We start from the raw sequence: 392,223 nt of genomic DNA, 5'->3' as shown, positions 1-392,223 counted from the left end.
CACCGGGGCCTCCTACGACTGTGGACAGGCCGAGCAGGCGCCTCCTGCTCGGTAACCCACGAACATGCGTGGCGAGGCCCCGGCCCGCAACCCCCTCACCCCGAGGCGGTCACGTCATACCGTCTGAGGTAGGTCGAGGTCGCGCCAGGTGGCGCTGCCGATCACTCCGGCATCAGTCAGCGCCCACTCTGCGCCTGGGCGGTCGGGAAAGAGCCCGGCCGAACTGCACCACCGCCCCATCGGAGGTAGCTGTCTGCTGGAGGGCATTGCCACGCCACCACACGGTCGAGCCTGATCGGGCGATCCACCCTGGTGCGAACCGCCGAAGAGCCGGCGCTCATTCGGCGTCGCCGTACTCGGGTTCGCAGTCGGGTTGAGGCTTGGGGGCGCAGAGTGCCAGTGTCGACGTCAGTCGCTTGACGAGCGTACGCGCGCCGTCTCGATAGGTGATCTTGACGCTTGGGACAGTGGTTCTTCCTGACCTCACCACCTCGAAGCCAAGGAAGATCTCGTAACCGTGCTTCCTCGCATCTTTGCCCGGCCTCAGTACGGCGCCGACTGCCTCCTCCGTTGGGAAGACGTCGCGATGCACCGGCGGATAGGCGTAGTCGAGCTGGACGAATCCGATAGTTCGGTCCATGCCTGCTATCCGTGAGCCGAGATAGCGGAGTCCTTGCCCCTTGATCTCTGGTTCGACGGCAACGAGCGTGAGGCGATGATCGGTGTTGTTGAAGACTACGAGTTGCCCAAGAGAGAAGACATCACCCACGTTGGCATCCATGGTCGTACCCGTGTCCTCTAGGCCGGCCAGCGGGCCCTTGGACGAGTCATGGTCAGAATGCTCCGAGTCGCCGCTACCGCCGCAACCCGCCAAGAGGGCGCTCGTCAGGACAGCGACAGCGGCTCGTTGGAACCTCAACTTCGTCGGCTTCCTTCTCGTCGGCAGGGGTTGTGCTGTCAGTTCGATCACTGAATCACAACCCCGCGGGCGCCTCTTCGCAGCCGATCACTCCGGCGTACCCATCGCCGGGACAAGCGCCACGGGCCCTACTCGCCCCAAGTGAGCAACTCCTCGGCACGGAGCACCTCGGGCGGGATGCCGAAGGCGTCGACCAGGTCGACGGCCAGCGGTCGCACCTTGCGGCACAGGTCGTTGACCTCCCGGCTGATCGCCTTCGAGCGCTGCGTGGTCAGCCGGCCGTGCTCCATGAACCAGGCGCGGTCCGCCTCGATCGTGGTCAACGCGTGCAGGTCGACCAGCAGGCCCAGCGCGGTCTTCTCCTCCGACTCCGCCAGGCTGTCGACCTTGTCGATGAAGGCCTCGAGCACCAGCCGCTCCACATGGGCGTGGGCAGTGGCGATCACATGATCCTGGACGCGGGAGAAGACCTCGCCGGCATCCATGCCCTGGTCGACACCGCGCTTGAGCCGGCGCGCCACGCCGCTGATCATGTGCTGCTCGCGGAAGCGCAGCATCGCCACCTGGTAGTTGGGGTCGAGCAGCCCGGCCTCCTGGTCCCACTCCTCGCCGCCCGGGAGCAGATCGCGCACCCGCTCGAACAGCTTGGCCACGTTGGTCCGCTCGATCACGGACTCGACCGCGAGCTCGGCGACGAAGCGAACCATGCCGAGCTGGTCGAGATCCTCGAACTCCGAGGAGTAGCCGGTGAGCAGCCCCTTGGCGACCAGCTGCATCAGCACGGTGTTGTCGCCCTCGAAGGTGGTGAACACATCGGTGTCGGCCTTCAACGCGGCAAAACGATTGCGTGACATGTAGCCCGCTCCACCGCAGGCCTCGCGGCACTCCTGGATGGTCCGCGTCGCATGCCAGGTACCCAGTGCCTTCGTACCCGCAGCGCGAGACTCCAGCGCCCGGCGCGGACCCTCGTCGTGCTCGGGGCTGCTGAAGACCACACCGAGCTCGCGGACCAGCACCTCCTGGGCACAGTGCAGCGCGTAGGTGCGGGCCAGCAGCGGAAGAAGACGCCGCTGGTGCTGCCCGTAGTCGAGGAGAAGCTGCTCGGGCTGGTCCTGGCCGGTGGTGAACTGACGCCGCCGGTCGGCGTACCGGACGGCGACGGCAAGAGCCACCTTGGCCGCGTTGATCCCGGCGCCTCCGACGGAGACCCGGCCGAGGACGAGGGTGCCCAGCATGGTGAAGAAACGTCGGTTGGGGTTGTCGATCGGCGAGGAGTAGACACCCTCGGCCGAGACGTCGGCGAAGCGGTTGAGGAGCGCCGTCCGGGGGATCCGTACGTCGTCGAACCAGATCTGGCCGTTGTCGACCCCGTTGAGCCCGAGCTTGCGCCCGGAGTCCTCGATCCGGACGCCCGGCAGCACTCGGTCACCGTCGCGGAGCGGCACCAGGAAGGCATGCACGCCCTCACTGCGGCCGTCGATCAACAGCTGCGCGAAGACGACGGCGAGCTGGCCGTGGCGGGCAGCGTTGCCGATGTAGTCCTTGCGGGCCGCATCGTCCGGGGTGGTGATCACGAACTCGTCGGTCGCCGGGTCGTACGTCGCGGTAGTACCCAGCGCCTGAACGTCCGAGCCGTGACCACGCTCGGTCATGGCGAAGCAGCCCAGCAGGGTGCCGTCGATCGCCCCTGGCAGGTAGGCGTCGTGATGCGGCTTGGTGCCCAGCTGCTGGATGGCACCGCCGAAGAGCCCGAACTGCACGCCGATCTTCACCAACAGCGAGAGGTCGCCGAAAGCCATCGTCTCGAAGGCCGCGACCGACGCCGCCACATCGCCGGCACCGCCGTACTCGCGGGGCATGCCGAGCGCGGTCTGGCCGGTGGCGGCCACCTCGACGACCACATCGCGCACCCGGTCGCGGAACTCGTCGGTGCTCAGCTCCTCGGCCTCGAGGAGGATGCCGCGGTGCTTGGCGAGGTTCTGGCGGACGAGGCGTCGTACCTCGGTGTGATCGCCGTCGAGGATCTGCGTGAGGGCGGGAACGGACGGGGTGGGCTGGCGGTAGCCGGCCTCGGGCTGCGACTCGTCGATGGCCATGCCCCGAGGCTAGGGCATGGCTGGCAACGGGAACCCGCGCGTCAGGGTCGCGCGAAGAAGTTCGGCGGGATCCAGTAGTACATGGACTCCTGAGTGACCGGTCGGCCGGTGCGGGGCGCATGCACGATCTGTCCGTTGCCGACGTAGAGCGCGACGTGATGGATCGACGAGGGGTTGCTCGACGTGCCCCAGAAGACGAGATCGCCGGGCCGCAGGTCGCCGGGGGCGATCGGAGTCGAGGCGGCGTACTGGCCGACCGAGTAGTGCGGCAACGCCTTGCCGCCACGCTGCCACGCAGCCATCGTCAGGCCGGAGCAGTCCCAGGCGTCGGGGCCAGCGGCACCCCACACATAGCGGTCGCCGATCTGGGCCTTCGCGAAGGCGATGGCGGCCGCAGCAGAGCCGCTCGACACGGGCGGTGCCGGCGGGTCGGGCTGCGGATCCGGCGCTGGGTCGGAGGTCGGGCCGTCGTTGGCGTCGTCCGGGGCCGGGGTGGCGGGCTCCTGCTTCGCTTGCTCCTCGGCCTCCCGTTCGGCGGCGCGACGTGCCCGCACCCGGGCGCGCTCCTCCAGAGCACCTTGGCGGCGAGCCGCGAGCGAGACCGAGACTCCCTGGAGACGGGCGAGCTCGGCGACCAGGCTCTCCTTCTGGCGGGCGACGGCCTGCGCCTCGGTCAGTGCCGCCTGCTCCGCCTGCTGCGCCTCGCGGCGGGTCCGTTCGGTGCGGGCAGCCAGGCGCTCCGCTTCTGCGCTGGCCTGCTCGGCATCGTCGGTGGCGAGCTCGGCGAGCTCGGCGGCTGCTCCTTCAGCGGCCTCCAGATCCCGGATCGCGGTGGTCGTGCCGTAGTAGGTGTTGGCCTGGGTGAGGACGCCGTCGATGCCGTCTTCGCCGGCGATCGCCGAAAGCGCGCTCAGGGCAGGTGCCGACTCGTACTGACTGGCGAGCAGCGCGTCGAGCTCCGCGCGCCGGTCGGCTAGGTCGGAGCGCGCCTGCTGCTCAGCGGCCGCCGCCTCAGCGGCACGCTGCTTGGCCTGGCCGAACTCCCACCGAGCGGCGCTCCACGCCTCGTAGGCCGCCGCAGCACGGACGCTCGCCTGCTCGGCACGTTGGTTGGCCAACACCAGGTCGGTGCGTACGGCGGCGACGTCTCGGCGCGCGTCGGTCGCGGCACGCTCGGCGCGGCGTACATCGTCGCGGGTCGGGGTGTCATCCGGCTGGGCAGCCGCCTGCCAGCTGAGCGATCCGCCGAGAAGCACCCCCGCCAGCGCGACGGGGACAGCCAGCCGAAGTCGTCGGTCTGTGCTGCGCACCTGGCTGTCCTCTCGTCGGCTCTGCCCCAGTGACTTCCCCTTCACTCGGGCAACGCGAAGCACGCTAGTGCTCTCACGTCACAAAAGAAACAGGAATCTTCAATTTTCTCAACTTTCACGGCGTGTCGGCTTGCAAACTACATCGTTGTAGTTTTCGATCCTGCGCCCCACGCGTCACACTGCGTGACGAAAACACCCGCTTGTATGCCGTAGCTACGGCATACAAGCGGGTGTTTCCCCGCCCGGGCGGGGAATCTGACGGCGCCCGGGCGGCTCAGTCGTCGGCTTCGATGGGGACCTTGGAGGTCGTGGTCGTGGGATGGGACGAGAGCCCGTGTCTGTCGAACTTCTGGCCGGAGGCCAGGCCGCCGAGGAAGAAGGAGATGAGGGCGATGGCGACGCCGGCGACGTCGTCGGCAACGTAGTGCCAGCCGAAGTAGAGGGTGGCGATGACGGTCAACGTGAAGTTGGTCCACATCACCCAGCGCACCCAGCGCAGCCGGATCGTGTACTGCGCCATCAGCGCCCACAGGAGGCTGACGCCGGTGTGCAGGCTGGCGAAGGCCGCGACCGTCTGCGGGCCGTCGTAACCGGCCCACCACAGCGCGGCCTCCCTGCTGTTGGAGAGCGCGTTCATCAGGTCGGTGGTGCCGGTGTGGGTGAGGTCCAGGTAGCGCGCCTGGTACTCGAAGCCGGGGCCGAGTGACGGCAGCATGTAGTAGGTCGCCGTGCCGAGCGCCCAGATCAGGCACTGGCTCGTCACGAACCAGTAGCCGTAGGAGATGTTGCGCGACCACACGCACCAGATCGCCACGAAGACCGCGACCATCGGGATGAAGAGCAGGTAGATGCTCGAGAGGATGTGCGCGGCGAAGAACGTGCCGAAGATCCCGTGCACCACCTCGGCAGGGGTGTGCCCCAGGAAGATGGCCCGATCGAGCAGGTCGAGCGGGCGGTCGTAGTTGGTCTGCCGGCCCATGATGTCCGGCACGAAGGACTTCAGGTTCCGGTAGCTGACGTAGGTGACGTAGAAGCAGATGATCCCCAGGAAGACCAGCGTCAGCCGCTCGCGGTTCCAGTGTGCGCGCCAGCGCTCCCGGACGATGGGCCACATCGCCTTCGGGCGCCCCTTCGAGAACCACAGCGCACGCGGCACCATGTCGGCGAAGAGCGCTGCCAGGCACAACATCGGCAGTCGCATCCACGAGGGTCCGAGGAAGCCGTCCGGGTCGATCAGACGCTTGCCCAGAGCGGTCGCCGCGATGAACGCGAGCACCACCATGAGACCGGCGACTCCGACAAGGAGGGCGTAGGCGCGGCGATACACGCGGGGCAGTTTAGAGGATCGGCGCTGGCCACCCGGCCCCGCGCGCAGGCCGCCCCGTCCCGATCCATCTCCGGCAGCGGGTCGCCGACCACCGCGCCGCTCCCCCACCAGCGCCGTACCGCGAGCCTCAGTGCGACAGGACGGCGAGCCGATCCGGCACGACGCGAAGGCTCACCTCGGCCCCGACCTCCGCCCAGACGCCGGCCTGCCGCGCGACCGCGGCGATCTCACCGATCCCGGGCACCGCCACCGTCAGCCGCAGCAGCTCGGGGGCGGATCGGAAGGCCACGATCCGGCCCGCCAGCGGCCCGTGCTCGTCGACCTCGAGGGCGGAGCGCCGCAGGGCGACCGCGCCCCCGCCGCTCCTCCCCGCCGCGCGCAGCAACAGCGCCGCGGCGTCTCCTCGCACGACACGGTCGTATCCGAGGAAGTCGGCCGCCTCGGCGTCGACGGGGGCCGCCCACACGTCTGCCGGAGTCCCGGACTGCACGACCCGGCCGGCGCGCATCAACGCCATCCGATCGGCCACAGCGAACGCCTCCTCGTGGTCGTGGGTGACCAGCAGGGCCGTCGTACCCGCCGCGGTGAGGATCTCCCGCAGTTCCCCGGCCAGCCGGTCCCGCAACGCCGCATCCAGGGCGCTCAGCGGCTCGTCGAGCAGCAACAACCGCGGCTCTACGGCGAGCGCTCGTGCCAGCGCCACCCGCTGCCGCTCGCCGCCGGAGAGGGAGTCCGGCCGGCGTTCGGCGTACGCCGACAGCCCGACCAGCTCCAGAAGCTCGGCGACCCGGTCCCGCACCTCCGCGCGCGGCCGCCGCCGGATCCGGAGGGGATAGCCGACGTTGCCGGCCACGGTCTTCTGGTTGAAGAGCTGGCCGTCTTGGAACATGAGGGCGAAGCCGCGTCGATGCGTCGGCACCCGCGCCAGATCCTCCCCGTCGGCGCGCACGCAGCCGGCGGCCGGCGGCTCCAGCCCCGCCACCGCACGGAGCAGCGTGGACTTGCCGCATCCGGACGGACCGAGCACTGCCAGGATCTCGCCGCGCTCAACGCGCAGGGAGACACCGTCGACGGCCGAGGTGTCGTCGTACCGCACCGTCAGGTCGTCGATCTCGAGCATCGCCATGTCGTCAGAATCCTCCTACTCCGGGCACCCGGAGTCGTTCCACCGCAAGCATGACGAGCGCGGTCGCCGCGGCGAGCACGACCGAGGCAGCCACGGCGGTGCCGTAGTGATGGGCGCCCGGCGTACCGAGGAGCCGGAAGATGAGGACGGGCAGCGTCGGATGCTCCGAGCGCGCCAGGAAGGAGGTGGCGCCGAACTCGCCCAAGGAGACCGCGTAGGCGAAGCCGGTGGCAGCCAGCAGCGGCTGCCAGACCACCGCGAGGTCAACGGTCAGGACGCGGCGCAACGGCGAGGCGCCGAGCCCCGCGGCGGCCTGACGCTGCCGATCGTCGATGCCGGCCAGGACGGGCACCAGGATCCGGACCACGAGCGGCAACGCGACCAGCGCCTGGGCGATGGGGACGAGCAACGGGGAGTCGCGCAGGTCGAGCGGGGGCTCGTCGAGGGCGATGAAGAAGCCAAAGCCGAGCGTCACCGCAGAGACCCCGAGGGGAAGCATGAAGAGACCGTCGAGCAGCCCCCGCACTCGCCGTTCGACGCGGTTGTGAGAGCGCCGGGTGACCGCGAGCGCCACGAGCAGGCCGAGAGCGACCGCCATCCAGGTCGCGTCGGCGGCGACCCGCAGGGAGTTCGCCAGCGCCTCCAGCACCGTCACCGGGATCGCCGGGTCGTCGGCGGCGTTCAGGTGCCGGTAGTTGCCCAGGCTCCAGTCGTCGCCGACCCGGAACGACCGCAGCGCCAGCGAGCCGACGGGCACCAGCACCAGGGCCAGCCCGGCGAGGGCGACCGCGATGGCCGGCAGGTCGCCCGAGCGCACGCTCCGCGGCCGCGCGAGCACCCGCTGCCCGGTCACCTGACCGCGCCGGGCTCGTTGCGCCACCGCCAGCAGGAGCACGACCACGAGGAACTGAAGCAGGCACAGCGCCGCGGCTGCCGGCAGGTCGAAGAGCACCGTGGTCAGGAGGTAGATCTCGGTCTCGACGGTCGCGTGCCGCATCCCGCCGAGCACCAGGACGACGCCGAAGGCGGTCGCGCAGAAGAGGAACACGACGGTGGCCGCCGAGACGACCGAGCCTCGCAGCGCCGGCCAGGTCGCGATCCGGAAGACCTGCCACGGGGTGGCCCCCAGCGCGGCCGCAGCCTGGGCCGGGCGCGGGTCCAGCGACTCCCAGGCGGTGCCGACGGTGCGCACCACGACGGCCAGGTTGAAGAAGACCATCGCCGCGATGATCGCCCAGGGAGTGCCCTCCCAGCCGAGGAAGGCGAGCGGACCGTCCGCTCCCAGCAGCTGGTCGAAGGCAACGCCCACCACCACTGTCGGCAGCACGAACGGCGCCATCAGGACCGCGCGGATCACCCGGGCTCCGGGAAGCCGCAGCCGGTGCAGGGCATGGGCCGTCGGTACGCCGACAGCGACCGCGAGCACCGTCGCCGCACCTGCCGCCCAGACCGTGAACCAGAGCACCCGCAGGGTCCGCTCCCGTTGCAGCGCGGCCCAGGCGGGCTCGAGGTCGAACCGGCCATGCGGCCAGATTCCGAGGCTGATCATCGCGCTCACCGGGAGCACGAAGAAGACGCCGAGGACGACGACGGGGAGGCCGGCCAGCCCGAGCAGACCGGCCAGTCGCCGTAGGGATCCGGTCACCGGGAGGTGAGGTCGGTCCATTCGGTCAGCCACTTCTGTCGGTTCTCGTCGATCTCCGCCGAGCTCACCTGCAGCGGCTCGCTCGGCTGCTTGGCGTACGCCGCCCAATCAGCGGGCAACTTCACTGTGTCGTCGACCGGGAAGACATACATCTGCTCCGGCAGCGCCGCCTGCACCTCGGGGCTCAGCAGGAACTCCAGAACCCGCGCGGCACCCGCTGGGTTCTTCGCGCCCGCCAGCACTCCGGCGTACTCGACCTGACGGAAGCAGGTGTCGAGCAGCGCCTCCGTGGTCGACGTGCCGCTCTCCTCATCGATGGTGAAGGCGGGCGAGGTGTCGTAGGAGACGACGATCGGGCGGTCGCCCTCGCCGCCACCGGTGAAGTCGCTGTAGTAGGCGTCGCTCCAACCGCTGCTCAGCTTGGCGCCGTTGTCGAGCAGGCGCTCCCAGTAGCCCTGCCATCCGTCCTCGCCGAACTCGGCGATGGTGGCGAGCAGGAAGGCGAGCCCCGGCGAGCTGGTCGTGGCTGCCGGGATAGCCGTGAGGTCGCGCCAAGCGGGATCCGCCAGGTCGTCGAAGCTCTGCGGCGGTGACTGGTCGTGGTCGGCGAACCAGGCGGTGTCGACGTTGACGCAGACCGAGGCCTGGTCGACCGGCACCAGCTGACTCGCCGCCTTCCCCTCGAGGCGCAGCTTCTCCGCGCTGGCAGGAAGGTCGACCTCGGTGTCGGCGAAGACGCCTGCCTCCACCGCGCGGGTGGCAAAGGTGTTGTCGACCCCGAAGGCGAGGTCGGCGAAGGGGTTGTCGGCGTTCAGCGCCAGCTTGGTGGTGAGCTCGCCGGCGTCCCCCGACGGCCGCACGGTCAGGGTGATGCCGGTCTCCTCCTGGAACGCCTTCACGAGCTTCTTGGGCAGGGAGAACGACTCGTGGGTGGCCAGCACCACCGTGGTGCCCCGGAGCTCGTCGGGCCCAGCCGACGGGTCGGTGCCGCCGGAGGCCTCATGCTTCTCGGTGCCGCCCATCAGCGAGCAGCCACTGAGGGCCGTCGCCAACGCCAGGCCGAGCAGGCCGGCTCGTCGCGTACGCCGACGCATGGAATGACTCATTGAACTGACTCCCTATCGCCGGTGCTAACCGGATCAGGTCCTGAGGGTCTGCGGCTGCTCCGCACTCTCAGCTCACCCGCATGGGTGGGCTCCCCTGTCTTGTGTCATCGAGCCTAGATGACCGCGCCCGGCACGACCACCTCGGGTCGATACCGGCGTCGGCCCCGTCGAGATGTCACCAATGAGTTGTCGAGTGCCCCAACGACCAGGCGATTCTCTTGGGCCGCTCAACAGGCTGAAGCTGGCGTCTCGGCGCAGATGCAGACTGCGCCCCGGCCGGTACGGCGGAGCGCAGGTGCGTGCCGAGCGGCGGCTCGGCGTCGGGTGACTCGAGCAGGCGGTGTGGCCTGCGGCTCAGGCGGCGCTTCGCGCCTCGGTGACGACCTCGATCTCACGGCCCATGGACCAGACCTGCTCAGCGCCGCACCAGCAGGTGAAGGCCAGGCCACCGTTGTCGGCAACGCCGCGGACCTGGCTGGGGAAGATCAGCTGGGACTTGTCGCAGGAGCTGCAGTGGTGGACGAACATGGCGGGCCTCGCTGGATCGGGACGGAACGGTGGCACGGACAATTCTCCGTCACTGCAACCGATAGGGGTAGGCTTTCTTTCCTTGGCGATCCCTAGGGGAAACCTATGCTTTCTCTGCATCAGCTCCGCTGCTTCCTGACCACGGTCGAGCACGGCTCCCTGACTGCCGCGGCGGAGCAGCTCGGCTACGCCCAGCCGAGCGTCTCCGAGCAGATCCGGAGCCTGGAACGGAGCCTCGGCGTCACGCTCTTCACCCGCGTCGGCCGGGGCGTCGTACCCACCACCGCCGCGGAGACACTGCGCCCTCATGCGGAGCAGACTCTGGCCGCGGCGGACGCCGCCGAGCGCGCGGTGCGCAGCGTGGCGACCCTGGAGACGGGCACGATCCGGTTCGGCGCCTTCGGCACCGTCCGGCTCTACGCAGGCGCCTCCCTGGTGGCCGACGTGCTGGAGCGGCATCCGGGCGTACGCGTGGAGCTGGTCGGCCAGAACTCGACGGAGGTCCAGGAACAGCTGCGACGCGGCCATCTCGAGGCGGCGATGATCGCGATCCCGCAGGTGACCGCCGAGGGGCTGACCGTGATCCCCGTCGCCCGGGACGAACTCGTCTACATCAGCGCAGACCCTGAGCGCCTGGCCCGACCGGTCACCGCCAAGGCGCTCGCCAGCGCGCCGCTGGTGATGGCCGAGGCGAGCTTCCGCGCCGAGGACTCGACGCGCCGGATCCTGCGCCGCTGGCTGCACGAGATCGGCATCAGCACCACCACCCGGATCGAGGTGGAGGACGTGGAGACCGCCGTCGAGCTGGTCGGGCGAGGTCTCGCCGACTCGATCATCCACAAGGGCGCCGCGCGGCAGCTCCTGCCGCGCCTGGCTCCCGACGCCGGCTACACGTCACTGCGCCCCAAGCAGTGGGACACACTCGCCATCGCACACCGCACCGACGCCGTCCTCTCACCAGCCGCACGCCTGATGATCGAGCTCGCCACCCGGCGCATCCAGTCGATCGCCGAGCCCCTCGGGGCGGTCCCGTAGGGTCGTTCCCGGCATCTCACCACCACACCAGGAGCAGATATGACGCACGACCACGAGGAGACCGAGGACCTCACCCTGAGCGTGGCCGCGCAGGCCGTCGCCGACGAGTCCCTCACCCACACGGCGGAGCTGTCCGCGGCCCGCCCCGGCATCCACCTTGAGCTCTCCGAGCTGCCGGACACCTCGCCCGACGCCGACGACTGGGACCTCGACTCCGAGGCCGATCTGGGGCTCAAGATCATGCTCGCCGGCATGGACCCGGAGATGGCCGTGCAGCTGCTGCGCGTCGCGATCGAGTTCCTTGAGGAGGCCGAGGTCGAGGAGGACTGACCTCCCGCCTCACTGCTCCTGGCCCGACCGGATCACGGACGGGAATGTAGAAGCCCCGCAGGCGTCTCGGGTCACCTGCGGGGCACTGCAAACAATAGCCGCCGCGACCTGACGAAGCACGAAACCACGCCAATCTCCCCCAAGTGGTCCAGACCATCGGGACGTTCGGCCCGGTCGCGCATGGCCCGGCCCCGCCCCCGCGGCACCGTTCCGGGCAGTCCGGCGGGACCCCGCCCAGCAGCGACGTACAACGACCGTAGAATCATCGTCCGGACGTCAGCCTCGCCCCTGCGGAGGGCGTCCTGTCCCCGGTCGTCGCCCACATGGCGACCGGGGACGTTCCAGGGGTTATGCCCTGTTCACGTGAGTGGTGTCATTAGGATCTTCGCGATGACCCAGACGTTCGCCGCGACCCGGTACCCCACCCCGCACCTCCTCCGGGCGCTCAATCTGACCGCCAAGGCGGGATTGGTGCTGATGCTGGCGACCGCGCTGCTGGCGCCGGAGCTGGGCCATATGGAAGACAAGGCGGCCGGCGTACGCGCCATCGCCTACCCGATGCTCTCCTTCGCCGTGCCCGCCATCTGGTGGTGCTTCTGGCGCGAGCGGGCGTCGTTCCCCTGGCTGGCCGACTTCCTCATCACACTGACCTGCTTCACCGACATCCTCGGCAACCGGCTCGACCTCTACGACCAGATCGTCTGGTTCGACGACTGGATGCACTTCGTCAACACCGGCCTGCTCGCGGCCGCCTGGGTCCTGCTCACCCTGCACCGGAGTGCCACCCTCGCCGCCACCTTGGAGCGCGCGCTGGCGTTCGGCGCGACCGCCGCCATCTTCTGGGAGATCGGCGAGTACTTCGCCTTCATCTCCAGCCACACCGAGAAGCGGATGGCCTACGTCGACACGCTCGGCGACCTCGGCCTCGGCGTGATGGGCGTGGCGGTCGCCGCATTCACCGTGCATGCCTGCTGGCGCAACGGGCTGCTCGCCTCCGCCGCTCCGCAGCTGGAATGGTCACGCGACCAGCAGCAGTCGCCGATGTCGTGACGCTCGCCGCGGGCGAGCTCCGTAGCGGGACCCTCCTAGAGACAGCCTCGTACGGCGCCGAGCCGGATCGCGCCGGCGAGATCGCCCGCGCCCATCAGGTGGTTGCGCCACGAGACCGTCGGGGCCATCAGCTGCTCCGCCCCCTGGGCGTGCCCCAACCCGACCACGTGCAGCACCTCGTGCGTCATCGCCTGGCCCCAGGTCGGGTTGCCACTCGCGGCGAAGCCGAGCGGAAGCCGCGCCGTGCGGTTGAAGAGGATGAAGCCGTGGGCGACCTCGTAGGCCACGTCCCGCCCCGAGATCGGGTACATCGTGTTGCCGCCGAGCCCGACCGCACCACGCTGGAACGCCGCGACCTCGGTGCCGGCCCAGCCCACCACCACGTCGGCGTCGGGTGCGCGGACGCCGGAGGCGGGGACGAGCTCCGTCGTACCGACGTACTTGAAGCGGAGTCCGGTCGCTCCCGCGACGCGTGCGAACGCGCGCGACACGTCCGCCAGCGAGCCGGCGTAGCCGCCGGTCGGGTTGTAGCGCCAACGGATCACCAGGCACGGATCCCAGCGTCCCGTCACCCCGTCGTGCAGCCAGCGCCAGTCCGTCAGGCTGCCGAGCAGGCCGGCACCGGCAGCCAGGGGCTCGACGGCATCGAAGAGATCCTCGGTCGGGTCCGGGTCCGGCGTGGGTCCGGGCGACGTCGGCTCGTCGACCGGCGGCTCCCCGAGCATCGGCTCCTGCACCTCGACGACCTGCTTGACCGACGTCAGAGCGGGCCACGGGCGCGCCTTCGGCGCACGCACCCGGAAGGTGCGATGACCCGGCTTGACCCCCGCGTTTCCGCTCAGCGTGGCGCGGCCCTTCTTCGAGGTGCGAGCGGTAGCGACCACTTTCCAGCCACCTGCGCGGCGCTCCTGGAGTTGGACGGGCCGGCGAACGGCGGTCGGTAGCTGCACCCGAACCCGGAACCTTGTCCCCACCAGGACCCTCGGCGGTGTCTGCACACTGACCTGCTTGGCCGCACGTGCGCGCAAGGGAGCCGGAGCGTCGACCCAGGTGGTGGTGATCGGCGCGGCCTCGGGCTGCGTAGTCGACGGGGTGAGGCCGGCGACGTGCACGGTGAAGGCCAGCAGAGCCACGCCGACCAGTGAAGTGAATCGGCCGGAACCGTCGATCTGATGCATCGCCCTCGCCTCCCACCGGCAGGTTCACATGGGCGTGGCGACTCTGTGGAGGGCTCGGGGCGGGGTCTGGACGGGAGTTGGACGGCGTGGCCCGAGCGGGCCACGCCACGATCACCCGGCTGGGGGGTGGCACTCTGCCGACCGTCCCCGGCCGACCGCTTGACCACCGGCCTCCTGGGTACCGGAACGCGACGAGGCGATGCAGGAGGTGACCATGAGCAGCCACGAGCACGAACAGGTCGATCCGGACACGACCAGCGACCCGAACCTCTCCACGCAGCAGGAGGAGCGCGAAGACGAGGGAACGCCGTCGGACTGGAGTTCCGAGGGCGGCGCGACCGTCGAGGGGCCGGCGACCCACTCCGGGCCCGCCGACGAGCACGACTAGGCCGTGTTGGTCAACGCTCGGCCGTCGCGAGCGCGGCATCCACGGAGTGGCTGGCAAGGCGGAGGAGGGAGGCGATGCGCCAGCATCGTTGAGTGACGACAACGCAGTCCAGGCGCCCGTGGGGCCGCGCACAGCAGGCCACGGCGTTGAGCAACACGGCCTAGGTGTGATGTCCAGGGACGTTGTTTCGGTGACACGGCTGTGAAGAGCTGACGGGCGAGGGCCTCCGGTTGTGAAGTGGAGCTGTTGAGTTCAACCGCTTCACGAACCTGGAGGCCCTCGTGTCCCACGCTAACGCTGCCCTGACCCCACGCGCCCGTCTTCGGTTGGCGCGTCTGATCGTCGAGGATGGATGGTCTGTCGCCGCTGCGGCGAGGATGTTCATGGTCTCGCCCGTCACTGGCCGCAAGTGGGCGGACCGGCTGCGTTCGGAAGGGCCTGCCGGAATGTCGGATCGGTCGAGTCGGCCTCGGTCGATGCCGACGAAGACCCCACCGGCGACAGTGAAGCGGATCGTGAAGGCGCGGTGGCGTCGACGGCTCGGCCCGGTCCAGATTGGTGGCGAGCTCGGCCTTCCCGCCTCGACCGTCCATGCCGTGCTGGTCCGGTGCCGGATCAACCGGCTCTCATCGATCGATCGGGTCACCGGAGAACCGATCCGTCGTTACGAGCACGAGTATCCCGGGTCGTTGCTCCACGTCGATGTCACCAAGTTCGGCAACATCCCCGACGGCGGCGGCTGGCGCTTCGTTGGCCGTGTCCAGGGCGAACGCAACCGTGAGGCCACCGCCACCCGTCTGCAGAGCCGGAACCACCGCTACGAGCCGCGCTTGGGCACCGCGTTCGTGCACACCGTCATCGATGACCACTCCCGCGTCGCTTACGCCGAGATCTGCACCGACGAGAAAGCCGCAACGGCGATCGGTGTTCTGCGTCGCGCCGTGACCTGGTTCGCGGACCGTGGTGTCCGCGTCGAACGCGTCCTCTCCGACAACGGTTCGGCCTACAAGTCCCACGCATGGCGCGACGCCTGCAAAGAACTCGAGATCACCGCGAAGAAGACCCGCCCCTACCGGCCGCAGACCAACGGGAAGATCGAGCGCTTCCACCGCACCCTCGCCGATGGCTGGGCCTACGCAAAGCTCTACTCATCAGAGACTGAGCGCCGAGAAGCACTCCCCGGCTGGCTGCACTTCTACAATCATCACAGGCACCACTCCGCGATCGGAAACCCGCCCATCAGCAGGATCGAGAACAACCTGCCTGGACATCACACCTAGCGCTCCGTATGCCATGCTCGACGGGTGATGATCCGACCCGCCGAGCTTGCGGCCATCCGCCGCGGCGAGATCGATCTGGCGTTCCGGCGTTGGGACCGTCCCCGGGTCCGCACCGGGACCCGGCTGCGCACCGCGATCGGGCTGGTCGAGATCCTCTCTGTCGAGCAGGTGGCCGCATCGGGTCTGCGGGCCGAGCACGCCGACCGTGCTGGCTACAACTCGCTGGCCGCCCTCAAGCAGGCGGTCTCCGCGCGCGCCGACCGGCCGCTCTTCCGGGTCGAGGTGCGCTATGCGGGCCCCGATCCGCGTGACGCCCTGCGAGAGACCCTGCCCGACGGGGCCGAAGTGACCGAGATCCTCGCGTGGCTCGACCGGCTCGACCACAACTCCGCCATCGGCCCGTGGACCCGGCAGACGCTGCGGATCATCGACGACAACCCCGAGCGGCGCGCTCCGGAGCTTGCTGCCGAGCTCGGGCGGCCGACTGCCGACTTCAAGCGCGACGTGCGCAAGCTCAAGGAGCGCGGACTGACCGAGTCCCTCGCCATCGGCTACCGCCTCTCCCCCCGCGGCGAAGTGGTTCTCGACCACGGCAGCCCGAGGCGCACCCGCGCCCCCCGCCGTGCCGGCACACCACTCCCCCGCACCATCGGCGCTCCCGCCACCAGAGCCCTGCGCGCCGAGGGACTCCACAGCCTCGAGGCCGTCGCCGCGCGGCGGCGTACCGACCTCGCGGCCCTCCACGGCGTCGGCCCCGTCGCCCTCGACCGCCTCACCGCCGCTCTCGCCGACCTGGGCCTCTCCTGGGTCCCGGAGTGAGCACAGTTTCCCCGCCCGGGCGGGGAAACTGTCGCTTGTAGGCCGTAGCAACAGCACACAAGAGAGCAATTTCCACGGCAGGTGCGCGGGAGCAACGACGGCGTGTACGCCGAAGCGAGGGGTTGGTGTCGTCCCTAACGCAGCACCGCGTGGCTGGAGACTGCCTTGGCGATGACCCGGCCGCGTTGGGTGATCTCCGCTTCAGCGGAGACGATGCGACTCCCGGCGGCGGAGACCCGTCCGTGGCAGAGGAGAGGCTCGCCGGGAAGCGCGGCGCGCACGTACTGCACGCTCAGCTGCACGTGTGGCGCCGGCGTACCCGGGGACAACTGAGCGTGGGCGGCCCAACCCGTGGCGGTGTCGAGAAGCGAGGCGAGGAAGCCGCCGTGCACGATCCCGCCGCCGTTGCAGTGCTCGGGCCCGGGGTCCGCCTCAACGTGAGCGACGCCATCGGCCAGGCCCACGTAGCGGAAGCCCAGCAGCTCCGAATAGGGGCCTGGGGCGGGAGAATCGGTCGGCAGTCGATGAGGCGCGGGCATGCCCGGACTCTAGGCCCGAACTCACACCGGAGCGCCCACGAGGGGCGCACGAGCCTCAGCCGAGCAGCGGAAGCGCGCGTTGAACCAGCAGGCGGACCGCCGCCTCGTCGTACGACGGCAGGGACGAGTCCGTGAAGAGGTGCTGGTCGCCGGGGTAGAGGAAGAGCTCGGCTCGGGAGACGTCCTCGGCCAGAGCTCGTGCGGCATCGACATCGCCCTCGTCGGCGAAGAACGGATCGCCCTTCCTGCCGTGGATCTGCACCGGCACCTCGTCGGGCCACGCCCCGCCGAACTCGCCCGGCGGAACGCACGCCTCGAGCAGCAGCGCGGCGCGCGCCCCTGGACGGGTCTGCGCAAGCCTCTGCGCCGGCATCACGCCCGCGGAGATGCCCGCGTAGACGAGCTCGGCAGGCAGGCGCTCGGCCGCGTCGACGCCACGACTCACGATCTCGCCGAAGCCGACTGCCTGAGCGTGGGCGATGCCATCGTCGAGGCTCTCGAAGGTGTGGCCGTCGAAGAGATCCGGCGTGTGCACGGTGTGACCTGCCGCCCGGAAGCGATCAGCGAGCTCAGTGACGCCCGTGGTCAACCCGAGGACGTGGTGGAAGAGGATCATCTCGGCCATTCCTCCACCCTGCCATGGGGCTCCGACAGCCGCATCCCCTCGCCAGACACCCGCCGTTTTCACACCGCGCGCCAGCATCCGTATACTTCCTCGCGCTGCCCGGCGACGGACAGCACGCCGCCTTAGCTCAGTCGGTAGAGCGAATCACTCGTAATGATTAGGTCGTCGGTTCGATTCCGACAGGCGGCTCCGAGAGAAGGGCCTGTGGTCAGCTGACCACAGGCCCTTCTTCATGGCCCGGACCTGCGCGAGCTGTCCCCCGAGCAGGGACCAATTTCGGCCCTGGTCGTCGCCAACCGTCGACTTCGCGCACCCCATCGGTCAGGGTCTCTTGACCGGTCCCTGGCGCCGGCGCACGCAGAGCAGCCCAGCGCAGTTGGGCGCCGAGTTCCGCTCGTTCGCATCTCGGATGTGCTGAGTCTCGTGTGGTGGCAACAGCTGCTGCGTGCCGTCGTACGTGTCGGGGCTGGTGTGTTCCATATCAGGCGGAGAGGGGCTCGGCGGCCATCGTCGAGGAGCCCGCCGGTCACGCACCGCGTGACGCGAGATCAGAGAGGCATGATCGACGAACGTGAGCGAGATCAAGAGACGCCGGAGGGTGCGCGGACGGTGGATCGCCGCGGCCGCACTGGCACTGACCGCCATCACCGCGCCGGCATGGACGACGGGCGCTGCGGCAGATCCGGACGCCGGCGCGACCGTCTATCTCGGCGGCAAGCTCCAGGGCTACCCGGGTACCGGCCTGCACGGCGTCTACAACCAGCAGCCGGCCGACCCCGGCAACCCCGGGGCCCCTGACTTCTGGGCCTACTGCATCGAGCATGACGTCGACGCCGCGCCGCACCGTGACGCGACGGTCGGCGACTTCGCCGACTACCTCGGCAACAACCACTTCAGCGATCCCGTCGTGCAGGGCAAGGTGCTCTGGATCCTCGCCCACAGCTACCCGGCGCTCAGCCTGTCGGAGTTCGGCACCGCAGCCGGCGTCCCCGGCATCACCCAGAACGACGCGATCGAGGCGACGCAGTACGCCATCTGGCGGTTCACCGACCTCGACTTCGACGCGAGCTGGGCGTGGGAGACGGACGCCTCGAAGGTGTCCGCGGTCACCTGCAGGACACGTGGGTACCGCCGTGAGCATGACCGAGGGAGCAGCAGGCCCTGTCACGGGCCGGATCACCACCGACATCCCGGCTCGCCTGGACCGCCTGCCCTGGGCGAGGTGGCACTGGCTGGTGGTGATCGGCCTCGGCACGGTCTGGATCCTCGACGGACTCGAGGTGACCATCGTCGGCTCCATGTCGGAACCGCTCAAGCCTGGTGACACCGGCCTGGGACTGAGCAACTTCGACGTCGGCCTGGCTGGCGCGACCTACGTCGCCGGCGCGTGTATCGGCGCTCTCTTCTTCGGGCAGCTCACCGACCGGTTCGGACGGAAGCGCCTCTTCCTCCTCACCCTCGGGGTCTATACGGTCGCCACCGTCGCGACAGCGTTCGCCATGACTCCCTTGTGGTACTTCGCCGCGCGCTTCCTCACCGGTGCCGGGATCGGTGGCGAGTACGCCGCCATCAACTCGGCGATCGACGAGCTGATCCCCGCGCAGTACCGCGGGCGTGTCGACGTGGCGATCAACGGCTCCTTCTGGATCGGCGCGGCCGGCGGGTCGTTGCTCACCATTCCGCTGCTCGACCCGACGCTCGTCGACCCCGCATGGGGCTGGCGCCTCGCCTTCGGACTGGGTGCGCTGTTGGCCTTCGGCATCCTGCTCGTACGCCGGCACGTGCCGGAAAGCCCTCGATGGCTGTTCATCCACGGTCGGGAGGACGCCGCGGAGCAGACCGTACGGAAGATCGAGCAGACCGTCACCGCCGAGGCCGGGCGCGCCCTCGAGCCGGTATCCGAGACCATCACGATCCGACAACGTCGGAGCATCGGGATGGGTGAGATCGCGCGCACCGTCTTCACGCTCTACCCACGGCGTACCGTGCTCTGCTTCTCGCTGTTCGTCGGGCAGGCGTTCCTCTACAACGCCTTCTTCTTCACCTACGGCGACACCCTCACGACGTTCCTGGACGTCAAGCAGACCGGCTACTACCTGGCGATCTTCGCCGCAAGCAACTTCATCGGCGCGCTGGTGCTCAGCCCCCTCTTCGATCGCCTCGGCAGGATCCGGATGATCGCGGGGACCTACATCTTCTCCGGAGCGCTGCTGGGCGGCACCGGCCTGCTCCTGGGTCGTCTTGACGCGGTGGAGCTCACCGCCCTGGGCGCGCTGATCTTCTTCTTCGCCTCGGCTGGCGCGAGTGCGGCGTACCTGACTGCCAGCGAGGTCTTCCCGATGGAGACCCGCGCGCTCTGCATCGCGTTCTTCTACGCCGTCGGTACCGCCGCCGGCGGGATCAGCGGGCCGTTGCTCTTCGGTGCCCTCATCGAACGCTCCGCCGACAGCGGCGAGATCACCGGGATCGCGGTCGGCTACTTCATCGGGGCGGTCCTGATGATCGCCGGCGGCGTCGTGGAACTGCTCCTCGGCGTACGCGCGGAGGGCCGTTCACTGGAGAGTCTCGCGCAGCCGTTGACCGCCGAGAGCGCCGGTCCCGAGCCCGACGCCCGGGTTCAGGCCGCCACACCACCGACCACAGGATAAGGAGTCGCCATGCCCATGCCCCCAACCAAGCCGAGCACCGAAGGCGACCACGGGCGACTCGTCGCCCCCTAGGTGCTCGTCGCAGGAGGGCGCCGTCGTCAGGGGCTCGCCGCCCGCGTGGCCCACCAGAGCCGTGCGACGTCGAAGCGCGACGTTGCCTGCCAACGCACCCGGATGTCGCCGATGTGCTTCTCGACCGCCTTGACGCTGATCTCCAACTCGGTGGCGACCTGGGCGTTGGAGCGCCCCTGCGCGATCAGGGCGGCCACCTGATCTTGGCGCGCGCTCAGCGGGGCCGGGGGCATCATCGACGCTTCCCCAGGCCCGGGGCCAGCGACGGCGAGCAACCCGATCCGGGTCGGCGCACCGAAAGCACACAGCACCCTCGACGCATGGGTGCGCACGGTGTGCGGCGAGAGGAAGAGTGACTCCGCGATCGACCCGAGGTCGGCACCGGCGAGGATCTGCCGGGCTACCTCCGCCTCGCGCGCCGAGAGCACCGCCCACCCGCCGCCGGCGACCGGAGGCAGGCGGCGGCGTACCGCTCCCAGCGTCTCCGACGCCGACCGTCGTACGGCGACATGACCGGCACCGTCCGCAGCCGCCACCACGGCACGCAGGCTCTTGGTCGCTGCGGCTACGTCGTGGCGGGCGATGCGGGCGCGGGCCAGGACGATCTCGCCTTCGGCCGCCTCGACCACGCGGTCCTGCGCCCGGCAGTGTCGGATGCTGCGCTCGGCTCGTTCGATGGCTTCGTCGACGGCGCCCCGGGCGAGAGCGAAGCGACTGAGCGCCCGGTCCGCGGTGGGGCCGACGATCCGTGTGTCCACGAGCTCCGCCAGGTGCGCAGCCCACACGGCTGCGGCGGGCTCGTCCTCCTCCAGGAGTGCGGCGACCAGCAGGAGTTCCAGGCCCAGTCCACGATCGATCAGCGTGCAGCGCGTCAGAGCCTCGTCGCCGCCGGCGCGGAACACCAGCCCGGCGGCGGCAGTGGGGTCGCCGGTCGCGATCGCCCCGAAAGCCAGCAGGAGCAGGACGCCCCGGTCCACCCAGTCCGACGGATGCTCCGGCAGCGCGGCGAGCACCCGATCACGCCCCGCCATCGCGTCGGGGTGGTCCGCGTTGCCCAGGACGAGACAGTCGACTGCCTCGGCGACCGTCTCCAGGCGGTTGCCTGCGCCGGCTGCGTGCATTCCGGGAAGCAGGTCGGTCGCGTCGGCGATCCGGCCGCGGAAGGCCGCCAGCCGCACCCAGCAGGCAGCCATCAGCACCGCGCTCGGGCGATCCGCCCAGACCTCCGCAGGGTGTCGCCACGGACCCTGGACACGGGCTGCCTCGTCGAGTCGCGCGGAGACCAGGGCGGCCTCGGTCGCGAGATAGCGCATGAGCGCCCACCAAGGAGTGTCGTCGGAGCATGCCAGGACGGCATCCACCGCCGCGGTCACCGGATCGTCCGGCGTACGTCGATCCGCAAGTCCCGAGCAGGCCAGTGCGGTGGCGACAAGCGCGAGGGCGCGGGCCTCCTCGTCGTCGGCCGCCCCGACCGCGCGGGTCGCCGCAACGAAGGCGGAGTCGAAGTCGCCCGTCCAAAAGGAGGCGACCGCGAGGAGGCTGTCCGCTGCGGACGGGTCGGCTTGTCTCGCACGCTCGGCAGCGTCTCGGGCAGCCGGAATCCGCCCCTCGGCCAGGAGGTCGAGGACCTTGCCCACCAGCCTCAGACGGTCCACGCGAGAAATCCTAATTGAGCAGTTCGCTGGCAGATGGCGGCTCACGGAGCGGAATGTTCGAGTCCGTGATTACGCGCAATCCCTACTCCCGCGCGGCACCCGACGGGCTGGATGATCCGTGCAGCACCGACACCGCCCGAGGAGGCGCCATGCGTCGTACCCCTGCTGCCCTGGCCGCCAGCGCCACCGTCCTGCTCCTGCTCCTGGCGGGCTGCGACAGCGACTCCTCCGACTCCTCGAGCTCCTCCAACCAGCAGACCCAGGACACCGGCAACGACAACAACGCCGGCACCGCACCGGGCAGCGACCAGGTGGAACTCCCGGTGCTCTGCGATCTGGTGACGGCCGAGGATGTCGGGGGAATCCTCGGCCTCACCGTCGAGCTCGAAGCGGGCCCGTTCGACGACTGCGAGTTCTCCGCGCCGGACGACCTGCGCGACTACAGCGGTGCCCTCGGCGCTCTCAGCGTCGACACCGGCAACGGCGGATTCGACGCGCTGAAGAGTGGTTCGAAGGCGGCGATGGACGCCCCGGTCGAGCACGAGATCCCGGTGGGCGACGCCGGATACGTCACGACAGGCACCGTCTTCGGCGGGGAGAATCTGCAGGCGAGCGCCGGCGCGCTGGTCGGCGGCGTCGCCTACACCGTCACCCTGATCCAGGGCAGCGGGCACACCGAGGCCGAGATGGTCGAGGTCAGTCAGCGACTCCTCGAGCTCGTGCTCAGCAGGACCGGCGGCTGACCGGGCCGCGCGTGCGGCGGCGTACCTCGCCTCGGGGTCCTTCAGTCCCAGACGTCACACCTTGTGACGTTATTGCTCGCCTGGTGTGCGTAGCTACGGCATACCAGTGACAGATTCCCCGCCCGGGCGGGGAATCTTGAGGATTATCGTGTGCGCCGAAGGCCGAGGGAAGGGGCGCGGAGGCGATGGCGCAGGTAGGTGGCGAGGCGACGGTGGGGTTGGTGCCGGGCGTGGACCTCGGGCCGGAGATCGGGCGTGGCGGGTTCGGGGTGGTGCACCGAGGGGTGCAGGTGTCGGTCGGTCGCGAGGTGGCGGTCAAGATCGACAGCAGGCCGTTCGAGGACGAGCGGAACCGGCGGCGGTTCCTGCGGGAGGCGACCGCGGCAAGCAGGATCAGCGGCCACCCGCATGTCGTCTCGTTGATCGACGTCGGGGTGACCCGCGACGGGCGGCCCTACCTGGTGATGGAGCTGTGCCCGCACGGCAGCCTGGCCGACGTGCTGCGCGCGCAGGGGCCGCTCACCGCTGCGGAGGCGCGCGACCTGGGGCTGGCGGTCTGCGGCGCTCTTGCCGCGGCCCATGAGGCGGGGATCGTGCACCGCGACGTCAAACCGGCGAATGTGCTGATCGACGGATTCGGTACGCCGCGGCTCTCGGACTTCGGGCTGGCCGCGATGCCGGAACCCGGCCGTGACCTCTCGGTCACCCTTGAGGCGTTGACGCCCGCCTACGCCTCGCCGGAGGCGTTCGAGAGCCGCCCACCCACGCCGCGCTCCGACGTGTGGTCGATGGGCGCCACCCTGCACGCGATGATCTCCCGGGTCTCACCACGGCGTACCGCGGACGGCTCACCGACCCCGATCCCCGAGCTCATCGCCCGCCTCGCGGAGCCGATGCCCGACCCCGGTATCCCCGGCAGCGCGGACCTGATGCGGGTGATCGCACGGGCCTGCGCCTACAACCCGGCCGACCGCTACCCGACCGCACGGGAGATGTACGACGACCTCAAGGCGCTTCAGCTCCCGCACGGCACCGGCGGCCGCGTGCTCGGCGGCCCTGAGGCGGCGTTCACCAGCCTGCCCGCGCCACGGCCGGTACGTCGCGCGGGCGGCCGTCGCTGGCCGGGCCTGGTGGCGGCCTGCGCTCTCGGGCTCACCGTCGGCGCCGGCGTCACCCTCGGGATCGCCGCCATCGGCACGGAGGAGCCGGCCGCCGCGAGAGCGGGCGAACCCCCCACCACCCCGTCGGGCAGCTCATCGGAGCAGGCCGAGACCGCGGAGGAGCAGTCGCCGTCCGTCGGCACCTGCTGGGGAGGGATCACCAACATCACCGGCCAGATCACCGCTCGGAGCGCGAGCTGCGACACCGCGCACAACTGGGAGACCTACGCCAGCGGCCTGCTGGCTGCTGACATCGCGACCCCCTACGAGGAGGACGTGCTCGCGGACCCGACGGTCGCTGCCACCTGCGGCAAGGAGGCACTCCAGGCCTATCTCGGCGACGACCCGCGCTACCGCAACGCCACCTTCCGTACCGAGGTGATCCCGCCCGACCAGATCGCCTTCACCCGCGGCGCGCGCGGCTTCTCCTGCGTCGCCTCGCTCGACGGCGAAGGTGCACGTACGGCGTCGCTCAAGGAGTGATCCGGACCGCGCAGCTGGTCGGCGTGGCGAAGGGAAGCAAGGTCGCGACCGCTCCCGCCTCCTCGGCCAGCCCGTCGAGCATCCCCGCATGCAGGGCGCAGACCAGTCCCTGGTGGGAGTCGACGAGCTCGCGGAAGGGGCAGTTGCGCAGCTCGATCTCGGCCTCGGCGTGATGCGGCTCGAAGCCCAGCTCATCGAGGACCGCAGGCACCAGCGCCTCTGCCTCGCTGGGCCGCTCGGCAGCCAGCCGACCGCCCCAGGCGCGGCCGGCCTGCCGTGCGGCGTGCTCGGGGTGATCCTCGGTGCGAGCGAGGTGGTCGACCAGCACCTCGGCGAGCAGCTCGTAGTTGCGTCCGCCTGCCCGGGCTCCTCGTCGGGTGGGCCGGTAGACGGTCAGCGGCCGACCTCGCCCGCCCGTCTGCCGGGTGTCTTGCTCGATCAGGCCGGCCTCCTGGAGCGCGGCGGTGTGCGCCCGTACGGAGTTGCGGTGCAGCCCGAGGGCGGTCGTGAGGTCCTCGACGGTGGGCGCAGCCGACGCCGTGCGGATCTCGGTGAGCACCCGCTCTCGGGTGCTCACCGACTCATCGTTCGTCACAGCTCCTCCTTGCCGTCTGGCCATTATTTTTGCACAGTTTGCCTGTGCTCTAATAGGGGGACAACGAAGAAAGGGAAGCACATGCAGGAACTGCCCCTCACCGAGGTGACCTCCGGCTGCGGATGCGAGGAAGAGCACGGTCTCCCCGAGCTCGACGCCCGCATGATCCCCCACAAGATCCGCCACGGAGCCGTCATCGGCGCGTTCGGTCAAGTGCGACCCGGCGCGGCGATGGTGCTGCTCGCTCCGCACGACCCGAAGCCCCTGCTGGCGCAGCTCGGCCAGCTCGAGGGCGACGCGCTGGAGATCAGCTACCTCCAACAGGGCCCGGACGTCTGGCGCCTGCGCCTCGGCCGGAAGTGACCGGCTGACGCCATGGCCGAGACCGCAGGGCGGGTGCTGGAGCACGACCACCACCGCATCGATGACCGGTTCGCGGCGTTCGCCGCCTCTCTCCCCGAGGGCCGGATCGATGCCGCGGCGTTCCACGAAGCCGCCGACGCTCTCCGCCACCACATCTATGTGGAGGAAGAGCTGCACTTCCCCGCCCTGCGCGCTGCCGGCCTGCTCGCTCCGGTGCTGGTGATGCTGCGCGAGCACGGCGAGATCTGGGACCTCCTCGACCTGATCTCGACCGCCCTGGCCGACGGCGACGACGCAACCGCCCGCGCCTCCTGGCCGCCGCTGGCCCACCTGCTCGAACAGCACAACGCCAAGGAGGAGCGGATCCTCTATCCCGCGGGCGACCAGATGCTGCCGGCCGAGGTTGCCGACGAGGTGATCGCCACGCTCACCTTGGGCGTCACGACGCCGGGCTGGACCTGTCAGCTGGCCGGCCGTGAGCAACAGTGACCGGGCCGTACGGCGCCCGCACCCGCGGGCACTGCTGGCACTTCCTGCCGGGCTCGCCCTCCTGGTCGGCATCGACGCCGGACTGACCCGTCTCGACGCATGGCCGCCGGTCCCCTCGCCCCGCCTCGGCGAGCTGCACGGCGTGCTCATGGTCGCCGGCTTCCTGGGCACGCTCATCTCGCTGGAGCGTGCCGTGGCACTGGCCCGCCGTTGGGCGCTGCTGGCTCCGGGCGCCCTCGGAGCCGGTGTGCTTGCTCTCATCCTGCCGACCGGCCTCGACCCCCGTCTCGGCGAGAGCCTGCTGGTGGTCGGCGCGATCCTGCAGTGCGCCGTCCAGATTCCGCTCTGGCAGCGCCAGCGCGACGACGCCGTCCTTGTCTCCGCAGTCGGCTCGGCCTGTCTGCTCGGCGGAGTCGTCCTTTGGCTCGGTGGAGCCGACCCGTCCTTCGCGCTCGTATGGTTCGTCGGCTACGTGGTGTTGACCATCGCCGGAGAGCGCCTCGAGCTCGCCCGGATGGCCATGTCGCAGACCGCCGGGCGTGACGTGACGCTCCTCGGCCTCGCGCTGACGCTGGCCGTTCCTGCCGCGACGCTCTGGCCCGAGGTCGGCGCCCGCCTCCTCGGACTGGCCCTGATCGGCATCGCCCTGTGGCTGGCGATCCACGACGTGGCGCGCCGTACGGTCCACGGCCGCAGTCTTCCCCGCTACGCCGCTGCCTGCATGCTGGCCGGCCAGGTCTGGCTGCTGGTCGCCGGAGCGATCTGGCTCGTCGTCGGTCCGCTCACCGAGGGCGCCGGCTACGACGCCGCAGCCCACGCTGTCTTCCTGGGGTTCGCGATGTCGATGGTCTTCGCACATGCCTCGACGATCCTGCCTGCGGTCACGCGGCTCCGGCTGCCCTACCGGCCCGCAATGTGGTGGCCGTGGGCCCTCCTGCACTCCTCCCTGCTGCTCCGGCTGTACGGCGGCGACGTCGTGGGCAGCGAGCTCGCGCGGCGGCTCGGCGGTGCAGGCAACGCAGCGGCGCTGCTGCTCTTCCTGCTGGTGGCAGGGGTCTCGACAGGCTCGACCACCGGAGACAGCCGGGTCTCGACAGGCTCGACCACCGGAGACGGCTCGACCACCGGAGACGGCGCATGAACCTCACGGTCGGCCGGTCGCCCGGACCCACTCGGGAGACCGGCACGCGTGGCTTCTGGCCGCTGCGCGACCTACCTGGGGTGCTGTGGATGATCGCCGTCGTCGTGGTCAGTGCCCTCCACCCGCTCGTACCCGCGCCCCGCTGGCTGATGATCCACCTCTTCGTGCTGGGCGCGGCCGGGCACTCGATCCTGGTGTGGAGCCGCTACTTCGCCGACACACTGCTACGCCTGCCCACCACGCCGCGGGCACAGCAGACACCACGGCTGCTGGTCTTCAACCTCGGCGTGCTGAGCGTCGTGCTGGGGGTGCCCACCGGCTGGTGGTGGCTGGTCGCCGCCGGTGCGGCAGGGGTCGCGGCCGCGGTCGCGTGGCACGTGATCAGCCTGGCGCTGGGACTGCGCTCCCGCTTCTCCTCGCGGTTCTCGGCCACCGTGCACTTCTACATCGCTGCCGGCATCCTGCTCCTGGCCGGCGTGGTGCTGGGCGCCTGGATCGCCCGCGACCCCGGCGAGCCGCTCGAGACTCGCCTGCGGATGACGCACATCGGGCTCAACCTGCTCGGCTTCATCGGGCTGACGGTGATCGGCACGGTCGTCACTCTCGGCCCGACGATGCTCCGCACGCGGATCCCGGACGGCGCCGAGCGACGCGCACGCCTGGCGCTCGCGCTGATGTTCTCCGGCATCGCCCTCGTGGCTGCCGCCGCACTCGTCGACCGGCCAGAAGTCATCGTCGTGGCGCTGCTCGGCTACGCAGCCGGGGTAGGCGTCGTCCTGCGCGACCTGGCCCGCGCCGCACGCGCGAAGCCGCCGACGTCGTACCCGACCTGGTCGTTGCTGGCCGGGCTGCTCTGGTTCGTCGGCCTGCTGGTCGCCCTGGCCGCGGGCATCGCCGGCGCGCTGCACGGCGGCTCCTCGGACGCGGCAGCCTGGGCGGCGCTGGGCAGGCCCGTCGAGTGGCTGACGCCCTACCTCGCGGCGGGCTTCGTCGCCCAGGTGCTGCTCGGTGCCCTCTCCTACCTGGTCCCGGTCGTGATGGGTGGCGGGCCGGCCGCGGTCCGGGCGATGAACCGCGACCTCGACGCGGGCGGAGCTCTCCGGGTCACCGTCGTCAACACCGGCCTGCTCGTGTGCGTGCTGCCGGTGCCGAGCGTCGTCCGCGTGCTGAGCTCCGCGCTGGTCCTGGTGGGGCTGGCGAGCTTCGTCCCGATCCTGCTGCGAGCGATCCGGCGGCGCCACCGCGGCCAGGCAGACACCTCCCTCGAAGCACTCGAACGGCCGGCGGGGCAGGTCACCGGTCTGGCGGCGGTCGGGCTGGTCGCCGTCGTACTGTCTGTCGCCCTGGGGGCAGCGGTCGATCCGTCGGCGCTCGACGGGCCGGTGACCTCCGCTGCCGGCGGGGTCACGCCGACCGGCTCCACGACCGAGGTACGTGTCGAAGCGGCAGACATGCGCTTCACTCCGTCTCGGATCGAGGTGCCCGCCGGGGACCGACTGGTCATCACCGTGGTCAACACCGACGACTCCGACGTACACGACCTGGTGCTGGAGACCGGCCACGACAGCGGGCGACTCGCGCCCGGCGACGAGGCAACGATCGAGGTGGGAGTGGTCGGGCGCGACCTCGACGGCTGGTGCTCGGTGGTCGGGCACCGCCAGATGGGGATGGTCCTGGAGATCGTGGCCGTCGGGGCCGGTTCCGACGGGCCCGAGCAGGCCACGCCGGAACGCCCGACACCGGGGACGAGCGAGCACGAGATGCCCGGTCACACCACGGATCACTCGATGCCGAAGACCGGCGACCCGTCGGCCGACGCCCCGATCGTCGATCCCGTCCTTCCTCCGGTGGCTCCCGGCCGGGTGCACCGCTACACGATCCGGGCAACCGAGCAAGAGGCCGAGGTAGCGCCCGGCGTGGTCCAACGCCGCTGGACCTACAACGGCACCGTCCCCGGCCCGACCCTCCACGGCAAAGTCGGCGACATCTTCGTCGTCACCTTCGTCAACGACGGCACAATGGGGCACTCGATCGACTTCCACGCCGGCGTACGGGCCCCCGACGAGGTGATGCGGACGATTCCGCCGGGTGAGTCGCTGACCTACCGGTTCACTGCCGAGCGCGCGGGTATCTGGATGTACCACTGCTCGACGATGCCGATGAGCGCACATATCGCTGCGGGACTCTTCGGTGCTGTCGTCATCGACCCACCCGACCTGCCCGAGGTCGATCGCTCGTTCCTCCTCGTGCAGTCCGAGCACTACTACGGCGAGGACGGGGCCGACATGGACAAGATCAACGCCGAGCAGCCCGACGCGGTGGTCTTCAACGGCTATGCCGACGGCTACGCTCACCGACCCCTCCGCGTACGCGCCGGTGAGCGCGTGCGGATCTGGCTGCTCAACGCAGGACCGGGCCGGCCGCTCTCCTTCCACGTCGTCGGCGGCCAGTTCGACGCGACGTACGCCGAGGGGCGATGGCTGCTCGGCGATCCTGCGGCGCCTGCTTCCTCGGGCGGCGCCCAGGCCCTCGCGCTGCTACCGGCGCAGGGCGGCTTCGTGGAGTTGCGGCTCGACGAGCCGGGCAGCTATCGGCTGGTCAACCACGTCATGGTCGACGCCGAGCGTGGTGCCTACGGGACGCTCGAGGTGGTTCCGTGAGTCGCGAAGGCGCCGGGCATGCAGTCGATGCGCGGCCCACAACGCGGCGAGGACGATGGCAGCACCCACTAGCGGGTCGAGCAGGTAGTGGTTGGCGGTGACGACGACGCTGAGGAACATCGCCACCGGCAGGAGCGCGCCCAGCACCCGCACCCAGAGGCGGCGCGACTCGACCACCAGCGCGATCCCCATGAGCAGGTCCCAACCGGCATGGAAGCTCGGCATTGCGGCGTACTGGTTGACCAGCGACGGTGGCTGGAAGACCCGGTAGGCGCTGCTCTGCTCCGTGACCGTATCGACCAGGCCGATGTCGAGGAGCCGCGGCGGACAGACCGGGAACGACGCGAAGATGACCATGCCGACCAGGCCCGAGAGCAGCAGCGCGTTGCGGTAGATCAGGAAGCGGTCCGGACGACGCCAGGCGAGCCAGCCGAGGACCCCGACGATCACCGGCCAGTGCCCGAAGATGTAGACCCAGTTCGCCAGCCGCGCCAGCGTCGGGTCGCCGATGACCTGCGCTTGGAACCAGGCTTCGTGGCGCAGTCCCAACCACGACTCGACCTCGAGCACGCGGTGGGCGTTGCGGGTCGCAGCGCTCAGACCGCCCTCGGTGAGGTGGCGGACCCCGAAGTAGACCAGCACTGCGACCGCGACGAGCGCGACCTGGGCGAGCAGGTTGCGGAGCTGCGGGCTGGCGCCCTCCGACCGGGGCGTCGGCCCGGCCGGCCCCGATGATGCGATGGTGGTCACAGTCGTCCCCTCACCCGAGTTGGCGTACCTGCATCAGCCAACCGTCTCCAGGGTATGCCGACCATCGGGTGCCGCCCGCGCCCTTCTCGGGATCTTCCCCGAGATGCCCCTGAGCCGCCGGCGTCGCGGCTCCCCTAGGCAGTCGGGCAGTCCACCGGACCGTCGGGCACCACGCCCTCGACCAGATATGCCTCGACCACCTCGTCGACGCAGGCGTCGCCCTGGTGATACCCGGTGTGACCGTCTCCGTCTCGGCTGACCAAGACCGCCGGCCTCAACTGCTCGGCCAGAGCCTGGGCCCATTCGTACGGCGTCGCAGGATCACGCGTCGTGCCGATGACGAGCAGCGGGGCGGCACCGGCGGCGGTCAGCGGACCGCGCTGCTCGGAGGCCTCCACCTGGATCCCCGCGCACGCCGCCAGCCCCCACGCGAAGACGTCACCGAACGTGGGTGACGCCTTGCGGAAGGCCGCAAGCTGGCCGGGGATACGCCGTACGGGGACGGCGCTCGGGTCGTCGAGGCAGTTGATCGCCCAGATCGCCTCGGCCGAGTTGTCGGTGTAGGTGTCGCCGACCCGGGAGGAGTAGAGGTCGGAGAGCTGGAGCAGCGCCGCGCCGTCGCCCTCGAGCGCCGCGCCGAGCGCATTGTCGAGCATGCTCCAGTAGCCCTCGTTGTAGAGCGGAAGCACGATGCCGTAGAAGGCGCTGCCAGTCGTCAGCTCTCGCTCACCGACGGTGAGCGGCTTCGCGTCGACCTGGTCGAGGAAGTCGGTGATCCGCTCGAGCGCGGCCTCGCGATCGGCCCCCAGGTAACAGTCGCCCTCGGCAACGCAGTGGTCGGCGTACGCATCGATGGCGCGCTGGAACCCGCGGGCCTGGCCGAGGCTGAGCTGTCGCGAGTCGAGGTTGGTGTCGATCGCCCCGTCGAGCACCAGTCGGCCGGAGGTCGACGGGTAGAGGTCGGCGTAGGTGGCGCCGAGCTTGGTGCCGTAGGAGGCGCCGAAATAGGTGAGCGTGCGCTCATCGAGCACCGCGCGGATGACATCGAGATCGCGCGCCGCCTCAACTGTCGAGACATGCCCGGCCAGGGCGCCGGAGAGCTTCACGCACCCTTCGCCGAGTCGTCGGCTCCACTCCTGCACCTCCGCGACCTCAGCCGGGGTGTCGGGGACCGGATCGGAGGCGAGGAAGGCGTCGAGATCGGCGTCGCTCAGGCAGTCGATCGGGCTGCTCTGCCCGGTGCCGCGAGGGTCGAAGCCGACGATGTCGAACCGCTGCAAGAGCGGGGCGCCGAAGGCGTACGCCGCCTGGTCGGCGTAGGTCGTGCCCGGCGCACCGGGGCCGCCGGGGTTGACCACCAGCGAGCCGACCCGGCCCGCTTGGTCGAGCGCCGGCACGCGCAGCAGCTTGAGCTCGATCCGGGCACCATTCGGCTTCGCATAGTCGAGCGGCACCTGGACCCGAGCGCACTCGCGATTGCCACACTCCGTCCACTCCAGCACCTGGTCGTAGAAGGGCTGCAGGCCGGGCGCCGGCGCCACCCGGGCTGCGGGGTCGGGTGGGCGGCTGCGACGCTCGGTGTTCGGCGCGTCCCCGTCGTCGCGGGCGGCGAGGATCGACAGTGCGGTGGCCCCCAGGCCGACCAGCAGCAGCCCGACGACGGCGATCAGCGCCACCGTCCGCCTCACGGGCGGCTCCCCTCCGGGAGGCGCAGCGACACCATCATCGACTCCAGCGCCAGCGCGGCCGGCACGTTGAACTCCAGCATCTGCTCCCGAGCGGTGAAGATCGCCTCGATGCGGGCCAGGTTGCTCTCCGGCGTGGTCACCCGCACCAGGCGCGCCAGGTCGCCGCGCAGCTCCTCGTTGACCAGCTCCACCCCGGAGCCGGAGGCGAGCAGCAGCGCGTCGCGATAGACGGAGACCAGATCCATCAGCGAACGGTCGACGACGTCGAGCACGCGCCGCTTCGCACGGGTGCGTTGTGCCTTCTCCAGGGCGGTCAGGGCCGGACCGTACTCACGAGGGCGGCGGCCTCGGTCGACCACGCCGAACGACGAGTCCAGGTCGGCCTTCTCCCGCGTGTCGAGCTCCTGCGTGATCGCCTCGGCCTCCTCCTTCGCCCGCTCGTGAAGGTTGCCGGCAGCAGTCATGCACGGACCGAGACCGGTGAGCCGCACCGGCCAGCCGATCACCTCTCGCCGCCGGTTGCGGGTCGCCTCGTCGCGGGCGAGTGCCCGGGCCCGGCCGATATGACCCTGGCTGGCGCGGGCGGCGTACCTCGCCAGATCCTCGGGCACGCTCTCCGTCCGGGCCAGGAACGCCGCCACGTCGCTGGTCGACGGCGTCGCGAGACTGATCAGCCGACACCGGGACCGGATCGTCTGCAGCACGTCTTCGACGGTCGGCGCGCACAGGATCCAGACCGTACGAGCGCTCGGCTCCTCGATCGACTTCAGCAAGGCGTTGCACGCCTGGTCGGTGAGTCGGTCGGCGTCTTCGACGATCAGGATCTGCCAGCGCTGGCCGGCCGGCGCCAGGGCGGCGGAACGCACCAGCTCGCGCACCTCGTCGACACCGATGGAGAGCTTCTGGGTGCGGATCACAGCGACGTCTGCATGGGAGCCGGCCAGCACCGTCGTACACGAGTGGCAGCTGCCACAGCCCTGCTGCTCGCACTGCAGCGCGGCAGCCAGCGCCACGGCGGCGTTCGAGCGCCCGGAGCCCGGCGGACCGACGAACAGGAAGGCATGGCTCATCCCCTGCCCGGCGGCGACCTGGCGCAGCGTCTCGATCACCGGCCGCTGGCCGACCAAGGTGCCCCAGACACCGCCCGGCTCGGTGCTCACGGCTGTGCTCCCTCCGTCGCCTCCCGACGTACGGCGCGCTCCAGCAGCGGACGCACCGCATCGCGTACGGCGGTGGCGACGTCTTCCCGCGTCCCCCGGGCATCGAGCACGAGGTAGTGCGGCGGATCAGCGGCAGCGAGATCGAGGAACGCCTGCCGGACCCGTTGATGGAACTCGGCGGACTCCGACTCGATCCGATCGCGCTCCGCGAACCGGCCGAGCCCCTGCTCCGGCTCCAGGTCGAGCACCACGGTCAGGTGCGGGATCAAGCCACTGGTCGCCCACCGATTGACGGCGGTCACCTCTGCGGCGACGAGGTCACGGCCGGAGCCCTGATAGGCGATCGCGGAGTCGACGTAACGGTCGGTGATCACCACGGCACCCCGATCGAGTGCCGGCCTCACCACCGTCTCGACATGCTCCGCCTTGTCGGCGGCATAGAGCAGCGCCTCGGTGCGATGCGCCAGCTCACCCGTCTCCGGGCTCAGCACGATCTCCCGGACCCGCTGCCCGACCTCGGTGCCCCCCGGCTGCCGGGTCAGCACCGCCGCATAGCCCTCCTCGACCAGCCAGTCGTGCAAGAGCCGAGCCTGCGTCGATTTGCCCCCGCCCTCGCCCCCTTCGAAGCAGACGAAGACCCCGGTCGCGGTCAACAGTGCAGGCGTCTCGATCACGGAATGAACCCTAGTGGCCGCCCCCGAACCTTCGACTGCCCTATGCCAAGTTCCCCGCCCGGGGAAACAGGTGGCGGGTGAGACGAAGGGGTCAGGCCTTCTTCGCGGTCTTCTTCGCGGCGCTCTTCTTGGCGGTGGCCTTCTTCGCGGGGGTCTTCTTGGCGGAAGTCTTCTTGGCGCCTCGCTTGGCGGCCTTCTTCGCGGGGCCCTTGGCACGGCGTTCGGCGAGGAGCTCGGCGGCGCGTTCGAGGGTGATGGCCTCCACGGAGTCGTCCTTGCGCAGCGTGGCGTTGTACTCGCCGTCGGTGACGTACTCGCCGAAGCGGCCGGCCTTGACCACGACCGGCTGTCCGGAGACCGGGTCGTTGCCGAGCTCCTTGAGCGGGGCTGCGGCGGCAGCACGGCCGCGCTGCTTGGGTTGGGCGTAGATGGCGAGCGCGTCGTCGAGCGTGATCGAGAAGAGCTGCTCCTCACTGGCCAGCGAGCGTGAGTCGGTGCCCTTCTTGAGGTAGGGGCCGTAGCGCCCGTTCTGCGCGGTGATCTCCACGCCTTCGGCATCCGCACCGACCACGCGGGGGAGCGACAGCAGCTGGACCGCCTGGTCGAGGGTGACGGTGTCGAGCGACATCGACTTGAAGAGCGAGCCGGTGCGCGGCTTGGAGCCCTTCTTGGCGTCCTCGGGAAGCTCCTCGGTCACGTAGGGGCCGAAACGGCCGTTCTTCGCCACGATCCGCAGTCCCGTCTCGGGGTGCGTGCCGAGATCGATCTCCTCACCGGCAGGGTTCTCCAGGAGCTCCTTCGCCTTCTCCAGCGTCAGCTCGTCCGGCGGCAGGTCATCGGGCACGTTGGCCCGCTTGCCGGCCGGCGCGCCGTCGTCGCCCGGGCCCTCCACGTAGGGGCCGTAGCGTCCGACTCGCAGCGCGATCCCGGTCTCGGAGCCACCGATCGGGAAGGTTGCCAGCTCCTTGGCGTCGATCTCGCCGAGCCCGGTGACCAGCGGCTGCAGCCCCTGCACCTTGTCGGAGCCGAAGTAGAACTCGCCCAGCTCAGTGACCCGGTCGCGACGTCCAGCCGCGATGTCGTCGAGCACGTCCTCCATGCCAGCGGTGAACTCGTAGGAGACGAGCCGTTTGAAGTGCTCCTCAAGCAGCCGGATGACCGAGAACGCGATCCAAGCCGGCACCAGTGCGGTGCCCTTCTTGTAGACGTAGCCGCGGTTGAGGATCGTGCCGATGATCGAGGCGTACGTCGACGGGCGGCCGATCTCTCGGTCCTCCAGCTCCTTGATCAGCGTCGCTTCGGTGTAGCGGGCGGGCGGCTTGGTCTCGTGACCACTGGCCTGCAGCGAGGCAGCGGTGACCCGATCCCCCTCGGCGAGGTTGGGCAGGCGCGACTCCTGGTCGTCGCTGGCCGCGTTGTCGTCCGTGCCCTCCACGTAGGCCTTCAAGAAGCCGTGGAAGGTGATCACGCGACCGGAAGCCGCGAACACGACGTCTTCGCCACTGGCCGCACGTCCACCGAGCCGGATCGAGACGGACTGCCCCTGAGCGTCCTTCATCTGCGAGGCCACGGTGCGCATCCAGATCAGCTCGTAGAGGCGGAACTGGTCGCCGGTCAGGCCGGTCTGCGCCGGCGTGCGGAAGGAGTCGCCGGCCGGCCGGATCGCCTCGTGCGCCTCCTGGGCGTTCTTGACCTTCGAGGCGTAGACCCGTGGCTTGTCCGGCAGATACTCGGCGCCGAAGAGTTCGCGCACCTGATCGCGCGCCGCGCCGATCGCCGCGCTCGAGAGCGTGGTGGAGTCGGTACGCATGTAGGTGATGAAGCCGTTCTCGTAGAGCCGCTGGGCAACCGACATGGTCACCGACGAGCTCATCCCGAGCTTGCGGCTGGCCTCCTGCTGGAGGGTCGTCGTACGGAACGGGGCGTACGGCGATCGCTTGTAGGGCTTGGACTCCACCGAACGGACGTCGTAGGTCGTCGCCTCGAGTGCTGCGACGAGTGCCTCGGCACGGGTGCGGTCCAGGTGGACGACCTTGCCGCGGGCGCTGGCCTTGAGCTCGCCGTCCTGGCCGAAGTGGTTGCCGCGCGCGACCGCCACGTCGTCGATGCTGTGCAGCTTGGCCGGGAAGATCCGGCTCTCCTTCTCCGCACCGGCGTCGAACGAGCCCTCCAAGTCCCAGTAGGAGGCCTGCCTGAAGGCCATCCGCTCCCGCTCACGGTCGACGACCAGGCGGGTGGCCACCGACTGCACGCGGCCCGCGGAGAGACCGCTCATCACCTTGCGCCACAGCACGGGCGAGACCTCGTAGCCGTAGAGCCGGTCGAGGATGCGTCGAGTCTCCTGAGCCTCGACCAGATCCATGTCGAGCTCGCGCGGGTTCTCCACCGCGGCCTGGATAGCGGGCTTCGTGATCTCGTGGAAGACCATCCGGTGCACCGGGATGTTCTTCGGCTTCAGCTCGTCGAGAAGGTGCCAGGCGATGGCCTCGCCCTCGCGGTCCTCATCGGTGGCGAGATAGAGCTCGTCCGCCTCCTTGAGCAGGCCCTTCAACTTGCTGATGTGCGACTTCTTGTCGCGCGGGACGACGTAGTAGGGCTCGAAGTCGTGGTCGGTGTCGACAGCGAGCCGCCCCCACGGCTTGTCCTTGATCTTCGCCGGGGTGTCGGCGGCGTTGTTGGGCAGGTCGCGGATGTGGCCGATGGAGGACTCGACGACGTACCCCTTGCCGAGGTAACCCGCGATGGTGCGGGCCTTGGCCGGGGACTCGACGATCACCAACTTGTGTGCCACGGACTCACTTCACTTCCTGCTGGGTGCCCGGATTGGGGCGGTTCGGGACATGTTCCCGGCCGACACGGTAGCGCGGCGGGCTCAAGGGATGCGTAGTTGGCCGCCGGGTACGCCGTGAACGTCGTCACCGGTCCTCCTTCGCCTCGAGCCTCACTCCATCATGACGGCGTGGCCGCCGGAATCACCCCGAGGGGCGCCCGACGGCCACACGCGAACTCAACGCAGTGAGCGGGATCTTACGGAGACGGCGCCACGCTCAGCCCCTGGACGACCTCGTCCATCCGCTTGACCAGCTTCGCGTCGTCGAGCGGAGCAACGCCTGCGTAGAGGCCGTAGTCGTCGTCGTTGCCGGTGTCGACCACGACGACCTCGGCCACGTCACCGCCGGCCTTGACGCTCGGGTCGTCGACCCTGATCTCCCAGCGCACTCGCCACGCGTCGTGGCCGTCCACCTGGACCGCCTCGTTCGCCAGCTCCTTGGTTCCGCTCATGTTCTGGTAGAAGTCGGGCGAGTTGGCCATGCACTCGATGACCGCTTGGGCGGCGGCCTCGAGGTCGGAGCCCGCGTCCTCCTTCTCGATGGCGCCGAGCGCCTGGACCGACATCCACTTGTCCTTCTGCACCTCGCGATAGACCGTCCCGAGGTCCTCGGCGAACGTGTAGGCCTCGGCGACAGGGAAGGGCGGCGGGCCGTATCCCTTGATCTGCGGGCTGGAGAGACCACCGCCGTAGAGCCTCCCGTCCTCGGGGTAGGACTCACGCGAGGTCGGGTCGCCGCTGGTGCAGAAGCCGGCGACCGGAGCCGTGGGCAGGACGTCGTCCGGCTCGTCCGTCTCGGTCGGCTGGTCCGTCGGCTCGTCGGTCTCGGTGGGCTGATCGGTCGGGTCGTCGGTGGGCTGGTCCGTCGGCTCGTCGGTCGGCTCGGAGGTCGAGGCGTCGTCCGCCTTCTTGTCGTCCTTGTCGTCGCCGGTCAACGCCATCGCGCCGAAGATGCCCCCGATGATCAGCAAGATGACGAGCACTCCGGCCAGCACGATCCACAGGCCCTTCTTGGAGCCGCCGTTGCCGCCGTCGCCGGGCATGGGAGACCACTCCTGTTGGCCACCGCCCGACCACTGGTCACCGCCGCCCCAGCCACCGGCGCCGCCCGCGGCAGGCGTCGCCGCGAACTGGCTGGTCTGCTGCTCGCCCCACTGCTGCTGGCCGGCCCCGGCCTGCTGCCACTGCTCGCCGGCCCCGGCGGTCGCCCCCCACTGCTGTGCGGGCTGCTCGGGCTGCTGTTCACCCCACTGCTGCGCGGCAGGCTGATCGCCCCATTGCTCGGCGGCGGGCTGCTGCTCCCACACCCCAGGCTGAGCGGGCTGCTCGGGCTGAGCCGGCGGCTGCGGCGCCATCTGCGTCGCGCCCGGGTCGATGCCCTGCTGCTGCGGCGGAGCCGGGGGCTGCACCGGCGGCCAGCCGCCGGGCGGGGGCGCATAGGGGTTGTCGGTCGTCTGCTGACTCCACGCCTGACCGTCCCAGAAACGGAACGAGTTCGGCTGACCGGACGGATCGGGGTACCAACCTGGGCTCGACACGGGGGTCAGCCTAATTGATCGGCCTCAACGCCCACGGTGCGGAACAACCCGCCTCTTCCTTGCTCGCAGTGAGGAAGGGGAATCGTCCTGGCGAACAGGCTGCCGCTCAGAGCTCGAGGAATCCGTCGGCCAGCAGCTCACGCACCACCGGAAGGCGCTCGGCCACCAGGGCTGCCGGCTCCTGCTCCAGGAGGGAGGCGATCGCGGTCAGCACCTGCTGCACCGACAGCTCCCCGTCGCACGCCCCCACGAAGGCAGCCTCGACGGTGTCGGCCTGGCGGGCGCGACGCAGGCCCCGCTGCTGGCGGAGGACCACGGTCGCCGGGTCCTCGGCACCGGGAGCACCGAACGTCTCCTGCTGTACGTCAGCCCGCAGCACCGGGTGGGCGGAGAGGAGCACCGCGTCGGTCAGACCACGCAGGTCGTCGACGGTGTCGCCCCATGCGTCGATGGCCGGGGCGATCGGCTGCTCGACGTCGTACGGCCACTCCTCCAGGCGCAACGTCGGCGTGCTGTCGGTACGCCGCAAGTTGATCCAGCCGAAGCCGACACCGGCGATGCCCTGCCGCTCGAACCACTCCAGCCAGGTGTCGTAGCGCCGTACGTAGTCGGCAGTGCCCTGGACGCCGGCGTCCTTGAGCCACAGCTCGACGTACCCCGCCGGGTCGATCACCTCGCGCTGCACCACCCAGGCGTCGCAGTCGGCGATCCAGCCGGAGAGTCGCTCCTGCCAGTCGCCGCCGGCCGGGATCACCCAGTTGGCGAGGATCTGGCACCAGCCGCCTTCGTTGAGCAGGGCCGGGGCCGCACGCACGATGTCCTCGACGACGCGGTCGCCGGGCAGTCCCGAGTCGCGGTAGACCAGGCGCTCGTCGGTGGCCGGGGAGATCACGAACGGCGGGTTGGTCGCGATCAGGTCGAAGGTCTCGCCCCGCACCGGCTCGAAGAAGGAGCCGTCACGGACGTCGATGTGGCCGGGCCGGATCCCGTTGAGTCGGGCGTTGAGCTCGGTCATCCAGAGTGCGCGCTTGTTGATGTCGGTGGCGACGACCTGATCACTGTGGCGCGCCAGGTGCAGCGCCTGCACCCCGCAGCCGGTGCCGAGGTCGAGGGCGCGTCCCACCGGGTGCCGGAGGGTGAGCTGAGCCAGCGAGGTGGCTGCGCTGGAGATGCCGAGGACGTGGTCGGCACCGACCCGGTTGGGGGTGCCGTCGAGGCCCGGGGTGAGATCGCTGACCACCCACAGGTCCTCGTCGTCGGTGGCGTAGGGACGGATGTCCATCCGCGCGGCCACCTCGCCGATGCTCTGCTCCAGCAGCCCTTCGTTGCAGAGCCGGTCCACCAGCCCGGGCAGTGCCTGCTCGGCCTCCGACACCGTGACCGGAGTCTGCAGCAGGAAGAGTCGAGTGAGCGTCTCCAGCGGGCTCCCGCCGCGGGTACGCCGCAGCCCCGGCACCGTCTCGTTGCGCGAGAGGGCGGTGTGCGCGGTCTCCCCCAACAGGTCGGCGACTCGCGCGTAGGTGTAGCCGGCAGAGTCCAGGGCCTCCCGCAGGGCGGGCACGAAGTCGTTGCTCACGAGGCAAATCTACGTGCGCTCGGGGCGCGACGTCCTGCCACCTGGTCGCCGGAGCAACCACCTCGCAGGACGTCCCGACAACGTCCTACCACCTGGTCGCCCGAGCAACCACCCCGCAGGACGTCCCGGGCAACGTCCTGCCATCACTCAACCGGAGTCCGGTACGAAGCGCGGATCCAGGGACTGGAACCGGCCCGGATCAGCGTGGACTGGTGACCTCATCGCTCGCGAGAGCGAGATATACAAGAGACCTTGTCGATCAGGAACGGGGCACCTAGCGTGCGCGCATGACCTCGATCGAGACGCTCCGCGCAGTGCTCCACCCGGCTCGTCGGCGCATCGTCCACCACCTCTACCTCTACGGCCCCACTCAGGTCGGCACCCTGGCCAGGGAGCTGGGGCAACAGGTCGGCAGCATCAGTCATCACCTGCGGATGCTGGAGCGGGTGGGCGTCGTCGTACCGGCTCCCGAGCTGGCCACCGACGGCCGGACCAGCTGGTGGCGACTGGTGCGGGAGTCGTTCAGCTGGTCAGCCGACGACTTCGCCGACAGCCCCGCCGACCACATGCAGGCGAAGGCGGCCGAGCGGGTCAACCTCGAGCACCACACCGACCGCTGGGTGGCCTGGAAGCGCCAGGAGGCAGCGGTGCCCGCGGCGTGGCGCCGCGCGGCGTTCAGCGTCGACCTCGTTGCTCAGGCCACGCCTGAGGAGCTCGCCGGCCTCCAGGAGGCGCTCCTCGAGGCCTGGCGGGCGTGGCGGGAGGGGATCGACACCGACGACGGGCAGCGACGGCAGCCGGTCTTCGCCTTCGCCTACGGCTTCCCGTCCCGTCCGTGACCGTCCTCGTGCCGCCACTCGCCCGGGACCGGATGGTCCACGGATGGTGGGCCGTCAAAGGGCTCTCGGACGCGGGGGACGCGGCCTGGACCCTGGCCCTCGCCTGGACAGCGGTGCAGATCGCCTCGCCCGGGGTCGCCGGTCTGATCGTGGCAGCCGGCACCGTGCCGCGCGCCCTCCTCCTGCTGCTCGGCGGAGCGGTCGCGGACCGGCAACCCACCCGGCAGGTGCTCATCTCCGTGACGCTGGCGCGACTCGCCGTCCTCGCGGCAGCTCTCGCCGGAGCCCTGGGCCCAGGCGTCTCGGTGCCCCTGCTGATCGCCGTCGCGGTGGGCTTCGGCTGCTGCGACGCCCTCTTCGAGCCTGCCTCGGCCACCCTGGCACGCCAGCTGGTCGTCGACGACGACCTCGCGGCGTACTCCGGGGCAGCACAGACGGTCACGCGACTCGGGACGATGGCCGGGGCCGCGCTCGGTGGCGGCCTGGTGGCTGCGGGCGGCCTGGCCGCGAGCGCGCTGGCCAACGCGGTGACCTACGTCGGAGTGCTCAGCTACCTGACGCTGGTGCTGCGCCTCCGAATCCCGCTTCCCCGCACCCGGGAGCTGCCGGTGCTCCGCAGCATCCTGGACGGCTTCGGCTACCTGCGGCGCGACCCCACCGCGCGGGTCCTGGTGCTGACGCTCTCCGGGCTCAACCTCGCGGTCGGCCCGGCGCTCGGCCTCGGCAGCGCACTGCTCGTGCGCCAGCAGGGCTGGGGCGCCAGCTGGCTCGGGGCACTCGAGGCGTGTGTCGCCGGCGGTGCGCTGTGCGCCGCAGCCACCATGATCCGGCGCCGACCGCGCCAGGAGGCTCGCTGGGGCTTCGTGCTGCTGGTCGTACAGGGCGGCGCGATCATGCTGCTGGCCTTGCCTCGGCTCCCTGCTGCCATGGTCGCCTGCCTTCTCATCGGGGTGAGCGCGGGCGCAGCCTCCGTGCTGCTCTCCGCGGTCTTCATGCGGACCGTCGCCCCGGCGTACCTCGGGAGGCTGGCGTCGATGCAGCGGCTGGGTGACGACGTGCTCATGCCAGCCGCGATGAGCGGGTTCGGAGCGCTGGCCGCCGGCGCCTCCCTGGGTACGGCGTTCCTGCTGTTCGGCGGCGCGATGAGCGGGATGATGGCGGTGGCGCTGCTCCGGATCCGGTCGCCGCAGGCGAGCCCGGGCTGATCAGCCGGCGAGCGCGGCGTCGGTCGTGTCGTGGATCGCGAAGACCTTGGCCAGGCCGGTGATCCGGAAGATCTTGAGAAGGCGCTCCTGCGTGCACACCAGGCGCAGGGAGCCGTCGTGGGCACGGACCTTCTTGAGCCCCCCGACGAGGACGCCGAGTCCGGTGGAGTCGAGGAACTCCACACCCTCCATGTCGATCACCAGGTGATAGGTGCCGCCCGCGACGAGCTCGGTCAGCGCGTCACGGAGTTTGGGCGCGGTGTAGACGTCGATCTCACCCTCGACCGCGACGATGGTGACACCATCGTGCTCGCGGATCTCCAGAGTCAGGTCCACCGTCTCCCCTTCATCGTGACCGGTCGGTCACCGTAGTACGGGGCGCCCGAACTGCCCCGTGCCCGAGGAATATCAAACCATGCGCACGGCCGGAGCGCATGGTCCCGGTCAACGCGGCAAGTGTCGGTGGTAGTTGCGACACTGGTCGACGTGACCCTCGCCGACCTCCGCGTCCACCCTCCTCGGGACATGGTCCAGCGGCTGCTGACCCCCGCCCGGGCGGAGCGACTGACCCACCTGGAGGAGCTTCCGGAGCGGCCCGCGCACACCGGCCCCTGGCCGACGTGGGTGCATCCCGAGGTACGCGCAGCCTTCGAGGCACGCGGGGTCGCCGAGCCCTGGCTCCACCAGGTCGAGGCGATGACGGCGGCCCATCGCGGCGAGCATGTGGTGGTGGCCACCGGCACCGGCTCGGGCAAGTCGCAGTGCTATCAGGTGCCGGCGCTCGGGGCTGCCCTGGCCGCTCGCGGCGCCCGCGGTGAGCGCGGGGCGAGCACCCTCTACATCGCGCCGACCAAGGCGTTGGCCCAGGACCAGCTTGCCGCGATCCAGGGGCTCGGCCTCGGCGTGCGTGCCTCGACCCACGACGGCGACAGCAGCCGTGAGCAGCGCGAGTGGTGCCGCGACCATGCCGAGTACCTCCTCACCAACCCCGACATGCTGCACCTGTCGATGCTGCCCGGCCACGCCCGCTGGCGCGGATTCTGGCGGTCCCTGCGCTACGTCGTGCTCGACGAGTGTCATCACTACCGCGGCGTCTTCGGGGCCCACGTCTCCCACGTGCTGCGTCGACTGCGCCGTGTCTGCGCCGCCCACGGCGCCCACCCCACCTTCGTGCTCGCCTCCGCCACGGTCGCCGAACCCGGCGATCTCGCCGAGCGGCTCACCGGACTCCCCCACCGCGCGGTCACCGACGACGCCTCGCCCCGTGGCCGGGTCACCGTCGCCCTCTGGGAGCCACCCTTCGTCTCCCACGGCGGCGAGAACGGGGCGCCGGTACGCCGCGCAGCCAGCTCCGAGACCGCCGATCTGATGACCGACCTGGTCATCGACGGGGCCCGGACCCTCGCCTTCGTCCGCTCCCGGCGCGGCGTCGAGGCGGTCGCCGCCGCTGTGTCCGATCGCCTCGCGGAGGTGGATGCCGCTCTGGTGGGCCGCGTGGCGCCCTACCGCGGGGGCTACCTGCCGGAGGAGCGCCGGGCGATCGAGCAGCGCCTGCGCTCGGGCGACCTGCTCGGGATCGCCGCGACGAATGCGCTCGAGCTCGGCATCGACGTACACGGACTCGACGCCGTCGTGCTGGCCGGCTTCCCCGGCACGCGAGCAGCGATGTGGCAACAGCTGGGGCGCGCCGGTCGCGGGGGTGCCGACGCGCTCGGCGTGCTGGTGGCCCGCGACGACCCCCTCGACACCTACCTCGTGCACCACCCCGAGACCCTGCTCGGCCGCCCCGTCGAAGCCTGCGTCTTCGATCCGGGCAACCCCTACGTGCTCGGCCCCCACCTGTGCGCGGCCGCCGAAGAGCAACCGCTCGAGCGCGCCGAGCTGGAGATCTTCGGCCCCGGCGCTGCGGCCGGCGCGGACGCTTTGGCGGAGGCTGGGATGCTGCGCCGCCGCGGAGACCGCTACTACTGGACCGACAACCGGCGCGCCTGCGACCTGGCCGACATCCGCTCGACGGGTGGAGCGGCCTACTCGCTGGTCGACGGAAGCACCGGTCGGGTGGTGGGCACGGTCGACGCGGGCGCGGCCCACGGCACCGCACACCAAGGTGCTGTCTATCTCCACCTGGGCGAGACCTGGCTGGTGCGCGAGCTCGACCTCGAGCAGCACGTGGCGGTCATCGAGCGCACCGAGGTGCAGCACAGCACCTCGGCGCGTGAAGTGATCGACATCCGGATCCTGCAGGAGGAGACGCACACTCGCTGGGGCCGATGCCGTCTCTCCTTCGGCTCGGTCGAGGTCTCCCACCAGGTCGTCGCGTTCCTCAAACGCCGGGTGCCCTCCGGGGAGGTGATCGGCGAGGAGCCGCTCGATCTGCCCGAGCGCACCCTCCCGACCCGATCGGTGTGGTGGACCGTGCCGACCGACGTGCTGGAGGAGGCCGGGCTCGCAGCCGCCGACCTGCCGGGCGCCGCCCACGCCGCGGAGCACGCCTCGATCGGCATGCTGCCCCTCTTCGCCACCTGCGACCGCTGGGACATCGGCGGCGTCTCGACCGCACTCCATCCCGACACCGGAGAGCTCACGGTCTTCGTCCACGACGCGCACCCGGGCGGCGCGGGGTTCTCCGAACGCGGATACGCGGTCGCCGGCTCGTGGCTCAGCGCCACCCGCGAAGCGATCGCATCGTGCCAGTGCCCGAGCGGCTGCCCCTCCTGCATCCAGTCACCGAAGTGCGGCAACCAGAACAACCCGCTCGACAAGGACGGTGCGCTACGTCTTCTGGAGGTCCTGCTGGCGGGGCGGGCACACTGAGTCCGTGACCGAGCCCACCCCGCATGCCCAGGCGTCCCACCGGATCCGCTTCGACTGGGGCCCGCAGGGTGCCCAGCAGGTGCCCGCCGATATCGCTGTGGTGGTCGACGTGCTCTCGTTCACCACGGCGCTGACGATCGCGGTCGAGCGTGGCATCGAGGTCTTCCCACATCCCGTTTACGACACGAGCGCGAAGGAGCTCGCCTTCCGGCACGGCGCCGCGCTGGCCGTGCGACGGTTCGAGGCACTGAGCCTGCGAGATGCCCGACACATCTCGCTCTCGCCGGTCTCGCTCATGAAGGCCACCGGGGTCGACCGGCTGGTGCTGCCGAGTCCCAACGGCTCGCGGATCAGCGCCGACTACGCCGAGAGCGGCGCGGCGGTGATCGGCGCCTGCCTGCGCAATGCCGGAGCCGCAGCCAGCCACATCGCCGAGAGGCTCGGTCCCCGCGGCACCGTCGTGGTGATCGCCGCAGGCGAGCAATGGCCTGACGGGAGCCTGCGTCCGGCTGCGGAGGACCTCTGGGGGGCCGGGGCCGTCCTGACCGGGCTGGCGACCGCGCTGGGCGACGACCTGCTCTCCCCGGAGGCGCACATCGCCGCGAACGCCTTCACCGCCGTACGACCGCGACTGGCCGAACAGATGAACGCGTGCGCGTCGGGCCGCGAGCTGGCTGAGCGCGGCTTCGCGCAGGACGTGGAGATCGCGGCGGAGTACGCCGTCAGCCCGGCGGTCCCCCACCTGGTGGGAGCGTCGTTCATCGACGCTGCCGCCAGGTGAGGGGCGCTGCGCTTCAGGACCGGCGCACGATCACGACTGCTCGGCGTCGAACTTCTTCTTGGCCGCCTTGCACACGACCTTCTTGCCCTTCACCTTGACGACCTTCTTGGCGAGAGTCGCCTGGAAGACGCCGGGCCCGACCACCGACTGGTTGAACTCCACCTTCCAGACGCCCTTCTTGTTCGTCTTGTCGGTGCCGACCTTGACCCCGTCGTCGATCTGGCGGAGCACGACCTTGCGGCCCTTCTCGCAGAAGGCCTTCTTGGCCTTCACCTTGCCGCCGAAGACGACAGTGCTCTCCTTGACCTTGAACGTGTCGAAGGTGACCTTGCTCTTCACCGACGGCGCCGCGACCGCCGGCGCGGTGGTCAGGGTGAGCGCCAGCGTCGTGGTGGCGACGGCGGCCAGGCAGGACTTCACGAACCGAGACATGTGCTTGCTCCTCATGGCGACGGCAACCCGGGGCGGATCGCTCGACTGGTCGCGACACTTCTGCCCCCTGGCGGGGGCGTTCGAAACGCGGACGGCTGCGGATCCTGGGAGTCGCGACTCCCTCGATCGCGCTCACCCAGGCCCGGCCCGTGCCCGGCCGGTGATCTCGAACGCGTGACCGAACATGCGCGGGCCCTCGACCCGGACCAGCACCCGGAGATCCTCTCCCCGCACCTCACAGCTGAGCAGGGCGGCGCCGTTGCTGGCGGCGACGGCGCTCGCCGCGGCGCAGGCAGAGGCGGGATCGGCCTCCCGCTGCCAACGGTCGGCACCCGCCAGCGCCGTCAAGTCGGCCGCGCCCTGCGCGGCCCGGTGAGCGGCCGCGACGGCGACCACGAGATGCGCACCCATGCCGATCATCACGATGACCCCGACGAATGCCAGGGCAAGCAGGCTCGCGGCACCCCGCTCCCGTTGGCTCCCACGACCGACGCCACCTCGCGCGGCCACCGGGAGGAGGCGCCCGCATCCACCAGGCATCCGGCTCCTCGTCACCCTCATGGCGACTGTCCGGGAGCGCTCTGCGTGGTCTCCTCGAGCGCTGCGGTGGCCGTGGCGCGCGTCGTGCCGGTGAGACCTCCGAACACTCCCAGCGCACCCGCCACGGCTCGGGTCACAGTGACCACCACCCGATCTCCGTCGATCCGGACCCGCATCGTGGCACCCGGGTCGACGGCGGCGACGAGCGCGGCGGCCTGGGCCTCGGACTCCCCACGCGCCAGCGCCCGAGCCGCCTCCCGGGCTGCATCGGTGGTGCGCATCTGGCCGACGCCGAAGGCGACCATCCAGACCATCACGAGGGTGAGCCCGACCAGCACCGGGAGGGCGAGCGCCGTCTCCGCGGTCACCGCGCCGCGCTCGTCATCGGTCATCCGATGCCCAGCAGCCCGAGCACGTGGCTGAACATCGATCGCAGCATCTGATCGCCGAAGCCACCGGTGACCAGCTGGTAGAGCACCCCGGCCAGCCCGGCTCCCGCAGCCGTCCCGACGGCGTACTCGGCGGTCGTGATGCCCTTCTCGTCCTTCACCATCCGTGAACTCCTCACTCGTTCGTCTCCCTCCTCCTCGGAGTGGAGTGCCCGGCCGCTGCCGGGCCTCTCCAGCGTCGGTCGCCGAGGCTTGTGGCGCATCCGATCGACTCCGTCCTGTGGACGGGGGCCGTTCTCAACATGAGCGCGCGCGTAGAGCGGTCCACCTGGGGACCGCTGATCGAGGAGCGGTCTCACCACGGCAGCGAGCGCAGGGAGGCGACGACGACCGGCACGATCCCGAGCAGCAGGAAGGCCGGGAGCAGGCAGAGACCCAGGGGGAGCGCCGCGCGCACCCCGACGGTGCGGGCACGATCGGCCACCCGGAGACGTCGTTCGGAGGCCAGCTCAGCCGCCAGCCGTACGACTGCTGCAGCCACCGGCGCTCCCGAGCGGGCGGAACGGGTGAGGGCGCGTCCCAGCCGCTGGAAACCCGGATCGTCGAGCCCCGACTCGCCGCCCTGCCACGGCAGACCGAGCGAGAGGCGTCGCTCACCGTTGGCCACCGCGTCGGCAGCCGGCCCCGGAAGCGCGTGTCCGACCATCCGGACCGCGCCGGACGAGGAGGCACCGCTGGCCAGCGCCACCCCCAGCAGGCGTACGACGTCAGGCAGCTCCCGGAGCACTTGCTCACGCCGGCGCCGCTCCGCCACAGGCTCGGCCCGGCGCAGGGCCCGCCAGGTCAGCGTCGCTCCCACGCCCGCGACCAGCAGGCTCAGCGGACCCGGCACAACAGTCATCGCGGCCGTCACGACCCCGACCACCCCCAAGACGAGCAACCCACCGCGGTCTTGCGACTCGCCCCTCGGCGCAGGAGGGTGCGGATGCGGCCGCAAGCGGGACGGCCACGCGACCAGGAGAGCGAGCGCCAGGCAGCAGCCGGCCAGGAGACTCACCCCGACTCCCGTTCCACAGCGGTGGCGATGGCTTCGATCCAGCCGAGCCCGGCCACCGCCAACCCACCTCCGGCAGCCAGGCACAGCCATCCGCCCGGCGACCCAAGCAGCCAACCGACCGGATTGCCGTTGCCACTGCCGACGGCGAGCGTGAGCACCGGGAGGACGACCACCAACCGCGCCGTCGAGCGAGCGGAGGCCAGCTCGGTCCGTACCAGTGCGCGGGTGACCTGCTTCTCCGCGATGTCGCCGGCGACGACCGCCAACGACTCCGCAAGCGCAGCACCCGCATGCTGGGTGAGCTCCCAGGCAGCCGCAACCTGACGGAGATCGCCGGCACCCGGATGCGCGGAGGCGAGCTGGCGCAACGCATCGGGCACCGAACCACCGACCCGATGGGCGGCGGTCACCTGACGCCAGGGCGCCCAGACGGCCAGCGGCGCCTCCAACGCCGGTCCGGGTGGAAGACCTGCTGCCAACTCGCCGGAGAGCGACTCACAGCACTCGCGGACCCGGGCGGCAACCTCCACCGCCCGACGCCTTCGACGGGCCCGCGCCCGCCATCGCCACGCCACCAGGACGAGGAGGCTGAGCACCACTCCGGGCACGATCAACCGCGCTCCGGCACCGGTGGCCGCCATCCACAGGACGACCACCGCGCCGGCGACCACCGCCCACCTCCCCCGGCGGCGTCGGAAGGCGATCGTGGGCGCCGTCGTCACCAGCACGACCGCGGCAATCGCCACACCGACGCACCACGCGCCATCCGCCGTGCCTTCGCACCCGAGGGCCTCAAGCATTGATGGCGCGGCACCCAGCACCATCACCTCGCCTCCAACAGTGCCGCCATCCGATCCAGCCCCGGGCCCTCGGCGACCCGTCCGTCGGCCGCGAACCGGACCGCGGTCTCGGTGTGGACGAACGCGCCGTCCTTGCGCAGCACCGCGACCTCGGCAAGCCGGCGCCGGCCCGTCCCCCGGTCGCGCGTCACGTGCAGCACCAGATCGAGTGCGGAGCCCAGTTGGCTGTGGAGCGCCTCCCGCCCCAGTCCAGCAGTCATACCCAGCGCCTCGAGGCGCGCGGGCACCGCCGCTGCGGAGTTGGCGTGCACCGTGCCACAACCGCCCTCGTGACCGGTGTTGAGTGCTGCCAGGAGGTCGACCACCTCCGCTCCACGCACCTCGCCGACCACCACCCGGTCGGGTCGCATCCGCAGCGCCTGGCGCACCAGCGTCTGCAGGCTGACCACACCCCCACCCTCGATGTTGGCGGTCCGCGCCTCGAGCGCGACCACGTGCGGATGACGGGGCTCGAGCTCCCCGGAGTCCTCCACGACCACCAGGCGCTCCTCGGGCGCAACCGCCGCCAACATGGCGGAGAGCAGGGAGGTCTTGCCGGCACCGGTGCCGCCGGAGACGAGGAAGGCAGCCCGTGCCGCCACGACCCGGCGCACAAGCGCCACCGCGTCGGGCACGAGCGCGCCGTGCTCGGCCAGCGCCTCGATGCTCCATCCGGCCGGCCGGGGCACCCGCAGGGAGATCGTCGTACCTGTGCGAGCGACCGGGTGCAGCACCGCGTGGCAGCGGGTGCCGTCCGGCAGGCGTACGTCGACCATCGGCGTCGCGTCGTCGAGGCGGCGACCACCGAGCGCCGCCAGGCGTTGCGCTAGCCGTCGCACCGCGGCGTCGTCCGCCAGCTCCACCGAACGTCGTTCCAGGCCACGCCCCCGGTCGATCCACGCGGCGCCCGGGCCGTTGACCAGCACGTCGGTCACCCCGGGCTCCGCAAGCAGTCCCTGCAGCGCCCCGGCACCGACGACCTCTGCCTGCACACGCCGATGCACCTCCAGCACCGTGGCATCGCCGACCGGGCGCCCGTCGGCGCGCAGCGTCTCGGCCACCAGGTGCGGCGTGACCGCCTCCCCTCCCCGGGCAAGCCGGTCGCGGACCAGGGCGGCCAGCTCGGCGACGACCTGCTCGGTCACGGTCGCGGCCCGGTCAGCAGATCGAGGACGTCGGCAGCCGCGCGCGAGAGGCCCGAACGACGGGAGCGCAACGGACCCCGACCGAGGTCGATCTCCTCGGTGAGCCCACGCTGCTGCGGTATCCGGGCCAGCACCGGGACCCCGAGCAGCCGCTGCACGTCGTCGACCTCACCACCGCCTCGGAGGACGCACGAGACCGGCCCCCGCTCCCGCAGACCGTGCACGAGGCGCGTCGCGCTACTGAGACCCGGCAGGTCGCCGCGGACCACCACCACGAGGCGGTCGCAGCGCGCTGTCATCTCGTCGGTCACACCGTCGAGATGACGGGGCAGGTCGAGCAGCACGAGATCGTGCCCGCGCTCCGCCGCCGCCAGCGTCTCTCGTACGGCGAAGGGCGCGAGAGCACGGGGCTTGCCCTGCGCCCAGGTCACCACTCCGAGTCCGTCGCGCCGGGGCAGCGCCTCCCGGAAGGACCGAGCTGCGAGCCGACCGGTCGTCTGCCCGAGCGTCTCCCATTGGAGCCCGCTGACCTCGTCGATCCCGAGCACGACGTCGAGGCCCGGACCCTGGGCATCGAGGTCGAGCAGCACCGTGGACGAGCGGCGTGCCGCAGTCAGGCCCAGCGCACAGGCGAAGGTGGTGGTGCCGGTGCCGCCCGCACCGCCGATCAGTCCGACCACCCGCCCCGCGCGCACCTCGCTCTCGGCGGCATCAGCCAGCACCTCGAGCAGCCATTCCTCGGAGCGCGGCAGCTCGGCGACGTCCTCCAGCCCCAGGGAGACGGCGTGCCGGAAGGCACGATCGGGCACCGGGCCGTGCGCGAGCAGGTGGGCGGCCCGGCGCCGGGGCGGAGCGACCGCGGCCAGCTCCTCGACGAGATCGAGACCGACCAGCACGACGGAAGCCCCGCCCCAGCCCGTGAGCGCACGCGTCGCATCAGAGGCGACCACGGGTGCCACCCCCGCCGCCGCACAGAGTCGGACGAGCTCGTCGCCGAGCTCCGGATCGCCGGTGATGACCAGGGGTGCCTCCATACCCGTCACCCTCCCGCCCTACCCGGGGCGGGCCCAGCGCGACCGAGGCTCCTGTGGACGAAGGGGGTTCTCCCCAGGGAACTGGCCCCACTAAGGGCCACACGACGGCACAATGACCGCCATGTCATGGACCCTTCCGCGTGAGTTCCGCTTCGGTGCCAGCAGCGCCGCCCACCAGATCGAAGGCGCGAGCGCTGAGGACGGCAAGGGGCCGAGCATCTGGGACACGTTCAGCGCGGAGCCCGGTCGGATCGTCGACGGCAGCACCGCAGCCGTCGCCTGCGACCACTACCACCGCAGCCGCGAGGACATCGCGCTGATGGCCGAGCTCGGGCTCGACGGCTACCGGTTCTCGACCGCTTGGCCGCGGATCCAGCCCACGGGTCGCGGACCCGTCAACGCCGCCGGTCTCGACTTCTACGACCGGCTGGTCGACGACCTGCTCGTCCACGACGTCGCCCCGATGCTCACCCTCTACCACTGGGATCTCCCTCAGGCCCTGCAGGACGAAGGAGGCTGGCTGAACCGGGACACGGCGTACCGGTTCGCGGAGTACGCCGGACTCATGGCCGACCGGCTCGCCGACCGGGTGGCCCACTGGATCCCGGTCAACGAGCCCAACATGGTGACGCTGCTGGGCCACGCACTCAGCACCCACGCGCCCGGTGCTGCGCTGCTCTTCGACGCCCTCCCCGTCGCCCACCATCTCAACCTGGCGCACGGCCTGGCAGTGGCGGAGCTCCGGCAACGCGACGCGGCGTCCGTCGGCACCGCCAACAACCATGCGCCCATCTGGCCCGCATCGGCGGAGGAGCCCGACGTGGCAGCCGGCGAGCTGATGGACGTGCTGTGGAACCGGCTCTTCGCCGAGCCGATGCTCGCCGGGGCCTATCCCGAGGGGTTCGGCGACCTGCTGCCGATCGAACCGGGCGACCTCGAGGCCATCGCCGCGCCGCTCGACTTCTACGGCGTCAACCACTACAACCCGATGGGAGTGCGCCGCGCCACCGAAGGCTCCGAGCTGCCCTTCGACTACTACGACCTGGCCGGCTATCCGACCAGCGAGTTCGGCTGGCCGGTGGTGCCCGACGGCCTGCGCGAGATCCTGGTGCTGCTGAAGGAGCGGCACCCGGACCTGCCGCCGGTGCTGATCACCGAGAACGGCACCAGCTGGTCGGCGATCGACGACCGTTTCCGCATCGACTACCTCGACCAGCATCTCGGCGCCATCGCCGCGGCGATCGAGGCGGGTGTCGACGTACGCGGCTACTACACGTGGTCGCTCACCGACAACTGGGAGTGGGCCGAGGGGTTCACCCAGCGGTTCGGCCTGGTGCACGTCGACTACGCGACGCAGGTGCGCACCCCGCGCAGCAGCTTCCATTGGTACGCCGACACGATCGCCGCGCACCGGCGGTCCCGATGAACCACTCGACGCCGGTCTCCGCTCGGCCCGTCACCCGGGTCGCGCCGCTCTGGGTGCTCTGGCTGTCGCTGATCAGCATCGGTGTCTGGTCGGGGTTCTTCGGGCCGATCCAGGTGCTGCTGGCGCAACAGGCCGAGGCGATCAGCCCCGAACACAAGGAGGGCGTGCTCTCGCTGGTGACCGGCGTCGGCGCGCTGGTCTCGACCGTGCTCAATCCGCTGTGGGGCGCGTTCTCCGACCGGACCACGCTGCGCGTCGGACGGCGCCTCCCCTGGGTCGCCGGCGGGCTCGCCGGCGGCGTGGTCGCGATGCTGCTGCTCTCCATCGCCGAAACGGTCTGGCTGATGGTGCTGGCCTGGGCCCTCGCGCAAGCGGCGCTGAACGCGATGCTGGCTGCGATCACCGCCACCGTGCCCGACCAGGTTCCGGTGATCCAACGCGGCGCGGTGGGCGGCTGGCTGGCGATCGCGCAGACCTTCGGCGTGGTCGTAGGCTCCGGTCTCGCCGCGGCCACCGGCAGCATCGCGGCCGGCTACCTCGCGGTGGCCGGCGTACTGGTGCTGACCTCGCTGCCGTACCTTCTCGACAGCCGCGACCTCGCGCTCGACCCTGCCGACCGGGCGCCGTTCGTCTGGCGTACGTTCGTGCGCTCCTTCTGGATCTCGCCGCGTCAGCACCCGGACTTCGCCTGGGCGTGGCTGACCCGGTTCCTGATGAACCTGGGCAATGCGCTGCTCCTGCTCTATCTCCTCTACTACCTGAAGGACGCCATCGGCCTCTCCTCCAAGGAGGCCGAGTCGGGCGTCTTCTGGCTGACACTGATCTATGGCGTCGTCACGATCCTCACCGCGATCGTCGGCGGCTACTGGTCGGACCGGATCGGGCGGCGCAAGCCGTTCGTCATCTGGTCCGGACTGATCGCGGCGGCGGCGCTGGCCCTCCTCGCGTACGCCGACACCTGGGCGTTGGCGCTCATCGGCGCGGTGGTCCTCGCGGTCGGCTTCGGCGCCTACACAGCGGTCGACTTCGCCATGATCACCCAGGTGCTGCCCTCCGACGCCGACCGGGCCAAGGATCTCGGCGTCATCAACATCGCCAACGCCCTGCCGCAGGTGCTGGCACCTGTGGTCGCGGCCGGCGTCCTGGGGACAGGCCTCGGCTACTCCTCCCTCTATCTGGTTGCCGCCGCGGTCAGTGCTCTCGGCAGCGTGCTCGTCGTCCGGATCCGGAGCCTTGCCTGATTCGGGGCATGCAACCCGTTCGTGTCGTTCTGCGTCTTCTCGTCGTACGCCGACGGCGCACGCCACGAATGACCCGCCCGCCCCCGACGCGGGCCCGGAAGGACCCGCCATGAACCGGCTCAGTCGCGCCCCGATGATGCGCACCACCCACGACCGCACCGGCACCTTGCTCCGCCTCGGCGGTGGTGCGGCCGCACTGACGTTGGCCGCACTCGCCGCCGCCGCGCCGTACAGCCATGCGGGTGAGCCCGCGACGCCCCACAACGAGCAGGTGGCGCTGGTGAACGGCTCGGACGCCCAGCCAGAGCAGACCAAGAGCGACATCAGCGGCACCGCGCAGGTGGTCTCCGCGACCGGCGAGTACGTGGTCTTCTCGACCGCCGCCGCCCTGGTGCCGTGGGACCGCAACGGCACCGACGACGTCTACCTGCGTTCGCGTGCCGACGGTGTGACCGTGCTGGTCAGCGGACGTGGCCGACGTGCTGGGAACGACGCCAGCTTCGAGCCCACGATCAGCTCCGACGGCCGGTACGTCGCGTACACGACCTGGTCCACGAACCTCGCCAAGGGCACCCGCAAGGGAGCACTCGACGTGGTGGTGCGTGACATGCACGGCAGCCGCACGGTGCTGGCCTCGACGTCCGCCTCGGGCGTGCGCGGCAAGGGCAACGCCTTCTCACCGGTCATCTCCGGGAACGGGCGACACGTCGCCTTCCAGACCTTCCTCGCCCTCGGCCGCCGAGACCGGGATCGCCACGAGGACGTCTATGTCCGCAACCTCAGGCGCGGGGTCACCAAGCAGGTCTCGCTTCGCCCCGGCAGCAACCGGGACGTGGCCGGGCCACTCCTGGTCGGCGACGTCTCCGACAACGGCCGGCTGATCACCTTCGGCAACAGCGAGAGCCTCTGGGTGCGCGACATGACGAAGGGCCGCACCACCCGCTTCCACCACGAGCCGCGGACCGCGCAGTGCGTGCCCTTCGAGGAGATGGCCAGCGCCGGCCGCCCGGTCATCTCCGGCAACGGCACGTACGTCGCGTTCAGCTCCTGCGCGCGGGCGCTCGTCGGCGCGGATGCGCGCAGCGAGATCTTCCGGATGTCGCTGGCCACCAAGAAGATCGAGCGGCTGACGTACGGCGATGCGGACTCCTACCTCCCGAGCCTGTCGCGCAACGGGCGCTACCTCGCGTTCGGCTCGGAGGCGAGCAACCTCGTGTCCGGGGACACCGAGGGGCAGCCCGACGTCTTCCACCTGGACACCGCGACGGGACTGATCCAGCGGGTGTCGCAGGGCCCGGACGGCGCCGGCGGCCGGCAGATGAGCGGCACCCACGCCGTCGCGATCAACGGGAACGGCCGTGCCGTCGCCTATCACTCCTACGCCGACAACCTGGTCGCGGGCGACGAGTCCGACTACGACGAGGTCTTCGTCTGGTTCGGGTGACAGCAGCCTCGTGCAGGTTCCCCGCAACGGCACGCGTGGCGGGCGCTCGGCGGCTGCTCCTCGGGTGGTGGCTCTAGGGTGAGGTCATGCGCACTGCCGCGTTCTTCGACCTCGACAAGACGATCATCGCCAAGTCGAGCGCCTTGGCGTTCAGCCGGCCGTTCCAGGCCGGTGGCCTGATCTCGCGCCGCGCGGTGCTGCGCTCCGCCTATGCGCAGTTCGTCTACCTGGTAGGCGGGGCCGACCACGACCAGATGGAGAAGATGCGGCAGTTCATGTCGCAGCTGACCGCCGGCTGGGATGTCGCGACGGTGCGCGAGATCGTCGCCGAGACCCTCCACCACATCGTCGACCCGATCGTCTACGACGAGGCCGTCCAGCTCATCGAGGAGCACCACCTGGCGGGCCGCGACGTCATCATCGTCTCGACCTCCGGCTCCGAGGTGGTCGAGCCGATCGGCGCGATGCTGGGAGCCGATCACGTGGTCGCGACCCGGTTGCGGATCGAGGACGGGCGCTACACCGGCGACATCGACTACTACGCGTACGCCGAGGCGAAGGCCGACGCCGTCCGCGAGCTGGCCGAGGAGCGCGGCTACGACCTCGCCCGCTGCTACGCCTACAGCGACTCCGTCACCGACGTGCCGATGCTCGAGGCGGTCGGGCACCCGCATGCGGTGAACCCGGACAAGGAGCTGCGCAAGGTCGCGGCCGCCTCCGGATGGCCGGTGCTCGTCTTCAACCGGCCGGTCAATCTCGACCGGCGGCGGCTCCCGCCCGCTCGCCCTACGTTGGCGGCGCTGGCCGTCACCGGCGCCGCGGCGAGTGTCGGCGTACTGCTGTGGAAGCAGCGGAAGAAGCGGCTGATCTGACCCGTCCCGCAAACGGCCCCCAACCGACCACTAGACCATGGATCGGCACGGAAATCGAGGTCTTGAATCGCCCCCGAAAGAGGCGTAGACATGGCTCATCGAACTCCATAGACGTACACATGGGCCAGGTACCCACGCGGCGATCCACCCTTCTGACAGGGCGCTGAATTCCTCGGGTACATCCCGGGGCAGCAATTGAGAGTTGCACGCCTGGTAGCCAGGCTCATGTGTCAGCAGCGGCACCCGGATCCGTCCGGGTGCCGCTTGCATTTCCGGCCTCTTGCAGATCCCCGACCCGGACTGTGTCACCTTTTTGTTCGCTTGGTGTGCGTAGCTACGGCCTATAAGTGACAACTTCCCCGCCCGGGCGGGGAAACTTGTGGCGGGAGGGGTCAGTCGCGGAGCGGCGAGAGCTCGCCGGCGAGCGCGTAGGCCTCGGCAGCGTAGAGAAGCCAGGAGTGGACGCCGTTGATGCCGGTGGCGCTGGCGTAGGCGCGCAGGTTGGACTCGTACTGCGGGCGGAGCTGCAGATGCGCCTGCTCGGGGACGAGCAGCGACTTCTCGTCGACGCCGCGGGAGACCAGGACGAGGCGCTCGGCAGCGCGGGCGACCAGGCCGTTGTGCGAGGCGAAGGGGGCGGCGGTGGCGATCTCGGCGTGGACGAGGGCGGCGACCACCATGGCCGGGGCCGTCGTCGTCGCGGAGAGCCGGCCGGCCAGCACCCGCAGTCGCTCGGCGGAGTCGGCATCGCGCGGTCGGCCCAGGTCGGCGAGCGGCAGGGTGCCTGCGGCCACGGTCGAGTGCAGCCGGGCCAGCGCCTGAAGTGGCGCCTGGCGCAGGGTCGGCACCTGCGCGAGCACCTCCGTCGACAGCCGGACGGCGGCAGTCGCGACCTCGTCGCCCTCGCCGGCGCGGATCTGCTCCACCGCGGCAGTGGAGCCCTCGAGCACGGCGCTTGCCGCTGCGCCGCGCAGCAGCGACTCGGTGGTGAATGCCGGCGGCGTCTTGCGCAGCCCGCGGTCGCGGAGCAGCACATCGACCCCGTCCCGCGTGGCGGCGTACGCCGACGGGACTCCCTCGAGGCTCGCGAGGGTGGCCATCGGGTCAGCGCTCATGGGCCGAAGACTACGAGGTGCCGTCCTGCGTCTGCTGCCCGGTTCGGTGCCGTCGCCCGAGCCATCGCGTGCAGGTCATGGATCCGCGCGCGTCGTGGAACGAAGCCGATGCACAGACCGATATCCTCGACGAGATGGACGAGCAGCTGCAGCATCCCGGGCCCCGACTGCCTGAGCAGGCGGTCGGCTGGCTGTGCGGGGATGCGCAACGCACGGTCCTGATCCACGGTCGTCCCCGCCTGATCGACCCGGTCAGCTTCGGCGACCAGGGCCACGACATGGCCGTGTGCGACGAAGACAGCGGGCGCGTGCCCCATCGCTCCGTGGACGTGGTGGTGGTCGACCGGTTGCCGGACGACCTGACGACCTTGGCCCGGATGCTGCGCCCGGGTGGACAGCTGGTGCTGCTGCACACGGTCCGCGACCATCGCATCCCGTGGGCCCGCAAGCTCGACAAGGAGGTCGGAGCGACGCACGACGAGGAGCCCGCCGGCGCCTTGGTGCTCTCCCCGCACTTCGGTTTCGTCGACCGCGAGTCGTTCCGGCACTGGCAGCCGGTCAACACCACCACGCTCACCGCACTGCTCTCCCACGAGCTTGCGGACGATCCGCATCAGGCAAGCAAGATCGCCGCAGCCATGGCGCTGTACGCCGACTACGGTCGCGGAGCCGACGGCATGCAGCTGCCCTGGGTCACCACCTGCTACCGGGCAGCGGTCGTCGAGTCGGTCTGGGAGACACCGCATGCGCTCGACCCGGAGCCCGACCGGGAGGCGGAGCGGACCGAGCAGCATCGGCGCAACGTCGCCGACCTGCCGGGTGAGCCCACCATCCCGCTCGCCCCCGCTGACAGCAAGGCGGCCGCGGACTCCGACGACCTGCTGCTGATCGACTTCCGCTGACCACACCTGGTGCGCTGACCGGCGTAGGTGTGCAGTTGTCGACGCGGTGCCCAGCACTCAGCGCCGGTGGCCGAGCTTGACCAACACCACGCCCGCCACGATCCCGACGCCGCCGAGCAGCTGGATGCCGCGCGGCATCTGGTCGAGCAGGAGCCAGGCGAAGACGATCGCCGCCAGCACCTCGCTCAGCGCGACGAACGAGGCAAGCCCGGAGCCGAGACGTCGGCTGGCCGCGATGCCGCTCGTGTAGGCCAACGCTCCAGCGACCACGCCCAGCGCGATCAGCGGCAGCCAGGCGGGCAGCTCGCGTCCGGCGTACGACGTCGCTGCGGAGCCCGTGGTGAGGTCGAGGAGTCCGACGGCACCGGCGAGAGCGAGGGCGAGGGTGCCGACGAGGAGGCCGAATCCGGCCAGTGCGATCGGCGGCAGGCCGTTACCTTCGTCCGCCGAGATGACGAAGTAGGCCGCAGCGCCGACCATCGCGGCGAGCGCCCAGAGCACGCCGGCGCCGCTGGGATGCGCGCCGGAGACCAGGTCCAGCACCAGCACCAGGCCCACCGCGGCGACGACGGCACCGGCGACGACCAGACGGGTGGGCCGACGGCCGTGCCGTAGCCAGAGCCACAGCACGACAGCGACCGGTGCGGTGTACTCGATGAGGAGCGCGATGCCGACGTCCATGCGGGCGACCGCCTGGAAGTAGGCGAACTGGCAGCCCGCAACAGCGACGACGCCATAGGCGAGCACCAGGCCGAGGTTGTCGCGGAGCAGCGCCCAGCGCCCGCGCATCGCCACGATGGTCGGCGCCAGCAAGACGGCGGCGGCCACTGCCACCCGGATCGTGACTGCGGCGCCGGGTGACCAGCCGCCCGCGATCAACCCCGACGCGAGCACCCCGGAGAGCCCGAACGAGCAGGCAGAGAGGATCGCGAGGGTGAGGCCGGCGGCGCTGCTGGCCCCACGCGGATCGGTGCGCGGCATGGCCCGAGCGTAGTGGCGTACGCCCCTGAGGGAGCCTTCCGCCGCTACCCTCGCTCCATGGCGTTGCGTTGGCGGCGGACCCACCTCGGCTCGGAGGCCGACCGGGCCACTTTCCGCACGCTGCACACGGCGTCGCTGGCCTCGGCGGGACTGCGGGAGGGACTCACCGCAGCAAGCGCCACCAGCAGTGTCCGCCATCTGCGCACCCTGCTCGGCACACCGGCGGTGGCGCTCACCGACACCGCGCAGATCCTCGCCTGGGACGGCACGACCGAGCAGCACGCGCCGTACGCCGCGGGGCTCGCGGTGGCGACCGCCGAGAGCGGGATGACGCAGGTCGCCAACCACGACGAGTTCGACTGCCGGAGGCCCCACTGCGAGATCCGCCAGGCGGTGATCAGTCCGCTGGTGGTCGAGGGGCACACGGTCGGCACGCTCCAGGCCTTCACCGACGCGGCGACCGCTGGTCTGGCACGAGCCTGCGACGAGGTCGCGCAGTGGGTCTCCACCCAGCTGGAGCTTGCCGAGCTTGAGGCGTCGCGGACCCGGCTGATGGAGGCGGAGGTGCGGGCCCTACGTGCCCAGATCAGCCCCCACTTCATCTACAACTCGCTCGGTGCCATCGCCTCCTTCGTGCGCACCGACCCGGACCGGGCGCGCGAGCTGCTGCTGGAGTTCGCCGACTTCACCCGCTACTCGTTCCGTCGGCACGGTGAGTTCACGACGCTCGCCGAGGAGCTGAAGTCCATTGAGCGCTATCTGCTGTTGGAGCAGGCCCGCTTCGGCGACCGGCTCTCGGTGACTCTGCGGATCGCACCGGAGGTGCTCCCGGTCGCCATTCCCTTCCTCTGCCTGCAACCACTGGTCGAGAACGCCGTCCGGCACGGCCTCGCGGAGAAGGGCGACGGGCACATCTCCATCGATGCCACCAACGCCGGCCAGGAGTGCGTGATTGCAGTGGAGGACAACGGCGCGGGCGAAGACCCCGAGCGGGTACGTCGCGCGTTGGCCGGCGACTCCGACCTGGATTCGACCGGTCTCGGCAATGTCGATGTGCGGCTGCGGTCGACGTTCGGCGACGACTACGGACTGATCGTGGAGACCGCACCGGGCGCAGGCACGAAGGTGATCGTCCGCGTGCCGAAGTTCGCACCGGGGGTGCACGCATGAGAGAGCGTCAGCGAACGAATCATCCAACACCGCGAACTGGTGCCTCATGGCCGCACGGAGCGAAGCGAGTACGGACATGAGAGAGCGTCAGCGAACGAATCATCCAACACCGCGAGCTAGTGCCTCATGGCCGCACGGAGCGAAGCGAGTACGGACATGAGAGAGCGTCAGCGAACGAATCATCCAACACCGCGAGCTAGTGCCTCATGGCCGCACGGAGCGAAGCGAGTACGGGCATGAGAGTTCTGGTGGTCGACGACGAGCGACCCACACTCGATGAGCTGTCGTTCCTGTTGCGGCAGGACCCGCGGATCGGCGAGGTGGTCACCTGCGACTCGGCGACGGAGGCGCTGCGGATCCTGCAGGAGCGCGACGTCGACGCCGTCTTCCTCGACGTCCAGATGCCGGGGCTGACCGGACTCGAGCTCGCCCAGGTCCTCGCCCGCTTCAAGGAGACGCCGCCGGTGGTCTTCGTGACGGCCCACGAACAGCACGCGGTAGAGGCGTTCGACCTGCGCGCCGTCGACTACGTGCTCAAGCCGGTGCGCGCCGAGCGCCTGGCGGAGGCAGTACGCCGCGTCGTGGAGGGCAGCGCCCGGCCGGCGGCCGCGCCCGACGAGCACATCCCTGTCGAGCGCGGCGGCGTCACCCGGTTCATCAACCGCTCCGACATCCGCTATGTCGAGGCGCAGGGCGACTACGCCCGGCTGCACACCGGCGACGGCTCGCATCTGCTCCGGGCACCGCTGACGCAGCTCGAGGAGCAGTGGGGACCGGCGGGATTCGTCCGGATCCACCGCTCCCTGCTGGTCTCGCTGGCCCACATCGAGGAAGTGCGGATGCACAACGGCCGCTGCACCGTCCGCGTCGGCGGTGCCGATCTGCAGGTGAGCCGCCGGCACACCCGCGACCTGCGCGACCTGCTCTCCCGGAGCCGGCCGTGACCTCCGCGGCCACCCGCCGTACGTCCTGCGAAGTGGCTGCCCCAGCAACCCCAACGCAGGACACTGCGCCGTACGTCCTGCGAGGCGGCTGCCCCAACAACCCCAACGCAGGACGCTGTGCCGTACGTCCTGCGACCTGGCTGCCCCAACAACCCCAACGCAGGACACTGCGCCGTACGTCCTGCGAGGTGGCTGCGATGACCGCCACTAGGCAGGACGTACGGCGACGGTCCGGCACCGGGAGGAGACCGTGACCCAGCAACCACCCGAGCGCGTCCGCGTCACTGGTCCACCCAGGCGACCGACCCGGCGGCGTACCCGAGGGCGGGAGATCGACGATCAGACCGCCCTGGGCGCGGTGCTCATGGGTTCGTTGCTCCGCGCGCAGCTGCGGTTGGCGGTCGGCCTGCTGGTCCCTCTCGTGCTGCTGGCCGCCGGGATCCCGCTGGCCTTCCATCTCTGGCCCGAGCTGGCCGCGACCGAGGTGCTGCTGGTCCCGGTCGCCTGGCTCCTCCTGGGGTTCGCCGTCTATCCGTTGCTCTTCCTCCTGGGCGCCGCCTATGTTCGCCGCGCCGAGCGGAACGAACGCGACTTCGCGGAGCTGCTCGAGGCCGCGGAGGGCTGACCCGATGAACACCGCCCCCAGCATCGTCGCCGTCGTCGTGGTCGCCATCGCGACCGTGGCGATCGGCACCTGGGGGCTGCGCTTCTCCCGCACCACGAGTGACTTCTTCGTCGCCTCACGCACCGTCCGGCCGGCCCTCAACGCCTCGGCCATCGGCGGTGAGTACCTCTCCGCCGCGTCGTTCCTCGGCATCGCCGGGCTGGTGCTCACCTTCGGTGCCGACATGCTCTGGTACCCGGTCGGCTGGACCGCCGGCTACTTGGTGCTGCTGGTGCTGGTAGCCGCTCCCCTGCGCCGCTCCGGCGCCTACACGCTCCCCGACTTCGCCGAGGCCCGCCTGGGCACACCGCTGGTCCGCTCGGTCTGCTCGCTCCTGGTGGTGGCGATCGGCTGGCTCTACCTGGTCCCCCAGTTCCAGGGCGCCGGTCTCACCCTCGACGCCGCACTCGGTGCCCCCGGCTGGCTCGGCTCGGCGATCGTGCCGGCCGTCGTGCTGGTGAACGTGCTCACCGGCGGAATGCGCAGCGTCACCTTCGTCCAGGCCTTCCAGTACTGGCTCAAGCTGACCGCGCTGCTGGTGCCGGCGGTGATCCTGCTGACCGTCTGGATCGACGACGGCGCCACGAGCCCCGCCCGCGTCGGCGCCGATGCCGCGGCCTGGTCGCTCCCGGTCGCCGACGGCGGTGGGCCGGGCCTCTACCTCACCTACTCGCTCATCGTCGCGACCTTCCTCGGCACGATGGGCCTGCCGCATGTGGTGGTCCGCTTCTACACCAACCCCGACGGCCGGGCGGCTCGGCGGACCACTGTCGTGGTGCTCGCCTTGCTGGGTGTCTTCTACCTGCTCCCACCGATCTACGCGGCCCTCGGGCGGGTGTACGCCGGCGACGCGAGCTCCGACGTCCTCGTCCTGGAGCTGCCGCGCCTGATGGTCGGTGGAGCGGCCGGCGACCTGCTCAGTGCGCTGGTCACCGCCGGGGCGTTCGCCGCCTTCCTCTCCACCTCCTCCGGCCTGACCATCGCCGTCGCCGGCGTGCTCAGCCAGGACGCGGTGGGACGCAGCCGGCTGAGTGGGGTCGCGGCGTTCCGGGTGAGCGCCGTGATCGCCGCCGTGGTGCCGTGCGTCGTCGCGATCGCGGCGCCGGACCTCGGCATCGCCCGCGCGGTGGGGTTGGCCTTCGCGGTGGCCGCCTCGACGTTCTGCCCCCTGCTGGTGCTCGGCATCTGGTGGCGGGGACTGACCGACATCGGAGCGGTGACCGGGCTGGGCGTCGGGTTCCTCGGCTCTTCGGTGGGCGTCGCCTACGCGTTCGCCCCGGTCACCAGTTCGGGCTGGATCCACGCGCTGATGGCCCAGCCCGCCGCCTGGTCGGTACCCCTCGCCTTCGCGACCATGGTCCTCGTCTCCCGCGCCACCCGACATCGCATCGCTCCGGAGGTCAACCGCTTCATGGTGCGCCTGCACACCCCCGAGGCGGTCGTCCTCGACCGCGGCGACTCCTGATCCTCAGGGCGGCACCGCCCCCGGCGGGAGGTGTCAGGGGGTGCCGAGATCGGCCGCAGCCCCCACCGAGGTGCCATCGGCCATCAGGATGCGCAGCGAGAGCGTGCCGCCGTACGGTGCCGCCACGTCGACCACGACCTGCGACAGGCCGCCGCTGCCGGCCCGGCAGGTCACCGTCGTGGCCTTGGCTTCGCCACACGACCAGCCGCCCCCGGAGATCCCTTCGATCAGGCCCTCCTGACCGCGCATCATCAACTGTGCCGTGGTGCCGGGCAGAGCGTCCTTGATCAGGAACGCCACGCTCCAGCGTCCCGAGTCAGGAGCACTGGGCTTGGCACCGGCCATCGTCACCGCCGGAACCTCACGCGGATCCTCCGGAGGAGGAGGGGGCTGCTCGCTCGGCGACGGGGAGGCCGAGCCTTCGTCGGTCGGCGTCGCGCTGGGCCCCGGCGGGGGCACGGTCGGGGTCGTGGAGGGTACGTCGGTCGGGGAGTCGGTCGGCACGGCCTGGGTCTCCGTCGGATCAACGGAGGGTGAGGCTGACCCGTCGACGTCGGTCGCCGAGGGGACCGGACCCATCGAGCCGCCGAGCAGGGCCCGCATGGACACCTGGGACGGGTCGACCCCGCGGTTGCCCAGGGGACCGGACAGCACGATCGGAGCGAGATCGGCGGCGAGCGACTCCTGATCGTGGTCCACCGCGCGCCCTACCAGCGAGACGGCCAGGGCGCTGGTCAACCCCACCACCATCGCGGCACTGAGTCCGGGGCTCGGCCGCAGACGCATCCACCACGACGGGGGCGTAGCTCCGGCGGCGACGACGGGCAGCGGGTCGCCCCGGCCCGCACCGGGGCTGGTGCCGACGCCCAGCGCCGCCGGTGGCAGCAGCGGCAGCAGCAGGGCCCGGAGCTGCGACTCCACCGCCTGCAGCTCGACGAGCGCGAGCGCGCACCGGGTGCACGCGGCAACGTGCTCCTCGACCCGCGCCGTGCGTCGCGGGGTGCTGGCGCCGCGGACGTGCGCAGGCAACAGCTCGGCGATCTCCCGGCACTCCGGATCGACGCTCACCGCGAGGTGCTCGGCCAGATAGCCCTGGCGCAGCGACTCACGCGCCCGGAAGGCGAGTTGGGCTACGGCGTTGGGCGTGAGCGAGAGCAGCTCGCCGATCTCCGCCGGCGGAACCTCATCGACCTCGCTCAGCCAGAGCACCAGCTGGGCGCGCGGCGCCAGGCCCCCGAACGCCTTCGTGATGAAGGTCGTCTCGACCCGCGCATCGGTGGGATCCACCACCGGAACCTCGGGCAGATCCGTGGCGTCGCCCTGCGTCTCGACCCGAGAGTCGCGACGCACGTGGTCGACGTACACGCTGCGAAGCGTCAGCTTCAGGTAGGCGCCGAAGGTCCGCTGCGGCCCTTTGCCCTCCTTGAGCAGCGCCAGGATCCGGACGAACGCCTCCGCCACCAGGTCGTCGGCGAGGTCGGGGCCGCCCAGCCCTCGCGCCACCTGCAGCGCCAGTGGATGGTGGCGGGCGAAGAGCGCCGCGTAGGCGTCGGCGTCCCCTGCTCGAGTACGCGTGATGAGCTCGAGATCGCTGGCGACCGCCGCCTCCGAGTCACTGGCGGGCATGCCGGGGGACGCATGCGGCGTCTGCCCAGGTGGCGGCACCTCTCAGCCCTCCGTTCGATCCTGCGGCCGGGTCAGCGTCGCGTTGCCGGGTTGTGGCGCCCAGAGCCGCGCGACCCGGCACACGACCTCCGCATTGTCCCCCAGCTCACGGGCAGCTGTCTCGCGTTCTCCCGCTGCGCTCAACGCAGCGAGGGCATCCGGGTAGGGACCGTGGTGGGTGGTGCGCCCGGTCTCGACGTCCTGGCAGACCACCACATGAGGCTCACCGAGCGCCTCCGCCTCGTGACGCACCAGCGCCTCGAAGAGCCGCTCCCACTCGCCCATCCCGCTTGCCTCCTCAGGTCATTGCCGGGGGCGGGGGTGCGGTCGGGTCCACCCCCGTTGAAGGACCCGACCGGCCGCTGGTACCACCCCGCCCCGGCACTGATGGACGTCGTGGCGTGCCATCCATTACGGCCTCTCCCATCTGGTCTAGACCAGATGGGAGATTTGCCTCCCCTCGCTCGCTGCACCGGCTCAGGCACCTTCCCGTCGGCTCGTTCGTTGGGAGGGGGCGTGAAGCGAACACGGACTCTCGTCGGCCTGGCAGCCGCGATCGCATTCCTGGCGGGCTGTGCCGCCGACGACGCCTCCGAGCGCGAGGACGCCTCCGCCCCCAGCTCCGAGGTCCGGTCCGCCGACGCGTCTGCGGCCGACGAGTCGGCGCAGCAGGGCCTCCTCGCCCGACACGGGCTCGAGCGCCTGGACAGCACCCAGATCGTCAACGCCCTCGACCGGATGCCCGTGGCGGAGCGGCCGGAGCGGCTCCTGGCCTCGGTCCGCTCCGACGCCGTCGTCCTTGCCGAGGGCACCGAGGAGGTGACGCTGCCGCTACCCGGGGACCGCTTCTACCTGTCGGTGGCGCCGTACCTCGCCCAAACCCACCCCTGCACCGATCACGCACTCACCTCCTGCCGCGGCGAGCTCGGGGCGCGCGACGTCGAGGTGGAGGTGACTTCGGACGACGGCACCACCCTTCTCGAGGCCGAGCGACGCACCTTCGACAACGGCTTCGTCGGCCTGTGGTTGCCGCGCGGCGTCACCGGCCAGGTGACGGTGCGGCACGACGACAGGACGGGCAGCGCGCCCTTCTCGACACACGACGGCTCCCCTACCTGTCTCACCACGCTGCAGCTGGCCTGAGCCTTCGCCTAAGTACGCCCGGCACGGCACCCCCGTCGCTACGGTGAGGCATGCCTCGTGAACTGCGCACTCTGCGAGTGGCCACCGTCGCGGCCCTGGCGCTCGTCCTTCTCGGCGCCTGGCTGATCCACCTCAGCAGCCCGACACGGGGGCCGGTGCAGTTTCATGAGCCGTGGACAGGGGCTGCCGCGGGCGTCGCTGCCGGTCTCACCGAGCCGGTCACGTCCCATTCGGATGCCGTCTACGGACTGGTTCGCATCGACAACTCATCCGACAAGCCCGCGCGGCTGACGGCGGTGCGTGCCCTCGGAGATGCGGATCCGCTCCATGCCTTCCTCGCCGAGACACGGCTCTTGGTGCAACTGCCGGACGGCGGCTACCCAGGCGGACAGATCGGCATCAGTCTCCTCGACGATCGTTTCAGCCGGAACCGTTGGGAGGCCGGCCAGAGCATCCCCGGCGCGGTGCTGCCCCCGCGCACGACCGGCACGCTGATGCTGCGCTTCCGACTGGTCCATCCCATCGCCGCCGAGTGGTCGCAGGTCAAGCTCGACTACGAGGTCGACGACCGCACCTACACCTCCGCAGGTGCGCTCGGGTTCAGCATCGAGCCGGCTGGCCGACCCCGCTGACTACCCGATCCGGTCGAGCACGTCCTGCCGCAGCGACCGGTACTGCTTGAACGCGCCGAGGTGGATCCACCGTGCCTCACCGTCGACGACCAGCAGCGTGGCGGGCAGGGCACGCACCGGATAGACCTTCTCCAGGCGCTCGGCGACGTATTGCCCCGGGTCGTTGGCGTTCGGGAACCGCACATCCAGCGACGACTGGAACTCACGCGCCCAGGCGAGGTCCTGGTCGAAGGAGACCCCGAGCACCGGGACGTCGACGTCCGGATCGTCCGCCAGGCGTTGGAGCATCGGCATCTCCTCACGGCAGGGCCCGCAGTAGCTGGCCCAGAAGTTGAGGAGTACGACGCGGGGCAGCTCCGCCGGCACCGCACCGTTGACCGGCGCGGCAGCAGCCAGCAGGTCGGCCGGCACCGCACCCCCTACCTTGGCCCAGCCGAGGGTGATCTCGTCGTCCTTCGCCACACCGTTCAACAACGAGGAGCCCGGCTTCAGCTTGCCGACCAGGAGCAGGCCGACGAGCACGACGACGATCACGGTCGCGGCTGCCCAGAGTCGCTGCCGAGAAGCGCGGCGGGCGAGCGCGGCCCGCAGCTGCTCGGTCTCGTCCATCACGCACTCCTGCCCACCGCCGCACTACCCGGGTGAGAGTATCCGGCGTCCCTCCTGGGCGGCGTACCCGTGGTTCGATGCTCCCGTGCCGACCACATGGATCCTTGCCGCCGGAGTGCTGTGCCTGCTGGGTGGCGTGATCGGATTCCTGCGAGAGCGCCGCCGTCTCGGCAACGTCGTCGCCCTCGTGCTGGGGATCGACGGCGTACTCCTGGCCTGGCTGCTCCACGATGCCGAGCACGGGCGCGGGGTCGCCCTGGTCCTCGTGGTCATCGTGCTGGCCCTGGCCACCGGGATCGGCTATCCGTTGCTCACTCTCTTCCTGCTGTGGAACGGCATCACCATGCTGCGGCGGGAGCGACGGTCGCTGGGCAACCTGCTCTCGCTGCTCACCGGCCTCGGCCTGCTCGCTCTGCCCGTCCTGCTCAGCCTCAACGACCGGATCGCCGCCTCGCCCTCCACCCGTGGCCTCCTCGCGGTGGGCGCCTTCATGCTCGTCGTCGGCTATGTCGGCTACCTGGGCTTCTGCTTCTTCGTCTTCCTGGTCGCCGCTGTGCTCTACCGCAGAGTTCCGCAGAGCTTCCGGCCCCGGTACGTCGTGGTGCTGGGCTCAGGCCTGATCGGTGCCCGGGTGCCGCCCCTGCTTGCTGCCCGGCTCGACCGGGCGATCGCCGTGAGCTCACGGCTCGAACCCGCCCCCGCGATCATCCCGAGCGGTGGGCAGGGGCCTGACGAGGACGTCTCCGAGGCCGTCGCGATGGCGGACTATCTCCGCGACCACGGCATCCCGGAGGAGCGGATCCTCGTGGAGGATCGGGCCCGCACCACGGAGCAGAACCTGCTCTTCAGCCGCGCACTCATGGACGATCCCGACGCGCCCACGATGGTGGTGACGAACAGCTACCACGTCTTCCGCGCAGCCTTGCTGACCCGCGAGCTCGGGATGAACGCCCGGGTGAGTGGCGCACGTACGGCGGCCTACTACGTTCCCAGCGCCTTTCTGCGGGAGTTCATGGCAGTGATGCGGATCCACCTGTGGCTCAACGTCGGGCTGCTCAGCGCATGGACGCTCATGGTGGTGGGCCTGCTGATCGTGTCCGTGCGCTCGTGAACCAGCCTCCCCTTGCCGGAACCGCCGTCACGTCGTCTACTGGTGGTCCGATCCCCGCGAGTCCGAGGAGCGCCCATGCAGAGGAAACCCTTCGGGAGCGATCTCTACCGTCAGGTCCGCGCCGTCCGTCTGGACGGCAACACGCTGCGCTACCCGGTCACGGCGAACAGCAAGGACGGGATCACGATCGGCGAGGATATCGACTGGATCGGCAAGCCGACGCCACGCACCGGGCCGGGGCTGCTCAGTCGTCTGCTCGGACGGCTCCGGCGTCGGTCCGGCTGAGCCACTCGGGCTACCCCCGCCCCTGGAAGAGCCGCGCCACCCAGCGAGCCGCCGGTTCGGGGGCGTGGCGTGGGGTGAGGGCACCGGAATGACTGCTCCGCCACCAGTGTGCCTCCACTCGCACGCCGGCGGCTCGGTAGCGGTCGATCAGTCCCCGGGTCAGCCAGTACGGCGCCACCTCGTCGAACAACGCAGCGTCGAGCCGGAGGGGCAGTCCGGCAGGCAGTCTCAGGTGGGCGACGTCTCCGGCGCGGAGCGAGGCGAGGAGACGCGCCCGTAGCTCATGACGGCGTACGCCGCCGATGCGGGCAGGTGCCAGGCCTCCCCAGGAGCCTCGCCCCGCGAGCTCGGTCAGCGTCAGCTCCTCCAACTGCGGCCAGAGCTCACGTGCGCGCTCGCTCAGTCCGTCTCCGGCGATCAGCTCTGCCATGACGGGATCGACGGTCCCGGCGCCGCTGATCATCAGCGCGATCAACGCCGGCACCACACCGAAGCCCGGCGGCACCACCGGCGAAAGGAGCGAGGCACCGATGGTCTGGTCCATCCGGGTGACGGGGGTGAACGCCGCACAGCCGCGGAGCGTGACGCCTTCGGGTGCACCGTCGGCAGCGGCGAAGAGTGCCGCGACCGCGCCCTCGGAGTGTCCGGCCGCGACCCACTGGTCGCTCAGCCGGGAGTCGTCCGCGCGGGCCGCCACCAGCAGGTCGCGCACCGAGGTCGCCAGGGCCGGGCCGATCAGGTAGGGATGCGGTCCGGGACTCCCGAGGCCCTCGTAGTCCGGCTGGAGCACCGCGATCCCGGCGCGCAGCAGGTGCGAGACGAAGTGGTCTCCCTGGGTCATCCGGCGTAGCTCCGGATGACCGTCCGTGGCGCCGCTGGGTGCGGAACGATCGCTGCCCCCGGTGGTCATGTGCCCGTAGGTCACCACCGGCCAGCCCCGTGCGGACGGCTCCCCCGCGGGCAGGTGGACCAGTCCGGTGACCACCGTGGGCGCTCCGGTCACCGACGTCGACGCGTACCTGACCCGCCACGACTCACCGGCAGCGGCGAGTGCGGCCCGGCCGCGCGCTGGCTCGCGGCCGACCACCCGCGCCACCGGACTCACCAGCGACCTCGTGGCAGGTGGCGACGTAGCCGGCGTGGGATGAGGCCGAGGCGACCGGGCGGACGCGCATCCGCGGCGACCATCAGGTCGGCGAACGCGTTGGCCACCGGCACCAGCTGATCGACGTCGATCTTGTCGAGGGTGTCGGCATCGTCGTAGAGGTACAGGGGCCCGGAGACCAGGCTGATGGTCGGTACGCCGGCGGCGAACGTGAAGGAGGCATCGGTCGGCATGCCGTCGAGCGTGAACTCGAGCAGGCTGGCGTTGAGCAGCGAGGTGGCGCCGAGTCCATGGCGGCGTACGGCGCGGATCAACGCCAGCTTCATGGCCGGCGAGACGTTCTCGAAGAAGGCCCGTGGCTCACTGTGGTCCAGCGTCTCGAACCCGCCGTCCGCTCCGGCGCGGGCCCGCAGGCCGACGTGTTCGACGGTCAGGTTGAGTGCCAGCCGGTAGGGGCTCTCGGGGTCGATCGTGTAGCGCCGGGCGAAGTCGCGGTGCGCCTGGTAGCCGGTGAAGTGGCTGTCGAAGGTGACGAACATCAGCGTCTTCTGCCAGGGCTCTCCGGCGCGGGCTCGGGCGGCGGCGTACTCGGCCAGGGCGATGACCTCCGCCGTGCCACTGGCGTCCTCGACCGCGCCGGCCCCGATCGAGTCGTGGTGCGACTGCACCATGATCGTCTCCGCGGTGGGTCCCTCGAGGATCCCGACGACGGTCCGGGCGATGACCCGGCGTCGTTCGGCCACCAGGCGCAGCGTGGCGCGAGTGCCTTCGCGCAGCGTCCGTCTCAGCGCCTCGCCTGTCGCGCGGGTGATCCAGACGCCGGGCAACGTCAGCAGCGTCCGTCGGTAGTACTCGTTGTGGTAGCTGAGCGACTCGGGGTAGTCGCGCAGCACGCCGATCACACCGCGGGCACCGGCGGCCGCCGCCTCGCTCATCGTGCGGGTGAGGGAGGTGATGTAGGGATTGCGGGAGCCGAGCGCGTCACGGTTGAGCATCGTGCGCGCCGGGTCGTGGATGTACTCGCTGAGCGGCAGCATCGCCCACAGCGACATGTCGAAGGTCAGGTCGAAGAGCACGATCCGCCCGGCCACCTCGTGGTCGCGGACCCGGCCCGCGCCGATGTCGACGACCTCGGCGTCGATCCCGTCCGGCCCGGTGCCGAGCGGGCCGGTGACCTCGTGACCGGGGAGGGCACTGTGCCGGATCGGTGCACACGCCACCTGCTCCCCGCCGACGCGAAGCTCCGCCAGGCTCGGCTCCCAGGCGAAGGAGTCGGTCTCCTCGACCCAGACCTTGTCGAGGCCCGCGCGCTGGAACCGCTCGGAGACGTACGCCGCCGCGCGCTCGCCGCCGGGCGTGCCGGTCGCCCGCGGCGCCATGGAGACCAGCTCCTCGATGGTCTCCATCACCTGCTCGGCCTGCGCCACGTCCTCAGTGCTCACGGCAACGACAGTAGGTCGCGGTCGCCTCTCCGGGCCGAGGCGCCGAGAAGCGGCACCAGGTCGACCTGATCTGCGTAACACTGGCCTCATGACGCAGCGGAATGAGGAGATCCGTCAACCAGGGCTGCTTCCAGAGATCGATCTGGCGCTGCTCGACGCACTCCAGATCAACCCCCGTGCGCCCTGGACGACGATCGCCTCGGTGCTCGACATCGACGCCGCGACGGTGGCCCGACGGTGGCGGCGGCTGCATGAGGAGCGACTGGCCTGGTTCGTGGTCCGTCCCTCGGCTGCGCGGCTCTCCCCCCACCTGGACGCCACCCTGCTGTTGATGCGCTGCGCACCGGGCGCTGCCCCGGAGGCGGCTCGTCGCGCGGCGGAGCCCCGCTGGGTGCACACCGTCGACCTGCTGGCAGGCACCGCCGACCTCGGCGTCGTCGTACTCGGCTCCGGCTTGGCCGAGGTCGCCCGTCGGACCGAGGAGATCGCCACCCTGGTGGAGGGCGAGGTGGTCGAGCAGCGGGTACTCGCCGCCGTGCACGCCGAGGACTCCGCGTGGCGGCTCGGCGTCTGCTCGGCGACGCAGCGCCGGGCGCTGCTCCCGCGCACCGACCAACCAGCCCCGAGCCCACCACGGGCGGAGATGGTCGACCGGCTCCTGACGGCGCTCGGCGACGACGCCCGGCTGAGTGTGCAGGAGCTGACGGACCGGATCGGCGGCTCCGAGCCGACCGTACGCCGCGGCCTCGACCGGGCGTTGCGTTCCGGGGCGATCCACCTGGGCTGCGACGTCGCCAGCGGTGCTGCCGGGCTGGGACGCGGCGTACTGCTGGAGGTGGAGGTGGCCGACCCGGAGCGCTCGGGCCGGGCACTCGCGGCGGCGCGACCGGTGCACCGCTGCGTGCAGACGATCGGGGCAGGCAATCTGACCCTCGGCATCCGGCTCGCCTCGCTGAGCCAGCTGCCCGGGATCGAGGCCGACCTCGCCGCGGTCGCTCCTGGATGGCAGGTGCGCGGCCGGATCACGGTGCTGCGGCCGGTGAAGCGCCAGGGCCAGCTGCTGGACTCAGCGGGTCGTCGCCTCCTCGCGTGACGTCGTACGCAGAGCATCGTCGAGACGGTAGGCCCGGATCGCGAGCAGGCTGACCAGCACCAGCACGGCAGGGACGACGGAGGTGCCGGCCACGACCGCAAGCTCAGCCGCGGCGCCGTAGGAGTCCTGGCCGCCCTCGTAGCCGCCGAGGGCGAGCACGACTCCGAGCAGCGCCGGGCCGAGCGCGAAGCCGAGCAACTCGAAGCCCGCCCAGACCCCGGCGAAGAGGCCGATCCGATTGCGGCCGGAGGTGCGGGCGTCGTGGGCGGCCACGTCCGGGAGCATGGCGAGCGGGAAGACCTGGATGCCGGCATACCCGGCGCCGGTGACCGCCGCCCAGACCAGGCACCAGAGCAGGCTTCCGGTCCAGACACCGACCAGGGCAACGAGCCCGCAGCCGAGCACAACGGTGGCGACGGCGTACCCGCTCCGCTTGCCGTTGCGGCGCCCCAGCCATGCCCAGAGCGGGGCCGACAACACCCCGGGCAGCACGAACGCCGCGAAGAGGTAGCTGCCAGCGGCGGAGTCGCCGAGCAGCACGCGCGCGGCGTACGCGACGGCGGCAAGCAGCATGCTGGTGCCGGCCGCCTGCAGGACGAGCGCGGCGATGAGCGGTCGCGCGTGCACGTTGCCGAGCACGACGCGCAGCTGGTCGCCGAGCCCGCCGCCGGCAGGCTCGGAGCGGACCACCGGAGCGCCGCGGGTGCACGCCCAGACGGCCAGCGATCCGGCCACGATCACCAGGCCCGAGACAGCGCCCATGGCACGGTATCCGCCCGCGCTCGCGACCAGCCACGGTGCGAGGACACCCGAGACGGCGATCGCGGTGGTCACCACACCGACCCGCCAGGCCATCATCTGGGTGCGGATGCCGTAGTCGCTGGTCACCTCTGCCGACATCGCCAGGTAGGGCACCTGGAAGAAGGCGTACGCCGTCGCCGCCAGCAGGTTCGCCGCCAGCACCCAGGCGAGGGCGAGCAGGAACGGCGTGCTCGGGCCGGTGAAGATGAAGGCCAGTCCGAGTCCCATCATCGGCCCGGCGACCAGCAGGAAGGGGCGGCGGCGATCGCGGCGCCTCACCCGGTCGCTGACTCGGCCGGCAAGGGGGTTGCAGACGAAGTCCCACGCCTTCGGCGCGAAGACGATCAGCCCGGCAAGCAGCGCGCCGACCCCGAGCTCCTCAGTGAGGTAGGGCATCAGCAACAGCGAAGGAACCGTGCCGTAGACGCCGGTGGCCACGCCACCCAGCGCATAGCCTCGTCGGACGCGCGCAGGCAGCTCCTCGGTCATGCGCTGACGGTAGGGCCACGATCGCCCTGCTCGTCGACTGTGCCGGAATCCGTCAGCAAGACCCGCCGTCACCGCGCTTCTCGTCAGCGCCGCGGTTCATCGGTCCTGGCAGCCACCGGCGATCCCACGGCCCTGGCGGCGTACGGCGCGGCCCTGCTCCACGGGAGAGCAGGGCCGTCACGCATCAGCTACGCGCGATGTCGATGCCGATCTTGCCGACGCCCACGATGGGAGCAACACGGCCCTCCTCCAGCTGATACTGGCAGCCAACGATCGCCAGGGAGCCGTGGGCGACAGCATCGCTGATCACCCGCGAGTTGCGCATGAGGGCGTTGATGGTGGTGGCCAGGTGGCGTCGGCCGACTGCGTCGGCATCGATCATCGTGGCATCCACGTAGGGCGTGTCGCGGTGCTCGCTGAGCCACTCCTGCTGGACCGCAGGCTGGATCTGTTCGAGCTCGGTCCGGATCGCCGGAGTCACCTCTTGCGGGCTCTGGCTGGACTGGTCGATCGCTGCCGCGACGGCACCGCAGGAGCAGTGTGCGAGCACGACGAGGACGGCGACCCCGAGCTCGGCGACGGCGAACTCCATGGTCGCGATGATGTTGTCGTTCGCGATCTGCCCGATGTTGCGAGCGACGAAGAGGTCGCCGAGCCCGCAGTCGAAGAGGATCTCGGCAGCCACGCGGGAGTCTGAGCAACCCAGGAACGCCGCATTAGGTGCCTGACTTGAGGAGAGCTCCGAGCGACGAGCCGCGTCCTGCTGTGGGTGCCGCAGCGCGCCGTTCATGAAGCGCTCGTTGCCATCTACCAGGGCAGCCCAGGCTTCTTGCGGAGTGACTCGTGTAGTCGTCATCAGCGTGCGATCCTTCCTGTCAGTGCGCGGCCTCGGTGGCTCGCTTCGCAGAGCACCCGGCCGGCTCTCCACTGTGACAGGTCAGGGACATCGGCGTGGAGGCGGCCCGGTCCGTCCGTTGTCCGCACAGGCGTCGATGATCCACGCCCGACCAGACAAGAAAGAACCCTCGGTGAGCTTTCGCTCACCGAGGGTTCCAACCTGATTCACTTGGCGGTGCTGGAGGGATTTGAACCCTCGGTGGACTTGCACCCACAAACGCTTTCGAGGCGTTCTCCTTAGGCCGCTCGGACACAGCACCGTGGGAGACCTTACCGGAGGGCCGGACGGCGAGGAAAATCGCCCGAGGTCAGGCGCGCTGGCTGCTGAAGAAGTCGAGCAGCAGGGTCCGGCAGTCGGATTCGAGGACGCCGGTGAGCACCTCCGGGCGGTGGTTGAGTCTCCGGTCGCGTACGACGTCCCACAGCGAGCCGACGGCACCCGCCTTGTCGTCGTACGCACCGAAGACCAGGCGGTCGACGCGAGAGAGGACGATCGCGCCGGCGCACATGGTGCACGGCTCCAGGGTGACGACGAGCGTGCAGCCGGAGAGTCGCCACTCCCCGACCGTCTGGGCAGCCTCGCGCAACGCCACCATCTCCGCGTGGCCCGTGGGGTCCCCGTCCGCCTCACGGACGTTACGACCGCGCCCGATGACGGCACCGGCGGGATCGAGCACGACCGCGCCGATCGGCACGTCGCCCGTGGCCAGCGCTTGGCGCCCCTCCGCCAGGGCCCACTGCATCGCCTCGTCGAAGCGACCGATCATCCCGTTCCCTCCGCTCCACCATCGGTCGGCACACCGTCGTCCAGTGTCACACGCCTGCACGAGCAAGTAGGGTCTGGCGCATGAGGATCCAGGTCGTCGACCACCCGCTGGTGGCACACAAGCTCACCACCCTGCGTGACGAGAACACCGACAGCCCGACCTTCCGGCGGCTCGCCGACGAGCTCGTGACACTGCTCGCCTACGAGGCGACGCGCGACGTGCGGGTCGAGCCGGTCACCATCACCACGCCCGTCTCTCCCACCGAAGGTGTGCGGCTCACCACGCCCAAGCCGCTGGTCGTCCCGATCCTCCGCGCCGGCCTGGGCATGCTCGACGGCATGGTGCGGCTGCTGCCGACCGCAGAGGTCGGCTTCCTCGGCATGATCCGCAACGAGGAGACCCTGGAAGCATCGACGTACGCCGAGCGGCTCCCCGAGGACCTCTCCGGACGCCAGTGCTACGTCCTCGACCCCATGCTGGCCACCGGCGGAACGCTGGCTGCCGCGATCCGTTTCCTGGTCGACCGCGGCGCCGACCACATCACCGCGATCTGTCTGCTGGTCGCACCTGAGGGTGTCGCCCGCATCGAGCAGGACCTCGCCGACGTCGACGTGCCCGTCACCGTCGTGACCGCCGCCATGGACGAGCGCCTCAACGAGGTCGGCTACATCGTGCCCGGCCTCGGTGACGCCGGCGACCGGTTGTACGGCGTCGCCCACTGACCCCGTCGAAGCGCCACTTTCCACAGGTTGAGTAGCCAGTTTCGACAGGTTGAGTGGTCACTTTCGTCGGGTTGAGTGGTCATCTTCCGCCTGCTCGCCGGGAGCTGGCCACTCAGCCGGCAGCATCTTGCATCTCAACGCGTGATTTGCGCGCACTCAACGCGTGACTTGCGCGCACTCGACCTCAGGAGACGAGCGAGAGCAGCTGCGTGGCGCGGGTCAGCACCACGTAGAGGGTGGCGCGGCCGGTAAGGGACTCGTCCTCGATCTCCTGCGGGCGTACGACGATGATCCCGTCGAACTCCAGGCCCTTGGTGTCGAGACCGGTGAGCACCACGACCCGGTCGTCGCCGCTCGGCACGTCGCCAGGCGAGGCTGCGGAGGGGGCGTCAGCGGCGAACTCGGGCCACGACGCCAGCCACGCGTTCACCTCCGCCCGGCGCGCGACCGGCACGACGATGCCGACCGTGCCACTGACCTCGGCGGCCAGCCGCGCCACCTCGGCGCGGGTAGCCTGCGCCAGGTCGTCCACCGGACCCTGCTGCACCGGGTGCACGCCGGTCGAGCGAACTGCCGTCGGCAGGTCAGCGTCGAGCCCGACCCGGCGGGCGTAGGCCTCGGCGTAGGCGTAGATCTCGGAGGAGTTGCGGTAGTTGGTGGAGAGATGGAAGGCGTGCACCTGCTTGCCTTCCAACGCCTCAGCACGTGCCGCGGCCGCCTCGCTGGGCACCGGCCAGGAGGACTGCGCCTCGTCGCCGACGATCGTCCAGGACGCCGTGCGCCCGCGACGGCCGACCATCCGCCACTGCATCGGCGTGAGGTCCTGTGCCTCGTCGATGAGCACGTGGGCGTAGGGGTCGTCCTCGATCCGGTGGGTCGGCGGACGCCACCCCCGTCCGCTGGCGAACTCCCGGTCGGCGGCGGTGGTGAGCTCCTGCAGGTCACCACCGAGGTGGTCCCCCCACTCGTCCTGCCCCTGGTTGCGCTCCGGCATGTCGCCCACCTGGTAGCGGACCTCGTCGAGCAGCGGCACGTCCTCGATGCTGAGCCCGTCGTGCTGCCAGCTCTTGTGCAGCAGCGCTTGCTCCTCCTGGCTGAGCACACCGTCGGCGACCCGGGCCAGGAAGTCGGCATCCTCGAGCCATCCGAGCACCGTGGGGGCGTCGATCGGCGGCCACCATTGCAACGCGAACTCCAGGAAGGCGTCGTCGCCGAGCATGTCGTCGAGGAAGGCGTCCTTGCCTCGGTCGCGTCCCCGTTCGCTGCGCACCTGCCGCCACAACGCGTCCAGCAGGGTCGAGGCCACCCGCGGCATCTGCTGGTTGCGTCGGCCCTGCGAGAGCAGTTGTCGTCGCAGCCGACCCAGCAGGCTCCGATCCAGCAGCAGTACGTCGTCGCGATAGAAGGCGCGGAACTCGCGTGGGGCTCCCGGCACTGCCTGCCGGGCCGCCCGGCGCATCACCTCGGCCATCCGTGCCGAACCCTTGACATCGGCCACCGCCGGGTCGTCGTGCCGCGTGGCCCGCACGCCGTCGACGACCTCGCCGAGCGAACGCAGCGCCACCGCGGTCTCACCGAGGCTCGGCAGCACCCGCTCGATGTAGCGCATGAAGACGCCCGAGGGACCGACGATCAGCACGCCGCCGCTCTCGTAGCGACGCCGGTCCGTGTAGAGCAGGTACGCCGCCCGGTGCAGTGCCACCACCGTCTTGCCCGTGCCCGGGCCACCGGAGATGGTCACCACACCACGCGAGGGGGCGCGGATCGCCTGGTCCTGCTCGGCCTGGATGGTCGCGACGATGGAGTGCATCGACCGGTCGCGGGCCCGGGAGAGCTGGGCCATCAACGCACCTTCGCCGACGATGGGCAACTCTGCTGCCTCCGGCGCCTCGGGGTCCAGCAACTCGTCCTCGACCCCGATCACGGTGCGCCCGGTGCTGCGCAGCACGCGGCGGCGTACGACGTCGTGGGGGGTGGCGGCGGTGGCTTGGTAGAAGACGGCGGCGGCCGGTGCCCGCCAGTCGATCAGCAGGGAGTCGCGGTTCTCGTCGCGCAGCCCGATCCGCCCGATGTAGCGCGGCTCTGGATCGACCTCACCGCGCAGGTCCAGGCGGCCGAAGACGAGGCCCTCGTGGGCGGCGTCGAGCTGGGCGATCCGCTTGGCGGCCTGGAAGACCATCGCGTCGCGCTCCACGAGCCCGCCCTCATGTCCGAGGCGGCCGCGGGCATGGCCCTCGCGCGCGAGCTCCTGGGCCGAGCGCGCCGAGACCTCCAGCTGGGCGTGGACCCGGTCGACGAAGGCCTGCTCCCCGGCGACCTCGCGGGCAGCGACGTCATCAGTCGTTGCAGGGGTGGGCGACTCCGCGGACAAGCGATCCTCGATTCACGACGGCGGCAGCGGCAAGCACTCAACTTTACCGGCTCTCTGCGGCACCCGGAACTCCGCGCCACCCCTCGTCGGCCGGCACGCCGCACGGGGGGTCAGACCGTCCGGTCGCGCTGCTCCCGCTCTGCCATCCAGAAGGCCGCCAGGCCGCCGCCGATCGCACCGAAGAGGTGCCCCTGCCAGGAGACGCCCGGCGTGCTGGGCAGCACACCCCACAGCACGCCGCCGTACACCAGCAGGACGCCGAGGCCTACGAGGATCTGCAGCGCCTTGCGGTTGAAGAAGCCGCGCAGCACCAGGAAGACGAGCCAGCCGAAGATCAGCACCGAGGCACCTAGGTGCAACGTGTTCGCTCCACCGGTCAGCCAGGTCCCGACACCGCCGACCACCCAGATGATGCCGGTCGCACGAGCCCAGACCGGCCCACCGGAGAGCATGATCAGGAACCCGAGCACCAGCGCGGGCACGGTGTTGGCTGCCAGGTGGGCGAAGTCGGCATGCAGGAGCGGCGCGAAGAGGATCCCCCACAGCCCGTCGGCCTCCCGCGGCTCGATGCCGAGCCGGTCGAGCCGGTGCCCGACGATCGTGTCGACGATCTCCAGCACCCACAGCAGGCCGACGAAGACGCCAATGACGAGGGCGGCGTCCGCCCAGCGTGAGGTCTCCGGCTCCTGCGAGTCGCGCAGTTCGGGCAACGTCATGCCGTCAAGCCTAGGTCGGCCCCCCGCCCAGCGCGTCAGCCCTTCTTGCGCGAGAGGAAGGCGAGCATCGCGTCCCGCGCCTCGTCGGAGCCGAAGAGGCGAGCAGAGAGCTTCGCAAGCTCGGCGCCGTTGTCGTCGATGTTGCTCAGCAGTGGCTCGGCGAGCAGCGCCTTGGTCTCGCGCAGACCCTGCGGACTGCCACTTGCCAGCGCTTGGCAGACCTGGGCGACAGCCTCGTCGAGCTCGCTCTCGGGCACCGCCTTGGTGACCAGGCCCATCTGCTCCGCCGCGGCACCGGTGAAGACCTCCCCGGTCAGGGCGGCCCAGGCCGCCGCTCGACTGGTCATCCGGGGTACGACGGTCAGCGAGATCGCAGCCGGCGCCAGGCCGAGTTTCACCTCGGTCAGCGCGAACGTCGCGTCGACCGTGCTGATGCACACGTCGGAGGACGCGATGATGCCGATGCCCCCCGCGCGTACCGCTCCGTGCAACCGAGTCACCACAGGCTTGGGGAAGGCGACGATCCGACGCTGCAGCTCGACGATCCCGAGCGCGCCCTCCTCCATGCCGCCCTCGGACGCCTCGGAGAGGTCCGCGCCCGAGCAGAAGGTGCGCCCTGCCGCGCGCACCAGCACCACCTTCACCTCAGCGTCCGCCTCGGCCCGGTCGAGGCCCGCATAGAACTCGGTGACCAGCTGCCGCGAGAGAGCGTTGCGGTTGTGGGGCGAGTCGAAGGTGAGGGTGGCCACGGAGGCCGCGACGTCGTACTTCACGAGTTCGGTCATGTTCCTCATCCTGCCCGATCCCCCGCCCCTGCCGACGAAGCGCCACAAACTTGCGGTCGCGTGGCCAGTCCTCGTCGGTCGAGTGGTCACTCGGTGTGGGGAAGCTGGCTTCTCGACACCACGAAACTGGCTTCTCGACACCACGAAACTGGCTTCTCGACACTCCACTCGTGGCGCTGCGGCGGGCAATCCGGGAGTACGCGGGCGACGAATCCCACGTATGGCTCCGCATCCTCGTCGCCAACCACCCCACCCATCACGCCGCCCATCACTCCGTCGACCACGTCGCCCGCGTCCCACGACCCAGGACGCGGCCGAAAACGGGACCGCGGCCGGGCGCGCGGGACAGGCCGGGCGCGCGGGACAGGCCGGGCGCGCTGGACAGGCCGGGCGCGCTGGGCAGGCCCTCGCGTGGGCGGGGTACGGCGCGCTGGCCACCGGTGCGGGGATGGCGGTCGGGCATCTGGTCGCGGCGACGCTCACCCCCTCCTCCTCGCCGGTGCTCGCGGTCGGGGCGACCGTCATCGACCGCACCCCCACGCCGATGAAGGAGTGGGCCGTGCGGGAGCTCGGCACCAAGGACAAGCCGGTGCTCCTGGGCTCGGTGCTGCTGGTGACCCTGCTCCTCGCGGGGCTGGCCGGGCTGATCGCGCGGCGTCGGCGCGCAGCCGGCGCCACGGTGCTGATCACACTGGTCGGCCTGGCTGGGCTCGCCGCGCTCTCCCGCCCGCTGGCTACCGCGCGCGACCTGCTCCCCGCGCTGGCGGCGGGGGCGGTCGGGGTGGCGGTGCTGCTCGGGCTCGCCCACCTGGCCGACAGGACCACCGGCACCCGGCGAGGCGGAGCAGGCGCGACCGGCCCGGGCGAACCGCCGCCGGACCACCCGATGACGGCGGCTGCCTCCCCCGCCACCACTCGTCGCACCCTCCTCCTCGCGGTGCTCGGCGTCGCTGCCGCGACCGCGGTGACCGGGTGGGCCGGGCGCAGTCTCGAGAAGTGGCGCACCCGCATCTCCGGCGTACGGATCCCCACGGCGAGGCAACCGCTACCACCGCTGCCCGAGGGCCTCGACGCCGTCTATGACGGAATCTCCGACTTCCAGACCGCTACCGGAAGGTTCTACCGGGTCGACATCAACCTCAGCCTGCCGATCGTGCCGCCCGACGAGTGGGATCTGCGCATCGACGGCGAGGTGGACCACCCGTTCACGCTCACCTTCGACGAGCTGCGCGCGATGCCACTGGTCGAACGCGACATCACGCTCACCTGCGTCTCCAACGAGGTCGGCGGCAAGTACGTCGGCAGTGCCCGGTGGCGCGGCGTCCTGCTGTCCACGCTGCTCGACCGGGCCGGTGTGCGGGACGGCGCCGACCAGGTGTTGAGCACGGCGGCCGACGGATTCACGATCAGCACGCCGTTGGCCGCGGTGCAGGACGGCCGCGACGCGATGGTGGCCATCGCGATGAACGGCGAGCCGCTGCCGGCCGAACACGGCTTCCCCGCGCGACTCGTCACCCCCGGCCTCTACGGCTACGTCGGTGCGACCAAGTGGCTGCGCAAGCTGACCCTCACCCGCTACGACGACGCCGAGGCCTACTGGACGGAGCGGGGCTGGGCGACGGAGGGTCCGATCAAGGTCTCGTCGCGCATCGACACTCCCGCACCGCTCAGCAGGATCGACGCCGGGCGCACCGTGATCGGCGGGGTCGCCTGGGCCCAGCACCGCGGCGTCAAGGGCGTCGAGGTGCGCATCGACGGCGGGCCATGGCAGGCCGCCCGCCTGGGGCCGTCCGCGGGTATCGACTACTGGCGCCAGTGGTACCTGCCTTGGGAGGCGACCCCCGGGCGCCACTCCCTGGCCGTCCGGGCCACCACCCGCGACGGCGAGGTCCAGACCGCAGTACGAGCGACGCCGTTCCCCAACGGGTCGAGCGGGATCCAGGAGATCCAGGTCGTCGTGGAGTGACCCCCGGACACGTTCGCCGCCGTTTCGGCGGGCAGGCAATCCGATCGACGAGCGACACCGAATCACTGACAGATCCACCCAGCAGTCCGCACAGATCCGACCATCGAAAGGTCTCATCATGAAGCGCACCACTCCCCGCCACACCGCCCTTCGCCGCGGCGGCGCCGCCGTCGCGGCGCTCGCGCTGGCAGCCAGCCTGGCCGCTTGTGGCTCCGACGACTCCGACGACGACGCCTCGGACAACACCAGCGACACCAGCAGCATGAAGTCGGACGACACGGGTGCGACGAGTGCCGGTGACCAGACCTTCGGCGCCGGATGCAAGCTGATCCCCGCCGATGGTGCCGGCTCCTTCAACGGCATGGCGACCGAGCCTGTCGCCACGGCCGCCTCCGCCAACCCGCTGCTCACCACCCTGGTCAAGGCGGTCGGCGAGGCCGGGCTGGTCGACACCCTCAACTCGGCGGAGGGCCTCACCGTCTTCGCTCCCACCGACGACGCCTTCGCGAAGATCCCGGCCGACACGCTCAACGCAGTGCTCGCCGACAAGGAGCAGCTGGCCACGATCCTCACCCATCACGTCGTCGCCGGGCAGCTCGGCCCCGACCAGCTCGCCGGCGACCACCAGACCCTGGCGGGCGACACCATCAAGGTGACCGGATCCGGGGAGTCCTTCAAGGTCGCTGACGAGAAGGCCACCGTGCTGTGCGGCAACATCCCCACCGCCAACGCGACGGTCTATGTCATCGACACCGTCCTGATGCCCTGATCAACCAGGAGTTGCAAGGATCGTGGACGTGAACCCGACGCACCCGGTGCCTTCCGGCGAATCGCCGCCGGAAGGCGCCGCGGGCGACCCGATCGCAGCGCTGCTGCGCCGCTCCGCCCGCGGAGACCAGGCCGCCTTCGCCGACTTGTACGACGCCACTGCGGCTCGCCTGCACGGTCTGGTGCTGCGCGTCGTACGCGATCCGGCCCAGGCCGACGAGGTGACGCAGGAGGCCTACCTCGAGATCTGGCGCACCGCGGCCCGCTTCGACTCCGGCCGTGGCAGCGCACTGGCCTGGCTGATGACCATCGGCCACCGCCGGGCCGTCGACCGTGTGCGGTCGGCCCAGGCAGCCACGCGGCGCGACAACGAGTACCTGCGCGACGAGCGCGAGGCCGGCCCGGACGTCACCGCCGAGGCCGCGTTGAGCGGCCTGGAGGCACGTCGCGTGCGCACCGCGCTGGAGGCGCTGACCGCCGTGCAGCGCGAAGCCATCGAACTCGCCTACTTCGGCGGCTACACCCACACCGAGGTGGCCGCCCTGCTCGACCTTCCGGTCGGCACCGCCAAGACCCGCATCCGAGACGGCCTGATCCGTCTCCGCGACACGATGGGAGTGGGACAGTGAACGACATCCACGCCCTCACCGGCGCCTATGCCGTGGACGCCCTCGACGCCGCCGAACGACTCGCTTTCGAGGAGCACCTCGCGACCTGCGCCGACTGCCGCACCGAGGTCTCCGAGCTGACCGAGGCCGCCGGCCTGCTGACCGAGCTGGTCGCCGTTGCGCCCGCACCCCGGTTGCGCAGCGCCGTACTCGCGGAGATCGACCGGGTCCGTCCCCTGCCGCCGCTGCCGAGCATCACGACCACGTCCGTCGCCTCGACGGAACGGGATGAGCCGGAGGAGAACGTCCTCCCGCTCCGCCGTCGCCCGGTGCGTGCCGCGCTCGTCGCCGCTGCGGCGGCAGCCGCCCTGATCGGTGGCGGGCTGGCGATCACCCAGCCCTGGCAGGACGAGGCCAGCCAGCAGTTGAGCGCCGCCGACCGGGTGCTGGCCGCCGCCGACGCCGAGGAGGTCACCCTCGACTTCCCCGACGGTGCCTCGGCCCGCCTGGTCCGCTCGGCCCGCGAAGGCCGCGCGGTGCTGGTCACCCACGCGATGCCGGCGGCACCGCGCGGGCGCGACTACCAGCTGTGGCTCCAGACACCCGACGGCAAGATGGTCGACGCCGGTCTGATGCCCGACCGTGCCGACCAGACGGTGCTGCTGACCGGGGACGCCTCACGCGCCACCGGTGCCGGGATCACCGTCGAGCCCGATGGTGGCTCGCCCCAGCCGACCACGGAGCCGATCGCCTTCTTCGACCTCTCGGAGGCTGGATGACCGGCGCGGTCCGACCCCGGGCGGGTGCTCCTCGCTCGGGGCCGGGCCGACCCCGGGTGGCGGTGATCGGCGCTGGGATCGCCGGCCTGGCTGCCGCCCACGAGCTCGAGCGTCAGGCCGACGTCACCCTCTTCGAGGCGGACGAGCGGGCCGGCGGGCACGCCGACACGCACCGCGTCGGCGACCTGATGATCGACACCGGGTTCATCGTGCACAACCGGCGCACCTATCCCCACCTGCTGCGTCTCTTCGCTGAGCTCGGCGTGGAGACACAGCCTTCGGAGATGTCCCTGTCGATGCGCTCGGACGCCGACGGCGTGGAGTGGGCGGGTGCGCTCGGGTGGCGCGGACTCTTCCCGGCGCGCGCCAACCTGACCCGGGCGGCGTACCTACGGATGCTGACCGAGATCCCGCGGTTCCATCGCCGTGCCAGGCGGCTGCTGGCCGCACCGGACGACGGCAGCGAGGAGACGCTTGCGGCGTTCCTCGACCGGGGCCGCTTCACGCCCTTCTTCCGCCGCCACTTCATGGCACCGTTGGTGGCCGCGGTCTGGTCGTGCGATCCGGAGCAGGCGCTGGAGTTCCCGGCGCGGTACCTCTTCGAGTTCCTCGCTCACCACGGCATGCTCGCGGTCTTCGGCTCGCCGCAGTGGCGCACCGTCAGCGGGGGCTCCCGGACGTACGTCGATGCGATCCTCGCGGGCCTGGCGGACGTCCGGCTCGGCACCAAGGTGACGGGCGTGCGCGAGACGGGCCCGTCGGTGGAGGTGACCGACGGCAATGGCAGCACCCACCTGTTCGACGCGGTCGTCGTCGCCGTGCACCCCGATCAGGCGTTGGGCATGCTGGCCGAGCCGACCCGCGACCAGCAGGAGATCCTCGGGGCGATCGACTACACGCCCAACACCGCACTCCTGCACACCGACACCTCGCTGATGCCGCGCTCCCGCGACGCCTGGGCGTCGTGGAACCACCTGGAGCGGCCCGGCCGCGGCGGTGTGACCATGACGTACGACCTCACTCGGCTGCAGCGGCTCGACACCGACGTGCACTACCTGGTCTCTCTCGGGGCGGAGGACCTCGTCGACCCCGACCGCGTGATCGCGACCCGGCAGTACGCACATCCGCTCTACACACCGGCCTCGGTCGCCGCTCGCGCCCGTCAGCGCGAGCTCGACACCGCGCGCGTCCACTTCGCCGGCGCCTGGCAGGGCTGGGGATTCCACGAGGACGGCGCTCGCTCCGGCGTGGAGGCGGCCCGCCGGATCCTCGCCCTTCCCGACCGCAGCAAAGCCATCGAACCGGTCGTGCACCGCACCACCGTGCGACACGTCCGGCGCCACCCCATGCGTCGCGAGTTCACACTCCGCTCCCACACCTGGGTCGTCGACCTCGACCGGCTCCCGGAGCCAGGGCGCCTCGGCCACCTCCAGGGCAGCTTCGAGGCGCGCGACCACCTGGGTGACCCGGAGTCGTCGATCCGCGACAACGTCGACCGGTTCCTGGCTCGGCACGGGGTGCAGCTCCACGGCGGTCGGGTGCTGATGGCCGCGCAGCCCCGCGCCTGGGGCTACTGCTTCAACCCGATCAGCGTCTTCTGGTGCTTCGACACCCACCACGAGCTGGCCGGGGTGATCGTGGAGGTGCACAACACCTACGGCGAACGACATGCCTACCTCGTCCACCCCGACGAGCGGGGCAACGCGTGGGTCGACAAGGCGATGTACGTCTCGCCCTTCCACGGCACCGATGGCCGCTACCTGGTGCACGTGCCTGTGCCGGGCCGCACGCTGGACGTCGCGGTCGCTCTGCACACCGACGACGGAGCGCTCTTCTCCGCCTCACTCACCGGCAGCCGTACGCCGGGTGGCCGCGGTGACCTGGTGCGTGCGGCTCCGGCCGCCCTGCGCGGTTCGCTGCTGATCCGCTTGCACGGCATCTCCCTGTGGCTGCGCCGCCTCCCGGTGCGCCCGCGACCCCACCACCGACCCCAGGAGGGCGTCCAGTGACCGTCGATATCCAGGCCCCTCAGCCCCTCTCCGCCGGAGGATGCCCGGACCCGGGAAGGTGGCCGGACCTGGCCACGGTGCCGGGTGGACCCCGCGCCGCCATCGCTGCCCCGGTCGCCGCCCGCCTGGTGCGGCGGGCCTGCCGACGGCTGGGCGTCAACCTGGTGGAGGGTGCCGGGGCGGCAGCGTCGGCCGCGCCCACCCTGGAGCTCCACCGACCCGAGGAGTTCTATGCCCGTTTGGGTCGCGACGGCCTGATCGGCTTCGGCGAGGCCTGGCAGACCGGGGCCTGGGACTCCCCTGACCCCGGGCTGCTGCTCACCACTCTCTGCCACGAGATCGACACCTTGGTGCCGGGCTGGATGCAGCGGCTGCGGCACGCCTGGGTGGCTCGCCCGCCGAGCGGCCAGCGCAACGAGGTGCGCAACACCCGCGCCAATATCAGCGCCCATTACGACCTCTCCAACGAGATGTTCGCGCTCTTCTTGGATCCGAGCCTCAGCTACTCCTCGGCGCTCTTCTCCGACGGCCGGTACGACGAGGAGCTGCTGAGCGCCCAGCACCGCAAGATCGACCGCATCCTGGACCGCGCGGGGGTCGGTCCGGGAGTGCGGGTGCTGGAGATCGGCACCGGCTGGGGCGAGCTTGCTCTCCGCGCCGCCGCACGGGGCGCGGAGGTGGTCTCGGTGACGCTCTCGGCCGAGCAACGCGAGTTGGCTCAGCAGCGGGTGGCACGTGCCGGGCTCTCGGAGCGAGTGCGCATCGACCTGGCCGACTACCGCGAGGTCGAGGGCAGCTTCGATGCCGTCGTCTCGGTCGAGATGGTCGAGGCGGTCGGCCACGAGTACTGGGCGACCTACTTCGCCACGATCGACCGGCTGCTGGCTCCGGGAGGTCGTGCCGTCGTCCAGGCGATCACGATGCCGCACCCCCGGATGCTGGCGACCCGGCGCACCTGGACCTGGATCAACAAGTACATCTTCCCGGGCGGCTTCCTGCCCTCGGTGGAGGCGATCGACGCCGTGACCCGGGAGGCGACGACGCTGCGGATCGTGGACGACCTCGCCTTCGGCGCCGACTACGCCGAGACCCTGCGCCGATGGGAGTCGACCTTCCTGGCGCGCAGCGACGAGGTGCTCGCCCTCGGCTTCGACCAGACCTTCCTACGGACGTGGCAGTTCTATCTGGCCTACTCGCGCGCCGGCTTCGCCTCGCGCTACCTCGACGTGCATCAGCTGACCTTCGCTCGGGAGGAGCAACCGTGACCATCGCCGACGAGCTTGCCGACGGGCTGCGGCCCTTCGTCGGCGGCGACCTGCCCGTACGCCTGCGTGCCTGGGACGGCTCGGAGGCCGGCCCCGTCCAGGCACCACTGGTCGAGGTGCACTCGCCGGCGGCGCTGCGGAGGCTGGTGTGGGCGCCGGGCGAGCTCGGCGCCGCCCAGGCCTTCGTGACCGGCGAGCTCGAGGTGCACGGAGACCTGGACGAGGCCCTCACCCACGTCTGGTCGGAGGCGGAGCGGCGCGGGCTCTCCGGCGTACGTCTCGGACCGCGCAGCATCGCCCGGGCAGTGCGCACCGCTCGCCGGGTCGGCGCGCTGGGCTCCCGCCCGGCGGCACCACCCACCCAAGCGCGGGTGCGGGGCGGTCTGCACTCCCCGCTGCGCGACCGCACCGTGATCAGCCACCACTACGACGCCTCCAACGAGTTCTACGCCGCCATCCTCGACGAGACGATGGCCTACTCCTCGGCCTACTGGAGCGAGGACCCCGCACAGACCCTTGCCGAGGCGCAGCGGGCCAAGCTGTCGCTGGTCTGCCGCAAGCTGGGCCTGCGACCCGGCATGCGGCTGCTCGACGTCGGGTGTGGATGGGGCTCGCTGAGCCTGCATGCCGCCGAGCAGTTCGGCGCCGAGGTCGTCGGGGTGACGATCTCGGAGGAGCAGAAGGCGTTCATCGATGCTCGCGTCGCCGAGCGCGGGTTGGGCGACCGCGTCGAGGTGCGGCTCCAGGACTACCGCGACGTGCCGGAGCAGGAGGCGTTCGACGCGGTGGCGAGCATCGAGATGGGCGAGCACGTGGGTGCCGGCAACTACCCGACGTACGCCGGCATCCTGCGGCGCGCGGTCCGGCCCGGCGGACGGGTGCTGGTGCAGCAGATGTCGCGCCGCAGCGGGCACCACCCCGGCGGAGGACCGTTCATCGAGTCCTTCATCGCTCCCGACATGCACATGCGCCCCGTCGGCGAGACCGTCGCCCTGATCGAGGAGGCTGGGCTGGAGGTGCGGGACGTGCACGCGCTGCGCGAGCACTACGTGCGCACCGTCGCCGCGTGGCGGCACAACTTCGACCGCCGGCGCGACGAGCTGGTCGGCCTGGTCGGCGCGGAGCTCGTCCGGGTGTGGGAGCTCTACCTCGTCGGCGGCGCCATGGCGTTTCGCGACGGACGGATGGGCGTCGACCAGCTCCTCGCCGTCCGCCCCGGCGCCCCGCACACACTGCCGGAGGAACGGGCATGGTGACCGATCTGCTGCTCGTCTCCGGCGGCGCCCTCGTAGCCGCGGCTGCGCTGATGGGCGCCGGTGTCGTGGTCGCTGCCCGCACCGGTCGGTTCACCGTCGTCGACACCCTGTGGGGCCTGGGCTTCGTAGCGGTCGCCTGGGTGGCCGCGGCGATCGGCGACGGCGACCCGGCCCGGCGGCTGCTGCTGGCCGTGCTGGTCAGCGCGTGGGGGCTGCGGCTGGCCTGGCACATGCACCGGCGCAACGCCGGCACCGAGGACGCGCGCTACGAGGAGTACCTGGAGGGAGCCGGCTTCTGGAAGCGGGTCCGCAAGGTCTTCGTGACGCAGGGAGTCGCGCTGTGGTTCGTCTCCCTGCCGGTCCAGGCGTCGGCGGTCGCGGGCGCCGGGTGGTGGCCCGTGGCTGCCCTCGGCGTGGCGCTCTGGCTGGTCGGCGTGCTGTTCGAGGCCGTAGGTGATCGCCAGCTGGCCCGCTTCAAGGCCGACCCCGCCAACAAGGGCGTCATCATGGACCGGGGCCTGTGGGCGTGGACCCGGCATCCGAACTACTTCGGCGATGCCTGCGTGTGGTGGGGGATCTGGATCATCGCCGCCTCCGCCTGGCCCAGTGTGCTCACCCTGCTCTCCCCCATCGCGATGACCTGGTTCCTGGTCTACGCCACCGGAGCCCGTCGCCTCGAACGCCACATGGCCGACCGCCCGGGCTGGGCGGAGTACGCCGCCCGCACCTCCTTCTTCCTCCCCCGCCCTCCCCGTCGAAGCCCCACACGTCGGGGCGCCGCCCGTCAGGGCTGAGACGCCCGCCCCTCAGCCGTCACCCGACGACGCGGACTCCAAGGCGGCGTACTCCTCGTCGGTGAAGACCCGGGAGCGGACCAGGAACCGCAGGCCCTCGGGCGCCTCGAGGGAGAACCCCGCGCCGCGTCCCTTCACCACGTCGATCGTCAGGTGGGTGTGCTTCCAGTACGCGAACTGGGCAGCCGACATCCACACCTCGACCGGCTCCGGCACCCCCGCATCGACCGTACCGAGCAGGACGTCGGAGGCTCCCGTCCGGAACTCACCGACCGGGTAGCACATCGGCGCGCTCCCGTCGCAGCATCCGCCGGACTGGTGGAACATCACCGGGCCGTGCTGGTCGACCAGGCGGCGGATCAGCTCCGCCGCCTGGCCGGTCAGGGCGACCCTTTCGGGTCCCCCCATCAGAAGAAGCCCAGCTTGTCCGGGCTGTAGGAGACCAGGAGGTTCTTGGTCTGCTGGTAGTGGTCGAGCATCATCTTGTGGTTCTCTCGGCCGATACCCGACTGCTTGTAGCCGCCGAACGCCGCGTGCGCTGGGTACGCGTGGTAGCAGTTGGTCCAGACCCGGCCGGCCTGGATCCCCTTGCCCATCCGGAAGGCGCGGCTTCCGTCGCGGGTCCACAAACCGGCACCGAGGCCGTAGAGGGTGTCGTTGGCGGTCTGGAGCGCGTCCGCCTCGTCGCTGAAGGAGGTCAGCGACACCACCGGCCCGAAGATCTCCTCCTGGAAGATCCTCATGGCGTTGTTCCCCTCGAAGACGGTCGGCTGCACGTAGTAGCCCTCAGCGAGGTCGCCTTCGAGCACGTTGCGCTCACCGCCGGTGAGCACCTTCGCGCCTTCCTGCTTGCCGATCTCGAGATAGGAGAGGATCTTCTCGAGCTGGTCGTTGGACGCCTGGGCGCCCATCATCGTGGAGACATCGAGCGGGTTGCCCTGCTTGATCGCCTCGACCCGCGCGATGGCGTCCGGCACGAAGTCGGCATACATCGACTGCTGCACCAGGGCGCGCGACGGACAGGTGCACACCTCGCCCTGGTTGAGCGCGAACATCGTGAAACCCTCGAGTGCCTTGTCGTAGAAGGCGTCGCGCGAGGTCGCGACGTCGTCGAAGAAGATGTTGGGGCTCTTGCCTCCGAGCTCCAGGGTGACCGGGATGATGTTCTCCGAGGCGTACTGCATGATCAGCCGGCCGGTCGTGGTCTCACCGGTGAAGGCGATCTTGCGGATCCGCGGCGAGGAGGCGAGCGGCTTGCCCGCCTCGACACCGAAGCCGTTGACCACGTTGAGGACGCCGGCCGGCAGCAGGTCGCCGACGAGCTCGACGAGCTTGAGGATCGACCAGGGGGTCTGCTCGGCGGGCTTGAGCACGACGCAGTTGCCTGCCGCGAGAGCCGGAGCCAACTTCCACACCGCCATCAGGATCGGGAAGTTCCAGGGGATGATCTGACCGACCACTCCGAGCGGCTCGTGGAAGTGGTAGGCGACGGTGTTCTCGTCGATCTCCGAGATCCCGCCCTCCTGGCCACGCAGGGCGCCGGCGAAGTAGCGGAAGTGGTCGATCGCCAGCGGGAGGTCGGCGTTGAGGGTCTCGCGGACCGCCTTGCCGTTGTCCCAGGTCTCGATGACGGCGAGGTCGTCGAGGTGGCGCTCCATCCGGTCGGCGATCTTGAGCAGGATGTTCGAGCGGTCCGTGGTCGACGTCCGTCCCCACGCGTCCGCAGCGGCCCAGGCCGCGTCGACCGCCGCCTCGATGTCCTCGGCGGTGCCGCGCGCGATCTCGGTGAACGGCTTGCCGTTGACCGGCGAGATGTTCTCGAAGTACTGGCCCTTGATCGGGTCGACCCACTGGCCGCCGATGAAGTGCCCGTAGCGGCTCTCGACCTTGATCGTCGACTCCGACGTGCCCGGGGCTGGGTAGGTGGTCATGTCTCTCCTCGCTGGGATGGCTGAAAGGCTGGGGTGACGCAGGACACAGCACGCTAGGGAGCGCGAGGTTGCGGGCACGTTGCGCCGAGTTGGTCGCCTGTCCGGCTGCAACCCGGTGCAACGTGGTTGCAACATCGGCGCTGCCACCATCGGTAGATCCCCTGCCGTCACCCGCCCGCGGGCCGAGGAGGAGCTGTGACCACACCCGCCGACACCCCGCACGCCGGCTCGCCGACTCGTGGTGGGCTCTAGTGCGTACGGCGATGATCGAGTTCACTGGGGACGTGACCACCGGGAGCATGCGTGCCCAGGTCGCCGACTCCTGGCATCGGTCGGCGGCCGCCGGCGTGAGCGCCGACTCAGCCGGTGCTCCCATCACCCTCGACCCTGACGTGCTGCGTGACCACCGGGAGGCGCACCAGCTGGCCCCGGTCTTTCCGTTGCTCGATGACGTGCTCGGGCAGGCGGCACTCGATTGTGACGCAGTCATGGCGGTCTGCGATGCGAGCGCGCAGCTCCTGTGGGTCTGCGGGCGCCCCGACGTTCTGCGGCGCGCCGAGCAGATCGGCTTCGTGGAGGGCGCGAACTGGGACGAGCGGGTCGCGGGCACCAACGCCCCCGGCATGGCCATCACGCTCGGACGGCCGGTCTCGGTGGTGGGCTCGGAGCACTTCCGCCACGCGGTGCGGGCCTGGAGCTGCGCCGCCTCACCGATCCACGACCCGCTGACCGGTGAGCTGCTGGGTGTCCTGGACATCACCGGCGGCGACCAGATGGGCACGCCCCAGACGCTCGCGATGGTGCGGGCCGCGGCACGGATGGCCGAGTCGGAGCTGGCGCGCATTCGGCTCCACTCGTTCGCGCCGGCCCGGCAGCCGGCCCGCGGCGTCGGGGTCGCGCTGGAGGCGATGGGACGCCAGCAGGTGCTCGTCCGGATCACCGGGACCAACGGCAAGACGACCACCTTGATGCTGAGTCCGCGGCACAGCGAGATCGCCCTGCTGTTGGCCAGCGCACCGCTCGGGTTGAGCGGTGACGAGCTCGGCGTGCTCCTCTATGAGACCGAGAGTCAGTCCTCCACCTTGCGCGTCGAGCTGAACAGGATGCGCAACCTGCTCGGGGACGACCTCCTCGGCTCACGGCCCTACCGGCTCCTGGCCGAGGTGTCGACCGACTGGCACGCCGTCGAGGCACACCTGGCAGCGGGCGCCCTCACCCATGCGCTCCGCGGCTTCCGCGGCCCGCTGCTGCCGAGGTCGACGGCCCCCGGCGTGGTCCGGATGCGCGAGCAGCTGGATGCGAGCCTGCGCGCCGCCGTGCTCCGCTCCGGCTCCGCCGACCTGATGTCCACGTGGACCCGCTCGGCATGGGGCGCCGACGACTACGAGATGTGGGTGGCCCAACGAGACGCCGTCGCCCCTAGCTCACCGCTGCTGTCGATGATCAACGGGCAACTCGCTCGGCTCGACCGGGAGCTCGCCTGAGGGTAGGAACCGGACGAGCTGGGTAGACCCCACTCGTGAACACCCGCACAGCCCTTGTCGCAACCGCACTGCTGCTCATGCTCGGCGGCTGCTCCGACTCCTCGGCCGAGGACGACCGGAGCACGTCGGCGCGCACCCCGTCTGCCCAGGTCGACGACGAGTCGTTCCGGCACGAGGCGATGAGGGCCTGCACCCAGGTGGTCAACTCCGCACTCGGCACGGCCGGGGACCCGGGCATCGACATCGTGACGGCGAGAGCACGGGAGGAAGAGCCCAGCGCAGAGCAGCTGCAGGAATGGCGCGCGGCCTACGACGATCGCCTCGCCCACCTGAACCGCATGCATGACGCCCTCACGGCCGTGAGCTCCGAGGACGCCGCCGAGCAGGCCGCCTGGGACCAGGTGGTCGCCTCGGGTGACTCCGACCTCGCACTCGCCGAGGAGCGGCGCGACCTGCTCGCCACCGGCGACTGGGCCACGATCAAGGAGGAGTTCCTCCACACCCGCGAGACGACGCGGAGTACGCCGACACCCGGCAGCCCTGACGGCTCCGACGAGGCTCCGGACGACCTCGAGGAGGCGCTCACCGCGTTGGAGCTGGGCAGGAGCGACTGCGTGAACGCCTACTCGCTCGCTCCGATCGCCGAGGGATCGGCGGAGTTCGTGAGCGAGGTGAGCCATCTCTGCGTCGAGGTCGGCATCCGCCGCGACGAGGCACACCTCGCGACCGCGACCGGGACCGTCCTCAGTGCCTTGGAGAAGTCGCTGAAGGGCGCGGAGCTCGCCGGCGAGCTCGCCGGTCTCGAGCCGGCACTGGAGTCCCTGGTCGCCGAGTGGGAGTCGACCGTGCGAGACCTGGAGTCGGTAGCTGCGGCGCCTCCCGACGACGAGGCATGGGACGACGTGCTGGCAGCCGCGCGGGAACGCGTCACGGTCTTCACCCGTCGGCTCGAAGCGGTGCGGTCGGGAGACCTCGAACGCGTCGCCACCAGCCTGCGGCCCGACTGGAAGCATCCGGCCGTGGACTTCGAGGCTGCCGGCGTGAATCGACCGGTCTGCCTGAACGCAACCGGTTGAGATCCGCGGGGCCGACGCCGGGGCGGGCCTGGTCATCACATCCCGGGAAGTGCTGGTTGACCAGCATCGTTGACCGACGACAACGCGGTCCAGCCGCCCGTGGGGCCGCGCGCAGCAGGCCACGGCGTCTGCCACCACGGCCTAGTGGACGTCGCGGCGAGCGAACGCCGCCTGGGCGCTCCACCAGAGAAGCGCGACCAGGGCCAGGAGCACCAGCACCGGACGCCACGCGAACTCCTCGGCCGGGACCAGCGCCAGGTGTGTGTAGGGCGAGAGGTCGCTGAGCCAGTCGGGGAACCGGAGGGGTCGGGCAAAGAGCATCACGACCGTGCTGAAACCCAGCCCCAGCCACGCCCACGGCGCCCAGCGGGCGTTGAGGGCATAGAGCAGTCGGGCGAATCCGACCCAGACCAGCGTGCCTGCGCACAGCGACAGCGAGCCGGCCAGGAACGGGCCGAGGCGATCCCAGTCTCCGGTTGCGCCGGCGTACCCGGCAGCCATGCCGAGAGCCGAGCCGACGGCGATCACGAACACGCCGATCACAGTCACGACGCCGTGCGCGGCAAACCAGTGACCGCGGGGCAGGGCGGTTGCCAGGAGCCCCTCCACTCGTCCGGCCTCCTCCTCGCTGCGGGGCCGGAGAGCGGAGGAGATCGCGAAGCCGCACGCCAGCAGCGAGAGCATCAGCAGGGCGTTGGCGAAGAAGCCGTCCACCAGGGCCGCGCCGGCTACCTCGAGGATCTCCTTGGTCACCTCGGAGCCTCCGATCAGGTCCGCCGCACTGTCACCGATCGAGCCGTAGGCCAACCCGAAGAGGAAGAGGCCGATCGTCCAGCCGAGTACCGACCCGCGATGCAGTCGCCAGGCAAGTCCCCACGGTCGCAGCAGTCCGGCCGAAGCCCGCGCCGGCCCGGGCCGGGCCGCGAACAACCCGCTGCCGACGTCGCGGCGCTCGAAGAGCAGGTACGACGCCACGACCGCCAGCACCGCGGCCGCGGCCAGGAGCAGCGCCGGGCCGAAGTCGTCACCGGAGTAGGCATGCATGGCCTGACCCCAGCCGATCGGGGAGAGCCAGGAGAGCACGCCGTTGCCGACGTCGCCGATCGCACGCAACACATAGGCGACGGCGAGGATCGCGCCGGCGATGCCGTACATGCCGCGGGTGCTCTGGGTGAGCTGCGCCGCGACCAGCGCGGTGCCTGCGAAGACCGCGCCGGTGAGGCCTACTTGGAGCGCGCTCGCCAGGGAGCCCTGCGCGGGCAGGCCATAGCCCAGCAGGCTGCCGCCGACACCGAGAGCGACCACCGCGTTGGCGATCAGAGCCGTGACGAGGGCTGCGGTCTGCGGAGCCCAGCGACCGAGAGCGGTGGAGCGCAGCAGCTCGTCGCGCCCCGACTCCTCCTCGGCGCGGGTGTGGCGACCGATGAGGAACATGCTCATCAGCCCAGCGCAGACGGCACCGAACGCCGACGCCTGCCAGGTGACCTGACCTCCGACCGTGTTGAGCGCACGCGGTGGTCCCGCCATGGCGATGAAGGCGGCGTTCTTCTCCATCAACGCCGCTGCGGCGTCGAACTCGTGCTGGCTCTGATAGACGCCCTCGATGCTGATCGCCTGCGACCAGTAGAGGAGCGTGATACCGGCGGTCCAAGCGAGGATCATCCACTTGTCGCGCGCCAGGAAGAGCCTCAGCAGCGCAGCGAAGCCCGTCACGAGGCGGACCGGTCTGCCGCGACGTCGTCTCCGTAGTGCCGCAGGAAGAGCTCTTCAAGCGTGGGTGGCTGCGAGGTGAGCGACCGAATCCCGAAGCCGTGCAAGGCGCCGACAGCGGCGTCGAGCCGGTCGGTGTCGACCTCGAAGACGGCACGCTGACCCTCCACCACGAGATCGTGTACGCCGTCGAGACGGTCGAGCCCCGTCGGAGACTGCGCCAGCTCGACACTGATGGAGGTGCGGGTCAGGTGGCGCAGGTCGGCGAGGCTGCCGGACTCCACCGCGACACCGTTGCGGATGATCGTGACCCGGTCGCAGAGCCGTTCGACCTCGGCGAGGATGTGGCTGGAGAGCAGCACGCTGTGACCGTGCGACCGGAACTCGTCGACCGCAGCCTGGAAGGTCGCCTCCTTGATCGGGTCGAGCCCGCTGGTCGGCTCGTCGAGGATCAGCAGGTCGACGTGGGAGGAGAGCGCGGCGACCAGCGCCACCTTCTGTCGATTGCCCTTCGAGTAGGAGCGACCCTTCTTGGTGGGATCGAGCTCGAACCGCTCCATGAGCTCCTTGCGGCGCTGCTCGTCGAGGCCACCGCGCAGCCGGCCGAGCAGGTCGATGACCTCGCCGCCGGTGAGGTTGGGCCAGAGATTGACGTCGCCAGGCACGTAGGCGAGCCGGCGGTGCAGCTCGGCGGCGTCCTTCCACGGGTCCCCACCGAGGAGGCGCACCGAGCCGGCGTCGGCACGGAGCAGGCCGAGGAGCACCCTGATCGCGGTCGACTTGCCGGCGCCGTTGGGGCCGAGGAAGCCGTGCACCTCGCCCTGCGCCACCTGGAGGTCGAGACCGTCGAGCGCCCGGAGCGATCCGAACTTCTTGACCAGGCCGGAGATCGCGATGACGTCGTCCATACGGTCACGCTACCGCCGCGCCCGGGCGCGCGGGCGCCGGTGAACCCGCAGGGCCGGTGCCCCGGTCGACCCTTTTCATGGAACCCTCAAGGAGGTTGGATGGGGGCGTGACCACCACCGTCGCCTACGAGCCGTTCGACCTCGCCTTCCGTGCCGACCCCTATCCGACGTACGCGCGGCTCCGCGACGAGTCACCCGTCCACCGGGTGCCGGAGCGCGCGGGGGTGCCGGAGTTCTGGGCACTCACCCGGTTCGCCGACGTCTGGGAGGCGGTGCGTACGCCGGCGACGTTCTCCTCGGCGCAGGGCCTCACCTTCTATCCCGACGAGATCGGGCAGCTCGGGATCCCGCCGACCATCGTGATGCTGGACCCGCCGACGCAGACCGCCCTGCGGAGCCTGATCGGTCGCGCCTTCACGCCCCGTCGGATCGCCGATCTCGAGGGCAAGATCCGCACCTTCGTGCGCAGCCGGATCGCGCTGATGACCGAGCGGGCCGCAGCTGGGGAGACGGTCGACCTCCACCAGCTGCTCTCCTCACCGTTGCCGGTATTCGTGCTGGCCGACCTGCTCGGCGTGCCCGAGTCCGACCGGGCCGCGTTCGCGCCGTGGGTCGCGGCGATCACCCGCGTACAGAACGACGGATTCGCGGTCAGCGACGAGCCCGGTGGACTGCAGGCGATGGCGGAGATGATGGGCTACTTCACCGAGGCGATCGCGCACCGGCGCGGCTGCACGCACGACGACCTGCTCGGCGCCCTGGTCGCCGCCGAACTGGACGGCCAGCGGCTCAGCGACTGGGACATCCTCGGCTTCTGCTTCGTGATGGTCGCCGGGGGCAGCGACACCACGGCGAGCCTGGTCTCCCACGGGATCACGCTGCTGACCGAGGCGCCCGCACAACGCGAGCTGCTGCTGGCCGACCCCGGCCTGATCCCCGGCGCGGTGCTGGAGTTCCTGCGCCTGGAGTCGTCGGTGCAGGCGCTCGCGCGCACCACCACGCGCGAGGTCACGATCGCCGGCGTCACCATCCCGGCCGACCGGAAGGTGATGATGGTCTACGGCTCCGCCAACCGCGACCCCCGCGAGTACGGCGACACCGCGGACCTCCTCGACGTACGCCGCCGCCCCGATCGCCATCTCGCGTTCAGCAGCGGTCCGCACTTCTGCATCGGCAGCCACGCCGCGAGGCTGCAGGCGCAGATCGCGTTCGAAGAACTGCTCGCCGCCCATCCGAGGATCACTGCCGACCCGGCGGCCGGCGTGCGGCACGACTCGATGTTCGTGCGGGGTTGGGTGAGCCTTCCGGCAGGCGATCTGAGCGATCTGAGCGTCTGACGCTGCTCGAAGGCGAGGGGTAGAGTTGATGGCGAAGGATTTTTCTACCCAGGGTAGGAGGCAGCTATGTCCCTCAACATCAAGAACGAGCGCGTGCACCGGTTGGCTCGCGAAGCGGCTCAGTTGAGCGGCAAGACCCAGACCGGCGCCATCGAGGCCGCGCTGGAGGAGTATCTCGCGAAACACGGCTCCGACCCTGCCGAGGCCGACCGGGCGCGGCGTCTCGATCTCATCCACAGAATCTCCTTGTCCTGGAACCCGAGCGACGATTCCGCGACCGTCGATCGGATCCGCAGCCAAGAGGACCTTTACGACCCGGCGACCGGCCTTCCTCGATGATCGTCGACACCTCGGTGTTGATCGCGATCCTCCAGAACGAGGAGGAAGCCACCGAGTTCGCCGAACTGCTCGTCGCGGAACCGAGCCGGATCTCCGCCGCGAACTGGCTCGAGGCCGCGATGGTCGCCGAGGGCTCCGGCGACCCCGACGCCGCGCGCAACCTCGACCTTCTGGTCGAGACTGCCGGCATCGTGATCGAGCCGGTCTCGGTGCGTCAGGCCCGGGCGGCTCGCACGGCCTTCCGCCGCTATGGACGCGGCTCCGGGTCACCGGCTCGCCTCAACCTCGGCGACTGCTTCGCCTACGCGCTCGCCGTCGACAGCGGCGAGCCGCTGCTCTTCAAAGGTGATGACTTCGTCCACACCGACGTGCTGCGGGCGCGCTGAGCCGGCGGCTACCGGCTCAGCGTAACTAGGCTGGAGCCATGGGGAAACGCGTCGCACTGGCTCTGGGATCCGGCGGCGCTCGGGGGTTCGCTCACATCGGCGTGGTCCGGGCGTTGACCGAGCGGGACTGCGAGATCGTGGCCATCTCTGGTACGTCGATGGGTGCGCTCGTCGGCGGCCTCACCGCGGCCGGGCGGATCGAGGAGTTCGCCGAATGGGCGGTGTCGCTGCGGCAGCGTGACGTGCTCCGGATGGCGACGGCGAAGCTCACCGGCCCCGGCGTGGCGACCGCCGACCGGCTGCTCGACCGGCTCGACCCGATCCTGACCGACGTGCTCATCGAAGACCTGCCCATCCCCTTCACGGCGGTGGCGACCGACCTCGCGGCCCGCCGCGAGGTGTGGTTCCAGCACGGTCCGTTGCGGGCCGCCGTACGCGCGTCGATCGCGATCCCCGGCCTCTTCACCCCGGTGATGCTCAACGGCCGGCTGCTGGTCGACGGCGGCCTCACCAACCCGGTGCCGATCGACCCGATGGCCTCCGTGCCAGCCGACCTGACGGTCGCGGTCTCCCTGACTGGGCCACGTGTGGAAGACGAGGGCAAGAGCCGCGAGTCCGTCGTACCGAGTCGAGAGTCCGCAGCCCCGCAGCGTTTCGAGGAATGGCGAGGGCGACTGCGCCGGACGCTGGCCGGCTTCACCAGCCGCGAGGAGCACGGCGATGAGGTGCTCGGGCAGGATGACGTCGAGGAGCCATCAGCCGAGGGCACCCCGACCGAGGACGCAGGACAGACAGCCGAGCCGGTCGAAGTCGAGGCCGATGAGCCGCAGGAGGTCGCGCCGGAGCGTACGTCGTGGGGCACCGACGTGCTCCCGGCCGAGCTCAAGCTGCTCGACGTCACCGCTCAGGCGTTCGAGGCGATGCAAGGTGTCGTCGGCCGCTACCGGATGGCCGCCATGCCTGCCGACGTGCTGATCACCGCGCCGGTCAACGCCTGTCGGTCCATGGACTTCCACCACGCCGAGCGGATGATCGACCTCGGCTACCGGCTCGCCACCGACGCGCTCGACGAGGCGGGCGTGGTCTAACGCGGTGGTTGAGCCCGCCCGCCGGTGGTTGGATGGAAACCCGGTCAAGCAGAGGAGTTCGTGATGCAGATCCAGGGTGCGGTGCTGAACCGGATCGGCGATCCGAGCCCGTTCGCGCGGAGTCGGCCGCTCACGATCGACACCCTCGAGCTCGGCGAGCCTGGGCCGACCGAGCTGCGGGTGCGGATCGAGGCCGCGGGGCTGTGCCACTCCGACCTCTCCGTGTTGAACGGCGACCGGCCCCGACCGGTGCCGATGCTGCTCGGCCACGAGGCCGCCGGCATCGTCGAGCAGGTCGGTGCCGACGCGACCGACGTGCGCGTCGGTCAGCGTGTGGTGATGACCTTCCTTCCTCGCTGTGAGCAGTGCGAGGCGTGTGCGCGCGGCGGGATCACGCCCTGCACCCCGGGCAGCGCGGCCAACGGCATCGGCGAGCTGATCGGCGGCGGCACCCGACTGACCCGCGGCGGCGAGCGGGTGCTGCATCACCTCGGCGTCTCCGGCTTCGCGACCCACGCCGTCGTCGACCGCCGCTCGGTGGTGCCGGTGGGCGATGACGTACCGGGGGAGGTCGCGGCGCTCCTCGGCTGCGCGGTGCTGACCGGAGGTGGCGCGGTGCTCAACGCGGGCCGTCCGCAGCCGGGCGAGACCGTGGTCGTCGTCGGGCTCGGCGGCGTCGGCATGGCCGCGGTGCTCACCGCGCTGTCGGTGCCCGACGTCACCGTGGTCGCGGTCGATCCGGTCGCCTCGAAGCTCGGCCTCGCCACGGACCTGGGCGCCCACCGCGCGCTCACCCCCGACCAGGCGCAGGCCGAAGGCATCAAGGGGCGGGTCGTCATCGAGGCGGCGGGGAGCGCCCGCGCACTGGAAGGCGCGATCGGCCTCACCGGCGCCGGCGGCACCACCGTCACCGTCGGGCTCCCCCACCCCGATGCCCGCATCAGCGTCTCGCCGCTGGGCTTCGTCGCCGAGGGCCGCTCCCTGGTCGGCAGCTACCTCGGTTCGGCCGTGCCGGCCCGCGACATCCCCGGCTTCGAGCAACTGTGGCGCGAGGGCCGGCTCCCGGTCGAGCGACTGGTCTCCGACCGTATCGCCCTCGACGACGTCAACGAGGCGATGGACCACCTCGCCTCGGGCACCGCACTGCGCCAAGTCATCACGTTCTGAGCCGTGACGCCGGATCAGAGCGAGGCGGCCATGCGGCGTACGGCCTCGGCCAGCACCTCGGGCGAGGTGGCGTGGTTGAACCGGGCCCACTGGCGGCCGCGCTCGGGGTCGTAGCGCCAGCCGTCGGCCAGCGCGACCCGGCCCCGCTCGAGGAAGGTGGCGGTCGGGTCCGCCAGCCCCAGATCGGTGCAGTCCAGCCACGAGAGGTACGTCGCCTCTGCCGGCGCTATCCGCACCTGCGGGAGTGCTTCACTCAAGAGAGCCTGCAGGAGGCGCCGGTTGTCGGCGAGCTCGCCGTGCACCTGCTCGAGCCAGTCCTCGCCCTCGACGTAGGCGGCGGTCTGGGCGATCACGGCCAGGTGATTGGCGCCGTGGGTGACCACCTCGTGCATCTCGTCGAGCACCCGGCATTCGGGACCGGCAACGGTGAGCGCCGACTTCAACCCGGCCAGGTTCCACGCCTTCGACGCCGAGACCACCGCAAGACCGCGCGTCGCCTCGGGCACTTGGAGGTACGGGGTGAACGTGACCCCGGGATGGGTCAGCGGTGCATGGATCTCGTCGCTGATCACCTGCACGTCGTACCGGTCCGCCAACCGCGCGAGCATCGCCAGCTCTGCGGGCGTGTGCACGGTGCCGGTGGGATTCTGCGGGTTGCACAGCAGATAGGCGGCGCCTGCCCCGGCGTCGGCGAAGGCGCCTTCCAACGCGTCCGGGTCCAGACGGTGGGCACTGTCGAGCGGAGCCAGGACCGCGCGTTTGCGCACCGACTCGACGAACCCGAAGAAGCTCTCGTAGCACGGCGGGCTGACCACGACTGCGTCACCGGGGAGCAGGTGCAGGATCTCAGCGATGCCGCCCATCACGTCAGGGACCAGGCCCAGGGTCTTGGGCTCGACGGCCCAGCCCCAGCGCCGTGCCGCGAAGTCGGCGAAAGCCTCCTGGAAGGGCGGCGCCCAGCCGTAGCCGGTGTCCCCGTTGCTGATCGCCCGCGTCACCGCCTCGACGACGGGCGCGCACGGCTGGGCGTCCATCTCGGCGACCCAGACCGGCAGCACGTCGGGCTCGAAGAGCCGCCACTTCACGCTGCTGCGCGTGGCACGCAGGTGGGCGAGGTCGTCACCGAGGATCCGCATGGGCCCATCATGGCCCGCCCGTCCACAACGTCCTGCCCTCCGGCGGCCCGAGCAGCCGGAGGGCAGGACATCTGAGAGGCGCAGAGGTCAGCGACGCTTCACGATCTTCACCGTGACCTTGCCGCTGGTCGCGCGCACGTGCGCGTCACCCAGGTAGCGCACGGTCCAGGTGCGTTTGCCGACCCGGCCCTTCGCGAGCACCTTCAGCGTCACCTTGCCCGAGAGGTTGAGCGTGCCGCGCGCGACGACCTTGCCGTTGCGCACGATCTGGACCGGGCCCGTCGGCGTGGCGCCCTTCGCCTTGACCTGCACCGCGATCTTGAAGGCCTTCTTCTTGACCACCTTCTTCTTCGACGGCTTGGCCGAGACCTTGCCGGCGACCGCCGAGGGCGGCTCCGGCTCCGAGGCCTCGGTGACGAGCAGGTCGACCGTCGTGCTGACGGCGTCGACCTGGTCGTTGCCACTGAAGTCGACCGTGAGGGTGTGTACGCCGGCCGCGAGGTCGGCGGGCAGCCCGACGGTGGCGACATCGTCGGTGAGGGTCGCCTTGCCGAGCTCACGGTCTCCCTTGCTGACCGTGACCGTGCCGTCGGTGGGCAGCCCCGCCGCATCGACACGCACCGACACCTTCGCCGGCGTGCCCTGCTCGACGGTGGGCGCCTCCGCGGTGAGCAGGGCCCCGCCGCGCTCGACCGTCAGGGTCGTCGTACCCGTCGCGTCCTGAGCAACCTCGCTGCCGGTGAACTCGAGGCTGAGCGCGTGGTCGCCGGGCTGCAGCCCAGCCGCGATCTCCACTTCGGCGATGCCTCCGGTGACCGGAGCCCGACCGACGAGACCGCCCTCGGACCGGACCCGCACCTCACCGTCGTTGACGGTCATCCCCGGCGCTGCGACCGCTACCTTCACGACGGCCTCCTGGCCGTAGGCGACCCGCACCGGGTCGGCAGTGACCGTCGCTGCCGACTGTCCGGTCCGCAGCACGGCCGGCTCGGAGGTCGCCACGCCGCCGTCCGGCGTCGCGGAGGTGACCAGCCAGCCGTACGACGTGCCTGGCGTCAGGCCTGCCCACACGACCTCGGCTCGCTCGCCAGCCTGCACGGTCTGCTCGCCGATCGTCTCGGTCGGCAGGTAGACCGCCAGCGAATCGGTCTGGAAGGAGGTCTTGCGGGTGCTCAGGTCGATCGGCAGCACCATGTTGTCCTCAGCACCGTTGTAACGGGGCTTGGTCTGGCCGCCGGCGGGCCGGATGTCGTACTCGGTGGCCCCGAACTCCTTGAAGTACGGCGAGTAGGTGTCGACGCTGACCGTCGACTCCTCCACGTCGAACTGCAGCATCCGCATGAAGCTGGCGCCGAACTGCAGACGCTCCGTGGCCACATGGTCGATCCGGCCGTCACCGTTGAGGTCGATGTTGCCGTCACCGTCCACCTTGTCGGGGAAGAGCTGCCCGGCCGGCACCGTGTAGAACTGGTAGTCCGCCAGGAGCTCCACCACGTTGTGGTGCACGCTCACGCCGCCCGCCACGTTGGCACGCACGTTCGTGCCGACGCCATGCTCGTGACCGGCCAGCACCAGGAACACGTTGGCGTTCTTCTCCACCACGTTCTTGTAGAGGAAGGCACCGTCGGGCGCCGAGAAGCCGGCGCCACGTGCATCCGGAGCCGTCGACGGCTTCAGGTAGTCGTGGCTGAGCAGGATCCCGTTGCGGTCCTTGTAGCGCTTGAAGATCGAGTCCGCCCAGGCGACCTCCTCCTTCGTGACGCCGTAGGAGAGGCCGACCGCGACGAAGTCGAGGCCACCGGCCGAGAACAGCACGTAGTTGTTCTGGCTGTCCCGTCCCGGCCGGGTCACGCTTCCGTCAGGAGCCGTCTCCTCGTCCCAGGTGTGGAAGGAGGCGCCGGCCGGCCAGTTCTGCGCGGCCGCGTAGTAGCGATCGGCGCTGAAGGTCTTGCTGAAGCGCGACTCCGGGCCGGTCTCGTTGCCCAGCTGGTTGTCGTGGTTGCCGGCGATCACCTGGTTGACCAGGGGCGCCTCGTCCATGACCCGGTGGAACTGGGAGGTGACGTCGAACTCGCGCTCGACCTGCTCCGCGAGGCCGGGTCGGAGCAGGTTGCCGCTGCCGTCGACCGCGTCCGGGTTGTAGTAGTCGTTCTCGATCACGTCACCGGTGTGGGCGTTGTAGACGATCTTGCGGTCCTCGGCGTTGTCCGCGATCCACTGCGTCGTGGCGTTGTAGGCCGCTGCCCAGATCGCCTGCTCGTCGGCCTGCATGACGTCCGACTCCTCAGCCACGCCGTCCCAGTCGTCGTAGGTGCCGCCGGCGGCACCCTCCGCAAGGTACTGGGTGTCGGTGAAGTGCGAGAACGCGAAGTCGTAGTCGGCCGGGTCCTCGAAGGAGTCCTTGTCGTCCTTGGCCGAGGCGTCGCGCGGCGACAGGTCGTCGGCGAAGGGGTCCTCACCGACGACCATCACGTGCACCACGCCTTTGTCGAGGTACGCCGCCCGGACCGGTGCGCTCAGCACCGTCGCCGCCGTCTCGGAGCCACGCCCGGAGGTGAGCACCTCCCACGTCTCCGAGCGCAGGTTCCAGACCCGCAGCGACGCCGTACGGGTCGGGTCGATGACGCCCTCCCAACGGAGCACCGGCTTCTCGTCGGCCTCGCCGATCTCGATGTCGTAGCGCTGGAAGACGACGCCCTTGGCGGAGGCGGTGTCGATGGTGCGCTGGTCGAACGGCTGCAGCGACCTGAGCTTCGTGACCGGGTCGCCAGCGACGTCGAGCTGGGTCGGGACCGAATCGGCCTTGCCCTGGTAGCCCTGCGTGGGCAGCAGGATGTCGGCCCGGGTGAAGGTCGTCTTGAGGTCGACGCCGGACTCGCCGTTGACGAGGCTGGAGAGCACCGCCTGGTCGCCGTCGGGAGTCGACGTGAGGTCGGTCGGCACCTCGGGAATGCTGGCCGAGCTGAACTCCACGGTGCGGGTCGCCCGGTTGCCCAGGGAGTCGACCGTGTCGAGCTTCAGGGTGTGCTGGCCGGCGGGGAGCCCGTGGCCGATCTGCGCGCCGTTCTCGATCGGCTCGCCGTCGAGCGTGATCGACGTCGAGGCGACGCCGGAGGCGTCCTGCATCTGCACGGCGAGTACCACGGTGGAGGTGATCCGCTGCCCCGCAGCAGGCACGCTGGACTCGACCACCGGTGCAGTGTTGTCGACGGTGAAGCGGCGGGTCGCGACCTTGTCGTCACCGTTGGCGGTGACCGTGGCCGCGACGGTGTGCGCACCGTCCGACAGTGTGGTGCTGTCGACGTCGGCCCGGACACCGGAGGCGGGCAGCGACGTACCACCCGCGGCCGTCAGATCGAAGCGGAGCTCGGCGTGGAGGGTGTTGTTGTGGCTGGAGCCGCAGGTGCCGTCACCGAAGTAGAGCGTGATCGGGTCCCCCGGCTGGTAGCTGGAGCTCCCGATGGTGACCGTGGTGCCGGCGACGAACCTGGTCAGCGGAGTGACCTCGCCCTCGACGGGCTCGAGCTCCACGTTGCTGATCAGGAAGTCGTCGTAGTTGTCGCAGCTGCCGTTGGCGGCGCCGTTGTTGTGGCCCGCGACGATCTCGATGACGTTGACACCGGGCACGAGGTACTCGTTGGGGAAGGCGAGGTCGGCGACCTGCTGCTTCCAGACACCGAACTCGACCGGGATCCCGTTGACGAGCACCTGGTTGCCGTAGCCGGGGTCGGTGCCGTTGCCGCCCACACGCATCCGCAGGTGGGCGTCGCCCGAGGCTGCGGTCTCGATGGTACGGGTCGTCTCGGCACCGGCGATGTCGAAGGCGAAGAGGGCGTCGACCATGTTGGTCGCCGGGTCGCCACAGCTGCCGTCACCCAGGTTGTACGTCGTGCGCCCGCCCACGGTGCCTGTCTTCACGACGCCGCTGCTGGTGACGTCGTCGACGGCCGTCACCGTGCCGGTCGAGGTGGTGAGCAGCACCGAGTCCGCGAACACCTTGAAGTCGTCACGGTTGGCGCAGCTCGCGGTGCCGTTGTAGTCGCCGGTGACGACGGCGATCTCGTTGCGCCCGGCCACCAGGTAGCGGTTGGGCACCCTGATCGAGATGGCCTCGTCGCCCGCGACGCCGTAGTCGCCGCCGATGCTGATCGGGCGCCCGTTGACCAGCAGCTGGTTGTGGTAGCGCGCCTCGATCGAGTTGCCGGCGGCGACCGTGAAGCTGAAGGTGGAGCTGCCAGCGGCGAGCGTCTCCGCGTTCCGCGCCGGCTCGCCGTCGATGGTCAGCGAGGAGACCACGCCGGAGGTGCCGGCCGGCAGGGCCGCTGTCAGCGGCTGCGGCCCGTGCACCACGGTGCCGTCGGCCGGGCGCAGCCGCGCGGCACCGGCAGGTGCGTTGTTGACCTCGAAGCCGGCCTGCTTGGTGTGGCCGGACGCGGTCCGGGCGACCAGGGTGTACCCGCCGTTGGTCAAGGTGCGCGTGTCCAGGTCTACGGCGAGCCCGCGGGTCAGGCCGGGCTCGGCGGTGGCCAGGAAGGTGAGCTCGACGGTGTCGATACCGGTGCCACCGTCACCGCAGATGCCGTCGGAGAGGGTGTAGCTGAAGTTGTTGTGCTCGCCGTCGACGACGACGCCGAGCGTGCTGACGCTCAGGCTGGAGACGTTGAAGTCGTCCTTGTTGACACACCAGAATCCCTCACCGTTGGGGTTCTGGTTCCAGTTCGCCTCCGGCACCTTCGGCCGGTCGCTCTTCTTCCCGTAGTAGGCGGGAGCGCCGTCGGCGTGGATCGTGACGGTGTTGTCACCCTCGACCAGCCACTCGGTCGGGAACGCCAGCGTGCCGAGCTCGCCGCCGGGGATGGTCGGGAAGTAGACCCGCTTGCCCTTCTCCGCGTCGGGCTCGCCGTGGCCGTTGACGGTGATGTAGTTCCCGAAGACCGCCTCCGTACCGTTGCCGCCCATGTCGAAGTCGAGGTACGACGTCCCCTTGGTGGCGCGGGCTCCGTCGCCGGCGGTGAAGGTCGAGACCACGTCGCCCTGCGCGTTGCGGAGGGTGAGGGCCTCCACGGAGTCACCCTCGAAGGTCGGATCGGCGCTGAGCGTGACCTCGCCTTCCAGGGTCTCCCCGCCGGTGAGGCTGAGGGTGGGGTCCCCACCCTGCTCGCCGTCGGCGGGCAGCCCGCCGACGGCATCGGGAGCGGCAGCTCCCGGGGCGGCACCGATGGGTGCCGTGAAGGCCCCGCTGAGGAGCAGGGCGGCGATCGAGGAGCCGATGACCAGGGCTGGTCGTCGGCGCCTCAGAAGGGCGTGCGACATCTCTCTCCTTGTAGGTCGAACTGCTGCGTCAAGACGGTCCCGGTCGGACCGGAACCTCGCCCGTCACCGGGGAGACGGGAGATCAACTGCCCGCACGGCGAGCCCTCCGGCGCCAGACGGCCAGGCCGCCCACTGCGGCGCCGCCGACCAGGGCGCCGAGCCGCCAGACGGACGTCCGCTCGGCGTCGCCGAGTCCACCGGTCTCGGCGGCTGCTCCCGGCCGCAATGTCCAGGTGTGGCGCGGGTTCTCGTTGCTGTAGACGGCCCGTTGACCGTCGGGGCCGCTGGCCATGGTGCGGTACTGGGGATGCAGGTCGACGAGCATCGCTCCCGCGACCGTCGGCTCGGTGGCGACGCCGGGGCAGTCGAAGAGCAGCGTGAGCCCTCGGGTGGCGAGCTCGCTCGCCTCGTGCAGGCGACCGGTGCACACGCCGTCTGCCGTGCTGACGGTGATGGTGCGCAGCAGATAGTCGGCGAACTCCGGACTCGCCGCCAGCGTGGTCGCGTCGGCCTCCTCGAAGAAGACGGCGCCATCCACCATGACCCGGTCCTCGGGCAGCAGCCCCAACGCGATGCCGAGCAGAGTGAGGTCGTCGGTGCCACCCACCCGCCAGCGCACCCGGACGACGGCGTCCTCCCCTGGCTCCAGATCGACGGCCATCTGCTGGGGGGCTCCGAAGGGATGCGCCGCAGCGGGGTGCCCGCCGTGCAGGAGCACGGCGCAGACCACCAGCACCACGAGGGTGGCGGCGCGGCGGAGCAGGGTCAAGGGAGGCACAGCGACCTGACGTCGAAGGGTCACGACGCCCGACGCGGACGTCACGCACCCGACCTTGTAGAGCCCCCGTTACTCCGCAGGACCGCAGAGGTGAGACCGCGGCGACCGGGTCGTGAACAGGCAGCAAACCTGTCTGGGCGACGTACGGCTGCGGCCGCAGGGGTCAGCGCGTCGGGCGCACCACCGCGTCGGCGAGGTGGGCGGGCGCGCGCAGGCAGTAGGAGTCGGTGACCAGCTCGGCGACCTCGGTCCAGTCGGTCTCGTCGTCGAGCACCATGCCGATCACGTTGCCGCCCCACTCGGTCTTGAAGTAGCGCGGGCCGAGGTGCTGGAAGGCAGCCACCTCGTCGGCCTCACCGCGCAGGGTGATCCGGAGCAGCTGGTCCTCACCACCGAAGATGTGCGCGAACGTGGCTCCACCGACCCGCCACCGTACGCCGACCCACGCGTCCTCCTCGACGGCACGGGGCAGCGTCGCCACGACGCCACGGATGCGATCGACCATCCACTCCGGCACCACCGCCCGCACCTTCTTCGCCACTCTCCCAGCCTGCCAGCACCCCCCGACACCCGTCGAAACGCCACCTCCAGCAGGTTGAGAAGCCAAGTTCAGAGCGTTGAAACGTCACTTCTCGCATGTCGTCCACGCGCAGCGGCCCCCCGACGACGTACGCCGGAGGGCCGCTGCGCGCTGCCGCGCGGGTTCGCTGGTCAGTAGGACTTGGGAAGCCCCAGGGAGTGCATGGCAACGAAGTTCAGGATCATCTCCCGCGAGACGGGCGCGATCCGGCCGAGGCGAGCCGCGACCAGCATGTTGGCCAGGCCGTACTCCACCGTGAGGCCGTTGCCGCCGTGCGTGTGGACGGCGACGTCGGTGGCGTTGCAGGAGACCTCGCCTCCGGCGTACTTGGCCATGTTCGCGTACTCACCGGCGGCCATGTCGTCGCCTGCGTCGTAGAGGGCCGCGGCCTTCTGCCACAGCAGCCGGGCCTGCTCGAGCTCGATCTTGACCTTGGCGAGCGGGTGCGCGATCCCCTGGTGGGCGCCGATCGGCTGCTCCTTCCAGACCGACCGGACCTTGGCGTACTCGACCGCCTTGTCGAGGGCGTACTGCGCCATGCCGCACGAGAGCGCACCGCCCATGATCCGCTCGGGGTTGAGACCGGCGAAGAGCTGCCACAGGCCGCCGTCCTCGTCGCCCACCAGCGCATCGGCAGGGACGCGCACGTTGTCGAGGAAGAGGGTGAACTGCTTCTCCGGCGCCTGCCAGGCCATCGGGATGACCTGCTTGGTCAGCCCCTCCACGTCGGTAGGCACCACGAAGAGGGCGGGCTTCAGCTTGCCGGTCTTCTCGTCGGCGGTGCGCGAGACGATGAGGATCGACTGCGCCTCGTCGACGCCGGAGATGAAGGTCTTCTGCCCGTTCAGCACCCACTCGTCGCCGTCCTTCGTGGCGGTCGTGGTGATCTGGTGGGAGTTGGAGCCGGCGTCGGCCTCGGTGATGCCGAAGGCCATCAGCAACGAGCCGTCGGCGATGCCGGGCAGCCACCGCTTCTTCTGCTCCTCGGTCCCGCACCGAGTGATGATCGAGCCGCAGATCGCCGGCGAGACCACCATCATCAACAGTGGCGCACCCGATGCGCCCGCCTCCTCCAGCACCGCCGCCAGGTCGGCCATGCCACCGCCACCACCGCCGTACTCCTCGGGGATGTTGACTCCGAGGAAGCCGTTGCGCCCCATCTCCAGCCACATCTCGGTCATCTTGCCGCCGCTGGCTGCCTGCTTGGCGACGAACTCGTGCCCGTACTTGCCGGCCAGCTTGCGCACCGCCTCACGCAGCGCGACGCGCTCCTCCGGCTCGCTGAACATCGTGGTCACGCTCATGCCCCTTCGTCCTCCAACTCCATGTCGGCGGCGACCACGGCCAGGACCGCACCCGCCTCCACCTGCTGGCCCTCGCTGGCCGCAAGCTCACTCACCACACCGGCGTACGGCGCCGCGATGGTGTGCTGCATCTTCATCGCCTCCATCACCAGGAGGGTCTGGCCTTCGGTGACGTTGTCGCCGACCGCCGCGTGCACCCCGACCACCGTCCCCGGCATGGGTGCCAGCAACGAGCCCTCGGCGACCTGGCTGGCCGGGTCGACGAAGCGCGGCACCTTGCGCAGGGCCAGGTGCCCGTTCGGCCCGTCGACGTCAACCCGCTCGCCGTTGATCGTCACGTCGAACGCGCGGCTGATGCCTTCGTGCGCCACGACGACGCGCCAACCCTGCTCGGTGCGCGTGACCTCACGGGTGACGACGTCATCGACATCGTCGTCGTAGTTGCGCACCTTGCGGTAGCCGCCGCGTTCACTGACCCAGGCCACGTCGATCTCGGTGCCGTCGACGTCAAACCTGGTGTGCTGATGGTCGGCGAGCACGTTGCGCCACCCGTTCGGGATCCGCGTCTGTACGCCGCGCCGCGACGCCACCTCCTCGGTCCAGCCGACCGCCGCGGCCAGGAACGCCTGCGCTTGGGTGGCGAGGCCGCCGTTCAGGCCGCCGATGAAGTCACTCTCGAGTGAAGCCAGCTCGGCTTCGTCGAGATAGGTGGTCGACATCGTGCCGTCCACCACCTCAGGAGCGGCGAGCAACTCGATCAGCAAGTCGCGGTTGGTCCGCAGGCCGTGGATCCGGGCGCGCTGCAACGCACCGCGCAACTGGCGCAGCGCCTGCTCCCGGGTGCCCGCGTGCACGATCACCTTGGCGATCATCGCGTCATAGAACGTGCCGATCTCGTCACCCGCGCCGACACCCGAGTCGAGGCGGAGCCCGTAGCCGCTGGGACCCTCGAAGGTCGAGACCACGCCGGGGAAGTCAAACCCGGTGATCCGGCCGTTCTGCGGCTGATAGTCCCGCGCCGGGTCCTCTGCATAGAGCCGCACCTCGATCGCGTGACCGTTCGGCTCGGCCACCGCAGTGGGGACCGATCGGCCCTCGGCAACCGCGATCTGCAGCTCGACCAGGTCGACGCCAAAGACGGCCTCGGTGACGGGGTGCTCCACCTGGAGTCGGGTGTTCATCTCCAGGAAGTAGAACCGGTCCGTCGCCTGGTCGTAGAGGAACTCGACCGTCCCCGCGCCGCGGTAGTCGATCGCCTCGGCGGCTGCCTTCGCCGCCGCGTGAAGCGCCGCGCGGGTGTCGTCGGGCAGACCCGGAGCAGGCGCCTCTTCGATCACCTTCTGGTGCCGACGCTGGACGGAGCAGTCCCGCTCGCCGAACACCACCGTGCCCTCGGAGGTGCCGAGCACCTGCACCTCGACGTGGCGACCGCTCTCGACATAGGGCTCGACGAAGACCGTGCCGTCGCCGAATGCCGACTCGGCCTCGCTGGCCGCCCGCGCGATCTCCTCGGGCAGGTGCGCCATCGAGCGGACGATCCGCATGCCGCGGCCGCCGCCACCTGCTGAAGCCTTGACCAGCAGAGGGGTCTCGACAAGCTCGACCACCGAGGGGTCGGTCGCCTGCTCGGCGGTGAAACTCTCCAGGACTGGTACGCCGGCAGCTTCCATCAGCTTCTTTGACTCGATCTTCGAGCCCATCGACTCGATCGACGCGGGCGCCGGACCGATCCAGGTCAACCCGGCGTCGACGACGGCGCGCGCGAAGTCGGCGTTCTCGCTCAGGAATCCGTAGCCGGGGTGGATCGCATCCGCGCCAGTACGCCGCGCCGCCTCCAGGATGAGGTCCGCACGCAGATAGGTTTCGCCCGGCGTGTTCCCCGGCAGATGCACCGCCTCGTCGGCGTCGCCGACGAACGGCATGCGGGCATCGGCGTCGGAGTGGACCGCCACCGTGGCGATGCCCAGTCGCCGCGCAGTACGGAAGACGCGACGGGCGATCTCGCCCCGGTTCGCGACCAGAATCTTGGTGATCATCGGGAGGGTGTCCTTCACTCGTGGATGCGGGGTCTCGGCAGGTGGTTCCTGAGCTTGTCGAAGGGCTCGTCCATCGACGCGAGGCAGCTCAGAGCCGGAAGACGCCGAAGTTCATGGCGCCCTCGATCCGCTGGTTGTTGATCACCGACAGGCAGATGCCGAGCACGGTGCGGGTGTCGCGCGGGTCGATCACGCCGTCGTCGTAGACCATCCCGGAGAGCACGTACGGCAGCGACTGCTCCTCGATCTGGGTCTCGACCATCTCCTTGATCGCCTTGAACCCCTCGGCGTCGAAGACCTGGCCCTTCTTCTCCGCAGACTCCCGTGCCACGATCTCGAGCACGCCGGCCAGCTGCGCAGGCCCCATGACCGACGACTTCGCCGACGGCCAGGTGAAGAGGAACCGCGGGTCGTAGGCGCGGCCGTTCATGCCGTAGTTGCCCGCGCCGTACGACGCCCCCATGATCACCGTCAGGTGCGGCACCTGGGAGTTCGAGACGGCGTTGATCATCTGGGCGCCGTGCTTGATGATGCCGCCCTGCTCGTACTCCTTGCCGACCATGTAGCCGGTGGTGTTGTGCAAGAAGAGCAGCGGCGTGTCCTTCTGGTTGGCCAGTTGGATGAACTGCGCGGCCTTCTGGGCCTCCTCGCTCATCAACACGCCGCGGGCATTGGCGAGGATGCCGATCGGGTTGCCGTGCAGCCGTGCCCATCCGACACACAGCGCCGTGCCGTAGAGCGGCTTGAACTCGTCGAAGGCGACTTCGTTGCCCGGTCCACTGCCGTCGACGATGCGCAGGATGGCCTCGCGCGGGTCGAACGGCTCCTTGAGGTCGGTCGGGATCAGGTCGAGCAAGTCCTCCGGATCGAGATCCGGCTCGGCGTACGACGACCCTGAAGCCACCGAGGTGTCGCCCTCCTTGCGCCAGTTCAGCCGGGCCACCACGCGCCGGGCGAGCCGGATGGCGTCGTGCTCGTCAACCGCGAGGAAGTCGGAGGAGCCGGAGATCCGGGAGTGCATCTCGGCGCCGCCCAACGACTCGTCGTCGGTCTCCTCACCGGTGGCCATCTTGACCAGCGGCGGGCCGGCCAGGAAGACCTTCGCGCGCTCCTTGACCATGATCACGTAGTCGCTCATGCCCGGCACGTAGGCGCCGCCCGCGGTGGAGTTGCCGAAGACCACCGACACGGTCGGCACCTTGCGGGCGCTGGAGCGGGTGAGATCCCGGAAGCCACGGCCGCCGGGGATGAAGATCTCCTTCTGCGTGGGCAGGTCGGCGCCACCGGACTCGGTGAGGTTGACCGTCGGCAGGCCGTTGCGCTCGGCGATCTCGGCGGCCCGGAACGACTTCTTCACCGACCAGGGGTTGAGCGCACCGCCCTTCACCGTCGGGTCGTTCGCGACGATCATGCACTCGACGCCCTCGACCACCCCGATGCCGGTGACGATGCTGGCGCCGACCGGGAAGTCGCTCCCCCATCCGGCCAGCGGCATCAGCTCCAGGAACGCCGAGCCCTCGTCGACCAGCAGCTCGATCCGTTCCCGGGCGGTGAGCTTGCCGCGCTCCTTGTGGCGGGCGATGTACTTCCCGCCCGCGTTCACCGCCTTCTCCTGCTCGGTGGCGAGGTCGGCGAGCTTCTCGAGCATCGCCGTACGGTTGTCGCTCACTGCTCTTCCTTCCCGTCGGACCCCGGCGCTTCGAGGACCTGCTTCATCCGTTCCAAGGTGGTGCGCATCCCGCGTTCGTTGGTGCGGCCACGCAATCGGCCGAGCAGCAGCCAATAGAGGCGCAACGGCAGCGCAGGCTCCAGCCGGAAGTACTCGGTGACCTCCGTTCCGCCGTCCCTCGCGCTCAGCCGGTAGCCCCAGTTGTTGACCGCGACGGTGTCGGTGCCGACGGCGAACTCGAAGACCTCTCCCGGCTCGCAGACGGTGACCCGGCACGGTGACCAGTACGTCGGCCCGACCCCGTTCCGCTTCACATGCCCGGCGAAGTGCGCCCCGACCGCGGGGCCCTTGGCGCCCTTGGTCCACTTCGCTTCGAACGTCTCCGGCGAGAACTCGCCGATCCGGGTGACATCGCTGACCAGATCCCAGACGGCATCGACGGGAGCGTCGATCCAGACCGTGACGTGGGAGGTCAGTGGCTTCATCAGGCCCATGTCAGTTCACGCCCTTCGTTGTGGTCATCAGGAGGAGTAGCCCAACAGGCGAGCGGCGAGATCGGTGAGCACCTCGGTGGCACCACCGCCGATGGGAAGCAGCCGGGCGTCGCGGTAGTGCCGCTCCACCTCGGTGCCGTGCATGTAGCCGGTGCCGCCGAAGAGCTGCACGGCCATGTCGGTGACGGCGACCGCGGTGTCGACGGCGGTCTGCTTCGCGAGGCAGGCCTCGGCGATGACCGACTCGCCCGCGACGTGTCGGCGCGCCACCTCGAGCGTGTAGGTCCGCGCGACGTCGACCTGGCGACGCATCTCGACGAGCTTGGCGCGCACCACCTGGTTGGCCACCAGCGGCTTGCCGAACGTCTCCCGCTCCTTGCAGTACGCCGCCGCGAGCTCCAGCGACCGAGAGGCGTGTCCGTAGCCCATCAGTGCCAGGAAGATCCGCTCCACGACGAACTGCTCGGCGATGTAGTAGAAACCATGGTTCTCCTCGCCGACCAGGTTCGCCGCGGGCACCCGCGCGTCGACGTACGAGAGCTCTGCGGTGTCCGAGGCGTGCCACCCCATCTTGCGCAGGCCGCGGGTGACGGTGAAGCCGGGTGTGTCGGTCTCCACGACGAGCAGCGAGACGCCGCCGTGGCCGGGGCCACCCGTGCGCACTGCGGTGGTGACGAAGTCGGCTCGGGTGCCGGAGGTGATGAACGTCTTCGAGCCGTTGACCACGTAGTGGTCGCCGTCCTTCTCAGCGCGCGTGGTGATGCCCGCGACGTCCGATCCACCGCCGGGCTCAGTGACCGCCAACGAGCCGATCTTCTCCCCGGCCAGGGTGGGCCGCACGAAGCGCTCGATCAGATCGGGGGACCCGTTGGCGATCATGTGTGGCAGTGCGATGCCGTGGGTGAAGAGGGAGGCCATCAGGCCGCCGGAGGCTCCGACCGACATGAAGCCTTCCTGCAACGCGCAGCCGTCGAGGAGCGTGCCGCCTTCACCGCCTACCTCCTCGGGGTAGCCGACCCCGAGCATCCCCGCAGCCGCCGCGGTCTTGTGCAGCTCGCGTGGGAGCAGGCCGTCCTCCTCCCACGCGTCGAGGTGCGGCATCACCTCGCGGCGAGTGAACTCCGCTGCGCTCTCCCGCAGGGTCAGCTGGTCCTCAGTGAACATGCCTGGTTCCCTTCGTCTCCGCGCTCGACCCACTCATGAGGAGGTCGTCGCGCTGCCGGCGTCTCGATGCGCACCGCGCAACACCGCCGGTCACAGCAGCGCCTCGTCGACGGTGACCATCCGCGAGCGCACCCACTCACCGAGACCCTTGGCCTGCGGATCGAAGCGAGTGGAGGAGGCGACGCCGCGGCCGAGCAGGCCCCGGATCAGCACGTTGACCCCGCCCAGGTTGGGCAGCGGATAGACCTCGACATCGAGGTCGACGGCCTCGGGGACGAGCTCGCGCATCTTCGCCGAGGTGATCAGGTCGGTCAGCCAGCGCACCCGTGCCTGCCACAGCTCCGCGTCGACGACCTGGTCGCGGGCTACCCACAGGCCGAGGTTCGCGTCGCCGCCCTTGTCGCCGGAGCGGGCGTGCACGAAGGTCCCGAGGGGGATGCGGCGTACCTGGAAGCCCTGTTCGGCTGGGGCGACGGGCACGGCGGGGGTCTCGACCGTGATCGTGGTGAGCACCGACGGATCGGCGATCGTCTCGCTACGTCCGTCGGCGTGATGCACCGTGTGGGTGACCGCGGAGCGCGGCACGTAGTGGGGTTGGTAGACGCCGTACGGCGTGGGCGCCGGCGGCGGCCCGGTCATCGTGAAGCCGGGGTAGGAGGCGAGAGCCAGCTCGACCGCGGCTGCGGTGAAGGGCTTGCCGACCGGCTTCGCGTCGGGGTCGAGCACGGTGCAGCGCAGCAGGATGCTGGCGCCCTCCTCCGTGTCGGCGTCGGTGTGCGGGCGCGCAGTGCGCGACCAGTGGACGGTCTCCGGCGGTGCGGCCGCCATGGCAGCCGTCATCTGCTCGCGGACCCAGTCCGCCTTCGCCTCGGTCTCCAGACCGGTCAGCACGAACTCGACGCTGTTGCGCCAGCCGCCGAGCTCGTTGACACAGACCTTCAGGCTCTCCGGCGGCGCCTCCCCGCGGACACCGGTGATGGCGACACGATCGGGACCGACCTGCTCCAGGTGGAGGGAGGTGAGGTCGGCGGTGACGTCGGGGCCGAGATAGCGGGTCGTCTGGATCTCGTAGACGAGCTGGGCAGTGACGGTGTCGACGGTGACCGCGCCGCCGGTGCCTTCGTGCTTGGTGATCACCACGGAGCCGTCCGCGGCGACCTCGGCCAGCGGGAAGCCGATCGGCGTGTTCAGCAGGCCCTGGCGGGCCAGGCTACGGAAGCCGGAGAAGTTGCCGCCACTGGCCTGACAGCCGCATTCGATCACGTGGCCGGCGATCATCGCGCCAGCCAGCTGGTCGTGGTCCCGCTCGGTCCAGCCATGAGCGTGGATCGCCGGACCGACCACCACCGAGGCGTCGGTGACCCGGCCCGTGACGACGATCTGGGCGCCCTCGTCCAAGGCGCGGGCGATGCCGAAGCCCCCGAGGTAGGCGTTGGCAGTGAGCGCGTTGCCGAGCTCCAGCTCTGCTGCCTGGGCGCGCAGGTCGTCGCCGGCGACGTACGCGATCGGGACGTCGAACCCCAGGCCGGTGGCCACCTCGCGGAGCCGGTCGGCGAGGCCCGCCGGGTTGAGGCCGCCGGCGTTGCTGACGATGCGCACGCCCTTCTCCAGCGCGAGGCCCAAACTGTCCTCGACCTGCCGCACGAAGGTGCGCGCGTAGCCCAGCGACGGGTCCTTCATCGTGTCCTTGCCGAGGATGAGCATCGTCAGCTCGGCCAGGTAGTCGCCGGTCAGGTAGTCGAGCTGTCCCCCTTCGAGCATCTCGCGCATGGCGGAGAGCCGGTCCCCGTAGAAGCCTGAGCAGTTGCCGATCCGCACCGTCATGACGTGCTCCTCTCGCTGCGGGCCTCGCGCCCCTCGCCGGAGGGTCCGGCGAAGCACTGCGCGATGGTGAGCCACTTCTCGGCGTCGACACCGACAGCCACCAGGGCGGTGTCGTCACGGTGGACCCGCTGGGTGGCCAGCTGGCACAGGTCGTACGCCGGCCCGGTCACCCGCTGCGCGGCATCCTGCGGACCCCAGGTCCACAGGTCGCCGCTGGGGGCGACGAGCTCGACCCGGAACTCCTCGGCCGGCGGCGCGAGCTCGTGGACGGAGAAGGAGAAGTTGCGGGTGCGCACCGCGATGTGGGCGACGTGCTTGATCCGGTCGGTGACCTCCGGCTCGGCGCCGAGCGCCTCGTGCACGTCGAGCGAATGCGCCCAGGTCTCCATGAACCGCGCCGTGGCCATCGAGGTGGCCGACATCGGCGGGCCGAACCAGGGCAGCTTCACCCCTTCGGGTTGGTCGCGCAGCGCCGTCCGGAGCGCGGCTCGGGCCTGCTGCCAGCGCGCCAGCAGCTCCGCCGGAGGAACCGCACCGCCGGTCAGGGCGGCGTTGTCCACGAAGCCGCTCGGGTCGGCGATCGCCTCGAGCACGAGGGCGTCCCACTGCTCCTTCGGTCCCGCCGCCCGCACCGCGGTCTCGTCGGTCCAGGCCAGGTGGGCGATCTGCGTGGCGATGTCCCAGCCCGGGGCGGGGGTCGGCTGCCGCCACTGCTCCTCGGAGAGCGGTGCGACGAGCTGCTCCAGCCGGTCGCCTTCGGCGGCGAGGTCGGCGAGCACGCCGTCGAGGGTGTCGTTGCTCATCGGTGTCCCCGATCGGTTGTTGGGTGGAGATGCGGAGCGGAGGAGATTCGGATGGGGTGGTTCATCGGGGCGTCTCCTTGCGATCGGGACGGGGCGCAGCGCCGGGGGCGCGAAGTCCCAGCGCCTCATCGAGCTGGTCGGCCCAGCGGTTGAGGATCCGGCGGCGACGTGCAGTGTCGTCGGAGATCGTGTTGGCCAGGCCCAGGCCGCGCACCAGGTCGAGAGTCGCTTGGATCAGCTCCCTGGCCCCGGGCACCGTCTCGTCCACGCCGAGGAGATCGACAGCTACGCGGTGGGTCTCCCGACCGATGCGCTGCTCGAAGGGGCCGAGCACACCGAGCAGCTCCGCGTCCGTTCGCGCGGCGACCCACAGCTCGAGCGCCGCGGTGAACACCTCGCCGGAGAAGTGGTCACCCAGCGCCTGGACGACAGCTCGGGTGCGACCGCGACCACGGGGCAGGCCGTCGGCGAGCGCGGCCAGCTCCTCGCGGCGGCGTTCGGCAAGCCACTCCACCGCGGCCATCACGAGGGCGGCCTTGCTCGGGAAGTGATGCAGCTGCGCGCCGCGGCTGACGCCGGCACGCTGCGAGACGAGCGTGGTCGAAGTGCCACTCCAGCCGCGCTCGATAAGCAGCTCGACACACGCGGTGAGCAGGCGCTCCCGCATCAGGCGGGTGCGCTCCTCCTGCGGGACGCGGGTGGTGGTCACGCCCACAGGCTCGCAGAGCAACCAACAAACAGTCAACTCTGTCTTTTAGTTTCACTTGCCGGCGCCCTGGGGGGATCGTCCCTAACAGATTCGTGGTCAGAAGCCTTGGCAACCACGAATCTGTTAGGGACGATCCCGCCCGGGAGTGACCACAGAGAGGGCTCGCGGCTCCCAGCGCGGCCCGTGTCCCCCCGGTAGACCCGGGCCGCGCTGGGAACCGGACGACCGGGGCTCGAACCAAGCGAGCCGCGCCAGTCATCCCTGAGCGATCTCTCAGCATGCCAAGCCCGCGAGCCGCGCGGGACGATGTTTCATCCGACCGGCCAGGCTGAAACACTGCGAAGCCCCCGTTGTTTCGCCACTATGGAGCTATGGGTCGCAAGGTCGGAGAGCTCATCGACAGCACTCCGCTCAACGGCGCCCGCATCGACATCCCCGCACGGATCGGCTGGCTGTTGCGCGCCAGCCGACTCGCCCAGGGGCAGCCGCTGCGCGCCCTGGCCACCGGCACAGGCATGGCCTCCTCCCCGGCCACCCTCTCCCGCCTGGAGACCCACGGCGCCCGCAACAGCCGCGCGATCGCCCACTACGAGACGGCGCTCGACCTCCCCTACGGGTGGCTGCGTGCGCCGATCGACGTGCTCTGCCGCACCTACTCCTACGCACCCGCCGAACTCGCCGCCCACCTGCCCGCTGACACCCTCGAAGACTTCTCGGAGTGCTGTGACCGGGTCGACGACGCACCGGAGGGCGCCGACTGGCTCAGGTTTGCGGAGCACCACGTGACCGGGACACGCGGCCTGCCGCTGAGCGCCATCACGCCTCACCTGCACCACCTCGCCGAGGAGCTCGGCCGCGCCGTCGCGGTGGGTTACACAACGCGCTACGAGGCACTCGCCAAGTTCCGCTGCAGCGAGTACGGCGCCGCGGTGGCCGACGTGATCCGCGAGATCGTGCTCGAGGAGGGCAACCAGGTGCACGCCGACCTGCTGAGCGCCGCCTCGGAGAGGCCGACCCCCGAGCTGGCCCGGTGGTGCGGCGAGCTGCTGCTCCACGATCGCGAGGACCTCGCCCGGTCTGCCGGCCTGGCGATCCAGAACATGCGCAGCGTCGGCGGCCTTCCGCGAGCGGCGTGGACCGACCTGGCGGCCGTCTTCGCAGACGCCTGCAACCGGACCGTCGGGGACGAGGGGCGGCGTACGGCGCTGGCCCAGACCCTGGCGGCCTGCGACCCCGGCTTCCGGGAGACCGTGGCCGGCCTGTTGACCACCCCGTTGGAGCCGCCCCGCCGCCCGGTTGCCTGGACCCGAGACCGACGTAACCTGCACTACACCCTGGCGACCGAGTACGCCGAGCGGGTCGCCGCCGGCCGTCCTGGCGAACCGATGCTGGCCCGCCTGATCTTCGAGCTCCTCTACGACTTCCGGGCGACGCACGCGGTGACCTCGTCGTTCCTCCTCAACGCCTCGCCGTTCTCTCCCGACCTGCAGCCAGTGCTCTTCGAGGCGGCACTCGACGGACCCGACGAGACCACCCGGCACGGCGCCGCGTCAGCCTTCGCCAACCTGATGCTGCCCTGGGAGGCCACCGCTGGGACCGTGGAGCCGTGGCTGGCCTCAGCGGACCCGGTGATCCGCTCCGCTGGGCTCGGCATGGCCGCCCAGTCGGGCTTGCGGCTCCCGGCCGCGACCCTCGCCGACGCGCTCTCCGAGGGCGGCGCCGTACGACGCAGCGCCCTGTTCGCCGCCGGCATGACTGCTCACCCCCTGCTGACCACCCTCGCCGAGGACCCCGCGATGCCGGGCGACCTCCGCGCCGCCGCTCGCTGGTGGCTACGCACCGGACCCCGGCTCCAGCGGTAGCAGCGGTAGTCAGACCATCTCCCAACTCCCTCGAGAAGCCACTTCCAGCACGTTGAGAAGCCACTTCCAGCACGTTGAGAAGCCAGCTCCAACATGAGGAGCTCATCCGCGCTGGCCGTCGTACGGCGCCTTGGCCCTGAAGCTGGCGTCTCAACGTGCTGAAGTTGGCGTCTCAACGTGCTGAAGCTGGCTCTTCGGCGGGGCGGGGAGACTCACCGGTAACCTCGACGGCGTGACGACGATCCTGATCACGGGCGCCAGCGCCGGCCTGGGCGCCGAGATGGCCCGCCAGTTCGCTGCCCGCGGCAACGACCTCGCGCTGTGTGCTCGGCGCACCGACAAGCTGGAGACGCTCAAGGCCGAGATCCTGGCCCGGCATCCCGACCGTCGGATCGAGGTGCGCGCGCTCGACGTGACCGACGATGCGGCGGTCTTCGAAGTGTTTCGCGGGTTCGCCGCAGACTTCGGCACTCTCGACCGGATCGTCGTCAACGCCGGGCTCGGCAAGGGCTCCCCGATCGGCACCGGGCGGTACGACGCCAACCGGGAGACCGCGATGACCAACTTCGTTGCGGCGCTCGCCCAGTCCGAGGCGGCGATGGAGATCTTCCGCGCACAGGGGCGCGGGCACTTCGTCATGGTCTCGTCGATGTCGGCGATGCGGGGCATGCCCAAGACCATGACGACGTACGCCGCCACGAAGGCCGGCGTCGCCCACCTTGCCGAAGGGCTGCGCACCGAGCTCTACGGCAAGCCGATCAAGGTCACCGTGCTCTACCCCGGCTACATCGAGTCGGAGATGAACGACCGCACGGAGAACAAGAACCCGCTCCTCGTCTCCACCGAGAAGGGCGTGCGTGCCATGGTCACCGCCATCGAGAAGGAGAAGGAGTCGGCGTGCGTGCCGCCCTGGCCCTGGGCACCGATGAGCACGGTGATGAAGCACGCGCCGCTGCCGATCTTCAAGAGACTGATCTAGCGCGACCGATGGTGGACCCTGCGCACATGCTCACCCAGCAGCAGGTCGCCGCTCAGCGGCTCGGGGGCGTGAGGCGCAGCAGCTCGCCGAGGCGCCGGGAGATGATCTTCGTCCAGGAGAGGGAGAGGTGCGCCTTGTCGCGGTAGGTCACGACATCGCCGACCACCATCGGGCAGCGCCCCTGCTGGCAGATGAGCGACGTGCTGTCGACGTAGTCGGCGCCGGCTGCGGTGGCCGCCTCGCGGGTGATCGGGTTGGAGCGGATCTCCGCTCCCTCCTCGGCGACCACGCAGTCCTCCAGGCTCGCACCCGCCTCGTTGAGGCAGTCACGCGGCTCGGCAGGCGCCGTGGGGATGTCGCCCAGCACCTTGACCACCGGGGTGATCGCCACCAGCTCAGCGACGGTCTCCGAGACGCCGTCGCGCCACCGCTCCTCGCGCTCCTCGTCACTGTCACCCTCGACCTCGAGCAGACCGCGATGGGCGACGACGATGGCGTCCGGTCGGATCTCCCGCACCTGCTCCATCGCCCAGTCACGGAACTCTGGACATTCGGGATAGTCGGTGCCCTTGTTGCGTTGCGGCACATCGAACGGAGCGCAGCCGACCTTCAGGATCGGCAGCACCGTGAAGCCTTCCCGCTTCCCGATCGCAGTCACCGCCGGTGCCCACATGCCCGCGTGCGAGTCACCGAGGACCACCACCGTGCGCTCCGCCTCCAGGTCGCCGGCCGGGCAGATCTTCGCCGTCGTGTCGGGGAACGACGCGTAGCAGCCGCGGAACGGGCCCTGCCAGACGTCGCGACCCAGTCGCTCCAGGTTCTTCAGCTGCGGAGGCACCGGAGCACCCTCGTCGGCCAACCGGAGGGCGTCTTGCAACGACTTCTCGATATCGGTCCGCTGCGCGGAGCGCAACGCCTCCGGGTGCTTGTCGTAGTAGGCCGCCGCTTCTTGTCGACTGCGCTCCAAGGCGGCGTCGCCGTAGCTGGTCGCCAGCTGCGAGCCCACGAGCACCAGCGCCAGCGAGGCCGGCCACAGCACCAGGAACCGCTTGCCGGCGAGCTTCGGCACTCGCCCGGTCTGGAAGGGCTGTTCGACGAAGTGGTAGCTGAGCGAAGAGAGCACCAGCGTCAGCACCAGCAGCCCTGCAGTCTCGAGGTGCGTGTCGGCGTACTGCTCGCCGAGGATGAGCACCGGCCAGTGCCACAGGTAGATCGAGTAGGAGAGGTCGCCGAGGTAACGCAGCGGCTGGCGGCCCAACAGCCGGGAGAGCTGCGCCTCCCGGCCGCATCCAGCGGCGACCAGCGCGGCCGTGCCCAGCACCGGAAGCAGCGCGTTCCAGCTCGGGAAGGCAGTCGTGGCGTCGTACCCCAGCGTGGCGGCGAGCACCATCGCGAGGCCGACCACCACCAGCAGGTTGCGCAGCCGGTCTCCCATGCCGGCGAGGTACGGCGCCGCCATCGCCAGCAGCGCCCCGATGCCGAGCTCGTGGGCACGGGCGGGTGAGGAGAAGTAGGCCTCGATGGGTGAGCTGTGGGTGAGCCAGACCGACCACGCGAGCGAGGCGACGGTGAGTGACGCCAGTACCCCGAAGAGGACCCGGCGACGGGCTCGCACCAGCAGCAGGGCCAGCACGATCAGCGGCCACACCAGATAGAACTGCTCCTCGACGGCGAGCGACCAGTAGTGCTGGACCGGTGACTCGGCCCCGACTGCGAAGTAGTCGGTGCCGATCGAAGCGAAGTGGAAGTTGGCCAGGAAGACCGAGGACCAGAGCGCATCCGAGCGGATCGACTCGAGGCGGGTGACCGGCTCCTGCCACGCGGCCCAGGCCAACACGGCCAGCAGCACCAGGGTGGCCGCCGGCAGGATCCGCCGCGCCCGGCGCGCGTAGAAGCTGGCGATGCTGACCCGGCCGGTCCGCTCGCCCTCGGCCAGCAGCAGGCCGGTGATCAGGAAGCCGCTGAGCACGAAGAAGACGTCGACGCCGACGAAGCCGCCGTCCAGTCCCGGCACGCCGGCGTGAGCGACCACCACGAGTCCGACCGCGAGGGCGCGCAGGCCCTGGATGTCGCCGCGCTTGGCCCGGGGGCGGGCCTGGGTCTGCTCGGTCACGGCGGGCAGTCTCGCACAGCGACCCGTCTCGGGCCGAAGTGAAGGCTGCTCAGCGCGCGACCCTCCGGAAGGCCGGCTCCTCGACCGACCCTGCTGGACATCACCGCTAGCCGGCCAGGTCGAGGAGCTCCATCACGTCGTCGCTCGAGATGTTGCCGACCGCGGCGTCGGCCCAGGCGACGAGCGTGGCCATGGGGTCGAGCTGCCAACCGCCGTCGCGCTTGCGCGCCATCACGAAGAAGCTGTCCTCGCCGGTCGCCTCGGAGAACTCCTCGGGCAGACAGCCGGAGTCCGGTTCCGGGTCGTCGGAGGAGCGCGCATAGAAACAGAGGCCGTCAACCCCGAACTCTCCGGCTGCGCTCGGACTCTCCGTGGCGAACAGCCGCAGCCGCGCCTCACCCAGGTCGACACGGGCCAGTCCGTCCCGTTCCTCGCCCGCGCGCACATCGACCGGCTCGTAGTCGAGCGACATCTCCGGCAGTCCCTCCTCATGGATCGCGTCCTCCACGAAGCCGAGGTAGGGCCGCACGAGGTTGCCCTGCCCCGGTGGGAGCGCGTCGAGGAAGCCGTCGAGATCGTCCAGCCGGAAGGAGTCGGCCAGCACGCCGAGGACATCCTCGGGGGCGTCGGCGGTGCGCGACTTGCGCTTCAGCCCCTCCTCGTACGCCGCCCAGTCGCCGCCGTGGCCGGTGGCGTCCAGGGCGATGTACTCGGCGACCGTGGCGATCGGCGAGACGTACCAGCGTCCGTCGACCTCCACCGTGATGAGGAACGGCGCCTCGTCGATGCCGAACTCGTCGCGCAGCGCCGCGAGGTCGAACTCCCGCGTGAAGGAGTCGCCGTACTCGTCGCGCCCGACAGCGGCCTGCTCGGCGAACTGATCGGGCAGCTTGTCGAAGTCCACCTTCACCTGCAGCTTGCCGCCGGTCAGGCTGACCTTCGAGGCATGCTCGCTGAGCTCCTCCACCTCGACATCGAGATCCTTCACCGTGAGCGAGGTGCCGCTGACCGCTCCGTCGTCGGTCATGCCCGCATCGTCCATCCGATCGTTGAGCGCCTCGTAGACCTCGTCGGCACCCTTGACCTCATCGGGGTTGAGCATCCGCAGCGCAGCGACGGCGTCCTGGTCGGCGCCCGCCTCGAGCAGCTCGGTGACCGCCTCCTCGGGACTGTCGGCACCACTGTCTTCGGAGAAGAAGACCTTCCAGACCGCGAAGCCGCCCAGGCCGAGCGCGAGCACCGCGAGCAGCAGACCGGCCAGGGCGCCGCCGGAGAGCCGCCTACCGGCCGGCGGCGGTGTGCCCGGAGCCGCCGCTGGCTGGTGGCCGGCAACGGCAGGACCACCCACAGCGCCGGGTGCGGGGCCGCTCACAGCGCCGGGTGCGGGGCCGCTCATAGGGCCGGCTGCAACCGGCGTGCCACAGGCGGTGCAGAACCGCAGCCCTTCAGCCAGCGGCTGCCCACACGCGCTGCAGTTGCCCATTGCTCCCCCGAGATCTCGATCGGTCGGTCAGGCCTTGACGGCCGTCAGAGTAGGAGGATGCTCAGCCGACCCGCTGCTCAAACCACTCCTCGACGTCGCCCGAGTCGATCGCGCTGATCAACGAGTCGAGCTCGTCGTCGGGCACGTTCGTGGCGACCTCCTCGAGCCACGCCAGCGCGGTGGCGAACGGGTCCACCTGCCACACCCCGTCGTTCTCACGCACCATCACGAAGGCGTGGTCGATGCCACTGACCTGCTTCAGCCAGGTCGGCGCGCAGCCCTCGATCCGGTCGCCGGTGTAGCCCAGGGCCCAGCCGCAGCTGCCGTCGACGCCTACCGTGTTGGGGTAGGGGTCGCCGCCCTCGATGCCGTTGACGCCCAGCTCCAGGCGGTCGATCTCCAGCCGCACCAGGCCGTCCTCCTCGTCGCCCGCTCGCACGTCCTGTGCCCGGAGATCGAGAGTGAAGCCGGCGTCGTCATTTGCCAGCTCCCGCTCCACCAGTTCCACGAACGGACGCAGGAGGTCGCCCTGGCCCTCCGGAAGGGCGTCGAGCATCGTCGGCAGGTCGTCACCGTTCGCCGCGTCGGCAAGGCTGGCGAGCGCCTCCTCCGGGCTCTCCGCGCCGACCGCGTCGCGCTTCCGGCCGTCGTCGTACGCCGACCAGTCGCCGCCCTGGCCGAACCAGTCGAAGGCCAGGTACTCGGCCGCCGTGGCGGTCGGGGAGACATACCAGCGGCCGTCGACCTCGACCACCATCACGAAGAGCCCCGTCGGGATCTCCCGGTCGTGCTCCCAGTCGTAGGCGTAGACGTCGTCCGCCACCTCGGAGATGTCGAACTTCCTGCTCCAACTGCTGCCGAGCTCCTCGCGCGCCTCGGAAGCGATACCGTCGAGTGCGTCCGGGAAGTCTTCGGCGCGCAGGCTGAGCGAGACGGTGCCGTCGCGCAGGTGCACCTTGGCCGCGTGGTCGCTGACGGACTCGACCTCCAGGTCGACGTCGTCGAAGGAGACGTCGGCCGCACTGAACACGCCGTCCTTGGGCGTGACACCGGCGCGCGTCAGGCGCTGGTGGAGGGCGTCCCAGACTTCGTCGGCACCTCGTGCCTCGCCCGGGTTGATCATGGTGAGTGCCGCCACCGGATCCTGGTCCTCGGCGGCCGCAAGCACCTCGCGCACAGCCTGCTCCGGGTCGTCAGCACCGGTGTTGGAGGAGAAGAAGACCTTCCAGACCGCGAAACCGCCGAGGCCGGCGGCGAGCGCCACGAGCGCGGCCACCACCCAGACGGTCGCCCGGCTCCGGCCGGCGGGCCGCGGTGGCGCCACCGGCTGTTGGTCGAGAACGCCGACCATGTGGCCGGCCGGCCCGGCAGCCACCGCGCCTGGACCGGAAGGCACCCCGAGACCGCCTCCCGCCGGGAGGCCCGAGGCACCCACAGGGGGTGGTGGCGGCGCAACGAGCGGCTGCGTCTCCGGCGACGCCTCACGCGGAGCCGTCACCGCGGCACCGCAGTTGGCGCAGAACACGTCGTCGGCGCCGAGCGGATGCCCACACCTGGTGCAGAAGTTCATGACTCCCCCGTCTTCTTCGACTCCACGAGCAGGCCCACCACACCGAGCCCGATCCCTACGACACCGAGCCACGGCCCGGTCCCCCAACGCGACGCGGCGAACCCGGTCACCTCACGGGTGACCGCCCACCAGGCCAGGACCGCGACCAGGAACGCCGCCACACGCACCCACCGCGCCCAGCGTGGGAACGCGAGGCCGATCAGCACGGCGCCCAGCATCGGCAGGAGGAGAGCGCCCCACGGCACCCAGCCCGGCAGCGAGGTCAGGACGCCGGAGCGCACCAGACCGGCCACGTCCAGCAGGCTGGAGCGCGAGAGCGGACCGCTCTGGGCCCATGACACGGAGGCGAGCGCCACCCAGCACAGGCCCGAGAGAGCCCAGCAGGCCACGCTGAACGAGCGGCGTACGGTCGCGGTCATCGTCCCCCTTCGGCTCTCTCGGACTTCTGACGAGCGTGCTCGAATGAGACTAGGAGGTCGCGCCGACAGAAGCGGCACGTCACGCCGTGTCCGCGCGATCACCGACCGCCCTGCAGATGCGCGTGTTCGTTGAAGCTGACCAGAGAGGCACCCCGTGAGCCGATGGAGACGGTGCTGGACGAGCAGCTCACGACGACCCGGTTGAGGCGCTGCCACAGCTCCGCCTGCACCGTGTCCGCGCCGGGTAGAAGCAAGGTCGTGGCGATCGCGGCGATCGGGCCGCCCGAGGTGACGACGAGGGCTGTGTCGCGCGGCCCGGTCATCTCGAACACCTCGGCCAGCGCGGTGCCCACCCGGGTCACGAAGTCGACGAACGACTCCCCCGGCCCCTCGGAGCCGCTGGTCCACAGCGCGGCCGCGCCCTCGAACCACTCCTGCACCTGCGCCGGCGTCGGCTCCGGGTCGCCGACCACGGCAGGCAGACGCTGCACCAGGACGTCGTGGTCGAACTCGTCCCAGCCGCTGTCGAGCACGGTCGGAACGTCGTCCCAGCCGGCGGACTCCGCGACGGCCTCCAGCGTCTCCAGGTGGGCCCGCGCCGAGCCGGTAGCGATCAGCGACGGGGTGATCCGGCGCTGGGCGAGCGCCTGCCCCAGGATGCGGGCCTGCTCCCAACCGAGCGGGGAGAGCTCCTCGCCGCTGCGGCCGACGTGTGCCTGGCCGTGCCGGACCAGGACCACCTGACCCATGCAGTACCCCCGTCGATCTGGCGGGCCCCATGCCCAGCGGCACCAGTGTGAGCCACCGACCCGGGTTCGCGTGGCGGTTCAGTGGAAATCGTCGCTGCAGGCGTGCTCAGAGACCGCCGAGCTTCGCCGCCTGCCGCCGCATGACGGCGTCGTACCCGGCCCGGTCCTCACGCTTCAACCGTACGGCGTCACGCGCGGCAGGGTCGGGCACGATCAGCTGCTCCCCACGCTCCAGTCCGTCAAGCACCGCCTCGGCGATGTCGTCGGCGCCGAGCGGAGCGCCGGTGACCAACCCCCGCATGACCTCGGCGAGCCCCGTGTCGGCACCCTGCATGCGGTCCATCAGGTTGGTGCGGAAGTAGCTGGGGCAGACCACCGACGCCTCCACTCCGAAGCCGGCGAGCTCGTGACCCAGCGTCTCGGTCAGCGCCACCACCGCCGACTTCACGGCGTTGTAGGAGCCCATCCCCGCCGGATGCACCAGGCCAGCCAGCGAGGCCACGTTGACGATCTGCCCGGAGCGCTGGGACTTGAAGAGGGGCACGAGCTCGCGCAGCCCGGTCACCATGCCGAAGAGGTTGATCTCGAAGATCCACCGCCATTCGTCGACCTCGGCCACGTCGATGCGCCCACCGCCCGGCACGCCCGCGTTGTTGACCAGGACGTCGAGCCCTCCCCACTCCTGGGCGACCCGCTCCCGGATCCGTACCCAGTCGGCGGCGTCGGTGATGTCGAGCGTGTCGGCGTACTCGCGCCCGGCGAGGCCGGACGGGTCCCGGTCGGTGGCCAGCACCCTCGCGCCGCGGCGCTGCCAGGCATCGGCCAGAGCTGCCCCCAGACCGGAGCCGGCCCCGGTCACCAACACCCGCAGTCGTTGCTGGTCGTCCATGGTCGCCGAACCTACCTCGCGGCTCCCGCGGCACCACTACGCTGTGGCCCATGTCGCGCAAGGTGTTGGTGTCGCTGGCCTGTGCCGGCCTCTTGGTCCTCCCGCTCGCCGGGTGCTCGGACTCCGGCGGTGACGGCAAGCCGAAGGACCCCGAGACGAAGGCGCGGGCAGCGCTCACCTCGCTGCTCACCGGCTCCGCCACCGCGCCCGAGCAGACCCGCGTCGGTGCTTGCCTGGCCGACGAGATCGTCGCCGGCGCCGGGGTCGACCGCCTGGTCGAGGCCGGCGTCCTGACCAAGGAGCTCACCGCTCCGGAGGACGCCTCGCCCTCGCTCGGCGGACCGCTGGCCGAGACGTACGTCGACGCGCTGCTCGCCTGCCGTGACGTGAAGGCGGAGTTCGCCGCCCGCAAGCACCTCTACCCCGATCTGACCGCCAAGGCGGAGCAGCGCTACATCGACTGTGCCGGCGACATCGATGCCGAGGTGCTGCGCCCGGCCCTGCTGGCGGCTATCACCGGCGACCAGGACGAGCCCTCGCAGAGCGCCCGGCAGACCTACGTCGAGGCGCTGAAGAAGTGCGAGCGGATCCTCGGCGAACCGACCACCAGCTGACGCCGACCGGTGCGCAATGCGCAACGCCATGCGTTCGACGAGCCGGAGCTCGCTGAACGCATGGCGTCCGCGGGGTGGAGCTGAGGATCAGGCAGGCAGGCCCTCGCCGCTGGCGGCGCGGTCGCGCAGCCACTGGGTCGGGCGGAAGCGCTCACCGTAGGCCTCGGCGAGCTCGTCGGCCCGCTTCACGAAGGCAGTCAGGCCGATCTCGCCGTCGGCGCCCTCGTAGCCGGTCATGAACTGCGCCGCACCACCGGTGTTGGCCGGGAAGCCGATGCCCATGATCGAGCCGATGTTGGCCGCCACCGAGGAGGTCACGACGTTCTCCTCGAAGCACTTGGCAGTCTCGAGCGCCTCGATGAACATCATCCGGTCGCGCATGTCCTGGATCGGGATCTGCACCTCGGCGGACGGGAACGCCTCGCCGATGCCCTCCCACAGGTTCGTACGACGCCCCTCGACGTAGTTGTAGAAGCCTGCGCCCTTGAGACGGGAGGGACGACCGACCTCGATCATCTTGTTCACCACGTCACCGGCCGGGTCCGGACCCAGGTCGATGCCGTCGCGAGCTGCCGCGTCGGCGGTCGCCTTGCGGATCTTCGCCATCAGCTCCATGTTGAGCTCGTCGCTGATCTGCAGCGGGCCGACCGGGAAGCCGGCGGTGGTGGCGGCACGCTCGATCGACATCGGGTGGACGCCCTCGGCCAGCATCGCCAGGCCCTCGTTGATCTGGGTGCCGATGACGCGCGAGGTGTAGAAGCCACGGCTGTCGTTGACGACGATCGGGGTCTTGCGGATCTGCTGCACCACGTCGTACGCCTTGGCGAGCGCCTCGTCGGAGGTCTCCTTGCCGCGGATAATCTCGACCAGCGGCATCTTGTCGACCGGCGAGAAGAAGTGCAGGCCGATGAAGTCCGCCGGGCGGGCGACGCCGGAGGCGAGCTCGGTGATCGGCAGCGTCGAGGTGTTGGAGCAGAGCAGCGCGTCGGGATTGACGTGGTCGATGACCTCGGCGAAGACCTTCTGCTTGAGGGCGACGTCCTCGAAGACCGCCTCGATGACCAGGTCGCAACCGGCCAGGTCGGCGGGGTCAGCGGTCGCGGTGATCCGGCCGAGCAGGGCGGCCTTCTTCTCCTCGGTGCTGCGACCCTTGGCGATCGCCTTGTCGAGGATGCCCTCGCTGTAGGCCTTGCCCTTCTCGGCGTTGGCGACCTCGACGTCCTTGAGCACGACCTCCATGCCCGCCTGCGCACAGACGTAGGCGATGCCGGCGCCCATCATGCCCGCGCCGAGCACGCCGACCTTGGTGGCGCGGTACTTGGGCGGCCCGGAGGGGCGCAGCGAGCCGGCTCCGATCGCCTGCAGGTCGAAGAAGAACGCCTGGATCATGTTCTTCGACTGCTGGTTGACGATCAGCTTCGTCAGGTAGCGCGACTCGATGCGCGACGCGGTGTCGAAGTCCACCTGCGCGCCCTCGACGGCGGCGGAGAGGATCGCCTTCTGGGCCGGGAAGTCGGCGCCCTTGAGCTGCTTGCGCAGCAGCGCCGGGAACGCCGGCAGGAAGGCCGCCAGGGCAGGGGACTTCGGGGTGCCGCCGGGCATCTTGTAGCCCGCGCGGTCCCAGGGGTTCTTCGCCGCATCCTCGTTGTCCTTGTTGGCGAGGATCCAGGCCTTGGCGGCCGGCACCAGCTCATCGACCGAGCCGACCAGCTCGTCGATCAGGCCCTTCGCCTTGGCGGCGGCGGGCTTGAAGCGCGGACCCTGGAGAAGCACGTCCATCAGGGCGCTCTGGATGCCGAGGAGGCGAGTGACGCGAGTGACGCCGCCACCACCGGGCAGCAGGCCGAGGGACGCCTCGGGCAGACCGATCTGCACCGAGTTGTCGTCCCAGGCGATCCGGTGGTTGGTGGCCAGGCAGATCTCGAAGCCGCCGCCGAGCGCGGCGCCGTTGATCGCGGCGACCACCGGGCGCGGGAAGAGCTCGAGGCGGCGCAGGCCGGCCTTCACACTCTCGGCCATCTCGAAGACGGCCTGGGCGTCGTCCTTGGTGGACTGCACCATGTTCTTGAGGTTGCCGCCGGCGAAGAAGGTCTTCTTCGCCGAGGCGATGACGACGCCGGTGACGTCGTCGGCCTCGGCGTAGAGCCGGTCGACGGCTGCGTTCATGGAGCTCTGGTAGAGCTCGTTCATCGTGTTGGCGCTGGCGGTCGGGTCGTCCAGAGTCAGGGTGACGATGCCGTCGGCGTCCCGGTCGTAGCGGACCGCGGTCTGGGTGTCAGTCATTGCTGTAAGTCCTTGTGTTGGTCGCAGGTCCGGTCAGATCAGTTCCACGATGGTGGCGATGCCCATGCCACCGCCGACGCAGAGCGTGGCGAGGCCGCGCTTCTGGCCGCGACGCTCGAGCTCGTCGATCAGCGTGCCGAGGATCATCGCGCCGGTGGCACCGAGCGGGTGGCCCATGGCGATCGCGCCGCCGTTGACGTTGGTGATCTCGTCGGTGATGCCCATGTCGCGCATGAACCGCATCGCCACCGCAGCGAAGGCCTCGTTGATCTCGAAGAGGTCGATGTCCTTGACGTCGAGGTTGGCCTTGGCGAGAGCCTTGCGAGCCGCCGGGGCCGGGCCGGTCAGCATGATCACCGGGTCGGCGCCGGAGACGGCGGCAGAGACGATTCGCGCCCGCGGCGTCAGGCCGAGATCCTTGCCGACCTGCTCGGAGCCGAGCAGGACCAGCGCGGAGCCGTCGACGATTCCCGAGGAGTTGCCGGCGTGGTGCACGTGGTTGATGCCCTCGAGCCAGTGGTACTTCTCCAGCGCGACGTCGTCGAAGCCGGCGTCCTTGCCGATGCCGGCGAAGGAGGGCTTGAGGGCGCTGAGGCTCTCGACCGTGGTGCTGGGACGGATCAGCTCGTCGTGGTCGAGCACGGTCAGGCCGTTGAGGTCCTTGACCGGGACCACCGAGTTCTTGAAGTAGCCGGCCTCCCAGGCCGCGGCGGCGCGGGCGTTGGACTGCGCGGCGAAGGCGTCGACGTCCTCACGGCTCCAGCCTTCGATGGTCGCGATCAGGTCGGCGCCGATGCCCTGCGGGACGAAGCCGGTCTTGAGGGCCGTGTCGGGGTCGGTCGCCCAGGCGCCGCCGTCGGAGCCCATCGGCACCCGGCTCATCGACTCCACGCCGCCGGCGAGGATCAGGTCCTCGAAGCCGCCGCGCACGCGGGAGGCGGCCTGGTTGACGGCCTCCAGGCCCGAGGCACAGAAGCGGTTCAGCTGGACGCCGGCAGTCGTCTCGGGAAGCCCGGACTTGAGCGCAGCCGTCTTGGCGATGTCGCCACCCTGGTCGCCGATCGGGGAGACGACGCCGAGCACCAGGTCGTCGATCCGCTCGGTGTCGAGGTCGGGGTTGCGCTTGATGAGCTCCTCGACGAGCCCGACCACGAGGTCCACCGGCTTGACCTCGTGCAACGAGCCCGAGCTCTTGCCCTTGCCGCGCGGGGTGCGAATGTGGTCGTACACGAATGCTTCTGCCATGACCATCCTTGGAGTCGATACGGTCGTGCGGCGTCTCGCTACGACCGCACAACCCAGATTGTGACACCATGACTGTCAGTAAGCGCAATGGTGTGACCTGAGTCATGGAATCGAAGGGGGTCCGATGGCGACAGCCGACGAGGCGCCGGACGCCGGCCTGCTGACCCTCGACGAGGTGTGCGAGCAGGTGGGCATGAGCGTGCGCAACGTGCGCTTCTACACCACGCGGGGCCTGGTGCCGCCGCCCTTGAAGCGCGGGCGACAGGGCTTCTACACACCCGTGCACGTGGCCCGCCTCGAGCTGGTGCGCGAGCTCCAGGCCCACGGCTTCACGCTCGCCGCCATCGAGAAGTACGTCGCGCGCGTGCCCGCCGACGCCACCCCCGAGTCGATCGTGCTGCATCGCACCCTGCTCGCGCCGTGGACGGCGGAGCAGTCGGAGACGCTGACCCGCGCCGAGCTCGACGACCGCGCCGGCCGGGTGCTGACCGACGACGAACTCGAGGTGCTGGTGGCCCTGGAGGCGATCACGCTCACCGAGGACGGCCGCTTCGAGGTGGCCACCTCGCTCCTCGACGCCTGCTTCGTGCTGATCCAGTTCGGCTATCCGAAGGAGGCCGCGGCCGCCGCGCGTGACATCTTCACCGAGCACGCCACGGTGATCGCCGAGTCCCTGAACGCCCTCTTCCACGAGCTCGTCTGGCCCGCCTTCCGTGCCTCCGGCGCCAAGCCCGAGGATCTGCAGCGCGCCGTCGAGTCGATCAAACCGATCACCACTGCGGCGCTGGTGAGCCACTACGAAGCGGCCGTCACCCGCGCCATCGGTGGGCGCATCGCCCGCCTCACCGGCGACGCCCCCGCCCCCCAGCGCTGATCCCCCTTCGGCGTCGAGTTCGCGCAAATACGGCGTTCACTTCGCGCAGATGACGAGGCGAGTACGACGAAGCGACCATTTGCGCGCACTCAAGGCTTCACTTGCGCGCACTCAACGTGTTGTTTGCGCGCACTCGCCCTGCCTGCGGGCGGTCGTCGTTCCGGTTCCCAACCCGGCGCACACCCGCTCGAGCCACCGGCCGAGCTCCACGGCGGTCGCCTCGGTGACCTCGTGGATGCCCGGGTCACGGCGGGTGGTGACCTCTGCGCCGGACTCCTCGACGAGGTAGTGCCAGGTCTCGCGGGTGTACTCCTCGCGGATGATCGCGTCCTGCTCGCTGACGGCCAGGAAGACCGGCAGGCCGCTCAGTCGGCCAGCAAGACCGACCTCACCGCCCAGGCTCTCCACCGGGATCGCCCCCGAGAGGACCGCTGCTCCGGCGTACCGGCCAGGGCTGCGGAGCACCAGGCTCCCGGCGAAGGCGGAGCCGGCGCTGAACCCTACGACGACGACCGGACGACCCGCTGCGGTCTCGTCGATCCACGCCTCGAACCAATCCATCACCCGCACGAGCGAGGGTGGGTGGATCCGTCCGTCACGGCGTTCGAACCAGTTGTAGCCGCGTCCGGTCGCGATCGGGCCGCGCATGAGGACGAGGCCCGCTGTCGCGGGCAGGTGCGGTACGGCGGGAGCGAACATCGACTCGTCCTCGCCGATGCCGTGGAAGAGCACCACCAGGGGCGCCTGCGGATCCTCGGAGCCGGCGTGGACGGTGACGGGCGCAGGGAAGGACATGTCGGGCCTCACGGTCGTACGACGAGACCTGCCCAAGCCGGGCGATCGAGCCTCGCGGGCGACTCAGCGCGCCCCCGCCGAGGGTACTCAGGATCTCCCCTGATGAGACGCCCGTTCCCATTGCTGGGAGCATGGGCTGGTGAGCACAGGGAAGATCGCCTACCAGGGCGAGCCGGGGGCCAACTCCGACATCGCCTGCCGTGAGGTCCGTCCGGACCTCGAGCCGTTGCCGTGCGCCTCCTTCGAGGACGCGCTCGGTGCGGTCCAGGACGGCACCGCGGATCTGGCGATGATTCCGATCGACAACTCGCTCGCCGGCCGAGTCGCCGACATCCACCACTTCCTGCCGACCTCGGGGCTGCACATCATCGGCGAGCACTTCATGCCGATCCACTTCCAGCTCCTCGCCGTGCCCGGCGCGACCACCGAGACCCTGCGCACCGTGCACAGCCACGTGCACGCGCTCGGCCAATGCCGACGGATCATCCACCAGCTCGGCCTGACGCCGATCACCGCCGGCGACACCGCCGGCTCGGCCCGGGAGATCGCCGAGGCAGCCGACCCGACGCGGGCGTCGCTGGCCACCGCACTGGCGGGCGAGATCTACGGCCTTCAGACGCTGGCGGCCGATGTCGAGGACGAGCAGCACAACACGACCCGTTTCGTCCTTCTCGCCCGCCAGCCGCAGATTCCTCCGCCCCACAACGGTCTGACCGTGACGACTTTCGTCTTCCAGGTGCGCAACCTGCCGGCTGCGCTCTACAAGGCGCTGGGCGGCTTCGCGACCAACGGCGTCAACATGACCAAGCTCGAGTCCTACATGGTCAACGGCGAGTTCACCGCAACCGTCTTCCTCGCCGACGTGGAGGGGCACCCGGAAGAGCCGGCACTCGCCCGTGCCCTGGAGGAGCTGGAGTTCTTCACCACCGAGATCCGCGTGCTCGGCGTCTACCCGGCCCACCCGTTCCGCGCCGAGACTGCCTGACGCGCACGCAAGCACCCAGCGGGTTCGAGCACCGAGGTTTTGCCGGCAGGTCGGGCGGGCAGCCTCGCGCACATGCGCGTCGTACTCGGAGCCGTGATCACCCTTGCCCTGGTGGCCGTCCTGCCACCGGCGGTCGCCGCCGAAGGCGACGTCGTGGTGGCGACCCGGGGGTCCGGCGACACCCGGCAGCAGCCCGACCTCTTCCCGGCAGCCCAGGACGTCCATCGCCTCACGGCACGATCCGACATCATGTCGCGACGCCGCCAGGTGACGGTGACCCTCGGGGCGGCACCCACCGCAGCCACGGACGCGATCATCACCGTGATCTGGGGTCGGCGCGGCCCAGGCTCGTGCATCCACAGGGAGGAACGCAGCACGCGGACCTTCACCCCCAACGCCATCGCCACTCGATCCGGACGGATCCTGACCTTCGACTACAGGGGCCAGAGCGTCGAGCGCCATGACTGCGTGGTCGTCACCGTCAAGGCGAACGAGGACGTCGGCTTCTGGGACTCTGAGCTGCTGAACCTCCAACCGGTCTCGGCTCCTGGCCCCGTGGCGCGCATCACCACCACTGCGGGTCCGCTCTACCGCAGCCAGACCACGCGGCTCCCCCTCACCGTCACCAACACCGGTGGCGGCCCGCTCACGGGCGCTACCCTCCAGCCCTCCGGCCCCGGCCTCAAGGCTCCGGCGGTCGAGCTCCCCGACCTGACGGCTGGGGCGAGCGCGACGGTCATGGTCCCGGTCACCGCACGCGCCGGAAACCGCCGGCGGAGCCTCACCTCCACCCTGACCGGCGCTGGACCTACCGGGGTGCCGGTGACCCTGACGGCGTCGACCCCGGTCGTCGTGCGAGCTGCCGGGCAGCGTCCTCGCAAGGGTCGCTGGAGCGGCAAGCAGGTGAGCTTCCGGGTCAACGCCCGAGGTGTCGTACGCCGCCTGGAGGTTTCCCTGCCCCGGGGCTGCGGTCGCCCGGCCCGCACCCTCGCGCTCGGCCGCTTCCACCCCGACGCCGGCTGGTGGATCGACGCCTCGACCGCCACCGGCAAGCGGACGACGAAGCTCCGGGTGCGCCTGCTGAAGGACCGGCTCCGCAAGGGACGCGTGCAGCTCACCGTCGACGGCTGCACGATCACGCGCAAGATCTCGGCGCGCCCGCAGCTGTAACGCGGGGTCCCGCTCGCTGCACCAGCGCTACGACGTCGACTTTCCGACAGCAACACCGCACCAGTGCCGTCGATCCCCGTCAACGCTGCTGTGCTTGCTCGCTCCGCGAGAAGCGGCGCGACGACAGGTCCTCGTGCGCCAACCGCCGCAAGGTGACCAGCACCGGCTCGACGAGCAGGGTCCCGATCACGGCGTACGTCGCGGCATCCTCCCTGCTCGCCTCCGACATCGAGCCGATCTCCAAGGCGGCGACGCCGGCGACCGCGTCCGCATAGGCAACGAGCGCATCCTCGCTCAGTGCCTGACCGGCCCCATGCAGAGCGTCGAGCGCAGCCGCGAGCGCCTCCGCGTGCCGCCCCCTCGGCGTCACCTGCCATCCACGTAGGTCGATCAGGCGGGCGACGGCCTCCCGCGCCTCCGCCGACGGCTCGCGCTCGGGCACCGGAGAGAGCTCCTCGTGCGCACTGGCGAGTACGTCGTGCAGGTCGGCCCGCTGGTCGTCGACCGCAGCAATCACCGCACGGATGCGCTCACCTCCCATCCCCGCGACCTCGACGAGCGCACGGATGAGTCGGAGCCGCTGCACATGGCGATCGTCGTAGACAGCGCGCGTCGCACCGGTCGCCCTCCCCGGCGGGAGCAGCCCCTCACGCAGGTAGTACTTCACGGTCGGCACGGGTACGCCACTGCGTTCGGAGAGCTCAGAGATCCACACCACCACATCTTGACATTGGATAGCTCACTACCCAACTATTGGATAGTCAGATATCTAATGAAGGGGGTCTCGTGTCCGACGAATCCCGCATCCTTGCCGGCGTCCTGCTGCTGTCGCTGGTCACCGTCGAGAGCGGCGGCGCCTACCTGATGGCGATCGCGCGCGCGAAGGTCCCGTCCACACCGTTCCAGGAGAGGTTCGCCCGCGCGGGCCACGCACATGCCGGCGTGCTTCTCATCCTGGGCCTGGTCTGTCAGCTGCTCGCCGATGCGACCACCCAGACCGGCGTCCTCGACTGGCTCGCCCGCGCGGGCGTTCCGGTCGCCGCCTTGCTCATGCCCGGCGGATTCTTCTTCGCATCGATGGGACGAGGTCGGACCGAGCCCAACGGCTTCATCGCGCTCGTCGGCGTCGGTGCGGTCGTGCTGGCGGCCGGCCTGCTCAGCCTGGGCATCGGGCTACTCGTCGCGTAGACCCGCGCGTGGCCATGACGAAGGCCCCGGGGCAACCTGAGGTTGCCCCGGGGCCTTCGCACTGCACAAGGTCAGCGGCCGGAACTGAAGGACGCTGCGCTGTGCCCGCGCCCACCCGACGTACGACGGCCCGAAGGCTTGCGGCTGCCACCGCCAGTGGAGCCCTGCTTGCGGGCCTGCCCGGTCGACTGGCCGCCGCCACGCGAGCCCTGGGCAGGAGCGCCGGAGCGGGAGGACTGGCCCTGACGCCCGGCCGGCTGGGAGCCCGAGCCGCCACCGGAGCGACGGCGACGGCGACCGCCGGACTTGGCCTGACCGCCACCCGCTTTGGCGGCCGGCTGGGCAGACTGCTCGAAGACGATCGCGCCGGGAGCGTTGCGCTCGCCGGGGGCGAGCTCCTTCAACACCGGGTGGGTGGCGCCGTCGATGCGGGTGATCTTCGGCTTGATGCCAGCGGCGCGAGTCAGGTCCCGGACGTCCTTGACCTGGTCGTCGGTCATCAACGTGATGACGGCGCCCTCGGCACCGGCGCGGGCGGTGCGGCCCGAGCGGTGCAGGTAGGCCTTGTGCTCGGCGGGCGGGTCGGCGTGCACGACGAGTGCGACGTCGTCCACGTGGATGCCGCGGGCCGCGATGTCGGTGGCGACCAGGGTGGTGGCCTCACCGGAGTGGAAGGCGTCCATGTTGCGGGTGCGCGCGTTCTGGCTGAGGTTGCCGTGCAGCTCGACGGCCGGAACCCCGTTGCGGTTGAGCTGGCGGGCCAGCCCCTTGGCGCCGTACTTGGTGCGCGTGAAGACCACGGTGCGCCCGGGCGCGGAGGTGAGGTCGACGAGCACCGGGAGACGGTGGTCGCGCTGCAGGTGCAGCACGTGGTGGGTCATGGTGGCGACCGGCGACTGGGCGGAGTCGGCCTCGTGGGTGACGGGGTCGACCAGGAAGCGCTTCACCAGCACGTCGATCGCCTTGTCGAGGGTCGCCGAGAAGAGCAGCCGCTGGCCGTCCTTCGGGGTCTGGTCCATCAGGCGGCGCACGCCGGGCAGGAAGCCGAGGTCGGCCATGTGGTCGGCCTCGTCGAGCACGGTGATCTCGACGTCACGCAGGCTGCAGTGACCCTGGTTGATGAGGTCCTCGAGGCGACCGGGGCAGGCGATCACGATGTCGACGCCCTTCCGCAGCGCCTGCACCTGCGGGTTCTGGCCGACGCCGCCGAAGACGGTGCGCGTGCTCAACCCGCTGGCCGCCGCCAGCGGGGCCAGGGACTCCTCGATCTGGCCGACCAGCTCGCGGGTCGGCGCGAGGATCAGCGCCCGGGGGGCGCCGGAGCGGGCCTTGCGGCCGCTGGCGACGAGGCGGGCGACGACGGGAAGGAGGAAGCCGTAGGTCTTGCCCGATCCGGTGCGGCCACGGCCGAGCACGTCGCGGCCGGCCAGCGAGTCGGGCAGGGTCGCTGCCTGGATCGGGGTGGGGTGGGTGATGCCGCGCTCGGCGAGCACCGTGGACAGGACAGTGGGCACGCCGAACTCGGCGAACGTCTGGTCAGACAAGAAAAATCTCTTCGTTGGTGGTGTCTCACCCAACTCATCGCACGTGGTGTGCGGAAGTGCCTCGGATTCGAGGGATCGCGCCCTGGAGCGCGCCATTCGGTCCGCGGCAAGACTGGTCGGACCGAGCCCTTCAAGGGTAGGGCACGCGTCCGCCGGAGCACGCATCGGCCCGCTGTGAGGTCGCCCACCACCGGCGAGCTGCGACGCGGGGTGTTGTCGCCCCCCGTGCTGTGACACGGAGGATCGACAACACCGCCGCAGAAGAAGGCTTGGCCGACGCGGGCCGCAGCCAGACTCAGCTGAACTGGAGCACGCCGTCGGCCACGTCGCTCTTACGGATCGCTCGAACGTCGTGGAAGTAGCTCTGCTTGAGCTTCCACGGCTCGATCGACCCCTGCTTGGGCAGCTTGTCGATGGAGCGCAGCACGTAGCCGGCCTCGAAGTCCATGAAGGGCTCCTCGGTCACCGCCGGGTCACGGGGAGGCGTGACGACCTGCGTGCCCGTGGCGTCCATGTGTGCCAGCACCCGGCAGACGAACTCGGCGACGAGATCGGCCTTCAAGGTCCACGAGGCGTTGGTGTAGCCGATCGTGTAGGCGAAGTTCGGCACGTCGCTGAGCATCAGCGCGCGGTAGGCCATCGTCTCCGGGAGGCTCAGCAGCTCGTCGTCGATCGCGAACTCCATGCCTCCGAAGGCCAACAGGTTGAGCCCGGTCGCGGTGATGATGATGTCGGCCTCGAGCACCTCGCCCGATGTCAGCTGGATGCCCTTCTCGGTGAAGGTCTCGATGGTGTCGGTGACGACCGACGCGGTGCCCTTGCGGAGCACCTTGAAGAGGTCGCCGTTGGGCACGAGGCACATCCGCTGGTCCCACGGACCGTAGGTCGGCTTGAAGTGCACGTCGACCGGATAGTCCTCGGGCAGCATCTTCTGGGTCATCTTGCGGATCGCGGCCCGCACCAGCTTCGGCTGCTTCTGGCTGACCGTGTAGAGCGCGCTCGCCTGCGCGATGTTCTTGAGCCGAGTGACGTCGTACGCACGCTGCTCACCGAACACCTTGCGCAGGCTGTTGGCGAGCGGGTCCCGCGAGGGGACCGACAGGATGTATGTCGGCGAGCGCTGCAGCATCGTCACGTGCGCTGCCGCACTGGGGTCGCGCTCCTTCAGCATCGAGGGCACGAGGGTCACCGCGGTGGCTCCCGAGCCGATCACGACGACGCGCTTGCCGGCGTAGTCGAGATCCTCGGGCCAGTGCTGGGGGTGCACGATCTGACCCTCGAAGCGTTCGCGCCCGGGGAACTCGGGGGTGTAGCCCGCGTCGTAGTCGTAGTAGCCGCTGCAGCTCCACAGGAAGCTGCACGTGTAGGTCAGCTGGCCCTGGTCGGTGTCGGCGGTGACCGTCCAGCGCTTGGCCGCCGAGTCCCAGTTCGCCTTGAGCACATGCTGGCCGTAGCGGATCTGCTTGTCGACGCCGTACTCCTCGGCGGTCTCCCGCACGTAGCGCAGGATCGAGGCACCGTCGGCGAGCGCCTTGTCGTCGGTCCACGGCTTGAAGCGGTAGCCGAGCGTGAACATGTCGGAGTCCGATCGGATCCCCGGATAGCGGAAGAGATCCCAGGTGCCCCCGCTGGCCTCACGCCGCTCCAGCACCAGGTAGGAGCGTCCAGGGTGCTCGGTAGCAAGCTTCGCAGCGGCACCGATCCCGGAGAGTCCGGCACCGATGATCAGGACGTCGACGTGCTCTGTGCTCATGCCGACGAGACTACTGAACAAGATTCAATTGGTCTACGGGTGTGATGCACCCGATGCCGACCGCCCCCGGGCGCTCAGCAGCCGTGGTTGATCTGGGCGCAGGTGTCTCCCGGCCCGGTCAAGGTGTACGACGTCACGCCACTCGCGCGGGTCACCCGCACCGTGACGGTGCCGAGCGGCTCCTTGGCGAACTTCTCGCTCGTGGGGAGGTAGGTCATCAGCCACATGTCATCGGTGATCTCGGCCTGGGCGACATGGCCGTCACGGAACTCGTAACTGATCGCCGTCACACCGGGGATCTTGGGCCCGCCCGCCACCAACTGTGCGTTGGCCGCGCCGGTCGAGCCGGAGCCGGGCATCGCGTAGTTCTGGCTGAGCTTGAAGGTCTCCTTCGACACCGGCGCGGTGAGCGCGGTGTTGCCGAGCAACGTGGTGGCTCCCCCGTCGACGTCGGCCGCCCAGGTGTCGCAGACGACCCAGGTGGCGCCGTCGCTCCACAGGCCGGCCCGCCCGCCGTCGTACTCGATCGCGGAGCGTTCGCTCGCCTTCTTGAGGAACTCGGGTACGTCGGCCGCACAGGTGCTGGGCGGCATCGGTTGACGGTTCCTGAGCATCTTCTTCGCGTCCGACGCGCGGATCGTCTCCCCTGGCGTGATCACGTCATCGGTCGATGCGCTCTCGGGCGGCGTCGCCTCAGCGGTCGACCCTTCCGCGGGCGTCTCCGCGTCGCTCGCCCCGGGCGCCGCCGGGCTGAGCTCGGAACCGCCGGAGGGATCGTCGTTCCCACTCATCGCCATGAAGGCACCGCCGGCTCCGACCACCGCAAGGATCGCCACCGAGGCGGCGACCGGGGTCAACCAGGACGCGCGGCGTTCCTCCGCGGGAGCCGTGGCGGCGATCAGTTCGGCCCGCATCCGGGCCCTGGTGTGGTCGTCGAGGTGGCGCTCGGCGGGCAGGTCATGCTCGTTCATCTGTTCACTCCTTGCCGATCTGCGGCGTCATGGCGGCGGCGAGGCGACGACGGGCGCGCGAGAGCCGCGACCGCACCGTGCCTACCGGGATCTCGAGCGAGGCGGCCGCCTGCTCGTAGGAGAGGCCGGACCAGGCGACCAGGGCGATCAGTTCGCGATCGCGCTTCGGCAGCTCGTCCAGGGCCTCGAGGAGGCCGGCCATCCGGCGTTCGTCGTCGAGTCGACCCGCGACAGCGTCGGAATGGTCCGGGACGATGTCGTAACGGGGGATCCGGCTGACGGCCCGCAGGTGCCTACGCCGCTTCCGGTTCAGGTTGTGACAGACGTTGGTCGCGATCCCGAGGATCCAGGGCAATGCCGAGTCGTCGTGCAGTCGCGCCCGTTCGCGGGCTCGCCACAGTTCGAGGAAGACCGCCGAGGTGGCGTCCTCGGCGAGATCCCAGGAGCCGGTACGGCGGAAGCAGTGGTTGTAGACCCGGTCCGCGTGCCTGTCGAAGAGCTCGCCGAGCGCGAACGAACCGCCCTCACGCAACTCCGCGACGAGTTCAGCTTCCGTGTGCACCACGCGATGCTCGACCTCCACGCTCTCCATACCCGGTCATGTCCGCTGGGCCGAGCCGGTTCCCTACCTTCTCCCCTCTCCTGCCGACTTCGCGCAAACAACACCTTCACTTTGCTTGAATGTTGATCCCTCGACCATTCGCGCGAACTCAACGGACCCTTCGCGCGAACTCGACACGCCATATGCGCGAACTCGACGGCTACTCGGCGCGGACGGCGGCCGCCAGCTGCTCGGCACGAGCGGCATCGAGGTCGACGAGCGCCTGCCCTCCGGTGAACGTCACGCTGCGGAGCTCGCCGTTCCAGGCGAACGGCGGGGCGTAGGCGTCGGAGACCGGGAAGCCCGCGTCGTGGCCGACCCGCAGTCCGCCACCACCGATCTGGATGCCGCTGGCACCCATGCCTTGGGCCAACGGCGCCCGCGCCACCTCCGCGCCATCGACGAGCAGGATCCCCTCGCCGCCCGCGAACCGGAAGCCCACCACGTGCCGGCCGGGCGACAGCGGCGTCGGTGACGTGACGGCGTACGGCGTGCTGGTGACGTTGAGCAGAAAACGCGGGCAGCCGTCGATGACGGTGAGCGCCCACCCGTTCGACCAATCACCGATCGCGGCGAGTACGCCCTCGGCGCCCGCCTCGGAGACGGTCACCTCGGCCTCCAGCAACGCACCCATGGCGAGCGAAGGGACGGCCTCGTCGACCACGGGATTGCCGCCCGGTCGGACGACCAACCGGTCCGGGATCGGCCACAGCGGCGGCTCGAAACCGAGCAGATGCCCATAGAGACTGTCGGTCATCGGGAAGACCTGGTGCGCGTGGGCTTCGGCCTCCCAGCGGGCTTCGAGGTCGGCGACGACCTCGGGATGATCGGCGGCGAGGTCATGCGCCTCGGAGAAGTCGGCCTCCATGTCGAAGAGCGCCCAACGGTCCTCGGCGAAGTCGCGACTGCCGGGGAGCATCGTCTCGTCATCGACACCGCCCGAGATGTGGTCGGTGGTCGCCTTCCAGCGGTCATGGATGATCGACCGCGAGCCGAGCATCTCGAAATACTGCGTGGTTCGCGGCGCCGGGGCAGCCGGGTCAGCGACGCTAGGCAGCAGCGAGGCGCCGGCCATCGCCTGCTGAGCGACTCCGCCCACCTGGTCGGGCGCCGCGACACCGCACGCGTCGAGGACCGTCGCGGCCACGTCGACCACGTGGCACCACTGGTCGCGCACCGCCCCACGGTCCGCGGCCCCGCCGGCCGGTTTGAGGATCATCGGCACCCGCACCCCGCCGAGCCAGGAGTAGCGCTTCCACAGGTGGAAGGGGGTGTTGCCGGCCCACGCCCAGCCCCACGGGTAGTGGTTGTAGCCACGCCAACCGCCGATGTCGTCGATCGCGGCCAGATTGTCGTCGAGGTTGTCGCCGACCCCGAACCCGAAGCGGTGCTCGTTGAGCGAACCGAGCCGCCCGCCCTCGGCACTCGCCCCATTGTCGGAGGTGAAGAGCACCATCGTGTTGTCGTCGATTCCGAGCTCTTCCAGACCGTCCAACAACCTGCCGAGGTGGTGATCGAAGTGAGAGATGAAGCCCGCATGGGCTTCGGCGTACCGCGCGAAGAGGCGCTGCTCCTCCCCGCTCAACTCCTTCCACGCCTGCACCCAGTCGGGTCGGGGCGGCAACGTAGTTCCCTCGGGTACGACGCCCCGTGCGATCTGACGCGCGAAGGTGCGTTCGCGCAACGCCTCCCAGCCGTCGTCGAAGCGACCCGCGTATTTCTCGATCCACTCGCGCGGCGCCTGATGCGGCGCGTGGCCGACGCCGGGAGCGAAGTAGCAGAAGAAGGGCTTCTCCGGCGCCGCGTGCTTCTGGTCCTTGATCATGCGCAGCGCCTCGTCGACCAGGTCCTCGGTCAGGTGGTAGCCCTGCTCGGGGGTGGCTGGCGGCTCCACCGGCGAGTTGTCGCGATAGAGCGTCGGCGTCCATTGGTTGGCGTCGCCGTGGAGGAAGCCATACCAACGTTCGAATCCTTGGCCCAGCGGCCAGGTCTCGAAGGGGCCAGCGGCGGTGCGGTCGTTACGTGGCGTGAGGTGCCACTTGCCGAGCGCCATCGTGTTCCACCCGGCGTCGCGCAGGATGCGCGGCACCGTGGCTGCCGAGGCCGGGATCCGCCCGCTGTAACCGGGATAGCCACTGGGCATATCCGCCAGGAAGCCGACTCCCACCGAGTGCGAGTTGCGCCCGGTGAGCAGCGCGGCGCGCGTGGGCGAACACATCGCCGTGACGTGGAACCTGTTGTAACGCAGCCCAGCTCCTGCCAACCGGTCGATGTTGGGCGTCTCGATCTCGCCGCCGAACGGTCCGAGCTGGCCGAAGCCGACGTCGTCGAGCAACACCACCAGCACGTTCGGCTTGCCTGCGGGCCGCTCCCGCGGCGGGTGGTACGGCGTCGACTCGGCCGTGGTGCGACCGATGACAGGTCCGGTGGTGGGGTGATCGCTCACGGTCGGGCTCCTACGATGCTGGGGTGAGTGGCGGGACGACGGGTGAGGCGGAGGGCGCGCCGACCGACTTCGGGGTGCTGTTGAGCCTGGCGGGCGTGGTCTTCGTGGACGCCCTGCACCAGCGGCTCGCCGATGCCGGCTTCGCCGACTTCTCGGTGCGCAACGGCTGGGTGCTGCGCACCCTGGGCGACGAGGCGTTGAGCCTGCGCGACCTGGCGGAGCGGATCGGGCTGAGTAGCCCGGGGGCGCTGAAGGCGATCGACCCGATGCTCAAGGCTGGCTATCTCGAGCGTGCGGAGGCGACCGACCGGCGGGTGCGCGCGGTGCGCGTGACCGCCCGCGGACGGGAGGCACTGGCGTGCGCGAGCGCCTTCCATGCGGAGTTCGAGGCCAGCCTGGGCGCACAGATCGGCGCAGCCGACACGGCTGCGACCCGACGCGGGCTTGAGGCGCTCGTGCAGCGCGGTGCACCTCACCTGCCGCTGACCTGGGCACCGCCGAACCCGCAGTGACCCTCGGGACTGACGCGCCGGCGTACGCACCACTCGCGGCGCGGGGCCCATCGCACGACCGTGCGACCGGTGCGGTGCCGCCGCCACCATGCGTGACGCGGCCGGAACCCTACGGTCGCCAGGTGGGCACCTGAGTTCACGCATCGCGCAGGTCCGACCGGCTCGTGGAGGTGGCCGACGCGGTCCCGAGCGGGCGGCGCCGCCACCAGGTCGAGAGCGCGAGCCCGGTGAAGACGTCCCACAGCGCCCAGAAGGCGACGACCAGGGCGACTCCGCCGAGTTGGTCGAAGTAGGCCAGCGCCAACACCAGGGCCAACGCCGTGTTGCGCACCCCCATCTCGAAGGTCATCGCGCGCACCCCGGAGGCACGCAACCCGAGCAGCCGGCCGACGGCGTACCCGGTGATGAGCACGGCGGCGTTCTGGATGATCGCGGGTAGCGCCGCCTCGTCGAGGTGGTCGAGGATCACCCCGCCCCGCGCGGCGAGCCCGCCCGCGATCACGAGCAGCAGCACGACCAACACCGCGATCTCCACGGGTCGGCGCAGGCGCGCGGCAAGGTCCGGACGCCGGGAGGCGACGCCCACGCCGAGCGCGAAGGGGACGCCGATCAGCAGCGCCACCTCGATCCCCATCGTGACTGGGTCGAGTCGGATGTCGCGTAGCAACGTCTCGGCGGCCGGGTAGCGCGCAGACCAGAAACCGAAGGCCAGCGGTGTGGCCACGATCGCGAGCAGGTTGGAGCAGGTGGTCAGCGCGATCGAGAGCGCGACATCACCGTGGGCCCGGTGGGTGAGCAGGTTGGAGAGGTTCCCCGCCGGCGAGCAGGCGACCAGCAGCATCCCCAACGCCACCGAACCGCCCACGTCGAGCGCGCGACAGAGCAGCAGCGTGAGCGCGGGAAGCAGCGCGAACTGGGTCACCACGCCGACCACCAGCACCACGGGACGCCGCAGCACGGCGCGCAGGTCCGAGAGCTTGGTGTCGAGCGCGACTCCGAGGAGGAAGACCGCGATCAGGATCTTGATACCGGTTTGCGGACCCTCGCCGAGCGTGAGCCGCAGCGCGTCGAGGTCGGATCCGGCGACGTACATCCGACCTCCCCTAGCAATTTGATTAACCGAAGTTAAGCAAATTCGACGACCTGCGGCTAGGCGCGATCGCAAGTTGGTCCATGCACGGATGCGGCAGGATGCCTTCATGGACGAGTCTCGGCGCCCATCGCAGGCAGCACCCACCACAGCGGCAGACGAGGGTCGCCCGCGCCTGCGCCGGTTCTTCACCCACCCGGCCATCCGGCCCCCGACGTCGCCACTCCTGTCGGGCAACTCGGCTGCGTCCCCGGCTCCCGCGGCGCTGGACCCGGATCACCTCACCTCGGAGCACGCACCGGTTGACGCCGCGTACCCCCATCAGGCCGACTCGCCTCTCACCGCGGACCAGACCACACCGCCGGACCAGGCGCCTATCGCTGAGAGCGACGAGATCGAGCTGTTCGACGGACCGCCGGGCCGCCTCGCCCAGACGATCGGCCTCTCGCTGCTGATCGGCTTCTCCCTGCTGGGCGGAGTCTCGTTCGCGATCATGGCCGACCCGTTCCGCCTCAGCATCCTCGACCCCGGCCTCGCTCACCGCATCGGCTACCTCGGCGAAGGTGCCAAGCTGGTGCACCTCCGCGGCATCAGCGACTCCGCAGAGAGCTGGATCGCGGGGACGGCGTTCGCCGGCACCGGGGTCTCCTACGCACTCGTGATCGTGCAGCGCCAAGCCCTCAGAGAGCGCCGCCCGCACTCGCTGACGTGGGGCGTCCTCTTCTGCGCGATGGTGCCCGGCGCGGTCTGGATCTCGACTGCCTGGGTGAGCCCGAACCCCGACGACTGGAACCTCGCGCAGCAGGCGGTGCTCCATTCCGACCTGTGGCTGCCGGCCGGCTTGGCGCTGATCGGCCTGGCCCTGATCGCGCGGTGGCTCCGTGCCGGCGTCATCCCCGACCTCGACCCGGTAGCGGCCTTCCGCGCCGAGGAAGAAGCGTCCTGATGACCAGCTGCCCCCACGACCAGACGCCGGGCATCGAGGAACCGACCCCGCTCTCTGAGCGGATCGCCCTGCGCATCGCCAACCGATTCCGCTGGGAGGAGTTCCTCAAGCCGCGACGCCGCCCGTGGCGCGCGACCCAGGCCGCGGTCGGGGTCGCGACCGTGATCACTGCTGCTGGGATCGGCATCGGGGCCACCTTGATCTGGGAGATGCTGCGCCTGGCCATTCTCGACGGCCAGCAGACCTGGGACGTCGGCTATCGCGACGGAGGCATCCCGCAGTTCCCCCATGACCTCAACGGCGACCTCCTGGGGGCCGTTTCCCTACTCGGCTTGATGGCTTGGATGGGCCTGATGCCCTGGGCCACCCATCTGCGCCGTCGCTGCGACGATCCGGTGCCCTGGCTGCTTCCGGGGGCCGCATCCCTCCTCGGCGCGGTCGCCGCGGGGATCTGGTTCGCTACCGACGCGCACACCCCCACCGAACGCCCCTGGACCGCCCTCGACCGGGTGGTCCTCACCAGCAACGTCTGGCTTCCCCTCGCACTGGTCGCCGCAGCCGCAGCGATGTTCTGGCTCTGGCAGGCGGCCCGCAACGCCGGCCTGCAGCTCAAGCCGTCGACGTCGGTCAGCGACTGACGCCGCGCACCAGGTACTGCAAGGTCACGTCGTGGCCCGGCGCGACGCCGTACTCACGGTCGAGTTCGAGGATCGAGGTGAGTGGGGTGACGGTGACGTCGGTGAAGCCAGCGGCCTCGACCACAGCGAGCGTGTCGTCGATCGACCGTGCTTCGGCGAGCGGGAGCACCTCCCGCGCCCGGTCGTCGTACCGCTGGGCGAAGCCGGGGGTCGGGTTCGCCTGCAGCCCGTCGGGGAACCAGGTCGAGTCGACGAGGGCGAGGACGCCACCGGGGCGCAGCAGGCGTCGCCAGTTGGCGAGCGCGCGCTCCGGCTCTCGCAACGTCCACATCACGTAGCGGTTGGTGATCGCGTCGAAGCTCGCCGGCGCGAAGTCGGGTTCGACCGCGTCACCGATCAGGAACGTCGGCGCGTTCCCGAGCTCCGCCGCGCGACGTTGGGCGATCTGGACCATCCCCTCCGCGAGGTCGGTCGCGGTGACCCGATGCCCGAGTGCCGCGTGCACGAAGGCGACGAACCCACTGCCGGTGCCGAGGTCCAGCACGTCGGCAGGCGCCTCGGGGAGCGCCTCGTGCCAGATCGCCGACCAGGCCGCGACGTCACGTGGCAACCGCTCCGGCCGCTGCTGGTGGGCGTCGTACTCGGGAGCGCGCTCGCTCCAGTAGGCGTTGAGATTCGCCTGCACCGGTGACAGGGGAAGGAGGGTCATGCGTGACTCCTGGCGTGGTGGAGAGGACGGAAGAGAAGCTGGGGGTGGCCGTCGAGCTCGGCACGGCTGGCGTTGATCCGATAGACCTGCTCGAGAAGCGCGGGATCGAGCACCTCGTCGGGGGTCCCCGCAGCAGCCACCCGGCCGCGGTCGAGCAGCACCAGCTCGTCGCAGTAGCGGGCTGCGAGGTTGAGGTCGTGCAGCACGACCAGCGCGCTCGTCGCCACGCCGCGCACCAGGTCCAGCACCTCGTGCTGGAAGCGGATGTCGAGGTGGTTGGTGGGCTCGTCGAGCAGCAGGAACTCCCCCTCCTGCGCCAGCGCCCGGGCGATCAGCACTCGTTGCCGCTCGCCTCCGGAGAGCGCGGTGAACGGTCGCCCGGCCAGGTGGGTCGCTCCGACCCGATCGAGCGCATCGACCACGATGCCGTGATCGGCCGCGCCCGTCCGCTGGAAGGTGCCGAGCCGCGGCAGCCGCCCGAGCATCACTTGCTCGGCGACGGTCAGCGTCGACTCCGTGCCCGACTCCTGGACGACGACCGCCAGCTTGCGCGCCAACTCGCGACGCGACCACGACGCCAGCGGGCGGCCCTCCACCGCGACGCGACCGGCGGTCGGATGCAGCGACCCGTAGAGCATCCGCAGGAGCGTCGTCTTCCCACTCCCGTTGGGGCCGATCAGCCCCAGCACCCGGCCGGTGCGGGCGGTCAGTGACACGCCATCGACGACCTGCCGGTCGCCGTACGCGTAAGAGAGGCGCTCGGCGGTGATCATCCGTCGTCCCCGAAGCGCTCGCGGATCAGCTCCAGGCCACGGACGTTGAGCGGCGAGGGCGGCTCGACGAAGTTGAAGAGCAGCGGCATCACGTCGTCGTTGCGGACAGCGGTCAGGCTCCCTGCCCCTGGAAGGTCGGTGATGGTCTGGGCGACCGCGTCCGGGTCGTCGGTGCTGTGCAGCAGGATCAGCACGTCCGGGTTGCGCTCCAGGAGCTCCTCGAGGGTGACCTCGAAGACCCGTTCCGCGGTGTCCTCGAAGACGTTGGTGAAGCCGGCGGCCTCGAGCTGCGGCTGGGCCATGCTCTTGGTGCCGTAGGCATAGGTGACGCCGCCCCCGACCGTCGGGAAGAGCACCGCTGCGGTGCGCTTCTTCTCCGGGGAGGCGCTGAGGTCGGCCACCTGCTTCTCGAGCTTCGCGACGGCGGCAGCCGCCTGCTCCGGTCGGTCGAAGACCTCGCCGTAGGTGCGCAGCTGGTCGGCGACGTCGTCGTACCCCGGCTCTGCCAGCCCCTCGGCACACATCGCCGGCTCCTCGAGCAGCGGGATCCTCGCCGCACCGAGGGTGTCGCGGTTGAGGTTGTCGACCTCGCCCAGCACGAGGTCGGGCTCCTGGTCGATCACGACCTCCTTGGAGATCAGCAGGTGGCCCGAGGCGTCGGTCTTGCCGGTCAGCGCGGGGATCCTCTCCAGCGCCGCCCATGTCTCGTCGTCGTAGTAGGCACGGGGATACTCACCGCCGCGCGCGACCACCCGGTCGAGCACGCCCAGCGACGCCAGGTAGGGGACGGCGGCGCTCTTGAGCATCACCACCCGCTCCGGAGCCCGGTCGAAGGCGACCTCGGCACCGCAGTTGGTGACCGTGACGGGGAAGTTCTCCGCCACGGGGGCCGAGCTCTCCTCGTCACTCTTCGCAAGGCCGCACCCCGCGAGGAGCAGGCTTGCGGCGGCGAGACCGATCAGGGGAGTACGGCGCAGGGTCACGACATTCCTTCGGGGTTCAGACAGAGCTGCTTGCGTGCAGCCGACGGACGAGGACGAGCAGGAAGGGGGCACCCAGCAGGGAGGTGATGATCCCGATCGGGATCTCCTGAGGGGCAAGCAGCGTGCGGGCTGCGATGTCGGCCCAGATGAGCAGGATGCCGCCCATGAGCGCAGCGACGGGCAACGCACGGACATGGGCACTGCCGACCGCGCGGCGGGCGAGGTGCGGCACCACCAGACCGACGAAGCCGATGCTCCCGGAGGCCGCCACGAGCACGCCGATGCAGAGCGCGACCAACACCAGCAGGGCGGTGCGGAACCTCTCCGGTGAGACGCCGAGGGTCAGCGCGGTCTCGTCGCCGATCGCGAGCGCGTCGAGCTGCCGTCCGGTCGCGGTGATCACGAGCACGGTGACCAGCACAACGACCGCCACCACGGCGAGCGGTCCGCCCCACTGCGCGAGCGCCAACGAGCCCAGGAGCCAGAACATGACCGATCGCGCGCCCTCGGCGGAGTCGCTGGCGAAGATCAGGAAGCTGGTGGTCGCCTGCAGGGCATAGCCCACGGTGACCCCTGCCAGCAGGAGGCGCACGGAGGTGACCCGGCCGCCCGTGCGGGCGATCGCGTACACGAGCAGCGACGCCGCCAACGCTCCGAGGAAGGCGCTGGTCGGCAGTACGTGCTCCCCGAGGCCCAGGCTGATGCCGAAGAGGATCGCGGCGGCCGCGCCGGTCGAGGCACCCGAGTTGACCCCCAGCAGGAACGGGTCGGCGAGCATGTTGCGCACCATCCCCTGCAACGCCATGCCGCAGGTGGCGAGGCCCGCACCGACCAGCAGCGCGAGCAGCACGCGCGGCAGCCGGACCTCCCAGATGATGGAGTCGCGCGGAGCCGACCAGCTGCGCTGCTCAGGCACCAGGAAGAGGTGATGACCGATCACCCGGAGGACGTCGTCGAACGGGATCCGCACCGCTCCCAGGCTCACCCCGGCGACGACCGAGAGAGCCAGCGCCCCGCTCAGGCCGAGCAGCCAAGCACGGCTGCGCCACGCCGTACGCCGCGCCAGGTCGGCCGGGGTCGCCGCAGTCGCGACATCGAGTGCCTCGACCGCCATGCCTCACCCTTCGTTATTGCAATCCTCTTGCAACAACAAACCCTAGGCGATGCCGGTTGAACCCCGCCCCTCCCCCCGGTGAAATCTCGATCGTCCCTAACAGATTCGTGGTCAAACCCGATGGAGACCACGAATCTGTTAGGGACGATCCCCCCGGAGAGGGGGGCGGGGCCCGTGGGTCAGGCGGCGACAGCCTCCGCCTCGCGGCGCTGACGGGCGGCGCGGCGCTGGGCGGCGTCGTACGCGCGACGGACCTTGGGGCCGCCGGTGGTGAGCTTCTTCAGCAGGCCCAGCTGCTGGGGCAGGTTCTTCACGTTGGTCTCGGCCAGCCAGCCGTTGGGCAGCGAGAGACGGAAGACCTTGTGCCAGGCACTCGCGACCTGCTGCGGCAGCGGCGCGGAGTGGTAGTTGAGGTCGTACTTCTCGAAGAGGGCGCGAACCTTCGGGGCGACCTCGGCGTAGCGGTTGCTGGGCAGATCGGGGAAGAGGTGGTGCTCGATCTGGTGCGACAGGTTGCCGGTCATCAAGTGCATCGCCGGCGAGCCCGAGATGTTGGCCGAACCGAGCATCTGACGCAGGTACCACTCTCCGCGGGTCTCCTGCTCCGGGATCGACTTCTTCTCGAAGGTCTCCACCCCCTCGGGGAAGTGACCGCACATGATCACCGAGTTCGACCACAGGTTGCGCACCAGGTTGGCCACGAAGTTGGCGGCCAGCGTCGGCACGAAGGAGCCGGTCGGGATCGACAGGGCCGGGTGTACGACGTAGTCCTTGGTGGCCTGCTTGCGGATCTTGGCGAGCGTGTCCTTGGCCTTGCGCTTGAACTCCTCGCTGCGCTTCTCCTTGGGGACCCGCAGGTTCTTGCCGAGCTCGAGGTCGTAGGCCGCGATGCCGTACTCGAAGAAGCAGGCGTTGATGAAGGCCCACACCGGCTGGCCGAGGTGCATCGGCAGCCAGCGCTGGTCCTCGTCGACGCGCATGATGCCGTAGCCGAGGTCGTTGTCCTTACCGACGATGTTCGTGTAGGTGTGGTGCACCTGGTTGTGCGAGTGCTTCCAGCCCTCGGCGGTCGAGGCGTTGTCCCACTCCCACGTGGTCGAGTGGATCTTGGGGTCACGCATCCAGTCCCACTGGCCGTGCATGACGTTGTGGCCGATCTCCATGTTCTCCAGGATCTTGGCGACGCTCAGGCCGGCGGTGCCGACGATCCAGGCCGGCGGCAGCACACTGAAGAGCAGCACCGCGCGGCTGGCCAGCTCGAGCTTGCGCTGCGTGTCGACCACCTTGCGGATGTAGGCGGCGTCGCTCTCACCGCGGCTGTCGAGCACCTCCTGACGGATGGCGTCGAGCTCGATCCCGATCTGCTCGATGTCCTCGGGCGTCAGGTGGGCCGTCGGGTTGACCAGTTGGTTGGTGATGGTGGTCATGAGGCTTCCTTCTCTCGCGGGTCGCGCGGTCAGTGGGAGAGGTGGCAGGCACCGGCAGGTGCGCTGATGCAGGTCTGGATGGGTACGCCGCCCGGGTCGGTCTCGCCGGGCACGGCGCGGGTGATCTCGCCGTTGCGCAGGTCGCGCACGGCGCCTTCGCGCATCGGCAGGACGCAGCCCATGCAGATCCCCATCCGGCAGCCGCTGGGCATCAGCACGCCGGCGGCCTCGGCCGCGTCGAGGATCGTGGACGAGCCGTCGAGGTCGAGCTCCACCTCGGACGCCTCCAGGTGCAGCGTGCCGCCCTCGCCGGTGACCAGCGTGGCGGGCCGGAACTGCTCGGTGAAGAGCTCCAGGTCGCGGGCTTCGTGGTGGGCGGCCAACGCATCGAGCAGGCCAGCCGGGCCACAGGCGTAGGTCGTCCGCTCGGCGAGGTCGGGGACGACCTCCTCGAGCCGCTGCACGTCGAGCACACCGTGCACGTCGTCGTAGCGGGCAACGAGGTGGATCGCACCCGCGGCATGCAGCTCGCGGAGGTTGCTGATGAAGATCGAGTCCGGTTCGCTCGGCGCCACATGCACGACGGTGATGTCGAGCGGGCGGCCGAGGCCGACCACGCCGGAGTCGGTGACCGGGAAGAGGTTGCGCAGCATGCCGATGACCGGAGTGACGCCGGAGCCGGCGGTCACGAAGAGGAACTTCCGGTCCGCGGTGAGCGGCGGCAGCACGAAGTCACCGGTCGCCTGCTCCAGGTGGACCAGCGTGCCCGGGCGCGCCTGGTGCACGAGGTGGTTGCTCACCACCCCGTCCGGCACCGCCTTGACAGTGATCGAGATGAGGCCGTCGACGCGGGGGCCGTGCGTGAGCGAGTACGCGCGCCACTGGCGAACACCGTCGACGTCGACACCGATCCGCAGGTACTGGCCGGGTACGTGGCCGGCCCAGTCGGCGCCGGGCTTGATCTCGATCGTGGCGGCGTCCGCGGTCTCCGGGCGTACGGCGACAATGCGGCCACGCAGGTCCGCACCGGAGCGGAGCGGGGCGAAGAGGTCGAGATAGTCCGCGGGCAGCAGCGGAGTGGTGGCTGCTTCGACGGCTCGGACCAGGGCGTCGCGGACGCGGGTGCCGCGATGGGCGGCCGCGCGGGACCGGGCGCCGGACGGTGCGATCGTGCTCATGTCTCCATGGTGCTCGTTCGCCGGTGTGAACTCATGACCTTGATCGCGTGAATCCCCGGTACTCTTTTGTTCGCCACGAGTGAAGATCGGGCACAAGGAGGACAGCATGGCGAAGCAGACGGCCCTGCGGCTGCCGGATCCGGTGGTCGCCGCGATGCGCGCCGAGCTGGCCACCGCCGCGGAGCGGGTCGTCGACACGGTCATTCGCGAGGTGCCCTCCTACTCCGAGCCTTTCCGCGGCCGGATGGGCCGCAACATCGAGACCGCCGTGGCGCTGGCGCTGGGCGGGTTCCTCGACATGGCCTCCACCCGTGCCGGCGTCGGCCCGGGCAGCCGGGTCGAGTCGGTCTTCGAGGCGGCCTACGCGTTGGGCCGCGGGGAGGCCCGCAGCGGCCGTTCGATGGATGCGCTGGCGGCCGCCTACCGGGTGGGCGCCCGCACTGCCTGGCACGAGCTGAGTGTCACCGCCGTCGAGGCGGGGCTGGGCGCCGCGGAGCTGGCCCAGTTCGCGGAGTTCGTCTTCGACTACATCGACCAGCTCTCAGCAGCCAGCGTCTCCGGCCACGCCGACGAGCTCTCCACCTCGGGTCGCGTACGGGAGCGGCACCTCGAGCGGCTCGCGGACGGGATCCTGGCCGGTCTCGACCCGGAGCTCCTCCTCGGCCTGGCCGAACGGGCGGACTGGATCCCTCCTGCCACCCTCACCGCCGTACTCACCCCGGAGTCGGTCAGCGGCACCGTGCGGACGCTCGTCGACGCCCGCACCCTGCGCGCCTCCTCCGAGGCGCCCGGCTTGGAGGACCGGTCCGACCTCGCCGTGCTGCTGGTGCCCGACCTGTCCGAGCGCGCACGACGCAGCCTGGTGCAGGCGCTGGCCGACCGCGAGGCCGTCGTCGGGCCGAGCCGGAGCTGGGCGGGTGCGGTGTCGTCGTACCGCCGGGCACTACGGGCCCTGCAACTGCGCACGCCAGGCGGACCGGTCGACTCGGCCGATCTGCTGGTCCCCCTCGTCGTCACTGCGGACGCGGACGCTCTGGCCGACCTGCGTCACCGAGTACTCGCCCCCATGGCCGGGCTGCGCCCCTCGACGGTGGAGAAGCTGGTCGAGACGCTGCGCGCCTGGCTGTTGCACCAAGGACGCCGCGACGACATCGCCGCCGCCCTCTTCGTGCACCCGCAGACGATCCGCTACCGCGTCGGCCGCCTGCGCGAGCTGTACGGCGAGCGTCTCGCCGACCCGCAGTTCGTCGCGGAGGCGACCATCGCCCTGGCACTCGGCACCGAGCCCCACTGACTTGGAAAGTGCGTAACTACGTTTTAACGTAGATGCGTGGCTAGTGAACTGGACGAGCTCCGCGACGGACTCCGGCTGCTCGGCGACCGGGTCGACGCCCTGGAAGCAGCCGCGACCACCTCCCGTCCCGCGGCACCCGCCGGGCCCGCCGTACACCGGGACGACGATGCGTTCTGGGCCCTCAACGGGCTGACGGTCCGGCTTCCAGATCACCCGGCGACCGTCGACGGCGCGGTGCTGCTGGTCGGCCAATTGACGCTCCCGACCGGCGAGCCGGTGTCGTGGCAGCAGGCAACCGGGACCGCTGGCCTCCTCGACTCGGACTGGGGGGATCGCGCAGCCGCATTCGCCGCTCTGGGCCACCCGGTTCGCCTCGAACTCCTGCGCCACGTCCTCTCCGGCACCCGCGCCACTGCGCGGCTCTCCGAGATGGATTCGCTGGGCACCACCGGGCAACTGCATCACCACCTCCGACAGCTCCTCGCCGCCGGATGGCTGCACCAGACCGGCCGCGGGAGCTACGACGTGCCGCCGGCCCGCGTCGTACCGCTGCTGGCGTGCCTCAGCGGAGCCGCTCGATGAAGCACGCCCTGCTCTCGGCCTACCGCTGCCGGGGACCGCTCTACTACGTCGCCGCGACCGTCCTGATCGGATACGCCGTCGTCGGTCACCACCTGGGCGGCGACATCGCGGCAATCGCCAGGGTCGCCGTGGCCGTCGCCCTCGGCGTCGCCGTGGCCTGCGTCGCTCTCACGCTGATCGGCCCTCGGCTGCTCCCGAAGCACCAACCCCGCCTCGTCCTACCACCGGTGCGGGGCAGATGGCTAGCGCTCAACAGTCCGGCCACGAAGGTGCCGAGCCACGGCGTGCGCGCCTATGGGCAGGCCTATGCGATCGATCTCTGCCACGACCCGGTCGACCGGGAGCGACCCCAGTTCGGCGGGACGGCTCTGCGCCGATCCGACGCCTACCCGGGCTTCGGGGAGCCGGTGTATGCGATGGTCGACGGGGTCGTCGTGCGGGTCGTCGCCGGTCTGCGCGACCACCGGGCGCGCTCCAACCTGCTCGGCATCGCGCTGATGATGCTTGAGGGTGTGGTCCGCGAGATCGGCGGCCCCCGCTTCATCCTCGGCAACCACGTGGTGATGGAGACGGAGGACGGCGCCTTCGCGGCCACTGCTCACCTGCAGCGCCAATCCGTGACGGTCCGCGTCGGCGACCGGGTCCGAGCCGGCGAGATGATCGGTCGTTGCGGCAACTCCGGCAACAGCAGCGAGCCGCACGTGCATGCCCAGCTCATGGATCGCGCCTCCCCGTGGACCGGGCAGGGTCTGCCCATCTCCTTTGCCGCGATCCGCGTGGGCGATCGGGCTGAGTCGATCGACGGCGTACCGGCCAACCAAGAACACCTGGACACTACGGCCACGCCGTCGTGACCGGCTCGGCTCAGTGGAGTTCGGCGGCGTCCGTGTCGGTCGAGTCGTCGTCCCCCGCAAGCGGCAGGAAGACGGACTGCTGGCGCTGCCGCGGCGGCGCGACCGACTCCGGCCCGAGCAGGCGGGCCCGGACCGGAGCGGTCAGGACCCCCAGCGGCGCGGTCAGCACATAGACATAGGCGACGACGAGCGCCGTACCCGCTGGGACGAGCACCAGCCCGAGCAGCACCGCCAGCCCGGTGAGCGCGGTGATCACCCGGGCCTCCCGGGTCCGTGGCGTGATCAGGTCGCGGAAGGAGCGGAACCGGATGGTGCTGACCATGAGCCACGCCGGGACCAGGCTGATCAGCACCGGGATCAGGATCGCGGGCCCGACCCGCACGTCCGGCCCGGCGACGTCGGGGCTGTCGAGCGCGAAGACGGTCGCCATCACGACCGCGGCGGCGGCCGGAGAGGGCAGCCCGATGAAGTAGCGCTTGTCGTCGGTCGGATCGATGGTGAAGTTGAAGCGCGCGAGCCGGAAGCCCGCGCAGGCGAGCCAGAGGAACGCCGCGACCCACGCCACGACCGGCCACTCCGGCAACACCCAGGTATAGACCAGGAAAGCGGGCGCCAGGCCGAAGGAGACCAGGTCGGCCAGGGAGTCGAGCTGGACTCCGAACGGGGAGGTCGCGCCCACCAGCCGAGCTACGGCGCCGTCGGCGATGTCCATGATGATCGCCACGGCGATGAGCACGGCGGCGAACTGGAAGTGCCCGTTCGTGGCCAGCAGGACCGAGGAGAAGCCGCACGCCATGTTGGCGGTGGTGAAGAGGCTCGGCGCGGTCACCCGCAGCTGCTCACGGGCGCTCAGCTGGCGCAGCGAGACGACCTCGGCGCCGGAGTGGGACTCCAGGCGCCACCTGGCGAAGCGGCGCCGACGGGTCGGGGCGCTCACGCTCAGCTCTGTCCGGCCCCGGGCCAGCGACCGAGCACGGTCTCGCCGGCCACCACCCGATCACCTTCGCGCACGGACAGCTCGACCTCGGGCGGAAGGAAGATGTCCATCCGGGAGCCGAACTTCATCAGGCCGATCCGCTCGCCGCTGGCGAGCTCGTCGCCGGCCTTGATCCGGGTGACCACCCGCCGGGCCACCAGGCCGACGATCTGCCGGAAGATGTAGCGCCGCTGCTCGCCGCGCACGGTCCGGGTCATCGTGATCTCGCTGCGCTCGTTCTCGAAGGCGCTCTCGAACTTGTAGGCCGCCAGCCAACGGCCCGGTCGGTATTCCACCGACTCCACGGTGCCCCCGTACGGAGCCCGGTTGATGTGCACGTCGAAGACCGAGAGAAAAATGCTGATCTGCTGCCAGTCGCCCTCGGGAGCGACCTCCGGCTGCCCTGGGCCGGCGTGCATCACCTTGCCGTCGGCGGGCGAGAGCACGGTGTCCTCGTCGACCGGCCTCTCGTCGACGCTCCGGTGGGGGTCCCGGAAGAAGGCGACCAGGCCGACCGGGAGTGCCGCCAGCAGTGCCGCCGTACGCCGCCGTCCGGCGAGCAGGGCGATCGCGCTGGGGACGGCCCCGATCACGGCAGGCAGCACTGCCTCGCGGTCGATGGTGGTCTTGCCCGGCACTCCGGCTCCTCACGACAGACAGGGCCAGGTGCCCCGAATCCAGCGACAACCTACCGTCCGCCGGCGCCTCGCCGGGAAACGTCCGCGAGCTGGCTCGGCGCCGTACCCCGTGGGACGTCCTGCCTGGCGGCTACTCCAGCGACCTCCTCGCAGGACCTCCCGCGCAGCGTCCTACCTCCTGGTCGTTCCGACCACCGGACGGCAGGACGCTGCGAGGAGATCAGATCTGTACGGCGGCGCCGGAGTCGATCAGCACGTCGACGTCGGCGATGCCCCAGGCGGCGAGCGCCTCCCGGGTATGGGCGCCGGCACCGGGCGCAGGCGGGTGGGAGAGCGTCGCACCGGTGCGCGAGAAGCGCGGGGCCGGCTGCGGCTGGACGACGCCGTGGTGCTCGATGAAGACCTCGCGCGCCTTCATGTGCGGGTGATCGACGGCCTTGCTGATCGGGATGATCCCGGCCACGCAGGCGTCGGTGCCCTCGAAGATCTCGACCCACTCCGCCTGCGTCTTGGTCTTGAACGTCGACGCGATGAGATCGGCGAGCGCGGCGTAGCTGGCCGGGTCGTAACGGTCCGGGGCGCTCTCCTTGATGCCGAGCAGCTCGACGAAGACCTCGTAGAACTGCGGCTCGAGGGCACCGACCGACATGTGCTCGCCGTCGGAGGTCTCGTAGATGTCGTAGTACGGCGTCCCTCCGTCGAGCAGGTTGCTGGCGCGCTGCTCGTTGAAACCGCCGCCGGCGAGGAAGGCGGCGGTCATCGCGTTGAGCGAGGCGGTGCCATCGACGATGGCGGCGTCGACCACCTGCCCCTGCCCGGAGACCTTGGCCTCGAGCAGCGCGGCGAGGATGCCGATGACGAGATAGGTGGAGCCGCCGCCGAAGTCGCCGACCAGGTTGCCGGGAAACTGCGGCTTCTCCTTGACCTGCCCGAGTCCGTGCAGGGTGCCGGTGATGGCGATGTAGTTCATGTCGTGGCCTGCCACCTGGGCGAAGGGGCCCGTCTGGCCCCAGCCGGTCATCCGCGCGTAGACGAGGCGCGGGTTCCGCTCGGCGCAGACGTCAGGCCCCAGCCCCATCCGCTCGGTGACGCCGGGGCGCATGCCCTCGACGAGCACGTCCGCGTCCTCGATCAGGGTGAGCACCGTCTCCACGGCGGCCGGGTCCTTGAGGTTGAGCGCGACGCTCGGACGACCCCGGTTGAGCAGGTCGTGGCTGCCGCCCGTGAGCATCTGTCCGCCCGGCCGCTCGATCCGGATCACGTCGGCGCCCAGGTCGGCCAGCATCATGCAGGCGTGCGGGCTCGGGCCGATGCCGGCGATCTCCACGACCTTCACGCCCCGCAGCGGGCCGGTTCCCTGACCAAGTTCGAACGTCATGCTGCGCATCATGACAGAGCCGCTGTCAGCGTCGACAGCACGCTCCCGATTTCGCTCGACCGGCGAGACGTGATGCCGCTCACCACCCATTGCAACTAGTTGCATAGGTAGGTCAGGCTGGCCCCATGGCCCTGGAACACGCACTCCTCGTCTCGCTCGCCGAGCGTGCCGCCTCCGGGCTCGAGCTCACCCGCCGGTTCGATGCCTCGATCGGCTTCTTCTGGCAGGCGAGCCACCAACAGATCTATCGCACGCTCAAGCGCATGGAGGCCGACGGCTGGCTCTCCAGCGAGGAGATCGCCCAACCCAAGCGCCCCGCGAAGCTCGTGTACGACGTCACCCCGGTCGGCCACGAGGAGCTGCGGCGCTGGCTCGCCGAGCCCACCCCACCGGCCCCGCAGCGCAGCGATCTCGCCGTGAAGCTGCGCGGCGCTTGGCTGGGCGACGACCGCGAGGCCCGGCTCGATGACGTGGCTGCGCACCTGGCCGACCACGTGACCCGGCGCGACCACTACCTCCGGATGTGCGAGCGCGACTACCCCGAACCGTCGGCCCTGGCCGGCGCCGACCTCGACCACTACCTGGTGCTCCGCGGCGGGATCCTGCTGGAGGAGTACTGGGTCAGCTGGCTCTCGGAGTACCTCGCCGCCTTCGGGCGAACCGGCAAGGGCCTCCCGACGAGATGACGATCCCTCGCCTTCCCGACGTCACGACCTCCCCCACTCCCCGCCGATCGGAGACCACCCGATGACCGACTACCCGCACCTCCTGGAGCCGATCCAGCTCGGCGACCTGACCCTGCGCAACCGGGTCGTCATGGGATCGATGCACACCGGGCTGGAGGACCACACCTGGCATTTCCCGCGGCTCGCGGCCTTCTTCGCCGAGCGGGCGCGCGGAGGTGTCGGCCTGATCATCACCGGCGGCTACGCGGTCAACCGACGCGGCTGGCTCAAGCCCTTCGCCGGCGAGATGCGCACCCGCCTCGACGCGATGCGCCACCGGGTCATCACCGACGCCGTGCACGACGCGGGCGGCGCGATCGCCCTGCAGGTGATCCACGCCGGCCGCTACGGCTACAGCCCGTTCAACGCCGGCGCCTCCGACATCAAGTCCCCCATCACGCCGTTCAAGCCCAAGCGGCTGAGCGCCAAGGAGATCGACGCCACCGCCGACGACTTCGCCCGCAGCATCGAGCTCGCCCGCAAGGCCGGGTACGACGCCGTGGAGGTGATGGGCTCGGAGGGCTACTTCATCAACCAGATGCTGGCGCGGCGTACGAACGACCGCACCGACGAATGGGGCGGCAGCGCGGAGAAGCGGATGCGTTTCCCGGTCGAGGTGGTCAAGCGTGCCCGGGCCCAGGTGGGGCCGGACTTCCCGATCATCTACCGCATCTCCTTGCTCGACCTGGTCGAGGACGGCCAGACCTGGGAGGAGATCGCCGAGCTCGCCCGGCGCCTGGAGGCCGCCGGCGTGACGATGTTCAACACCGGCATCGGGTGGCACGAGGCGCGCGTGCCCACGATCATCACCCAGGTCCCCCAGGGCGCGTGGCTGCCCTGGACGGAGCGACTCAAGGGGGTCGTCTCTGTCCCTGTGGCAGCGTCGAACCGGATCAACTCCCCCGGTCAGGCGGAGGAGATCATCGCCACCGGCAAGGCCGACCTGGTCTCGATGGCCCGCCCGTTCCTGGCCGACGCGGAGTTCGTCAACAAGGCGGCTGAGGGGCGGGCTGACGAGATCAACACCTGCATCGCCTGCAACCAGGCCTGCCTCGACCACACCTTCCGCAACCGCACTGCCAGCTGCCTGCTCAACCCGCGCGCCTGTCACGAGACCCAGCTGGTGCTCACCCCGACCCGGCGCAAGGCAACGGTCGCCGTCGTCGGAGCTGGGCCCGCCGGGCTCTCGGCCGCCATCTCGGCTGCCGAACGGGGTCTCGCGGTGACCCTCTTCGAAGCGGGCGACGCCATCGGCGGCCAGTTCCGCCACGCGATGGAGATCCCCGGCAAGGAGGACTTCCGGGAGTCGGTGCGCTACTGGACACGGCGACTCGAGGTCGTAGGCGTCGACGTACGGCTGAACACCCGGGTGGTCGCCACCGACCTCTCGTCGTACGACGAGGTCGTCGTGGCGACGGGCGTGCAGGGCCGCGACCTCACCATCCCCGGCGCCGACCACCCCAGCGTCGTCTCGTACGCCGACCTGCTGAGCGGGCGCGTCACCGCCGGCGAGCGCGTCGCGGTGATCGGTGCCGGTGGCGTCGGGGTCGACGTGGCGCACTACCTGACGCATGACGCCGGCGAGAAGATCGGCGACTGGTACGCCCACTGGGGCGTGGGCACCGGCGACGAGGTCGGCGGCCTGGTCGCGAAGACGCCGCGCCCGACGGTCCGCGAGGTCTACCTGCTGCAGCGCAAGACCACCCCGATCGGCATCGGACTCGGCAAGACCTCCGGCTGGGCACATCGCGCGGTGCTCAAGGACAGCGGCGTGCAGCAGATCTCCGGCGTCCGCTACGACCGGATCGACGACGCCGGCCTGCACCTCACCGTCGACGGCGTCTCGCGCGTGCTGGCCGTCGACACGATCGTGGTCTGCGCCGGACAGGAGCCGGTGCGCGAGGTCTACGACGAGCTGCTCGCCTCCACCGACACCCGGATGGGCTCCGGCCACGGGGTCCACCTCATCGGGGGTGCCGACGTGGCGGCGGAGCTGGACGCCAAGCGCGCCATCGCCCAGGGCACGAAGCTCGCCGCCGCGCTCTGACGAACCCGAAGGCCAGCACCGGCGATCCGGCTGAAACTGGCGTCTCAACGCACTGAAGCTGGCGTCTCAACGGGCTGAAGCTGGCGTCTCGTCAGAGTTGGGAGAGCCGGAACCTGACGAACGCGGGCACCAGCGCCGCGACCGCCAGGACGAGCACCACCACGAGCACCCCGCCGTAGCCGGCAGCGGCGGGTGCTCCGGTGAGCGACGCGACCCCGCCATGCAGCACGTCGGCGATGCGGGGCCCCCCGGCCACCACCACGATGAAGATGCCTTGCAGCCGCCCGCGCACCTCGTCGCTGGCCGCGCCTTGCAGCATGCTCTGCCGGAAGGCCGCCGAGACCATGTCGGCGGCACCGGCGGCCATCAACATGACCACGGCTGCCGCCAGCGCGACGCCGACGGTGCCACCGGCCAGACCTACCGCGAGCCCGAAGCCCGCGATCGCCACTCCCCACGCCACGATCGCCGCGACGACAGCGAGCCCCTGCCGGTCGATCCGCGAGACCCAACCGGAGAAGACCCCGCCGAGGACGGCCCCCGCAGGGATCGCCGCGAAGAGCAACGCGAACGCGAGGCCGCCCTCGGTCGCGCCGCCGAAGGACTCGTGCGCCATCTCCGGGAAGAGGGCGCGCGGCATGCCGAAGACCATCGCGATGATGTCGACCACGAACGAGACCATCAGCACCGGGTGCATCCGCAGATAGCGGAAGCCGTCCACCACGGAGGCGAGTCCCGGCGTACGGGTGACCCCCTCGACCGGAAGCGCCGGCAGGCGTAGCACGGCGCCGAGGGTCGCGAAGAGCGTGATCGTGTCGGCCAGGTAGAGCCAGGAGAAGCCGAGCACCGGGATCAGCGCCCCGCCGACCATCGGACCCGCGATCGCTCCCGCCATGAAGACGGTCATGTTGAGCGAGTTCGCCGCGGGCAGCTGGGCGGTCGGCAGGATCTTGGGCAGCACCGCGCTGCGGGTCGGCTGGTTCACCGCGAAGAAGGCCTGCTGCACCGCGAAGAGGGCAAGCAGCAGCCATACGTCGGAGTTGCCGAGCGCCGCCTGCAGCCAGAAGAGCGCACTCGTCCCGATCAGCCCGGCCGTGGTGATCAACAGGAGGGAGCGGCGATCCACGGCGTCCGCCAGCGCCCCACCCCAGAGCCCGAACACGACCAGTGGCACCAGGCCGAAGATGCCGGTCAACCCGACGTACGCCGAGGAGTCGGTGATCGCGTAGATCTGGGCCGGCACGGCAACCACCGTCAGCTGCGCACCGATCACGGTGAGGATGTTGGCGCGCCAGAGCCGAGCGAAGTGCTCGTTGCGCAGCGGCGTGGTGTCGGCCAGCGCGTCCCTCAGACCCACGCGGGGATGGTGTCACGCTCGACTCAGCGCACCCCAATCCGGCAGACGCCCTAGTCGGCATCGGCCTCGATTCCGCACTCGGCGCCTCGGTTGAGAGAATCGCCCGGTGCCCGACTCGCAGCCCACCGACGCCCAGCTCGACCGGATCGACCCCGACGAGCTGGCGATCGCGATCAAGGTGCTCCAGCAGATCCCGCAGCTGCATCCCGACCACGACGACGTGCGCACCATGAAGCGCGCGGCGTCGTACATGTACAAGCTGATCAAGAAGTCGCGCCGCGCCGAGATCCGCCTGGAGCGCCAGCGCCACGATCAGGAGATCATCGAGAAGACCGCGACCGGATCGGCGATGCGCATCGACGACGAGACTGCTGGCATCCCGCTGGTCTCGACCGCCGAGGGCGCGTTCGCCGGCGAGCTGATCACCGCGCGCGGCTGCTACATCTGCAAGCAGGACTTCACGCTCGTCGACGCGTTCTACCACTGGCTCTGCCCCTCGTGCGCAGCGATGTCGCACCAGAAGCGCAACCAGCGCACCGACCTCGCCGGCAAACGCGCGCTGCTCACCGGCGGCCGCGCCAAGATCGGCATGTACATCGCCCTCCGCCTGCTCCGTGACGGCGCGCACACCACCATCACCACCCGCTTCCCCAAGGACGCCGTACGCCGCTTCTCCAGCCTCGAGGACTCGGGAGACTGGCTCCACCGGCTCAAGGTCGTCGGCATCGACCTGCGCGACCCGACGCAGGTGATCTCGCTGGCCGACGACGTCGCCGCCGAGGGACCGCTCGACATCCTGATCAACAACGCCTGCCAGACCGTACGCCGCTCCCCCGGCGCCTACTCCCAGCTCGTCGAGATGGAGTCGGCTCCCCTGCTGCCATTGGAGTCCGGGCTGGAGCTGCCGGAGATGATCACCTTCGACCGGATCAGCGAGGCCCACCCGGCGGCGATCGCCGGTGCGTTGGAGCAGCACGCGGTCGCCCACCACGACGGAGAGTCGGTGGAGGCAGCCCTGGCCGCCCAGAGCGCCGCCTCGCTCACCGCGCTCGCACTCACGGCAGGGCACGCCTCGTTGGAGGCGCACTTGGCCGGCACCGCCGTCGACGCGGGCGGACTGCTGCCCGACACCCAGACCAACAACTCCTGGACCCAGGTCGTCGACGAGGTCGACCCGTTGGAGCTGCTCGAGGTGCAGTTCTGCAACTCCATCGCGCCGTTCCTGCTCGTCTCCCGGCTGCGTCCGGCAATGCGCGAGGCCGTACGCCGCGGGGCCCGGCGCGCCTACGTCGTGAACGTCTCTGCGATGGAGGGGCAGTTCTCACGTCGCTACAAGGGGCCGGGCCACCCGCACACCAACATGGCCAAAGCTGCGCTCAACATGATGACGCGGACCTCCTCGGGCGAGATGTTCGAGACCGACAACATTCTGATGACAGCCGTCGACACCGGGTGGATCACCGATGAGCGGCCGCACCAGGAGAAGCTGCGCATCGCCGCCGAGGGCTGGCACGCACCGCTCGACCTGGTCGACGGCGCGGCACGCGTCTACGACCCGATCGTCCGCGGTGAGGCGGGCGAGGATCTCTACGGCTGCTTCGTGAAGGACTACGCGCCCTCACCCTGGTGAGGGCCCGCTCCCGGCTGCTCCGGGTGTGACGAACCAGTCGAACGGGCTCCGGGAATCGACGACTCACCACCAAGTCGGCGGGTGCGCCGGAGCGCCGCCGTAGACTCCTCCACCGTGACGACCCCGCCCGAGTTGCTCCGCCTGCGCCAGAGCATCGACAACATCGACGCTGCCCTGATCCACCTGCTTGCCGAGCGGTTCCGCTGCACGCAGCAGGTCGGCGTACTGAAGGCGGAGCTGGGGCTTCCCCCGGCCGACAAGGCTCGCGAGGAGCGTCAGGTCGCACGCCTGCGGACGCTGGCGGAGAACGCCGGGCTCGACCCGGTCTTCGCGGAGAAGTTCCTCAACTTCGTCATCGCCGAGGTGATCCACCACCACGAGCGGATCGCGGAGTCCGAAAGCTCCTGATCGCCCACCTACGACGCGTCATTCGCGCTCACTCAACACGTGATTCGCGCTCACTCGGCGCGGTGGGGAGTGGCGACGGGGGTCGGCTCGCTGCGGCCGCGCAGCAGCACCGGCTGCTCCGCCTGCCAGTGCTCGGCCTCCTCGGCGTCGGCGGCCTCGACCAGGTCGTAGCGCGCCAGCGCCAGACCCGGGTACTCCTTGGCCAGGTCGGTGAGGCGAGCCGCCTCGTTCACCGGATCGCCGATCACGGTGTACTCGGAGCGGCGAGCGGCGCCGATGTTGCCAGCGACCGCCCGGCCGGCAGAGACACCGACGCCGGCGCGCAGCTCAGGCACCTCGGCTCGAAGCCGTTCGGCAAGCACGCGGGTCGCGCGGAGCGCGTGGGTCTCCATGCCGGGCACCTCGTCGGGGGCGCCCCAGACGGCGAGCGCTGCGTCGCCCTCGAACTTGTTGATCCAGCCGTGGTGTGACTCGACCACATCGATCACGACGGCGAAGAACCGGTTGAGCAGGTCGACGACCTGGGTCGGGTCGCGCCGCTCCGCGATCGTGGTGGAACCGATGATGTCGACGAACAGCACCGCCACGTGCCTGCTCTCGCCGCCGAGCGACACCCCGCGCGCGAGTGCGTTGCGGGCGACATCCTCACCGACGTGGCGGCCGAAGAGCTCACGGATCTCCTCGCGCTCGGCCAGACCGGCAGCCATCCGGTTGAAGCCGGCCTGCAGGTGCCCGATCTCGGTTGCGTCGTAGATCGGGATGGTGACGTCGTAGTCACCCTTCTCGATCCGCTGCACTCCCTGACGCAGACCGCGCAGCGGGTCGGCGCTCGCCTTGGCACCGAGGAACGCGGCCAGCCCCCCGACCCCGAGGCCGATGCAGCCGAGCACCAGCATCGTGACCGCCAGGCTCCGGACCGAGGCGTCCTGGTCGTCGACGAGGGCGAAGAGCCCGACCAGCACGGAGCCGAGCAGGACCACGCCGGACCCCAGGCCCCAGCTCGACATCGCCCGCCAGACCGAGCTCCGCGGCCGGGGCAGGGCGGCGTTCCCCTCCAGCGCTTGCCGGGCGAAGCTGCGCAGCACCCGCTCCGCGGCCAGGTAGGCGAAGGCCGAGGTCGACCACCCGGCCAGCGCCACGATCAACAGCACGTCGACGCCGAGCCGGATGCTCACCGTCGCGTTCAGCGCACCGAAAGCGATCGCGGCGAGCGTCCAGGCGGACCCGTGCCAGATCGCCATCCGACGCGGCGCACGCAAGACCGTTCGCCGGCCCCGATGCTCGGGGTCTGCCCCCGCCCGGATCCACTGCACCATCGGCGTGAGCGACACGTTGAGCAAGACGATGCCGGCCGTCACGGCGGTGCCTACATAGATCGCCGCCCCGATCAGGTTGGCGATGCGGAGCCGGAACTCGTCGTCCACGTCGGGGATCGGCACCACCCACGCGGCCAGGCAGTAGACCAGCACCGTGCCGAGCAGGTTGATCACCACGATGCCGACGCTCATCGCGAGTCGGGCGCGCCACGAACGGAAGCGCGTCGGTCGTCCTGCCACGGCGCAACAGTAGTGGCAGCACTCCTGGCACGGCGTCCTACGCTCGTGATGTGCGTTCCCTCGTCACCGCCCTGGTGCTCCTGTGCCTGCTGGCCGCCTGCTCGACCGGCAGCACCCCCGGCGGTACGCCGTCACCCGCCTCCCCCACCACTCCACCGAGCACGCAAGGAACGACGGCCCCCACCTCACCGTCGTCCGGCAGCGACGAGCAGAGTGACGACGTACCTGCTCCGGGGACCGTGCCTCCGGCCTGGCTGGGCACCCGGGTGCTGCCGGAGGGGGCGACCGTCTTGACCACGCCGCCGGCCCTCCGACAGCGGCGCTTCACTCTGCCCGACAGCCTGCCGATGCTGCCCGGCACCGGGTTCCGCTCCAAGGTCGTCGACCCCGCACCGGCGGAGGTGATCGCCCGTTCCACGTGGAACCGAGCCTGCCCGGTGCGCGCCGAACAGCTCGCCTGGGTGCGGGTGACGTTCTGGGGCTTCGACGACGTCCGTCATACCGGGGAGCTGCTGGTCAACTCGAGCGTCGCCGACGAGGTGGTGCAGGTCTTCGGCGACCTGTGGAAGGCGCACTTCCCGATGGAGCAGATGGCGATCACCACGGTGGCCGAGCGGGACGCCGCACCGACCGGCGACGGCAACGACACCGGGGCCTTCAACTGCCGGCCCGTGACCGGCGGCTCCTCCTACAGCGAGCACGCCTACGGGTTGGCGATCGACCTCAACCCGTTCCAGAATCCGTATGAGAAGGGCCAGGTCGTGCTCCCCGAGTTGGCCCGCTCCTACCTCGACCGCAACGACGTCCGCCCGGGCATGATCACCGCGGACGGCCCCGTCGTGCGGGCCTTCGCCCGGATCGGCTGGGGCTGGGGCGGGAGCTGGCGCACGCTGAAGGACTACCAGCACTTCTCCGCCAACAACCGCTGACGGACCGGCGCTCGATGGAGCGTCAGGGCTGTCGCGGCGCAAGAACAGAGCCCGTTCACTCCATCGAGCCACCCGAGCCCTGTGGATGAGCGGAGGCGGCGGGGCGGCGGTTGCGCCAGTCTCGTCCTATGTCCTCGTCAATGGTCCCGGGGCCGGGTTGGCACCGCATCCATCCGCCACCGAGAATCGGACGGCCTCGGCTCACCCTGCCTCGGCACATCGACCCGGCAGGACGCACCGGGCCCACCAGGGGCGCTGCGCGCGGACCGCACTGGCGAGCCATCGGCCACGGTCTTTTCGTGCCGACGAACGCGTGTGCCGATCAGCCGGGCCAGCGGATCCTGGAGGCCGCGACCCGGGTCGGCGGGGACGCCGGCGTGACGGGTTGGGCGAGCCTGCACCTGGCCGGGGCGCGCTGGTTCGAGGGCGCAACCGCCGACGGCGGAGCGTTGCCGGTGCAGATACGAATCGGTCCAGCACGACGCCTGTCTCCTCGGCCGGGTGTCCTCCTCGATCGCTGTCACACCTTTCCCGACGAGATCGTCGTACGACACGGCGTACGTTGCCTGAACATCCATCGGTCACTCTTCGACGAGGTCCTGCGTCGTGGCAACGTCCGCGACGGCGCCGCAGCAATCGACATGGTGTTGTTCGCGGAGCTGACCACGTCGGAACGGTTCGAGGCCTGGCTGGCCTCCGTGCCACGCACGCCGGGCCTTCCTCTCGTCCGGCAGGCCTTCGCTCTGAGCATGGCTGGCGCAGAGTCCCCTCCAGAGACGGCGATGCGTCTGGCTTGGCTGCTGGACGCGGAGCTACCGACGCCGATGTGCAACGTACCCGTCCACGACCTCAGCGGGCGCTTTCTGGGGCGGCCCGATCTGATCTGTCCGGAGGTGGGGGTTGCTGCCGAGTACGAGGGCGCACACCACTTCGGTGCACGCGCCCGCAGTCGCGACCTCACCCGCGAGGGCGGTCTGCGCAATCACGGGCTCGAGGTGGTCTCGGTCGTCGGCGGAGAGCTCGCTCGACGCGAGCTCGTGGCGCAGCGCTTCCGCGATGCGGTGGGGCGTGCTGCCAACGCACAGGTCGAGCAGAGATGGGAGCTGCATGGACCCAACGGGCCCGCGCCCGACCTCGCCGAACGCTTCCGTATCCGCCTCGGGCTGCTGAGCAGTGCTCGGCGGACGAGGGTCCTGGCGGACGCACCCACCGTGGTAGCTCGCCACGATGGAGCGTGAGGGCTGCTCTCGTCCCGAATCTCAGCCTGTTCACTCCATCGAAGCGCGACACCACCACGCCTCAGCCGCAGCCTCGGGTCATGGGGCAGAGCGTGAGCCCAAGCCTTCCCTGCACCGAGCGCCGCTCGCCGTCGCGCTCATAAGTCACCGTTCCCTCGGTCCAGGTCATCGGCCCGGCCCCGCGGATCTCGACGACGAAGACCAGACCGACCTCTTCGCTGGGCCGCACCACGTACCCGTCGATCGGACGGGTGTAGGGACGGAGCTCCTCATCGGGCCACCAGGCTCCGCCCGGACCGAAGCCCGCGTTCCCGAGGTCGAAGACGAGTGTCTCCCGCAGCAGTCCCTGCTGGGGCGGTACGTCGCCAACGAAGCTTGCGGAGCGCAGCGTGATCGATCGATCGCCGTCGTTGCGCAGCACGCCGCCGAACCCGAAGTCGTGGCCCGGTCTGCTCTGTCCCGTCAGCGAGCCGGAGCCGAACCAGCTCACGCCATCCGAGCCGTCCCCATCCCCTGCCTGGAAGAGCACCAACAGCACCAGCGCCACCAAACCGGCCAAGCCACCGCGCAGAATCATGGCTCCCTTCAGGCGCCGGTCGGGTCGTCGGCGACCAGCTTCTCGAGCCGCGCGAGAAGGGCGTCGCGGCGGTGCGCGTTGCCGGGCAGGTCGGCGTACCGCGTGCCGTGGACGGCGAGGAGCGCGTCATCGAGTCGGCGTACGGCGCCTGGCGGGTACTTGTAGCCCATCCGGGCGGCGATGGCGGCGTCGTCGATGGTGGTGATCAGGCCGCGGAGCTGGTCGAGCGAGGTGATGCCCAGCTCCGCCAACAGCCCGGCCATCCAGTCGTAGTGGTCGGTGCGCGACCAGCCCGCCTCGAGGTAGCGGGAGCCGAGGAAGGTGGCCAACGCCATGGCATCCATGCGTTCCGCAGGCTCTGCGGCGGCCCCGGGCTCCGCACCGATCGCGGGCTGCGTCAGGTCACCACGCAGCCGGTCGCGGATCATCGAGAACTCGCGGTCGGCGAGCTCGAGCAGCCCAGCGGCCAGAGTGAAGCGGCGGTCGAGGTCGGTGGCGTGCTCCTCGGGGACCTGGCCCTTGTAGCGGATGTCGTGCTCGAACTCGGCCCATGCGTGCTGGAGCACGGTCCGCAGCTGCACGGAGGCCGGCTGTCCCCCGAGCTGCTCGAGCATGACCATCGTGGCGTGCTCCGGGTCCGGGCTGAGCAGCAGATGCCTGCTCGAATAGCCGAAACGCCCCTGACTGGCCGTCACCTGGCCGAGGTCGCGGTCGTCGAGCACCGTGAACGTCGCGGCCAGCAGATCGGCGACCGCGGCGACGTCGCTGTGCACGTACGTGATCACGCGAACGCCGATCTGGTCGGTGATCTGGGTGAGCGGATCGTCATAGACACGTACGCCGTCGACCTCCTGTGAGGATTTGGCGGCGAAGGAGGAGACCGTCTTGGTGCGCCCGGTGACCGAGAGGTAGTTGATGCCCGCCTCGTCGAGCAGCGAGCGCACGTGCTCGATCCAGTGGCCGGTCGCGACCTTCAACTCGTCCTGGCGGGCGGCGTACTTCTGCACGGCCTCGGTCAGGGGTGGCGTGCGCTGCATGCTCCTACCTTGTCAGAACGGTCGTGCTCAGAGCAGCGGGGCGACGACCGCGGTCGCCTCCCGTTCCTCGTCGCGGGCGATCTCCGGGCTGAAGCCATGCTCCCGGAAGAGATCGGTCAGCGCGCCGGCCTGTCGTGCCGCGCACTCCAGCAGGACCTGACCGCCCGGTGCGAGCCATCGCGGGGCCTCGGCGAGGATCCGTCGGTGGAGGTCGAGACCGTCGGAGCCCCCGTCCAGGGCGGCACGCTCCTCGTAGATCCGCGCCTCACGGGGCATCAGGGACACCTCGTCGCTCGGCACGTACGGCGGGCTGGCCACCACCACGTCGACCCGACGGCGGAGCAGCCGCGGCAGTCCGCCGTACAGATCCCCGCGATGGGCATGGCCGTCACGCAGATTCCGCTCCGCGCAGGCCACTGCCGCGGGATGGCTGTCGACGGCGTGCACGACCGCCTCCTGCTCGGCTGCGAGTACGGCGGCAGCCACGGGCGCGGCCCCGCTGCAGAGCTCCACGATCACCGAACCGGGCCGGGCCCGCTCGACGGCCAGCTCCGCGAGATGCTCGGTCCGCCGCCTGGGGACGAAGACACCCGGCGTCACGAGGAGGGTCATGCCCGCGAAGCGCACCCGTCCGACCACGTGCTCCAACGGCTCCCCGGCGACACGTCGGGCGACGAGCCGACGCAGCAGGGAGGCAGCGACCTCACCGGTGCGGACGGCCTGGTCGAGCGCGGCTCTGCGGAGCTGCTCGGCCTCCTCCTCGGCCCACACGCAACCCGCTGAGCGCAGGGCAGCCACCACGTCGTCCATCCGCGTCAGTGTGGCATGGGTCATAGTCGGTGCCCGACTTGTGCGGTGCTGTTGTCGAAAATCGACGTTCTTGGCCTGGTGAGCGACCACCACTCCGCGTTGCCGCGGGCGAGGCGGAGCGCTACGGAGAGGTGAGGAACTCGCGCAGCAGGGGGCCGGCGGTGCTGGAGCCGGAGGCGCCCGTCTCCACGAAGACGGCGACCGCGAGGCGCGGCTGCTGGGCGACCATCCACACGTGGGTGGGCAGCGCGCCGGAGGCGTCGGGGGTGCCGTACTCGGCAGTGCCCGTCTTGGCACCCAGGTCGCCCAGCCCGCCGAGGAACCGGCCGGATCCCTCGGTGACGACCGCTCGCATCAGGCCACGCAGGGCGGCTGCCTCGGCCTTGGTCAGCGGCACCTCCGGGGCGACCGGCTCGACGCGGTGACCGACGACGAGGCGAGGCAGCACCGTGTGGCCGGCTCGCACCGAGGCCGCCACCGTGGCCATCGCCATCGGCGAGGCCAGCACCTTGCCCTGACCGATCAGGTCGGCCGCCTTCTCGGTCTCGCCCTCCGGAGCGGGCACTTGGCCGAAGTAGGCAGGAAAGCCGAGATCGTGGTCGACCCCGAGGCCGAGCGCAGCAGCCGCCTGCGTGAGCGCCTTGTCGTCGAGCTTGTCGACCAGGGAGATGAAGGCGGTGTTGCACGACTGTGCCACCGCCTCGCGCAGGGTGATCCGGCCGAGCGAGGAGGCCGGATAGTCGTCGTAGTTCTTGAAGGTCTTGCCGTCGACGACGGTCGTGGCCGGGCAGTCCACCACCGACTCCGGCGTGAGGCCGGCGCGGAGCAGGGCAAGCGCGGTGACGACCTTCATCGTCGAGCCCGGCGCGTAGCGGCCGTAGGTCGCGGTGTTGTTGCCGTCGCCGCCCGGCCCGCTGGCAGCCGCCAGCAGATCGCCGGTGCTCGGATCGACGGCGACGATCGCACTGGCGGGGCCGACGTCGGCCAGCACCCGCTCGGCACGCTCCTGGAGATCGACGTCGAGGGTCAGCTCCAGCGGCTCTCCCTGGGCGGGATCGGACTCGTGGAGAACCCGTTCCCGCTCGCCCTCGCCTGCGGTGACCCGCACACCCGGAGTGCCACGGAGCTGGGCGTCGTACCGCGCCTGCAGGCCGCTGAGTCCGACCACGTCGCCGGCGCTCAGGGCTCCGTCGGACTTCTCGATCAGCTCGGCCGTCGCCTCGCCTACCGAGCCCAGCAGCGGAGCCGCGAACTCCTTGGTCGGCGCCAGAGGACGCGTCGTGCCGAGGCTCACCGCACCCGGGACCTTCGCAAAGGCGGCCGGGATCCGCTCCTTGGCGTCTTCGGCCCGCAGCACGATCGCCTCGACGAACGCCTTGTCGCCAGAGGCGACCGCACGCTTCACGTAGGGGCCGGGTGTGACGCCGGCCAGCTCGGCGATCCGGCGCGCACTCGTGCGGGTCTCTCCCTTGTCGATCTTCGACTTGTCGAGACCGAGCCGCACGACGTCGCGTTCGGTGACGATGCGCTGGCCGCTGCGCCCGATGACGTCCGCGCGCCGCGGCTGTGTGGTGCGCAGCGTGAGCGTCTCGCCCTCCCGCAGGGACGGCTCCACCAGCGCCGGATCCCAGCGGACCCGCCAGTCGTCGCCACTCTCCACCAGCTCGGCCTTGGTCGTGTAGTGCCAGGAGTCGCGCCCGAGCTCCCACTCCCAGCTGAGCTCCGCGGTCGCCACGTCGTCCTCCTGCTCGACGCCGGCGACCCGCACTCGCACGGGCACGTCGAGGTCGCCCACGATCTCGGCGTAGGCACCGGCGTCGCCCTCGAAGGGGACCTCCGCGAGGTTGCCTGCGGTGAGCCCTTCGGCCAGCCGGTCGGCGACCGGACCGGGGTCGCTGGAGTCGCTGCAGGCGGTCACCGCGACGCAGACGAGAAGGAGCAGAGCTGAGGCCCGAGCGAACATGTCCCGATCATGGCAGCCACCCCCGGCACCCGACCGGCGGCACGACGAGCGCCGGTCAGCCGCCCGGCCGTACCAACCCGTGGTCGAAGGCCCAGACGATCGCCGCGGCCCGGTCGCGCACGTCCAGCTTGGTGAAGATGCGGCCGACATGACTCTTGACGGTCAGCTCGCTGATGAAGAGCGACTCGGCTATCTCGGCGTTGGTGCGTCCCCGGGCCATCGCGATCAGCACCTCGGCCTCGCGCCCGGTCAGGTCGACGCCGGCAGCCGGCGCCGGTTGCGGCGTACCGCGATAGCCGGCCAGGACCCGCCCGGTGACCGCCGGGTCCAGCCAGGACTCACCCTCGCCGACGGTGCGCACCGCCCGGATCAGGTCCTCCGCGGGAGAGTCCTTGAGCACGAAGCCCGCTGCCCCGGCGCGGAGCGCCCCAGAGAGGAGCGCGTCGTCGTCGAAGGTGGTGAGCACGAGGACCGGCGGACCGGCAGGCAGCGCCCGCACCCGGCGCGTCGCCTCGATGCCGTCGACCCGCTTCATGCGGAGGTCCATCACCACGACGTCCACGCCGCCCGCAGCAAGCGCCTCGGGGACCTCGTCGCCATCACCACACTCGCCGACGATCTCGAACCCGTCGCGGAGCCGCAGGATCCGGCGCAGCCCCGACCGGACCAGCTCCTGGTCGTCGACGAGGAGCACCCGCACCGCCGTGCTCACCTCCACCCCCTGCGTACGACGCAGCCCCGGTGGGGTGTGCCTCCGCCCCGGTGCGGCACCGTGAGGTCGACCAGCCAGCTCCCGTTGCTCGGCCCTGCCGTCAGCACTCCGCCGAGCTGCTCGGCGCGGGTACGCATCCCGCCCAGCCCCGAGCCCCGGCCGTCGGAGCGCCGCCGCTCGTCGAGGGGATTGCGCACGGAGAGCCGCGTCGATGCGCTCCGCGCGACCAGCTCCACCGTCACCGGCCGGCCTGCGGCGTGCTTGACGGCATTGGCCACCGACTCCTGCACGATGCGATAGACGCCCAGTCCGACCGTAGGTGGCAGCGACGCCAGGTCGCCCTCGCAGGTCAGGGCGATGTCGACCCCCGCCGTCCGGGCGTCGTCGATCAGCGACGGGATGTCGGCAGCGCCAGGCAGTGGGTGGCGCTGCTCCTCTCCCTCCGCAAGGAGGCCGACGGTACGCCGGATCTCGGCCATCGCCTGCCGGCCGATGCGTTCGGCGTCACCCAGCGCCTCGATCGCGTCGGCGACGTCGGGCTCGTCGTCGGCGAGGGCGCGGCGCGCACCCGTGACGTGCAGCATCGTGACGCTGAGTGAGTGGGCGACGAGGTCGTGCACCTCGCGGGCGATCCGTTGGCGCTCGGCGAGCACCGCACGCTCTCGGTCCTCCTCCCGGGCCGCGTGCTCGGCGACGAGCGCACGCATCTGCCAGCGCAGCATCGCGCCCACGAAGAACCCGAGCACCACCTCGAGACCGTAGAAGGCCGTCGCCATCTCCAGCGACAGCATGGCGACCAGGAGCACGAGCGCGATGCCGCCGGAGACAGCCCCTATCCGGAGACCGTCGGTGGCGGTGACCCCCGCGACGACGACGGCCAGCACGGCCGGGACCAGGTCGTAGGCGCCGGCGAGGCCGTCGGTGAGCAGCCAGGCGGCTCCGGCCCCGGTGAGTCCTAGAGTGACCCACCAGGGCACCCAGCGGTCCTGGCTGAACTGCAGCAGGTAGGGCAGGAGCACCAGCACCGGCGCCAGCAGCATCGGTCGCGGATCGGCGAGCAGGTCGCGCTGCAGCACACCGAGCGCCGCCGCTCCGGTGCTCAGGACCGCGCACGAGAGCGCGATCCACCACGGATAGATGAGGCCGCGCTGCACTCCACCCGACTCGATGCGATCGCGCAGCAGCAGCGCGACGCGAGGGGCGCGGACAGCCATGCCGACCAGCGTAGGACGCGGACCACCGCTCTTGCTTCCTACCGTGGTAGGAGTCGAAGTGCCTTCCGTGGGGCGATGCCCGGTGTCGACGTCGGGGCCTAGCGTCATCGACAACGACGCGGCCACCACCGGGAGACCGCGGGACCCGAGCCTGGGATCCAGGCCGAGCGAAGGAGACGCAGATGTCCTGGCACGAGACGCACCGTCGCTGGCAGCTGCTGCGCGAGGTCGAGGAGACCATCGCCCGCCACGACGACGGCCAGCTGCCCTGGCGCGAGGAGTACGCCTCGGTTTTCGGCGACCCAGACGGCCTCCGGACGGCCCTGGTGCACCGGATCCGCGTCGCCCGGCAGGCCCAGCTCGATCCCGACCTGAGCGAGGAGGAGCTGGTGGAGACCCATCGCGAGCTCGCCCAGCGGCACCGCGCGGTCCTGCGGGTGCTGCGCTCGTCCGCGCAGCCGAGCCTCGGGTCGACGGAGTCGCTCCGTGCGTCGGCCTGACGGGAGCTCCCGCAGCCGAGCGGCCTGGACCCGTTCCGCGCCTGCGCTCGTGACCCGCGACTGGGGTGTCTGGGCCGTCGACCACGGAGCCTCACGCGCTCTCCTCCGCCGGGCGGCCCGCGAGGGCGACCTGATCGCCGGCCTCCTCGTCGACGATGCGGTCGCTGCTGATCCGTTCCCGCGCCTGGAGGAGATCCGGACTCGCGGTCCCCTCCACCGTGGCCGCCTCATCACCGGAACGGTCGATCACGCGGTCGGCAACGCGGTGTTGCGCTCCGACGACTTCGGGGTGGCCGGCGGCCTGGGCCACTTGCCACCGGCCGCGCAACGGCTGGTGCTGCGCCTGATCGACGACGAATCCCCCGGGCCGATCGACCCGCCCTCGCTGCTCGCGCTGGACCCTCCCGATCACCACCGCATCCGACGCCTTGTCTCCCGGGCGTTCACCGCCCGCGCGGTGGCGCGCATGGAGGAGCGGGTCGTCGAGGTGGCCGATCGGCTCCTCGACGACCTCGAGCGCCGGGACGAGGCGACCATCGACCTGGTCGACGCCTACGCCTCGTGGCTCCCGGTCGCGGTGATCGCCGACCTGCTCGGGATCCCCGAGCGGGAGCACGCCCGCCTGCTCGAGCTCGGCAACCGCGCCGCCGTCCTGCTCGACCCAGGGCTGCCGTGGCCCGCCTACCGCAGCGCCCAGCGCGCGGTGCGCGACCTCCACTCCTGGTTCGAGGTGCATCTCGATCGCCTGGCCGCGGATCCAGGTGACGACCTGCTCTCGACGCTCGTCACCAGCGACGACGCCGAGCTGTTGAGTCGCGTAGAGCTGCGCTCGCTGGCCCTGCTCCTGCTCGGGGCCGGCTTCGAGACCACGGTCAACCTGATCGGCAACGCCGTGGTGCAGCTCGACGCCCACCCCGACCAGCGCGACATCGTCCTCGCCGATCCGGCGCGCTGGGCCAATGCGGTCGAAGAGGTGCTGCGCTACGACCCGCCTGTGCAGAGCACGCTCCGCCAGGCCTATGTCGACACCGAGGTAGGCGGCGAGCCTGTCGCGACCGGCCAGGGCGTCGTGGTCATCCTGGCCGGCGCCAACCGGGATCCCGCGGTCTTCACCGAGCCGCATCGCTTCGACGTCACCCGGGAGAACGCCGACCAGCACCTCTCGCTCTCGGCCGGGGTGCACTTCTGCCTGGGTGCCGGACTAGCACGGCTGGAGACCGGGGTCGCGCTCCGCAGCCTCTATGAGCGCTTCCCCGACCTGAGCCTGGCCGGACGTCCCGTACGCCGCAGCACCCGGATCCTGCGCGGTCACGAGCACCTGCCCGTCGCACTCCGGTCGCGCTCGTCCCAGGTGGTGATGCGCGGGCCGGTCATGCGCTGAGCAGGCGCCTCACTCCTTGACGAGGCTGGTGGTGCGTTCGAGCCGGGCCATCAGCCGCAGACCGTAGTCGACGGCGGCCTGGTCGGGCACGAGTCGGCCGCCGGTGCGCACCGCGAGCGCTACGGCGTCGTACGTCCGTTGCTCCGATCCTGACCAGGCGATGTCGAACCGGTCGCGCACGACGGCCGGCAGGCCACCGGTGATCAACAGGCGGACCAAGGGGGCGCCGGGCACGGAGGCGGCGCGGTTGAGACGCCGCGAGAAGCCGGCCACCTCGATCCGCTTCACCTTCATCGAGATGCGGGCCGCCTTGGTCCACTCCAGCTCGTCGCGGCAGATGCGTTCGAAGTCGGCTTCGAAGGACGCCAGATCCGGCTGCGCGGGCCGGTCGGAGAGGCCATAGCGGCGCCACCACTCCAACGACTCGGCGTAGTACCGCTCGCGCTCGGCGCCGGTCGGCGGACGCGGATGGAAACGGTCTGCAGCGGCGAGGAACGCCCAGACGAAGGTGGCGTGAGTCCACCAGTACACGTCGGGATCCAGCGCGTGGTAGCGCCGTCCGTGCGCGTCGAGGCCCTTGATGTCACGGTGGTAGTCGCGCACCCGGACCGCCCGCTCTCGACTGTCTGGCGCAACGATCGAGTTCACGATCCGGGGGATCGAGCGGTAGATCCGGTCGAACGGATCGCTGAAGAACTCCGAGTGGTCCAGCACCCCCGCACTCACCGCGGGGTGCATCAGCTGCAGCACTCCGGCGGAGAAGCCGGTGAAGCCGATACGGGGATCGGCAGCAAGCCTGCCGAGCACGGAGTCGGGGCCCAGCTCGACGCCGGAGTGTTCAACGGTCATGATCAGCGCCTCCCAGGACGGTCAGGAAGATCTCGGTGGTGTGATCGACGAGGTCGTCGCGAGAGAGCTCCACGGCTCCGGTGAGCACCGCTGTGACGAGCTCGACCGCACCCCCCACCAGAAGGATCGCGGTGGCTCGGCCGAGACGGCCGGCGGTGGCCGGTGCGACGACGGCGGCCTGACTGACCACGAGGTCCGCATAGTCGAGCAGCAACCGCTGCCGCGCGGCGGCCATCCGGGCGTGGCCCGCACCCAGAGCGACCACCGTCGCCTTGCGCGGGTCGTCCAGCACCAGGTCGAAGGCGGCCGCGTTGCAGGCGCGCACCCGATCCGCCAGCACCTCCCGCTCCGGGCGGTCGGGGGTGTCGGGCACCGAGCGGAGGCCGGCCAGGCCCGCGGCAGCGACCTCGGCGCCGACCTGCGCGCTGATCGCCTCGAGGAGATCGTCGATGCCGGGGAAGGACTCGTAGAAGTAGCGGGCGGTCAGCTCCGAGCGGTGGCAGACCGCGCGGACACCGATCCCGGTGAGCCCCTGCTCGGCCAGGACGTCGAGACCCGCCTCGATCAAGGCGGCGCGTCGCTCTGCGCGGCGTTCGGCAGCGGTGCGTCCACCATAGGAGCGCCCGTCGGCGTGCGCACTCTCGCTCATCCGCCACCTCCGTCCGATGCGGGCCCGACTATCGCGGGACCATGATTGACAACGAACGTTATCAAATCTAGGTTCGGCGGCACGTCGTGTTCAGGAGGTGCCCCGATGGCCCTGCTCGCCACCCGCGCCGCGACGGCGGCCGGTCTCGACCCGATCCCCGGGTCGCCCGGACTGCCGATCCTCGGTCGCACGCTCGACATGCTCAACGGTCGATGGATGACCGACGACAGCTTCTATCGCACCTACGGATCGGTCTACTTCAGCCGGGCCGTCGGACAGACCTTCGTCGTCGCCGCCGATCCCGATGCGGTCGCGGTCGTGCTCGCCAACAAGGAGAAGAGCTTCGCCAGCGGCCCCGGCTGGTCCTTCTTCATCGGCCCGTTCTTCGAACGCGGCCTGATGCTGCTCGACGGCGAAGAGCACCACCGGCACCGGCACATCATGCAGCAGGCGTTCGTGCGGCCCCGTTTGGAGAGCTATCTCGCCGGACTCCAGACCACCAGCGCCGAGGCGATCGCCGCCTGGCCGCGGGGAGAGATCAAGCTGAGCCCCGCCGTACGGAACCTGGGGTTGGAGATCGCCACCCGCACGTTCATGGGACTGCCTGCGGGCCTGGAGGCCCGGGAGGTGATGCAGGACTTCGAGGCGTGCGTGCGCGCCGGGACCTCCGTCGTACGGCGGCCGGTGCCGGGGTTGCGCTGGTCGCGGGGGCTGGCTGCGCGAGCCCGGCTGGAGGAGTACCTGCTCCCGGTGATCCGGGCGGCGCGCGACGCCGAAGGCGACACCCTCCTGCACGGCCTGTGCCAGGCGCGCGGCGAGGACGGCGAGCGGTTCGCCGAGCGGGACGTGCTGAACCACATGATCTTCCTGCTGATGGCCGCCCACGACACCTCGACGACGACCATCACGACGATGGCCTACCACCTGGCCAAGCACAGCGAGTGGCAGGAGCGCTGCCGGGAGGAGTCCCTGGCACTCGGCGACGCACCGACGCTGGCCGACCTCGACAGCCTCACCTCACTCGATCTGGTGATGAAGGAGTCGATGCGCATGATCTCGCCGGTGCCGGCGCTGGCGCGGCGGGCGATCCGCGACACCGAGCTGCTCGGCCGGTTCGTGCCCCGCGGGTCGCTGGTCACCGTGCCGATCCAGCACCTGCACATGCGCGAGGAGCTCTGGCCGGAGCCGGAGCGCTTCGACCCCGAGCGGTTCGCCGCCGATCGTCGCGAGGATCAGGTGCACCGCCACGCGTATCTCCCCTTCGGGGGCGGCGTGCACAAGTGCATCGGCATGTTCTTCGCCGGCATGGAGGTGAAGTCGGTCGTGCACCGGATGCTGCGCGAGTTCCGCTGGTCGGTCCCCGACGGCTACGTGATGCCCGTCGACCGCCTCTCCCTGCCGAAGCCCAAGGACGGTCTGCCGGTCCACCTGGCCCCGCTCTGACGGACGCACTGCGCCCAGACACCCCGCGAACCCGCGCGAAGTCGCACACGAACTGGCAGATTGTCCCCAGCCGACCTATCGAGGAGTCCCCATGAAGTCCCCCGCCGTCGCCCTCACCGGACACGTCGTCGCCGTCACCGGCGCCGCACGGGGCATCGGGTTCCAGATCGCCCGCCAACTGGTCTCCAAGGGCGCGAAGGTGGCGATCAGCGATGTCGACGCCGCCGCCCTCGATGCCGCGGCAGCAGAGCTCGGGTCGGTGCTCACGCATGTCCTCGACGTCACCGATCCAGCGGCGTTCGACAGCTTCCTCGACCAGGTCGAGGGCGACCTCGGCCCGCTCGACGCCTTCGTCAACAACGCCGGGATCATGCCGACCGGACCCCTGCTCGAAGAGAGCGACGCCACCACGCGGGCGGTCTTCGAAGTCAACGTGCTCGGCATGATGTGGGGTTCCAAGCGCGCCCTGGGCCGGATGGTCCCGCGCGGCCGGGGGCATCTGGTGAACCTCGCCTCCACGATGGGGATCGTCGCCGTGCCCGGCCTCTCCACCTACAACGCGAGCAAGGCCGCGATGGTGATGTACGGCGAGGCGATCGCCGCGGAGTTCGAGGCAACCGGCGTGCGGATCACCACCGTGCTCCCGAGCGCAGTCAACACCGAGCTCACCGCCGGCCTGGACACCCGGGCGGAGTTCACGGTGCTGGGCAAGAAGGTCGGCATCGAGTCGATGATCGAGCCCGAAGACGTGGCCTCGGCCGTGGTCATGGCGCTGGAGTCCGGGCGCTCGCACCCGCGCCTGGTCGTGCCGAAGTCGCTCGGCCGGGCCTTGCGCTCCCAGGACCTGATGCCGCTCCCGCTGAAGCGCCGTTTCGCGAAGATGGGCGGCATCAACGACCAGATCCTGACCCGCACCGACGAGAAGGCGCGCAAGGAGTACCTCAACCGGGTGACCCGCTGACGAAACCCTCACGCGTCGTCGTCCAGGGCGTGACTGACCAGCCACGCCTGCCACAGCACGAACACAGCCAGCAGCACCGCCCAGCCGCCGGACGCCATCACGCGGTCCAGCGCCGGCGGCCACACGACCACCGAATAGAGCGCCACCACGCCGAGCACCCACGGCACGTGGACGGCAGCGGCCAGCCGGGCGTGCGCGGTGGGGCGGGTGCGCACGCCGAGGGCGTCGAGCGGCTCGGCGGCGTACGCGCGGCGGAAGGTGCGTGGCGAGGTGTGGAGGGCGACCTCGGGGTGGGCGGCCCGGAGTTGCGCCGCCACTCGCGCGCGGCGTCGGGCGGTCCAGCGGGCCGGCAAGCAGAGCGCGACCACCTCGGCACGCTCCGCCCGCAACCCGTGCTCACCGAGCAGCACCCGGCCGTGTGCTCGCACCGCCGCCACGACCGTGGTGTCGTCGTCGCAGCGCGAGAGCGCGTCCGCCGCGTGGTGCCAGGCATAGAGCCCACAGCTGCACTCGGCCACCGGCGGTCGGTGCCCGGGGTGGCGGGCACACGCTGCCTCAGTGCCGGCCGGATCCCACGCCCGGGAGCCCGCGTGCAACGGCAGCAACCGGCCGGCGCTGTCGAGACGGAACTGCCGGAACCCCACCACGGTGCCCGCGATCAGCGGCTCGACCGCGCTCACGCCGGCACCCGATCGGGTCGGATCTCCACCGGCCCCGCCTCAGGCGCGGGAGCCGGTCCGGTGATGGGTGCGGTCGGTGACGATCCCGCGGCCCCCGCCCCCCGTCGTACGCCGTCACTCGTCGCGCGGGCCCGCAGCGGCTCCGCCCGGATCACCGCCTGGGTGCGTCCGATCCTCATCTCCACTCCTTCCGCATCCGGCCGCTCAGGCCGGCACCTTGTCGAGGAAGCCGCGCACGTCCTGGATGCGTTGCTCCGCGTCGAGCACGACGACGTCGAAGCCGATGACGACGGGCTCGGCGTCGGCAGGGCCGAGGCCCCACTGGAAGCGGAGCTGGCCGTGGTGGGCGTCGACGGCGCCGACCTGGCTGAAGACGAAGTCGGGGAACTGGCCCTGCACGGCGGCGATGGTGGCACCGACGGCGGCGCGGCCCGCCACCTCGGCGAGGGGATCCACATAGACGCACTCCGGCGCCCAGTACTGCTCGAGGAGCTCGTCGCGCGTCGCCGCGTCGGAGGCGTTCCAGGTGGCCAGGTAGCGGGTGACGATCTCGTTCATGGTGCTCTCCTTCGGATCGGACGGGATGGGTCGAGACGACCTTCGCCGGAGGCCGGGACCTGCGTCGATGACCTCCGAGGTCATGGCCCGGTGCGCGCTTGGCGCCCTACGCTCGATGCGTGACCCTGACGCCCCCGGCCCTCGTGGGCAGCGAGCTGCGCCGCTGGCGGGAGCTGCGCTCCCTGAGCCAGCTCGCGCTCTCGACCCGAGCCGACGTGAGCACCAGGCACCTCAGCTATGTGGAGAACGGTCGCTCCCGACCCACACCGGAGATGATCCTGCGACTCGCGGACGTGTTGGAGGTGCCGATGCGGGAGCAGAACCGTCTCCTGCTGGCCGCCGGCTTCGCGCCGCGGCACCCCCAGCGCGGCCTCGACGATGCCGACCTCTCGTCGGTGCTGGCCGGGCTGCGCGCCCTGCTCGACGCGCATGCGCCCTTTCCGGCGCTGCTGATGGACGACCATTGGGAGATCGTCGATGCCAACGAACCCATTCAGGCGTTGCTCGCCGGCTGCGACCCAGCGCTGCTGGAGCCGCCGGTCAACGTGATCCGGCTGGCGCTGCACCCGGGCGGCCTGGCGCCGCGGATCCGCAACCTGGCCACGTGGCGGGCACACCTGCTGCACCAGCTCGAGCAGCGCATCGGCCACTCCGGTGGCGACCCGCGGCTGGTCGCGCTGCGCGCGGAGGTCGACGCCTACCCCGGGGGCGACGAGCGCGCCGCCGGCCGTCCGGTGGACCCGGTGGTGTTGCTGGAGCTGGCCACCGACGACGCTCCGTTGCGGATGTTCAGCGTGGCGAGCCGGATCGAGGGTCCGGCAGACATCACCCTCGACGCCCTGCATCTGGAGACATTCCTTCCGGCCGACGACCACACCCGGCGCGTGCTCGGCGGCTGACCCGCCTCGAAGTGGCGCGCCGCCCGGAGGCGGCGATCCGGCGGCAGGAGCGATGAATCCGGCGCTCCCCGGAGGTCGACACTTCGACACCCGCTATCGAGGAGGCACCCATGCAGCGCATCGTCCCCAACCTGTGGTTCACCCATGAGGCGGCGCAAGCAGCCGCCTACTACACCGAGATCTTCGGCGGCACCGTGCTCACCACCTTCGGCGAGGGTCCGGCCGACCCGACAGGCGTCCGCCAGCCGCTCACGGTGGAGTTCGAGATCCTCGGCATGCGGTTCGTCGGGATCAACGGCGGGCCGGGCGCCGACGGCAAGCCGGTCTTCGTGCCCAACGAGGCGGTCTCCCTCGAGATCGACTTCGAGGAGCAGGACGAGCTGGAGCGCGTCTGGCACGCGCTGATCGCCGACGGCGGCGAGCCCAGCTACTGCGGCTGGCTCAAGGACAAGTGGGGCTTCTCCTGGCAGCTGGTCCCCGCGAACCTGATGGGGCTGATGACCGGTCCCGACACCGAGGGAGCCGCTCGCGCCATGCAGGCGATGCTCGACACCAAGCTGGTGCCGCTGGACGGCCCGGCGCTGCAGGCGGCGTACGACGGCGCCCCCTGAGCGACCCGCCGTACGCCGAGCAGCGCGGTGACCGCATCCCGTCGTCAGGGTGCGGCGGGGACGGGAGGCTCCGGCGGCAGCGACACCGGGCCGCCGGAGAGGCCGTTGACAGCGGGACTGATCTTCCGCTCCAGTCGTAGCGCGGAGAGGCCGAGCAGGCCACAGCCGACCAGGAGCGTGCCGATGAAGACCATGCCGAGGTCGTGGCGGAGCAGGAAGCCTGCGGAGAGCGGCGCCACCACCGCGCCGACCTGGAACGCACCGGCGGTGAGCGCGTTGTAGCGGCCGCGCAGGTGCGCCGGCGCCAGGTCGTTGGTGATCGCCGGGAGGGTCGGCTGCAGCATCGTCTCGCCCATCGCGAAGACCGCGTGGTAGCCCATCACCAGCACGACCGCGGCCGCCGTCCCCGCGACCGGAGCGGTGAACCCGAGCGCGAGCCAGGCCAGCGCCCAGAGGCCGGCCATCACCACCATCACCCGAGTGCGCCGATGGCCCTCCATCCGCCGCAGCACGAAGAACTGGAAACAGACGATCACCAGGGTGTTGAGCGCGAAGGCCCACCCGATGACCCGGGTCGAGACCTCCGAGACACCGCGGGCGTAGGCGGGGAACCCGCCCTCCATCTGCCCGTACCCGACGAACGCGAAGACCAGGGAGATCAGCACCAGATGCGCCACACCGGGCCGCCGCAGCAGGGCCCAGTAGTGCGTCGGCGCAGCCGCCGTCTCGTCCGTCGGCGCCTCCGAGCGGCCGTGCACCTCACGCAGCGGACCCATCATCAGCGCCACCGGGATGAGCATGCAGGCAGCGTCGACGAGGAAGATCGCGGTGAAGGTCTCCGGGCGGTCGACGTCGGCCCAGATGCCACCGACCACGCCGCCCAGACCGATGCCCAGGTTGATCAGCGCGAAGTTGATGCCGAAGTACTGCTGCCGTGTCGGCCCCTCGACGATCGAGGAGATCAGCACGTTGAACGCCGACCAGCCGCCGGCCTGGCAGATGCCGATGAAGGTGATGCCTACGATCACGATCGGCAACGTCTCGGCGAAGGCGAGCACACTCACTCCGATGCTCTGCGCGAGGCTGCCGATGATCACCATCCGCCGCGCACCCCAGTGGTCGGTCAGGTAGCCCGCCAGCGGTGTGAGCACCAGGGCGACCGCACCGATCAGGGCCATCAGGGCACCGGCCACGTCGAGGCTGAAGTCACGGACCTCGTGCAGATAGATGATCGTGAACGGGAGCGTCAGTCCGCGCCCGAGCACCTGGAAGACGGTGCTGCCGAGGAGCCACCGCCCGGGGGTGGGAAGCTGGTCCCAGAAGTTGCGCAGGGTGGCGGGGCTCGAACTCACCTCCGCATTCTCCGCGGCTCCTCGACCTGGGTCCAACCGAATTCTCGGAGTGGGTAGGTTTGTCCGGTGCGTCTCTTCGTCCTCCTCCTCGCCGCCATCCTGCTCGCCGGGTGCACGTCGACCGACGACGAGCCCCGAAGCAAGGAGCCGGTCGAGCGCGCCACGATGGTCCCGGACGCGCGCAAGCTGGCGGCCGCCGTGCCGGAGAACGAGTTGCATGCGGCTGCGCCGCAGGCCGAGTCCTCACTCGCCGACCTCTCCAAGGACACGGTGACGCTCCGGGCTGAGGTGCGCCAGGCCCGCGGCATCGATCTCTCCCACCACCAGGGGCCGGTCGACTGGGAGCGGGTCGCCGCGGACGGCATCGAGTTCGTCTGGCTCAAGGCGACGGAGGGCGCGACCTACACCGACCCGACGTACGCCGACCATCGCCGCCGCGCCGCCGAGGCCGGGCTCCAGGTGGGCGGCTACCACTACTTCTCGATCTGCGGTGACGGCGCGGCTCAGGCCGAGCGCTTCGTGCAGGTCGTGGGCGACCAGTCCGACGCCACCACCTGGCTGGCCCCGGCGCTGGACGTCGAGCTCGATCCGGCGTGCGAGCCGACCCGCGCCGAGCTCCTTGCGCGCTTGCGCGACTTCCTCCGGGTCGCCGAGGCAGGCACGGGACGCAAGCTCGTCGTCTACGCCTTCCCCGACCTTGAGCGCCGCTACCGGATCGCGACCGCGCTCGACCGCCCCCAGTGGGTACGCCGCCTCGGCAGCCGGGAGCCGCACGGCAACTGGCTGGTCTGGCAGAAGTCGCAGACCGCCCGCGTGGACGGCATCCAGCGCCCGGTGGACCTCAACCTCATGCGCCGCTGACCGGCAACGGTCAGACGGGCGGGTGCTCCGGTCCCTCCTGCTCCGGAGGCACCCAGTCGATCCCCTCGGCCCGACGGCGTCGCTCTGCTTCACGCATCCGCTGGGCCTCGCGGCGCCGCTCCTTGCGCTGCTCCTCGATCTCGGCGGCGATCTTGCGATCCAAGGGTGATTGACCGAAGTCGACCCCCACCGTTGCGAAGTCCTTGGTGCGCTGTGCCCGGGCCATGCCCCGGTAGGCGCGCTGGTCGGCCTCGGTCAGCTGCACCCAGTCGGTGAACGGCGTGAGCAGTGCACGCGGGTAGAGCCGCAGCGCCAGCACCACGTTCATCGCGATGCCGAGCACCGCGATGACCGAGCCGATATAGAGGAGACCGACGAGCCCGAGGACGAGGCCGAAGGTCTTGGTCATCTCCGAGGTGTGGACGAGCACCCGGGTCACGAAGACGGCACCGAAGTGCTGCAGCACCTGCCAGAGCACCGCGACGAAGAAGGCCCCCGGTGCGGCCTGGCGGACCCGGTGCCCCTTGGCGGTCGCCACCCGGAAGAGCAGCGTCAGCGCGGTGCCGATGAGCAGCACGTTGAGGCCGCGGAGCAACCAGGCGATCCGCACGTCCCCGGTCCACTGGCCGAGCAGGTCGGTGGAGCTGGCGATCGTCGTGACGATGCTGATCGTGGCGAGGGAGAGGCCGACGCCGAAGAGGAGCGCGATGCTCCGGAGCCGGAGCAGGATCGGGTTGGGCCGGGAGTTGCGCGGCACGTACCAGGCCACGTTCTGCGCGTTCTGCAGCGCCTGCCCGAGCCCCATCGCGCCGTACAGGGAAGCCAGGGAGCCGGTGATCACGCCGCCGGTCGAGCCCTTGAGGCCGCCGGGGCGACCGAGCTCGTCACCGACGATCGGGAACTGGCTCAACGCCGTGTCGAGGAGCTGCTCCTGGAGATGCGGTCGTCCTTCGAGGACGAAGCCCAAGATGGAGGAGGCCAGGAGCATCAGCGGGAAGATCGCGATGAAGGCGTAGTAGGTGATGATCGCGGCGAGATAGTTGCCCTGGTCGTCGAAGAACTTGTAGAAGACGGCAAGCGGCAATCCCAGCACCGGATGGCGGCGCTGGGCTCGATCGACCTTCGACACCGTGCCGCGGAACACACGCGCAGGCTATCCGGCGCCGGAGCCCAGGCACCGAATTCCGGCTGCCCGCGGGTGTCCGCCGCCACCCTCTCCGATGCCCGAGGACTGGTCCGATGCCCGGGCCCTCACGGAGGCATGGCAGCATGCTGGTCAAACTGACCGTGAAGAATCATCAGGAGAGGACAGATTCAATGGTCGATGTGGACTCGGTGCTGGACGAGGCAGGATTGTCCAACCCGAAGGTGCGCGAGTACGTGAAGCACTGGGCCGAGGTGACCGGTGCCGCACGCGTCGAGGTGGTCAGCGCTGCTGACGACGACCGACTCATCGCCGAGGCCCTTGAGGCTGGCGAGCTCCTTCCGGCAGGCGAGGGGCGTTACTACTCCCGCAGCTACCACAAGGACACCGCTCGCTCCGAGGAGCGGACCGTCGTTGCCACCAACGACGAGAAGGACAAGGGCGTCTACAACAACTGGAAGCCCGCCTCGGAGATGAAGCCGTTGCTGGAGGAGCGCATGCGTGGTGCCTCCGCCGGCAAGACGATGTATGTCATCCCCTACCTGATGTCTCCCGCCGGCAACGCGCTCGCCCCCTGGGCGGCCGGTGTCGAGCTCACGGACTCGCGGCCCGTCGTACTCCACATGATCCGCATGTCGCGGGTCGGCGCGCAGTACGTCAACGACCTTCAGGACCCGGACAGCTTCGTCCGCGCCGTGCACGTCACCGGCGACCTGGAGAATCTCGGCCAGGGCACCGACAACGACCAGCGCTGGTTCGTCACCGTCGCCGACGAGCGGACGATCCTGCACTACGGCTCGTCGTACGGCGGCAACGCGCTGCTCGGCAAGATCGCCCATGGTCTGCGCCAGGGCGCCTACGACGGCTGGGCGTCGAAGAAGTTCCTCGCCGAGCAGTACATGCTCATCGGCATCCACGACAAGGAGACCGGCAAGGACTACCACATCTGTGGTGGCTTCCCGTCCGCCTCCGGCAAGACCAACCTCGCGATGATGCTCGCCCCGGACGTGCTGGGTGACCGCTACCACGTGTCGTTCTACGGCGACGACATCGCGTGGCTGTGGGTCGACGGGGCCACCGGCAAGCTCTACGGCATGAACCCGGAGTACGGCGTCTTCGGCGTTGCGAAGGACACCAACGAGGCCACCAACCCGACCGCTCTCTCCTCGGTCGGCGAGGGCACCAAGGTGATCTTCACCAACGTCGCCTACAACCCGCAGACCGAGGAGGTCTGGTGGGAGGGCCGCACCCCCGAGGCACCTGCCGACGTCACCGGCTGGCTGGACTGGAAGGGCAACGCGATCGCGGACCGGACGCCGGAGCAGGCGAACGACCCGTGGGCGCACCCCAACAGCCGCTTCACCACGACCCTCGACAACGTCCCGAACGTCGCGAAGGACTACGACGCTCCGGCCGGCGTGCCGATCGACGCGATCATCTTCGGCGGTCGTACCCGTGACCGCGAGCCGCTGATCCGCGCGATCAACGACCTCGCCGAGGGTGTCTACGACGGCCTGACGCTGGGCGCCGAGGCGACCTTCGCCGCCGAGGGCAAGGAGGGCGTGCTCCGCTACGACCCGATGTCCAACCGCCCGTTCATGGCGTACGGCGAGGGCGACTACGCGCGGCACTACCTCGACATCGTCGGGGCCGCCAAGGAGCAGCCGATCTTCGCCCACGTCAACTGGTTCCAGCGCGACCCGGAGGACGGCCACTTCCTGTGGCCCGGATACCGGGACAACCTGCGCCCGCTGCTCTGGCTGCTGCAGCTCAAGAACGGCGAGGTCAAGGGCAACCAGACCCCCGTCGGCATCCTGCCGACCAAGGAGGAGCTGAACCTCGACGGCGTCGACATCTCCGAGGGCGACCTGGAGAAGATCCTCACCATCGACAAGGCGCGCTGGCAGCAGGAGATGGGCTACCGCGCCGAGCACCTCGAGCAGTTCCCGAACATGCCGGAGGAGATCTGGGAGGCACACCGTCGGGTGTCCGCCGACCTGGACGCCTACGAGGGCTGATCTGGTCTGACCGCAGTGGCCGCCTCCCGCAAGGGAGGCGGCCACTGCCGCATTTCCCGCCAACGCGGGCCTGCTCCGGTGGTCGTCAGCGCGCGCCGGAGTAGTACTTCTGCCCGGGCTTGGTCTTGCCGAGGAGTTGGGAGACCGTGACCAGGGTGTAGCCCTTCGCCTGCAGCGCCTTGACGACGCCCGGCACGGCGTCGACCGACGTGCGGTGGATGTCGTGCATCAAGATGATGCTGCCCCGCCGCGTCGACTTCTTGACCTCGGCGATGACGGGCTTGGCGGCCTTCCGCTTCCAGTCGAGGGTGTCGACGCTCCAGAGCACCTGGGCCAGGCCCAGCTCCCGGGCGATCCGCTGCACCCGCGCATCCGTCGCCCCGTAGGGCGGACGCACCAAGGTCGGCGCCCGGCCGGTGATGCGCCGGACCTCCCGAGCGGCGCTGCGCATCTCCTGACGGATCGCCGGCGGCTTGAGGGAGGTGAGCTGCTTGTGGTCCCAGGTGTGGATGCCGATCTCGTGCCCGGCACGGGCGGTCTTGGCCACCAGCTCCGGGTACGTCGCTGCCTGCTGGCCGAGCACGAAGAAGGTGGCCGGGACATCCAGCCGGCGCAGCGTGCGGAGCAGCCGAGTGGTGTCGGAGACGGGGCCGTCGTCGAAGGTCAGCGCCACACACTTCGCCTTGCGGCAGTTGACCTCGCGCGGCTCCGGGGGCGTCGACCCTGAGGCCTCGGGCTTGAGCGGGGTCTCGGTCTCCACCGGCTCCGGTGTCTCCTCCGGTGGCGCAGGAGTCACCAGTCCCTGCGACTCGTCGTCGGTGGCGAGACTGCTGGCGGCGGCGCTGGCGAGTCGGCCGAAGTCGGAGAGCACCAGCTCGGTGCGCGCGGTGTCGAGCGTGACCACGACCTCGCCGCTGGAGCCTGGGGCGACGGCGTACTCGTCGAAGCGGACCCGAAGCGCCCCGGTGGAGGTGAACTCCAGGTCGTCGAGCCCTTCCTCGGCCGCGCGCCGGATCCGGGAACGGTCGGCGTCCGGGTCCTCCACCGAGGCGGCCAGCGCGATGCCGAGCGCCTCGGGGTCCGCGATCAGCTCACGGTTGTCGAGCACACGCCCGGTCGCGGGATCGAACCACCAGGTGCGGCTGCTCTCCGCCCCGCTGGCGCCCGCGAACTCGTAGGTGTCGAGACGGACCGCCACCACCTGGTCGGACTGCGCGACCAGGCGCCAGCCGATGTTGAGCTCAGGCGCCGCCGTACCGCCGGGCTCGACCTCGGCGGTGAAGGCGTCGACCTGGCGGGTGACCTCGTCGGCCAGCTCCTGGTTGAGGGCGTCCGCGCCGGGCACGACCGGCCAGGTCGCGTGGTAGCGCGGCGCAAAGGAGGTGAGCGTCCGGGTCCGGATCTCCTGGCCGGCCGACGACTCGCCGGCCCCCTTGCTCTGCTGGGCCGACGGCGACGCGTCTGGTGCGCCGGAGTCGTCCGCGCCCCCGAAGTTGCAGCCGCTGAGCACCAGGACAGCGCACAGCAGCACGCTGAGGACGCGGCCACGGGACGGTACGGCGGTGGGCATGAAGCGAGAATCCCTCATGTGGGGTTGACGTTCGGGGAGGCACCGCGGTTGCCCCCACCGATGTGATCTATCCCGCGAGCAGCTCGGTCAGGCGCCGAGGGTCGCCAGCAGCGTCGCCCGGGCACGGCGGCCCTCGGGCGTCGGCAGCAGCGGGTGCACGTGCGGAGAGCCGACCTCCTCGTGCAGGACCGCCTGCCCACCCGCGGCCAGCACACGCTCGACCAACAGCCGGGTGTCGGGCGCGGTCAGGTCCCGGGAGCCGACATGGGCCTCGATCGGCGGCAGGTCGGCGAAGCTTCCGTGGATCGGGCTGATCCGCGGGTCGGTCAGCTCGAGCTCCGCAGCCCACACGTCCGCGACCGGGCGCAGCCCGGCGCGGGAGAGCCAGGGGTCGGTCGGCTCGACGGCGTCGAGCTCCGGATGGCTCATCGCCAGGTCGAGCCAGGGGGCGATCACGGTGAGCAGGTCCGGGATCGGACCGCCCGCGTCTCGTAGATGCTGACCCAGCAGCACGACGAGCCCACCGCCGGCGGAGTCGCCGGCCAACCGCAACGGACCTTCGGCAGCATCGGAGGCCGCCAGGCTGTCGACGACGGCCAGGCCGAGCGCGATCGCCTCCAGCGCGGTGTGCTGCGGAGCCAGGCCGTAGTGCGGCACATGCACCGGCCGACCGCTCACATCGGCGAGATCGGCGACCAGGTCCCAGTGCTGGCGAGCGATGGTGCTGACATAGCCGCCCCCGTGGAAGTACGCCGTGGCACCTGTCCGCCGTACGCCGCCGCGCGGCTCGACCCGATGCACCGGGAAGCCGGCGACCACCGACGAGGTGATCCGCCGCCCCCGCAGCACCGCACCCACCGGGGTGACCGGCCCCTTCGGCGCGGCGAGGAGCCGGGCTCCGGCCTCCGTGGTCGCGAACCGGCGCTTCTTGGTGCGTTGCAGGACGGCGCAGAGGGCGCGCGTGGCGAGGGTGGCAGACACGACTCGGATGGTACGGGCTGTGACGTCGCCCTCCGACAACACCGCACCAGGGCAGCCGCCAACTCGGCCCGCACCTCCCTAGACGTGCGTCCTACCGCCCAGTAGCCTCATCCAGCGTGAGCGGACCACATGACGCCGTGATCGTCGGCGCCGGCTTCGGGGGCATGGGCGCAGCGATCCAGTTGAAGCGACTCGGCCTCGACAACCTGCTGATCGTCGACCGGGAGTCCGACTTGGGCGGCACCTGGCACGTCAACCACTACCCGGGGCTGGCAGTCGACATCCCCTCGGCGACGTACTCTTACTCGTTCGAGCCCAATCCGCACTGGAGCCGGCTGTTCGCGCCCGGAGCCGAGCTGAAGAAGTACGCCGCACACGTCGCCGACAAGTACGACCTGCGGCGCAGCATGCGCTTCGACACCGCGGTGGAGAGCGCCCGCTGGGACCAGTCGGCACAGATGTGGGAGGTAACGCTGGCCGGCGGCGAGACCGTACGGACCCGCTACCTGCTCACTGCGACCGGCTTCCTCTCCCAGCCGAAGATGCCGGAGATCGCCGGCATCGACTCCTTCGGCGGAACGATCATCCACACTGCCGACTGGGACGACACCGTGCCGCTGCGGCGCAAGCGGGTCGCGGTCATCGGCACCGGAGCGACCGCCGTGCAGCTCATCCCCGAGCTGGCGAAGGAGGTCGGGCACCTCACCGTCTACCAGCGCACGCCGATCTGGGTGAGCCCCAAGATGGACTTCGGCGTGCCGACGCCGGTGCGCTCGCTCTTCGCCGGCGTACCGCTGACCCAGCGGGCGGCGCGCATGGTCGGCACCTCGATCCTCGAGGTGATGATGGTGAGCGGCGTGCTGCACTACAAGGAGGCGCCCGCCGTCAACCGGATCGCAGAGCGCTTCTGCCTCGCCCACCTGCACCGGCAGGTCAAGGATCCCGAGCTGCGGCGCAAGCTCACGCCCAGCTACTCCTTCGGCTGCAAGCGACCGACCTACTCCAACGACTACTTCCCTACCTTCACCCAGCCGCACGTGACGCTGGAGACGACCCCGATCGACCGCATCGACGAGACCGGGATCGTGACCGCGGACGGCGGTCGTACCGAGATCGACGTGCTCGTGACCGCGACCGGGTTCAATCTCTGGGACACCAACTTCCCTGCGATCCAGGTGATCGGCCGGGACGGCAAGGACCTCGGGGAGTTCTGGCGCCGGGAGCGCTTCCAGGCCTACGAGGGTGTCACCGTGCCGGGCTTCCCGAACTTCATCTCGCTCAACAGCCCCTGGTCCTACAGCGGCCTGAGCTACTTCACGACCATCGAGTGCCAGATGCGGCACATGGAGCGGCTCTTCATCGCGATGCGCAAGCGCGGCGCGACCTCCTTCGAGATCACCCCGGAGGCCAATGCCGCGTTCCTGGAGCGGATGACCGAGAAGGTCGGGCACTCCGTCTTCGCGCTGGGCGACTGCGCCGGCGCGAACAGCTACTACTTCAACCAGCATGGCGAGGCGACCCTGCTGCGACCCACCTCGACGCTCAACGCGCTGCGTGAGGCGGGACGCTTCCCGACCGACGACTACGCCTACGCATAGGGGCTCAGCCCCCGGCAGTGAGCGCGACGTCGACGCGGTCGCCCTCAGCGACGCCTTCGGCACGCTGCACCGCCACCTTGATGCCGAGCAGGTAGCCGCCGTCCTTCGGAAAGAGCGAGGTGGTGAACTCGGTCTCCCCGATCCGCGCCCGGACCGGGATCACACCCCATCCGTAGGTGAGTTCGGCCGCCACCTCGCGCAGATCGGCGGCGTCCTCCTCGGGCAGGGCGACGAACAGGTACGGCGCCGGCCCACGCCACTCGAACGCTTCCGCCGTGAACTCGAACTCCACGGCCCTCAGTCTGCCTCGGGCGCGCGAGCCTGCGGCAACGCCGCCGCGTGGCGTTGGAGCACCAGGTGGGTGATCAGACCAGCCACCAAGCCCCAGAAGGCAGCACCGATCCCCGCGACGGTGACGCCGCTGGCTGCGACGAGGAAGGTCACCACCGCCGCCTCGCGGCCCTCGCTCGCCGAGGTCGCGGCCGCCAGGCTCGCGCCGAGCGTCCCCAGCAGGGCGAGTCCGGCCACCGTCTCGATCAGGCCGGCAGGCGCCGAGGTGGCCAGGCTGGTCAGGGCCACTGAGAGCAGGGCCAGCAGCAGGTAGACCCAGGCAGCGGTCTCGGAGGCGATCCACCGCCGCTTCGGATCCGGGTCGGCCTCGGGGTTGGCAGCCAGGGCGGCCGTGATCGCCGCAAGGTTGATCGCGTGACCGCCCGCGACGGCGCCGCCCAAGGTGCCGAGTCCGGTGACGGTCATCGTCTCCCGCCACGGCACCCGGTAGCCGTAGCTCGCCATCACCGCGACGCCGGGCACGTTCTGCGAGGCCATCGTGACGACGTACAGGGGCAGGGCGATGCCGAGCACCGCGCCGACGCTGAGGCCGGGCACGGTGCCTTCCACCGTCGGCAGCCAGCCGCCCGCAATGCCGTCATGCTCGCCGGCCCAGAAGGCGATCACCGCCAGTGCGACGACGAAGGCCGTCGGGACTGCTGCCTTCGGAGCCAGCCTGAGAAGCACCAGCCAGGTCAGCACGACCGGCGTGACGAGGAGCGGCTCGTCGACGAGGGCCAGCACGGGGGCAAGGCAGAGCGGCACGAGTACGCCGGCCAGCATCGCCTGGGCGATCGGTGTCGGGATGGCTCCGATCAGGTCTCCCAGCCTGGGCCAGAGCGCGGTGAGCAGGATCAGCACGCCGACGACGAGGAACGCTCCCACTGCGGCGGGCCAACCGCCGTCCACCACGCCGGTGCCGGCCAAGAGGGCCGCGCCCGGCGTCGACCAGGCCAACGTCAGGGGGATGCGGTGGCGGCGTACCAGCCAGAGCATCCCCAGCGCCTGGGTCACGCAGAGCACAGCCAGTCCGCTGGCCGCCTGCGCCGGAGTCGCGCCGACGGCGGTCAGTCCGGCAAGCACCACCGCGAAGGAGCTGGTGAAGCCGACCAGGGCGGTGAGGATGCCGGCGACGACGGGCTGGCTGCGGCTGCTCTGCACAGGGGCACCGTAGTCCGCGGGCACGGATGGGAGACTGAGGCATGACCAGGAGGCAGGGCATCTGGCTGGCCTACGGCGGCAGCGGAGCGCTGTGGATCGGTGGCGCGACGTTCGGCATGCAGCTGGGCTGGCCGTTGGTGGCGATCGCGATCGTCTACGTGATCCTCGGCTGCTCGTTCCTGGCGCACGCCGACCGGGTGGGGCCGACGCTGTACGGGCTCTGGCTGGCTGCCGCGCTGGTGTGGATCGGACTGCTCTGGATGCCGGGGACCACGCCTTCCTGGGCCGGCCTTGCGATCGGACCAGTGATCGGCACCCTGACCTTCGGTCTGTGGGCCGGGACGGCGGCGCTGCTGCGCACGCTGATCGGTCAGCGCGCGCCGGCCTAGTTCAGCGGAGCGCCGACGGATCTCAGTGGTCGCGCGCGACGGCGTACACCGCAAGGCGGATGCCGTTGCTGTAGGAGGTCTGCTCCACCAGGTCCAGCTTCTGCTTGGCGCCGTCCGCGAAGAGCCGCTTCCCGGAGCCGAGGACGATCGGGAACTCCAGCAGGTGGTAGCGGTCGACCAGGCCGGCTGCAGCCAGGCCCTGGGCGAGCGTGGCACTGCCGTGGACGTGGATCTCCCCGCCGTCGGTCTCCTTCAGCGCAGCCACCTCGTCGAGGCTGCGCAGCACGTGGGTGTTGTTCCACTCCGAGCCGGCGAGCGTCGACGAGACGACGTACTTCGGCATCGCGTTGTAGGTCGCGAACTCCTCCATCGACGGCCATACCGGCGCGAACTCGTCGTGGCTGACCCGGCCGAAGAGGAGCGCGGTGGCTGCCTCCATCTCACGACCCTTGAGTTCGTAGGCCTCCTCGACGAACGGCACATCCTGGAACGTCCAGCCGGCATGCGGGTGGTCGCCGCCGCCGGGCGAGTCGATGACGCCGTCGACGGTGATGAACTCGGTGACGATGATCGGGCGCATGGTTGCCTCTCGTTCGTAGGTGATCCCCGTGTGCTGGATGGACCAGCGGCCGGCGCCGGACTCATCGGTCGCCGGCAGCCGGTCCGCTCCTCCTACTCCAGCATCGCCCGCATTTCATCGATCTCACGTTGCTGGCCATCGACGATCGCCTGGGCGAGCTCACGGGCAGGCCCGAACCTTCCGCCATCAACCTCGGCCTGCGCCATGGCGACCGCACCCTCGTGGTGCTCGATCATCATCGTGATCCAGAGCTCTTCGAACTCCGCGTCGGAGGCATTGCCGAGCGCCTGCATCTGCTCTGCCGTCATCATTCCGGGCATCTCAGCCATCTCATGGTCCATGCCCTCCATGCCAGCGCCAGGCTCCGAGCCATGGCCGGAGTTGACGTGATCGCGCATCGTGGCCGGCACCTCCTCACCCCAGGCGGTCAGCCAGGTGGTCATGGTCTCGATCTCCGGCGCCTGCGCGGCTTGGATCCCCTCCACGAGCTCGCCGAAGGCATCGTCGATGTCGCGACCTCGGGTCAGGTCGACCATGGAGAGCGCCTGAGCATGGTGCTGGATCATGTCGGTGGCGAAGTCCACATCCGCCTGGTTGGGCTCGGCGCTGTTGCGCGGCGCATCGGACGGCTCGTCATCCGCACCGCATGCCGCAGCGGGTACGAGGACCGCCAGGATGCCGACCGCCGCCAGGGCGCGTCGGATATTTCGTTTCTGCATGCTGCTTCTCCTCAGTAGGCGTGGTGGTCGTCTGCGTGAGCCGGCCGCTCAGCAGCGGATCACCGAGAAGCGCCAGACAGCCGGAGGGCCCGCGGCGAGGAGGTACGTCGCCAGTCGACGTCCCCTACGGCCCTCCCGTGGGAGCAACACCCACCATCGCCTGATCCGCCGGCGAAACGCGAGAGCCGCGAAGAACAAGACCGCCACGCAGAGCGCCGCCAGGCACGCGTTCGCCAGCCCCTGATCGCCGTGCCGCTGGGGCGCCTCGGGCCGGGCCGAAGACGCGACCCCGGAATCATGCTGCGTCGACCACGGCGAGGCGGTCAGGTGGTGACCAGCGGCACTCGGCCCGGCGCCGGGAGCGCCAGAGAGCGCATGCATGCCGAACAGGCCGGCCAGAAGCGCCACGATGACGAGGCCGTACCGCCAGATCGGCCGCGTCGACCTCATGGGTGAAGAGCCTGGATCACTGCACCGTGCCTCGGCGAGTCGGACCGATCGTCCGACTCCAGCTCGGCCGCGATCGAGACGGTCAAGCCGCCCAGCATGAAGCCGATCAGAGCCGCGGCGAGGACATTCGTGTTCATCGCAGCCTCCTCAGTGGTGCTCGTGGTGGTGGTCCGCCTGCTGCGCTCCGCCACCGGTCCGGTGATCGTGACCGGCCTGCTCGTGGCTCGCGCGGCCCTGGTCCTCGTGGTGCTGGTCCTCGTGGTGCTGGTCCTCGTGGCGCTGGTCCTCGTGGAGTCGGTGCGTGAGCGCATGGCCTCTGCCCCGGTCGATGAGGTAGCGGTTGACCGGGAAGGCGGCGGCGAAGGCGGTGGTCAGGGCCAGCATCATGCTCAGCCAGAAGACCGGATTGACCAGACCCGCATCCATCGCGCCGGGGATCACCGCCATCACCACGTTGTCGACCACCTCCATCGCGAGGATGGAGAGTGTGTCGGCGGCGAAGACCACGCTCAGGGCGGCGCCGAAACCGACGCCGACCCGCAGCAGTGGCAGGGTGGAGAGTCCGTAGCCGAAGAGGAAGGCGAGTCCGACCGCCAACGGGATGGTTTGAGCATTGCTCCACCCCAGCGCCGTACCGACCATCAGGCCGAGGATCTCCCCGATAGCGCAGCCAGTCAGGCAGTGCAGCGTCGCGCTGGCAGCCATCCGGTTCCGTGGGTTCACGGCGTCCTCCTCGGTCCAGTCAAAGACCAAGGTACCCCTAGGGGGTATCTAGGGCAAGCGTCAGCCGCGCAGGCCGATCGGGTTCCCGCTCGGGTCGGCGAGCACACAGATGCGGACGCCGGGAGCGACCTCCTTCGGGGCGACCTTCTCCGTGGCCCCCGCGGCAAGCAGTCGCTCCCGAGCGGCATCGAAGTCGGCGACGTCCGCGTGCAGCACCGGCGCGCCGACGCCGTTGTCGGGCGTGAGCGCGAGCTCGAACCCGTCGACGTTGTAGCCGACGTAGTACGGCGTGTCGGTGTGCGGCTCGCCGGCCAGGGCGCCGTACACCTTCTTGGCAGCCTCCACGTCGGCCACGGGGATCACCATGCTCTGGAACATCTGCTTCTCCTTCTGGTTCCGGATCTGTCACCTCGTTGACGGTCGGCGTCGGGCGGATGTGACGTCGGTCAGTCGGGAGCGCGCACCTCACGCACGACCAGGACCGCGACCAACGCGGCCATCACGACAGCCGTGATGGCGAACGGGATCGGGATGAGCGGATCGAGGAGCACCAGCGCGGCCGCCGCGAGCACCGCAAGGTCGACCACCCGGTCGCCGGACTTCCTGATCGCCACCAGCCAGACTCCGAGCAGGAACACCGCGATCGGCACCGTCACGGTGAAGGAGGCCGCAAGCTCGTCGAGCGCGCTGTGCCCGGTGAGCACGTCGATCTCGACCTCGACGCCCGCCGAGAAGGCACCGGCCGCCGCGAAGACGAAGTAGTGGCCGTAGCCATAGCTGAGGGAGTCCTTGAGGGCGCCGATCGACTCGTGGTGCGGCGGCCAGAAGTAGACCCACCAGAGTGCGGCCGTCACGACGAGGGTGAGCACCGCGATGGCGATCAGGCCGGTGAGCTCCTCCTCGGCGTGCAGTGCCCCGATGATCGCGGTCGCCGAGGCCAGCAGGCTCTCTCCGAGCAGGATCAACGTGAAGCAGCCGTACCGCTCGGTGATGTGGTGAGCGTGCCAGGGCGTCTGGCCACGGCGTTCGGCCAGCACCGGCACACTGATCTCCGCGGCGATCAGCCCCACCAGCACCACCGTTGCGATCGGGCCGTCGAGGAGCAGCATGCCCAGCCACAGCACCTGCACCAGGGCGATGCCGCCGGCGTACCGGAGCGTGGCCTCCCGCGCCGGGCCAGCTCTCCGCGAGGCCCGCAGCCACTGCGCGACCATGGCCACCCGCATGACGACGTACGCGAGCACGAGCACGGTGAAGTCGCCGTCGACGAACGCCGGCTCGACGCCGGCCGCCAAGACCAGCACGCCGCCCATCTGGACGAAGGTGACCACGCGGTAGAGCCAGTCGTCGGTGTCGAAGGAGGTGGCGAACCAGGTGAAGTTCATCCACGCCCACCAGATACCGAAGAAGACCACGGCATAGGAGCGCAGGCCCTCCAGCGCGTGCCCCTCGGTCATCGCATGGTGGAGCTGCCCCGCGGCGATGGAGACCGCGATCACGAAGACCAGGTCGAAGAAGAGCTCCAGGCTGGAGGCCGCGCGTACCGGCTCGAGCGGGTCGCGCGGACGCATGGGCGTGAGCCTGAAGCGACTGTCCGTGGTAGTCATCATCCCCGCCGAAGTGCCAGTTCTAGCGTGTTGAGACGCCAGTTTCGATAGGTTCATTCGCCAGCTTCAGGAGCTGAGAGGTTCCCTCTCCGCTGAAGCTGGCGTCTCAACCTACTCATCCTGGCGTCTCAACACGCTGAAGCTGGCGTTTCGACACCTCAGGGAGCGGAGCGGAAGCCGCGGAGGCGGAGGCTGTTGGTCACGACGAAGACCGAGGAGAAGGCCATCGCGGCGCCGGCGAGCATCGGGTTGAGCAGACCGGCGGCAGCCAGAGGCAGGGCGGCGACGTTGTAGGCGAACGCCCAGAACAGGTTGCCCTTGATCGTCGCGAGGGTACGGCGCGACAGCCGGATCGCGTCGACCGCGACCAGGAGGTCGCCGCGCACCAGGGTGAGGTCGCTCGCCTCGATCGCCACGTCGGTGCCGGTGCCCATGGCCAGTCCGAGGTCGGCCGTGGCGAGCGCCGCGGCGTCGTTGACGCCGTCGCCCACCATCGCGACCACGCGTCCCTCCCCCTGCAACCGCTGCACCACCTCGACCTTGTCGGCCGGCAGTACGTCGGCGATCACCTCGTCGATACCGACCTCCGCGGCGACAGCTTCGGCCACCGTGCGGTTGTCGCCGGTGAGCAGCACCGGGCGCAGTCCCAGCTCACGCAGCCGACGGATCGCCTCCGCGGACGTCGGCTTCACGCCGTCGGCGACCACGACGATGCCGCGGGCAGCGCCGTCCCAGCCGACCGCGACAGCGGTGCCACCGTCATGCCGAGCACGCTCGAGCGCCGCTTCAAGCTCCGGCGAGAGGTGCTGCGACCACTCTTCGAGGAGCCGCGGACGACCCACCAGTACGGCGTGGCTGGTCTCCCCGTCGAGCACCACGCCTTGGACGCCGAGACCCTCGACGTTGGCGAAATCCTCCACCGGCGGCAGATCGCCGGCCGCGCGCGCAGCGTCCGCGATCGCCCGGGCGATCGGGTGCTCGGAGGCCGACTCGAGCGCACCTGCCATCCGGAGCACCTGATCGACATCCTCACCGGAGGCGGCGATCACGTCACGTAGGGCCATCTCGCCGGTGGTGACGGTGCCGGTCTTGTCGAGGACGACGGTGTCGACGCGGCGGGTGGACTCCAGGACCTCGGGGCCCTTGATCAAGATGCCCAGTTGGGCGCCGCGCCCGGTGCCGACCATGAGAGCGGTCGGCGTGGCCAGGCCCAGGGCGCACGGGCAGGCGATGATCAGCACCGCTACCGCCGCCGTGAAGGCCGCCGTCAGCCCGTTGCCGGTGCCGAGCCAGAAGCCGAGCGTGGCCACGCTGAGCAGGATGACGATCGGCACGAAGATGCCGGAGATCCGGTCGGCCAGTCGCTGCACCTGAGCCTTGCCGGTCTGAGCGTCCTCCACCAGCCGTGCCATCTGGGCGAGCTGGGTGTCGCCACCGACGCGGGTGGCCCGCACGACCAGCCGTCCACCTGCGTTGACGGTGGCCCCGACCACGGCATCGCCTGGGCCGACCTCGACCGGCACCGACTCGCCGGTGAGCATCGAGGCGTCGACGGCGGAGGTGCCGCTCTCGACGACACCGTCGGTGGCGATCTTCTCGCCCGGCCGGACCACGAAGCGCATGTCGACGGCGAGGTCGCCGGTCGGCCGCATGACCTCGCTGCCGTCCGCCTCGAGGACGGCGACCTCCTTGGCACCGAGCTCCAGCAGCGCCCGCAGCGCGGAGCCGGCCCGGCGCTTGGCCCGGTGCTCGAACCAGCGGCCGGCCAAGATGAAGGTCGTCACGCCGGCGGCGGCCTCGAGATAGATGTTGCCCGCGCCGTCGCTGCGCTCCACGGTGAGCTCGAACGGGTGGGTCATGCCCGGCTCACCGGCGCTCCCCCAGAAGAGCGCGTAGAGCGACCAGCCGAGGGCGGCCAGGGTGCCGAGCGAGATCAGCGTGTCCATCGTCGAGGTGCCGTGGCGCAGGTTGGTCCAAGCAGCCTTGTGGAACGGCCAGGCGCCCCAGGCCACGACCGGTGCGGCCAGGGTCAGCGAGAGCCACTGCCAGTTCGTGAACTGCCACGCGGGCACCATCGCCATGGCGATCACCGGCACCGTGAGTACGGCGGAGATCAGCAGTCGCTGCAACAGCGGGTCGACTCCCTCCTCGGGCTTCTCCTCGTCAGGCGCATCGGTGCGCTGCGGCAGCGCGGCCGAGTAGCCCGCCTCGGCCACCGTCGCCAACAGCTGCTCGGGAGTGACGTCGCCGCCGTAGCTGACCTTCGCCTTCTCGGTGGCGTAGTTGACGGTCGCGGAGACGCCGTCGAGCTTGTTGAGCTTGCGCTCGATCCGGTTGGCACACGAGGCGCAGGTCATCCCGCTGATCGCGAGCTCGACCTGCTGGTCGGCGAGAGTGGAGTCAGTGGGTGTGCGCGTCATCGTGCGTCCCCTCCGTTGTGGGAGCCTGGCTGTCCGTTGGTCGAGCCTGTCGAGACCCCAGCGTGAAGGCGGCGGTACGCACCACGCCGTCGTGCTGGAAGTCGAGGTAGAGGTGGTAGCGGCCCTCACTGGGCACGCTGGTGTGGAAGACGACCTCGGGTCCGGGCTCCGTGGCGCCGTCGCCGGGCGCACCGTCCGGGTGCACGTGCAGGTAGGCGAGGTCGCCGGCCCGCAGCGCGACGAGGTGTCCGTAGGCACCCAGATAGGGCTGCAGGTCGGTCACCGGTACGCCGTCCCTGCTGATCCGCAGCGTCAGCTCTGTGTCGGCACCGGGAGTCAGGTCGCCGGCCAGGGTGACGTCGTACCCGTCGACATGCGCGGTGCGCGACTCGGCGACGGCGGGGACGGGCGTGAACTCGCCAGCGACCTGGAGGTCGGTGCCCAGCGTGAGCGCCGTGCCGTGTGCGGAGAAGTCGGCGAAGAGCCGCCACGTCCCCGGGGTCAGGTCGAGCTCCACGTGCCAGGTGCCCCGGGCGTCGAGCGTGGGGTGCACGTGCTGGAACCCGCTCTGGTCGCGGAGGACCGCGATCAGGTGGAGCGGCTTGTCGTGGACGACGTCGTACTCGGTGACCGGGCGTCCGTCAGGGCCGGTGATGGTGAAGGCGATCGCTCGGCTCTTCCCGGCGGGCGCGGTCTCCGCGGAGAGCTGCAGCCGGTGCCCGGCGGCGCTGGAGCTCAGCCCGGCGGGAGCCTCGTCGACGCGGGACTCCCCGTGCGCACCGTGGCCGGTGGCCGACGAGTCGGCACTGTGGCCCGTGGCCGACGAGTCGGCGCTGTGGCCGTGCTTCTCGGTCTCGGTGTCGAGAGGGCCCACGGCCTTCCCGACCCCCGCTGCCGCGCCGAAGGCGACCACGGCCGCGGCGAGGAAGGCGAGCAGCCGTAGCGGAGTGCTCACGACTCGGCACTTCCTGTGACTGTGTACCCGGCCTCGGAGACGGCAGCCCGGACGGCCGCGTCCTCCAGCGGAGCCGCACTGGTGACGGTGACCGCGCCACTGGGGAGGTCGACCGCGACGTTCTCGACGCCGGAGAGCTCGGAGAGCTCCTCGGTGACGGAGGCGACGCAGTGGCCGCAGGTCATGCCGGTGACGGTCCAGGTCTGGGTGGTGCTCATGGTGACTCCTCGGGTGGGTTGGGGGTGGGTCAGGACTTCACGAGGCGGGCGATGGCGTCGGAGGCTTCCTTGAGCTTGATCTCCGCCTCCGGCCCGCCGGCCTTCACCGCGTTGACCACGCAGTGCGCCAGGTGCTCGTCGAGCAGGCCGAGGGCGACCGCCTCGAGGGCCTTCTTCATGGCCGAGACCTGCGTGAGGATGTCGATGCAGTACTTCTCCTCCTCGACCATCCGCTGCAGGCCCCGGGCCTGGCCCTCGATCCGGCGAAGTCGCTTGAGGTAGTCGTCCTTGGTGTGGTTGGCGATGTAGCTGTGCTGCCCGGCCTCGTGCTCCATGACGTTCCTCCTCGGTTCCTGATGTCATTAATACAGTACCCCCCTAGGGTATCTCCTGCAAGCGGGCCGCCCCACCCTCGTGTCGCCGGTCCAGAAGACCGGCACGGAGTTGTGCTCCCACGGCCTGCCTTTCGCGCTCTGGCACAGGTCACGATGGGGAGAAACCGACCCAGGAGGAACCCATGCCGCGACTCGCCCTGCCGGGCCGGACCGTGCTGATCACCGGCGGCGCCAGCGGCATCGGCGCCGCCACTGCCCGCACCCTGACCGACCGCGGTGCCAACGTCGTGATCGCCGACCACGACGAGACGGCCGCCGAGCGGCTGGCGAGCACGTTGCCGGCCGGTCGCGCGCTCGCACTCGTCGCCGACGTCACCGATGCGGGGCGGATGAACGAGGTCGTCGAGGCGACGGTCGGCCACTTCGGCCAGCTCGACGTGGTCTTCGCCAACGCGGGCATCGCCTACCCGAGCACCCTCGCAGCCGCCGACATGGAACGCTACGAGCGGGTCATCGAGGTGGATCTGCTCGGTGTCGTCAGGACCGTGAAGCCCGCCTTGCCGCAGATCATCGCCAACCGCGGCCACGTGCTGCTGACCGCCTCGATCTATGCCTTCGTCAACGGTGTCGTCAACTCCGCCTATGCGCTCTCCAAGGCCGGCGTGGAGTCGCTCTCACGCTCCCTGCGCGCCGAGCTCGCCACCGAGGGCGCCTCGGCCGGAGTGCTCATGCCGGGGTGGGTGCGCACGCCGCTGACCGACGTCGTCCGCGGGGCCAACGAGCCGGCCACCGCCATCAAGGACCGACTCTTCCGCGGGCCGCTGGGAGGGTTCATCGAGCCCGAGGAGGTGGCCCGAGCAGCGGTCGACGGGATCGAGCGACGGAGCGCGAGGATCGTCGTACCGAAGACCTGGGCTGCCGTCGCGGCCTCACGCGGACCCTTCAACGCCGCCTCCGACCGGATCCTCGAGCACGACCGGGGCACCCAGGCGCTGATCCGGGAGATCGACCGGGCCGCGCGCGCCGAGCAAGATGGCTGAGAAGGGGTCTTGCGGCCCGGGCCGCGGACTGGTGTGATGTAGGACACTCGTCCCACTGCTCCCGGAGGCCCCCTTGCGACCCGTGTTCCGCTCCGCCCTGGCGGCCGGCGCCCTCGCCGCCACCCTGCTCACCCCCGCCGTGACGGCCGCGGCGCCGGAGACGGATGCCCAGCGTCCGGCACCGACACCCGACGCGCGAGCCGCCTCGTCGTCGTACCCCCGGATCCCTGCCCTCACCGACCGCAAGGGCCGGCAGATCACCTTGCGTGGCTGGAACGTGGAGGACAAGGGCAACCGCGGCGCGCTCTCCCTGTCGGCAGTCACCGAGCGGCACTTCAAGGACCTGCGCGCCAACGGCTTCAACTTCGCCCGGCTGCTCTTCTTCTGGGACGACCTCGAGCCCGAGCAGGGCCAGTACTCCAAGACCTATCTCGCCAAGATCGAACGCGTGCTGGATTGGGCCCACAAGTACGACGTCCTGGTGCTGCTCGACGCCCATCAGGACGTCTTCGGGCCGGCCTTCGGGCACCGCGGCATCCCGGAGTGGGCGACGCGCACCGACGACCTGCCCTTCGAGGCGCAGGACGACTGGTTCTCCGAGTACTTCCAACCTGCCGTGATGCGCGCCTTCACCCACCTCTACGAGGACGAGGACCTGCAGGAGGCACAGGCGGACATGTGGGTGAAGGTCGCCCAGCGGTTCCGCAAGCACCCGGCCCTCATCGGCTACGACCCGATCAACGAGCCGATGGGCGAGCTGCAGTCCGAGGACCTGGTCACCGAGTCGGCCCGGATCGAGGCCGAGCAGCTGACCCCGATGTACAACCGGATCGCCGACGCCATCCGCACGGTGGACAAGAAGACCTGGATCTTCGTGGAGCCGACCCCCCTGGTCGGGGAGGGCGTGCCGACCAGCCTGGGCAAGATCAAGGACCCGAAGATCGTCTACGCACCGCACTTCTACAACACGGCGATGGAGGCCGGCGCGGACTACGACCCGGCGGCCGGTTGGATCGAGGCCTACGAGCAGGCCATCACCCTCTATCCGAGCCAGCACCGGATCCCGGTGGTCGTCGGCGAGTGGGGCCCGCTCAACAACGCGCAGCCCCACATGCGGCAGTTCTACCGCGACGCCATGGCCTCCATCGGCCGCTACAGCTCCGGCTTCGCCGCCTACGTCTGGTGCTACGGCGGCGGCTACTGCGCCGTCGATTCCGACGGTCGCTTCCACCAGAACAAGGAGCTGATCGCCGAGCCGTACGCCGAGGCGGTCGCCGGCAAGGTGCAGCAGTCGGCCTACAAGGCAGGCAAGCAGAAGCTCACCGTGGTCTACAAGGCTCGCCCCAAGCGCGGCGCGACCGTCATCTCGACGCCGGGCAAGGGCTGGAAGGTGAAGGTCAAGGCGGCCTCCAAGCTGAAGGCGACCACCACGCGCGACGGTCACCGCACCCTGGTCAAGACGAAGCGGAAGGGCGAGGTGCGCGTCGTCGTACGCCGTAAGTAGGCGCAGGCCCCAGGCGTCATGCGCCGCGCGTTTCCCGCGCCTTGAAGGCGGGACGCCTGGGGCTCAGTCGCGAGCCAGGATGAAGACGTACGGCGGCTGGCCGCGCAGGTCCATCACACCGAGCAGGGTGTCGGCGTCGGCACGGCGGAAGACGTCGATGATCGGGAGGTGGTCGTAGACCATCGCCGCCGTCACCACGCCACGGTGCTCCACGTCGCGCAGCCGAGCTCGGTGCTTGGCCGTCCGCAGCGCGGGCTTGATCACCCCGACGACGGCCCGCCCCCGGTCGATCACCGGCTGCGGGAGCTTGGGGGCGATGCCGAGCGGCATCTTGCGGGGTTCAGCCGGGAAGACTCCACCCGAGCCGTCGTGGAAGAGCAACGGGTGCACGTGGTCGACGTCGTCGAACTGCTTGCCGTACCAGCCGGACGCCTCCAGGAGGCCGTCCATCGGGTGCCCGGTGCGCAGCTCCCGACCACGCCAGCGGCCGCTCAGCTCCTCCGCGCGTACGGCGGGGGCTGCGTCGAAGAGCGCCAGCGCCTCGGCGAGCGAGCACGCGGGTTCCAGGGCAGACAGGTCGCTCATCACCGTCACCGCCCGTGCAGCCAGCGCACGAGTCGCGGCATCAGGCGGACCAACCAGCCGGCGCGCTCGAAGCTGAGCAGGTTGACGCCGGGGACCGCGTAGCGCTGCTCGGCAACGGCGCGGGTACGGGTGAACTCGCGGAGGCCCTCGGGGCCGTGGATCCGTCCGAACCCGCTCTCGCCACGGCCACCCAGCGGCATCGACGCCATGCCGGCGAAACCGAGCACCGAGTTGACCGACACCTGGCTGGTGTCGAGACGCGGCACCAGCTCGTCGGCACGGTGCTTGGAGAAGACCGCGCCGCCCAGGCCGTAGCGGGTGCCGTTCGCCAGCTTCACCGCCTCGTCGAGCGAGTCGACCGTGGTGACGGTGACCGTGGGGCCGAAGGTCTCCTCCTGGATCGCCGCCGACTCGTGCGGCGGGTCGAGGATGAGGACCGGCGATACGTAGCGCTCGCCAACGCTCCCCGGTCCACCGACCAGGGCCTGGCCACCTCCCGCGATCGCGTCGTCGATGTGGCGACGCACCACGTCGAGCTGGCTGGGCATCGTCATCGGCCCGTAGGAGGAGTCCTTCTCCGAGCCGGGCCGGATCGCCGTGAGCTTGCGGGTCAGGATGTCGAGGAACTCGTCCTTCACCGCCCGTTCGACATAGACGCGCTCGATGCCGACACAGGTCTGGCCGCTGTTCCCCGCCGCACCGAAGGCGATCGCGTCCGCAGCGAGCCGGAGGTCGGCGTCGGCGGCGACGATGGCGGCGTCCTTGCCGCCGAGCTCCATCACCACCGGAACCAGCGACTCGGCGCACGCGGCCATCACCTTGCGCCCGGTCGGCCCCGAGCCGGTGAAGGCGAGCTTGTCGACGCCGGCGCGGCACAGCGCGGCGCCCGTCTCGCCGTATCCGGTGACGAGCTCGAGGACGCCGGACGGAGCGCCGGGGTTGGCCGCGCGGAACGCGTCGACGTAGAAGGCACCGATGGCCGGGGTGAACTCACTCGGTTTGAAGACCACCGTGTTGCCGGCGGCCAGGGCGGTCGCGATCGAGCCGTTGGGGGTGAAGACCGGGTAGTTCCACGGGCCGATCACGCCGACGACACCGAACGGGATGTGGTCGACGCGCGCCGAGAAGTTGGAGAGCAGCATGCCCGGCTTGCGCTTCTCGCTGGCCAGCACCTTGCCCGCGTGCTTGGCGACCCAGGCGATGTGCTCGAGGGCGAGCAGCACCTCCATCCGCGCGTCGGTCAGCGGCTTGCCGTTCTCGCGACGCATGAGCTCGGCCAGCTCCTCGCTGGTGCGCGCGAGGTGGCGGCGCCAGTTGAGCAGCGCGACCCGGCGGCCGTCGTACCCCTGGCCCTGCCACCAGGTGGCCGCCTCCCGGGCACGGGCGACGGCGGCACGCACCTCGGTCTCGCCGTGGATCGGGAACGTGGCGACCACCTCATCGGTGGCCGGCGAGGTCGAGACGAGTTGGTCGGACATGTCGACTCCTGGGCTGTGGTGCGGCAAAAACCGTCGTTTCGTACGGTAAGCGTGCCGGATGACCAGGCGCTGGTCAACGGTTGGCTCGCTGCGCAGCCCTCCGGGAGCGACTCTTGCCGCCCTTTACCAGCACCTCATACGATAAATCGGTGACCCTCCGACGTACGCAGGCAGAGCGCAGCGCCACCACCCGTGCCCGGATCCTCGACTGCACCGCGGAGTCGCTCCTCGAAAGCGGGTACGCCGCCACGACGATCAGCGCCATCCAGCTGCGGTCCGGTCTCGCCCGGGGCACGGTGCAGCACCACTTCCCGACCCGCAGCGCCTTGCTCATCCAAGCGACCACGCACGTGGTCGACGCCCGACTGGCGCAGTTCCGTAGCGAGGCGTCGCGCTGGCCCGACGACCAGGACCGCCTGCAGGCCCTGGTCGATCTGGCCTGGCGCGACCTGAACAGCCCGGCCTTCTTCACCGCTCTGGAGCTCTGGGTGGCGGCCCGCACCGACGCCGACCTGCGCGATGCCCTGGTCGCCGAGGAGCGCCGGGTCTTCGCGGAGATGCGGCGCATCTATGCGGAGGTGCTCGGCCCCGACTACGCCGACGATCCCCGCACCGAGACCCTGGTCGAGTTCACCATCGACCTGCTCTCCGGCCTGTCGATGACGGCGATGCTGACCGGGGTGCTCGGCGAGCGCGAGGCCGCACTCCGCCGCTGGAAGCGCGCCCTCGCCGTCCTGACGGGACGACTGCCCGCTGCCGAGCTTCTCGAGGGCACACCTCTGCGCGTGCCCTGATCCGACAGGACCCCCGCGCAACGTCCTGCGCTCTGGCCGCCCCCACCACCACCCCGCAGGACCTTCCGCGCAGCGTCCTGCCCAACGGTCGCCCCCACCACCACCCCGCAGGACCTTCCGCCCAACGTCCTGCTCAACGGTCGCCCCCACCACCACCCCGCAGGACGTCCCGCGCAACGTCCTGCCCAACGGTCGCCCCAGCAGCCACAAGGCAGGACGTCCGGGGTGTGCCGCACTACGCTCCCGGGGTGAGCATCGACGGGCACCGGCCGTGAGCAGCCGACTCGGCGTGCTGCAGGTCTGCGCGGCCGGCTTCCTCTGGGGCACCGGCGGACTCGTGGTGACGCTGCTTCACGAGCGCGACGGGCTCGGAGCGATGACCACGAGCGCCTGGCGCACCATGCTGGCCGCGCTCTCGCTCCTGGTCGTCGCTGCCGCCACCCGGCACCTGGGCCAGGTCCGCGACACGTTCCGCAGCGATCCCTGGCACGTCGTGCTGATGGGCTGCGGCACGGCGCTCTACCAGGCGACGTACTTCGTCTCCGTGCTCTGGGTGGGGGTGAGCGTGGCGACCGTCGTCTCGCTGGGGCTCGCGCCCGTGCTGGCGGCCACCGGCGAACACCTGCGGGCCGGCACCCGACCGGACCTGCGCGAGGTCGCCGTGCTGGTGAGCGCCCTGGCGGGACTGCTGCTGATCAGCTCGACGGCTGCCGAGTCGAGCGGCCCCCGGCCCGTGGCAGGCCTTCTGCTCGCGGTCCTCGCCGGTGCCGTGTACGCCGCCACCACCGTCCTCGGCCACGGCCTGGCCCAGCGCGTCGACCCGGTCGCGCTCACCACCTGCGCGACCGCCGTCTCAGGTGTCGTGCTCGCGCCGTTCCTCGTCGCCGCGGGGGCGATGAGCAAGCCGCTGCTGCCCGGCTCGACGGGATCGTGGCTGCTGCTGGTCTATCTCGGCACCGCCACGATGGCCCTGGCCTACGGCCTGCTCTACGCGGGACTGCGCACCACCTCGGGCTCGGCCGCCACGGTCGCCACCCTCGTGGAGCCGCTCTCCGCAGCCGCCCTGGCTGCCGTCATCCTCGGCGAGGTGCTGACCACGACGGCGGTGATCGGGGGCGTGCTGATCCTGGCTGCGGTCGTCGCCCTGCGACCCACGGAGGAGCATCCGGCGCCGGTCTGACCCGGCCGCGTGCCCTTCCCAGGTCGCGCATCAGGTGGGAGAGTCGCGCCATGTATCCGGGAACCTGGGCCGCGACCACCCCTGACAAGCCGGCGCTGATCATGGCGGGCAGCGGTCAGGTGCTCACCTACGCCGAGCTCGACGAGCGCAGCCTGCGATTGGCCAACCACCTGCGCGAGGCGGGGCTGGAGACCGGCGACGTCGTCGCCATGATCAGCGACAACCGCCCCGAGACCTACGAGGTCTACTGGGCGGCGCTGCGCTCGGGCCTCTACGTCACCGCGGTCAACAGCCACCTCTCCGCAGCAGAGGCGTCGTACATCGTGACCGACTGCGGCGCGAAGGCCCTGGTCGTCTCGGGCGCGCTCGCCGAGATGGTCGCGGGACTCGAGGTCGACGTCTCGGTGCGGCTCGTCTTCGGCGGCGAGATCGACCGGTACGCCGACTACGAGGCTGCGCTGGAGTCGGGCGGCGACGCGCCGCTCGCGGCCCAGCCGCACGGCGACGACCTGCTCTACTCGAGCGGCACCACGGGCCGCCCGAAGGGGATCAAGCCGCCGCTTCCCCCGATCGCCGTCGACGAGCCCGGTTACCTCTACCCGCTGATGTTCGCGCCGGCGTACGGCTTCGACACCGACACGGTCTACCTCTCGCCCGCGCCGGTCTACCACGCAGCACCGCTGCGTTTCGGCGGCGTGATCCACACGACCGGCGGCACGCTGGTGATGATGGAGCGGTTCGACGCCGAGGCCGCGCTCGCCGCCGTCGAGAAGTACCGGGTCACGCACACGCAGATGGTGCCCACGATGTTCGTGCGACTGCTGAAGCTGCCCGACGAGGTACGCCAGCGGTACGACGTATCGACCCTGCGGTGCGTGGTGCATGCGGCGGCGCCGTGCCCGGTCGACGTCAAGCAGCGGATGATCGACTGGCTCGGCCCGGTCCTGGAGGAGTACTACGCCTCGACCGAGGCCAACGGCGCCACCCGGATCGACTCGGCGACCTGGCTCCAGCACCCGGGATCGGTCGGGCAGTCGCTGCTCGGCACGGTGCGGATCGTCGGCGACGACGGCGCGGAGCTGCCGACCGGCGAGGTCGGCACCATCTACTTCGAGCGCGAGGCCCGCACCTTCAGCTATCACAACGACGAGGCCAAGACGAAGGCGACCGAGCACCCCGAGCACCCGAGCTGGACCACGGTCGGCGATCTCGGCTACCTCGACGAGGAAGGCTTCCTCTACCTCACCGACCGCAAGGCGTTCATGATCATCAGCGGCGGCGTCAACATCTATCCGCAGGAGATCGAGGACCTCTTCACCCTGCACCCCGCCGTCGCCGACATCGCGGTGATCGGCGTGCCCGACGAGGAGATGGGCGAGCGGGTGGTGGCGTTCGTGCAGCCCGCCCCTGAGGTCGCCGCCGACGGGGCGCTCGCCAGTGAGCTGACGGCCTACGCGCGGGAGCGGATCGCGCACTACAAGGTGCCCCGCGAGATCCACTTCCGCGACAGCCTCCCGCGCACCCCCACCGGCAAGATGGTCAAGGGCAGGCTGCGCGAGGAGTACGCCGCGCAGGGCTGAGGCCACGCCCTGATCCCCCGTTCTCCAAGTTGCTCCAAGTTGTTCCAAGGCTTGGAGCAAGCTAGGTTGCTCCAACAATCATGTTCACTTGGAGATAGCCATGCGCCTCCCCGCGCCGACACCGCCCGATGGCCCCGGTGCGCCCACTTGGGAGTCTGCCGTCGACTTCCTGCACGCGCTGACAGGGGTCACCGGTATCAACGAACGGCGCTACCTAGCCTGGGACGACTTCCGGTTCCGCCCGGTCCCCGACACGTACACCCACGAGCAGTGGTGGTCCGTTATCCGCTTTCGGCGGCGAGATTCCGCGCGGCATCTCGATCTCCTCCGCACGTCGAATGACCGTGCATTCAGCTACGTGCTAGCCGACGAGGTCTTGGAAGCGGTCGACCGGATCACGCGCACAGCGAGCGGTCAGATCGGCGTGGAAGATGACATCGCCAATCCCTCCACGCGCAATCGATACGTTGTCAGCTCACTGATCGAAGAAGCGATCACCTCCAGCCAACTCGAGGGGGCAACGACCTCGCGGCGGGTCGCGAAGGATCTCCTGAAGAGCGGCAGAGCCCCCCGCGACCGCAGCGAACGGATGATCCTCAACAACTACCGAGCGATGCAGTACGTCGGTGAGCATCGCCACGAAAAGATCACGCCCGAGCGTGTCTTCGAGCTCCACCGCTTGGTCACCGCAGGGACGTTGGATAACCCCAACGCTGCCGGGCGCTTGCAGACGTTGGACGACGATCGCGTCTCCGTCTGGTCACACGACGGCTTGCTTCTGCATTCCCCCCCGCCTGCCGAGGAGCTCTCGGAACGCCTAGCGCGTCTGTGCCGCTTCGCCAACGGAGAGCACGACGGCGCCTACATTCCGCCGGTGCTGCGCGCCCTCGCAGTGCACTTCATGTTCGGGTACGACCACTACTTCGAGGACGGCAACGGGCGGACCGCACGGGCCGCGTTCTACTGGGTGATGCTGCGCGAAGGGTTCTGGTTGACCGAGTTCATCACCGTCTCCAGGCTCTTGAAGAGGGCCCCCAGCAAGTATGCGCGGTCGTATCTGCTCACCGAGCTCGATGACGGGGATCTGACCCACTTCTTCATCTACCACTTGGGGATCATCAGCCGCGCTATTCAAGGCCTACACGACTACCTGGACATGAAGACCCGCGAAATGTCGCAGCTGAAGGCCGTCGTCTCGGACCGCCACGCCGAGTTCAACCACCGCCAGTTGGCTCTCCTCGAGCACGCACTCCGCCATCCCGACACGGCCTACACGGTCCACTCGCATTCCATGAGTCACCATGTCTCCGGGGAGACAGCCCGCAAAGACATGACGGACCTGGCCAAGCGCGGACTCCTCACACAACAACGACGGGGAAAGCACTTCGCCTGGCGGCCGGCCCCCGACCTCGCCGATCAGTTGCGAGCCGACACAGACTGAGATCACCCCTTGAGGTCGGGGAAGTCCTCGTCGCGGTACTCACCGTCCAGGCGGCTGCCCTCGACCTCGTTCTCGCGCTGGCGCAGCTCGACTCGGCGGATCTTGCCCGAGATGGTCTTCGGCAGTTCGTAGAACTCAAGGCGGCGTACGCGCAGGTAGGGCGCCAGGTGCTCCCGCGCGTAGTGCAGGATCGACTTGGCCGTCTCCGCAGTCGGCTCGTGCCCGGGAACCAGGGCGACGTACGCCTTCGGGACCGCCAGCCGCACAGGGTCTGGCGCTGGCACCACGGCGGCCTCGGCGACCGCAGGGTGCTCGAGCAGCACGGACTCCAGCTCGAACGGGCTGACCTTGTAGTCCGAGGCCTTGAACACGTCATCGGTGCGCCCGACGTAGGTGATCTGGCCCTCCTCGTCACGCGAGGCGACGTCACCCGTGTGGAAGAAGCCTCCCGCCATCGCCTCGGCGTTCTTCTCCTCGTCACCCTGGTAGCCGGTCATGAGGGTGAGCGGGCCGGCACCGTCACGAACGGAGAGATCGAGGCAGATCTCTCCCTCCCCTACGCCCTCGACGACGGAACCCTCGACGGGGTCGACCAGCACGATCGGCACACCCGGCAGCGGCCGCCCCATCGAGCCCGCCTTCACCGGCTGGCCCGGCGCGTTGGCGATCGCTGCAGTCATCTCGGTCTGCCCGAAGCCGTCGCGGATCGTCAGGCCCCAGTGCCTCTCGACCTGGCTGATCACCTCCGGGTTGAGCGGTTCCCCGGCGGCGATCGCCTCGCGCAGCACACCCGGCCCGCCCGACAGGTCGGCGTTGATCAGCATCCGCCACACGGTCGGTGGAGCGCAGAACGTGGTCACCCCCTCGGTCCGGATCTGCCCGAGCAGGGCCATCGCGTCGAAGCGTGCATAGTTGTAGACGAACACGGTCGCCTCGGCCAGCCACGGCGCGAAGAAGTTCGACCATGCGTGCTTCGCCCAGCCAGGACTGGAGATGTTCAGGTGCACGTCGCCGGGCTGCAGTCCCAGCCAGTACATCGTCGACAAGTGGCCGATGGGATAGGACGTGTGGGTGTGCTCCACCAGCTTCGGTCGTGACGTCGTGCCCGAGGTGAAGTAGAGCAGCAGCCGGTCGTCACTACCGTTGCCCGGATGCTCAAGCGTTGCCACCGCACCGGCATCGCGGTCGTACGCCGCGGCGTACGACGCCCATCCTGTGGGGGCCTCGCCGACCGCAACGCGCAGGTAGGCCCCCGGCACCTCGTCGAACTTCGCCGCATCTGCTGCGTTGCAGACCACCGCCCGCGCGGCACCTCGGTCGAGCCGGTCGACCAGCTCCGCGGGCCCGACCGCCGTCGTGGTCGGCATGATCACCGCACCCAGCCGGATCAGCGCCAGCATCGACTCCCACAGCTCGACCTGGTTGCCCAGCATCACGACCACGCTGTCACCTGCCCGCACACCCAGTGCGGACAGGTGCTGCGCGACCTGTTCAGACCGTGTCACCAGCTCCCCGAACGAGTACGACGCCCGACGACCGTCCTCCTCCACGATCACCAGGCCCGGCCGGTCGTTGCCCCGCGCGTACGCGTCGAACCAGTCGTGCACGAAGTTGAACGTCGATCCGACCTCCGGCCAGGCGAACCCTGCGACCGCCTCGTCGTACGACGTGCGCAAGGAGCGGAGGCGGTCGCGTGCCTCGCGAAGTGCAGTGGTGGCGGCTCTGGTGGTGCTCATATCTTCCTCAATCTGGGGCGAAGGGGCCCAGTGCTGCACCTCCCGAGGGAGGCGCAGCACCGGGTTCGGGGCAGGGGGTCAGCGCAGCAGGCCCAACACGCCCTCAAGCAGACCGGTGACCAGCGTCAGGAGACCAGCTGGTGGCTCGTCACCAGGTGTCGGCGGCTCAGGTGCTGGTGGCTCGGGAGCTGGCGGTGCAGGCGTCGGCGGCTCAGGTGCTGGCGGTGCGGGCGTCGGCGGCGCAGGTGCCGGCGGCACAGGATCAGGCCCGGGAACTCCCGCCGGCCCGGCGGGAGGAGCCGATTCCTGAGCCCGCCCGCGCTCCGGGCTGCGGACCACGATCGACTTCTCCGCCCTCTTGTCGAGGAGAGACTCGACGTACGCCTCCCAGGCAGCCAGCCTGCGTCGCTCGACGGCCGAGAGCCGGTCGGACTGCGCCGCGGGCTCCTCGGCACCAGCGTCCTCGGCACCGGCGTCGTCCGCGCCAGCGTCGTCTGCGCCAGCGTCCCGGGCGACTGGCTGCCCGGCGGCTGCCGGTGGTTGGCTAGGCGCCTCGAAAGCACGAGCGCCGTCGATCGCCGCCGACACACCGACTGCACAGGCGACCAGCCAGGCGGAGAGCAGCAGAGCCTGACGCGACGGGACCCGGTGGGCGTCCGGCCCAGGGTTCGGTCCGGGATCACGATGCAGAGTCATCGAGATCAGCCGTTCGGACGGCGGTCGAGGCCGAGGATCCCGGGCGCCACACGCGGGACGTCGAGGACCCACTTGAGGCCGTCGTTCGGCTCGCCCTTGCACGCCAGGAGCGTGCAGCCGATGGGCGCCTCCTTGCCAATGCCCAGGTAGGAGCCGAGCGGCGCGTCGATCGGGTAGATGAACAAGTCCGGATCGAAGTCGAGGCTCGGCGTCCACTTGTAGGCCCCGGTCGGCTGGGCGATGTCGACGCCCGCCGGCATGGTGCGGACCGAGTTCATCAGGATCCGGAAGAACTTGAAGTAGCCGCCCTTGTGACGTCCCGCCAGGGCCGCGTCCGGGTCGACGTGCAGCAGACCCTCGATGGCGTCAGGTGGCACCTCGCCGCTGCGGGTCACGACCATGTCGAGGCTCGGGATGACGAATACGTGCTGCCCGTGCAGTCCCCACGAGTAGTACATGTCCCGGGGCGCCGAGGCGATCCAGGGGCGGGTCGGGCTGATCTCACGACGCGCGAAGAGCGAGAGGTTGACCTGCTTCTGACCCGGCCTACAGCTGTTGAGCCAGGTCATGTAGCCGTAGCCGCAGTTCACGCTCGCGCCCTTGCGTGAGGTCGCACCGGTGCGGAGCTCGCGCATGTAGCGGGAGTCGATGATCCGGACGCCCTGGTAGACGCCGTTGCGGAGCATCAGCTCACCGAACCGGCCGAACTCGAGCGGCCGAAGGAACAGTTGCGAGTACCCGAGCGTGTTGCCTGACCGGTCGCGCTGCCAGAAGTACGCCGACTTCGGGATGCCGAGCTTGTTGAAGAACTCGCGCTGGGCCCACTCCTGGAAGTCGAGCTTCGGGTCAAGCTTCTTCCAGATCGCTCGCTGCACGACGTAGGTGACGATCGAGGGCGTGTCCTGGTCGTACTCGTAGTAGGTGCCCGGCTTGTGCACCTGCTCGGCCGCCATGATGCCCCGCACCCGGGACATGTCGCCGACGAGGTTGAGGCCCCGCACCCAGTTCATCCGGTAGCCCGTGGTCATGTTGAGGACCTCGCGGATCGTGACCGAGCGATGCACGGCGTCGCCGAGCCCAGGCGGCAGGTACTTGCCGATCGGTTCGTCGACCGAGATCAGTCCCTGGCTCACCGCCACGCCGGCGACGAGCGCGGTCACTGTCTTGGTCTGGCTCCAGTTGAGCCGTGGGATGCGGTCGAAGACCTTGTCGAGACCACCTTCTTGGATCAGGCAGCCGTTCTTGAAGATCTTGACGGTCTCGGAGCCGGTTGAGGTCCAGTACCTGGCTGCCTTGGCGACGAGCGCCGGGTCGAGGCCGACCTCGTCGGCCCGGGCCCGGGGGTACTCGCCCGTCCGGGTCATCCGGCAGGTCTTCTGGGGTGCCGCGGCTCGCTCGGCCGCGATCGACGGCGCAGCGCCGTTCGCGCCACCGCTGAGCGGCTGGACGACAGCGAGTGCGGCCGTGCCGGTCAGCAGGGTTGCAGCAAGGACGGTGCGCGTCCGGGAGAGGTACTTCATGGGTCACTCTTCTCTGTCGTGGTCCGCCGCGACGGCGGGGGCGGTGGAGACGACGGCGACGGAGCGCCGGCTGGTCTCGGGCAGCAGCAGGGTGCAGACGAGCGAGATCGCGGCAAACACCGCGAGCATCAGTCCGACTGCGTCGCCGCCGTACTTCGGGACGAGGTCGGCCGCAAGCAGAGGCGCGGTCGCCCCGCCGAGCACCCCGGCCAGGTTGTAGGCGATCCCCGCGCCGGTGTAGCGGTACTCGGCGTCGAACAGCTCAGGGAGCAGCGCTCCTGCCGGTCCGTACGCCGTGCCGAAGATCGCCAGGGTGCCGATCAGTCCGATCGCAAAGGCGACGGTCGAATGGCTGTCGAGGATGGTGAACAGCACCAGCCCCCAGGGCAGCGCGGCGTAGCAGGCGCCTCGTACGACCTTCACGCGACCGACCCGGTCGCTGTAGATCCCGGAGAGCACGATGGAGGCTCCGAAGACGCTGCTTGAGAGCAGGCCGATCGTCAGCAGCGTGCCCCGGCTGAGGCCCATGGCGGTCGCGCCGTAGGAGGTGAGGAATGCGGTGCCGATGTAGAAGAAGGCGAACAGCATCGCGAGGGAGCCAGCCGCGATGAAGACCTCACGCCACTGCCGGCGGAAGGTCTCCACGATCGGAGCCTTCCGCTTCGTGCTCTGGACCGGGCGTTGGTCGACCACGTCCTTGAAGACGGGCGTCTCCTCGACCGCGAGGCGCACGTAGAGCCCGATCAGGACCAGCAGCGCGCTACCGAGGAAGGGCACTCGCCAGCCCCAGTCGAGGAACGCTCCGGAGGTCTCGCCGACAGCCTGGTTCACGATCAGGAAGGTGCCGCTGGAGAGCGCGAAAGCAAGGGCCGGACCAAGCTGCGGGAACGTCGCGAAGAGACCCCGGCGCCCCGGAGGCGCGTACTCCGCCGCGAGGAGCGTGGCCCCCGCCCACTCGCCGCCAACTGCGAGACCTTGCGCGATGCGGAGCACCACCAAGGCGATCGGGGCAGCGACCCCGATGCTTGCCGCCGACGGCAGGCATCCGATGAGGAAGGTCGCCACGCCCATCAGCAGCAGCGTGCTGATCAGTGTCTTCTTGCGACCGAGCCGGTCGCCGTAGTGGCCGAACAACACGGCACCGAGCGGCCGGGCACCGAAGGCGACGGCGAAGGTCGCGAACGAGGCGACCGTGCCGGCCGCCGTACCCAGGGCCGGGAAGAAGACCGTCGGGAAGACCAGAGCCGCCGCGGTTCCGTAGATGAAGAAGTCGTAGAACTCGATGGTGGTGCCAGCACAGCTGGCGAGCGCCACGCGGCGCAGTTTGGCGGTGGAGACCGCCGCCGCCTCAGGCGGTGGGGCAGGTGGGGCTTCGAGTGGGGGAGCGAGCTCGGTACTCACGGGCGTTCCTCCTCGGGACACGCTGGCGCTGACGGAGACTCACGCTAGAAATCCCGATGTGATGCCCACCACTTCCGTCGGGCACAGTTCCGTCTCGGAAGGGCAGAGTTCGCCCGCGCCCCGCCTCAGCCCAGTGTCGAGGCGCGCCCGAGCGTTGCCGACGGCAGTTCGCCGAAGCGCTGCTCGTAGGAGCGCGCGAACACCCCGTGGTTGACGTAGCCCCAGCCGGCAATGACCGACGACACGGTGGAGCCAGGGTCGGCCGCAAGCAGGTCAGCGCGGACGCCCTCCATCCGCAGGTCGCGCAGGAAGGCGATCGGAGACTGGTCGCGGTAGCGCCGGAAGGCGAGGGTGAGCGCGCGCACGCTCACCCCGACGGCGTCCGCGACCTCGGTGAGTGTGGGCGCGGCGCTGGCGTGCTCACGCATGAAGGATTCGGCCTTGACGACGTAGCGCGGCGCCGGCGCGGCCGACGGCCCGGCGACCTCGCCGCAATGGCGGCGCCACTCGGTCAGCAGGTGCACGCCGATCATCTCAGCGACCCGGGGCCCGAGGGCACCTGATTCCATCTCGTCGGGGAGCTCGGCGATTCCACGCGCCGCGTAGTCGAGCAGCGTGAGCCAGCTGGCCCCGGGGCCACCGAACTGGAAGGCCAGCTCCCACAGCCGGGGCGGGGCGCTGCTGCCGAACCATCGCACGTGCAGGTCGGCGAGGTCCTGATGGCGGAACGTGAGGTTGAGCTGGTCGTGTTCCGGCTCCGCGCTCAGCCAGTAGCGGCACCGGCTCACGTCCACGGCGAAGCTCTCCCCGGCGTCGGTGACGACGTCGCCCTGGTGGCGCACCCGGCCGGCGACCTGGGTCAGCACGATGCCGCGCCCCGACGCGGGCTCGAAGTCCTCGAGGTCGACGTGGGCGCCGTACCGGAAGCGGCTCAGCACGAAGGGGCCGACAGACGCCGTGTAGTTGGTCGACCAAGGCGTCCCGGTGCTGCTGCCGCAGACCCGGAAAGGCATGTAGACCTGGTCGGTGTTCGTGCGGATCTCGTCCCAATCACGCGACTCCAACACGAGATGCCGCTTCGTGGGTGCCCCGTCGGCATCCAGTAGCAGCGCGTCCTTAAGTGACACGTCGATCGACCCCCAGGTGGTCCTGACCTCGCGCATTTTCAGCAAGTGTGGTGCGCCTGGCAACCCACGTTCGTGGGTAGCCGCACCAACGTCTCAGAAGCGTCGAGGCTACGGCTTTTCGCGCCCGTGAGCACCGACTTTCCAGATTTAGTAGGATGTCCTACTATCGAAGTTTCTCGTGCCCTCGCGGGCCACCTCTCGATCAGTTCGCGCGGCACCAGGACGGGGTCCGTGGCGGGCGCTTTCCTGTGATCCTCCGATCGGTCAGAGCTGGCACGAACCCGAGCCACGGCCGCCTCGGCGTGGCTACGGTCCGGGCATGGACGCTCCGAACGACGAGAAGCAGATGCGACTTCGGTACGCCGGCACCTGCCGGTTGTGCGGAAGCGAGCTGCCGGCGCGCACCGAGGCGGTCTACGAACGCAGCACGAAGACGGTCCGCTGCCTGACCTGTCCGGCGAGCAATGGAGTCACTCCGCCCGCATCCGCCGAAGCAGCGACCATCGACCCCGGTGTGCCCGGCGGATCCGCACGCCGCGAGTACGAGCGCAGACAGGCGAAGCGGGAGGAGCGAATCCGCACCAAGCACCCGAGGCTCGGCGGCCTGATCCTGGCGCTCAGCGACGATCCACAGTCGACGAAGGCGTGGGACACCGGTGCCCTCGGCGAGGAGCGCCTCGGCGCCCGACTCACCGAGCTGAGCAACGAGAACCTGCGGGTGCTCCACGACAGACGGATCCCCGGCACGAAGGCCAACATCGACCACCTCGCGGTCACCCCGACCGGGGTGTACGTGATCGACGCGAAGCGTTACCGCGGCCGCCCGCACCTGAAGGTCGAGGGCGGGCTCCTTCGTCCCCGCACGGAGAAGCTGATGGTCGGCACCCGCGACCGCACCAAGCTCGTCGACGGAGTCCTCAAGCAGGTCGACCTCGTACGCCGCATCGTCGGCGACGACGTCCCCGTCACCGGCGTCCTCTGCTTCATCGAAGCAGACTGGCCCCTCCTCGGCGGCGCCTTCACCACCCGCGACGTCGACGTACTGTGGCCCAAGCGGCTCTACCCACGACTTGCTGCAGACGGTGCGTACGGCGGGGTGATCGCATCGGTGCATCAGGCTCTTGGTACGGCGCTGGCACAGGCGTGAGTTTCGGGGCTCCCTCTGGCCACGTCAATCCGGCTCCGTTCGCAGCGGTATGGCAGTCGCCTTCTTGTCCGCGCGCAGGACGTCCCCGCCGCGGGAGACTTCCCGGAGATAGGCCCATCGACACGCCAGCCGAAGCACCCGACAACGGCTCTGCGCCCTCGTCGCTTGGGCTCAGTGATCGGCCCTCATCGTCGAACATCGTCTCGGAGCGCACTTCGACGCGGGTAGTCGCAGACTTCTTCCGCGCTCGTGTCCGAGGGCGCCACCAACGGTCGCGCTCAGGGCCGCATGCAATCAAAGCTAGGTTGCGCTCATGGGGACAACGATTGCCGCAGCGGCGGCCGCAGCGACTCTTGCCTCGGCGCTCTTCATCTGGTTCCAAGTGCGGGAGATGAAGAAGCAGACGATCCTGCAACGAGAGATCGCCGCAGCTGCGGCAGCCCCCTACATTTGGGCCGATGTCCGAGTCCAAACTGCCAACGGTTGGAACTTGGAGTTTGCCATTGGAAATTCGGGCCCGACTGTCGCGCGGAACGTAGTCGTCACCGTCGACCCACCGTTCCCGCAGACGGCCACGAGGGAGGCGCGCTACGTCCAGCGTATGCACGAGCGACTTGAGCGAGGTCTGCCATCTGTCGCGCCCGGTCGCGAGTACGCCTGGACACTGGGGAACGCGGCCGATCTGGTCAACCTCCCGTCGCCGCTGGCGCACACGGTCACGATCGACTGCGTTGGTCCCGCTGGTCCGACCGCGACGTCACAGTTCACGATCGATTTCGAGAGTTTCAGGGAATCCGTGGCGCGCCACGACGGCTCACTCCGCGACATCGCCAAGGAGATCAAGGCTTCAACGGACCGGCTTGTTCAGGAGCAGAAACGGCAGCGCTCTGCGTTGGAGGCATTGACTGAACAACCTGGACCGCGGACGTTCGCAGATGTAGCTCGACGCTACGCGGTCCGAACCGATTCTGTGATCGGTGCCGTGGCCGTTCGATGGCGCCGAATCTCACATACTCGTCTCGCTAGGCCGGCTGGCGAGGGAGCCTCACAGCAGACCTTCATGCATGTGATCGCCCCTGACAAGCAACTGCACCGGCTACAGCGACGACTCGTACGGCGCGGCTTCCAAGTCGGGCCGGCACACAGGCTGGCTGGCGGGATACACGTGAGAGTTCGTACCGGCACCACCGATGAGCAGCTAGTCCGCGATCTGGTCGCGAAGGCCGCACCGGACAGCAAGTTTGGGCCTCCTGGCGCCCCAACCGTCCATCTCAGCGACTATCGGGCCGGATGCTGACAGGTCACCAGGCACTGTCATCTGCTGCACCCGATCATCTGGAGAGCACCGGTGAGGCGCGGGTGCAAAGGCACCGCGCGAACAGGGCCTCCTAGCCCACTCCGCCGCATAGAGCGCGGGCCGCGCCGAGCGTGGCCTCGGCAACAATGGCCGAGTGCTTCCCGATCTTCTTCGCTCAGGACTGAGCGTGGTCTTCTGCGGAACCGCAGTGGCGACAGCATCAGCCGAGCGCGGGCATTACTACTCGGGTAGGGGCAACCGGTTCTGGCAACTTTTGCACGAGGCTGGCTTCACCCCTATCCGTCTTGCCCCTGAAGAAGACGCCTCGCTGCCCTCATACGGCATCGGCATAACTGACCTTGTAAAGGGCATCGCCCAGAGTCACGACCGTGGGCTGGACTTTGGGGGTGCGAACGAGGTGGCTGCCCACCTCATCGCAGCTGCACCGCAGTGGGTCGCTTTCAATGGCCTGAACGCGGGTCGAGCGGCGGCTAGGCAACTCGGCGCTAGCCGACCCAAGGACGTGGTTCTTGGTGAGCAGCCTTGGGACATAGGTCCCAGTCGGGTCTTCGTCGTGCCAAACAGCAGCAGTGCACACGCCACGATGACATACGTCGACAAGCTCCGCTGGTGGACGCTCCTCCGCCAAGCGGTTCGCTAAACCCAGAACTGTGGGGCTCATCAGACGTCAGTGGCGCGAGGAACTCGGCGACGCTGCAGTTCCCTAGGACCTGAGGCGCGTCATCCCGCCGCGGGCAACACACATCCAGCCAGAGCCTCGCGGTCCTGAACACGTCAGGGACCCGCCGTTGGCTCCCCTCCGGATACAGCCAGCTCTGCCTCAAACTCGGCGATATTAGCGAGGGTCGCAGCTCGACTCTGGTGAACAACTTTGCGGCGGCGAGTCGTCAGGCGGAGAACGGCGAAGACAGCACAGCGTCGGCTTGAGTCAGGTTGATGTCGAAGTTGTCGCAGAGCAACTGCATGGCGTGCTCAATTTCCTCTGCGCCGAGGACTACGTCCAGCATGGCGTGTGGGCTGTCGAAAAGTGCAACGAAGCCGTCGTAGATCTCCAGATGCAGGCGCGCGCTCCGGAGCATCTCTACCGGCCCGTACTCCGGTTCGTCGTCCATAGCGGGAGCCTGACACGACCACACCGAGCGCGACATGACCCGAGAGAGCCACACGCGCGCAACCAAAAACGACTGGCACCCCGACCAGCGGGCGCCGTACGGTAGGCGACTCCGGCGACCGGGCCGGGCAGTGGACAGGGACAGGGCAGTGACGATCACCCAGCACGCATACCGACACCCGCGCGGTGGCGCCGGTACGCGGTTCGTGACTGCGTGCCCGGCCTATCTGCGATCCGCAGACGCACACTGACGTTGCGCTGATCGCCGCGCGCATCCCTGGGATTGCGCGCATCCTCCTGCCCTCGTGGTCCAACGGATACGACGCCGGTCTACGAAACCGGAGACGGAAGTTCGACTCTTCCCGAGGGCACTGTGACCGATGAGCAACGGCGGCTCGCCTGGTTGTGGCCCAGGTTCCCTCACGGGTGGAGCGGGTTCGACTCCCGCCGGTCACCCCACACCAAGGAAGGAAGTCATGAGCACCGCACCCAACGTCGAGTACGGCGACCCCGCACGTGCCGAACCGCCCCGAGCTGATCGCGAAGTACGGCTGGGACGTGAAGTACGGCAGCCATGCACTGCGTCTTGCCCATCAGGGTCACGAGATCGCGGCGACCGGCCACCTCACGCTGCCGCTGCCCTACGAACACCGTCAGCGGGTCCTCGCGGTGAAGCGGGGTGAAGTGTCGAAGGCGGAGGTCTCCGCCGAGATCGCTCGGCTCGAAGTCGAGGTGCGCGCGCTCCTCAACGAGGGACGTACGCCCCTGCCGGAGTACGCCGACCGCGAGGCGATCTCCAGGTGGGCGATCAGCGCCCAGCGTCGGCACTGGGGTTGGTGACCGGGTGTGGGCGAGGGGTTCTGCCCCTCGCCCACACCCATCATTAATGTCGGACCCTGTTGACACACTGAGCCGTTGGGAAATTCCCAACGACCGTGGATAGGATCGAAAGCATGGAGTCGATGACCGACGTGGGTCGCCGCATCCGGCGCGGGATGCCGCACGGCCTGAGCCAGCGGGCGCTAGCTCAGCAGGTGGGCATGACACCCGACGCTCTGTCGCGGGCACTCAACGGCCAGCGCGGACTCTCCGCCGTCGAGGTGGCGGCGATCGCCTCGGTCCTGGGCGTCGACACCCACTGGCTCATCACCGGCCAGGCCGACCCGCTCAAGGTCTCGGTCGCCGCCCGGCACTCGTGGGACGCGCAGCGGCGAGAGCGCGTGAACGACGGCCGCACCGACGACCAGGCGATTCTCGACCAGATCGTTGCCGTCTATCGCGCCGCTTTCCCCCAGGGTCCCCCGGCGTCCTCCAAGCTGCCCGCCTCCCCTGGAGAGCTTCGCGGACTACTCGGCTCCTCCTTCGTGCGCGAGTTCGCCGACACCTCCGAGACGCGGCTCGGCATCGACGTGATCCGCATCCCCGGGCTGAAGACCGACTACTCCCTGCGCATCGGCGAACGCGGAGTCGTCGTGCTGGCGACGCAGTCGAGCTGGTTCCGCAGCAACTGGTCATTGGCCCACGAACTCGGCCATCTCGCGCTCGACCACCATTCACCACGCGATGGGCGCCAGCCGGTCCAGCGTGAGGAGAAGGAGGCAGATCGGTTCGCGGCCGATCTCCTGCTCCCTAGTGCAGCGCTCCACCGGATCGCCAACGCGACCGACGCAACGGCAGTGGCCGCCATGATCTGGGAGCTCGGAGTCTCGACCGAGGCGATCAGGAACCAACTCCGCACCGCGGGACTGCGGCCCGCGCTCGAGGTCGGCGAAGCACTCCTGCTCACCACGCCGCGGCTGCTGCGCGACAACCTGCACGCTCTCCCCTCGGGAGAAAAGCACGACCCGATCATGGAACGCGAGCAGGCTTCCTCGGCTCGCCGGTTCCCGCTGTCGCTGCTCTCCGCGCTTCAGGACCAGACCGAACGCGGAGCAGCGTCGCCGGTCCTGCTCGCGTGGGCACTCGAGGTCCCGGTCGATGACCTGGAGTTCCCAGAGCCCATCGACGAGGACGCGGCGGTAATTCTGGCTCGGATCACGGCCGATCGGCCGACCGCTGCCGAATGGCGCTCCATCGTCGCGGGCTCCACCGAGCGTTGAACGCGAGGCATTTGTCGTGGGAGCTGATCACGACACGCACGGACGCGCGGCGTCTCGAAGCTTTCACCTGCACAACCGAACACCCACGCACCGCGGGCCACCGGAAGCTGCCGCATCCCCGGCCCTGGGAGCGAGAAGCGCAGACCCTACTGCGTCGCCTCTCACAAACCCTGCGCCCCGGCGACGTGGCCTTGCTGGCATGCAGCGCGGGCGAGGTCCACGCCGCAGCACACCTGCAGTTCGAGACAGAGGGCGACCTCCTCATTGCGCACCACGCGGTGGCTGCCGTCTCGCTCGACGCGCGAGGTCAGGGTGGCAAGCTCGCGGATGCCCTCCTTGCCGAGGCAGAAGCCGCGACCCTCAAGCACGCCACGGCGGGCTGCGCGCAGGTGGTGCTGACCGGGCGGATCCATGACCGCAACGAACCCAGCCAGCGCATGGTGAGTCGTGCCGGCTGGGAGCCTCGCGGCCTTCCGCCAGGCACCTACCAGGACTGGTACAAATCCATGTCGATCGGTTGACCGTTCTCAGATAGCCGCCGGACCAACCTCCTCACAGTGCCGGCCCTTGGCGCAGCGATTGCTGGCAACGTCACTGCCCAAAGGCGAGGTGTGTCGGTCGAGTCTGGGAGAAGTCACACGAAGTAGTTGCGCAGGTACTCACGAAGCGGGCGGTCTACGACATAGAGATACGTGCCGCGGATCCCGCGAGTGAGAAGCACACGGTAGATGTTCACCACGTAGGCAAGCAGGTCGTCGTCGGTGAGCTTCTGCCCGGGGTTGTTCTGCTTACCCTTCGTGTCGAAGTAGTGCTTGCGGTCGAAGACCAGGCTGCCCGTTGCGGGGTCGAGCCGGAGGTCTCGTCCGATGATCACGCCAGCGTAGTTGAGGTCATAGCCCTGGATCGTGTGGATCGAGCCGACCTCAGCCAGGGAGTTGGGCGAGTCGACCCAGTCGACCACCTTGCTGTTCCAACGCAGGCCGAGACCCTCATCCTCGACGGTGATGTCGACCCGGCTCTTGTCCTTCTTGCTGTTCCAGGGCCAGGCATAGCCAGCAATCAGGCGCGCCAGCCCCGTCTCAAAGTCGCGCTCAACAATCGCCGCCTGCATCTCGGCGACGCTGTCGAAGAACCGGACGTCGTACTCACCGAAATCAAGGCGACGCTGAGGCGGCTCCGGCCCGAGGACCCGCCGGACGTATTCGACGTAGTCTTCACCTGCCCGCATGCGCAGTTGCGAGGTGAGCACGTGCAGCCGGCCACGTGCTTCGGCGCCGGAGACGAGGTCGGCCAGCACAACCGGCGACAGATCGGCTGGGCGTACCCGTTGCAGGATGTCGATCAACAGCAACTGCTGGTGGCTCATCTCCCGAACCCAGTCCCACTGGTTCTTGCTCGGGTCGTCGAACCCGAAGAGCTTCTCGTTGATCTCCTTGAACTCGCGGTTCTTCTGGGCTGACGTCTGGTTCGAACGCTGGTTGAGCCGATGCGCCTCGTCGACGATCAGCAGATCCCAGGTCTGGTCGCTCTTGCCCACATCGAACGGCGACATCACTCGTACGCCGCCGAGCCCGGGCGTGCGCGCAAAGACGGCCTGGATCGAGGATCGAAGGGACTGCTGCGGCACGACAACGCCCACTCGCAGCCCACGAAGCGTTGCGGAGTTCTCAGTCGTGAAGAGCCCGGCAAGGACCGACTCGTTCTCCAGTTGCTCACCGTCCCACGCGCCCAAGTCGGCAAGCAGCTTGGTCAGGAAGACGGCCACAACGGTCTTGCCCGTTCCCGGACCACCCTCGATCACCAGGGTGCCTCCGGGACCTTGCCGAAGGTCCTCGAGGAGACTCTGGACGATCGCGATGACAGCATCGCCCTGCTCGTCGGTCAACGTCTTGAACGGTGACAGCTTGTAGAGATCAGAGTTCTCGATCTGCTCGATCGTCGTGGCGAAGAGACCTTCGGCGCGCAGCTTCTCGAAGATCTCCCGGAAGCGCTCGCGGTAGTTCTCACGCTGGTAGTAGTTGCCGGACCCGCCGCTGGTCTGGATGTTGAGCACCTTGTAGCGCCCCTCCCCCGCGAACAATCCGATCAGGTAGGACTCCAGGTCCAGGCATGCCGACTTGTTGAAGGAGTCATCGATGATGACCCGAGCCTCACCTAGGTGCGCCTTCTTCACGCCATCCAGGTGCTGACGCAAGCGCGAGGTCGCATCGACCGACTCACCGACGTAGAGCTCAGCGTCGTCGTTGAGCGTGTAGACCACCGGCCAGTCGCGATGCTGTTCATGAAGTCGACTCCACGAACCCACCTCGCCGCGCTCCAGCCGGAGTGACTCAATCCGGAAGCTGGTCATATTTGGTGCTCCGACCACGCGCCTTCTCTGCCGGGTACTTCGACTTCGTCGTCGCAAGCTTCTGCATCACGATCTCGTCGGCATCCACGTCCAGTTTGTCTGCCAGCAGGAGGCAATAGGTAAGGACATCGGCCAGTTCTTCCTGCACCCGGGGGGCATCGCCGTCGTCGGACCACTGGAAGCACTCCAGCAACTCTCCGGCCTCGATACTGATGGACTTGGCGAGGTTGGCCGGAGCGTGGAACTGCGCCCAATCGCGTTCAGCCACGAACTGCCGCAACGCTTGGAGAACGACGTCGGAAGCCATGCGCAGAACAGTAGACGGAGCGCTCGTCGCGTGGCGTCAGAACTCCGCCTGAAAACGGCGTAGAAGCGCACAGGCACCCGAGGATCAGCGCGAACATCCTCGTTTCGGCCCTTCGGACGACGACCGCGGCTAGCCTCGGCGAGTATCAACCGTCGTGTACGCAGCGGACCACGGGGAGCGTGAGATGAGCGAGGAGTCCTGGCACGAAGCCCGACTGATTCCTACCTCCGGTATCAACGGGGCGGAGGAGCAGGAGCGGAGGGCCACTTCTGCTCTCTTAGCGGTGCTGGGCGCCGTCAAAGAGTTCGGCCGCGGTTTCGTCAAGCCGTTCGGGGCGCCCGCCGGCTCCATGGAGTGCTACATCGAAGTGCCATTCATCCTCGGCGAGCGTCGGCTGTACCCCGATGGGCTCATCAAGGTGTCTCGGGGATCGAAGACCTGGACCGCTCTCGTCGAGGTCAAGACTGGCTCGAACAAGCTGACTCCCGAGCAGATCGAGTCATATCTCGACATCGCCCGTGAGCAGAGCTTCGACGCGGTCATCACGATCTCCAACGAGATCCCTGCGCTGCCAGGACAGCACCCAACCAAGGTCGACAAGCGAAAGCTGAGGAAGGTCGACCTCCACCATGTGTCGTGGTCGCGCATCCTCGCGGATGCCGTGATGCAAAAGGAGTTCCGCGGCGTAGCCGACCCAGACCAGGCATGGATTCTCGGCGAACTCATTCGCTACCTCGAGCACAGGAAGTCAGGTGCCCTTGAGTTCGATGACATGGGCGAGTCCTGGGTATCGGTGCGAGACGCCGTTACAGCCGGCACCCTACGACCGACCGACAAGGGCATTGCCGAGGTCGTAGCGCGCTTCGATGCCCTTCTCCGATTCGCCAGCCTGCAACTCGGCCGGCAACTCGGAACCGAGGTCATGCCCGCCCTCAGCAGAAAGGAGTTGGCCGACCCGGCGTTGCGGGCGCAAGGCCTGACAGCAAGCCTGTGTCAGAACGGTGTCCTCTCAGGATCCATTCGAGTTCCCGACACGGTCGGCGACATCGTTGTCACAGCCGACCTCCGGGCGTCACAGGTGACCTGCCACGTCGATGTCGACGCGCCTCGCGAAGGCCGCCCCACCACGCGCGTGAACTGGTTGGTCCGCCAACTCAAGACAACACCGGACTCCATCCGTGTCGAATCGTTCGTTGTGCGCGGACGCGGCTCAGCGGCCGCGGAGCTTCTCAGCGCAGTAAGAGAGGACCCGCGCAGCCTGGTTGATGACTCGGGTCGAGAGATCAAGACGTTCCGCATCGCCGCGACCAGCACCTTGGGATCAAAGCGGGGGCGGGGCCGCGGAGCCTTCATCGATTCGGTACTCGACTCGATCGACACCTTCTACGTCGATGTCCTCGGATCACTTCGGGGATGGTCGGCAGCGCCACCTAGGCTCAGGCCCATCGACTCGGATGCGAAGGGTATCGATACGGAGATTCCTTCGTCGCTCTCATCCACGGACTACTCCTCGCAGGACGAGCCGGATCATCGTCCCGCTGTCAGTGCCCAGAATCAGGTCACACCCACGGACACGGTGGTCGACACCACCGGCGACGTGTGAAGGCAACAGTTTCGAGATGACGGCAGCGCGATGGAGCGCGCTAGGCGACCCGGTCGCGACGGAAAAGCGCATCGAGGGCGCGACGAGTCAGACCTCCAGCTCCTCAACCTTCAGATCGAACGCGTTGACCAGCGCGGCCGCGAGTTCCACCTCCTGCTCGGGGAGCAGGTGCCCGAGGTGACGTCCCAGATCGCGGGCCGGGATGCTCGTGACGTTGTCACACGAGATGGCGGATTCATGGTCCAGACCGTTGCGTCGACCAACGGCCACCTCAGTACTCAGGCCACGCACCGTCGAAGTGATAGGTGCGATGGTCACGGTAGCCATCGAGTCACGCACACGTGCGCGGGTGAGCACGACCACCGGTCGGGTCTTGTCGATCCTGGCGAGGTGGATCGGACGCATCAGTCGAGGTCCAGATCAACGCGCCCCTCGTGCATCCCTTCAAGATCTGGGTAGCCGCCCGTCTCGAGGTAGATCTGCGCATCCCGTTCAGCGGCAAGTTGCCGCTGATAGCGGCGTAGCGCCTTCGCAGTCACCGCCGCACGTGATCGCCCACCGGCAGCCACCTGCTCGTCGATCCACGCGACCAGGCTGTCGGGCAGACGTACGGCGATCTGGGTGCTCACGTTCACGATGGTACCAATCTGGGATTCACGGCCTCCGACTTTCGTGATCGTGCTCCGCAACATGGGCACCACACAACCGACGATCCACAGGTTCGAGCATGGCGGCTGGCGGTAGCTAGAACTTCTCGACCTCGACAGGCGTCTGCTTCTTGGTCGGCGGGGTCGAGCTCCGCCCGGTCACCGACGCCGGCGAGGTCCAGGTCCTCCTCCTCGGGAACTCCCTCGACCTCGACGGCGGGCGCGAAGAGACCCTCGTCATCGGGTTCTGTCGAGCAGCGGCTCCGTAGACTCGCCCACGTGCCGATCCTGCTGACGTTCCTCGACGGGGTGCGCTGGCAGGGACGACCCGTCCCGGGCGAACGAGCACAGGCGCTGCTGGCGGCCCTGGCTCTTGCCGGGCGCACGGTGAGCGCGGACCGTCTGATCTCCCAGGTCTGGGGTGACGACGTACCCGCCAACCCCGGCAAGGCCCTCCAGGTGCTGGTCTCGCGGGTACGCGCGGTCATCGGCTCCGAGCGGCTGGGCACCGACGGCGACGGCTACCGGCTGGCGCTCACCGCCGAGCAGGTCGACGTCACACATCTCCGCCAGGAGTCCGAGCGCGCCCGGCACAGCTCTGATCCGACCACCGCGCTGACCCACGCCGAGGCCGCACTCGCGCTCACCGCCGATGGCATCCCCGATGCGCCGGACGGCCCCCTCGGCGATCTCCTGGCGGGCGCCGCGCGCGACCACCGCGCCGCCCGCGAGACCAGGGCGCGAGCGCTGGCCCGCACCGGCCGCGCGGCAGAGGCGCTCCCCGACCTTGAAGCCATCGCCCAGAGCCGGCGCGACGACGAGCCCCTGCTCGCCGACCTCCTGCACGCCCTCGCCGCCGCCCGCGGCCCCGCGGCCGCACTCGACCGCTACGAGTCCCACCGCTCCGACCTCGCCGAGCGGCTCGGCACCGACCCAGGGCCGGAGCTCCAGCGGATCCACCGCGAACTGCTCGCCCTCGACCGGCCCATCCGCGAGGGCCTCCGGTACGACGCCTCACCACTTCTCGGCCGAGCTGCGGACCTGCGTGCCCTCAGCGGGATGCTCACCACCGCGCGCGTGGTCTCGATCGTCGGCCCGGGGGGTCTCGGGAAGACCCGACTCGCCCACGCCGTGGCGCGCGATGCCGGCCAGCCGGTGGTGCACTTCGTCGAGCTCGTCGGCGTCACCGCGCCCGAAGACCTGGTCGGGGAGCTCGGCTCCGTGCTCGGGGTGCGCGACTCGGTCAGCGGCCGGCGCGCGCTCACCCCCGAGCAGCGTGCCGACGTGCGGGCACGGATCGCCCAGCAGCTCGACCAGGCTCCCACCCTGCTCGTGCTCGACAACTGCGAGCACATCGTGGACGCGGTAGCCGACCTGGTCGCCTTCCTTGTGGCGACCACCCGTGAGCTGCGGGTGCTCACCACGACCCGCGCACCCCTCGCGATTGCGGCCGAGCACGTCCATCTCCTCCCCCACCTGGGCAGCAGCGACGCGGTGGCGCTCTTCCGGGCCCGTGCCGAGGCGGCCCGCCCGGGCGTGCCTCTGGTCGACGACGACATCCGTGCCGTCACCGACCGTCTCGACGGACTGCCCCTGGCCATCGAGCTCGCTGCCGCGAAGGTCCGGGTGATGCGGCCCGCGGAGATCGCCCGACGGCTCGACGACCGGTTCGCGCTGTTGCGCGGCGGCGACCGCAGCGCGCCGGACCGGCACCGCACGCTGCTCGCGGTCATCGACTGGTCGTGGGCGCTGCTGGCCGAGCGCGAGCGCCGGGCGCTGCGCTTCCTCTCCGCCTTCCACGACGGCTTCACCCTCGACGCGGCCGACGCCGTACTCGGACGCGACGCGCTTGAGGCCGTGGAGGAGCTGGTCGAGCAGTCGCTCCTCGTCGTCGCCGACACCGACCACGGCACGAGGTTCCGGATGCTCGAGACGGTCCGGGAGTTCGGGCGGCTGCAGCGTGAGACCGCCGGCGAGAGCGCGGAGGTCGACGCCGCCCTGCGTGCCTGGGCCGTCGGGTACGCCGACCGACACGGACGGCGGCTCTTCACCCCGGTGCAGGTCGAGGCGATGGACGACCTGCGCGCGGAGGACACCAATCTCGCCGACATCCTGCGCGAGGCGATCGCCGCGCCCGACCCGGGCGCCGCAGCAGTGCTCTTCTCCGCGCTCGGCGGCTACTGGGCGATCAGCGGAGACCACTTCCGTGGCATGACCATCACTCCCGCCTTCGTCGACGCGATCACCGACTGGGCACACCCGCCTGAGCTCGCCGACACCTTGCGTGGCGCCCTCTGCGTCGCGCTCTTCAACTCACGGATCGCCTCGCCCGACATCACCGAGCCTCTGGTCGCCCGGCTCCGCGAACTCGGCCCGGACTCGACCGCCCCCTCGGTGCGCGCGCTCACCACCGTGATGCTCGCCCAGACCCCCGACGAGATCGACGCGTTGACCGGGCATCCCGATGACCGGGTCCGCAGCATCGCGCTGCAGTTCCTCGCCCACGAGCGGGAGAACTACGGCGATCCCGCCGCCGCGATCGACGCTGCGCAGCGAGCGCGCACCTTGGCGCCCGGCGACGAGGGACCGTGGCGACGGGCGATGCTCGACACCGAGCTCTCCGGGCTGCACGCCCAGTTCGGCGACCTCGACCTGGCTGCCGAGCACGCACACGCAGCACTGCCGGTGCTCGACCGGCTCGGCGCCGTCGACGACGCCATCCAGTCCCGCGCGGTCCTCGCCACCGCCTGCCTGATGCGCGGCGACATCGACACGGCCGAGCGGCTCACCGAGGAGATCGGCCGTTCCTCCGTGCGCGGCACCCCGGCCGCCGAGATCGCCGGCCTGACCACGCGCGCCCAGCTCGCCCTGGCCCGCGGCGACATCCCGGGGGCGCTGCGTCTCGAGCGAGAGGCAGCCGAGGCGACCCGCGCCGTACGCCTGCCCGGCAACGACGAGCTCCTCACCCCGTGGTCGATCTTCGGCGACGCCACGGCGCTCTCGGTCTTCGCCCAGTACGCCGACGGTGACGATGGTGCCGACCTGCACGCCGCGCTCGCCGCCAAGGCCGAGCTGGCGTTGCAGCCGACCCGCCCGTTCATGGACTACCCGGTCGCGGGCCTGGTGCTCTTCGGCCTGGGCATCTGGGCGTTGCTCAAGCAGGACCGCCCGGCGGCGGACGCCGTTCGGCTGCTCGTGCTGGCCGACCGCTTCGGCTACCACCGCTCCGCACCCACGATGCGCTGGGAGCGAATCGTCAGCCTCTGCGAGGCACGGGTCCCCGGTCTGGTCGCCACCCTGCAGAGCGAGTACGGCGACCGGCGCGGACCCGATCTCCTCGACCAGGCCCGCGCCGCAGTGGGTCACATCTTGCGGGAGTAGCTGCGCACCGCCAACGGCGCGAAGATCAGCACCACCGCGATGCAGCCGACCAGCGCCCAGCCGACCTCGCCGGTGACGGCACCGTCGTTCATCAGGTCCCGGACCGCGGTCACCACGTGGGAGACCGGGTTGATCCGCACGAACGCCTCCAGCCAGCCGGGCAGCGTCTCCATCGGCACGAATGCGTTGGAGAGGAAGGTCAGCGGGAACATGATCATCATGCCGATCCCCTGCACCGCCTGGGCGGAGCGGGCAACCGTGCCGAGCCAGGCGAAGATCCACGAGAGCGACCACCCGGCGACGATCGTCAGCGCCCACCCGGCCAGCACCCCGAGCACGCCGCCGCCCGGGCGGTAGCCCATCGCCAAGCCGACGCCGATGGTGATCGTGGCGGCCGTGCCGTAGCGCACCAGGTCGGCCAGCATGGGCCCGGCGAGCGGTGCGATCCGTGCGATCGGCAGCGACTTGAACCGGTCGAAGACCCCCTTGTCCATGTCTTCACGCATCTGGATGCCGGTCGCCATACAGGCGGTCAGCGCGGTCTGGGCGAGGATGCCCGGGATGATCAGCGGCAGGTAGCTCGCCACCGATCCGGAGATGGCGCCGCCGAAGATGTAGGCGAACATCGCGGTGAAGAGCACCGGCTGGATGGTGACGTCGAAGAACTGCTCCGGGTTGCGGCGCATCTTCTTCGTCGCCCGCCAGGCCATCGCCAAGGTCTGGTCGAAAGTCGCCCGCAGCGACGGTCGGGCCGGGAGCGGCCGGTCGGCGGCAGCCACCTGCGCGGTGGCCACGGGAGTGTCGGTGAGCAGCGTCATCACGCCACCTCCTCGGTCGTGGAGGCGGCCTCGGAGCCGTCCTCGGCGTGGTGCCCGGTGAGCGTCAGGAAGACCTCGTCGAGCGTGGGCTGGCGGACCGAGGCCGTGGTGATGTCCACGACGCCTTCCCGCAGGGCGATGAGGACGTCGGCGGTCTGGTTGGCGTCGGTCAGCGCGACATGGAGACCACCGGCCTCCGGGGTCAGCACCGGCGCCTCGCCCAGCACCCGCTCGACGATGCCGGCAGCCCGGGAGGCCTCGGCACGGTCGGCGACGCGCAGGTGCAACGTGGAGCTGCCGACGCTCTGCTTGAGCTGGTCGGGGGTGCCCTCGGCGACCTTGCGGCCGCGATCGATCACCGCGATCCGGTCGGCCAGCTGGTCGGCCTCGTCGAGGTACTGCGTGGTGAGCAGGATCGTCGCCCCCTGCGCCACCAGCTCACGGATCGTCTCCCACATCTGCCCGCGGGTGCGCGGGTCGAGACCCGTGGTCGGCTCGTCGAGGAAGATCAGCGGCGGGCGGGCGATCAGCGACGCAGCGAGGTCCAGCCTCCGGCGCATGCCGCCGGAGAAGTTCTGGATCTGGCGGTCGGCGGCCTCCTCGAGGCCGAAGCGCTCCAACAGGTCTGCCGCCGTACGACGGGCTTGCGGGGTGGACTGCCCGAGCAGCCGGGCGAAGAGCACGAGGTTCTCCGTGCCGGTGAGGTTCTCGTCGACCGAGGCGTACTGCCCGGTGACGCCGACGAGCTGACGGATCCGGTGCGGCTCACGACGTACGTCGACCCCGAAGATCTCCGCGGAGCCGGCGTCGATCGGCAGGAGCGTGGCAAGCATGCGCAGCGTGGTGGTCTTGCCGGCGCCGTTGGGCCCCAGCACTCCGTAGATCTCGCCGCGGCGGATCTCGAGGTCGATCCCGTCGACGGCACGGACGGTGGGCGCCCCCTTGGCGCCGAAGGCCTTCACCAGGCCTGATGCGTGTACTGCGGTGGTGGCAGTCATGGTCGGTCCTTCCTGACCGGGGATCGACCCGGTCTCATGGAACGACTCTCGACGGCCGTGGTTTCACGACGGTTTCGGCGCGGCTTCACCGCACCCCTGTAACGTCGACGGCGCCGGAAGCCAAGAGGGGACATGACCGACAACGAACCCTCCGATGTCGCTCGGATCTCCACCGATCCGGACGTGTTCGAGGCCTTCTATCGCGAGCATCTCGAGGCGGTGCAGCGCTTCGTCGCCCGCCGGGTCGCGGATCCTCATCTCGCGGCTGATCTCACTGCCGACATCTTCCTGGCCGCGATCGACGCGGCCGGCGGGTACCGACCCGACCGCGGCAGCCCTGCGGGCTGGCTGACGGGGATCGCTCGCAACGTCATCGGGTCGGAGTTCCGCCGGCAGGGGCGACAAAGGGAGCTCGCACGGCGGGTGGCCGGGCGGCGCCTCCTCGATGCCGACGCCCTCGCCCGGGTCGAGGAGCGGCTGGACGCAGAACGGGAGACGCGGCGCCTCTACGCCGCGCTCGACGTCCTCTCCCGACGGGACCGGGCCCTGGTCGAGATGGTCGCGGTCGACGGGTTGTCGGTCAACGAAGCAGCCGCCGTACTGGGGGTGAAGCCGGGCACCGCGCGGGTCCGGCTGCACCGCGGTCGGCGCCTGGTCCAATCCCATCTGCAGCCCACCCACCTCCCGGTGGAGGCTGCCGTCACCTCGGAGGTTCCGTCATGACTCCCCACCGCGCGTCCGCCCAGGACCGCCCACTCGACACGTTCGAGCAGTCGCTGCTCACCGAGCTCCGCCACGAGGTTGCCCTGCGCGGCCAGACGCCCGCTCCTCGTCGCTCCCGAGTACGCCGCCGCGTCGCCGCCGCGGGCGCCTCGCTCGGCGCTGCCCTCGCCGTCACCCTCGGATTGCTGCTCATGCGGCCCGACGCAGCCTTCGCCGTCGTGGAGAAGTCGAACGGCGACATCGTCGTCACCATCGCGAGCATGAAGGATGCCGAGGGGCTGGAGAAGGCGTTGGCCGAGCACGGTGTCGACGCCGACGTCAGCTATGAGGCCGACCCGTCGTGGTTCACCACGGAGCCGGTCCCGGAGGGCGAGGGTCGTGCCAGCGGAGGCGCGGACGGTGACGGCCCGCGCTTCGAGACCCGGACCGAGGAGGGCGACGGCCCGCGCCTCGACACGCGCACCGACGACGGCGCAGGAACGATCGAGGAGGGCACGCCGGCGCCGAGGGACGAGCTGCCCTGCGGCGGTATCGGCGTGGAGATGCGCGACGGCGGCATCACCTTCCGCCTCTCCGCCGCCGCGGTCGCCTCAGACTCCACCCTCACCATCCGCACCGCCGGAGACACCGACGACTGGGCGGCGGTCATGGTGGCCTGGGACGACCCCCAGTGCTGACCCAGCATTGACTCAGCGCTGACCCTCGGACGTCGTGCGTTGCGGGAGCCGGAGCTCCTGGAGCGCACGCCGTCGCGCTGGTCCGGGCCGGTGCCACGCTCCGGGAGCGACCGGGCCTCCGCAGGCCATCGTCGTTACGTTCGCTCCATGAGCGGGCAACCCTCCCCCGGCGCCGTCACGGGCAGCGGGTTCGACGGCTTCGAGCTGACCCAGGTCGACGTCGGCGCGACGTCACTGCGGGTCCGGATCGGCGGCTCCGGTCCGCCGCTCGTCCTGCTGCACGGCTTCCCGCAGACCCACCTGATGTGGAAGCCGGTGGCCGCCGATCTCGCCCGCGACTTCACGGTGATCGCCCCCGACCTGCGCGGGTACGGCGGCAGCGGGCAACCACCGTCGGAGGCCGGCCATGACGGCTACTCCAAACGTGCGATGGCACTCGACGTCGTCACGCTGGCCCACCATCTCGGTCATCGGCGCTTCGGCTTGGTCGGCCACGACCGCGGCGCGCGGGTGGCCTATCGCACCGCGCTGGACCACCCTGACGCCGTGGAGCGCCTGGCCGTGCTCGACATCGTGCCCACCAGCGACATGTACGCGCGCATGGATGCCGAGATGGCGTTGCGGATCTGGAACTGGACTTTCCTCCCCCAGCGCGCGCCGCTGCCGGAGTCGTGGATCGACGCGGACCCGCTCGCGTTCCTGGAGCGGGTCGGCGCGGTGAACCCCACGTACGTCGACGCCGAGGCACGCGCGGACTACCTTGCGGCTGTCAGCAATCCAGCAGTCGTGCACGCCATGTGCGAGGACTACCGTGCAGGTGCCGCCGTCGACTGGCCACTCGATGCTGCCGATCACGGCTCCCGCACGATCACCTGCCCCACCCTGGCGCTGTGGGCCGAGCACGGCGCGGTCTCGCGCTGGTTCGACGTCCTGGCGACGTGGCGGATGTGGGCCGAGGACCTGCAGGGACGAGAGCTCGCCGGCTGCGGGCACTTCTTCCCGGAGGAGAAGCCCGCCGAGACGGTGACCGCGCTGCGGGAGTTCTTCGGCGCGGCCACCACGACCTGACGGTCGTCGTACGCCGTCAGGCAGCTGCGAGCCGCGCGGTGATCGCCGCAGCGAGCACGGGGTCGCGACGCAGCTCGGCGCGGACGGCCGCTTCCCAGAAGCCGTGGAACCCGTTGCCGTCGCTCCTCAGCTGGCGCTCGAGCCACCAGTCGGGCAGCGCCGACTTCGCAGGACCGTCGGCGGCCCGCACCATCCAGGCGTTCTTGCACCGCTGCTCGAGTGCGACCGCGCGCAGGTAGACCGCTCGCGCGGTGCTCCCCAGCACGAAGACGCCGTGACCGCCCAGCAGCGCCCGGTCGGCGTCGCCCATCGCCGCTACCGCGGAGGTCGCGGCCTCCATGCTGTCGACAGCCCCTTCGTACTCGTTGACCAGCACCACCTCGCCGCCGCCCAGGCTGGAGCTCTGGTCGTACGCCGGCGGCACCTCACCGAGGTCGGCCCAGATCGTGCCGAACTCGGAGTGGTTGTGCAGCGCGAACTGCACGTCGGGTCGCACCTCGTGCAGCGCCAGGTGCAAGGGGATGCCGAGTGGCGCCGGCCAGTCGCCCTCGACCACGTTGCCCTGGAGGTCGATGCGGATCACCTGGTCGGGCAGGAACTCCTCCCAGGTGAGCAGCCACGGGTTGCAGAGCAGCGTGCCGTCACCGAGGTTGTAGGTGAGGTGACCGGAGAGGTGGTCGCGATATCCCTCGTTCCACAACGCTCGGGCCAGCAGCACCATCTCCTCCCGAGGGTCGAGGTCGGGAATCAGGCGGTCGGCGGTGGGGGTGAAGGTCACGACTACTCCTGTGTCACTATATGATCCAATAGATCACTCTGTGAACCACACGGTAGGAGAGGCCGCCATGGCAGTCAAGACACTCGGCACACTCGCGCGCGGCCTCCGGCTCCTCGAAGCCGTCGCCGCGCACCAGCCCGTCGGCCTCAGCGACCTGGCCCGGCTCATGTCGGAGGAGAAGAGCGCGGTGCAGCGCACGCTCGTGACGCTCCACGAGGAGGGCTGGCTGCGACCGACCGCCGACGGCTCCCGGCGGTGGGAGGCGACGAACAAGCCGCTCATGGTCGCCGCCTCCGCGCTGGCCACCGGCGACCTGGCCGTGCGCGCGCGAACGTTGATGGGCACGCTGCGCAACGCCACCGGCGAGACCGCCTACGTCGCCATGGTCGAAGGCACCTCGGTGGTCGTGGTCGACGTCGCCGAGGGCAACCAGGCGGTCCGCACCGCCGTACGCCTCGGCCAGACGCTGCCGCTCGCCTCGAGCGCGGTCGGGCAGGTCCTCTTCGCCCACCTCGACGCTGATCGCCGCGCGGCATTCGCGGTCGATCCGGCCACGATCCTCGACGACGCGGCGTACTCCGAGATCCGCAGTCGCGGCTGGTCCATGGCCGAAGGCTCGGTCCTCCGCGGTACGACGAGCCTCGCCTCGGCGATCCTCGACGCCACCGGCCAACCGGTCGGCGCCGTCGTGGTCAGCGGTCCCGACACCCGGATCACTCCCCAGCGGTACGCCGAGATCGGGGGCCACACGCGCGACGCCGCCGGTGAGCTCAGCACCGGCCGGAGGCCATGAGCGTCGGCGACGGGCCAGACCACCGCCGACGCTCGGATCAGTCGCTCCAGACCTCTGCGTAGACCCGGACCAGGTTGCCGCCGAGCAACTTGCCCAGGTCAGCGTCCGACCAGCCGAGCTCCTGCAGGCGCCGCACCAGGTTGGGAAGCTTGCCGACACTCTCCAGGTCCGTGGGACCCCAGTTGCCGTGTTGCAACGCCTGCGCCATCTCGAAGTAGGTCAGCGGCTTGGTGCGCTTGCGACTCATCCCCATCGCGGCCGAGATGGATCCGATGCTCCGGTCCGCGCCGCGGCCGGTCCGCCCGACCTCGCCCATCTGGAAGGAGAGCTCGATGGAGACCCCACCCGGGGTTGCTTCCGAATCCGACCCGAAGGAGATGTGATCGATGCCCACCAGGTCGACGACGTAGTCGATATGCCGGATGAAGTCGTCGAGCGTCGGCCATTCACCCATCGTGACCGCGGAGAGCGGCGAATGCGGAACCACACCGATCAGGCCGCCCTTGGCAGCAACTGCGCGGATCTGCTCGTCGGTGACGTTGCGCTGCTGCTCCAAGGCCGTAGCCCGTGGGTTGACGTGCGAGAAGACGCACGGCTTCGCGGAGACCTCGATGGCGTCCAAGCTGGACCGGATGCCCGCGTCAGCGAGATCGACCAGCACCCCGGCCTCGTTCATCGCCACGATCAGCTCCCGGCCGAAGAAGGAGAGCCCCGCATCGGTGCTCTCGAGGCAGCCGTCGGAGGCAGCGTTTCTCTCGTTGTAGTTGAGCTGCATCATCCGGATCCCCGCATCGCGGAAGACCTCTACGAGCGCGGTGTCCCGGCCAAGCATGTCCGTGTTCTGCGCGCCGAGGATGATGCCGACCTTGCCGTCGGCCTTGTAGCGCTCGAGGTCGGTGACGGTACGCACCAGCTCGAAACGGGGCTCCTCCTCGATCAACGCGTGATGGGCTCGGATGCGACGCAGCGCCTGACCCGCGTCGTCGCGCGGCCAGGTGACCGCGGTCTGCAGGGCGTGGACGCCGGACTGCTCGATCCGTTCATGCCAGCCGATCGCGGAGACCGAGCAGCCGTCGATCACCAGGACTTCGTTCATCACCGCCGGCTTGGCGGTGTCGTGCGCGGTCAGGGTTTCCATGGTCACTCCTCTTGATGGGGCGCGCGAGAGCGCGCGATGGGGTCGTTCGGGCAGGCTGGCGCCCACCTGGGGCATCAGCCGGGGTGAAGTGGTGAGGTCAGCGAGCGTTGCGCAGCTCGCGCGAGCGGACGGCTTCCCCGACCGCATTGATGGAGAGGACGGTCAGGAACATCGCCACAGCCGGCACCAGGACCAGGTGTGGGTACTGCTGGAAGGAGTCCTGTCCGGCCGCGATCATGTTGCCCCAGGTGGGGTTCGGGCGTTGCACGCTCAAGCCCAGGTAGGAGAGCGATGCCTCCGAGACGATCATCGCCGCGACCACGACGATCGAGTACGACAGCATCGGCCAGACGACGTTGGGGAGCAGCTCCTTGAAGACGATGCGTGAGGAGGTGGCGCCCAGGGCGCGCGCTTGCAGGACGAACTCCCGCGGCACCAGGGTCAGCGTGTGGGCCCGCGCCAGCCGCACGTAGCTCGGGACGGTCAGGAGGGCGAGCGAGCAGGTGACCACCAGGACGGACGGGCGCATGACCGCCACCGCGCCGATCAACAGGATCAACGGGGGGAACGCCAGCATCGAGTCGGTCAGCAGGCCCACCACCGCGTCGAGACGACCACGGACGAAGCCGGCGGTGAGGCCGATGAGCATGCCGATGAGGCAACCCAGCGCGGTGGCCCCGATCCCCACCGTGAGCGAGACCCGCGCACCGTAGGCCAGCCCACCCAACAGATCCAGCCCGTGTCGATCGGTCCCGAGCGGATGACCGGACGCCAGGTCCGGAGTCGCCAACGCCGGTTCATAGAGGGTCTTCCCTGGGTTGCGCGCCTCGGCGAAGGGCAGGACGTCGGCCAGGACCGCGACGCCGATGATCACCACCAGCCAGGCGAAGGCCAGCCACAGGCGGAGAGTGCGCCACTCGAGCCGCCCCCTGCCGGCCCGGCTCCGGGCCGCGCCCGACCTGGCTGGCTGGCGCGCTTCGGTGGCCTCACTGCTCTGCATGGCGGATCCTCGGGTCCAAGATGCGGTAGAGCAGGTCCACCGCAGCGTTGAGTAGGACGTAGATGGCGGCGAGCACCAGGACGCCTGCCTGCACGGTCACGTAGTCGTTGGACTCGATCGCTTCGACCAGCAGGCGGCCCATGCCCGGCAGGTTGAACAGCACCTCCACGATCAGAGTCCCACCCATCAGGCTGCCCAAGGACAGACCGGCCACGGTGACCAAGGAGAACGACGCCGGCCGGAGCGCCTCCCCCAGCAGGATCCGATGGGTCGGCAGGCCGCGCGCTCGGGCGGCCTCGACGAATCCGGTGTCCAGGGTCTGGATCATCTCCGACCGGAGGACGCGGGTGAAGAGGGCCAGTTCCCCGAGGGCCACCGTCAGGACCGGCAAGGCGATATGGCGCAGGTTCTCCGCCAGACCACCGTCGGCACCGAGTCGGCTGAATCCCTGGCGCGGGAAGGTCGGCCACGCCACGATGAGCAGCAGCACGAGTACCGACGCCAGGACGGCGACGAGCACCAGACTCCACGGGCTATCGCCCCGGGCGGCCCGGCGCTGCGCCGTCCAACCCGCACCGGTCGCCACCCCTACGGCAACGAGCAGGGCGGCCGTTTGCATCGCCTGCGGATGGAAGACGAAGCCTTGGATCAAGAAGATCCCGATCAGGAACGTCGGCAACGACATGACTGCGAAGACACCCGAGGAACTCCAGCGGTCGAAGATCCGTCCCTGGCGGTGCGCCGCCCAGACCGCCGTCGGTACCGAGATGACCAGGGCGAGCAGCAGTCCGCAGGCCGCGATCTGGAAGGTCACCGGCAGGCGCGCAGCCAGGGCCGCGGAGACATCCTGGTGAGGCGGAGTGAGGGACTCTCCGAAGTCGCCTTGGAGCGCACCTCCCAGCCACGACAGGTACCTCTCGTGGAGCGGCAGGTCCAGGCCTAGCTGGGCGCGGACCTGGGCGTACTGGTCGGGGGTGCCGCTGGTGCCGAGGACCGCGGTCGCGGGGTCGCCCGGCACCAGCTCGAGGAGCAGGAAGGTCGCCAGGCTGACCAGCCACAGCACCAGCACCAGGTGGGTCACCCGCTTGAGCACCGCGCGCATCCTGCTTCCTCCCCTCACTGCTCAGATCCGTCCGGTCACTTCACGAAAGCCTTGTGGAACAGCACCGTGCCCCACGAGGTCTGGATGGTGCCGCGCAGCGAGTCATCGACCGCGATGTAGCTCTCCGGCGAGCCATAGACGACGGCAGGGAAGGCGGCGTTCCACACCGTCTGGATGGCACCGATCGCCTCCCGCTGCTGCTCCGAGCTCTGCGCCGCCTGCAGCGCGTCGATCGCCTCGTCCATCTCCGGGTTCGCGAAACCGGAGTAGTTGCTGGTGCTCTCGGAGTGGAACCCCGAGAACGCCAGGTACGGACTGGCGGGTTGTGCCCCGACGCCCCAACAGGCGAGGTCGTAGTCCGCGTCGACGATGACAGCCTTGATCAGGTCAGCGGTAGCCACGTTGGAGGCCTCCACGTCGATCCCGACCGAGTAGAGCAGCGCCTTGAGCGCGATGGCGGCCTCCTGGTTGCTCGGGTCGTTCGGGCAGACCAGGTTCAGCTTGCCGTTCCAGCCACCGGCCTTGGCCTCGGCCACCAGCTCCTTCGCCCGCTCCGGATCCGGTTTCGGGCCACTGACGTCGGAGGCGAGCGGCGACTCCGGCGGGTAGACCAGCGATGTGCTCGCGGCGCCCAGACCGTCCCAGCGACGCTTGTTCATCACCTCGGGATCCACCGCCAGGGTGATCGCCTCGCGGACCTTCGGGTCGATCGTGGCCGGCTTGCCTCCGCGGACGCCGTTGTTCATCAGCACCGCGGCACCCGCGAAGGAGTTGGAGCTGTAGCCGGCAACACCGTCGCGCTTGGCCAGGTCAACCGCCCGGGCGTCGGTGAGGTAGGCCATCTGGACCTCGCCGAGCTTCAGGGCCTCATAGGTCGGCTGTCCACCGGTGATGTAGACGAAACGAATCTCGTCGATGCAGACCGGTCCGCCCCAATAGTCCTTCTTGGCCTTGAGCACGACCTCCTCGCCTGGCGCGAAACGCTCGAGGTCGTAGGGCCCGAGGCCCATCGCCGGGGTCGCCTGCTGACCGAACTTGTCCCCGAGCTGCTTCACCACCTCCGGGTTGGTGATCTCTCCGCCGCTGCCCGCCAACAGGAAGGGCAGCGTGCCGTAGGGCTCCGAGAGGTGGAACTTCAGCGTCAGCTCGTCGACAACCTCGAGCTCCTCGACGAACTCAAGGATGTTGACGATGTTGGAGGTCGAGGCATCAGCGCTGTGCCGCTCAAGACTCTGCCGAACCACATCGGCGGTCAACGGGTTGCCGGTCGGGAAGGTGATCCCGGCACGCAGCTTGAGGGTCCACTCGGTGGCGTCCTCGTTCGACGCCAAGGACTCGGCCAGGTGGGGCGCGTACGTGTTGGTGCCCGGGTCGTAGGTCATCAGGGTGTCGTAGAGCGCCGCCCGCTCGGAGCCACCGTTGCCCCCGGAGTTCTGCGTGACGGGGTCCAGGGTCTGGGTCGCCTGGCCGACGCCCATGGTGATCTTGCCGCCGGCGAGCTCAGCCGTACAGGCCTCCCCGCCGGTAGGCGCCTCGCCCTCAGGGGTCGCGCTCTGGCCCCCGCCCCCACAGGCGGCCACGGTCAACAGCGTGCTCAAGGCAGCCGCAGCCAACGTCCTGCTTCGCTTCATCTTGCTTCCTTCCATGATGGCAGCACTGCATGACGGGACGGTGCGTCCCGTCCGTGCCACCGATCTCGATTCCGCCACCCCGAGCACCACCTCGCGACGAGGTGATCGGACCGTTTCAAGGGCGCCCGGAGCCCCTCTGGCGATTCCCGATGAGCGGGACGGATGTGCACAAACCGCCAACCCTTGTGATCGTTGGCACCCGGCCATCCGGCAGACGAGAAAGCCGACGTTGCCCTGACGTCGTTCCGCACCGTAGGTGAAGGAGAAGGGTGTGAGCTCTCAGGTCCTGGACTCCGACGGCTCCGCGCGCCGTACCGGCGTGATCGAACGTCTGACGCAGATCATCGACGTCCTCGACAACGCTGACGGGCCGGTGCCCCTGGAGGAGCTCAGCCGAGCCACCGGCCTGGCTCGTTCGACGGCCTCACGCCTCGCTCAGCAGATGTGTGAGCTCGAATGGATCGCGACGCACCCCGGCGGGGGTTACGAGCTGAGCCGGCGAGCCAAGCGGCTGGCTGCTCGCCATACCGACCGTTTGGACATCCGCGCGGCCGCCGCCGAGTCGTTGTACGAGCTGCAGCAGTCGAGCGGTGGCGTGGTACACCTGAGCGTGCTGGACGGGTCCGATGTGTACTACCTGGATCGTCTGCCGGGCGTCGCAGGGCAAGCGGTCCCCTCCGCAGTCGGCGCACGCGTCCCGTCGTACCAGACCGCCAGCGGCCAGGCGCTTCTCTCGTTCATGCCCAACGGGTGGATCGCTCAGTGGTTCAGCGCCGCATCGTGTCCTCCGGAAGCCCTGGACCGCCTGTACAACGGGCTCCGCGATGCCCGCAGCAGGGGCGGGGTGCGGGCCGTGCCTGCCGAGAAGCACCCGCTACGGCTGGTCAACGTCGCCGCTCCCGTCATGGGACCCGAAGGTGCGGTCGCGGCGATCTCCGTAGCGTTGGAGGGCAGCAGCTTGGAGAAGGTGATCCCGAACGTGCTGCTGGCGAGCAAGCACACCTCGGCCGAGCTCTACCCGAGATGGGTCGCTCAGAGCCGCCGGCGTCGGAGGTGATCCGCCACTCGCTGGCAGTGGCCCGGGGCGCCGACGTCAGGCGTCCTCGCGAAGGGTGTGGGCAACGAGCGCATTCGCATGCCCATGGCCCATGCCGTGCTCCGTCTTGAGCATGGCGACGAGCTCCATGTGCTTCACCCCCGCGCCGTACTGGGGGTTCATACCCAAAGAGACCGCGGGCCGACGATGAACTCATCGCCGGCCCCACGGCGGCTCAGTCCTCGACCGGCTCCAGCACGAAGACCGGGATCTCCCGGTCGGTCTTCTCCTGGTACGCGGCGTACGTCGACCAGGTGGCAACCGCGTGCGCCCACCAGGTGGCGCGCTCCTCTCCCGACGTGAGGCGGGCGCGGAAGGAGCGGGGCTCCGGGCCGTCCTGCAGGTCAACCAGCGGGTGGGCAAGGAAGTTGTCGTGCCAACTCGGGTTCTCCGGTGCGCCGCCCTTGGAGGCGACAGCCACGTAGACCCCGTCCTTCTCCACCCGCATCACCGGGTTCTTGCGGAGCTTGCCGGACTTCGCCCCGACCGACGTGATCACCACGATCGGATCCTTGCCGCCCTGAAGCGTGTTGGCCTCGCGGCCCCCAGACGCCTCGTACGCCGCGACCTGGTCGCGGACCCACTGCATGCTGCTCGGTTCGTACTCGCCTTGAAGTGCCATATAGCCGCAACGGCCCTCCCCCACCCGCTATTCCGCACAACGTCCTACCTTCCGGTCGTCCCAGCAACCCCATGGCAGGACGTTGCGCGGGACGTCCTGCGCGGTGGCCCCTCCAGCAACCCCATGGCAGGACGTTGCGCGGGACGTCCTGCGCGGTGGCCCCTCCGGCAACCCGAAAGCAGGACGTTGCGCAGGACGTGCCGGCTATCAGACCCGCTCCAGCCTGACGATGACGCTCTTGAAGGCGGGTTGGTTGCTGCCGGAGGCGACGCTGCCGAGGGCGACCAGCACGTTCATCTCCGGGTAGTAGCCGGCGGCGCAGCCGCGCGGTGTCGGATAAGGAACCACGGTGAAGGCCTCGGCCCGGCGCTCGCCGTCTGACCAGACGCTCACCACGTCGACCTTGTCGCCCGCCGTCAGCCCCTGGGCCGCCAGGTCCTCTGCGTTCACCAGCACCACCCGGCGGTCACCGTGGATACCGCGGTAGCGGTCGTCGTTGGAGTAGGGGATGGTGTTCCACTGGTCGTGGGAACGCAGCGTCTGCAGCACCAGGTGCCCCTCCGGCACGTCGGGGATCGAGCCGGAGTTGCAGGTGAAGATCGCCTTGCCGACCGACGTACGGAAGTGCCCCTCGTTGACGGGGTTGACCAACGGCAGGCCGCCGGGCTTCACGACGCGGGCGTTGAACTCCTCGAAGCCGGGCACCACGCGGGAGATCCGGTCGCGGATCCGGCCGTAGTCGCCTTCGAACGACTCCCACGGGATCTCCATGCGGTCGCCGAGCGTGGCACGGGCCAGCCGACAGAGGATCGCCACCTCGCTGAGCAGCACCGGCGAGGCGGGCTCGAGCCGCCCCTTCGTCAGGTGCACCTCGCTCATCGAGTCCTCGACGGTGACGAACTGCTCGCCGGTCGCCTGGCGGTCGCGCTCGGTGCGGCCCAGGGCCGGCAGGATCAGCGCCACCTCGCCACACACGGCGTGCGAGCGGTTGAGCTTCGTCGAGACATGCGCGGTGAGCCGGCACTGCCGCAGACCAGCCTCGGTCACCGCACTGTCCGGCGTCGCCCGCACGAAGTTCCCGGCCATGCCCACGAAGACCTTGATGCCGCCCTCACCCATCGCCCGGATGGCGCCGACCGCGTCCAGTCCGTGCTCACGCGGCGGGTCGAACCCGAACTCGGCCTGCAGCGCGTCGAGGAACGAGTCGGGCATCTTCTCCCAGATCCCCATGGTGCGGTCGCCCTGCACGTTGCTGTGCCCGCGCACCGGGCAGGCACCCGCGCCTGGCTTGCCGAGGTTGCCGCGCAGCATCAGGAAGTTGACGATCTCGCGGATCGTCGGCACTGCGTGCGGGTGCTGGGTGAGGCCCATCGCCCAGCAGACGATGATCCGGTCGGCCTTCAGCACCTCGTCGCGAATGTCCTCGATCTCCGCGCGGCTCAGGCCGGAGGCGGCAAGCACCTCCTCCCACTCCGTCGTACGCACGTGCTCTGCGAACTCCTCGAAGCCCACCGACGAACTGTCGATGAAGTCGTGGTCGAGCACGGTGCCCGGTGCGGCGTCCTCGGCCTCCAGCAGGAGCCGGTTGAGCCCCCGGAAGAACATCAGGTCCCCACCGATGCGGATCTGCAGCAGCTTGTCGGCGATGACGGTGCCCGAACCGATCACCCCGCGCGCCTTCTGCGGGTTCTTGAACCGCTTCAGCCCGGCCTCGGGAAGCGGGTTGATCGCGATGACACGGCCGCCGTTGCGCTTGCACTCCTCCAGGGCGGAGAGCTGGCGCGGGTGGTTGGTGCCCGGGTTCTGCCCGACCACGAAGACCAGGTCGGAGTGGTGCAGGTCGTCGAGGCTGACCGTGCCCTTGCCGACGCCGATCGTCTCGCTGAGTGCCGTCCCCGACGACTCGTGACACAGGTTGCTGCAGTCCGGGAGGTTGTTGGTGCCGAAGGCTCGGGAGAAGAGCTGGAGCAGGAACGCCGCCTCGTTGCTCACGCGCCCCGAGGTGTAGAAGGCCGCCTCGTCGGGCGAGTCCAGGGCATTCAGCTCGTCGGCCAGCAGCGCGAACGCGTCGTTCCAGGCGATCGGCTCGTAGTGGTCGGAGCCGGCGCGTTTCACCATCGGCTCGGTCAGCCGGCCCTGGGCGTTGAGCCACTCGTCGGAACGCTCCGCAAGCTCGGAGACCCGGTGCTCGCGGAAGAAGTCCGCGGTGATCCGGCGCGAGGTCGCCTCGTCGTTGATGTGCTTGGCGCCGTTCTCGCAGTACTCGTTCTTGTGCCGGTGCCCGGGCTTGGGGTCCGGCCACGCGCAACCGGGACAGTCGATGCCGTCCACCTGGTTCATGGTGAGGAGGGTCAGCGCGGTCCGCTTCGGCGAGGTCTGGGAGAGCGAGTACTCCAGCGCCTTCTTCACCGCGGGGACGCCCGCGGCCCACTCCTTGGGCTCAGTCACCTCCAGCTCGGCGATGGGCTCGTGCTTCGGCGCCTTGCGCATGTCGGCTCCTCAGATCCGGTGTTCTTCTGTCATGTCAGCCGTGCGGCCACTCGGGGAAGTCGGGGGCCTTCCCACCTACATCCTCCACCCTGCCGTCGCGGATGCCACCGCGCCAGCTCAGTCCGGCCGCGCCGACACCTTCGATGAAGGCCCGGAACGACTCCAGCAGCGTGGTCACGAAACGGCCGGCCAGCAGCCGCGCCGCCGGGCCGAGAAGAGGTGGCGCATCCATCTGCATCGCCACGGTCACCTCGCAGCGGGCCGGGCCGAGCGCGCGGAAGTGCACGTCGCCGCGGTGCCGGAGTCGGCGTCCGAGGCTGCGCCAACGAAGGTGCTCGTCGGGCTGCTGCTCCAGCACCTCCGCCAGGAACTCGTGGCGGAGCGGACCGTAGCCGACCACCCACCGCGTCAGCGTGGGGCGCGACACCTCGACCTCGTGCACCACCTGCAGGAAGCGTGGGAACGTCTCGAGCTGACTCCACTGGTCGTACGCCGTGCGCACCGGCACCGCCACCTCGACGCTGCGCCGCACCATCACTCCCCTGCTCACCACGACCTCCTCGCCCCGACGGCCACAGGGCCCATCTCGTCTCCCGGTGCCCGATCGGGCCGACTTCATCCCCGCGCACCGTGGTTGACTGCGCCGAGGAGCCGGCCGCGAGGGGCCGGCGTACGTTCGGGAGAAGCCGTGGCACGTGAGGGGACCGGTCGCCGGGGACGTCGCGACCTGACCCGCTCCGAGATCCTCGAAGCCGCGGTGGAGCTGGCCGAGCGCGACGGAGCCGAAGCGCTCTCGATGCGGCGGGTGGCGGCCGCCGTGGGTGTCGAGGCGATGTCTCTCTACAACCACGTGCGCGACAAGGAGGCGCTGATCGACGGCGTGGTCGACACGGTCCTCGGGCGACTTGAGCTGCCCGCGTCCCGTGGCGCGTGGCGTGACGACGCCCGCGCCCTCGCCGACGCCTTCCGTGCCCACGCCCACCGCTACCCCCGTACGGCGCCGCTCGTCCTGACCCGCCAGTCCTACTCCCCGGCACTCCTGGCTGCCGCCGACGGCGCCGTCGGCATCCTGCTGGAGGCCGGCTTCACACCCGCCGACGCGGTCCGGGGGTTCCGGTCGCTGCTGGCCACGGTGGTCGGCAGCCTGCTGCGCGAGCTCGGCGCGAGCCCGACCCTGGGCGGCGACGATCCTCGCAGCCGCGCACTGCGCGACGCCGTGGTCACCACGAGCGGACTCCCGCACCTCCCGGAGGTCGCGGGGGAGCTTGCCGCCCTCGACCACGATGCCGACTTCGCGTTCGCCGTCGACCTGGTGCTCGACGCGCTCGCGGCACGACTGGCCAACGTGTCCTAGGAGCCGCTGGCGCGCTCCCGCACGTAGACGTAGTCGGGGAACTGCGCCTCGACGGTCTCGGTCAGACGCGGATCAGGCCCGCTTCCGCCCATCTTCAGCAGACCGGCCACCGCACGGGCCAGCGTCAGCCAGTTCCGCGGCCGCTTGAGGTCGATGCCGCCGAGCAGCTGCGTGACCGGCTGAGCCGGTCGAAGTAGATTCGCTCGCAGACCAGGTTCTCCTCGGCGTCGAAGAGGAAGTACGCCGTCATCCGGGTCCGGTGTCGACTGCCTGTCGGCGGCACCGCGCCGAACGGCCCGAGGTGGGTGCCGGTGAGCCAGAACTCCACGATGACCGCGTCGTCACTGTGACGCAGCGCGATGATCTCGTGGTCCTGGTCGGGAAAGGCGACCCGGGTGTCGTGGTAGTAATCGCGCACCTCGGCGTCGCCGTCGTGCACCACCAGCATCGGAATGAGCTCGTAGTGCGGATGCGGGAAGGTCGAGAGGGTCGGGTCTGGTCCCAGTCCTGGGCGACCTCGTCGTGGAAGTGGTCGAGCACCAGCCTCTCGCGGGCTGCCCGGATCTCGGTCGTGAGCATGATCTCCTCCTACTTACACCGTAAGTCTCAGCGTCAGTCTGCCAGGTGGGGCAGACTTCTCGCAGGAACAAGGACGAGGTGAAGCTCCCGCATGTCGCAGCAGCCTGGGTACGACCCCCACTACGGATCGCACTACGGACCACCGGTGGAGCATCCCGAAGGCACCACCGTCCTGGTGCTCGGCATCCTCGGCACGGCCCTGCTGATCGCGATGGTTGTCTTCTACGTCGCCATCTTCAGCCTCGTCGGCTTCTCAGAACTCGCGTAGAGCAACCACCCGCCGCCGCAGTCACCGCAGCACGGCACCGTCGCGACGGCGTACGTCGGCAAGCACCTCGGGCGCGGCGCGGAAGGTGATCTGCTGGACCCGCCCGTCGGCGATCACGAAGTCGAAGGCGACCCTCGCCTCACCGCGGTGGATCCAGGCCGCCCCCGGCCGGTCGCCGAGGAAGACCGGGAAGGCAGCCTGAGCCGCGCCGTTGAAGAAGGTGGCCACCGCGTCGCGACCGGCGATGCGCTCGGGGGTGCCGGCCAGGAGCGCCGCACTGTCGGCGCTGATCACCGCATCCGGCGCGAGGAGCTCCATGAGACGGGTGAACTCACCGCCACGAGCCGCAGCCAGGAAGGCGTCGACCACCTCCCAGTCAGCAAGGGCGTCCTCCGCCGCCGGCTGGGCGACCTTCGCCCGGGCACGGGAGGCGAGCTTGCGGGCCGCTGTCGACGAGGTGTCGAGCACTGCGGCGATCGTGTCGAACTCGAAGCCGAAGCTGTCATGCAGCACGAAGGCGACCCGCTCCTTCGGGCTCATCCGGTCCAGCACCACCTGGAGGGCGACGCCGACGGTATCGGCGAGCGCGACCTCGTCGGCGGGGTCAGGCGCGGTCTCGGCGGTCTCGAGGTCCTCCTCCGGGACCGGCGTCCGCTGGCGAAGCCGGTCGAGGCAGAGCCTTGTGGTGACCGTGGTCAGCCAGCCGGCGAGGTTGTCGATCTGCGTCGACGTACCGTGCAGGCGCAGCCAGGCCTGCTGCACGACGTCCTCGGCCTCGCTCGCATCGCCGAGCACGTGGCCGGCGATGCGGAGGAGGCGCGGGCGCTCGGCCTCGAACGCTGCGGTCTGATCGAACTCGTTGGTCATAGTGGTCACACTTTCGCAGGTCACATCTTCATGCTGGGATCCGTCATCACTACGACGGACACCAACCCGGCGATGTGACCTCGCCGCACTCACGAGGAGAGTTCCCCCATGAAGACGATGACCTGCAAGGACCTCGGCGGCCCCTGCGACCTCGCCCACTCCGGTGCGACCGCCGACGACGTGATCAACGCCCAGGACCAGCACCTCAAGGAGGTCGTCAAGGCCGGCGACGAGGCGCACGGGCCCGCCCGCAAGGAGATGAAGGGGCGCTGGCTGCACCCGAAGAAGTCCCTGGGCTGGTACAACGACGTCAAGGCGCGCTTCGCCGAGCTGCCCGAGGACTGAGCGAGCCCCTCAGCGATAGCCGAGGTCGGCGGCGCAGGCACGGGAGGCCTCCTGCAGCACCTGCACGATCCGGGGGAGGTCGTCCCGGGCGTAGCGCACGCTCGGCATCGAGACGCAGACCCCGGCCAGCGCCTCGCCGTCGGCGGACCGGAGCGGTACGCCGACGGCGACGATCCCGCGCTCCGACCGGCCCCGGTTCACGGCGAACCCGGCCCGCCGGATCCGGGCCAGCTCGCCACGCAGCCGGTCGAGGTCGGGCCGGTCCTCGGCGTCCTCCTCCTCGAAGACGGCCGACAGCTGCTCCGGTGGCAGCTCGGCCAGCAACAGCAGCCCCGCCGAGGTGCGGTGCACCGGGAAGACCATCCCCTCGCGGGAGCTGACCCGGAGCGCTCGATCGCATTCGACGCTGGCGATGCAGCGAGCGGTCGATCCGGTGCGGATGATGAGGTTGGCCGATTCGTCGAGGTCGCGGACCACCTGACGCAGATGCGGGAACGCGGCCTCGCGCATCCGCGAGGTGAGCGACTGCGAATGCTCCGGAAGCCGCAGCACCGGCCCCACCCGATAGGCCCGGGTCTCGTCCTGCACGGCGAAGTCACGGTAGACGAGCATCGCCAGCAGCCGGTGCGCGGTGGAGCGGGCGACACCCAGCCGCTCGGCCACCTGGGAGACGGTCAGCTCGCCCTCCATCTGCAGCATCACCGCGATCCGCAGCGCGTGGTCGACGCTGGAGACCGCATAGGGCGGCGGCCTACGCATCTCGGGGTCCACGGACATTCCTGCCTCCTCGAGCCGGCGGTCACCCTTGCCAAGGTGTTCTGCTCAACAGAATCTTCTCCAGAAGGGTTCGTTCATCGAGAACTCTGGCACACATGAGCACGACTCTTCCCACCCCGTTCCGGCTGACCGCCGTCGACGGACCCGACCAACCCGAGCCGACGCCCGCCCTCGAGCACCTCTACCGCGGCTTCGAGCAGGAGCTGCTCGTGCCGCTGTGGACCGAGATCGGCGACCTGATGCCCCTCCACCCCCGCAGTCGCGCCGTACCCCACCTGTGGCGCTGGGAGCGGCTGGTCGAGCTGGCGGCCCGGGCCGGCGACCTGGTGCCGGTCGGCCGCGGCGGCGAGCGCCGGGCCATCGCCCTGGCCAACCCGACCCTCGCCGGCCGGCCGTTCGCCACCCCGACCCTGTGGGCCGCGATCCAGTACCTGATGCCCGGCGAGGACGCACCCGAGCACCGGCACACCCAGCACGCGTTCCGCTTCGTCGTCGAGGGCGAGGGGGTGTGGACCGTCGTCGGTGGTGACCCGGTGCCGATGCGCCGCGGCGACTTCCTGCCCCAGGCCGGCTGGAACTGGCACGCCCACCACAACGCGACCGACGCGCCGATGGCGTGGATCGACGGGCTCGACATCCCCCTCCAGCACCTCACCGAGGCGCAGTTCTTCGAGTTCGGGCGCGAGGAGATCAGCGACGCCGAACGGATCGAGCCGGAGCGCTCCCGCTCCGAACGACTCTGGGGCCACCCCGGCCTCCGGCCGCTCGCCGCCTCCGCCGGCTCCCGCGGTACGCCGTTGCTCGCCTACCGCTGGGAGCACACCGACCGGGCCCTCACCGACCAGCTCCGGCTGGAGCAGGAGGGCTTCGGCGGCACCGTGGAGGCAGGGCATGCCGCGGTCCGCTTCACCAACCCTGCCGACGGGTCCGACGTGCTCCCGACCATCCGTGCCGAGTTCCACCGCGTGGTGCGCGGCGCGGAGACCACTCCGGTCCGCGAGACCGGATCGTCGGTCTACCAGGTCTTCGACGGCTCGGGCACCGTGACCGTCGGCGACCAGCGGTGGTCGGTCACCCGCGGTGATCTCTTCGTGGTGCCGTCGTGGGAGCCGTTCAGCGCCCGCTCCGAGGCCGGCCGCACCGACTCCGACGCCGGCCACCTCGACCTCTTCCGTTTCAGCGACGCACCCGTCTTCGAGGCGCTCGGCCTCGACCGCACCCAGAAGGACTCCCGATGAAGCTCGCCACCCTCCGCACCTCCACCGGCACCCGGGCGGTGAAGCTCGCGACGGTCGACGGCCGGGAGCTCCTGGTCGACCTCGGCGAGGAGGAGCTCGGAGCCTTCCTCGCCCGGCCCGACTGGGCCGAGCGGGCCGCAGCCGCCGGGGGCGACGATGCCGCGACCTACGACCCGGCCGACGCCGACTTCGCGCCGGTGGTGCCCCGGCCCTCCAAGGTCGTCTGCGTGGGCCACAACTACACCAACCACATCAACGAGATGGGGCGCGACCTGCCGGCGTACCCGACGCTCTTCACCAAGTTCGCCGACACGCTGCTCGGTGCCCACGACGACATCGAGAAGCCGGCCGAGACCGACGCCCTGGACTGGGAGGTCGAGCTGGTGGTCGTCATCGGCGCCCCGGTCCGGCGCGCGAGCGAGGAGGAGGCAGCGGCCGCGATCGCGGGCTTCACGGTGATGAACGACATCTCCGTGCGCGACTGGCAGTTCCGCACCATCGAATGGACCCAGGGCAAGATCTGGGACTCCTCGACGCCGGTCGGCCCCTACCTGGTCACACCCGACGAGCTGCCTGGCGGCGTACGACCGCGGCTGACGGTGCGGACCACGGTCGACGGGCAGGTGATGCAGGAGGACGACACCGCCACGCTGCTCTTCGATCCGGTGATGCTGGTCCGCTACATCTCGACGATCGTGCGCCTCAACCCCGGCGACCTCATCGCCACCGGCACCCCGGCCGGCGTGGGCCACGCCCGGGACCCGCAGGTCTACCTGGTCGGCGGAGAGAGCGTCGTCACCGAGATCGACGGCCTGGGCGCCTGCGTCAACCGGGTGGTGAAGGCGTGACCGAGCACGTGCTCGGCTGGATGCGGCACGGCCAGCGACTCTTCGACGAGACGGTCGCCGGGCTGGACGCGGACTCCTCCGGCGCCCCCAGCGGGCTGCCCACCTGGAGCCGCGGGCACCTGACCGCCCATGTCGCCGCCAACGCCGACGCGCTGCTCAACCTGGCTCGCTGGGCCGCCACCGGGGTGGAGCGGCCGATGTATGCCTCACCGGAGGAGCGAGCCGCGGGCATCGCCCAGGGCGGACTGTTGCCGGCCGAGGAGCTCGTGGCCTGGCAGGCCCGCTCCTCGGCCGCCCTGGAGGCGGCGTTGGCCGAGCTCACCGAGGCTCAGTGGCGGCGGGAGGTCCGCACCGCACAGGGCCGGATCGTTCCGGCCACCGAGATCCCCTGGCTGCGCGCCCGCGAGGTGCTGGTGCACGCCGTCGACCTGGAGCTCGGCATCAGCTTCGCGGCGCTCCCGGACGACTTCCTCACCGCCCTCGAGGAGGAGGTGCGGATCCGCCGCGGCCCGGAGCTGCCCCCGGTCACCGGCACCCTCGCCGACCGGGTCGCCTGGCTGACCGGGCGCCCCCACGACGTACGCCTGACGGACGGTACGCCGGCCGCGGATCTGGGGCCGTGGCTCTGAAGCGTGGCTTCACCGCTGAGCCTCGACCGAGACTCCCTGCCGACCTTGGCAGACGCACTACGCTCACCGCTGAGAGGAGACCTGGGGCATGGACCAGATCGTGGAGAGATCAGCACCTCCGCCGCGCGACGAGCCGCTCCACCAGTACGGGAGGCTTCGCACCAGCGATCCGGAGGAGGCCCAGCACGTCGTCGCGCAGGTGTATGAGCCGCACGTGCTCACCCCCGACCGCTCCACGACGCTGCACGCCCGGATGAACGCGGTCCAGAGCGGCGACCTCACTATCGGCTACCTGACCTACGGACTGGCAGCCGGCATCGACCTGCCGCCGAACGACGCCTGGTACCACATCAACGTCACGCTGCGCGGCGACAGCACGGTGGCACGCTCCGACGGCACGACCACGTCGACCAGCGGCCGACGGAGCGCGGCCGTGCTGCTGCCCCAGCATCGGCAGACGATCGCCTGGAACGCCGACACCGAGCAGATCGCGGTGCGGATCCCGCGGGAGGCGCTGGAGTCCCACCTGGCCACGCTCCTGCAGCGGCCCCTGCGCGGACCGCTCGAGCTGGGCCTCAACGTCGACCTGACCACCCCGGCCGGCCGGGGACTGCTGCGCGCCCTCGACTTCGTGATCTCCGAGTGGGACGACGACGGCCTGATCGCCCACAACGGCGTGGCCCGGCGACAGATGGAGTCCCTGGTGCTCAGCAGCCTGGTGCTGGCCGCCTCCGGTCCCCATCAGCTGCTGCTCGACGGCGGCGAGTCCGCCGACCGTCCGGACGTCGTACGTGCCGTCTGCGACCACATCCATGCCCACGCCCACGACCTGCCCACACTTGCCGACCTGGTCACGGTCGCCGGCGTCAGCGCGCGCACCCTGCAGACCCAGTTCCGCGCCGCGATGGGCTGCACCCCGATCCAGTACCTCCGCAACGAGCGGCTGCACCGGGTGCGGGCCGAGCTGGAGTCGCCCCGGTCCGCCGAGGTGACGGTGACCGACGTCGCCACCCGGTGGGGCTTCTACCACCTGGGCCGCTTCTCCTCGACCTATCGGACCGCCTTTGGCGAGCTGCCGTCACAGACGTTGGAGCGGAGTCTGCGTGGCATGGTCCCCGCGCAGCCGCGGGTCTCCGGCTGAACCGCGGAGTCGCACCCCGACAGACGTGTGGGGTGGTCGATCGACTCCGATCGGCCACCCCACACGGCATGCTCAGCCCAGCACCTGCACCAGGTGCTTGACCTCCTGGAACTCCTCCACGGCCCGGTGTCCGTTGAGGCGGCCCAGCCCGCTCTGCTTGACGCCGCCCTCCTCGAACTGGTCGAGCACGACGGCCCAGGCGTTGAGCCAGACCGTGCCCGCCGCGACCGCGTCGGCCATCCGCAGCCCGCGCTGCCCGTCGGCGGTCCACACCGAGGCGGCGAGACCGTAGTCGGTGGCGTTGGCACGCGCGACCGCGTCGGCCTCGTCGTCGAAGACCTCGAAGGTGGCGATCGGCCCGAAGAGCTCCTGCTGGATCAGCGGGGAGTCGAGGTCGGCGACCTCCAACAGCGCCGGGCGGTAGTAGGCGCCGCCGGCGAGCGCGGGGTCCTCCGGCACGCCACCGGCGACCAGCACCGTCGCGTCGCCGCGGCTCGACTCGATCAGCCCCACCAGGCGGTCCCGGCTGGCCCGGTCGATCATCGGCCCCATCTGGGAGTCCAGTGCGTCGCCCGGCCCGACGCGTACGGCGGAGAGTGCGGCGACCAGGCGCTCCCGCACCTGCTCGGCGACGCCCCGCTGCACGAGCACCCGGCTTCCGGTCATGCAGAACTGCCCCGCGAAGGTGGTGATGCCGGCGGCGATGGTGCCGACGGCCCGGTCGAGGTCGGCGTCGTCGAAGACGATCATCGGCGTCTTCCCACCGAGCTCGAGGGAGACGCGCTTCAACCGCGGGGCGGCGGCAGCCATGATCTGCCGGCCGACGGCCGTGCTGCCGGTGTAGCTGATGACGTCGACCGCCGGGGAGTCCACCAGGCGCTTGGCGATCTCGCTCCCCGACTCGGTGACCACGTTGAGCACCCCGGGCGGCAACGAGGGACACCCGGCCAGGATCTCCGCCAAGCGCGCGTTGACCAGGGCCGTCTGCGCAGCCATCTTCACCACGACCGTGCAGCCCGCGGCGAGCGCCGGGGCGAAGGAGCGCACGGCGAGCACCACCGGCGAGTTCCAGGGCACGATCACCCCGGCCACGCCGACCGGCACCGGGATCAGCGTCGAGATGACGCCCGCCTTCGCCTGGTCGCCCCGGCCGCTGCCGGTGAGGGCCATCGCCGCGTAGTAGCGGAGCTTCGAGGGCGTCAGGCTCAGCTCGAAGTGGGCCTCGGGCAGGATCTTGCCGTTCTCCCGCGCCAGCATCAGGGCCAGCTCGTCGGTAGCGGCCTCGACGGCGTCGGCCATCTCGTTGAGCACCTTGGCCCGGAGCTGGCGATCCCCGGCCCAGTCGGTGGTGTCGAAGGCGAGCCGAGCCGCGGCGATCGCCTGCTCACCGAGCGGGAGCTGCGCGTCGTCGTACTCACCCAGCGCGGTGCCGTCCGCCGGTGAGAGGGAGGTGGCGGTGACGCCGGAGGTGAGCCAGCGGCCGTCGACGAGGTGGGCGGCAGGGCTGTGTTCGAGGGTCATGGGGTGGGGTCCTTTCGGGGTTCGGGATGGGGCCGCGGCGGTACGCCGGCGCCCGGCGCCCGGCGCGCGGCAAGCGGGGCTGGCCCGAGCCGGTCCGCCTGCGGCAGTGCTGACAGGGCGACGACCTGCTCCGCCAGCGCGGCGAGGTCGGCACGGACCTGTTCGTCGAGCTCCGGCCCGGCCAGCAGCCGGTCGACCAGGAAGAGCGCGTTCGGAGCCGTGAGCGCGCCGAACCACGCCAGCACGTCGCGCAGGTGGCGCTCGGCCGCCAGCGCATGCTCCGGCGCCGCCGCGACGGTGAGCAGGGCGACCGGCCGGGAGCGGAGCGCCTCGACCGGCAGCTGGTCGAAGAGCTGCTTGAGGGTGGCCGGGAACGAGGCCCGGAACACCGGGCTGGCGATGACCAGCCCGGTGGCCGACCTGACCCGGTCGGCGGCGTCCTCCGGCCAGGCGGTGGGTGAGGCCGGACTCAACCGGTCCACCCGCCAGCCGTCGAGCCTTGCGGCGTGCTCCTCGACGGCGCCCAGTGCGCGGGCCAGCTTGCCGGGCGGGGTGGGGCTGCCGTAGACGGTGAGCAACGACCTCACGCGGCACCTCCGGCGCTCAGGAACCGGCCGCGGAAGTAGAGCAGCGGGGCCGTCTCCGCAAGCGGTTCGAGGGCACGGACCGAGGCGATCGCCAGCAGGTGGTCACCGGCGACCACCTCTCGCACCAGCTCACACTCGATCCAGGCCAGCAGGCCCTCAGGCCGGGGCAGCCCGGTCGGGGACGGCCGCCAGTCGACATCGCGGAACTTGTCGGTGCCACTGCGTGCGAGCGCCTGCGCAAGCTCCTCCTGGCCGGCCGCGAGCACGCCCACCCCGAAGCGGCCGTGCTCGCGGATCCGGGGCCAGGTGGTCGAGGTCTGCTGGACGCTCAACAGCACCTCCGGCGGATCCAGGGAGAGGGCGGAGAACGCCTGGCAGGTGAAGCCGACCGGCTCACCGGCGTGGCTGGAGGTGACCACGGTGAGGCCGGTGCAGAACCGGCCCAGCACCTCCTTGTACGCCGCCGCACCCGGTGCTTCCGCCGGGGGCAGGCCGGCCCGCGAGTGCACGGCACTCCGCTCCGGGCCGGCCCGCAGCATCCGCACCGCGCTCACTCCCGCAGCCCCGCCTCGCGCATCAGCGGCATCACGGCCTCGCCGAAGTAGGGCAGCTCCTCGACGTAGTCGAGGAAGCCGACCATCATGCCGCCGACGCCGGCCTGCTCCAGCTCCAGCAGCTGCTCCACGATCTGCTCGGGGGTGCCGATGAGCGGGTAGCCGCCGTAGCCGAGGATGAACCGCTCCTGGAGCGCCTTCACCTTGTCGAAGGAGCCGCTCTCGGAGCCGAGCCCGGCCGAGACCATCTCGGCGACCGCCCAGTCGCCCTTCTCCAGGATGTGGTCGAGGAGCTGCTTGGTCTCCTTCTCGGTGTCGCGGCAGATGATGTTGCCGTAGCCGAGGATGCCGAGGTCGCGGCCCTGCGCCTGAGCGATGCCGCGCACCTGGGAGGCGGTCGCCCGTGCCTCGTCGACATCGGCGAAGGCGATGAAGTTGAAGTCGCACTCGCGGGCACAGAACTCCAGCCCGGCAGGCGAGTTGCCGGCGTTGACGAGCACCGGCCAGGGCTCCTGGATCGGCTTCGGGTCCGACATCGCGTCCTTGATCTCGAAGAACTCCCCGACGAAGTCGACCCGGTCCTGGGTCCACATCCGCTTGGCGATCTCGATCCACTCCGAGCCGAACCGGTAGCGCGCGTCGTGCTCGCGCTGGGTGCCGCCGAACATCTCCATCTCGGCCTTGTACCAGCCCATGGTCATGTTGAGACCGAAGCGGCCGCCCGAGATGTGGTCGACGGTCACCGACTCCTTGGCCGCCACGATCGGGTGCTTCGTGGGCAGGTGGGTGGTGGAGAAGACCATGATCTGCTCGGTCGCCTGGGCGATGCCGGCCGCCCACGTGTGGGTCTCGTAGTTCTCGCCGTTGAAGTTGGTGTCACCACCCATGCCGCGGTAGCGCGCCACCGGCAGCATCGCCTCGAAGCCGAGGCGGTCGGCGATCTGGGCGATCCGCTGGGTGTGCTGCCAGGTCAGCTCGTAGCTGCTCTCGGCATGGGTGGCCATCAGGCCGTGGCTGCAGTTCGCACCGAAGATCCCGAGCTTCATCTTGTTCTGGTTGTACATCGCCACGCCGCTGGCTCGGCGGGCCTCGACCAACTCCTCGTAGGAGAGGTCGGGGCGTACGGTGCTGACGGTCATTGCTCCTCCTGCTCTGACGGCTCCACTCCGGGTGTTATGACAGCCGTCACACTCACTGGTCGCGCCACAGTAGGAGCGGGCATCGCGGCGGCACTATCCGTCGACGGGCCGCCGGTTTGGCCACTTTGCGCAGCCCTTGTCGCCGGCATCGAAACGGTGCCCGCGCCAGCTCCAGCGGCCCCGCGCGCTACCCTCGAAGCATGCGTACGACGACCCTCGCGTGGTGGTGGCTGCTTCCAGCAGCCGAGTAACGCATGTTCGCGGGCTGCACTGCAGCCCGCGCCGATCGTGGGGACCCTGCGTGCAGCCTCATCTCAGAGGAGCACGACACCATGGACTCCTACATGGATTCCTTCAACGCGACGCTCAGCCGGATGCCGGCTCTGGAACACCGGATCGCCGAGCGCCCCGGCGAGTTCCGGATCCTCACCGGCGACCGGCCCACCGGCCTGCTGCACCTGGGCCACTACTTCGGCACCCTGCGGGAGCGAGTACGCCTGCAGGACGCCGGGGTCGACACCTTCGTGCTGGTCGCCGACTACCAGGTGATCACCGACCGTGAGCATGCCGCCGGGGTGACTCGCCATGTGCACGAGGCGATCGTCGACTACCTGGCTGCCGGCCTGGACCCGGCCCGGAGCACCGTCTTCGTGCACTCCGCGGTGCCCGAGCTCAATCAGCTGATGCTGCCGTTCCTGAGCCTGGTGACCGAGGCGGAACTGCACCGCAACCCCACAGTGAAGTCGGAGCTGGCGGCCTCCGGCCGGGCGTTGAGCGGCCTGCTGCTCACCTATCCGGTCCACCAGGCGGCCGACATCCTCTTCTGCAAGGGCAACCTGGTGCCGGTCGGCAAGGATCAGCTGCCGCACATCGAGCAGACCCGGGTCATCGCCCGGCGGTTCAACGAGCGCTACGCCGCGGTCTTCCCCGAGCCGGAGGCGCTCGTCAACGAGACCCCGGAGCTGCCCGGGCTGGACGGCCGCAAGATGTCGAAGAGCTACGGCAACGCGATCCAGCTGGCGATGAGTGCCGACGAGACCGCCCAGGCCGTTCGCCGGGCCCGTACGGACTCCGAGCGTCTCATCACCTTCGATCCCGAGCGGCGACCGGGGGTCTCCGCACTGCTCACCACGGCGTCGGTCTGCACCGGGCGCACGCCGGAGGAGCTGGCTGCCGAGATCGGCGACGGCGGGAGCGCCGTACTGAAGCGGATCACCACTGAGGCGGTCAACGAGTTCCTGGCAGCGCACCGGCGACGACGGGCCGAGATCGCCGCGGACCCGGCCTACGTCGTGCAGGTGCTGCGCGCGGGGAACGCCCGCGCTCGGGAGATCGCCGACGCCACGCTCACCGAGGTACGCCGGGCGATGGGGATGGTCTACGAGGGTGGCCAATGAAGCAGCTCTCACCCCTCAGGCTTTGGAGTACGAGATAGCCTTGACTCAGACTGCGATCACCCGACTCCATCGCGAGCTCGGCAAAGGCAGCAATCGTTAGGCGGTGGCCATGGTCACTGAACTTCATCCCTCGCGACTCACCTTGAGGGCAAGCCACGATCATCAACTCCCCGAGGGCGCTTGGTGGCCCCAGAGCCGGCGCTTGGCCGACCAGCTCGCCACCCTCTTCGAGATGTGGCCACCGAGCGCCGGGCACATCTCCCGCGTGCTCTATTCGCCGCCCGATTGGGACGACCATCCGCGTGCGGCGCCCGTACGCGGACGCCGCGTCAAGACCGGGTGCTTCCCAGGTGACGATACGCACACTCTGGTGCTGTCGATGTCGGACGGCGAGCGCAAGACCCTCCGTGTTATCGCGCCCGAGACACCTCACGATCAGGCCGCCAAGCTCCTCGCCGAGTTCGGAGAATCGGTCGAGCACGAGTCGGCCACGAGCGTGTAGCCATGGCCGACTCGGGCATTCCTAACACTCCAGACACGGCGGCCCGGACCCGCGCGGGAAGCTACGGCGAGTTGGCCCGGCTGGTTCGCGAGCGCGGCCTGCTGGACCGCCGTCCAGCGACGTCTTTCTTCAGTGCGCTTGCGCTGCTCGCCGCACTCGGGATCGTCATCGCCCTCATGGTCTCCAACCGCGACTCGTGGTGGCTCCTCCTCCTAGCTCCCGCGATGGCGGTGATCGCCACGCAAACCAGCTTTCTGGGCCACGACATCGGCCACCTCCAAGTGACACGGAACGCGACGACGAGCCGAGCGCTGGGCCTCGTAGCTGGGGATCTCCTCAGCGGCCTGAGCTACGGATGGTGGGTCCAGAAGCACAACGCACATCACGCGCATCCGAACGATCTAGACAGCGATCCTGACGTTCGGGCCGGTGCGCTGATCTGGGATGTCAGCCAGGGAGAAGGGCGGCGGGGCGTCGCGGCGTGGTGGACTCGACATCAAGCCATCCTCTTTTTCCCACTGCTCCTGCTTGAGGCACTCAACCTACATATTGCTAGCGTGCGTGCACTTGCCACGCCAGGGCTGCGCCTCCGAGGACCCGAGCTGCTGCTGCTCGGAGCACACTTCCTCGGCTACACGCTTCTTCTCCTCCTCACGATGACCTGGCAGCAGGCGTTGCTCTTCTTCGTCATTCACAAGGGAATCCAAGGCCTCTACCTGGGATGCTCGTTCGCTCCCAGCCACAAAGGGATGCCCGTCCTGGACGCCGTTCAAGCCCATGATCCGCTGCTCCGTCAGGTCTTGACCTCGCGCAACGTGCGCGGCGGCCGCATCGCCTCCGCGGTCTACGGCGGGCTCAACTACCAGATCGAGCACCACCTCTTTCCCAGCATGCCGCGCCGAAACCTACGCAGAGCCCAGCCGCTCGTCCGTGCGTTCTGCCGTGAGAACCAGATCCCCTACGCGGAGAGTTCAGCCCTTGAGTGCTACGCGGCGGCACTCAAGCACATGCACAGCGTCGGCGCGAGCGCACGTGGCTAGGGCAGGATGAGAGGGATCGACCAGATCCTCGCCGCCATCGGTGCCCTTGCCCAGAGCGAGACGAGGCGCTCCCTCCCCGAACTGCTGTGCGTGGACTGCGCACGTGGTCTCCCCTCGACAGCTGTGGCGATGACTTTGGTGAACGACGGTGGACACCAATCCGTGCTGGGGGCATCGGATCCCCTCGCCGCGCGCCTTGAGGAGCTTCAGTTCGACCTCGGGGAGGGCCCGAGCCTGGAGGCGTTCCGGAGCAATCTCGCCGTCGTCCATCATGACCTCGGTGGCACCTCGTCGACACCCTGGCCGGCGTTCGCCATCGGAGCGAGAGCGGTGGGTATCGAGGCGATCATCGCTCTGCCGCTCAGCGTCGGGAAGATCAGACTCGGCAGTCTGTGCCTGGTATCGCTCTCTCCCGGGACAGCTTGACGACGCTCAGCGCGAGATGGCGCAGGCCTATGCTGGAGCAGCGGTCGTGGTCCTGCTTCACCTCCAGGATCAGATGTGGCCGAGCGGTGCGCTCCATCCTGACCTGGGGGCGACGGTCGCCTATCAGGCCGTCGTCCACCAAGCGACGGGGTTTCTCTCCGTCACCGCATCGGTCGGTATGACTGAGGCGCTCCTGTTGATGCGCGCCCGAGCCTTCTCCTCGGAGCGTCCGCTCCACGACATCGCCAGAGATATCCTCTCCGGCACGCTTCGCATCCACCCCGAAGAGAGTGAAGATGATTGAGATCCGGAGCCGGCCTCCGGCGTCCAAGATCACCGACGAGGGGCGATCGGAATGACCAACGAACAACGACTGACCCGCGTCTTCGTTGAACTCGCGGACACACTTGTCGACGAGTTCGATGCTCTGGACTTCCTGTCGACCCTGACCGAGCGCAGCGTCGAACTGCTGAACGCGGACGCCGCAGGAGTCATCCTGATCGATAGGCACAGTGTCCTGCATGTGGTTGCCTCGACAACCGACCAGGCACAGCTCCTCGAGCTCCTCGAACTCCAGAACGACGAAGGTCCGTGTCTCGACTGCCTCCAGACTGGCCGCCCGGTGATCAATGTGGGCGCCGAGCAGACGCGCAGCCGCTGGCCGCGGTTCAGTGAGGCGCTGTCTGACGTCGGCTTCCAATCTGCTCACGCCATCCCCTTGCGACTCCGTGACTCGGTCCTCGGCGCCATGAACCTCTTCTGCAGCTCCGACTCACGGCTGAGCGACGTCGACGCAGCGGTGGGCCAGGCCCTGGCCGACATTGCCACCATCGGTCTCCTCCAAGAACGGGCCGCTCGGCAATCGGGCCTGATCGCTGAACAGCTGCAACTGGCGCTCAACAACCGCGTGCTGATCGAACAGGCCAAGGGAGTGCTCATGGCGAGCGCCGACCTCGACGTCGACCGAGCCTTCCAGCTCATGAGGGACTACAGCCGTCGGAACAGCCAGGCAGTCAAGGACGTCGCCAGACGAGTCGTCGACCGTGCTTTGACGGCAGACGACCTCCGCCGTCCATGACGCCGCCTGAGCGGCGTGGACATCGAGAGCCTGGTCTGTCGGCCTGGCACCGTGATAGACAAGAACCACCTCGACCCGCCTGGACCCCGCGAGTCGCCACCTGCGACGTACAAAGGGATCCCATGGGCCGATCGCTAGAGTACCCAAGCACTCCCTCGGCCCTCAAGGCTGACCAAGGCGGTCGGGCCGGCGAGCGAGACGCACCACTTCTGGCATCCGTTGTGACGAGGCCGATGCGGGTCACCATTATCGACCGGAGCCGCCTTCTGGCGGACTCACTCGCACTGGTCTTGGAACGCGAGGGCTACCTCGTCACGACCATCGACATCGGGCACGCAGAGTCTTCGTCGGCGAAGGTCCTTGCCGCCGGGCTTCGCAGCGCAGGACGATTGGTCTTCCTCGACCACCATCTCGGCTCCGCAGGCGACGGCGTCCGCCTCGTAGGCCCGCTCACGGCCGCCGGGGCGTCGGTCGTCGTACTCACGGAGACAACAGATCGGCCACGATGGGGTCGCGCTGTGGGGAATGGCGCGAAGGGGGTGCTACCCAAAACCTGCGCGTTGACGGGTGTCTTGCAGACCGCGCGCCGGGTCCGTGACGGGCTACCGCTCATGAGCTCCACCCACCGGGCCGCCCTGATCGCCTCAGCAGACGCAGAACGCGAGGAGTTGCGCGTCATCCGAACGCAACTCGACCGACTCACCCGTCGCGAGGTGCAGATCCTCCGAGCTCTCATGACCGGCGCCACTGTCAACCAGATCGCTCGAAGCGACGTGGTTGCCATAGGCACCGTGCGCAGCCAGGTCAAGTCGATCTTGTCCAAGCTCGACACGAACTCCCAAGTCGGCGCGGTCAGCGCTGCCTATCGAGTGTCGTGGCACCCGCCCCGATCCTGATCACCCTTTCCTCGCGGCGGCGATGGGTTTCGCCCCCGGTAGCGCTCAGATCACGAAGTCGCCGGGAAGCTTGCCGGCGGTGCGCTCGTAGCGCACCGTCCACTCCTCCTGGTCGCGGCGGCGATGAGCGACGGTGGCACGGGTGGCGTCGGCCCGCGCCTTGCGGAGCGCGGCCATGGCCGTGACCTCGTCGGGATCCCGCAAGTACTCGTGGACCTTCCCGGCTCGGCACCTGCATCCCTCCGAGTCGGCTGCGTCCGTGCAGGCTACCGCCAGCGCACTCGCGCAGCGTCCTACCATCTGGCCGCTCCAACAACCGGTTGGCAGGACCTCCCGCGGGGCGTCCTGCCGGGTGGTCGCTAGAGCCGCCGGAAGGCAGGACGTAGGGCGGGGTCGAGGCCGGTGAACTCGGACCAGACCGGCGCGCGGTCCTTGTCGACCAACGCGGCACGGACGCCCTCGATGAAGTCGGGCGTGGTGGCGACGTGACGGGCGACGGCACGCTCCATCGCCAGGCAGTCGGCCAGGGAGCGCTCTCGTCCCCACGCCATCAGCTCGGCCGTAACCGCCAGGCTGTACGGCGACACCCCGGCCAGCAGCTCCAGCGTCTCGGTGGCCCACGGCGAACCGTCCCGTCGCAGTCGCTCGCGGATCCCGTCGATGCTCGACGCACCGAAGCAGTGGTCGATCTGCTCGCGATGGGCCATCAGGTCGCTGCGCCAGTGCGCATGAGGCGGGGCAGCGTCGGGGGCAAGCTCCTTGAGCACCGTGTCGATCGGTCCGTCGCGCTCCGCGAGCAGCTCCGGGACCCCGGCCAGCGCCTCGGGAGCACAGGCATGCGTGGCCATCCCGATGGCCAGCGCGTCGGCGGCGTCGATCCGAGCGCCGGTCAGCCCGAGGTAGCTGCCGATATGACCCGGCAGCCGGGGCAGGAAGTAGGAGCCGCCCACGTCGGGGAAGAAGCCGATCTTCGTCTCCGGCATGGCGAACGCCGCATTCTCGGTGACCACGCGGAAGGGGCCATGCACGCTGATCCCGAGCCCTCCGCCCATGCAGATGCCGCCGATCAGCGAGACGATCGGGATCGGGTACTCCCCGAGCATCCGGTTCACCTCGTACTCGGTAGCGAAGAAGCGGTCGCTGGCCTCCGGGTCGCCGTCCAGGGTGTTCTGCCGGACCTGGCGGATGTCGCCGCCGGAGCAGAAGGCCCGGTCACTGGCGGACTCGATCGTGATCGCCCGCAGGTCCTCACCCGCCCACGCAGCCAGGGTGGCGCCGATCCTCTCCACCATCGGCAGGTTCAACGCGTTGAGCGCCTGCGGTCGGGTGAGGGTGATCCGGCCGACCCGACCCGTCCGGCTGATCGTCACCTCGTCAGTGCTCGTCATCGACCCTCCCCACCCACCGTCCGCTACCAACGAGGATTCTGCCGCTCCGTCCGCGCCGCCGACCGATCGGGCCTCGCACACGCCCGGCGGCTACGCCGAACACTAGGTCACCACGATGCAGGTAAGCACCTGGTCGCCGGCGTCGAGCGGCTCGGCGCGGCACTGCAGGAGGGGCCGCGCGGGTGAAGACACCCGAGCGACCCCTCCGCATGACCCGGATCGAGCACGTTCACTGCCGTCCGGCTGCTGGATCGTCGGCACCGACCAGGATCACGGTGTTGCCGAAGACCTCTTCGCCACGCCCCATCTCGGCGTGCGCACGCGGGATGTCGTCGAAGCTCAGCACCCGGCCCACGCAGGGGTCGATCTTGCCGGCCCGGACCAGGTCGTTGTAGGCGTAGGCCTGCGCGTCGTTGGTGCCGTGCGAGCCCTGGAACCGCTTCTGCCGGGTCCAGTGGTAGCGCAGGTCGACCATCGCATCGAAGCCGGTGGTGCCAGCACAGATGACGACCATGCCGCCGGGCTGACAGAGGAAGATGCTGGTCGGGATCGTCGCCGCCCCCGGGTGCTCGAAGACGATCGCCGGGTCCTCCCGGCCGCCGACGAGCTCCCAGACCGCCTTGCCGAACGCGCGGGCACCCGCGGTCCACTCCTTCTGTCCCGCCTTGTCGTCGACCAGCGGCGGGACGCCCCAGTGGTCGAAGCGGCGGCGATCGATGTAGCCGATCGCCCCGTGCTTCATCGCGTACTCGCCGCGGTCATCGCCGGAGACGACCGCGATGGCCCGCCCACCCGCAGCGTTGACCAGCTGCGAAGCCTGGGTGCCGAGTCCGCCGGAGCCACCCCAGACCAGCACCAGGTCGCCCTCCTGCACGGTGTTGCCGGCCCAGCCGTGCAACATCCGGTACGCCGTGGTGCCGACGAGAGTGGGCGCTGCCGCCTCGGCCCAGGAGAGCTGCTCGGCCTTGGGCATCAGCTGGTGCGACTGCACGCGGGCGAACTGCCCGAAGGAGCCGTAGTTGGTGTCGTAGCCCCAGATCTTCGCGCTGGGCGCGATCATCTGGTCGCGACCGCGGGCGATCCACGGATCGTCGGCGTCCCAGACACCCGGATGCACCACCACGTGGTCGCCGACCTGCCAGTCGGTCACCGCCGAGCCGACGGCATAGACGATGCCGGAGGCGTCGGAGCCTCCGACGTGGAAGTCCTCGACCTCGCCGCGCTTGTTGCGCACCGCGACCTGATCGACGGGGTAGCCGCGTGCCGCCCAGACGTTGTTGTAGTTGATGCCGGCAGCCATCACCGCGACGAGCACCTCGTCGGGGCCGATCGCGGGGGTGTCCACCAGCTCGTGCTGGAAGGCGGTGGCCGGGTCGCCGTACCGGTCGGGGCGGACGGCCTGCACGTGCATGCGGGTCGGGACCTCACCGAGCGGCGGCAACGTGCCGATGTCCGGGGTGGGCGTGGTGGAGGTGCTGACAGAGGTGCGTTCGATGGTCATAGGGGTCTCCTTGTCGGGGAAGGGGTCACTCGGTCTCGGCGTAGCGGGCGTCGCGCCAGGCCAGGGCCGCGCCGAGCCCCTTCGTGGCGACGAGCTCGGTGAACTCGGCACGCTCGGCGGTGTCGGCGGAGTTGAGCACCGCAGCGATGTCGAGGTTCGCCGAGACGGCACCGCGCAGGCCCATCTGCTCGTAGGCGGCGTTGAGGGCACGCTTGGTGAAGCGCAGGATGGACAGCGGCGTAAGGGCGATCTTGCGAGCCATCCGGTCCACCTCGTCCTCGAGCGCGTCCGTGGTCACGATCCGGTTGATCAGGCCGAGCTGGAGCGCCCGGTCCGCATCGACGATGTCGCCGGTGAAGAGCAGCTCGTTGGTCGCCTTCTGCCCGATCAGGAACGGCATCAGCAGCGTCACCGGCCCGGACCCGAAACGGATCTCCGGTTCACCGAACTGCGCGTCCGGGGTGGCGATCAGCAGGTCGCAGGCCATCGCGAGCTCGCAGCCGCCGGCCAGGCACCAGCCCGAGACGGCGCCGATCACCGGCTTGCGCAGCCCCCAGACCTGCATCGTCAGACCGATGTTGTTGGTCAGACCGGCGTGCCACTGCTCCGCGGTGGCAACGCCGAGCTCGACCTCCTCGGCGATGTCGTAGCCGACGCTGAACGCCTGCTCGCCGCCGCGGAGCACCACGACCCGGACCCTGTCGTCGGCCTCCACCTCACGCAGCCGAGCGGACAGCTCGGCCATCAGAGTGGTCGACAGCGCGTTCAGCTTCTTGGGGCGATCGATGGTCACCCAGGCGACGTCGCCCCGGTGCTCGACCTGGATGAACTCTCCCTGTGTCGTGGTCATGCCACTACCTCGCTCCTGTGTGCGTTGATGGACGGACGGGATCGGCGCGAGCCCGAGACGGGATCGGCCGCGGGGCTGCCCTGGGCACGACGGAGAGAGACCTTGTCGATCTTTCCGACCGCCGTCCGGGGCAGATCGTCGGTGATGGTGATCTGGTCGGGGAGCCACCACTTCGGGAACTCCGCAGCCAGGTGGTCGAGCAGTTCCTCGGCAGTGGCCGTGCCAGCACTGCGCAGCACCACGTAGGCGACCGGCCGCTCCATCCAGCGCGGATCGGGCCGCGCCACCACGGCGGCGGTGGAGACCGCCGGATGGCTGCAGAGCCCCTGCTCGAGCTCGGCCGAGGCGATCCATTCGCCTCCCGACTTGATCAGGTCCTTCTGCCGGTCGTGCAGGCGCAGCCGACCCTCCTCGTCGATCGATGCGATGTCGCCGGTGTCCATCCAGCCCGCGCCGGCGACGGAGTCGCCCCGGGCCCCGACGACGAAGGCACCGCGTACCTCGAGGCGCCCGCGGCCCTCGGGAACCTCGACTCCGAGCGGGTCGACGACCCGGGTCTCCACCAACGGCACCGGCAGTCCGGCGGCCGACGACGGCTGGTCGCGCTCGTAGGTGCTGCACGCCATCGTCTCGGTCATGCCCCACGCCGCGACGACGCGCGCGTCGAGCTGCTCCCGGATCGCCTCCGCGACCGACGCGGGTACGGCGCTGCCGCCGGTGAGCACCTCGCGGAGAGCAGGCACCGGCGAGGGCGCATCCGACTGCCGCGCACCGAACCGCCGGCGCACCGCCTCGCACACGTCGTACCAGACGGTGGGGACCGCGGCCGCGACGGTGACCCGCTCCTCGAGCAGCACGTCGACCACCGTGTCGGCCGTCGCGTCGGATCCGGTCAGCACCAGGTCGGAGCCGGTCACCGCGCAGGTGAACGGCAGGCCCCAGCCGTTCACGTGGAAGAACGGCGCGAGGGGCAGCACCCGGTCCTCGGGACGCAGATCGGCGGCGACCGTGGTCGCCTGGCTGAGCGCATGGAGGACGACGTCGCGGTGGGTGACCCGGTAGGTCTTCGGCCGACCCGTCGTACCGGAGGTGTGGAAGAGGTAGGCGGTCTCCTCTTCTGCGAGTGGCGTGCGAGCCGCCGGAGGCACGGGCGCGAGGAGCTGCTCCAGGCCGTCGCCGGTGCGGCCGTCGAGGAGCAGCACCTCGCGGCCGAGCGCGCGGCAGGCGTCGCGCACGTCACGCACGACTCCGCCCACCGTGGGATGCTCCAGCGCCTCGGTCTCGATCACGACGACCTGCGGGCGGGAGTCGGCGAGCTGGTCGAGGATCACCTCGGTGCTGGTGCGGATGTTGACGCACTCCAGGACGGCCCCGAGGCTCGGCACGCCGAGCATCAGCTCCAGGTGCAGGCGGGTGTTGAAGGCGAGCACGGCGACCACCGATCCGGCCTCCACGCGGTGACCGGCACGGAGGCCGGCGGCCAGGGCACGCGCCCGGGCCGCCGTCTCCGGGAAGCTCAGCCGCCCCGTGCCGTCCGGCGTCACGGCCACCACCTCGGAGCTGTGGTGCACGTGCTCCATGCGCCAGAGCAGGTGCTCGATCGTGAGGGGGAGGCTCATGACGTCACGCCAGGGTCGTGGTGACGCGGACCGGGCTGGCCAGCGTGTCGCGGATCGGCGAGCGCTGCTGGACCGCAGTGCAGAGCTCCTCGAGGGCGGACCGCTCGGCGTTCGTGGAGGTCGCGTGCACCACGACGCGCACCTCCTGGGCGCCTGGCCGGACCGAGTCGTCGACGTTCAGGAACCCTTGCAGGTCGAAGTCGGTCTCCAGGTCGAAGCGGAGCGAGGAGAGCTCGATGCCCCGGGCAGCGGCGTTGGCGGCGAAGGTCACCGCGTAGCAGCCCGCCAGCGCCTGCAACACGTACTCGGCCGGGCTGGCAGCCAGGTCGGTGCCGAGCAGGGCGGCCGGCTCGTCGGACTCGAGCGTGTAGCGAGCGGTGCGCGACTCGACCTCCGCGCCGCTCTGACGCACGGGTCCGGTGGTGGCCCGCTGGTGGCAGCCACCTCCCCACTCGGATCCGAGGGTGAAGGTCACCTGCGCGAGCGTCGGGTCGGTGCGGACCGCGGCGATGGTCTCGGCCAGGGCGTCGGTGTCGACGCCGTTGATGACGCCAGTCGTGATGGTCATGGCTGGTTGCCTCTCTCTGGTGGGGATGTGTGCGCACGCCTGAGATCCGTGCGGACAGATGGGGTTGGAAGGCGGTGGGCCGGCCGCTCTGCTCTCGGCCGGCCCACCACCGTCAGCGGGGTGCCGTCGTGGCGAGGGCCGGCACCGGGGTGGCCGCGTCGACCGGCACGGCAGCCGGCTCGTCCTCGAGGTGGCTCGTCTCCGGGGCCAGGTACGCCGCCACGAAGGTGATGGCGCTCATCGCCGTGAAGTAGCCGACGATGTACCAGGGGCGGCCGTCGTTCGCAGCCAGCAGCGAGGTGGCGATGAGCGGGGCGAAGCCTCCCGCGAGGACCGAGCCGAACTGGTACCCCATCGAGGCGCCGCTGTAGCGGACACGGGTCGAGAACAGCTCGGAGAAGAAGGCGGCCTGCGGGCCGTACATGGCGTCGTGGAAGAGGTTCAGCCCGATCACCATGCCGATCACGATCAGCACCGGGCTGCCGGTGTCGGCCATCAGGAAGAACGGGATGATGAAGACGGCGCTGGTGACCGTGCCGAAGAGGTAGACCGGGCGACGGCCGACGCGGTCGGAGAGAGCGGCCCACAGCGGTACCGAGACGAGACCGATGGCGCTGGCGATGAGCACCGAGTAGAGGCCGATGTTGGTGTCCTCGTCGATCGAGCGCGCGATGTAGGCGATCCCGAAGGTCGTGTAGAGGTAGTAGACCGTGTTCTGCGACATCCGCATGCCCATGGTGAGCCAGATCGAGCGGCGCTCGTTGCGCACCACCTCGGCCAGCGGGTTCTCCGGCAGGGCGTCCTCGTCCTTGAGCCGTTGGAACGACTCCGGCTCGGCGAGCTTCGCTCGGATCACGAAGCCGACCATGACGAGCAGGGCGCTGGCCAGGAACGGGATCCGCCATCCGTAGGCGAGGAAGGCATCGTGGCTCATCGAGACCTTGGCGAGCGTGAAGGCGCCGACCGCTAGTAGCATGCCGCCCGAGACGCCGATCTGGGTGAACGACCCGTAGAGGCCGCGTTTGCCGGGCGGGGCGGACTCGACGGTCATCAGGGCGGCACCGCCCCATTCGCCGCCGACGCCGAACCCCTGCGCCAGACGCAGCACCAGAAGCAGCAGCGGCGCCACGATGCCGACGTGGTCGTAGGTGGGCAGGGCCCCGATCAGGGCAGTGGCGATGCCCATGATCAGCAGCGAGGCGACGAGCATCGCCTTGCGTCCGATCCGGTCGCCGACGTGACCGCCGACGAGCGCGCCGATAGGCCGCGCCAGGAAGCCGACGGCGTACGTCGCGAAGGAGGCGATCAGGCCGATCGCCGGAGAGACGTCGGGGAAGAAGAGGGGCGAGAACACGAGGGCAGCGGCGGTGCCGTAGAGGAAGAAGTCGTACCACTCGATGGTGGTGCCGACGAAGCTCCCGATGGCGACGAGTCGCGGAGAGTTCTGCCGGTGCGGCAGTGCGGGTTTCTGTGCCATTGCTTTTCACCAATCACGGGATGTTGGGAAGGAGGGTGGTGAACTCCGGCGGACGCGCGCTGTGCGGAGAAGGGCTCCCGGTCAGGGTGGAAGCCCTGGGCTTCGCGGCGACCCCGGTGCTGTGACCGTGGTCACCTTGAAGCTGTCCTCAGCGTGGTCCGGGCGCTCACCGGCTGGCAATGGCCAACCCCGCCAAGGCCTGTGCATTTCTGCACAACGCCCTGCTGACCTGGGCAGACGCTGACGGCGCGGAACCAGGCCGGACTGGAGTAGCGTGGCTGCATGGTGCGTGCAGACGACCTCGGAATCTTCCTCGAAGTCGCTCGTCACGGTCGGCTCACCGAGGCGGCGAAGGTCCTCAAGCTCAACCACACGACCGTCGGGCGACACATCTCGCAGCTGGAGCGCTCGGTGCAGCAGCGGCTCTTCAACCGCGAGCCGTCGGGGTGGACGCTCACCGAACCCGGCATGCGGCTGCTGGCCCATGCCGAGGCGATCGAGGCCGCCGTCCGGGCCGCCAACGAGGACTGCCTGCTCACCGGCAAGCACCTCACTGGATCCGTGCGGATCGTCGCGCCGGACGGCTTCGGCTCCTACCTGCTGGTGCCCGGGCTGGGCCGGTTCTCCGAGCAGCTGGGCGGCCTCACCGTGGAGGTGGTCACCGCCAATCGACACACCTCACTGACCTCGCGCGAGTTCGACGTGGCGATCACGATCGAGCGGCCGCAGGCCCGCGGTGTGAAGGTCTCCCTGCTGGCGAACTACCAGCTGGCCTTCTTCGGCGCGCCGGACTACCTGGCCACACGGCCCACGGTCACCGATCCGGCCGAGATCGCCGACGCCTTCGAGCTGATCTGGTACGTCGACGAGGCACTCGGCGCACACACGTACCAGACGCTCTACGGGCTGGTGCCCGACGCTGCTCCGCGGGTGCAGTCCAACAGCATCGCCGCCCAGATCAACGCGGCACAGCAGGGCATGGGTCTTGCGTTCCTGCCGACGTACATCGGGCGGCGGATCCCCGGCCTGGTCCGATTGCCCGGCGTGGAGCAGACCGTGCCGCACAGCTACTGGCTGCTGGTGCCCAGCAACTTCGAGCGGCTGGCCCGCGTGATGATGATGACCCGCATGCTCCACCAGCTCGTGCACGACACTGCCGGCCTCGCGCCACCCACGCGGCTCAGCCTCGTCGCCGACTGAGCGCAGCGGCAGGCTCAGCCCTCCGTGCGCGTGAAGGTGAGGTGGGTGACGCCGCTCGGCGCGGCGACCGTCTCGACGTCGTACCGCTCCTCGATCGCTTCGAGCCCGTCCCACAGCCGTACGCCGCGACCCAGCACGATCGGCACCTGTACGAGGTGCATGTGGTCGACGAGTCCGGCCAGCAGGAAGTCGCGCACGACGGTGGCACCGCCCCCGATGCGCACGTCGAGCCCGCCGGCCGCCTCCCGGGCGACCTGGAGCGCCTCCTCCGGGGTGGCGTCCAGGAAGTGGAAGGTGGTGCCGCCGGCCATCTCGAGCGGCGGGCGCGGACGATGCGTCAGCACGTAGGTCGGCGTGTGGAAGGGCGGCTCCTCGCCCCACCATCCGCGCCACTGGGGATCGTCCTGCCAGCCGGGCGGACCGAACTTGTTGGCCCCCATGATCTCGGCGCCGAAGCCCTGGCTGTGCTGCTGGGCGAAAGCGTCGTCGACCCCGGGCTGACCCTGCGACGACCAGAAGCGCGTGGCGAACATCCACTCGTGGAGGCGCTGGCCGGCGTGTCCGAACGGCGTCTCGAACGACTGCGGCTCCCCGGTCGCGAAGCCGTCCAGGGAGAGGGAGAAGTTGTGGATCCGGGTGCGTGACATCAGCACTCCTCACGGTGGCGGTCGGTGTCTCACCAAGAATGACCGGCGCCACGCCCCGGATCCATCGGTCCCGAGTGGACCGTTCTCCTCAGGCCATGACCGCGGCGAGCCGGCGTACGTGCTCGACACGGTCGCCCGGCTCCTCGGCCAGCGGGTTGAGCAGGAAGGTGCGCACGCCGGCGGCATGGAACTCCGCCACCTGGCGACGGATCGCCTCCTCGTCCCCCATGAGCGTCACCGCGTCGATCAGGTCGGCGGGGATCGCCTCGGCGGCCTCCGTCTTCTTGCCCGCGAGGTAGAGGTCCTGGATGTTCTTCGCCTCGTCCTCGTAGCCGTAGCGGCAGGCGAGCTGGTTGTAGAAGTTCTTGTCGCGCGCCCCCATGCCGCCGATGTAGAGCGCCAGCTGGTTGCGCACCTTGGCGATCGCCTCGGGCCCGGGCTCCCCGAAGTGGAAGTTCACCTGGAGCTGGATGTCGAGCTCGCCGAGCGCGGGGTCGCGCTTCGCCATGCCCTCGGCCAGCGCCGCGCCCCACGCCTCCTGCGCCTTGTGCGGGTGGAAGAAGAGCGGCTGCCAGCCCTGCGCGATCTCGGCGACCAGGGCGACGTTCTTCTCCCCGAGCGCGGCGATCGAGATCGGGATCTCGTTGCGGACCGGGCGGTTGATGATCTTCAGGGGCTTGCCGAGACCCGATCCGCCGTCCTCCTTGGTGAGCGGCACCGTGTAGTGCTTGCCCCGGTGCTCGACCGGCTCCCGACGCCAGACCTGACGGCAGATCTCGACGACCTCGCGGGTCCTGCCCAGAGGGGCGTCGTACTTCACGCCGTGGAAGCCCTCCACGACCTGCGGGCCGCTGGCGCCGAGGCCGAGGGTGAACCGTCCACCGGAGACGTAGTCGAGGCCCGCAGCCGTCATCGCGTTGAGCGACGGCGTACGCGAGTAGACCTGCAGGATCGCCGACATCAGCTCCAGCCGGTCGCTCTTCGCGGCGAGGTAGCCGATCTGGCTGACCGCGTCGAACGAGTACGCCTCGGGGATGGCGGCCATCTGCAGGCCGGCGTCCTCGTAGGCCAGCAACAGCTCGACGGTCTCGTCGAAGCCGCCGGCGTAGTCGATGATCATGCCCATCTTGATCGCGTTCATCGAGGCGCCATCCGGATCGCACCGTCGAGGCGGATCGTCTCGCCGTTGAGCATCGGGTTCTCGACCACGTGCGCGGCCAGGGCGCCGTACTCCGCGGGGTCACCGAGGCGGGAGGGGTGCGGCACCTGCTGGCCGAGGCTCCTGCGTGCCTCTTCGGGCAGCGAGGCGAGCAGCGGCGTGTCGAAGAGGCCGGGCGCAATGGTGACGACGCGGATGCCGAGGGTCGACAGGTCGCGGGCGATCGGCAGGGTCATGCCGACCACGCCGCCCTTCGACGCCGAGTACGCCGCCTGGCCGATCTGGCCGTCGAACGCCGCGACCGAGGCGGTGTTGACGATGACGCCGCGCTCCTCACCCAGCAGGTCGAGGCCGGCCATGTGCGCTGCGGTGAGGCGGATGACGTTGAAGGTGCCGAGCAGGTTGATCTCGATGATCCGCTGGAACTTGTCGTACGGGTAGGGCTCGTTGCCCCGCCCGACGGTCTTGATCGCGTCGCCGGTGCCGGCACAGTTGACCACGACGCGAAGCTCGCCGAGCTCGGAGGCCGCGGCGATGGCAGCCTTGACGTCCTCCTCGCTGCGCACGTCGGCCGGCACGAAGCGGACGGCGTCGCCGAGCTCCTTCGCCGTGGTCTCACCGGCGCCGCCGGGCAGGTCGAGGATGACGGCCCTGCCGCCCTTGGCCAGGAGCGCCTCGACGGTGGCCCGGCCCAGCCCGGAGGCGCCGCCGGTAACCAGGGCGACGGTCGTGGAGATCTGCATGGGTGCTCTCTTTCTCGGAAGGTTTCGCCTGAGTGGGGGAGCGCTCTCAGATGCGCTCGATGACGGTGGCGTTGGCCATGCCGTTGGCCTCGCACATGGTCTGCAGGCCGTAGCGGCCGCCGGTCGACTCGAGGTAGTTGACCAGGGTGGTCAGCAGCCGGGTGCCCGACGACCCGAGGGCGTGGCCGAGGGCGATGGCGCCACCCCACGGGTTGAGCTTGGCCGGGTCCGCGCCGAGCTCGTGGGCCCAGGCCAGCGGCACCGGCGCGAACGCCTCGTTGACCTCGTAGGCGTCGATGTCGTCGATGCCGAGACCGGCCTTGGCCAGCGCCTTCTGGGTGGCCGGAATCGGCGCGGTCAGCATCAGCAGCGGGTCGTCGCCGCTGACGGCGTAGGAGACGAAGCGGGCACGCGGCGTGAGGCCGAGCCGGCTCGCCATCTCCTCACTCATGATGAGCGCAGCGGAGGCGCCGTCGGTGAACGGCGAGGAGATGCCGGGGTGGATCTGCCAGGTGACGTCCGGGAAGCGGGCAGCCATCTCGTCGGTCCGGAAGGCGGGGTTGAGGCCGGCCAGGCCCTCGGCGGTCGTGCTGGCCCGCACCGTCTCGTCGATCGTGTGCACGGCGGTGCCCCCGTCGGCGGTCGGCACGGTGATCGGGACGATCTCGCTGTCGAAGTGGCCGGCGGCAATGGCCGCCGCGGCGCGCCGGTGCGACTCGGCGGCGTACGCGTCGAGGGTCTCGCGGTCGAGCTTCCAGCGCTGGGCGACCAACTCGGCGGAGACGCCCTGGTTGACCAGGCCCTCGGGGTAGCGGGCATGGACCTCGGGGCCGAGGTTGTCCTGGCCGAGGCTGCTGGTGCCCATGGGCACGCGGCTCATCGACTCGACGCCGGCGGCGATGACGATGTCGTAGGCGCCGGCGGAGATGCCCTGCGCGGCGAAGTGGACCGCCTGCTGGCTGGAGCCGCAGGCACGGTCGATCGTGGTCGCGGGGACCGAGTCGGGGAAGCCCGCACCGAGGACGGCAGCGCGGCCGATGTTGAGGGACTGCTCGCCGGCCTGCATCACGCAGCCGGTGATCACGTCGTCGATCAGCGCGGGGTCGAGGTCGTTGCGCTCGACGAGGGCACGGAGCACGTGGACGAGCATCGACGTCGGATGCGTGCCGGAGAGCGCCCCGCCCGGCTTGCCCTTGCCGGACGCGAGGCGGACGACATCGACGATGACGGGAGTAGGCATCGGGCCTCCAGGAGTCTGAGGGAGAATTAACCAGTCAGTGCTGACTGGTTAACGCGCAGAGTAGCCTTCGGCTTTGCCGTTGTCACCCCAGTGAGAGGTGGATCTCGTGGTCCGTGCCGTGCAGACCCGCTCCCTCGACGCGCAACGGCAGATCCTCGACGCCGCAGTCGAGGTGATGCTGGAGCACGGCTACAGCGGCGCATCGACGCTCCGGATCCAGGAGCGCGCGCAGGTCTCACGAGGACGCCTGCTGCACCACTTCCCCTCCCGGGACGACCTGCTCATCGCTGCGGTCCACCACCTCGCGAAGGCGCGCGTCGGCGAACTGCCCTCCGGCCATACCTGGCCAGCCGACCTCGGTGAGCGGGTCGACGCCGTGGTCGAGGCGATGGCGGCCACCTTCACCCAGGGCTACTTCTGGGCGGCCACCGAGCTCTGGATCGCCGCCCGGACCCATCCCTCGCTCCGCGACGCCCTGCTCGAGGGTGAGCGCGACATCGCCCGCGCCATCCGGATGGCCATGGACGACTTCTTCGGACCCGAGCTGGCCGCAAGACCTGGCTACGACGACTTCCGCGACGTGCTCTTCACCAGCCTGCGCGGGATGGCGCTGACCACGACCTTCGACCCCCGCGAGGAGCCGACGCAACGACACCTCGAGCGCCTCAAGCGCCTCGCTCGCGCCACCCTGCTGCCGTCAGCCTGACCGCGCCGCCCTCACGCCAGACGGCGGCCGTCTTGAAAGACCAATCCGAGGTGACCTCGACACGCCCAGTTCAACTGGGTGCCGGCGTGTGTCTGGCGATGGAACTCCCCCTCTGCGCCGTCGAACGGACCGTGGATTCCGCCAGTCCCAAGCAAAGCACGGGAACGAGGACTGGACCCACGCCGTCGCGGCCCAGCAAACTCTCCTCATGGACCTCAGACTCACCGGCCACGCCGCCCTGGTCACCGGCGGCAATCGCGGGATCGGCAAGGCGATAGCGTCCGCACTGGTCGGCGAGGGAGTGAGCGTCGTCTTGCTGGGTCGCGATGACGAGTCGCTGCGGGCCGCCCAGATGGAGGTGGGCGCCCGCGGAACAGTCCGGGCAGACACGACCGACGACGGCCAAGTGCGAGCAGCGGTCGATGCCGCCGTGGCCCTGCTGGGTCGCCTCGACATCGTGGTCAACTGCGCCGCACCCCGGTCGTTGCCCGGCCAGGTAAAAGGCCTGGCTGGGCTCGACGACGACGATCTGCTCCGAAACGTCGACACGAAGGTGCTCGGCTACCTGCGCGTGGTCCGAGCCGCAACGCCACACCTGAGAGAACGGGGCGGAGCCGTGGTCAACATCAGCGGCATCAACGCTCGAACGACCGGGTCGATCGCCGGGTCAATCCGCAACATTGGCGTAGTCGCCCTCACCAAGAACCTCGCAGATGAACTCGGCGCGGACGGCATCGCGGTCTCCTGCGTCCACCCGGGCATGACGATCACCGAGCGCAACGCTCACGATGCGGGAGCGACTAACACGGCAGCAGGCAACGCACTCGGGCGCGCGGTGAATGCCGCTGAGGTCGCTGACCTCGTCGCGTTCCTCGCCTCACCCCGCGGACGGATCACCAACGGCGCCATCATCACCGCCGACGGAGGTCGCCCCGGCACGATCTGGGCGTGAAGCCGAGTTCCCCGGGTCGCTGCTCAGCCCTTGCGGACGGCGAAGACCGCCTCCAGTTCCACACACGCACCACCTGGGAGGGAAGCGACCCCGACGGCGGCTCGCGCGTGCCGGGGCGTCTCGCGGAACACCTCCGCGAAGAACAGTGAAGCGCCGTCGATCACGGCCGGCTGACGTTCGAACTCCGGGTCCGCGCGAACGAAACCCCGCAAGTGCACCAAAGCCTCGACGTTCTGCATGCCCACGGCATGGTGCGCGGCGGCGAGCAGATTGATGGCGGCACCGCGCGCCTCGCGTGCTGCGTGTTCGATATCTACGTCAACTCCAACCACGCCGCGGTGGGCGGGGCGTTCTACCGTCCGAGAGGTATGCCCAGCGACGAAGAGCAGATCCCCTTGGCGGTACGACGATGCGTAGGCGCCGACCGCTGGTGGCGCCTTCGGCAACTCGACCCCCAACGCTCTGAGGCGGGCGAGCAGATCCACGGTCGTCACAATGCCGAACTCTCCTGCCTCATCCCCAGCCAGTTCAAGATCTCCTCCGTGTGCTGCCCCAAGGTCGGCGGAGCACTGTTGACTCGCGGTGTCACCCCGTCGAATCGAAGGGGGGAAGACACCTGCGGAAGGTCGCCCTCAACAGTGGCGACCCGCTGCAAAGGCTCCAAGCCAAGCCGTTCTGCGAACGCGAACGCCTCAGCGATGTCGTTGACCGCACCCGCCGGCACACCAGCGTCGTCGAGCGCACGGAGCAACTCCTCGGTGCCGACTGCGGCGAACGCAGGCTTCAGGACTTCCAGGAGTGCTGACCGATTGCCGACACGGTCCCGGTTGCTGCTGAACCTGGGGTCCTCGCTCAATTCTCCACACCCCAGGACCCTGCACAGCCCTTCGAACTGACGGTCGGTGCCACACGCGATTGCGACCTGTTTATCGCGCGTCTGGAACAACTCGTACGGCGTAATGCTCGGATGCACGTTCCCCAACCGTTGTGGAATCACCCCGGCAAGGGCGTAGGCACTGCCCTGGTTGGCCAAACTGCTCAGCAGGGACGAGAGGAGGTTGACCTCGACGTGACGCCCCCTCCCTGTGGACTGCCGCTCACGCAGACTGGCCAGCACACCGATCGCAGCATGCAGACCAGCCAGGATGTCGACCAGGGCGACCCCGACCTTCATCGGGCTACCTTCCGGCTCACCAGTGATGCTCATCAGGCCACCGACGGCCTGAACGACGAAGTCGTACCCGGGTCGATCGGCCCCCTCCCCGCTGCCGAACCCGGAGATCGAGCAATAGACCAGGGCCGGATTGAGACGGTGCGTCTCCTCGTAGCCGAGGCCGAGCTTCTCCATCGTCCCGGGCCTGAAGTTCTCGACCAACACGTCGGCGCGAGCGACCAGTTCCCGCGCCGCTGCGATCCCTTCCGCGCTGGTCAGATCCAGCGCCACACTGCGCTTATTACGGTTGACAGACAGGAAGTAGGTGCTCTCACCGCCGAGGAACGGTGGCCCCCAACTCCGCGTGTCATCACCGACACCGGGTCGCTCGACCTTGATCACGTCAGCGCCCAGGTCAGCCAGGAACATCGTGACCGTAGGCCCCGAGAGCACACGCGAGAAGTCGGCGACAAGGATGTCGCCTAGGCTCTTCATCACGACTTCCAACGGGCCGACGTGGTGCGCGGCGGGGTGAAGGACCCCTTGAGCACGACCAAAGCCGGCTTCTCGGAGACGAGGCCGTCGCGCACAGCCTGCTGGAGTTGCCCGGTGTCGGCCGTAACGACGGTCGGGATCCCGAAGGCCTGGCCCAGGCTCACCCAGTCGGGGCTCTGCAGATCCACCCCGGCACGCTCGTCACCGGCGATAACCTGGTCGTAGGCGAGCATCCCGTACGCCGAATCGTCGACGACGAGCATCGTTACTGGCAACGCCTCTTGTGCGATGGTCGCGAACTCGGCCAAGCCGAACAAGACGCCACCGTCACCACAGATGCCCAGTGTCGGCGTGCCAACCGAGGCCGGACCGACGGCGGCAGGCAGCGCATAGCCGAGCGTTCCCCACCCGACGGGGTACTGCAGTTGCCGGGAGCGATGGATCGAGCCATAGCCACCGAACCAATAGCCGGCGACAGCCATGTCGCAGACCACTGCAATACGCTCGTCCACGACCTCGTCGAGTGCCCGCACGAACGCCAGACCGTCGTGGTCAACCTCGTCGTCCTCCAACCGCCGGAATCCGGCCTCGGCAACCTCGCTGTGCGTGGTCGGTCGCCGGTCGCGTGTGATCCGCGCACTCAGTGCCGTAAGCACCTCGCGGGCATCGCCCAATACAGCGACATCGGGGGCGTAGTTCTTACGCAGATCGGTCGCATCGCAGTTGACTACTGCGAGCCGCTCCGGCATCGGCATCGTCCAGTTACGAGTCATCATGCCGTCGAAGTCGGTGCCGACCGCGAGCAAGAGGTCGGCTGACTCGATGAGGTCGGCGACTTCAGGTTCATGTGGCGGCAGGGCGATATGGCTCGGATGCCCCAAGGGCACCGCGCCTCTCGCCCCGTACGTCGTCACCACCGGCGCCTGCAGGCCTTCGGCGAGCCGCAACAGTTCGGCTTCGGCCTCGGACTGCACGATCCCGGCGCCTGCCCAGATCACGACGGAGGCGCTGTCATCGAGGAGTCGAACCAGATCGGCGAGCGCCGTGTCATCAGCGAGAGCGGGGCGGTCCGGGGCGACGACGCGGCCCTGGGGTGCGGGAGCCGAGAGGAGGTCGGTCGGCACGTCGATGTAGACCGGACCACGTGGGTACTCCATGCATGTGCGGAAAGCGTCCTCCAAGGCGCTGATGGCAGCCTCAGGGGTGCGCGGACGATACACCGCCTTGGCGAGCGGTTCGAAAATGGCGGCTTGGTCACGGGACTGGTGAAGGACGCCCTTCACACCCGGCTCGGCGAGGAACCTACTGTTCACCTCGCTGGCCACCAGCACCACCGGCGACCCACATGACGCAGCCTCGCCGAAGGCCCCTGCAGCATTGGCTGCTCCTGGGCCAGTCGTAGTGAGAGCGACCGCCGGCCGACCTGTCGCCCGCGCGAGTCCGTCGGCAGCGTAGACCGTCGTCTGTTCGTGCCGGACGCCGATGATGGGGGGATGGGCCTCGGTCCGATCGCGCCAGAACGGAAGGTTGTGTACGCCCGGGATCCCGAACGCGCGTTCCACTCCCGCTGCCGCGAACATCTCCAGGTAGCGGCCCGCCACCGTCGTCGGCTGGTTCTCAAGAGTCACAGACATTCCTTTCAGATCCTTAGCGCAGGTAGGCGGTCGTCGTGCAGGTGAAGAACTCGCGCGATGCGCGACCCTGCTCCTTCGGCCCGATACCACTGTCCTTCACGCCTCCGAAGGGCACGTGGGGGTCGGCACCAGCCGACTCCGAGTTGACGTGAAGGACGCCGACCTCGAGTTCGTCCATGATCCGTAGGGTTCGGGAAAGGTCGCTGGTGAACACCGCGGCACTGAGCCCGAACTCACTGGCGTTCGCAAGTTCCAGCACTCGGTCCTCATCGGCGCCAGTGGTCATGGCCAGTACGGGCCCGAAGACCTCCTCGCGCCAGATCGGCTGACGCACGTCGACCTCGAGGATCGTCGGCGGCACATAATGACCATCGTCGGGCGCCTCTGCCTGAGCCACGACACGAGCGCCCCCTCGGAGTGCGTCGTCGATCATCGACGTGATTTCTGCCTGCGCCCCTCCGGAGGAGACCGGCCCGACCGTGACATCGGATCGGGTTCCGTCACCGACGACCAAAGCCTCGATCCGTTGGACCAACAGGGTACGCAGGTCCTCAGCAACTGAGTCCTCAACCACGAGTCGGGAGGTGGCGGTGCACTTCTGGCCGGTGGAACGCATCGCGCCGAGCACGATCTGATCGGCCGCCAACTCGAGATCAGCATCGGCGAAGACGACGGCGGCGTTCTTCCCACCCATCTCAGCCTGGACCGGCCGCCGAAGTGGTGCGCAGAGTTGGAGTAGACCGGTACCGATACCCGTCGACCCGGTGAAGGTCACCGCATGGACGCCGGGGGCGCTGGCGATCTGGGAGCCGAGCGCGCCAGGGCCGATGATGAGGGAGAGCACTCCCGCGGGCAGCCCCGCATCATGCAGGGCCTCGGCAAGCCGGACAGCGAGGAGCGGCACGATGCTCGCCGGCTTCCATACCACCGCGTTACCGTGGATCAGCGCGGGCGCGATCTTCCACGCCGGGATGGCGATCGGGAAGTTCCATGGGGTGATGACGGCGACAACCCCGATCGGCTTGCGGGTTACGACGATGCGTTCGCCCCGCCGTGGCGAGGCGAACACCTCCCCGACCTCCCGGTCGGCCTGGCCAGCGTTGAAGCGGAAGATCTCGGCGGCGCGGCGCACCTCGCCGATGCCCTCAACAAGCGTCTTGCCCTCTTCGAGGGTGAGTTCTAGACCCAGAGCGTCGGCGCGTTCCTCCAGTAGCTCCGCCGTGCGCCGAAGGACCGCAGCTCGCTCATGCATCAGCGTACGGCGCCATGCCTGGGCCGCCTTGGTGGCCGCAGCGACTGCCTCGGTGACATCGTCCGGCGTCGCGGCATGCCCCGACGCCACGACCTCGTGCGGCCGAGCAGGGTTGCGCGACTCGATCGCTGATCCAGTCCCGGCGCGCCACTCACCGCCGACGAACTGTCGGATCTTGCTGGTCATTCGCAGCCTCCCATGGTTGGATTAAGTATACAGTCAACACGACGATCAGCAAGAGGGAGACGTGATGTCCACAACACTCATCACCAACATCGGGCTACTAGTCAGCGGCGACCCGGCCGTTCCACCGGTCAGGGACACCGCCGTGCTCATCGAAGACGGAGTGATCACCGAGATCGGCGCTCAGGCCGAGGCGGCTGACATCGTGATCGATGCAGCTGGACAATCGGTGATGCCCGGACTCATCGATGGTCACGTACACCCCACCGTTGGCGAGTGGACCCCGGCTCAGAACTCGACCGGCTGGGTCCGCAATTACCTGCACGGCGGCACGACGTCGATGGTCTCTGCGGGCGAACTGCACATCCCCGGGCTTCCGTTCGAAGACCTCACACCGCGTTTGGTGACAGGTCTGGCGACGTTGGCCAAGCGCACGATCGGCAGCTATCGGCCCTCGGGGGTCAAGGTCCACGCCGGCACACTGCTGTTGGTCCGCGGTCTGACGGACGCCCATTTCGACACCCTGGCCGACGACGGCATTTCCCAGCTCAAGTTCATCTTCTACGACTGGTCGCACCTGGAGGACGGCGAGGCGCAGCAATACGTCACGTGGGCGCATGAACGTCGCATGACGGTGAAGATGCACTCCGGTGGCGTGTCGCGCTCCGGCTCTAGCCGGGTGGCTGGCCACGAACTGGTCACTGCCGTTTCGCCGGATGTCATCGCGCACATCTCCGGCGGTCCGATTCCGATGCCCGACGATGAGATTGTCCGCACCATCCAGGACCTGCCGGAGGCCACCGTCGAGGTGTGCTCCTCGATGAACTATCGGGCCACCCAGGTCACTGTCGATGAACTGGTGCGCACCAACCAGTTGCATCGCCTGACCCTCGGCACCGACACGCCAGGAGGTACCGGCGTCATCCCACGTGGGATGCTGCGCAACATCGGCTACCTCGCCAGCGTGTGTGGACTGAGCCCCGAACTGGCCATCGCAGCCGGCACCGGCAATGTCGCCCGCCGTCATGGGTTGCCGGGCGGTGTACTGACTGTGGGCCAGCCGGCAGACCTGCTGATCCTCGGCCCCATCACGGGCTCGCGGGCTACCGATGTGCTTGAGTGCTTCCAACTCGGCGACCTGCCCGGGATCAGCCTGGTGATGGTCGACGGCGAGATCCTCGTGAGCGGACGCAGCGAGCAGACGCCGCCGCCCACCGTAGGCGCCACCGTCCACTGAGCATCCCGCTCCGATGCGCACGAGCCGCGCCAGGCTGAGCGGGGCGCCGCTCGTGCTCATCGGAGTCGGTTCGCTCAGAGTGCTAGTCGGGGCTGGGCGTCGGCGACCGCACGCCTGACCATCACGCTGGCTAACTGAGCGCGGTAGTCGTCGCCCTCACCTGCGTCGACAGCAAGGACCGCGGCACGGGTCGCTTCGGCCGCCGCCGTCACGTCCCGCCCAGCGGACGAGGCCAGGACTGCCGCAGCTTCGGGGACGGGCAGAGGCTTGGCAGTCAGCGCACCAATCCACACCTCGCAACGCCTGTCGTCGAGAACGACCGCCGCTGCCACGGTGGGGCGCTCCTTCAGAGCCAGCCGGTGATAACCGACCCGCGCTCCCACCCTCGGGAGCGGCACGGTGATGCGCGTCATGATCTCCGCGGGAGCCAGTGCAGTCGCAAACGCGCCGATCAGGAACTCGCGGAGCGGGAGCGTCCTCCCTCCCTGCGGACCGACCAGGTCGACCGTCGCGTCCAGCGCCGCCAGCAAGGTCGCCGGGTCGGAGTGCGGCTCTGCGAAGCAAAGGTTGCCGCCGAGCGTCCCGGCATTGCGAACACGGATGTTGGCGACCGCCTTCTCCAACGAGACGAGCGCGGGCATCATATGGGCGATATCGCGATGACGTTCGATTCGACGATGGGTGACCCCCGCCCCGATCGTGAGCCGGTCATCAGCGACCTCCAGCCTCTTGAGATCGGCGATCCGCTTGCCGTCTATGAGGTGACCCGGTTGGGCGAAGCCGAGCTTCATCAACAGCAGTAGTTCGGTGCCGCCCATGTGCAACACGGCGTCGTCACCGTACTTCTCCAGGAGCCGGACCGCCGAGAGCAGGTCGTCCGGCCGGTGGAGCTCAAAAGGCGACATGCTCACGACCGGTCCTCCGCTATGTTCAACTGCTGTGCTTCTTCATGAGCCCGTAGGGCCCGCCATACGCGTTCGGGTGTCAGCGGCAGGTCTCTGATCCGCACACCGGTGGCATCCTCAAGGGCGTTGGCCACTGCGGGCGCAATCCCGAGCGTGCCCCCCTCACCGGCACCCTTGGAACCGAAGGGACCGGGGCCATCCCGATTCTCGAGCAGGATGGTGTGGAAGTCATGGGGCAGATCTTCAGCACGTGGCACGCGGTAGTCCACCAAGCTCGGGTTGATCAACTCAGGCCCATTGAACTCGAGCTCCTCGTAGAGAGTGTGTCCCAGCCCCATGACCGTTGAACCCTCGTCCTGCCCCTCACACCCTTCGGGGTTGATCGCGAAGCCAACGTCAGCGACCGAAGCACACTTGACCAAGGTCAGCACTCCGGTCTCAGGATCGACCTCGACCTCCACTGCAGAGTGTCCGACCTCGTAGAACGAACTGGAGTAGCCAAGTGGGCCGTCGCCCTTCGTCGTGTCCTGCACCCCGATGGCCGAGACCGAACCGAGCCAATCCGGCTGCAACCGACGAACCTCGGCGAGCACCTCGACGAAGGGCTTGCGCTGCCCGCCAGCCACCACGTCCGGACCGTCCAACCGAAGATCCTGGCTAGTGCCCATCACCTGTTCGGCGGCATCGCACACCTGGGCATAGACCTGACAGGCGGCGTCGTAGACCGCGCTCCCGACGGAGATCGTCGACCTGCTGGCGTTCGTGCCCGGATCGAAGCGCTGGCCCCAAGTATCGACCGCGCGGACCCGAACGTCCTCGAAGCGCGCGCGCAGCCCATCGGCCGCGATCTGCGCGTACGCGGTCTGGGGCCCCTGGCCCAACTCAATGGTCGAGGCAACCACCTCGACCGATCCGTCACGGTGTAGGTGAACCTCGGCTTCGACCCGAGCGGCCCCACCGCCGCCGTCCTTGACGCCGGAACCGACGCCGCGCCCGCGTCCCGGCGGCCGTGGCTGGTCCCAGCCGATCGCGTCGGCCGCCAACTGCAGGCCCTGCGGCAGGTCGGCATCCATCGGCGCGTCGTCACCGAGGAACGGCTCACCTCGCTCAGTAAGGAACCGCTTGCGATACTCCAGCGGGCTCATCTTGAGGTGACGAGCGATCTCATCGACCGCCGACTCGCCGGCCCAGACCACCTGCGGCGTCGAGAAACCTCGGAACGCGCCGGCGGGGACCCGGTTGCTGTAGACAGCGATCCCCACCGCCCTGCTGTTCGGGATCGAGTAGGGCCCAGCCGAACGATAGGCACCCTTGCGAGCAACCCGAGGGCCCTTGTCTGCGTAGGCTCCCGTGTCATATACAACCTGCGAGTCGCGCGCGATTATTCGCCCGTCGGCGCCGATGCCGGTCCGCATTGTCACGACCGCGGCGTGCCTGATGACAGTGTGGAAAGACTCGTTGATGCTGTTGACCAGCCGCACTGGCCGCTGCGCCACCAGTGCCATCGCAGCCGTCACGGGTTCGTACTTAGCCTGGCCCTTCGACCCGTACCCGCCGCCGACGTACGGCACGCGGACCCTCACCTGGTTGTGGGGCACGCCGAAGATGCGGGCCAGATCAGCCCGCACCTTGTGTGGCTGCTGAGTGCCTGCCCACATGTCGAGTCCGGCGCTCGTCCATTCAGCGAGGTAAGCATGGGGCTCCATCGCGTAGTGATACACGGCTGGGAACGTGTAAGTCGCTTCGTGGACATACACGGCCTCTGCCAGCGCTCGGTCGACGTCGCCGTACTCGAAGACCGATCGACTGCACACGTTGGCGAGCTCCGGGTCCGCGGGGCGCTCTGGGTGGATGAGCGTTTCGGCATGCATCGCCGCCGCCGCATTCTCGAGGATCGGGAGTTCTTCGACCTCGAGCCTGACCAGCTCTGCCGCCCGGTCCGCGATCTCTTGCGTCTCAGCGACGACACCGGCGAACGGTTCGCCGATGTAACGGACCCGATCAACGGAGAGGAAGGGTTGGTCCAGGACCGACTCGCCGTAGTACATATCGAGATGTTCGAAGTCCTTGGCGGTCACCACACAGACCACGCCCGGCAGAGCGAGAGCCGCAGAGGTGTCGATGTTCCTAATAGCGCCGTGGGCGACCTTGCTGCGCACCAGCCGCGCAAAGGCCATGCCCGGCACCTCGAGATCACTGGTGTAACGCGCCCGTCCAGTGACCTTGTCGATGATGTCCTTACGTTGACGCCGCTGGCCAGCCTCGTTCGGTCCCATCACATCTGCTCCAAGGCCTGTTGGGCCGCCTCGATGATCTTCACGTAGCCGGTGCACCTACAGAGCGTGCTGGAGAGGTACTCCTTGATCCGCTCCTCATCAGCGTCGGGATACTCCAAGCACAAAGCCACCACACTCATGACCATGCCTGGGGTGCAGAAACCACACTGCGCAGCACTGTGATCGACGAACGCCTGCTGTACCGGATGCAGCTCATCGCCGTCCGCCAGGCCTTCGACGGTCACCACGTCGGCACCGTCGACATCCGCAGTCAGCGTGGTGCATGCACTAATCGCCTGACCGTCACGAAGGACTGTGCACGCACCGCAGATCTCCACGTCGCACGACCGTTTCGTCCCTGTCAGACGCATCCGAGCCCGCAGGGTGTCGATAAGTAGTTCGTGATCGGGCGCGTCAACGACCTCGGCGTGTCCGTTGAGGGTGAACTCAGTTTCCATGCAGATCTTCCAGACTGTCTTCCAAGAGCGAACCGATGAGCGTGCCGCAGCGGACCGAGCCCCTCTTTCGAAAGGCCCAGTCCGCTGCCAGGTCACATCGCCATCACAGCGTGCTGCAGTCGACGTACATCTTGGCCACATCGTCGGGTGTGATCTTCGAACCGTCGATGGTGAAGGTCGTCGCGTCTGCCATGTTGGCGATCATCTCCGGAGTGATCTCACTACTGGTCGACAGCACCGGCAGGCCGGAGTCGAGGATGTCAGGCATGACTTCGCTATCTTTACCCCACTTCTTGAACGTGTCGGTGGCGAGCTGTTCGTCCTCCTTGAACATCTTCTGCGCCTCGTAGTAATCCGCACAGAACTGCTTGATGTCCTCGGGGCGTTCCTTAAGAGCCTTGTCAGTCACCGTGATCACGTCTAGCGGGTTCGGCCCGATGGTCTCGCCGACGTTGCCCAAGATGTGAGCCGCGCCCTCGTGCTCCAATGTGAAGGCAGCCTGCGCCGACCACATGAACCCGTCAATGCTGCCACTGCGCAAAGCGGCCATGAGACCGTTCAGATCACCGACCGGCACGATCTCGTAGTCGCTCTTCGACCAGCCGAGTGTCTGGGCAAGCTTCACTCCGGAGTAGTGACCGGCCGACCCGAAGCTCGAGACGCCGATCTTTCCACCCTTCCAGTCCTCGACCTTGTCGATGCCGAGGTTCTTCCGGACGATGATGTACTGGCCCCAGATATCGATGGTTGGTCCGACGATCTTGGCGGGCAATCCCTGCTCGATGGCACCGATGAAGCGGTTGGGCGAGGCGATCGCGATGTCTGCGTCGCCGGAAGCCAGGGCCTGCGCGGCGTCCTGACTGACCGTCAGCTTGACATCCAGCCCACTCTTCTCGAAGAGGCCAAGCTCGTCGGCCGCCTCGGCGCCGATCATGGACAGGTCGTACTCATCGCTGGTGATGACGCGCAGCGCACCATCGCTCTCGTCGTCACCGCCACCACACGCAGCGAGCATCATCGCGCCGGCTATCGCCAGGACTCCGAGCTTCGTCTTGTATCCGCGCACTGGAATTTCCTCTCAATCAAGCGTTGTGCTAGGTAGCCGGCCAGAGTCAGCCGGGAGGTCCGGGTCCGATCAGCCGACCCGGCGCGACTCAGCTCGCGCCCCCCTCTCCCCCGAGCAACTGGATCAGCCTCGCTGAAGAGAGCACGTCGGCGTACTTCAGGCCCATGTCGAAGAGCGACATCCGGTGGGACGCACCCACCCGGTCGAAGCAGGCATCGGCGGCGACCGCGACTTTGAAGTTATGGGTGAATGCGTCGACGACCGTTGCGCGTACGCAGCCACTCGTCGTGGTGCCCGCAACGACCACCGAATCGACGCCGAGCCCGATCAGATGGCGCGTCAGCGGCGTGCCGAAAAACGCGCTCGGCCCCTCCTTCTCAAGCAGGACGTCGGACTGCTCCCGGAAGCCGCACTCCTGCACAATGTCTCGCGCATCCGCTCGCGGAGCATCGTCGTGCCGAGCGTTCTTGTCGCTCCAGCGACTCGCTGTGATGGAAGGCGCACCGCGGGTGAAGAAGACGGGCACGTCACTGTGCCGCGCGGCGTCGACGAGACCCGCCAGCGTGGGTATCGCCTCCCAGGCAGCCGGACCGCAGGCCAGCGGGTAGGCGCTGACCGCCTCCGCCAGCGAGGAGCCCCGATGCCCACAAAACGCATAGGTGACGTCGACCACCAGCAACGCAGGTCGCGCGCCGATGCCCATCGAACGCCCGTACCCAGCGCTTGCGAGGGCCGCTCGCTCCTCGTCGGTGAGGAACTCGGCGCCCGGCAGTTCGACGACGCCGGGGTCGGCAGCATTAAGGGCGTTCATGCCTGGCCCTCCATGTTCTTGGGGAGCAGTTTCGAGATCAGGAGATGGAAGATGCCGACCACGAGCAGGATGACCAGGATGATCGCGTAGGAACGCGCCGTGTTGAACGACTGCGAGTAGAACTTCAGCAGGTAGCCCAGGCCATTGGTGGCGCTGAGCATCTCAGCCACCAACACGGTGACGAGCGTGAGCGCACATCCGATCCGTAACCCGGCAGCAGCCATAGGGACAGCCGCCCTGAACTTGATTTGCCAGTCCATCTGACGCTTGGACGCCCCGTAGGCGCGGCCAACCGAGACGTACTTGGGGTCGACACCGCGGAAGGCGCGCAAGCAGTTGAAGGCGATCGGGAAGAACGCGGACGAAGTTGCGTAGGCGATCTTGGAGGACATCCCTACCCCCAGCCACAAGATGATGAGCGGGTAGAAGAGGATGTGGGGGACGAGGTATCCCCACACAAGGAGAGGCTCGATCACCTTGGCACGCAGGTCGGTGCGGGCCGCCCAGAAAGCCACAACGAATGCACTCAGCGCAGCGATGACCAACGAGATCACCAGTTCGGTGAGCGTGACCCACAGTGCGTCATAGACCGCCCTGTTCTCGAGGAACTGCAGGAACTCGTCGAAGACATCACCGATCTTCGGCACGATCAGCGTCGAAGCGCCTCCGGGCCCTTGGGCGTATCCCCAGACAGCGAAGAGCGCGATCAGCGCGGCCAGCCGAAGGACGTTCGCCTTGATCCTTCTCGCGGTCCCCCTGACCGCTTGGGTCGAAGTCGCAGACATCACTGACTCGCTTCGGCCATGGCGCTGGGGACCTCGAGCAGCCGGAAGAGTTCAGCCCGGATCAACGCGAACTCATCCGTTCCGATGAAAGACAACGAACGAGGACGCGGAGCCTTGACCTCGATCTCCTTCGCAATCCGACCGGGGCGCGCGCTAAGCACGATGATCCGGTCAGCCCAGAAGACCGCCTCATCGAGACTGTGTGTCACCATCACCACAGAACGCTCGGTCTCAGTGAGGATCCGCCCCATTTCGGATCCCAACTTCTGTCGGGTTTGCTCGTCCAAAGCCCCGAAGGGCTCGTCCATCAACAAGATGTCCGGATCCATGGCCATCGCCCGTGCGACGGCGACCCGCTGCTGCATGCCACCCGACAGTTCGCGGGGAAACTGTTTGGCGAACTCGTCAAGGCCGACGAGTTCCAACATCTCTTGGCCCTTCGCCCGGCCTTCAGCCTTGGACCTGCCAGCGAAGTGGAGCCCAACGGCGGCGTTGTCCAGCACGTTCTTCCAGGGCAGCAAGGTGTAGTCCTGGAAAACAAAGGCAGCCCGGTTCGGGTCCGGTTCGGTGACCGGCTGGCCGTTGACAGTCACCTCGCCCCTCGACGGGGATAGGAGGCCCCCGAAGCACTTCAACAGCGTCGACTTACCGCAGCCACTCGGTCCGATGATGGTGACAAACTCGCGGTCGGCGATCTCAAGGTTGATGTCGGTCAGCGCAGGCACAGAGCGCCCGCCCGCAGTCCGGTAGGTGACTTCGAGATTCTTGGCTTGGAGAGCCATCAGTTACTCCTGGTGATGAAGGACGTGGGTCGGATGCCGGGTCAGACGCCGGTATCGGCGTTGGCGGTGGAGGACGGACGCCAGCGGCTGAGTCTCCGCTCGATGGCGCTCCAGATCTCGCCCAGCACGATCGAGATGACAGCGATACCAAGGACGACGACGAACACGCGATCGATCTCCAGCCGGTTCGTATAAGTCTTGATCAGAGAGCCCAGGCCGCCGACCGAGATGAAGAGCTCGAAGATGAGCACGCCCTGGAGGCCGTTCTTGATGCCGTACCAGATGCCGGCGAAGACTCCGGGCGTCGAGGCAGGCAACACGATGTCACGCACTCGGTACCACCAGGATGCGCCGTAGGCGCGCGCCACCATCATGTGGCGGTCCTCGACAAGGTCCAGGCCCCCGACCACGTTGATCATCACGTAGAAGATTCCGGAGAAGGCGCCGTAATAGATGGCAGTCTGCGTGTTGATCCCGAAGGCAAGGAGGAAGATCGGGATGAAGATCGACTTCGGGATACCGATGATGAAGTTCACCGGACCGTAGAAGGCATCACGCAGCACCTGAACCGAACCGAGCAGGTAACCTCCGACTATCCCGATGATCACCGCATAGACGATCGCCCACCAGATTGAGGTACCGGTCGTCGTGAGTGCGTCCACCGCCTTCTCGTCGCCGAGGACGTCGGGGATCGCAGCGAAGATGTCCGTCGGTCGCGAAACGAACATCGGGTTGACCCACTCGAGACGCGAGACAGCTTCCCAGGCCACCAACAGCGCGATCACGACTGCGAGTAATACCCATCGATGCGCCGACTGCGACGGACGCCGGCGGCGCACCTTCTTGCCAGTCGGCGGCACCTGAATCACTTCTTGCAATGCAGTCACGCTACGTTCCCCTCGTCATCCGCCGCCCGCCACGCGAGGATGACTTCGTCAAGGCTGCGGACTTCACCGAATCCTGCGGTCACAGCACGTACGCCGCGCTGATGCGCTTCGTCGGTGTAGGCGCCGCAGCAGTCCTCGACCAAGGTGGCCAGGAAATCCAGACAAACCGCGTCGCGCAATGAACTCTCCACGCAGGTGGCGGTGGTGACGCCGGCGAACAGCAATGAGGTGCGTCCGGCAGAGCGAAGGTCGTTAGCCAACGTTGTGTTGATGAAGGCGCTGTACCGGGTCTTGGGTACCACGTGGTCACCGTCAACTGGCGCGAACCCACAGAAGTCCGCTCCCCACGAACCCACCTGGCAGGACTGCTCCCGATGTGGATCAGGGTGCCGGTTGAGCCACTCTGCACTGTCACTCGCTGCTGAGTGCTGGTTCTGGACCAGGTAGACCGGGACACCGGATCGACGAGCCTCCGCCATCAGGCTCTGCGCGCGAAGCAAGGGTTCCTGAACCCGCGAGACGTCACGGCCCTGTCGCGCCTGCAAGCCCTGGGGATGGCAGAAGTCGTTCTGCAGGTCGATCGCGATCACCGCGCACACACTTGGCGCTAAGCGATCTGGTCGTTCGGGCAGTTCTCGTGGCACCTGACTCTCCTCGCTCGGAGCATCGGCTTAGGGGGCCATTGCATCCAATATACAATCTGCACTGAGCCTAAGGTGACCTGCGTTACAGGTCAAGGCTCTCAGGGTGAAATCAGGTTTCCGCTCGACAGACCCACGGCAGGCACCCGGGAACTCACCCGATCAACTGGACGAATCGCTGCCAGCGGAGAGGCCTGTCCAGCTTTCCGACGCACCCAGCCCGGGCACGATCCGGTCCAGAGCACGGGCGACCGTGTGGTCAACCAACTCCTCGATCGTGCCGGGCCGGTGATAGAAGGCAGGCACAGGCGGCGCGATGATCGCGCCGGCCTCGGCCGCGTCGGCCATGATGCGCAGATGACCGCGATGCAGCGGTGTCTCGCGCACCATCAGAACCAAGGGCCGACCCTCCTTCAGAGCCACGTCGGCGGCACGGACGACAAGATTGTCCGCGAGCGAGTTGGCGATAGCTCCGACCGTGCGCATCGAACAGGGCGCAACGAGCATTCCCGTCGTGGGGAACGACCCCGAGGCAATGGTGGCGCCGATATTCGCCGCCGGATGGACGACGTCAGCGAGAGCCGCGACTTCGGCCACTCGTCGCCCAGTCTCCTGACTGATGGTCAGCCCACCTCCGCGGGAGATCACTGCATGGACCTCGACATCATCTCGCCCCCGCAACATCTCCAGCGCGCGAATGCCGTAGATGGCACCACTGGCACCCGTGATGGCGACGACGATCCTCTGAGGGGAAGGGCTCACAGCAGCGGCCTTCTTTCGAATTCCACAGGAACGGGGGAGTGTGTATTATATATACAATCGACTCTAGAGGGGTAGGACATGGACAACTCCCACGAGCTTGTCATCGATCAGCCGATGCGCGTCGTCTGGCCCGCACTGACCGATCTGCGTCGCGTCGCCGCGGCTCTACCTGGCGCAGAGATTCAGGACTCGTCCGCCGACGGCTGGTTCGACGGATTGTTCCGGATCAAGTTGGGCGCCTTCAACGCATCCTTCCGGGGTAAGGCGCGGTACCGCACCATCGATGACGAAGCCCATGGCTTCGTACTCGAGGGAGCAGGCGGTAGCGCCCACGGGGACGCGCGATTGACCGTGGCGTGCCAGGCTGAAGAACGCGACAGCACTCACACCGTGGTGCGGCTGACCAGCAGCATCGACCTCACCGGGCGCCTCGCACAGTTCGGCAGTTCCATGGCCGATGGCGTCCTGCGGCAGCTGATGGATGCCTTCGCCAGGAACCTGGAGCACAGTTTTGCTCCTGTCACCGAGCTCACCGCCGCTGACGCCGCCCAACCCGGCCCAACGACCGCGGCCGCAGCCCCGCCGAGCACCGATGCCTTCGATGTTGGTGGGTCGTTGCTGACGCCGATTCGCCCGCTCCTGCCTGCCGTCCTCATCGGCCTGCTCGGCGTTGCAGCCGGCCTACTGATCGGTAGATGGGCAGGCTCCAAGCGCGTGCGACCCATCATCGTTCACCTGGCGACGGACCCGCGCTGAGCGCGTAGGTCGTATTCTTTGACAAGGTTGGCCGGCCTCGACAGAGGGATCGGTCTCGAGCACATCTCGTTGGGGGATCTGATCAACGATGGCCAAGTCTGATCGCACAAACGGTTTCCGGCGACCTCCTACCGCCCAAGAGGCGGTGGCGACAGAGTTACGTAGGGCGATCATCAGCGGCGAACTGTCTCCCGGCACCCAGATTCTGCAGGACAAGGTTGCCGAGCAGTTCGGAGTGAGTCGGGTCCCGGTCCGCGAGGCTCTGAAGATGCTCGAGGGCGAAGGGCAGATCTCCTACGAACCTCACCGCGGTTACTTCGTCACCGAACTCGACATCGCGGAACTCATCGAGGTCTATCACATCCGAAACGTGCTGGAGGCCGAGGCGGTCCGCCACGCCATTCCCCAGATGACCCCGGAAGACGACGAGCGCCTTGAGGCTGCCCTCCTCGACACCGAAGAGGCCAACAAGTTCGACGACATCGTCATGCTCACAGCTGCCAACCGCCGGTTTCACTTCGCCATGATCGAGCCGTGCGGGATGTCCCGACTGGTGCGGATCATCCGGCAACTCTGGGACTCGACCGACCCCTACCGCTCGGTGTACTTCGTGGCTCGGGAGCATCGCGAGAAAGTCGATAACGAGCATCGCGCGATCCTCAAGGCAGTCCTTGCTCGGGAGACCGAGCAGGTGGTCGCCCTCCTCGCCGAACACAGAGCCGGAACCGTAACCAGCCTGCGGCTGATGTTGGAGAAGGACCAGGAGACGGCCGAAACGTGAGCCTGCCCACCGAGCTGACGGAGCTTTTCAACGGCGACCACGTCGATGATGCGTGCGGCGAGACGTTCCTGCTCGCCACGGTCGACGAGGAGCACCTGCCACACCTCGCCATGCTCGGCATTGGCGAGGTCTACGCCCCTTCCCCGACCCGGATCAACCTGGCCCTCCACAGGGGTACCGGATCCCGTCGCGCGCTATCCGTGTCCCGCCATGGCCTGCTAAGCGTGGTGAGGGGAGGGGCGGCCCACCAGATCCGCCTGCACGTGCGCTCGGAACACCTCGGCGACTCGGACGGGATCACCTGCTTCACCACCGAGGTGGTCGAGGCACGTCAGGATCGCGCTGCCTATGCAACGCTCGTCTCGGGGGTCACCTTTGAGCTGCGCGGCGATCTCGACCAAACACTGGCTCGCTGGCACCGGCAGGTCGAACACCTCAAGCTCCTCTGAACTCGGCAGGAACCGCCAGCGCCGTGGGCTGATCCCGAAGAATCAGGCGGCGTCCCTCACGGCCTGATCCCGGGCAAGTGGTCACCCCACTTCTCGATCAACTCAGCTTGGTACTCAGGCGGCGGTTCGACCGTCTTCGGGAAGGTCGAGAGTCGAGTCCACGGCTTCGTCGCATCGATGACGACCCGGTTGTTATAACGCGGGTTGTCGCGTGGATAGGACATCGGGTCCAGAGGCGTACTCCACGCCCCGGTGATCGTCGTCATGTCGGTAGCCGGGTCCATGCGCGTGCTCATCGCCCAGATGACGTCATTGTTGTTGGCCGGGTCAATGTCGTCGTCGACCACCACGACGAACCGGTTGGCATAACTGCCTGCGTGGCATTGGCTGGCGACCATCCCAACCTGCTGAGCGTGCCCGGCAAACATCTGCTCGACGGACAACGTCACCCACAGGCGCGCGCCGCTGGCCTCGTGGACCCAGACACCTTTAATGCCAGGAAGTCCCGCACCTTCGACCTGATCCCAGATCATCGCCGAGCGCAACAGGCCCCGATAGTAGGCGGCATCCGCGGGCGAACGACCGGTCAGGGCGCCATAAAGGATTGGATCATTGCGGTGCCTGATCGCCTCCACCCGCATGACCGGAGCCGGTTCACGTCCGCCGGCGTAATAGCCGGTCCACTCGCCGAACGGACCTTCGTCCATCATGTCGTCGGGGTAGAGGAAGCCCTCCAACACGATCTCGGCATGAGCGGGAATCGGCAGGCCCGTCACGTCGCTGGTGATGACCTCCGTGGGCGCACCGCGCAACCCGCCAGCGACCTCGAATTCACTGACCCCATAGGGCACCTCGATACCGGCCAATGTGGTCAGCAACGGGTCCTGGCCAACGGCGACAGCCACCGGGCAGGGCTTGCCCTTGTCCCAATAGCGCTCACGAATGAGCCTGCCATGCTTCCCGGGAGAGATGTAGAGACCGACGGTCTTCTCGTCGTGGACCATCACGCGGTAGCACCCGAGATTGACCCATTCGGAATCCGGATCGTTCATGATGACGACGCAACCAGTCCCGATGTATCGGCCGCCGTCCTCCTCATGCCAGCGAGGGGTGGGGAACTTCAAGACATCCACGTCTTCACCACGCATGATGTTCTCGTTGACTGGGCCATCCTCGACTTGCTTGACCGGCATCGTCGGAAGTTTGCTGACCACCCGACGCCAGTGCTGGACCAACTCGACGCCAGTAGAGTCGACCGGCGCGCCGAAGGTGTAGGCGATGCGACGGTTCGACATCATGGTGTTGGTCAGCACCCTGAAACTCGGGTCGTGATCGGGCACCTGATCGAAAATCAGCGCCTCTTGACCAAGTCGCCGCTCCTGCAGCGCGGCCAGACCGCCGATCTCGCGGTCCCAGTGGGCCCCGCTGACACGCGACAACTCCCCCATCTCATCGACTGCTTCCAGCCAGTCGCGCAAGCCGCGGTATTCGATCGGCATGTGCCCCCTCCTGTCTTCTGACGTCGTGGTCACGGGGACCGCTTGAGCGTCGTCGGTCTTGGTAGCGCCGGCGCGGCGCGCGATCCACACTACATATATCTAATACAATCGTCTAGGATCGCTCGGGTCGACAGCGCTGGCTGACCCGCGGCGTCCCGGCCCCGGAGACACCCAGCAGATCGAGCATGGCAGCCACGCTCAACGAAGGAGAAGCGATGGCCGGAGCAGGTCTGCGCCGCCGCAAACGCGACGACGGGCGTCCGCGTATGGAACCGGCCGTCCTCGTCGCCTGCTTCTGCGTGGCAGCGGCGCAAAGTGCGTGGACGATCGTGATTCCGGTTCTACCCGCACTGGCCGACGACATGGGGGCTAACGCGACCGCGATCGGCCTGGCGGTCGCAGTCTTCGGTCTCGGCCGACTGCTCGTAAACGTACCGGCCGGCATCTTGAGCGACCGCCTCGACCCTCGCTGGCTGATGTTCGCGGGCATGGGTGGCGTCACCGCGTCGCAGTTCGCAATCGCCTTCGCGCCGAATCTCGACGTCCTCCTGGTGCTGCGTTTCCTGGCTGGTGTGGCAGGCGGGGTCGCGCTGACCTCCGGCACGGTTCTCGTCGCCACCCTCGCCGATGAGGAGCGGCGGGGGCACGCACTGTCGGTGATGCAAGGGGTCCAGCTCAGCGCGAGCGGTCTCGGACCCGCAATCGGTGGCCTGGTCGCAGCCTTCTTCGGCAACCGAGCCCCCTTCCTGGCCTGCGGATTGTTCGCCATCGCGGTCTGCCTCGTCGGCGCCCGGACACTGCTCGCAGTGCCCAACGACCGACTCCACCAGAAACCTGCCGACGAGGTTCCCGACGCTCATGCGGTCTCCACGTGGCGCCTACTCACCGATCGCAACTACCTCGCAGTGTGTGGGATCGGCTTCTCCATCTTCTTGCATCGCTTCGGCGGCGTTCAGTCGATCGTGCCCCTGATCGGATACACCATCGTCGGCATTTCGGTTGCGCATATGGGGGTGCTCCTCGGGCTCGTGACGCTCCTCAACTTCGCCCTGCTCCCTTTCGTAGGAGGCATGTCGGACCGCCGCGGCCGCAAACGCGTGATCGTGCCCGGCATCCTGATTGCCACCGTCACCTTCCCGCTCTACGCCGCCGACGACAGCGTGTGGCTCTTCACCCTCGTCACCCTGGTGGCCGGCGTCGCGATGGCGGTCTCCGCCCCGGTGCCCTCGGCGTATGTTGTCGACATCGCGCCGCCCACAGCACGAGGTCGGGCACTCGGCTTCTACCGAACGTGCGGCGATCTGGCCGCAGTAGTCGGACCCGTCACGCTGGGCTTCCTCGTCGACCACGGAAACCATCGCGTCGCTGTCATCGTCATGGCCGCAGTAATGCTGGCGGCGGTCGCAGCGTTCGCTCTCGTTGCACAGGAGACCCGTGGACCGCGAGCGAAGACGGTCTAATCCAGAGGCGGCCCTGCCCGGCGTAATTACATATTGTCTACATTAGAAGGGATCTGATCCAACATGACCCTCACCTCTGAAGCAGGACCGTCCACCTGGGGCAGCGACGCCATGGCACTTGCCATCCGAGAGACCGGCGTCCCCTACCTCACGCTCACCCCTGGCGCGAGTTTTCGCGGACTGCACGACAGCCTGGTCAACCTCCTCGGCAACAGCGACCCGGAGATGCTCCTCTGCCTCCATGAAGAGCACGCGGTCGCGATCGCCCACGGCTACGCCAAAGTCGCTGGCCGACCACTTGCCGCCGTCGTGCACAGCAACGTCGGACTGATGCACGCCTCCATGGCGGTCTTCAACGCCTATGCCGACCGCACCCCCGTGCTTCTTATCGGCGCCGATGGCCCGGCGGACGCCACCCGACGGCGCCCCTGGATCGACTGGTTGCATACAGCAGCAGACTTGGGCTCACTCATCCGCGGATTCGTGAAGTGGGACGACCACGCGTCCTCTCCAGGGGCCGCCGTCTCCTCCATCCTGCGTGGCTACCAGCTCACCTGCGCAGCACCCACTGCGCCGACCTTTATCGGACTCGACGTAGCCGCTCAGGAGACCGAGATCGATCCCGCGACGATCACCTTCCCGAAGCTTGCCCCCTATTCCGCTCCGTGCGCGGCTACACACGAACTCGCCGCCGCTGCGCAGGCGTTACGAGCTGCCGCACGCGTCGTAGTACTCGCAGGCAGAGTCAGTCGCGACCAGCAGGACTGGGAGCGCCGGATCCGGCTGGTCGAAGGCTTGGGCGCGCGAGTCATCACGCACCACAAACTCGGCGCAGCGTTCCCGACCGACCATCCGGCCCACACCGGGCTGCCCTCCTTCAAGCTCAGCCCAGCCGACCAAGCGCTGCTTGCCGAGGCAGACGTGATCCTCAGCCTAGACTGGCTCGATCTCGGCGGCACGCTGCAAACCGTCTCATTCGACCAGACCAAGCCACGCACGATCGTCCACGTCAGCCTCGAGCACTTGTTGGCCAACGGCGCGAACAAACTCGACTTCACGCCACCCGAAGTCGACATCACCCTGACCACCAGTCCGGACCTGGCGGTTGCCGAGCTCCTGGATCTCATGGGGTTCACCGGTGCGGCTGCGACCCCAGCAGCGGGCCCGGCGGAACCTTCATGGGACGGCGAGTTGCCCTCCCACATCACGAACACTTTCCTCCAGCACTCCCTGCGCGCAGCGACCGCCGACCAACCGGTCACGCTGATCCGAGTTCCGTTTGGCTGGGACTTCAGCCAATGGCCGCTGAGGGACCCGCTCGACTACCTGGGCGGCGACGGGGGCGGCGGCGTCGGCGGTGGTCCGGGTATGGCTGTCGGCGCAGCGCTCGCGCTACGCGGGAGCGACCGACTGCCCGTGGCGGTGCTCGGTGACGGCGACTTCCTTATGGGTGCGACCGCACTTTGGACCGCAGCTCACCACGACATCCCGCTTCTCGTCGTCGTCGGCAACAACTCGTCCTACTACAACGACGAGATCCACCAGTCCGCCGTTGCGATCACCCGCGGACGGCCGCAAGCCAACGCCCACATCGGACTCCGCATCGACGATCCGGCGCCCGACCTGGCCGGGTTGGCTCGCGCCCAGGGATTCACCTCGTTCGGTCCCCACACGGACGCCGCAAGCCTTGCCGAAACGCTTCGCGAGGCCGTAGCGATCGTGCGTGCAGGGGGGCGGGCGTTCCTCGACGTACACGTTCAGCGCGGCTACGCCGCGACGTCCCCGAAGGCAGATTGACCATGGCTGGGACACTGGAGGACGCACGGCATCAGCGCGCGGCCGAACTCATGGCACGGACCTGGGAGCACCCCGTGCCCCCAGGGGTAGAGCGCCCGACCGGCCGCTACAACCTCCTCGACCCCTCGACCGGTCAGGTCACAACCAGCGCCCCCGACGGCACCTTCGCCACTGTTGACGCAGTCGTCAACGCGGCATCGGCAGCCGTCCCGGCATGGCGAGATCTGCCGATTCTGGAGCGGGCCGCACTGTTGAACCGCCTGGCTGAGGCCGTCGCCGATCACGCCGAGGATTTCGCGATCCTCGACGCCATGGGCAGCGGTGGACCGTACACCGACATGCGCCGCGACGTGGACACAGCCGTTCGCGGACTGCGCTACTTCGCGGGCATTGGGCCTACTCTCCTCGGCGAGACCATTCCGGCCAGTTCGAACCTGCACTTCACCGAGCGGGTGCCCTTCGGGGTCGTGGCGAAGATCGTGGCGTTCAACCACCCGTTCCTGTTCAGCCTGGCGAAGTCGGCGGCGGCGCTGATGGCTGGAAACACCGTCGTCGTGAAACCGCCCGAGCGAGCCCCACTGTCGGCCCTGCTCCTAGCCCGTGTCGCTGCCGATATCCTGCCGCCCGGAGTGTTCGCACCCGTGCTCGGCGATGGCCCCGAAGTCCCGCGGGCGCTCGTCCGGCATCCTGAGGTGCGCCGGATCAGTTTCGTCGGCAGCGTCCGCACCGGGCGGATGATCCAAGAAGATGCCGCTCGCAGCGGCGTCAAGACGGTGACCCTCGAACTCGGCGGCAAGAACGCCCTCATCGCCTTCGATGACACCGCCCTCGAGATCATTGCCGACGCAGCGGTGCGCGGCATGAACTATTCGTGGGCCGGACAATCCTGCGGATCGACCAGCCGGCTGCTGGTCCCCGAGACCATCGCTGATGAGGTCACTGCGCTGGTGGCAGCCAAGGTCAATTCCCTCACGCTCGGCCACGCGCTGAACGACGCCACCGGCCAGGGTCCGTTGATCTCTGCAGAGCAGGTGGACCGAGTCGACGAGATGGTGACGACGGCACGAGCCGAAGGCGCGCGGGTGGTGGCTGGCGGGCACCGCGCCGAGCCGACCACCGGTGGCTTCTTTTACGCCCCGACGGTGATCGACCATGTCACCCCCGAGATGGAGATCGCACGGACAGAGGTCTTCGGACCCGTCCTCAGCGTCCTGCGGTGGTCGGACCCCGACGAGGCGATCGCGATCGCCAACTCCGTCGGCTACGGATTGACAGCAGCCGTCTTCGCCCGCGATATCCAGACCGCCTTGCGCACCGCGCGACGCCTCGATGCCGGTTTTGTGTGGGTGAACGGCGTCTCACAGCACTTCACCGGCGTTCCATACGGCGGCGTGAAGGACTCCGGCATCGGCCGCGACAACGCGCTCGAGGAGCTCTACAGCTATACGCAGACGAAGGCGACGACGATCTATCTGTGATCGGTCGGTTCACGACCTGGCTCGTCGGGCACGGGGCGCCCGACCGGCCATACCCCCACTAGTTCGGCCACGCTGTCGACATCATGGCGCGGGCCCAAGGGCGGCTGTGCTTGCCGGCAAGTCGGACGACGACCACCCAGGTGATGCGGTTCGCCATCACGCCATCCCGACAGCAATGGGCCGCGCCCGGGGACTCTATGCTCCCCGGGCGCGGCCACTTGCCTAGCGCGAACGTTCGTCGCTCAGTCCAGGCGCGAGCAGATCTCTGCAAAGGTGCGAATGGTGGGCTCGCGGCTCTCGCCTGGGGAGACGAAGGGCACGATAGACACCTGGTCGATGCCGAGGTCGCGGATGTCACGAAGACGATCTTCACACTCGTCTGGCGTGCCAGCCAGAGCGAACAGGTCGACCAACTCATCGGGCACCAGGTCAGCGTGACTCGCCTCGGTATCCATGTGGTGGTAATAGTCGTAGGTGTCGCGAATCTTGGCGATCGCTGCCTCCAGTGACGGGTCGACCGCAGCGGGCAGCGGACGGATGCAGACGCGAGCCACGTGAGCGCGGGCAAGGTCACGCGCCTTCACCGGGTCGTCGCCGATCGCGGTCGGCGTCCACAACACCAGGTGCAGGTCGTTGAGGGTGCGACCGGAAGCCTTGGCGCCCTTCTCGATCGTCTTGAGCGCGGCCTCGATGAAGACCGGCGAGGTGCCTACCAAGATGATGGTGCCGTCGGCGACTCGCCCCGACATTTCGAGAATCTTCGGCGCGGATGCGGCGATATAGATCGGGATATCCATCGGCTTCTGGACGTAGTTGAGGTGGAAGTCGACGCCACTGTCGGCCTCGGCGACAGCTTCGCCGCGGAAAAGAGTGCGCAACTCTCCGATCGCCTCTTCCAACTCTGCGAGCTTGAGGGGCTTGAGGCCCATTGTCCGCAATGAGGAGTCACCCGTCCCGATACCCAGGGCCACACGGCCTCCGGTGTATTCGGACAACGTGGCCCAGGTGGAGGCGAGCAAGGACCGGTGGCGAGTGACAGCGTTCGTCACGCCGGTGCCGAAGACCACCCGTTCGGTGCCGACGGCCGCGGCGCCCATCGTGACCGACGATTCGCGCCAGATGTTCTGGGAGTCGCCGAACCAGACGTTGTCATATCCCAGTGACTCGGCCACCTGCGTGTAGTTCCGCATCACGTCGACTGGTTCGGTGGGGAAGAGTCCCACTCCCTTGCTGAACATTTGACCTCCTGAGTGTTCCACTGACGGTTCTCGGTGTATGTTGCCTACAATATACGTTGACCGTAGCACGACCCATTCGTGGAAGGAAGCATTCATGTCACGAGGAATCCTCGATCTCGACCTGCTCCTCACGCCCGACGAGTTGGCGGTTCGCGACACCGTCCGCGCGTTGGGGCGGGACAAGCTGCTGCCTGACGTGGCGACCTGGTTCGAGGAAGGCATTCTGCCCAGCGAGATCCCTCCACTGTTGGGCAGCCATGGCTTGTTCGGCATGCACCTGCAGGGCTATGGCTGCGCTGGGATGTCTGCGGTTGATTACGGCATCGCGTGCCTTGAGCTCGAGGCCATCGACAGCGGCCTGCGTAGCCTGGTCTCCGTCCAGGGTTCACTCGCTATGACAGCCATTCACAAGTTTGGCTCCGAGGAGCAGAAGCAGGAATGGCTGCCGGGCATGGCCACGGGCGAGATCGTGGGTTGCTTCGGCCTGACCGAACCTGACCACGGAAGCGACCCGGGGAGCATGCGCACCCACGCCCGTCGCGATGGCGCTGACTGGGTGCTAAATGGAACAAAAATGTGGATCACCAACGGCGGCATCGCCGGCGTTGCAGTGGTCTGGGCCCAGACGGACGAGGGTGTGCGCGGGTTCATCGTGCCAGCTGGCACGCCTGGGTTCCGGACGCAGAACATCAAACACAAGATGTCGCTGCGTGCATCGATCACCTCCGAGCTCATCCTCGATGACTGCCGCCTACCCGCCGACGCCGTACTTCCAGAGGTCAAGGGCCTCCGTGGACCACTGAGCTGCCTCAACGAAGCCCGTTACGGCATCGTGTGGGGCGCGATGGGCGCTGCGCGCGCGTGCTTTGAGGCAGCACAGGAGTACGCCGGCTCCAGGATTCAGTTCGGTCGCCCCATCGCCGGATTCCAGTTGACCCAGAAGAAGCTCGCCGACATGTATCTCGAGCTGGCCAAGGGAACGTTGCTCGCTCTACAGATTGGTCGCTTAAAGGACGAGGGTAAGGCGACTCCTCAGCAGGTCAGCCTGGGCAAACTCAACAACGTGCGCGAGGCGTTGCACATCGCGCATGAGGCGAGGGGGATCCTCGGCGCCAACGGCATCACGCTTGAGTACCCCGTCATCCGACACGCCAACAACCTGGAGTCGGTATACACCTACGAGGGCACAAACGAGATCCACACCTTGATCGTTGGCCAGGCGCTGACGGGAATCGCCGCATACAGCTGATCACTTGTCCCCAGCCCCATCAAGAGTGTGAGTGTTGTGCTGTTCAGTAGACGCGAGTTCAAGGCGTCTGCGCACTTCAGCGCCCGCGGCACGCCGCGGGGTCGGACTAAGCGAGCAACAGTCGCCCAGCGTCGATGATCCCGGCCCGGAGGTCGTCGTCGGAGACGTCGGCGCATCGTGAGTTGAGCAACGGACCTACCAGGCCGGACAAGAACAGTGCGATCCGCATACTGGTTGCCGCATCGGTGCGCCCGCCGGTACCGACAGCGACCGGGTCGTCGGCGCGAATCGGCCAGGGCCTGGTCTTCGGACGCATCGTCGCCGGCCAGCGCTGACGCCCGTCGCCGCGATCCGCTAGGACGGCAACAGCCGCGGCACCAAGCGGATCAACGCCAGCATGGCGACGAGTTCGACCAGAGTCTGGGTGACCACGACGGCCGGGGTGGCAGCGTACGCCGCCGGGAGGGCGAGCGCGAGTGGCAACACGACGAGGGAGTTGCGGGTGACGCCACTGAACACGAGGGCACGGGCCTGACCCACCCCGAAGTCCGCCATCCGAGCGAACACCAGACCCAGGCCGCCCATGAGGACGAGGAAGCCGACGTAGGCCGGCACCGCAGCGGCCACGTCGGCGTACCGACCCTTCAGCTTGGGCAGTTGACTGGCCACCACGACGAGGAGCGTGGCTGCCATCAGAAGCACCATCGCCGCCTCCATGCCGCGCGTGATCACACCACCCACACGATGGCGCGTGGCAAGGAGCTCAGTCAGCCAGGCGAGCCCCAGCGGAAGCATGATCAAGAAGCCGAAGGCCTGCAGGAAAGGGCCCATCTCGACGACGTTCGCAAGGTCGCTCCCCAGGAACGCCCATAGCAGCACCGGCAACGCCACAAGTTGCGCGAGCATCAGCAGCGGGGAGGCCGCAACCAGTCGCTGGCTGTCGCCGCCAGCCAAGCCGGTGAAGACGATGACATAGTCGATACACGGCGTCAGCAGGGTGAGCAGGACCCCCACCAAGACGGCACGTTCCAGCGGGACGATCGCGACGAGGCCTGCCACGATCGGTGGCACGACGACGAAGTTCAGGACCAGCGCGGCACCGAGGAAACGTCGATCTCCGAACGCCGCAGCGACCTTCGTGAACGGCACTTGAAGGAACGTCGCGTAGAGCAGGCATCCCAGGACCGGATAGATCGCCCGCTCCAGCGGCTGCGCCGCTTCCGGCCAGAGCCGGGTGGCGGCGGCGCCGACGATGAGAGCACCGAGGTAGACGGCGATCTGCCGATGTTCCAGGGCGGCGGTCAGCCGGACTACTCGGAGCGCAGGATGCTGTAGGAGTAGAGGTCGTGGAAGGTGCCATCCCGTCACTGGGCTCGGCGCACCGGGGAGTAGGGCTCGGTGCGCGGCCGCTGCGGGCCGAACTCGTCATACGGCGACTCGGCGCCGGCCAGCAGCGGCAGATCCGCCGCCACCACCTCTCGCAGTACGACCTCCACCTGCGTCCCTCCCGCTCGCGGTCACCAGTTCGCACACGGTACCTCCGCGCGGGTGCCGGGCATGCGGAATCAGCCGACGCTTTCGCGGCCCGGGTCCGGCGAAAGATCCTCCTCGCGTTGTAACGCTTCAGCGGATTCGTGACAGGTAGGGGATGACAGTCGTCGATCCGCAAGGAGATCACCATGCAGAAGTCCACCCGCGTCACCGCGGCCATCGCTGGCCTCACGCTGTCTTTCGGTGCGCTGATGGCTCCCGCCGCTAGCGCGGCCGACGAGGTGCCCGCCGACCCGTGCGCCAAGCAGGCCACGCAGCTCGAGAACGCGCAGGACGCCCTCGCGCGCGTCACTGCGGTCTTCGAGAAGAAGCAGGACAAGGTCAAGAAGGCCAAGAAGGAGGTCGTCAAGGCCGACAAGGCGAACGAGCGCAGCAAGGCGAAGGACGCGCTCGCCAAGGCGAAGGCGCAGAAGGAGAAGGCCAAGAAGGCGAAGAAGGCGCAGCTTCAGCGTGTCGCCAAGGCCACCGAGCGTCTCGAGAAGTGCCAGGCGGCGCAGCCGGAGACCCCGGAGACCCCGGCCGCCTGAGCCCCACAGCAGGTCGCGATGGCGGCGATCATTCCCCGGGTCGTCGCCATCGCCGCCACTCTCGCGTCGCCTCCGACCGATCGACGGATCAGTACTGCGGCGCTGCGTCCGGTGGTTGGTTGACCAGACGGAGCGGCAGGACGAGCGCCTGCCGATCGAGTCGGCGCAGACCACGGTGGCGAGCTACGCGCAGCGCGACACCGCTGATCCCGAGCACCTCGGCAGCGATGCGCGCGTCGACCCCGAGCACGTCGACCAGTCCAATCGCGTCCCGCTCCCGTGCTGAGAGCGGCGCCAGCACGGAGCGCACCCAGGCGAGCCGCTCGAGCGCCAGCGCATGATCCTCCGTCGGGTCTAGGACGGTCGTCAGGTCGTCGCACTCCTGCGGTGTCGTCGAGCGGCGCTCAGCGGTCCGCTTCGCTGTCGCGGCCACCCGCCGGGCGATGCCGAAGAGCCATCCGGCGAACTCCTCGGAGCTGCCGTGGAAGCCGCCGATCTTGCTCGCCGCGACATACCAAGCCTCACTGGCCACATCCTCGGGCGACATCGACGTGTCGCCGGTCGGCCGTAGCCCCAGCCACGCGATCAGGCGACCGGCATGGTCGGCGTACAACGCCCGCCACGCCGCCTCGTCACCCTGCTTGGCGCGGGTGACGAGCTCGTCGTCAGCCATCGGCCCGATCATCGGCGCGACGAGCGTCGTTCGTCTGCTGTTGGCCCGGGGCGGGATTGCCGCGATTCTCCTTCGGCGGCTTCGTCTTGGTCGGCTTCTCAGGCTTCTCGGGCGTTGGCTTGGTCGGCTTCTCAGGCTTGACGGGCTTGTCAGGCCGCGGCTTCTCATGCCCCTTCGCCTTGCTCGGGGCCGTGCTGGACGAAGGCGAAGGAGCCGTGGTGGCTCCGACCTCGGGGGAGCGGCGGCGGTCCGGACGGTCTGCGGGGGGTGCCTCCGTGGCCTGATCGTCCATCGCCCCCGGCATGTTCGAGTGCCCAGGGACCGGCTTGTCCTGCTGGCCCTCCCCCGGTGAGACTGGCGTCTCAGGACGGTCGCGGGTCGGGTCGGCCGGCGCATGCCGTCCCGGCTGCGGCAGCCCCGGCACCTCGATGGAGCCGCTCGCCCAGGCCGTCCCAATGCCTAACGCGAGGACGCCGGCCGTCACCGAAGCCACGACCACGCCGCGCCTACGAGCCGGCTTGGCGACGCTCGCCGCCGCCAGGGCGGCGAGTTGCTGGCCCAACTGCTCCGAGGCCACCATGCGCGGCGGATCCACACGAAGGTCTCGCGGTTCGATCGCCATGAGGAGCGGTTCCCATCCCGGTGGTCTGGACCGGAACATCGTACTCTCAGCCGGGCACGGGGTCGCGGGAGTCGGCGAGCCAAGCGCGGGGCGAGACGCCCACGCACCGACTGAACGCACGAGAGAACGCCGCCGCGTTGGCGTAGCCGAGCTCATGCGCGGTGCGAGCCACCGAGGCACCGGCGCGGAGCCGGTCCTGGGCGACGACGATCCGCCACCGGGTCAGGTAGTCGGCCGGCGTCTGGCCGACACACTCCTTGAAGGCGGCCGCGAAGGAGCTGCGGGACATGCCGGCGACCCGCGCCATCGCCGGCAGCGTCCACTCCTCCCCGGGCGACTCGTGCATGGCGATCAGGAGTGGCGCCAGTCGCTCGTCTGCCAGACCGGTGAAGAGACCAGCCGGCAGCTCCGCCTCCTCACGATGTTCCAGCAACCAGCGGAAGAGCTGGATCAACACCACCTCGAACAGCCTGTCGGCGAGCACCCTCTGGCCGCAGCGCACGTTGTCGATCTCCAGGAACAACAGGTCCAACGCCGGACTCAGGGTCCTGGTCGCGTGCAACGGAAGCACCAGGACCGGGGGCAACGCCCGCACGAGCGGGTGGTGCTCTCCACCGTCGAAGTCGAGCGTGGCGCACGCGAAGTCGGACTCCTCCGTCGGCGCGTTGTTGAAGGAGTGCTCCAGCGGTCGCGGATAGAACAACAGCGTCGGCTCGACGATCTCGCGGGTCACCAGCCGTCCGCCGGGCAGCTGGTGGGAGACCGTCATCTCACCGGCGCGGAGCACGTGCAGGAAGCCCTGTCCGGGCCGGGCGGCGAACGTCGTCACGCCACACAGTGGGCCCGTGTGGAAGACCTTCGTCCGCACGCGGAAGCGCTCCAGCAGAGGCGAGATCCGGTCCAGGGTGGCCATTCCCCCAGAATGGCAGACGAATAGGCAAGAAAGAAGGACGATCTGGCTCAATTCGTCCAGCGATGGCAACCATGCTGGCTGTCGAGCGCGCTCCAGCGCTCGACAACCCTCAGCAAGGAGCCATCACGATGTCCCAGCCCACCGTTCCCCTCCTCGACCGCGACACCGCTCCCTCCGACGTGCACGTGGAGCTCGACCAGATCCAGGCCGCGTTCGGCACGGTGCCGGCGATGTTCCGTGCCGTGGCGAACTCCCCGGCCGCGCTCCGCGCCATGTGGGCGGGGTTCGGCGCGTACGGCGGCGGAGCACTCGGTCCGGCCCTCGGCGAGCAGATCGCCGTGGCCGTCGCCAACCGGAACGCCTGCGCCTACTGCCTGGCCGCTCACACCGCTCTCGGCCGCAAGGCCGGCCTCGACAGCGAGGCACTCGCCGCCGCCCAGGTCGGCGAGTCAGCAGAGCCCAAGACCGCTGCCCTGCTGGAGTTCGCGCTGACCCTCGTGGAGGAGCGTGGCCAGGTCGACCCGGATGCGGTGCAGTCGCTGCGCGACCTCGGTTGGAGCGACGAGCAGATCGTGGAGACCATCGGTCAGGTCGCCCTGAACCTGTTCACGAACTACGTCAACGTCGCCCTCGGCGTGCCCGTCGACTTCCCGGCGGTGCCGTTCCGCGGAGCGTGATCACCGCTCGGGCCACGAGCTCTCGTGCCAGGGGCCGTCGGCGGCGTAGAGGATGCGCAGATCAGCGCGGAGCTCGGCAGCCCGACCGGCGCCCCCCTGGTCGAGGGCAGCGACGATCGCGTCGCCGTACCCGAGCCAGTCGGTGATCGGGCCGCGCAACGGTGTCGCGGCTCGCTCCAGTCGCTTGCGGGCCCGAGCCGCACTCGTGTGGCGTGCTGCGACGCCCAGCCGAAGCGTCATGGCGAGGTTCGCCACGAGCCAGGGTCGGAGGTCCACCGGCTGTGCCGGGTGCACGGAGTCGGCGAGCCGGGCCTCGAGGACGGCCACCTCGTGGCGCCACTCTCGGGCCCGGCTGACCCGCCAGCCAGTCGCGACGGTGGCGAGTCGGCGGCGCCAGGCCTCGTCGCAGAAGGCAGGGACGAGGCTCCAGCGCTCGTGAAGCAGCCCGGCCTGCTCGACGAAGGGTGCCGCCAGGCCGAGCAGCCAACGCTCCCGCGGGTCCTCCACGACCGTACGGGGTAGGGCGCCGCGCAGGTCCGCCGGCGAGTAGCCGGAGGCGCGGGACGGCGTACCGTGCAGACCGGGGCCCCAGACGTCACGCCGCTCGCGCAGGCGCGCCCACCCGGTGACGCCGAGGATCGCTACCGCCAGCGCGAGGACGCCGAGCAACCATGGCGACGACTCCGCGCCGACGTAGCGGAGCGGGTTCACGGACGGTCGGCGAGACGTTCGGCAGTGACCCCGTCGATCACCTCGGCCAGCCGCGTCGGAGAGTACGGCGGCACCTCCACCAGGAGCTCGTCGGCGACCATGGCGTCGGCGATCATCGCGCGGCTGTCCGGGATCGGCTGTGCCCAGGGCACGTAGGCCCACGGGCCACGCGCGGGATCGAGCAGCGCGCTCTGGCGGCTGGCGTCGTGCGCATCCTCTTGTCGCGACGCCGCATCGGAGTTGCTCGCCCAGTACCAACGGGCCCGGAGGAAGTGGTCGCCCAGCTCCTCCCAGCTGGTGAACGTGTGGCGGAGCTCGGCGGAGATCAGGTGCAGCGTGTCGACGGCCTCAGGCTCCGTGAGCCACCCGAGGGAGTAGCCGGCCCGGGTGAGCATCGCCGCCCGGACCAGGTCCCATGCCTCGAACCGGACCTCGCGCAGGCCGCGGGCGTCGACCCAGACCTGCTCGAGCCGCCAGGCCCGCTCCCGAGCCTCCTCACTCCCCTGGCTCCTCGACTCCTGGAGAAGGCGGGTTGCGGTCTGCTGGTCGAGCGAGCTCCACTCCGCGACCTCCTCGGCCAAGTCGACGCGATGCCCCTCCCGCAGGATCCAGTGCAGGCGGCTCAGCAGCTGGGGTCGCGAGCGGATCCCCCACGCCTCGGTCAGGCCCTCCCGAGGGTTGTCGAGGTTGCGGAACGCGAGCTCGTCCCACGGATCGCCGCTGCAGACGCCGAAGACCGCCGCCACCGCCAGCGGCCAGTGCAGTGGGCCTGGCGTGAACGACTCCGGATCCTGACTCCACACCACGCGGTGGTGCTCCGCGTATGCCTCAGGACGGGTCCAGTCGGTCCCCTGTCCGGCAGTCCGGGCCCGGCCACCCTGGCGGGAGCGCTTGGCCAGCGCCCACACGAGAACGCCGAGCAGCAGCACCAACAGAGGCCAGAAGATGAAGGGGCCGAGTCGTTCCCCGAGGGGCTCCTCGGCAGCAAGCATCGAGTCATGTCCGAGCACCCAACCAGCCTAGGGAAGTGCTACCAATATTGCCGTCGCGGGTCTCCCCGCATGACGCCCCACCCACGCCGCCCCGAGGAGGCCCCCATGCGACCACTCCGGTACTCCATCAACCTGACCCTGGACGGGTGTTGTGACCACCGCACCATCCAGCCGGACGACGAGCTCCACCGCCGGGCCGCCGAGACCCTGGCCCGGGCCGACGCCCTCCTCTTCGGGCGAGTGACCTACCAGATGATGGAGGAGGCATGGCGGCCGCCGGCAGAGGAGGTGGGCAGGCCGGCATGGATGGAGCCCTTCGCCCACGTGATCGACGCGGCCAAGAAGTACGTCGTCTCCAGCACCCTCGACAGGGTCGACTGGAACGCCGAGCTGGTCACCGGCGACCTGGGTGACGCCGTACGACGACTGAAGGAGGAGCCGGGCGACGGGATCCTCGTGGGTGGAGTGCAGCTGCCACAGACGCTCGCGGAGCTGGGGCTCATCGACGAGTACGAGTTCGTCGTCCATCCCTGGGTGGTGGGCCACGGACCCACGTTGTTCGCGGGCCTGTCGCGGCCGTTGGGGCTGGAGCTGGTGGAGCGCGTCGAGTACGGCTCGGGGGCGGTCGCGATGCGGTACGCCGCCCGGCGCTGACCCCCCTGTACCTCGTCCGAGCGGGCGTAGGCTCACGTGGTCATGGGTGACATCTCGGGAGCACGTCCGTCACGTTCGCGCGACATCGTGGAGTCGATCGGCGTCGGCCTGCTGGTGGCCGGTCTCGCCGCGGTAGCGGTCGGGAGCGCACTCGACTTCCGTCCCGCTCGGATCGGCCGTCCGACGACGCTCACGTGGCTGAGCCTGCTGCTTGCCGCCCTGGTCGCGGTCGGCCTCTGTCTCCGATTCGTACGCCGCACCCGCCTGTGGCAGCCGCACCTCACGCTCGCGCATACCGCTGTAGCCGTCGCGTTGGCCCTCGTCGCGACAAGCATGCTGCGGACCGACTGGCACGGCGGCCTGCTCTCCTCGGCGATGCCCGTCGTCGCCCTGGGAGCACTGTCGGCTGCGGTCGGTTCGGTGCTGGTCTCACTGCTCTGCTGGCCACAGCGGGAGCGGAGCGCAGCGCTCTCCCTGCGGGCCCGGGCGACGGCCACCACCGTCACGGGGTGCCTGGCCGGAGCAGTGGTGGCCGGCGCCGGGTGGCAACTGCCGGCGATTCCTGTCGAAGCGAGCACGGCGGAGCCGGGTGACGCGCGCGCATCGGAGTCGGTCCCCACCGAGGTGGCGTGGAGCTACGAGACCGGCACCGCGACGCTCTCCCGCGGTGACGTCGTACCCACCACTCGCGGCCTTGCCGTGAAGGTCCCCGACGGCGTGGTGGCGATCGACGGGGCGACGGGCAAGGAGTTGTGGCACTACCGCGTGCACCGCGCGACCGCGCTTGCGGTCGCTGCCAGCCCGGACGGGTCGTGGGTGATCGTGGAGCTCCATCCTCGCGGCGCGGATGCCGCACTCCGGGCGGGCGTCGGGCGCGTCGTGGCCCTCCGTGGCGAGACCGGCGAGGTGGGGATGATCGAGAACATCGACTCCGGGCCACTGCGCCTGACCCTCGCAGCGGACGTGTGGCTCACAGCCGGCAGCCGTGGGCCCGGTCGCGAAGTGCGGAGCTTCGACGGCATGTCACTCGCTGACGGTTCGTCGCGCTGGCGGTGGACGGTCCCGGAAGGGTGCGGAATCGGCGACGGCGGGTTCCGCCGCGTGGTCGCCACCGCCCGGGTGTTCGTCTTCGGCCTGTGGTGCGAGGCCGGGGATCCTCAGCACGGCACGGCTCGCTGGGTGGCTGTCGACGCCCGTACCGGCGAGGAGGCCTGGAGCTACGACTTCGATCCCCTCGCGTCGCCGCACGGAAGCGCAGAGGTGGAGCTGAGCGACGACGGCTACCTGGCCGAGCTCTCCATCGACCTCTCGTCAGGCGACCGCGGCCAGGGCCTGGTCGTCGTCGCCGACTCCGGAAGGGTCGTCTCGAAGAAGCGGCTCTACCTCGGTGTCACGGACAGCAGCGAGCTCGGGATCGCCACGCTCGTCCGACCGCGCAAACAGGCCGGGTGGTCGTTCGAGCTCACGCCGCTCCCGGGATCCCCGATCGAGGCGCAGCGCTACGCCGCCCCTGCGGGGTGCGACCTCGCCGACAGGCTTCCGCCCGCGCACGAGGGTGTCACCGTCCTGTGCGCCGACAGCGAGCAGGTCTCCGAGGGCGAGCTGAGACTCGCCACGCGCTCTTGGAGCGGACCGGACGGTTGGACGAGCCTCCCCTTCGATGCCGGCGCCGGACGCACCGTCTCGGGTCTCACGGGCGAGCCGCGCCTGGTGCGGTTCCCGGCCGCCACTGTCGCCTGGAGCGGGCGCAACGGGCGGATCGTCGGGTTCCGTTGAGCGCGGCCCGTCGCCACGGCCGCCGATCGCGCGCTGATCCGCGAGCGACGCGTGTCTCCTACGGCCGCAGTGCCGCGCTCAGTGCGGCGAACGTCTCTTCGACGAGGCGGTAGAACGCCCAGCGCCCGCGCTGCTCCCGGACGACGATGCCGACCTCGACGAGCTGCTTCATGTGGTGCGAGACCGTCGGCTGCGAGAGGCCGACCGGCTCGACCAGGTCGCAGATGCACGCCTCCCGTTCGGGCTGTGCGGCGATCAGCGAGAGGAGGCGGACCCTGGTGGGGTCGCCGAGTGCCTTGAACATCCGGGCCAGCCGCTCCGCGTCCTCCGCAGCGAGTACGCCGCCGGTGACAGGCGAGCAACATGCTGCGGCGACATCGACGAGCGGCAACGAGCGGGGCATGCACCCCATCGTAGGTGATGCATTGACAACCGTCGATGCATCGAGAACTATCGATACATCGATGATCGCCTATACGACAGGAGCAAGGTCGATGTCTCGTTCCCACGATGTCCGCGAAGAGGTGCGCACCCGGTACGCCCGGGCCGCCATCGCCGTCGCCGGCGGGGCCACCCCTACCGAGCTCCAGGACTCGTTGCAGCTGGTCGACGACGACTGCGGCGCCTCCTGCTGCTCCGACGACGCGGTGGTCGACGAAGCGTTCGGCGCGGCGCTCTACAGCGCCGAGGAGCACGGCGAGCTCCCGGCGGATGCGGTCGCAGCCAGCCTCGGCTGCGGCAATCCCACCGCTATCGCCGCGCTCCGACACGGCGAGCGAGTCCTGGACCTGGGCTCAGGAGGAGGGATCGACGTCCTCCTCTCCGCCCGCCGGGTCGGCGAGACCGGCTTCGCCTACGGAGTCGACATGACCGACGAGATGCTGGAGCTCGCTCGTGCCAACGCAGCAAAGGCGGGGGCCGCCAACGTCGAGTTCCTCAAGGGCACGATCGAGGACGTGCCCCTCCCCGACCGCGCCGTGGACGTGGTGATCTCCAACTGCGTGATCAACCTGTCGGTCGACAAGCCGAAGGTGCTCGCCGAGATGTTCCGCGTGCTGGTGCCCGGAGGCCGCATCGGCATCTCCGACGTCGTCGCCGAGGACCAGCTCACCCCCGACGACCGCGCCGAGCGGGGATCGTACGTCGGCTGCATCGCCGGAGCGCTCTCCCGAGCGGAGTATCTGGCAGGGCTGACGGCGGCCGGCTTCGTCGATACCGAGGTCGAGTTCACCCACGAGGCGGTGCCCGGCATGCACGGAGCGATCATCCGGGCCGCCAAGCCCGCGGCATGACCGGCACGAGCACCTCGGCCGCAACCCCCGCCGTACAGCGCATGTCCACCCTCGACAAGTACCTGGCAGTGTGGATCGGCATAGCGATGGTGGCGGGCCTGCTGCTCGGCCGCTGGGTCCCGGAGGTCACCCAGGTTCTTGATGCGGTCACCGTCGGCTCCATCTCGCTGCCGATCGCCATCGGCCTGCTCGTGATGATGTATCCGGTCCTGGCCAAGGTTCGCTACGACGAGGTCGGCCAGGTCGCACGCGATCGCCGCACCATGGCGCTGTCTTTGGTGCTGAACTGGCTGATCGGGCCGGCCTTGATGTTCACCCTCGCCTGGATCTTCCTGGCCGACCTGCCCGAGTACCGCACCGGACTCATCATCGTCGGGCTTGCTCGCTGCATCGCGATGGTGATCATCTGGAACGACCTCGCCTGTGGTGACCGCGAAGCCGCCGCCGTCCTGGTCGCGATCAACTCGGTCTTCCAGCTTCTCGCGTTCGCGCTGCTCGGATGGCTCTACCTCGACCTGCTCCCGGGCTGGCTCGGCCTGGCGACCACCGGCCTGGCAGTCTCGCCGCGGCAGATCGCCGGCAGCGTGCTCGTCTTCCTCGGCATCCCGCTCGCGGCCGGATACCTCACCCGCCGGATCGGCGAGGAACGGCTGGGGCGCGAGCGGTACGAGCGCCGCTTCCTCCCCACCATCGGACCCTGGGCCCTCTACGGGCTGCTGTTCACCGTCGTGGTCCTCTTCGCACTGCAGGGCGACGCGATCACCCGCCATCCCCTCGACGTCGCACGGATCGCCGTACCCCTGCTCCTCTACTTCGCACTCATGTGGGGTGGGTCCATGGCGCTCGCCCACCGCGTCGGACTGGGCTATGAGCGTGCTGCCAGCGTCGCCTTCACCGCTGCCGGCAACAACTTCGAGCTCGCTATCGCCGTCACCATCGCCGTCTTCGGCGTCAGCAGCGGCCAGGCCCTCGCCGGCGTCGTGGGGCCGCTCATCGAAGTCCCGATCCTTGTCGGGCTCGTCCATGTCAGCCTCTGGAGCCGGCGCTACTTCATCGTCAGCTCCCCGAGCCGAGGAACCACGCCATGACCCTTGGTGATCCGGGCAGACCTCCGCAGGTCGTCTTCGCCTGCCGGGCCAACGGCGGCCGCTCGGTCGCGTCGCGACTTCTCACCGAGCACTACGCGCGGGGACGCGTGGTCGCATTGTCAGCAGGAACCGAGCCCGGCGAGCAGGTCCACCCCGAGGTCGCCCACGTACTGACGTCACTCGGCCTCGACACCTCAGCCGAGCGACCGACCCTGCTCACCGCGGAGATGATCGCAGCCAGCGACCTCGCGATCACCCAGGGCTGCGGCGAGAACTGCCCCTACGTACCCGGCGCGCGCTACCGGGACTGGCCGCTCGACGACCCCAAGGGACAGGAAGACGCTGCCGTACGCCGCATCATCGCCGACATCGACACTCGCGTCCGCGACCTCATCCGGGAGCTGGTCCCGGATCTCCTCCTGCCGCCATCGGTCTTCGCGACGCCGCCCGAGGCCTGACGGAAGGCTGTGCAACACGGCTTGCTCTTCGAACATATGTTCGATATCCTTGGAAGCATGAAACCGTCGGACGCAGTCGCCCAGGCCACCAGCCTGGTCGGCCACGCCCGCGACATGACCAAGACCCCGTGGGAGCAGATAGCCGGCACCGAAGCGATCGCCCTGGCCGAGGCCGTCACCACAGCGCGGTCACTGCTGGACGCCTCCCTGCTGCGCATTGCCGAACGACTCGAGGCCACCGAGGCCCCTCGCGAGCTGGGCTGGGCCACGGTCAAGGACTACTTGACCCACCTCACCGGCGGCCACAAAGGCACCGGTGGCGGACTGGTTCGCACTGCCGCACAACTCCACGACCTCCCCGCGGTCCAAGCCGCGTTGGAGGACGGAGCCATCACGCTGCCCCAGGCCCGCGCCATCGCTGCCGGGGTGCACAAGCTCCCGCGTCAAGCACCCCAGTTCCGAGAAGAGGTCGCCCAAGCACTCCTCGACGCCGTCGTCGCCGAGGGCCATGACGCCTCCGCCCTCCAGGGACGCACTTTCGACACGATCGTGCGGCGCCTGGACCCCGACGGCCTCATCATCGCCACCGACCAGCAACGGGAGAAGAGCGAGCGTGGCGCCCACCAGGCGCGGTTTCTGTCGTTCTCCGAAGACCGACTCGGCGGCGTACGCGTCAAGGGCTACGGCACCCGAGAAGACGCCGAGCGCATCAAGACCGCCCTGTTTCCCCTCACTGCCCCGACCACGACGGCCCCTGGAGCATGCGGCGGCCGCGCACGGCGTTCCGGCGAGCCGATGTACAACGCCGACGGCACTCCCGCCGGCATTCCCTGCCCCGACCCCGGCTGCCGCCACGACGGCACCGACCCCCGCGAGCACGGCACCCGCCTCTGGGACGCCCTCGTCGAAGCCTGCGATCGTCTGCGCGCCACCGAGAGCCTGCCCCGCGACCACGGCACCACCCCGCGAGTGATCGTGACCATCGACCACGACTCCCTCACCCGGCAGTTGATCGACGCCGGACTCGCCCACCCCGGGCACACCACGACCGGCGCCACCCTCTCCGCCGCGGCCGTACGCCGCCTCGCCTGCGACGCCGAGGTCCTCCCCACCGTCCTCGGCACCGCCAGCCAGCCGCTCGACGTCGGCCGCAGCCACCGGCTCGTCACCCCCGCCATCTGGAACGCGCTACTCATCCGCGACCAGCACTGCGCATTCCCCGGCTGCACCCGGATGCCGCTGGCCTGCGACGCCCACCACATCCAGCACTGGGCAGACGGCGGCCCCACCAGCCTCGACAACCTCGTCCTGCTCTGCCGCCGCCACCACACACTGACCCACCACAGTCCCTGGACCGTCCACATCGACCCCCACACCCGACGACCCCTGTGGCAACCACCTCCGCGGCAGACCCTCACCGACCTCAAGGACCGGATCACCTACTACCCAGCACGAGCACCCGACACAGCTGCCTGAGGCGCCGGCGGCGGCGAACTTGCCACGGCACGCCCGTGCACCCGTACGGTCAACGTGAGCGCCGAAGCACGAGCGCGATCAGCTCCCGGCTGCAGCCAGCCGCGGCAGCAAGGGCGGAGTAGCTCCAACGCCCGGGATCCTCGGCACGGAGTTGGTGGAGCAGACGGTCTCGCTCGCTGCGGTACTGCGCTGCGACCAGCTTGGCGTCAATCCCCGACTTCCGCCGGTACTCCGCCAGTGCCTGGTGCGGGTGAATCTCACCGGCCCACGTCGTTGACCCTCACGCTCCCTCTCGGGGTCTCGACGGCGAGTCCCCCTTCCTCAGCGAACGCTGAACGCGTCGGCGACCTCAGCTCCTCGAAAGACGCGGTAGCCGGCCTCACCTGAATCGTCGAACGCTCCTGGGGGAACGGCTCCGCACACGATGACCATGTTGCCTTCGCGACGGCCCTTCATCGTCGCCGGCTCCACCACGATGAGGAGTCCGCCGAAGTTGCGAGCAGTCTCGACGAACGGTCGAACACGTGGGTACGGCGGGCAGTCGATCAGGTTCGTGACGAAGACCCCGCCTGGGGCCAGAACCCGGCGCACCTCCGCGACGAAGGCCGCCGAGGTCAACTCGGGAGGCACGACGCCATCCTCGAACGCGTCGAGAATGACCACGTCCTGGCTTGCGGTTCGCAACTCCTTGATGCCGACCTGGCCCGTCACCGGACGGATGTCGATGCGGATGCCGGGAGGCAGCGGCGCCTCCTCAAGCACGTGGTCGATCACGTCGATAGCCGGCTCGAGAACGACCTGGAGCGAGCGGGGGCGCATGTGGTCGACGTAGCGCGGGAGAGTCATCGCGGCCCCACCGATGTGCAAGACCCGCAAGGGCCCGGCTGGCATCGCATCGATCACGTCGCCGACGCGACGGGCGTAGTCGAAGATCAGGCGCGCAGGGTCAGCAAGGTCCACCGCGGATTGCTGCATGCCGTCGAGTTCGACGAGGAAGAGGCTGCTCACCAGGGCCATGCTCCCAGGTGATGGTGCCCGACATCGGTGGGGGTGCGGAGCCGTCGCTCGTCATCGGCCTGCGCCTCCCGATTGCGCAGACGCGCAGACAAGCCGCAGCCGTCAGTGCGCCATGTCTACGAACCGGCTGTAGTGCCCCTGGAAGGCGACGGTGATGTCGCGGGTGGGTCCGTTACGGTGCTTGGCCACGATCAGGTCCGCCTCGCCGGGGCGGGTGGACTCCTTCTCGTAGACGTCCTCGCGGTGCAGCAGGATCACCATGTCGGCGTCCTGCTCCAGCGAGCCGGACTCACGGAGGTCAGACATCGCCGGCTTCTTGTCGGCGCGCTGCTCGGGGCCACGGTTGAGCTGCGAGAGGGCAATGATCGGCACCTCGAGCTCCTTGGCGAGCAGCTTGATCTGACGGGAGAACTCCGAGACCTCGAGCTGACGGGACTCGACCTTCTTGCCGGACGTCATCAGCTGCATGTAGTCGATCACGATGAGCCGCAGGTCATGGTTCTGCTTGAGTCGACGTGCCTTGGAGCGGATCTCCATCATCGTCATGTTCGGACTGTCGTCGATGAACATCGGCGCCGACGACACCTCGCCCATCTTGCGTGCCAGCCGCGCCCAGTCGTCGTCGTTCATGTTGCCGTTGCGGATGTGGTTGAGCGGCACCTTCGCCTCAGCCGAGAGCAGACGCATCGTGATCTCGGACTTGTTCATCTCGAGGCTGAAGAAGACGCTCGACATGCCGTTGTGGATCGACGCAGCCCGGCACAGGTCCAGAGCCAGGGTCGAGTTGTGGGTGGGAATCATCGACCGGCCGGCAAGATACAGGTGCTGGTCGTTGTCGACCTGGACGCATCGCACCGGAACCGATGGGACCGGACGCACTTCCCTGATGTAGCGCCGCCCGATACGACGCGTGTCCGAGGGCCGCTCTTCCTTGTGTAGCAGGCGTTTGCGTTCCAGTCTGAAAACATCGTCGACCGTCGAGAAGTTGAGGATGAAAGCCGTCGATGACTCCGGGCTCCTCCCATGCACCTTCTTCTCGCGCCACCCGCAGCGGTAGCCCAGCGACACGATGAGCTCGAAGACGCCCTGAGCGAGCCTACGATTGGTTACCACGAACTGACATGAACCGACACCGCGCACAACGCCGCCGTCCGTGTCCATCAGTCCAGCGAGCAACTCTCGCCGCTGCTCCTCCGAGGCGCGAAGGTAGCGATCGGGCACATGTTTGTCGCCGAGCACACCCACCTGCCGGAGCAGGGCCGTGAAGGTTCCGTGGTCGTCACGACACCTCTGACACAGGTAGCGTCCCGTGCAACGGTCACCACAATCTGGGCAGGTGCCATCGGTCGCCGGCGTCGCTTCGGGAAGTCTGATGCTGAACAGCATGTCGCCCAGCGGCGTGACGTCGTAGCCGAGCGCCTCGATGAACATGGGGATCTCAGGAGTCTCAGAGGTGATCCGGCCGCCGGCACTGTGCCCGTCGCCCAGCCAGGCACCCAAGACGTAGGGCTCAATCGGCAGATCCGCCTCGGGCAACTCCAGCGGCGCTGCATTGAGGACGGCGTGATCAGCACGCGCCTCCTTGCCCACCCGCACGGACTTCGCAATCTCTTCGGTCGTGACCACGGACGCGAACGTGCGCTGGTTCTTCGTGCGGTTGTAGTTGTTTCGCGCAGCCCATTCCGACTTGCGCGCCGCACGTGACTCCGTCAGCCACTGGTGCTCGGCGTCTGCGACGATGCGTGAACCGTCGGAGAACGCCACCTCGAAACATGGCCGGTCGACCATGACGTCCGTGGCAGCGACCACGCGGGTCGGTCGACCTTGAGCGTCGAGCAGTTCGTCACCGACGACGATCTCCCCCATCGTGGTCCAACCGGTGGGGGTCGGCAGCGGGGTGTCGAGAGCGAGGGCCTTGCCCATGGCGGGACGCGCCGCGACGATGATCATCTGCCCGGCGTGCAGGCCGTTGGTCAGCTCATCGAGATCGGCGAAGCCGGTGGGCACGCCGTAGATGCCCTCCTCCCGGTTGCCGATCGCCTCGATCTCGTCGAGGACGCCCTCCATGATGTCGGCCAGCGGGGCATAGTCCTCGGCGGCCCGCTTGTCGGTGATCTTGTAGACCTCGGCCTGCGCCTCGTCGACCAGCAGGTCGACGTCGCCCTCGCCGGCGTACCCGATCTGCACGATCCGGGTGCCGGCGTTGACCATGCGTCGCAGGATCGCCTTCTCCCGGACGATCTCCGCGTAGTACTCCGCGTTGGAGGCGATCGGCACGTTCGCCGCCAGCATGTGCAGGTACGGCGCGCCGCCGACCCCCTGCAGCTCACCGCGCCGCTGCAGCTCGGCGGCGACGGTCACCGGGTCGGCGGGCTCACCACGGCCGTAGAGATCGATGATCGCGTCGTGGATGGTCTCGTGCGCCGGCCGATAGAAGTCGGCACCGCGCATCACCTCACTGACGTCGGCGATCGCGTCCTTGCTGAGCAGCATCGCGCCCAGCACGCTCTGCTCGGCCGCGTTGTCCGAGGGCGGGGTGCGGTCGCCTGGGTCGCGGGGAGCCTGGCCGGGCTCGTAGGCGGCCGGCCCGTCGCCCCACTCCTCGTACTCCGGAGGGAGGCTGTCGACGTGATCGTCCACGCTCACCGCAGCACTCCTTCCCCAACCGTCTCGTCCCACCCAGGTGTAGCGAACACCCCCGGCACAGGGGCTCCAGGGGATGCCGTCGCGCGACAGTACGACGCCGCGCAGCTCCGGTGGAAGCAGCCTGTCCACAGGCGCCTGTGGAAAACTTCGACGAGGACGTGGACGAACGGCGTGTTGCTGTGCACAGCCTGGGGAGCAGCCTGTGGATTCTGGGCTGCGTCGAACAAGAACTCGCCTCTGACCTGCAGTAATGCCTACTCACAGCTGTGGACAAGAAGTTGTTGAAAGAAATCTCGTTCACCTGATGGTCATGGAGCGTTCGGGAGTTTCTTTGTCGACAAAGCGCCGAACAGGTGTCCGGTTCCCACAGTTACACCCAGGTTGTGCACAGGCAGCGCCGGCGACATGCGTCGCAGGAGCACCATCACTCCCGCCAATCCCTCAGGAGTCCGGCCCCGGTGCCGATCCGCACGGGTCTCCCCCGTCTCGGCGAGGGATCCTCCCACCTCGTCGAACCCTCGGACCGCCTCGTGCCGCAGCTTCTTCTTTCCCTTCTGACAACCCTCCTCGCCCTCCAGCCCACCCTCCTTCCTGCAGGCGGCCATGCGGCCGAACCGCTGCGCGTGCGGCCCGCCGACTTCCGGGTGGTCGGTCACCGCGGTGACCCCGGGCCGGGCATCACCGAGAACACCATCGAGGCACTGCGCCGCGCTGACCGAGCCGGTGCCCACGGGTCGGAGTTCGACGTACGCCTGACCGCAGACCGGCGGATCGTTCTCATGCACGATCCGTCATTGCGGCGTACCACCACTTGCACCGTCCGCGTCGACCGCGCCCGCGCTCGCTGGCTGCGGAGGCACTGCCGCGGGCGTCATCGCGAGCGCGTGCCGAGCCTCGACGACGCACTCGCCTGGATGCACCGCAACCACCAGCAGGCGGTGATCGAGATCAAGGACGGGAGAGGATGGAGGGCCGATGACCTGAGCACGCTGGCGCACCGGATCCGGCGACACGGCATGCGTCGGCAGAGCACGGTGATCTCCTTCAGCCTCTCCGCCCTGCGCCGTCTCGAGCGCCAGGACCCGACCCTGCGCACCGGCTGGATCGGCACCCGCTGGTCCCATGCCCTCAGTGCCCGACGCGCCGGCCTCGACGTCATCCACGTACCCGCCCGCGTCCTCACCCGGTCGCGAGTCACCCGCCTGCATCGTGACGGCCTCACCGTCATCGGTCGGGTGACCAACGACCCGCGGCAGTGGCGGCGGTTGCGTCGTATCGGCGCCGACGGGCTGGTCACCGACCGTCCCGGCGACGTACGGCGGCACCTGCGCTGACCCCTCCGCACCCTGTCGGTCGGGTCTGGGACCATGAGCCCGTGACGATCAGCGCCCCCACCGCCGAGCCCCGTACGCCGGCACTCACGCAGCAGCCCCGCGGGCGACTGGTGCGCTGGGCGGGCTGGGCGCTGCTGGCCTGCTGGCTGTTCGTCGTCGTGCAGTGGTTCCTGGCACCCGCGCCGGCCCGGTGGGCTGACTTCGAGTCATCGGCAGCCAAGGTCGACTCGGTGCAGATCTTCGGCGGTCACGACCGAGACGCCTCCCTCCGAACCACCGGCGAGAGCTACGCAGCCATGGTCAGGATCGTCTGGCATCAGGGATGGCGCACCTACGAGACCGCGGTCGTCGAGACCACTGCGGTGAAGCGCACCGGCATTCATTACGTGGGCAGCGAGGAGTCCGGCCTGGCTCTCGTCGCACCGTTCGCGGCTGCCGACGCCGAGGTGAAGATGCGTGACGTCCGGGCCGAGGTCGAGGCCCGCGTGCCCCACGCCACCGTCACCAGAGCCGACCTGCCCGACACGTCCTCGACCGGCTACGGGCGCAGCCTCCCCTCGTGGGTGCTCTGGCTGGGACTGATCACGGGCCTCGGCAGCCTGGCCCACCTGATCCTGGCCCCGACCCCATGGCGGGCCACCCGCTGGGCCTGGTTCTGGCTGTCCAGCTTGCCGTTGGTGGGCGTACCGATCTACCTGCTCAGCTCCGGCGCCACGCTGCAGCGGCCACCCAGCCCCTGGGCACGGCCACTGACCGGTGGCATCGCGTTCATCCTCGCGATGATCCTCGGTGCCATGTTGACCACCGCCATCTCGTGAGGATCAACGCCACCGATCGGGAGATCCTGGCGCTCGCGGTCCCCGCGTTCCTCGCCCTGGTCTCCGAACCGCTCTTCCTGCTCGCCGACGCCTCGATCATCGGTCACCTCGGCACCACCGAGCTCGCCGCCCTGGGCGTCGCCGGCGCGGTGATCACGACGGCGATCGGACTGTGCATCTTCCTTGCCTACGGCACCACCGCCTCGGTCGCTCGACGCCTCGGGGCCGGAGACCTGCGGGGGGCCCTGACCCAGGGCATCGACGGCATCTGGTTGGCGGTGCTGATCGGCACGGTGGTCACTGCGGTCGGCGTCGCCGCGGCCACCGACCTGGTCGGGCTCTTCGGCGCTGACCGCGGCATCACCGAGGACGCCGCCTCCTACCTGCGGGTGGCGTTCGTCGGCACTGTGCCGCTCCTGGTCGTCCTCGCCGCGACCGGCGTGCTCCGGGGGCTCCAGGACACCCGCACGCCGCTGATCGCCGCCGCGGCCGGCAACCTGCTCAACATCGCGTTCAACCTGGCGCTCGTCCGTGGCATCGGCCCGGTGCCGGCGCTGGGTCTGGTCGGATCCGCCTGGGGCACGGTGCTCGCCCAGACTCTGATGGCCGTCGGCCTCACCGTCGTCGTGGTGCGGGGCGCCCGTCGTCACCAGGCCACGCTCCGGCCTGACCTGGCCGGCGTCGCCGCCGCCGGGCGGGCCGCCGTACCCCTGCTGATCCGTACCCTCACCCTGCGGGCCTCCCTCCTGGTGACGACGTACGCCGTCGTGCAGGCCGGCGACGACACCTCCCTGGCCGCACACAACCTGGCCTTCGCGATCTGGTCGTTCCTGGCATTCGTCCTCGACTCGCTGGCCATCGCCGCGCAGGCGTTGACCGGTCGGGCTCTCGGGGCGGGCGACCTGGACTCGACGCGACGGCTGACCCGTCGGATGGTCTGGTGGGGCGTGTGGTCCGGGGTGGTCACCGGCATCGGCCTGGCCCTGCTGAGCCCGGTCGCCGGCCACCTCTTCTCCAGCGACACCGCCGTGGTCGACCAGCTCGCACCGGTGCTGCTGGTCGCCGCCCTCGTCCAGCCGATCGCCGGCGTCGTCTTCGTGCTCGACGGCGTGCTGATCGGCGCCGGCGACGGCACCTACCTGGCCTGGGCAGGCGGCCTGGTCTTCCTGCTCTACGCCCCGTTCGCGCTCCTGGCGACCGGCTTGGTAGCGGTGTGGGCCGCCTTCTGCGTCGCGTTCATGGGTGGTCGCTGCGTCACCTTGGTGTGGCGCGCCCGTGGCGACGCTTGGACCCGCCTCGGCGCGACCTGAGGGCCGTCGACCACTAGCCTGACCTCCGTGAGCAGCGACGAGTCCGTGGTCAAGGAGGCACTGGCCAACCGCCGTCCGATGACTCCACTGCAACGGGTGGCGATGGGCCTGGTGCTCGTCGCCCTCGACACTCTGGGGCGGGTCGACACCCTGCCCGACCCGATCGGCTGGACCTTGGTGATCTGGGGCGTCGCGGCACTGCCGCTGCCAGAGCGCCGCGCCCTCGTCGCGTCGGCGGCGCTGGCGCTGGTCACGTCTGCGGTGCTCTGGGTGCCGCAGGCGAAGGACTGGGTGGCCGACACGGAGCTGGCGCTCAAGTGGGCGACTTCGCTTCCGGACCTGCTCTTCGTCGTGCTGCTCTCACGAGCCCTGATCGCCGCCGCCCGCGGGCAGAAGCCGGTGGACCGAAAGGTCGCCGGCCGATTCGGCCTCTCCCTCACCCTCGCGGTCATCGTCACCGCGATGGTGCCCGTCGGCTATGCCGCCGACTCCGACCAGATCGTCGGCTACGCCGAGCTCGGCTTCGTGCTGCTCTGGCTCTACCTCGTGTGGAACCTCTTCGCGGTCCACTCCCGCACCTGGCTCGGCGGGACGCCGACGACCGGGTGACCCGACACCCTGCCGTGACCGAGAGGCACCCTGACCACGAGAAGCACAGCGTCCCCGGCACCACACAGGGGTGGCACCGGGGACGCGTGTCCGAGCGGGTCGAGATCAGTCGCAGGTGACGACGATCTCGAAGTCCTTCTCGACGACCTCCGTCGGCTTGGCCGAGTCGGTGCCCTGCGCCGTACCGGTGATCGTGTAGGTGTTGCCGTCGACCGCGACGTCGGCCGAGCCCATGCCCGGAGCGACGGCAAGCGTGATGCCGTCGACCAGCAGACCGAAGGACTCCACCTTCGGGGTGGCCTCGTCGGTCATCACCAGGCCCAGACCCGAGCCGGCGTCCGCGCTGCCGACGTTGATCTTGCCGCCCATCTTGGCGCACTGGATGGTGGACGTGTCCAGACCGGACACCTCCTTGCCGTCGACCTTGACGGAGATATCGCCACCGCTGCTGACCTCGGGGTCCGAGCCGTCGTCGGTCGTCGCGGTCTCCTCGTCGGTGCCCTCGTCCTCGGCAGGTGCGTCGTCCGTGGGCGCCTCCGGCGTGGTCTGGCTGCTGTCGTCCTTCTTGTCGTCCTTGGTGTCATCGCCACAGGCGGTGAGTCCACCGGCGAGGGCCAGTACTGCAACGCCCGAGACCAGGATCTTGGTGATCCGCATGAGTTCTTCCCTTCGTCGAGACAGGCTCGCTCCGAGCCCTGTGGCGGCAAGGGCTCCTGCCCCGACCTCCCGCACCCACCTTGTCCGGCCGGGGAGCCCCACAAACCAAGGCGAGCAAGGAAGCACATCGGCCAGCGACGTGGCCTTCGTCACGCGAGCGGCGCGGGCGCCGCGGGCGCGAGGTCAGAGCACGTCGCGAGCGATCAGGTGCTTCATGATCTCGGTGGTCCCGCCGTAGATCGTCGTCACCCGGGTGTCGAGATAGGCGCGGGCGATCGGGTACTCGAGCATGTAGCCGTAGCCGCCGAAGAGCTGCAGGCACCGGTCCACGGTCCGCTTGTGCATCTCGGTGGCCCACCACTTCGCCTTCGCCGCATCCACCGGCGTCAGCGCGCCCGCGTCGTGCCGCGCCACTGCCCGGTCGACGTAGGCCTGGGTCACCTCGAGCTCGGTGACCATCTCCGCGACCGCGAACTGGGTGTTCTGGAAGTCGGCGATCCGCTGGCCGAACGCCTCCCGGGTGCGCACGTGGTCGAGGGTCCAGTCGAGTGCCGCTCGCGCGCCGGCGCAGGCCGTCACGGCGATGCTGAGTCGCTCCACGGGCAGGTTGGCCATCAGGTAGTGCAAGCCGCGGCCGACCTCGCCCAGAACATTGCCGGCCGGCACCTCGACGTCGGTGAAGTTCAGCTCCGCGGTGTCCTGGCCCCGCAGGCCGACCTTCTCCAGCTTGCGACCGCGGGTGAAACCGGCCATCCCCTCCTCGACGACGAGCAGGCTGAAGGCGCGCGAGCCGGCGGCGGGATCCGGATCGGTGCGCGCCACCACGACCACGAGGCCGCTGTAGATCCCGTTGGTGATGAAGGTCTTGGCACCGTTGAGCACCCAGCCGTCGCCGGTCGGCCGGGCGGTCGTGCGGATACCGCGCAGGTCGGAGCCCGCGCCGGGCTCGGTCATCGCGATCGCGCCGATGAGCTCCCCCGAGCACATCGGCGGCATCCACCGCGCTGACTGCTCCGGCGTGGCGAGCGCCGCCAGATAGGGCAGCACGATGTCCGCATGGCACGAGGTGCCGGCGTTGAACGAGGAGGCTCCCGCCCGCGCCAGCTCCTCGATCGCCGCGACCCGGAACGCGAAGTCGCGCAACGCTCCGCCGCCGCCGTACTCCGACGGGGCGTTGACCCCGAGCAGGCCCTGATCACCAGCGCGCAGCCAGAGCTCGCGCGGGATCATGCCGTCGTCGTCCCACTGTGTGGCGTCGACGAGCTGACGATCGGCGAAGGCACGCACGGCGCCTCGATAGGCCTGGTGGTCGTCGTTGAAGAGCTCCCGCCGCTCCCACAGGTCGTAGGTCATCGCGCCTCCCTCAGGCCGCGCCGAAGCGCTCGGTCACCCATGCCGTCACCAGGTCGGCGAGCTCGTCGCGCGCGCCGTCGGTGAGGAAGTAGTGGTCGGCGTCCAGCTCGTGTGCCTGCTTGTCGCTCGCACCGATCAGGTCGTGGATAGCGGCAGCGTCGCTGGGAAAGACGCCGGTGTCGGCGTTGCCGTTGACGACGAGCGCCGGCACCGTGATCTTCGGCAGGTGGGCGTGGGCTCGGGTCTGCGAGTCCTCAAGGCTCCACAGCGACAGCCAGGTGCGCAGGGTGCAGGCCGAGGCGATCCCGAAGACCGACTTGTTGGCCCGCTCGGGCACCCCGCCGTAGCACATGTTGGGCTCACGCCTGGTCGGCTCCAACGTGGGGTCGACCATCCGCGGGTCGGCCCAGGTGCGCGCCACCGAGAAGGGCCGGTCGTGGTAGCCGGCGGCCGTCAGCCGAGCGAGCTCCTCCTTGACCCACGCGGTGATCCGGTGGTTGCGCGTGGTCTGCGCGGCGCGGTAGCGAGCCACGAACTCCTCGGAGTACGCCGGCCCGTTGGCCGGGTTGAAGAGGTCCAGGCTGGCGTCGGTCGCGACGGGGTCGGACTCGTCGACCACGGACCCGTCCATCCATGCCGTGAGCACGTCCGGACGACCGAGGTGCGCGGCGGTCGAGATGTAGGCATCACCGGCGACTAGCTCGTCGGCGCCCCGGGCGAGCCGCATCCCCTCCAGGGGCCGCACGACCGGCTCCACTGCCTGCGACTGGTACGCCGCCATCAGGGAGCCGCCTCCGGAGTTGCCCAGCAGCACGACGGTCTCCGCGCCCGCCACCTCCTTGAGCCAGCGAACGCCCACCCCGATGTCGGAGAGCGCGTGGTCGAGCAGGAAGTGCGCCTCGTCGCCGCGGAAGCGCGTGTTCCAACCGAGGAAGCCGAAACCGCGCTCCGCCAGGAACTCCGCCATGTAGTGCTCGGAGAAGTCGATCTGGTAGTGGGTCGCGATGAAGGCGATCCGGGGGTTCCTGCCGGCGGGCCGGTGGTAGACGCCCTGGCAGGGATGTCCACCGGCGCCTGCCCGCGGAAGGTTGAGCGAGGGAAGCCCCACGAAGGTGCGCTCGACGGCCATGACCACTCCGATCTATCGAATCTGATGTCAGATTCATAACAGAGCAGAGGGGTCGGCGTCCAGCGCGCCCGGCGAGCCGATCGCCCGGCGCCCGCCCTAGGGCTTCCAGTAGATGGACCGAAACCAGACGACCGCCAAGGTGTCGATGCACGCCTCGTCGTCGACCGTGGCAGCGCGGCCGTTGGCCAGCTTCTCGTAGCAGAACTGATTGAGCATGGCGACGATCGCCTCGGCCGCCAGGCGCGGGTTCTCACCCGGGCAATAGCCGCGCGCCTGCGCGCGCTCGACCGAGCGGGCGATTCCGGCGATCGGCTCCTCGCACAGGTCGTCCCAGACCTTCGCGAAGTCGTCGTTGATCATGGCCAGCTGATAGACACCGACCATCTCGGCGAGTCGCTCCCGGTAGGTCTCCCAGTGAGCGCGCGCGGCGATCTGGACCCGCGGCCAGGGCTCGGCCGGCGCCGACTCCTCCGCAACCAGGACCCGGTCGCGGGCCTCGCTCTGGAACTGGCGCGCCCAGTGCTCCAGCAGCGCTTCCTTGGAGTCGTAGTAGTTGTAGAACGACGCCGGCGACTTGCCTGCCTCTTTGACGATGTCAGCCACCGTCATCTTCAAGAAGCCCTTCTCAGCGATCACCTTCCGCGCTGCCGCGTCGATCGCCTCCAAGGTCTGGCGTCCGCGCTTGGTCGGCCTCGTGCTCTCGGTCATGCCTTGTTCCCCCTCTGCTCGCAACCTCAGACCAGAAGTGAATCTGAAGCCACTGTCGAAATCCAGTCGTACCCCTGGTTCATTTTATGAATCTGATGTTAGTCTCAGGTTTGACAGAAAGGACCCACGATGACCAACACCGAGTTCGAGCTTCGCGGCTTCAACCACGTCGCCCTCGTCAGCTCCGACATGCAGCGCACCATCGACTTCTACTCCGGCATCCTCGGCATGCCGTTGCTGAAGTCGCTGGACCTGCCCGACAACCTGGGCCAGCACTTCTTCTTCGACGCCGGCAACGGCAACTCGTTGGCGTTCTTCTGGTTCACCGAGGCCGCCGACGGCGTGCCCGGCATCTCCGCACCCGAGGAGAAGCCCGGCTTCGGCGAGTGGATCAGCGCGGTCAGCTCCCTCAACCACGTCGCCTTCGACGTACCAGCGGAGAAGTTCGCCGAGTACCGCGCCAAGCTGAAGGCTGCCGGCGTCCAGGTCGGCCCGATCGTCAACCACGACAACAGCCCGACGCAGGTCGCCTTGGAGATGAACGACGACGTCTACGTCCGCTCCTTCTACTTCCAGGACCCCGACGGGATCCTGCTCGAGTTCGCCACCTGGATGCGCGAGTTCGGCCCCGATGACGTCGGCACCAAGCCGCGCACGGAGGCCGACCGCCGCAAGCCGGTGCACGCCTGAGGATGCAGCGCCCCAGCGGGCCCGCCGCACCGAGGACCCTCTTCGCGAAGGTCTGGGACGAGCACGTCGTCGTCCCCGGTGACGGCGGGCCCGATCTGCTCTACATCGACGTGCACCTGCTGCACGAGATGACCTCGCCGCAGGCCTTCGAGGGTCTGCGGACGGCCGGACGGAAGGTACGCCGCCCCGACCTCACCATGGCGACCGAGGACCACAACGTCCCCACCTTCGCCCACGACGAGCCGATCAGCGATCCGCTCAGCCGCCAGCAGGTCGAGCTGGTCCGCCGCAACTGCGCGGAGTTCGGCGTCCCTCACCACCCGATGGGCAGCAGCGGCAACGGCATCGTCCATGTCATCGGCCCGGAGCAGGGGCTCAGCCAACCAGGCGTCACGCTCGTCTGCGGCGACTCGCACACCTCCACCCACGGCGCCTTCGGTGCCCTCGCCTTCGGCATCGGCACCTCCGAGGTCGAGCACGTGATGGCCACCCAGACCCTGTGGTTGCAGCGGCCGGAGCCGATGGCGGTGGAGATCGTCGGCACCCTCCCCGACGGCGTCACGGCCAAGGACGTCGGGCTGCACGTCATCGCCACCGTCGGCACCAACGGTGGCGCGGGCCACGTCATCGAGTACCGCGGCACGGCGGTGGAGGCGATGATGATGGAGCAGCGGATGACGCTGTGCAACCTCACCATCGAGTGCGGCGCCCGGGCAGGCATGGTCGCACCCGACGCGACCACCTTCGCGCACCTGGCCGGACGGCCGCACGCACCCTCCGGCGACCTCTGGGAGCAGGCCCTCGCCCACTGGCGGACCCTGCGTACCGACGAAGGCGCCACCTTCGCGCGCACCGTACGCATCGACGCGGCCGACATCTCGCCCCGCGTCACCTGGGGCACCGATCCCTCCCAGTCCGCGCCCCTGGACGGGCACGTCCCCGAGCCCCACCAGCAGGACGATCCGAGCGTCCGGGCCCGCATCGAGCAGGCCCTTGCCTACATGGACCTCGCCCCCGGTACGCCGATGCGCGAGATCGCGATCGACACCGTCTTCATCGGCTCCTGCACCAACGGCCGGTTCGAGGACCTGGCGGCTGCTGCCGACGTGCTGCGCGGGCGCCGGGTTGCCGACGGCGTCCACGCCCTGGTGGTTCCCGGCTCACGTCTGGTCGCCGACCAGGCCGAGGCGGCCGGGCTGGCCGACGTCTTCCGCGCAGCCGGGTTCAGCTGGCGCAGCGCGGGCTGTTCGATGTGCACGGCGATGAACCCCGACGCACTCGGCCCGGGCAACCGCTCCGCCTCCACCACGAACCGCAACTTCGAGGGACGGCAAGGCCCCGGCGCGCGCACCCACCTGGTCTCCCCCGCCGTGGCGGCCGCGACCGCCGTCGCGGGTCGCCTCTGCGCACCGGCCGATCTCTGAGCAGCTCTCATGCGCTGGCCATCAGGCGCTGCCCGAGCCGGCAGCGGGTCGCCGAGCTCCGACCGGCCAGCGCCGTACTCGCGTAGGCCCGCCGGTAGTACAGATGCGAGTCGAACTCCCAGGTGAACCCGAGCCCACCGTGCATGTGCAACGAGGAGCTGGCGGCCCGGACGTAGGCGTCGCTGGCGAACAAGAAGGCGCGCTCGGCAGCCGGAAGGTAGGCCGGCGTATTGACCGCCGCGGCTGCGGCCCGGGCTACCGCGGTGCTCGTGACCGTGTCGACTGCGAGGTCCGCGGCACGATGCTTCAGCGCTTGGAAGGAGCCGAGCGGAACACCGAACTGGTGCCGGTCCCGGAGGTGCTGCACGGCCATGTCCTTGACCCGACGCAGACCGCCTGCGCACTCGTGGGTGAGGTAGGTGAGCAGGTCGGCTCGGCACCGATCCTGCTGTTCCAGGCTCAGCGTGCCGAGTTCGATGAGCGAAGCCTCCTGGAAGTCGATGGCGCTCGTGGGCCGGGTCAGATCGATCGACGCCACCGGCTCTCGGGTGACTCCGGCCGGGTCGTGAACGCCGTACACGCGGCCGTCGTCGACAAGCAGGATCCAGTCACTATCCGTGCCGTGCAGGACAGCGGACGACGAGCCGCTGAGCCTGCCCTCGTGCCGACGCCACCCCTGGACCGGCTCGGCCGACGTCGCGGTGAGGCGTCCTTCGAGAAGCTCGCCCAGCACTTCACTGCCGGCATCGGTCCGTTCAGCTCGCAGCAACGGCAGCGTGCCCAGGACAACGGTCGACAAATAGGGCAGCGCCGCGAGACGGGCACCGAGCAACTCAGCCACCACCCAGATCGGGTCGAGATCCAAGGGACCCTCCGCGCCTTCGGCGGCATGCATCCCGGTGATGCCGAACCCAGAGGCCAACTCAGCCCACAGGGTCCTGTCGTATCCGTGGGCACTGGCGGCGTCGGCCCTGATCGCACTGGTCGGCATCGCCGCGTCGAGGACGTCCGAAAGCGCCGCTCGGATATCTCGAAGGTCGTCTCGACTACTCAACTTCATCCCTTCGGAAGGCCGAGATGGCGTTCGGCAATGACATTCTTCTGGATCTCATTGGCGCCGCCGGCGATAGCGACGCCAGGCTTGCCCAGAATGAACTCGGACCATTGCGCGTCGATGCTGGCTCCGCGCTCGAGGAGCACCTCTGCGTCGCCGATCTCCAGCACCGCCGAGGTGACTACTTCCAGCAGGTCGGTAACCATCAGTTTGGTCACCGACGCAGCGGCACCCGCCAGCTGCGGGTCCGCGGCGCCGTGCTCGACAACTGCGCGATGCGCGAAGTCGGCGACCGCTGCGTCAGCAAGACACCCCCACACCAGGGGGTCTTCGGATCGGCCACGCCGGAGAGCCATCGCGGCAAGCTTCTCGACAAGCTGCGGTGGCACCGCCTCGAACTCACCGCCGAGCGCGGCCCGCTCGCCGCTGAGGCTGGTCATCGCGACCCGCCATCCAGTCCCCTCCTCCCCGATGAGGTTCTCCTCCGGCACGAACACGTCGTTGAGGAAGACTTCGTTGAAGGCCGCTCCACCCGTCATCTGGCGCAACGGGCGGACGTCGACTCCCGGGGCATCCATGTGCATGACGAACATCGACAGACCTGCGTGCCTGCTCGACGCCGAGTCGGTCCGCACCAGCAACTCGGCCACGTCGGCGAAGTGAGCGTTGGAGGTCCAGACCTTCTGGCCCGAGACCGACCAGCCCCCGGGCACCCGAACTGCCTTCGCACGTACGCCGGCAAGGTCCGATCCGGCCTCCGGCTCGGAGAAGAGCTGGCAAGCCAAGATCTCACCGCGCAGGATCGGCGTCAGGTACCGCCGTTGCAGTGCGGCCGTCCCGTGCTCCCGCAGCGCCGGCCCCAGGATGTGCAGACCGATCAACAGCGGGCGCAGGTCGGGAAGCCGGTAGTTCGCAGCGACGCTGCGAACAACGGCGGCGTCTGCTGCTCCCAACTCGGCGTACCCCGCGTCGTACCACTCTCGCTGCCAGGCCCGAGCGGCCTCGACCACAGCGCCCTCGTCAGCGCCGGACTCCTCGATCAGAGCTACGCCGGTGTGCTGAGCATCCTGCGCAGTGTGCAGCGGCGCCCTCGCGGCGAGCCATGCATCAACGGAGGCAGCGTCGATGTCTTGCATGCGCACCATCGCTTGATCAGGCGCTGCGCTTGGCGAGGAACGCCGCAACCCGCTCGCGGTGGTCCGGGCCAGCGGCCAGCTCGTGGAGGGTCTTCTCCTCGCGAGCCAACGCCGTGCGGACGGCGTCTCGCCGGGCCTCGACCATCAGACGCTTGGTCGCCCGCAAAGCGGAGGCGGGGTGCGGAGCCATCTTCTCGGTGAGCGCCAGCGCCGCCGCGAGCGCTTCGCCGTCGGCGACGCGGGCGGTCGCCAGACCGGACTCCAACGCCTCGGCGGAGGAGAGCCAACCGCCGGTGAGGAAGAGATGGGCCGCGCGCGAGTACCCGATCCGCTGCGGCAGGAGGTGACTCATGCCTGCGTCCATCGCCAGGCCGATGCCGACGAAGGGCGCGCCCAGGCGTGCCGACTCCGCCATCACCACGAGATCGCTGTGGGCCACGAGGCCCAGGCCGAAGCCGGCGGCCACGCCGTTGACGGCGCTGATCAGGGGAAGCGGGTAGTCGATCAGCAACTCCATGACCTGGGCCGGCAGGTTCCCGTCGCCCTCGGCAACCATCGACTCCATCTCGGAGAGATCCTGGCCGGAGGTGAAGGCGCGTCCGTTCCCGGTGACGACCACGGCCTTGACCTGCGGTTCCTCCGCGGCCTCCTGCAGGGCGTCACGGAAGCGCTGCCAGAGGTCGCGGTTGAAGGCGTTGAGGTGGTCGGGACGGTCGAAGGTGAGCAGCCGGATCTGATCGCCGGAGACCACGAGGCTCATGAGAGAGCTTCCTTTCGCTTCCGCTGCCGGCCGGCATGCGGGTCGGGGTTGGGCACCGAGGCCAGGAGTTCTCGGGTGTAGGCGTGCTTGGGGGCGTCGTAGACCTGGTCGGCGTCGCCCTGCTCCACCATCACGCCGCGGCACAGCACGCCGATGCGGTCACTGATGTGGCGCACCACGTCAAGGTCGTGGGCGATGAAGAGGTAGGCCATGCCCAGCTGGTCCTGCAGGTCCTGCAGCAGGTTGATGATCTGGGCCTGGGTGGAGACGTCGAGTGCGCTGACCGCCTCGTCGCAGACCACGAGGCGGGGGCGCGGGGCGATCGCCCGGGCGATCGCGACGCGCTGGCGCTGGCCGCCGGAGATCTGGTGGGGGTAACGGTCACCCAGAGTCGGGTCGAGACCCACCATCTCCAGCAGCTCCGAAGCCCGGTGACTGCGCTCTCGAGCCGACATCGAGGTCAGCCAGCGCAACGGCTCGGCGATCGCGTCGAGGAGCTTCATGGTCGGGTTCAACGACGCCAGCGGGTCCTGGAAGACCGCCTGCACCCCGGCGTGGAACGCCTTGTCACCGCGCGAGGTGCCCTGCTCGGCGATCGGCCGACCCTCGAAGCGCGCCTCGCCGCTGGTAGCGCCCAACAGACCGAGCACAACCCGGCCGGTGGTGCTCTTGCCCGAGCCGGATTCGCCCACCAGACCGAAGGTCTCCCCCGGCTGGATGTCGAAGCTGACTCCGTCGACCGCGCGCATCTCGCGGTGCCTGAGGCCCAGGGCGCCGACCCGGCGCCTGAAGGTCACGCTGAGGTCGTCGACCTCGAGGAGCGCCGTCATCACACCGCCTCCATCTTGATCTGGTCTGTGAGCAGGCAGCGGCTGGCGGACGGGCCGCCCAGCGCCAGCAGAGGGATCTCTCCCTGACGGCACGAGTCCTGAGCGAAGGAGCATCGGGGCGCGAAGGTGCAACCGGCACCGATGTCCACCAGGTTGGGCACCCGCCCCGGCAACGTAGGCAGTCGGTCGCCGACCGCGCCTCGTGGCGTGGAGCGGAGCAGTGCGGCGGTGTAGGGGTGCCGGGGCCTGGTGAAGATGCCCACGACGTCGCCGGCCTCGACGACCTGGCCGGCGTACATGACGTACGCGCGGTCGCAGGTCTCGGCGACGATGCCCATGTCGTGCGTGATCAGCAGAACTCCGAGGTCGAACTCGTCGACCAGTTCCTGGAGGAGGTCGAGCACCTGCTTCTGCGTGGTGACGTCGAGCGCGGTGGTGGGCTCGTCGGCGATCAGGAGCTCTGGCTCGCAGGCCAGCGCCATGGCGATCACCGCCCGCTGAGCCATGCCGCCGGAGAACTGGTGGGGGAAGTCCTTGGCCCGCGCCTCGGGATCGGGCACACCGACCCGGTCGAGCAACTCGACGGCGCGGGAGAGCGCCTCCTTGCGGCTGGCCTTGGTGTGGATGCGCAGCGTCTCGGCGATCTGCGCGCCGACCGTCATCGCCGGGTTCAGCGCCGACAGCGGCTCCTGGAACACCATGCCGATCCGTTTGCCGCGGATCGAGCGCATCTGCTTGTCGCTCAGGCTCGCCAGGTCGACCTGCTGGTGCAGCACCTGGCCGCCGGTCACGGAGACGCCAGGCGCCAGCAGACCCATGATCGACAGGGCCGTCAGGCTCTTGCCCGATCCGCTCTCACCGACGACACCGACGATCTCGCCACGACGCACGTCGATGTTGACGCCGCGGACCGCGGGTAGCGGTCCACCCGGGGCGGCGACCGAGATGACCAGGTCGCGGATCCGCAGTTCCGCGCCGTCCACGGCGGCGAGCCCGGCCGTGGACGTGACCGGCACGGTCGCCTGCGCTGCAGCAGCGCGGCGCCGCGGCTTGCGTGGCGACTTCGCGTTGCCCTTGCCGAGAGAGTCGCGCAGTCCGTCGGCGACGAAGTTGAGCGCCAGCACGGTGACGGTCAGGGCGATCGCCGGGGGGAACGGCAGGAACGGTTGGTTGAACTGCTCGGCACGAGCCTCGGCCAACATGCTGCCCCAGGTGGCGTTGGGGATCTGGACGCCGACACCGAGGAAGCTGAGCATCGCCTCGATCAGCAGGGCGGCACTGAAGTAGAGCGCCGACTGCACGATCACCGGGCCCAACATGTTGGGCAGGATCGTGCGGCCCATGACGTAGAACCGCGGAGCGCCACCGAGCCGTGCCGCGTCGACGTACAACTCCTCGCGCAAGGAGAGCACGATGCCGCGCACGAGTCGGATCATCCGGACCGCGAAGAGCAGGCCCACGGCCAGCATGGCGTTGGTGAGACCGGGCCCGAGCACCGCGATGATCGCGAAGGCGATGATGAGGGCAGGCACCGCCATCAGGGCGTCGACGATGCGCATCCCGATCCGGTCCCACCAGCCACCGAAGTAGCCGACGATCAGGCCGAGCGGTACGCCGATGACCAGGGCCAGACCCACGGCCTCGCCGCCGGCCATCAGGGCGGTGCGGGAGGCGAAGAGCAACCGGCTCAGGACGTCGCGGCCGTGCTGGTCGGTGCCCAGCAGGTGTCCGGCGCCGGGGCCGAGGAGCAGGTCGCTGCTGGTGGTGTCCGGGTCCGCAGGGGCCAGCCAGGGCGCGGCCAGGGCCGCGACCAGCACCAACAACAGCAGGATCAGGCCGCCGAGGGCGAAGGGATCACGTACGAAGCGATGCCGCCAGGATTCGTTCATCACGCACGCACCTTCGGGTCGAAGAATCCATAGGCCAGGTCGATCACCAAGTTGATCGCGAGCACCGCGATCGCGGTGACCACGACGATCGCCAGCACCACTGGGAAGTCGTGCCCCAGGACTGCTGGGACCAGCAGGTCGCTCAACCCCGGCATCGCGAAGACCCGCTCGACCACCAACGAGCCACCGAGCATGGTCGCCGCCTGGAAGCCGATCACAGTGGAGACCGGCACCATCGCGTTGCGGAAGGCATGCCGGAAGAGCACCCGCAGCGGCGAGGCGCCCTTGGCGCGAGCGGTCCGGATGTAGTCCTTGCGCAGCACGTCGATCAGGGCACCGCGCATCTGGCGGCCGATCGAGCCGGCACCGGCCAGGCCCAGCGCGATGGAGGGCAGGATCAGGCACTGGAACCAGCCCACCGGGTCGGTGGCCAAGGGGATGTAGCCGGACGCGGGAAAGAGTCCGGCCTCCACGCCCAGGTAGTAGGAGAGCAGCATCGCCGCCCAGAAGGCAGGGACGGCGAGGGCCACCGAGGAGAGGAAGGTGAGCAGCCGGTCGGCCCAACCGCCGGGCCGGGCGGCGGCGACGAGACCGACGCCCAGACCCAGCAGGACGGCCACCAGGATGCCGCCGCCGGCGATGCTCAAGGTCACCGGAAGCGCTACGGAGACCGAGTCGGCCACCGCACGCTTGTCGATGTAGGAGCTGCCGAAGTCACCCTGCGCCGCGCTCACCAGCCAGTCGGCGTACTGCACCAGGAACGGCCGGTCCAGGCCGAGCTCCTTGTCCAGTGCCGCGACCCGATCGGGCGTGGCACCGTCACCGAGGATCGACTCGGAGACACTGCCCGCACCCAGGTGCATCGCTCCGAAGACGATGAACGAGACGAGCACCAGGAGGGGGACCGCGGACGCGAGGCGTCCGATGGCAATGCGTCGCATGAGTTGTCCTTCCTCACCTCGGGGTGGTGAACCCCGCGATCACTTCTTGGGTTCGAGGCCTACGACGTAGGGCGTGATCGGCACACCCGTCCAGGCCGGGACGTCGCCCACCTGGTCGGGGTCGTAGGCGATCGCGCTGCGCAGTTCCACGATGGGGATGATCAGCGCCTCTTGGTTGACCGCCCGGAAGAGGTCCTCGAAGGCGATCGTCATCTTGTCCACGTCGGGGAAGCCCGCGAGAGCGGCCTCCTCGGCAGCGGCGATCTCCGGCTTGGCGACCTTGAACGGGTTGTAGACCGCGCCCGGCAGGATGTGCTTGTTGTAGATGGTCTGGGCGCTGCGGTCGGGGATGTAGGTGTAGGTCGCCGGGAACTCGGCGGCCGCGATCTTGGCGGTCATCTCCGCGCCGGAGGCGACGGTCTCGACCTTCATCTCCACGCCGACCTTGGCCAGCATGCCCTGGAGGGCGGTGGCCCCCTTGGCGAAGAACACCGGGTCGCTCGGCACCGAGAAGGTGAGGTTCTCAGCCCCAGCCTCCTTGAGCAGGCGCTTGGCCTCGTCCGGGTTGTAGGCGTAGGGCTCGGCGTCGTCGATGTGGCCGGGCACGCCCTCGGGCAACAGCTGGTCGACCGGCTCGGCCAGGCCGCCGAAGACCGTCTTGGCGAAGGTCTCCCGGTCGATCGCCATCGCCAGGGCACGGCGTACCTGCGGGTCCGCGAAGGCGGAGACCTTGGTGCCGTCGGAGTCGAGGATCTCGAAGGTGGCGATGTTGGTCGGGGAGGTGTTGACCTTGAGACCGGAGGATTCGGCCTGAGCAACCTGCGTCGCCGCGATGTCGGCGGCATCGATCTGACCGCTCATCAAGGCGTTGAGGCGGGCCGTGGGGTCGGAGATGATCCGGAACTCGACATCGGCGAAGCGGTCAGCGTCCTTGTTCCAGTAGGACTCGTTCTGGACGAACTTCCATGCACTCTTGGGGTTGGAGTTGGCGGCGTCCACCTGGTAGGGACCGGTGCCGGCCGGGACGCCCTTCGCCACGTCGTCGGCACTGACCCCGGGACTGATCATCAGGCCCGGAATGCGGGCGAGCTGGTCGAGCAGGTCCGGCGCCGGGGAGGCGAGCTTGAGAGAGACGTGCGCGGCGTCGACGATCTCCACGGAGGCGATGGGCGCGAGTGCGGCGCCGGTCACGCCGGCCACCTTCTTGCCGGCCTCGATGTTGGCCTTGACGGCCTCTGCGTCGAACGCCGTGCCGTCCTGGAAGGTGATGCCTTCGCGGAGGGTGAGGTCGACGGCGTCAGCGCTGACCTTCCACTCGGTGGCCAGGCCCGGCTGGAGCGCCCCGCTGGCGTCGGTGGTGAGCAGGCCCTCGTAGACAAGGGTGAACCAACCCATGGCGAAGGCCCGGGTCTCGGGACGCGGGTCCCAGCTCAGGACGGGGCCGGAGACCCCGTAGGTGAAGGTGTCGTCGGCCTGCGATGCGCCGCCACCACTGCTGGTGCCGCCGCATGCGGTGACGGTCAACATCATGCCGCTGATGACTGCTGCCGAGGCCAAGCGCCAGTTGCTCTTCATCGGGTTTCCCTTTCTCACCGGAACGAACGTCCCTGAAACTAAACCTGAGGTTAGAGTCAGATTCGTTCCGTGACAACCCTCACAGGCAAAATGGTCCGGACTATTTTCCGGCGGCCGCCAGGTACGCGTCGCGTAGCGGGCGCTTCATCAGCTTCCCGGTCGGCGTACGGGGCAGTTCGGCGACGAACTCGACCCGCCGCGGAGCCTTGTAGTGGGCGATCCGTTCGCGCACGAAGTCGATGAGGACGCGGTCCAGACCAGGAGTCGGGTCCACACCCTTCACCAACTCGACCACGGCGACGACCTGCTCGCCCAGCTCGTCACAGGGCAGGCCGAAGACGGCCGCGTCATGCACCTGCGGGTGCTCCAGCAGGACGTTCTCGGTCTCCTGCGGGTAGATGTTCACCCCGCCGGACACCACCATGAAGGTCGCCCGATCGGAGAGGTAGAGGAAGCCGTCGGCGTCCAGATGACCGATGTCGCCCAAGGTCGACCAGGTCGGGTGCTGGGGGTGCAGCACACTGGCGGTCTTCTCCGGGTCGTTGTGATAGCGGAACGGGAGGTTGGGCGTCTCGAAGTAGACAACCCCCTTCTCCCCGACCGGCACCTCGGCGCCGTCCTCAGCGCAGATGTGCACGATCCCGAGTACCGGGCTACCCACCGTGCCCGGATGCGCCAACCACTGCTCGGAGTCACAGAAGGTGAGCCCATTGCCCTCGGTACCGCCGTAGTACTCATAGACCACCGGGCCCCACCACTGGATCATCTGGTGCTTGAGATGCGGTGGGCACGGTGCGGCCGTGTGCGAGGCGACCTCGAGCGAGCCGGTGTCGTAGCGGCCCCGGACCTCCTCGGGGAGCCGGAGCAGCCGGTGGAAGTGGGTAGGCACCCACTGGCTGTGGGTCACCCGGTGCCGTTCAATGAGGGCCAGCGACTGCTCGGCGTCGAAGCGCTCCATACACACCAGCGTGCCACCGGCCAGGTGCGTCGCCGTCGAGAAGATGATCGGCGCGGCGTGGTAGAGCGGAGCGGGCACCAGCGTCACCGACCGATCGCTGATGTCCAGGAGCCGCACCACGAACGGGATCACCGGGTCTCGCACATCCCGGCCCGAGAGGGGGCGTCGTACGCCCTTGGGCTGCCCGGTGGTCCCCGAGCTGTAGAGCATGAACTCGCCGCGCGGCTCCTCGGCCAACCGGGTGGCCGGCTGGTCGGCGACCGCCGCCGCATAGTCGGCGAACGCCGGGTGCGCTCCGCCCATGATGAGCCGGGACGAGCAGGTGTCGACCTCACGCAGGGCACTGGCGCCGAGCTCGGCGAGTTCCGCGGTCACCACGATGGCCTTCGCGCCGGAGTCGCGAATCACGTGCTCGATCTCCCGGGCCGAGAAGTGCCAGTTCAGCGGCGTCAGCTGCAGTCCGCTGCGCAACGCCGCCCAGAGCACCTCGAAGAAGCCGATCTGGTTCTCGGAGAGCACCGCAACGTGGTCGTCGGGACGCAGCCCGATGGAGTACCAGTACTGGGCGAGCCGCGCCGAGCGCTGGTCCAGCTCGGCGTAGGTGAGGCGATCGCCGTTGCCCATGACGACCGCAAGCCGGTCGGGGGTGGCCTCGGCGTGGGTACCTGGAAACATCTCGTTCTCTCTCCTTAGCCGAAGGTCTCGACCCGAAGCGGGTCGGGGCGACCCTCGGGAAGACTCGCGAACATGTCGTCGATCAGGTCCGAGCGCATCGCTCGGTAGGCAGGGTCGTCCCAGAGGTTGACCTGCTGGAGCGGGTCCTCGATCAGGTTGTAGAGCTCACCCTCGGTGCCGGCGTACCGGATCGGGGCGGGTGGCGTCATCCCGAGCAGGCCGTACATCTCGTTCGGCGGCAGCCCCTCGTCGGGGGCGACATCGCCGAGGTAGGCGGTGCACAGCCAGCCGTCGCGATAGATCGACTGCATCTTGAAGCCGGAGGTGAACTGGCTGTACCACTCGGTCAGCACTCGTTCCCGGCTCCCGTCGTCGGCCGTGGGGAGGAACTCACCCTCCATCCACTCCGGCACCTCGACACCGGCGATCTGGCAGAAGGTGGGCGCGAGGTCGACCTGGCCGACGGGCTGGGTGATCACCGCGGGCGTGTGTCCGGCGCTGGCGGCCGGCAACCACACCAGCGGCAGACGCATCACGGCGTCGACGTGGAAGGGGCCCTTGTAGAGCAGACCGAAGTCACCCTGCAGTTCACCGTGGTCGGTGGTGTAGATGATGTCGGTGTTCTCCCCCCAGCCCCGGCTGCGGACCCGATCGATCACCCGGCCGCACGCCTCGTCGATCAGCTCGTTCTCGATGTGGATGAGGGCGTTGATCTCGCGGAACTGGTCGTCGGTCATCTGCGCCGGCACGAAGTTGACCGGGGCACCGTCGACGTTGGGTACCCGGCCGTCGTACCAGGCCAACCAGTGCTCGGGCTTCTGGCTCAACACCTTGCGGGCGTTCTCGACCGACCTCGGGTGGCCGGCCGGCAGCTCCAGATCGCGCCAGTCGACGCGATGCCGCTCGGAGGCGGGGGGATCCCACGGGTGGTGCGGGTCGGGGAAGCTCATCCAGCAGAACCACGGGTCCTCGCCGGGCAGCGAGTCGAGCCACGCCATCACCGATTCTGCGATCCAGTCGGTGTGGTACAGGTCGCGCGGGATCTCGTTGTACGCCGTCTCGGGCGCGCCGGTCTCCCCGCTGGGGCTGGCGTCGAACATCCGGGCGAAGCCCAGCCGCGATTCCGGTGAGTTGGCCTTGAGCCACCGCGAGTAGTGGTTCATCCCGAAGCCGGTGTGCCCGGCGAAGTTGACGAACTCGAAGCCGCGGTAGGGACCATGCTGTCCCAGCGCGGCCAGCCGGTTCTCCTGCCAGCGCAACTCCCGGTCGTTCATGGGCTCGAAGTGAGCCTTGCCGATCAGTGCCGTGCGGTAGCCGGCCTCGGCCAGCACCGTGGCGATGCTGGGCGCGTCCTCGGGCAGCGGGATGCCGTTGGCCCGGACCCCGTGGGTGCGCGAGTACTGGCCGGTGAGAATGGTCGACCGCGCCGGCATGCAGGTCGTGTTCTGGCAGTGCGCGCGCTCGTAGCGGATGCCCGCCGCCGCCAGCGCATCGACAACCGGGGTACGGGCGACCTGCCCTCCGTTGCACCCGAGTGCGTCGTACCGCTGCTGGTCGGTCGTGATGAACAAGATGTTGCGCCGACGGTCCGCCATGGACATCCTCCTCGAAAACTCCTTCGGTCAACCCCATGGGCGAACCGCATATCTGATGCTAACCTCAGGTTCATATTCTGTGAAGAGGAGCCTGCTCATGCCGTTCTCGGCCCTGACCATCCCCGCAGCCTCGTTGCCGGACCTACTCGGCCAAGCAGCGCACGCCACACCTCATCAGGACTACCTGCGGTTCGCCGAACGGACTCTCACCTACCAGGGCCTGCACACCAGCGCGGCCCGGATCTGCGGCGGGTTCCAGGCCCTGGGGGTGCGCCCCGGGGACCGAGTAGCCCTGCTGGTCGACAACTGCCCGGAGTTCGTCGAGGCCGTCTTCGGGATCTTGAGCCTGGGCGCCGTCGTGGTGCCGATCAACACCGCGAACCGCGGCACGTTCCTGCGCCACCAACTCAACGACTCCGGGTCCGTGTGCATCGTCGTCGCCCCTGAGCACCTCGAACGGGTCCAGGAGATCCGCGAGGAGCTCACCACCGTGACCTCGGTCGTCGTGATCGGCGAAGCCGGCGACACCACCATCGCCTTCGAGGATCTCCGTGCCGGGGAGCCCGTCGCCCGATCCGCGCGGCCGGAGGATCTGGCCTTCATCCTCTATACCTCCGGCACCACAGGGGCCTCCAAGGGCTGCATGCTCAGCCATCGCTACCTGCAACACGCCGGCGCGTCGTTGATCGACAGCATCCAGCGCGAACCACACGAGGTGCAGTTCAGCACCCTTCCGCTCTTCCATATGCACGCTATGACGGCGGGGGTCGTCGCCACGCTGCTGCTCCACGGCACCTCGGTGATCGGAACCCGCTTCTCGCTGAGCCGCTTCTGGGACCAGATCGAGGAGAGCAAGGCGTCGATCTGCTACGTGATCGGCCCGATGGCCACCCTCGTCGCCGAAGGACCCGACAGCCCCGCCGCACAGCGGGCCTACGGCCAACTCCGACTGGTCCGCGGAGCGCCGTTCACTCCGGAGGCCACCCGCGCCTGGCGGGAGCGCTTCGGGGTCGCGGAGGCGCGTGCCGGCGGCTACGGCATGACGGAGGCATCGCCGGTCGTGACCATGCCACGCGGCGTGGAGGCACCGGCAGGCAGTTCCGGCCGGGTCGGCGACGGCTTCGAGATGCGCATCGTCGACTCCTCCGGCGCCGAGGTGCCCCCGGGCGTCCAGGGTGAGATCACCGTGCGTCCACGGGAGCCGCACATCATGTTCGAGGGCTACTGGGGCCGCCCCGAGGCGACCGCTGAGCGTTGGCAGGGCGAGTGGTTCCACACCGGCGATCTCGGCTCGGTCGATGCGGACGGCTGGTTCAGCTTCGGTGACCGGCTCAAGGACTGCCTACGGCGGCGCGGCGAGAACATCTCCAGCGTAGAGATCGAGGACGCCCTGCTGGAGCACCCCGACCTGGCCGAGGTCGCCGTACACGCGGTGCCCTCTCCGCTGACCGAGGACGACCTCAAGGTGACCGCTGTCCTGCGTCCCGGCAGTTCGCTCGTCGCCAGCGAGCTCTGGGAGTTCGCCCGGAGCCGGGTGCCGGACTTCGCCCAGCCGCGCTACATCGAGTTCCGTTCCGAACTGCCCCGCAACACCATCGGCCGGGTGCAGAAGTTCGAACTGCGCAACGACGGTGTCACTGCTACGACCTGGGACGCCGAGACCGCGAAGGTCGTCCCCACCGCTCGCTGAGCCCACCCGTCACTCACACTGAGGAAGCCGCCCCTCCCACGAGGGGCGGCTTCCTCTGTCGAAACGTCGAGAGCTTGCGGTTGAGTGGCCGATCCCAGCGTCGCGCCTGCGCACGATCATGCGCGGGCGCAGTGCCGTACGGCGACGCTCAGCCGAGCTCGACGGCGTGCACCAGCGTGGTCAGCGCGGCGTTGACGGGAGCAGTGCGGTCGACCTTCGCCGCCTCACGCGGAACGGCACCGTTGATCACACCGATCTCGCTGCGGCGGCCGGCCTCCACGTCGAGCAGCGCCGAAGGCTTCGCAGCCGGCATCTGACCGGCGAAGTCACGCACCAATGCGACGGGGTCGGACACCTGGATCCCGATGCCGAGCGCCAGCGCGGTCTCCCAGGCCTCGGTCGCGGCAGCTCGACTGACCCGACCAAGCGTGGCGTGGTCCCGCACCTCGCCGACCGTCAGGCCGCTGACCGCACACGGTCCGCTGTAGGCGACGTTGCAGATCAGCTTCTCCCATTGCATGGCGGCGATGTCGTCGACCGCGAGGGCGTCGAATCCACCCGCGCGCCACGCGGCCGCGACCGCCTCGACCCGATCGGGGGCAAGGCCCGCATGGGCGCCGAAGCGGAGGGCCCGCATGGCGTTGTGATGCACCACGCCGGGGCCGCGGAGCGACGCTCCGAAGCCGCTGGCGATCCCGACGGCCAAGCGGTCCGCACCGACGACATCGGCCACGGCGTCGGCCGAACCGAGTCCGTTCTGGATGGTCAGCACCACCGGATCGTTGGCAAGCAAGGGTGTCAACGTCGCCGCTGCCGAGCCCGCGTCCGACGCTTTGACAGCCACGACGACCAGATCGACATCTGCGGCCGGCGGAGCCTCGAAGGCGCGTACCGGAACCGTCCGGTCGCCGCCGGGGCCGGAGAGTCTCAGGCCATCGGCCGACATCGCGCGGACATGCTCGGCCCACGCGTCGACGACCAGCAGGTCGTGACCCGCCTCGGCCAATCGGGCGGCGTACACCGAGCCCATCGCCCCACAGCCGACGATCGCGATCCGCATGGTCTGCTCCCTCGTCGTCATGCCCGCCCCACCAGCGCCTCGATGTGCGGAGCGAGATCCGCCTTCTGCTCCAGCCCGAAGCCCGGGTCGTCGCTCGGCACGATCAGTCCGCCCTTCACCTCGCACCGATCGCTGTAACCGCCGAAAGGCTGGAACACACCCGGGTAGGCCTCGCAGCCACCGAGTGCCAGGCCCACGACGATATGCAGGTTGATCAGGTGACCGCCGTGCGGCATCGCCGCACGGCGGTCGAAGCCGTGGGCCTGCATGGCGTCGACCATGGCCGCATACTCCGTCAGTCCATAGCTCAGGCCGGCGTCCATCTGGAGGATGTCACGATCGGCGCGCAGGCCGCCGAACTCAAGCAGGTTGACCACGTCCGGGACCGAGAACAGGTTCTCACCGGTGGCCAGCGCCCCGGGGTACTCCGCAGCGAGGTCGGCGGTGCCGCGCAGGTCGAGCGGGTCGACCGGCTCCTCGTACCACCGAAGATCGTGGCCGGCCATCTCCTTGCCGTACTGGACGGCGGTGGCCCGGTCGAAGCGGCCGTTCGCATCCACCGCTACCCGGTGCCCTCCACCAGCCGCCGTGACCGCACCGTCGAGCCGACGCAGGTCCTCGGTGAGCGAGGCGCCGCCGATCTTGATCTTCACCGCCTCGTAGCCGGCGTCCAGGTAGGACCGGATCTCCGCACCGAGTTCGGCGACACCCTCCCCGGCGCGGTAGTAGCCGCCGGCCGCATAGACGGGCACGCCGGCGGCGAGGGGCTCCTGACCGAAGCGTCGGCCGATCGTGGCGTAGGCGGGCTCATCGGCGATCTTGGCCAGCGCGTCCCAGCACGCCAACTCGATCGCACTGGCCGCCGCGGCCCGGTCCCCGTGCCCGCCCGGCTTCTCATCGCGCATGGCGGCAGTGAGCACACGAGCGGGATCCAGCAAGCCGGAGACCGGATCCAGCAGATCCTCCGGCGACGTGCCGAGAACCCGCGGGATCATCCGTTCGCGCATGATGCCGCCTTGGGCGTGTCTGCCGATCGAGTTGAAGGCGACACCGACCACTGGTCGGCCGCTGCGTACGACGTCAGTCACGACCGCGACCAACGACACCCGGTGGTGCTCGAAGCTGACGACCGCGTTGGAGATCGCCCCCGTCAGCGGAACATCGACTTCGCGGATCTCGGTGATGCGCATGCCACTCCTATTGTCCGATCTAATTCTTTGGTACGAACCATATCGGAGGAGAGAAGATCTGTCTGCTCTGACCGCGATTAGCCGGCCGGACGCTCCATGCTCAAGGTGAAGTCGAAGCGGTCCCCGGGGTGGGTCGAGACCGTGGTCAGATGCACGCCTCCGGAGGCACCGAAGTACCGCCGCCGCACCTCCAACGCAGGCGCGCCTTCGGGGGCCGCCAGCAACTCCGCCGAGGATCCGTCCAACGCGCACGCTCTCAGCCGTTGATCGACGCGGGTCGTCAGGATGCCGGTCCGGACCTCGATCAACTCACTGATCAGCGTCGCCGCCTCCGGCAGCGCAGACACCACGCGCGCCGCGATCTCCGGATCTAGGTAGGCGTCGGTCACGCAGAGGGGCGCGCGGCCTGCGGCATCGGCGTACCGCAGCAAGCGCAAGTGCATCACCTGTTGACCGGCACGCAACCCGGTGGAGGTCGCCAGTTCCTCTCCCACCGTCACCTCGGCGCACTCCAGCACCTCGCGGCGCGTCTCCACCGAGTACTGCAGCAGCTCGTTCATCGTGCTCACCGTGCGGGCATAGCCGGTGCGCGGTCGCGTCGCCTCGACGATCGTGCCGACCCGGCGCCGGCGCGAGATCATCCCGGACGCCTCCAACGTGTCCAGCGCGGTCCGCACCGTGGCTCGCGAGACGGCGAACTCCTCGGCCAGATCGATCTCGGTAGGCAACTTCGCCCCGACCGGGTAGCGCCCGGATTCGAACTGCTGCGCCAGCGAGCGGGCGACCTCCTCGTAGCGAGCCATGCACCTCTCCTCTCCGAACAACCCGACAAGTACGAACCATAGGACACAGGCGGCCACTCGGCAGCCACCCGCACCCCGAGAACGACGAAGCCCCGGCCCGCGCGAGGCGGACCGGGGCTTCGGGAGCGTTACGTCAGGCGCTGACGACGGTGAGGGCCACCGTGGCCGACACCTCGTCGTGCAGCTTGACCGAGATCTGGTGGTTGCCCAGAGCCTTGATCGGGTTGCCCAGCACGATGGTGCGCTTGTCGACCTGCTCGCCCGAGGTCTCCGCCAGGGCGGCGGCGACGTCGGCAACGGTCACGCGGCCGAAGAGACGACCGCCCTCGCCCGAGCGGACCGCGAGCTTGACCGGCTTGGCCTCGAGCTTCGCCTTGACCTCGACCGCGTGGTCGTGGTCGCGCAGCGCGCGCGACGCACGCGCGGCCTTGATCGACTCGATGGTCTTCTCGCCGCCGCGGGTCCAACGGATCGCGTCACCACGGGGAATGAGGTAGTTGCGGCCGTAGCCGTCCTTCACCTCGACGACGTCGCCGGCGGCACCGAGGCCGTCGACTTCCTGGGTAAGGATGAGCTTCATCTTCTTCTCTCCCTCTTCCTTACTCAGCGACCGGCGGAGGTGTAGGGCAGCAGAGCGACCTCACGGGCGTTCTTGACAGCCATGGCGACGTCGCGCTGGTGCTGGACGCAGTTGCCGGTCACGCGACGGGCACGGATCTTGCCGCGGTCGGAGATGAACTTGCGGAGCAGCGTGGTGTCCTTGTAGTCGACACCGGTCGCCTTCTCCTTGCAGAACTGGCAAACCTTCTTCTTGGGCTTGCGAATCACTGCCTTGGCCATTGTGGTGCTTCCTTCCTGAAGCCCGGCATGAGCCGGAATGGGTTTGGCTGGTTAGGTTGCTGGATCAGAACGGCGGCTCTTCGGGAGCAACACCCGGCGCGGCCCACGGGTCGTTGGGGGCCTGGCCCCCGCCGCCCTGCGGAGCCGGGGTGGCCCACGGGTCGTTCGCCGGAGCAGCGTTGCCGCCGCCGGAGAAACCACCGCCGCCACCGCCGCCGGAGAACCCTCCGCCGCCGCCACCGCCGGAGTAACCGCCGCCACCGCCACCACCACGGGCGGCACGGGTGACCTTGGCCGTGGCGAACTTGAGGCTCGGGCCGATCTCGTCGACCTCGAGCTCCATCACCGTGCGCTTCTCGCCCTCGCGGGTCTCGTAGGAGCGCGCGGTGAGGCGACCCTGAGCGACGACACGCATGCCACGCTGCAGGGACTCCGCCACGTTCTCGGCGGCCTGACGCCAGATCGAGCAGCGCAGGAACAACGCCTCGCCGTCCTTCCACTCGTTCGTCTGACGATCGAACGTGCGTGGGGTCGACGCGATGGTGAAGTTCGCAACCGCGGCACCCGAGGGGGTGAACCGCAGCTCCGGGTCGCCGGTGAGGTTGCCGACCACGGTGATGACTGTCTCGCCTGCCATGTCAGGTCTCCTTGCTGATCCGTTCGAGTCTTCTCGAGCCCATCGTGCCCTGGACCGTCGACACTAGACGGCGGTGATGCACAGGCCGAGAGACTGATCTTGGCGAGCACCCAGCGGGCGCCGCCGGGTGGTCTCAGGCAGTCGCCCGAAGGACCTTGGTACGCAGGATCGACTCGTTGAGGCTGAGCTGACGGTCGAACTCCTTGACCGTGGCCGGCTCGGCCTGCAGCGAGAGCACCGCATAGATGCCCTCGGGGAACTTGTTGATCTCGTAGGCAAGACGGCGACGTCCCCAGACGTCGACCTTCTCGACGGTGCCACCATCGTTGCGGATAACGGCGAGGTACTTGTCGAGAGACGTCTCGACAACACGCTCGTCGATCTCGGGGCTGAGGATGACCATCACTTCGTAAGCACGCATAGCGGTCTCCACCTCCTCTGGACTCGGCGGCCACGGTCTCTCCGTGGCAGGAGGGCTGTGCGTTGTCTCGGGTGACCCACCATCGGGGTGAGCAGAGCCGAAAGACGCTGAAGCCTACCAGCGGGGCGCCGTACGCCGTGAATCCGGCGAGCGGTTGCCCGGCGCCGTCGTGGGTAGGGTGAGCGCGACATGAACGTGCACTCCTCACACCCGTTGGCCGGTCGTTACGTGCTGGTCGACCAGATCGGCGCCGGCGGCATGGGATCGGTCTGGCGCGCGTGGGATCTGCGCACCAGCACGTTCCTCGCCGCCAAGCTCCTCACCCAGACCGACGGCGGCATGCTGCTCCGCTTCGTACGCGAGCAGTCGGTGCGGATCCAGCACCCGCACGTCGTTGCACCGAGCGGGTGGGCGGCGGAGGACAACGTCGTCATCTTCACCATGGACCTCGTCCGCGGGGGCTCGGTGCACACGCTCCTCGGCGACCACGGCCTGCTGCCGCTCAGCTACACGATGGTGGTGCTCGACCAGACCCTGCAAGCGCTGGCCGCCGTGCACGAGGCCGGCGTCGTCCACCGGGACGTGAAGCCGGCGAACCTGCTCCTGGAGGCGACCGGCACCGGCCGGCCGTACGTGCGCCTGGGCGACTTCGGCGTCGCGGCACTGATGGACGACGTGCGACTCACGATGCATCCGGGCGCGATCGGCACCGAGGGCTACATGGCACCCGAGCAGCGGCTGGGCGCACCGCCGACACCGCAGCAGGATCTCTACGCGCTCGGCATCGTCGGCATCCAGATGCTCACAGGGCTCGGGCCGCGGCAGCAGCAGGGGGTTCCGCCCGGACCGCTCCACGACTGGCTCTCCTGGCTGACCGCCACGGAGCCGGAGAACCGGCCCGTGAGCGCGGTGGCCGCCCTCCAGGCGCTGCGGCAGCTCGGCGTGCCCACCGGCACGCCCTGGCTCCAGGACCCGGAGCCCCCCGAGGTCTTCGACCAGCTCAACGACGTCGCCCCACCCGCCGTACCCAGTGGGGCAGGCTCCGCGCCCGGCTCCGGTGGCAGCGGTCTCACTCACTTCGGCACCCGCCCGCTCTCCGGTACGCCGTCCGGCGGGTCGAACGCACCCGGCCCGTACGCCGCGTCCGGCCCTTCCGGCCAGCCCGTCGCCACTCCGGCACACCGCTCCCCGGCAACGCTCATCGCCGCCCTGCTCTGCTTCCTCGGCGCCATCGGCCTCGCCCTCGCCGCCGTCCTGCTGCTCCTCTGACAAGCCCGGTGGTCGAGCCCGGTGGTCGAGCCCGCTCAGCACCGGCAGCGGCAGGTACCGGTCAGGCGGTGGCGGGGACAGCGCGGTCGAGGATCGCGGTGAGGTCGGTGCCTGCGGGGAGGGTGCCGTAGGAATGACCCCAGTCGCCGCCGAGGCGGGTGGCGCAGAAGACCTCCGCCACGGCGGTCGGGGCGTGGCGGACCAGCAGTGAGCCCTGCAGCGCCACCGCCATCAGCTCGACGAGCCGGCGGGCGCGCAGCTCCAGCTGGTCGGTGTCGGCGAGCTCCGCCCCGAGCCGCGCGACGGCGGCGTCCAGCCGGGGGTCGGCACCGGCCGACAGCGCGAACTCGGCCATCAACGCCTCGACCGATGCGGGCTCACGCCCGAGGGCACGGAGCACGTCGAGGGCGTTGACATTGCCGGAGCCCTCCCAGACGGAGTTGAGCGGTGCCTCGCGGTAGAGCCGCGGCATGCCGGAGTCCTCGACGTAGCCGTTCCCTCCGAAGCACTCCAGCGCCTCGGCGGTGAAGCCCGCGCCCCGCTTGGTCACCCAGAACTTGCCGATCGCGGTCGCGAGCCGACGGAACGCCTGCTCCTGGGCGTCGCCGCGGATGCCGCGGTCAGCAGCCCCCGCCAACCGCAGGGCGAGGGTCGTCGCCGCCTCGGACTCGACCGCCAGATCCGCCACCACGTTGCGCATCAACGGCTGGTCGATCAGCGTCCGCCCGAACGCCGCCCGGTGCCGGACGTGGTGCGCCGCCTCGACGAGCGCCTTGCGCATCATGCCGGCCGAACCGGTCACACAGTCGAGCCGCGTGCAGGTGACCATGTCGATGATCGTCTTGACGCCGCGCCCCTCCTCGCCGACCAACCAGGCGACGGTGCCGTCGAACTCCGGCTCGGAGGAGGCGTTGGAGCGGTTGCCCAGCTTGTCTTTGAGCCGCACGATGCGGAACGAGTTGCGGGTGCCGTCCGGCAGGATCCTCGGCACCAGGAAGCAGGAGAGACCACCCGGCGCCTGCGCGAGCACGAGGAAGAGGTCGCACATCGGTGCCGAGGTGAACCACTTGTGTCCGGTCAGCGTGTAGACGCCGGACTCGGCGGTCGGGGTGGCGACCGTGGAGTTGGTGCGCACGTCGGAGCCGCCCTGCTTCTCGGTCATCCCCATGCCGGCGAGCAGGCCGCGCTTCGTGGTGGGGATCCGCAGGCCCGGGTCGTAGACACGCGAGGTGAGCAGCGGCTCGTACGTCGCGGCGAGCTCCGGGTTGTGGCGCAGCGCCGGCACGACCGCGTAGGTCATCGTGATGGGGCAGCCATGGCCGGCCTCGGTGTGCTGCCAGGCCAGCGAGGTGGCGGTGCGGGCCACGTGAGCGCCGGGGCGCGGATCCGTCCACGCAGCGCCGGCCAGCCCCTCGGCGACCGAGGTGCGCATCAGGTGATGCCACGACGCGTGGAACTCGACCTCGTCGATCCGGTTGCCGTAGCGGTCGACCGTGCGCAGCTCCGGTTCGAACCGGTTCGCATCCTCGCCCCACTGCTGGGCCTCCACCCCACCGGCCAGCAGGCCCACACGGCGCACGTCGGCCTCGGCCCACTCCGCACCTTCGCGGCGCAGGCCCTCCAACAGCGCCGGATCGGCAGCGGCGTCGTACGGCGCGTGCGGGGGCGGCTGGTTGGTGACCTCGTGGGTCGTGTAGCCGGTGGTCTCGCGGGGCAGGGTGGTGTCCATGCACCCGATATTACGTGCTGTTGCCAATTGAAGGAAGACCCGTAATAGAGTGCCGAGGTGACCAGCCTTCGCCTCCGACCGCTCAGCGCCCGATCACTCGTGCTCAGCCTGCTGCTCGGAGCGCATCCGGCGGAGATCCCGGTGCGCACCCTGGTCGCGGTCGCGGAGGAGCACGGCGTCAGCGGCGCGACCCTGCGCGTCGCCCTGAGCAGGATGGTCGGCGCCGGTGACCTGGTCACCCAGGACGCGAGCTACCGGCTCAGCGACCGGCTGCTCGTCCGGCAGGAGCGTCAGGACCGCGAGCTCGATCCGACCACCCGACCCTGGGACGGCGCGTGGCACCAGGTCGTCGTCACCACCGGCGGTCGCGAGGCCGGGCGCCGCCAGGAGCTGCGCCGCGAGCTGCTCGACGCTCGGCTCGCCGAGCTGCGCGAAGGGGTCTGGCTCCGGCCCGACAACCTGACGCGGCCCGGCTGGTCGGCAGCCACTCGAGCCGACACCACGACCTTGCTCTGCCACCCCGAGGAGGACCCGTCGGGGCTCGCCGCTCGACTGTGGCCGCTCGACGCCTGGCAGGCCCAGGCCACCCGCTTGCTGCGAGCTCTCCGCGAGGCGAGCGAGCCGGCGACACGGATCACTGTCGCTGCCGCCGCCGTCCGGCACCTGCGGACCGATCCGCTGCTGCCCGACGAGGTGCTGCCCACCGACTGGGCCGGGCCCGCGCTCCGTGCGGCGTACGCCGACTACCGGGCCGAGCTCGCCGGCCTCCTGGGCAGCAGCGCGGGGAGGAGCTGAGTCAGCAGGTCCGGTGGTCGAGCCTGTCGAGACCCCGAGCCTGTCGAGACCCCGCCCGTCAGCGTCTCGGCCAGAGCAGCAGGACGAGCCCGGCCAGGGTCAGCACGGCAGCAGCGGCCACGAGCGACCAGATCATCGGCCAGTCGCGGACGACCCACACCAGCCACGCGTTCACCGCAGCACTCCCCGCCGCCAACGCCCCAGGAGCAGGGCGCCGGCCAACGCGCACACCGCCGACCCGGTCAGCAGACCGACCGCGGCCGGCCACGGCCGATCCCCCTGCGCCGAGGCGCTGGTGCTGGCCTTCTCCGACACCGCGGCCCGCTCGTCGGCGACCGTCAGCTCCTCCCGCAGGTCGGGCAACGGCGGGGCATCCGCGTACGGCGCCTCGGCCTCCTCGTCGGTGACGACCTTGACCGCCACCTCGAAGGTCGCTCCGGCGGACTCCGCCTCGGGGCCGTCGACCTCCATGTCGAGAGCCACGTAGTAGCGGCCGGGGAAGGCTGCCGCGTTGGCCGGAGCATCTCGGTTCCGCCAGCGGATCGTCGGCGAGACCACTCCTGCCCGCGAGGCGACGCCCGTGAGCACCGACAACGCCGACCGCTCCGGCGCCGCCGTGCCCGACCGCGACGCGGTGGAGTCGGCCCAGGTCGCGGTCATCCCCAACGGATTGATCAGCCGGGGTGTGACCGCCGGGGCCTTCTCGGTGTTGCCGTCAGGCAGGCTCAGCTCGACCTGCACGTGCTGCCCCCAGTCGAGCGGTACGGCGAAGAGCGCGGGGACGCCCGGCGCGACGCTCACGGTGTAACGACCCTCGAGCTCCGGCGCCTCGGCGAAGGTGGCACCGAGCAGCACCGAGCCGACCTCGTCGACGCCCGATCCGTCCCACGCGACCGTCCGCGACGGGCCGGGCAGCTCCTTGCTGGTGGGCGCAGGCTCCTCCCAGACCGCGACCGTGACCGGAGTGTCGGCGTACTGGGCGAACCGGGAAAGTCGGTGGCGCACCCAGAGCTCGTCGCCCGAGCAGGTGCCGGAGGCCGTGCCCCCGGTGCGCAGCCGCACCTGGGCGAGGTACTCGCCGACCGAGTCCGGGCCGGTCCAGGAGCAGTCGTGGTCGGTGTCGTGGAAGGAGAGCCGGTACTCACCGTTGTTGGGGCGCGCGGTGACGACGCTCTCCCCGACCCACACGGTGCTGCCCGGATCGCGCTCCACCCGCAGCCAGCCGTCGCCCGGCAGCGACAGCAGGTGCAGGCCGGGCGTGGCCGTGGCGGCCTCCGCCCGTGCGGCGGCGACCGGGATCGGCTCACCCCCCGCGACCAGCGCCGTGGCGGCCGTGAGCCCGGGCGCCAGGACGAGCGCGGCAGCGCACACGACTCCCGAGACGGCGTACCTGCGGACCATGGAGGACACCTTCCCATGCGGGCTCGACGATCAAACGCGACAGTCGGGTGCGGCGTCGGGAGGCACGGATACGATCGGAGCACCGACCCCCAGCCGACAGGTTCCGGTGACAGAAGACGCCCTCACTCAGCAATACAGCGCCTACGGTGCGACCGTCGCAGCGGTCGCCTCCGGGGCGCAGTCGGTGTTGGGCGTGCCTGCAGGAGAGCTGCCTGGCCTGCTGGGCATCTCCGAGCCCATGCTCGCGGCGCTCGTCACCGGTACCCGGGCGCGGATCGGCAACCCGGTCGCCACGGGGCGCTTCCTGCAGCTCAAGCAGCTCATCGAGCAGGTCAGCATCGGCGCCACCGCACTCGCCGACGTACCGCTGACGCTGGCACAGATCCGGGCGTCGACGATCCCCGCGGTGCCCGGCGAGGTGACCGCTCAGGCCGTCCCGTCCCCCGTCCCGCCACCCGTGCCACCCACCGCGGCCCCGCAACCAGGTAGCGGCTCCGGCGCACCCCCGGGCGCACCCTCCGGTGCGCAGGCCGCCCCGGCGACGGCCGGTCCGCTGATCACCGCGGCCTCCCTGACGTACGCGCGCTCGGTCGTCGCCCGGCACGTGCCGGCCACGCCGACGTACCGCTGGCCGTTGCTCGAGCAGCGGCTCGGCACCGAGCTGTGGGTGAAGCACGAGAACCACACCCCGGTGGGGGCGTTCAAGGTGCGCGGCGGTCTGAACTACCTGGAGCGGCTCCGGGTGCACGGTGCGCGACCGGCCGGGCTCGTCAGTGCCACCCGCGGCAACCACGGCCAGAGCCTGGCGTACGCCGGCCGCGCCTACGGCGTGCCCGTCACCATCGTCGTCCCGGAGTGCAACAGTCCCGACAAGAGCGCCGCGATGGCCGCTCTCGGTGCCCGCGTCGTGGTGCATGGTCACGACTTCCAGGCCGCGTTGGAGCACAGCCAAGAGCTGGCGGCGGCCGAGGGGCTGACCGTGGTGCCGGCGTTCCATCCCTGGCTGGTGGAGGGCGTCGCCACGCTGGCCGCCGAGCTGCACGAGCAGGTGCAGGGCATCGACGTGGTCTATGTGCCGGTCGGGATGGGCTCCGGGATCGCTGCCCAGATCAACGTCCGTGACCTGCTCGGGCTCGCCACCGAGGTGGTCGGGGTCGTGGCCGCCGGCGCGCCCGCCCAGGCACTCTCCTTCGCCGCCGGGCGCCCGGTTGCCACCGAGCGCGCCGACACCTTCGTCGACGGTGTCGCCTGTCGGGTCCCGGACCCGGGCGCGTGCGCCGTCATCCGGGCCGGCGCCTCCCGGATCGTCGAGGTGAGCGAGGAGCAGGCGGCCGCCGCGATGCGCGAGATGTACGCCGCCACCCACAACCTCGCCGAGCCAGCGGGCTCCCTGGCGCTGGCCGGCGCGCTCGCCGAGCGCGAGCGACTCGCGGGTCGACGCGTCGCCATCGTGCACACCGGCGGCAACTGTGACGCCGAGGTCCTGCTCCGCGCCCTCGGCTGACTCCTGCTGAGCACCTTGGTCTCAGGCCCAGCGCCCGCCGGACGTCCTGCCTACTGGTGGTTCCCGCCACCGCTTCGCAGGACATCCGCCACAACGTCCTGCCTGTTGGTCGCTCTAGGCACCACATCGCAGGACGTCCGGGGAGAACACCGCGCAGCTACCTGACACGATGGGGCCATGAGCGTCGTCATCGGAGCCCACGTCGACCAGGCCGACCCGATCGCCGAGGCCGCTGCCCGCGGCACCAGCGTGATCCAGATGTTCCTGGGCAGCCCGCAGAGCTACAAGGGACCGGTCGTGGAGTACGCCGGCGGCGCGGAGGGGCTGCGCACCGACGCGGAGGCAGCGGGAGTCACCATCTATGTGCACGCTCCCTACATCATCAACGTGGCGACGACGAACAACAGGATCCGGATCCCGTCACGCAAGCTTCTCCAGCAGCACGTCGACGCCGCGGCCGAGATCGGCGCCGCCGGGCTGGTGGTGCACGGCGGTCACGTCGACAAGGCGGCCGACGATCCCGAGCTGATCGAGAAGGGCTTCGACAACTGGCGCAAGGCGATCGAGGCGACCGACCTCAAGCTGCCGGTGCTGATCGAGAACACCGCCGGTGGCGACCACGCCATGACCCGGCGGCTCGACCGGATCGCCCGCGTCTGGGAGGCGATCTCCACCGCCGAGGGTGCAGACAACGTGGGCTTCTGCCTCGACACCTGCCACGCCCATGCGGGCGGCAACGCGCTGGAGACCGTGGTCGACGACGTCCGCGCCATCACCGGCCGGATCGACCTGGTGCATGCCAACGACAGCCGCGACGACTTCGACTCGGGCGCCGACCGGCACGCCAACTTCGGCAACGGCCGCATCGACGCCGACCTCCTCGCCGCGGTGATCCGCGACGCCGGGGCGCCGGTCGTCTGCGAGACGCCCGGCGGTGCCGCAGAACACAGGGACGACTTCGCCTGGCTCCGCGAGCGGCTCTGACCCGGAGCCGGCCCGCGGGTAGCCTCGTGGCCGTGTCTTCCCCCACCACCGCCGCCCCGCTGACCGTCCGTACGGCGACGACCGCGGAGCATGAGGCGTTCCTGCGTACCCGTCGTTCGGCGAGCTTCCTGCAGACCCCGGCCTGGGCCTCGGTGAAGTCCGAGTGGCGCAGCGAGTCCCTGCTCTGGGAGCGCGACGGCGCCACGGTGGGTGCCGCACTGGTGCTCTACCGCCAACTGCCGAAGGTCAAGCGCTACCTCGCCTACCTGCCGGAGGGCCCGGTGCTGGACTGGGCCGCCGACGATCTCGCCTCGTGGCTCGACCCGATGGTCAGGCACCTGAAGCGGCGCGGTGCGTTCGCCGTACGGATGGGGCCGCCCGTGATCACCGGACGCTGGTCGGCAGCACAGGTCAAGGCCGGCATCGCCGACGAGTCGGTGCGCCGGCTCACCGAACTGCCGCCGACCGAGCGCAGCGTCGAGGGAGCGCGGGCCGTCAGTCAGCTCAACGCCCTGGGATGGCGCCACCTGGTCGCCGAGGGTGGCTTCGCCGCCGGGCAGCCGCAGTACAACTTCGTGATCCCGCTGCGGGTCTCGACAAGCTCGACCACCGGGGACAACCCGACCCCCGGAGACAACCCGCCCACCGGAGACAGCCCGACCCCCGGAGACAGCCCGACCAGCGGGGACAGCCGTCCGCGCAGCGCGGACGAGGTGCTCAAGGGCATGAACCAGCTCTGGCGTCGCAATATCAAGAAGGCCGAGAAGTCCGGCGTCGTCGTGACGGTGGGCGGCGCCGACGACCTGGCGGCGTTCCACCGTCTCTACGTCCACACCGCTGAGCGCGACCACTTCACCCCGCGCCCGCTCTCCTACTTCCAGACGATGTACGCCGCCCTCAACGGCGCCGGCGACCTGAGCGAGCTCCGGCTCTACCTGGCCCACCACGAGGGCGATCTCGTGGCGAGCACCCTGTGGATCCGCGTCGGCGGCCACGCCTGGTACTCCTACGGCGCCTCCTCCACCGAGAAGCGCGAGGTACGCGGCTCCAACGCCGTGCAGTGGCGCATGATCGTCGATGCCCTGGAGGCGGGTGCCGACGTCTACGACCTCCGCGGCATCACGGACACCCTGGATGCCGACGACGCACACGTCGGGCTGATCCAGTTCAAGGTCGGCACGGGGGGCGAGGCCGTCGAGTACGCCGGCGAGTGGGACCTGCCGATCAACCGCGCGCTCTACAAGGCGTTCACGCTCTACATGGAGCGGAGGTGACGTCACCATGAGCCTCACCCTCTACGTCGACAGCGCCCGGTTCCGCGGCAACCAGCACCTCACCTTGGGTCGGGCGCCGACCGTGGTCCCCGTCGCGAAGGGCAACGGCTACGGCCTCGGCAATGCCCGCCTCGCCGAGGAGGCGCGCCGGCTCGGCGTCGACACCCTCGCCGTCGGCACCTACGACGAGCTGCCGGCGGTCCGCGACCTCTTCCCTGGGGCGCTTCTGGTGCTCACCCCGTGGCGGCCGTTCGGCGCGGCGGCGCAGGAGCCCGATCCGCGGGTGGTGCACACCATCGGGCGCATCGACGACCTGCCAGCGCTTCTGCAGCGCGACCCCGACGCCCGCTTCGTGCTGGAGCGGATGACCTCGATGATGCGTCACGGCTTCTCCGCGGCCGGCCTGCGCGAGGCCGGGGCGACGCTCGCCGCCCATCCTGACGCCCGACTCGAGGGCGTCGCGCTGCATCTGCCGATGGGAGGCGCCTCCCATCTCTCCGAGGTGCAACGGCTGATGACGGATGTGGTTGCCGCAGACCTGCCCACGCACACGATCTGGGTCTCCCACCTCACCGACCACGAGCTCGCCGAGCTGGCCCGCTCCTGGCCGGACTACACCTTCCGGCCACGGATCGGCACCGACCTCTGGCTCGGCGACCGAGGTGCGCTCCGGGTACGGGCGACCGTGCTCGACGTCCATCCGGTGACCCGCGGCGAGGTCTTCGGCTACCGCGGTCGCTCCGCTCCCAAGGACGGCACCCTCGTCGTTGTCAGCGGCGGTACGGCGCACGGCATCGGGCTCGAGGCGCCCACCGGCGCCAGCACGATCAAGGCCCGGGCCGGCGCGATCGCCAGGGGCGGCCTGGACGCAGCGGGCTTCGTGCGCTCGCCGTTCAGCATCGGCGGCAAGCAGCGGCTCTTCGCCGAGCCACCCCACATGCAGGCTTCGATGCTCTTCCTGCCCAGCGGCTCCACCGTGCCCGTCGTCGGCGACGAGGTGGACGTGCGCGTGCGCTTCACCGCCACCACCTTCGACCGCGTCGTCTTCGACTGACCCTCGCGGCAGCACTCGACGACCGGTCGTGGTCCTCAGCCGACGATCTCGCCCCAGCTCCACCAGCCCAGCCAGACACCGGCCGCGCCGACGACGAGATAGACAAGCAGGAAGCTGTAGTCGCGCAGCACGGCGGAAGCGGCCGACGGCGGCCGTACGCCGGCAGCGGCGAGCTTGAGCGTCTCGAGGTCGGTCGGCGCGGGCTGGGGACGCCGCGCACGGACCGCTGCCTTGATGGACGGCAGACCGAGGAAGAACAGGACCGCCGGCAGCGCCATCAACCAGAACATCCCGCCCAGCAGGTAGCCGCCGATCTTGTCCCCACCGCTGCCGCGGATGCCGGAGTCGATGAAGTTCCAGCCCAGCGCACCGAAGAGGCCGCCCCACAGGAGCGAGAACAGCTCGCGGGCACCGGCGGCCATGGCGATCCCCGTACCAATGATGCAGGCGAGCAGTGAGACCGGGATCGCCACCCCGATCATCCAGGCGCCGTCCGGGCAGGGCTGCGCCGACACGTAGGGTCCGCCGTCCGCGCAGGAGCCGCCGACCGCCATCACGGCACGCATCGAGCGGAAGGCCCAGGTGATCATGGTCGCAAGCACGCAGACGCAGACGAGCACGAGCGGCAGCAGCGCCGGCTTGACCGGGCGCGGGGCCGGCAGAGTGAGGCTCACACCCTGCAGTCTTATCCGAGAACGTCCGCTTTGTGGCGATCTTGCGGAAGCTGACCGGGAGGGCAGGCAGGTTCGTAGCGGCGTACGACGTCGTGCCGGGGCCGCAGGATGTCGCGCACGACGATGCCGATCAGGTAGAGCTCACAGGCGATGCGAAGGCCGATCGCGATCCAGTAGAACCCGGGCTGGTCACCCGATCCGGGCTGGAGATAGCCACCGAGATACCACCAGACCGAGGCGAAGTAGAGGATCTCTCCCGCCTGCCAGATGAGCTGGTCGCGCCACCTCGGTCGGGCGAGCACCGCCAGCGGCAGCAGCCAGAGCACGTACTGCGGCGAGTACACCTTGTTGACCAGCAGGAACCCGGCCACGATCAGGAAGCCCAGCTGGGCCAGCCGCGGGTCCTCGGGCGCGGCGATGCCGAGGAGGAGCACGGCCAGGCACCAGCAGCCGAAGAAGATCCACGAGGCCAGGTTGATCTGATCAGCGGTGATCTGCTGCCCGGCCTGGTTGAGCACCAGCCAGATGCTGCCCAGGTCTCCACCGCGCTCGGAGTTGAAGGTCCAGAAGACCTTCCACTCCGACCAGCCGGTGACCATCGCCGGAAGGTTCACCAGCAACCAGCTCGCCGCGGCGACCAGGGTGGTGAGGGCGAAGGCCTCCCACACGTGTCGGCGTCGGCCGGCATGTGCTCGGCCCACGCCCCGGCGCAGCGCGATCACCAGGATCCCGCCGAGCAGGAACAGCGGGTAGAGCTTGGTCGCCGTACCCACTCCGATCATCAGACCGGTCAGCACGGGACGGTCCCGCGACCAGGCCCACAACGCCCCGGCGACGGTAGCGACCGCCAGCAGATCCCAGTTGATCAAGCCGTTGAGGATCAGCACCGGTGAGAGCGCGAAGAGCGCCGCGTCCCAGGGCCGTCGACGATGGGTGCGGATCAGGAACCACGTCGCGACGAGCGTCGCCGCGCCCAGCAGGACGGCAGAGACGGCCACGTAGTCGGTGCGCTCGGCGATGATGTCGGGGTCGGCGCTGAGGTCGCCGACCGCTCGCGATCCGCGTGCCACCACGTCGGGGAACCCGTGCAGGGCCTGGGTGGTCCACGCCGCCGCCCAGGCGAAGTAGGAGATCCCGACCGGGTACTCCATCACCTCGTAGCGGGCCCGGGTCTGGTCGTCGTCGGAGTAGGGCCAGCTCAGCTCCGCGAAGCCCCGCCCCACATAGAGGTAGGGCATGTCGGAGTAGCACATCCGCGCATAGCGTTGCTGGCCGTCGGACCAGTCCTCGCTCCAGCAGGGGGCCTTCTGCACCATCCCCAGGACGAAGCAGAGCGCCGCCAGCGCCAGGATCACCCGGGCCGGTGTCCACCAGCGGTGCGGCCGGGCGCGCTCGCCGACAGGCCCACCGATCGCCTCACTGAGCGAGGCGACCAGCGGATCCTCCTGGGTGGGGGCCGCCGGGCGGTCGGACGCTGCAGCCCCGGTGGTGTCAGTCACGACCCGGCGGCAGCACCTTGCGCTGGGCAGGTGTGGCGCCGCCGGTCGGCGTCGGGCAGCCGAGCAGGCCGCACGACTCGGTCGGATCCACCGTGGGCTCGTCCGTCGGGTCGACCGTGGGCTCGTCGGTCGGCTCCTCGGTCGCCGTCTCCGACGGCTCCGGCTCCTTGGAGGTCTTCGTCTCCTTCGGCGGCTTCGGCGTGTTGGTCGGAGGTGGCGGCGGCGGGACGTACTCGTGGTCCTCGTTGGGTGCCTCACCGTCGGTCCAGGCGGCGTCGGGGAGCGGGAGCACCTCCTCGCCCTCCAGCGCCTTGGACATCACCGAGGTCCACATCGCGGCTGGGTAGCGGCCACCGTAGTAGGAACCCGGCAGGACCTCCTCCAGCGACTCGTTGCCGGTGCCGCGCACCATCATCACGGCGGTGGCGAGCTGCGGGGTGTAGCCGACGAACCAGGAGCTGGAGACCTGGTCCTCGGCGTTGGTGGCGGTGCCGGTCTTGCCGCCGGCCGGGCGACCCAGCGCGCGGGCCGTCGTACCGCTTCCGGCCTTCACCACCTGCTGCAGCGCGTAGGAGACGTCGGCGTTCACGTCCTCGTCGAGCACCCGCTTGTCGGTGACCTTGTGCTGGTACTTGACCTCGCCACTGCGGTCGGTGACCCGCTCGATGACGAAGAGGTCGGCCCGTACGCCGTCGTTCGCGATCGTGGCGTAGCCGTTGGCGATGTTGATCGGGCTGACCGTCGCCGACCCCAGCGCGATGCCGGGGTTCGCGGTCAGGCCGGGCGAGGTACGCAGATTGTCGAGACCGCGGCTGCCGTCGTCACCGGGGATGCCCATGGCCTTGGCCATCTTGAGCACGTCCTTCGGTCCGTTGGGCAGCCCCATGGTGAGGTCGACGAAGGCGGTGTTGATGGAGTCTTCGGTGGCGGTGATCAGGTTGACCCGGCCGTAGTCGGTGCCGTCGCCGCCGCCCAGGTTCCGGACCGGCTTCTGCCCCGGAGCGAACTCGAAGGGCGAGTTGCCCTCGAAGGTGTCCTTGAGCGAGTAGCCCGCCGAGATGCCGGCGGCGAGTGCGAACGCCTTGAAGGTCGAGCCGGGCTGACCGCCCGAGACCGCCCAGTTGAGCTGCGACTGGAGGTAGTCCTGGCCGCCGTAGAAGCCGCGGAGCGCCCCGGTGCCCGGCTCGACGGACGCAGCGGCGATGTGCAGCCCCTTGATCCCCTCCGGCCGGCTCTCGGCGACCCCGGCAGAGGCGGCGTCCATCGCCTTCTTGGTGAGCGTGGTCGTCACCCGGAGCCCGCCGCCGTTGATCTCCTGGTCGGTGAAACCGAGGCGCAGCAGCTCCTTGCGGATCATGGTGAGGGCGTGGCCCTTCTGGCCGCCGTACGTCGTCTCCGCCTTGATGGTGGGGAACGGCGGCAGCCGCTTGGCCGCCTTCTCGGCCTGCGCGGCGCTCACGTCGCCGTTCTTGCCCATGTTGCCGAGGATCCACTGGAAGCGGCTGCGCAGCGCGTTCTTGTTCGCCTTGCCGTTGGCCGGGTCGAAGAGCGTGGGGTTGTTGATGACTGAGGCGAGCACCGCGCTCTGGCGAAGGTTCAGCTTCTTCGCGGGGACCCCGAAGTAGGCCTGGGCCGCGGCGTCGATGCCGTAGGCGCCGCGACCGAAGTAGATGGTGTTGAGGTAGCCCTCGAGGATCTGCTCCTTGCTCTGCTGCCGGTGCAGCTTGAGGGAGACGACCGCCTCGCGAATCTTCCGCTTGTAGCTCTGCTCCTGGGTCAGGTACAGGATCTTCACGTACTGCTGGGTGATCGTCGACGCACCCTGACGGTCGTTGCCCTGGGCATTGGAGAAGGCGGCGCGCAGGATGCCCTTCGGGTCGATGCCGCGGTTGGTCCAGAAGCTGCGGTCCTCGGCGGTGACCACGGCGTCCTTCACCGTGTCCGGCATCTCCGAGAGCGGGATCGAGTTGCGGTTCTGGGTGGCGTAGCGGCCGAGCTCCGTCTTGCCGTCGGCGTAGTAGACGTAGGTCGTCTCGGTCTGGAAGTCCGCGTTCGGGTCGGGGATGTCGATCGAGCGATAGAGGATGACGAAGGTGAGCACGCCGAGCAGGGTGAGCACCAGTCCGGTGATGCCGCCCCACTTGAGGGTCTTCATCAATCGGCGCTTCCAGGCCGGCTGCTCGGGCCCCTTGCTCCGGGCCGCAGAGGCCTTTCGCTTTCCGCTCAAGGTCGTGGTCCTTCGTGCGTACGCCGCGAACCGGGCCGCGGGAATAACGTGGTTTCTGCCTCGGCAAGGGTACGCGGGTCGTGACTGCGGGCGTACGACGACGAGAGACACCGCCTCGGGCACCCCGTCGACACCCCGCGTTCACCCGCGATTCACGGCCCCAGCGATATATCGGTACGATAGGTCTGTGGCAAGGCGTGGAGAGAGCATCGAGCTGGCGGTCCTCGGACTGCTGCACGAGTCACCCATGCACGGCTACGAGCTGCGCAAGCGGCTCAACCTGATGCTCGGGTGGGGGCGGCTGCTCTCCTATGGCTCGCTCTACCCGGCGTTGAAGAAGATGCTCAAGGCGAACTGGATCGAGGAGCGGACGGTCCAGAGCACCGGGTCCCTGCCCAGTCGGCGGCCCCGGATCGTCTACCAGCTCACCACGGCCGGGGAGGACGAGTTCGTCCGCCTCATGTCCGAGGTGGGGCCCAATGCTTGGGAGGACGGCAACTTCGACATCAGGTTCGCCTTCTTCGGACGAACCGACATGGAGATCCGGCTGCGGGTGCTCGAAGGGCGCCGCAGCAGGCTCCAGGAGCGGTTGGAGAAGGTGCAGTCCCAGCTGTCGATGACGCAGAAGGAGATGGACCGCTACGCGTCCGAGCTCCAGCGTCACGGTGTGGAGTCGGTCGAGCGCGAGGTCAAGTGGCTCTCCGACCTGATCAACGCCGAACGCAGTCAGCAGCCGGTGGACAAGCCCGCTCAGGGCTGAGCCACCGAGCACGAGAAGTCAGTCAGTCAGCAGGCTATACAAGGAAGAAGGGAACCCATGGGTTCGGTTCGAGTGGCAATCGCGGGGGTGGGCAACTGCGCCACCTCCCTCATCCAGGGCGTCGAGTACTACAAGGACGCTGACGCGTCGAGCACCGTCCCGGGTCTCATGCACGTCAAGTTCGGCGACTACCACGTCAAGGACGTCGAGTTCGTGGCCGCCTTCGACGTCGACGCCAAGAAGGTCGGGTTCGACCTTTCCGAGGCGATCAACGCCTCCGAGAACAACACCATCAAGATCACTGACGTCCCGCCGACCGGCGTGATCGTCCAGCGTGGTCCGACGTACGACGGTCTCGGCAAGTACTACCGGATGACGATCGACGAGTCGGACGCCGAGGCCGTGGACGTGGTCCAGGCGCTCAAGGACGCCCAGGTCGACGTGCTCGTCTCCTACCTCCCGGTGGGTTCCGAGGAGGCCGACAAGTTCTACGCCCAGTGCGCGATCGACGCCGGCGTGGCCTTTGTCAACGCCCTCCCCGTCTTCATCGCCTCCGACCCGGAGTGGGCCAAGAAGTTCGAGGACGCCGGCGTGCCGATCGTCGGCGACGACATCAAGTCGCAGGTCGGTGCCACGATCACCCACCGCGTGATGGCGAAGCTGTTCGAGGACCGCGGCGTGGTGCTCGACCGCACCTACCAGCTCAACGTCGGCGGCAACATGGACTTCAAGAACATGCTCGAGCGCGAGCGCCTGGAGTCCAAGAAGGTCTCCAAGACCCAGGCTGTCACCTCCAACCTCAACGGCCCGCTGGCCGGCAAGGTCGACGACAAGAACGTCCACATCGGCCCGTCCGACTACGTGGCCTGGCTCGACGACCGCAAGTGGGCGTACGTGCGCCTCGAGGGTCGCGCCTTCGGTGACGTCCCGCTCAACCTGGAGTACAAGCTCGAGGTCTGGGACTCCCCGAACTCGGCCGGCATCATCATCGACGCCGTCCGTGCTGCCAAGATCGCCAAGGACCGCGGCGTCGGCGGCCCGATCATCCCGGCTTCGGCCTACCTGATGAAGTCCCCGCCGGTCCAGATCGAGGACACCGAGGGTCGCGCCCAGCTCGAGGCCTTCATTCGGGGCAACTGACGTCCTGCCGCCAGGCAGGCAAGACTCAGCCTGACTGACTGAGGCGACGCCGCCACCCCCCGCCCGGGGTGGCGGCGTCGGTCATTTTCCCCCGACTCAGGGACGGAGTGCGGAGCCGAGCGCCGCAACAGCCCGGTCGAGCTCCGCCTCGGTGACGACGAGCGGCGGCGCCAACCGGACCGTCTGTCCGTGCGTGTCCTTCGCGAGTACGCCGCCTCGCATCATCCGCTCGCAGACCTCCCGCGCCGTGCCCGCCGCGGGGTCCACGTCGACGCCCGCCCAGAGCCCCACGCTGCGTACCGCGGTCAGGCCATGGCCGAGATAGGCGGTGAGCCCCTCGCGCAGGCTTTCGCCGAGCGTCTTGGCACGCAGCTGCATCTCGCCGGTGGCCAGCAGCTCGACGACGGCGAGCCCGACTGCGGCGGCCAGTGGGTTCCCGCCGAACGTCGAACCGTGCTGCCCGGGCCGCAGCACCCCGAGCACGTCGGCGTCTCCCACGACCGCACTGACCGGCACGATGCCTCCACCGAGCGCCTTGCCCAGCAGATACAGGTCCGGCGTGACCCCCACCAGGTCGCAGGCGAAGGTGGCGCCGGTGCGTCCCAGCCCCGACTGGATCTCGTCGACGATCAGCAGTACGTCGCGGGCAGCCGTCACATCGCGGACCTGCGGCAGGTAGTCGCCCGGCGGGATGATCACGCCGGCCTCGCCCTGGATCGGCTCCAGAAGCACCGCGACCGTGTCGTCGTCGATCGCCTCGGCGACCGCAGCAGCGTCGCCGTACGGCACGGAGCGGAAGCCGGGGGTGAAGGGTCCGTAGCCGGTGAAGGCGTCGGGGTCGTCGGAGAAGGAGACGATGGTGGTGGTGCGGCCGTGGAAGTTGCCGTGCGCCACCACGATGTTGGCCCGGTCGGTCGCCACGCCCTTGACCTCGTAGCCCCACTTGCGCGCGACCTTGATGCCGGACTCGACCGCCTCGGCGCCGGTGTTCATCGGCAGCACCATCTCCTTGCCGGCAAGCTCCGCGAGTGCCGAGCAGAAGGGGCCGAGAGCCGCGGAGTGGAAGGCACGACTGGTCAGGGTCAACCGGTCCAGCTGGGCATGGGCGACGGCGGTCAGTCTCGGATTGCGGTGACCGAAGTTGACTGCGGAGTACGCCGCCAGGCAGTCCAGGTAGCGGCGGCCGTCGATGTCGACGACGGTGGCGCCCTCGGCGTCGGCGATGACCACCGGAAGCGGATGGTAGTTGTGCGCGGCGTGCCGCTCGACCTCCGCGATCGCTGCGCGCTGGGCGGGGCTGATCTCCTTCTCCTCCATGAGTCGACGATACGAGCAGGAACCCGGCTTCGCCGAGAGGCGCGGACGCCCTGCAGTTCGTAGGCTGACCGCGGACCCGTTCCTTCAGGAGGACCCATGCCCACCCTCGCGATGATCACCTTCGACAGCACCGACCCACGCGCGCTCGCGGCCTGGTGGGCCACGCGCCTGGGCGGCGAGATCACGCTCGACGCCGACGGCTTCTTCTGCATCGTGACGGTGCCGGAGTGGACGACGAGCCTCGGCTTCCAACTCGTCGAGAGCCCGACGCCTGGCAAGAACCGCGCCCACCTCGACCTCGGCCGGGACGAGGGCGTCGACCGGGCGGCCAGCGTGGCCTCCTGGATCGCCGGTGGTGCCCGGCACCTGGGCGAGCGCGGCGAGGGTGACTTCCGGTGGGACACGTTCGCCGACCCGGACGGCAACGAGTTCTGCGTCAGCGGGACGCACTGACGCGGGGCTCGCCCTCGGCCGTCGCCACGCCATAGCGCCTGCCACCTTCGGTGTCGGTTCGCTCCATCCCCTATTCTGCTCCTGATAAGTAGCGAGGAAGGGGCGGGATGTCTGGTCTGCGCATCGCCGTCGTCGTCGCTCTGACGCTTGCGTTCAGCGCATGTGGACCGGAGCAGGACGGCGACCACAGCATGTCCGACCCACAAGTCCGGCAGTCGACGTCGACGGCCTCTTCAGAGAAACCGGCCGTTGATGCACCGCTCATGCCGGACGTCGTCGGGATCCGCCTGGATGTGGCCAAGAGCGACATCGAGCAAGCTGGTGTCGATGACGAGGTCGAGGTAGTCAGCGACGGCCTCTTCGGCGTGCTCAAGGAGAGCAACTGGACGGTCTGTGAGCAGCAGCCACAAGCGGGTGACCCGGTCACGACGGCCCCGCGGTTGACCGTCGATCGGTCCTGCCCGGCGCCGGAGCGGTCATCCGACCCGCCCGCCGCCGAATCAAGTCAGGCGACCCCGGAGGACGAGACCACCACGGAGCCTCCGGAGCACATCACTATCAAGAACAACAAAGAGTTCGCCACGCTCCTCACGTCGCCGACTGCGGACCGGGAGTCCTTCGCCAAGAAGTACCTCGACCGGACGGTGGAGTTCGACGCCTGGGTTCCCGAGGTCGCACCTCACGGCAACTACACAACCCGATTCGACTTCCTCCTCTACGCGGGTCGCTACCGCGGCTCGCTCGACAAGTCCGACGTCAGCGGCCCCAGCTTCAAGTTCGAGGATGTCAACTTCTCCGACCTGAACGTGAAGGGCACCGCCGACAGCGTCGGCGAGTTCGACAACCTTCGGATCGTCGCCCGGCTCGCGAGCTTCAAGTCCGAGCACGACATGTTCGTACTCGAGCCAATCTCCACTCGGGTGTATTGACCCGACTCCTACGTCTGCCCGCTCATCGATAAGGAGCCGCTATGGCCGCCAAACGTTACGGACTCGGCAACTTCCTCTTCGACATCATCATGTGCATGATCACCGCCGGCTTCTGGCTGATCTGGATCTTCATCCGCGAGATGCGCGGTCGCTGACTTCGCAGGCGCGACGAGGTCACTCGGGCACCGCGCGGTGGGCTCTGGGTGACTCTAGAGTGGCCCGATGGAGACGATCGATGGCGAGCCTGTCCTCGATCGACCGTCGGTGGCCGAGGTGGAGCGGTTCTTCGAGGAGGCTCCGCCCGAGAGCCGCGCAGTCTGGCTGCGGCTGACGCGCAAGGGCGTCACTCCCGCGTCGCTGGGCTCCGACGAACTGGTCGATGTCGGTCTCTGCTTCGGCTGGGTCTCAGCGGTACGCCGCGCGGGCGACTCCACCACCTACCTGCAGCGCTACACCCGACGTCGGCCGCGTTCGAAGTGGTCGCGGCTGAACATCGCCAAAGTAGAGCGGCTGCTAGCCGAGGGGCGGATGCGCCCAGCCGGCTTGGCAGAGGTCGCGGCGGCTCAGGCGGACGGGCGCTGGGCCAATCCTTGGACCTGATCTGGACCAGCGCAAGACATTAGGTTAGGCACCCCTTATCATCATCACATGATTAATGGGCAGGTGCGCGGCCCGGTGCTGGTCACGGGCGCAGCCTCGGGGATCGGCCGTGCGACGGCCCGGCTGCTCCGGGCGGCCGATCTCCCGGTCGCACTGGTCGACCGGGAGCCGTCGGGGATGGCAGCGGCCGCAGCGGCCGGCTCGGACTGCCTGCACCTCACCTGCGACGTCGCCGACAGCACAGGGATGGGCGCCGCCTTCGAGGAGGCGACCGGTGCCTTCGGCCCCCTGGCCGGGGTCGTCTCGGCGGCCGGCACTCTCATCCCCGGCGGCCTGGAGGACACCACCGACGACGACTTCGCGACCCACCTCGCGGTCAACGCGCGCGGCACGCTCAACGCACTCCGGGGCGCCCATCGGCACGTCCGGGACGGCGGCGCCGTCGTCGTGGTGAGCTCCAACGCGGCGCGGGTGCCACGGACCGGCATGCTGGCGTACGCCGCCTCCAAGGGCGCCGCCTCGGCACTGGCGCGTGCGGCCGGCCTGGAACTCGCCACCCGCGGTGTCCGCTGCAACGTCGTCGAGCCGGGTTCGACCGACACCCCGATGCAGCGCGCGCTGTGGCCCGACGCCGAGGCCGGACTCCGGAGTGCCCTCCACGGCGACCCCGCCCAGTTCCGCGTCGGCATCCCGCTGGGCCGTATCGCCGATCCCGGCGACGTCGCCGCCACCATCTGCTTCCTGCTCTCCCCCGCAGCGCGGCACCTGACCCTGCAGCAACTCTTCGTCGATGGAGGAGCGAGCCTGTGAACGCACCGACCCACCCGAGCGCTACGCCGCTGATGTTCGCCTCCGGCGCCAGCTCGTACGCCGCGACGCAGGTGCGCCGTACCCTCAGCTCGGCAGACGGCGAGGATCCGCGCTGGGCGGCCGCAGTGGTCGGGGCGCTGCGCCCCGGGGAGCGAGCAGTCGGGGCGCTCTCGTTCGCCGCGCACTCCCCTGGCCTCTTCCACCTGACCACCGGCGCGGTCCGCCCGCTCCCGGCTCCGAGCGGCGACCCAGGGCCCGACCGTCGCCACCAGGTCACGGAGCATCCGAGTGCGGAGCGCTACGCCACGATGGTGAACCAGGCGCTCGCCAAGATCGAGGCCGGCGAGGTGGCCAAGGTCGTGCTGGGCCGGTGCCTCGACGTGCACAGCGAGCCACCGCTCACCGCGGCGGAGGTGATCGACCGGCTGCTGGTCACCCGTCCCGGCCGCTATCTCTTCTCCGTGCCACTGTCGCCGGAGCGCGACCCCGGGCCACTGTCGCCGGAGCGCGACTCCGGGCCACTGTCGCCGGAGCGCGACCCCGGGCCACTGTCGCCGGAGCGCGACCCCGGGCCACTGTCGCCGGAGCGCGACCCCGGGCCACTGTCGCCGGAGCGGAATCCGGGGCCGGTGCTGGTGGGCGCGAGTCCGGAGCTCCTGGTGCGTCGTACCGGCGAGGCCGTCGCCTGCACCCCGTTGGCGGGCTCGATCCCGCGCTCGGCCGATCCGGAGGCGGACCGGGCGCGCGCCGCTGGGCTCCGCGAGTCGGCGAAGGACCATGCCGAGCATGCGTTCGTGGTGGAGGCGATCGTCAGGTCCCTCAAAGAGGTGTGCGTCGAGATCGAGGCACCGCCGACGCCGGAGCTGATCTCGACCGACACCCTGTGGCATCTTGCCTCGCCGATCCGCGCCCGTCTGGCTCCCGGAGTGAGTGCGCCGACCGCGCTCGACCTGGCCCAGCTGCTGCACCCGACGCCGGCGGTCGGCGGCGTCCCGCTGGGAGCGGCGTACTCAGCGATCGACGAGCTCGAGGGCGACCTGCGGGAGTGGTTCGCCGGATGCGTCGGCTGGGTCGACGCCGCCGGCGACGGCGAGTTCGCCATCACGATCCGCTCCGCGCTGCTGGAGGGCGCGCAGCTACGGCTCTTCGCCGGTGCCGGCATCGTGGCCGGCTCCGTGCCCGCGCTCGAGGTGGCCGAGACCGGCGCGAAGCTCGCCACGATGGCGAAGGTGGTGGGCCTGTGAGCGAGCGACCGAGGAGCCCGTTGGCGTCGGTGCGCTCCTGGCCTGACGAGTTCCGGCTCCGCTACCGAGCTGCCGGGCTGTGGCACGAGGAGACCTTCGCCGACTTCCTCGCCGATCGCACCGATCGGTTCGCCTCCCGCACCGCGGTGGTCGGCGTCGACGCTCACGGTGACGAGCAACGCTGGACCTACCGTGAGCTCGCTGCCCGGGCCGCGCACGCGGCGCGGGTGCTGCGCGACGCGGGAGTCCGCGAGGGCGATCGGGTGGTGCTCACCCTGCCCAACGTGGTCGAGTTCGTCGCCTTCGTCGCCGGATGCTTCCGGATGGGCGCGCTGCCGGTCTTCGCACAGCCGGGTCATCGCGAGGCGGAGCTGACCCAGTTCTGCCTGCTGAGCGACGCCGCGGCCCTGGTGCTCTGCGGCGACACCGCCGGGTACGACCACCGGGGCCTGGCCGAGCGGGTGACCGGCGAGCTCCGGCGTCGCGGTGGCACGCCTCCTGCGGTCGTCGACGTACAGGATCCAGTGACCGACGGGCCTGCGCTGGCTGGGCGCCCCGCCGCGACGACCGCACCGGTGACCGTCCGCCCGGGGGCGAGTGCCGAGGAGGTCGCGTTCCTGCAGCTCTCCGGAGGCACGACGGGCATCTCCAAGCTGATTCCCCGCACCCATGCCGACTATCTCTACTCGGTGCGCGCCTCGGCGGAGATCTGTGAGCTGGACGAGCAGTCCGTGATGCTGGTCGTGCTGCCGGCGGCGCACAACTTCGCCATGAGCTCGCCGGGCATCCTCGGCGTGCTGCATGCCGGCGGCACCGTGGTGCTCGCGCCGGACCCGAGTCCGCGGACCGCCTTCCGGCTCATCGAGCAGGAGCGGGTCACCCTGACAGCCCTGGTGCCGCCGCTGGCCCAGGCCTGGCTCTCCTCGGTCCGTCGGCGCCGCCCCGATCTCTCCAGTCTCCGCGTGCTCCAGGTGGGCGGTGCCAAGCTGGCCGACACCGTGGCCGCCCAGCTCGGGCCGGCACTCGGTGTGCGGGTGCAGCAGGTCTTCGGGATGGCCGAGGGGCTGGTGAACTACACCCGCGCCGACGACCCGGAGAGCGTGACGCTGACCAGCCAGGGGCGACCGATCAGCGACCATGACGAGATCCGGATCGTGCATCCCACCGACCCGGCGGAGCCTGAGGTCGGTGACGGCGAGGAGGGTGCGCTGCTCACCCGCGGGCCGTACACGATCCGCGGCTACTACCGCGACGAGATCGCCGACCGCGACTCGTTCACGGCCGACGGCTTCTATCGCACCGGCGACCTGGTGCGACGACTCCCTTCGGGGCACCTGGTCGTCACCGGCCGCGCGAAGGACCAGATCAACCGGGCCGGGGAGAAGGTCGCCTGCGAGGAGCTGGAGCAGCCGCTGCTGGCGCATCCCGAGGTGCTCGACGTCGTGGCCCTCGGGCTGCCCGACCCCTACCTGGGTGAGCGGATCTGCGTCGTGGTGCGTCCGGAGCCGGAGGCTGCTTCCATCGACACGCTGCCCGAGCGGCTCGTCGCGCACCTGCGCGACAGCGGGCTGGCGACCTGGAAGCTGCCCGACGACGTACGCCTTCTCGATGTCTTCCCGACCACGCACGTCGGCAAGAACAGCCGCCGCGAGCTCCGCCAACTTCTCGCCTCCCATCTCCAGGAGATCTGATGTCCGTGCTTCCCACTCCGCCCGACTCCTCCGGCAGCCTGCCGTCGGCCATCGACTACCTCCCGCCGGTGCCGCCGCATACGGATCTTCCTGCCAGTCGGGCCACCTGGACGCTGGACCGCGATCGCGCCGCTGTCCTGGTGCACGACCTGCAGCGCTACTTCGCCCGGCCGTACGGCGAGGGCACGGTGCTGCGTGACGCCGTACGCCGCACGGCCGCGGTGATCGCAGCAGCGCGGGTCGCCGGGATCCCGGTCTTCTACACCGCGCAGTGTGGCGATCAGGACCAGGTCGCCCGTGGCCTGCAGCGCGAGCTGTGGGGACCCGGGATGCGTGACCGGCCCGAGCACACGGAGATCCTGGAGGCGGTCCGGCCCGAGCCGGGCGACGTCGTCCTGACCAAGCACCGCTACAGCGCGTTCGCAGGCAATGAGTTCGCTCACCTGCTGGCGGCGCGCGGGCGCGACCAGCTGGTGATCACCGGGGTCTATGCGCATATCGGCATCACGGCGACCGCGATGGAAGCGTTCCAGCGTGAGGTGTATCCGTTCGTGGTCGCCGATGCGGTGGCCGACTTCAGCGCCGAGGAGCATGCGCTGGCACTGCGTCAGATCGCCAGCTGCTGCGGCGTCCTGGTCACCGCGCAGGGTGTGCTCGACGCGGTGGCAGCGCGACCGGCGTGGGAGGCGCTGCTGCGTGAGGAGCTGACCACCCACCTGGGTCCGGAGCTCGCCGACCAGGCGTTCGCCGACCCCGAGACCGACCTCTTCGAGCTCGGACTGGACTCGTTGCGCGCCTTCGAGGTGCTCGACCTGCTGGCCGACGACGGACCGGACGTGGACTTCGGCGAGTTCACTCGTCGCCCCACGCTCGGCTACCTGCGTGAGCAGGGCCGGGTTCTCGTCGGTGTCTCTGCGTGAGCTCGGCCGTGGCGGGAGCCGGTGACTGGCTGCCGCTGACCTCCGCCCAGCTCGGGCTCTGGTTCGCGCACACCCTGGACCCCGACAACCCCTGCCACACCACCGCCGAGGTGGTCGAGCTGGGCGGGCCGATCGATCCGGAGCGGCTCTATGCGGCGCACCTGGCGGCGTACCGGGAGTTCGAGCAGCTGCGCGTCACCTTCGCCGTCACTGCCGACGGACCGCGGCAGCGGGTGGGCGACCCGGTCGTGACCTTGCCGGTGGTGCCGGTCGCGAACGTAGCCGAGGCCGAGGCGTGGCTGCGGGCCGACCTGGCGCGGCCGTTCGCTCTCACCCCTGGCGCGCCGCCCCCGCTGCGTGCCGCGCTGCTCACGCTCCCCGACGGCCGCTGCTGGTGGTACCACGCCGCGCACCACGTCCTGCTGGACGGGTACGGCGCCCAGCAGCTGCTCCGGCGGATCGCGGAGGCGTACGCCGACCCCTCCGTCCGGTGTGCTCCCACCCTGGCCGAGGTGGTTGCCGAGGACGCCGCCGCGCCGGACCCGGAGGCCGATACCTTCTGGGAGCCACGCCTGGCCGCGATGAACGACGTGGTCGCGATCGCCGGACGCACCGCAGACCCCGCTCCGGCTGCGCTGCGGCGCCAGCTCGACGTCTCGCCGGAGCTGCAGGATCGGATCATCGCCGGCGCACGCCGCTGCGGCTACGGCTGGACCGACCTGGTCACCGCGGCGGTCGGCAGCTATCTCGCTCGGGTCGCCGGACGCACCTCGACCCGCGTAGGCCTGCCGCTGATGAACCGTGCGGTGCCCGGCCGCGGCCGACTCGCCTCGGCGAGCACCGTGTGTACGGCGATGAACGTGTTGCCGGTGACCGTGCCCGCCGCGGGAAGTGTCACCGAGGCGCTTGCGGCGGCCGCGGCCGACCAACGCGCCGTGCGCGAGCATCCCCAGCTCCGGCAAGAGGAGCTGGGCCGACGACTGCGTCGCCTCGGAGCCGGATCGGCCGGCGCTCAGCTGGTCGGGGCCCAGCTCTTCGGAGCCCAGCTGAACCTGATCCCCTTCGACCTCGAGATCGCGCTGGCCACGCCTTCCACGCCCGGCTCGCTCGATGCGGAGGCGCCCCGCGCCGAGACCCGCGGCGTGGTGCGCAACCTGACCGCCGGCCCGGTCGAGGACATGACTGTCTGCCTGCGCGGCACCCCGGGGCGCGGGCGCACCGTGCGGCTGGAGCTGGACGCGAACCCGCGCCTCTACTCGGCCGACGAGCTCGATCTCCACCTGGATCGGCTCCTGACCTGGCTGGGCACGTTCGCGGACGCGCCCGGCGCAGCCATGATCGAGACACTGCCCCTGACGACCGACGCGGAGCGCCGCCGCATCGACGCCTTCAACGACACCGCCTCGCCGCGGCGCCCGCGGACCCTCGCCGAGCGGTTCGCCACCCAGGTCGCACGGACCCCGGACGCGCTCGCGCTGCTGCATGGTGCGCAGCGACGTACCTATGCGGAGCTGGACCAGGCCTCCCGCCGGGTCGCCGCCGCGCTGCGGGCGCAGGGGGTCCGGCCGGGTGAGGTGGTGGGGGTGCGGCTGGAGCGTTCCTGCGCGCTCTTCGAGTCGATCCAGGGCATCGAGCTGATCGGCGCCGTCTACCTGCCGCTCGATCCCGACCTACCGCAGGCACGGCTGCTCGACATGCTGGAGGACGCCGGTTGCACGGTTGTCATCGCCGAGCAGCCGGGCCCGGAGCCGGTCACCATCACGCCCGCGTCCTGCGCGCAGACTCCGCCTGCGACCGACCTGACGCCGTTCGACGACCCGGCGGCGCCGGCGTACCTGCTCTTCACCTCCGGCTCGACCGGGCGGCCGAAGGGCGTCCTGGTGGGGCACGCCGCGATCGACAACCGGCTCGACTGGATGCAGGCGCACTTCGCGCTGCGTCCCGGCGAGCGGGTGCTGCACAAGACGCCGATCTCGTTCGACGTCTCGGTGTGGGAGCTCTTCTGGGCCCATCAGGTGGGGGCGTGCGTCGTGGTCGCCGACCCTGGTGCACACCGCGACCCGCGGGCGCTCGCATCCGTGATCGTCGAGCAGGAGGTGGCCGTGCTGCACTTCGTGCCCTCGATGCTGCGCGCCTTCCTCGCGGATCGATCCGGTACGGCGCGGGTGGGCTCCGCGCGGGTGCGTGCGGTGGTCTGCAGTGGTGAGGCGCTCACCACCGACCTCGTCTCCGGGTGCACAGCGGCCTTCGGTGTCGCGCCGACCAATCTCTACGGCCCGACCGAGGCCGCCGTCGACGTCACCGTCTGGGAGTGCGATCCGCACGACGAGGGCCCGGTTCCGATCGGCCGACCGCTGACCAACACCACCTGTCATGTGCTGGCACCCGACGGCTCTGTCCAGCCGATCGGTGTGCCGGGCGAGCTGTGGCTGGGCGGCGTACAGCTTGCCGACGGCTACATCGGGCAGCCGGAGCTGACCGCCGAGCGGTTCCGCGAGGTGCCCGGCATCGGCGGCCGGCTCTATCGCACCGGCGACCTGGTCGCCTGGCGCCCCGACGGTGCCCTCCGCTACCTGGGGCGGCTCGACGACCAGGTGAAGATCCGTGGGCAGCGGGTGGAGCTCGGGGAGATCGAGCAGGTCCTGGCCGGCGTCGACGGGGTGGTCGGGGTTGCGGTCGGCGTGCACGAGGGGCGCCTGGTGCTCTGGTACGCCGCGGCCGACCCGGCGGACGGTCATCGGGGATCGGGACCGCCCCGGACGGCGTGCGAAGCCGCCCTCCGCGAGCGGGCGACTCGGCACCTGCCGGCGGGCTGGGTGCCGAGCGCCTGGGTGACGGTGCCGCAGATCCCCGTCGGTAGCACTGGCAAGGCGGACCGCCGGCGACTGCTCCGTGAGCACCCGCCACGGATCGCCGTGACCGAGGAGCACGCGCCGGTCTCGTTGCTGGAGCAGCAGGTCGCCGACCTGGTCGCCGGGCTGCTCGGCATCGAGCAGGCGCCGCGAGACGCCGACTTCTTCGACCTGGGTGGTGACTCGCTCTCCGCACTCCGCCTGCTTGCCGGCATCGACGACGACTTCGGGGTCTCGGTCACCCTGGCCGATGTCTTCGAGCACCCGACCGTCGCCGAGTTGGCGACGCTGGTCGCGTCCGGCGGGTCCGGACGCACCGGGCTGGAGCCGGTGCTCACCCTGCGCCGCGGCGACCCGGAGCGCGCCCCGCTGGTCCTGCTGCCTCCTGCGGGTGGGCTCGGTTGGTGCTGGACCGGGCTGCTGCGAGCGCTCCCCGCCGACCTGCCGGTCATCGCGCTCCAGGCTCCGGGGATCGGCGCGGGAACACCGGAGCTGCCCGCAGACCTCGACGCACTCGCCCGCCGTCAGCTGGAGACGATCCGCTCGCTCGTCGGCCTGGGTGCCTTCCGGGTCGCCGGTTGGTCGCTGGGCGGGATGGCCGCCCAGGCGGTCGGCGCGCTGGCGCGCGCGGAGGGCCAGCAGGTCGACCTGGTGCTCGCCCTCGACGCCTATCCCTCCGACCAGTGGGCGCACCTCGGCGCGCCCGACGAGGCGGAGGCGCTCCGAGGCGTGCTCCGGATGGGTGGGGTGGAGCCGTTGCTGCCCGACGGCGTACCCGTGACTCGGGAGCTGGTGGCGAGGCTGCTGCGCGAGGGCGGGTCAGCGGTCGCCGCACTGCCGGAGGCCGTGCTGGCCGGCTGCATCGCCTCGGTGGTCGGCTCCGCGGCAGTGGTTCGTGACTCCGAGCACCGTCCGCTGCCGGGCGATCTACACCTGGTGGTGGCGACGGCCCCGCGCCCGGAGAGCTGGCTGCGTCCGCAAGGATGGAAGGAGCATGTCGACGGGGAGCTCGTCGTGCACGAGATCGACGTCACCCATGGCGAGCTGGTACGCCGGCCTGCTGTCGACCGCATCGGCGCTCTGATCACCGGGCTGCTTGCGGCGGCGCCGCAGGAGCCCACCCACAAGAGCGAGAGGGACGGATGGAGCGGGTAGAGGTCAGGTTCGCGCGGGTGGGCGACGTGCTCGCCGACTCGGGCGGTCGGCTGACCGAGCTCGAACTGACGCGCAACGCTCGGCTGCGGCACCCGGAGGATCGTGCCGCCCACCTCGCCGCCCACCTGTTGGTACGCCGGGTGGCCGCCACCCTCGCCGGCCGGACGGCCGACGAGCTCACCCTCGCCCAGGCCTGCACCACCTGCGGAGGCGCCGGTCACGGCCGCCCCTACCTGCCGGGCCTGCCGAGGCTCTTCGTCAGCCTCAGCCACACCCGCGCCCGGGTCGCCGCGATCGCGGCGCCCCGGCCCTGCGGCATCGACGTGGAGCGGGTCCGCCCCGTCACCGACGCGGTACGCCGGCAGGTGTTGACCGCAGCAGAACGTCTCTATGTCGACAAAGCTACAAAGCCTCATATCGCCTTCTCCCGGCTGTGGACGGCGAAGGAGGCGATGGTGAAAGCGGGCCTCGGCACGTTGGCCGACGCCGCCGACTGGCCAGCGTCTCCCGCTGCCCGGCAGTGGACCGGTGGCTCCGCCGACGAGCTGCACGTCGGCAGCTGGCTGGTCAGCTAGGACGGCCTAGGGCCTTCCCCAGGAGCTCGGAGGCCGGCGGCGGGTCGAGTCGCAACGAGGGGTGGACGAGCCTGCGAGACTGATCGGCGGCATCGACCTCATGATGCCATCGGTCAACTGATCAGAAGAGCCGTCGATCCAGCAGAGGAGAGCAACGCGTGGCGATGGGCACCGAGCGGGCGAGAGAGACCGTGCGCCGCCTTCAGGCCGACATCACCTCCGGGCGGTGGCCGATCAACGGCCGCATCCCCACCGAGGCGGAGCTGGCGAGCGAGCTCGGCGTGGGCCGCAGCACCGTCCGAGAAGCGGTGCGCAGCCTGGCCCACCTCGGCATGCTCGAGCCGGCTCCCGGTCGCGGCACGTTCGTCCGATCGCTCAACCCGGTCCGCGGCGTCCTCTCCGACTTCGCCTCCACCCACTCCTGGGCGGACATCCTCGACGTGCGCAAGGCACTGGAGGTCCAAGCAGCCGAACTGGCTGCCGCCCGGCACACCCCCGAGGGGCTGGCCCGACTCCGGGCCGCGCACGACGCGGACCTGTCCGGCGACACCGGCGCCGAGCGCGGCCGTACCCCCGGCCAGTTCCACGCGATGCTGGTCGACCTGGCCGGCAACGCCCTGCTCGCCGAGCTCTACGCGGGGCTGATGGCGGCGCTGCGGGAGGGCATCCGGCGAGGCGCACTCGACAACCGGCAGGACGACGACGCCCGGCGAGGCGAGCACGCCGCGTTGCTGGCCGCCCTGGAGACCGGGAACGTCACAGCCGCCGGCGCGATCGCCGCCAGCCACGCCTGCCACGACCTGCGCATCCGGGAGGACTGAGGCCGACGACCGGGGAGCGACCGGCGTGACCGGACTTCATCTGATGGATGTTAGGCTCGGCTTACCTAATCGCCTCACCCTGGTGGACCCATCGTGCCTCTCGACGCCCCCTTCCCCCGCCGTCGGCACCGCGCAGCGCGGCCGCTGGCTGCCCTCGTGGCGATCGCCTGTCTCGCCCTCGGGCTGAGCGCCTGCAGTGCCTCGGGCTCCGAGGCGAAGCCGGAGGGCGCAACCCGCACCGTCGTCGATGTCGAGGGCACGGAGGTCGAGGTGCCGGTACACCCCGAGCGGGTGGTCGCGCTGAGCGAGCCGACCCTCGACGGGGCGCTCGCCCTCGGCGTGACACCGGTCGGCACGATCAGCGGCCGCGGCCAGCGGGGAGTCCCGAACTACCTGGCCGACCTGGCCGGCGACATCCCGATCCTGGGCGGCGTCGCCCAGCCGAACTTCGACGTGATCGCCAACGCCGAGCCGGACCTGATCCTGGTCGACGGCACCAGCATCAACAACAACCCCGAGGCGATGACGATCCTGAGGCGGATCGCCCCCACCTTCTACGCCGGCTACGCCGGTGGCGACTGGCGGGCCACCTTCACCAAGACCGCCGACGCGCTCAACCTGAGCGACCGCGCGACGGAGGTGATCGCCGACTACGACGCGGCCGTGGTCGACGCCCGCAAGAAGCTGACGGCGTACACCGACGACACCTTCTCCATCGTCCGCTGGCAGGGCGGCTCGGCCTCCCTCATCCTCAACGAGCTCCCCGCCGGGATCGCGCTGACCGATCTCGGGCTGCACCGGCCACCGAACCAGGACCGCCGCGGTCGCGGACACAGTGAGCCGGTCTCGCTGGAGAACCTGGCCGACATCGACGCCGACCACCTCTTCTTCGGCACCCTCGGCGGCTCCTCCAACGGCAACCCCGACGCCGGGGGCAGCAGCGACGTCTCCGGCGCCGAGCAGGCACTGCGCCAGGCGGAGAAGGTGCCCGGCTTCACCGCACTGGGCGCCTACCGGGCAGAGCGCATCCTCCCGGTCGACGGCTCTCTGTGGACCTCGACCGGCGGGCCGATCCTGATGCAGCGCCTGGTGGCCGACGTGCTGAGGATCCTCTCGTGACCCCGCCGGTACGCCGCGCAGGCCGGGCCGCCGCCGCGCTCGCCCTCCTCGCCACCACCTGCGCACTCACCCCGGCCCACGCCGCCGGCAACGACGCGGAGCAGGCGACCGCCTGCGCACCGACGTCGACCACCCCGCAGGCGCGCATCCTGACGCAGACCGTGAAGCGGGCCGGCACGCTGCGTCTCTCCGGCTCCGGATGGTGCCATCCCACCGACGGGGGCTCGCGGATCGGCGTCAAGATCGACGAGGGCGGCATCCGCCGCGTCAACGGCGTGATCGAGCTGGCCAACGGCACGCCGAACCCGGAGATCTGGGCGGTGGTCGACGCGGACCCGCGCACCGGCGAGTTCACCGCCGACCTCCCGATGCCCGACGGCACCGCCAGCGGGAACCCGCACTCCTCCACCCCGGGTCTGGCGGACGGCGAGCACACGCTGCGCCTGCTCTCCGGATCGCTTCGCGAAGGCGACACCCCCCGCACACTGCAGACCGGCACGTTCACGGTGGTGGCGGACGGCGGTGCCGTGCCCACGCCACCGGCGTGGAGCCACGAGGAGGTTCGCAGCAACGGCGCCACCGCCTGGGTGGAGCGCGACATCGAACCGGGTGGCAGCCTCCGCATCAAGGGCGTCGGCTGGACCCGGGGCTCCGGCAGCGCGGCCGGCCCTTCGACCATCGCCATCAAGCTCAACCTGACCGAGGACGGCGAGCAGGCCCGCCGCACCGGCTCCGCCGTCCTGGAGGGCGACCCCACGATCTGGGCGCTCCTCGACTCCTCGGAGGTGGCGACCGACGGCTCCTTCGAGACGACGCTCGACCTCCCCGATGGCTTGCGCGCCGGCCAGTTCCTCACCGTCTCGCTCTTCTCGGGGAAGTTCGCCTCCGGCGATACCCAGCGCACAGCGACCACACCTCCCCTGGTCGTCGGGGGTGTGCCCTGGGAAGGCGAGGACGGCAGCAGTGACGTCGAATGCACGCCGACCAGCAGCACTCCGGTCGTACGGATCGAGAACCCGTCGGCCACCTTCGGGGGCACCCTCCGGGTCACCGGCACCGGCTGGTGCAACCCGAGCGGCGGCGGCTCGCGGATCGGCGTGAAGATCGACGAGGGGGCGATCAGCCGACTCGACTCGGCCGTGCACGCCAACCGCACCATCTGGACGATCCTGCAGGCGGAGCACAAGGACGGCACCTTCACTGCCGACATCACCCTCCCCGACGGCACCGCCCGCACCTCTGCGCCCGCGCTCACCTCCGGGGCACACACCCTGCGACTCCTGTCGGGGTCGCTGGCGACCGGCGACACGGTCCGCACCGTGCAGAGTGAGCCTTTCGTCGTCGGCCGCTACCGGCCCAACGGCATCCCGGAGCCGGTGACGCTCCGGCCCGGCAACCGGCACGGGCTCACCGTTGCCCAGGATGGCGACCAGGTGCGGGTCCGGGTGCCGCACGCGGCGAAGGGCGACTGGGTCTTCCTCAGCGCCTACGCCCCCGACGGCTCCCCGCGCTACCCCTGGGGCGATCGCTGGCTGCGCACGGACGCCCGCGGACGGGTCGCCGTACGGCTTCCCTCCGACGGCACGATCACCGGGAAGCACCGACTGGTGGCACAGAGCGGCGAGCTCGGCCGCACCGGCCGGCTCCTCGGCTGGGCCCCGGTGACGTTCCCGGGCGAGCCGGGCTCCACCCCGACGACGACACCGACGGTGCGGCCCACCCCGAGCGCACCGGCACCCACCCCCGCGCAGCAGGAGCGCCTGACCACTGCCCCGACCCCGCTGCCCGCCAAGCAGCTGCGTCCGCGCAACCAGCGCGCGGTCACCGGCACCCTCGACGGCACCACCCTGGTCCTCGAGGTACCGGCGGCCGAGCCGGGCCACCTCGGCTTCGTGTCGGCGTACGTCGGCACGACGGTGGTGCCGGTCGGTGGGGCGGTCTTCGACAAGCGGCGCCGACTGCTGATCGACCTGGGTGACCTCGCCGACCGCGAGTTCCGGCTGGCCGTGCAGGGCCCCGCCGGTCGCCTGCTCGGCTGGTACCAGCACGAGCCGGTGACCGCCGCCGAGGAGAGCCCGGCGACCGCGGAGACCCCAGCGGCCCCCGAGCCGACCCGTACCGGGGCCGCAGCCGTCGAGGAGCCGGCACGCGTCGGGGTGCTCGATGCCGCCCTCTCCGGAGCGGGAGTCCTCCTGCTGGCCGTCACCTGGGCCCTGTTGGCGCTGCGCCGTCGGGGGGCCGCCTCGTGACCCGCCGGTTCGCCCGCCTCGCCGCTGCCGTGCTCGTCGCCGCCGCGCTGGTCGTGGGTCCGGTACCCACTGCAGGGGCCATCCCCGACACCGGGGCAGGTGCCGACACACCCGGGACCGCCGCCAGCGTCTCGCCGAGCACCCTCCGGGCCGGGGAGACGATCCACTTCCGGGTCTCCGGCTTCCCTGCCGGCGAGGTCATCAACGTCAAGATCGACGACGGGAACTTCTGCGCCCAGGCCGGCGTCCACGGTGCGTGCGTGGTGCACCAGCAGCGGATCGCCGGCAACGGCACGGTCTCCGGCTCGCTCGTCCTGCCGGCGGACCTGAAGCCCGGCAAGCACTGGCTGCGCTTCCTGGCCAGCCAGGAGATGTACGGCGACGACGGCGGCTATCTCGGCGTGAAGGGATTCACCCTGCGCGGCAACGCGAACTTCACCGTGGTCGCGGGACGCGACCGCACCTCCGACCCCTCCAGCCCCGGTGCCGAGGAGGGGTCCGGGGATGCCGCGGGCCAGGACGCCACGGGTGGGTCCGTCGACGTCACGGCGGCCGGTCGGCCGCTGAAGCTGGAGCTCCCGGAGGGGGCGCCCGTGCCCTCGGCACCCGAGCCGGCCCCGGCACCCGAGTCACCCACTCCCGCAGCAGCGGCCGACCCACGGGACGAGGCCTCCGAGCAGCGAGCCGCGGACGACGCCTCCCAGCCCTTCCCTTGGCTGGGCGCCGGCGTGCTCACCGCGGCTGCGATCGGCTCCGGCCTGCTGGTCCGGCGTCGTCTCCGACCTCGTGGCTGAGCCGGCCGCGGCCGAGCTGCGCCGCTCCGTGCCACGGTTGGCCCCCGGGCCTGTGCTGCTGATGCTCGGGCTGACGACGTTGGTGGTCACCGCCGGGTTGAGCCTCTTCCTCGGCTCCAACGCCATCGGTGCCCAAGAAACCTGGCGACTGCTGTGGCATCCCGACGGAAGTGTCGCCTCGGGGGTCATCCACGACCAGCGGGTGCCGCGCACGGTCCTCACCGGTGCGGTGGGGGCAGCCCTCGGGCTCGCCGGTGCCCTCATGCAAGCGCTGACCCGCAACCCCCTCGCCGAACCCGGCCTCCTCGGCATCAACGCCGGCGCATCGCTCGCCGTCGTCCTCGCGGTCGCCGTGGCCGGAGTCAGCGGGCTGTGGTTCTACCTCTGGTTCGCGTTCCTGGGGGCCGCGGTCACCGCGGTCGCGGTCTATCTGCTGGCCGGTGTCGGCCACGCCTCGGCGACCCCGGTACGACTCGCCCTGGCCGGCGTCGCGGTCACGGCAGCGCTCACCGCACTGGTGCAGGCAGTGATCCTGACCGACCAGGTGGCGTTCAACGAGTTCCGGTTCTGGGTGGTCGGCTCCACCGAGGGACGCGGTTGGGACGTGCTGCAGGTGGTGGGTCCGTTCCTGCTGGCCGGCGCGGCGCTGGCGCTTCTGCTCGGTCCGGCCCTCAACGCCCTGGCCCTCGGCGACGACACCGCCCAGGCCCTCGGCGTCAGGCTGGCCCGGGTCCGCACCGCCAGCATGCTGGCCGCCACGCTCCTCTGCGGCGCGGCCACCGCCGCCGTCGGGCCGATCGCGTTCGTCGGCCTTGCGGTACCGCTGGCCGCGCGCGGGATGGTGGGGCCCGACCAGCGGTGGATCGGCGTGCTCAGCCTGGTGCTCGGGGCCGCGTGGCTGATGGTGGCCGACGTCCTCTCCCGGATCGTGATCGCCCCCCAGGAGGTGCAGGTCGGCGTGGTCGCTGCCCTGCTCGGCGCTCCGGTCTTCGTCGCCATCGTCAGCAGACGTCGAGTGGTGGCACTGTGACGCAGCACGCCAGCCCCGACGCCGCGCCCCGGCACCGCACCGTCGCCTTCTCCGGTCTCAGCCTGCGCTACCCGGCGCGCGCTGCGCGCTCCGGCCTGCTGCTCCTGCTCGCTATCGCGGTGACCACCGTCGCCGGCCTGTTGATCGGCGACTACGACATCACCGTGGGCGAGACACTGCAGGCCGCGGTGGCCCGCGGCGACGATCCACTGGCGATCTACTTCGTGCACGACGTCCGGGCACCTCGGGTGCTCACTGCCCTGGTGGTCGGCGCGGCGCTGGGGATGGCCGGATCGCTCTTCCAGAACATCACCGGCAATCCGCTGGGCAGTCCCGACATCATCGGCTTCACCACCGGCGCCGCGACCGGCGCCCTGGTGCAGATCATCGTGGTCGGTGCGAGCACCCACGCGGTCGGGATCGGTGCCCTGGTCGGGGGCTTCCTCACCGCGGCGGTGGTGCTCGGGCTGGCCTGCTCAAGCGGCCTGGACGGCGGCCGCCTGGTGCTTGTCGGCATCGGGGTGGGCGCAGCGCTGGGCGCGCTCAACTCGCTGCTGATCGTGCGCGCCTCGCTGGTGACCGCGCAGACCGCCGCCCAGTGGCTCGCCGGCTCCCTCAACGCGGTGTTGTGGCCGCGCGCGAGCCTGGTGATGATCGCCGTGGCCGTCTTGACCGTGCCGGCGCTGCTCCTCTCCCGGCCGCTCGGGATGCTCGCCCTCGGGGACGACAGCTGCGCAGCGGTGGGGATCCCGGTGCGCCGGATCCGCCTGGGCGCGGTCCTCACCGGGGTGGCACTGGTCTCGGTCGCCACCGCGGCGACCGGGCCGATCGCCTTCGTCGCGTTGGCCGCACCCCAGCTCGCCCGGCGACTGGCCGCCGTACCGACACCGGGGTTGGTCGGCTCGGCACTGATGGGAGCACTGCTGGTGCAGGTGAGCGACCTCGTCGCCCAGCGCCTCTTCGCACCGACCGAGCTTGCGGTCGGCGTGGTGACCGGCGCCGTCGGCGGCCTCTACCTGGTGGCGCTGTTGGCCGGAGAATGGAGAAGGAACCATGCCTGAAGCCGAGCTCCGCGCCGCGACGGCCGCACCCCGGCTCACCGCGGAGAGGCTCTCCCTGGGGTACGGCGCCCGCGCGGTGGTGAGCGACCTGGCGATCGCGGTGCCGACCGGCCTCATGACGGTGATCGTGGGGCCCAACGCCTGCGGCAAGTCGACGCTGCTGCGTGCCCTCGCCCGGCTCCTGCCGCCCACGGCGGGAACGGTGCAGCTGGACGGCCGCGACCTGAGCAGCTACGGCGGCAAGGAGCTCGCCCGCGAGCTGGCCCTGCTGCCGCAGAGCCCGACCGCACCCGACGGCATGACGGTCGCCGACCTGGTGGCGCGGGGCCGCTACCCGCACCAGAGCCTGCTGCGGCAGTGGTCGTCCCGAGACCAGGAGGCGGTGGACGCCGCGATGACGGCGGCGGATGTCACCGCGCTGGCCGAACGCCCGGTCCGGGAGCTCTCCGGCGGCCAGCGGCAACGGGTCTGGTTGGCCATGGCCTTGGCCCAGGACACCGACGTGCTGCTGCTGGACGAGCCCACGACCTACCTCGACATCAGCCACCAGGTGGAGGTGCTCGAGCTCGCCCGTCGGCTGCGCAAGGGCGGCCGCACCGTGGTCGCGGTCCTCCACGAGCTCAACCTCGCCTTCCGCTACGCCGATCACCTGGTCGTCATGCGCGACGGCGCCGTGGTGGCCACCGGGGATCCACGCACCGTGGTGACCGCGGAGCTGGTCGAGGAGGTCTACGACCTGCCGTGCCGGGTGATCACCGACCCGCTCTCCGGCACCCCGCTGGTGCTTCCCCTGGCCGGGACCGGGGAGGCACGATGAGCGGCCCCACGAGCTCGCCCCCGGCGCCCGGGCCGCGGCCGCCCAAGGTGCCCCGCCCCCAGCCGTTGCGGCGTGCGGAGTCGCCGCTGCTCACGGCCCTGGTCGCACGCGCGGCCGTCGATCCGGCCGCGCTCACCGAGTTCCTGGCCGGTGCCGAGCTGCCGCTGATCGAGCCCACCGGCGAGCCGGGCACGCGCCTCGTCACCTTCTGCTGGCACGATTCCGCAGCCGAGCAGGTGCTGCTCTTCGCCAACCGGATCACCGACGAGACCCGGCTCGCCGAGACGCTGCTGCACCGCCATCCGGGCACCGACCTCTGGTCGTTGAGCATCGTCATGGAGAGCGATTGGCGCGCCTCCTACTCCTTCCTCGTCCAGCGCCCCGGAGAGCCCGCCCCCTGGCGGGCAGACGGCGACCAGGTCCGGATCCGAGCGGCGCTCGACCGCGGCCTCCCCGACCCCGGCAACCCGGCACGCTGTCGCAACCGAGCGGGCGTGGAGCAGTCGGTGGTCTCGCTCCCCGACGCCCCCGCCCAGCCTTGGCTGAGCCGACGCCCGGGCGTCCCGCAGGGCATCCTTCTCGCGGCGTCGCTCCCGGGCGGGCGCGACGGGTGGAGCTGGCAGGCCGCCGGCTCGGTGCCGTCGGGGGCACCCCTGCTCCTGGTGTTGGACGGCGAGGTGTGGACCGGGCCGCAGGACCTGCCCAGCACGCTGGACAACCTGGTCGCCGACGGCGCGCTGCCACCTTGCCGAGCACTCCTGGTGGCCTCCGGCGGCCGCGAGCACCGGTGGGCCGAGCTCGGCGACGACGGCACGTCGTACCTCGTCGACGAGGTACTGCCCTGGCTCCGCGAACGAGACTGGCTGCCCACCGACCCGGGACGCGTCGCAGTGATCGGGCAGAGCCTCGGCGGCCTCACCGCACTGCGTCTCGGACTGCGCCACCCCGACCTGTGCGGCGTGGTGCTCAGCCAGTCCGCCTCCCTCTGGCTCGACGACCTCTCCACCGAGCTCGCCCACCTCGACCCCGACCGCTCCCCCCGCATCCACCTCGCCCACGGCACCCAGGAGTGGGTCCTCGCCCCACCCCACCGCGCCCTCACCACCCGCCTCCACGCCGCCCACCTCGACCTCCACCCCGTCGAGATCAACGGCGGCCACGACTACGCCTGGTGGCGCGGCACCCTCGCCGACGCCCTCGCCTGGGCCTTCGGCCCGCGCTAGATTCCCCGCCCGGGCGGGGAACTTGTCACTTGTAGGCCGTAGCTACGCACACCAAGCAACAGATTCCGTCACACAGTGTGACGGGTGAGGCGACGGCGTACGGCGGTCAGATCCAGCCGCGCCGGCGGAAGACGCCGTAGAGGCCGAGGCTGACCAAGAACATCAAGACCACGGCAAACGGGTAGCCGAGCTGCCAGTGCAGCTCAGGCATGTCGTCGAAGTTCATCCCGTAGACCGTCCCGATCAGCGTCGGGGCGAAGAGGATGGCCGCCCACGCGGAGATCCGCTTGACCTCCTCGTTCTGGTCGAGGCTCGCCTCGGTCAGTGCCTTCATCTCCTCGTTCTGCTTCTGGGCCACGAGGGTCGCGTTGACCGTGAGGATGTCGCGGAGCAGCTGGCGGAACCCGTCCACCTGCTCGATCACGACGGTCAGGTGGTCCTCGACGTCGCGGAGGTAGCGCTGCAGCTCGTCGTGGGTGCGGTACTTCGCGAAGCCGGCAGTCAACGCCCGCACCACCGCAGCCAAGGGACGGGTGGCTCGTTCGAACTCGATGACCTCACGGGTCAGCTCGTAGATACGTCGCGACACCGAGGGTGCTCCGAGGAAGACCTCGGTCTCGATCTCGTCGATGTCGTTGGCCAGTCCGGCCACCACCGGCGCGTAGCCGTCGACGACACGGTCGAGGATCGCGTAGAGCACCGCCTCCGGGCCGAGGGCCAGCAGATCGGGGTTGCTCTCCAAGCGCCGACGTACCGCGGCGAGATCCGGGGACTCGCTGTGTCGCACGCTGACCACGAAGTCGCGGCCGAGGAAGATGTGCAGCTCACCGAACTCCACCTCCTCGAGATCGTCCAGATACTGCGCCGCACGAAGAACGACGAAGAGCGTGTCGTCGTACCGCTCGATCTTGGGGCGCTGGTGGGCGACGATCGCGTCCTCGATGGCGAGCTCGTGGAGACCGAACTCGGCAGCGACGGACGCCAGGTCGTGCTGATCGGGCCGGTAGAGGCCGATCCACGCCACGCCCTGCTCATGCGCCCGCAGCGCCCGGTAGCTGTCGGCGAGCGTCGTCGGCGTCTCGACCCGATCGCCGCCGGAGTAGACCGCCGCGTCGACGAGGCTGGATTCGGCATCGGGAACGGATTCGGGCTCCGGACGGTTTGCCACAGGCATCGGCTGCGGCCGGCGACCGGTGCGGGAGAAGGCGCGCAGGGCATTGCGGAAGGAGGCGTCGGACATGTCGGGTCCTCGGGTTCAGACGCCGCGTGGAGTCGTGAGCGAGCAGATCGGCTCAGTAGCTCACAGAGTTCGTACGGCGCAGTGTCGGGTGGGTGGCGCTCTGTCGACTGGGAGGTTGACTATCCACGTCGACCACCTCCCGTCTGCGCCGGCCTTCGACCGGACCTGCTCCGTCCTGCCCAGGGTACGCCACGCTGCGGCTGCCCTACACCGGGCGTGATGCCCGAGGCGGTCGGGGCACCAGCCGCGGCACCCGATCGACGATCTCCTGGTACGACGGCCGTCGCTCCAGGCTCCGCTGCTCCATCGCCGGGATGCTGATCCCCTCGAACATGGCCGTCATCGCGACGAAGCCGACCAGCAACCACCACCAGTCACCGGGCGCGCCGGCGACGCCGAAGAGCGCGAGTGCACACCAGAAGCTGACCTCGCCGAAGTAGTTCGGGTGTCGCGACCACGACCACAGCCCACGGTCCATGGCCTGGCCGGGCTCGCGGACCCGGATGAACGCGCGCATCTGCGCATCGGCCACGAACTGCAGGACCGGCGCGCTGATCCCGATCAGGAAGGCGATCCCGTCGAGCACGTTCAGCTCCCCGCCGGGACGCGTCAACACGGCGTACGCCGGCACGAGACCGAGGAAGACGATGACGGTGGGCACCACGTGGATGCCGACCAGGTCCGCAAGCGGGGCCGCGCGGCCGGCTCGCGCCCGCACCTGTGCGTACCGCCAGTCCTCGTGGTGCAGCCCTGGCCAGTCCTGCACCCAGTTGGCGGTCAGGCGCAGCGCCCAGACCGAGACCACGACGACAACGAGCACGGCTCGCACCTCGTTGACGCCGGATCGCTCCTCCGCCAGCCACCACCACAGCACCAGGAACGGCGGCAGCACACTCCAGTAGGCGTCGTAGCAGCTGGAGTTGCGAAGCAGCCGGCTGCCGCAGAAGACCACCAGCGTCGCGAGCAGATCCGCAACGAGGGCGTCGAGCCACAGCCACCGTGTCGCCGGCCCCCAGCCCAGCCAGGTACCGGCGACGCCGAGCGCCACCACATAGACGAGGGCCACCCGCACGAGGGACGCTGATCGGGACACGCCGAGAGGCTACGCGTCGCCGAGGGCCGGCGTACGCCGAACGGCTGGGCTCGCCCGTCAGCTGAAGAGGTCGAGCGCCGAGCCCAGGGCGCTCTTGCCCTTCTGCTCCGCCTGCTGCAGCCGCGTCCACTCGTAGGCCTGGATCACCACGAAGCCGGGGCCGTGGAAGACGTACTGCACAGCCTCACCGGATCCACCACGCAGCATCGACGACATGTTCATGCTGTTGTTGATCGTCGGCGCCAGGTGCGAGGACCAGGCGACAGCGGAGTTGGGGTCCACCGCGACCGGCGCCTGCGAGCAGTCCAGCACGAGCGGCCGGCCGATGACACTGACGGCGACGGTGCCCGCGCCGGTGACCGTGGTGTTGAAGAGCCCGTTGCCGGCCATGATGCCGGCGCCCTTGATCCGGTTGATGTCCCAGGTCAGGGTCGCGTCGAAGGCCAGCAGGTTGCGGACGTTGAGGCTGATCCCCTCGTTCTCCAGGTCGAGGGTGAAGACGTAGCCCGCCTCCTGGGCGAACCAGACCTCGCCCTGCCCGGAGACCCGCATCAGCGAGACGTCCTCGCTCGTCACGATCTTCTTGGCCAGCTTGGCCATCGA

370 protein-coding genes, 4 tRNA genes, 2 pseudogenes and 1 riboswitch (1 of these 377 running past the window's edge) are annotated in these 392,223 nt (G+C 69.8%); of the genes and pseudogenes, 164 read left to right on the top strand and 212 right to left on the bottom strand.

Annotated elements, in window-relative coordinates; genetic code table 11:
- Window positions 1-337: 337 nt before the first annotated feature.
- The 8 genes from DNK54_RS13525 to DNK54_RS21155 form a co-directional block, all read right to left on the bottom strand.
- Window positions 338-781, bottom strand: coding sequence for a hypothetical protein (locus DNK54_RS13525; RefSeq protein ID WP_110207468.1), 444 nt, complete (start codon window positions 779-781; stop codon window positions 338-340).
- A 266-nt stretch (window positions 782-1,047) separates the two neighbouring features.
- Entirely contained in the window at window positions 1,048-3,015 is a 1,968-nt protein-coding gene (locus DNK54_RS13520) for an acyl-CoA dehydrogenase family protein (RefSeq protein ID WP_110207467.1), read from the bottom strand.
- A 41-nt stretch (window positions 3,016-3,056) separates the two neighbouring features.
- Window positions 3,057-4,325: an NlpC/P60 family protein gene (locus DNK54_RS13515; RefSeq protein ID WP_162602457.1), complete on the bottom strand. Its 1,269-nt coding sequence runs from the start codon at window positions 4,323-4,325 to the stop codon at window positions 3,057-3,059.
- 274 nt (window positions 4,326-4,599) lie between these two features.
- Window positions 4,600-5,652, bottom strand: a complete 1,053-nt coding sequence (locus tag DNK54_RS13510) for a phosphatase PAP2 family protein (protein WP_239460084.1) — start codon at window positions 5,650-5,652, stop codon at window positions 4,600-4,602.
- 127 nt (window positions 5,653-5,779) lie between these two features.
- The gene (locus tag DNK54_RS13505) at window positions 5,780-6,778 is read right to left on the bottom strand and encodes an ABC transporter ATP-binding protein (protein WP_239460083.1); all 999 of its coding nucleotides are present in this window, start codon (window positions 6,776-6,778) and stop codon (window positions 5,780-5,782) included.
- Window positions 6,779-6,782: 4 nt separating this feature from the next.
- Entirely contained in the window at window positions 6,783-8,444 is a 1,662-nt protein-coding gene (locus tag DNK54_RS13500; protein WP_110207465.1) for an ABC transporter permease, read from the bottom strand.
- Entirely contained in the window at window positions 8,420-9,517 is a 1,098-nt protein-coding gene (locus DNK54_RS13495; RefSeq protein WP_204164590.1) for a thiamine ABC transporter substrate-binding protein, read from the bottom strand. Before DNK54_RS13495 ends, DNK54_RS13500 begins: the two co-directional genes overlap by 25 nt.
- Window positions 9,518-9,521: 4 nt before the next feature.
- Window positions 9,522-9,635: riboswitch (TPP riboswitch) on the bottom strand.
- A gap of 248 nt (window positions 9,636-9,883) precedes the next feature.
- The gene (locus DNK54_RS21155) at window positions 9,884-10,057 is read right to left on the bottom strand and encodes a hypothetical protein (protein ID WP_162602456.1); all 174 of its coding nucleotides are present in this window, start codon (window positions 10,055-10,057) and stop codon (window positions 9,884-9,886) included.
- 105 nt (window positions 10,058-10,162) lie between these two features.
- Between DNK54_RS21155 and DNK54_RS13490 the strand changes: the two genes are divergently transcribed.
- The 3 genes from DNK54_RS13490 (at window position 10,163) to DNK54_RS13480 (ending at window position 12,472) form a co-directional block, all read left to right on the top strand.
- Entirely contained in the window at window positions 10,163-11,092 is a 930-nt protein-coding gene (locus DNK54_RS13490; protein ID WP_110207463.1) for a LysR family transcriptional regulator, read from the top strand.
- Window positions 11,093-11,131: 39 nt separating this feature from the next.
- Window positions 11,132-11,422, top strand: coding sequence for a hypothetical protein (locus DNK54_RS13485; RefSeq protein ID WP_110207462.1), 291 nt, complete (start codon window positions 11,132-11,134; stop codon window positions 11,420-11,422).
- A gap of 390 nt (window positions 11,423-11,812) precedes the next feature.
- Entirely contained in the window at window positions 11,813-12,472 is a 660-nt protein-coding gene (locus tag DNK54_RS13480; protein WP_110207461.1) for a hypothetical protein, read from the top strand.
- A gap of 35 nt (window positions 12,473-12,507) precedes the next feature.
- On the opposite strand, the gene DNK54_RS13475 is transcribed toward DNK54_RS13480, so the two are convergent.
- Window positions 12,508-13,650 (bottom strand): zinc metalloprotease, encoded by a 1,143-nt coding sequence (locus tag DNK54_RS13475; protein WP_110207460.1) that lies wholly within the window; start codon window positions 13,648-13,650, stop codon window positions 12,508-12,510.
- Between the two features lie 214 nt (window positions 13,651-13,864).
- Between DNK54_RS13475 and DNK54_RS13470 the strand changes: the two genes are divergently transcribed.
- The 3 genes from DNK54_RS13470 to DNK54_RS13460 all read left to right on the top strand — a co-directional run bounded on the left by DNK54_RS13470 (window position 13,865) and on the right by DNK54_RS13460 (window position 16,137).
- On the top strand, window positions 13,865-14,038 hold the full coding sequence (locus DNK54_RS13470) for a hypothetical protein (RefSeq protein WP_162602455.1): 174 nt from the start codon (window positions 13,865-13,867) through the stop codon (window positions 14,036-14,038).
- Between the two features lie 281 nt (window positions 14,039-14,319).
- Entirely contained in the window at window positions 14,320-15,318 is a 999-nt protein-coding gene (locus DNK54_RS13465) for an IS481 family transposase (RefSeq protein ID WP_110207458.1), read from the top strand.
- 24 nt (window positions 15,319-15,342) lie between these two features.
- A complete protein-coding gene (locus tag DNK54_RS13460) occupies window positions 15,343-16,137 on the top strand; it encodes a hypothetical protein (protein WP_110207457.1) in 795 nt (264 codons plus the stop codon).
- A 134-nt stretch (window positions 16,138-16,271) separates the two neighbouring features.
- Here the strand turns inward: DNK54_RS13460 and DNK54_RS13455 are convergent, their stop codons facing one another.
- Together DNK54_RS13455 and DNK54_RS13450 are read right to left on the bottom strand one after the other, a co-directional pair.
- Complete coding sequence (locus DNK54_RS13455; RefSeq protein WP_110207456.1) at window positions 16,272-16,676, bottom strand: PaaI family thioesterase; 405 nt, start codon at window positions 16,674-16,676, stop codon at window positions 16,272-16,274.
- Between the two features lie 55 nt (window positions 16,677-16,731).
- Window positions 16,732-17,301 carry a dienelactone hydrolase family protein gene (locus DNK54_RS13450; protein WP_110207455.1) on the bottom strand — a complete coding sequence of 190 codons (570 nt, stop codon included), beginning with the start codon at window positions 17,299-17,301 and terminating at the stop codon, window positions 16,732-16,734.
- 116 nt (window positions 17,302-17,417) lie between these two features.
- Between DNK54_RS13450 and DNK54_RS13445 the strand changes: the two genes are divergently transcribed.
- The 3 genes from DNK54_RS13445 (at window position 17,418) to DNK54_RS13435 (ending at window position 19,949) form a co-directional block, all read left to right on the top strand.
- A tRNA-Thr gene (locus tag DNK54_RS13445) sits at window positions 17,418-17,490 on the top strand.
- Window positions 17,491-17,872: 382 nt separating this feature from the next.
- Complete coding sequence (locus DNK54_RS21515; protein WP_110207454.1) at window positions 17,873-18,625, top strand: thioester domain-containing protein; 753 nt, start codon at window positions 17,873-17,875, stop codon at window positions 18,623-18,625.
- Window positions 18,510-19,949, top strand: a complete 1,440-nt coding sequence (locus DNK54_RS13435; protein ID WP_239460097.1) for an MFS transporter — start codon at window positions 18,510-18,512, stop codon at window positions 19,947-19,949. Before DNK54_RS21515 ends, DNK54_RS13435 begins: the two co-directional genes overlap by 116 nt.
- Window positions 19,950-20,047: 98 nt before the next feature.
- On the opposite strand, the gene DNK54_RS13430 is transcribed toward DNK54_RS13435, so the two are convergent.
- Window positions 20,048-21,676, bottom strand: a complete 1,629-nt coding sequence (locus DNK54_RS13430; RefSeq protein WP_110207452.1) for a helix-turn-helix domain-containing protein — start codon at window positions 21,674-21,676, stop codon at window positions 20,048-20,050.
- A gap of 149 nt (window positions 21,677-21,825) precedes the next feature.
- Between DNK54_RS13430 and DNK54_RS13425 the strand changes: the two genes are divergently transcribed.
- Together DNK54_RS13425 and DNK54_RS13420 are read left to right on the top strand one after the other, a co-directional pair.
- Complete coding sequence (locus DNK54_RS13425) at window positions 21,826-22,419, top strand: hypothetical protein (RefSeq protein WP_162602454.1); 594 nt, start codon at window positions 21,826-21,828, stop codon at window positions 22,417-22,419.
- Window positions 22,420-22,604: 185 nt separating this feature from the next.
- A complete protein-coding gene (locus DNK54_RS13420; protein ID WP_110207450.1) occupies window positions 22,605-24,062 on the top strand; it encodes a serine/threonine-protein kinase in 1,458 nt (485 codons plus the stop codon).
- Here the strand turns inward: DNK54_RS13420 and DNK54_RS13415 are convergent.
- On the bottom strand, window positions 24,052-24,657 hold the full coding sequence (locus DNK54_RS13415) for a helix-turn-helix transcriptional regulator (protein WP_110207449.1): 606 nt from the start codon (window positions 24,655-24,657) through the stop codon (window positions 24,052-24,054). The two genes, DNK54_RS13420 and DNK54_RS13415, sit on opposite strands and share 11 nt — an antisense overlap.
- 81 nt (window positions 24,658-24,738) lie before the next feature.
- Here DNK54_RS13415 and DNK54_RS13410 point away from each other — a divergent pair, with 81 nt between their 5' ends.
- Genes DNK54_RS13410 through DNK54_RS13395 form a run of 4 tightly spaced genes read left to right on the top strand, consistent with a single transcriptional unit; the run spans window position 24,739 to window position 29,310 of the window.
- A complete protein-coding gene (locus DNK54_RS13410) occupies window positions 24,739-25,020 on the top strand; it encodes a DUF2249 domain-containing protein (protein WP_110207448.1) in 282 nt (93 codons plus the stop codon).
- A 12-nt stretch (window positions 25,021-25,032) separates the two neighbouring features.
- Complete coding sequence (locus DNK54_RS13405; protein ID WP_110207447.1) at window positions 25,033-25,509, top strand: hemerythrin domain-containing protein; 477 nt, start codon at window positions 25,033-25,035, stop codon at window positions 25,507-25,509.
- Entirely contained in the window at window positions 25,496-26,650 is a 1,155-nt protein-coding gene (locus tag DNK54_RS13400) for a hypothetical protein (RefSeq protein ID WP_204164589.1), read from the top strand. Before DNK54_RS13405 ends, DNK54_RS13400 begins: the two co-directional genes overlap by 14 nt.
- The gene (locus tag DNK54_RS13395) at window positions 26,647-29,310 is read left to right on the top strand and encodes a multicopper oxidase domain-containing protein (protein WP_110207446.1); all 2,664 of its coding nucleotides are present in this window, start codon (window positions 26,647-26,649) and stop codon (window positions 29,308-29,310) included. The genes DNK54_RS13400 and DNK54_RS13395 overlap by 4 nt, the downstream gene beginning before the upstream one ends.
- A gap of 48 nt (window positions 29,311-29,358) precedes the next feature.
- On the opposite strand, the pseudogene DNK54_RS21510 reads toward DNK54_RS13395, so the two are convergent.
- The 7 genes and pseudogenes from DNK54_RS21510 to DNK54_RS13360 form a co-directional block, all read right to left on the bottom strand.
- Window positions 29,359-29,880 (bottom strand): annotated as a pseudogene (locus DNK54_RS21510) (phosphatase PAP2 family protein); the annotation flags it as partial.
- 314 nt (window positions 29,881-30,194) lie between these two features.
- Window positions 30,195-31,748 (bottom strand): alpha/beta hydrolase, encoded by a 1,554-nt coding sequence (locus DNK54_RS13385; protein ID WP_110207444.1) that lies wholly within the window; start codon window positions 31,746-31,748, stop codon window positions 30,195-30,197.
- Window positions 31,745-32,908: a DNA polymerase III subunit delta' gene (locus tag DNK54_RS13380; RefSeq protein ID WP_110207443.1), complete on the bottom strand. Its 1,164-nt coding sequence runs from the start codon at window positions 32,906-32,908 to the stop codon at window positions 31,745-31,747. The genes DNK54_RS13385 and DNK54_RS13380 overlap by 4 nt, the downstream gene beginning before the upstream one ends.
- A complete protein-coding gene (gene tmk / locus DNK54_RS13375; RefSeq protein ID WP_110207538.1) occupies window positions 32,905-33,579 on the bottom strand; it encodes a dTMP kinase in 675 nt (224 codons plus the stop codon). Before tmk ends, DNK54_RS13380 begins: the two co-directional genes overlap by 4 nt.
- 94 nt (window positions 33,580-33,673) lie before the next feature.
- Window positions 33,674-36,373, bottom strand: coding sequence for a type I DNA topoisomerase (gene topA / locus DNK54_RS13370; RefSeq protein WP_110207442.1), 2,700 nt, complete (start codon window positions 36,371-36,373; stop codon window positions 33,674-33,676).
- A gap of 236 nt (window positions 36,374-36,609) precedes the next feature.
- Window positions 36,610-37,950 (bottom strand): DUF2510 domain-containing protein, encoded by a 1,341-nt coding sequence (locus DNK54_RS21720; RefSeq protein ID WP_275426267.1) that lies wholly within the window; start codon window positions 37,948-37,950, stop codon window positions 36,610-36,612.
- A gap of 106 nt (window positions 37,951-38,056) precedes the next feature.
- Window positions 38,057-39,526 carry a DUF7059 domain-containing protein gene (locus DNK54_RS13360; protein WP_239460082.1) on the bottom strand — a complete coding sequence of 490 codons (1,470 nt, stop codon included), beginning with the start codon at window positions 39,524-39,526 and terminating at the stop codon, window positions 38,057-38,059.
- Between the two features lie 287 nt (window positions 39,527-39,813).
- Between DNK54_RS13360 and DNK54_RS13355 the strand changes: the two genes are divergently transcribed.
- Window positions 39,814-40,365, top strand: coding sequence for an ArsR/SmtB family transcription factor (locus DNK54_RS13355; protein ID WP_110207440.1), 552 nt, complete (start codon window positions 39,814-39,816; stop codon window positions 40,363-40,365).
- On the top strand, window positions 40,362-41,570 hold the full coding sequence (locus DNK54_RS13350) for an MFS transporter (RefSeq protein ID WP_204164588.1): 1,209 nt from the start codon (window positions 40,362-40,364) through the stop codon (window positions 41,568-41,570). Before DNK54_RS13355 ends, DNK54_RS13350 begins: the two co-directional genes overlap by 4 nt.
- Here the strand turns inward: DNK54_RS13350 and DNK54_RS13345 are convergent, their stop codons facing one another.
- Entirely contained in the window at window positions 41,571-41,906 is a 336-nt protein-coding gene (locus DNK54_RS13345; RefSeq protein ID WP_110207439.1) for an anti-sigma factor antagonist, read from the bottom strand.
- 150 nt (window positions 41,907-42,056) lie between these two features.
- Between DNK54_RS13345 and DNK54_RS13340 the strand changes: the two genes are divergently transcribed.
- Window positions 42,057-44,384: a DEAD/DEAH box helicase gene (locus DNK54_RS13340; protein ID WP_338036278.1), complete on the top strand. Its 2,328-nt coding sequence runs from the start codon at window positions 42,057-42,059 to the stop codon at window positions 44,382-44,384.
- 4 nt (window positions 44,385-44,388) lie between these two features.
- Window positions 44,389-45,165, top strand: coding sequence for a 2-phosphosulfolactate phosphatase (locus tag DNK54_RS13335; RefSeq protein WP_110207438.1), 777 nt, complete (start codon window positions 44,389-44,391; stop codon window positions 45,163-45,165).
- Between the two features lie 30 nt (window positions 45,166-45,195).
- Here DNK54_RS13335 and DNK54_RS13330 read toward each other — a convergent pair whose 3' ends face one another.
- From DNK54_RS13330 to ssd, 8 genes are all read right to left on the bottom strand, one after another.
- On the bottom strand, window positions 45,196-45,597 hold the full coding sequence (locus tag DNK54_RS13330) for a hypothetical protein (RefSeq protein ID WP_110207437.1): 402 nt from the start codon (window positions 45,595-45,597) through the stop codon (window positions 45,196-45,198).
- Between the two features lie 132 nt (window positions 45,598-45,729).
- Window positions 45,730-46,137, bottom strand: a complete 408-nt coding sequence (locus tag DNK54_RS13325; RefSeq protein ID WP_110207436.1) for an Rv3654c family TadE-like protein — start codon at window positions 46,135-46,137, stop codon at window positions 45,730-45,732.
- A 17-nt stretch (window positions 46,138-46,154) separates the two neighbouring features.
- A complete protein-coding gene (locus tag DNK54_RS13320; protein ID WP_110207435.1) occupies window positions 46,155-46,529 on the bottom strand; it encodes a TadE family type IV pilus minor pilin in 375 nt (124 codons plus the stop codon).
- On the bottom strand, window positions 46,526-46,690 hold the full coding sequence (locus DNK54_RS21495) for a DUF4244 domain-containing protein (RefSeq protein WP_239460081.1): 165 nt from the start codon (window positions 46,688-46,690) through the stop codon (window positions 46,526-46,528). The genes DNK54_RS13320 and DNK54_RS21495 overlap by 4 nt, the downstream gene beginning before the upstream one ends.
- A gap of 191 nt (window positions 46,691-46,881) precedes the next feature.
- Window positions 46,882-47,427, bottom strand: coding sequence for a type II secretion system F family protein (locus DNK54_RS13310; protein ID WP_162602452.1), 546 nt, complete (start codon window positions 47,425-47,427; stop codon window positions 46,882-46,884).
- Between the two features lie 152 nt (window positions 47,428-47,579).
- On the bottom strand, window positions 47,580-48,329 hold the full coding sequence (locus DNK54_RS13305; RefSeq protein WP_110207432.1) for a type II secretion system F family protein: 750 nt from the start codon (window positions 48,327-48,329) through the stop codon (window positions 47,580-47,582).
- A 77-nt stretch (window positions 48,330-48,406) separates the two neighbouring features.
- A complete protein-coding gene (locus tag DNK54_RS13300) occupies window positions 48,407-49,567 on the bottom strand; it encodes a TadA family conjugal transfer-associated ATPase (protein WP_110207431.1) in 1,161 nt (386 codons plus the stop codon).
- Complete coding sequence (ssd, locus tag DNK54_RS13295) at window positions 49,564-50,601, bottom strand: septum site-determining protein Ssd (RefSeq protein ID WP_110207430.1); 1,038 nt, start codon at window positions 50,599-50,601, stop codon at window positions 49,564-49,566. The genes DNK54_RS13300 and ssd overlap by 4 nt, the downstream gene beginning before the upstream one ends.
- A gap of 121 nt (window positions 50,602-50,722) precedes the next feature.
- On the opposite strand from ssd, the gene DNK54_RS13290 reads away from it, so the two are divergent.
- The 4 genes from DNK54_RS13290 to DNK54_RS13275 all read left to right on the top strand — a co-directional run bounded on the left by DNK54_RS13290 (window position 50,723) and on the right by DNK54_RS13275 (window position 55,584).
- Window positions 50,723-52,027 (top strand): GH1 family beta-glucosidase, encoded by a 1,305-nt coding sequence (locus tag DNK54_RS13290; RefSeq protein ID WP_338036277.1) that lies wholly within the window; start codon window positions 50,723-50,725, stop codon window positions 52,025-52,027.
- Window positions 52,024-53,268: an MFS transporter gene (locus tag DNK54_RS13285; RefSeq protein WP_110207428.1), complete on the top strand. Its 1,245-nt coding sequence runs from the start codon at window positions 52,024-52,026 to the stop codon at window positions 53,266-53,268. Before DNK54_RS13290 ends, DNK54_RS13285 begins: the two co-directional genes overlap by 4 nt.
- 109 nt (window positions 53,269-53,377) lie before the next feature.
- Complete coding sequence (locus tag DNK54_RS13280) at window positions 53,378-54,712, top strand: TolB family protein (RefSeq protein WP_110207427.1); 1,335 nt, start codon at window positions 53,378-53,380, stop codon at window positions 54,710-54,712.
- Between the two features lie 86 nt (window positions 54,713-54,798).
- Window positions 54,799-55,584: an HAD family hydrolase gene (locus DNK54_RS13275; RefSeq protein WP_110207426.1), complete on the top strand. Its 786-nt coding sequence runs from the start codon at window positions 54,799-54,801 to the stop codon at window positions 55,582-55,584.
- A gap of 392 nt (window positions 55,585-55,976) precedes the next feature.
- Here DNK54_RS13275 and DNK54_RS13270 read toward each other — a convergent pair whose 3' ends face one another.
- Complete coding sequence (locus tag DNK54_RS13270; protein WP_110207425.1) at window positions 55,977-56,699, bottom strand: Fic family protein; 723 nt, start codon at window positions 56,697-56,699, stop codon at window positions 55,977-55,979.
- Between the two features lie 134 nt (window positions 56,700-56,833).
- On the opposite strand from DNK54_RS13270, the gene DNK54_RS13265 reads away from it, so the two are divergent.
- The gene (locus DNK54_RS13265; RefSeq protein ID WP_162602451.1) at window positions 56,834-57,601 is read left to right on the top strand and encodes a hypothetical protein; all 768 of its coding nucleotides are present in this window, start codon (window positions 56,834-56,836) and stop codon (window positions 57,599-57,601) included.
- Window positions 57,602-57,658: 57 nt separating this feature from the next.
- On the opposite strand, the gene DNK54_RS13260 is transcribed toward DNK54_RS13265, so the two are convergent.
- Window positions 57,659-58,582 (bottom strand): EamA family transporter, encoded by a 924-nt coding sequence (locus DNK54_RS13260; protein WP_110207423.1) that lies wholly within the window; start codon window positions 58,580-58,582, stop codon window positions 57,659-57,661.
- Between the two features lie 57 nt (window positions 58,583-58,639).
- Here DNK54_RS13260 and DNK54_RS13255 point away from each other — a divergent pair, with 57 nt between their 5' ends.
- The 4 genes from DNK54_RS13255 (at window position 58,640) to DNK54_RS13240 (ending at window position 62,825) form a co-directional block, all read left to right on the top strand.
- Entirely contained in the window at window positions 58,640-59,752 is a 1,113-nt protein-coding gene (locus DNK54_RS13255; protein ID WP_110207422.1) for a histidine kinase, read from the top strand.
- 236 nt (window positions 59,753-59,988) lie between these two features.
- Window positions 59,989-60,696, top strand: coding sequence for a LytR/AlgR family response regulator transcription factor (locus tag DNK54_RS13250; RefSeq protein ID WP_239460080.1), 708 nt, complete (start codon window positions 59,989-59,991; stop codon window positions 60,694-60,696).
- A gap of 250 nt (window positions 60,697-60,946) precedes the next feature.
- Entirely contained in the window at window positions 60,947-61,321 is a 375-nt protein-coding gene (locus DNK54_RS13245) for a hypothetical protein (protein ID WP_162602450.1), read from the top strand.
- A 4-nt stretch (window positions 61,322-61,325) separates the two neighbouring features.
- Entirely contained in the window at window positions 61,326-62,825 is a 1,500-nt protein-coding gene (locus DNK54_RS13240) for a sodium/solute symporter (protein WP_110207419.1), read from the top strand.
- 33 nt (window positions 62,826-62,858) lie between these two features.
- On the opposite strand, the gene DNK54_RS13235 is transcribed toward DNK54_RS13240, so the two are convergent.
- Both DNK54_RS13235 and DNK54_RS13230 read right to left on the bottom strand, forming a co-directional pair.
- Window positions 62,859-64,451 carry a sigma-70 family RNA polymerase sigma factor gene (locus DNK54_RS13235; RefSeq protein WP_110207418.1) on the bottom strand — a complete coding sequence of 531 codons (1,593 nt, stop codon included), beginning with the start codon at window positions 64,449-64,451 and terminating at the stop codon, window positions 62,859-62,861.
- A 42-nt stretch (window positions 64,452-64,493) separates the two neighbouring features.
- On the bottom strand, window positions 64,494-64,775 hold the full coding sequence (locus DNK54_RS13230) for a hypothetical protein (protein WP_110207417.1): 282 nt from the start codon (window positions 64,773-64,775) through the stop codon (window positions 64,494-64,496).
- A gap of 231 nt (window positions 64,776-65,006) precedes the next feature.
- On the opposite strand from DNK54_RS13230, the gene DNK54_RS13225 reads away from it, so the two are divergent.
- Together DNK54_RS13225 and DNK54_RS13220 are read left to right on the top strand one after the other, a co-directional pair.
- The gene (locus DNK54_RS13225) at window positions 65,007-65,633 is read left to right on the top strand and encodes a CueP family metal-binding protein (protein ID WP_110207416.1); all 627 of its coding nucleotides are present in this window, start codon (window positions 65,007-65,009) and stop codon (window positions 65,631-65,633) included.
- A gap of 50 nt (window positions 65,634-65,683) precedes the next feature.
- A complete protein-coding gene (locus DNK54_RS13220; protein WP_162602449.1) occupies window positions 65,684-66,265 on the top strand; it encodes a hypothetical protein in 582 nt (193 codons plus the stop codon).
- Here DNK54_RS13220 and DNK54_RS13215 read toward each other — a convergent pair whose 3' ends face one another.
- Window positions 66,266-66,874 carry a TlpA family protein disulfide reductase gene (locus tag DNK54_RS13215; RefSeq protein ID WP_110207414.1) on the bottom strand — a complete coding sequence of 203 codons (609 nt, stop codon included), beginning with the start codon at window positions 66,872-66,874 and terminating at the stop codon, window positions 66,266-66,268. It abuts the gene before it with no gap.
- Window positions 66,875-66,959: 85 nt separating this feature from the next.
- Here DNK54_RS13215 and DNK54_RS13210 point away from each other — a divergent pair, with 85 nt between their 5' ends.
- Window positions 66,960-67,985, top strand: coding sequence for a YdcF family protein (locus DNK54_RS13210; RefSeq protein WP_204164587.1), 1,026 nt, complete (start codon window positions 66,960-66,962; stop codon window positions 67,983-67,985).
- 75 nt (window positions 67,986-68,060) lie between these two features.
- Window positions 68,061-68,270, top strand: a complete 210-nt coding sequence (locus tag DNK54_RS13205; protein WP_110207413.1) for a hypothetical protein — start codon at window positions 68,061-68,063, stop codon at window positions 68,268-68,270.
- A gap of 10 nt (window positions 68,271-68,280) precedes the next feature.
- Here DNK54_RS13205 and DNK54_RS13200 read toward each other — a convergent pair whose 3' ends face one another.
- Window positions 68,281-69,375: a lipase family protein gene (locus tag DNK54_RS13200; RefSeq protein WP_110207412.1), complete on the bottom strand. Its 1,095-nt coding sequence runs from the start codon at window positions 69,373-69,375 to the stop codon at window positions 68,281-68,283.
- Window positions 69,372-70,817, bottom strand: a complete 1,446-nt coding sequence (locus DNK54_RS13195) for a M28 family peptidase (RefSeq protein WP_162602448.1) — start codon at window positions 70,815-70,817, stop codon at window positions 69,372-69,374. The genes DNK54_RS13200 and DNK54_RS13195 overlap by 4 nt, the downstream gene beginning before the upstream one ends.
- Before the next feature lie 88 nt (window positions 70,818-70,905).
- On the opposite strand from DNK54_RS13195, the gene DNK54_RS13190 reads away from it, so the two are divergent.
- Entirely contained in the window at window positions 70,906-71,910 is a 1,005-nt protein-coding gene (locus DNK54_RS13190) for an AsnC family transcriptional regulator (RefSeq protein WP_162602447.1), read from the top strand.
- On the opposite strand, the gene DNK54_RS13185 is transcribed toward DNK54_RS13190, so the two are convergent.
- The 4 genes from DNK54_RS13185 to DNK54_RS13170 form a co-directional block, all read right to left on the bottom strand.
- Window positions 71,884-73,200, bottom strand: coding sequence for an MFS transporter (locus DNK54_RS13185; RefSeq protein ID WP_110207409.1), 1,317 nt, complete (start codon window positions 73,198-73,200; stop codon window positions 71,884-71,886). The two genes, DNK54_RS13190 and DNK54_RS13185, sit on opposite strands and share 27 nt — an antisense overlap.
- Before the next feature lie 184 nt (window positions 73,201-73,384).
- Window positions 73,385-74,056 (bottom strand): carbonic anhydrase, encoded by a 672-nt coding sequence (locus tag DNK54_RS13180; RefSeq protein ID WP_110207408.1) that lies wholly within the window; start codon window positions 74,054-74,056, stop codon window positions 73,385-73,387.
- A 211-nt stretch (window positions 74,057-74,267) separates the two neighbouring features.
- A tRNA-Ser gene (locus DNK54_RS13175) sits at window positions 74,268-74,357 on the bottom strand.
- 48 nt (window positions 74,358-74,405) lie between these two features.
- Complete coding sequence (locus DNK54_RS13170; RefSeq protein ID WP_239460079.1) at window positions 74,406-74,864, bottom strand: nucleoside deaminase; 459 nt, start codon at window positions 74,862-74,864, stop codon at window positions 74,406-74,408.
- A gap of 80 nt (window positions 74,865-74,944) precedes the next feature.
- Here DNK54_RS13170 and upp point away from each other — a divergent pair, with 80 nt between their 5' ends.
- On the top strand, window positions 74,945-75,586 hold the full coding sequence (upp, locus tag DNK54_RS13165; RefSeq protein WP_110207407.1) for a uracil phosphoribosyltransferase: 642 nt from the start codon (window positions 74,945-74,947) through the stop codon (window positions 75,584-75,586).
- Between the two features lie 184 nt (window positions 75,587-75,770).
- Here the strand turns inward: upp and DNK54_RS13160 are convergent, their stop codons facing one another.
- From DNK54_RS13160 to DNK54_RS13150, 3 genes are all read right to left on the bottom strand, one after another.
- Window positions 75,771-77,957, bottom strand: coding sequence for a HelD family protein (locus DNK54_RS13160; protein ID WP_110207406.1), 2,187 nt, complete (start codon window positions 77,955-77,957; stop codon window positions 75,771-75,773).
- A 110-nt stretch (window positions 77,958-78,067) separates the two neighbouring features.
- The gene (locus tag DNK54_RS13155) at window positions 78,068-78,673 is read right to left on the bottom strand and encodes a rhomboid family intramembrane serine protease (RefSeq protein WP_110207405.1); all 606 of its coding nucleotides are present in this window, start codon (window positions 78,671-78,673) and stop codon (window positions 78,068-78,070) included.
- 35 nt (window positions 78,674-78,708) lie between these two features.
- A complete protein-coding gene (locus tag DNK54_RS13150) occupies window positions 78,709-79,458 on the bottom strand; it encodes an enoyl-CoA hydratase family protein (RefSeq protein WP_338036276.1) in 750 nt (249 codons plus the stop codon).
- Window positions 79,459-79,906: 448 nt separating this feature from the next.
- Here DNK54_RS13150 and DNK54_RS13145 point away from each other — a divergent pair, with 448 nt between their 5' ends.
- The 8 genes from DNK54_RS13145 (at window position 79,907) to DNK54_RS13110 (ending at window position 88,903) form a co-directional block, all read left to right on the top strand.
- Window positions 79,907-81,424: a molybdopterin-dependent oxidoreductase gene (locus tag DNK54_RS13145; protein ID WP_204164586.1), complete on the top strand. Its 1,518-nt coding sequence runs from the start codon at window positions 79,907-79,909 to the stop codon at window positions 81,422-81,424.
- Window positions 81,425-81,542: 118 nt separating this feature from the next.
- Window positions 81,543-82,193 (top strand): fasciclin domain-containing protein, encoded by a 651-nt coding sequence (locus DNK54_RS13140; protein WP_110207402.1) that lies wholly within the window; start codon window positions 81,543-81,545, stop codon window positions 82,191-82,193.
- Window positions 82,194-82,221: 28 nt separating this feature from the next.
- Window positions 82,222-82,821, top strand: a complete 600-nt coding sequence (gene sigK, locus DNK54_RS13135; protein WP_110207533.1) for an ECF RNA polymerase sigma factor SigK — start codon at window positions 82,222-82,224, stop codon at window positions 82,819-82,821.
- A complete protein-coding gene (locus DNK54_RS13130; RefSeq protein WP_110207401.1) occupies window positions 82,818-83,579 on the top strand; it encodes an anti-sigma factor in 762 nt (253 codons plus the stop codon). The genes sigK and DNK54_RS13130 overlap by 4 nt, the downstream gene beginning before the upstream one ends.
- Window positions 83,576-85,588 (top strand): FAD-dependent oxidoreductase, encoded by a 2,013-nt coding sequence (locus DNK54_RS13125; RefSeq protein WP_110207400.1) that lies wholly within the window; start codon window positions 83,576-83,578, stop codon window positions 85,586-85,588. The genes DNK54_RS13130 and DNK54_RS13125 overlap by 4 nt, the downstream gene beginning before the upstream one ends.
- Window positions 85,585-86,853, top strand: a complete 1,269-nt coding sequence (locus DNK54_RS13120) for a class I SAM-dependent methyltransferase (RefSeq protein ID WP_239460078.1) — start codon at window positions 85,585-85,587, stop codon at window positions 86,851-86,853. The genes DNK54_RS13125 and DNK54_RS13120 overlap by 4 nt, the downstream gene beginning before the upstream one ends.
- Complete coding sequence (locus tag DNK54_RS13115) at window positions 86,850-88,109, top strand: SAM-dependent methyltransferase (RefSeq protein ID WP_110207399.1); 1,260 nt, start codon at window positions 86,850-86,852, stop codon at window positions 88,107-88,109. The genes DNK54_RS13120 and DNK54_RS13115 overlap by 4 nt, the downstream gene beginning before the upstream one ends.
- Entirely contained in the window at window positions 88,103-88,903 is an 801-nt protein-coding gene (locus tag DNK54_RS13110; protein ID WP_110207398.1) for a DUF1295 domain-containing protein, read from the top strand. The genes DNK54_RS13115 and DNK54_RS13110 overlap by 7 nt, the downstream gene beginning before the upstream one ends.
- Window positions 88,904-88,915: 12 nt before the next feature.
- On the opposite strand, the gene DNK54_RS13105 is transcribed toward DNK54_RS13110, so the two are convergent.
- Both DNK54_RS13105 and exaC read right to left on the bottom strand, forming a co-directional pair.
- Entirely contained in the window at window positions 88,916-89,311 is a 396-nt protein-coding gene (locus DNK54_RS13105) for a DUF779 domain-containing protein (RefSeq protein ID WP_110207397.1), read from the bottom strand.
- Window positions 89,311-90,834 (bottom strand): acetaldehyde dehydrogenase ExaC, encoded by a 1,524-nt coding sequence (gene exaC / locus DNK54_RS13100; RefSeq protein ID WP_110207396.1) that lies wholly within the window; start codon window positions 90,832-90,834, stop codon window positions 89,311-89,313. The genes DNK54_RS13105 and exaC overlap by 1 nt, the downstream gene beginning before the upstream one ends.
- 284 nt (window positions 90,835-91,118) lie before the next feature.
- On the opposite strand from exaC, the gene DNK54_RS13095 reads away from it, so the two are divergent.
- Together DNK54_RS13095 and DNK54_RS13090 are read left to right on the top strand one after the other, a co-directional pair.
- Window positions 91,119-92,318, top strand: coding sequence for a GAF domain-containing protein (locus DNK54_RS13095; protein WP_239460077.1), 1,200 nt, complete (start codon window positions 91,119-91,121; stop codon window positions 92,316-92,318).
- Between the two features lie 35 nt (window positions 92,319-92,353).
- Window positions 92,354-93,394 carry a hypothetical protein gene (locus tag DNK54_RS13090; RefSeq protein WP_110207395.1) on the top strand — a complete coding sequence of 347 codons (1,041 nt, stop codon included), beginning with the start codon at window positions 92,354-92,356 and terminating at the stop codon, window positions 93,392-93,394.
- 141 nt (window positions 93,395-93,535) lie between these two features.
- On the opposite strand, the gene DNK54_RS13085 is transcribed toward DNK54_RS13090, so the two are convergent.
- A complete protein-coding gene (locus DNK54_RS13085; RefSeq protein ID WP_110207394.1) occupies window positions 93,536-95,107 on the bottom strand; it encodes an ABC transporter permease in 1,572 nt (523 codons plus the stop codon).
- Entirely contained in the window at window positions 95,104-96,012 is a 909-nt protein-coding gene (locus DNK54_RS13080; RefSeq protein WP_110207393.1) for an ABC transporter ATP-binding protein, read from the bottom strand. The genes DNK54_RS13085 and DNK54_RS13080 overlap by 4 nt, the downstream gene beginning before the upstream one ends.
- A gap of 107 nt (window positions 96,013-96,119) precedes the next feature.
- Here DNK54_RS13080 and DNK54_RS13075 point away from each other — a divergent pair, with 107 nt between their 5' ends.
- The 5 genes from DNK54_RS13075 to DNK54_RS13055 all read left to right on the top strand — a co-directional run bounded on the left by DNK54_RS13075 (window position 96,120) and on the right by DNK54_RS13055 (window position 100,329).
- Entirely contained in the window at window positions 96,120-97,349 is a 1,230-nt protein-coding gene (locus DNK54_RS13075) for a cytochrome P450 (RefSeq protein WP_204164585.1), read from the top strand.
- Window positions 97,350-97,415: 66 nt separating this feature from the next.
- Complete coding sequence (locus DNK54_RS13070) at window positions 97,416-97,688, top strand: type II toxin-antitoxin system VapB family antitoxin (protein ID WP_110207391.1); 273 nt, start codon at window positions 97,416-97,418, stop codon at window positions 97,686-97,688.
- Window positions 97,685-98,074: a type II toxin-antitoxin system VapC family toxin gene (locus DNK54_RS13065; protein ID WP_110207390.1), complete on the top strand. Its 390-nt coding sequence runs from the start codon at window positions 97,685-97,687 to the stop codon at window positions 98,072-98,074. Before DNK54_RS13070 ends, DNK54_RS13065 begins: the two co-directional genes overlap by 4 nt.
- Window positions 98,075-98,112: 38 nt before the next feature.
- The gene (locus DNK54_RS13060; RefSeq protein ID WP_204164584.1) at window positions 98,113-99,162 is read left to right on the top strand and encodes a patatin-like phospholipase family protein; all 1,050 of its coding nucleotides are present in this window, start codon (window positions 98,113-98,115) and stop codon (window positions 99,160-99,162) included.
- Between the two features lie 63 nt (window positions 99,163-99,225).
- On the top strand, window positions 99,226-100,329 hold the full coding sequence (locus DNK54_RS13055; protein ID WP_110207389.1) for an alcohol dehydrogenase catalytic domain-containing protein: 1,104 nt from the start codon (window positions 99,226-99,228) through the stop codon (window positions 100,327-100,329).
- A 14-nt stretch (window positions 100,330-100,343) separates the two neighbouring features.
- Here DNK54_RS13055 and DNK54_RS13050 read toward each other — a convergent pair whose 3' ends face one another.
- The 12 genes from DNK54_RS13050 to DNK54_RS12995 all read right to left on the bottom strand — a co-directional run bounded on the left by DNK54_RS13050 (window position 100,344) and on the right by DNK54_RS12995 (window position 118,139).
- Window positions 100,344-101,465 (bottom strand): MalY/PatB family protein, encoded by a 1,122-nt coding sequence (locus DNK54_RS13050; RefSeq protein ID WP_110207388.1) that lies wholly within the window; start codon window positions 101,463-101,465, stop codon window positions 100,344-100,346.
- Window positions 101,466-101,552: 87 nt separating this feature from the next.
- A complete protein-coding gene (locus tag DNK54_RS13045) occupies window positions 101,553-106,778 on the bottom strand; it encodes an Ig-like domain repeat protein (RefSeq protein ID WP_110207387.1) in 5,226 nt (1,741 codons plus the stop codon).
- 82 nt (window positions 106,779-106,860) lie between these two features.
- Window positions 106,861-107,601, bottom strand: a complete 741-nt coding sequence (locus DNK54_RS13040) for a hypothetical protein (RefSeq protein ID WP_110207386.1) — start codon at window positions 107,599-107,601, stop codon at window positions 106,861-106,863.
- A 118-nt stretch (window positions 107,602-107,719) separates the two neighbouring features.
- The gene (locus DNK54_RS13035) at window positions 107,720-108,097 is read right to left on the bottom strand and encodes an MmcQ/YjbR family DNA-binding protein (protein WP_239460076.1); all 378 of its coding nucleotides are present in this window, start codon (window positions 108,095-108,097) and stop codon (window positions 107,720-107,722) included.
- A 170-nt stretch (window positions 108,098-108,267) separates the two neighbouring features.
- The gene (locus DNK54_RS13030; protein ID WP_239460075.1) at window positions 108,268-109,440 is read right to left on the bottom strand and encodes an acyl-CoA dehydrogenase family protein; all 1,173 of its coding nucleotides are present in this window, start codon (window positions 109,438-109,440) and stop codon (window positions 108,268-108,270) included.
- Window positions 109,437-111,476, bottom strand: coding sequence for an acetyl/propionyl/methylcrotonyl-CoA carboxylase subunit alpha (locus DNK54_RS13025; protein WP_110207527.1), 2,040 nt, complete (start codon window positions 111,474-111,476; stop codon window positions 109,437-109,439). Before DNK54_RS13025 ends, DNK54_RS13030 begins: the two co-directional genes overlap by 4 nt.
- A gap of 88 nt (window positions 111,477-111,564) precedes the next feature.
- On the bottom strand, window positions 111,565-113,124 hold the full coding sequence (locus DNK54_RS13020) for an acyl-CoA carboxylase subunit beta (protein ID WP_110207526.1): 1,560 nt from the start codon (window positions 113,122-113,124) through the stop codon (window positions 111,565-111,567).
- 17 nt (window positions 113,125-113,141) lie between these two features.
- Window positions 113,142-113,630: an SRPBCC family protein gene (locus DNK54_RS13015; RefSeq protein WP_110207525.1), complete on the bottom strand. Its 489-nt coding sequence runs from the start codon at window positions 113,628-113,630 to the stop codon at window positions 113,142-113,144.
- Between the two features lie 36 nt (window positions 113,631-113,666).
- The gene (locus DNK54_RS13010; protein ID WP_110207385.1) at window positions 113,667-114,803 is read right to left on the bottom strand and encodes an acyl-CoA dehydrogenase family protein; all 1,137 of its coding nucleotides are present in this window, start codon (window positions 114,801-114,803) and stop codon (window positions 113,667-113,669) included.
- Window positions 114,804-114,893: 90 nt separating this feature from the next.
- Window positions 114,894-116,627: an acyclic terpene utilization AtuA family protein gene (locus DNK54_RS13005; protein ID WP_110207384.1), complete on the bottom strand. Its 1,734-nt coding sequence runs from the start codon at window positions 116,625-116,627 to the stop codon at window positions 114,894-114,896.
- Window positions 116,624-117,430, bottom strand: a complete 807-nt coding sequence (locus tag DNK54_RS13000) for a TIGR03084 family metal-binding protein (protein ID WP_110207383.1) — start codon at window positions 117,428-117,430, stop codon at window positions 116,624-116,626. Before DNK54_RS13000 ends, DNK54_RS13005 begins: the two co-directional genes overlap by 4 nt.
- A 61-nt stretch (window positions 117,431-117,491) precedes the next feature.
- Window positions 117,492-118,139 (bottom strand): TetR/AcrR family transcriptional regulator, encoded by a 648-nt coding sequence (locus tag DNK54_RS12995; RefSeq protein ID WP_239460074.1) that lies wholly within the window; start codon window positions 118,137-118,139, stop codon window positions 117,492-117,494.
- A gap of 371 nt (window positions 118,140-118,510) precedes the next feature.
- Between DNK54_RS12995 and DNK54_RS12990 the strand changes: the two genes are divergently transcribed.
- Both DNK54_RS12990 and DNK54_RS12985 read left to right on the top strand, forming a co-directional pair.
- Entirely contained in the window at window positions 118,511-120,001 is a 1,491-nt protein-coding gene (locus tag DNK54_RS12990; RefSeq protein WP_110207381.1) for a hypothetical protein, read from the top strand.
- A 232-nt stretch (window positions 120,002-120,233) separates the two neighbouring features.
- Window positions 120,234-120,980 carry an SDR family oxidoreductase gene (locus DNK54_RS12985; protein WP_110207380.1) on the top strand — a complete coding sequence of 249 codons (747 nt, stop codon included), beginning with the start codon at window positions 120,234-120,236 and terminating at the stop codon, window positions 120,978-120,980.
- A 52-nt stretch (window positions 120,981-121,032) separates the two neighbouring features.
- Here DNK54_RS12985 and DNK54_RS12980 read toward each other — a convergent pair whose 3' ends face one another.
- The 6 genes from DNK54_RS12980 to DNK54_RS12955 form a co-directional block, all read right to left on the bottom strand.
- Entirely contained in the window at window positions 121,033-123,093 is a 2,061-nt protein-coding gene (locus DNK54_RS12980) for an acyltransferase family protein (RefSeq protein WP_162602446.1), read from the bottom strand.
- 106 nt (window positions 123,094-123,199) lie between these two features.
- Window positions 123,200-124,489 carry a hypothetical protein gene (locus tag DNK54_RS12975; RefSeq protein ID WP_162602445.1) on the bottom strand — a complete coding sequence of 430 codons (1,290 nt, stop codon included), beginning with the start codon at window positions 124,487-124,489 and terminating at the stop codon, window positions 123,200-123,202.
- Between the two features lie 148 nt (window positions 124,490-124,637).
- The gene (locus DNK54_RS12970) at window positions 124,638-126,146 is read right to left on the bottom strand and encodes a zinc ribbon domain-containing protein (RefSeq protein WP_110207377.1); all 1,509 of its coding nucleotides are present in this window, start codon (window positions 126,144-126,146) and stop codon (window positions 124,638-124,640) included.
- Window positions 126,143-126,565: a hypothetical protein gene (locus tag DNK54_RS12965; RefSeq protein ID WP_110207376.1), complete on the bottom strand. Its 423-nt coding sequence runs from the start codon at window positions 126,563-126,565 to the stop codon at window positions 126,143-126,145. The genes DNK54_RS12970 and DNK54_RS12965 overlap by 4 nt, the downstream gene beginning before the upstream one ends.
- Before the next feature lie 98 nt (window positions 126,566-126,663).
- A complete protein-coding gene (locus tag DNK54_RS12960; protein ID WP_110207375.1) occupies window positions 126,664-127,314 on the bottom strand; it encodes a histidine phosphatase family protein in 651 nt (216 codons plus the stop codon).
- Between the two features lie 106 nt (window positions 127,315-127,420).
- Entirely contained in the window at window positions 127,421-128,203 is a 783-nt protein-coding gene (locus DNK54_RS12955; protein WP_204164582.1) for an SDR family NAD(P)-dependent oxidoreductase, read from the bottom strand.
- A gap of 50 nt (window positions 128,204-128,253) precedes the next feature.
- On the opposite strand from DNK54_RS12955, the gene DNK54_RS12950 reads away from it, so the two are divergent.
- Window positions 128,254-128,817 carry a hypothetical protein gene (locus tag DNK54_RS12950; RefSeq protein WP_110207374.1) on the top strand — a complete coding sequence of 188 codons (564 nt, stop codon included), beginning with the start codon at window positions 128,254-128,256 and terminating at the stop codon, window positions 128,815-128,817.
- An 87-nt stretch (window positions 128,818-128,904) separates the two neighbouring features.
- On the opposite strand, the gene DNK54_RS12945 is transcribed toward DNK54_RS12950, so the two are convergent.
- Window positions 128,905-131,100, bottom strand: a complete 2,196-nt coding sequence (locus DNK54_RS12945) for a 3-hydroxyacyl-CoA dehydrogenase NAD-binding domain-containing protein (RefSeq protein ID WP_110207373.1) — start codon at window positions 131,098-131,100, stop codon at window positions 128,905-128,907.
- Between the two features lie 33 nt (window positions 131,101-131,133).
- Window positions 131,134-132,345, bottom strand: a complete 1,212-nt coding sequence (locus tag DNK54_RS12940) for an acetyl-CoA C-acetyltransferase (protein ID WP_110207372.1) — start codon at window positions 132,343-132,345, stop codon at window positions 131,134-131,136.
- Between the two features lie 124 nt (window positions 132,346-132,469).
- On the opposite strand from DNK54_RS12940, the gene DNK54_RS12935 reads away from it, so the two are divergent.
- Window positions 132,470-133,219, top strand: coding sequence for a MerR family transcriptional regulator (locus DNK54_RS12935; RefSeq protein ID WP_110207371.1), 750 nt, complete (start codon window positions 132,470-132,472; stop codon window positions 133,217-133,219).
- A gap of 111 nt (window positions 133,220-133,330) precedes the next feature.
- Here the strand turns inward: DNK54_RS12935 and DNK54_RS12930 are convergent, their stop codons facing one another.
- The gene (locus DNK54_RS12930; protein ID WP_204164581.1) at window positions 133,331-134,014 is read right to left on the bottom strand and encodes an alpha/beta hydrolase; all 684 of its coding nucleotides are present in this window, start codon (window positions 134,012-134,014) and stop codon (window positions 133,331-133,333) included.
- Window positions 134,015-134,153: 139 nt separating this feature from the next.
- On the opposite strand from DNK54_RS12930, the gene DNK54_RS12925 reads away from it, so the two are divergent.
- Both DNK54_RS12925 and DNK54_RS12920 read left to right on the top strand, forming a co-directional pair.
- Window positions 134,154-134,999, top strand: a complete 846-nt coding sequence (locus DNK54_RS12925; protein ID WP_110207370.1) for a prephenate dehydratase — start codon at window positions 134,154-134,156, stop codon at window positions 134,997-134,999.
- Between the two features lie 72 nt (window positions 135,000-135,071).
- On the top strand, window positions 135,072-136,169 hold the full coding sequence (locus DNK54_RS12920) for a hypothetical protein (RefSeq protein WP_110207369.1): 1,098 nt from the start codon (window positions 135,072-135,074) through the stop codon (window positions 136,167-136,169).
- A gap of 79 nt (window positions 136,170-136,248) precedes the next feature.
- On the opposite strand, the gene DNK54_RS12915 is transcribed toward DNK54_RS12920, so the two are convergent.
- Window positions 136,249-136,884, bottom strand: a complete 636-nt coding sequence (locus DNK54_RS12915; protein ID WP_162602444.1) for a MerR family transcriptional regulator — start codon at window positions 136,882-136,884, stop codon at window positions 136,249-136,251.
- Between the two features lie 71 nt (window positions 136,885-136,955).
- On the opposite strand from DNK54_RS12915, the gene DNK54_RS12910 reads away from it, so the two are divergent.
- The gene (locus tag DNK54_RS12910) at window positions 136,956-137,357 is read left to right on the top strand and encodes a hypothetical protein (RefSeq protein WP_110207367.1); all 402 of its coding nucleotides are present in this window, start codon (window positions 136,956-136,958) and stop codon (window positions 137,355-137,357) included.
- A gap of 71 nt (window positions 137,358-137,428) precedes the next feature.
- Here DNK54_RS12910 and DNK54_RS12905 read toward each other — a convergent pair whose 3' ends face one another.
- From DNK54_RS12905 to DNK54_RS12885, 5 genes are all read right to left on the bottom strand, one after another.
- Complete coding sequence (locus DNK54_RS12905) at window positions 137,429-138,901, bottom strand: DEAD/DEAH box helicase (RefSeq protein WP_239460072.1); 1,473 nt, start codon at window positions 138,899-138,901, stop codon at window positions 137,429-137,431.
- 295 nt (window positions 138,902-139,196) lie between these two features.
- The gene (locus DNK54_RS12900; protein ID WP_110207365.1) at window positions 139,197-140,654 is read right to left on the bottom strand and encodes a flavin-containing monooxygenase; all 1,458 of its coding nucleotides are present in this window, start codon (window positions 140,652-140,654) and stop codon (window positions 139,197-139,199) included.
- Between the two features lie 74 nt (window positions 140,655-140,728).
- Window positions 140,729-141,625 carry a hypothetical protein gene (locus DNK54_RS12895; RefSeq protein WP_110207364.1) on the bottom strand — a complete coding sequence of 299 codons (897 nt, stop codon included), beginning with the start codon at window positions 141,623-141,625 and terminating at the stop codon, window positions 140,729-140,731.
- A 4-nt stretch (window positions 141,626-141,629) separates the two neighbouring features.
- Window positions 141,630-142,187, bottom strand: a complete 558-nt coding sequence (locus tag DNK54_RS12890) for an RNA polymerase sigma factor (RefSeq protein WP_239460071.1) — start codon at window positions 142,185-142,187, stop codon at window positions 141,630-141,632.
- 199 nt (window positions 142,188-142,386) lie between these two features.
- Window positions 142,387-144,672, bottom strand: a complete 2,286-nt coding sequence (locus DNK54_RS12885) for an arylsulfatase (protein WP_239460070.1) — start codon at window positions 144,670-144,672, stop codon at window positions 142,387-142,389.
- Between the two features lie 23 nt (window positions 144,673-144,695).
- On the opposite strand from DNK54_RS12885, the gene DNK54_RS12880 reads away from it, so the two are divergent.
- Window positions 144,696-145,184, top strand: a complete 489-nt coding sequence (locus DNK54_RS12880) for a MarR family winged helix-turn-helix transcriptional regulator (protein ID WP_110207362.1) — start codon at window positions 144,696-144,698, stop codon at window positions 145,182-145,184.
- 136 nt (window positions 145,185-145,320) lie between these two features.
- Here the strand turns inward: DNK54_RS12880 and DNK54_RS12875 are convergent, their stop codons facing one another.
- Window positions 145,321-146,277, bottom strand: coding sequence for a bile acid:sodium symporter family protein (locus DNK54_RS12875; protein WP_162602443.1), 957 nt, complete (start codon window positions 146,275-146,277; stop codon window positions 145,321-145,323).
- Window positions 146,278-146,383: 106 nt separating this feature from the next.
- Between DNK54_RS12875 and DNK54_RS12870 the strand changes: the two genes are divergently transcribed.
- Both DNK54_RS12870 and DNK54_RS12865 read left to right on the top strand, forming a co-directional pair.
- A complete protein-coding gene (locus DNK54_RS12870; protein WP_110207360.1) occupies window positions 146,384-147,220 on the top strand; it encodes a hypothetical protein in 837 nt (278 codons plus the stop codon).
- On the top strand, window positions 147,220-147,858 hold the full coding sequence (locus DNK54_RS12865) for a hypothetical protein (protein ID WP_110207359.1): 639 nt from the start codon (window positions 147,220-147,222) through the stop codon (window positions 147,856-147,858). The genes DNK54_RS12870 and DNK54_RS12865 overlap by 1 nt, the downstream gene beginning before the upstream one ends.
- On the opposite strand, the gene DNK54_RS12860 is transcribed toward DNK54_RS12865, so the two are convergent.
- The 6 genes from DNK54_RS12860 to DNK54_RS12835 all read right to left on the bottom strand — a co-directional run bounded on the left by DNK54_RS12860 (window position 147,848) and on the right by DNK54_RS12835 (window position 154,042).
- Window positions 147,848-148,567, bottom strand: coding sequence for a class I SAM-dependent methyltransferase (locus DNK54_RS12860; RefSeq protein WP_110207358.1), 720 nt, complete (start codon window positions 148,565-148,567; stop codon window positions 147,848-147,850). The genes DNK54_RS12865 and DNK54_RS12860 overlap by 11 nt on opposite strands.
- On the bottom strand, window positions 148,564-149,340 hold the full coding sequence (locus tag DNK54_RS12855) for an ABC transporter ATP-binding protein (RefSeq protein ID WP_110207357.1): 777 nt from the start codon (window positions 149,338-149,340) through the stop codon (window positions 148,564-148,566). Before DNK54_RS12855 ends, DNK54_RS12860 begins: the two co-directional genes overlap by 4 nt.
- Window positions 149,337-150,323 carry an ABC transporter substrate-binding protein gene (locus DNK54_RS12850; RefSeq protein WP_239460069.1) on the bottom strand — a complete coding sequence of 329 codons (987 nt, stop codon included), beginning with the start codon at window positions 150,321-150,323 and terminating at the stop codon, window positions 149,337-149,339. The genes DNK54_RS12855 and DNK54_RS12850 overlap by 4 nt, the downstream gene beginning before the upstream one ends.
- A gap of 16 nt (window positions 150,324-150,339) precedes the next feature.
- Window positions 150,340-151,437 (bottom strand): FecCD family ABC transporter permease, encoded by a 1,098-nt coding sequence (locus DNK54_RS12845; RefSeq protein WP_110207356.1) that lies wholly within the window; start codon window positions 151,435-151,437, stop codon window positions 150,340-150,342.
- A 179-nt stretch (window positions 151,438-151,616) separates the two neighbouring features.
- Window positions 151,617-152,864 carry a fatty acid desaturase family protein gene (locus tag DNK54_RS12840; protein ID WP_110207355.1) on the bottom strand — a complete coding sequence of 416 codons (1,248 nt, stop codon included), beginning with the start codon at window positions 152,862-152,864 and terminating at the stop codon, window positions 151,617-151,619.
- A 29-nt stretch (window positions 152,865-152,893) separates the two neighbouring features.
- Window positions 152,894-154,042, bottom strand: coding sequence for a ferredoxin reductase (locus tag DNK54_RS12835; protein WP_110207354.1), 1,149 nt, complete (start codon window positions 154,040-154,042; stop codon window positions 152,894-152,896).
- Window positions 154,043-154,148: 106 nt separating this feature from the next.
- On the opposite strand from DNK54_RS12835, the gene DNK54_RS12830 reads away from it, so the two are divergent.
- The 3 genes from DNK54_RS12830 to DNK54_RS12820 are packed head-to-tail and all read left to right on the top strand — an operon-like array spanning window position 154,149 to window position 156,772.
- Window positions 154,149-155,336, top strand: a complete 1,188-nt coding sequence (locus DNK54_RS12830; protein ID WP_110207353.1) for a PucR family transcriptional regulator — start codon at window positions 154,149-154,151, stop codon at window positions 155,334-155,336.
- Between the two features lie 36 nt (window positions 155,337-155,372).
- A complete protein-coding gene (locus DNK54_RS12825; RefSeq protein WP_110207352.1) occupies window positions 155,373-155,918 on the top strand; it encodes an ArsR/SmtB family transcription factor in 546 nt (181 codons plus the stop codon).
- On the top strand, window positions 155,915-156,772 hold the full coding sequence (locus DNK54_RS12820; RefSeq protein ID WP_110207351.1) for a M23 family metallopeptidase: 858 nt from the start codon (window positions 155,915-155,917) through the stop codon (window positions 156,770-156,772). The genes DNK54_RS12825 and DNK54_RS12820 overlap by 4 nt, the downstream gene beginning before the upstream one ends.
- A 10-nt stretch (window positions 156,773-156,782) precedes the next feature.
- Here the strand turns inward: DNK54_RS12820 and pssA are convergent, their stop codons facing one another.
- The 3 genes from pssA to DNK54_RS12805 form a co-directional block, all read right to left on the bottom strand.
- Window positions 156,783-157,709 carry a CDP-diacylglycerol--serine O-phosphatidyltransferase gene (gene pssA, locus DNK54_RS12815; RefSeq protein ID WP_204164580.1) on the bottom strand — a complete coding sequence of 309 codons (927 nt, stop codon included), beginning with the start codon at window positions 157,707-157,709 and terminating at the stop codon, window positions 156,783-156,785.
- Between the two features lie 2 nt (window positions 157,710-157,711).
- Complete coding sequence (locus tag DNK54_RS12810; RefSeq protein ID WP_110207349.1) at window positions 157,712-158,386, bottom strand: phosphatidylserine decarboxylase; 675 nt, start codon at window positions 158,384-158,386, stop codon at window positions 157,712-157,714.
- 220 nt (window positions 158,387-158,606) lie between these two features.
- Window positions 158,607-159,764: a CaiB/BaiF CoA transferase family protein gene (locus tag DNK54_RS12805; protein WP_110207521.1), complete on the bottom strand. Its 1,158-nt coding sequence runs from the start codon at window positions 159,762-159,764 to the stop codon at window positions 158,607-158,609.
- 125 nt (window positions 159,765-159,889) lie between these two features.
- Here DNK54_RS12805 and DNK54_RS12800 point away from each other — a divergent pair, with 125 nt between their 5' ends.
- Together DNK54_RS12800 and DNK54_RS12795 are read left to right on the top strand one after the other, a co-directional pair.
- The gene (locus DNK54_RS12800) at window positions 159,890-160,450 is read left to right on the top strand and encodes a PadR family transcriptional regulator (protein ID WP_110207348.1); all 561 of its coding nucleotides are present in this window, start codon (window positions 159,890-159,892) and stop codon (window positions 160,448-160,450) included.
- A 61-nt stretch (window positions 160,451-160,511) separates the two neighbouring features.
- A complete protein-coding gene (locus DNK54_RS12795; protein ID WP_110207347.1) occupies window positions 160,512-162,536 on the top strand; it encodes an NADPH-dependent 2,4-dienoyl-CoA reductase in 2,025 nt (674 codons plus the stop codon).
- Between the two features lie 91 nt (window positions 162,537-162,627).
- On the opposite strand, the gene DNK54_RS12790 is transcribed toward DNK54_RS12795, so the two are convergent.
- Window positions 162,628-163,893 carry an MFS transporter gene (locus tag DNK54_RS12790; protein WP_204164579.1) on the bottom strand — a complete coding sequence of 422 codons (1,266 nt, stop codon included), beginning with the start codon at window positions 163,891-163,893 and terminating at the stop codon, window positions 162,628-162,630.
- A gap of 106 nt (window positions 163,894-163,999) precedes the next feature.
- Here DNK54_RS12790 and DNK54_RS12785 point away from each other — a divergent pair, with 106 nt between their 5' ends.
- Together DNK54_RS12785 and DNK54_RS12780 are read left to right on the top strand one after the other, a co-directional pair.
- Window positions 164,000-165,523, top strand: coding sequence for an SDR family NAD(P)-dependent oxidoreductase (locus DNK54_RS12785; RefSeq protein WP_204164578.1), 1,524 nt, complete (start codon window positions 164,000-164,002; stop codon window positions 165,521-165,523).
- A 114-nt stretch (window positions 165,524-165,637) separates the two neighbouring features.
- A complete protein-coding gene (locus tag DNK54_RS12780; protein WP_204164577.1) occupies window positions 165,638-165,931 on the top strand; it encodes a chorismate mutase in 294 nt (97 codons plus the stop codon).
- Window positions 165,932-165,981: 50 nt separating this feature from the next.
- On the opposite strand, the gene DNK54_RS12775 is transcribed toward DNK54_RS12780, so the two are convergent.
- Window positions 165,982-167,487 carry an adenylate/guanylate cyclase domain-containing protein gene (locus DNK54_RS12775; RefSeq protein ID WP_110207345.1) on the bottom strand — a complete coding sequence of 502 codons (1,506 nt, stop codon included), beginning with the start codon at window positions 167,485-167,487 and terminating at the stop codon, window positions 165,982-165,984.
- A 50-nt stretch (window positions 167,488-167,537) separates the two neighbouring features.
- Here DNK54_RS12775 and DNK54_RS12770 point away from each other — a divergent pair, with 50 nt between their 5' ends.
- Complete coding sequence (locus tag DNK54_RS12770; RefSeq protein ID WP_239460068.1) at window positions 167,538-168,416, top strand: M15 family metallopeptidase; 879 nt, start codon at window positions 167,538-167,540, stop codon at window positions 168,414-168,416.
- 299 nt (window positions 168,417-168,715) lie between these two features.
- Window positions 168,716-169,654, top strand: coding sequence for a hypothetical protein (locus tag DNK54_RS12765; protein ID WP_110207344.1), 939 nt, complete (start codon window positions 168,716-168,718; stop codon window positions 169,652-169,654).
- 61 nt (window positions 169,655-169,715) lie between these two features.
- Here the strand turns inward: DNK54_RS12765 and DNK54_RS12760 are convergent, their stop codons facing one another.
- From DNK54_RS12760 to DNK54_RS12735, 6 genes are all read right to left on the bottom strand, one after another.
- Window positions 169,716-170,231: a hypothetical protein gene (locus DNK54_RS12760; RefSeq protein WP_110207343.1), complete on the bottom strand. Its 516-nt coding sequence runs from the start codon at window positions 170,229-170,231 to the stop codon at window positions 169,716-169,718.
- Window positions 170,232-170,239: 8 nt separating this feature from the next.
- A complete protein-coding gene (locus DNK54_RS12755) occupies window positions 170,240-171,268 on the bottom strand; it encodes a GTP pyrophosphokinase (RefSeq protein ID WP_110207342.1) in 1,029 nt (342 codons plus the stop codon).
- Window positions 171,269-171,295: 27 nt separating this feature from the next.
- Window positions 171,296-172,078 (bottom strand): putative protein N(5)-glutamine methyltransferase, encoded by a 783-nt coding sequence (locus DNK54_RS12750; RefSeq protein WP_204164576.1) that lies wholly within the window; start codon window positions 172,076-172,078, stop codon window positions 171,296-171,298.
- A gap of 121 nt (window positions 172,079-172,199) precedes the next feature.
- A complete protein-coding gene (locus tag DNK54_RS12745; RefSeq protein WP_110207340.1) occupies window positions 172,200-174,041 on the bottom strand; it encodes a penicillin-binding transpeptidase domain-containing protein in 1,842 nt (613 codons plus the stop codon).
- A 55-nt stretch (window positions 174,042-174,096) separates the two neighbouring features.
- On the bottom strand, window positions 174,097-174,753 hold the full coding sequence (locus tag DNK54_RS12740) for a response regulator transcription factor (protein WP_110207517.1): 657 nt from the start codon (window positions 174,751-174,753) through the stop codon (window positions 174,097-174,099).
- Window positions 174,750-175,967 (bottom strand): sensor histidine kinase, encoded by a 1,218-nt coding sequence (locus DNK54_RS12735; protein WP_162602442.1) that lies wholly within the window; start codon window positions 175,965-175,967, stop codon window positions 174,750-174,752. Before DNK54_RS12735 ends, DNK54_RS12740 begins: the two co-directional genes overlap by 4 nt.
- A gap of 182 nt (window positions 175,968-176,149) precedes the next feature.
- Between DNK54_RS12735 and DNK54_RS12730 the strand changes: the two genes are divergently transcribed.
- Together DNK54_RS12730 and DNK54_RS12725 are read left to right on the top strand one after the other, a co-directional pair.
- Window positions 176,150-176,467, top strand: a complete 318-nt coding sequence (locus tag DNK54_RS12730; protein ID WP_110207338.1) for a hypothetical protein — start codon at window positions 176,150-176,152, stop codon at window positions 176,465-176,467.
- Window positions 176,454-177,848: a cytochrome P450 gene (locus DNK54_RS12725; RefSeq protein WP_204164575.1), complete on the top strand. Its 1,395-nt coding sequence runs from the start codon at window positions 176,454-176,456 to the stop codon at window positions 177,846-177,848. Before DNK54_RS12730 ends, DNK54_RS12725 begins: the two co-directional genes overlap by 14 nt.
- Before the next feature lie 9 nt (window positions 177,849-177,857).
- On the opposite strand, the gene DNK54_RS12720 is transcribed toward DNK54_RS12725, so the two are convergent.
- Both DNK54_RS12720 and DNK54_RS12715 read right to left on the bottom strand, forming a co-directional pair.
- Window positions 177,858-178,697: an oxygenase MpaB family protein gene (locus tag DNK54_RS12720; RefSeq protein WP_110207336.1), complete on the bottom strand. Its 840-nt coding sequence runs from the start codon at window positions 178,695-178,697 to the stop codon at window positions 177,858-177,860.
- A complete protein-coding gene (locus DNK54_RS12715; RefSeq protein ID WP_110207335.1) occupies window positions 178,687-179,346 on the bottom strand; it encodes a TetR/AcrR family transcriptional regulator in 660 nt (219 codons plus the stop codon). Before DNK54_RS12715 ends, DNK54_RS12720 begins: the two co-directional genes overlap by 11 nt.
- A 105-nt stretch (window positions 179,347-179,451) precedes the next feature.
- Between DNK54_RS12715 and DNK54_RS12710 the strand changes: the two genes are divergently transcribed.
- Together DNK54_RS12710 and DNK54_RS12705 are read left to right on the top strand one after the other, a co-directional pair.
- Window positions 179,452-180,789: a cytochrome P450 gene (locus tag DNK54_RS12710; RefSeq protein ID WP_110207334.1), complete on the top strand. Its 1,338-nt coding sequence runs from the start codon at window positions 179,452-179,454 to the stop codon at window positions 180,787-180,789.
- Between the two features lie 91 nt (window positions 180,790-180,880).
- Window positions 180,881-181,750, top strand: coding sequence for an SDR family NAD(P)-dependent oxidoreductase (locus DNK54_RS12705; RefSeq protein ID WP_110207333.1), 870 nt, complete (start codon window positions 180,881-180,883; stop codon window positions 181,748-181,750).
- An 8-nt stretch (window positions 181,751-181,758) separates the two neighbouring features.
- Here DNK54_RS12705 and DNK54_RS12700 read toward each other — a convergent pair whose 3' ends face one another.
- Genes DNK54_RS12700 through DNK54_RS12695 form a run of 3 tightly spaced genes read right to left on the bottom strand, consistent with a single transcriptional unit; the run spans window position 181,759 to window position 182,988 of the window.
- On the bottom strand, window positions 181,759-182,430 hold the full coding sequence (locus DNK54_RS12700) for a hypothetical protein (RefSeq protein WP_110207332.1): 672 nt from the start codon (window positions 182,428-182,430) through the stop codon (window positions 181,759-181,761).
- Complete coding sequence (locus tag DNK54_RS21150) at window positions 182,427-182,609, bottom strand: hypothetical protein (RefSeq protein ID WP_162602441.1); 183 nt, start codon at window positions 182,607-182,609, stop codon at window positions 182,427-182,429. Before DNK54_RS21150 ends, DNK54_RS12700 begins: the two co-directional genes overlap by 4 nt.
- 25 nt (window positions 182,610-182,634) lie before the next feature.
- Entirely contained in the window at window positions 182,635-182,988 is a 354-nt protein-coding gene (locus tag DNK54_RS12695; RefSeq protein ID WP_110207331.1) for a nuclear transport factor 2 family protein, read from the bottom strand.
- Window positions 182,989-183,107: 119 nt separating this feature from the next.
- Here DNK54_RS12695 and DNK54_RS12690 point away from each other — a divergent pair, with 119 nt between their 5' ends.
- On the top strand, window positions 183,108-183,887 hold the full coding sequence (locus DNK54_RS12690; RefSeq protein ID WP_239460067.1) for a helix-turn-helix domain-containing protein: 780 nt from the start codon (window positions 183,108-183,110) through the stop codon (window positions 183,885-183,887).
- A 110-nt stretch (window positions 183,888-183,997) separates the two neighbouring features.
- Complete coding sequence (locus DNK54_RS12685) at window positions 183,998-184,498, top strand: VOC family protein (RefSeq protein ID WP_110207330.1); 501 nt, start codon at window positions 183,998-184,000, stop codon at window positions 184,496-184,498.
- A 44-nt stretch (window positions 184,499-184,542) separates the two neighbouring features.
- Here DNK54_RS12685 and DNK54_RS12680 read toward each other — a convergent pair whose 3' ends face one another.
- The gene (locus DNK54_RS12680) at window positions 184,543-185,850 is read right to left on the bottom strand and encodes an MFS transporter (RefSeq protein ID WP_204164573.1); all 1,308 of its coding nucleotides are present in this window, start codon (window positions 185,848-185,850) and stop codon (window positions 184,543-184,545) included.
- Between the two features lie 66 nt (window positions 185,851-185,916).
- Here DNK54_RS12680 and DNK54_RS12675 point away from each other — a divergent pair, with 66 nt between their 5' ends.
- Window positions 185,917-186,711, top strand: a complete 795-nt coding sequence (locus tag DNK54_RS12675; RefSeq protein ID WP_204164572.1) for a glycoside hydrolase family 25 protein — start codon at window positions 185,917-185,919, stop codon at window positions 186,709-186,711.
- Window positions 186,712-186,721: 10 nt separating this feature from the next.
- Here the strand turns inward: DNK54_RS12675 and DNK54_RS12670 are convergent, their stop codons facing one another.
- On the bottom strand, window positions 186,722-187,855 hold the full coding sequence (locus DNK54_RS12670; RefSeq protein WP_239460066.1) for a YihY/virulence factor BrkB family protein: 1,134 nt from the start codon (window positions 187,853-187,855) through the stop codon (window positions 186,722-186,724).
- Window positions 187,856-188,028: 173 nt separating this feature from the next.
- On the opposite strand from DNK54_RS12670, the gene DNK54_RS12665 reads away from it, so the two are divergent.
- Window positions 188,029-189,873 carry a phosphoenolpyruvate carboxykinase (GTP) gene (locus DNK54_RS12665; protein WP_110207327.1) on the top strand — a complete coding sequence of 615 codons (1,845 nt, stop codon included), beginning with the start codon at window positions 188,029-188,031 and terminating at the stop codon, window positions 189,871-189,873.
- Window positions 189,874-189,958: 85 nt separating this feature from the next.
- On the opposite strand, the gene DNK54_RS12660 is transcribed toward DNK54_RS12665, so the two are convergent.
- Together DNK54_RS12660 and DNK54_RS12655 are read right to left on the bottom strand one after the other, a co-directional pair.
- A complete protein-coding gene (locus tag DNK54_RS12660; RefSeq protein ID WP_110207326.1) occupies window positions 189,959-191,443 on the bottom strand; it encodes a polysaccharide deacetylase family protein in 1,485 nt (494 codons plus the stop codon).
- Window positions 191,444-191,530: 87 nt separating this feature from the next.
- On the bottom strand, window positions 191,531-192,424 hold the full coding sequence (locus DNK54_RS12655) for an alpha/beta hydrolase fold domain-containing protein (RefSeq protein WP_204164571.1): 894 nt from the start codon (window positions 192,422-192,424) through the stop codon (window positions 191,531-191,533).
- 116 nt (window positions 192,425-192,540) lie between these two features.
- Between DNK54_RS12655 and DNK54_RS12650 the strand changes: the two genes are divergently transcribed.
- Window positions 192,541-194,022: a flavin-containing monooxygenase gene (locus DNK54_RS12650; RefSeq protein ID WP_110207325.1), complete on the top strand. Its 1,482-nt coding sequence runs from the start codon at window positions 192,541-192,543 to the stop codon at window positions 194,020-194,022.
- Window positions 194,023-194,026: 4 nt separating this feature from the next.
- On the opposite strand, the gene DNK54_RS12645 is transcribed toward DNK54_RS12650, so the two are convergent.
- Together DNK54_RS12645 and DNK54_RS12640 are read right to left on the bottom strand one after the other, a co-directional pair.
- Window positions 194,027-194,314: a DUF1905 domain-containing protein gene (locus DNK54_RS12645; RefSeq protein WP_110207324.1), complete on the bottom strand. Its 288-nt coding sequence runs from the start codon at window positions 194,312-194,314 to the stop codon at window positions 194,027-194,029.
- 5 nt (window positions 194,315-194,319) lie between these two features.
- Window positions 194,320-195,537 (bottom strand): benzoate/H(+) symporter BenE family transporter, encoded by a 1,218-nt coding sequence (locus DNK54_RS12640; RefSeq protein WP_110207323.1) that lies wholly within the window; start codon window positions 195,535-195,537, stop codon window positions 194,320-194,322.
- Window positions 195,538-195,554: 17 nt separating this feature from the next.
- Here DNK54_RS12640 and DNK54_RS12635 point away from each other — a divergent pair, with 17 nt between their 5' ends.
- Window positions 195,555-195,902, top strand: a complete 348-nt coding sequence (locus tag DNK54_RS12635) for a hypothetical protein (RefSeq protein WP_110207322.1) — start codon at window positions 195,555-195,557, stop codon at window positions 195,900-195,902.
- Window positions 195,903-195,924: 22 nt separating this feature from the next.
- Here DNK54_RS12635 and DNK54_RS12630 read toward each other — a convergent pair whose 3' ends face one another.
- The 11 genes from DNK54_RS12630 to DNK54_RS12585 form a co-directional block, all read right to left on the bottom strand.
- Window positions 195,925-196,482 carry a dihydrofolate reductase family protein gene (locus DNK54_RS12630; protein WP_110207321.1) on the bottom strand — a complete coding sequence of 186 codons (558 nt, stop codon included), beginning with the start codon at window positions 196,480-196,482 and terminating at the stop codon, window positions 195,925-195,927.
- A 92-nt stretch (window positions 196,483-196,574) separates the two neighbouring features.
- Window positions 196,575-197,201, bottom strand: a complete 627-nt coding sequence (locus tag DNK54_RS12625; protein WP_110207320.1) for a DUF305 domain-containing protein — start codon at window positions 197,199-197,201, stop codon at window positions 196,575-196,577.
- A 48-nt stretch (window positions 197,202-197,249) separates the two neighbouring features.
- Window positions 197,250-197,651 carry a DUF6153 family protein gene (locus DNK54_RS12620; RefSeq protein ID WP_110207319.1) on the bottom strand — a complete coding sequence of 134 codons (402 nt, stop codon included), beginning with the start codon at window positions 197,649-197,651 and terminating at the stop codon, window positions 197,250-197,252.
- Window positions 197,648-197,788 carry a hypothetical protein gene (locus DNK54_RS21145; protein WP_162602439.1) on the bottom strand — a complete coding sequence of 47 codons (141 nt, stop codon included), beginning with the start codon at window positions 197,786-197,788 and terminating at the stop codon, window positions 197,648-197,650. The genes DNK54_RS12620 and DNK54_RS21145 overlap by 4 nt, the downstream gene beginning before the upstream one ends.
- Window positions 197,789-197,798: 10 nt before the next feature.
- Window positions 197,799-198,374, bottom strand: a complete 576-nt coding sequence (locus DNK54_RS12615) for a DUF4396 domain-containing protein (protein WP_239460065.1) — start codon at window positions 198,372-198,374, stop codon at window positions 197,799-197,801.
- Between the two features lie 60 nt (window positions 198,375-198,434).
- Window positions 198,435-198,752: a VOC family protein gene (locus DNK54_RS12610; RefSeq protein ID WP_110207318.1), complete on the bottom strand. Its 318-nt coding sequence runs from the start codon at window positions 198,750-198,752 to the stop codon at window positions 198,435-198,437.
- Window positions 198,753-198,820: 68 nt separating this feature from the next.
- Window positions 198,821-199,945, bottom strand: coding sequence for a low temperature requirement protein A (locus DNK54_RS12605; RefSeq protein WP_110207317.1), 1,125 nt, complete (start codon window positions 199,943-199,945; stop codon window positions 198,821-198,823).
- Between the two features lie 194 nt (window positions 199,946-200,139).
- Entirely contained in the window at window positions 200,140-202,401 is a 2,262-nt protein-coding gene (locus DNK54_RS12600; protein ID WP_110207316.1) for a heavy metal translocating P-type ATPase, read from the bottom strand.
- On the bottom strand, window positions 202,382-203,356 hold the full coding sequence (locus tag DNK54_RS12595) for a hypothetical protein (RefSeq protein WP_110207315.1): 975 nt from the start codon (window positions 203,354-203,356) through the stop codon (window positions 202,382-202,384). Before DNK54_RS12595 ends, DNK54_RS12600 begins: the two co-directional genes overlap by 20 nt.
- Complete coding sequence (locus tag DNK54_RS12590) at window positions 203,353-203,574, bottom strand: heavy-metal-associated domain-containing protein (RefSeq protein WP_110207314.1); 222 nt, start codon at window positions 203,572-203,574, stop codon at window positions 203,353-203,355. The genes DNK54_RS12595 and DNK54_RS12590 overlap by 4 nt, the downstream gene beginning before the upstream one ends.
- Window positions 203,575-203,603: 29 nt before the next feature.
- The gene (locus tag DNK54_RS12585; protein ID WP_110207313.1) at window positions 203,604-203,909 is read right to left on the bottom strand and encodes a metal-sensitive transcriptional regulator; all 306 of its coding nucleotides are present in this window, start codon (window positions 203,907-203,909) and stop codon (window positions 203,604-203,606) included.
- A gap of 182 nt (window positions 203,910-204,091) precedes the next feature.
- Between DNK54_RS12585 and DNK54_RS12580 the strand changes: the two genes are divergently transcribed.
- Together DNK54_RS12580 and DNK54_RS12575 are read left to right on the top strand one after the other, a co-directional pair.
- Window positions 204,092-204,949: an SDR family NAD(P)-dependent oxidoreductase gene (locus DNK54_RS12580; protein WP_110207312.1), complete on the top strand. Its 858-nt coding sequence runs from the start codon at window positions 204,092-204,094 to the stop codon at window positions 204,947-204,949.
- An 82-nt stretch (window positions 204,950-205,031) separates the two neighbouring features.
- The gene (locus DNK54_RS12575; protein WP_239460095.1) at window positions 205,032-206,453 is read left to right on the top strand and encodes a glycoside hydrolase family 5 protein; all 1,422 of its coding nucleotides are present in this window, start codon (window positions 205,032-205,034) and stop codon (window positions 206,451-206,453) included.
- Window positions 206,454-206,516: 63 nt separating this feature from the next.
- Here DNK54_RS12575 and DNK54_RS12570 read toward each other — a convergent pair whose 3' ends face one another.
- The gene (locus tag DNK54_RS12570) at window positions 206,517-207,038 is read right to left on the bottom strand and encodes a DUF4334 domain-containing protein (RefSeq protein ID WP_110207512.1); all 522 of its coding nucleotides are present in this window, start codon (window positions 207,036-207,038) and stop codon (window positions 206,517-206,519) included.
- Between the two features lie 5 nt (window positions 207,039-207,043).
- Entirely contained in the window at window positions 207,044-208,516 is a 1,473-nt protein-coding gene (locus tag DNK54_RS12565; protein WP_110207310.1) for an aldehyde dehydrogenase family protein, read from the bottom strand.
- Window positions 208,517-208,665: 149 nt separating this feature from the next.
- Here DNK54_RS12565 and DNK54_RS12560 point away from each other — a divergent pair, with 149 nt between their 5' ends.
- The 4 genes from DNK54_RS12560 (at window position 208,666) to DNK54_RS12545 (ending at window position 213,511) form a co-directional block, all read left to right on the top strand.
- Window positions 208,666-209,310 carry a TetR/AcrR family transcriptional regulator gene (locus DNK54_RS12560; protein ID WP_110207309.1) on the top strand — a complete coding sequence of 215 codons (645 nt, stop codon included), beginning with the start codon at window positions 208,666-208,668 and terminating at the stop codon, window positions 209,308-209,310.
- A 271-nt stretch (window positions 209,311-209,581) separates the two neighbouring features.
- Entirely contained in the window at window positions 209,582-210,490 is a 909-nt protein-coding gene (locus tag DNK54_RS12555; RefSeq protein ID WP_110207308.1) for a DMT family transporter, read from the top strand.
- Window positions 210,491-210,540: 50 nt separating this feature from the next.
- Window positions 210,541-212,070: an acyl-CoA synthetase gene (locus tag DNK54_RS12550; RefSeq protein ID WP_110207307.1), complete on the top strand. Its 1,530-nt coding sequence runs from the start codon at window positions 210,541-210,543 to the stop codon at window positions 212,068-212,070.
- Between the two features lie 100 nt (window positions 212,071-212,170).
- The gene (locus DNK54_RS12545) at window positions 212,171-213,511 is read left to right on the top strand and encodes a Fic family protein (RefSeq protein ID WP_110207306.1); all 1,341 of its coding nucleotides are present in this window, start codon (window positions 212,171-212,173) and stop codon (window positions 213,509-213,511) included.
- Between the two features lie 2 nt (window positions 213,512-213,513).
- Here the strand turns inward: DNK54_RS12545 and DNK54_RS12540 are convergent, their stop codons facing one another.
- The 5 genes from DNK54_RS12540 to DNK54_RS12525 all read right to left on the bottom strand — a co-directional run bounded on the left by DNK54_RS12540 (window position 213,514) and on the right by DNK54_RS12525 (window position 220,027).
- Complete coding sequence (locus DNK54_RS12540; RefSeq protein WP_110207305.1) at window positions 213,514-215,247, bottom strand: AMP-binding protein; 1,734 nt, start codon at window positions 215,245-215,247, stop codon at window positions 213,514-213,516.
- A gap of 78 nt (window positions 215,248-215,325) precedes the next feature.
- The gene (locus DNK54_RS21140; protein WP_162602437.1) at window positions 215,326-215,943 is read right to left on the bottom strand and encodes a hypothetical protein; all 618 of its coding nucleotides are present in this window, start codon (window positions 215,941-215,943) and stop codon (window positions 215,326-215,328) included.
- 5 nt (window positions 215,944-215,948) lie between these two features.
- The gene (locus tag DNK54_RS12535) at window positions 215,949-217,463 is read right to left on the bottom strand and encodes a serine hydrolase domain-containing protein (protein ID WP_110207304.1); all 1,515 of its coding nucleotides are present in this window, start codon (window positions 217,461-217,463) and stop codon (window positions 215,949-215,951) included.
- A 3-nt stretch (window positions 217,464-217,466) separates the two neighbouring features.
- Window positions 217,467-218,864, bottom strand: coding sequence for an MFS transporter (locus DNK54_RS12530; protein ID WP_204164570.1), 1,398 nt, complete (start codon window positions 218,862-218,864; stop codon window positions 217,467-217,469).
- A 125-nt stretch (window positions 218,865-218,989) separates the two neighbouring features.
- Window positions 218,990-220,027: an AraC family transcriptional regulator gene (locus tag DNK54_RS12525; protein WP_110207303.1), complete on the bottom strand. Its 1,038-nt coding sequence runs from the start codon at window positions 220,025-220,027 to the stop codon at window positions 218,990-218,992.
- Window positions 220,028-220,310: 283 nt separating this feature from the next.
- Here DNK54_RS12525 and DNK54_RS12520 point away from each other — a divergent pair, with 283 nt between their 5' ends.
- The 3 genes from DNK54_RS12520 to DNK54_RS21805 all read left to right on the top strand — a co-directional run bounded on the left by DNK54_RS12520 (window position 220,311) and on the right by DNK54_RS21805 (window position 223,096).
- Window positions 220,311-221,138, top strand: a complete 828-nt coding sequence (locus DNK54_RS12520; RefSeq protein ID WP_204164569.1) for a nuclease-related domain-containing protein — start codon at window positions 220,311-220,313, stop codon at window positions 221,136-221,138.
- A 313-nt stretch (window positions 221,139-221,451) separates the two neighbouring features.
- A complete protein-coding gene (locus DNK54_RS21135) occupies window positions 221,452-222,435 on the top strand; it encodes a hypothetical protein (RefSeq protein WP_162602436.1) in 984 nt (327 codons plus the stop codon).
- 154 nt (window positions 222,436-222,589) lie between these two features.
- Window positions 222,590-223,096 carry a mismatch-specific DNA-glycosylase gene (locus tag DNK54_RS21805; protein ID WP_110207302.1) on the top strand — a complete coding sequence of 169 codons (507 nt, stop codon included), beginning with the start codon at window positions 222,590-222,592 and terminating at the stop codon, window positions 223,094-223,096.
- Between the two features lie 247 nt (window positions 223,097-223,343).
- Here the strand turns inward: DNK54_RS21805 and DNK54_RS12510 are convergent, their stop codons facing one another.
- Complete coding sequence (locus DNK54_RS12510; protein ID WP_110207301.1) at window positions 223,344-223,568, bottom strand: hypothetical protein; 225 nt, start codon at window positions 223,566-223,568, stop codon at window positions 223,344-223,346.
- A gap of 298 nt (window positions 223,569-223,866) precedes the next feature.
- On the opposite strand from DNK54_RS12510, the gene DNK54_RS12505 reads away from it, so the two are divergent.
- From DNK54_RS12505 to DNK54_RS21125, 5 genes are all read left to right on the top strand, one after another.
- Window positions 223,867-223,938 (top strand) — tRNA-Arg (locus DNK54_RS12505).
- Between the two features lie 2 nt (window positions 223,939-223,940).
- Window positions 223,941-224,026: transfer RNA gene (locus DNK54_RS21130), tRNA-His, on the top strand.
- A 57-nt stretch (window positions 224,027-224,083) separates the two neighbouring features.
- The gene (locus DNK54_RS12500; protein ID WP_204164568.1) at window positions 224,084-224,407 is read left to right on the top strand and encodes a hypothetical protein; all 324 of its coding nucleotides are present in this window, start codon (window positions 224,084-224,086) and stop codon (window positions 224,405-224,407) included.
- A 113-nt stretch (window positions 224,408-224,520) separates the two neighbouring features.
- Window positions 224,521-225,666, top strand: a complete 1,146-nt coding sequence (locus DNK54_RS12495) for a helix-turn-helix domain-containing protein (RefSeq protein ID WP_110207300.1) — start codon at window positions 224,521-224,523, stop codon at window positions 225,664-225,666.
- An 11-nt stretch (window positions 225,667-225,677) separates the two neighbouring features.
- Window positions 225,678-226,187, top strand: coding sequence for a hypothetical protein (locus tag DNK54_RS21125; RefSeq protein ID WP_162602435.1), 510 nt, complete (start codon window positions 225,678-225,680; stop codon window positions 226,185-226,187).
- A gap of 113 nt (window positions 226,188-226,300) precedes the next feature.
- On the opposite strand, the gene DNK54_RS12485 is transcribed toward DNK54_RS21125, so the two are convergent.
- Both DNK54_RS12485 and DNK54_RS12480 read right to left on the bottom strand, forming a co-directional pair.
- On the bottom strand, window positions 226,301-228,016 hold the full coding sequence (locus tag DNK54_RS12485; RefSeq protein WP_110207298.1) for a DUF2075 domain-containing protein: 1,716 nt from the start codon (window positions 228,014-228,016) through the stop codon (window positions 226,301-226,303).
- Window positions 227,997-228,323 (bottom strand): nucleotide pyrophosphohydrolase, encoded by a 327-nt coding sequence (locus DNK54_RS12480; RefSeq protein WP_110207297.1) that lies wholly within the window; start codon window positions 228,321-228,323, stop codon window positions 227,997-227,999. Before DNK54_RS12480 ends, DNK54_RS12485 begins: the two co-directional genes overlap by 20 nt.
- Before the next feature lie 184 nt (window positions 228,324-228,507).
- Between DNK54_RS12480 and DNK54_RS12475 the strand changes: the two genes are divergently transcribed.
- Entirely contained in the window at window positions 228,508-229,926 is a 1,419-nt protein-coding gene (locus tag DNK54_RS12475; protein WP_204164567.1) for a hypothetical protein, read from the top strand.
- A gap of 87 nt (window positions 229,927-230,013) precedes the next feature.
- Here DNK54_RS12475 and DNK54_RS12470 read toward each other — a convergent pair whose 3' ends face one another.
- Window positions 230,014-230,331: a type II toxin-antitoxin system PemK/MazF family toxin gene (locus DNK54_RS12470; protein WP_110207296.1), complete on the bottom strand. Its 318-nt coding sequence runs from the start codon at window positions 230,329-230,331 to the stop codon at window positions 230,014-230,016.
- Window positions 230,331-230,555 (bottom strand): ribbon-helix-helix domain-containing protein, encoded by a 225-nt coding sequence (locus DNK54_RS12465; RefSeq protein ID WP_110207509.1) that lies wholly within the window; start codon window positions 230,553-230,555, stop codon window positions 230,331-230,333. The genes DNK54_RS12470 and DNK54_RS12465 overlap by 1 nt, the downstream gene beginning before the upstream one ends.
- Window positions 230,556-230,852: 297 nt before the next feature.
- On the opposite strand from DNK54_RS12465, the gene DNK54_RS12460 reads away from it, so the two are divergent.
- Window positions 230,853-233,954 carry an AfsR/SARP family transcriptional regulator gene (locus DNK54_RS12460; protein WP_110207295.1) on the top strand — a complete coding sequence of 1,034 codons (3,102 nt, stop codon included), beginning with the start codon at window positions 230,853-230,855 and terminating at the stop codon, window positions 233,952-233,954.
- Here the strand turns inward: DNK54_RS12460 and DNK54_RS12455 are convergent.
- Both DNK54_RS12455 and DNK54_RS12450 read right to left on the bottom strand, forming a co-directional pair.
- Window positions 233,936-234,772, bottom strand: coding sequence for an ABC transporter permease (locus DNK54_RS12455; RefSeq protein ID WP_110207294.1), 837 nt, complete (start codon window positions 234,770-234,772; stop codon window positions 233,936-233,938). The two genes, DNK54_RS12460 and DNK54_RS12455, sit on opposite strands and share 19 nt — an antisense overlap.
- Entirely contained in the window at window positions 234,772-235,770 is a 999-nt protein-coding gene (locus DNK54_RS12450; protein WP_110207293.1) for an ATP-binding cassette domain-containing protein, read from the bottom strand. The genes DNK54_RS12455 and DNK54_RS12450 overlap by 1 nt, the downstream gene beginning before the upstream one ends.
- A 132-nt stretch (window positions 235,771-235,902) precedes the next feature.
- Here DNK54_RS12450 and DNK54_RS12445 point away from each other — a divergent pair, with 132 nt between their 5' ends.
- The 3 genes from DNK54_RS12445 to DNK54_RS12435 all read left to right on the top strand — a co-directional run bounded on the left by DNK54_RS12445 (window position 235,903) and on the right by DNK54_RS12435 (window position 238,238).
- Window positions 235,903-236,493 carry an RNA polymerase sigma factor gene (locus tag DNK54_RS12445; RefSeq protein ID WP_110207292.1) on the top strand — a complete coding sequence of 197 codons (591 nt, stop codon included), beginning with the start codon at window positions 235,903-235,905 and terminating at the stop codon, window positions 236,491-236,493.
- Window positions 236,490-237,170 carry a hypothetical protein gene (locus DNK54_RS12440; protein ID WP_110207291.1) on the top strand — a complete coding sequence of 227 codons (681 nt, stop codon included), beginning with the start codon at window positions 236,490-236,492 and terminating at the stop codon, window positions 237,168-237,170. Before DNK54_RS12445 ends, DNK54_RS12440 begins: the two co-directional genes overlap by 4 nt.
- 147 nt (window positions 237,171-237,317) lie before the next feature.
- Complete coding sequence (locus DNK54_RS12435) at window positions 237,318-238,238, top strand: alpha/beta fold hydrolase (RefSeq protein WP_110207290.1); 921 nt, start codon at window positions 237,318-237,320, stop codon at window positions 238,236-238,238.
- A 16-nt stretch (window positions 238,239-238,254) separates the two neighbouring features.
- On the opposite strand, the gene DNK54_RS12430 is transcribed toward DNK54_RS12435, so the two are convergent.
- Window positions 238,255-239,016, bottom strand: coding sequence for a class II aldolase/adducin family protein (locus tag DNK54_RS12430; protein ID WP_110207289.1), 762 nt, complete (start codon window positions 239,014-239,016; stop codon window positions 238,255-238,257).
- A 67-nt stretch (window positions 239,017-239,083) separates the two neighbouring features.
- On the opposite strand from DNK54_RS12430, the gene DNK54_RS12425 reads away from it, so the two are divergent.
- On the top strand, window positions 239,084-239,809 hold the full coding sequence (locus tag DNK54_RS12425) for an IclR family transcriptional regulator (protein WP_110207288.1): 726 nt from the start codon (window positions 239,084-239,086) through the stop codon (window positions 239,807-239,809).
- Window positions 239,810-239,846: 37 nt separating this feature from the next.
- Here the strand turns inward: DNK54_RS12425 and DNK54_RS12420 are convergent, their stop codons facing one another.
- From DNK54_RS12420 to DNK54_RS12405, 4 genes are all read right to left on the bottom strand, one after another.
- Window positions 239,847-240,947: a dipeptidase gene (locus DNK54_RS12420; RefSeq protein WP_162602434.1), complete on the bottom strand. Its 1,101-nt coding sequence runs from the start codon at window positions 240,945-240,947 to the stop codon at window positions 239,847-239,849.
- Window positions 240,948-241,044: 97 nt separating this feature from the next.
- Window positions 241,045-241,947, bottom strand: coding sequence for an ABC transporter permease (locus DNK54_RS12415; RefSeq protein ID WP_204164566.1), 903 nt, complete (start codon window positions 241,945-241,947; stop codon window positions 241,045-241,047).
- Window positions 241,934-243,049 (bottom strand): ABC transporter permease, encoded by a 1,116-nt coding sequence (locus DNK54_RS12410; RefSeq protein ID WP_204164565.1) that lies wholly within the window; start codon window positions 243,047-243,049, stop codon window positions 241,934-241,936. Before DNK54_RS12410 ends, DNK54_RS12415 begins: the two co-directional genes overlap by 14 nt.
- A 35-nt stretch (window positions 243,050-243,084) precedes the next feature.
- A complete protein-coding gene (locus tag DNK54_RS12405) occupies window positions 243,085-244,680 on the bottom strand; it encodes an ABC transporter substrate-binding protein (RefSeq protein ID WP_162602433.1) in 1,596 nt (531 codons plus the stop codon).
- 271 nt (window positions 244,681-244,951) lie between these two features.
- On the opposite strand from DNK54_RS12405, the gene DNK54_RS12400 reads away from it, so the two are divergent.
- Window positions 244,952-245,737, top strand: a complete 786-nt coding sequence (locus tag DNK54_RS12400; RefSeq protein WP_162602432.1) for an IclR family transcriptional regulator — start codon at window positions 244,952-244,954, stop codon at window positions 245,735-245,737.
- Window positions 245,738-245,773: 36 nt separating this feature from the next.
- Here the strand turns inward: DNK54_RS12400 and DNK54_RS12395 are convergent, their stop codons facing one another.
- The 4 genes from DNK54_RS12395 to DNK54_RS21120 form a co-directional block, all read right to left on the bottom strand.
- Window positions 245,774-245,899 carry a DUF4287 domain-containing protein gene (locus DNK54_RS12395; RefSeq protein ID WP_204164564.1) on the bottom strand — a complete coding sequence of 42 codons (126 nt, stop codon included), beginning with the start codon at window positions 245,897-245,899 and terminating at the stop codon, window positions 245,774-245,776.
- Between the two features lie 52 nt (window positions 245,900-245,951).
- On the bottom strand, window positions 245,952-246,398 hold the full coding sequence (locus tag DNK54_RS12390; RefSeq protein ID WP_110207284.1) for a nitroreductase family deazaflavin-dependent oxidoreductase: 447 nt from the start codon (window positions 246,396-246,398) through the stop codon (window positions 245,952-245,954).
- 207 nt (window positions 246,399-246,605) lie between these two features.
- Complete coding sequence (locus tag DNK54_RS12385; protein WP_110207283.1) at window positions 246,606-248,888, bottom strand: FdhF/YdeP family oxidoreductase; 2,283 nt, start codon at window positions 248,886-248,888, stop codon at window positions 246,606-246,608.
- 34 nt (window positions 248,889-248,922) lie between these two features.
- Entirely contained in the window at window positions 248,923-249,438 is a 516-nt protein-coding gene (locus tag DNK54_RS21120) for an SRPBCC family protein (protein WP_239460064.1), read from the bottom strand.
- Between the two features lie 138 nt (window positions 249,439-249,576).
- On the opposite strand from DNK54_RS21120, the gene DNK54_RS21115 reads away from it, so the two are divergent.
- A complete protein-coding gene (locus DNK54_RS21115; RefSeq protein WP_162602431.1) occupies window positions 249,577-250,242 on the top strand; it encodes a TetR/AcrR family transcriptional regulator C-terminal domain-containing protein in 666 nt (221 codons plus the stop codon).
- A gap of 124 nt (window positions 250,243-250,366) precedes the next feature.
- On the opposite strand, the gene DNK54_RS21300 is transcribed toward DNK54_RS21115, so the two are convergent.
- A complete protein-coding gene (locus DNK54_RS21300) occupies window positions 250,367-250,690 on the bottom strand; it encodes an ester cyclase (protein WP_204164563.1) in 324 nt (107 codons plus the stop codon).
- Window positions 250,691-250,912: 222 nt separating this feature from the next.
- Here DNK54_RS21300 and DNK54_RS21110 point away from each other — a divergent pair, with 222 nt between their 5' ends.
- Window positions 250,913-251,089: a hypothetical protein gene (locus DNK54_RS21110; protein ID WP_162602430.1), complete on the top strand. Its 177-nt coding sequence runs from the start codon at window positions 250,913-250,915 to the stop codon at window positions 251,087-251,089.
- Window positions 251,090-251,110: 21 nt separating this feature from the next.
- On the opposite strand, the gene DNK54_RS12365 is transcribed toward DNK54_RS21110, so the two are convergent.
- Window positions 251,111-251,956 carry a sigma-70 family RNA polymerase sigma factor gene (locus tag DNK54_RS12365; protein WP_110207280.1) on the bottom strand — a complete coding sequence of 282 codons (846 nt, stop codon included), beginning with the start codon at window positions 251,954-251,956 and terminating at the stop codon, window positions 251,111-251,113.
- A 108-nt stretch (window positions 251,957-252,064) separates the two neighbouring features.
- On the opposite strand from DNK54_RS12365, the gene DNK54_RS12360 reads away from it, so the two are divergent.
- A complete protein-coding gene (locus DNK54_RS12360) occupies window positions 252,065-252,301 on the top strand; it encodes a DUF1059 domain-containing protein (protein WP_110207279.1) in 237 nt (78 codons plus the stop codon).
- Window positions 252,302-252,310: 9 nt separating this feature from the next.
- Here DNK54_RS12360 and DNK54_RS12355 read toward each other — a convergent pair whose 3' ends face one another.
- Window positions 252,311-253,078 carry an IclR family transcriptional regulator gene (locus DNK54_RS12355; protein ID WP_239460063.1) on the bottom strand — a complete coding sequence of 256 codons (768 nt, stop codon included), beginning with the start codon at window positions 253,076-253,078 and terminating at the stop codon, window positions 252,311-252,313.
- Between the two features lie 95 nt (window positions 253,079-253,173).
- On the opposite strand from DNK54_RS12355, the gene DNK54_RS12350 reads away from it, so the two are divergent.
- From DNK54_RS12350 to DNK54_RS12335, 4 genes are all read left to right on the top strand, one after another.
- Window positions 253,174-254,316 (top strand): cupin domain-containing protein, encoded by a 1,143-nt coding sequence (locus DNK54_RS12350; RefSeq protein WP_110207278.1) that lies wholly within the window; start codon window positions 253,174-253,176, stop codon window positions 254,314-254,316.
- Window positions 254,313-255,164, top strand: coding sequence for a fumarylacetoacetate hydrolase family protein (locus DNK54_RS12345; protein WP_110207277.1), 852 nt, complete (start codon window positions 254,313-254,315; stop codon window positions 255,162-255,164). The genes DNK54_RS12350 and DNK54_RS12345 overlap by 4 nt, the downstream gene beginning before the upstream one ends.
- Window positions 255,161-255,793 carry a maleylpyruvate isomerase family mycothiol-dependent enzyme gene (locus DNK54_RS12340; RefSeq protein ID WP_204164562.1) on the top strand — a complete coding sequence of 211 codons (633 nt, stop codon included), beginning with the start codon at window positions 255,161-255,163 and terminating at the stop codon, window positions 255,791-255,793. The genes DNK54_RS12345 and DNK54_RS12340 overlap by 4 nt, the downstream gene beginning before the upstream one ends.
- A gap of 88 nt (window positions 255,794-255,881) precedes the next feature.
- Entirely contained in the window at window positions 255,882-256,934 is a 1,053-nt protein-coding gene (locus tag DNK54_RS12335) for an AraC family transcriptional regulator (protein WP_110207276.1), read from the top strand.
- Window positions 256,935-257,006: 72 nt separating this feature from the next.
- On the opposite strand, the gene DNK54_RS12330 is transcribed toward DNK54_RS12335, so the two are convergent.
- The 4 genes from DNK54_RS12330 to DNK54_RS12315 are packed head-to-tail and all read right to left on the bottom strand — an operon-like array spanning window position 257,007 to window position 260,735.
- Window positions 257,007-258,455, bottom strand: a complete 1,449-nt coding sequence (locus DNK54_RS12330; RefSeq protein WP_110207275.1) for an aldehyde dehydrogenase family protein — start codon at window positions 258,453-258,455, stop codon at window positions 257,007-257,009.
- Window positions 258,452-259,042 carry an NADPH-dependent FMN reductase gene (locus DNK54_RS12325; RefSeq protein WP_110207274.1) on the bottom strand — a complete coding sequence of 197 codons (591 nt, stop codon included), beginning with the start codon at window positions 259,040-259,042 and terminating at the stop codon, window positions 258,452-258,454. The genes DNK54_RS12330 and DNK54_RS12325 overlap by 4 nt, the downstream gene beginning before the upstream one ends.
- On the bottom strand, window positions 259,039-259,596 hold the full coding sequence (locus tag DNK54_RS12320; protein ID WP_204164561.1) for a flavin reductase family protein: 558 nt from the start codon (window positions 259,594-259,596) through the stop codon (window positions 259,039-259,041). The genes DNK54_RS12325 and DNK54_RS12320 overlap by 4 nt, the downstream gene beginning before the upstream one ends.
- Entirely contained in the window at window positions 259,593-260,735 is a 1,143-nt protein-coding gene (locus DNK54_RS12315) for an LLM class flavin-dependent oxidoreductase (protein WP_110207272.1), read from the bottom strand. The genes DNK54_RS12320 and DNK54_RS12315 overlap by 4 nt, the downstream gene beginning before the upstream one ends.
- 332 nt (window positions 260,736-261,067) lie before the next feature.
- Between DNK54_RS12315 and trpS the strand changes: the two genes are divergently transcribed.
- The 7 genes from trpS (at window position 261,068) to DNK54_RS21105 (ending at window position 266,074) form a co-directional block, all read left to right on the top strand.
- The gene (gene trpS, locus DNK54_RS12310) at window positions 261,068-262,132 is read left to right on the top strand and encodes a tryptophan--tRNA ligase (RefSeq protein ID WP_204164560.1); all 1,065 of its coding nucleotides are present in this window, start codon (window positions 261,068-261,070) and stop codon (window positions 262,130-262,132) included.
- A 109-nt stretch (window positions 262,133-262,241) separates the two neighbouring features.
- On the top strand, window positions 262,242-262,634 hold the full coding sequence (locus tag DNK54_RS12305) for a DUF5994 family protein (RefSeq protein ID WP_110207503.1): 393 nt from the start codon (window positions 262,242-262,244) through the stop codon (window positions 262,632-262,634).
- Between the two features lie 2 nt (window positions 262,635-262,636).
- Window positions 262,637-263,674 (top strand): acyl-CoA desaturase, encoded by a 1,038-nt coding sequence (locus DNK54_RS12300; protein WP_110207271.1) that lies wholly within the window; start codon window positions 262,637-262,639, stop codon window positions 263,672-263,674.
- Between the two features lie 6 nt (window positions 263,675-263,680).
- Window positions 263,681-264,100 (top strand): GAF domain-containing protein, encoded by a 420-nt coding sequence (locus DNK54_RS12295; RefSeq protein ID WP_110207270.1) that lies wholly within the window; start codon window positions 263,681-263,683, stop codon window positions 264,098-264,100.
- A gap of 16 nt (window positions 264,101-264,116) precedes the next feature.
- Complete coding sequence (locus DNK54_RS12290) at window positions 264,117-264,404, top strand: ANTAR domain-containing protein (RefSeq protein WP_162602429.1); 288 nt, start codon at window positions 264,117-264,119, stop codon at window positions 264,402-264,404.
- Between the two features lie 51 nt (window positions 264,405-264,455).
- Window positions 264,456-265,178, top strand: coding sequence for a GAF and ANTAR domain-containing protein (locus DNK54_RS12285; protein WP_110207268.1), 723 nt, complete (start codon window positions 264,456-264,458; stop codon window positions 265,176-265,178).
- A gap of 611 nt (window positions 265,179-265,789) precedes the next feature.
- On the top strand, window positions 265,790-266,074 hold the full coding sequence (locus DNK54_RS21105; protein ID WP_162602428.1) for a response regulator transcription factor: 285 nt from the start codon (window positions 265,790-265,792) through the stop codon (window positions 266,072-266,074).
- A gap of 45 nt (window positions 266,075-266,119) precedes the next feature.
- Here the strand turns inward: DNK54_RS21105 and DNK54_RS21715 are convergent, their stop codons facing one another.
- The 7 genes from DNK54_RS21715 to DNK54_RS12245 all read right to left on the bottom strand — a co-directional run bounded on the left by DNK54_RS21715 (window position 266,120) and on the right by DNK54_RS12245 (window position 273,477).
- A complete protein-coding gene (locus DNK54_RS21715) occupies window positions 266,120-266,251 on the bottom strand; it encodes a hypothetical protein (RefSeq protein ID WP_275426266.1) in 132 nt (43 codons plus the stop codon).
- Window positions 266,252-266,433: 182 nt separating this feature from the next.
- Complete coding sequence (locus DNK54_RS12270) at window positions 266,434-267,462, bottom strand: enoyl-CoA hydratase/isomerase family protein (protein ID WP_110207265.1); 1,029 nt, start codon at window positions 267,460-267,462, stop codon at window positions 266,434-266,436.
- 229 nt (window positions 267,463-267,691) lie between these two features.
- Window positions 267,692-268,963 carry a crotonyl-CoA carboxylase/reductase gene (ccrA, locus tag DNK54_RS12265; RefSeq protein WP_110207264.1) on the bottom strand — a complete coding sequence of 424 codons (1,272 nt, stop codon included), beginning with the start codon at window positions 268,961-268,963 and terminating at the stop codon, window positions 267,692-267,694.
- A gap of 25 nt (window positions 268,964-268,988) precedes the next feature.
- The gene (locus tag DNK54_RS12260) at window positions 268,989-269,813 is read right to left on the bottom strand and encodes an enoyl-CoA hydratase/isomerase family protein (RefSeq protein ID WP_110207263.1); all 825 of its coding nucleotides are present in this window, start codon (window positions 269,811-269,813) and stop codon (window positions 268,989-268,991) included.
- Window positions 269,810-271,432, bottom strand: coding sequence for an AMP-binding protein (locus DNK54_RS12255; protein ID WP_110207262.1), 1,623 nt, complete (start codon window positions 271,430-271,432; stop codon window positions 269,810-269,812). The genes DNK54_RS12260 and DNK54_RS12255 overlap by 4 nt, the downstream gene beginning before the upstream one ends.
- 4 nt (window positions 271,433-271,436) lie before the next feature.
- Window positions 271,437-272,000 (bottom strand): OsmC family protein, encoded by a 564-nt coding sequence (locus DNK54_RS12250; RefSeq protein WP_110207261.1) that lies wholly within the window; start codon window positions 271,998-272,000, stop codon window positions 271,437-271,439.
- 112 nt (window positions 272,001-272,112) lie between these two features.
- Window positions 272,113-273,477 carry an MFS transporter gene (locus DNK54_RS12245; RefSeq protein WP_110207260.1) on the bottom strand — a complete coding sequence of 455 codons (1,365 nt, stop codon included), beginning with the start codon at window positions 273,475-273,477 and terminating at the stop codon, window positions 272,113-272,115.
- Window positions 273,478-273,759: 282 nt separating this feature from the next.
- Between DNK54_RS12245 and DNK54_RS12240 the strand changes: the two genes are divergently transcribed.
- On the top strand, window positions 273,760-274,677 hold the full coding sequence (locus tag DNK54_RS12240; RefSeq protein ID WP_110207259.1) for a LysR family transcriptional regulator: 918 nt from the start codon (window positions 273,760-273,762) through the stop codon (window positions 274,675-274,677).
- A gap of 14 nt (window positions 274,678-274,691) precedes the next feature.
- Here the strand turns inward: DNK54_RS12240 and DNK54_RS12235 are convergent, their stop codons facing one another.
- From DNK54_RS12235 to DNK54_RS12220, 4 genes are all read right to left on the bottom strand, one after another.
- Window positions 274,692-275,324 (bottom strand): dihydrofolate reductase family protein, encoded by a 633-nt coding sequence (locus DNK54_RS12235; protein WP_110207258.1) that lies wholly within the window; start codon window positions 275,322-275,324, stop codon window positions 274,692-274,694.
- Between the two features lie 88 nt (window positions 275,325-275,412).
- On the bottom strand, window positions 275,413-276,465 hold the full coding sequence (locus DNK54_RS12230; protein ID WP_239460062.1) for an LLM class F420-dependent oxidoreductase: 1,053 nt from the start codon (window positions 276,463-276,465) through the stop codon (window positions 275,413-275,415).
- Window positions 276,462-277,226 (bottom strand): 3-hydroxyacyl-CoA dehydrogenase, encoded by a 765-nt coding sequence (locus DNK54_RS12225; RefSeq protein WP_110207257.1) that lies wholly within the window; start codon window positions 277,224-277,226, stop codon window positions 276,462-276,464. The genes DNK54_RS12230 and DNK54_RS12225 overlap by 4 nt, the downstream gene beginning before the upstream one ends.
- Before the next feature lie 46 nt (window positions 277,227-277,272).
- Window positions 277,273-278,466 carry a thiolase family protein gene (locus DNK54_RS12220; protein ID WP_110207256.1) on the bottom strand — a complete coding sequence of 398 codons (1,194 nt, stop codon included), beginning with the start codon at window positions 278,464-278,466 and terminating at the stop codon, window positions 277,273-277,275.
- A 106-nt stretch (window positions 278,467-278,572) separates the two neighbouring features.
- Between DNK54_RS12220 and DNK54_RS12215 the strand changes: the two genes are divergently transcribed.
- Both DNK54_RS12215 and DNK54_RS12210 read left to right on the top strand, forming a co-directional pair.
- Window positions 278,573-279,172: a TetR/AcrR family transcriptional regulator gene (locus tag DNK54_RS12215; RefSeq protein ID WP_162602427.1), complete on the top strand. Its 600-nt coding sequence runs from the start codon at window positions 278,573-278,575 to the stop codon at window positions 279,170-279,172.
- Window positions 279,173-279,380: 208 nt separating this feature from the next.
- Complete coding sequence (locus DNK54_RS12210; RefSeq protein ID WP_110207254.1) at window positions 279,381-280,124, top strand: SDR family NAD(P)-dependent oxidoreductase; 744 nt, start codon at window positions 279,381-279,383, stop codon at window positions 280,122-280,124.
- 23 nt (window positions 280,125-280,147) lie between these two features.
- Here the strand turns inward: DNK54_RS12210 and DNK54_RS12205 are convergent, their stop codons facing one another.
- The 4 genes from DNK54_RS12205 to DNK54_RS12190 form a co-directional block, all read right to left on the bottom strand.
- Window positions 280,148-280,609, bottom strand: a complete 462-nt coding sequence (locus tag DNK54_RS12205; protein WP_110207501.1) for a RidA family protein — start codon at window positions 280,607-280,609, stop codon at window positions 280,148-280,150.
- 5 nt (window positions 280,610-280,614) lie between these two features.
- The gene (locus DNK54_RS12200) at window positions 280,615-281,772 is read right to left on the bottom strand and encodes a CaiB/BaiF CoA transferase family protein (RefSeq protein WP_110207253.1); all 1,158 of its coding nucleotides are present in this window, start codon (window positions 281,770-281,772) and stop codon (window positions 280,615-280,617) included.
- Window positions 281,772-283,352, bottom strand: coding sequence for a thiamine pyrophosphate-binding protein (locus tag DNK54_RS12195; RefSeq protein WP_239460094.1), 1,581 nt, complete (start codon window positions 283,350-283,352; stop codon window positions 281,772-281,774). Before DNK54_RS12195 ends, DNK54_RS12200 begins: the two co-directional genes overlap by 1 nt.
- A gap of 67 nt (window positions 283,353-283,419) precedes the next feature.
- Window positions 283,420-284,844, bottom strand: coding sequence for an aldehyde dehydrogenase family protein (locus DNK54_RS12190; protein ID WP_110207251.1), 1,425 nt, complete (start codon window positions 284,842-284,844; stop codon window positions 283,420-283,422).
- A gap of 142 nt (window positions 284,845-284,986) precedes the next feature.
- On the opposite strand from DNK54_RS12190, the gene DNK54_RS12185 reads away from it, so the two are divergent.
- Window positions 284,987-286,078, top strand: coding sequence for an amidohydrolase family protein (locus tag DNK54_RS12185; RefSeq protein WP_204164558.1), 1,092 nt, complete (start codon window positions 284,987-284,989; stop codon window positions 286,076-286,078).
- Window positions 286,079-286,152: 74 nt separating this feature from the next.
- Here the strand turns inward: DNK54_RS12185 and DNK54_RS12180 are convergent, their stop codons facing one another.
- The 10 genes from DNK54_RS12180 to DNK54_RS12135 form a co-directional block, all read right to left on the bottom strand.
- Window positions 286,153-286,983 carry an FAD binding domain-containing protein gene (locus tag DNK54_RS12180; RefSeq protein ID WP_239460093.1) on the bottom strand — a complete coding sequence of 277 codons (831 nt, stop codon included), beginning with the start codon at window positions 286,981-286,983 and terminating at the stop codon, window positions 286,153-286,155.
- 2 nt (window positions 286,984-286,985) lie between these two features.
- Complete coding sequence (locus DNK54_RS12175) at window positions 286,986-289,259, bottom strand: xanthine dehydrogenase family protein molybdopterin-binding subunit (protein ID WP_110207248.1); 2,274 nt, start codon at window positions 289,257-289,259, stop codon at window positions 286,986-286,988.
- Window positions 289,259-289,717 carry a (2Fe-2S)-binding protein gene (locus tag DNK54_RS12170; protein WP_110207247.1) on the bottom strand — a complete coding sequence of 153 codons (459 nt, stop codon included), beginning with the start codon at window positions 289,715-289,717 and terminating at the stop codon, window positions 289,259-289,261. The genes DNK54_RS12175 and DNK54_RS12170 overlap by 1 nt, the downstream gene beginning before the upstream one ends.
- 103 nt (window positions 289,718-289,820) lie before the next feature.
- On the bottom strand, window positions 289,821-290,783 hold the full coding sequence (locus DNK54_RS12165; RefSeq protein WP_110207246.1) for an ABC transporter substrate-binding protein: 963 nt from the start codon (window positions 290,781-290,783) through the stop codon (window positions 289,821-289,823).
- An 88-nt stretch (window positions 290,784-290,871) separates the two neighbouring features.
- Window positions 290,872-291,594: an isochorismatase family protein gene (locus DNK54_RS12160; RefSeq protein WP_110207245.1), complete on the bottom strand. Its 723-nt coding sequence runs from the start codon at window positions 291,592-291,594 to the stop codon at window positions 290,872-290,874.
- On the bottom strand, window positions 291,591-292,379 hold the full coding sequence (locus DNK54_RS12155) for an ABC transporter permease (RefSeq protein WP_110207244.1): 789 nt from the start codon (window positions 292,377-292,379) through the stop codon (window positions 291,591-291,593). Before DNK54_RS12155 ends, DNK54_RS12160 begins: the two co-directional genes overlap by 4 nt.
- A complete protein-coding gene (locus DNK54_RS12150) occupies window positions 292,379-293,161 on the bottom strand; it encodes an ABC transporter ATP-binding protein (protein ID WP_110207243.1) in 783 nt (260 codons plus the stop codon). The genes DNK54_RS12155 and DNK54_RS12150 overlap by 1 nt, the downstream gene beginning before the upstream one ends.
- A gap of 41 nt (window positions 293,162-293,202) precedes the next feature.
- Window positions 293,203-293,889, bottom strand: coding sequence for an ABC transporter permease (locus DNK54_RS12145; protein WP_162602426.1), 687 nt, complete (start codon window positions 293,887-293,889; stop codon window positions 293,203-293,205).
- A 155-nt stretch (window positions 293,890-294,044) separates the two neighbouring features.
- Window positions 294,045-294,638: a cysteine hydrolase family protein gene (locus DNK54_RS12140; RefSeq protein WP_162602425.1), complete on the bottom strand. Its 594-nt coding sequence runs from the start codon at window positions 294,636-294,638 to the stop codon at window positions 294,045-294,047.
- A gap of 213 nt (window positions 294,639-294,851) precedes the next feature.
- Window positions 294,852-295,451 carry a UbiX family flavin prenyltransferase gene (locus DNK54_RS12135; protein ID WP_204164557.1) on the bottom strand — a complete coding sequence of 200 codons (600 nt, stop codon included), beginning with the start codon at window positions 295,449-295,451 and terminating at the stop codon, window positions 294,852-294,854.
- A 78-nt stretch (window positions 295,452-295,529) separates the two neighbouring features.
- On the opposite strand from DNK54_RS12135, the gene DNK54_RS12130 reads away from it, so the two are divergent.
- The 3 genes from DNK54_RS12130 (at window position 295,530) to DNK54_RS12120 (ending at window position 297,437) form a co-directional block, all read left to right on the top strand.
- Window positions 295,530-296,207: an SRPBCC domain-containing protein gene (locus tag DNK54_RS12130; protein WP_110207239.1), complete on the top strand. Its 678-nt coding sequence runs from the start codon at window positions 295,530-295,532 to the stop codon at window positions 296,205-296,207.
- Window positions 296,208-296,295: 88 nt separating this feature from the next.
- Window positions 296,296-296,988 (top strand): GntR family transcriptional regulator, encoded by a 693-nt coding sequence (locus DNK54_RS12125; protein WP_110207238.1) that lies wholly within the window; start codon window positions 296,296-296,298, stop codon window positions 296,986-296,988.
- Window positions 296,985-297,437 carry a hypothetical protein gene (locus tag DNK54_RS12120; RefSeq protein ID WP_110207237.1) on the top strand — a complete coding sequence of 151 codons (453 nt, stop codon included), beginning with the start codon at window positions 296,985-296,987 and terminating at the stop codon, window positions 297,435-297,437. Before DNK54_RS12125 ends, DNK54_RS12120 begins: the two co-directional genes overlap by 4 nt.
- A gap of 56 nt (window positions 297,438-297,493) precedes the next feature.
- Here DNK54_RS12120 and DNK54_RS12115 read toward each other — a convergent pair whose 3' ends face one another.
- Window positions 297,494-298,936, bottom strand: a complete 1,443-nt coding sequence (locus DNK54_RS12115) for a UbiD family decarboxylase (RefSeq protein ID WP_162602424.1) — start codon at window positions 298,934-298,936, stop codon at window positions 297,494-297,496.
- A gap of 215 nt (window positions 298,937-299,151) precedes the next feature.
- On the opposite strand from DNK54_RS12115, the gene DNK54_RS12110 reads away from it, so the two are divergent.
- The 3 genes from DNK54_RS12110 (at window position 299,152) to DNK54_RS12100 (ending at window position 303,671) form a co-directional block, all read left to right on the top strand.
- Complete coding sequence (locus tag DNK54_RS12110; RefSeq protein ID WP_162602423.1) at window positions 299,152-300,396, top strand: MFS transporter; 1,245 nt, start codon at window positions 299,152-299,154, stop codon at window positions 300,394-300,396.
- Between the two features lie 63 nt (window positions 300,397-300,459).
- A complete protein-coding gene (locus DNK54_RS12105) occupies window positions 300,460-302,193 on the top strand; it encodes a thiamine pyrophosphate-binding protein (RefSeq protein WP_110207234.1) in 1,734 nt (577 codons plus the stop codon).
- A 2-nt stretch (window positions 302,194-302,195) separates the two neighbouring features.
- Window positions 302,196-303,671, top strand: coding sequence for an aldehyde dehydrogenase family protein (locus DNK54_RS12100; protein ID WP_239460092.1), 1,476 nt, complete (start codon window positions 302,196-302,198; stop codon window positions 303,669-303,671).
- A 242-nt stretch (window positions 303,672-303,913) separates the two neighbouring features.
- On the opposite strand, the gene DNK54_RS12095 is transcribed toward DNK54_RS12100, so the two are convergent.
- Window positions 303,914-305,005 (bottom strand): LLM class flavin-dependent oxidoreductase, encoded by a 1,092-nt coding sequence (locus DNK54_RS12095; RefSeq protein WP_204164555.1) that lies wholly within the window; start codon window positions 305,003-305,005, stop codon window positions 303,914-303,916.
- Between DNK54_RS12095 and DNK54_RS12090 the strand changes: the two genes are divergently transcribed.
- Window positions 305,004-306,158, top strand: coding sequence for an acyl-CoA dehydrogenase family protein (locus tag DNK54_RS12090; protein ID WP_110207232.1), 1,155 nt, complete (start codon window positions 305,004-305,006; stop codon window positions 306,156-306,158). The genes DNK54_RS12095 and DNK54_RS12090 overlap by 2 nt on opposite strands.
- Window positions 306,159-306,264: 106 nt before the next feature.
- Here DNK54_RS12090 and DNK54_RS12085 read toward each other — a convergent pair whose 3' ends face one another.
- From DNK54_RS12085 to DNK54_RS21710, 3 genes are read right to left on the bottom strand one after another with little or no spacing between them, the layout of a single operon-like run.
- Window positions 306,265-306,474: a hypothetical protein gene (locus DNK54_RS12085; protein WP_110207231.1), complete on the bottom strand. Its 210-nt coding sequence runs from the start codon at window positions 306,472-306,474 to the stop codon at window positions 306,265-306,267.
- A gap of 38 nt (window positions 306,475-306,512) precedes the next feature.
- Complete coding sequence (locus tag DNK54_RS12080; RefSeq protein ID WP_204164554.1) at window positions 306,513-307,526, bottom strand: arsenic resistance protein; 1,014 nt, start codon at window positions 307,524-307,526, stop codon at window positions 306,513-306,515.
- Window positions 307,523-307,654: a hypothetical protein gene (locus tag DNK54_RS21710; RefSeq protein ID WP_275426265.1), complete on the bottom strand. Its 132-nt coding sequence runs from the start codon at window positions 307,652-307,654 to the stop codon at window positions 307,523-307,525. Before DNK54_RS21710 ends, DNK54_RS12080 begins: the two co-directional genes overlap by 4 nt.
- A 183-nt stretch (window positions 307,655-307,837) precedes the next feature.
- Here DNK54_RS21710 and DNK54_RS12075 point away from each other — a divergent pair, with 183 nt between their 5' ends.
- Complete coding sequence (locus tag DNK54_RS12075) at window positions 307,838-308,236, top strand: hypothetical protein (protein WP_110207230.1); 399 nt, start codon at window positions 307,838-307,840, stop codon at window positions 308,234-308,236.
- Window positions 308,237-308,324: 88 nt separating this feature from the next.
- Here DNK54_RS12075 and DNK54_RS12070 read toward each other — a convergent pair whose 3' ends face one another.
- Genes DNK54_RS12070 through DNK54_RS12060 form a run of 3 tightly spaced genes read right to left on the bottom strand, consistent with a single transcriptional unit; the run spans window position 308,325 to window position 310,444 of the window.
- Complete coding sequence (locus tag DNK54_RS12070) at window positions 308,325-308,909, bottom strand: RNA polymerase sigma factor (protein WP_110207229.1); 585 nt, start codon at window positions 308,907-308,909, stop codon at window positions 308,325-308,327.
- Window positions 308,902-309,531: a hypothetical protein gene (locus tag DNK54_RS12065; protein WP_110207228.1), complete on the bottom strand. Its 630-nt coding sequence runs from the start codon at window positions 309,529-309,531 to the stop codon at window positions 308,902-308,904. Before DNK54_RS12065 ends, DNK54_RS12070 begins: the two co-directional genes overlap by 8 nt.
- 46 nt (window positions 309,532-309,577) lie before the next feature.
- Window positions 309,578-310,444, bottom strand: coding sequence for an AraC family transcriptional regulator (locus DNK54_RS12060; protein ID WP_110207227.1), 867 nt, complete (start codon window positions 310,442-310,444; stop codon window positions 309,578-309,580).
- Window positions 310,445-310,572: 128 nt separating this feature from the next.
- Here DNK54_RS12060 and DNK54_RS12055 point away from each other — a divergent pair, with 128 nt between their 5' ends.
- On the top strand, window positions 310,573-311,121 hold the full coding sequence (locus tag DNK54_RS12055; protein ID WP_110207498.1) for a carboxymuconolactone decarboxylase family protein: 549 nt from the start codon (window positions 310,573-310,575) through the stop codon (window positions 311,119-311,121).
- Here DNK54_RS12055 and DNK54_RS12050 read toward each other — a convergent pair whose 3' ends face one another.
- Window positions 311,122-311,832, bottom strand: a complete 711-nt coding sequence (locus tag DNK54_RS12050) for a hypothetical protein (RefSeq protein ID WP_110207226.1) — start codon at window positions 311,830-311,832, stop codon at window positions 311,122-311,124.
- The gene (locus DNK54_RS12045; protein WP_162602422.1) at window positions 311,829-312,842 is read right to left on the bottom strand and encodes a DUF1266 domain-containing protein; all 1,014 of its coding nucleotides are present in this window, start codon (window positions 312,840-312,842) and stop codon (window positions 311,829-311,831) included. Before DNK54_RS12045 ends, DNK54_RS12050 begins: the two co-directional genes overlap by 4 nt.
- An 87-nt stretch (window positions 312,843-312,929) precedes the next feature.
- Here DNK54_RS12045 and DNK54_RS12040 point away from each other — a divergent pair, with 87 nt between their 5' ends.
- Together DNK54_RS12040 and DNK54_RS12035 are read left to right on the top strand one after the other, a co-directional pair.
- On the top strand, window positions 312,930-313,478 hold the full coding sequence (locus DNK54_RS12040) for a dihydrofolate reductase family protein (RefSeq protein ID WP_110207224.1): 549 nt from the start codon (window positions 312,930-312,932) through the stop codon (window positions 313,476-313,478).
- 42 nt (window positions 313,479-313,520) lie between these two features.
- Window positions 313,521-315,254 (top strand): PQQ-binding-like beta-propeller repeat protein, encoded by a 1,734-nt coding sequence (locus DNK54_RS12035; protein WP_110207223.1) that lies wholly within the window; start codon window positions 313,521-313,523, stop codon window positions 315,252-315,254.
- 58 nt (window positions 315,255-315,312) lie between these two features.
- Here DNK54_RS12035 and DNK54_RS12030 read toward each other — a convergent pair whose 3' ends face one another.
- A complete protein-coding gene (locus DNK54_RS12030) occupies window positions 315,313-315,657 on the bottom strand; it encodes an ArsR/SmtB family transcription factor (RefSeq protein WP_110207222.1) in 345 nt (114 codons plus the stop codon).
- A 91-nt stretch (window positions 315,658-315,748) separates the two neighbouring features.
- Between DNK54_RS12030 and arsM the strand changes: the two genes are divergently transcribed.
- Genes arsM through DNK54_RS12010 form a run of 4 tightly spaced genes read left to right on the top strand, consistent with a single transcriptional unit; the run spans window position 315,749 to window position 319,568 of the window.
- Complete coding sequence (arsM, locus tag DNK54_RS12025) at window positions 315,749-316,546, top strand: arsenite methyltransferase (RefSeq protein WP_110207221.1); 798 nt, start codon at window positions 315,749-315,751, stop codon at window positions 316,544-316,546.
- Complete coding sequence (arsB, locus tag DNK54_RS12020; RefSeq protein WP_110207220.1) at window positions 316,543-317,634, top strand: ACR3 family arsenite efflux transporter; 1,092 nt, start codon at window positions 316,543-316,545, stop codon at window positions 317,632-317,634. The genes arsM and arsB overlap by 4 nt, the downstream gene beginning before the upstream one ends.
- Window positions 317,631-318,092: an arsenate-mycothiol transferase ArsC gene (locus DNK54_RS12015; RefSeq protein ID WP_110207219.1), complete on the top strand. Its 462-nt coding sequence runs from the start codon at window positions 317,631-317,633 to the stop codon at window positions 318,090-318,092. Before arsB ends, DNK54_RS12015 begins: the two co-directional genes overlap by 4 nt.
- A 57-nt stretch (window positions 318,093-318,149) precedes the next feature.
- Complete coding sequence (locus DNK54_RS12010) at window positions 318,150-319,568, top strand: HNH endonuclease signature motif containing protein (RefSeq protein WP_162602421.1); 1,419 nt, start codon at window positions 318,150-318,152, stop codon at window positions 319,566-319,568.
- Window positions 319,569-319,617: 49 nt separating this feature from the next.
- On the opposite strand, the pseudogene DNK54_RS21825 reads toward DNK54_RS12010, so the two are convergent.
- The 3 genes and pseudogenes from DNK54_RS21825 to dnaB all read right to left on the bottom strand — a co-directional run.
- A pseudogene (locus tag DNK54_RS21825) lies at window positions 319,618-319,830 on the bottom strand (hypothetical protein); the annotation flags it as partial.
- 59 nt (window positions 319,831-319,889) lie between these two features.
- Window positions 319,890-320,585: a spermidine synthase gene (locus tag DNK54_RS12000; protein ID WP_110207218.1), complete on the bottom strand. Its 696-nt coding sequence runs from the start codon at window positions 320,583-320,585 to the stop codon at window positions 319,890-319,892.
- A 102-nt stretch (window positions 320,586-320,687) separates the two neighbouring features.
- Window positions 320,688-323,078, bottom strand: a complete 2,391-nt coding sequence (dnaB, locus tag DNK54_RS11995) for a replicative DNA helicase (protein ID WP_239460091.1) — start codon at window positions 323,076-323,078, stop codon at window positions 320,688-320,690.
- 611 nt (window positions 323,079-323,689) lie between these two features.
- On the opposite strand from dnaB, the gene DNK54_RS11990 reads away from it, so the two are divergent.
- The 4 genes from DNK54_RS11990 to DNK54_RS11980 are packed head-to-tail and all read left to right on the top strand — an operon-like array spanning window position 323,690 to window position 327,302.
- Complete coding sequence (locus DNK54_RS11990; RefSeq protein WP_162602419.1) at window positions 323,690-324,565, top strand: glycerophosphodiester phosphodiesterase; 876 nt, start codon at window positions 323,690-323,692, stop codon at window positions 324,563-324,565.
- Between the two features lie 41 nt (window positions 324,566-324,606).
- A complete protein-coding gene (locus tag DNK54_RS21490) occupies window positions 324,607-325,383 on the top strand; it encodes a DUF368 domain-containing protein (protein WP_239460060.1) in 777 nt (258 codons plus the stop codon).
- Complete coding sequence (locus tag DNK54_RS11985) at window positions 325,380-326,693, top strand: MATE family efflux transporter (RefSeq protein WP_239460059.1); 1,314 nt, start codon at window positions 325,380-325,382, stop codon at window positions 326,691-326,693. Before DNK54_RS21490 ends, DNK54_RS11985 begins: the two co-directional genes overlap by 4 nt.
- A gap of 27 nt (window positions 326,694-326,720) precedes the next feature.
- Window positions 326,721-327,302, top strand: coding sequence for a hypothetical protein (locus DNK54_RS11980; protein ID WP_110207214.1), 582 nt, complete (start codon window positions 326,721-326,723; stop codon window positions 327,300-327,302).
- 105 nt (window positions 327,303-327,407) lie between these two features.
- Here the strand turns inward: DNK54_RS11980 and DNK54_RS11975 are convergent, their stop codons facing one another.
- The 4 genes from DNK54_RS11975 to DNK54_RS11960 all read right to left on the bottom strand — a co-directional run bounded on the left by DNK54_RS11975 (window position 327,408) and on the right by DNK54_RS11960 (window position 331,149).
- Entirely contained in the window at window positions 327,408-327,959 is a 552-nt protein-coding gene (locus DNK54_RS11975; protein ID WP_110207213.1) for a lipoprotein LpqH, read from the bottom strand.
- Between the two features lie 183 nt (window positions 327,960-328,142).
- A complete protein-coding gene (locus tag DNK54_RS11970; protein WP_110207212.1) occupies window positions 328,143-329,312 on the bottom strand; it encodes an acyl-CoA dehydrogenase family protein in 1,170 nt (389 codons plus the stop codon).
- 10 nt (window positions 329,313-329,322) lie between these two features.
- Window positions 329,323-330,441 (bottom strand): alpha/beta hydrolase, encoded by a 1,119-nt coding sequence (locus DNK54_RS11965; protein WP_110207211.1) that lies wholly within the window; start codon window positions 330,439-330,441, stop codon window positions 329,323-329,325.
- A 96-nt stretch (window positions 330,442-330,537) separates the two neighbouring features.
- Entirely contained in the window at window positions 330,538-331,149 is a 612-nt protein-coding gene (locus tag DNK54_RS11960; RefSeq protein WP_110207210.1) for a TetR/AcrR family transcriptional regulator, read from the bottom strand.
- Window positions 331,150-331,278: 129 nt separating this feature from the next.
- Between DNK54_RS11960 and DNK54_RS11955 the strand changes: the two genes are divergently transcribed.
- Both DNK54_RS11955 and leuC read left to right on the top strand, forming a co-directional pair.
- Window positions 331,279-331,839 carry a VOC family protein gene (locus tag DNK54_RS11955; protein WP_110207209.1) on the top strand — a complete coding sequence of 187 codons (561 nt, stop codon included), beginning with the start codon at window positions 331,279-331,281 and terminating at the stop codon, window positions 331,837-331,839.
- Window positions 331,840-331,841: 2 nt separating this feature from the next.
- A complete protein-coding gene (gene leuC, locus DNK54_RS11950; RefSeq protein WP_110207208.1) occupies window positions 331,842-333,263 on the top strand; it encodes a 3-isopropylmalate dehydratase large subunit in 1,422 nt (473 codons plus the stop codon).
- A gap of 7 nt (window positions 333,264-333,270) precedes the next feature.
- Here leuC and DNK54_RS11945 read toward each other — a convergent pair whose 3' ends face one another.
- From DNK54_RS11945 to DNK54_RS11905, 9 genes are all read right to left on the bottom strand, one after another.
- The gene (locus DNK54_RS11945) at window positions 333,271-334,317 is read right to left on the bottom strand and encodes an acyl-CoA dehydrogenase family protein (protein WP_162602418.1); all 1,047 of its coding nucleotides are present in this window, start codon (window positions 334,315-334,317) and stop codon (window positions 333,271-333,273) included.
- 2 nt (window positions 334,318-334,319) lie between these two features.
- Window positions 334,320-335,462 carry an acyl-CoA dehydrogenase family protein gene (locus DNK54_RS11940; RefSeq protein ID WP_110207206.1) on the bottom strand — a complete coding sequence of 381 codons (1,143 nt, stop codon included), beginning with the start codon at window positions 335,460-335,462 and terminating at the stop codon, window positions 334,320-334,322.
- Between the two features lie 7 nt (window positions 335,463-335,469).
- Window positions 335,470-336,213 (bottom strand): enoyl-CoA hydratase/isomerase family protein, encoded by a 744-nt coding sequence (locus DNK54_RS11935; RefSeq protein ID WP_110207205.1) that lies wholly within the window; start codon window positions 336,211-336,213, stop codon window positions 335,470-335,472.
- Complete coding sequence (locus DNK54_RS11930; protein WP_110207204.1) at window positions 336,210-337,043, bottom strand: ATP-binding cassette domain-containing protein; 834 nt, start codon at window positions 337,041-337,043, stop codon at window positions 336,210-336,212. Before DNK54_RS11930 ends, DNK54_RS11935 begins: the two co-directional genes overlap by 4 nt.
- Window positions 337,043-338,932: a dipeptide/oligopeptide/nickel ABC transporter permease/ATP-binding protein gene (locus DNK54_RS11925; RefSeq protein ID WP_110207203.1), complete on the bottom strand. Its 1,890-nt coding sequence runs from the start codon at window positions 338,930-338,932 to the stop codon at window positions 337,043-337,045. Before DNK54_RS11925 ends, DNK54_RS11930 begins: the two co-directional genes overlap by 1 nt.
- A complete protein-coding gene (locus DNK54_RS11920; protein ID WP_110207202.1) occupies window positions 338,932-339,873 on the bottom strand; it encodes an ABC transporter permease in 942 nt (313 codons plus the stop codon). Before DNK54_RS11920 ends, DNK54_RS11925 begins: the two co-directional genes overlap by 1 nt.
- A 39-nt stretch (window positions 339,874-339,912) precedes the next feature.
- Entirely contained in the window at window positions 339,913-341,448 is a 1,536-nt protein-coding gene (locus tag DNK54_RS11915) for an ABC transporter substrate-binding protein (protein ID WP_110207201.1), read from the bottom strand.
- 100 nt (window positions 341,449-341,548) lie between these two features.
- A complete protein-coding gene (locus DNK54_RS11910) occupies window positions 341,549-343,081 on the bottom strand; it encodes an acyl-CoA synthetase (RefSeq protein WP_110207200.1) in 1,533 nt (510 codons plus the stop codon).
- A gap of 14 nt (window positions 343,082-343,095) precedes the next feature.
- Window positions 343,096-344,676 (bottom strand): sulfatase family protein, encoded by a 1,581-nt coding sequence (locus tag DNK54_RS11905; protein ID WP_110207199.1) that lies wholly within the window; start codon window positions 344,674-344,676, stop codon window positions 343,096-343,098.
- Window positions 344,677-344,773: 97 nt separating this feature from the next.
- On the opposite strand from DNK54_RS11905, the gene DNK54_RS11900 reads away from it, so the two are divergent.
- On the top strand, window positions 344,774-346,366 hold the full coding sequence (locus tag DNK54_RS11900) for an AMP-binding protein (RefSeq protein WP_162602416.1): 1,593 nt from the start codon (window positions 344,774-344,776) through the stop codon (window positions 346,364-346,366).
- A 148-nt stretch (window positions 346,367-346,514) separates the two neighbouring features.
- On the opposite strand, the gene DNK54_RS11895 is transcribed toward DNK54_RS11900, so the two are convergent.
- The 7 genes from DNK54_RS11895 to rpsF all read right to left on the bottom strand — a co-directional run bounded on the left by DNK54_RS11895 (window position 346,515) and on the right by rpsF (window position 351,317).
- Window positions 346,515-347,447, bottom strand: coding sequence for a ketopantoate reductase family protein (locus DNK54_RS11895; protein ID WP_204164553.1), 933 nt, complete (start codon window positions 347,445-347,447; stop codon window positions 346,515-346,517).
- Complete coding sequence (locus DNK54_RS11890; RefSeq protein WP_110207196.1) at window positions 347,444-348,616, bottom strand: enolase C-terminal domain-like protein; 1,173 nt, start codon at window positions 348,614-348,616, stop codon at window positions 347,444-347,446. The genes DNK54_RS11895 and DNK54_RS11890 overlap by 4 nt, the downstream gene beginning before the upstream one ends.
- Before the next feature lie 77 nt (window positions 348,617-348,693).
- Window positions 348,694-349,419, bottom strand: a complete 726-nt coding sequence (locus DNK54_RS11885; protein WP_110207195.1) for a GntR family transcriptional regulator — start codon at window positions 349,417-349,419, stop codon at window positions 348,694-348,696.
- A 133-nt stretch (window positions 349,420-349,552) separates the two neighbouring features.
- Window positions 349,553-349,999, bottom strand: coding sequence for a 50S ribosomal protein L9 (gene rplI / locus DNK54_RS11880; protein WP_110207194.1), 447 nt, complete (start codon window positions 349,997-349,999; stop codon window positions 349,553-349,555).
- A 23-nt stretch (window positions 350,000-350,022) separates the two neighbouring features.
- On the bottom strand, window positions 350,023-350,259 hold the full coding sequence (gene rpsR / locus DNK54_RS11875) for a 30S ribosomal protein S18 (protein ID WP_110207193.1): 237 nt from the start codon (window positions 350,257-350,259) through the stop codon (window positions 350,023-350,025).
- Between the two features lie 64 nt (window positions 350,260-350,323).
- On the bottom strand, window positions 350,324-350,896 hold the full coding sequence (locus tag DNK54_RS11870) for a single-stranded DNA-binding protein (RefSeq protein ID WP_110207192.1): 573 nt from the start codon (window positions 350,894-350,896) through the stop codon (window positions 350,324-350,326).
- A gap of 133 nt (window positions 350,897-351,029) precedes the next feature.
- Window positions 351,030-351,317 (bottom strand): 30S ribosomal protein S6, encoded by a 288-nt coding sequence (gene rpsF, locus DNK54_RS11865; protein WP_110207191.1) that lies wholly within the window; start codon window positions 351,315-351,317, stop codon window positions 351,030-351,032.
- A 189-nt stretch (window positions 351,318-351,506) separates the two neighbouring features.
- On the opposite strand from rpsF, the gene DNK54_RS11860 reads away from it, so the two are divergent.
- Window positions 351,507-352,586: a serine/threonine-protein kinase gene (locus tag DNK54_RS11860; RefSeq protein WP_110207190.1), complete on the top strand. Its 1,080-nt coding sequence runs from the start codon at window positions 351,507-351,509 to the stop codon at window positions 352,584-352,586.
- Window positions 352,587-352,647: 61 nt separating this feature from the next.
- Here the strand turns inward: DNK54_RS11860 and DNK54_RS11855 are convergent, their stop codons facing one another.
- Window positions 352,648-354,315 (bottom strand): acyl-CoA dehydrogenase family protein, encoded by a 1,668-nt coding sequence (locus DNK54_RS11855; protein ID WP_110207189.1) that lies wholly within the window; start codon window positions 354,313-354,315, stop codon window positions 352,648-352,650.
- Window positions 354,316-354,372: 57 nt separating this feature from the next.
- On the opposite strand from DNK54_RS11855, the gene DNK54_RS11850 reads away from it, so the two are divergent.
- Window positions 354,373-355,110 (top strand): PaaX family transcriptional regulator C-terminal domain-containing protein, encoded by a 738-nt coding sequence (locus DNK54_RS11850; protein ID WP_110207188.1) that lies wholly within the window; start codon window positions 354,373-354,375, stop codon window positions 355,108-355,110.
- A 171-nt stretch (window positions 355,111-355,281) separates the two neighbouring features.
- On the opposite strand, the gene DNK54_RS21705 is transcribed toward DNK54_RS11850, so the two are convergent.
- On the bottom strand, window positions 355,282-356,511 hold the full coding sequence (locus tag DNK54_RS21705; RefSeq protein WP_110207187.1) for a hypothetical protein: 1,230 nt from the start codon (window positions 356,509-356,511) through the stop codon (window positions 355,282-355,284).
- 106 nt (window positions 356,512-356,617) lie between these two features.
- Between DNK54_RS21705 and DNK54_RS11840 the strand changes: the two genes are divergently transcribed.
- The 4 genes from DNK54_RS11840 (at window position 356,618) to DNK54_RS11825 (ending at window position 361,327) form a co-directional block, all read left to right on the top strand.
- Window positions 356,618-358,015 carry a threonine dehydratase gene (locus DNK54_RS11840; RefSeq protein WP_239460058.1) on the top strand — a complete coding sequence of 466 codons (1,398 nt, stop codon included), beginning with the start codon at window positions 356,618-356,620 and terminating at the stop codon, window positions 358,013-358,015.
- A 177-nt stretch (window positions 358,016-358,192) separates the two neighbouring features.
- Window positions 358,193-358,999: a deoxyribonuclease IV gene (locus DNK54_RS11835; protein ID WP_110207186.1), complete on the top strand. Its 807-nt coding sequence runs from the start codon at window positions 358,193-358,195 to the stop codon at window positions 358,997-358,999.
- Window positions 359,000-359,031: 32 nt separating this feature from the next.
- Complete coding sequence (locus tag DNK54_RS11830; RefSeq protein ID WP_239460057.1) at window positions 359,032-360,273, top strand: lipid II:glycine glycyltransferase FemX; 1,242 nt, start codon at window positions 359,032-359,034, stop codon at window positions 360,271-360,273.
- A 7-nt stretch (window positions 360,274-360,280) separates the two neighbouring features.
- Window positions 360,281-361,327, top strand: a complete 1,047-nt coding sequence (locus DNK54_RS11825; RefSeq protein WP_110207185.1) for an alanine racemase — start codon at window positions 360,281-360,283, stop codon at window positions 361,325-361,327.
- Between the two features lie 35 nt (window positions 361,328-361,362).
- Here DNK54_RS11825 and DNK54_RS11820 read toward each other — a convergent pair whose 3' ends face one another.
- The 3 genes from DNK54_RS11820 to DNK54_RS11810 are packed head-to-tail and all read right to left on the bottom strand — an operon-like array spanning window position 361,363 to window position 365,727.
- Window positions 361,363-362,001, bottom strand: a complete 639-nt coding sequence (locus tag DNK54_RS11820; RefSeq protein WP_110207184.1) for a hypothetical protein — start codon at window positions 361,999-362,001, stop codon at window positions 361,363-361,365.
- A gap of 11 nt (window positions 362,002-362,012) precedes the next feature.
- Window positions 362,013-363,500 carry a glycosyltransferase family 87 protein gene (locus DNK54_RS11815; RefSeq protein ID WP_110207183.1) on the bottom strand — a complete coding sequence of 496 codons (1,488 nt, stop codon included), beginning with the start codon at window positions 363,498-363,500 and terminating at the stop codon, window positions 362,013-362,015.
- Complete coding sequence (locus DNK54_RS11810) at window positions 363,493-365,727, bottom strand: transglycosylase domain-containing protein (protein WP_239460056.1); 2,235 nt, start codon at window positions 365,725-365,727, stop codon at window positions 363,493-363,495. Before DNK54_RS11810 ends, DNK54_RS11815 begins: the two co-directional genes overlap by 8 nt.
- A 187-nt stretch (window positions 365,728-365,914) precedes the next feature.
- On the opposite strand from DNK54_RS11810, the gene DNK54_RS11805 reads away from it, so the two are divergent.
- Both DNK54_RS11805 and DNK54_RS11800 read left to right on the top strand, forming a co-directional pair.
- A complete protein-coding gene (locus tag DNK54_RS11805; RefSeq protein ID WP_110207181.1) occupies window positions 365,915-366,487 on the top strand; it encodes a PadR family transcriptional regulator in 573 nt (190 codons plus the stop codon).
- 57 nt (window positions 366,488-366,544) lie between these two features.
- Window positions 366,545-367,627 carry an inositol-3-phosphate synthase gene (locus DNK54_RS11800; protein WP_110207180.1) on the top strand — a complete coding sequence of 361 codons (1,083 nt, stop codon included), beginning with the start codon at window positions 366,545-366,547 and terminating at the stop codon, window positions 367,625-367,627.
- Window positions 367,628-367,723: 96 nt separating this feature from the next.
- Here DNK54_RS11800 and rocD read toward each other — a convergent pair whose 3' ends face one another.
- Entirely contained in the window at window positions 367,724-368,944 is a 1,221-nt protein-coding gene (gene rocD / locus DNK54_RS11795) for an ornithine--oxo-acid transaminase (protein WP_110207179.1), read from the bottom strand.
- Between the two features lie 96 nt (window positions 368,945-369,040).
- Between rocD and DNK54_RS11790 the strand changes: the two genes are divergently transcribed.
- From DNK54_RS11790 to DNK54_RS11710, 17 genes are all read left to right on the top strand, one after another.
- Window positions 369,041-369,397, top strand: coding sequence for a VOC family protein (locus DNK54_RS11790; protein ID WP_110207178.1), 357 nt, complete (start codon window positions 369,041-369,043; stop codon window positions 369,395-369,397).
- Between the two features lie 107 nt (window positions 369,398-369,504).
- Window positions 369,505-370,326, top strand: coding sequence for a DUF4839 domain-containing protein (locus DNK54_RS11785; RefSeq protein WP_110207177.1), 822 nt, complete (start codon window positions 369,505-369,507; stop codon window positions 370,324-370,326).
- 222 nt (window positions 370,327-370,548) lie between these two features.
- Window positions 370,549-370,926 carry a YdeI/OmpD-associated family protein gene (locus DNK54_RS11780; protein WP_110207176.1) on the top strand — a complete coding sequence of 126 codons (378 nt, stop codon included), beginning with the start codon at window positions 370,549-370,551 and terminating at the stop codon, window positions 370,924-370,926.
- Between the two features lie 48 nt (window positions 370,927-370,974).
- A complete protein-coding gene (locus DNK54_RS11775) occupies window positions 370,975-371,736 on the top strand; it encodes an SDR family oxidoreductase (protein ID WP_110207175.1) in 762 nt (253 codons plus the stop codon).
- Window positions 371,733-372,980 carry an isochorismate synthase gene (locus DNK54_RS11770; protein ID WP_110207174.1) on the top strand — a complete coding sequence of 416 codons (1,248 nt, stop codon included), beginning with the start codon at window positions 371,733-371,735 and terminating at the stop codon, window positions 372,978-372,980. The genes DNK54_RS11775 and DNK54_RS11770 overlap by 4 nt, the downstream gene beginning before the upstream one ends.
- Window positions 372,977-374,671, top strand: a complete 1,695-nt coding sequence (locus DNK54_RS11765; protein WP_110207173.1) for a (2,3-dihydroxybenzoyl)adenylate synthase — start codon at window positions 372,977-372,979, stop codon at window positions 374,669-374,671. The genes DNK54_RS11770 and DNK54_RS11765 overlap by 4 nt, the downstream gene beginning before the upstream one ends.
- Window positions 374,671-375,591 (top strand): isochorismatase family protein, encoded by a 921-nt coding sequence (locus tag DNK54_RS11760; RefSeq protein ID WP_110207172.1) that lies wholly within the window; start codon window positions 374,671-374,673, stop codon window positions 375,589-375,591. The genes DNK54_RS11765 and DNK54_RS11760 overlap by 1 nt, the downstream gene beginning before the upstream one ends.
- Window positions 375,588-379,598 (top strand): non-ribosomal peptide synthetase, encoded by a 4,011-nt coding sequence (locus DNK54_RS11755; RefSeq protein ID WP_110207171.1) that lies wholly within the window; start codon window positions 375,588-375,590, stop codon window positions 379,596-379,598. Before DNK54_RS11760 ends, DNK54_RS11755 begins: the two co-directional genes overlap by 4 nt.
- Window positions 379,586-380,173: a 4'-phosphopantetheinyl transferase family protein gene (locus tag DNK54_RS11750; protein ID WP_110207170.1), complete on the top strand. Its 588-nt coding sequence runs from the start codon at window positions 379,586-379,588 to the stop codon at window positions 380,171-380,173. Before DNK54_RS11755 ends, DNK54_RS11750 begins: the two co-directional genes overlap by 13 nt.
- Window positions 380,174-380,337: 164 nt before the next feature.
- On the top strand, window positions 380,338-380,994 hold the full coding sequence (locus DNK54_RS11745) for a FadR/GntR family transcriptional regulator (RefSeq protein ID WP_239460090.1): 657 nt from the start codon (window positions 380,338-380,340) through the stop codon (window positions 380,992-380,994).
- Window positions 380,995-381,087: 93 nt separating this feature from the next.
- Window positions 381,088-382,113 (top strand): ABC transporter substrate-binding protein, encoded by a 1,026-nt coding sequence (locus DNK54_RS11740; protein ID WP_204164552.1) that lies wholly within the window; start codon window positions 381,088-381,090, stop codon window positions 382,111-382,113.
- Window positions 382,110-384,362: a hypothetical protein gene (locus DNK54_RS11735; RefSeq protein WP_110207168.1), complete on the top strand. Its 2,253-nt coding sequence runs from the start codon at window positions 382,110-382,112 to the stop codon at window positions 384,360-384,362. Before DNK54_RS11740 ends, DNK54_RS11735 begins: the two co-directional genes overlap by 4 nt.
- Window positions 384,359-385,156: a hypothetical protein gene (locus DNK54_RS11730; RefSeq protein WP_110207167.1), complete on the top strand. Its 798-nt coding sequence runs from the start codon at window positions 384,359-384,361 to the stop codon at window positions 385,154-385,156. The genes DNK54_RS11735 and DNK54_RS11730 overlap by 4 nt, the downstream gene beginning before the upstream one ends.
- Entirely contained in the window at window positions 385,149-386,186 is a 1,038-nt protein-coding gene (locus DNK54_RS11725) for a FecCD family ABC transporter permease (RefSeq protein ID WP_204164551.1), read from the top strand. Before DNK54_RS11730 ends, DNK54_RS11725 begins: the two co-directional genes overlap by 8 nt.
- The gene (locus tag DNK54_RS11720; RefSeq protein WP_204164550.1) at window positions 386,183-387,247 is read left to right on the top strand and encodes a FecCD family ABC transporter permease; all 1,065 of its coding nucleotides are present in this window, start codon (window positions 386,183-386,185) and stop codon (window positions 387,245-387,247) included. Before DNK54_RS11725 ends, DNK54_RS11720 begins: the two co-directional genes overlap by 4 nt.
- Complete coding sequence (locus tag DNK54_RS11715) at window positions 387,240-388,064, top strand: ABC transporter ATP-binding protein (protein WP_110207166.1); 825 nt, start codon at window positions 387,240-387,242, stop codon at window positions 388,062-388,064. The genes DNK54_RS11720 and DNK54_RS11715 overlap by 8 nt, the downstream gene beginning before the upstream one ends.
- Window positions 388,061-389,287, top strand: a complete 1,227-nt coding sequence (locus tag DNK54_RS11710; protein ID WP_110207165.1) for an enterochelin esterase domain-containing protein — start codon at window positions 388,061-388,063, stop codon at window positions 389,285-389,287. The genes DNK54_RS11715 and DNK54_RS11710 overlap by 4 nt, the downstream gene beginning before the upstream one ends.
- Before the next feature lie 106 nt (window positions 389,288-389,393).
- On the opposite strand, the gene DNK54_RS11705 is transcribed toward DNK54_RS11710, so the two are convergent.
- From DNK54_RS11705 to DNK54_RS11695, 3 genes are all read right to left on the bottom strand, one after another.
- Window positions 389,394-390,527: a magnesium and cobalt transport protein CorA gene (locus DNK54_RS11705; RefSeq protein ID WP_110207164.1), complete on the bottom strand. Its 1,134-nt coding sequence runs from the start codon at window positions 390,525-390,527 to the stop codon at window positions 389,394-389,396.
- Window positions 390,528-390,732: 205 nt separating this feature from the next.
- Entirely contained in the window at window positions 390,733-391,620 is an 888-nt protein-coding gene (locus tag DNK54_RS11700) for a DUF1295 domain-containing protein (protein ID WP_110207163.1), read from the bottom strand.
- A gap of 57 nt (window positions 391,621-391,677) precedes the next feature.
- Window positions 391,678-392,223, bottom strand: the 3' portion of a protein-coding gene (locus DNK54_RS11695; protein ID WP_204164549.1) for an AIM24 family protein. Its footprint extends 198 nt past the window's final position; the window shows 546 of its 744 coding nt (coding positions 199-744); the start codon falls outside the window, past its right edge; it ends in the stop codon at window positions 391,678-391,680.

Source organism: Nocardioides daejeonensis, from assembly GCF_003194585.1.
Lineage (GTDB): Bacteria > Actinomycetota > Actinomycetes > Propionibacteriales > Nocardioidaceae > Nocardioides > Nocardioides daejeonensis.
The sequence above is the reverse complement of the archived record's forward strand: the minus strand, read 5'-3'. Positions and strand labels throughout refer to the sequence as shown.

Bases quoted from the DNA above. Each gene is read 5' to 3' on its own strand.
- DNK54_RS13525 (WP_110207468.1), bottom strand. From the start codon at position 781: ATGGATGCCAACGTGGGTGATGTCTTCTCTCTTGGGCAACTCGTAGTC.
- DNK54_RS13520 (WP_110207467.1), bottom strand. From the start codon at position 3,015: ATGGCCATCGACGAGTCGCAGCCCGAGGCCGGCTACCGCCAGCCCACC.
- DNK54_RS13505 (WP_239460083.1), bottom strand. From the start codon at position 6,778: ATGGCGATGCTCGAGATCGACGACCTGACGGTGCGGTACGACGACACC.
- DNK54_RS13500 (WP_110207465.1), bottom strand. From the start codon at position 8,444: ATGGACCGACCTCACCTCCCGGTGACCGGATCCCTACGGCGACTGGCC.
- DNK54_RS13495 (WP_204164590.1), bottom strand. From the start codon at position 9,517: ATGCGTCGGCGTACGCGACGAGCCGGCCTGCTCGGCCTGGCGTTGGCG.
- DNK54_RS21155 (WP_162602456.1), bottom strand. From the start codon at position 10,057: ATGTTCGTCCACCACTGCAGCTCCTGCGACAAGTCCCAGCTGATCTTC.
- DNK54_RS13490 (WP_110207463.1), top strand. From the start codon at position 10,163: ATGCTTTCTCTGCATCAGCTCCGCTGCTTCCTGACCACGGTCGAGCAC.
- DNK54_RS13485 (WP_110207462.1), top strand. From the start codon at position 11,132: ATGACGCACGACCACGAGGAGACCGAGGACCTCACCCTGAGCGTGGCC.
- DNK54_RS13480 (WP_110207461.1), top strand. From the start codon at position 11,813: ATGACCCAGACGTTCGCCGCGACCCGGTACCCCACCCCGCACCTCCTC.
- DNK54_RS13475 (WP_110207460.1), bottom strand. From the start codon at position 13,650: ATGCATCAGATCGACGGTTCCGGCCGATTCACTTCACTGGTCGGCGTG.
- DNK54_RS13470 (WP_162602455.1), top strand. From the start codon at position 13,865: ATGAGCAGCCACGAGCACGAACAGGTCGATCCGGACACGACCAGCGAC.
- DNK54_RS13455 (WP_110207456.1), bottom strand. From the start codon at position 16,676: ATGCCCGCGCCTCATCGACTGCCGACCGATTCTCCCGCCCCAGGCCCC.
- DNK54_RS13450 (WP_110207455.1), bottom strand. From the start codon at position 17,301: ATGGCCGAGATGATCCTCTTCCACCACGTCCTCGGGTTGACCACGGGC.
- DNK54_RS13425 (WP_162602454.1), top strand. From the start codon at position 21,826: ATGCGTCGTACCCCTGCTGCCCTGGCCGCCAGCGCCACCGTCCTGCTC.
- DNK54_RS13420 (WP_110207450.1), top strand. From the start codon at position 22,605: ATGGCGCAGGTAGGTGGCGAGGCGACGGTGGGGTTGGTGCCGGGCGTG.
- DNK54_RS13410 (WP_110207448.1), top strand. From the start codon at position 24,739: ATGCAGGAACTGCCCCTCACCGAGGTGACCTCCGGCTGCGGATGCGAG.
- DNK54_RS13405 (WP_110207447.1), top strand. From the start codon at position 25,033: ATGGCCGAGACCGCAGGGCGGGTGCTGGAGCACGACCACCACCGCATC.
- DNK54_RS13395 (WP_110207446.1), top strand. From the start codon at position 26,647: ATGAACCTCACGGTCGGCCGGTCGCCCGGACCCACTCGGGAGACCGGC.
- DNK54_RS13355 (WP_110207440.1), top strand. From the start codon at position 39,814: ATGACCTCGATCGAGACGCTCCGCGCAGTGCTCCACCCGGCTCGTCGG.
- DNK54_RS13330 (WP_110207437.1), bottom strand. From the start codon at position 45,597: ATGTCTCGGTTCGTGAAGTCCTGCCTGGCCGCCGTCGCCACCACGACG.
- DNK54_RS13325 (WP_110207436.1), bottom strand. From the start codon at position 46,137: ATGCCTGGTGGATGCGGGCGCCTCCTCCCGGTGGCCGCGCGAGGTGGC.
- DNK54_RS13320 (WP_110207435.1), bottom strand. From the start codon at position 46,529: ATGACCGATGACGAGCGCGGCGCGGTGACCGCGGAGACGGCGCTCGCC.
- DNK54_RS21495 (WP_239460081.1), bottom strand. From the start codon at position 46,690: ATGGTGAAGGACGAGAAGGGCATCACGACCGCCGAGTACGCCGTCGGG.
- DNK54_RS13310 (WP_162602452.1), bottom strand. From the start codon at position 47,427: ATGACTGTTGTGCCGGGTCCGCTGAGCCTGCTGGTCGCGGGCGTGGGA.
- ssd (WP_110207430.1), bottom strand. From the start codon at position 50,601: ATGGAGGCACCCCTGGTCATCACCGGCGATCCGGAGCTCGGCGACGAG.
- DNK54_RS13290 (WP_338036277.1), top strand. From the start codon at position 50,723: ATGTCATGGACCCTTCCGCGTGAGTTCCGCTTCGGTGCCAGCAGCGCC.
- DNK54_RS13285 (WP_110207428.1), top strand. From the start codon at position 52,024: ATGAACCACTCGACGCCGGTCTCCGCTCGGCCCGTCACCCGGGTCGCG.
- DNK54_RS13280 (WP_110207427.1), top strand. From the start codon at position 53,378: ATGAACCGGCTCAGTCGCGCCCCGATGATGCGCACCACCCACGACCGC.
- DNK54_RS13275 (WP_110207426.1), top strand. From the start codon at position 54,799: ATGCGCACTGCCGCGTTCTTCGACCTCGACAAGACGATCATCGCCAAG.
- DNK54_RS13270 (WP_110207425.1), bottom strand. From the start codon at position 56,699: ATGAGCGCTGACCCGATGGCCACCCTCGCGAGCCTCGAGGGAGTCCCG.
- DNK54_RS13265 (WP_162602451.1), top strand. From the start codon at position 56,834: ATGGACGAGCAGCTGCAGCATCCCGGGCCCCGACTGCCTGAGCAGGCG.
- DNK54_RS13260 (WP_110207423.1), bottom strand. From the start codon at position 58,582: ATGCCGCGCACCGATCCGCGTGGGGCCAGCAGCGCCGCCGGCCTCACC.
- DNK54_RS13255 (WP_110207422.1), top strand. From the start codon at position 58,640: ATGGCGTTGCGTTGGCGGCGGACCCACCTCGGCTCGGAGGCCGACCGG.
- DNK54_RS13250 (WP_239460080.1), top strand. From the start codon at position 59,989: ATGAGAGTTCTGGTGGTCGACGACGAGCGACCCACACTCGATGAGCTG.
- DNK54_RS13240 (WP_110207419.1), top strand. From the start codon at position 61,326: ATGAACACCGCCCCCAGCATCGTCGCCGTCGTCGTGGTCGCCATCGCG.
- DNK54_RS13235 (WP_110207418.1), bottom strand. From the start codon at position 64,451: ATGCCCGCCAGTGACTCGGAGGCGGCGGTCGCCAGCGATCTCGAGCTC.
- DNK54_RS13230 (WP_110207417.1), bottom strand. From the start codon at position 64,775: ATGGGCGAGTGGGAGCGGCTCTTCGAGGCGCTGGTGCGTCACGAGGCG.
- DNK54_RS13220 (WP_162602449.1), top strand. From the start codon at position 65,684: ATGCCTCGTGAACTGCGCACTCTGCGAGTGGCCACCGTCGCGGCCCTG.
- DNK54_RS13215 (WP_110207414.1), bottom strand. From the start codon at position 66,874: ATGGACGAGACCGAGCAGCTGCGGGCCGCGCTCGCCCGCCGCGCTTCT.
- DNK54_RS13205 (WP_110207413.1), top strand. From the start codon at position 68,061: ATGCAGAGGAAACCCTTCGGGAGCGATCTCTACCGTCAGGTCCGCGCC.
- DNK54_RS13190 (WP_162602447.1), top strand. From the start codon at position 70,906: ATGACGCAGCGGAATGAGGAGATCCGTCAACCAGGGCTGCTTCCAGAG.
- DNK54_RS13185 (WP_110207409.1), bottom strand. From the start codon at position 73,200: ATGACCGAGGAGCTGCCTGCGCGCGTCCGACGAGGCTATGCGCTGGGT.
- DNK54_RS13180 (WP_110207408.1), bottom strand. From the start codon at position 74,056: ATGACGACTACACGAGTCACTCCGCAAGAAGCCTGGGCTGCCCTGGTA.
- DNK54_RS13170 (WP_239460079.1), bottom strand. From the start codon at position 74,864: ATGATCGGTCGCTTCGACGAGGCGATGCAGTGGGCCCTGGCGGAGGGG.
- upp (WP_110207407.1), top strand. From the start codon at position 74,945: ATGAGGATCCAGGTCGTCGACCACCCGCTGGTGGCACACAAGCTCACC.
- DNK54_RS13155 (WP_110207405.1), bottom strand. From the start codon at position 78,673: ATGACGTTGCCCGAACTGCGCGACTCGCAGGAGCCGGAGACCTCACGC.
- DNK54_RS13150 (WP_338036276.1), bottom strand. From the start codon at position 79,458: ATGACCGAACTCGTGAAGTACGACGTCGCGGCCTCCGTGGCCACCCTC.
- DNK54_RS13145 (WP_204164586.1), top strand. From the start codon at position 79,907: ATGGCGGTCGGGCATCTGGTCGCGGCGACGCTCACCCCCTCCTCCTCG.
- DNK54_RS13140 (WP_110207402.1), top strand. From the start codon at position 81,543: ATGAAGCGCACCACTCCCCGCCACACCGCCCTTCGCCGCGGCGGCGCC.
- DNK54_RS13125 (WP_110207400.1), top strand. From the start codon at position 83,576: ATGACCGGCGCGGTCCGACCCCGGGCGGGTGCTCCTCGCTCGGGGCCG.
- DNK54_RS13110 (WP_110207398.1), top strand. From the start codon at position 88,103: ATGGTGACCGATCTGCTGCTCGTCTCCGGCGGCGCCCTCGTAGCCGCG.
- DNK54_RS13105 (WP_110207397.1), bottom strand. From the start codon at position 89,311: ATGGGGGGACCCGAAAGGGTCGCCCTGACCGGCCAGGCGGCGGAGCTG.
- exaC (WP_110207396.1), bottom strand. From the start codon at position 90,834: ATGACCACCTACCCAGCCCCGGGCACGTCGGAGTCGACGATCAAGGTC.
- DNK54_RS13080 (WP_110207393.1), bottom strand. From the start codon at position 96,012: ATGGACGACGTCATCGCGATCTCCGGCCTGGTCAAGAAGTTCGGATCG.
- DNK54_RS13070 (WP_110207391.1), top strand. From the start codon at position 97,416: ATGTCCCTCAACATCAAGAACGAGCGCGTGCACCGGTTGGCTCGCGAA.
- DNK54_RS13065 (WP_110207390.1), top strand. From the start codon at position 97,685: ATGATCGTCGACACCTCGGTGTTGATCGCGATCCTCCAGAACGAGGAG.
- DNK54_RS13060 (WP_204164584.1), top strand. From the start codon at position 98,113: ATGGGGAAACGCGTCGCACTGGCTCTGGGATCCGGCGGCGCTCGGGGG.
- DNK54_RS13055 (WP_110207389.1), top strand. From the start codon at position 99,226: ATGCAGATCCAGGGTGCGGTGCTGAACCGGATCGGCGATCCGAGCCCG.
- DNK54_RS13050 (WP_110207388.1), bottom strand. From the start codon at position 101,465: ATGCGGATCCTCGGTGACGACCTCGCCCACCTGCGTGCCACGCGCAGC.
- DNK54_RS13045 (WP_110207387.1), bottom strand. From the start codon at position 106,778: ATGTCGCACGCCCTTCTGAGGCGCCGACGACCAGCCCTGGTCATCGGC.
- DNK54_RS13030 (WP_239460075.1), bottom strand. From the start codon at position 109,440: ATGAGCGTGACCACGATGTTCAGCGAGCCGGAGGAGCGCGTCGCGCTG.
- DNK54_RS13025 (WP_110207527.1), bottom strand. From the start codon at position 111,476: ATGATCACCAAGATTCTGGTCGCGAACCGGGGCGAGATCGCCCGTCGC.
- DNK54_RS13020 (WP_110207526.1), bottom strand. From the start codon at position 113,124: ATGCTCGAGAAGCTCGCCGACCTCGCCACCGAGCAGGAGAAGGCGGTG.
- DNK54_RS13015 (WP_110207525.1), bottom strand. From the start codon at position 113,630: ATGAAGCCACTGACCTCCCACGTCACGGTCTGGATCGACGCTCCCGTC.
- DNK54_RS13010 (WP_110207385.1), bottom strand. From the start codon at position 114,803: ATGTTCACTGAGGACCAGCTGACCCTGCGGGAGAGCGCAGCGGAGTTC.
- DNK54_RS13005 (WP_110207384.1), bottom strand. From the start codon at position 116,627: ATGACGGTGCGGATCGGCAACTGCTCAGGCTTCTACGGGGACCGGCTC.
- DNK54_RS13000 (WP_110207383.1), bottom strand. From the start codon at position 117,430: ATGAGCAACGACACCCTCGACGGCGTGCTCGCCGACCTCGCCGCCGAA.
- DNK54_RS12990 (WP_110207381.1), top strand. From the start codon at position 118,511: ATGGGTCGCAAGGTCGGAGAGCTCATCGACAGCACTCCGCTCAACGGC.
- DNK54_RS12975 (WP_162602445.1), bottom strand. From the start codon at position 124,489: ATGAGCGGCCCCGCACCCGGCGCTGTGAGCGGCCCCGCACCCGGCGCT.
- DNK54_RS12970 (WP_110207377.1), bottom strand. From the start codon at position 126,146: ATGAACTTCTGCACCAGGTGTGGGCATCCGCTCGGCGCCGACGACGTG.
- DNK54_RS12965 (WP_110207376.1), bottom strand. From the start codon at position 126,565: ATGACCGCGACCGTACGCCGCTCGTTCAGCGTGGCCTGCTGGGCTCTC.
- DNK54_RS12960 (WP_110207375.1), bottom strand. From the start codon at position 127,314: ATGGGTCAGGTGGTCCTGGTCCGGCACGGCCAGGCACACGTCGGCCGC.
- DNK54_RS12955 (WP_204164582.1), bottom strand. From the start codon at position 128,203: ATGGACGACCAGCAACGACTGCGGGTGTTGGTGACCGGGGCCGGCTCC.
- DNK54_RS12950 (WP_110207374.1), top strand. From the start codon at position 128,254: ATGTCGCGCAAGGTGTTGGTGTCGCTGGCCTGTGCCGGCCTCTTGGTC.
- DNK54_RS12945 (WP_110207373.1), bottom strand. From the start codon at position 131,100: ATGACTGACACCCAGACCGCGGTCCGCTACGACCGGGACGCCGACGGC.
- DNK54_RS12940 (WP_110207372.1), bottom strand. From the start codon at position 132,345: ATGGCAGAAGCATTCGTGTACGACCACATTCGCACCCCGCGCGGCAAG.
- DNK54_RS12935 (WP_110207371.1), top strand. From the start codon at position 132,470: ATGGCGACAGCCGACGAGGCGCCGGACGCCGGCCTGCTGACCCTCGAC.
- DNK54_RS12930 (WP_204164581.1), bottom strand. From the start codon at position 134,014: ATGTCCTTCCCTGCGCCCGTCACCGTCCACGCCGGCTCCGAGGATCCG.
- DNK54_RS12920 (WP_110207369.1), top strand. From the start codon at position 135,072: ATGCGCGTCGTACTCGGAGCCGTGATCACCCTTGCCCTGGTGGCCGTC.
- DNK54_RS12900 (WP_110207365.1), bottom strand. From the start codon at position 140,654: ATGAGCACAGAGCACGTCGACGTCCTGATCATCGGTGCCGGACTCTCC.
- DNK54_RS12895 (WP_110207364.1), bottom strand. From the start codon at position 141,625: ATGAACGAGCATGACCTGCCCGCCGAGCGCCACCTCGACGACCACACC.
- DNK54_RS12875 (WP_162602443.1), bottom strand. From the start codon at position 146,277: ATGTACGTCGCCGGATCCGACCTCGACGCGCTGCGGCTCACGCTCGGC.
- DNK54_RS12870 (WP_110207360.1), top strand. From the start codon at position 146,384: ATGGACGAGTCTCGGCGCCCATCGCAGGCAGCACCCACCACAGCGGCA.
- DNK54_RS12865 (WP_110207359.1), top strand. From the start codon at position 147,220: ATGACCAGCTGCCCCCACGACCAGACGCCGGGCATCGAGGAACCGACC.
- DNK54_RS12860 (WP_110207358.1), bottom strand. From the start codon at position 148,567: ATGACCCTCCTTCCCCTGTCACCGGTGCAGGCGAATCTCAACGCCTAC.
- DNK54_RS12855 (WP_110207357.1), bottom strand. From the start codon at position 149,340: ATGATCACCGCCGAGCGCCTCTCTTACGCGTACGGCGACCGGCAGGTC.
- DNK54_RS12845 (WP_110207356.1), bottom strand. From the start codon at position 151,437: ATGGCGGTCGAGGCACTCGATGTCGCGACTGCGGCGACCCCGGCCGAC.
- DNK54_RS12840 (WP_110207355.1), bottom strand. From the start codon at position 152,864: ATGACCACCATCACCAACCAACTGGTCAACCCGACGGCCCACCTGACG.
- DNK54_RS12835 (WP_110207354.1), bottom strand. From the start codon at position 154,042: ATGAGCACGATCGCACCGTCCGGCGCCCGGTCCCGCGCGGCCGCCCAT.
- DNK54_RS12830 (WP_110207353.1), top strand. From the start codon at position 154,149: ATGGCGAAGCAGACGGCCCTGCGGCTGCCGGATCCGGTGGTCGCCGCG.
- DNK54_RS12820 (WP_110207351.1), top strand. From the start codon at position 155,915: ATGAAGCACGCCCTGCTCTCGGCCTACCGCTGCCGGGGACCGCTCTAC.
- DNK54_RS12805 (WP_110207521.1), bottom strand. From the start codon at position 159,764: ATGACGTTCGAACTTGGTCAGGGAACCGGCCCGCTGCGGGGCGTGAAG.
- DNK54_RS12800 (WP_110207348.1), top strand. From the start codon at position 159,890: ATGGCCCTGGAACACGCACTCCTCGTCTCGCTCGCCGAGCGTGCCGCC.
- DNK54_RS12795 (WP_110207347.1), top strand. From the start codon at position 160,512: ATGACCGACTACCCGCACCTCCTGGAGCCGATCCAGCTCGGCGACCTG.
- DNK54_RS12760 (WP_110207343.1), bottom strand. From the start codon at position 170,231: ATGATTCTGCGCGGTGGCTTGGCCGGTTTGGTGGCGCTGGTGCTGTTG.
- DNK54_RS12755 (WP_110207342.1), bottom strand. From the start codon at position 171,268: ATGCAGCGCACGCCACCCCTGACCGAGGCCGTGCAGAAGTACGCCGCC.
- DNK54_RS12750 (WP_204164576.1), bottom strand. From the start codon at position 172,078: ATGGACGACGTGGTGGCTGCCCTGCGCTCAGCGGGTTGCGTGTGGGCC.
- DNK54_RS12745 (WP_110207340.1), bottom strand. From the start codon at position 174,041: ATGTTCGCTCGGGCCTCAGCTCTGCTCCTTCTCGTCTGCGTCGCGGTG.
- DNK54_RS12735 (WP_162602442.1), bottom strand. From the start codon at position 175,967: ATGGCTGTCCGCGCCCCTCGCGTCGCGCTGCTGCTGCGCGATCGCATC.
- DNK54_RS12730 (WP_110207338.1), top strand. From the start codon at position 176,150: ATGTCCTGGCACGAGACGCACCGTCGCTGGCAGCTGCTGCGCGAGGTC.
- DNK54_RS12720 (WP_110207336.1), bottom strand. From the start codon at position 178,697: ATGACCGTTGAACACTCCGGCGTCGAGCTGGGCCCCGACTCCGTGCTC.
- DNK54_RS12715 (WP_110207335.1), bottom strand. From the start codon at position 179,346: ATGAGCGAGAGTGCGCACGCCGACGGGCGCTCCTATGGTGGACGCACC.
- DNK54_RS12710 (WP_110207334.1), top strand. From the start codon at position 179,452: ATGGCCCTGCTCGCCACCCGCGCCGCGACGGCGGCCGGTCTCGACCCG.
- DNK54_RS12705 (WP_110207333.1), top strand. From the start codon at position 180,881: ATGAAGTCCCCCGCCGTCGCCCTCACCGGACACGTCGTCGCCGTCACC.
- DNK54_RS21150 (WP_162602441.1), bottom strand. From the start codon at position 182,609: ATGAGGATCGGACGCACCCAGGCGGTGATCCGGGCGGAGCCGCTGCGG.
- DNK54_RS12695 (WP_110207331.1), bottom strand. From the start codon at position 182,988: ATGAACGAGATCGTCACCCGCTACCTGGCCACCTGGAACGCCTCCGAC.
- DNK54_RS12685 (WP_110207330.1), top strand. From the start codon at position 183,998: ATGCAGCGCATCGTCCCCAACCTGTGGTTCACCCATGAGGCGGCGCAA.
- DNK54_RS12665 (WP_110207327.1), top strand. From the start codon at position 188,029: ATGGTCGATGTGGACTCGGTGCTGGACGAGGCAGGATTGTCCAACCCG.
- DNK54_RS12660 (WP_110207326.1), bottom strand. From the start codon at position 191,443: ATGCCCACCGCCGTACCGTCCCGTGGCCGCGTCCTCAGCGTGCTGCTG.
- DNK54_RS12635 (WP_110207322.1), top strand. From the start codon at position 195,555: ATGACCAGGAGGCAGGGCATCTGGCTGGCCTACGGCGGCAGCGGAGCG.
- DNK54_RS12630 (WP_110207321.1), bottom strand. From the start codon at position 196,482: ATGCGCCCGATCATCGTCACCGAGTTCATCACCGTCGACGGCGTCATC.
- DNK54_RS12625 (WP_110207320.1), bottom strand. From the start codon at position 197,201: ATGCAGAAACGAAATATCCGACGCGCCCTGGCGGCGGTCGGCATCCTG.
- DNK54_RS12620 (WP_110207319.1), bottom strand. From the start codon at position 197,651: ATGAGGTCGACGCGGCCGATCTGGCGGTACGGCCTCGTCATCGTGGCG.
- DNK54_RS21145 (WP_162602439.1), bottom strand. From the start codon at position 197,788: ATGAACACGAATGTCCTCGCCGCGGCTCTGATCGGCTTCATGCTGGGC.
- DNK54_RS12610 (WP_110207318.1), bottom strand. From the start codon at position 198,752: ATGTTCCAGAGCATGGTGATCCCCGTGGCCGACGTGGAGGCTGCCAAG.
- DNK54_RS12605 (WP_110207317.1), bottom strand. From the start codon at position 199,945: ATGCGTCCGCGCGACCCGCTCGAGCCGGTACGCGCGGCCTCCAGCCTG.
- DNK54_RS12600 (WP_110207316.1), bottom strand. From the start codon at position 202,401: ATGACGCGCACACCCACTGACTCCACTCTCGCCGACCAGCAGGTCGAG.
- DNK54_RS12590 (WP_110207314.1), bottom strand. From the start codon at position 203,574: ATGAGCACCACCCAGACCTGGACCGTCACCGGCATGACCTGCGGCCAC.
- DNK54_RS12585 (WP_110207313.1), bottom strand. From the start codon at position 203,909: ATGGAGCACGAGGCCGGGCAGCACAGCTACATCGCCAACCACACCAAG.
- DNK54_RS12580 (WP_110207312.1), top strand. From the start codon at position 204,092: ATGCCGCGACTCGCCCTGCCGGGCCGGACCGTGCTGATCACCGGCGGC.
- DNK54_RS12570 (WP_110207512.1), bottom strand. From the start codon at position 207,038: ATGAGCGACCTGTCTGCCCTGGAACCCGCGTGCTCGCTCGCCGAGGCG.
- DNK54_RS12565 (WP_110207310.1), bottom strand. From the start codon at position 208,516: ATGTCCGACCAACTCGTCTCGACCTCGCCGGCCACCGATGAGGTGGTC.
- DNK54_RS12550 (WP_110207307.1), top strand. From the start codon at position 210,541: ATGTATCCGGGAACCTGGGCCGCGACCACCCCTGACAAGCCGGCGCTG.
- DNK54_RS12545 (WP_110207306.1), top strand. From the start codon at position 212,171: ATGCGCCTCCCCGCGCCGACACCGCCCGATGGCCCCGGTGCGCCCACT.
- DNK54_RS12540 (WP_110207305.1), bottom strand. From the start codon at position 215,247: ATGAGCACCACCAGAGCCGCCACCACTGCACTTCGCGAGGCACGCGAC.
- DNK54_RS21140 (WP_162602437.1), bottom strand. From the start codon at position 215,943: ATGACTCTGCATCGTGATCCCGGACCGAACCCTGGGCCGGACGCCCAC.
- DNK54_RS12535 (WP_110207304.1), bottom strand. From the start codon at position 217,463: ATGAAGTACCTCTCCCGGACGCGCACCGTCCTTGCTGCAACCCTGCTG.
- DNK54_RS12525 (WP_110207303.1), bottom strand. From the start codon at position 220,027: ATGCGCGAGGTCAGGACCACCTGGGGGTCGATCGACGTGTCACTTAAG.
- DNK54_RS12520 (WP_204164569.1), top strand. From the start codon at position 220,311: ATGGACGCTCCGAACGACGAGAAGCAGATGCGACTTCGGTACGCCGGC.
- DNK54_RS21135 (WP_162602436.1), top strand. From the start codon at position 221,452: ATGGGGACAACGATTGCCGCAGCGGCGGCCGCAGCGACTCTTGCCTCG.
- DNK54_RS12510 (WP_110207301.1), bottom strand. From the start codon at position 223,568: ATGGACGACGAACCGGAGTACGGGCCGGTAGAGATGCTCCGGAGCGCG.
- DNK54_RS12495 (WP_110207300.1), top strand. From the start codon at position 224,521: ATGGAGTCGATGACCGACGTGGGTCGCCGCATCCGGCGCGGGATGCCG.
- DNK54_RS12485 (WP_110207298.1), bottom strand. From the start codon at position 228,016: ATGACCAGCTTCCGGATTGAGTCACTCCGGCTGGAGCGCGGCGAGGTG.
- DNK54_RS12480 (WP_110207297.1), bottom strand. From the start codon at position 228,323: ATGGCTTCCGACGTCGTTCTCCAAGCGTTGCGGCAGTTCGTGGCTGAA.
- DNK54_RS12475 (WP_204164567.1), top strand. From the start codon at position 228,508: ATGAGCGAGGAGTCCTGGCACGAAGCCCGACTGATTCCTACCTCCGGT.
- DNK54_RS12470 (WP_110207296.1), bottom strand. From the start codon at position 230,331: ATGCGTCCGATCCACCTCGCCAGGATCGACAAGACCCGACCGGTGGTC.
- DNK54_RS12455 (WP_110207294.1), bottom strand. From the start codon at position 234,772: ATGACGCTGCTCACCGACACTCCCGTGGCCACCGCGCAGGTGGCTGCC.
- DNK54_RS12450 (WP_110207293.1), bottom strand. From the start codon at position 235,770: ATGACTGCCACCACCGCAGTACACGCATCAGGCCTGGTGAAGGCCTTC.
- DNK54_RS12445 (WP_110207292.1), top strand. From the start codon at position 235,903: ATGACCGACAACGAACCCTCCGATGTCGCTCGGATCTCCACCGATCCG.
- DNK54_RS12440 (WP_110207291.1), top strand. From the start codon at position 236,490: ATGACTCCCCACCGCGCGTCCGCCCAGGACCGCCCACTCGACACGTTC.
- DNK54_RS12435 (WP_110207290.1), top strand. From the start codon at position 237,318: ATGAGCGGGCAACCCTCCCCCGGCGCCGTCACGGGCAGCGGGTTCGAC.
- DNK54_RS12425 (WP_110207288.1), top strand. From the start codon at position 239,084: ATGGCAGTCAAGACACTCGGCACACTCGCGCGCGGCCTCCGGCTCCTC.
- DNK54_RS12420 (WP_162602434.1), bottom strand. From the start codon at position 240,947: ATGGAAACCCTGACCGCGCACGACACCGCCAAGCCGGCGGTGATGAAC.
- DNK54_RS12415 (WP_204164566.1), bottom strand. From the start codon at position 241,947: ATGCAGAGCAGTGAGGCCACCGAAGCGCGCCAGCCAGCCAGGTCGGGC.
- DNK54_RS12410 (WP_204164565.1), bottom strand. From the start codon at position 243,049: ATGCGCGCGGTGCTCAAGCGGGTGACCCACCTGGTGCTGGTGCTGTGG.
- DNK54_RS12405 (WP_162602433.1), bottom strand. From the start codon at position 244,680: ATGAAGCGAAGCAGGACGTTGGCTGCGGCTGCCTTGAGCACGCTGTTG.
- DNK54_RS12395 (WP_204164564.1), bottom strand. From the start codon at position 245,899: ATGAACCCCCAGTACGGCGCGGGGGTGAAGCACATGGAGCTCGTCGCC.
- DNK54_RS12390 (WP_110207284.1), bottom strand. From the start codon at position 246,398: ATGGCACTTCAAGGCGAGTACGAACCGAGCAGCATGCAGTGGGTCCGC.
- DNK54_RS12385 (WP_110207283.1), bottom strand. From the start codon at position 248,888: ATGCGCAAGGCGCCGAAGCACGAGCCCATCGCCGAGCTGGAGGTGACT.
- DNK54_RS21300 (WP_204164563.1), bottom strand. From the start codon at position 250,690: ATGCTGGTGGTGCACGACGGCGACGCCGAGGTGCGCGATTACTACCAC.
- DNK54_RS21110 (WP_162602430.1), top strand. From the start codon at position 250,913: ATGTCGCAGCAGCCTGGGTACGACCCCCACTACGGATCGCACTACGGA.
- DNK54_RS12365 (WP_110207280.1), bottom strand. From the start codon at position 251,956: ATGACCAACGAGTTCGATCAGACCGCAGCGTTCGAGGCCGAGCGCCCG.
- DNK54_RS12360 (WP_110207279.1), top strand. From the start codon at position 252,065: ATGAAGACGATGACCTGCAAGGACCTCGGCGGCCCCTGCGACCTCGCC.
- DNK54_RS12355 (WP_239460063.1), bottom strand. From the start codon at position 253,078: ATGTCCGTGGACCCCGAGATGCGTAGGCCGCCGCCCTATGCGGTCTCC.
- DNK54_RS12350 (WP_110207278.1), top strand. From the start codon at position 253,174: ATGAGCACGACTCTTCCCACCCCGTTCCGGCTGACCGCCGTCGACGGA.
- DNK54_RS12345 (WP_110207277.1), top strand. From the start codon at position 254,313: ATGAAGCTCGCCACCCTCCGCACCTCCACCGGCACCCGGGCGGTGAAG.
- DNK54_RS12335 (WP_110207276.1), top strand. From the start codon at position 255,882: ATGGACCAGATCGTGGAGAGATCAGCACCTCCGCCGCGCGACGAGCCG.
- DNK54_RS12330 (WP_110207275.1), bottom strand. From the start codon at position 258,455: ATGACCCTCGAACACAGCCCTGCCGCCCACCTCGTCGACGGCCGCTGG.
- DNK54_RS12315 (WP_110207272.1), bottom strand. From the start codon at position 260,735: ATGACCGTCAGCACCGTACGCCCCGACCTCTCCTACGAGGAGTTGGTC.
- trpS (WP_204164560.1), top strand. From the start codon at position 261,068: ATGGACTCCTACATGGATTCCTTCAACGCGACGCTCAGCCGGATGCCG.
- DNK54_RS12305 (WP_110207503.1), top strand. From the start codon at position 262,242: ATGGTCACTGAACTTCATCCCTCGCGACTCACCTTGAGGGCAAGCCAC.
- DNK54_RS12300 (WP_110207271.1), top strand. From the start codon at position 262,637: ATGGCCGACTCGGGCATTCCTAACACTCCAGACACGGCGGCCCGGACC.
- DNK54_RS12295 (WP_110207270.1), top strand. From the start codon at position 263,681: ATGAGAGGGATCGACCAGATCCTCGCCGCCATCGGTGCCCTTGCCCAG.
- DNK54_RS12290 (WP_162602429.1), top strand. From the start codon at position 264,117: ATGGCGCAGGCCTATGCTGGAGCAGCGGTCGTGGTCCTGCTTCACCTC.
- DNK54_RS12285 (WP_110207268.1), top strand. From the start codon at position 264,456: ATGACCAACGAACAACGACTGACCCGCGTCTTCGTTGAACTCGCGGAC.
- DNK54_RS21105 (WP_162602428.1), top strand. From the start codon at position 265,790: ATGAGCTCCACCCACCGGGCCGCCCTGATCGCCTCAGCAGACGCAGAA.
- DNK54_RS21715 (WP_275426266.1), bottom strand. From the start codon at position 266,251: ATGGCCGCGCTCCGCAAGGCGCGGGCCGACGCCACCCGTGCCACCGTC.
- DNK54_RS12270 (WP_110207265.1), bottom strand. From the start codon at position 267,462: ATGACGAGCACTGACGAGGTGACGATCAGCCGGACGGGTCGGGTCGGC.
- ccrA (WP_110207264.1), bottom strand. From the start codon at position 268,963: ATGACCATCGAACGCACCTCTGTCAGCACCTCCACCACGCCCACCCCG.
- DNK54_RS12260 (WP_110207263.1), bottom strand. From the start codon at position 269,813: ATGACCACGACACAGGGAGAGTTCATCCAGGTCGAGCACCGGGGCGAC.
- DNK54_RS12255 (WP_110207262.1), bottom strand. From the start codon at position 271,432: ATGAGCCTCCCCCTCACGATCGAGCACCTGCTCTGGCGCATGGAGCAC.
- DNK54_RS12250 (WP_110207261.1), bottom strand. From the start codon at position 272,000: ATGACCATCACGACTGGCGTCATCAACGGCGTCGACACCGACGCCCTG.
- DNK54_RS12245 (WP_110207260.1), bottom strand. From the start codon at position 273,477: ATGGCACAGAAACCCGCACTGCCGCACCGGCAGAACTCTCCGCGACTC.
- DNK54_RS12240 (WP_110207259.1), top strand. From the start codon at position 273,760: ATGGTGCGTGCAGACGACCTCGGAATCTTCCTCGAAGTCGCTCGTCAC.
- DNK54_RS12235 (WP_110207258.1), bottom strand. From the start codon at position 275,324: ATGTCACGCACCCGGATCCACAACTTCTCCCTCTCCCTGGACGGCTTC.
- DNK54_RS12230 (WP_239460062.1), bottom strand. From the start codon at position 276,465: ATGAACGCGATCAAGATGGGCATGATCATCGACTACGCCGGCGGCTTC.
- DNK54_RS12225 (WP_110207257.1), bottom strand. From the start codon at position 277,226: ATGCAGATCTCCACGACCGTCGCCCTGGTTACCGGCGGCGCCTCCGGG.
- DNK54_RS12220 (WP_110207256.1), bottom strand. From the start codon at position 278,466: ATGCCTACTCCCGTCATCGTCGATGTCGTCCGCCTCGCGTCCGGCAAG.
- DNK54_RS12210 (WP_110207254.1), top strand. From the start codon at position 279,381: ATGGACCTCAGACTCACCGGCCACGCCGCCCTGGTCACCGGCGGCAAT.
- DNK54_RS12200 (WP_110207253.1), bottom strand. From the start codon at position 281,772: ATGAAGAGCCTAGGCGACATCCTTGTCGCCGACTTCTCGCGTGTGCTC.
- DNK54_RS12195 (WP_239460094.1), bottom strand. From the start codon at position 283,352: ATGTTCGCGGCAGCGGGAGTGGAACGCGCGTTCGGGATCCCGGGCGTA.
- DNK54_RS12190 (WP_110207251.1), bottom strand. From the start codon at position 284,844: ATGACCAGCAAGATCCGACAGTTCGTCGGCGGTGAGTGGCGCGCCGGG.
- DNK54_RS12180 (WP_239460093.1), bottom strand. From the start codon at position 286,983: ATGTCGCCTTTTGAGCTCCACCGGCCGGACGACCTGCTCTCGGCGGTC.
- DNK54_RS12175 (WP_110207248.1), bottom strand. From the start codon at position 289,259: ATGGGACCGAACGAGGCTGGCCAGCGGCGTCAACGTAAGGACATCATC.
- DNK54_RS12170 (WP_110207247.1), bottom strand. From the start codon at position 289,717: ATGGAAACTGAGTTCACCCTCAACGGACACGCCGAGGTCGTTGACGCG.
- DNK54_RS12160 (WP_110207245.1), bottom strand. From the start codon at position 291,594: ATGAACGCCCTTAATGCTGCCGACCCCGGCGTCGTCGAACTGCCGGGC.
- DNK54_RS12155 (WP_110207244.1), bottom strand. From the start codon at position 292,379: ATGTCTGCGACTTCGACCCAAGCGGTCAGGGGGACCGCGAGAAGGATC.
- DNK54_RS12150 (WP_110207243.1), bottom strand. From the start codon at position 293,161: ATGGCTCTCCAAGCCAAGAATCTCGAAGTCACCTACCGGACTGCGGGC.
- DNK54_RS12145 (WP_162602426.1), bottom strand. From the start codon at position 293,889: ATGTTCGTTTCGCGACCGACGGACATCTTCGCTGCGATCCCCGACGTC.
- DNK54_RS12130 (WP_110207239.1), top strand. From the start codon at position 295,530: ATGGACAACTCCCACGAGCTTGTCATCGATCAGCCGATGCGCGTCGTC.
- DNK54_RS12125 (WP_110207238.1), top strand. From the start codon at position 296,296: ATGGCCAAGTCTGATCGCACAAACGGTTTCCGGCGACCTCCTACCGCC.
- DNK54_RS12115 (WP_162602424.1), bottom strand. From the start codon at position 298,936: ATGCCGATCGAATACCGCGGCTTGCGCGACTGGCTGGAAGCAGTCGAT.
- DNK54_RS12110 (WP_162602423.1), top strand. From the start codon at position 299,152: ATGGCCGGAGCAGGTCTGCGCCGCCGCAAACGCGACGACGGGCGTCCG.
- DNK54_RS12105 (WP_110207234.1), top strand. From the start codon at position 300,460: ATGACCCTCACCTCTGAAGCAGGACCGTCCACCTGGGGCAGCGACGCC.
- DNK54_RS12100 (WP_239460092.1), top strand. From the start codon at position 302,196: ATGGCTGGGACACTGGAGGACGCACGGCATCAGCGCGCGGCCGAACTC.
- DNK54_RS12090 (WP_110207232.1), top strand. From the start codon at position 305,004: ATGTCACGAGGAATCCTCGATCTCGACCTGCTCCTCACGCCCGACGAG.
- DNK54_RS12095 (WP_204164555.1), bottom strand. From the start codon at position 305,005: ATGAATGCTTCCTTCCACGAATGGGTCGTGCTACGGTCAACGTATATT.
- DNK54_RS12085 (WP_110207231.1), bottom strand. From the start codon at position 306,474: ATGCGTCCGAAGACCAGGCCCTGGCCGATTCGCGCCGACGACCCGGTC.
- DNK54_RS12075 (WP_110207230.1), top strand. From the start codon at position 307,838: ATGCAGAAGTCCACCCGCGTCACCGCGGCCATCGCTGGCCTCACGCTG.
- DNK54_RS12070 (WP_110207229.1), bottom strand. From the start codon at position 308,909: ATGGCTGACGACGAGCTCGTCACCCGCGCCAAGCAGGGTGACGAGGCG.
- DNK54_RS12065 (WP_110207228.1), bottom strand. From the start codon at position 309,531: ATGGCGATCGAACCGCGAGACCTTCGTGTGGATCCGCCGCGCATGGTG.
- DNK54_RS12060 (WP_110207227.1), bottom strand. From the start codon at position 310,444: ATGGCCACCCTGGACCGGATCTCGCCTCTGCTGGAGCGCTTCCGCGTG.
- DNK54_RS12055 (WP_110207498.1), top strand. From the start codon at position 310,573: ATGTCCCAGCCCACCGTTCCCCTCCTCGACCGCGACACCGCTCCCTCC.
- DNK54_RS12040 (WP_110207224.1), top strand. From the start codon at position 312,930: ATGCGACCACTCCGGTACTCCATCAACCTGACCCTGGACGGGTGTTGT.
- DNK54_RS12035 (WP_110207223.1), top strand. From the start codon at position 313,521: ATGGGTGACATCTCGGGAGCACGTCCGTCACGTTCGCGCGACATCGTG.
- DNK54_RS12030 (WP_110207222.1), bottom strand. From the start codon at position 315,657: ATGCCCCGCTCGTTGCCGCTCGTCGATGTCGCCGCAGCATGTTGCTCG.
- arsM (WP_110207221.1), top strand. From the start codon at position 315,749: ATGTCTCGTTCCCACGATGTCCGCGAAGAGGTGCGCACCCGGTACGCC.
- arsB (WP_110207220.1), top strand. From the start codon at position 316,543: ATGACCGGCACGAGCACCTCGGCCGCAACCCCCGCCGTACAGCGCATG.
- DNK54_RS12015 (WP_110207219.1), top strand. From the start codon at position 317,631: ATGACCCTTGGTGATCCGGGCAGACCTCCGCAGGTCGTCTTCGCCTGC.
- DNK54_RS12010 (WP_162602421.1), top strand. From the start codon at position 318,150: ATGAAACCGTCGGACGCAGTCGCCCAGGCCACCAGCCTGGTCGGCCAC.
- DNK54_RS12000 (WP_110207218.1), bottom strand. From the start codon at position 320,585: ATGGCCCTGGTGAGCAGCCTCTTCCTCGTCGAACTCGACGGCATGCAG.
- dnaB (WP_239460091.1), bottom strand. From the start codon at position 323,078: ATGCTGCTCAGCAAGGACGCGATCGCCGACGTCAGTGAGGTGATGCGC.
- DNK54_RS11975 (WP_110207213.1), bottom strand. From the start codon at position 327,959: ATGCGGATCACCAAGATCCTGGTCTCGGGCGTTGCAGTACTGGCCCTC.
- DNK54_RS11970 (WP_110207212.1), bottom strand. From the start codon at position 329,312: ATGACCTACGACCTGTGGGAGCGGCGGGAGCTCTTCAACGACGACCAC.
- DNK54_RS11965 (WP_110207211.1), bottom strand. From the start codon at position 330,441: ATGGCCGTCGAGCGCACCTTCGTGGGGCTTCCCTCGCTCAACCTTCCG.
- DNK54_RS11960 (WP_110207210.1), bottom strand. From the start codon at position 331,149: ATGACCGAGAGCACGAGGCCGACCAAGCGCGGACGCCAGACCTTGGAG.
- DNK54_RS11955 (WP_110207209.1), top strand. From the start codon at position 331,279: ATGACCAACACCGAGTTCGAGCTTCGCGGCTTCAACCACGTCGCCCTC.
- leuC (WP_110207208.1), top strand. From the start codon at position 331,842: ATGCAGCGCCCCAGCGGGCCCGCCGCACCGAGGACCCTCTTCGCGAAG.
- DNK54_RS11940 (WP_110207206.1), bottom strand. From the start codon at position 335,462: ATGGTGCGCATGCAAGACATCGACGCTGCCTCCGTTGATGCATGGCTC.
- DNK54_RS11935 (WP_110207205.1), bottom strand. From the start codon at position 336,213: ATGAGCCTCGTGGTCTCCGGCGATCAGATCCGGCTGCTCACCTTCGAC.
- DNK54_RS11930 (WP_110207204.1), bottom strand. From the start codon at position 337,043: ATGACGGCGCTCCTCGAGGTCGACGACCTCAGCGTGACCTTCAGGCGC.
- DNK54_RS11925 (WP_110207203.1), bottom strand. From the start codon at position 338,932: ATGAACGAATCCTGGCGGCATCGCTTCGTACGTGATCCCTTCGCCCTC.
- DNK54_RS11920 (WP_110207202.1), bottom strand. From the start codon at position 339,873: ATGCGACGCATTGCCATCGGACGCCTCGCGTCCGCGGTCCCCCTCCTG.
- DNK54_RS11915 (WP_110207201.1), bottom strand. From the start codon at position 341,448: ATGAAGAGCAACTGGCGCTTGGCCTCGGCAGCAGTCATCAGCGGCATG.
- DNK54_RS11910 (WP_110207200.1), bottom strand. From the start codon at position 343,081: ATGTTTCCAGGTACCCACGCCGAGGCCACCCCCGACCGGCTTGCGGTC.
- DNK54_RS11905 (WP_110207199.1), bottom strand. From the start codon at position 344,676: ATGGCGGACCGTCGGCGCAACATCTTGTTCATCACGACCGACCAGCAG.
- DNK54_RS11900 (WP_162602416.1), top strand. From the start codon at position 344,774: ATGCCGTTCTCGGCCCTGACCATCCCCGCAGCCTCGTTGCCGGACCTA.
- DNK54_RS11895 (WP_204164553.1), bottom strand. From the start codon at position 347,447: ATGACGACGAGGGAGCAGACCATGCGGATCGCGATCGTCGGCTGTGGG.
- DNK54_RS11890 (WP_110207196.1), bottom strand. From the start codon at position 348,616: ATGCGCATCACCGAGATCCGCGAAGTCGATGTTCCGCTGACGGGGGCG.
- DNK54_RS11885 (WP_110207195.1), bottom strand. From the start codon at position 349,419: ATGGCTCGCTACGAGGAGGTCGCCCGCTCGCTGGCGCAGCAGTTCGAA.
- rplI (WP_110207194.1), bottom strand. From the start codon at position 349,999: ATGAAGCTCATCCTTACCCAGGAAGTCGACGGCCTCGGTGCCGCCGGC.
- rpsR (WP_110207193.1), bottom strand. From the start codon at position 350,259: ATGGCCAAGGCAGTGATTCGCAAGCCCAAGAAGAAGGTTTGCCAGTTC.
- DNK54_RS11870 (WP_110207192.1), bottom strand. From the start codon at position 350,896: ATGGCAGGCGAGACAGTCATCACCGTGGTCGGCAACCTCACCGGCGAC.
- rpsF (WP_110207191.1), bottom strand. From the start codon at position 351,317: ATGCGTGCTTACGAAGTGATGGTCATCCTCAGCCCCGAGATCGACGAG.
- DNK54_RS11860 (WP_110207190.1), top strand. From the start codon at position 351,507: ATGAACGTGCACTCCTCACACCCGTTGGCCGGTCGTTACGTGCTGGTC.
- DNK54_RS11855 (WP_110207189.1), bottom strand. From the start codon at position 354,315: ATGGACACCACCCTGCCCCGCGAGACCACCGGCTACACGACCCACGAG.
- DNK54_RS21705 (WP_110207187.1), bottom strand. From the start codon at position 356,511: ATGGTCCGCAGGTACGCCGTCTCGGGAGTCGTGTGCGCTGCCGCGCTC.
- DNK54_RS11835 (WP_110207186.1), top strand. From the start codon at position 358,193: ATGAGCGTCGTCATCGGAGCCCACGTCGACCAGGCCGACCCGATCGCC.
- DNK54_RS11825 (WP_110207185.1), top strand. From the start codon at position 360,281: ATGAGCCTCACCCTCTACGTCGACAGCGCCCGGTTCCGCGGCAACCAG.
- DNK54_RS11800 (WP_110207180.1), top strand. From the start codon at position 366,545: ATGGGTTCGGTTCGAGTGGCAATCGCGGGGGTGGGCAACTGCGCCACC.
- rocD (WP_110207179.1), bottom strand. From the start codon at position 368,944: ATGGAGGAGAAGGAGATCAGCCCCGCCCAGCGCGCAGCGATCGCGGAG.
- DNK54_RS11790 (WP_110207178.1), top strand. From the start codon at position 369,041: ATGCCCACCCTCGCGATGATCACCTTCGACAGCACCGACCCACGCGCG.
- DNK54_RS11785 (WP_110207177.1), top strand. From the start codon at position 369,505: ATGTCTGGTCTGCGCATCGCCGTCGTCGTCGCTCTGACGCTTGCGTTC.
- DNK54_RS11780 (WP_110207176.1), top strand. From the start codon at position 370,549: ATGGAGACGATCGATGGCGAGCCTGTCCTCGATCGACCGTCGGTGGCC.
- DNK54_RS11775 (WP_110207175.1), top strand. From the start codon at position 370,975: ATGATTAATGGGCAGGTGCGCGGCCCGGTGCTGGTCACGGGCGCAGCC.
- DNK54_RS11760 (WP_110207172.1), top strand. From the start codon at position 374,671: ATGTCCGTGCTTCCCACTCCGCCCGACTCCTCCGGCAGCCTGCCGTCG.
- DNK54_RS11750 (WP_110207170.1), top strand. From the start codon at position 379,586: ATGGAGCGGGTAGAGGTCAGGTTCGCGCGGGTGGGCGACGTGCTCGCC.
- DNK54_RS11745 (WP_239460090.1), top strand. From the start codon at position 380,338: ATGGGCACCGAGCGGGCGAGAGAGACCGTGCGCCGCCTTCAGGCCGAC.
- DNK54_RS11715 (WP_110207166.1), top strand. From the start codon at position 387,240: ATGCCTGAAGCCGAGCTCCGCGCCGCGACGGCCGCACCCCGGCTCACC.
- DNK54_RS11710 (WP_110207165.1), top strand. From the start codon at position 388,061: ATGAGCGGCCCCACGAGCTCGCCCCCGGCGCCCGGGCCGCGGCCGCCC.
- DNK54_RS11705 (WP_110207164.1), bottom strand. From the start codon at position 390,527: ATGTCCGACGCCTCCTTCCGCAATGCCCTGCGCGCCTTCTCCCGCACC.